This is a genomic window from Nocardia sp. FBN12, from assembly GCF_054031145.1.
Window position 1 is genome coordinate 6,450,402 of record NZ_CM132926.1, and the last position, 455,168, is coordinate 6,905,569.

Consider the following 455,168-nt stretch of genomic DNA (forward strand, 5'->3'; position numbering starts at 1 on the left):
AACTCATCTGCGGGCCCTGTTCGCGAAGTTCGGCGTCGAGAATCTGCCGCAGAACCAGAAGCGAACCCGACTGGCTGCCTTGGCCATGCAGAGCGGCATGATATCCGACCACGATTTGTGAGCGCGACGCTCGCGTAGGTCGGTGAGCGCCTGAACTATGTCGCGGACGGGCGCTGGGCGGTTGACTTACTCGTATCACCGGAGCGCGGGATTCAAGCTCCGGGCCACGAGTCAGGAGACATCGCATGTTCGCAGTCCGGATGGCCACCATGGTGCTCGCCGTGCTCAGTACGGGGCTCATCGCGGGGGTGTTCTACGCCTACGCGATCTCGGTGATGCCCGCGCTGGCCCGCACCGACGACCGCACGCTGATCGACGTGATGCAGAAGATCAACGTCGTGATCATCAACCCCTGGTTCATGTTCGGCTTCATGGGCACGGTCGGCTTCACCGCGCTCGCGGCGGTGCTGCACCTGGGTAGCGACCAGCGCGCGACACTGATCTGGATCGGAATCGCGTTGGTGCTCAACGTGATCGGGTTCGGCGTCACCGTGGGGCTGAACGTGCCGCTCAACGATGCGCTCGCCGCCGCGGGCGACCCGGCGTCGATCGTCGACACCGCCGCTGTCCGTGCGGATTTCGAGGCGACCTGGGTTCGCTGGAACATCGTCCGCGCGGTGCTGCACACGGCCGCGTTCCTGGTGCTGTGTGGTGCGCTGTTCGCGGCGGGCGTGCAGCAGGGCAAGTCGAGTTCGACCACCGACGCGGTCGCGGCGCCGATGTCGATGATTTCCGGCCGGTAGTGCCACGCGATCACTAGAACGTGTTCCATGATAAGTGGAACACGTTCTAGTGAGGAGTCGTTCATGCGACGTAGTTCGCTTCTGGTGCTGGCCGCGGCGGCCATGCTCGCCTGCCTGCCCGCCACCGCGTCGGCCCAGCCCCTCCCGGTCGACTACAACTTCTTCGCCGGAATTCCCCCGGAACTCACGAACCCGGGCGGCTCGCTCCCCGGCGCGAACGACCCGGCCTGCGTCCCCTCGCCCGAGCATCCCGACCCGGTGGTCCTGCTGCACGGCACCGGCGGCGGGGCGCAGACGAACTGGGGCGTATACGCTCCGCTGCTGGCCAACGAGGGCTATTGCGTCTTCAGCCTCACCTACGGGGCCTACGCCCTCCCGTGGCCCGTCTCGGCGATCGGCGGCATGCGGCCCATCGAGCAGAGCGCCGCCGAGGTTTCCGCTTTCGTCGACGGTGTGCTCGCCCGTACCGGTGCCGCGCGCGTCGACCTGATCGCCCATTCGCAGGGCAATATCGTCGGCAACTACTACATCAAGCGGCTCGGTGGCGCGGACAAGGTCGGCAAGCTGGTCGGGATCGCGCCGCCTTGGCTCGGCACCAACGCGTTCGGGGCGGGCGATATCGCCACCTTCAGCCGGGCCCTCGGCGCGGGACCCGCCTTCGACGCGGTCAGCTCGTCGCTGTGTCAGGCCTGCGGGCAGATGTTCACCGGCTCGCCGTTCATGACCGCGCTCAACGCCGACGGTGTGTACGACCCGCGCGTCAGCTACACCAACATCGTCTCCGCCATCGACGAGCTGGTCGTCCCGCACACCTCCGGCCTGGTCCCCGGGCTGACCGCCACCTCGATCGTCGTGCAGGACGGTTGCGCGCAGGACTACTCCGAACACCTGGCCATCGCGGGTAGTCCGCGCGCGGCCGGCTACGTCCTCAACGCCCTCGATCCCGCCAGGCAGGCCGCGGTGCCATGCGAATTCGTCCCACCATTCACCGGATGAGCTCCCTCGGCGCGATTTCGCTGTAGGCAAAACTCGAGCGGAAACGAATGCCGCGACGTGCGCGTTGTCAGTGAGTGACCATGTTGTCGCCGGTTCCCAATAGGGTGGACCGGCGGCGGCGGAATCCCCTGCCAACTAGAGTGGATGGCGGGGGCCGCAACCCCCGGGCTTCATGGCAGGCTGACGACGAAACTTGTCGGTCCGACGCCCTAGGTTGTATCGAGCATACTGCGGCGTCTGTTGCCAGAATGTCGGAGCAGGAGAGTGAGGGAGCGATGTTCGAGAGGTTCACCGACCGCGCGAGGCGTGTCGTTGTCCTGGCCCAAGAAGAGGCCCGGATGCTCAACCACAACTACATCGGCACCGAGCACATCCTGCTTGGGTTGATCCACGAGGGCGAGGGCGTGGCGGCGAAGTCGCTGGAGTCGCTTGGTATCTCGCTGGAGGGTGTGCGTAGCCAGGTCGAGGAGATCATCGGGCAGGGCCAGCAGGCGCCGTCCGGTCACATCCCCTTCACCCCGCGTGCCAAAAAGGTGCTGGAGCTGAGCTTGCGCGAAGCGCTGCAGCTCGGCCACAACTACATCGGTACCGAGCACATTCTGCTCGGCCTCATCCGCGAGGGCGAGGGCGTCGCGGCCCAGGTGCTGGTCAAGCTCGGCGCCGACCTCAACCGTGTCCGTCAGCAGGTCATCCAGCTGCTGTCCGGGTACCAGGGCAAGGAGCCCGTCGAGGGCGCCGGTCCGCGCGGCGAGGCGGGTACCCCGTCCACGTCGCTCGTGCTCGACCAGTTCGGCCGCAACCTCACTCAGGCCGCGCTCGAGGGCAAGCTCGACCCGGTCATCGGCCGCTCGAAGGAAATCGAGCGCGTCATGCAGGTGCTGAGCCGCCGCACCAAGAACAACCCGGTGCTGATCGGCGAGCCCGGTGTCGGTAAGACCGCGGTCGTCGAAGGTCTCGCGCAGGCCATCGTCAACGGCGAGGTCCCCGAAACCCTCAAGGACAAGCAGCTCTACACCCTCGACCTGGGCTCCCTGGTCGCGGGCAGTCGCTACCGCGGTGACTTCGAAGAGCGCCTCAAGAAGGTGCTCAAGGAGATCAACACCCGCGGCGACATCATCCTGTTCATCGACGAGCTGCACACGCTCGTCGGCGCGGGTGCTGCCGAAGGCGCCATCGACGCGGCCTCGATCCTGAAGCCGAAGCTGGCCCGTGGCGAGCTGCAGACCATCGGTGCCACCACCCTCGACGAGTACCGCAAGTACATCGAGAAGGATGCCGCGCTGGAACGCCGTTTCCAGCCGGTGCAGGTGGGCGAGCCGACCGTCGAGCACACGATCGACATCCTCAAGGGTCTGCGCGACCGCTACGAGGCGCACCACCGGGTCTCCATCACCGACAGCGCGCTCGTGGCCGCCGCCACCCTGGCCGACCGCTACATCAACGACCGGTTCCTGCCGGACAAGGCGATCGACCTGATCGACGAAGCGGGCGCGCGCATGCGCATCCGCCGGATGACCGCTCCGCCGGACCTGCGCGACTTCGACGACAAGATCGCCGATGCGCGCCGGGAGAAGGAAAGCGCTATCGACGCGCAGGACTTCGAGAAGGCCGCGCGGCTGCGCGACAAGGAGAAGCAGCTCGTCGCCAAGCGTGCCGAGCGCGAAAAGCAGTGGCGTTCCGGTGATCTGGACGTCGTGGCCGAGGTCGACGACGAGCAGATCGCGGAGGTGCTGGCCAACTGGACCGGCATCCCCGTCTTCAAGCTCACCGAGGAGGAGACCACCCGTCTGCTCCGCATGGAAGACGAACTGCACAAGCGGATCATCGGCCAGGAGGATGCCGTCAAGGCCGTCTCCAAGGCGATCCGCCGCACTCGCGCCGGTCTGAAGGACCCCAAGCGTCCGTCGGGCTCGTTCATCTTCGCCGGCCCCTCTGGTGTCGGTAAGACCGAGCTCGCCAAGTCGCTGGCGAACTTCCTGTTCGGCGACGACGACGCGCTCATCCAGATCGACATGGGCGAGTTCCACGACCGCTTCACCGCTTCTCGTCTGTTCGGTGCCCCTCCCGGGTACGTGGGCTACGAGGAGGGCGGCCAGCTCACCGAGAAGGTGCGGCGCAAGCCGTTCTCGGTGGTGCTGTTCGACGAGATCGAGAAGGCGCACCAGGAGATCTACAACACCCTCCTGCAGGTGCTCGAGGACGGCCGTCTCACCGACGGTCAGGGTCGTACGGTCGACTTCAAGAACACCGTGCTGATCTTCACCTCGAACCTGGGCACCTCCGACATCTCCAAGGCGGTCGGCCTTGGCTTCACCCAGTCCAACGCCGAGGGCTCGAACTACGAGCGGATGAAGCTCAAGGTCAACGACGAGCTGAAGAAGCACTTCCGCCCCGAGTTCCTCAACCGCATCGACGACGTGATCGTCTTCCACCAGCTCACGAGCGAACAGATCGTGATGATGGTCGACCTGATGATCGCCCGCGTCTCGAAGCAGCTGAAGAACAAGGACATGGCCATGGAGCTGACCGATCAGGCCAAGAGCCTGCTCGCCAAGCGCGGTTTCGACCCGGTCCTCGGCGCTCGTCCGCTGCGTCGCACGATCCAGCGCGAGATCGAGGATCAGCTGTCGGAGAAGATCCTCTTCGGCGAAATCGGCGCAGGCCAGACCATCATGGTCGACGTCGAAGGCTGGAACGGCGAGGGTCTCGGCGAGGATGCCAAGTTCACCTTCACCGGCAAGACGAAGCTGACCAAGGCCTCTGCCACCGACGACAAGCCCGAGGTGGTCCTCACCGGAGCAGCAGAGGGCACCGCCCCTGATGCTGCCGCCTCCGGCGAGTAGCCAGCAGAACGACAAAGCCCGCCCCCTGGCAATCAGGGGGCGGGCTTCTTCGTTGCCGAACCGCATCGCTACTTCTTCCGGATCGGTTCGTTCAGGATCGCGAGTCTGGTGCGGTAGTCGGTCTCGGTGATCTCGCCGCGGGCGAAGCCTTCGCGTAGGGCGCCCACCGCGCCGCCGCGGCCCGCGCACCGTCGGCGGGCGAAGAAGACCAGTGCGATCACGGCGATCCAGAAGAGTACGGGGAAGATCCAGAAGAAGGGCCATGGGTGCCAGCCGCCGTCGTAGTGGTCGGCCAGCAGAGTCAGTGTTGTCGTGGTGCCGGAAATGTTCATGTCTCGAGCCTGGTCTTTCGCGCGCGCCGCGACATCGGCCGCGAGACCCGATCCGGGGTACGTCCCCGCGCGTACGAGCCGCCGGCCGGTATGGCACTCACCGACAGTCCGACAACCCCTTTGGGTACACCGAGGTCGGTCGCGAGCGCGGTGAGCACGCCCGGCGGCAGGAACTCCGCGGTCACCAGCGTGAAGCTGCCGAGGAACATGGGGAGCTACCGGTTTCGGCGGAAAGGCCGGCCGTGGCTATTCGAATCTGCTCAGCACGGGCGAGTTCTTCGCACTGGCGAAGGCCAGGAATGTCGACAGCCCTTCGTAGTGCTCGCGCAGGAATTCGCGGCAGAAGTCGGCGTCCCAGATATCCGGGTACACGTCGTTGTCGTCCATGTCGTCAGGGTCGAAGTGTTCGGCGAGGACGGTGAACGGTGTCGAGGCCAGGGTGCGGGCCGCGGCGGACACCTCGTCGGCAGTCCAGACCCGCGGCTCGCCGTCGCCCGCCCACGGGTCGAGGTCGCCAAGCAGGTCGAGGTCGACTTTCGCGGCCGCCAGCAGGTAGCGCAGTCCATCCCAGGACTTGTCGATGTCGCCGATCGGTTCGCCGGTGCGGTCGACGGCTTCGAGCAGTTCGAACGCGGCTTCGGCGTCGGCGGTGATGCGCGCTGCATCGGCGTTGGAGATGCGGTGGAATGCGAGGACTGGTCCCATGGTGGGAAAGGTAGAAATCCGGCCTTGGCGATTCCTTGGCGACTTCTTTGTGCCGGTCCGACCGGCCGTTTTCGCGGCGTACGGTGGAAATTGCTTAGCCAACCGACACGGGGGTGTTCACGCACATGACTGATTCCGACCGCACACTGATTGCCGTTCTGCTCGATCGTTCCGGGTCGATGCAGACGATCAAGGCCGATACCGAAGGTGGGTTGGCCGCCTATTTCGAGCAGCAGCGGGCGGTGCCGAAGCAGATCGAGGTCACGCTCGCTCAGTTCGACACCACCTACGACGTTGTCTACTCCAACGTGCCGCTGGCCCAGGTGCCGGCGCCGAGTTTGCATCCGAGGGGTGGGACCGCGCTCTACGACGCGCTCGGCAAGCTCGTCACCAGCGTGGGCAGCGAACTGGCCGAGCGCCCCGAGCACGAACGTCCCGGCACCGTGATCATCGTCGTCCTCACCGACGGCCACGAGAATTCCAGCCGCGAATGGACCCACGCCGCCGTGAAATCACTGATCACCCAGCAGCAGGACGTCTACAACTGGACCTTCGTCTTCCTCGGCGCGAACATGGACGCCGTCGAAGTCGGCTCCAACCTCGGCTTCGATCCCGGCTCGGCCATCACCTACGCCCCGGTCGCAGGCGGCGTCCGCGGAGCCTTCGACGCCCTCTCCGCCTACTCCGCCCGAGCCCAAGCCGCCCCCGCGGGCGCCGCCCGCCGCGCCCGCTTCTCCGCCTCCGAACGCAAGCAAGCAGACCAGGGCAAGTAGTCGACTATTGCCAACCCGGGCGGACCAGGCCTGATTCGTAGGCGATGACTACGAGTTGGGTGCGGTCGCGGGCCGAGAGTTTGGTCAGGATTCGGCTGACGTGGGTGCGGGCGGTGGCGGGGGACATGTAGAGGCGGGCGCCGATCTCGGCGTTGGTGAGGCCTTCGGCTACCAGGGTCATCACCTCGCGTTCGCGATCGGTGAGTTCGGCGAAGGCCGCGGGGGGCGGTTGTTTGGCGTGGGAGGAGAACTCGGCGAGCAGGCGCCGGGTGACGCCGGGGGAGAGGAGGGCGTCGCCCGCGGCCACGACGCGGACGGCGCGGAGCAGGTCGGCGGGTTCGGTGTGTTTGACCAGGAAGCCCGCGGCGCCGGCGCGGATCGCCTCGAAGACGTATTCGTCGAGTTCGAAGGTGGTGAGGACGACGACGCGGACCGGCGCGAGTTGGGTGTCGTCGGCGATCATGCGGGTGGCGGCGAGGCCGTCGAGGATCGGCATGCGGATGTCCATCAGTACCACGTCGGGGACCAGCGCCCGGGTCATCCGGACGGCCTGCTCGCCGTTCTCGGCCTCGCCGATCACCTCGATGTCGTCCTGGGCGTCGAGCAGGGCGACGAATCCGCCGCGCACGAGCGCCTGATCGTCGGCGACGAGGAGACGGATCTTCGCGGGTCCCGCCCCGATCGGCGGCAGTTCGGTGTGGTCACTCACGCGCTGGCCTCCGTGCCATTGCTCGGCGCGACAGCTGTCGCCGAAGTCGCGGGTCGAGCGGGCAGTCGGGCCGCCACCCGGAACCCGCCGGACGGTCGGGGTCCGGCGGTGAGCGCCCCGCCGAGTGCGTGTGCTCGTTCCCGCATCCCGATGATCCCGTTGCCGCCGATCCCGGTGCGCACCGCGGTTGCGGTGGGGCGGGTGTTGTCGACGGTGATGTCCACCGATTCGGGGGTGTAGCGAAGAGTGATCAGCGCCGTCGCGCCGGGCGCGTGCCGCACCACGTTGGTCAGCGATTCCTGCACGATCCTGGCCGCCGCCACATCGATCACGCTCGGCAGCTTCTTGGGGGTGCCGATGATCTTGGTGTCGACGTCGAGTCCGGTCGCCCTTGTGCGCTCGAGCAGTGTGTCGAGGTCGTCGAGAGTCGGTGCGGGAGCGCGTGGCGCCGGGCGCGCGGGGGCGGGCGCGTCAGCCTTGGCCTCGACCTGTTCCGGGTATTCGGGCACCACGGCCGCACCGCTGCGAATCGCGTGGAGCAGCGTGTGTACCTCGGTCAGTGCCTCTTTCGACGTTGTCTTGATGGTCGCCAACGCCGCGGCCGCCTGCTGTGGCTTGCGATCGAACAACTCGAGCGCCACCGACGACTGCACATTGATCAGCGAGAGGCTGTGCGCGAGAACATCGTGCAGCTCGCGGGCGATCGCCAGCCGCTCCTCGGACGCGGCCCTGGCCTGCTGAGCCTGTTCGTCGCGCTGCGCCGCCTCGGCCCGCTGCCTGCGCGCGAGCACCACCGCACGCCGCTGCCGCACGCCTTCGGCGATCCCGACCAGCACTCCGACCCAGGCCAGCAGCCCGAATATCTGCCACGCATCGGAATGCCGACCGAGCAGGGCGGGCAGTGGCCACACCATCAGCAGATAGCCGAGGGCGACCACCGGGTATGTGCGCCACCGTGATCCGTAGATCGCCGCGGAGAGGAACGCGATGATCAGCGAAAGGAAGATCGGACCGTACCCGTAGTCGCCCAGTACGTAGGCCACCGTGGCGACGAACGCGACCAGCAGCGCCGGTTCGGGCATCACCCGCCGGAAACCGAGCGCGATCGGCCCCGCGAGTAGCAGCAGATACGCGAACGCGTCCAGCGACCGCACTCCGGTTAGATGCGAATTCGCACCGGAACTACCGACCAGCTGGATCACCGCGACCACTGCCGCCGGGCCCCAGTCCTGAACGACTGAGCCACGCTCCCACTTCGCAGACGTTCCCACGTGTCCAACCCTATTGTGTGCGCGCGGCGCCCGCGTCGGCCCGCACGCGTATTTCGTGCGGGTGGCCGCGTAGTCCGCGCGGCGTAGCGCCGAGAACGCCGCGCGACGGATGCCCGAGCACCCCCTGGGCGCCGATTCTGATTCCCATGAACGAATCGATCGTGGTCACCACCGAGTTGACCAAACGCTATGGCGAGCACCTCGCGGTGGACGCGGTGAGCATGCGGGTCGCGGCCGGGGAGATCTACGGATTCCTCGGACCCAACGGCGCGGGCAAAACCACCACGTTGCGCATGCTGGCCGGCCTGATCCGGCCCAGCGCGGGCACCGCGACCGTCCAAGGCCTCGCGCCGGGTGACCCGGAGGTGTTGCGCCGGATCGGCGTCCTCATCGAAGGGCCCGGCTTCTATCCCTACCTCTCCGGCCGTGACAACCTGCGGGTACTCGCCCGTTATCGCGGCCACGGCGATGCCGAGGTCGAGACGGCACTGGAACGCGTTGGCCTGGCCGACCGGGCAGGCGACCGATTCCGCACCTACTCGCTCGGCATGAAACAGCGTCTCGGCGTCGGCGCGGCCATGCTCGGCGACCCGGACCTGCTGATCCTCGACGAACCGACCAACGGCCTCGACCCGGCGGGCTTGGCCGAAATGCGCACGCTCATCACCGATCTCGCGGCCGACGGACATACCGTGCTGCTGTCGAGTCACCAGCTCACCGAGGTGCAGGAAATCTGCCATCGCGTCGGCGTGATCTCCGGCGGTCGCCTGCTCGCCGAGTCGACGGTCGCCGAATTGCGCGGCACCGCGACACTTCTGGTTCGCGCCGAGCCGGTAGACGTGGCTCTCGACGCCGTGCGCGCGGTCACCGATGCGCCCACTCGGGCGGGCACGGACGGAATCAGAGTCGAAACGAGCGCCGCGATGGCGCCGGATGTGGTGCGAGCCGTCGTCGCGGCCGGCGCGGACCTGCTCGAACTGCGGGTAGACGAGAAATCCCTGGAAGAAGTGTTTTTCGAGATGACGACAGTAGAGGTAGCGAAATGACCACCATGACAAGGGATCTCACGGCCAGCGTCCGGGCGGAAGCGCTGCGCCTCGGCCGCTGGCCTGCGTTCTGGATCGTCCTGGGTACCTGGATCCTGCTCAACCTGACCTTCGCCTACCTCTTCAACTACCTCGCCTACACCTCCGGCGAAAACGGCGCGATGTCGGACGGCCTGCCCCGCGAGGTCCTCCTCGGTCAACTCATGCCCGCCGCGGTCCCCGAGGTGTTCACCCAGGGCATGTCGATGTTCGGCGGCGCGCTCGTGCTGATCCTCGGCGCCCTCGCGGTCGGCAGCGGATATGGCTGGGGCACTTGGAAAACCGTGTTCACCCAGGGGCCTAGCCGGGCCGCGGCGGTAGCGGGACTCCTGTTGTCGCTGCTGGCAGTGGTCCTCGCGCTCGTCCTGGTTGCCTTCGCCGTCGACATCGGCATCGCCACGGTGATCGCGGCCAGTGAATCCCAGCCGATCACCCTGCCCGCACTCGACGCCTCACTGATCGGAATCATCACCGGCACAGCCATTCTCGGCATGTGGACCCTCGCGGGCGCCCTCATCGGCGCCATCGCCCGCGGCCCCGCCTTGGCTGTCGGTCTCGGCCTGGTGTGGGTCCTGGTGGTGGAGAATCTGCTTCGTGGCGTGGCGGGCATCTTCGGCCCGATCGAAGCCGTCACCAACCTGCTCCCCGGTACCGCCGCGGGCTCGCTGGCCGGTGCGATGCGCACCGTGGAGGGCCCGGCCAACCCTGGCGTTCTCGATATCCTCACCCGCGGTGAATCTTTCGCCCTCCTGGCCGTCTATGTGCTGGCCTTCGCGGGCGGGACGATCTGGCTCATGACCCGCCGCGATCTCACCTGACGCACCCCGCGAAGCGGCAGACCACGACGGTCTGCCGCTTCTTCCTTGTTTGCGACAGTGCGGGTCAGGTCTCGAGAAGCTGAGGCGAGCCGACTATTCGATGAGCGAGCGTCGACAGGCCGGCGATGATCTGTTCGGGCGACAGTCCGCGATCACGCTGATGGAGGTAAACCTCGGCCGCGAGTGGTGCGAGGACGGTATCCACCAGCGAATCCGGTTGCGGCACACCCGATTCGACGAGCAGGGAACGCACGTGCACCGACCAGAACCCATAGGCGCCGGTGGCGAAGCGGGCGCCGCCGGTTTCCGCACCGAGCACGAGATGTGCGTGGGCGGCGAGCAATTCGATCATCGCCGTGTAGAAGGCGGCAAGGCGGTCGGCCGGGGGAGCGCCGGGGCCGAGTGGCGGCGCGCCGCGCAGGAGCTGCTCCTGGAGGGCGCGTTCGTGTTCGTCGAGGAGGGCGACGGCGATCGCGTTGCGGTCGGGGTAGCGGCGGTAGAGGGTGCCGCGCCCGACACCCGCCGCCTTGGCGATGTCGTCCATGGTGACCGTGCGTGGGTCGCGAGTGGCGAAGAGTTCGGCCGCGGCCGCCAGCACCTTCGCGCGATTGCGGGCCGCGTCGGTGCGCTCGGTGGGTGGCGGCGCATCCAGCGCTGCGCCGGTGAGCAGGTCGGATCGGGGCTCCATGGTTCGACTGTAACCAGCAACGAATATCTGGACAAGGTGTCCACTTGTGGTCTATCGTCGGAAAATCGGCAAGCGGACATCATGTCCAGTTAGGAAACGCCATGACACACCTGCTGCATCTCGACGCCAGCGCCCGCACCAACTCGCTCAGCCGCCGGCTCGGTGCCGAATTCGTCCAGGCCTGGCGCGCCGCGGAACCCGGCGGCACCTACACCTACCGCGACCTCGCCGCCGAGCCGACGCCGTTCATCGACGAGGGCTGGACCGAACTGTGCGACGCGGTCCTCGCCGCAGGCGCCACCGACCTCGACCGGCTCGCGAAACTCGCCGTCACCCCCGCGGCGAAGGCCGCATGGCAGGTGGTCGAACCGCTGCTGGCGCAGGTCATGGCCGCTGACGTGATCCTGATCGGCACTCCGATGTACAACTACTCCATCCCCGCCTCGCTCAAGGCCTGGCTCGACCAGGTCACCTTCCCGCGAATGTCGCTGGGGGAGCGCAGGTTCGTCGTTGTCACCGCTCGCGGCGGTGCCTACTCGCCTGGTGCGCCGAAAGCCGCGTTCGACTACCAGCAACGCTTCCTGCGCGACTTCTTCGCCGGCCATTTCGCCGTCACCGACACGGTTTTCGTCAACGCGGAACTCGCCAACGCCGTGCAGGATCCGAACCTCGCCCACCTGCGCGACGCCCACGAGGCCTCGCTCGCCGCCGCGCAGGAACAAGTGCGCTCGCTCGCACAGGAATACGCGCGATGAGCTGGATAGTGCTCGGCCTGGCCGGGCTCGTCGAAATCGTCTGGTCGCAGACCATCAAACCGACCGAGAACTTCACCAAGATCGGTCCGACGCTGCTCTGCATCGCGCTCGGCTCGCTGGCGGTGTACCTGCTCTCGCGCGCCATGCAGACCCTTCCGGTGGGCACCGCCTACGCGGTGTTCACCGGAATCGGCGCCGTCGGCGCCATCGTGCTCGGTGTGCTGGTGCACAAGGACCCGCTGAGCGCGGGACGCGTGCTGGCGCTGTCCATGATCGTCGGGGGCATCGTGCTGGCGCGGGCCACCGCGACCGAATGACGTCGACCGCGCTGGTGCGCCACCGCGGAGCCGGTCGAGAGACGCTGTCGCACACCCGATGCGGCATTCGGCCGGTCAGCACCGGTAGAGTCGGCTGATGGACCAGCCAGTTCGCCCCCCGGACCTGTCCACGCGGCCACATGAGCTCACGGTCGAGCGCGTGATGAAAGCCTCGCCCAGCCTGCTCTACGCGGCCTGGACCCAAGGCATGGACCTGTGGCTGGCCGTCCCCGGATCGGTGCTGATGCGACCCGCGCTCAACGAGCCCCTGTACTTCGACACCGGCTCGCCCGAGAAACGCAACCCCCACTACGGCCGCATCCTGCTGCTCGAGCCGAACCGGCGCATCGAATTCACCTGGGTCACCGCCGCCACCGACGGAGTCGAAACCGTGGTCGCGGCCGAATTCCTCAAACAACCACGTGGTATCCGCCTGCGTCTACGCCACTCCGGCTTCCCCACCGCGGCCATCCGGGACCTACATCAGCAGGTCTGGCCGGACAAGCTCGAGCGTCTCGACGAAATCACCAGCGCCTCCGTCTGACCGCGTAGGTTCGGTACCGAACGACAACCTCCGAATCGAAGGGATCGCAATGCCGACTCGTAGCGCACGCACACTCTGGTCAGGCGGACTGCAGGACGGATCCGGGCAGGTCGAACTGGCCAGCTCGGGTGTGGGCAAGTTCGATGTGAGCTTTCCGCGCCGCGCGGCCGACACGGCCGAGGGCACCAGTCCGGAGGAACTGATCGCGGCGGCGCATTCGTCGTGCTACTCGATGGCGCTCTCGGCGGAGATCGCCAATGCGGGTGGGACGCCGGAAAGCCTGGATGTGAGCGCCGATGTGACCCTGGGGCCCGACCCGGCCGGTGGTTTCCAGATCAGCAAGATCAAGCTCACCGTGCGCGGGCGCGCGTCGGGCATCGATGCCGACGGGTTCGCCGCCGCCGCCCTCGCGGCCAAGAACGGCTGCCCGGTCAGCAAGGCACTCACGGGTGTCGGCGAGATCGAGCTGGACGCGGCACTGGCCTGATCAGCACCGGCGTGATCGTCCAAACGGCCGTCCACAATCAGGAAACTGATTGTGGACGGCCGTTGTGGGCGATCACGCCAGTCGAGCGCGAGCCACCTCAGCGCTGGGTGAACCAGCGATGCGCGGCGGGGGTGTACATGGCCGGAATCGCGATGACGACAGCCACGATGTGCACGGTGCGGCAGCCGGCCAGCACGATCGAGCTCTCGGACATGCCGTCGAACAGGGTCGTGTAGTCGTCGATGGACAACACCACCGCCAGCGGCTCGATGATCAGCGAGACCAGCCCCACCACGCCGATGCCGACGGTGAGCACCGCGCGGGCCACGCGGCTGCCGTTCAGCATGTACAGCGCGACCCCGGCGACTGCCAGATAGATGGCGAGCCGAGGTAGCAAACCCGTTGCGGTGGCACCGAATTCGCCGCCGCCACGCACCGCGCGCAACAGTCCTTCCGCGACACCCGCGGCCAGGGCGGTGATGAGTCCGCCGAAAGCGACATGCACGGCGCGGGGGCGAGTGCTGGAAACAAGAAAGGCAGTGCCGGTCATGACAACAGACACTGCCGTTCTCAGCTGCTCGCGAGGATCACCCTGCGGTAGGAACCTGGTCCACTACCGGAGTGCTACGCGAAGCGAATTCCGTGAGCGCGGCGAACGCCAGCCCCAAAGCCACCCACAACGTGGTGGTTTCGGCCAGCGAGGCCACCCGGAAGTTCCACAGCAGGGTGGCGGGGAAGTCGTCGGCCACCTCGTTCACGCCGGGCAGCAGCACGTAGCCGACCGTGGTGACCACGACGAACGCCGCGACCCCGGCGACGAGCCGGAGCGTGTCCGGCGCGGCGAGCGCGCGGTAGGCAGCGACAGCTGCCGCGACGGCCAGCAGGCCGAGTACGACGGCCGCGACCCACAGCCAGGTGCGCTCGTTGATGGTTTCCGGATCGCCTACCGCGGGCGGATTGGCCGGATACTTGAAGAACGGCACCGCGACGATCGCCGCCCATGCGAGAACCGCCGCGGTCAACGACAATCGGGGCCCGGACAGTGTCGTGAACCGGCGTGCCACATTCACCGCTGAGGCGAACAACGCGCCGAACGCCATGCCCGCCAAGCCGAGCGCGAGGAACTGGCCCGCCTTCTGGCCCGACCGGCTGACCAGCGGTTCTTCCTCGCCGTGGGAGTGACCCTCGGTAGCTTCGGGTGCGTGTGAATGTCCGGCGGAACCGGCTTCCTCGATGGCGATCGCGGCGTCCACCTGGGGCTCGCCGACGAAGTAGCCCACTGTCGCGGCCAGCAGGCCGGCGATCAGGCCGGCCAGCAGGCCGCGCAACAGCAGGGTCTTGAGTGATCCGATCAGTGGCACGGAACACCCAGCAGGTGACGTCCGTCGTGCATCAGCTCGTGCAGGAACATCCCGCTACGCGAGACGGCCCCCTGGTCGAATCCGACCAGGTACAGGGCGAGCAGTGCAAGCAGGACGACACCGACCGTGACCAGCACGGTTGCGAGGGTGTCGAGGCCGGTAGACCGGCTGGGTGAATGCGCGATAGCCATTCGGGTCCTCCTGTAGGGATACGCGTCCCACGGTTGAAGTGTGGTGCGAAGGTGCCGGTGTCTGGCTCTCCGGCACCGGGGGACCCGGTACATGGATAACAGTGGCGCGACCGCTCCGGACTCACACCGGAATTACCGCGCACCCTCGCGGATGTTGCCTCGAACTGTGACAGCGCGAGCCGTCCACGTCAATACGTGTACGCGCATGTCCAGCGGAAACGCCGCTGTCAGGCCTTCGCGGGCACGTCGAGGACGACCTCGAACTCGAGCAGCGAGGCACCGGTCGACACCGGCTTGGGACGCTCGCCGTCGCCACCGTTGCCTGCGTGCGCCGCACGGGCCGGACCGTCGCGCCACGCGGCGAACGACTCCTCCGAATCCCATTGCGTCACCACGAAATACCGGTTGTCGCCGGCGACGGGGCGCAGCAACTGGAACCCGAGGAACCCGGGCGAATTCTCCACCGCACCCGCCCGCGCGGCGAACCGCTTCTCCAGCTCGGGGCCCGCGCCCTCGGGAACTTCGATCGCATTGATCTTCACAACAGCCATAGGGCTGACAGTATCTTTGCCGGCTGGCGCCGGGGGTTCTCGGCCCCGGGGTGCCTCGATCTTCCCTCCCTCCGGGTACTCCTTCGTCGCACCCTCCACTCAGTCCAGATCGAGGCGGGCCGAGAACTCGCCTGCGGCGACGTGCGGGGCATGTGGCGAACTCGCCCAGGCCGGCGTGCGGCAGTATCGGAACGGTGTTGTACGACGAAGGTGGGTCCGGTGTCCCGATCCTGCTGTTGCACGGGCTGATGGGCAGTGCGCGGACCTGGGCCGATCAGGTGCCGTGGTTGCGGGAGTACGGGCATGTCTACGCGGTGGACGCCGCTGGGCACGGGCGGCCGACGCCCGCCGAGCTCACGACGGAGGCGTTCGTGGCCGATCTGGCCGAGCGCACCGCCGCGATCACCGAGCCGATGGTGATCGTCGGGCATTCGATGGGCGCGATCCACGGGTGGGTGTTCGCGGCGACCTGTCCCGAGCGGGTCCGCGCGATCGTCGTCGAGGACATCGCCCCGGATTTCACCGGCCGCACCGCCGCCCACTGGGCCGAGTTGATCCACTCCTGGCCGCAACCGTTCGCCGGCGAGCAAGCGGTGCTCGACTATTTCGGCCCGGTCGCGGGCACTTATTTCCTGCGCGCGTTCACCGCGGCACCCGACGGCTACCGGCTACACGGCGAGGTGGACACCTTCCGTGCGATCTCCGAGGAGTGGGGCACGCGCGATTTCTGGGCCGAATGGAAGTCGGTGCGGGTGCCCGCGCTGCTGATCGAAGGCGAGCACACCATCACCCCACCGGGGCAGATGCGCACGATGGCCGAGGTCGTTCCCGGCACGGAGTACGTGCGCATCGAAGGGGCGGGCCATCTGGTGCACGATGAACAGCCGGACGCCTACCGCGAACATGTCGGCAGGTTCCTACGTCGAGTGATGAGCTGAACGCCTCGCCCCGATCCGGACATCACCGGTCTGCTCGGTCAACCCGTCAGCGGGATCACCACGGCCGTTGCTCGCGACAACCGCGGGTCGACCCGATGCCTGGCCGCGCCGACGGTTCGGGTCAACGCGCAGCACTTCCTTCGCCCGCGAGAGCGAACAATCCGTCGTCGGTCTGTTCGATCAACCCGTCGACGAGTAGCGAATCCAGCGCCCGCGCGCGCTGACCCGGATCGCGGGTCCAGGCCAAGTCGAGGCGAATTCGTTCGACCGGCCCTGACGCGTCGCGCAGTACATCGAGCAGCCGCCCGCGGGCCTGACGGTCGGTGCCCTCGTACTTCTGTACCTTGCGCGCGACCTCGGCAGCGGGTTTCCCGGCCTCCACCCAGGCGCAACGAGGCAGCGGGCAACGGGCGCAGTCGGGGTTGCGGGCCGTGCAGACCAGGGCGCCCAGTTCCATCAGCGCCGCCGAGAATCTCGCGGCTCGCGGCACCGGAACAGGAAGCAGCGCTTCGGTTTCCGCGAGATCACGCGAGGACGGATTGCCCGCCTCGCGCCCGTGTACCGCGCGAGCCACCACGCGCCGAACGTTCGTGTCCACCACCGGAACGCGCTGCCCGTAGGCGAAGCAGGCCACCGCGCGAGCGGTATACGCGCCGATTCCCGGCAGGCTCAGCAACACGTCGACGTCGGTGGGGACCACGTCACCGTGCTCGGCCGCCAGCGCTCGCGCGCACTCGTGCAGCCGCAACGCCCGCCGCGGATACCCCAACTTCCCCCACGCCCGCAGCACCTCCGCTTGCGACGACGCCGCCATCGCCGACGGCACCGGCCAGCGCGCCACCCACTCGCGCCAGATCGGCTCCACCCGCACCACGGGCGTCTGCTGCAGCATGATCTCGCTCATCAGGATGTGCCATGCGGTTGCCGCAGGCTCGCGCCACGGCAGTTCCCGTGCCGTCTCGTCGAACCAGTCCAGCAGGGCTTGCGCGTCGATGCTCACCGTTCCCGTTCCCTCTGAGCCAGGCTCTCTTTGCCGACGCTTAACGTGGCGGACTCGCTGGTAACCAAGGCTCTGTGCACAATGGTCGGTATGCCTGGTTCCAATCCGATAAGCGCCTGGAAGTCACTGCGCGAAGGCAATGAGCGCTTCGTCAACGACACCCTGCAGCATCCTAGCCAGGGTGCCGCGGACCGAGCCAAACTCGTCAAGGGCCAAAACCCGCACGCGATCCTGTTCGGCTGCGGTGATTCCCGCGTCGCCGCCGAACTGATCTTCGACCAGGGTCTCGGCGACATGTTCGTGGTGCGCACAGCCGGCCACGTCGTGGACAGTTCGGTGCTCGGCTCGATCGAATACGGCGTCGAGGTCCTCAATGTGCCGCTGATCGTCGTCCTCGGGCACGACAGCTGTGGCGCCGTGAAGGCCACCATCGACGCGCTCGACGGTGGCGAGGTGCCCGGTGGGTTCATCCGCAGCGTGGTCGAGCGGGTGACGCCGTCGATCCTGGTGGGCCGACGAGAGGGCCTCAGCACGGTCGACGAACTCGAGGCTCGGCACGTGGTGGAGACGAGCAAGCTGCTGATGCAGCGGTCGATGATCATCTCCCAGCGTGTTGCCACTGGTCAGTGCGCTATCGCCTGCGTCACCTACCAGCTGGAGGACGGTCGAGCACAGCTGCGGCGCACCGTCGGCAATATCGGCGAGGTGGTCTGAGGGGGTCGCCCGGCCGGTTCGACCCCCGACACGCCGAGGTCATCGAGCGCGCCCCCGCGCGCTGCGCTTACCTTTGAGGTGTGCTGGAACCGAATGGACCGCTGTCACCGGAGATCTACTGGCGCCGCCGTGCACTCGCGATCGGCGTCATCATCGTCGCGCTCGCGATCGTGATCTGGCTCGTCACCATGGTCGCGCGCGGTGGTGACTCGGCCGGTGCGGGCTCCGCCGCCGCGACTACCACGTCGGCGGAGTCGAGTGCGTCCGCGACGAGCTCGACGTCCAGTATCGCGTCCAGCGCGCCGAGCAGCGCAGCGCCGACCACAACCAGCGCCGCCGCCCAGCCCGCGGCACAGCCGTGCCAGGACCAGTCGCTGGCGCTGAAGGTGACCGTCGGCCAGCCGACCTACAAGGTCGGCGACCAACCCGCCTTCGGCACCGTCATCACCAACATCTCGTCCGCGGCCTGTTCGCGCGATCTCGGGGCGGGCCCCCAGTTCCTCGTCTACACCCTGGACGGGCAGCGCAGGCTCTGGGCGAGCAACGACTGCAACCAGGACGACCCGGCGGAGGTGAAGACGCTCAAAGCCGGTGAACAACTCTCGTACAAGGGCACCTGGTTCGGCACCACCTCGCAGCCGCAGTGCGCGGGCGACCGACTGCAGGTGCCCGCGGGCGCGTACATGGTCGTGGCCCAACTCGGTGCTGTCCGCAGCGCCGCGGAGCCTTTCAACCTCGCCTCTTGATTCCGCGTACCGCCTGCCGGGGGCATTGTGCGGGTGCGCCGTAGGTCACATGTTCAAGATGGGTCGATTTGCAGTGTTCGCAGGATAGGCGAACCCGTCAATGGGAATTGGCGCGGAAATGAGTGAAGGGCGCTGATCCGGCCGGTTGCCGGAGTTATTCCACGGTCACCACCTCGCGGGGTGCGCGGGATTTGCGGAGTTCGGCCAAACGCAACGCTGAGCGCAGATCCCCGACCTCGTGAATCCGCATCGTCCCGGTCTTGGTTTTCTCCGAACCGGGCGGAACGAGCGCGGTCGTGAACCCCAACCGCTCGGCTTCGGCCAGCCTCCTGCCAAGCCCGGTGACTTTGCGAACCTCGCCGGCCAGGCCGACTTCGCCCAGGATCACCCAGCCCGCCGGAAGCGCGACATCCGCCTCGGCGGACGCGATCGCCAGGGCGATGGCAAGGTCTGCGGTCGGCTCGAGCAAACGCATCCCGCCGACCGTCGCCGCGTACACATCGTGCTTGCCGAGAAAGACCCGCCCGCGGCTCTGCAGCACCGCGAGCACCATCGAAACGCGGTTGTAGTCGAGCCCGCTCACGGCGCGGCGCGGCTGCGGGATCTCGGTCTTCACGGTGAGCCCCTGCACCTCGGCCACCAGCGGTCGTTTGCCGTCCATCGCGACGGTCACCGCGGTGCCGGAGACGGTGTCGGTGCGATGGTGCAGGAACAGCCCGGACGGATCGTCGACGCAGGCGATGCCGTCCTCGTGCAGTTCGAAACAGCCCACCTCATCGGCGCTACCGAACCGGTTCTTGATGCCGCGAACCATCCGCAGCGACGAGTTCTTGTCGCCCTCGAACTGCAACACCACGTCCACCAGGTGCTCGAGCGTGCGCGGGCCCGCCACGTTCCCGTCCTTGGTGACGTGCCCGACCAGCAGCACCGCGATCCCGGTCGCCTTGGCCAGCGAGGTCAGCGCCGCGGTGACCGCGCGCACCTGGGTGACACCGCCGATCACACCGTCCACCTCGGGGGCGAGCATGGTCTGCACCGAGTCCACCACCAGCAGCGTCGGCCGCACCTGCTCCACGTGGCCGAGCACGATCGACAGATCCGATTCGGCCGCCAGATACACCCGGTCGTGCACCGCACCGGTCCGATCGGCCCGCAGCCGCACCTGCCCGGCGGACTCCTCCGCGGTCACATACAGCGCGGTCTCCGCGCGCGCCGCTGCCCAGCGGTACGCGACCTCGAGCAACAGCGTCGACTTGCCGACCCCCGGCTCACCCGACAGCAGCACCACCGAGCCGGGCACCACACCGCCCCCGAGGACCCGATCGAGTTCGCTCACCCCCGTCGACCGTGCCTGCGTGACCTTGGAGTCGATCTGCGACAACGGCGCCGCGGCCGTGCTCGGCAGCATCGCCCGGCGCCCTGGCGCGGCGGCGGCCGCCGAAACGGCCACCTCGTTCACTGTTCCCCACGCCCCACAGTCAGGGCACTTACCCACCCACTTGGACACCTCGTGCGTGCACGCGGAGCACCGGAAGACTGCTTTGGTCTTGGCCACACGCGCACCCTACGGACCTGTACCGACAGAAAAAGAGCCGCCGCGAAGTTCGCGACGGCTCTTCTCGGAAGTGCTGGTGTCAGTGACCGCCCGCACCGGCAGGCGCCGGGCCGGACTTCTCGTTCTCGACACGCTCGACAGCGGCGGCGTCGACCGGGACCGCCACCTGCACGGTGCCCGCGTCCTTGAAGTTGAAGGTGACGTTGTAGGTCAGGCCGGGGACGATGTCGGTGGCCAGTGCCGTGATCTCGATCGTGGCCGGGTTCTTCGCCGGATCGATCGACGGGGTGTCGTTGCCGGTCGGCGCGGCCGAGGTGGTGGTGGGGGCCGCCGTGGTGGCCGGCGCCGCCGACGGAGCGGCGTGGTGATCGCCCGCAGCGGCGGGCGCGGCCGTGGCCGGGCCGACGACCACGGTCTGCTGCGGCTTCAGCACGAACTTGGCGTCGCCACCAGGGCCGGTGATCTTGATCTGGCCCAGGTCGGTGCTCACGCTGGTCAGCTCGTCGGTGACGATCTCGCTGGTGTTGACGATCGACAGCGCGATCATCGCTTTGCCACCCTTGTCGTGCTCGGCGGTGGCCTCCGGGTACACGATGTGCACGTTGCGCAGCGCGATATCGCCGACGTTGGCGTGGTTGCCGTTGATGGCGGCAGCCTGCGACGAAGTCTGGGTGTGCTGGCCGGCACTGCAGCCGGTCAGGGCGATGCCCGCGGCAGCGGCGAGCGCGGCAACCGTCACCATGCGACGTCGCGCCGACAGGGCGGTCACAGCTTTCAGGGCAGTCACGGTTTGTGTCCTCCATGTCGACCGGGCTCACTCCGTCCCCATGGGGATCGGAGGGTAGTAACTAGGCAGCGTAGTAGTTCACTTCGCGCGGGTGACGTTCGGGCTCGCGACGCGCGGGTGCGGAAGTAACAGTTCGGTGTCTCGAGTGGGTTTGCCGGATCGATGCCGGGTTCGCGCTGTGCGATAACCGGTCGCTGTGCTGGCGGTTAACCCGTTACGGCACAACACAATGCACACCAGTTCTGCGTTGTCAACCCCTGCGCTGGCCTCGTTGTGGCCCTGACCTGCACAGTTGATCGCGCCGTTATCGAGTCGCATGTTAAACTGTGAACATCGAAAGGGGCACGGGACACATGATTTTTAAGGTCGGAGACACCGTCGTTTACCCCCACCACGGAGCGGCGCTGATCGAAGCTATCGAGACCCGCACCATCAAGGGTGTGCAGAAAGAGTATCTGGTCCTGAAGGTCGCGCAAGGCGACCTGACCGTTCGGGTTCCCGCAGAGAACGCTGAATACGTCGGCGTCCGTGACGTCGTCGGCCAGGAAGGTCTTGACCGCGTCTTCCAGGTGCTGCGCGCGCCACACACGGAGGAGCCGACCAACTGGTCCCGCCGTTACAAGGCCAACCTCGAGAAACTCGCCTCCGGCGATGTGAACAAGGTGGCCGAAGTGGTACGTGACCTGTGGCGTCGTGAGCAGGACCGCGGCCTGTCCGCGGGTGAGAAGCGGATGCTTGCCAAGGCTCGTCAGATCCTCGTCGGTGAGCTCGCGCTCGCCGAGGGCACCGACGACGGCAAGGCCGAATCGCTGCTCGACGAGGTTCTTGCCGCGGCTTCCTAGAAATAACCAACAAGTGCGACCTGTCGTAGCACTGGTCCCTGCCGCCGGTCGAGGTGTGCGCCTGGGTGAACCCACCCCGAAGGCGTTCGTCTCGGTCGGCGGCACACCTATGGTCCGGTTGGCCGTCGACGGCTTGATCGCGTCCGGTGCGGTGCACCGGGTTGTCGTGGTCGTGCCCGCCGAACTGGTCGAGGCCGCGACTTCTCTGCTGTCCATGACCACCTCGCTGACCGGCGGTTCGATGCCCCCTGTGCCGGTGCAGGTGGTCGTGGGCGGCGCCGAGCGCACCGATTCGGTGCGCGCGGGTATCGCGGCCGCGCCCGACGCCGCGTTCTACCTCGTGCACGATGCCGCTCGCGCGCTCACACCACCGGAGCTGATCGCGCGGGTCGCCGCCGAGCTCCGGGCGGGCAGCCAGGCTGTCGTCCCCGCGTTGCCCGTCGTCGACACCGTGAAATCGGTCGACGCCGCGGGCATCGTCACCGGCACCCCCGATCGCGCCCACCTGCGCGCCATCCAAACTCCCCAGGGCTTCGACGCGGATCTCCTGCGCCGCGCGTACGCCACCGAGGTCGGCGCCACCGATGACGCCGGTCTGGTCGAACGCCTCGGCGTCGCCGTGCAGACCGTCGCGGGCGACCCCCTCGCCTTCAAGATCACCACCCCGCTCGACCTCCGCCTGGCCGAAGCGCTGCGTGCCGACTCCGCTGATCACGCCCCCGAGGCGGTCGCACGATGAGAGTCGGTATCGGCAGCGATGTGCACCCCATCGAGCCGGGACGCCCCTGCTGGATGGCCGGCTTGCTGTTCCCCGATGCCGACGGCTGCGCGGGCCACTCCGACGGTGACGTCGCCGCCCACGCCCTCTGCGACGCCCTGCTCTCCGCCGCAGGCCTCGGCGACGTGGGTGCTGTCTTCGGTGTCGGCCGCCCCGAATGGGCCGGTGTCACCGGCGCCGCCATGCTCACCGAGGTCCGCAGGCTGCTCGCCGACGAGGGCTTCGCAGTCGTGAACGCCGCGGTGCAGGTCATCGGCAATCGCCCGAAGATCGGCCCCCGCCGCGCCGAAGCGCAGAATGTGCTCGGCGAACTGCTCGATGCCCCGATCTCGGTGTCCGGCACGACCACCGACGGGCTCGGTCTGACCGGCCGTGGTGAGGGCGTCGCGGCGATCGCCACCTGTCTTATCGCGTCGTGTTCGTAGCCCGCACGGGCCCCTGAATCCAGCTCGCGCCGCAGCGCCGTTTCGCCGATTCCTGACACTGCCGCAGAAACACCCCGAGTTACGAACCGGCCGGTCAACCCCACCGCAATCCCACCGACTAGGATCGAATGCCGTGACCTTGCGCCTTTTTGACACCGACACGCGGACCATGCGGGAATTCACTCCGCTGGTCCCCGGCCGTGCCTCGGTGTATCTGTGTGGGGCCACCGTGCAGGGGCAACCCCATATCGGTCACGTGCGTAGCGGCGTCGCCTTCGACGTGCTGCGCCGCTGGTTGCTCGCGCACGACTACGACGTGCGGTTCATCCGCAATGTCACCGATATCGACGACAAGATCCTGAACAAGGCCGCCGAAGCGGGCAGGCCGTGGTGGGAATGGGCCGCGACCCATGAGCGCGCGTTCGACGCCGCCTACGAAACCCTCGGCGTCCTGCCGCCCTCGGCCGGACCGCGTGCCACCGGTCACGTCACCCAGATGGTCGACCTCATGCGGCGCCTGATCGAGCGCGGCCACGCCTATGCCGCCGACGGCGATGTGTATTTCGACGTGCTGAGCTGGCCGAATTACGGCGAGCTCTCCGGCCACCGCCTCGACGACGTGCACCAGGGCGAGACCCCGACCCGCGGCAAACGTGATTCTCGCGACTTCACGCTGTGGAAAGCCGCCAAGCCGGGCGAGCCGAGCTGGCCGTCCCCGTGGGGGCCCGGTCGCCCCGGCTGGCATCTGGAATGCTCCGCGATGGCCGAGTTCTATCTCGGCGCGGAATTCGATATCCATTGCGGTGGAATGGATTTGATTTTCCCGCACCACGAGAACGAGATCGCCCAGTCCAAAGCGGCAGGCGACGGTTTCGCGCGTTACTGGCTGCACAACGGCTGGGTGACGATGGGCGGGGAGAAAATGTCGAAGTCGCTCGGCAACGTCCTCTCGGTCCCGAATGTACTCACCCGGGTGCGCCCGGTAGAATTGCGTTTCTACTTGGGCAGCGCGCATTACCGCTCGATGCTCGAATACTCCGACAAGGCACTCGACGACGCGGTCGCCTCGTATCAACGCATAGAAGCCTTCGTGGGGCGTGTGCTCGATCGGGCGGGCGAGGTGCCGATCGGTAAATGGACCGACGGATTCGCCGCCGCGATCGACGACGATCTGGCGATCCCGAAGGCGCTCGCCGAAATCCACCACGTGGTGCACGAGGGCAATCGAGCGCTGGAATCGGGCGCGGTGGAGACCGCGGTCGAGCTGGCCGGTCAGGTGCGGGCGATGCTGGGAATTCTCGGCGTCGACCCGCTCGACGAACAGTGGTACACCCCCGCCGACAATTCGGCGGCGATCGCCGCGCTCGACGTGCTCGTCCGCACGGAGCTCGATCGCCGGGCGAACGCGCGGGCAGACAAGAACTGGGCAGAAGCCGATGCCGCACGAGATCGGCTCATCGCCGCGGGTATCGAGGTAACCGATACCCCGCAGGGGCCGGAGTGGTCGTTGGGCGCATGAGCGAGCGTAGCGAGATCGATGTGTCAGCGCGCGGCGCGCATGCCGCAGCCGAGCGCCAGCGCGGCGTAGGCATGAGCGGAAAGGCGAACTGATGGCAGGCAATTCACAGCGACGCGGAGCAGTACGTAAGGGCGGCACCAAGAAGGGTGCCGTCGCCGGTTCCGGTGGTAAGCATCGCCGTGGTCTCGAGGGCCGGGGCGCGACGCCGCCCGCCGTCGCGCGCACCAAGCATCCCGCCGCCAAGCGGGCCAGAGCGGCCGAGAAGGCCAAAGCCAATGCGGCACAGGGCCGTCCGACCGGCAAGTCCGGTGTGCCGCGCGCAGGCCGCAAGTCCGACGAGGGTCCCGAGTTGGTGCTCGGCCGCAACCCCGTGCTCGAGTGTCTGCGCGCCGACGTGCCCGCGACCGCCCTGTACGTGGCGGTCGGCACCGAGAACGACGACCGCCTCTCGGAGAGCGTGCAGCGCGCGGCCGACATGGGCATCTCCATCCTCGAGGTGCCGCGCACCGATCTGGATCGGCTGAGTGCCAACGGAATGCACCAGGGCGTCGCCCTGCAGGTGCCGCCGTACCGCTACGCCCACCCCGACGACCTGATGGACCGGGTGAAGTCCACCGCCGAGCCCGCCCTGCTGGTCGCGCTGGACAACATCACCGACCCGCGCAACCTCGGCGCCGTCATCCGCTCGGTGTCCGCGTTCGGCGGTCAGGGCGTGGTGATCCCGCAGCGACGTAGCGCGAGCGTCACCGCGGTGGCCTGGCGCACCAGTGCTGGTGCGGCTGCCCGGCTGCCCGTCGCGCGGGCGACCAATCTGACTCGCACACTGAAGGATTGGGCTTCGAACGGTATTCAGATCGTTGGTCTCGATGCCGACGGTGACACGACTCTGGATGAATTCGATGGCAGTGTGCCTACGGTTGTGGTTGTGGGTTCGGAGGGTAAGGGGTTGTCGCGGCTTGTTCGTGAGAATTGCGACTCGATTTTGAGTATCCCGATGGCGGGGCCGGTTGAGTCGTTGAATGCGTCGGTTGCGGCTGGGGTTGTTTTGGCTGATATTGCTCGGCAGCGTCGGTTGGGGTGAGTTGGTGGTCTGGGTTTGGTAGTGCCTGGTTGGGTGGTGAGGTGAGGCTTCGGGGTTTGGGAGTGCCTGGTTGGGTGGTGAGGTAAGGCTTCGGGGTTTGGTAGCGCCTGGTTGGGTGGTGAGGTAAGGCTTCGGGGTTTGGTAGCGCCTGGTTGGGTTGGGTATGGCAGAGCTTCGGGGTTTGAGTAGTCCTAGAGGCGCTGGCTGTGTTTATTGGAGCGCTGGCGCGCTCGAGTCGCGGCCCCGAGGGGCCGCCGGTTAGGCACCGGTGCTTGCTCCTTCGTCGCCTACGCACCGGCGCCTAACCGGCGACCCGGCCGCGACCGGCCACTTCGTGGCCGTCCCTCCCTAAGGGTCGGGAGTGCGGTGGTTGGGTTTTGTGGGTTGTGGAAGACGGGGACGGGCTGGGGTGCACTGTGTGGTTTGGAGTGCGGTGGGTGGGTTTGGTGGGGTGGAAGACGGGGACTGGCTGTGTGCGCGGTGGGGTTGGAGTTTGGTGGGAGGGTTGTGCAGGACGGGGACGGGTTGGGGTGCGCGGTGTGGTCGGGAGTGTGGTGGGTGGGTTGGGGAGGGTTGTGGAAGACGGGGACAGGCGGGGGTGCGCGATGTGGTTGGGAGGGCGGTAGTGGTGCGGGCTTCGGGGGAAGTGGTGGATTGGGGCAGGCGGGTGGATGCGTAGTTCGGGTCAGCGGCGCTCCGGCACAGTAGGATTCGTCGGGTGGCGATTCCGAATCAGCCGATCGGTGAGACGGTCGAGCACCCGCAGGCCAACCTGATCCTTGTGCTCGGGCTGCTCAGCCCGTTCTGCTGTGGGATCTTCGGGCCGGTCGCGTGGGTGCTCGGCAAGCGCGCGCTCAACGACATCGATGCGTCCTACGGTGCGCTCAGCGGCCGCTCACAGGTGATGATCGGGTACATCGCCGGCATCTTCGGCACCATCTGCATGCTGTTGTTCGCGCTGCTGTATCTGGCCGGTTCCTGCAACGGGAACTTCTGAGTTCAGTCCAGGCTCGGGCGGTCCCAGGCCGGCCACTCGCCGCTGACGCTGCCGGTCCAGTTCGGCGGGCGACGTTCTTTGAACGCCACCATGGCCTCGCCACCGTCGACGCTCTTGGCTACCTGTGCGTTGAGCTCGGATTCGAGCTGCCCGACCACGGCGGGCGTCATGCCGAGGCTCTCCCAGATCAGCCGCTTGGTCAGCGCGACCGGCAGGGGAGCGGTCCCGGTGGCGATGTCGTCGGCCACCGCCATCGCGGTCATCAGCACCTCGTCGGCGGGCAGCGCGGCATTGGCAAGCCCGAGTGATTTGGCTTCGTCACCGTCGAAGGTGCGTCCGGTGAGCATGATGTCGGCGGCGTTGGCGAGCCCGGCCAATCGCGGCACCGTCCAGTGCGCGAACCCGTCGGCGAGCACCCCGCGACGCACCTGGTTCAGCCCGTAGACCGCGTCGCGAGCGAAATACCGCAGGTCACACTGCAGCGCCAGCGCCAGCCCGATACCGACGGCGTGCCCGTTCACCGCGGCGATGACGGGCTTACGGACCTGCCAGGGCGGCGGATCGAGGGTCGCGCTCACGTCGCCACCGCGCGCGGCCAGGTCCGCGCCCGCGCAGAAGGCCGGTGGGGTGCCGGTGATGACGACGGCGCGAATCGCGTCCTCGGTATCGCAGCGGCGTAGTGCCGCGCTCAGCTCGGCCGCCATGGTCGGGGTGACGGCGTTCTGCTTGGCAGGTCGGTGCAACGTCAGCACGGCGACGCCACCTTCGACATCGACGAGCAATTCCGAACTCATGGGATCGAATCGTACTAGCGACCGGCCAGCAAGTGTCTGCCGATCGCGTACTTGTGCACTTCTGTCGGCCCGTCGTAAAGACGGAACGCGCGCATATCCCGGAACAACATCTCCACGACCGTCTCGTCGCTGATCCCGATTCCGCCGAGCACCTGCACGCACCGATCGGTGACCTTGAACAGTTCCTCGGACACATACGACTTCGCCATCGACGACTCGTGCCTGGCCTGCTGCCCCTGATCCATCAGCCAGCAGGCGTGCCAGATCGTCAGCCTGCACTGGTGCAGCGCCACCTCGTTGTCGGCGAGCATGAACGACACGCCCTCGTGTTCGCCGATCGGCTTGCCGAAGGCGGTGCGGGTGCGCGCGTAGTCCAGGGCGATGGACTGCGCGCGGGCCGCCGCGCCGAGCCAGCGCATGCAGTGCGTGAGCCGCGCGGGCGCGAGCCGCAATTGCGCGTACCGCAGGGCTTGTCCGGTGCGGCCGAGTACGGCCGTCGGCGGCAGCGTGAGATTCTCGAACCGCACCACCGCGTGCCCGCCGACGTAGTTGCGGTCCATCGTGTTCATGATCCGTTCGATCACGATGCCCGGCGCGTCACCCTCGGTGAGAAACAGGGTCGGTCCCGCCGGTAGATGGGGGTTCTCGGCGAGCAGGGCTATGATGATCCAGGTCTTGGCGCCGTCGGCGCCGGTGATCAGCCATTTGAGACCGTTGATCACGAAGTTCTCGCCGTCGAACACCGCCTCGGTGCTGAGCTGTCCGGGATCCGAACCGGCCCCACCGGGTTCGGTCATCGCGAAGACCGAGCGCTGCTCGCCCCGGATCACCGGCATCAGGTACTGGTCGATCTGCTCCGGATCGGCGACCTTGTTGAGCAGGAACATGTTCCCCTCGTCGGGCGCGGCGCAGTTCATCGCGACGGGCCCGAGCGTCGACCACCCCGCCGCCTCGTACACCAGCGCCTGCTCGACATGGCTGAGGCCGAGCCCGCCGTATTCCACCGGCGCCTGCACGGTCAGTAGCTTCTCGGCGCGGGCCAGCTCCACGAGCTCGCCCCGCAAATCGTCGGTCGGGCCGTGCGCGGTGAGCCGGGGATCACGCTCGAACGGCACGATCTGCTCGACGACGAAGTTCCGGACACGGTCACGAAGGGCAGCGAGATCGTCCGGCACAGAGAAATCGATCATGAACCGATTGTGTTCTATCGGTTCAGCGCGCGTGGGCGAGTTGCCGATTGCGATGGCCGACGACCCGGCAGACCAGGTAGATGCTGAACGAGATCGTGGTGACGAAGGTCGACACCGGCACGCCGGGCGCCAGCGACAGCAGCAGCCCACCCACCGCGGCGACCTCGGCGAAGATCACCGACAGCACGGTCGCCCGCATCGGACTCGAGGTCACCTGCGCGGCCGCCGCGGCAGGCGTGATCAGCAACGCGAGCACCAGCAGCGCGCCGACGATCTGCACGCCGAACGCGGCGGTGATCCCGAGCAGCACCGCGAACACCACCGACAATGCCCGCACCGGCACCCCGCGCGCGATCGCGACCTCGGGATCGGAACTGGCGAACAGCAGCGGCCGATACACCACCGCCAGCACGGCCAGCACGGCAGCGGTACAGGTGACCAGCAGCGCGAGCCCGTCGTAACCGACCCCGGCGACCTGCCCGGTGAGCAGTGAGAACTTCGACCCGGCCCGCTCCGGCGCGAGCCACAGGAACAACACCGACAACCCGAGCCCGAACGACAACACCACCGCGATCACCGAATCGCGTTCGCGCGCACGAGAACCCAGCCAGCCGAACAGCACGGCCGCGACCACCGAACCGGCGATCGCCCCGAATCCGACCCCGACCCCGACGAGTAGCGCCGCCGACGCTCCGGTCAGCGACAGCTCACTTGTCCCGTGCACCGCGAACGACATCTGCCTGGCGACGATCAGCGGCCCGATCAACCCGGCCAGCAAACCAAGCAGCGCACTCGCCAACAGCGCCTGCTGCACGAAGTCATAACTGAGCAGGTTCGCGGTGGTACCGAAGTCGAACATCTGCTGGAACACCTTGGTGAGCTTGTCCATCAGGCGGTACCGCCCAGCGCGTCCATGTCGTCACCGGTGCCGACGACCACCAGCCGCCCGCGAACCCGCAGCACCTCGACCTCGGTGCCGTACAACTCCGACAGCGTTTCCGAGGTCATCACCTCATCGGGCGTCCCGATCCGGAAGCCACCGTCGACGAGATACAGCACCCGATCCACCAGCGGCAGAATCGGATTGATCTCGTGGGTCACGAACAGCACCGCCGTGTCGTGCTCGCGTCGACGCTTGTCGACCAGCTCGGCGACCAGCCGCTGATTCGCCATGTCCAGGCTGAGCAGCGGTTCGTCACACAGCAGTACCGACGGATCGCCGACCAGGGCCTGCGCGACCCGCAACCGCTGCTGCTCACCGCCGGACATCGTCTCCAGCGACGCGTGCGCGAACGACCCGGCACCCACCGCGGCGATGGCCCGCTCGACCTTCTCGGCCCGGCTGCGCCGACCACGCCACCCGAGCCCCCACCGATGTCCGTCCACGCCGAGCCCGACCAGATCGACCCCGCGCAGTTGCACACCGGCGTCGATGGTCTTCTGCTGCGGGATGTAGCCGATGCCCGGATTGCCGACCCCGGCCCGCCGCCCGGCGATCTCCGCGCTACCCGAGTTCAGGTCGAGGGTGCCGAGCAGAGCGCGCAGCAGGGAGGTCTTGCCCGAGCCGTTGGGCCCGAGGACGGCGATGAATTCGCCCGGCCGCACGTCGAGGTCGAGGCCACTCCAGAGGGTGCGGTCACCGAAAGACATGGTGGCCCCGCGCAGGCGGATCGCCGCGTCGACGGCATCAGCCTTCGGCGCGGCGGTGGTTTCCGACAGTGCGGTTGCCTCGGTCATGGACGTCCTCAGCGCAGGGCCGCGGCGAGTGCCTTGGCGTTGGCGGTCTGCCACTGGATGTAATCCACACCGGCGGGCAGCGTTTCGGTGACCTCGACCACGGCGATGCCGGCCGACTGCGCGGCGGCCCGCAGGTCCTGGGTGATCTTGTCCTCGGTCTGGGTGTTGTAGATCAGCGCCTTCACCTGCTTGCCGGTGATCAGGTCGCGGGTGGCGGCGACGGCGGCCGGGGCAGGGTCGGTCTCCTGCTCGATCGCTTCCTGGAATTCGTGCGGGGTCTTGTCCTGCGCGGTCGCGGCGACGAGCAGGTAGTGCGCGAGCGGCTCGGACTGGGCGACCGGCGCGTTCGGCGTCTGGGTGGCGATGGTGCCGGTGATGGTGCTGACGCCGATCAGCTGATTCTTGAAGGCGACCGCGCGCTCGGTGTAGGCGCTCGCGTGCGCGGCGTCGACCTGGCCGAGCTCGGCGGCGATCTGGTCAGCGACGGCCGCGACGGTGGTCACGTCGTACCAGACGTGCTCGTTCTCGTCGCTCTTGTCCGCGCGCTGCTCGAAAGCCTCGACAGTCCGCTTGTCCTTGCCCGCGATGGCCTTCTCGATGAACTCGTCGTAGTGCCCACCGTTGAACACCACCAGATCCGCGTCGCTGATCTTGGCGGTGTCGGTGGCCGAGGTCTCGAACGAGTGCGGGTCGGCGGCGGGATCGCTGATGATCGAGCTGACCTGCGCGTCCGGCCCGGCGACGGCGGTCGCGATGGACCCCCACACGTTGGTGGAGGCGACGATCTGCGGGGTATCGGAATCGGTGTCGCTGGTGCCGCAGGCGCTGAGGACGACCGCGGCCGTCACTCCTGCCGTGATACCGGCAAACAAGCGGGCGAATCGAGGGTTCACGCGGCACTCCTGGCAAGCAAGCTCTAGATCGTAATGGAAATCGTTACCGTTTTAGATTAGCAGCATCGAATACCCAGGACGAACCGCATCGAAAAGCCGGGCTCGAAAATCGAACCCGGCTTTGTCGAGCGTTGTCACACCATCGCGTTGACCGGCTGGCTCAGTAGTTGGGCACAACGCAGCAAACCGAGGTGGCTGTAAGCCTGGGGATGATTACCCAGAGAACGCTCCGCGACCGGGTCGTATTCCTCGCTGAGCAGACCGGTGGGCCCGGCCGCCGCGACGAGCTGAGCGAACAGGGCCTCGGCATCCGAGCGCCTGCCGATCAGCAGGTACGCCTCGACCAGCCAGGCGGCACACAGGTGGAAGCCACCTTCGCCGCCGGGCAGGCCGTCGTCGTGGTGGTAGCGGTACACCGTCGCACCACTGCGCAGTTCGGCCTCGGTGGCCACCACCGTCGCGGCGAAGCGCGGGTCGGCGGGGTCGATCAGGCCGCTGAGGCCGATGTGCAGGGTGGCCGCGTCCAGATCGGTGCCGTCGTAGGCGGCGGTGTAGGACTGGACCTCGTCGTTCCAGCCCTTCGCCTTCACCTCGTCGGCGATCGTGTCGCGCAGGATCACCCAGTCGGGATCGGCGGCGCGATCGAAACGTTGCGCCAGGGTCAGGGCGCGGTCGATGGTGAGCCAGCCCATCACCTTCGAGTACACGTGGTGGCGCGGATTGCCGCGGATCTCCCAGATGCCGTGATCGGGCTCGGTCCAGCGACGCTGCACCGCCGACACCATCGCGTGCACCAATTCCCAGTCGGCATCCGGCAGGGCCTTGGCGGGCGAGATGATGCCCTGACGCTCGCGCTCGTGCGCCATCGAGGTGATCAGGTCGACGATCGGCCCGAACACGTCGAGCTGGACCTGCATATTGGCCGCGTTGCCCACCCGCACCGGCCGCGACCCGGCATAACCGGGCAGCACGTCGATCACGGCTTCGGGCGGCAGCGTCTCGCCGTAGATCGTGTACAGGGGGTGCAGCCGCTCGGGCCCCGGCAGGGTGTCGAGCACCTTGTGCACCCAGCCGAGGAACTCCTCGGCCTCGGTCAGTGAGCCGAGGGTCACCAGCGCCTGCGCGGTGAGCGACGCGTCACGCAGCCAGCAGTAGCGGTAGTCCCAGTTGCGCACGCCGCCGATGTCCTCGGGCAGCGAGGTGGTCGCCGCGGCCAGGATCGACCCCGACGGCCGGTGCACCAGCCCGCGCAGCGTCAGCGCGGAACGCTTCATCAGATCCGGCTTGAGCGGCGGCAACAGCAACCCGGCCGCCCACTGCGCCCAGTACTGCTCGGCGAGCTGGCGGCGCTGCGGTTCCGGTGTCATCGACGGCGCGAGATCAGCCGTACCGCACCGCAATTCGAGGATCACGGGCGCGGTCGACGGATCGACCACCGCGCGCGCCTGCTGATTGGTTCCGTCGGACAGGATCTCCCATTCGACACCGGGGGAGCGCAGCACCATCGGATCGTTGGTGCCGCTGACGACGATTCCGTTGCGCACGGCTTCCATCCGCACCGGCACCTGCCCGAACTCCGGCTGCGGCGCGAAGGTGACAACGGCTTTCGCCGCGCCGGAGATCACCCTGGTCAGGTCGGTCCGGTTGGGCGCCACGTCGTGGGGCAGGTAGTCGGCCACTTGCAAACTGGCCCACCGTGTTTCGACCGTCATCGTGCCGTCGACATAGCGCTGCGACAGCGGCAGGCTCGGTCGCTCCGGTGCCACCGTGAAATGCCCGGCCGCCGCGCCGCCGAGCAGGTGCGCGAACACCGCCGCCGAATCGGGCTCGGGATGGCAGAACCAGGTGACGGTCGCGTCAGGGGTGAGCAGCGCGACCGAGCGCGGGCTGGCCAGCATGCTCAACCGCTCGATCCGTGGCGCGCTCGCCCCGGCCAGCCAGGTGCGCCGCTCCTCGACCAGGAACGCCAGCGCGCGCGCCACGTCCTCGGTGGAGTCCACGTGCAGCTTGGCGATGCTCTCGCCCTCGCCGACCTTGATGCCGACGTCGGGTCCGGAGAGCACCCGGAACGCCTTCTCGTCGGTCACGTCGTCGCCGAAGAATACTGCGGCAGAAGCGCTTTCCTGATGACGGATGGTGTCGAGCGCGGTGCCCTTGTCGGTCGGGATCACCGCGAGCTCGATCACCGCCTTGCCTTCGGTCACCTGCACGCCCACCCAGCACGCCGGGCCTTGACGCGCGGAAGTCAGTGCGCGCCTGCCGATCTCGGGGCTGGCATTGCGCACGTGCAGTGCGGCGCTGGCCGGCTTCATCTCGACGGTCACGCCCGGGTTCTCGGCGGCGATCTTCGAGAACGCGGAATTGATCTCTGTCAGTAGCTGTTTGGCGTCGTTGTCGATCGCGTGCACGAAGCCGACGTCGAACTCGGAGCCGTGGCTGCCGATCAGTTGCACCTCGACCGGCAGGCGCGAGAGCGCGGCCAGATCGCGTAGTGCCCGACCGGAAATCACCGCGGCCGTAGTGTTCGCCAGCCCCGCCAGCGCGCGTAACGCGCTCACCGATTCCCGCTGGGGAAAGGCTTTCGCCGGGTCGGACACGATCGGGGCGATAGTCCCGTCGTAGTCCGAGGCAACCAGTAGCCGCGGCACGCGCGCAACCGACGCCAGTGCACGGCGGACATCCAAGGGCAGTTCCTGTGCGCTCACGCATCCAACCTAGTGATGGGAGGAGTTGATCAGGGGGCGCGAAAAACAATACTGCGTCAATTTTGCCGCGCGAGCGGCGCGGCGGGTTGTGCGCACGACCCCCGGTCGTTTGCTCGCGACTTTACGGCAAATTACGGACCGTTGGTCCACCACCGCACCCCGGATCCGTCGAGCTCACCGGGAGGATGCGCGGGTCGGCGAGGCGCGCGGGGCCGGTAGATGCACTGTTTCGCATATGCGACGTCGGCTATGCATCTTCCTACTGGAAGACGCACAGCCGACGGGTGTCTACCGCGATGGGCGATTTGTGATGTTGCGGTGGTGAGATTTGCCGGGTTGCTACGTTATCCGCGATCGCCCAGCAACAGGTCGACGGTGAGCTCGAGTCGTTCCGTGACATCGGTCGCCGAGGCGCGCCGGGTGAGCCACGCCACCAGGTTCGACAGCCACACATCGGAGATGACGCGGGCGATGGCGAGCTGGCGATCGTCGGGCTCGCCGTCGCTCATCGCGCGGGCGAAGACCCGGTCCATCACCTTGCCGACTCGATCCACCTCCGCGGCGGCCGAGGCGTCGGCGAACATGAACGCGCGCGTCATCGCCTCGGTGAGCAGGGGGTCGCGCTGCATCATCCGGGTGATCTGGGTGAGCAGCACGTGCATGCGCTCGGACGGACCGTCGCCGTCGGGTAGTGGCTTGCGCTTGCCCTCGAACATCTCGAATTCCCTGGCCAGCGCCGAAACGAGCAGGTGCACCTTGGACGGGAAATAGCGATACAGGGTGCCGACTGCCACATCGGCGCGCTCGGCGACCGCCCGCATCTGCACGGCGTCGTAGCCGCCCTTGGAGGCCAGCGCGAGGGTGGCGTCGAGGATGCGCTTGCGCCGGTCGCGTTGCGCGCTGGAGCTGAGCTCGTCCTCGGACAGCGTCGTCACGGTGGGCGTTGGTGCGGGACTGTCCATCGTGGAAACCCTTTCGCGTCAGTGGCAATTCATCGGCCGAGCCGAAGCCCGGAGCCTACTGCGAGTGTAGGTGTCTTGACTTATACCCGGCTCAGATATTAGAACATGTTCTAGGAGTGGGAACCACGCCGGAAGGGCGGATCTTCTTGTGACCATCGCCACCACTGACGAGCACAAAGCCGTCGCGGCATCGCTGCGAGGCTGGGCGAGCACGGTCGCGCCGATTGAAACAATGCGCGCCGGCGGCTCGGCCGCTTGGCGCGAGTACTGGACCGGGCTGAGCGAGTTCGGGCTGTTCGAGGTCGCGCTGCCCGAGGACAATGGCGGGCTCGGCGGTACGGTCACCGACCTCGCCGTGATGCTCGAGCAAACCGGCGACGACCTGGTCGGTGGTCCGGTACTGGCCACCGCGCTGGCCGGGCTGATCGCCGAGGGCGCGCTCGGCGAGGGCGCGCCGTGTGCGCTCGCGATGCCCGGCGACGAGCAGGCGGCCAAGGCTGTCGCCACCGATGCGGGCTGGAGTGTCACCGGCACTTGGGATTTCGTCTACGGCGCCGATGCGCAGACGCAGGTCCTGGTGCCGGCGAACACCATCGAGGGGGTCCGCTGGCTGCTGATTCCCGCTGCGGCAGTGGAGATCACGCCGTTGGCGCACGGTGATCACACCGTGCCGCTGGCGCGGGTGAACGCCACCGACGTGGCTGTCCCCGCTGAGCACGGCTTCGCGCCAGCGGCCGATGTCACCGATCTCTTCGTGGCGCTCGCCGTCGCCGAACTGGCCGGTGTGGCCGGCTGGACGCTGCGCACGGCCGTCGAATACGCCCGTGTCCGTGAGCAATTCGGCAAACCGATCGGCAGCTTCCAGGCGATCAAGCACCTGTGCGCCTGGATGCTGTGCCGCACCGAACTCATCCGGGCGGTCGCCGCCGACGCGGCCGCCGCGATCGACGAGGGCGGCGACGAGCTGCCCATCGCCGCCGCCGTCGCCGCATCGGTGGCGCTCGACGCGGCGGTCGACAATGCCAAGGATGCCATCCAGGTCCTCGGCGGCATCGGCTTCACCTGGGAACACGACGCGCACTTCTACCTGCGCCGGGCGAGCTCGCTGCGCCAGCTCCTCGGCGGTTCGGCGCGCTGGCGGGCCAGGGTCGCCGAGCTCACCAGGGACGGTCAGCGTCGCACCACCGGCGCCGAACGGGTGCTCGGTGACGCTGCCGTCGATACCGCACTGGCCGACGAGATCGCCGGAATCGCCGCCCTCGAACCCGCTGACCAGGCACGTGCGCTGGTGGAGGCGGGCATGGTGATGCCGCACTGGCCGCGCCCCTACGGCCGCGCCGCCGACCCGATGACCTGCCTGCAGATCGCCGAACAACTGCGCCGCGCCGAGCTGGCGACCCCCGACCTCGCCGTCGCGGGCTGGGCCGTGCCGACGCTGCTGCGTTTCGGCACCGAGGAGCAGATCGAACGCTTCGTCTGGCCGACCCTGCACGGTGAGGTCATCTGGTGCCAGTTGTTCAGCGAGCCCGGCGCCGGCTCCGATCTCGCCGCGCTGCGCACCACCGCCGAGAAGGTCGACGGCGGCTGGGTGCTGCGTGGCCAGAAGGTGTGGACCTCGCTCGGGTCAACCGCGAACTGGGGTATCTGCCTGGCCCGCACCGATCCGTCGGCGGCCAAGCATCGCGGGATCAGCTACTTCCTCGTCGATATGCGCGCCGCGGGCGTGCAGGTGCGCCCGCTCGTGCAGATCACCGGCGAGGAGAAGTTCAGCGAGGTCTTCCTCGATGACGTGTTCGTGGCCGACGATTGCCTGGTCGGCGCGCTGAACAACGGCTGGAAGATCGCGCGCACCACGTTGTCGGCCGAGCGGGTCGCGATGGGCGGCGGCGGCATCGGTGGCGCGCTCGAGGCCCTGCTCGACCGTTTCCCGGTCGGTGGATGGGGAACAGAACTGCGTGAGGACCGTTTCGGCGCGCTGATCACTTCTTCGGTTGCTGGATCATTGCTGGAACAGCGAATCGCGGTGGCGACGATGGCAGGCGTCGACGCGGGCGCCCAAGCCGGCGTCCGTAAACTGGTCGGGGTCCGGCATCGGCAGGAGCTGGCGGAATACGCGCTGGAACTTGTCGGCCAAGAAGGCTCTCTGGACAGCGATGCTCTGAAAGAATTCCTGCTTACCCGGTGTCTCTCGATTGCGGGCGGTACCGAGCAGATCCTGTTGACCGTGGCCGCCGAACGGATTCTCGGCCTGCCGCGCGATGCGGACAGTTAGCTCGATGAGGGAGGACGCCGTGGATTTCACCCGCGACGAAAGCGCCGACGCCGTAGCCGAGGTGGTGGTAAGCCTGCTCGAACGTGAGCCGGCCAGGGACATGGCCCTGTGGCCGAGCCTGGTCGACTCCGGTCTGCTGGCGGTACCGGTACCGGAGCGATTCGGTGGCGACGGAATGGGACTGCTCGAGGTGTCGGCCATGCTCATGGAGCTGGCCACCGATGCCGCCGCGGTGCCCGCACTACCGACCTTCGGGTTCGGTGTGTTGCCACTGCTGGGCGTGCTGTCCGACGAGGTGGCCGAGCGCGTACTCGCCGAGGTCGGCAAGGGCACCGTGCTCACCGCCGCGCTCAACGAGCAGGGCGCGCCGTTCACCACCGCGCCGACCACCAAGGCGGTGCGCGACGGCGACACGGTGCGGATCACCGGCCGCAAGACCGGCGTGATCTACGCGTCGGAGGCGCGGTGGATTCTGGTACCCACCGATGCCGGTGTGGCACTGGTGGATTCGGTCGCGCCGGGGCTGGAGATCATTCCGGTGGCCGGTTCGGCGGGCATCCCGGAGGCGACGCTGGTCCTCGACGACGTCGAGATCCCGGCCGACCAGCTGCTGCCCGACGCGCTGCCCGTGCTGCACCGCCACGCCCTGGCGAGCATCGGCGCGGTCGCCGACGGTCTGCTCAAGGGCGCGATCACGCTCACCGCCGAGCACGTGCGTACCAGAGAACAGTTCGGCAGGCCGCTGGCCGAATTCCAGGCCGTGGCTCAGCAGATCGCCGATCTGTACGTCGTCTCGCGCACCCTGCACGTGGCCGCGGAGTCGGCGTGCTGGGCGCTGGCGCAGACCGATTCGTCGCCCGAGCACCAGCACCGGGTCGACGAGGATCTCGAGGTGCTCGCCTACTGGGCCGCCGCCGAAGTCCCGCGCGCCATGCAGAAATGTCATCACTTGCACGGTGGACTCGGTGTGGATATCACCCACCCGATGCACCGCTACTACTCGCAGGCCAAAGACCTCGCCCGGCTACTCGGCGGTGCGGGGCTGCGGCTCGACCTTCTGGGGGCAAGATGTTCATCGATCTGACCGCCGAACAGCGGCGGTTGCGCGAAGAATTGCGTTCCTATTTCGCCGATCTCATCAGCCCGGCCGAAGCCGCGGCGATGGCGGTGGACCGGCACGGCGACACCTACCGCGAGGTGGTGCGCCGGATGGGCCGCGACGGCTGGCTCGGTGTCGGCTGGCCCAAGGAATTCGGCGGCCAGGGTTTCGGCCCGATGGAACAGCAGATCTTCTTCAACGAGGCGGTCCGCGCGGATGTTCCGCTGCCGCTGGTCACCCTGCTCACCGTGGGGCCGACCTTGCAGAAGTACGGCACCGACGCGCAGAAGAAGAAGTTCCTGCCCGGCATCCTCTCCGGCGACATCCATTTCGCCATCGGCTACTCCGAGCCGTCGGCGGGCACCGACCTCGCCGCGCTGCGTACCACCGCGGTACGCGACAGCGACGGTGACTGGGTTGTCAACGGGCAGAAGATCTTCACCACCGGCGCCCACGAGGCCGACTACGTCTGGACGGCCTGCCGCACTGGCACGGTCGAGTCCCGCCACCGTGGCATCACGATCCTGATCGTGGACACCAAGGATCCCGGCTACTCCTGGACCCCGATCATCACCTGCGACGGCGCCCACCACACCAACGCCACGTACTTCGACGATGTGCGGGTGCCCGCGGACATGCTCGTCGGCGAGGAGAACCGCGGCTGGCGGTTGATCACCACCCAGCTCAACCACGAGCGTGTCAGCCTCGGCCCTTCGGGCAAGATCGAACAGCTCTACGACCGGCTGCGCGACTGGTCGGCGGAGCACGGCCTGCTCGGCGAGCCGGAAGTTCGTCGCGCGCTCGGCCGGGTGCGAACCATGGTGCGGCTCAACGAGTTGCTGAACTGGCAGGTTGCCGCCGCCGACACCGCCGCCGCGCAGAACGCGGTGATCGCCGATGCCTCGGCCACCAAGATCTTCTCCACCGAGTCGCTGCAGGAAGCGGGCCGCGTGGTCGAGGAGATCATCGGCCGCTACGGCGACGCGGCCGAGCCCGGCACCGCCGAGTTGCTCGGCTGGCTGGATCGGCGCACCAAGCAGAACCTCGTCGTCACCTTCGGCGGCGGCGTCAACGAGATCATGCGCGAACTGGTCGCCACCGCGGGCCTCGATCTGCCGCGCGTCCCCCGATGAACAAGGAGCGGCGCGTGCCGGACAGCATCACCCCCGAAGATATTCCGGAAGCACTGGCGAAATTGTCGGCGGCGGGCCAGTCCGCGCCGCGTGTCGGTCGTGACCCGGTGAACCAGCCGATGATCCACAACTGGGTCGAGGCGCTGGGTGACACCAACCCGATCTACGTCGACGCCGAAGCCGCGAGGGCGGCAGGCCATCCCGGCATCGTCGCTCCGCCCGCCATGGCGCAGGTGTGGACGATGAACGGTCTGCGCGGAGTGCGCACCGCCGACGACCCACTCGGCCTGGCGACCCAGTTGCTCGACGACGCCGGTTACACCTCCGTTGTCGGGACCAACTGTGAGCAGACCTACCACCGCTACCTGGTGCCAGGGGAGGAGGTGACGGTTTCCAGCAGGCTGTCGGAGTTCAAGGGCCCCAAGCGCACCGGACTCGGCGACGGCTGGTTCCTGACCTTCACCACCACCTGGTCGGTCGGCGACGAGGTCGTCACCGAAATGCTGTTCCGCATCCTGAAATTCGCGCCGGCTACCGCCGCTGCGACGGATGAGCAGGCTTCGGCATCGCCCAGTGTCGCGCCCGCCGGTCGCGTCAGCCCCGTCATCTCCCGCGATACCGAGTTCTTCTGGGCGGGAACCGAAGTCGGTGAACTGCGCATTCAGCGTCTGCCCGACGGCACGCTGCGCCACCCGCCCGTTCCCGCGCTGTGGCAGGACAAATCGGAGACCTCCGACTACGTGGTCGCCGCGGGCACCGGCACGGTGTTCAGCTTCGTCGTGCACCACGCGCCCAAGGTGCCCGGTCGCGATCTGCCCTTCGTGGTCGCCCTGGTCGAACTCGACGAGGGTGTGCGCATGCTCGGTGAACTGCGTGGCATCGACTCCGCCGATGTCGCTGTCGACCAGCCTGTCCGCGTCGCCTTCGAAAAGCTCCCCGACGGCACCGTGCTGCCGTACTGGCAGGCCGTGTGATGACCACAAAGGACGCACCGATGACTCCCACCGTCGAACTCGCCACCCTCGCGGTGGGAACCACCTTGCCGCCGTTGGTGATCCACGCCGACCCCACGTTCGTGATCAGCACGGCCCTGGCCACCAGGGACTTCCAGGACGTGCACCACGACCGCGACAAGGCTGTCGAGCGCGGGTCGAGCGACATCTTCGTCAACATCCTCACCGACACGGGTCTGGTGCAGCGCTTCGTCACCGACTGGGCGGGTCCACGCGCGCTGGTCAAGCGGATCGCCCTTCGCCTCGGCGTCCCGCTGTATTCCGGTGACACCCTGACTCTGTCGGGCACCGTCACCGAGATCGACGGTGACCAGGTCACCATCGACGTGCACGGCATGGACAGTCTCGGCGAACACATCACCGCCACGGCCGTCGTCGTCCTTCCCGATCTGGAGCCGAAATGAGCACCACCTCAGCCGAATCCGCTGACCGCACCGGCCTTTCCGGTCGCGCCGCCATCGTCGGCATCGGTGCCACCGACTTCTCCAAGGACTCCGGGCGCAGCGAATTGCGTTTGGCGGCAGAGGCTGTCAGCGCGGCGCTGGCCGACGCGGGTCTCACGCCCGCCGATGTCGACGGCCTCACCACCTTCACCATGGACACCAACACCCAGGCCGCGGTGGCAAGGGCGGTCGGCATTCCGAGCCTGAAGTTCTTCAGCCACATCGGTTATGGCGGTGGTGCTGCCTGCGCGACGGTGCAGCAGGCCGCGATGGCCGTGGCCACCGGGGTGGCCGATGTCGTGGTCGCCTACCGCGCGTTCAACGAACGTTCCGGTGCCCGATTCGGTCAGTTCTCGCCGGCGCTGGCCGCCGCCCCCACCTCCTCGGGGATCGACGCGGGCTGGGCCTACCCGCAGGGTCTCGGCACGCCCGCCGCGCAGGTCGCGATGGTGGCCCGCCGCTACATGCACGTCACCGGCGCGACCAGTGCCGATTTCGGCGCGGTGGCGGTGGCCGATCGCAAGCACGCCGCGGTGAACCCCAACGCCTTCTTCTACGGCAAGCCGATCACCCTGGAACAGCACCAGGATTCGCGCTGGATCGCCGAACCGCTACATCTGCTCGACTGCTGCCAGGAGTCCGACGGCGGCGTCGCCATCGTGGTCACGAGCGCCGAGCGCGCCCGCGATCTCCCGCAGCGTCCGGCGATCATCGCGGCCGCGGCCCAGGGCAGCGGCGCCGACCAGTATGTGATGACCAGCTACTACCGCGATGCCATGACGGGCCTGCCGGAAATGGGTCTGGTCGGCGACCAGCTCTGGGCGCAGAGCGGCCTGACCGCCGCCGACATGCAGGCCGCCATCCTCTACGACCACTTCACCCCGTTCGTCCTGATGCAGCTCGAGGAGCTCGGCTTCTGCGCTCGCGGCGAGGCGAAGGAGTTCATCGCCGACGGCGCCATCGAGCTCGGCGGCCGTCTCCCGCTCAACACCCACGGCGGCCAGCTGGGCGAGGCCTACATCCACGGCATGAACGGCATCGCCGAAGCGGTCCGCCAGATCCGCGGCACCTCGGTCAACCAGGTCGACGCCCTGGAACGCATCCTGGTCACCGCAGGCACCGGCGTCCCCACCTCCGGACTAGTCCTGACGTCGTAACCTCTCGCTTGTAGGGCAGCACGTTCGCGAGTAGTGCGGCGCTTGCCGGGTTGAGGAGTCGAACCGCTCGGCGCGCCTCTCGTACGCTTTACCGGGTGACTCCCCGCCATCTGGTCGACGTGCACATCTTGCTGATCCGCGGTGACCAGGTCCTGCTGAGCCTGCGTCGCAGCGGTGACGAGTTCGATCACCGTTGGCACCTGCCGTCGGGGAAGCTCGAAGGCGGGGAGTCGGTGGCGGGGGCCGCGGTTCGCGAAGCCGCGGAGGAGGTCGGGGTCGACATCGATCCGGCCGCCTTGCGTCTGTTCCACGTCGCTCATGTAACCGCCCCGGGTCGTGACTCCCGGCTCGGTCTGTTCTTCCGCGTCGAGGACTGGCGCGGTGAACCTTTCAATCGTGAACCCGACAAATGCTATGCACTGCAGTGGTTTCCGCTGACCGCGTTGCCCGCCGACCTGATCGAATACACCGCCCTGGGATTGGCTGCCCTGAATTCATCCGCACCCTATTCCGAATTGGGTTGGCCGGGTTGATAGTTACGCCCGCTCGTCAGGAACTCGGCCAACGGTCTGGCGAGCTGGTCGGCATCGCCCGCCGATCCGGCCCGTAGCCCGGCGAACCGATCGAAGACGAGTCCTTCCAGCAGCGCGAGCAAGTCGTGCGCCGACTCGCGGGGATCGGCGGCGCCGAGGGCGTCGAATAGTTCGGTGGCGCGGTCGAGGGAGAACAGGCTGCCTGCCAGGCGGGCGTGTGGCTCCGGGTCGGACAGGACCTCGATGATCAGCGCGTGCCGGGCGATCAGCTCGTTGCGGCGATGGGTGAGCAGGTGCTCGAGCCAACCGGCGATATCGTGAGCGACCTGCACAGGGTCTGGCGGTCGGCTGTCCGGTTCATCTTGCGCGGCAATGAAATCCGCGCGCGATCGAGCGGTGATCCCGTCCGCCACCGCCTCGATCAAAGCTTGCCGCGTACGGAAGTAATACGAGGTCGAACCCGGTGGCAATGCCAGCTGGGCGTCCAGCGCGCGGTGCGTGAGCGCGCGGATCCCGCGGGTCGCGATGAGGTCGACTGCGCCCGTCACGATCTGCGCTCGCCGGTCTGTGGACATCGTCACCTCTCCTGGCCGTCAGCTCCGCCGGTCCTCTACAACTGTAGAGGACGAAAGAAGGTTCGCATGAAACCCGGCACCGTGGTGCTCGACCCCGCACAACAGGCGGCTCTGAACGCGCTCGCAGCACTTGTCCCGGTCGACCGGCACGTCGGACGCGGGCGGCGCGGCGGCAAGCGGGCGGGTCGCTCCGGTATCTATCTGCACGGACGCCCAGGTCGCGGCAAGACCATGGTGATGGATCGCTTCTTCGCCACGGTCGACACAAACCGCAAGCGCCGCTTCCACTTCCACAGCTTCTTCGCGGCCCTGCACACCAACGCCCACACCCTCGGCTCGATCGAACGCGCCATCGACGAGCTCCTCGGCGACGCCGACCTGATCTGCTTCGACGAATTCCACGTCACCGACATCGGCGACGCCATGCTGATCGCCCGCCTGCTCGACGCCCTCTTCGCCGACCACCGCACCCTCGTCGTCACCTCGAACTACCGCCCCGAGGACCTCCTGCCCAACCCCCTGTTCCACGACCACTTCCTGCCCTCCATCGAGCAGATCCTGGCCAACCAGAACGTCGTCACGCTCGACGGGCCGCTCGACTACCGCACCCGCACCACACGCCGTGACAGCGGCTTCCTCGCAGGCTGTTACGTGCTCACAGCGGCGTTTCCCCGCCCTCGCATCGGCGGCGAGCCTGCCGGATTCGGCGACGTCGGGCGGCCCGCTGTCGACGTGCCTCTCGGCAACGGCCGCACCCTCCGCGCCCACATCGCCGACGACACCATCACCGTCGACTTCCACGACATCTGCGCCGCCCCCACCAGTGCCTCCGACTACCTCCGACTCACCGAGCGCTACCGCCACTTGACCCTGCGCCAGGTCCCGCCACTGCGCGAGGTCCCACCCGACTGGTCCATGCGTCTGGTGAACCTCGTGGACGTCCTCTACGACGCCGATCTCCCGTTCACCATCCACGCCACCGAGCCCGCACACGACCTGACAGCGGGCGTCCCGGCGATCCCCGATCTGGCTCGCACCGCCAGCCGCCTCGGTGAGTTGCCATTAACTGGCGCGGTGAACGTTCGCACTGCTTAGCAAGCCCTTGATCCCGGGGGGACAATAAGAGGGGAGAGGTCCAAAAGCATCGATTTCCTCTCGAGCGGACCACTCGGCATGTAACTATGTGGCTGTTTTGTGCAGTCTCTGGGGTTTGGTGGTACAGCTGTGATCGGGGTGAATCAGCCCATAACGCGGGCGATTGTCGTGATCGCACTGGTCGTCGCTTCGACGATCGCGTTGCAGGGCACGCTGCCCGGCTCCGGCGAGACTTCGACCGGAGCCCCTTCCCCACTGCTCATCGCCGTGATGCCGGTATTGCTGCTGGTCTCGATCGTCATCCTGGTCGCGGGCGTGATCGCCAGCCAGCATCGGCTGCCCCTTGCGATGCCGGAGGCCGAGCGCGACGCGCTGCCGCGCATCCAGTGGCGCCGGCTCGCACTGCTGGTTCCGATCGCCGTCGCCGCGGTCGCGCTGATCTTCGCCGGTGGCGTCACCGCGCTGTTCCTGCTGCCCGGCGCCCGCCCGATGAGTCCCGCCTCCGAGACACTGACCGAGGGTTCGGGCCCGGTCCCCACCACCGATACCCATGCCGCCGACCCGACGACCGGGCCGACGGAACTCACCGGTACCGCCCTGGTGATCGCCGCGGTCCTGGCCATCGTGCTGATCGTGGTCGCGCTGCTCGGCCTGATCGTCGTCGCGGTGGCCGCGCGCCGCGAACCGGCCTCCGCCGTGCCCGTCGAGGACGAGCCGTCTCCCAGCGAAGTCGATTCCCTCACGCGCGCAGCCGAAATGGGCCTCGCCGCGATGAACGCCCCTGGCCAGGACCCGCGCACCGCCATCATCGCCTGCTATGTGGCGATGGAGCGCGGCCTGTCCAGCGACCGCGCCGCCCGCCCGCTCGCCTCGGACACCCCGATGGAAGTACTCGCGCGAGCGTTCGAAAGTGGTGTGCTGCACGATGCTTCGGCCCGCGAGCTGGTCGCGCTGTTCGAGGAGGCGCGGTTCAGCCCGCACTCGATGCTCGAATGGCAGCGCATGCGCGCCGAACAACTGCTCCGCATCGTGCTCACCGATCTGCAGCATCGGTTGGTGACGGCATGAGCGGTCAGCGCCCGGAGGCGGCAGCTCGCGTCACCACGCAGGGCGCCCGAGCATGCCAGGAGGGCGCAGCGTGAGTCGGACTTCGGTGATTGTCACGGCCGTGCTCGCGGTCGCTGTGATCGAAGTGGCGTTGGTGCGGCTGGATCGTGACTCGGTGCTGCTCGCGGTCGCCGTTCCGGTGGCCGTGGCGCTCGCGATGCTGGTCTGGTCGCTGCGCCACCGGGTGATTCGCGAGGAACCGCTCACCGAATACATCGACAACGGACCGGCGGAGATGCTCGGTCGCTGGCACGCGCGCGCCGAGATGCTCACCGCCCGCGCCGACGGCACCCGCGCCGACTGGGACCGCCACCTGCGTCCCTTGCTCGCCAAAGAGTTCGAATTGTCCACCGGGTTGAGGGTTTCCAAGAATCGCCGGGCCACCGAGGCCGCCGGTCAGCTGCAGTTCGGTCCCGAACTGTGGCGCTGGGTGGATCCGGCGAACTCCGCGCTGCGCGATCAGATCGGTCGCGCACCGGGTAGAGAGGCGCTGGATGAGATCCTGCGCCGTTTGCAGACGATGTGAGGGGTTAGAGGCCACCGATGACAATGCCGTTGAACGTGACCGTCCAGCGCTCCGATGCCGTGCTGCGCGAACTGGGCCGGGTCGTGGTCGGCAAGCGAGATGAGATGCAGCTCATCATGATTGCCGTGCTGGCCGGCGGGCACGTCCTCATCGAGGACCTGCCAGGTCTCGGAAAGACCCTGATCGCACGGTCTTTCGCGGCCGCGCTCGGACTCGACTTCACCCGCGTGCAGTTCACGCCCGATCTACTGCCCGCCGACCTGCTCGGGTCGACGATCTATGACATGGCGTCGGGCCGGTTCAACTTCCGGCGCGGTCCGGTGTTCACCAATGTGCTGCTCGCCGACGAGATCAACCGCACTCCGCCCAAGACCCAGGCCGCGCTGCTGGAGGCGATGGCCGAGGGTCAGGTGAGCATCGACGGTGAAACCTTCCTGCTCCCACAGCCGTTCGTGGTGCTGGCCACCGACAACCCGATCGAGTACGAGGGCACCTACCCGCTGCCGGAGGCGCAACTCGACCGCTTCGCCATTCAGCTGCGCCTCGGCTACCTCTCCGAGGCCGACGAGACGCAGATGATCCGGCGCAGGCTCGAACGTGGTTCCACCGCACCGCAGGTCGGCCAGGTGGTCGACGCGCAGGGGCTGTTGGAAATGCGTCAGTCGGTCGAATTCGTCACCGTGCATCCCGATGTGGTGAGTTACGTCGTCGCCCTGGCCTCGGCCACCCGCAGTCATCCGCAGGTGGAAGTCGGTGCCAGCCCGCGTGCCGAACTCGACCTCGTGCAGATGTCGCGGGCGAGGGCGCTGCTGCTCGGCCGCGACTACGTGATCCCCGAAGACGTGAAAGCGCTCGCGGTAGCGGCGATGTCGCATCGCATCACCCTGCGCCCCGAGATGTGGGTGCGCCGGATCCGCGGCGAAGACGTCATCACCGAACTACTCCGCCGGCTACCGGTGCCCCGCGCCACAAGCACATGAAGCATCGCGACGAATCCAGAACGGTCGAGGTCGACCTCCGGTGGCGGCCCGCGCCGCTGGTGTTCATCCTGGCCGGCTGCGCGGCAGCGGCGCTGGTCGTCGCGGTGCTGCTCGGACAGTGGCAGCTGGTCGTCTTCGCCGCCCCGATGCTCGGTGTGCTCGCCACCGCGCCGTGGCAGCAGGCGCCGACCAGAGTGCAGGTCGACGGCAGCGGCACCGTTCGCTGTTTCGAGAACGAGGTGATCGGTTGCAGCGCTGTCGCTTTCGTGGAGAGCGGGCACGCGCTGCTGCGGATGACGGCCATGCCGATGCCGGGCCTGGAGATCGAGGTCGAGGAATCCCATGATTCCGGCGGTGCCCCCGCTGGCATGCGGCTCGGGCTCTCGGCCACCCGCTGGGGACGTTATCCGGTGCAGGTCAAGGTCTCGGCGCTGAGCCCGGCCGGTCTCGCGGTCGCGACCACCGAGCTGCCCGCCGCCAAGCTCTACGTCTATCCCATCGCCGACCCACAGCGAATGCGCTTGCCGCGCACCGAACTTCCCGATCGCATCGGCACCCACCTGACCCGCAGGCACGGCCCCGGCGTCGAATACGCCGATATCCGCGCCTACGCGCCGGGCGACCAGTTGCGCACCGTCAACTGGCCGGTGAGCGCACGGCGCGGCAGGCTCTACGTCACCCAGCGCTTCACCAACCGCTCCGCCGACGTGGTCGTCATGGTCGACACCTCCCAGCAGGCGCCCGGCCCGGCCAGCGCGTCACTGGAACTCTCGGTGCGCGGCGCGGCCCAGGTGGTGCAGTCGACCCTGCAATCCGGCGACCGCACCGCTGTGGTCTGCCTCGGCGAATCGCCCCGCTGGCTGCGCCCCGATATCGGCCGCAGGCAGTTCTATCGCATCGTCGACACCGTCCTCGGCGTCGGTGACGAACACGTCGAGACCACCGGCACCCTCGCACCGCACGCCGCCGTCCCGATCGGCGCGATCGTGGTCGCCTTCTCCACTCTGCTCGACACCCAGTTCGCGCTGTCCCTGATCGACCTGCGCAAACGCGGCCACGTGGTGGTCGCGGTCGACGTCTTGCGCGGCACACCCTTCGAGGACGGCCTCGACCCGACCATGGCCAAGATGTGGCAGCTCGAACGCGCCTCGATGTACCGCGACATGGGCACCGTCGGCGTCGACATCATCGCCTGGCCCGAAGGCACCCGCCTCGACCAGGCCATGCGCCTGCTGCCCGAACACCGCCGAGCCGTCCGGGTGCGCCGATGACCAGATTCCTCGCCCTGCTGGCCGGTCTGCTCCTGGTTGCCGCGGTCGCACTGATCAACCCCATCGCCGGGGTGGCGTCGCTGGCCCTTGTCATCGCGAGCTGGTGGTGGCGCCCCGCCTCGGTCGGCGCCGTCCTGATCGCCATCGCCGCCCTGGCACTCGCCGATGTCGGCGTCATAGCCTCAGCGGCAACAGGTTTGGTGGCCACCACCTACTTGCTGAACGCCGCCGTCCTGCACGCCCCCGAAGGCGTAGTGCCCACCACCATCCCCTCGGTCGGCGGCGCGGTCCTGTTCACCATCGCCGCCGCCACCGCCGCGATGGTCCCCGTCCAGCTGATCTGGGCGCCGCTGGCCGCCCCCATTCTCATCGTCGCGATCTACGCGCTCCTGGTCAGCGGCCTCTCGGCCAAAGGCCCCACCGTCGAAGAGATCCGCATCGAGTAGGACTCGCCTCAGGCGGGATCCTTGACCAGCACCGCGCGGGTGTAGAGCAGGGTGAAGCCCTGGGACTGGGCGTTGCGCTGGGACTTCGAGCCTGGCTCGGTGGTGATGACCGCGAGGTCGCAGTCGGTCGCGGATGCCGCGCTGAGGCGGGCGGCGAGGAGCGCTGTCTGGACACCCTTTCGGCGGTGTTGCGGCCGGGTAGCCGCCCCGCCGAGCACGGCGATGCCGTCGATCACCCGGAGGGTGGCACCGCCCGCGGGCTCGCCTGCGCGGTAGGCCACGTAGCGGTGGGAGCTGCCGGTCGGGGTCAGGTCCCGGATCGCAATGGCGAGGATGTCGCGCGGGAAATCTTCGTGAGCGGGGAGACCGTCACCGTCAGGGTGGGCGAAGCCCTCGACGACGATATCGAGCCAGGTGTCGAACCCGCCCTCGTCGTCGCGGCGTACGTCGACCGACGTCGGAATCGGCCAGGTACGTCCCCGCGGACGCAGGCCGAGCACGTTCTCGAACGACATCAATCGGTACCCGCGCGCGGTCAGGTCTGCCCCGATCCGCGGGTCGGCGAGATGTGCCAACTCCACCTGAACGGGCGCTCCCACCTCGGCATAGGCCGCTTCGACCGCCGCCCACTGCGCGGTCGAAGGCACTGCGCCGAACCCCACTCCCGCCACCTTGTTCATGGGCGAGTTCGGCCCCGCGAAACACGCTGCGCCACCGGCGATCTCTCGCGCGAACCCAGGCCCGCCGGCTCGATCGAGTCCCGCGCGCACGCCGCTGACGATGACGCCGGTCTCCATCCGCTCGATCCGCGCGGCCATCTCGGAATCACAGAACAACGCTGCGGAATCTTCGCTCATGCGTCAGTTATATCGCCACTGTCCAGCGAGTTTCGGAGACCTCAGCGCTCCGGCCGCCAGGGGATCCGGCCGTTGCCGTCGCCGGTGGGTGACCGGTTCTCGGACCAGTCCCACAGGGGCTGGAGGGATTCGGCGAGCAGGGCGCCCTCGGTGGTGAGTTCGTAGGCCCCGCGTTGGCCGTTCTTGCGGATCAGTGCCGCGGACTGGAGTTGCTGGAGCCGGTCCGAGAGCATGCTCGACGAGCAGTTGCCCATGCGTCGGCGCAGGTCGAGGAAGCCGAGCGGGCCGGGCTCGAGTTCCCAGATGACGCGCAGCATCCAGCGTTGGCCGAGTAGGTCGATCGCGGCCAGGATCGCTGGTGGTGGCTCGTCGCCGGTTGCGCTTCTCATTCAGAAGCACGATAGTTGCTTCTGAATGAGAAGCGTTATGACCGGTCGGGGATGTGACGAGGAGATCGACGATGGATTCGACAACGCGGCGGATCGTGCTGGTGACCGGCGCCTCGCGGGGGATCGGGGCGGAGGCGGCCGCGCAGTTCGGGGCGGCGGGAGCGCATGTCGTCGTGAACTTCCGGGAGAAGCGCAAGCGGGCAGAGGATGTCGCCGGCGCGATCGTGGCGGCGGGTGGGAGTGCCTCGGTGCTCGGTGCCGATGTCTGCGATCCGGCGGCTGTCGAGTCGATGGTCGAGGAGATCGGCCGGACATTCGGTCGGCTGGATACCTTGGTGCTCAACGCTTCCGGCGGGCTCGAACGGGATGCCGATCCCGGGTACGCGCTCCGGCTCAACCGGGACGCGCAGGTGAACCTGGCGACGGCGCTGCTGCCGCTGATCGCCCAGGGTGGCCGGATCGTGTTCGTGACCAGCCATCAGGCGCACTTCATCCACGAGAACGGCGACGTGCCAGCGGGTTACACGCCGATAGCGCGGAGCAAGCGGGCCGGCGAGGACGCGCTACGAGCGCTGATGCCCGAATTCCGGGAGCGCGGAATCGGTTTCACGGTGGTGTCCGGCGACATGATCGACGGGACGATCATCGTCCGCCTGCTGGAACGGCGCGACCCCGGCAGCGTCGAGTCCCGCCGCGCGGCGGGCCCTCTGCCGACGGTCGAGGATTTCGCGCGGGTGATCGTTCGGGCAGGCACCGAATCGGGCGCCGACGGCCACACGTACTACGTCGGCGGCGACGACTACCTCGCCGCCGGTGCGCTCACGAGGTGACCACGATGTGGGCCCGGCACGCCGAACGGCGTGACCCGGGTGCCGGGTCACGCCGTCAGGAGGGTCCGCTTCAGGCCGAGGCGGTGACCGAAGCTTCGCGCTGGAGTTCCAGGGCGATGTCGATGAGCTGGTCTTCCTGGCCGCCGACGAGCTTGCGCTTGCCTGCGCGGACGAGCATTTCGGCGGCGGAGACGCCGTAGCGTTCGGCCTGGCGTTCGGCATGGCGCAGGAAGCTGGAGTAGACGCCCGCGTAGCCCATCATCAGGGCTTGGCGGTCGAGCAGGCATTCCGACGGCATGGCCGGGCGGACGACGTCCTCGGCGGCGTCGGTGACGGCGAAGAAGTCGACGCCGGTCTTGATACCGAGCTTGTCGCAGACGCCGATGAAGGCTTCGACCGGCAGATTGCCCGCGCCCGCGCCGAAACGGCGAGCCGAGCCGTCGATCTGGGTGGCGCCCGCGCGCACGGCGTAGACCGAGTTCGCCACGGCGAGGCCGAGGTTCTCGTGGCCATGGAAGCCGACCTGGGCGTCGTCGCCGAGTTCGGAGACCAGGGCGGAGACACGGTCGGAGACCTGCTCGAGAACGAGCGCGCCCGCGGAATCGACGACGTAGACGCACTGGCAGCCCGCGTCGGCCATGATGCGGGCCTGCTTGGCCAGGTTCTCCGGGGTGGTGGAGTGGGCCATCATGAGGAAGCCGACGGTCTCGAGGCCGAGTTCGCGCGCGAGACCGAAGTGCTGGATCGAGACATCCGCCTCGGTGCAGTGGGTGGCGATACGGCAGATGGACGCGCCGTTGTCCTGGGAGACCTTGATGTCTTCCTTCACGCCGACGCCCGGCAGCATGAGGAAGGCGATCTTGGCCTGCTTGGCGGACTCGGCGGCGGCCTTGATCAGCTCCTGCTCAGGGGTTTTCGAGAAACCGTAGTTGAACGAGGAACCACCGAGACCGTCACCGTGTGTCACCTCGATCACCGGGACGCCCGAACCATCAAGGGCGGCAACGATATCGCGCACCTCGGCCACGGTGAACTGGTGACGCTTGTGATGCGAGCCGTCGCGCAGCGAGGTGTCGGTGACCCGCACATCGAGTTCGCCCGAGAAGGGCTTGAGGATATTGCTCATGGTCGAAACTCCTTACACCCGAGCCGAAGTGATCTGGTCGGCCAGCACGTCACCCACGCGGGTGGCGGCGGCGGTCATGATGTCGAGGTTGCCCGCGTACGGCGGCAGGAAATCGCCCGCGCCTTCGACCTCGACGAAGATCGACACCTTCGCCATGCCACCGGAGATCACCGACGGGTCGTCGAACTGCGGATCGTTGAGTAGCCGGTAGCCGGGAACGTACTGCTGGATCGACTTCTCCATGGCGAAGATGCTCTCGGCGATGGCGTCTCGATCAGCGTCCTCGGGAATGGCACAGAAAATGGTGTCGCGCATGATCATCGGCGGCTCCGCCGGGTTCATGATGATGATGGCCTTACCGCGTTGCGCTCCGCCGATGGTCTCGACACCCTTGGAGGTGGTCTTGGTGAACTCGTCGATGTTCGCGCGAGTGCCCGGACCGGCCGATACCGAGGCCACCGACGCCACGATCTCGGCGTAGGCCACCGGCACGACACGCGACACCGCCGCCACCATGGGAATGGTGGCCTGGCCACCGCAGGTGATCATGTTGACGTTGCGCGCGTCCCGCAGCGAATCCAGGTTCACCGCGGGGATCACGGCCGGGCCGACCGCGGCCGGGGTGAGGTCGACGGCGCGGATGCCCGCGGCCTCGTATTTCGGCGCGTACGCGCGGTGCACGTAGGCGGAGGTGGCCTCGAACAGCAGATCCGGCTTCTCGTCGAGGGCGAGCAGCCAGTCCGCGCCTTCGGCGGAGGTTTCCAGACCCAGTCCGCGTGCCCGCTTCAGCCCCTCCGAATCCGGGTCGATGCCGATCATCCAGCGCGGCTCGATCTTGTCCGAGCGAAGCAGCTTGTAGAGCAGGTCGGTGCTGATGTTGCCGGACCCCACGATCGCGGCGGTGACTTTGCTGGTCACGGTGTACTCCTTGGGAAGTTCAGCTGAAACGCAGACGGACAGAACCGAGCCCGGAGAACTCGGCATGGAAGTCGTCACCGGGACGGGCGTCGATGGCGCGGGTGCAGGAACCGGGCAGCACGATGTCGCCCTTCTTCAACCGCACCCCGAAGGTCGCGACCTTGCGCGCCAGCCACGCCACGGCGATCACCGGATCGCCGAGCACCGCGTCGCTGCGGCCCTCGGCGATGACCTCGCCGTTGCGGGTGAGTACGGCGTCGATCGCGGTGATGTCGATGTCGCCGGGTGCGACGCGCTCCTTGCCGAGCACCCACCCGGCCGAGGAGGCGTTGTCGGAGATGGTGTCGGTCAGGCCGATCTTCCAGTCCTTGATGCGTGAGTCGATGAGTTCGATCGAGGGCGCGTACGCGACGGTCGCGGCCAGCACATCGGCTTCGGTGCAGTCCTCGCCGGGCAGATCGGCGCCGAGCACGAATCCGACCTCGACCTCCACGCGCGGCAGCAGGAACTTCGAGGTGTCGACGGGGACATCTTCGAAGACCTCCATATCGGCGAGCAGGTGACCGTAGTCGGGCTCGTCGACGCCCATCATCTCCTGCATCGCCTTCGACGACAGTCCCACCTTGTGTCCGACGACCCGAGCACCGGTGCGCAGCCTGCGCTGGATATTGAGCAGCTGGATCTCGTAGGCATCGACCACATCGATGTCGGGGAACCGGTCGACGAGGGGCGCCACGGCGACCCGGTCGTCTTCGGCGCGGGCGAGTTCGTCGGCGAGTTGAGTTCGTACCGCGTCAGGCAGCACGCGGACCTCCTTGGCAGCACGGCATGGGTCGGACAGGACGTTCCAGACCTCAAAACTGTAACTGGTTTCGCCTGACGACGTCACCGGTTCACCTGACCATACAACGCGACTACAGGTGATTTCTATAACACGTTCCACTTTGTCTAGGGCAAACGATGAAGCCCGCTGGAACAAGTTCTACTTTCGGCTGTCAAACTTCGAAGCGCTTCTATAACGTGTTCTATATGAGTGATCGGGAATACGATGTCGTGGTCGTCGGGAGCGGCGCCGCCGGGATGACCGCGGCTCTCGCCGCGGCCCACAAGGGACTGAGCGTGGTGGTGCTGGAGAAGGCCGCGCACTACGGCGGGTCGACGGCCCGATCCGGCGGTGGCGTCTGGATTCCGGGCAACAAGGCGTTGCTCGCCTCCGGCCGCCCCGACGACCGCGAGGCCGCGCGCACCTATCTGCACAGCATCATCGGCGACGTGGTGCCCGCCGAGAAGATCGACACCTATCTCGATCGTGGCGCCGAGGCGTTCGACTTCGTCCTCGACCACACCCCGCTGAAGATGAAGTGGGTTCCCGGTTACTCCGACTACTACCCCGAGGCGCCGGGCGGGCTCGGCCAGGGGCGTTCGTGCGAACCGACGCCGTTCAACGGCAAGGTGCTCGGTGCGGAACTGGCCAATCTGGAACCGCCCTACGCCAAGGCGCCGCTGAACGTGGTCGTCATGCAGGCCGACTTCGTGCGGCTCAACCTGATCCGCCGTCATCCCAAGGGCGCGATGCGGGCGCTGCGCGTCGGCGCGCGCACCTACCTGGCCAAGTGGACCGGTAAGCATCTGCTCGGCATGGGCCAGGCCATCATCGCCGCCATGCGCAAGGGCCTGCTCGACGCCGGCGTGCCGGTGCTGCTCAACACCCCGCTCACCGACCTGGTGGTCACCGACGGCAAGGTCACCGGGGTCGAAGCCACCGTCGACGGCAAGCCGGTCGTCTTCACCGCGCGCTTCGGAGTGGTCCTCGGCGCGGGCGGGTTCGAGCACAATGCCGACATGCGGGCCAAGTATCAGCGGCAGCCGATAACCACTGAGTGGACAACAGGGGCCGCGGCCAACACCGGCGATGGCATCGTCGCGGGTATGGCAGCGGGTGCGACGGTCGGATTCATGGAGGACGCCTGGTGGGGTCCGACGATCTTCAAGGGCGGCAAGCCCTGGTTCGCGCTGGCCGAGCGCAACCTGCCCGGCACCATCATGGTCAACGATCGCGGCGAGCGGTTCGGCAACGAATCGGCTCCGTACGTCGAGGCGGTGCACACCATGTACGGCGGTGAGTACGGTCAGGGCGCAGGCCCCGGCGAGAACGTGCCGTCCTGGCTGGTGTTCGACCAGCGCTACCGCAACCGCTACATCTTCGCGGGACTGCAACCAGGACAGCGCTTCCCGTCGCGCTGGATGGAGAACGACAACATCGTCAAGGCCGACACGATCCAGGAGCTGGCCGAGCGCATCGGCGTGCCCGCCGACAACCTGACCTCGACGGTCGAGCGCTTCAACGGCTTCGCCGCCGCGGGCAAGGACGAGGACTTCGGCCGCGGCAACAGCCACTACGACCGCTACTACGGCGACCCGACCGTGAAGCCGAATCCGTGCCTGGCCGAACTGTCGCAGGGCCCGTTCTACGCGGCGAAGATGGTGCCCGGCGACCTCGGCACCAAGGGTGGCCTCGTCACCGACACCGCCGGACGCGTGCTGCGCGAAGACGATTCCGTCATCGACGGCCTCTACGCCGCGGGCAACACCAGCGCGCCGGTGATGGGCCACACCTACGCGGGGCCCGGCGCCACCATCGGCCCCGCGATCACCTTCGCCTACCTGGCCATTCTCGACATCGTCGCCAAGAAGTCGACCGACTCGACGAAGACCAGCGCATGAGCGTCAGCCCGACGATCACGATCGGCTACCTGGCGGTCATCGACGTCTCGACTGGGTCGGCGGACGAGGCCGACGCATGATCGGAGGTGGCATTGTCGTGCGATCGAGTGCACGGTCGTGCCACCTCCGCAGTGCACCGCATGAACTCAGACCGCTCACCACACCCGCAGGAGTAACCCATGCCCATTGATCTTGCGACCGCGCTCGGCGCGACACTGCCCGCCCGCGAGTTCAGTTGGACGCCCACCGACGTGCAGCTCTACCACCTGGGCCTGGGCGCGGGCGCCCGACCGACCGACCCCGCCGAGCTGGCCTACCTCGACGATCGCGCACCCCAGGTGCTGCCGACCTTCGCGACGGTGGCTCCGACTCTCGGCGAGACCGAGCCGCCGCGGGTGAGTTTTCCCGGCATCGAGATCGACCTGGCCAAGGTCGTGCACGGGCACCAGGAAGTGTTGGTGCACAAGCCGATTCCCGCCACCGGCAAGGCGGTCTCGGTCGGCCGGATCGCCGAGATCTGGGACAAGGGCGCCAACGCGGTGATCGTGCAGGAGCACACCGTCACCGGGTCCGACGGTGAACCGCTGTGGACCGTGCGGTCCTCCATCTTCGCCAAGGGTGAAGGCGGCTTCGGCGGCGAACGCGGCCCGAGCGCCCGCACCGAACTGCCCGACCGCGCCCCCGACGCCGAGCTGCTCACTCCGACCATGCCGCAGCAGGCCCTGCTGTACCGGCTCTCGGGCGACCGCAACCCACTGCACTCGGACCCCGAATTCGCCCGTGGCGCAGGCTTTCCCGCGCCAATCCTGCACGGCCTTTCCACCTACGGCACGGTCTGCAAGGCCATGACCGACGCCCTGCTCGACAGTGACGCCACCCGGGTCGGCGGCTTCCGAGCCAAGTTCGCCGGCGTCCTCTACCCGGGCGAGACCCTGCGCACCAAGGTCTGGCGCGAAGGTGACGAGCTGATCGCGGTCGTCACGGTCGTCGAACGCGACGACGCCCCCGTGCTCAGCGACGTCGCCCTGCGTATCGCCTGATCCGGACCACTGATCACCAGGCCGCCACGGTACTCTCGCCCGACCGCGAAAGTCCCTGGTGGCCTGGTGATTTTGCTGGCGTCCTACGCGCCGCCTGCCCAGCGGCCGTCGGCGACGGCCGATTCGATGGCCGCGTACCCGGCGGGCCGCATACGCCCCGCGGCGATGAGGGCTTCGGCCTTGGCGACGTTGATTCGCGACCAGGGGCTGCGAGCTCGGCGCGGGGAGTAGCGCTGCAAGTAGTGGTGGGTGTCGAAGCTGCGGCGGTGGCTGTCGATCCAGCCGTAGCAGAGGGCGCCGTCAAGGGTTTCGGTGATCGTCACCGATTTGTTCGGCGCGTTCTTCTTGGCGATCAGGACCCACACTTCTGGCGCGTCGGCGTGATTCGTCGCCAGCCAGGTTTCCCATTCGTCGGCGTCGGCGCAGGTGATGAATTCGAGGTCCATGGCATCGATCCTCCGCCGCAAAGCGCTCACCGAATGAGCACTTTGAATTCACCTCGGCTCGAGCGTTGCCAAGAGGTCCTCGGCCGCTCGGGTGGCCTGGTCGGTGCGCACGGAATCGACGACTCCCTGCAGGTGAAATGCCCAGTGCGCCTCGAACAGGCACGCGAGCCCGTAGGCGGCGGTGGCGACGCGATCCGCCGGGGCGGCCGGGTAGGCGGTGGCGAGTTGGCGTTCCAGATCGGGTAGCCAGCGCTCGGTCCACAACTCCCGCAGGCCTTGGTGGACAACCTCATCGCGTGCCGCGAGATTCACCAGTTCGCTCCACACCACCAGGTCGTCGCGGTTCCCGTAGGCGCCCGGTGCGAACATCCGTGCCACCCGATCCTCGATCGGCCCCTCGGCGCCCAGCCGCACTTGCGCGTCACCGTACGCGGCGACGGACTCGGTGACGAACGCTCGCATCAGCCCGTCTCTACTGCCGAAATAGTGCAGAACCAGCGTGCGCTGCACCCCGGCCGCCGCGGCCACCCGCGACAGCGTCGTATCGGCGAAACCGTCGGTCGCCACCACAGAACGCGCGGCCCGCAGAATCTGACCGATCCGCTCCTTGGCCTTGCTCGGACGGCCGACTTTATTTACTGTCATGATAGTCAATATATTCGACGGGGAGGCAGTCATGCGAGTTCTCGCGCTGGGTGGAGCAGGGGAGATGGGCCGGGTCGCCGCCCGCATCATGCACGGTGACGACAGGGTGACGGCACTGACGATCGCCGACCGGGACGAGGTGGCGGCGCGCGAGCTCGCCGACGAACTGGGCGCCACCGCGTGTCGCCTCGATGTCACCGACGGCCCCGCGCTGGCTGCCGCGATGGGCGAGGCCGATCTGGTGGTGAACACCGTCGGCCCGTACTTCCGCTTCGGCCCGCCGATCCTGGCGGCGGCGATCGCCGCGCGTTGCGACTACATCGACATCTGCGACGATCCGCAGCCGACTGTGGACATGCTGGAACTGGACGCGCAGGCGCGGGCGGCGGGGGTGACAGCGCTGGTCGGCATGGGCGCCAGCCCTGGCATCGCCAATCTGCTCGCCGTGCTGGCGGGCTCGGAGCTGGACCGGGTCGACTCCGTGGTCACCGGCTGGAACATTCACTCCGCGCACACCGAACCAGCCGGTCCGGGGGCGACCGCTGCGGTGGTGCACGGCATGCGTCAGATCGCCGGTGACATCCCGGTCATCCGCGACGGTGTGCGCACGCAGCGTCCGGCGCTGGAACGGATGCGCATCGACTACCCAGGACTCGGCACCGGCGTAGGCCGCAGCTTCGGGCATCCGGAAGCGGTCACCGTGGCGCGAGCGTTTCCCGAACTCCGCGACGCGACAACCGTTGTCGTCGGTGACCGCTCGACTTCGGGCGCGCTGCTGGCACTGCGCTGGGCGATGGGCGCTCGCCTGCTGACGCTCGATCAGGCGGCCGGAGTGGCGGCTCGCGTCGAGCGACTCGTCCCCGCCGATCCGGCGAAACTGATCACGGCCGGTGGCCTACCACCGCTGTTCGCTATCGCGACGGGCCTGCGTGCGGGCGTCGCTGGGACCGCCGCCACGGCACTGTGCCAGGTTCCCGGCCTCACCATGGCCGACAACACCGGCGTGCCGTTGGCGGTCGCGGCACTCTCGTGGTCGAGAAACCCCGGCGTCCACACGCCGGAGACGCTCCTCGATCCGCGCGAATTCTTCGCCGCGTTCGCCCCGCACTGTCTCGGCGCACCGCGCCCGGCCGCGATGACGGTCACCACCCGCAGTTGGTCGACCGAGGAGGACAACGCGGCAGCCCTGTCGTCCGCGCTGCTGACCGCGCTGCTCACCGCGAAATAAGCTGACGCCCAGGCGATCCCGACGGTGTCGGCCCGCGCTGCCGACCCGAACGAGTTCGCGTCGGCAGCGCGGGCCCATGCCGTGATCGCCTGCTCAGGCAGGCCGATTCACAGCCAGGTGTCGAGGCTGGTGGTGGTGAGGAAGTGGTCCAGGTCCGCGCGCCAGGGGGCGGGGGTCGTCTTGTCCGGCTCGATGCCGGTGTATTGGCCACGGTAGAACAGCAGTGGGCGACCGCCGGTGGTGGCCGATTCCGCGAGTGCGTGGACTCGGCCGATGACGATGTAATGGTCGCCGCCGTCGATGACGGAGTCGACCGTGCACTCGATGGTGGCCAGTGAATCGTCGAGCACCGGAACGCCCAGTTCGGAGGTATGCCAGCCGACTCCGGCGAACTTGTCGGTCTCGCGGGAGCCGAAACGCGCGCACGTCGGCTGCTGCTCCTCGGAGAGCACGTTCACGCAGAACCTGCCCGCCGCCTCGATCGCCGCCCACGACCGCGACCCCTTGGTGGGGCAGAACAGCACAAGGGGTGGGTCGAGGGAGAGCGCGGCGAAGGACTGGCAGGCGAACCCGATGGGCTCACCGGCCGGATCGAGCGCGGTGATCACGGTGATGCCGGTGCAGAACTGTCCCAGCACGGTGCGGAACTGGCGACCGTCGATCGCCGGGGTCTGTTCAGTCATGTCCTTCGCCGCCGTTCCTATTGCTGCTTGAATCCGACAGTGAAGTCGTGACCCCACAGGCTGACCGCGGTCGATTCGCGAGCGATCCATTCGTGGTCGTCGACTTCGAGTCCTTCACAGCCGAATTCGATGTCGAATCCGCCGGGAGTCTTCATGTAGAAGGACAGCATCTTGTCGTTGATGTGGCGGCCGAGGGTGGCCGACATCTTCACCTTCTTGCGGTAGGCGCGGTCGAGGCAGAGGCCGACGTCGTCGGAGTTCTCCACCTCGACCATCAGGTGCACGATGCCGGTGGGGTTCGGCAGCGGCAGGAACGCCAGCGCGTGATGGCGCGGGTTGCAGCCGTAGAAGCGCAGCCAGGCCGGGTCGCCGTCGGCGGGACGGCCCACCATCTGCGGTGGCAGCCGCATGGAGTCCCGCAGCCGGAAGCCAAGGATGTCCTGGTAGAACGCCTGCGCCGCGGCATCGTCGGTGCAGGTGAGAACCACGTGGCCCAGACCCTGCTCGGCGGTGACGAACTTGTGGCCGTAGGGGCTCACGAAGCGGCGGCCCAGGTACTGCGCGCCGTAGAACGCCTCGAGGGTGTTCCCGGACGGATCCTGGAACCGGATCATCCCTTCGACGCGGCGCTCGCCCAGCTCTTCCTTTGTGCCTTCGGTGAAGGCGACCCCGGCCTTGCTCAGGGTCTCGCGCAGCTGCTGCAGGCCCGGTCCGTCGGTGACTTCCCAGCCCGAGACCAGCAGCCGGTCCTGCTCGCCGGGAACGATCACCAGTCGTGCGGCGAAATCGTCCATGCGCAGGTAGAGCGCATCGGGGTCGAGCCCGGTGCCCTCCATCATGCCGAGCACCTTGAGGCCGTACTCGCGCCAGGCCGCCATGTCGGTGGCCTCGATGCGCATGTAGCCCAGGGCACGAATACTCATTTATTTCTCCCCGAGGAAATCGACCGTGAGCCGGTTGAACTCGTCGAACTTCTCCAGCTGTGCCCAGTGCCCGCAGCCACCGAACACGTGCAGCTGCACGCGCGGGATCACCTTGGTGGCGATGAGCGCACCGTCGAGCGGGTTCACCCGATCTTCGCGACCCCAGATCAACAGCACCGGCTGACGCAGCTTGTACGCGTCACGCCACAGCATGCCCTTCTCGAAGTCGGCGCTGGCGAAGGACTTGCCCATCGCCTTCATCGCGGCCAGCGACTCAGGGGTACTGGCGAGCGCGAACCGCTCATCGATGAGCTCCTCGGTCACCAGGGACTGGTCGAAGACCATGATCCGCAGGAACTTCTCCAGGTTGTCCCTGGTCGGTTCGTAGGTGAACTTCGAGAGCAGCTTCACGCCCTCGGTGGGGTCGGGCGCGAACAGGTTGGTGCTCAGCCCGCCCGGGCCCATCAGCACGAGTTTGCCCGCGCGGGTGGGGTGATCGAGCGCGAACCGCACCGAGGCGCCGCCGCCGAGGGAGTTGCCGAGCAGGTGCACCCGGTCGGTGATCTCCAGGTGATCGAGCAGCGCGAGCAGTGCGTTCGAGCTGTGCACGAAGTACTGCGGGTGGTCGATCGGCTTGTCGGACTTGCCGTATCCCGGCTGATCGGGCGCGATCACGTGATAGTGCTCGGCCAGCACCGGGATGTTGCGGGCGAAGTTCGACCACGCCGAGGCGCCGGGCCCACCACCGTGCAGCAGCACGATCGTGGTCGGGTTGCCCACCCCGGCTTCGTGGTAGTGCAGCTTCAGATCGGGAGTGACCTGCGCGAAGCGTGAGGTCGATTCGTACGTGAGTTCCGCGGTCTGGGTCATCGGCTACACCATGGCGTCGGTGACGGGCAGCCCGAACTCGTGCGTGCCGTACATCACGTAGGCGCGCTCGGGATCGTTGGCCGCGTGCACCCGCCCGGCGTGCGCGTCACGCCAGAAGCGCTGCAGCGGAGTGCCGTTGGCCAGCGCGGTCGCACCGGAGGACTCGAAGAGCTTGTCGATCGAGGCGATCACCCGACCGGTCGCGCGCACCTGGTCGCGACGGGCGCGCACGCGCAGATCGAACGGCACCTCCTCGCCGGCCAGCAGCAGCGCGTACTCGTCGGCGACATTGCCCGAGAGCTGACGCCACGCGGCGTCGATATCGCTGGCCGCCTCGGCCACGCGCACCTTGGCGAACGGATCGTCCTTGGCGTTCTCGCCGGCGTAAGCCGCGCGCACGCGCTTGCCCTGGTGCTCGACGTGCGCCTCGTAGGCGCCGTAGCCCATGCCGACGATCGGCGTGGAGATGGTGGTGGGGTGGATGGTGCCCCACGGCATCTTGTACACGGGGTCGGGATTCTGCTCGATGCCAGGCGCGCGGCCCTCGCTCATCGCGCGGAAGCTCAGGAACCGGTGCGTCGGGACGAAAACATCCTCGACGACGACGGTGTTCGAGCCGGTGCCACGCAGGCCGACGACGTTCCAGACGTCATCGATGCGGTAGTCCGAGCGCGGGATCAGGAAGCTGCCGAAGTCGACCGGCTTGCCGTTCTTGATCACCGGACCGCCCAATACCGCCCAGGTCGCGTGATCGGAACCCGAGGACCAAGCCCACGAACCGCGCACGATGTACCCACCGTCGACGGCCTGTCCCGCACCCATCGGTGCGTACGAGGACGAGATGCGCACATCGGTGTCCTCGTCCCACACGTCCTGCTGGGCCTGCTGATCGAACAGCGCGAGGTGCCAGTTGTGCACCCCGATGATGCCCGCCACCCAGCCGGTGGAACCACACGCGCTGGCGATCCTGCGCACGCTGTCGTAGAAGACCACCGGATCGGCGGCGTGGCCGCCCCACTGCTTTGGCTGGAGCAGCCGGAAGAAACCGGTCTCCTGCAGCGCCTTCATGGATTCTTCGGGGATGCGGCGCAGGTCCTCGGCCTCCTGCGCACGCTCACGCAGCGTCGGCAGCAGTGCCTCGACCCGTTCGGTCACTTCTTGCGTCATTTCGGAGCCCGCTCCTGCCTGTGTCGGATCGACAACCGGTTCTATTCGTCTGCTTGGTTCGACTCTGAGATTAGAACAGGTTCTCGTTTCTGTCGAGAAGATCGCCCTACCTCGGATATAACAGGAGTCAACAAGGAAGTTCGCTGGACAACTGGCGTGAAGTGGCTCAGTTTTGTAACGTGTTCTAGTGAACGAGGAGGGTTCGGGATGGCGATCAACCCCAAGGTGAGGGAACTCGATGTCGGTGCACCGCCGACGAGGTTCGCGCGCGGCTGGCACTGTGTCGGCCTCGCGTCGACGTACCGCGACGGCAAGCCGCACGCGGTAGAGATCTTCGGTACCAAGCTCGTCGTGTGGACCGATACCGACGACGAGATCCGCGTGCTCGACGCCTACTGCAGGCATATGGGCGGCGATCTGAGCATGGGCACGGTGAAGGGCGACGACATCGCCTGCCCGTTCCACGACTGGCGCTGGGGCGCGAGCGGAAAGTGCACCGCGATTCCGTACGCGCGCCGCGTTCCGCCGCTGGCCCGCACCAGGAAGTGGACCACGCTCGAGCGCAACGGTCAGCTGTTCATCTGGCACGACCACGAGGGCAACGAACCGCCCCCCGAGGTCACGATCCCGCATATCGAGGGCCCGTACACCGACGAACAGGGCAACCCGACCGAGACCCACAACAGCGGCTGGACCGACTGGACCTGGGACACGTTGCTGATCGAGGGCGCCAACTGCCGCGAGATCATCGACAACGTCGTGGACATGGCGCACTTCTTCTACATCCACTACGCCTTCCCGACGTTCTTCAAGAACGTCTTCGAAGGGCATGTGGCGACGCAGTTCCTGGAGACCAAGGGCCGCCCCGACGTCGGCATGGCCGCCAAGCACGGCGGCGACACGCTGCTGAAATCGGAAGCGTCCTACTTCGGGCCGTCCTACATGATCAATCCGCTGGTGAACATCTACAGCGGGTACGAGATCAAGGTCCAGCTGATCAATTGCCACTACCCGGTCAGCCAGGATTCGTTCGTGCTGCAGTGGGGCCTGAGCGTCGAGAAGCCCAAGGGCATCCCCGACGAGGCCGCGAAGAAGCTGGCCGACACGATGGCCAAGTTCTTCGGCGACGGGTTCCTCCAGGACGTGGAGATCTGGAAGCACAAGTCCAAGGTCGAGAATCCGCTGCTCTGCGAGGAGGACGGCCCGGTCTACCAGCTGCGTCGCTGGTACGACCAGTTCTACGTCGACGTCGCCGACGTCACCGAGAAGATGACCCAGCGCTTCGAGTTCGAGGTCGACACGACCAAGGCGAATCAGGCATGGGAGGCCGAGGTGGCCGAGAACCTGCGCCGCAAGGCCGAATCCGAGGAAGCGGGCGTCTGATATGAGTTCGAGCGAGCCGCAAAGGTCCGGCGATCCGTCGCGGCTCGCTTCGGCTGAGCCGGGGTCGGGCGATACCTCACCACGTGCGGGGAATCGCCCGACCTGGGCCAAGGCGCCAGATTTCGCTGATCAGCCCGTGCGGCAGGCGGCGGTGCGGGCGCAAACCGTGGTCGACAAGCAGCACTATCTCGACACGGGTCTGACGCCACTGCGGTGTCAGGCGTGCTCGGCGCAGGTCCTGGTGCGAAAGTCGAGCGCGCACCAGACCTCGGTGCAGTGGACCGAACGACCCGAGGCGCACTGCCCGGTTTTCGCGCAGATGGCCGCACACGGTGCGCGCCCGGGTCGGCCGGAATCCTGTCCGTCACTGGAGAAGTCGATCAAGTGGGCGGTCGACGAGGGTGTGCTCGAGATCCCCGAGTAGTCAGCCGAACGGTGTGTGCGGGCGATCCTGGCGCACCCCGTCGAGGTAGATGTCGACCTTCTCGTTGTAGAAGCACGCCAGGCCCGCGACCTTCTGGCTCTCCGGCAGTGGCGTGCGATAGATCCAGACGATGTCGGGGTGTTCGGTGTCGTCGATCCGCACATTCCAGTAGTCGGCGGTGCCCTTGTACGGGCAGCTGGTGTGCGTGTCCGACGGCGCGAGCAGATCCATCCGAACATCGGTCAGCGGCAGGTAATACCTTGCGGGCAAGCCGGTTTCGAACAGAATGCGGGGCGAACGCGAGTCCGCGACGGTGACTCCGTCGATCTCCACCCGCACGTGCCGGGAACTGCCGAGGATATCCACGCGCGAGTACGGGTCGCGTGGATGGACGAAGATCTGCTCGTCTTCCTCGAACCAGTCGAACGCGGCGATGTCGAGTCGCACAGCGTCTTTCAGCTCCGGCAGTGGAGAGTCGAGATAGCGCAGCGCGGCACCGTCGGCCCGCAGGCCCTCGACCTCCACGTCGTAACCCGTCGCCTCACCACGACTGGGGGAGTGCTCGGTGGTCCCGTTCGGGTCCAGGTCGGCGCGCACGTCGGGGAGCGGCACGTAGTAGGTCGGGTAGTACGGAATTTCCCAGACCAGCAGCGGCCGAAGCGTGTCGGCCACCACCTTCCCGCGCAGATATACCCGCACCCGCTTCTGCCCGGTCTCCACCCTGACACGCCCACGCTCGGTCATGACGCCGACGTTACCCGAACCGCAAACCCCGAACCCCGACCTCTAGGGAGGGGCCGGACGCGCAGCGGCCGCGAATTCGAGCGCGCCAGCGCTCCAGAAATACAGCTCAATCGCCGACGGTGATGGCCTGTGCTTCCTCGATGCTGTGTGGAGCCGGGTCGTGGTCGTCGATGTGGGCCAGCGCGCCGCGGCCGATGTACAGGACCGCGACCGCGGCGGCCGTGCAGAGCGCGCCGAGCCAGAACGGCAGCGACATATTGTGCTCACCGAGCTTGCCCGCCACCCACGGCGCCGCCGCACCGCCACCGAAGCGGACGAAGCTGTACGCCGCCGACGCGGTCGACCGCTCGACCGGCGCCGAGATCATCACGGCCTCGGTGATCAGCGTGTTGTTCACGCCGAGGAACGCACCGGCGATCACGACGCCGACGATCAGCACGATCTTGTGCTCGGTGAACATGCCCATCACGGCCAGGTCGATCGCGAACAGGCCGAGCGACAGGGCCATCATCGGCAGAGATCCGAAGCGCGCCTGCAGTTTCGGCGCAAGGAACACCGAGGACACGGCGAGCAGGATGCCCCAGCCGCAGAAGATGAAGCCGATCGCGTAGGTGCCCATGTCCAGCGGGAACGGGGTGAACGCGAGCAGGGTGAAGAAGCCGAAGTTGTAGAGCAGCGCGGTGATGCTGACGGTCAGCAATCCCTTGTGCCGCAAGGCTTTGAACGGCGCGGTGATCGAGGTCGGGTGCGCGGACTTCGGTGTCTCCGGCAGCAGCACGACGATCGCGATGAAGGCCACGGCCATCAGCACCGAAACGCCGAAGAACGGTCCACGCCAGCTGATTCCACCGAGCACACCGCCGAGCAGCGGACCGGTCGCGATGCCGATGCCGAGCGCGGCCTCGTAGAGAATGATCGCCTTGGCGACCCCACCGGTGGCCGCGCCGACGATGGTGGCCAGCGCCGTCGCGATGAACAGGGCGTTGCCGAGACCCCAGCCCGCGCGGAAGCCGATGATCTCGCCGATGCTGCCGGACATGCCTGCCAGCGCGGCGAACACGATGATGATCGCCAGCCCGGACAGCAGCGTCTTCTTGGCGCCGAAGCGGCTCGAGATCACGCCGGTGACCAGCATGGCGACGCCGGTGACGGCCATGTAGCTGGTGAACAGCAGCGACACCTGCGAGGGCGTCGCGTTCAGTTGTTCGCCGATCGGCTTGAGGATGGGGTCGACGAGGCCGATGCCCATGAACGCGATGACGCTCGCGAAGGCGACGGCCCACACGGCCTTGGGCTGGGAGGTTGCGGCGTTGTCGTCGCGCACGTTCATGGGCGCTCCTGGTTGCGTCACTGATGACCGCGGGCAACCGGGCGAAGGGCTGCCAGCAGGTCGTTCATGTCGGTATCGAGGCGGACCAGCCGATCGCGATCGAAATCGGCGAGTCCGGGTGCCATGGCGGCGGCGAACGCGCGCCTGGCCTCGGTGAGGCGGGACCGGCCGGCCGGGGTGAGCTCGATGAGCGCTGCCCGGGAATCGTGCGGGTCCTTGGTGCGGGTGGCGAAGCCGTCGGTGACGAGTCGACCGATCAGCGCCGTTGCCGCCGGTTGGGAACATCTGTCGATCCGGGCGAAGTCGCTGACCCGCAGACCACCGTGCTCGTCGAGCACGGCAAGAGCCCGCAGGACCGCGCGGGGCAGATCGTCGTTGCTGATCGCCCCGGCCAGTCGGGTGAGCCGACCAGCTGTGACCAGCAGGTCGACCACGATGTCGTCCGGCGATGGCTGCGCTGTCTGCTTCACGGGAAATTATATTACATAAGCTAACTATTTAAATCCAGACCCGTCCGCCCGTAGGCTCGGTGAAATGGCGCACAGCATGCCGAAAGCCCTGGCCGCAGGGCTGCGACCAGGGCTTTCGGTGAATTCGGCTAGGCCGCGACCGGGCGTCGGCCGGTGCCGAACAGCTCGGCGGTGGCGTGGGCCCGCTTGAAGTAGAGGTGGGCGTCGTGTTCCCAGGTGATGGCGATGCCGCCGTGCAGCTGGATGGTCTCGGCGGTCACCGTGGAGAAGGTCTCGGTGCAGTGCTTACGCGCGACCCAGGCGTCCTCCGCGACCGACGGGCTGTCCTCGGCTACCGCCAGTGCTGCGGCCAAGGCCGTCGATTCGGCCGACTCGACCAGCACGTACATGTCGGCCATCCGGTGCTTGAGCGCCTGGAAGCTGCCGATCGGACGACCGAACTGCACGCGCGACGCGGTGTATTCGACCGTCATCTCGAGGCAGTGCCGGGCCGCACCTACCTGCTCGGCAGCCAGTGCCGCCCAGGCGATTTCGCGCAGTCGGCGGCGCAGCACCGCGGGGTCGCCGGTGCCGATCCTGGTGGCGGGGGCATCGGTGAAGGTGATGGTGGCGAGTTTTCGAGTGGGATCGAGTGCGGGCGTCTCGGTGATGATCACGCCGGGTGCGTCGGCGGTTGTCTCGAACAGCCCGTCATCGGTCAGCACCAGAAGCAGGTCCGCCTGCGCTCCGTGCAGCACGTAATGTGCTGCGCCACTGAGCTTGCCAGCCGCCGCGCTGACCCCGGCCGAATCCCAGCCGTCGGCGTCGGCCCAGCACAGGGCCGCCGTGCGTGACCCCTCTGCCAGATCGGGCAACAGCCGGGCGCAGGACTGCTCGTCGCCGGCCAGCAAGATCGCCTGCACCCCGAGCACCGCCGACCCGAGCATCGGCACCCCACTCAGCGTCCGCCCCAATTCGCCGACGACCATGAGCGATTCGACGAGTCCGGCGCCCGCGCCACCCCACTCCTCCGGCACCGCGAGCGCGGCTACCCCGACCTGCTCGCACAGCATCCGCCACAACTTCGGGTCATAGCCGAGGTCGGTGTCCATGGCGGTACGCAGCGCGGCCGACGTGGCGTGCTTGCCGAGCAGGGCCCGCACGGAGGTCCGGAATTCGAGTAGTTCATTCGATGACATGGGTTTCCTCGTAGGGCTCGGTGATGCAGGCGGGAGAGCGTCGGCGGCGGTTCGGCGGGGTCCGGCTACCACCATGACACGGGCCTGTGCGGCAAGCGGTCGCTGTCGTCGGTGGCATCGCGGGTCTCAGCTCGGTGCGGCGGTGGGTTCGGCGGCGCGTAGCGCGTCGGCGATCCTGGCGCGATGGAAATCGGCTGTGCCCCAGGCGGTTCGCAGGACGGCGACCTTGGTCAGCCACAGCGACAGATCGAATTCCGCGGTGTAACCGATCGCGCCGTGGACCTGAAGGCCGGCACGCGCGGCGCGGTGGGCGGCATCGCCGCAGGCCACGAGCGCCGCGGAAACGTCGCGGGCGCGGTCGTTCGAGTCAAGCGTGAGCGCCGCGCGGTACACCAGCGGCTCGGCCAGATCCAACGCGATCAGCACATCGGCGAGCTGCTGCTTCACCGCCTGGAATTCGCCGATCGCGCGACCGAACTGCTTGCGCTGCTTCGCATAAGAGGTGGTCTGCTCGAGTATCGACCGGCCCGCGCCGAGGAGCTGCGCGGCACAGGCGAGAACGCCGGCGTCGAAGGCGTAGTCGATAGCCGCCGCGACCTCGGCACCTTCGGCGACCAGCTCGCCGGACGTCACGCGCAACAGCTTGCGGGCGGGGTCGATCGAGGTCACCGAATCCGTTGCCGGAACGCCGAGTGTCAGCCGACCCTCGGTGGCGACGAGAACCGGCTCGGCGATATCGGCGTCGAGGGCGATGCCACGCTGGGCCGCGAAGGTGACGGTGCCGAGCGACTCGCCGCTCGACAGCGCGGGCAACCAACGTTGCGCGGGCGCGTCATCCGGAAGACGTTGCAGCAGCGCCGGAATCACGGCGGCGGACTCGATCACCGGGCCGGGCGCGGCGGCGCGACCCAGTTCGATCAGGGCGACGACGAGATCGACAGTGGTGGCGTCCGCCCCGTCGTACTTCTCGTCGACGATCAGGCCGAAGACGCCCATGTCGGCGATCTGCCGCAGCAGCGCGCGCGCCTTGGCGGGATCGCCCGCGGCCCAGGCGCGCACGGCGGTGGGCACCTGTCCCGCGTCGAGAATCTTGCGCAGCTCGGCGGCGAAGTCGAGTTGTTCGGTACTGAGCGCGAATCTCATCGCATACCTCCTATGTTCGGAAGGGCGATTCGGCCCAAGTGAGTGCTGGCCATGCCGATCGATCCGGCGGGCAGCGCGATCGTGTGCCGGTCGATGGCGCCGGTCGACGGGATGGTGGTCGCGGCGCGTTCGCTCCTGAGCTGTGCGGTGCGGTGCTCCAGGTGGACCATGAAGTGGACGTTCATCGCTTGCTCTCGCGAGGCAGGCCGAGGATGCGTTCGGCGATGATGTTGCGCTGGATCTCGTTGGTGCCCGCGTAGATCGGGCCGGAGAGCGAGAACAGATAGCCGTCGGTCCAGTTGCTGCGCTGTTCGGCGGACGAGCCGAGCAGGTCGAGTGCGGTCTCGTGCATCGCGATGTCGAGCTCGGACCAGTACACCTTGGTGATCGACGATTCCGCGCCGAGTTGTCCGCCGTCTTGGAGGCGGGTGACGGTGCCGAAGGTGTGCAGCCGATAGGCCTCGGCACCGATCCAGGCATCGACCACCGCGTTCCGGGCGGCGGTATCGGCCGGTTCGGTGGTCTCGGTCCACAGGTCGATGAGCCGCTGCGCGGTGGCGCTGAAACGGCCGGGGCTGCGCAGCGAGAGCCCGCGCTCGTTGGACGAGGTGGCCATCGCGACCCGCCAGCCTTCGTTCACCCCGCCGATCACATCGTGATCCGGTACGAAGACGTCGTCGAGGAAGATCTCCGCGAAGCCGGGTTCGCCGTCGAGCTGGGGGATCGGCCGCACGCTCACGCCCTCGGCGGTGAGTGGGAACATCACGTAGGTCAGCCCGTGGTGACGCTGTGCGTCGGGGTCGCTACGGAACAAGCCGAACGCCCAATCGGCGAAGGACGCACGGGAACTCCAGGTCTTCTGCCCGTTGAGCAGCCAGCCGCCCTCGGTGCGCCGCGCGGTGGACCGCAGGCCCGCGAGGTCGCTGCCCGCCTCGGGTTCCGACCAGGCCTGCGCCCAGATGTCGTCACCGCGCGCCATGCGCGGCAGGATCCGCGCGAGCTGCTCGGGGGTGCCGTGCTCGAACAGGGTCGGCGCGAGCAGGAAGATGCCGTTCTGCGCGACCCGGCCCGGTGCGCCCGCGGCGTAGTACTCCTGCTCGAACAGCACCCATTCGAGAATCGACGCGTCACGGCCGCCGAACTCGCGCGGCCACGACACCGCGGACAACCTGGCTTCGGCCAGCTTCGCTTCCCATTCTCGATGCGCGGCAAAGCCTTCCGCCGTATCCATCGAGGGCAACGGCTCGGCAGGAACATTGGCGGCGAGGAACTCGCGCACCTCCAGCTGGAATTCCCGGGCAGCCGGGTCGATCTCGAGATCCACTTACTTCGTCCCGTTCTGTTCGGTTGTGGCGGCGCTCTTCATCGAGCGAGCGTTCATCCCACCCAGGGAATCGGCGCCGACCTCGGCGTTGTGCGCGTGCGCGAAATGATGCAGCCCGAAGACCGAGTCCATGCCACTGCGCATGCCCATCAGATCCTCGGCCTGGTTGACGGCCTTCTTGGTGAGCGCGAGCCCGAATTGCGGCATGGCGGAGATCTTGTCGGCGAGCCCCATCACCTCGGTCTCGAGTTCCGCGCGCGGCACGACCCGGTTGACCATGCCCCACTCCTTGGCTTGGGCCGCACCGAACCGGTCGCCGGTGAACAGGAACTCCTTGGCCGCGCGCGGACCCATCACCCACGGATGCGCGAAGTACTCCACACCCGGAATGCCCATCCGCACAACAGGATCGGAGAAGAACGCGTCGTCGGAGCAGACGATCAGATCGCACACCCAGGCCAGCATCAGCCCGCCCGCGATACACGCGCCCTGCACCATCGCCACCATCGGCTTCGGGATCTCGCGCCAGCGCCTGCACATGCCGAGATACACCTCGGACTCGCGTGCGAACCGCTGATCGCCGCCGGGGCGATCGAGGTGGTCCCACCACAGCGCGGCTTTGTTCTCGTAGTGCACGTCGTGGTCGCGCCCCGGTGTACCGATGTCGTGTCCGGCGCTGAAGTGTTTCCCGTTGCCCGCCAGCACGATCACCTTGACCTCCGGATCCTCGACGGCCCGCACGAAGGCGGCGTCGAGGGCGTAGGTCATCTTCGAGTTCTGCGCGTTGCGGAAATCGGGCCGATTCATGGTGACGACGGCGACCGAGCCGCGCACCTCATAGGTGACGACCTCGGTCTCGGTTTCGGAACTCACGACTTCTCCTCACGTAGCTCACGCTTGAGCACTTTGCCCGCGGCGCTGTAGGGCAGCTGGTCGCGGAACTCGACAAGCCTCGGCACCTTGAAATTCGCCAGTTTGCTCGCGGCGAAGGCGATTACCTCGTCGGCGGTCAGCGTCGATCCGGCCTTGCGGACGACGACGGCCTTGCCGACCTCGCCCATCCGCTCGTCGGGTACGCCGATCACCGCCGACTCGGCGATGCCGTCGAGCCTGGCCAGGGTCTGTTCGATCTCGGCGGGATACACGTTGAACCCGCCGGTGATGTACATGTCCTTGAGCCGGTCGGTGATCTTGAGGTAGCCGCGCTCGTCGACGATGCCGATATCGCCGGTGTGCAGCCAGCCGTCGGCGTCGATGGCTTCGGCGGTGGCCTCGGGATCGTCGAGGTAGCCGAGCATCACGTTCGGGCCGCGCAGCAGGACCTCACCGGCATCGGACAGGCGCAGTTCGAAGTCGGCGATCGGCCCGCCGCAGGTGTTGGCGATCGTGGCCGCGTCGTCGGAGGCGCGGCACATGGTGCCGAAACCGGCCGTCTCGGACAGGCCGTAGGCGGTAATGACCACCTCGAAGGCGAGATCGTCACGCATCCGCTCGATCAGCACCACCGGCACGGTCGCCGCGCCGGTCACCGCCACTCGCAGCGAGCTCAGGTCACGCTCGGCGCGCTGTGGATGCTCGAGGATGGTCTGGTAGATCGTCGGCGGGCCGGTGAGCACGGTGATCTGCTCGGACTCGATGAGCGCCAGCGTGGCGGGCACGTCGAAGGTGGCCTGCGGCACGATCGTGGCCCCGGTGACCAGGCACGCGAGAATGCCCGCCTTGTAGCCGAAGTTGTGGAAGAACGGGGGGATCATCAGGTAGCGGTCGCCCGCGCGCAGGGTCGAGCACTCGACCCAGCCGCGCACCACGCCCAGCGCCTGCCGGTGCGCGACGAGGGTGCCCTTGCTGCGACCGGTGGTGCCGGAGGTGAACAGGATGTCGGAGATGTCGTCGGGGGAGACCTGCTCGGCCCGCTCCTCGCCGGCCGCCGCCGAGACGGTCGCGGCCTGCGCGAGCAACTCGTCCCACGTCACCGTGGTGTGCGCGGCGGTGTCAGCCGAAGCGGTGGCGGTACTCGCGTCGCCTTCGATCGGGATGACAACGACCGTCCCGATACCCAGTTCCGGCGCCGCCGCCGCGAGTTCGGCGGCCCGATCACGTCCGAGGAACAGACCCGCGACGAACAACGCCTTCGCGTCGACGCGGGCCAGCACATCGACGGCCTCGGCCGCCACGTACCGGGTGTTCAACGGAACCAGCGCGGCCCCGACGGAATGCGCGGCCAGCGCGGCGATCACCCAGTGGTGGGTATTGGGCGCCCACATCGCGACCCGGTCGCCGGGGGCGATGCCACGGGCGATCAGGGCGCGGGCGGCGATGCGGACCTGGTCGAGTAGCTCGGCCCAGGTCAGGCGGGTCGGGCCGTCGAGCAGGGCGGGCTCGTCCGGGTGCGCCGCGGCGATCTGTCGCAGCGCCTGCGGGGTGGTGTGTGCAGGGGTGGTCACGGGGTCCTCACCGTAGTGCGGTCGCTGTTCTTGACGAAGCAGCCAACAAAGCAAGTGCTTGGTAGGTTATCCTACCGAGGTGGGCGTGATCCAGACCTCAGATTCCGATACCGCGACTTCCGACGAGGAGTTTCGCGCGGAAATACGCGATTGGCTTGCCGAAAATCTTTCGGGCGAGTTCGCTGACCTGCGTGGAACCGGCGGACCAGGCCGCGAACATGAATTCTTCGAACAGCGATTGGCGTGGGACCGCCACCTCGCCGCGGCGGGCTGGACCTGCCTCGGCTGGCCGGTCGAACACGGCGGTCGCGGTGCCAGTGTGCGCCAGCAGGTGATCTTCCACGAGGAATACGCGAAGGCCGACGCGCCGGCGCGGGTCTCGCACGTGGGCGAGGAACTGCTGGGCCCGACCGTGCTCGCCTTCGGCACCGAGGAGCAGAAGAAGCGCTTCCTGCCGGGCGTGCGTTCGGTCGGCGAGCTGTGGTGCCAGGGCTATTCCGAACCGGGCGCGGGCTCCGACCTCGCCGCGGTGAGCACAACGGCTCGCCTCGACGGCGACAAGTGGGTGATCAACGGCCAGAAGATCTGGACGTCGCTGGCGCACGTCGCCGACTGGTGCTTCGTCATCGCCCGCACCGAGCGCGGGTCGAGCCGGCACAAGGGCCTGTCCTACCTGCTGGTCCCGATGAACCAGCCGGGCATCGAAGTGCGGCCGATCGAGCAGCTCACCGGCACCTCCGAGTTCAACGAAGTGTTCTTCGACAACGCCGTCACCGACGCGGACCTCGTCGTGGGTGAACCCGGTGACGGCTGGCGAATCGCCATGGGCACCTTGACCTTCGAACGCGGGATCTCGACCCTCGGCCAGCAGATCCGCTTCGCGCGCGAACTCTCCGACATCGAAGACCTGGCCCGGCGCACCGGCGCCGCCGACGACCCGCTGATCGCCGATCGCCTCGATCGTGCCTGGGTCGGACTCCGGGTGTTGCGCGCGCACGCGCTGCGCACCATGAGCGAGGACCACGACGACGCGGGCGGCGCCTCGGTGTCGAAGCTGTTGTGGGCCAACTGGCATCGCGACCTCGGTGAACTCGCCATGGCCGTCCAGGGCGCGACCGGCCTGGTCCTCGGCCCCGACGACATGACCGCATGGCAGCGGCTGTACCTGTTCAGCCGCGCCGACACGATCTATGGAGGTTCGAACGAAGTGCAGCGCAACATCATCGCCGAGCGTGTGCTCGGTCTCCCGCGAGAGGCACGCCCGTGAGTGAGCAGACCTATTCCGGCGCGAACAAATCGCTGTCGATCGCGCCGCCCTCGATCCCCGGACACGGCCTGCTCGCGGGCCGGACGGCCGTGATCACCGCCGCCGCGGGCACCGGCATCGGTTCGGCCACCGCGCGCAGGCTCCTCGAAGAGGGTGCCGATGTGGTCGTCTCCGATTGGCACGAGCGTCGTTTGACCGAGACCGCCGAACTGCTGGCGAAGGAATTCCCGGAGCGCCGGGTCGGTGCCGTGGTCTGCGATGTCCGCGACACCGCGCAGGTGAATCAGCTGCTCACCGACGCCGCCGCCGAACTCGGCCGGATCGACATCATGGTCAACAACGCGGGCCTCGGCGGCGAGACCCCGGTGGTCGACATGACCGACGAGCAGTGGGACCAGGTTCTCGACATCACCCTGACGGGCACCTTCCGCTGCACCCGCGCGGCACTCGGCTACTTCCGCGGCGCTGGCCACGGCGGCGTGATCGTCAACAACGCCTCGGTCCTCGGTTGGCGCGCCCAGCACGGCCAGGCGCACTACGCCGCCGCGAAGGCCGGTGTGATGGCGCTGACCAGGTGCAGTGCGGTCGAAGCCGCCGAATTCGGTGTGCGGATCAACGCCGTCGCGCCGAGCATCGCCCGCCACCCGTTCCTGGACAAGGTGAGCTCGTCGGAACTGCTCGACTCGCTCAGCGAGCGCGAGGCCTTCGGTCGCGCCGCCGAACCGTGGGAAGTAGCGGCAACGATCGCCATGCTGGCCAGTGATTACACCTCGTATCTGACCGGCGAGGTTGTCTCGGTGAGTAGTCAGCGCGCATGATCGCCGCGGCGGGTTCACCTGAACCAAGCAAGTGCTTGGTTGTACGATGACGGGTGTGACCGCACCCGACACCGTCAAACGCACCCGCCGCGCCGAGCTGCTCGACCTCGCCGCCGGCCTGTTCGCCGAACGCGGCATGCGTGCCACCACGGTGCGCGATATCGCCGACTCGGCGGGCATCCTGTCGGGCAGTCTCTACCACCACTTCGACTCCAAGGAGTCGATGGTCGACGAGATCCTGCGCGGCTTCCTCGACGACCTGTTCGGCCGCTACCGCGAGATCGCGGCCGCTGCGCTGAGTTCGCGAGACACCCTGGAGGCCTTGGTAATCGCCTCCTACGAGGCGTTCGACCGGCACCATGCCGCGGTCGCGATCTACCAGGCCGAGGCCAAGAGCCTGCGCGACGTAGAACGTTTCGCCTATATCCGCGACTTCAACACCGAGTTCCGCGATCTGTGGCGGCGGGTGCTCGCCGCCGGTGTCGCCGATGGCAGCTTCCGGCCCGAACTCGACGTGGAACTCGCGTTCCGCTTCCTGCGCGACACCGTGTGGGTCGCGGTCCGCTGGTACACCCCCGGTGGCCCGATCACCGTGAAAAGCCTTGCCCAGCAATATCTCACCATCGTGCTCGACGGGCTGACCCTGCCCGAGGGCACCGCGAAATAGGAGTTCCATCATGACCGCATCCGCCGAGCGCCGCCCCTATGCCCCGCTGCGGGAGGCCTATGTGATCGATGCGGTGCGTACCGCGGTCGGCAAGCGCGGTGGCGCGCTGGCCGAGGTGCACCCCGCCGATATCGGCGCCGCCGCGGTGCGTGGGCTCGTCGAGCGCACCGGCATCGACCCGAGCGTCGTCGACGACGTGATCGTCGGCTGTGTCGACAACCTCGGACCGCAGGCGGGCAATATCGGCCGCACCATGTGGCTGGTGGCGGGGTACCCCGAGGAAGTTCCCGGCGTCACCGTCGACCGGCAGTGTGGTTCCAGCCAGCAGGCGATCAACTTCGGCGCGCAGGCCATCATGAGCGGCACCGCCGAGGTCATCGTGGCCGGTGGCGTGCAGAACATGAGCGCCATCCCGATCGGCGCCGCCATGCTCGCGGCCAAGCCGTACGGCTTCGAATCCTCGTTCATCGGTGCCAAGGGCTGGGACTCGCGTTACGGCACCGGCGAGGTCTCCCAGTTCAAGGGCGCCGAGATGATCGCCGAGAAGTGGGGCATCAGCCGCGAGGACATGGAGCGCTGGGCGCTGCAGAGCCACGAGCGCGCCAAGTCCGCTATCGCCGAGGGTCGCTTCGACAACGAGATCGTGCCGGTCGGCGACTTCACCGTCGATCAGGGCCCGCGCGAGACCAGCCTGGAGAAGATGGCGACGCTGCAGCCGCTGTCGGAGGGCAGCCCGCTCACCGCGGCGGTCGCCAGCCAGATCTCCGACGGCGCCAGCGCCACGCTGCTCGCTTCGGAGTGGGCGGTCAAGGAATACGGTCTGACCCCGCGTGCTCGCATCCATCACGTCAGCGCGCGCGGCGCGGACCCCCTCATGATGCTCAGCGCGCCGATCCCGGCGACCCAGTGGGCGCTGGAGAAGACCGGCCTGACCATCGACGACATCGACGTCATCGAGATCAACGAGGCCTTCGCGCCGGTGGTGCTGGCCTGGATCAAGGAGATCGGCGCCGATCCGGCGAAGGTCAATGTCAACGGTGGTGCGATCGCGCTCGGTCATCCGCTGGGTGCCACCGGGGCCAAGTTGTTCGCGACCCTGCTCAACGAGCTGGAGCGGGTCAACGGCCGCTACGGTCTGCTCACCATCTGCGAGGGTGGCGGCACGGCCAACGTCACCATCATCGAGCGCCTCGGCGCGCCGGAGTAGTTCCAGGCGGACACAACTGACGGCCCGGTGCTCGGGTATCCGGCACCGGGCCGACCCGCCTTTCGTTCACCAGTGGTAGGTCACCACATCCCATCGCTGCAGGGTGCCGGGGGTATCGCAGTGCGCCCAGGATTGCTGGCCGTTCCACGCCATGTTGCCGCGGCGTTCGTAGGTGGCCCAGCTGCTGCCGAACCAGCCCCACCATTGTCTGCACTCGATCCGCACCTGATGCCGGACCGGCCAATAGCACTGCGAGTACGCCGCACTGTTGTTGACCGGATGTGCGGAGCAGCCAGGCTGGAAATACTGTGCCTGAACCGGCGCCGCACCCATGACCACCCCGGCGCCGAGCAGCGCCGCCGCCGATGTACTCACCATCATTTTCTTGAGAAGCGAACTCATCACAACCTCCCATCAGCGTGGGGGACGATGCCCCGACTCCTGACAGGCCTCCGCGCCGTCGAAGTTCGGTGGCTCGCGTTTCCACGAAACCACCCTTACGTGACTTACATCACATAAAAGGCGCCTTGTGTTACTGGCAGCAGTGCCTCTAGCTGCGTGTTCGGGCAGCGGTGCAACCTTCCGGCAGGTTTGTTCTTCCGGCCTACGATGGCTTGGTGAAGGTGCTCGGTGCATGCCCGCTCGACTGCCCCGACGCGTGCTCGTGGGTGGTGACCGTCGAGGACGGTGTTGCCACCGGGCTGCGGGGGAACAAGGAACATCCGGTCACGCGCGGTGCGCTGTGCGTGAAGGTGAACCGGTATCTAGAGCAGGTCGGTGCGCCGGACCGGCTCAGGTATCCGATGCGCCGGGTCGGGCCGAAAGGGTCCGGGCAGTTCGAGCGGATCAGCTGGGACTCCGCGCTCGACGAGATCGCCACGCGGGTCACCGGCATCATCGACGAATTCGGCGGCGAGGCGGTCTGGCCCTTCCACGGCACCGGCAGCCTTGGCTATATCCAAGGGCTGGAGGGCTTTCCGGGCCGCAGGATGTTCAATCTGCTCGGGGCGTCGCACCACGCGCCGACCATCTGCTCGGTCGCCGGTGGCGCCGGCCTGCGCTATACCCTCGGCACCTCCGGCGGCATGGACCCCGAGGACTTCGCGAAGTCGAAGCTGATCCTGCTGTGGGGCACCAATCCGCTCACGTCCGGTCATCATCTGTGGAAGTTCGTGCAGGACAGCGGGGCCTACCTGGTGTCGATCGACCCGGTGCGCACCAAGACCTCCGAACGCTGCGACGAGCACATCGCCCCGCTGCCCGGCACCGACGCGGCGCTGGCGCTCGGGCTGCTGCACGTCATCGTCTCGCTCGGCGCGCAGGACGAAAAGTTCATCGCCGAACACACCGAGGGCTGGCCCGAATTCCGGGACCGCATCACCGAATTCACGCCGGAACGCACCGCGGCGATCACGGGCGTGCCGCAGGAGCGGATCGTCGCGCTCGGTGAGCGAATCGCGCGAACCCGGCCGACCGCCATCCGCGCGTCGCAAGGCATGCAGCGGCACGCGGGCGGTGGGATGGCGCTGCGGGTGCTCGGCTGCCTGCCCGGTGTCACCGGTGACTGGGCGATACCCGGTGGGGGACTGCACTATTCGACGAGTGGGCACTTCCGTGTCGACGATGCGGCCCTGCGCCGCGACGACCTGCTGCCGAACCCGGTTCGCACGCTCTCGATGACCAGGCTCGGCGAGGCTCTGCTCGAGACCGATGGGCCGCCCGTGAAGGCGCTGTTCGTGATCGGGGCCAATCCGGTCGGCTCGAATCCCGACCAGCGTCGCGTGATCGAGGGACTGTCTCGCGAGGACCTGTTCACCGTGGTCCTCGAGCACTTCGGCACCGACACCGTCGATTACGCCGACATCGTCCTGCCCGCCACGATGCAGCCCGAACACCTCGACGTGCTCGCGGGTTACGGGCACCTCTACCTCATCTGGAACGAGCCAGCCGTCGAGCCGCCCGGTGAATGCCTTTCCACCACAGAGACTTTCCGCCGGCTCTCGCGGCGCTTCGGTCTCACCGAGCCCGCGCTCTACGACTCCGACGAAGAGCTGGCCAAGCAGCTGCTCAAAGGTTTCGACCTCGAACGCCTCCGCGCGGACGGGTTCCTGAAGGTCCAGGCGGGACCGGTACCGGCAGGCAAACTCCAGTTCGTTTCCGCCAGAGCGGAATCGGCGGGTCACGATCCACTGCCGGACTACACGCCTCCCGCCGATTCCGGTGACGGCCTGGTGCTGATCTCCGCCGCCTCGCACTACTTCCTGAACACCTCGTTCGGCGCCAACCCCGAATTGCGGCGGCGCTCAGGTGAATCCAGCATCACGCTGCACCCCGAGGATGCTGCCGCCCGCGGGATCGCCGACGGTGCCGCGGTGGTCGTCTCCAACGGTCGCGGCTCCTTCGAGGCAGTCGCCGAGGTGTCGGACCGGGTGCGGCCCGGCGTCGCGGGCACCACCAAGGGCCGCTGGGCCAAGTTCACCGGCGGTGCCACCGTGAATGCCACCATCGCCGAACGTGATTCGGACTACGGCGGTGGCGCGGTCTTCCACGACAACCGCGTCGAGGTCGCGCCGCGCTGATTTGTTGTCGGACAGCTCCGCACGCGATGCGCTGCCGACAGCGAAAAGCGCCGGACCCGGGCGCGCCGTGTCGGCGTCGCGCCTGGTCCGGCGCCCTCGTCACCCCGGCGAACTCGACTGACGCTCCAGGCAGTCGAGTCGGGGGCGAGCTGGAGATCGGTCAGCGAGTTTCGGCAGCGGGCTCGCTGGTCAGCGCGCCGACCGCCGCGATCCGCACCACCGCGTCGGTGACGATCTGGTCGATCAGTTCGGCCACCGTCGGCAGGCTGTCGATGATGCCGGTGACCTGGCCCGCGGGCAGCACGCCCGCGTCGGTGCGGCCCTCGACCAGGCCGGCCTTGGTCAGCATCGCCGAGTTCGCGGCCATCACGACCTGAGACCAGCTGAGGTCCTTGGTCTTTCGCATCGCCAGGCCGTCGCGGGCGAGCGTCGACCACTTCATGCCGGTCATCGACTTGAACTTGGCCGCGTTCGACACCGCCGCCGACAGACCGCGCCAGCCGCCGGAGTGCTCGAGCTTGGTCACCAGTTCGGTGTTGAGCATCCGATGCGGCATACCGTCGACCTTCACCGACACCACGGTGTCCTGCAGTCCGCGGGCCAGGTACTCCTGCTTCACGGCTTCCGGGACGGTGCTCTCCTGGGTGAGCAGGAAACGGGTACCCATCGCGACACCGGCCGCACCATAGGACAGGGCGGCGGCCAGGCCGCGACCGTCGAAGAAGCCACCCGCCGCGATCACCGGGATATCGACCGCGTCGAGCACCGACGGCAGCAGCAGCGTGGTGGCGACCGGGCCGGTGTGGCCACCGCCCTCACCGCCCTGCACGATCACCGCGTCGGCGCCCCAGGACGCCACCTTCACCGCGTGCTTGGCCGCACCGATCGACGGAACAACCACCACACCGGCATCTTTGAGCCGGGCGATGAGTTCCTTCTTCGGCGCCAGCGCGAACGACGCGACCCGTACCTGTTCGCGGATGAGCAGTTCGATGCGCTCGCCCGCGTCGGTGGCGTCGGCGCGGATGTTCACGCCGAAGGGCTTGTCGGTGAGCGACTTGGTCTTGGCGACCGCCGCCTCCAGCTCCTCGAAAGTCATGGTCGCCGAGGCGAGGATGCCGAGTCCGCCAGCGTTCGCGGTGGCGGCGACCAGCCGGGGACCGGCGACCCAGCCCATGCCGGTCTGCACGATCGGGTGCTCGATGCCGACCAGCTCGGTCAAGGGCGTGCGCAAGCGCGGGCTCATGCCGCTACTTCCTTCTCGCGGAAACCCTTGGGATCGAGCACAGTTCGGATGATCTGCAGCTCCTCCTCGGTCGGCAGCCTGGTCTCGCCTGCCATGCCGAGCTCCGCGATCTCGAAGGAGGTGTTCTCCGCGACCTCTTCCGGGTTCACGCCGGGGTGCAGCGACAGTGCGCGCAGGGTGTGGTCGGGGCCGTTGAAGTCGAACACGCCCAGGTTGGTCACCACCCGGTGCAGGTGATGGAAGCGGTAGGCCGGGTTCTCGGGATCGATTCTGTCGTAGCCGATTCCGGAGATGATGTCGACTTTGTCGACGAACACCCGATTGTTGTGCCGGGGCACGAAGTAGCTCGTCGCGTGGTTGATGGTGTTGCCGGGCGCGCCACGCACACCGAACATCTGGCGCGTCGGCTGTTGCAGCGGACCGAAGGCCGACAGGTTCTGGTTGCCGAACCGGTCGATCTGGTTGGCGCCCATCACCACATGACGACGGCCGGAGGCGACCACATCGAACACCCGCGAGAACGGAATCCAGCCCTCGACCGGAGCTTTCGCGCCGATCGCCGGTACCTCGGCGAAGAACAGCGCCTCACCGTCGGAGAGCAGCAGGTCGGGTTCGAAGGTGAGCCGGGCCAGTCGCGCACCGATCGTGGTGATGGTCGACATCGGGCTGGCCATGATCTCGCCCGCCCCGCGGAAGATCTCCGCCGCGGCGACGACACAGACCTCGGCGCGCGTGATGGGTCCGCTCTGTACTGCGGAATTCATAGCTTCTGCTCCTCGGCGAAAGTGGCTACGGCGGACTGGTATTCGTCTTCGGAGACGTCGAGATAGCGAGCCTTGAACTCGGCCCACGACTCCGGCGTCTTCGCGGCCGCCACATAGTGCTTCTGGAACTTCTCGTCGCGCCCGTAGCTGCCGGAGAAGGTGAAGTGCGCGCCGCCGGGCGACTCGACCACACCGTCGACCAGCATGCGGTTGAGGATGATCGCCTGCTGCGGAACGGCTTTCACCAGCTCCTCGGTCTCGACGATGCGATCCACGGAGACATACCGACGCTCAGCGGCGAGGCAGTACAGATCGTCGAAGTACGGATCGACGCCCGTGTAGGCGGCGTTGCCGTGCTTGTCGGCCAGATCCAGATGCACGAACGACGCGTCCAGATTCAGCGCGGGCATCGCGACCAGGGTCTCGGTTCGCCCGTCGGCGGCCGGATACGGCGACGCGACGGTCTTCAGCTCGCCCTCCCAGAAGTCGAGCACCGCCGACCCCAGCCCGGCCCGAATCGGCAGGAACGGCAGTCGTGCCGCGGCTGCCTGCAGCCCGCACTTCACCATGCCCTCGTCCATCTCGCGCACGGTGATCGCGCCCTCGGTGCGCGCCTTCGCGAACCACGGATCGTAGAACGGCGCCGAATCCAGCGACACGAAGCCGTAGTAGGCCTTGCGGACCTTGCCCGCCGAGCACAGCAAGCCGAGGTCGGGGCCGCCGTAGGTGACCACGGTCAGGTCGGTGACGTCCGAGCGCAGCAGCGCGCGCACCAGCGCCATCGGCTTGCGCCGTGAACCCCAGCCGCCGATCCCGATGGTCATGCCGCTGCGCAGCTCGCCGACCACCTCGTCGAGGGTCATTCTCTTGTCGCGCATGGCTGTCAGCTCTCCTTCTTCTGCGCGGCGAGATCGTCGTCGAAGCGCGCCCTGATCTCGTCGGCGACACCGGCGAGGTTGAGCTCCATCGTGAAGCCCTGTTCGTAGCGGTAGGAACGGTGCACGTCCTGCACGTCGATACCGTTGAGCGCGCGCTTCGCGGCCCGGATCACGCGGCCGTCCTTGTTGGCGATGTTCTTCGCGACTTCCATCGCGGCAGCGTCGAGTTCGGCGCGCGGCACCACCTTGTACACCGAACCGAAGTGGTGCAACTGCTGGGCGGTGAGCTTGCCCGCGGTGTAGAACATGGTGCGCATCAGGTGCTGCGGGACCAGCCGCGACAGGTGGGTGGCGGCGCCGAGCGCGCCACGGTCCACTTCGGGCAGCCCGAAGGTGGCGTCGTCGGAGGCCACGATGACGTCGGAGTTACCGACCAGGCCGATGCCGCCGCCGAGGCAGAAGCCGTTCACGGCGGTGACCACCGGCACCTCGCAGTCGTAGACCGCGGCGAAGGCGTCGAAGCAGCCGTGGTTGGCGCGGATCAGCGCGGTATGGCCGGAGTCGGCGTTCATCTCCTTGATGTCGACGCCGGCGTTGAACCCGCGTCCTTCCGCGCGCAGGACGACCACCCGGGTCTCCTGGTTGCGGCCCGCTGCCCTGACGGCATCGGCCAGCGCGAACCAGCCGTCCGAGGGTAGGGCGTTGACCGGCGGATAGTCGACTGTGACGACCTCTACTCCGTCGGCTTCGGTGTGACGGTTTATCCCCATCGCGATGTCTCCTCGTGCACGCCCCGGCGAACCCGAGACAAAGCAAGCAATTGCTTGGTAGGTTAACACGGTGGCTGTAGAAATCGACCTTTCCGAGCAGATCGTTCTGGTGACAGGCGGCGTCCGAGGTGTCGGCGCCGGAATAAGCCGGGCCTTCCTCGCCGCCGGCGCGACGGTGCTGACCTGCGCGCGCAGACCGGCCGACGAGCCGATCACGGTCGGCGACCGCAGCGCCGAACATCTCACCTGCGATGTACGCGACGTCGACGCGGTGTCGGCCATGTTCGCCGAGATCGTCGCCAGGCACGGCCGGATCGACCACGTGGTGAACAACGCCGGTGGCGCCCCGTTCGCGATGGCCGACGCCGCGAGCCCGAAGTTTCACACCAAGATCGTGGAACTGAATCTGCTTGCGCCGCTGCTGATTTCCCAGCAGGCCAACGCCCTGATGCAGAAGCAGGACACGGGCGGCTCGATCGTGATGATCACCAGCGTCAGCGGCCACCGGCCGTCGCCGGGTACCGCCGCCTACGGTGCCGCCAAGGCGGGCCTGGACAACCTGGTCTCCTCACTCGCCGTCGAATGGGCCCCCAAGGTCCGGCTCAACTCGGTAGTGGTCGGCCCGGTCGAGACCGAACTCAGCCACCTGCACTACGGCGACGCGGACGGGATCGCCGCCGTCGGCGCGACCGTGCCGATGGGCAGAATGGCGCGCCCCGCCGACGTCGGCAACGCCGCCCTCTTCCTGGCCTCCCCCCTGGCCACCCACATCAGCGGCGCCGCCCTGCTGGTCCACGGTGGCGGCGAACGCCCGGCTTTCCTCGATGCCGCCAACGCCAACAACTGACTCATGACCTGCCCAACCCCAGACCTCGCGGCGTCAGCTGCCGATAACTACAGGAGCTCGAGATGGATGACCAGTTGATTTGTGCCGGACGCACCGTGATCGTGACCGGCGCCGGCCGTGGCATCGGCCGCGCCCACGCCCTCGCCTTCGCCGCAGCGGGCGCCCGCGTGGTGGTCAACGATGTAGGCACCGCCCTCGACGGCGCGGCGACCACGGAAACCCCCGCCCAGCAGGTCGTGGACGAGATCGAAGCAGCCGGTGGCGAGGCCGTCGCCAACTACGACGATGTCGCCGACTGGGAGGGCGCGCGCCGGCTGATCCGTCAGGCCGTCGACACCTTCGGCGGCCTGGACGTCCTGGTCAACAACGCCGGCTTCGTCCGCGACCGCATGCTGGTGAACCTCGGCGAAGACGAGTGGGACGCCGTAGTCCGCGTGCATCTCAAGGGCCACTTCGCCACCATGCGGCACGCGGCCGAGTACTGGCGAGGCGAGTCGAAGGCGGGCCGCCCGGTCGACGCCCGCGTGATCAACACCAGCTCCGGCGCCGGCCTGCAGGGCAGTGTCGGTCAGGGTAATTACGGTGCGGCCAAGGCGGGTATCGCTGGTCTCACACTGACCGCGTCGGCCGAGTTCGGCCGGTACGGCGTGACCGTGAACGCCATCGCCCCCGCCGCCCGCACCAGGATGACCGAGACGGTCTTCGCCGACACCATGACCGCCCCCGACGCGGGCTTCGACGCGATGGCCCCGGAGAACATCTCGCCGCTGGTCGTCTGGCTCGGCAGCACCGGATCCGCCGGGGTGACCGGCCGGATGTTCGAGGTAGAAGGCGGAAAGGTCGCGCTGGCGCAGGGCTGGATGCACGGCACCCCGGTCGATCGCGGCGCTCGCTGGAACCCTGCCGAGCTGGGTCCGGTCGTCAAGGAACTGATCGAGAAGAGCACTCCGCCGGAGCCGGTTTACGGCGCATAGCAAACTTTGAGGCGTGCGGCCGGGGAAATGTCCCCGGCCTGCGCTTATGGCATGTCACACACGTCCAGGGGGCTGGACGACTCTTGCTCTCCTCTGCGGGGTGGGGGGCGTGGGTTTACTATGGGCTACTGTTCGTCGATCCCGGAATGTGTCGCGACCGGGGGTAATTCTGCGCTGAAAAACTAAGGGGATGATCTAGCGCATGGCCATTGGTCGCATGTTGCGCGTATTTGCCGCTGCGAGTGTGCTGGCCGGCTGTGCGCTGTTAGGGCCCGCGGTCGCCATGGCCGCCCCGGAAAAGCCACCAACACCTGCCGCGCAGGCGCCCGGTAGCGGGAGCAGCGGGCAGGGGAACGGCAGCGGGGGCAATGGTGGTCAGAGCACCCCCACTCCCAAGCCCAGTGAGCTGAGCCTGCCCGGCCAGGGCAATGGTCAAGGCCAGAACCAGGGCAACGGCCAAGCGACCGCTCCCGACCCGGCTGTCGCCGGTAACCCGCAGTCGGGCGCCCCGGTCGCCGGCGACAGCGAATGGACGCCGCTCACCATCCCCGGCCAGTCCAGCGAAGACGTTCCCAAGCAGGAAGTGGCAGGCCCCCTCTCCGGTTCGGCAGCCGCAGGCTCCGCCGCGGCTGGCGCGGGCTCGGCAGCCGCGGGCGTGGTCCTCGGTACCGGCTCGGCGGGCCTCGGCGTGCTACTCGGCACCGGTTCGGCGGGCCTCGGAGTAGTGCTCGGTACCGGTTCGGCAGGCGCGGCCGCCATCCTCGGTACCGGCTCGGCTGGCGCGGCCGCTGTGCTCGGTACCGGCTCCGCAGGTGCCGCCGCCGTGCTCGGTACGGGTTCGGCCGGCGCCGCCGCGGTACTCGGTACCGGCTCGGCCGCGGTCGGCTCGGCCGCTGCGGGCACCGGCTCGGCCGCCCTCGGCGCGGGCTCGGTTGTCCTCGGAACAGGTTCCGCCGCAGTCGGTTCCGCCGCTGCCGGTTCCGCGGCGGTGGGTTCCGCGGGCGCGGGTTCGGCCGCTGTGGGTTCGGCCGCTGTGGGTTCGGCGGCAGTCGGATCGGCCTCGCCCCTGCTGTTGCTGTTGATCCCGATCCCCTCGGTCCCGGCCGCACCGGCCCTTCCCTCGATCGCGATCCCGCCCACGCCCGCTGTCCCCGGCGTTCCGAATATCGCTGTGGCAGTACCTATTCCGGCTGCCGCGCCGCCCGCGGCGGAGGCGCCCGCCCCGGCCGCACCTCCGCCCGCCGCGGCAGCACCCGCACCGGCGGCCAAGCCGAACCACGAGTTCAAGCCGACCAGTGACAACAGTGGCCTCCCGGAACCCGAACTCCTGTCGGTGATCGGCGGCCTGATCGCGCTGACCCTGGCCGGAACCGGTTCGGGCGCAGTGAGTTTCCAAGGTGCCGCGGCAGCCCAAGCGCGGGTGAACGCGGCGCGTGCCGAGTTCTTCGGACCGAGGTCGTGAGGGGATCTTCGATGAGTAAGAGCAAGACCCAGAGCACCTCCCGGTCCTATCGCCGAGTCGCCGCCGCCGTCGACGCGGTGTGCGCGGTGGCCGCCGACTCCGACGCCACCAGCCTCGACGAGGTGGTGCACGCCATCTCGCTGGAACGCAAGCGCGAGATCGAGATCACCAGCGCGAACCTCGGCCCCGGCGTGTGCGGTCAGCGCCGGTTCTATCCCGAACGCGACATCATCGTGCTCGCCGATGCCCTGCCGAGTCGCGATCACACCCTCGCGCACGAATTGGGTCATATCGTCTTCGACCACGAAGGTGCGCCCGCGGTCGAGACGACCCTCGAGGTGAGCGACGACCTGATCGCCTACATGCTCAGCCAGCGCGCCCACGCGCAGATCGTCGACGACGGCGCCGACGACCTCGCCGAATGGGAAGCCGAGACCTTCGCGGCCATGCTCATGACGCGCCTGCGCGTATTCAGCAACCGGGGCGCAGGCGTCTCGGTCCTTCGATTCGATGAGGCACTCGGATGACACTCTGGTTGACAGCCCTGCTGGTCTGGGTTGCCGCGGGTGCGCGAGTGGGTCGCGTGCTGGTGAAGCCCGCGACGACCGCCCGCGTGGCCATCGTCGTCGCGGTCGCCGCCGTGGCACTCGCGGTCACCGTCGCCATCCCCGAGATGGCGGTGGCCATCGACAACCTGATGAAGGGCGGTGTGCACAGCGGCTGGCTGTCCACCGGCATCGTGATCTCCGCCTGGATCCTGTTCACCACGGCCACCTCGGTGGTGGCCTCGGCCGCCTGGCCGGTGGTCTCGCGGCGCAACCTGCGCCAGGTCGCGATGGTCGTGTACGGCATCGGCGCGGTCGCGATCGCGATCACCCTGGCGTGGTCGTTCACCTTCGGCTGGATCACCGTCGCGCTCGGCGCGGTCTTCATCGTGACCACCGGTCTGCGCAACCTGGACTGGACCATCCTCGGCCGCGGCATCGCCATCTACATCACCGGCACCGCTCTGGTCGCGGTGCTCGCCGTCGCCAACGTGGGCCGCGCCTTCCAGCACGCCGAGCCGACACCCCCCAACGAACCGCTGTGGGGCTGGGTCGCCTGGGAGATCGCGGCGCTGCTGATCGCGCTCGGCGCCGTGTCGATCGTGATCGAGCTGTGGTGGCGGGCCAAGGTCCTGCTGCGCAAGATCAGGCCGCTGCACCAGTTGATGGTCGGCCGGTTCCCCGAGGTGGTCGCGCCCGAGCAGAACGCCACCTCGGCACAGCTCAAGGCCTCCGATCACATAGCTCAGGTGATGGACGCGCTGTATCTGCTCTCGGGCAGCGGCATCGTCATCCCGGCGGCCGGAGAGCCGCCGAACTCGGTACCGCGGCGGGCCGCGGTGGTGGCCGAATGGGCGCGAAATCCGTTGGGGGACTTGTTCGTTGACGCGCGCTGGATCGCGCCGCCACCCACTGTGAGCCCCAGGGGCTGGGTGCTGGCGCTGGCGAGCCAGTACGAGAACGCGGTGGCCGCCGCGAAGACGACACCGCAGAACGCCGCTACGTCGAGCTGACACGAAGCGCAGAAAACGGGCCTGAGCTGGTGGTTTCCACCGTCTCAGGCCCGTTGTCTGCGTATCCGATGTTTTACGGCCGTACCCAGGACACCATCAGGTGCGTCAGGCCGGCCGATGCGTGGATCCTATTCCGTTCCGTCCGGAGGAACTTCGGGCAAGCCTTCGCTGGCCCGCAACTTCTCCGCCATCGAGGTGAGTAGATTCTGAGATTCTTCGGACAGGTCGAATGCCCTACTCGACAGTCGACGAAGTCCGTAACCCTGCAGCTGCGCGAGCAGCTCCAGGTCATGATCGATCTTGGCCGCGTAGATATCGTTGAAGAAGTAGTCAGGCTTGACCTTGAAGAACTTCGCCAGGGCGGCCACCGTCTCATCGGACGGATTCGTTCGTTGTCCCGACCGCAACTGCGAGAGATACGGCTTCGAGATCGGATGCCCGGAGGCAGTCAGCGCAGCCGCAACCTCTGCGTTGGTGTGCGGCTTGCGCCCCGGGGGATGCACGGTTTCGAACAGCTTGTTCAGCCGCGCCGCGAAATCAGCCATTGTGAGCCGCCCAATTCCCTTCACTGTACTAACAGTCGTTATCTCGGATACGTATCATTGATATTAGCGGCTCAGTAACTGAAAACCTACGCCTGATTGGGGATTTCTCTACGATTTCCGTCGCTCACCTGCGTGCAGGGGCTGCGGTGGTCGCGTTTGCGGGTCGCGCCAACGACTCTTGTGGAGCGTGGGGGTACCCGGGTTCGTGCCCGTCGCAGGGTTCTTCCGCCATGCAGGCATGATAGCCCAAAGATAGCTGACATCTCATCTTCCCCCTGGCCCCCGTAACTTTGTGGCGTACGACACGTTCCGGGCGCCCTGGGATGAATGTTCAACCTGGGCGCCCGGTTTCGGTCTGTCTCAGTCTACAGGCGTTCGATGATGGTGCCGGTCGCGAGTGCGCCACCTGCGCACATCAGCACCATGGCGGTGCCCTGACCTGTGCGTTCGAGTTCGTGTAGCGCGGTCGTGATCAATCGCGAGCCGGTAGAACCGACAGGATGCCCGATTGCAATCGCACCGCCGTTGACATTTACCCGTTCCATGTCAGGTTGATGTACGGAAGCCCACGAAAGTGCGACGGACGCGAATGCTTCGTTGATCTCGAAAACATCGATATCGCCAATCGACATTCCGGAGCGCTCGAGCAGCCGGGTGCACGCCTGTACCGGGCCATCCAGATGGAACTCCGGCTCGGAGCCCACGAGTACCTGGGTGTGAATCCGCGCGCGCGGGCGCAAACCCTTTCGGCGCGCGACATTTTCGTCCATCAGCAGGACCGCGGCGGCACCGTCGGAGATCTGCGACGAAGTGCCCGCGGTATGGATGCCATCCGCCATGACAGGCTTCAGCGCGGACAGCCCTTCGATGGTGGTCGCGCGCAGGCCCTGGTCGCGGGTGACCTCCAGCTTCTCCCCGGTGGCCACGCCCTCGCTGTCGAGCACCGGCGCCGAGACCGGAAGCACCTCGCGGTCGTAGCGGCCCTCGGCCCAGGCCTTGGCGGCCAATTGCTGTGAGCGCAAGCCGAATTCATCGATATCGGACCGGGTGATCCCGCGCCTGCGGGCGATGCGCTCTGCGGCGCCGAACTGATCGGGCAGGTCGATCGACCACGACGCGGGCCGGCGCGGCCCCGCCTCGGTGCCGACATTGGCGCCCAGCGGTACCCGGCTCATCGCCTCGACGCCACACGCGATGCCGACGTCGATCGCGCCCGTGGCGATGAGGCCGGCGACGAGGTGGTTGGCCTGCTGGGCCGAACCGCACTGGGCGTCGATCGTGGTCGCGCCGGTCTGCCACGGCAGACCCGCGTGCAGCCAGGCCACGCGGGTGACGTTGTTGGACTGCTCGCCCGCCTGGGTGACGCAGCCGCCGATCACCTGCTCGACCTCGGCCGGGTCGAGTCCCGCCCGGTCGAGCAGTCCGCGCTGGGCCAGACCGAGCAGTTCGGCGGCGTGTAAGCCCGCGAGTTGCCCTCGGCGTTTGCCGATCGGGGTCCGCACGGCCTCGACGATCACGGGTGTGCCCATCTGATTCTCCCTCGTAACTGCAACAGGTTCTGATATTGAGCTCAGGGTAAAACCGCGAGGTTCTTCCGTCGCGGCGACCGCTATGCTTGAATGATTATAGAACGTGTTTCAGTTTGTCGAAGGAGACATCTGGTGGTAGATCCGAGCACCGAACAAGCCGACCACGCCCACACCGCGGGTCGGCCGAACCTGCCGGACGGGTTCGACGTTACCGACCCCGCTATCTACGCCGAGCGCGTTCCGACGGAGGAGTTCGCCGAGCTGCGGCGTTCGGCGCCGATCTGGTGGAACCCGAAGTCGCCCGACGTCGGTGGCTTCCACGACGACGGCTTCTGGGTGTTGAGCAAGCACGCCGACGTGAAAGAGGTATCGCGTCGCAGCGACGTCTTCTCGACGTATGAGAACACCGCGATCCCGCGCTTCAACGACGACATCCAGCGCGAGCAGATCGAACTGCAGCGCTTCGTCATCCTCAACAAGGACGCCCCGGAGCACACCAAGCTCCGCAAGCTGATCGCCAAGGGTTTCACCCCGCGCGCGGTCAACGGCCTGCGCGCCGAACTGTCGGCGCGCGCGGAGAAGATCGTGAAGGCCGCCGCCGAGTCGGGTTCGGGTGACTTCGTCACCCAGGTCGCCTGTGAGTTGCCGCTGCAGGCCATCGCCGAACTGATCGGTGTGCCGCAGGAGGACCGGATGAAGGTCTTCGAGTGGTCCAACGACATGACCGGCTACGACGATCCCGACAATGTGGACGTCGACCCGGTCGCCGCGTCGATGGGTCTGCTCGGCTACGCCTACCAGATGGCCGAGGCCAGAAAGGCCTGTCCGGCAGACGATCTGGTGACCACGCTGATCGAGGCCGACGTCGACGGTGAGGCGCTCACGCCGGAGGAGTTCGGCTTCTTCGTGATCGTGCTCGCCGTCGCGGGCAACGAGACCACGCGCAACGCCATCAGCCACGGCATGATCGCCTTCATGGAGAACCCCGACCAGTGGGAGCTGTTCAAGAAGGAACGCCCGGCCAGCGCGGTGGACGAGATCATTCGCTGGGCCACCCCGGTCACCTCCTTCCAGCGCACCGCGCTCGAGGACACCGAGCTCAATGGTGTGCAGATCAAGAAGGGGCAGCGTCTGGTGATGCTGTACCGGTCGGCCAATTTCGATGAGGACGTCTTCGAGGACCCGGACACGTTCAACATCATGCGCGAGGACAACCAGCATCTCGCCTTCGGTGGCACCGGCGCGCACTTCTGCGTCGGCGCGAACCTGGCCCGGCTCGAGATCGACTTGATCTTCAACGCGATCGCCGACCACCTGCCCGACATCACCAAGATCGGCAAGCCGAGGCGGCTGCACTCGGGCTGGCTCAATGGCATCAAGGAACTCCCGGTCGACTACAAGACCGCCGGTTGCCCTGTCGCGCACTGAGTAGCGATTCGACGAGAACAGCCCGAGACCGAAAGGTCCCGGGCTGTTCTGGCGTTTATCGCTAGACGGGGCGCGTGGTCGCGACCGCGCGGTCGACTTCCCAGAAGGCACGCAGGGCGGCGATCTTGCCCTCCGCGTCGACCTTGTAGGTGAACACACCCTCGGCGTCGATGACGTGGCCGGCCATCGTGGTGCGGATCAGCCCGGTGAAGGCGATTTCATTGCCGCAGGCGAAGGAGTCCTCGAAGCGGAATTCGATGGACTCGGTCAGGGCGATGGCCTTGTCCCAGAAGGCGCCGATGGCCTCGTGACCGCGGTGGCCGACGCCCTCCGGATCGAAACCCGAAGGGCCGACCGGATCTTCGACGATGCCGTCCGCGGCGAACAAGGCGACCCAGGCCGCCCGGTCCTTGGCTTTGACCGCGGCCTGGGAGGCAAGGCCCGCGGCGCGGGCAGTGCGTTCGATGGTGGTCATTGGTGCACCTTCGCGATGATGGGGTCGGCGATGTACTTCTCGGCGAACTTGCGCAGCGAGTCCTGCTTGGCCGCCAGCTCGCCGTCGAACCCGATACCGTCGGACAGCCATGGCACCACGATGTTGTCGGTGACGCCCGCATCGGCCAGGTCCTGATAGCCGTCGCGACCGAACTTGTCGATGCAGACCGACTGGATCTCGAACGGCACCTCCGACCGGCCGTATTCGGCGCGGAGATCGCGCAGCGTGCCGATGGTGGTGACGAGGTCGTCGAATTTCATCATCGCCGAGGTCCAGCCGTCACCGATGCGGGCGGCCCGGCGCAGCGCCGGACCGGTGTGCCCGCCGATGTAGAACGGCACCGGCTCGCTCGGTGCCGGACTCATCTGCAGCTGGTCGAAATCGAAGAACTCGCCGTGGAATTCGACCATGCCGCCGTCGAGGACGAGCCGGATGACCTCGATCATCTCGTCGACCCGAGCGCCACGGCGCGCGTAGGGAACTCCGCACCATTCGAATTCCTCAGGTGCCCAGCCGATTCCGATGCCGAAGCCGAACCGGTTGCCCGACATGTTGGCGATCGAGCCGACCTGGCGGGCCAGCAGCAGCGGATTGCGCGAGCCGAGCTTGAGGACATTGGTGTAGAACCGCAGCTTGGTGGTGACCGCCGCCATGGACGCGGCGGCGATCAGCGGATCCACCCACGGAGTTTCCGGGCCCCAGAAGCGGCTGCCGTCCGGGGTGTACGGGTAGTCGGCGGCCTGCGACTTCATGTAGAACAGCGAGTCGGGCAGTCCGATCGAGGTGAATCCGCATTCCTCGGCCGTCTTGGCCAGCTCGGTGAGCTGATCCAGCGGACTCAGTGCGATCCCGAGGGTGAACTTCATTCCGGACGCTCGCTTCCGACAACCCACATCGAGAAGTACTGGGAGCCACCGCCATACGCGTGGCCGAGCGCCTTGCGCGCGTTCTCGACCTGGTACGCGCCCGCCCGGCCCATCACCTGCTTGGCCGCCTCGGCGAACCGGATCAGGCCAGAGGCGCCGATCGGGTTGGACGAGAGCACGCCGCCCGACGGATTCACCGGGATGCGCCCGCCGATCTCCGTCTCGCCCTTGTCGGTGAGCTTCCAGCCGTCGCCCTCGGCCGCGAAGCCGAGATTCTCCAGCCACATCGGCTCGAACCAGGAGAACGGCACGTAGATCTCGGCGACGTCGATCTCCTCGAGCGGGTCGGTGATCCCCGCGGCCGTCCACAGCGCGGCGGCCGCGTCGCGACCCGCCTGCGGGTTCACCTGGTCGCGGCCGGAGAAGGTGGTCGGCTCGGTGCGCATCGCGGTGCCGTGCACCCAGGCGACCTTCTTGCCCTGCGCCTCGACCGCCGCGGCGGCCTCGGCATTGCCGATCACCAGGGCGCAGGCGCCGTCCGACGACGGGCAGGTCTCGTCGAAACGGATCGGGTCCCACAGCATTTGGGAGGCCAGCACCGATTCCAGGGTGATGTCGGGCTGGTGCAGGTGCGCGAGCGGGTTCTTCGCGCCGTTGCGCCGATCCTTCACCGCGACCATGGCGCCGATGTGCATCGGGGCGTTGGAGCGGCGGATGTAGGAGCGCACGTGCGGAGCGAAGTAGCCACCGGCGCCCGCGCCGACCGGCATGGTGAACGGCACCGGAATCGACAACGCCCACATGGCGTTCGACTCCGACTGCTTCTCCCATGCGATGGCCAGGACCTTGCCGTGCACGCCCGCCTGCACCAGGTTGGCGGCGACAACGCCGGTCGACCCACCGACCGAGCCCGCGGTGTGCACGCGCAGCAGCGGCTTGCCGATCGCGCCGAGGGCTTCGGCGAGGTACAGCTCGGGCATCATCACGCCCTCGAAGAAGTCGGGGGCCTTGCCGACCACGACGGCGTCGATCTCGTCGATGGTCAGGCCCGAGTCTTCGAGCGCTCGGTCAATCGCTTCACGGCACATGCCCGCCATGGACACGTCCGTGCGCTTCGTCACGTGATGAGTTTGGCCGGTGCCGAGCACCGCGGCGGGGAAGCTCATCGTGCCTCCGATTCCAGAACGGCGACCAGGTTCTGCTGCAGCGCGGGGCCGCTGGTCGCATGAGCGAGGGTCCGGTTGGCGGTGCCGGAGAAGATGGCCTTGGCGGCGTTGCCGATTCGCTCCAAGCCCGCCGCGAACATCGGGTTGCCCGCGAGCGCACCGCCGGACGGGTTGACCGTGGTATCGGGGGACAGGCCGATCGCCTCGGCCAGAATCAGCTGCTGATGGCTGAACGGCGCGTGCAGCTCGGCCAGGTCGAAGGTGGTGTCACCACCGGTCGCGGCCGCGGCGGCCCTGGTGGTGGATGGCGAGCGGGTCAGGTCGCGGCCACCGAGCGCCTGTGCGTCGATATTGTGCGCGATGCCGGTGATCCACGCCGGGCGCGCACTCAGCTCCCTGGCGCGATCGCCGACCGCGAGCACGATCGCGGCGGCACCGTCGGTGATCGGGGCGATGTCGTGCGCGCGCAGTGGGTCGGCGACATACGGTGCGGCGAGCAGGGATTCGATGTCACCGCCGGTGACGGCGGCCATCTCCTGCTCGGTCCAGCGGCCCGCGTCCAGCCCCGCGCGTGCCTGCAGGCCCGCGACCGAGACAGCGTCGGGCCACAGCGGGCCGACCAGATACGGGTCGAGCTGCCTGGTCAGCACCTGACGCAGCGTGCCCGCCGACGACTTGCCGAAGCCGTACACGAGCGCGGTCTGCGCCTGGCCGGAAACCAGCTTCACCCACGCCTCGTAGAGCGCCCACGCGGCGTCCATCTCCACGTGCGACTCGTTGATCGGCGGCACCGCGCCGATCGCGTCGACCGCGGAAATGAACGAGAAGGCCCGCCCCGCAAGGTAATCCGAGGATCCGGAACACCAGAAGTCGATGTCGGTCTTGGTGATGCCGAGATCGGCGTAGAGCTGCTGGAAGCACGGCACGAGCATCTCGACGCCGTTGGTGGTGCCGAAGGTCTCCGGCACATGCGGTGCGTGGGCGAACCCGACCACCGCGATTTCTGGTGTACTCAACGTCGCCTCTCTACAGGTGGTGCTGATAGGACTCGTACGAGGCATCGGGCTCGCCGGTCGGCCGGAAGTGGTCGATATTGGCCAGCGCGTGGCCCCACTCCTCGCGGGGCTTCCACACGGCCTCGACCCGCATGCCCATCCGCACCTCGGCTGCGTCGCAGCCGAGAACCAGGTGCAGGAACGGGATGTCGGCGCCGTCGAGGAGCACGTAGGCGGCCACATACGGCGGCTTGATCCGCTGGCCGAGGAACGGCACATTGACGATGCAGAAGGTGGTCACCGTGCCCTTGTCCGGCAGTTCGACCAGATCGTTGGTCGGCGTGCCGTCGGTCGGGTTGGCGCCACGCGGCGGGAAGTACACCCGGCCGCCCGCTTCGGAGCGGCCGCCGATCAACTTGCCCTCGGCGAGGCCGCGCAGGTAGACGCTCTCCTGCGGCGAGGCGGTGTGCTTGTAGCTCATGTCGACGGGTGTGGTCAGCACGGTCACCGGCTCGGCGGTGTCCTCGGGTGGTGCGGCGGCCACGGTGGCCTCGCCCGGCTCGAAGCAGGCGATGTCGTGAATCGTGCCGGTGCGCTCTTGCGCCCACCGCACGCGTACCCGCATCCCGGTGCTCACCTGGCTCGGGTCGGTCACGTCCAGCGCGTGCAACATCGCCGTGTCGGCCCCGTCCAGCTGGACTAGGGCCCACGCGAACGGCCGGTCGAACGGCTGCCCTGGCAGCGTGTCGGCCACCCATGTCCACGACTTCACCGTGCCGGTCGTCTCGACCTGGACCAGCTCGGCCAGCGGGGCCGAGGTGATCGGGTCGTATTCCTGCGCCGGCACCAGAATCCGGCCGTCGCTGCCGCGGACGCCGAGTATCCGGCGTTCGCGCAGTCCGGTCAGAAAGGCGCCGATGACAGGTCCGACGGATCTGGTGTAGTCGAACTGCACCCGTAGGGGTGCACTCAATACTTCCACTGCGGTATTCCCCTGGGTCACGATATCGAGTAGAACAGGTTCTTATTCTGCTCGCAAGGATTCGCCGAAAGGGCGCCGATCATGAAATTCGGATTGCAACTCGGATACTGGGGCGCGCAGCCCCCCGCCAACGCGGGTGAGCTGGTGATCGCGGCCGAGGAATCGGGCTTCGACGCCGTGTTCGCGGCGGAGTCCTGGGGCTCGGACGCGTTCACGCCGCTGGCCTGGTGGGGTTCGTCCACCGAGCGCGTGCGGCTCGGCACCTCGGTCGCGCAGATGTCGGCCCGCACACCCGCGGCGGCCGCGATGCACGCGCTCACGCTGGATCACCTCAGTGGCGGCCGGGCCATTCTCGGACTCGGTGTCTCCGGTCCGCAGGTGGTGGAGGGCTGGTACGGACAGCCCTTCGCGCAGCCGCTGCGGCGCACGCGCGAGTACGTCGACATCGTGCGCAAGGTGCTGGCACGGCAGGCGCCGGTGACGTCGGACGGCAAGCACTACGGCCTGCCGTACACCGGCCCCGGAGCGACCGGTCTCGGTAAACCGCTCAAGCCGATCGTGCATCCGCTGCGCGCTGATCTGCCGATCTGGCTGGGTGCGGAGGGTCCGAAGAATGTCGCGCAGACCGCCGAGATCGCCGACGGCTGGCTCGCGATCTACTACGCACCGCGCCTGGCAGGCATGTACAACGAATGGCTCGACGAGGGCTTCGCCCGGGCGGGCGCCCGCCGTTCGCGCGCGGATTTCGAGATCGCGGCGAGCGCGCAGGTGGTGATCACCGATGATCCGGCGGGCGAGATCGAGCGGATGCGCTGGGTGAGCGCGCTCTACATCGGCGGGATGGGAGCGCCCGAGCTGAATTTCCACGCCCAGGTCTACAAGCGGATGGGCTACGGCGCCGAGGTGGACGAGATCTCCGCGCTGTTCCAGGCGGGGCGCAAGGCCGAGGCCGCGGCGGCGGTGCCCGACGAGCTGATCACCGACACCGCGATCTTCGGCGACGAGGCCCACGTCCGCTCCCGGTTGAAGGAATGGGAGGACGCGGGCGTGACGATGATGCTGATCTCGGTGTCGGATCCCGAACAAATGCGTCGGCTCCAACCCCTTGTCACTATGTAGAACACGTTCTAAATTCGAGGGGTGAGCCAGCAGACAACGGAAGTCCTCGGACTGTGGAATATCGCCGCGACGGATCCCGAGCGGATCGCCGTCGTCGACCCGGACGGCAGGGAGATCACCTACCGAGAATTGGCCACCCTGGCCAACCGCTACGCCAACGGGCTACGCGGCATCGGATTACAGACCGGCGACGTCGTTGTCAGCATGCTGCACAATGGCGTCGAGGCGATCGCCGCGTATTTCGCCGCCTATCAGGCGGGGCTGTACATCGTCGCGGTGAACTGGCATCTGACCGCGCCGGAGATCGCCTACATCCTCGGTGACAGTGACGCCGCGGCGTTCCTCGCCAGCGAGCGGTTCGCGGCCACCGCCGCCGAGGCCGCCGACCTCGCCGAACTACCAGAGAACGCCCGGTTCGCGGTCGGTACGGTGCCGGGCTTCCGGCCGGTGTCGTGGCTCGGCGCCGCCGATACCGGCAGGCCCTCGGACCGTTCGGTCGGTGCGCCGATGCTCTACACCTCGGGAACCACGGGGCGACCCAAGGGTGTTCGCCGCCCGCTCACCGGCGCCGATCCCGATGAGGTTCCCGCGCCGAACAAGGCGTTCTTCAGCCTGTTCGAGCTGGCCCCCTACGACGACCACGTGCACATCTGCGGCTCGCCGCTCTATCACACGGCCGTGCTGAACTTCTCGACCATCTCGATCCAGTTGGGGCACAAGCTGGTGCTGATGGATCGGTGGGATGCCGAGGACATGCTCGGGCTGATCGAGCGCCACAAGGTGACTCACAGTCACATGGTGCCCACCCAGTTCCACCGCCTGCTCGCCCTGCCCGATGACGTGCGCGCCCGCTACGACGTGTCCTCGCTGCGCAGCATGGTGCACGGCGCGGCGCCGTGCCCGCAGCAGACCAAGCGCCGGATGCTCGACTGGTGGGGACCGGTCGTCACCGAGTACTACGCGGCCACCGAGGGCGGCGGCACGGTGATCAACGGCACCGAGTGGCTGTCCAAGCCGGGCTCGGTCGGCAAGGCCTGGCCGTGGTCGGTCATCAAGATCCTCGACGAGACCGACGGCACCGAACTGCCCGCGGGCAAAGAGGGCATGGTCTACATGCGGATGGGCGCCTCGAGCTTCGAGTACCACCACGCCAAGGAGAAGACCGAGGAGTCGCGTGTCGGTGACCTGTTCACCGTCGGCGACATCGGCTACCTCGACGAGGACGGCTATCTGTTCCTGTGCGACCGGCGCTCGGATCTGATCCTGTCCGGTGGCGTGAACATCTACCCGGCCGAGATCGAGGGCGTGCTGATGAGCCACCCGAAGGTGGCCGACGTCGCGGTTCTCGGTGTACCGGACCCGGATTGGGGCCAGCAGGTGAAGGCGTTCGTGCAGCCGGTCGAAGGGCTGGCCGAGGAAGACTTCACCGCCGAACTCCTGGAATTCGCCGCCGGTCAGCTCGCGAAGTACAAGCTGCCCCGCACGGTGGAATACCGTGCGGAGCTGCCCCGTGATCCCAACGGAAAGCTGTACAAGCGCCGTCTGCTCTGAATTCTCTTCCCGCTCAGACGGGCTCGCGCCACTCCGGCTCGAGCCCGAAGAGCGGGAACAGGCGCTGGGTGTCGAGGAAGAAGTTGAGGCCGGCGATGGTGTCGCCCTCGAGTTCGAGCACCGTGATCGACCACGGCACCCAGACGCCCGGCTCCTCGCTCGGCTTGTAGTGGCCGAAGGCGGGCGAACCGTTGGCACCGACCAGCGGCACCATCCGCGAATTGCGGCACGCGGCGCCCGTGCTGAGCATGAACGCGGCCACGTTCTCCGGGCCCGAGATCCAGAGATCGAACGGCGGCATCGACAGCGCCACATCGGCTTTGAGCAGGGTGGTCAAGGCATCCATGTCGTAGGCCTCGAATGCGGTGACGAAATCGTCGATCAGCTTGCGCTGATCGGGATCGGTCTCGTCGAAGCTGTCGGCCACCTTCGGCTGCACCTTCGACATGGTGGCCCTTGCTCGCTGCAGCGCGCTGTTCACCGACGCGGGCGACATCATCAGCGCCTCGGCGGTCTCGCCCGCGGAGAACCGAAGCACCTCGCGCATGATCAGGATCGCGCGCTGGGTGGCGGGCAGATGCTGGCAGGCCGCGACGAAGGCGAGGCGCAGCGTGTCTCTGGTGGAGGCGTGTTCGGCCGGGTCGGCGCCGAAGGCGAGCCCGTTCGGGATCGGCTCGATCCATACGTAATCGGGCTGGGGCATGGGCAGCGGTGAATCCGGGCGGCCCGGCCCGTTGAGATCCATCGGTCTGGCGCGGCTCTGTGGACGGTCGAGCATGTCGAGACAGATATTGGTGGCGATCTTGTACAGCCACGAGCGCAGACTCGCGCGACCCTCGAAGGAATCGTAGGAGCGCCAGGCTCGGGTGAAGGTTTCCTGCACCGCGTCCTCGGCCTCGAACGAGGAGCCGAGCATGCGATAGGCATACGCGCACAACTCGCGCCGATGCGTCTCGAATTCGGCGAGTACAGCGGGATCGGGGCCGGTGGTGGCGGTTGTGGCGTCGCTCATAGTTTCACGATGCCACAGGGGTCCGACAGCTGACAGGGGTGAAAACGAACTATCTCGATTCGCGAAGTTTGCGTGGTTGCGATGAATCCGGGTTCGCCGTCGCGTCTACATGTTCGAGACCGCAACGACGCCACGAAAGGCTGATCCCATGAGCAACAAGATGATCTTCATCAACCTCCCCGTCGCCGACCTCGACCGCTCGAAGAGCTTCTACGAGGCGCTGGGCTGGAAGGTGAACGAGGACTTCACCGATCAGAACGCGGCCTGCATCGTCGTCGACGACAACATCTGCTTGATGCTGCTGACCAAGGACTTCTTCACTACGTTCAGCAAGCGCCCGATCGCTGATACCAGTGGTGCCATCGGTGCTGCTTACGCGTTGTCGCTCGGCAGCGCGGCGGAGGTTGATTCGCTTACCGACGCGGCCGTGGCGGCGGGCGGGACCGAGGAGACCAACGATGACAAGAAGGCTCAGGAGGCCCAGGTCGGTATGCACGGGCGTACGTTCATCGATCCTGATGGGCACCAGTGGGAGCCGTTTTACATGGATTACCCGGGGGCGTAGGGGTTGGTGGTCCCGGGGCGGGTTGTCTGGCAGGGCTTCGGGGTTTGGGTAGTCCTGGAGGCACTGGCTGTGTTTTTGGAGCGCTGGCGCGCTCGAGCGCGGCCCCTGGGGGGCCGCGAGTTAGCCACCGTTGCTGGCGGCTGCGCCGCGGACGCAACGGCGGCTAACTCGCGGCCGGGCCGCTACGCCGCTTCGCGGCGGACCCTCCTCGAGGTCGGGTCGTGCGGGGCTGGGAGTGCGGTCATGGCGGACCTGGGGTTTACGAGTGTGGCTGGTAGTGCGGAAGGTCGCGGACCTGGGGTTTACGAGTGTGGCTGGTAGTGCGGTAGGTCGCGGACCTGGGTGTGGTCGTGCGCTGGTAGTGCGGTCGGTCGCGGACCTGGGGTGTGGTGGCGTTTTAGGTGCCGGTGAAGTTCGGTTTGCGCTTCTCGGCGAAGGCTCGGGGGCCTTCCTTGGCGTCGGCCGATCTGAAGACCTCGATGCCGATCTTCGCCTCGATGGGGAACGCCTCGTTCTCCGGCATGGCCTCGGTTTCGCGCAGGGTGCGCAGCATCGCCTGGACGGCGAGCGGGCCGTTGTCGGCGATCTGGCCTGCCAGCGCCAAGGCCTTGTCGAGGGCGGTTCCGTCGGGGACGACGTGTCCGATCAGGCCGATCTCCTTGGCCTCGGCGGCGGTGATATGCCGACCGGTCAGCAGCAGATCAGTGGCCACCGTGTACGGGATCTGCCGGGCCAGCCGCACCGCGGAACCACCGAGCGGGAACAGGCCCCAGCGGGCCTCGGAGACACCGAACTTGGCGCTCTCCCCGGCCACGCGCAGGTCGGTGCCCTGCAGGATCTCGGTGCCACCGGCGATGGCCGGGCCCTCGACCGCCGCGATCAGCGGCTTGGCCAGTCGCCGCCCCTTCAGTAGCGCGGGCAGGTAGGCCGGGTCCCAGCTGCCGGAGGACGCGGTGTCTCCTGGATGCTGCGAGCTCATCGCCTTCAGATCCATCCCCGCGCAGAAGGCCCCGCCCGCGCCGGTGAGGATCGCGACGCGGATGTCGGGATCGCTGTCCACCTGGTCCCAGGCGTCGAGCATGATCGCCATCATCTCGCTGGACAGGGCGTTGCGCGCCTCCGGCCGATTCATGGTGACGATGAGGACATGGTCGCGTTTCTCGACCAAGCAGTGGGCCATCTGAATTCTCCTGACGATCTGGTCTTGTCAGAAACAGTAACACGTTCTATTTTTGTCCTTGTGAGCTACAACATAGCCGATCTCGTCGAACATGCCGTCGACTTGATGCCCGACCGGATCGTGCTGGTCGGCGAGCATCGAGAGTCGACCTACGCCGAACTAGAGGAGCGGGCCAACAAACTGGCCCACTACCTGCTGGAACAGGGTGTGCGTCCCGGCGACAAAGTCGGAATCTATTCCAGGAACACCGTCGAGGCCGTCGAAGCGATGGTGGCCGTCTTCAAGGCGCGGGCGGTGATGATCAATGTCAATTTCCGCTATGTCGAGAACGAGCTACTGCACATCTTCGACAACTCCGACATGGTGGCGCTGATCCACGAGCGCCGCTACACCGACAAGGTGGCGGCGGTGCGGGACAAGGTGCCCGCCCTGAAGACGGTGATCGTCGTCGAGGACGGCACCGATGGCCCCACCGGCGCGGACACCGTGGAGTACGAAGCGGCGCTGGCCGGTTCGTCGGGTGAACGCGACTTCGAGGAACGCTCGCCTGACGACATCTACATGCTCTACACCGGCGGCACCACCGGCCTGCCCAAGGGCGTGATGTGGCGGCACGAGGACGTCTGGCGCGTCCTCGGCGCCGGCATCAACTTCGTCACCGGCGAGTACGTCAAGGACGAGTGGGAGCTGGCCAAGGTCGGCGCGGCCAACCCGCAGATGGTGCGCTTCCCGATCCCGCCGATGATCCACGGCGGCTCGCAGTGGGCCACCTTCCACAGCCTGTTCGGCGGTGGCAAAGCCGTGATGATTCCCGAGTTCAGCGGGCACGGGGTGTGGCAGGCCGTCGACAAGCACGGCATCAACCTGATCTTCATCACCGGTGACGCGATGGCGCGCCCGATGCTCGACGCCCTCGCCGAAGGCAACCCGGAAACCGGTGAGCCCTACGACCTTTCGACCCTGTACGTGCTGGCCAGCAGTGCGGCACTGTTCTCGCCCTCGCTCAAGGACAAGTTCCTCGAGGTGCTGCCCAACCGGATGATTTCCGACTCCATCGGCTCCTCGGAGACCGGATTCGGCGGCCTCTCGCTGGTCGCCAAGGGTGCCACCCACACCGGTGGTCCCCGGGTGAAGATCGACGCGGCCACCCAGGTGCTCGACGAGGACGGCAACCCGGTCGAAGCGGGTTCCGGCGTCGTCGGCCTGCTGGCCCGCAGCGGCCACATCCCGCTCGGCTACTACAACGACGAGGTCAAGTCAGCCGCGACGTTCAAGGAGATCAACGGCGTTCGCTTCGCGATCCCCGGTGACTACGCGCGCGTCGAGGAGGACGGCTCGGTCACCATGCTCGGCCGCGGTTCGGTGAGCATCAACAGCGGTGGCGAGAAGATCTACCCCGAAGAGGTGGAGGGCGCCCTCAAGGCCCACCCCGAGATCTTCGACGCGCTGGTGGTCGGTGTCGAGGACGAGCGCTGGGGTCAGCGGGTCTGCGCGGTCGTCCAGTGTCGCGGCGAGAACCGCCCCACCCTGGCCGACCTGAAACCGATCCTCACCCAGGAGATCGCGTCGTACAAGCAGCCACGCAGCCTGTGGTTCGTCGACGAGATCAAGCGCTCGCCCGCGGGCAAGCCGGACTACCGCTGGGCCAAGTCCCAGACCGACGAGCGTCCTGCGGATGAGCACGCGGAGGCAGGCTCGGCGTAGTACCGGCTCCACACGAACAAGCCCGCCCGGCAGCGTCGCCGGGCGGGCTTTCGTCGTGTTCGAAACGTTGTGGTCAACCGGGTTCCGGTCAGCGATTGCCGAGTTCTGAGAGTTGGTAGGCCAATCGGCCACGCACCACGGGGATGCGGCTGAGAAAACGCAGGGCGGTGTTGCGCGCGAAGCGGATCGGCGCGGACTGGAGAGTGGCCATCGTGGTCATGCGATCGGTGAACGCCACGACGTCGAGGGCGATCGGCCTGCGGACGGTTTCATAGGTATCGAGGATCGAATCAGGTTCGCCTGCGGTGACTTTCGTCAGCAGGGTGGCGAGTAGGGCGGCGTCCTGGACGCCGGTGTTCATGCCCTGGCCGCCTGCTGGGCTGTGCACGTGGGCGGCGTCGCCTGCCAGGAAGATGCGGCCGGCGCGGTAGTGGTCGGCTACGCGGTGGTGGACGCGGAAGCGGGAGCTCCACAGGATCTCGTCGACTCGGATGTCGCCTGCGGGGCCGCGCGCGTTCATGAGGGTCTGGACGTCGTCGAGGGTGGGGTGTTCGGGGGCCTCGTCGACGGTGGCCACGACGCGGTAGCGGTTGGCCTCGTCGTCGGGGAGGGGGGCGACGACGGTGACGCCTTCGGGGGAGAGGTGCAGTGAGACCTCGGTGCGTGGGGTCGGCCAGCTCATGCGGACGTCGGCCAGGATGAACGACGCGGGGTAGGTGTCGCCGGTGAAGCCGATGCCTGCATACTCGCGCACGACGCTGTGCATGCCGTCGGCGCCGATGACGTAGTTGGCCCTGATCGCGCCTTGCCGGTCGTGCTCATCGGTGTATTCGACCGTCACGCTGCCGTTTTCGCCGGTGACGCGGGTGACGGTGAGCGGCCGGCGCACGGTGCCGCCCAGCTTGTGCAGTCGATCGAGCAGCACCTGCTCGGTGACGTCCTGCGGCACCATCAGCGTGTACGGGAACGCGGTGGGCAGATCGCCGAATCCGATGGTGGCCAACGTCTTCGCCCCGTCGTGCAGCCTGAACATCGGCACCTTGATCCCGCGTTCGACGAGTTCACTCGCGATGCCGAGGTCATCGAGCACCTCGAGCGTCCTGGCATGCACTACCGCGGCCCGAGAAGTGTTGGCGCCCTCGCCGAGTCGATCGATGAGCACGTGGTCGATGCCGGCTTCGGCGAGCACGATCGCGGCGGTGAGCCCGGCGGGACCCGCGCCCACGATGACGACGGAGGTGGTTTCGGGCACTGAGGTGGCGGCCATTTCGACTCCTGGTCAACGCTTTTGCCAACGCTTGTAGGCGCAACGGTAACGTGCCCCGGATGAGGGTCGACCGGAATCGTTCGGGATTCAGCCAGGCCAGTGGTCAGTGCTTCAAGGCGGTGGCGAGGCGGGATGCGATCTCGGGAACATCGACAACTGTGCCACTGGCGACGTCGATCATGAGGTCGTAGGCGAGGTCTTCGTCGAGAGAGCTCGTGTCGATGCCGTTGTGGGCCAGGAATACGATCGCGCCTGCGATGGCAAGGCGTTTGTTGCCGTCGACGAGTGGAGGGTTACCTGCGATCGAATGCAGGAGCGCTGCGGACTTCTGCCAGATGCCCGGATAGGCGTCGGTGCCGAACACCGTAGTTGCCGGGCGTGCAGCCGCCGACGCGAGCAGTCCCGCGTCGCGTACGACGTACAGCCCTGCCACATCCTCGGCGATTGCTCGCAGGTCGGCGACCGTGAGGTAGTAGATCTCCGCTTCGCTCACTCGGCGAGCCTGTCGAGCAGGCTCCTGTGACGCTTGGCGAATTGTCGCGATAGTGCGCGGACTTGGCTGTCTGCGGTCTCGGCCATCGAGTCCGGCACCACCGCCGCTACGCGGCGGCCATGGCGGGTCAAGTGCACGACGGTGCCGCCCTCGGCGGCCGCGATCACTTCAGCGAGGCGCTCCCTGGCTTCACTTACCGGGAGCTCCCAGTTCTCAGGCGAGGGGGCTGCAGTCATGCCTAGAATTGTACATCTTCGCCGACAGTTCGTACGAACTGTCGGCGAAGGGGGCTAGCTCGCCAGTTCCGTGCCGAGGGCGAGGAGATGGGGAGTCGCGCCGCCGAGGGCGAATTCGTTGTGCTTGGCGGCGGTGAAGTAGTTGTGGGTGATGTGGTCGCGGTCGATGCCGAGGCCGCCGTGCACGTGGACGACGGTGTGGGCGACCTTGTGGCCTGCCTCGGCGGCCCAGAACTTGGCGATGTGGATGGCCTCGGCGGCGGGGAGGTCCTCCGAGAGACGCCAGGCGCCCTGGGTGACCGTGAGGCGCAGGCCGCCGATGTCGATGTAGGCGTCGGAAAGGCGCTGGGCGACGGACTGGAAGGAGCCGATCGGCTTGCCGAACTGTTCGCGGGTGCGGGTGTGCTCGGCGGTCAGTTCGAGTGCGCGTTCCAGGGTGCCGAGTTGCAAGGCGGACAGGCCCAGCCAGGCGTGTTCACGCAGCCAGGTGAGGATGTCGGCGCCCGCCTCGATGGTGCCGAGCAGGTGGGCCGGCGTGGCGGCCAGCTCGACGACGAATTCGGGGCTCAGGTCGACGACCTGCTGGGCGGTACGGGTCACCGAGGTGTGCTCCGGATCGATCACGAAGACGCCGACACCATGGGAAGTGATGGCGGGCACCAGGATTCGCTCGGCCCGGTCCGCGTAGGGAACGGTGGTCGCGGTACCGGTGAGCGTCCACGCGGCACCGGCGGTCTCGGCGACGATGCCGGGAGCGTCGGTGGTGGCGCGCAGTTCCTCGGCGAGCGCGGCGGTGAGCACGACCTCGCCCGCGCCTGCTCGCGCGGCCAGCGCCTGCTGATCGGCGTCGCCGAACTTCGCCAGCGCGCCCGCACCGAGGACGATCGACGACAGATAAGGCACCGCCGCGACGACGCGGCCGAGTTCACGCAGGATCGCGGTCTGCTCGAGCATGCCGAAATCGCTGCCGCCCAGGGCTTCCGGCAGCGCGGCGGCCAGCACGCCGGTCTCGGCGAGCGACTTCCAGAGCTGCTCGTCGAAGCGGCCCGCGGTGTCCAGTTCGCGCAGACGGTCGGCGGTGACGAGCTTCGCGCAGATCTCGCCGGTCAGCCGGGCGAGATCGGTCTGGGCTTCGGTAGGGGTGAAATCCATGGGAGATACCGGCTTTCGGGATCAGCGGGCGGAAGCGGGCTGGCGCAGGGCGGTCATGGCGATGATGTCGCGCTGCACCTCGTTGGTGCCGCCGCCGAAGGTGAGAATCAGTGCGGCGCGGTGCATCCGCTCGAGCCGGCCGAGCAGAGCGGCGCCGGGGGAGTCCTGGCGCAGGTAGGCGTGCGGGCCGACGACTTCCATCAGCAGGCGATAGGCCTCGGTGGCGAGTTCGGTGCCGTAGACCTTGCAGGCGGAGGCGTCCCACGGCTTCGGCGCTGCCTCGCCGCCCAGGTCGGCGCGGCTGGCGATCTCCCAGTTCAGCAGCTTGAGGTACTCGACCTTGGCGTGCACGCGGGCCAGATTGAGCCGGGCCCATTCCTGGTCGATCACCCGCTTGCCGTCGGAAGCGACGGTCTCGCGTGCCCACGCCACGGTCTGCGCGACCGCCAGCGACAGCGGACCCGCCGAGGTGAGGGCGACGCGCTCGTGGTTGAGCTGGTTGGTGATCAGCGACCAGCCACCGTTCTCCGGACCGACCACCGAGGAAGCCGGTACCCGAACGTCCTGGTAGTAGGTGGCGCTGGTGTCGGGCCCGGCCATCGTGTGTACCGGTGTCCAGGAGAATCCCTCGGCGTCGGTCGGCACGATGAGCATCGTGATGCCCTTGTGCTTCTTGGCCGTCGGGTCGGTGCGCACGGCCAACCAGATGTAGTCGGCGTAGGCGATGAGGCTGGTCCACATCTTCTGGCCGTTGATCACGAAGTCGTCGCCGTCGCGCACCGCGGTGGTCCGCAGCGAGGCCAGGTCGGTGCCCGCGCCCGGCTCGGAGTAGCCGATGGCGAAGTGCAGCTCACCGGAGGCGATCTTGGGCAGGAAGAACTTCTTCTGCTCCTCGGTGCCGTACTGCATGATTGTCGGGGCCACGGAGTTGAGCGTCAGGAACGGGACCGGCGCGCCCGCGATGGCCGCTTCCTCGACGAAGATCAGCTGATCCATCGTGGTGCGGTCCTGGCCGCCGTACTCCTTGGGCCAGCTCAGCGTGAGCCAGCCGTCGCGGCCCATCTGACGCACGACCTCGCGGTAGACATCGCCTTCGCCGTACTCGCCGGTCTGCAGGCTCAGTGCCGCGCGCCGCTCGGGCGTCATCAGCTTCGCGAAATATTCGCGCAGCTCGGCGCGCAATTCTTCCTGCTGCGGCGTATACGCGACGCGCATGCTTCCTACCTCGGTGTCGAGCTGAAAGGGCGGGTGGCGGGGCGCAGGGGGTGAGCCCCGCCGAAACCGATCATTGCATACGAACTGGAACATGTTCCAGTATTGATGGTGATCAGTCGCCTGTTCCGCTCCGCGGTCCGGGCTGTCTGGGTTAGTGTCGCGAAGACCGTGTGGAAGGAAGTTCTCATGAAGATCATCGTCGATTTCGACCGGTGTGAAGCGAACGGCGTCTGTGTCGGAATTGCCCCTGACATGTTCGAACTTGACGACGACGACATGTTGACCGCCGCCGAGGGCGATGTCGCGCCCGATCGCCTCGCCGATGCCGAGGAAGCTGTGGCGCAATGCCCCAAGGCCGCGCTGAGGTTGGCGTGATCGCCTCTTGTCGGATGGTGGAACACGTTCTAGAGTCGGCCGAATGAGTGTGACGCAGATTTCATTGGAGGGCCGGGTCGCGATCGTGACCGGTGCGGGCGCCGGGCTCGGCAGGGCCGAAGCTCTCGCGCTGGCGTCGGCCGGTGCGGCGGTGGTCGTCAATGACCTGACCGAGGACGCGGCGGCCGAGACCATCGCCGCGATCCGCGAACTCGGTGGCAAGGCGGAATTCGTCGGCGGCTCCATCGCCGAGCGCTCGACCGCCGACGCGCTCGTCTCGACCGCGCAGGAATCGCTCGGCGGGCTCGACATCGTCGTCAACAACGCGGGCATCACCCGCGACCGCATGCTGTTCAACATGTCCGACGAGGACTGGGACGCGGTGATCGCGGTCCACCTGCGTGGGCACTTCCTGCTCACCCGCAACGCGGCCGCCTACTGGCGCGCGGCGTCGAAGGCGGCGGGCGCGCCGGTCTACGGCCGGCTGGTCAACACCTCCTCGGAGGCGGGTCTGCTCGGACCGGAGGGCCAGGCGAACTACGGTGCGGCCAAGGCGGGCATCACCGCCCTCACGCTGACCGCGTCGCGCGTGCTGTCCAGGTACGGCGTGCGCGCCAACGCGATCTGCCCCCGGGCCAGGACCGCGATGACCGAGGCGGTCTTCGCGGACGCGCCAGCGGGAGCGGTCGACCCGCTGGCACCCGAGCACGTCGCCAAGCTGGTCGCCTACCTCGCCTCGCCCGCCGCGGACGCGGTGAACGGTCAGGTTTTCGTCGTCTACGGCCCGATGGTGGCGCTGATGGCGGCGCCGACGGTCGAGCAGCGCTTCGATGCCGCGGGTGCCGAATGGTCCGAGGCCGACCTCGCCGCCACGCTCGGCAGCTATTTCGCAGAGCGCCCCGCCGATCACACCTTTTCGGCGCGCGACCTCCGCGATCTGGGCTGAGTAGTCCAGTCCGCGGTTTGCCCGATGTTGGCTCGCCGCGCACCCCGCCGGTTTTGTCTTGCCTGTCGTGTTGATCACCAGTCCAGGTATTGGTAGACATGACCGTCGGGGTGTGTGACGCCTCACAGGAGGGCCGCCGAATTGAATAAGTATCCGTTTCAGTTTTGACAGCGAATAACGAGAAAAAGTCCTGCTCCGGGTCTACCAAAATGGCAGACATTAGCAGGAACATGTTCTAGTCTTTGGGCAGTCTTCAGATCGGGGTGGCGGTGAAGTACGGGTACGCGGACAAATCAGTCCGCCCGTCGAAAGAGGAGGATTCGGTATGAGCAACCTCCTTGCTGTCCCGTTGCGGGCGGTCGGCGGATTCTTCGAACTCGGCGCGGAAGTGGCACGCGCCACCGTCCGCAAACCATTCCAATGGCGCGAATTCGTCGACCAGGCCTGGTTCGTCGCACGGGTCTCGATCGTGCCGACGCTGTTGGTCGCGATCCCGTTCACGGTGCTGGTCGTCTTCACGCTCAACATCCTGCTGCGCGAGATCGGCGCCGCCGACCTCAGTGGCGCGGCCGCCGCGTTCGGCGCCGTCACCCAGGTGGGCCCGATCGTCACGGTGCTGATCGTGGCTGGCGCAGGCGCCACCGCGATCTGCGCCGACCTGGGCGCACGCACGATTCGCGAAGAGATCGACGCGATGAAGGTGCTCGGCATCGACCCGATCAGCCGGCTGGTCGTGCCGCGCGTGTTCGCCTCGATGTTCGTGGCGCTGATGCTCAACAGCCTGGTGTGCACCATCGGCATCGCCGGCGGCTTCGTGTTCTCGGTCTTCCTGCAGGGTGTGAACCCCGGCGCGTTCGTCAACGGGATTCCGCTGCTGACGAATCTGTCCGAGCTGATCATCTCCGAAATCAAGGCGGGCTTGTTCGGCCTGATCGCCGGAATGGTGGCGTGTTATCTCGGGCTCCAGGTCAAAGGCGGACCCAAGAGCGTCGGTGACGCGGTGAACCAAACAGTGGTCTTCGCCTTCATGGCGCTGTTCGTGGTGAATGTCGTCGTCACCGCGATCGGCCTGAAATTCACGGTGCGGTGACCACGATGGCATTCATAGTTCGCAGCAAGTTTCCGCGCACGGTCCGCCGTTTCGAGCGAATGTCGAAATCGGTGGATTCCCTGGGAGATCAGGCGATCTTCTTTATCAAGGCGCTCGGCTCGGTGCCGCGCGCGCTGGTGCACTACCGCACCGAGACCATCCGCCTCATCGCCGAGATCAGCATGGGCAGTGGCGCATTGGCCGTGATCGGCGGCACCGTGGTGATCGTCGGTTTCCTCACGCTCATGGCGGGCGGCACCATCGCGGTGCAGGGCTACAGCTCGCTCGGCAATATCGGTGTCGAGGCGCTGACCGGCTTCTTCGCCGCGCTCATCAATGTGCGCATCGCGGCACCGGTGATCTCCGGCATCGGCCTGGCCGCCACCATCGGCGCGGGCGCGACAGCGCAGCTGGGCGCGATGCGCGTGGCCGAGGAGATCGACGCGCTGGAATCGATGGCGATTCGGCCGATCCCGTTCCTGGTCGGCACCAGAGTGCTGGCCGGCATGATCGCGATCGTGCCGCTCTACGCACTGGCGGTGATCGCCTCGTTCATCGCCAGCCGCTTCGCGACCGTGGTGATCTACGGACAGTCCGGCGGCGTCTACGACCACTACTTCTCGACCTTCCTCATCCCGAGCGACATTCTCTGGTCGTTCGCGCAGGCGATCGTGATGGCACTGGCCGTGATGCTGATCCACACCTACTACGGCTTCCACGCCGCGGGTGGTCCGGTCGGCGTCGGCATCGCGGTGGGTAACGCGGTGCGGTCGTCGCTGATCGCGGTCGTCACAGTGACGCTGCTGATCTCGCTGGCCATCTACGGCACCTCCGGCAACTTCCACCTCTCGGGATAGCGTGATGGATACTTCACGATTCGTTGCCGCATTGCAGGGCGGGCTCGGGCGCAAGCTCGCCGCGCTCACGATGGTCGGCTTGCTCGTCGGGCTCGTGGCCTTCGCGTTCGCCCTGTTCCAAGGCGCGTTCACCACCACCGCGCAGGTGCTGGTCGACGCCCCCCGCGCAGGCCTTGTGCTCGACCCCGACGCCAAGGTGAAGGTGCGCGGCGTCGAGATCGGCCGGGTCGCCGAGATCAACCTGCGCGACGACGGCGCGCAGATCCTGCTCGAGGTCGACCCGGAACAGCTGAAGCTGGTGCCGTCGAACGCGGGTGTCGATATTCGCTCGACCACGGTGTTTGGCGCCAAGTATGTGAATTTCATTGTCCCCGAACAGCCTTCGTCGAACTCGCTGAAGGCGGGCAGCACGGTGGCGGCCAGCGCGGTGACAGTGGAGTTCAACACGCTGTTCCAGCATCTGTCCGATGTGCTCGCCCAGGTGGAACCGGAGAAGCTCAACGCCACGCTGACCGCGCTGGGCACCGCACTGGAAGGTCGTGGCGACAAGTTCGGCGATCTGCTGGTGCGCTCGGATCGGTATCTGCGCGAACTCAACCCATACCTGCCGACGCTGGAAGCGGATCTGGACAAGACCGCCGCGGTGACCGACCTCTACGCCGAGGTCGCCGACCCGCTGTTGCGCACCGTCGACAACGCGACCGGCACCTCGCAGACCATCGCCGAGATGCCGGGCCAGCTCGACAATGTGCTGGTCAATGTGACCGGGCTGTCCGACACGGTGGGATCGGTACTGCGCGAGAACGAGCACGATCTGGTGACCGCGCTCGACCTGTTGCGACCGACGACCGCCCTGCTGTTCGACTACGCGCCCGCACTGAGTTGCGTCATCAACGGCCTCGGCCCGCTGGTGCCGATCGCCGAGGAGATGATGGGCGGGCTGCTGCCGGGTGTCGGTATGAACGCGAGCTTCATGCTCGGTTCCCAGCCCTACTCCTACCCGAACGATCTGCCCAAGGTGAACGCCACGGGTGGCCCCCGCTGCGAGGGTGTGGTGGAGCGGGTACCGGAAAGCCATTCGGACTACTTGGTGACCGATACCAGCCAGGGCGCGCCGTACACCCCGAGTACCCGCCACGAATTCAACGGTGTGCCAAAGGTATTCCAGCTGCTGATGGACGGACTGCCGGGAGTGACACGGTGAGGAACACGGGAACGACGATCAAACTGGCGATCTTCACCGTGGTGATGACGCTGGTGTTCGCCGGCCTGGCGATCGTCTTGAGCCAGGCACGGTTCTCCAGTGAGACCGGCTATCACGCGGTGTTCACCAGCTCATCGGGCATGCTGCCGGGTTCCAAGGTACGCATCGCCGGTGTGCCGGTGGGTTCGGTGACCTCGGTGAAGGTGGGCGAGGACAACCTCGCCCACGTCGCGTTCGATGTCGACAGCAAGTACGCGGTGCTGGCCAGTACCCGTGCGGGGATCAAGTACGAGAACCTGGTCGGCGACCGCTACATGGAACTGCTGGAGGGTCCCGGCTCGGCTCGGCGGCTCTCCGACGGTGACACCATCGGCCGCGAGCAGACCGAACCCGCCCTGGATCTGGATCTGCTGCTCGGCGGATTCAAGCCGCTGCTGCGCGGGCTCGATCCCGCGCAGGTCAACGACCTCACCGCGGCGCTGTTGCAGATCTTCCAGGGACAGGGCGGCACCCTGGTCTCGCTGCTGAACAGCGGCGGGAGCTTCGCCAAGACCCTGGCCGACCGCGACGCGCTGATCGGCAGCGTGATCGACAACCTGAACACCGTGCTCGCCACCATCGACGATCGCGGTGACCAGTTCGCCACCACCATCGACGAACTGCAGCGCCTGGTCAGCGACCTGTCCGCACAGCGCGACCCGATCGGCAACGCGTTGCCGCGAATCGCGGGCGCTACCAAGGAAATCAACGACCTGCTGGTGCAGGCCCGTCCCGACCTGCGCAACACCATCGAACAGACCGGCAGGCTCGCCACGAACCTGGACGAGGGTTCCGACCATATCGAATGGGTGCTCGGAAAACTGCCGGAGACATACAAGAAGCTCATCAGGATCGGTGCCTACGGCTCCTTCCTGCAGCTGTATATCTGCGGTACCAACATCCTGGTCTCCGGCCCCGACGGCAAGCCGATGGAAGTTCACCTGCCGGGTCTGCAGGCGACTGGAAGGTGCGCGCCCAATGAATGAGAACAAGTCGTCGTCGGCGACGATCGGCATCGTCGGCTTGGTGCTGGTGGTGACGATCTCGCTCGCGACGCTGCAATTCACCGAGCTGCCCTTCATTCGCTCCGGCGCGACCTTCACCGCGAACTTCCTCGACGCGGGCGGGCTCGTACAGGGCGACCCGGTGCATGTGGCCGGAGTGCGATCCGGCGAGGTGCGCGAAGTCAGCCTCGACGGTGACAAGGTGCTGGTGAAGTTCGACCTCGACGAGTCGATCGTGCTGGGGGAGAAGACCACCGCCGCGATCAAGACCAACACGGTCCTCGGCCGCAAGTCGCTGGACGTGGTGCCGACCGGCACCGGCGAGATCGGCACCGGTGACACCATCCCCCTCGACCGCACCACCTCGCCCTACTCGCTCAACGAAGCGCTGAGCGATCTCGGTGGGACCGTGCGCGATCTCGATCTGGATCAGGTCGACCAGACCCTCGACACCCTGTCGGCGGCCTTCGCCGACACGCCGGGCCCGCTGCGCAACGCCCTCGACGGTGTCACCGCCCTGTCGCGCAGCATCAATGTGCGCGATCAGGCGCTGACCGACCTGCTGGCCAGGGCGCAGAATGTCACCAAGATCCTGGCCGACCGCAGCACCCAGCTCAATACGTTGCTCCTCGACGGCAACGAGCTGCTCGGCGAGCTCGACCGGCGCCGGGCCGCGATCAACCAGCTCGTCGTCTACATCGACGATGTGGCCAGGCAGCTCTCGGGCCTGGTCGCCGACAACGAGCCCCAGATGCGGCCGACGCTGGACCGGCTGAATTCGGTACTCGCGCTGCTTCAGCGCAACGAACAGAACCTCAACGAAGCCCTCGACGGCCTCGGCCCCTACGCCGCCGCGCTCGGTGAGCAGGTCGGCAACGGTCCCTGGTTCAACGCCTACGTGGTGAACGCGACCAGTACCGAATTGCGCCCGCTCGTCGACGCGCTGGTCTGGCCGGAACAGGTGCCACAGGACCTGATCGATATCTTCACCAATCCGAGGGCGCCGTACATCGCTCCTACTGAGGAGGATCCCCCGCGATGAGCTTGACTCAGCAGGTACGCGGGTTGCCGCGCTGGACTGTCGCCGTGGCGGTGGTAGTTGTCGCGGCGTTGGTCGTCGTGGCTGTCTACTTCGTCACCGGCGGCGGAAAGAACACCGTGACCGCCGCGTTCACCTCCACCACCGGCCTGTACGAAGGCGATGAGGTCCGGGTACTCGGCGTCACCGTCGGCAGCATCGATTCGATCGACGCGGGCCAGGGCCAGGCACGGGTGAAGATGAGCATCGACAGCAGCGTCGACCTGCCCGCGGACGCACGCGCGGTGATTGTCGCGCCGTCGCTGGTCTCGGCCCGCTTCGTGCAGATCGCGCCCGCCTACCGCGGCGGACCGAAGCTGGCCGACGGCGCGCAGATTCCGCTCGACCGCACCGCGGTGCCGGTGGAGTGGGACGAGATCAAGGCCGAACTGACCAAACTGTCGGCGGCACTCGGTCCGGTCGGTGACGACGAGCAGGGTTCCTTCGGCCGCTTCGTCGACACCGCGGCCGAGAACCTCGACGGCAACGGCCAGAAGTTCCGGGACACCCTGCGTGAGCTGTCCGCGACTCTGACGACCCTGTCCGACGGGCGAACCGACCTGTTCGGCACCATCCGCAACCTGCAGAAGTTCGTCGAGGTGCTCTCGGCGAGCAACGAGCAGATCGTGCAGTTCAGCGGTCGGCTGGCTTCGGTGTCCTCGGTGCTGGCCGGCGCGTCGGAAGATCTCGGCGCCGGACTGGACAGCCTCGATGTGGCGCTGGCCGATGTGAAGAGGTTCCTCGACGGCACCGGGGGTGAATTGACCGAGGGCGTAGAGAAACTCGCCGATGTCACCCAGACCCTGGTCGACAAGCGGCCCCAGATCGAACGGGTGCTGCACTCGGCTCCCACCGCGATGGTGAACTTCTACCAGCTCTACAAGCCCGCGCAGGGCTCGTTCACCGGCTCGGTCTCGCTGAACAACACGGCCAATCCACTCAGCTTCCTGTGTGGTTCGATCCGGGCGCTCGAGCACAACAACTCGGACAAGTCCGCGGATCTGTGCGCGGAGTTCCTGGCACCGGTGATCAGCTCGCTGGCGATGAACTACGTGCCGATCATGACCAACCCGGCCACCGGCGTGACCGCGTTCCCCGAGCAGCTGGTGTACAGCGACCCGAGCCTGGCCGGCGCGGGGCAACCGAACGAGGCGCCTGCCGCCGCTCCGATCACCGTGCCCGAAGGTCTTGCCGGGCTTGCCGTTCCAGGAGGACAGCGATGAGGCGGCAACGCACACTCGCCGGGCTGGCCGTCGGCGTCGCCGTCGCGCTCGGCACCACCGGCTGTCAGTTCGACGGGCTCAACTCCCTACCCATGCCCGGCTCCGAGGGGCGCATGGCCGGCTCCTACACGGTGCGGATCCAGATGCCCAATGTCACCACCCTGACCCGGAATTCGCCGGTGCGGGTCGACGACGTCGCGGTCGGCAATGTCACCGGGATCGACGTCGAGGGATGGCACGCGCTGGTGACGGTCTCGCTCAACCCCGATGTGCGCCTGCCCGCCAACGCGGTCGCCAAGATCGGCCAGACCAGTCTGCTCGGCAGCAACCATGTCGAGTTGTCCCCGCCGACGACCGCGCCGAGCGGTCAGCTGCGTGACGGCGACGTCATCCCGCTCGAGCGGGCAGGCGCCTACCCGACCACCGAGCAGGTGCTGTCCTCGCTGTCGGTGGTGCTCAATGGCGGCGGTATCGCGCAGCTCGAGACGATCACCACCGAACTGAACGCGATGCTGAGCGGTCGCGAGGACGAGATCGCCGACCTGCTGCCGCAGCTCAACGAGCTGACCACCGGCTTGGAACGGCAGACCGGCAGCATCATCAGCGCGATGGAGGGGCTGGACCATCTCGCGGTCAAGCTGGCCGGTCAGAAGGACGTGATCGCCGAGGCGATCGAACAGATCCATCCCGCGCTCACCGTGCTGGCCGACCGCTCGGCGGAGATCACCCGGGCCATCACCGCGCTCGGCGAGCTCGGTGACGTCAGCGAGCGGCTGATCAAGACCAGCGGTGACGATCTGGTGGCCAATCTGCGCAGCCTCGGACCCGTGCTCCAGACGCTGGCCGACACCGGCAACAACCTGATCCAGGCGATGGGCATCCTGCCGACGTTCCCGTTCCCGATCAGGAACATCGACAACGCGATCAAGGGCGACTACATGAACTTGTTCATCACGTTCGACCTGACCGGTAGTCGTCTCGACAGCAACTGGCTCACCGGAACGCCACTCGGCGGTCGCTTCGGTGGTGTCGAGGGTGTCGTCGGATCATTCGCGCCGTCGACCGCCACCGATGCCGCCGACCCGGCCACCGCCCCGTTCGCGGCGCCGCCCGCCCCAGGACCCATGCCCACCATTCCGGGGCTGCCGTCCATTCCCGGTCTGCCCGCCATACCCGGCATCACCGCGCCGCTGCCCGGCCAGGAAGGGGCGGGTCGATGAAACTCACCCGGTTCGTGCGAGCCCAGCTCGCGATCTTCGCGGTGCTCACCGTGATCGGTCTCGTCGTGATGGGCGGCGCCTACGTGCAGGTGCCCGCGATGTTCGGGATCGGCCGGTACGCGGTGACCGTGCAGCTGGCTGCCACCGGTGGGCTCTATCCCACCGCCAATGTCTCCTACCGCGGGCAGAACATCGGCAAGGTCGAGGCGGTGCGCCTGACGCAGGCCGGGGTCGAAGCCGATCTGTCGATCGACAGCGACTACAAGGTGCCCGCCGATTCGAGCGCCTGGGTGCGCAGCGTCTCGGCCATCGGCGAGCAGTACGTGGACTTTGTGCCCACCGAGCAACCGGCCGACGGGAATCTGCGCGACGGCTCGGTGATCCCCGTGCAGCGCACCCACCTGCCCCAGGATGTCGGCGCGATGCTCGACCAGGCCGACAAGCTGCTCGCGACCGTCGCCGACACCCGCCTGAAGCAGGTGATCGACGAGGCGTTCTACGCGTTCAACGGCGCCGGGCCCGATCTGCAGCGGTTCATCGATTCGGCGGCGCTGCTGGTGCAGCAGGCCGAGACCGATATCGAGCCGACCAAGAAGCTGCTCGACCAGATCGGTCCGCTGCTGGACACCCAGACCCGCTCCGCCGACGATATCCGTTCCTGGACAGCGGATCTGGCCACGCTCACCGATCAACTCCGTGAGCACGATCCGGCTCTGCGAAACCTGTTGAACAACAGCCCTTCCGCGATGGAGACGGTGAACAAGCAGTTCCAGGATCTGCGTCCAACACTGCCGCTGCTCGCCACCAATCTGGTGAGCCTCGGACAGGTCGGCGTGACCTACAACGCGAGCCTGGAACAGCTCATGGTCGTCTTCCCACCGCTGATCGCGGCGCTGCGAACCGGCATCCGTGGGCCGACGAAGTACGGCCTGATGGTCGACTTCATGACCGCCGTGCACGACCCGCCCGCCTGTACCACCGGGTTCCTGCCGTCGGAGCAGTGGCGGCAGCCGAGCGAGCTGAGCCAGGTGGACACGCCACCCGGGCTGTACTGCAAGGTGCCGCAGGACTCGAATATCGCGGTACGCGGCATCCGCAACACGCCGTGCATGGAGTTCCCCGGCGTCCGGGCACCCACGCCCGAACTGTGCCGGACCGGGTACGTGCCGGAAGGCAACAACCCGACGTACGGACCGGTCGAGCCGGTCGCTCCGGCGTCGGCACCGGCAGGCGCATCGACGGGCGCTGTGACGCCCGCCGCAGCGCGCCCCTATGATCCGTCAACGGGCAGCTATCTGGGCACGGACGGACGCACGTACCGCCAAGGTGACATCGCCGAGGACGGGTCGGGCACCGTACCGGCCAGTTGGCAGGCGATGTTGGAGGAGCAGCAACGATGAACGACAACGACAACCGCCGTCCGCGTAGGCGGGCCGCGCGCACGGCCGGTCCGCCGGTCGAGGGGACGGCGGCCGAGACGGTCACCGTCAGTAAGAGCGAAACCGCATCGTCGGCGGCGACGGTGGATGCCGAGGTCACGGTGAAGCTCGCCGAGACCACGGCGGTGTCCGAGGCCGCCACGGTGAAGCTCGCCGAGACCGCCGCGGTGTCCGAGGACGTCACCGGGAAGGTCGCGCCGAGCGAGCCGGTCGACCTGAGCAAGACCGCCGACGAAAAGGCGCCCGGCTCGGGCGGGCGCATCTTCGCGCTCGCCGCGGCGATAGTGCTCGTGCTCGCCCTGGTCGTCGGCGCCGGTTTCGCCGCCTTCACCGCCTACTCGGTGAACAAGGACGAGGACCTACGGGCCCAGTACACCGAGACCGCCCGCCAGGCCGTGCTGAACCTCACCACGATCCGCGCCGAGTCCGCCAAGGAGGACATCGACCGGATCCTGTCGGTGGCCTCCGGCGACTTCAAGACCGAGTTCGACGGTCGCGTCGATCCATTCATGGATGTCGTCAAGCAGGCGAACGTGGTCTCCACCGGCGAGGTGGTCGAGTCGGGCATCGTCACCGCGGACGGCGAATCCGCACAGGTGCTCGTCGCCGCCAAGCAGATGGTGAGCAACAACGGCTCGCCCGAACCGCAGTCGCGGCAGTACCGGTTCCGGGTCACGGTGTCGAACGGCGACACCGGAATGACCGTGTCGAAGGTGGAGTTCGTGGGATGAGCCAGCGTATGAAGATCGTCTTCGGCAGCCTCGGCGCCCTCGGCCTGATCGCCGCGATCGTGCTCGGTGTGAGCGGTTATCAGCTCTGGCAGCACGACCGGACCGAGCAGGCCCGCACCGACGCGATGAGCACGGCCAGCCGCACGGTCAGCGCCATGTTCACCTACGAGCCGGCCACCGTCGACACCGAACTGCCGAAGGCGGCCGACGGCCTGACCGAGTCCTTCCGCAACGACTACCTCGAGCTCATCAAGGAAGCCATCGCGCCGGGCGCCAAGGAGAAGCAGCTCACCGTCAAGGCCACCACCCAGGCCGAGGGCGTCGTCTCCGCCGAGCCCGAGCACGCCGTGGTGCTGCTCTACCTGAACCAGCTGACCACCAGCAAGGACACCCCGGACGGCGCGACCTCCGGCAGCCGGGTGCGCGTCTCACTGGACAAGTCCGACGACCGCTGGCTGGTCGCCCAGGTCACGCCGGTCTGATCGCCGCACCCTCGGCTCACACGGACCTGACTTCGCCGCCGCGCGGTAGTCGTACGACGAAGGTCGCGCCGCCACCCGGCGTGGTCTCGACTCGAACCATGCCGCCGTGGGCCGCGACGAGTGCCGCCACGATCGAAAGACCGAGTCCGCTGCCGCTGGTGACAGCGCCGGGTTCGGTGGTGCCGCCGCGGCGGGTGCGCGAGATATCCGCGCGGTAGAAGCGTTCGAAGACGTGGTCTGCGTCTTCGCCGGTGAGTCCGGGACCGGTGTCGACGACCTCGAGCTGGACCGCATCGGGTGCGGGGGTCAGGCGGACGGTGATCGAGGTGCCGTCGGGGGTGTGGGTGCGGGCGTTGTCGAGCAGGTTGGTGAGTACCTGGCGCAGGCGGTGCTCATCGCCGAGGATTTCCAGGGTGCCAGGGCCCTCGGCGACGGCCAGGGTGATCGGGCGGTGCTGACCTTCGGCGGCCTCGACGGCCCGCGCGCTGTGCACGGCGTCGCCCGCCACTGCCAGCAGGTCCACCTGGCCCAGTTCGACGGGGCGTTGGGCGTCGAGGCGAGCCAGCATGAGCAGGTCCTCCACCAGCAGGCCCATGCGCTGGGCTTGCTGTTCGATGCGATTCATGAACATCGCCGGGTCGGCGGTCGCGCCCTGGCGGTAGAGCTCGGCGAAGCCGCGGATCGTGGTGAGCGGCGTACGCAGTTCGTGGCTGGCGTCGGCGACGAAACGGCGCATCTTCGCCTCGGAATCGCGCGCGGCGGTCTCGGAGGCCTCGGTGGCGGCGAAGGCCTGCTGGATCTGGGTCAGCATGCTGTTGAGCGACTGTGACAGTCGATCGACCTCGGTGACGTTGCCGTGCACGGGGATTCGATGATGGAGTTCGCCGCCCGCGATCGCCGCCGCGGTCGCTTCGACCCGGTGCAGCGGTCGCAGACTGCCACGCACCACGAAATAGGCCGCGATGGCCAGCGCGAGCAGCACGATCGCGCCGACGATCAATTGCAGCACAACGAGATTGCGTACCGTCTCGATGTTCTCGGCCAGCGGCCACGCGACCGTCGCCGTCGCATGACGACCGTCGACCGTCAGTACCCGCCACTGATCGCCCGAGTCGTCCAGCGAACCGACCGTGACTGGTTGCAGTGCGGGCGAGTCGGGGAGATCGGGCTGGGAGGTAGTGCCGAAGACGTTGTCCAGGCGTACTTTTCGTGTGCCATCCGCGCTCTCCGCTGTCACGAAGTAGCGACCGGGCGGCTGCCCGGACACCGAGGACGGCGGGGGCAGGTTGGGTGCTGGTAGCCCCACTCGCCGCTCCCACTCCATCGCCGCGTCCTGCAGCTGCTGATCGGTGCGGTTTCGCAGCGAGTTCTCCATCGCCTTGGTCACCACGAAACTCGAAGCGACCAAACCGAATCCGGCCAGCGCGACCAGGATCAGTACCAGCGTCACCCGCAGGGGGAGTCTGCTCACCGCTTCGGCTCACGCATCACATAGCCGACCCCACGCAGCGTGTGGATCAACCGCTGCTCGCCGGTATCGACCTTCTTGCGCAGGTAGGACACGTAGGTCTCCACGACGCCGACTTCGCCACCGAAGTCGTAGCGCCACACGTGATCCAGGATGCGAGGCTTGCTGAGCACACTCCCCGCGTTCACCACGAAATAGCGCAGCAGCGTGAACTCGGTGGGGGACAACGCAACCGGCTCGCCTGCCTTCCACACCTCGTGCGTGTCGTCGTCGAGTTCGATATCGGCGAAGCGCAATCGGGTGCTCGCGTGCTCGGGCTCGGCGTGCCCGGCGCGACGCAGGATCACCCGTAGCCGGGCCACCACTTCCTCCAGGCTGAACGGCTTGGTGACGTAGTCGTCGGCGCCGAGGGTGAGCCCGGTGATCTTGTCGTCCACGTCGTCGCGCGCGGTCAGGAACAGCACCGGCGCGTCGATCCCGTCGGCGCGCAACCGGCGCAGCAGCCCGAAGCCGTCCATGCCGGGCATCATCACGTCGACGATCAGCGCCTGCGGCCGAAACACGCGTGCCCGATCCAGCGCCTCGGCACCATCGGCCGCCGTCGCCACCTCGAAGCCCTGGTAGCCCAGGCTCACCGCGAGCAGTTCGACGATCATCGGCTCATCGTCGACGACCAGCACCCGCGCTTCCGGCACACCACTCATGCCCCTATGCTCCACCACCCCGCTGGGAAGTGGCTGGACCCTCGCTGTGAGGTCGCTGTGCGCCTCAGCGCGCGTCGGCGGGGTAGGTCTGCTCCTCGTCGCTCATCAGTGCCGAACCCGCCACATTGCCGTGTGAGAGGGCATCGAGGAACGCCCGGGCCCACCGTTCGACATCGTGGGTGAGTACCTGGCGGCGCAGCGACCGCATCCGGCGGCGCTTGGTGTCGCGATCGTCGTCGAGTGCGCCGATGATCGCGTCCTTCACGCTGTCCAGGTCGTGCGGATTGCACAGGTAGGACTGGCGCAGCTCGGCCGCGGCACCGGTGAACTCGCTCAGCACCAGGGCGCCGTTGAGGTCGCTGTGGCAGGCCACGTACTCCTTCGCGACCAGGTTCATGCCGTCGCGCAGAGGCGTGACCAGCATCGCGTCGGCGGCGATGAAGAAGGCGATCAGTTCGTCGCGGGGGATCGGGCGGTGCAGATAGTGCACGACCGGATAGCCGACGCGCGCGAACTCACCGTTGATCCGGCCCACCTGGCGTTCGATGTCGCCACGCATCTTGATGTAGCTCTGCACGCGTTCGCGGCTGGGCGTTGCCAGCTGCACCATCACCGTCTCGGACGGGTCGATGCGGCCCTCCTCGAGGAGTTCCTGCAGCGCGTTGAGCCGGATGTCGATGCCCTTGGTGTAGTCGAGGCGGTCGACGCCGAGCATGATGTTCTTGGGATTGCCCAGCTCAGCACGGATTTTCGCGGCCCGCTCGCGCACCCAGCGGCGACGGGAGTGCTCGTCGAGTTCGGCGGAATCGATCGAGATCGGGAACGCGCCCACGCGCACCGTCCGGAAACCGACCTGCACCACACCCAGCTTCGAGCGAACCCCGATCGTGCCGCGCGAGGTGGGCTGACCGGCCAGTCTGCGGGCCAGATAGAGGAAGTTCTGCGCGCCGCCGGGCAGGTGGAAACCGATCAGGTCGGCGCCGAGCAGGCCCTCGACGATCTCGGTGCGCCACGGCATCTGCATGAACAGCTCGACCGGCGGGAACGGGATGTGCAGGAAGAAGCCGATGGTCAGATCGGGCCGAAGCATGCGCAACATCTTGGGCACCAGCTGCAGCTGGTAATCCTGCACCCACACCGTCGCGCCCTCGGCGGCCACCTTCGCGGTCTCCTCGGCGAACCGCCGGTTGACCTCGACATAGGCTGCCCACCAGTCCCTGTCGTACACCGGGCGCACGATCACGTCGTGATACAGCGGCCAGAGGGTGCCGTTGGAGAACCCCTCGTAGTAGTCCTCCACCTCCTGCGCCGTCAGCGGCACCGGATACAGCTCCAGCCCGTCCTCGATGATCGGTTCGACCTCGACGTCGGGCACGCCGCACCAGCCGACCCAGGCGCCCTTGTTGGTGCGCAGCACCGGTTCCAGCGCGGTCACCAGCCCACCGGGGCTGCGCTTCCACCTGGTGGTGCCGTCGGGCAGGCGCTCGAGGTCGACCGGGAGCCGGTTGGCGACGACTACGAATCCCGAACCCGATCCGCTGGGCGCGAGAGGTTCTTCGGACGGACGGTCGTTGGACGGTTGATCGATCATTTGGTCCACTCACGCATCCTTATGCGTCGCAGGGGTGCGCTGTGTCAGGCGGGAGCGATGCCGAGCATGGACAGCAGCATGCGGCACTCGTCGGCGTCTTCGGCGTGTGCCGCGACGACCTTCTGTGCCTGGCGGGCGGTCTCGTCGGCAAGCGGCTCGAGTTCGTCGTCGGCGATGTCGTTGGCGGTGCTCTTCGCGGCCATATGGGTTCGTCCTCCCGGTTTTCCCTGCGCTCTACCTGCGAGTGATCAATACTATCGGGCGCCGGCGCACGGCCGATGAACTAGCGACGCGCGACACCCCGCCCCGGTGCCGTGTCGTGGCGGTCCCGTTACCGTGGAGGCAGTACACGATCGACCCCCGCAGAGAGGTTTGTTTCATGCCACTGGCCACGGTGAACGGCATCGCACTGAATTATCAGGTCAAGGGCGACCGTACCAAGGGCACCGACGTCAAGGGCGGTGGTCCGCTGGTGGTGTTGATCATGGGGACCGGGTCGCCGGGGCGGGTGTGGGAGTTGCACCAGGTCCCCGCGCTGGTCGCGGCGGGTTATCGGGTCTGCGTGTTCGACAATCGCGGGATCGCGCCGTCGTTCGAGGCCGCGAGTGGGATGCGGATCGAGGAACTGGTCGCCGATACCGCCGCGCTGATCGAGTTCCTCGACGAAGGACCCGCGCTGATCGCGGGGACGTCGATGGGTGCGCGGGTGGCTCAGGAGCTGGCGCTTGCCCGCCCCGATCTCGTGCGCAAGGCCGTGTTCATGGCCGGCCACGGCAGGCTCGACCAGTTCCAGAAGACGCTCTCGATCGGTGAGCAGGACCTCGACGCCTCCGCGGTGAAGCTGCCCGCGAAGTTCGAGGCGGCGCTGGCCGCGGTGATGAACCTGTCGCCCGCGACGATGGCCGACACCAATGCCGCGCGCGACTGGCTCGACCTGTTCGAGTTCACCGTGGGGACCCCGTCGCCCGGTATCCGTGCTCAGCGGGCGATGGATCACGAGTTCGATCGGGTCGCCGCGTATCGGGGGATTACGGTGCCCTGCTTGGCAATTGGATTCGCCGACGATCGGATGATTCCGCCGTACCTGTCCCGTGAGGTCGCCGAGGCCATTCCCGGCGCCCGCTACCAGGAGGTCCCCGATACGGGCCACTACGGCTACCTGGAGCGCCCAGAGGCGGTCAACAAGATCCTGCTCGACTTCTTCGCCGCCTGATCGACCCGGCATACAGCATCGGGTAACTGCCTACCAGTAACGTATGCCTTGCTAGGGTCGACCTAACGCTCGTGGCTTAGCGGCCGCGCAGTGATCCTGTACACAGCGCCAGTATCCAGTGAGGTGAAATGAGCACCAACCCCTTCGACGACGAGGACGGCCGCTTCTTCGTTCTGGTCAACGATGAAGAGCAGCACTCCCTGTGGCCCGCGTTCGCGGAGGTCCCGGCGGGCTGGCGTGTCGTGTTCGGCGAAGAAAGCCGGGCAGCGTGCGTCGAGTACGTCGAGAAGAACTGGACCGACATGCGGCCCAAGAGCCTGCGTGACGCGATGGCTGCCGACGACGCGGCCCGCGCCCAGTCCTGATCTCCTCCGCCACCGCGTGACACCCATCCGGTGCCACGCGGTTGGCGTGCGCGGCTAAGATAGTCGCGCACCACCCGCCTCCTTAGCTCAGTGGTAGAGCACCGCTCTTGTAAAGCGAAGGTCGTCAGTTCAATCCTGACAGGGGGCTCATCTCGTAAGAAAGGCTCTGGCCCAGGTTAGAGCCTTTTTTGCGCGCTAGCAGCCTTCGGGGAACTGGCTCGGTGCCGTTCCGCGCCTCCTCTCGGGCGCGGACAACAGCGTCACCTCAAAACGTCTGGTGCTCAGTTCCGGACTTGATCGTGGTTGTCGGCGAAGTCCAGGAAGCGGGGGATCACCACTTCCTGGTTCGCCCACAGCAGGTCGTGTCCGATACCCGGGTAGATCTGCACGTCGACCGACGGGATGTGTTGCCGGGCGCGAGCTGCCCCCAACTCGGGATCGTTGACGACGGTCTCGGCGCCGAAGAGCACCAGCGTCGGCGCGGTGATGGCTGCCAGTTCTTCGTCGGTGAGCACTCGGTCCCATGGCATGCCTGGCCGAAATTTCAGGCTCGCCATCACCATCGCGAATTCCTCGTCTGTGAGCTGCGCGCGAGGGGTCAGCCAGGCGTTGAGCTTGCGCATCCGTTCGGGTGTCGGCCGCAGGCCGGCGGCGAGGAATTTGAGCAGCAGGCTCCATTTCGGTTTGGCGAAGGTGGCCCCACCGGGTTCGAACATGGTGAGGCTCGCCAGACGGTCGGAGTAGTAGACCCCGACCATGCCGGCCATCCAGGCGCCCAGCGAATTCCCGGCCAGGTGGACTCGATCCTCACCGAGTCCGTCGAGGGTCTCGACCACCCACTTCGCTACGTCGGCGCCGTCGCGCACGGGCGCGGTCTGCACACAGCGTCCCGGCCATCCGATGACGTCCGGTGTGTACACCACACGCTCGCTCGCGAAATCCTCGATGAATCGCTGCCACACCAAGCCGTTGCCCGAGGTCCCGGGCAGCAGCAGGACCGGGGCACCCGTCCCACTTCCGGACTTACGCACACGTGTAGTTCCGAACGACGTTTCGACGTCTACGACGGTCGAGGGAATCGGCCACCGCTCCGCCCACGCGTCGTAGATGCGCAGATAGTCGGCCTTCGCCTCGTCGCTGGTGAACCGCCCGATCTTCGGCATGAGCTCCTCCTCGATGTTTATAGTATGTCCATACTATCTTAGATAGTACAGACATACTATGAAGTAGAGTCGTCCATGGTCAGAGAGAAGGAGCGCGCGTGCCACGATTGGTCGACCACGAACTGAGGCGACGGCAGATCACCGGCGCCGTACGGCGACTCATCGTCCGCGGCGGCCTGGACGCGGTCACCTTCCAATCGGTCGCCGCCGAAGCGGGCTTTTCGGTGAGCCTGGTGCAGTACTACTGCGGCACGAAGAAGGATCTCCTCCTCGCCACCTACCGATCGGTGATGGAAAACGTCGGTACACGATTCGCGCAGCGCTGGGCCGCCTTGGGCGAGGACGTAATGCCCCGCGAAGCCATTCGCGCAGTGCTGACCGAACTACTTCCACTCGACGAACAGCGCCGGGAGGAGACCATCGTTCTCGGAGCGTTCGGCACGGGCTCGGTCACCGGTCAAGGCATCACACCCGAAGAAACGCTCACAGCATCGCGGCTGCTGGTCTCCATCGTTTCCGACCAGCTCGGGCGAGCCGACCATCTCGAACCCTCGGTGAATCGAATCGACCTCATCGCCGAACTCATCACGGCATCCATCGCCGGAATCGCCCAGGGCATGATCCAAGGCCACGGGACATCCCAGCGGGCAATCGAACTCGTCGACCAACAACTCGACCTTGTCCTCGGAAGTCAAACCCGAAAGCATCCGAGTCGTAGCAACCGTGCACCGTGAGGTACGGACTGCCCGCCTCCGGCCGAGGAGCGTCTTGCGGTACAGCAACTTCCGCCGTTGCGGCCGGGCCGGCTCAACATGTTCATCAATCGATCGTTTTAGAGACAAGCGAGCGCGGTGTGGAAACCTCAGATCCTGGGCGGTTCCGCCGAGAATCGGCAAGATGAGTACCGGCGAGAACGACGACTCACGAGAACGACGACTCAGGAGATACCTCTGCTCCCGATGATCTGAGCGGCCTGGTCACTTCCGACCTGGGGCCTGGGATCGAAGTCTTGATGCGGGCGTCAGCCGACAGGCGTCGAAGGCGTTCGCCGCGCTCGGTGATCTGAATGAGGCAGAACGGCAGTTGGACATGAGCGTGGCGGCCTGGAACCCGGAGACGCACACCCGGATTCGGGCACTGACGGAAATCGAGACCCGACTGCTGCGCTGGAAACTCGGACGGCATGAAGACGCGGCCCAGTTGTGGCGGTCGGCGCTGCAGGTCGTGGCCGGGGTGGATTCCGACCGCACCCGCAAGGCGGTCGCCAAGGTCGCTGCCGTCGCGCCGGAGATGGCTGTGTGAGGCGCTGCGCCGCCCAGGTCAGGCAGTGATTCCGGTGGCCTCACCCTGGCCTCATTTTGGACGCAATCTCTACTGATTACCGGTGATCACCACTGATCACCACTGACATTGTTTCCACTGGTCGGGACACGAAAAGGCCCCCTGCCTGGGCTGACCCGTGAGTTCAATCCTGACAGGGGGCTCGACAAGCGCCCCGGATCCGTCCGGGGCGTTTTTTCGTGCGTTGCGTCTAGTAGGCGAGGCTTTCCGGCGGGATCGTGAAGGGGAACGGGAGGTGGTAGGCGAAATCGCCGTCGCCTGCCCACTGCGCGACCGGCTCGTAGTGGAACGCACGCAGTGGCGTGACGCCGATCGGGCGGTGTTCTGGAGCGGGCAGCAGGGCGTTGATCCGAATCGTTACTGACTGCTCCCCGGCATCGACCTCCCAGTACCAAGGGATGCCCGCCTCGGTGTAGCGGGTGGTCTTTCGGTTCATATCCTGAACGGAGTTCGCCGGTGACAAGACCTCACCGGCGATGACCACAGCTGACGCCGGAACATCCTGATCCTGGTCCGGTAAGCAGCTGTACAAGATGAAGTCAGGTTTGAGGAAGTCGTTCTTGGCACTGAAGAAGACCGGCTGCTCGACGTCGGCTTCGAAGCATTCATCGCGCTCTGCCTGCACTACTGACCAGGCGGACTCCAACGCGTTGCGCAGGCGCACGGCCGCCCGCTGATTACGGCGAGGTCCTGTGCGTGCCCAGATGACATGACCACGGTCGAGTCCTTCCACGCACTGCGCGATGGCATCGGGCAGTGCCAGGTATTCCTCCCAGGTGAGCGTTTCGGGGAGTTCACCGGCACAGCCGAGATCTGCGGTCACCCTGCAAGGCTAGCTGTCCGGTCATGGCGGCGGTGGCGGAAGGGAAGTGCAAGCCGAGGCGCGTTTCGTGGAAGATTCGAGGAATCTCGGTGAGAGTTGTCGTATTCGTGTTCGGTCGTTCGTGGTGTTGGTAGAGGCAGCCGATCGGCGGCCACCGACGAAGGGAAATCGCCATGACGCAGTACCTGCTTTCCGTAGTTGTCGATCCGAGTGCGTACGACATTCCGCAGGAGGAGGCGCAGCCGCAGTACGACGCGACCGGGAGGTTCAACGACGAACTCAAGGCCGAAGGGGCGTGGGTGTTCGCGGGCGGGCTCGGGCGGATCGACGAGGCGACCACGGTCGACAACACCGGCGCTGACGTGGTGGTCAAAGACGGGCCGTATGCCGAGACCAAGGAATGCCTCGGCGGGTTCTGGGTCGTGGAGGCTCCCGACCTCGATGCCGTGCTGAAGATCGCCGCCAGGGCGTCGAAGGTCTGTGAGCAGCGGATCGAGATCAGGACGTTCGACGGCGCATGAGCGAGGACACTCGCGCGCGGATCGATCGGATCTATCGCGAGGAGTACGGCCGGGTGGTCGCCTCGCTCGCGCGACGGTTCGGCGATCTCGATATCGCCGAAGACGCCGCGGGCGAGGCCCTGCTCACCGCCATCGAACGGTGGCCGGTCGACGGCATCCCGCCCAACCCGGGCGGCTGGCTCACCAAGACCGCGGGCAACCGCGCCATCGACCGGATTCGCCGGGAATCACTGCGCGACTCGAAACACCAGGCAGCCATGATCATCGAAGATCACGCACCGCACGACGCGACCGGACCGGTCAACGACGATCGTCTCCGGCTCGTATTCACTTGTTGCCATCCGGCATTGGCGCCGGAGGCGCGAGTCGCGCTGACCCTACGCCTGCTCGGCGGGCTCACGGTCGGCGAGATCGCCAGTGCGTACCTTGTTGCCGAAACGACTATGGCGCAACGCATCACCCGCGCCAAAGCCAAGATCAAAGCCGCGCGCATCCCGTTCCGCGTGCCCGATCGCGATGACGTCACCGATCGGCTGGGCGGAGTGCTCGAGGTCGTCTATCTCATCTTCAATGAGGGGTATCTAGCTGGCGCGCAATCGATTCGGGCCGATCTCATGGCCGAGGCGATCCGGCTCGGCCGCATCATGCGCGACCTGCTGCCCGATGACGGCGAGGTTGCCGGCTTGCTCGCGCTGATGTTGCTCATCGATGCGCGCAGTGCCGCGCGGTTCGCAGGCGGTGAGCTGGTGACCCTCGACGAGCAGGACCGTGGCGGCTGGGACCACGCCCTCATCGCCGAAGGCCACACGCTCGTCCGCGAATGCCTGAGCCGAGTCGCGGCAGGCGGACCTCGCCCCGGCCGCTACCAGCTCATGGCGGCGATCAACGCCGTCCACACCGACGCGACCGACTACCGCGACACCGACTGGAGCCAGATCGTCGCCCTCTACGACCAGCTCTACGCTGTGACCCCCACCCCGATCGTCGCCCTCAACCGAGCCGTCGCCATCGCCGAACTCGACGGCCCCAATGTGGCTCTGGCGCAGATAGATTCACTCCCGCTCGACGGGTATCACGCCTGGCACGCCGCCCGCGCCGAGCTACTGCGCAGGTTGGGACGCGGCGCCGAGGCGAGGTCCGCCTACGACGCCGCGATCGCCGCCACGCAGAACCCGGCGGAACGCGCGTACCTGGCCAGGAGGCGCGAGCATCTCGTGTAGAGCTGCTATGTCCTGCGGGGATGGCGCACTGTGGGCGTCGTCGGCGGGCGGAAGCTCGGTCAGCGCGGTCCGTTCGTGTTGAGGAAGAGGACGGGGCCGTCGCCGAACGTGCCCTGCTCGTTCATCGCCAGCAGCGCCGCCATGGCCTTGGCGGTGTAGACGGGTTCGAGGTGTAGGCCCTCGCGCTCGGCCGACAAAGTCTGGGCGCGTTCGCCTTCCGGCATGGGGTGGCCGTAGCCGCTGCCGAGCCAGTCGATGACGATGTCGATGTCCTCGACTCGCGGTTCGAGATCGGACAGGTCCGCGCCTCGCTGACATAGCAGTCGCACGGTGCGGTGGGCGAGCCGGGTAATCGTCGCTGAGTCAAGCCGCAGCGTGTCGTTGACTACGACACCCACTGCTCGGGTCGTCAAGCCTGCCATCCGCAAACCGAGTTGCAGCCCCGCGATCGTCCCGCCGGATCCGACGGCGGTCACGAGGTGGGTGGGCTCGGGCAGCTCCCCGCGGTGTACCTGTCCGGCCAGTTCGAGCGCGGCCTCGAGGTATCCGAGGACCCCGATCGGCGAGGATCCGCCGGGTGGCAGGTAGTAGGGCAGATGCCTACCGCTGGTGTGCCGGGCGAACAGCATCGGCGCGGCGAGGATGGTCCGCGTCTTCGAATGCGTGAAATGTATCGCGGCGCCGCTGTTCTCGAGTCGGCTCAGCTGTGCGCGGACGTGCTCATCCACAGGCTGGTCGACGAGAGCGAGAGCGGTGCGGAGTCCGTGGTCGCGTGCGTACAGGGCGACGGCCAGGCCCCAGTTCGTCCCCAATCCGCCGACGGTCAGGATGGTCCGGGAGCCGCGCCGATGTGCGTCGGGGAGAATCCATTCCAGCTTGCGGACTTTGTTGCCACCCCACCCGCCGTCACCGAATGCGCAGTCGTCTTTGAGCCAGACCGGCGCGCCACCGGCAGGCAGCGCATCGAGTCGGCGCACCGGTGTCGGGCCGGAGCCGAGTCCGATATGCGGCAGGGTTTCGCGCAGGTGTGGAAAGCGTTGGTGCAGAAGCGGAGTGTTCATCGGCTGACGAGCGCTACGGTACGTAGAGGTCCGCGCCGGAGCAGTTCATGGTCTGGCCCGCGGAAAGACCGGAGGTGCCGACCGCACCGGTCAGGCGGACCGTGCCCCACCCGGTGTGTACGTCGAAGCTGGGCATATTGCCGCCGACGGTGCCGTTCTGGGCGGCGACGCCGGATTCGCCGGTGTCGAGGTTGGTCCAGTTGACGGTGGCGTGGTAGCCGAACGGGCCGAACATCGACTCCGCGCGCGGCTGGATCGAGATGGTGCCCGGTCGGTCGTCCGACGAGGTTGCCACGAGGGACAGGTAGAACGGGTACAGGTGGAAGTTCGCGTTCGAACCGAGGCACTGAACTTTCGCCTCGCGCACCTCCGCCGACGCTGTTCCCGCACCGAGTAGCGAAATGGCGACGATGGTGATGAGTCCGACGGTCGAACGCATGGGCGAAACCTTCCGATAGGAACGAACCGGAGCCCAGTACATCGTTTCCTGGGCGAAAGAACAAGGGAGCTCGTCGATACCGGCGCCGAACCGTGTCCGTGGGGTTGAAAGAACTTCGCCGCGACCTGTCGTATTCGGCCGGTCCTGTTCGTGGAACTGATGAGCGGCGGCAACAGGCCGCCACACCACACAGGAGTCCGACATGACTACTTACGCCGCATCCACCGTCCGTAGCAGTTCCGCGTTCTGGCGTCCCGCCGCCGCGGCAGCCGTCGTAGCCGCGGCGGCGACCACGGCCGTCGCCGCTGTAGCTCACGCAGCCGGCGTTTCCCTCGCCATCGAAGGTCAGCAGATCCCACTCGCCGGATTCGCCCAGCTCACCCTGATCTTCGCCGCGATCGGCATCCTCTTGGCCGCCGCCCTGCGCAAGTGGGCCGGAAATCCCCGCACCGTCTTCGTCCGAACCACGATCGCACTGACCGCTTTGTCGCTGGTCCCCGATGTATTCGTGAACGCCGCGGTCGAAACCAAGCTCACCCTGATGCTCACCCACCTCGTCGCCGCCGCGATCGTCATCCCGGTGGTCGCCGCCCGACTCGCTCGCCGGGGTGAATGACGCTCACCGACTGCGGCCGCGGGCGTCCCCGGGCCGCTCCGGTTCCATCGGCAGGTAATCAGGCGGGGACGTTGGCTCCGTAGCCGAGGTCGCGCAGGGCGGACTTGATCTTGGTCTGGGCCTCGTCGAGGGATTCGGGGGTGGGGTCGGTGTTGGCGCCGGAGATGTCGAAATCGCCCATCGAGTAGGCGGGGAAGACGTGGGTGTGCAAGTGGGGGACCTCGAGGCCGGCGATCAGCAGGCCGGCGCGTGGCGCGTCGAAGGCGACGCGGACGGCCTGGCCGATCTTCTGGGCGACGCCCATCATCGTGGCCGTCGTGGCGGGATCAACGTCTTGCCACTGGTCGATCTCCGCGCGCGGGACGACGAGGGTGTGACCCTGGGTGACGGGGGCGATGGTGAGGAAGGCGACGAACTCGTCGTCTTCCCAGACGAAGCGACCGGGGATCTGACCTGCGATGATCGCGCTGAAGACGGATGCCATACCGCTGAGCGTAGCTAGATCGACACGAAATGCGACAGGATGCCCTGCACCTCGTAGATGTCGACCTGACGGTTGAAACGCTGCTTGACCGGCTCGTCGCCGCTGCCGATCCAGATGTAGAGCTCGGCGTCGAGGTCGAAGGTGCCCGCGGTTTCGACGGCGAAGTGGCTGATCGAACGGTAGGGGATGCTGTGGTAGCTCACTTTGCGGCCCGTGACGCCCTGTTTGTCGACCATGATCAGGCGGCGGTTGGTGAACAGCATGGCGTCGCGCACCAGGATGAACGCGGCGTACACCTGCTCGCCCTGGCCGAACAGCTTCGCGTACTCCTGCTGAGCGGCGGCCGGATCTATGCGACCGGCATTGCCCATCATCCCGTCGAGCAGGCCCATGATGTGCTCCCCGTTTCGGTGGCGGCTGCCGTGCCGCACCTGGTTCCATTGTGGCGCAATCGAACCCGGGGTGCGAGGGCTCCGGCTGATGGTTGCTCCCGAGGTAGCGCAACGGTGTATCGGTTCGCGATGTGCGAAGTGCGCGGTCAGGGGCGTGCGCAAGGTGCGCGCAGTGCGCGACTAATCTGAGGCCGTGCGCGTACTCGTCATCGGTTCCGGAGCCCGTGAACATGCCCTCGTCCTGGCGCTGCGCCGGGATCCGTCCGTGACGGCGGTGATCGCCGCTCCGGGCAACCCCGGCATCGGCCAGCACGCCGAGCTACGCCCGGTCGACCCCTGCTCCGGCGAAGACGTCGCCGCTCTCGCTGCCGAAACGGCCGCTGACCTGGTGGTGATCGGTCCCGAGGTGCCGCTCGTGCTCGGTGTCGCCGATGTCGTGCGCGCGGCGGGGTTCCCGGTGTTCGGCCCGTCGGCCGACGCGGCGCGGATCGAAGGGTCGAAGGCGTTCGCCAAAGATGTGATGTCGGTGGCCGGGGTGCGCACCGCGCACAGCGAGATCGTCGACAGCCCGGCCGAGCTGGACGCGGCGCTGGATCGCTTCGGCCCGACCTGGGTCGTCAAGGACGACGGGCTCGCCGCGGGCAAGGGTGTGGTGGTGACCGCCGACCGGCACGCGGCCCGCGACCACGGCGCCGAACTGCTCGAACAAGGTCACCCGGTGCTGCTCGAGTCATTCCTGGATGGCCCAGAGGTCTCGCTGTTCTGCCTGGTCGACGGCGAAACCGTGATCCCGCTGCTGCCCGCGCAGGACCACAAGCGCGTCGGCGACGGCGACGCGGGCCCGAACACCGGCGGCATGGGCGCCTACACTCCGCTGCCGTGGCTGCCCGCGGAGACGCTGAACGAGATCGTCGAAGACGTGGTGAAGCCGGTCGCCGCCGAACTCGTCGCGCGGGGCAGCTCGTTCTCCGGCCTGCTGTACGCGGGGCTGGCGATCGGCACGAACGGCCCGGCAGTCGTCGAATTCAATTGCCGCTTCGGCGATCCCGAGACCCAGGCGGTGCTGGCACTGCTCGACAGCCCGTTCGCCGAACTCCTGCACGCCACCGCGACCGGGCGGCTCGCCGAGGTAGCCGCACCGCGCTGGAAGGACGGTTCGGCGATCACCGTCGTGCTGGCCGCCGAGAACTACCCGGCCCGCCCCCGCACCGGCGACGTGATCACCGGTGCCGAAGACAGTGCGCTCGAGGGCGAAACCCTTGTGCTGCATGCCGGTACGGGGCAGCGCGAAGACAAGGCGCTGGTGTCGGCGGGTGGTCGCGTGCTGAATGTGGTCGGTGTCGGTGCGGATCTCGCGCAGGCCAGGGAGCGCGCCTACGCCCGGCTGGCCGGAATCAAGTTGGCGGGCAGCCACTTCCGTACCGACATCGGTGCGACCGAAGTTGTTGTGCCGGAACGGAATACCGTCGCGAAGTAGTTCGCGTTCCCGCGCCGGGCTATGTCAGTTGTAGCCCGTGCACGGCCAACCAGGCCTGTGGGTCCACATGCTGACCGTTCTGCACGATCTCGAAGTGCAGGTGCGGGCCGGTCGAATCGCCGCGATTGCCGATGCGGGCGATCTGCATTCCGGCGGGGACGCGCTCGCCCTGGGAGACGAAGAAGTCGTACATGTGGCCGTAGATGCTGATGGTGCCGTCGTCGTGGCGGATACGGACCCACAGGCCGAAGCCCTGGGCCGGGCCCGCCTCGACCACGGTCCCGTCGGCCACGGCGTAGATGGGGCTGCCGATGGGGCCCGCGATGTCGATGCCGCGGTGCATGGTGCCCCAGCGGGAGCCGAAACCGGACGTGAACGCGCCCTTCGCGGGCAGGCTGAACCCGCCGACCGAGGGAGTCGATCCGGGGACCATCGCACCGGGAACCACCGGGGCGCGCTGGCCCATCCAGTCCTGCCATTCACCCGAGGCCGCGGCCGCTGCCTCCGCTTTCGCGCGTTCGAGGGTGGCGCGGGCCGCCGCGGCGACCACGTGTGCCTCGCGACGCTTCTCACCCGCGTCGATGGCATTGAGCATGCGGGTCGCCGATTGCGGGTTGGGGAGCAGTTGCGGGGGATAGGCGATCGCCACGTGGATCGCTTCGCCGGGTGCGAGTGGGGGCCCGTCGACGACGCCGCCGAACTGTCCGTCGGCAGCGACGAACACCGCCACCGCGACCATTCCGGCGATGAGTACCCGCCGCTCGACCAGCACCTGACGCACCCGCTCGCGACTCGGCCGCCGCGCCCACAGCCCCTCTGCCTGCGCCTTGGGCCGCCGCCAGAAAACCTTGCGCACCTCACCACTGCGCAGCTCACCGGCGATCTCCCCGACCACCGGATACCGCGCCGCCCACTCGGCCATCCGATCGCGCGTCGCGACCTTCGACGGCAACTGCTCCCGCCAATTCGCCTGCAGGATCCGGCCGTTCACGCTGACGGCCCGGCGTTTCTCGGTGTCACCGGATCGCGCCGATTCGACGGGGTCTTGTCGCGAGGTGTCGATCGGGTGCTGTCCGGCCGTCACCGATTCGGTGTCAACGCTGCGCTCGGGGGTGCCCACCCGCACATCCCGCGCCGTCCGTGTCCGCTTCATCCCGCCCCCGCGCCCCTGCCCCGACGCACCCACAGTGGTCGCGTCGGTGGCTGCGTATTCGCTGTCGGAGCCATTGTGCCGACCATATCTGTGAACACCCACAATCGGGTGCTCTACCGTCTCTCGGGTGTCCAGAGAATCGCGCCGGTCGGCCATTGCCCCTTTCTACGTCATGGATGTGTGGAAGGCGGCAGCTGAACGCGCCAGGTCGCACGGGGATGTGCTGGTACTCGCGGCGGGGCAGCCCTCGACGCAGGCGCCCGCGCCGGTCCTGCGGGCGACCAGGGCGGCTATCGATCACGAATTGCTCGGCTACACCGAGACATTCGGCATTCTGCCGCTGCGCGAGGCGATCGCGGGCCATCACAGCGAGACCTACGGCTACGACGTGCACCCGGACGAGGTGGTGGTGACGACCGGGTCGTCGGGTGCGTTCACGCTGATCTTCCTCGCCGCCTTCGACGCGGGTGACACCGTGGTGGTGGCGCGCCCCGGCTATCCCGCCTACCGCAACACGCTGTCCGCGCTCGGCTGCGAGGTCGTCGAACTGGACTGCGGCCCGCAGACCAGATTCCAGCCGACCGTCGCGATGCTCGAGGCCATGCCCGAGCCACCGAAGGGCCTGGTGGTGGCCAGTCCGGCCAACCCGACCGGCACGATGATCGACCCCACCGAACTCGCCGCGCTGGCCCGCTGGTGTGAGCGGCACGGCACGCTGCTGATCTCCGACGAGATCTACCACGGCATCACCTACGCGGGCGCGAGCACGCCGACCTCCTCGGCGTGGGAGTTCTCCCGCGAATCGGTGGTGATCGGTTCGGTGTCGAAATACTTCTCGATGACCGGCTGGCGGCTCGGCTGGATGCTGGCACCGGCCGACCTGCGCCCGGCGCTGCAACGGCTGGCGTCGAATATGACGGTGTGCCCGCCCGCGATCTCGCAGTACGCGGCCGTGCACGCGTTCGGGCCGGAAGCCAAGGATGAACTGGACGGGCATGTCCGCCGGTACGCGCGCAACCGGTCGTTGCTATCGGAGGGTTTGCCCGCGATCGGAATCACCGATCTCGCGCCGGCCGACGGCGCCTTCTACGCCTACGCCGATATTGGTCATTTGACCGATAATTCTCGGGCCTGGTGCGCCGAGGTACTCACCGAAACCGGCGTCGCACTGGCTCCCGGACTCGATTTCGACACCACGAATGGAAACCACACGGTCCGTTTTTCCTTCGCAGGTGCCACAGACGACATCGCCGCAGCTCTGGAGCGTCTGGGGCGGTTCTTGAAGGGGTGATCCGATGTCGTGTCAACAGTGATGTGCGACAACAACTTTGCCTAGTACGAACACATCTGTGCCGGGATACGGTAAAACTCAGTTATCCCGAATTCCCAGTGTTTCCCCGATGACGATTGCGCACGGTTGAACTGATGATGACTGGCACTCCTGCACGGTGACCACCGCAACGACTCCGAAAGGCGAACGACGTCGTCAGGCTCTGGTGGCGGCGGCGGCCGAGCTGTTGCTCGAGGGCGGATTCGACGCCGTACGACATCGTTCGGTGGCCTCGCGAGCCGATCTTCCGCTCGCGTCGACCACCTACTACTTCGCATCACTGGAAGATCTGATCGCCCGCGCCGTCGAGTTCAGCGGCGCGATCGAACTCGACGCGATGCGCCGCCGGGTCGGCGAGGTCAGCCATCGCAGGCGCGGCACCGAGGCGACGGTCGAGCTCGTGCTCGACGTGCTCGTCGGCCCCGACGACGGCGACCTCGACGCCCGCGGCCAGCTCATCGCCCGCTACGAGCGTTCCGTGGCGTCGGCCCGTCATCCCGAGTTACGTGAGGTCCAGCTCCGACTACGCACGCAGCTCGAAGAACTGCTCGCCGACGTGCTGCGCCGCTCCGACCGAGTGGTGCGCCCCGAGCAGTTACGCAGGATGGTTGCCGTCGTCGACGGTGCGGTGGTCGCCGCGCTGATCGAAGGCCACCCCGAACCACGTCGACCCGCCAGGGCCGGTCTGCTCGAAATGATCGATATCGTCGCCCCGCCCGTGGTCCCGAACGTGATGCCCTCCCAGGCCGAACGGGTGCGGCAATTAGACTGAGTGCTCGTGAGCCTCGTCCCGAATGTCCTCGCCACCCGATACGCCAGCCCGGAGCTCGTCGCGCTCTGGTCGCCCGAGAACAAGATCGTGCTCGAGCGCAGGCTGTGGCTGGAGGTGCTGCGCGCGCAGGCCGAACTCGGAATCGATGTCCCCGCAGGGGTTGTCGAGGATTATGAACGCGTCATCGACCAGGTGGACCTGGCCTCGATCGCCGAGCGTGAGCGGGTCACCCGCCATGACGTGAAGGCGCGCATCGAGGAGTTCAACGCCCTCGCCGGGCACGAGCACGTGCACAAGGGCATGACCAGCCGCGACCTCACCGAGAACGTCGAGCAGCTGCAGATCCGGCTCTCCCTCGAGCACGTCTACAAGCACGGCATCGCGATCGCGGCGCGGCTGGCCGAGCGGGCCGCCGAGTACCAGACCCTGGTGATGGCCGGGCGCTCGCACAATGTCGCCGCGCAGGCCACCACACTGGGCAAACGCTTCGCCTCCGCCGCCGACGAGATGCTGGTCGGTCTCGCGCGGATGCGCGACCTGATCGACCGCTACCCGCTGCGCGGGATCAAGGGCCCGATGGGCACCGCCCAGGACATGCTCGACCTGCTCGACGGTGACGCGAACAAGCTCGCGGCCCTCGAGCAGCAGGTGGCCACACACCTCGGCTTCGCGAACGTGTTCACGAGCGTGGGCCAGGTGTACCCGCGCTCGCTCGATCACGATGTGCTGTCCGCGCTGGTGCAGCTGGGTGCCGGGCCGTCGTCGTTCGCGCACACGATTCGGCTGATGGCCGGGCACGAGCTGGTCACCGAGGGTTTCCAGCCGGGCCAGGTCGGGTCGTCGGCGATGCCGCACAAGATGAACACGCGCTCGTGCGAGCGGGTGAACGGCCTGCAGGTGATCTTGCGCGGCTACGGCTCGATGGCGGCCGAGCTGGCGGGGGCGCAGTGGAACGAGGGCGACGTGTTCTGCTCGGTGGTGCGCCGCGTCGCGCTGCCGGACGCGTTCTTCGCCATCGACGGGCAGATGGAGACCTTCCTGACGGTGCTCGCCGAGTTCGGCGCCTACCCGGCGGTGGTCTCGCGTGAGCTCGACCGGTACCTGCCGTTCCTGGCGACCACCCGCATCCTGATGGCGGCGGTGCGTGCGGGCGTCGGCCGCGAGACCGCGCACGAGGTCATCAAGGAGCACGCGGTGGCGGTGGCGCTGGCCATGCGCGAGCAGGGCCGCGAACCCGATCTGCTGGATCGTCTCGCTGCCGACGATCGGATGCCGCTCGACCGCGCCGGCCTTGACGCGGCGCTCGCCGACAAGGCCGCGTTCATCGGGGCGGCTTCGGATCAGGTGTCCGAGGTGGTCGCGCAGGTGCAGAAGCTGGTCGAGGCGAATCCGGAAGCCGCGCGCTACTCGCCGTCGCCGATCCTGTAGACCCGTGCGAATCAGCCCGCCCCTGCCGCTTTTCCGGCGCAGGTGGCGGGCTTTTGTGCGTCGAGGCCGATACCGTGTGCGGGTGAATCCGTACACGATCTTCGCCGACATCATCGCCGGGCTCGCCCCCGCCTCGAAGGTTTACGAGGACGACGAAGTGCTGGCCTTCATGGATATTCGTCCTGTGACGCCGGGGCACGTCCTGGTGGTGCCCAAGGTGCCCGCGCCGAGTCTGGCCGATCTCGATCCCGCGTTGGGCGGCAAGCTCTTTCAGGTCGGGCAGCAGATCGCGGCCGCGCTGCGCAGCAGTGAAGTGGCGGCCGATGGGGTGAATTTCTTTCTCGCCGACGGGGTGACGGCCGGGCAGGAGGTGTTCCATGTGCACCTGCACGTGATCCCGCGCACGCCCGGTGACGGCTTCGGCCTGCGCGCGCGGCCCACCTCGCCCGCCCGAGCGGACCTCGATTACCTGGCCGGTTCGATCCGGGGCGCGCTCACCCGCTGAATTTCCGGGCGAAGCGGGCATTGCAAACCGTGGAGTTTGCTGGAGAAACGCCCGAAACGCCGAATGCTTCCAGTTTGTTCACCTGTGGGTTACTTTGGACTGTCATTGGCATGCGGTTATGGAGGGTAGATCGTGCGTCGTACAGGTGTTGCTGCTTCAGTGCTGGCTATTGCTCTCGCGTTGATCGGACCGGCGGTGGTGCACCCGGCGACGGCGTCGGCCGCCGAGATCGTCGGGGTGCGTGAGATGACTCCGCACCGGACCGCGATCACGGTCACCTCGCCCGCGATGGGCCGCAATATCGATCTGCAGGTCCTGCACCCGGCGGGCGGCGGCTCGCGCGGCACGTACTACCTGCTCGACGGGCTCGACCCCGGCATCGGCCAGAGCACCTGGACCAACGCCACCGACGCCGAGGCCTTCTTCCGCGGCAAGAATGTGAACGTGGTGCTGCCGATGGGCGGCCAGGCCAGCTACTACACCGACTGGATCGCCGATGATCCGCGTTTCGGCCGGTACAAGTGGGAAACGTTCCTCACCCAGGAGCTGCCCGGCTTGATCGACGGGCACTTCAACGGCAACGGCGTGAACGGCATCGGCGGGCTGTCGATGGGCGGCAACGCGGCCTACATCCTGGCCGTGCGCCACCCCGGCCTCTACCGCGCCGTCGCCGGTTACAGCGCGTGCCCGGACATCGCGATGGCCGCGGGCGCGATGATGTTCTCGATCGTCAACCGGGGTGGCAATCCCGGCAATATGTGGGGTGCGCCCGGCAGTCCCGAGTGGGCCGCGCACGATCCGGCACTGATGCTCGACGGACTGCGCGGCAAGGCGCTGTACATGTCCACCGGCACCGGGATCCCCGGCCCGCACGAGGCCGAACTCAAGCCGACACTGGCCGAGAACATCTTCCTCGGCGGACCCATCGAATTGGGCGTCAACACCTGCATGGTGGCGTTCGACCAGCGGCTGCGCGCCGCGGGCATCGGCGCCAAGATCGACTACCACCCGGTGGGCACGCACTCCTGGTCCTACTGGCAGGACGCACTGCACGCCTCGTGGCCGACTATCGGTCCGGCTCTGGGGGCCTGAGCCGGCAGCTATTGGCCCATGACGTACTTGACGGTCGGACCGGCGGTCCACCCGCCGTCCACCGCCAGCTCCGCGCCCGTGATGTAGGAGGCGGCGTCGGACAGCAGGAACACGACCGCCCCGGCGATCTCGGCAGGTTCCCCGACCCTGCCCATCGGGGTGTTCGGGTAGTTGCCCCCGCCTTCTCGGATTCCGGTTCCGGAGGTCATCGGGGTGAAGGTCATACCGGGGTGAACGGAGTTCACTCGGATGTTCTCGGTCCCGTTTTCGACCGCGGCGACCTTGGTCAGTCCCCGGACGCCCCACTTCGTCGCGCCGTAGCTCCCGGTGAACGCGAGGCCCATGAGACCCGCAGCGGAAGAGATATTGACAATCGAACCCCCGCCGGCCGATTTCAGCTCGGGCACCACCGCTCGCATGCCGAGAAAAACGCCGACTAGATTGATCTCCACCACTTTTCGGAAATGCTCGAGTGTTTCGGTATCAAAGGGCTGTCCGGTGGAAATGCCCGCGTTGTTGACCAGTCCGGTGACGGTGCCGAATTCGCGCTTCGCCAACGCGATCGCGGCGCCCCACTGTTCTTCGGAGGTGACGTCGAGCTCGGTGAACCGGGCCCGGTCTCCGAGGTCTGCTGCCGTCGCTGCGCCCTCTTCCGCCAGCACATCGGCGATTACGACGTTGGCGCCTGCGGCGACGGCCTGGCGGGCCGTCTCGGCTCCGATGCCGCGTGCCGCGCCGGTGATAACCACTGTCTTTCCGTTCAGATCGGTCACAATGTGCCTTTCCGCTGGTCGACTGGTATCCAGGAAGGCAATTGTAGGCATCGACGGGGTCGGTGCCCGTTGAATTGAGTCGGGGCCTCGATGGCGCGGCGCGGCGCGGGCTGACCAGATGTCGAATGATTCGCCAAGTCGGCTCGCAGCCGAGTTGGCGGGCCCGGCCGGAGAGGTCCGGCTACGGTGGACCCATGCCTGGCGAGAATGAGACGGTGTCGGCGCCGATCGCGAAGAAGGTGCCCTTCGCGCGGGCGCATCACGGCGATACGTTCGTCGACGACTACGAGTGGCTGCGGGATAAGGAAGATCCCGAGGTCATCGCCTATTTGGAGGCCGAGAACGCCTTCACAGCGGCGCAGACCGACCAGTTGCAGCCCCTCCGGGACAAGATCTTCGACGAGATCAAAGCCAGGACGCAGGAAACCGACCTTTCGGTGCCGACGCGGCTGGGCGACTACTGGTATTACTCGCGCAGTTTCGAGGGCAAACAGTACGGCGTGCACTGCCGCTGTCCCGTCGACGCGAACGCCGAGGGCATCGACGCGTGGACGCCGCCGCAGCTGGAGGTGGGCTCGGCGATCGAGGGTGAGCAGGTGCTGCTCGACAGCAACATCCTCGCCGAGGGCCTGGACTTCTTCGCACTCGGCGCGTTCTCGCTGAGCCACGACGGCAACCTGCTGGCCTACTCGGTCGACAGTTCCGGCGACGAGCGCTATACGTTGCGGATCAAGGACCTGCGCACCGGTGAGCTGCTGCCCGACGAGGTCGCGGGCGCGGCGCCGGGGGCGACCTGGTCGCTGGACGGCACGCACATCTTCTATCAGACCGTCGACGAGTCCTGGCGGCCCGACACCGTGTGGCGCCACCGCGTCGGCACCGGCTCCGACGCCGACGTGACCGTGTTCCACGAGGACGACGAGCGCTACTGGGTGAGCGTCGGCGCGACCCGCTCCGAGAAGTACCTGATGATCTGGCTCGGTTCCAAGATCACCACCGAGGGCTGGGTCCTGGAATCGGAGAACCCCGAGGGCGAGTTCCGGGTGCTGCTGCCGCGCCGCGAAGGCGTGGAGTACTCGGCCGAGCACGCGGTGATCGCGGGCGAGGACAAGTTCCTGATCCTGCACAACGATGTGGTCGACGGGGCGAAGGCGGAGAACTTCGTGCTCGCCGTCGCGCCCGCCACCGATCCCTCCGACATGACGACGCTGATCGGGCATCGCGAGGACGTGCGGCTCGAGGACATCGACGCCTTCGCCAACCACCTGGTGCTCAGCTACCGGCGCGACGCGCTGCCCCGCCTGTCGGTGTGGCCGCTCACGCCGGCGGGCTTCGGCGAGCTGACCGAACTCGACTTCGGCCTCGAATTGTTCTCCGCGGGCGCGGGTTCGAGCCCGGAGTGGGAGCAGCCGACGCTGCGCGTCGGGGTCACCTCGTTCATCACGCCGATGCAGGTGTTCGACTACGTGCCTGCCACCGGCGAGCTGCTGCTGCGCAAAGAGCAACCGGTGCTCGGCGGGTACGACGCCAATGACTATGAGCAGCATCGTGATTGGGCGGTCGCCGCCGACGGCACCCGGATTCCGATCTCGATCATCAAGCGCAGCGGGCTGCCCGAGGGGCCGAAACCCGTGCTGCTGTACGGGTACGGCTCCTACGAGGCCAGCATCGATCCGTCGTTCTCGGTCTCGCGGCTGTCGCTGCTCGATCGCGGCATGGTGTTCGCGGTGGCGCATGTGCGCGGTGGCGGCGAGATGGGCAGGCTCTGGTACGAGCACGGCAAGACGCTACTTAAGAAGAACACCTTCACCGACTTCGTCTCCTGCGCAAGACATCTCATCGACAGCGGCGCCACCGCCCCGGACCGCCTGATCGCCGACGGCGGCAGCGCGGGCGGCCTCCTGATGGGCGCCGTCGCCAATCTGGCGCCCGAGCTGTTCACCGGCATCCTCGCCAACGTCCCCTTCGTCGACCCCCTCACCTCCATCCTCGACCCGTCGCTGCCGCTGACGGTGATCGAGTGGGACGAGTGGGGAAACCCCTTGGCGGACAAGGAAGTCTACGAGTACATGAAGTCGTACTCGCCCTACGAGAACGTCGAAGCCAAGGACTACCCGGCCATCCTGGCGATCACCAGCCTCAACGACACCCGCGTGCTCTACGTGGAACCGGCCAAGTGGGTCGCCAAACTGCGCGCCACCAAGACCGGTGCCAACGAGGTGCTGCTCAAAACGGAGATGACCGCAGGCCACGGCGGCGTGAGTGGCCGCTACGAGAAGTGGAAGGAAGTCGGCTTCGAGTACGCCTGGGTCCTGGACCGAGTGGGCCTCGCCGACGCGTAGGAGTAGAACCCGCGGCGCCGGCCGCCGGAAGATGCGAATTCGTTCGGGTGTCATCGGTGTAGCACTCGGGTGTCACCTGCGGCTGTCACTGTTAGGTGCATGAACGCTGAGTTGATCGTTTCGGTGTCGGGGATCCGGGATACGACTCGCGACGCCGCGATCGAGTTCGCCGCGGAGATGGACGCGCGGGCCGTGCGGCTGTCGTTGCTGGTGGCGCCTCGGTTGAAGGGCAAATACCGGCTGGTCGACGATCCGGCGACGCAATCGTGGCTGCGCGGGCGGCGCCACGAAGGTGACGCGATCGTGCTGCACGGCTACGACCAGGCCGCCACCAAGGCGCGGCGCGCCGAGTTCGCGGATCTGCCGCGGCACGAGGCGACACTGCGGCTCAAGGCCGCTGATCGGGTGATGGAACGGGTGGAGTTGCGCACCCGGCTGTTCGCCGCGCCGCGCTGGGATGCCTCCGCCGGTGCGCTGGCCGCGTTGCCCGACGTGGGTTTCCGGATGGCGTTCGGGCTCACCAGCATGCTCGACCTGGAACGTGATGTGGCCCAGCGCGCTCGGGTGTACGGGATCGGCGAGGGATTCCGGGCCGAGCCGTGGTGGTGCCGGGCGCTGGTGATGGGCGCCGCGCGCACCGCCCGGCGCGGCGGGGTGCTGCGGTTGGCGGTGTCGGCGGCGCAGTTGCAGCGGTCGGGTCCGCGCCAGGCCATGCTCGACGCGGTCGACCTGGCGCTCTACCACGGTGCCCGCAGCGACGTGTACCGCTGGGAGCCTCATACCGAGGCCAGAGCTGCCTGACCCGGCCACCGCCGCCGCGCGTACTGGCGATCGGCGCGCGGCGGTGGCCTCGATACCTCCCTGCGCGATTTATCATTCATCAGTTGATCGAGTGGTTTCCGCTAGTTGTGTAAACGCAGCAGGAGGCAGCGCTGATGACGGGCACGGCGACGAAAGTCGCGACAACGACGAAATATATGTCCTGGGTGACATTGGCGTTGATGACAACGAGTTCGGTGGCCAGTCTGCGATCGGCGCCGACGATGGCCGTGTACGGGTTGGCCTGTGTATTCCTCTATGTCATTCCCGCGATACTGTTCCTGATGCCGACCTCGCTGGTCGCCGCGGAACTCGCGTCGGGATGGCAGGGCGGGGTGTATCAATGGGTGAGTGAGGGATTGAGTAAGCCGCTCGGATTCCTTGCCGTCTGGTGCCAGTTCGCCATGACGATCTTCTACTATCCGAGCCTGCTCGCTTATGTGGCAAGCACTTTCGCGTACATCATTCATCCGTCGCTGGCTTCCAATGGCCTGTATGTGGCGATCGTGATCATCACCGTCTATTGGGCGGGAGTGTACGTATCCTCGCAGGGCACTAAAACTGTTGCGGGACTGTCGAGTATGGGTTTGGTCATCGGCACGTTGATTCCCGGCACTCTGCTGGTCGTGCTCGGCCTGGTGTTTCTCGCGCAGGGCAATCCGTCTGCGGCTCCGATGGATTCGTCGCATCTGCTGCCCGCATGGGCCGGCTTGGCGAGCCTGGTGCTGATCGTGAACAATTTCCTCTCCTATGCGGGCATGGAGATGAACGCGGTGCATGTGTCGTCGCTGAAGAACCCTGCCAAGGAATTCCCCAAGGCGATGTTTCTCGCGATGGCGCTGGTGCTGGTGATCTTCGTCCTGCCCGCGCTGGCGATCAGCTGGGTGGTTCCGTCGGCCAGCCTGAGTCTTACCGCGGGGGTGATGCAGGCCTTCGATGCCTTCTTCGGCCACTTCGGAATCGGTTTCCTCACCCCGATCATCGGCATCGCACTGGTGGCCGCCGCGCTCGGCGGCATGCTCACCTGGCTGGCCGGACCGTCCAAGGGCCTGTTGCTGATCGGGCGCAGCGAAGGGTATCTGCCGCCGATCCTGACCCGGCTCAACAAGCACGGCGTGCAGCAGAACATGCTGGTGGCGCAAGGTGTGTTCACCACGCTGATCGCGCTGCTCTACGCGTTCATCCCCAATGTCTCCAGCGCGTACTGGATTCTGTCGGTGATCACCACACAGGTGTACCTGATCATGTACGTGCTGATGTTCGCCGCGGCCGCGAAGCTGCGCAGGGACGATCCGGACCATCCGCGCGGTTACCGGGCGCCCGCCTTGATGGCGCTGTGCGCGCTCGGCGCCCTGTCCTCGATCGCCGCGTTCACGATCGGCTTCGTGCCGCCGTCCCAATTCGGCGCGGGCAGCCCGTGGGTGTATGTGCTCATCGTGGGTGGCGGCATGGGCATCGTCGGTCTGCTGATTCCGTATCTGTTCTACCGAAATCGCAGGGACAGCTGGAAACTCGACGTACCGGAAGGGGCGCAGGCATGACCACCGGAGACGCTCCCGACCACAAGCGGCGGTGGATCTATCTCACCGCAGGTGTGCTGCTCGTGGTGTTCGCGCTGATCGGGCTGTTCACCTTCTCCGCGATCCGCGAGAACACGCAGGCGAACGCGAAAGCCCAAGAGCTGCACAACAATCTGGTGGCCGCCGGACTGCCCGCGCCCGAGCCCAGCGTGATCGCCAACGCGCTCGGCGACGACGGTGGGTCGGTCTGCCAGGACCCGAGTTCGCCGATGATCAAGGCGAAATATCAGGCCTCGATCACCAACGGTGCGGCCGGTCCAGGACAGCGACCGGTGATCGGCCCGCGCGACACCACCCACGCGGTGGCGCTCACGATCGCCACCTATTGCCCAGATCGATTGCAGGACTACCTTTCTCATCTCGACACCCTGAAGCTCGACGACACCACGAAGTGAGGCGCGAAGAGATGACCGAAGATGTGACGGCGCTGCGCGGCAAGGTCTCCGGGCTGATGGGCCAGGCGAAAAAGGATCTGGCCCAGCTCGTTTCGATGAAATCCGTCGCCGACCCGCGCCAGTTCCCGCCGGAAGGGTGTGCGCAGACCGCGCAGTGGGTGGCAGACGCCTTCGAAGCGGCCGGGCTGACCGAGGTCGGACTGCACGAGACTCCCGACGGCAGCAACGCGGTGGTCGGGCACAAGCCGGGGCCGCCCGGAACGCCGACGGTGCTGCTGTACTGCCACTACGACGTGCAGCCCCCGCTCGACGACGCCGCGTGGGAGACCCCGGTGTGGACGCTGACCGACAAGGACGGCCGCTGGTTCGGGCGCGGATCGGCGGACTGCAAGGGCAATATCGTCACCCATCTGACGGCGCTGCGGGCGATCGGACCGGACTTCCCGATCGGCATCAAAGTGGTGTCGGAGGGTTCGGAGGAGCAGGGCACGGGCGGGTTGGAGAAGTTCGTCGTCGCCAATCCCGATCTGCTGAGCGCCGACGTGATCCTGGTCGCCGACTGCGGCAATTTCGCGGTCGGCGTGCCCACGTTCACCCAGACGCTGCGCGGGAACGTGAATGTCGTCGTCACCGTGAAGACGATGGCGGGTCCGATGCACTCGGGCATGTTCGGCGGACCGGCGCCCGACGCGCTCGCCGCGATGATCCAGCTGTTGTCGTCGCTGCGGGACAAAGACGGCAACACCACCATCGACGGGCTCACCGGCGACCAGAAGTGGACCGGTGTGCAGTATCCGGTCGCGGACTTCCGCGCCGACGCGAGTGTGCTCGACGGCGTCGATCTGCTCGGCAGCGGCACCGTCTCCGACATGGTGTGGGCGCGGCCCGCGCTCACGGTGCTCGGGATGGATGTGCCCGCTGTGGTCGGCTCGTCGGCGGCGATCCAGCCGAGCACCAGGGCCAGGCTCAACCTGCGCATCCCGCCGGGCACCGAGCCCAAACAGGCCTATGACCTGCTGGAAAAGCACCTGCGCGCGCACGTGCCGTGGAACGCCGAGATCGATATCGAGGTCGAGGCGCTCGGCGAACCGTTCGTCGCGTCCACGCAGGGGCCTGCTCGAGCGGCGATGGAGCAGGCGATGGCGGCCTCCTACGGCCGCGAGGTGACCACCGAGGGCCAGGGCGGGTCGATCCCGCTGTGCAATGTCTTCGCCGACACCTATCCGAACGCCGAGATCATGCTGATCGGCGTCGAAGAGCCGAAATGCCTGATCCACGCGCCCAACGAGAGCGTCGACCCCAGCGAGATCGAGCACATGGCCCTGGCCGAGGCATTGTTCTTGAACAGCTATCGCTGATCAGAACTGGCCCTGGTCCTCGGGTTCGATGACGCGGAACTCGGTGCCTGCCGGGGCCATTTCGGTCAGCCTGCCGAAGTAGATGCCCTGGGCCGACGGGGTGATGATGCCGTGGTGGATGGGTACCGCGGTGCGCGGATTGACGGCGCGCAGGTAGTCGACGGCCTCCGCGATGCGCATCCACGGGGCGACGGCGGGGATCGCGAGCACGCCCACCGGGACCGGCGGCACCCATAGCGAGTCACCGGGGTGGACCAGCTGGGCGGGGTCGGCCTCGGTGCCGAGCTGGAAGACGGTGTTGTCGACCACCGGGATCTCCGGGTGGATCACCGCGTGCCTGCCACCGCCGCCGGTGATCTGCAAGTCGCCGATATCGAGCACCTGGCCGGCCGACACCGGCTCCCAGCCCTCGCTGCGCTGCTGCGCGGTCTGCGGGTCGGACAGCAGGCGGGCGGTGGGATTGTTCTCGATGAGGTCACCGATCCGGTTCGGGTCGATGTGGTCGGGATGCTGGTGGGTCACCGCGATCGCGTCCAAGCCGGTGATGCCCTCGAACCCGTGCGCGAAGGTGCCGGGGTCGAACAGTACTTTCACGCCGTGCAGTTCCACGAGGATGCAGGAATGACCGAAGTGGGCGATGCGCATACCCGATGCTAAGCCGCCGCGACCCCGGAACGCGGGCACGACGGCCCGGTCAACTAAGATTTCCGAGGTAACCCCCCACACCACTTGAGGAGCAACGCGTGGCACGAGTCGTGGTCGAGGTCATGCCGAAGGCCGAGATTCTGGACCCCCAGGGACAGGCCGTGGTCGGCGCGCTCCCGCGTCTGGGATTCGCCGGAATCTCGGATGTGCGGCAGGGCAAGCGATTCGAGCTCGAGGTGGACGACAGTGTGTCGGACGCTCAGCTCGAGCAGATCGCCGAGGCGCTGCTGGCGAACACGGTGATCGAGGACTGGAAGGTCGTTCGGGTCTCGTGAGCGCGCGTATTGGCGTAATTACCTTCCCGGGCACGCTCGACGATGTCGATGCGGCTCGCGCGGTGCGGCTGGCCGGCGCCGAGGCTGTGAGCCTGTGGCATGCCGACGCCGATATCAAGGGTGTCGACGCGGTGATCGTGCCCGGTGGGTTCTCCTACGGGGACTACCTGCGGTGCGGCGCTATCGCGCGGTTCGCGCCGGTGATGGGCGAGGTCGTTCGCGCGGCCGGGCAGGGTCTGCCGGTGCTCGGCATCTGTAATGGATTCCAGGTGCTGTGTGAGGCCGGGCTGCTGCCGGGTGCGCTGACTCGGAACGAGGGGCTGCACTTCATCTGCCGGGACGAGTGGTTGACGGTCGAGGCGACCGATACCGCGTGGAGTTCGCGGTATGAGTCGGGTGCGCAGATCCTTGTTCCGTTGAAGTCGGGTGAGGGGCGGTTCCAGGCTTCGGAGAAGGTGCTGGATGAGCTCGAGGGCGAAGGTCGGGTGGTTTTTCGGTATTCGGGTGGCAATCCGAATGGGTCGCAGCGTGGGATTGCTGGGATCTCGTCGGCTAACGGCCGGGTTGTTGGGTTGATGCCGCATCCTGAGCACGCTACTGAGGCTTTGACTGGGCCTAGTGATGATGGGTTGGGGATGTTTTTCTCGGTTATCGATAGTTTTGTCGGGGCCTGAGAACTGGGGTTTTAGTAGTCCTGGAGGCGCTGGCTGTGTTTATTGGAGCGCTGGCGCGCTCGAGTCGCGGCCCCGAGGGGCCGCCGGTTAGGCGCCGGTGCTTGCTCCTTCGTCGCCTACGCACCGGCGCCTAACCGGCGACCCGGCCGCGACCGGCCACTTCGTGGCCGTCCCTCCCTAAGTGTGTTGACCTGAGAGGTTAGGGACGCGGCTGGCTGGCGGACGTCCTCCGAGTGCGGTGTGGGCTCGGTGGTGATTGTAGGTATGGAGCCACTCGGTGAACGCGGCTCGGCGTTCGGTCTCTGACCGGTAAGCGCGGGCATAGGCCCATTCATCGACAAGGGTGCGGTTGAACCGTTCGACCTTGCCGTTGGTTTGTGGCCGGTAAGGGCGGGTCCGTTTATGGGTGATCGAGGCCGCGGTCATCGTCTGGGCCCAGAGCCGGGACCGGTAGCAGGGACCGTTGTCGGTCAGGACTCGTTTGACGGTGATCCCGTTGGTGGAGAAGAACTTCTGGGCTCGTTGCCAGAACCCGGCAGCGGTTTCCTTGCGTTCGTTGGGCAGGATCTCGGTGTAGGCGAGGCGGGAATGGTCATCGATGGCGTTGTGGAGATAGCTGTAGCCCAGATGGCTGCGACCACGGCTGTCGAGAGTCTTGCCCGCGGTCCGGGTGCGGTTGGTGCGCCCGAGTTTTTGCCCGACCGCGCGGGCCCCGCCGCCGTCGGGGATGTTGCCCAGCTTTTTGATATCGACATGGACCAGGTCGCCGGGGTGGTCGTGTTCGTAGCGGCGGATCGGGGTGCCGGTGGTGCGGTCGAGCCAGGCCAGGCGGGCCAGTTTGTAGCGTGTCAACACCCGGTGCACGGTGGAGGGATGCAAACCGAGTAGGTAGGCGATCCGTGCTGGTCCCCACCGGCGTAGGACACGGATTTTGATGATGCGGCGTTCGGTGCGGGTCGGGGTCCGGTTCGGGCAGTGGTGCGGGCGTGAGGATCGGTCGGACATGGCCGCGATGCCGTGGTGGCGGTAGCGGTTGGCCCAGCGGGCGGCGGTGGTGGGTGAGACTTGGAATCGTTCGGCTGCCCGTCGTAGTGGCCAGCCGTCGTCGATGACACAGCGGGCTAGTCGTAGACGGCCGAGTTCGGTCAGGGGTGCATTACGGTGTGTCATTGAAGACCTCCGTTGAGAGACGCGTTCCTTAGACAGCTCGCATCTCACTCGGAGGTCTTCGCCATGTCAGCTCGCCACGCCGTTACCAACCTGCGTGGTCAACACACCTAAGGGTCGGGAGTGCGGTGGCTGGGTTGGGTGGGTTGTGGAAGACGGGGACGCGCTGGGTGCGCGGGTGGTTGTGGGGTGGGTTGTGGATGGCGGGGTCGGGCTGGGGTGAAGGTGTGGTTTGGGGTGCGGGGTCAGGGGAGGGTGTCGATGATGTCGAAGTCGATGCCGTTCGCCTGGGCTATGTGGGCGGGGCCGACTGCTTGATTGCCGAGGAAACCTCGGCGGGTGGCTGGTCCGTCGAGCACCAGGCCGGTTTCCACCGCGGCGGTGATCTTGTTCACGTCGAGGGTGCCGGTCGTGTCGGCCAGGGTGTTCAGCAGGTGGATCGCTTCGTAGGTGGAGTTGCTGAAAGTTGTCAGGGCGGGGGCGAATTGGCCATGGTGGCGGTGGTAGCGGGCCTGGCGGGAGCGGCCCTCGGGGGTGTGGTTGTCGATGAAGAAGCTCGAGGCCACGTAGAGGTTGGTGTTGGCCGATGGGCCCGCGCTGAGTAGGACGTTCTCGTCGACCGCGGGGCTGAGGCGGGGCATGACGGTGGGGAGTCCGGTGGCGGTGAACTGGCGGTTGAAGCGGGCGGTGTCGGCGCCGACCATGAGGATCAGGACTGCGTCGGCCAGCAGGAGAGTGGGGTTGCCGAGGAAATCGCCGAAATCGGTGGTGCCGAGTGGGACGTACTGCTCGACGATGATGTCGTAGGGGTTCGGCAGGGACCGACGGAGCGCGCGAGCTGTTCGCCGGGGCCAGATGTAGTCGTTGCCGATGACCGCCCAGCGGCGCACGCCGAGTTCGCGAGCCATCCAGGCGGCGGCGGGGACTGTTTGGTGGTCGGGATGTTCACCCACCAGCAGGACGCCGGGGCGTTCGTCGGGCAGGCCCTCGTGATCGGTGGCGTAGAGATAGGGGACGCGGGCGTCGACGGCGTCGGCGACTGCTCGGCGCACCGCCGAGGTGTGCCAGCCGGTGATCGCGCCGACCATTCCGGTGGCGAGAAAGGCCTCCACCTCGGCGGCTACCTCGTGTGGTTCGCGGCCGCCGTCGATGGTGGTGAGGTGGATTTCGCGGCCGAGAATTCCTGTGCCGCTATTGATCTCGTCTACAGCCAGGGAAATGGCGGCGGTGCACGACGGCGCGATGATGCCACCGGGGCCCTGCGTGGGGACGATCGAGAGAATCTCGATCGTTTCATCCCGACCAGGACCGAAATTAGGCACTCTGTACTCTATCGCCTAGCGCGAACAGGGTTTGTTCGAATGAATTTCTCGGCAGGTGGAGAATGCGATCAGTGTTGGTCACGAGTGGGTATTCCACGCTGCACGGCGCCCTGCGCTCCGCGGAGCGCAACTGGGTGTGTCGGCTCGAAGCGGCGCTGACGGCTGACAACCTCACCGCCGACCATTGGGCGATCCTGTCGCAGCTGTCCACCGACGACGGGATGACGATGTCGGAACTGGCCGCCCAGGCGCGCCTGGCTCCCTCCTCGGCCACCCGGCACGCGGACAACCTGGCCGAACGCGGTCTGATCTTCCGGGTCGCCGCCACCGACGACCGGCGCCGGATCCTGATCGGACTGAGCAGTCTCGGCGCGAGGCTGGTCGCCAGGATCCGCGCGCAGGAAAAGCTCGCCGAGGAAGAACTGCGGTCCCGATTAGGGAATCGCCGGTACGGCGAATTGCTGGCCGCGCTCGCGGTGATCGCCGAACGCGACGACTGATCCGCACGCCGGTATTCCGGTGCGGGGTGCCGGTACGCGGTGTCGTGCCTAGGATCGCAGGATGCCCGTTTCCTTGACAGCGGCCACGGCCAGCGGACTCTGTGCCTTCATCGATGCGTCACCCTCGCCGTTCCATGTGTGTGCGACGGTGGCGGCCGAGCTGGACGGCAACGGGTTCACGCCGTTGACCGAGGCGTCGGCGTGGGACGACGCGGGCGGGAAACACTATGTGGTGCGCGGTGGTTCGCTGATCGCGTGGGCCGATTACGACGCGGTACCCGCGGCCCCGTTCCGGGTGGTCGGCGCGCACACCGACAGTCCCAACCTGCGGGTGAAGCAGCATCCCGATCTGGCGGGCGCAGGCTGGCAGCTCGTCGGACTCGAGCCGTACGGCGGGGCCTGGCTGAACTCCTGGCTCGATCGGGAACTTGGGCTCTCGGGGCGGCTCAGTGTGCGCGAGGGCGCGCGAATGCGCGACGTGCTGGTGCGGATCGACGAGCCGATCCTGCGGGTGCCGCAACTGGCGATCCACCTGTCCGAGGATCGGCGCGGGGTCACCCTCGACCCGCAGCGGCACGTGAACGCGATCTGGGGGATCGGCGACGCACCCGCCTCGTTCCTGGACTTCGTGGCCGAGCGAGCCGAGGTCGACGGTGCCGACGTGCTCGGCTGGGAACTCATGACGCACGACCTCGCGTCGAGCACGATCGTCGGTCGCGATCTCGATCTGGTGAGCGCGCCGCGGCTCGACAATCAGGGGACTTGCTACGCCGGATTGCAGGCGTTTCTCGCGGCCGCCGACGAGCCGGGTGCGGCGACGGCGGTACTGGTGATGTTCGACCACGAGGAGGTCGGGAGCCAGTCCGATCGTGGGGCGCAATCGGATCTGCTGCCCGCGGTGCTGGAGCGGATCGTGCTGGCACGCGGTGGTGGGCGTGCGGATTACCTTGCCGCGCTTGCGGGTTCGGTGGTCGCCTCCGGCGATATGGCGCACGCGACACATCCGAACTACCCGGACCGGCACGAGCCTGCGCATCGCATCGAGGTCGGCGGTGGGCCGGTACTCAAGGTGAACCAGAACCTGCGCTACGCCACTGACGCGGCGGGTGCGGGTGCGTTCGCGCTCGCCTGCGCGCAGGCGGAGGTGCCGCTGCAGCGCTACGTCCACCGCGCCGATCTGCCGTGCGGCTCGACCATCGGCCCGATGACGGCCGCCCGCACGGGCATGTCGACCGTCGACGTCGGCGCACCTCAGCTCGCCATGCACTCGTGCCGCGAACTCATGGGGGCCGCCGATGTCCCCGCTTACGCCTCCGCTCTCGCCGCCTTCCTGACGCCCGAAGCGACGGACTGACCCCGGTACGACGAGCCGCGCTCCAACCCGGAATCAGCTCGGCTGGGCCTGCGCTCGGAGGACTTGGCTGCGGGTCGAGCGCGCGGCACTCAGCGCGCTCGTCGCGGCGGGTCGGGCGCGGTACGCAGCGCGCTCGCCGTCGGTCGCGGCGATCAGGCAGTCGCGAGTTCGGTTGCCGCCGAGGGCTTCCGGACGGGGCGATAGGTGATCGCCGCGTAGGCGATCACGGCGAAGGTGGCCCACACGTAGCTACTGCCGATGATCTGCTGCCACCAGGCCCAGGCGAGTTCCTTGTCGCCCGAATGGGGCAGCACCCACTGCGGGCCGATGATGAACATCACCGTGAACAGGGCGACGAGGGTGGTGAAGGCGCGCGAGCGGCGGCGATCGGCGAGGCTGACGGCCACGACCAGGGCGGGCGCCACCCAGACCCAGTGATGCGACCACGACACCGGCGAGACCAACAGCACCGCGGCCGCGTTCACCAGTAGCGCGCCGACGTCGTTACCCGCGCCGATCAGGCGGTACATCCACACCGCGGCCAGCGCGATCGTCAGCGCCGACAGGCCGATCCACAGGCCCGTCGCCAGTGATTCGTCCAGGCCGAGACGGAACAGCGTGCCCTTGATCGACTGGTTGCCGGCGAAGTAGGGCGTGCCGATGCGGTCGGTGTCGGAGACGGTGTGGAACCAGTATTCGACCGAGTCCTTCGGGAACAGCAGGAACCCGACGCCGATCGCGCCCGCGGCCGAGACGACCATGGTGGCCGCGGCCTTCCAATCCCGGCGGAGCAGGAAATACAGCAGGTACCCGGCCGGAATCAGCTTGATCGACACCGCGATGCCGATCAGCATCCCGCGCGGCCAGAACGGCTTGCGCACGAGAATGTCGAGGGTGACCGCGGCCATCAGGATCAGGTTGATCTGGCCGAAATTGACGGTCTGGCGGATCGGCTCGAGGTACTGCGCGAGGCCGAGCCCGGCGATCAACACGGTGAGTACCGCGATCCGGTCGAGCTCGGGACGCACGCGAACCAGCACCAGCCACAGCGCGATCCCCAGGCTCGCCAGTGAGGTCACCAGCACCACGACCTCGGCCGCCACCAACGGCATCAACGCCAGTGGCACGAAGAACATCGCGGCCAGCGGGGGATAGGTGAACGGCAGACCCAGCCCGTGGACCGGCGGCATCGGACCGTAGAGGTCGCCGCCGTCGAGCCACACGCGCGCGCCGTTGCGGTACACCTGCAGGTCGATGAAGCCGTGCCACCAGTGCGCGAACAGCGCGACGGCGGCGGAGAACACGAACAACGCGATCGCGGCGGTGAGCCAGCGTCGTTGTCGGTCGGAATTCTGTTCGAAAGAGATGGAGCTCGGTTCCGCACTTCGCGCGGGAACAGGCGGCTCGACCTGCTCGGCAACCCCCGGACTTTCGTTCACAGCGCCAGAGTAATGGGTACTCCAATGCCCCAGTCGCAAGTGTGACCAGACCGAATCCGGTTACCTCCCCAGCATGAGGGCAGTACGGGCGGCAGGCGGCTAGCTCGCAACCATTAGACTCTGCAGATCAAGTTCCCCCCGGCCGAAAGGACCCTGGTCTCCCGTGACACTGCAGGTCGACACCGTCGCTACCGCCGCAGCCACCCCGGATGCTCCGCAGCCGTACAAGGAACTCGGTCTCAAAGACGACGAGTACGCCCGCATCAAGGAGATTCTGGGCCGTCGGCCCACCGATGCCGAGCTGGCGATGTACTCGGTGATGTGGAGCGAACACTGCTCCTACAAGTCCTCCAAAGTTCATCTGCGTTACTTCGGTGAGACCACCACCGACGAGATGAAGGCCTCGATGCTGGCCGGGATCGGCGAGAACGCCGGCGTGGTCGACATCGGCGACGGCTGGGCCGTCACCTTCAAGGTGGAGAGCCACAACCACCCGTCCTATGTGGAGCCGTACCAGGGCGCGGCCACCGGTGTCGGCGGCATCGTGCGCGACATCATGGCCATGGGCGCCCGTCCGATCGCGGTGATGGACCAGCTGCGTTTCGGCGCCGCTGATGCCCCCGACACCCGTCGCGTTGTCGACGGTGTGGTGCGCGGCGTCGGCGGTTACGGCAACTCGCTCGGCCTGCCCAATGTCGGCGGCGAGACCGTGTTCGACGCCTCCTACCAGGGCAACCCCCTCGTGAACGCGCTGTGCGCGGGCGCGATGCGCGTGGAAGACCTGCACCTGGCGTTCGCCTCGGGCAACGGCAACCGGATCATCCTGTTCGGCGCGCGCACCGGCCTCGACGGCATCGGCGGCGTGTCCGTGCTCGCCTCGGATTCCTTCTCCGGTGACGAGTCGGGTACCGGCCGCAAGAAGCTGCCCGCCGTGCAGGTGGGCGACCCGTTCACCGAGAAGGTGCTCATCGAGTGCTGTCTCGACCTGTACGCGGCCGGGCTGGTCGTCGGCATCCAGGACCTCGGCGGCGCCGGACTGTCCTGTGCCACGTCCGAACTCGCCGCGGCGGGCGACGGTGGCATGCACATCGACCTGACCAAGGTCCCGCTGCGCGCGGCGCACATGACCCCCGCGGAGATCCTGTCGAGCGAATCGCAGGAGCGCATGTGCGCGGTCGTCACGCCGGCGAACGTGGAAGCCTTCATGGCCGTCTGCAAGAAGTGGGACGTGCTGGCCACCGACATCGGTGAGGTCACCGACGGCGACCACCTCGTCATCACCTGGCACGGCGAGACCGTGGTGGACGTGCCGCCGCGCACGGTCGCCCACGAGGGCCCGGTCTACGAGCGCCCGGTGCAGCGTCCCGACACCCAGGACGCGCTGATCGCCGACACCACCGCCACCCTGACCCGGCCCAAGACCGGCGACGAGCTGCGCGAGACCCTGCTCACGATGATCGCCAGCCCGCAGCTGTGCAGCCGCAAGTGGATCACCGAGCAGTACGACCGCTACGTGCGTGGCAACACCGTGCTGGCCGAGCACGCCGACGCGGGCGTCGTCCGCATCGACGAGTCCTCCGGCCGCGGTATCGCGCTGGCCACCGACGCGTCGGGCCGCTACACCAAGCTCGACCCGTACACCGGCGCGCAGCTGGCACTGGCCGAGGCGTTCCGCAATGTCGCCACCACCGGCGCCACCCCCAAGGCCGTCACCAACTGCCTGAACTTCGGTTCGCCGGAGGATCCTGGCGTGATGTGGCAGTTCCAGCAGGCCGTGCGCGGTCTCGCGGATGGCTGTGCGGCCCTTGGCATTCCGGTCACCGGCGGCAACGTGAGCTTCTACAACCAGACCGGCAAGGACGCCATCCTGCCCACCCCGGTGGTCGGGGTGCTCGGCGTGATCGACGATGTGCACCGCCGCATCCCGACCGGCCTCGGCATCGAAGTGGGCGAATCGCTGATCCTGCTCGGCGAGACCCACGACGAGCTGGACGGCTCGATCTGGTCGCAGGTGACCCACGATCACCTCGGTGGCGTGCCGCCGAAGGTCGACTTCGCTCGCGAGCAGTTGCTCTCGGAGGTGCTCACCTCGGGTTCGCGCGACGGCATGATCTCCGCCGCGCACGACCTGTCCGAGGGTGGGCTGGCGCAGACCGTGATAGAGGCGGCGCTGGCGGGCGAGACCGGTTGCCGCATCGTGCTTCCCGAGGGCTCGGATCCGTTCGTGCAGCTGTTCTCCGAGTCGGCCGGGCGCGTGCTCGTCGCGGTGCCGCGCTCGGAGGAGACCAGGTTCACCAAGATGTGTGATGCGCGGCAGCTGCCGTGGGTGCGCATCGGCGTGGCCGATCAGGGCTCGGATTCGGTCGAGGTGCAGGGGCAGTTCTCCGTGACACTCACCGAATTGCGTGAGGCGTTCGAAGGCACGCTGCCTAAGCTGTTCGGAGCCCATACCGCGTGAATTGACCGATGAGGAGTCGAGCTTGACTACAGCGGATACGAGCTCGACTCCTCGGCCGGTCGCGCGCGAAGACGCTGCGCACGACAACCTCTTCATCAGGGGAATTCACCTGGTGGAGAGGTTTTTTCATCCCAATTACACCGGCCTTGTGGTGGCGACGATGTTCTTCGGACTGTCGCTGACCCCCTCGCTGCTGCCCCGTGACTGGTTCTTCCAGGGTCTGCTCAGCGGGATCAACGCGACGATCGGCTACGGGCTCGGCTGTGCGCTGGCCCTGGCGTGGCGCAAGTGGGTCGCGCCGCGGATCACCTGGCCCGAGCAGGTGCGCACGGCGTGGGCTCGGCGACCGGGCTGGTCGCTGGTGGCGGGCAAGAGCGCGATCGTGGTGGCGTGCCTGATCTTCGCGGTGCTGATGAGCATTCAGTCCTCGAAGTGGCAGCGGCAGATCACCGATCTGATGGGGATGGCGCCGGTCTCCGACGCGGGGTATCCGCGGACGGTGCTGATCGGCGCGGTGGTGGTCGGGCTGCTGATCTGGATCTCGCGACTGGTGGTGCGGCTGGTGCGTACGGTGACGCGGGCGCTGAATCAGTGGGTGCGGATTCCGGCCGCGTTCGCGCGGCCGCTCGGGGTGATCGTGGTCGTGGTGGCGGCGGTGCTGTTGTTCAACGGCGTGTTGGCGAAAGGCTTTTTCGCCGTGGCCAATTCGGCGTTCAGCGCGCGCAACAGTCACACCTCGGCGCACGCGGTCCAGCCGACGCTGCCCGAACGTTCCGGTAGCCCTGACTCGTTGGCCAAATGGGAGACACTGGGATCCGAAGGCCGGTGGTTCGTCTCGAACGCGCCGAACGCCCTCGCGATCGGTCAGGTCACCGGAACGCCCGCGCGCGAACCGATTCGGGTCTACGCCGGGCTGGAATCCGCCGACGGTGTCGAGGCGCAGACCGACGTGGCCGTCGCCGAACTCGAACGCACCAAGGCCTTCGAACGCGAGGCGCTGGTGGTGATCAGCACCACCGGCACCGGCTGGGTCGACACGACCAGTGCCGTGGCGGTCGAATTGATGTACGGCGGGGACACCGCGCTGGTGGCGACGCAGTACTCGTATCTGCCCAGCGCGTTGTCGTTCCTGTCGGACCGGGACAAGTCGATGACCATGGGGCGCACGCTGTTCGACAAGGTGTACGACCGCTGGTCGGCGCTGCCCGAAGACGCCAGGCCCAAGCTGCTGGTCTACGGCGAGAGCCTCGGTTCGCAGGGGTCGGAGGGCGCGTTCTCCGGGCTGGCCGATATCCGCAATCGCGCCGACGGGGTGCTGTGGGTGGGGCCGCCCAACTCCAACCGGCTGTGGTCGGAATTCGTGACAAGACGTGACCCCGGCACCGACGAGATCACCCCGATCTACGCCGACGGGATGTCGGTGCGGTTCGCCGCGAGCGCTGATCAGCTCGCTCAGCCGACGCCGGTCTGGAACGATCCGCGCATCGTCTACCTGCAGCACGCTTCCGACCCGGTGGTGTGGTGGTCGCCGGATCTGTTGTTCAGTCAGCCGGATTGGTTGCGGGAGAAGCGCGGTCCGGATGTGTCGCCGGCGATGTCGTGGTATCCCATCGTGACGTTCTGGCAGGTGGCCGCGGATCTGCCGCGCGCGCAGACGGTTTCGGACGGGCACGGTCACAACTACGGCAATGTCGTCCCCGAGGCTTGGGCGGCGGTAGCCCAACCACCGGATTACACACCGGAATTGGCGGCGCGCATCGAGACGTTCGTGCTCGAGGCCGCGGCCACCGAGCGGCAGTTGAAGTGACGAAACCGGGGCAGCGCCGAACCCCTCGATCGGCGCAGCCCCGGCGCACTCACGACACCGATTTGAACGGATTGTGTTCGGCGATCAGCTGTTCCAGCCGCGCCTCATCGACCCGGCTCAACAGTGATTGGGTCTCCTGCTGGTCGCGCACGACCTTGGCGAGGGTGAAGCAGCTGGTCACCAGGAACAGCCCCGACATCGCGAGGAACGCGCGCTGCCAGCCGTCCAGCGGCAGATACGCGATTCCGGCGCCGGTCCCGAACAGACTGACAGCGAACGCGATCGCGGCCTGGGCCATGTAGGCCGAGGTGTTCTTCGGCTTGTGGTTTGTGCTCATGGTTCTCAGTGTGCTGACCCGCGGCGTCGCGATCGCGCGTACAACTACTCGAGTGCGCTACGTATTTTGTGAGCGGCTCCGCAGGCGTAAATCTTCGAGATTGTCGGTGGCGGACGCCATACTGGGGCGGTGACCGAGCGCGCTTCGACTTCCGCGATGCTGCGTGCGCGCGGCGGTGTTCTCGCGCGGCGCGTGGAGCAGATGATCGACCTGAACTATGTCGGATTGGTGCTGGCCACGCTGTTTTTCGGGCTGTCGGTGACACCTTCGCTGGTGCCGCGCGACTGGCTCTTCCAGGGACTGATCAGTGGGATCAACGCGGCGATCGGGTACGGGCTCGGGTGTGTGCTCGAGTGGGTGTTCCGGCAGTGGGTGCGGTCGCGGCTGCCGATTCCGAGTCCTTCCGATCGGGTGCGGTACGCGATCAAGGCGAGCGTGCTGGTGGGGTGTGCGCTGGTCGCGGCGCTGATGCTGGTGCAGTCGGCGAAGTGGCAGCGCGAGATCACCTCGCTGATGGGGATGGCGGGCACGACCACGCCCGCGTATCTGCGCACCGGGCTGCTCAGTGTGGCGGTCGGAGTGGCGGTGGTGGCCGCGTATCGGACGGTGCGGGTGATGGTGCTGGGGCTGGCACGCCAGCTCAATCGGTGGGTACGGGTGCCGCGTGAGGTGGCGCCGGCCGCCGGGTTGCTGGTGCTGGTCGTGCTCACGGTGACGATCTTCAACGGGGTCGCGTCGCGGGCGTTCTTCGCGGTGGCCAACTCGGCGTTCAGTGTGCGCAACGATCGGACCACGCCGTATGCGGTGCAGCCGGTGGCGCCGGAGCGTTCGGGGAGCGCCGGGTCGCTCGCGCCGTGGGAGACGCTGGGGTTCGAGGGGCGGTGGTTCGTGTCCAATGGGCCGAGTGCCGCCGCGATCGGCGAGGTGACGGGAAAGGCGGCGCGCGAACCTATTCGGGCGTATGTGGGGTTGGAGTCGGTGCGGCGGGAGCAGACCGCGGCGCAGCTGGCTGTGGCCGAACTGGAGCGGACCAAAGCCTTCGAACGCGAGGCGATGGTGGTGGTCACGACTACCGGTACCGGCTGGGTCAACGGGATGGCGGCGGGGGCCGTGGAGTATCTCTACGGCGGGGATACGGCGATCGTGGCGACGCAGTTCTCGTATCTGCCCAGCGTGCTGTCGTTTCTCTCGGACCGGGAGAAGGCGGCGGCGGCCAGCCGGGAGTTGTTCGACGCGGTATACGAAAGGTGGTCGGCCCAGCCGGAGGGGCATCGGCCGAAGTTGTTCGTCTATGGGGAGAGTTTGGGTTCGCAGGGCTCAGAGGAGGCTTTCGACGGGCTGGCCGATCTTCGCGAGGAGGTCGATGGCGCGCTGTGGGTGGGGCCGCCTAATTCGAATCGGTTGTGGCGGCAGTTCGTCGATCGGCGCGATCCTGGGACGCCCGCGGTAGCGCCGGTGTACGCGGATGGGCTTGTCGTCCGATTCGCCGATGACGCAACGGATTTCGCCGGTTCGGAGCCGTGGCGCGCACCCCGCATCGCCTACCTGCAACACCCGTCCGATCCGATCGTGTGGTGGTCGGCCGATCTGATCTTCACGCGGCCGGACTGGTTGAGTGAGCCGCGTGGGCCCGATGTGTCGACGCAGATGCGGTGGGCGCCTTTTGTGACGTTCTGGCAGGTCACGGCTGATCTCACCAATGCGCAGGGGGTTTCGGACGGGCACGGGCACCGGTACGGGAGTTTGGTGCTGGACGGGTGGTTGGCGGTGGGTGCGCCCGGTGGGGTGAGTGTCGAGGTCGTCGAGCGAATTCGGGTGGCACTGGAATCGGCGGAGCGAATCGAGCGGGTGGTGAAGTGAGAAGGCTGGAAAATGTTGCTGCGCTGGCGCTTCCGCTCCTCTGGAGCAACCGGGTCCTGCCCGCCCTCGGCCTTGGGCTTCGTGGCCGCACCGTAGCGAACGCCGCCTTCGCCGCGGGATACACGAAGGTCTTTCGAGGCCGGCCGAACTGGTCGTCGCCCAGTGGGTTTCGATGGGGACTGGGCAGTGCGGTGGTAGTTCTCGCCGGTTACGCGGTAGCCCTTGCTGTTCCGTCGCTGCGGCGTCTTCCGCTCGAAATCGCTGTCCGCGCACCGGAGACCTCGACCCTCGAATGGATCGCCTTGCACATCCCCGTCGGCACGGTCCTGGCCGAGGAGGCGATCTTCCGGGGCACCCTCGATCCACTGCTGGCCGCGAGTGCCGGTGCCACGGCGCCCGCGATCAGCGCGGTGGATTTCGGCCTCTGGCACATCCAACCGGCAAGAGCCGCACAGGATCCCGTGCTCCCGACCGTCTTGGCCACCACTCTCGCCGGCCTTGTTTTCAGCGTGCTTCGCCGTCGATCGGGGAGTGCGACCGCGCCCGCGCTCCTGCATCTGGCGATCAATGCGGGGGGAGCGCTCGCGCCTGTCGCTGCCCGGTGGGTCGATGGGCGCACGCGGTAGCGCTGCCGGCTTTCGGATGCGGCAGGGAGCCTGCGGCGGGCAGGCTGGGTGACCGGGCTCAGGCCGTGGCGACGAAACCGGCGACGGCCTCGGTGAAGGCGTCGTTGTCGTCGCCCGCCGCGGTGTGGGCCGCGGCGCCGATCTCGGCCAGTCGGGCGTGCGGTGCCAGCGCCAGGAATGCCGCGGCGCCTTCGTCGCTGACCACATCGGACTTGCCGCCGCGGACCAGCAGGACCGGGATGGTCAAGGCTTCGGCGGCGGCTTCCATCTCGATGATGCGGGCTTCCGGGTCGTCGTTGACGTCGCTGATCAGGTCGGGGTCCCAGTGCCAGTACCAGCGCCCGTCCCGCTGACGCAGGTTGCGCAGCAAGCCGTCGGCGTTGTCGGGGCGCGGCCGGTGCGGCATGTACGCGGCGACCGCGTCGGCCACCTGATCGAGGGTGTCGAAGCCGTCGCGATGCCTGCCGAGGAAATCCATGACGCGCTCCACGCCCGCCGATTCCGAGCGGGGCACGATGTCGACCAGGACGAGCGCGCGAATCGCGCTCCCACCCGGTGTCGCGGTGGCGAGCAGCCCGGTGATCCCACCCATGCTGGCCCCGACCACCACCGCGCCCGCCTCCTGCGTCGCGCCGAGCTGCTCGAGCACGGCGTGCAGGTCGCTGACCATCGCGGTCCTGGAGTAGTCCGCCGTCGGCGACCAATCACTGTCCCCGTGCCCGCGCGCGTCAACGGCGACGACCCGCATTCCCGCCGCCGCCAGCGCCCGCCCCGTCCGCTTCCACGAATGCCGGGTCTGCCCACCACCGTGCAGCATCACGACCAGCGGGCCGTCCTCCGCGCCGAAGTTGTCGGCCACCAGGGTGAGGCCGTCGGCAGCGCGCAAACGCAGCACGGTCGGCTCCAGTGGATCGATGAAACTCATAGGACGAATGTACGACGAGTCACCTCCGCCCGTGCTGCCGGGCAATAGATCGCTGGTCGGGACGCGCGGCGTTCGACGCCATCGGCTCCGGGTTCAGCTGTCGGACCTGGTCCAGATCAGGTACTCCGCGTCGCGGGACGGTGTGCCGTTCCACGGGTGTTGCTGGAAATCCTCGTCGCGTACTTCGGTGCGGCCGGGGAGATGGGCACAGACACAGGCAATGGCCAATGACGCTGTGCGGGAACCGAGTTCGTCGGCTTTGAGGTCGTTGGCCAGAGCGGTGGCGACCGGGAGGAGGTCGTTCATCGAGGCGGTGTCCGGCAGACAGAGGTCGAGGTACAAGTCGACCAGGCCCGGATGCTCGGGCGACAAGGCAGATCTACCCGCGGCCACGCTGACACCCGGTGGGAGGCGGGTGCGCTGCATGAACTTCGAGAGGTCCAACCCAGCGATCGTTTGTGGGCCGGTCACGAATTTGCCCTGGCACGCGAGGACGGTTTGTGGCGGATCGGGCGGGGTGGTGTCGTCGGGCGTCTGGCAGGCGGCGATCAGCACCGCGGCCGGTATCGAGATCAAGGCTGTCGCACGTCTCATCGACTGTCACGCTAGCGCGTACACGAGTTCGACGGTGGCGGCCGCGACGCCGGCAACGGTGCAGATGTAGTCGGTTGCCTCCGTGGCGATGTCGGCGTGGCGTCGCGCTTGGGTGAGGCCTTCGATGTTGCCGTCGAGGCCGTCGAGTTGGGGGATTCGGATCATCCACCACTGGTCGTCTCGGAAGACTTCGAGGTGGTAGGCGGTCATGGGTGTCCTCTGTGTGTCGGTGGCGGTCGGTAGCGTCTCGGTAATGGCGCGACAGAAGGTTGATGCTGCTGAGGTGCGGGCGGCTGTGTTGGGGGTGGGGGAGTGGCTGCGGGATCCGGGGTTGCCGGTGCCGGGGCGGGGGGAGTTGGGGGCGGCGGTGAAGGGGACTGCGCGGGCGTTGGCGGGGAGTGCGCCGGGGCATTCGGTGGAGGTGCGGGTGCCGCCGTTCGTGGCGGTGCAATGTATCGAGGGGCCTCGGCATACTCGGGGGAATCCGCCGAATGTGGTGGAGACGGATGCTCGGACCTGGTTGTTGCTGGCTACCGGGCTGCTCGGGTTCGAGGAGGCGGTGCGGACGGGGGTGGTGAGTGCGTCGGGGACCAGGGCCGGGGAGATCGCGGGGTGGCTGCCGATCGTGCCGCTGCCCGCGGTCGGCTAGGCGTACGGCCGCGGTCGCCGGCGGCCGCGCCCATCAGGACGGGTCGGTTGCCTCGCGGGCGAGCAGGTTCTCGCGGTGCAGGCCCTTGACGTCGTAGAACCTGGTTACGGCGGCGCCGAGGACCACGGCGATGGCGATGCCGAGGAAGGCCATGAAGGTGCCGCGGCCGAGGCCTGCGTCGTAGTTGGAATCGAAGTAGAGGATCGAGCGGACGCCCAGGTACACCTGGTGCATCGGCTCGAACTCGGCCAGCCAGGTGAGGTATTTGGGAGTGGCCTCGATGGGGACCGTGCCGCCCGAGGACGGCAGGCCCAGGATGACGAACAGGACCATGTTGATCAGCAGGCCGGGGGTGCCGAAGACGGCGAGCATGGTCAGACCGGTCCAGCCGCAGGCGATCAGGCACAGCACCGAGAACAGGTAGAGGCCGAAGGGGTTGCTGACGGGCATGTTCAGTGCCTCGGCGACCAGGATGTACACCAGCGCGACAACGAGCGAAACCACCACCATCACAGCCCATTTGACCAGCAAGGTGCCGAAGCGGGAGATCTTCACCGGCTCGTGGTGCAGATAGAACGGCCCGTACTCGTTGGGCACGAAACCGAGATGCGCGTCGGTCATCGTGTGCACGACCATCGCGCCGATCATGCCGGCCAGCAGCAGCAACAGTGCGTAGAAGAAGGCCGTCAGGCCCTCGCCGGTGCCGTCGGGCAGCGGGCGGAACTCGGACTCGACGATGTCGATCGGGTGCTGCAGCGTCAGCATCGCCGCGCCGGAGACCTGCGGTGCCGGGGCGCCTTCGGGGGTGGCTGCCAGCGCCGCCTTCACCTGATCGGTGAGCTGGACGCCGACCTGCTTGTCGACCTCGGTGAGCGCCTGGTCGCCGATGCGCTTGGTGATCTGCGCGCCGAAGGCACCGAGGCGCGGATTGGTCTGCAAGGTGATCACCGGACGTTCCATCTCGCCCGCCACGATCGACCCGGTGCCGAGGATGCCGAGACGTTTGCTGAAATCGCCGGGGATGACGATCGCACCGTAGATCTCACCATTGCGCAGTTGCCGCTCGGATTCTGTGACCCCGATCACCCGCAGATCGACCTTGTCCTGCGGCACCCCGGCAACCAGGGCGTCGGTGACCTGCTTGCCGAAGTCGACCTTGGTGCCGGTGGCCGTCACATCGCCGACGTCGAGGTTGACCACCGCGATCGGGAAATCGTGCAGATTCCCCTCCGGATCGGCCACGTAATCGAGGTACATCACGCCGAGTAGGGCGGTGAGGATCGCGAGCACCACCGTCGGACGCGCGACCATGCGCAAGAACTCACCGCGCCGGAGCTCACGTGTGGCAGATCTCGCTCTCGGTCCCTTCGCGCGACGGGAATTCGCGGGCTCCGGTTCGGCGTTGGAACTGTCCGAACCGGTCCGACCGGCCTGTTCGCTGGCGCCCTCGTCCGTGGTCACAACCGGGACGGTAACAGCGATCAGCAATGAATCAGCGACAATTTGCAGGTGTTAACCGCCCGGATGCGAGCGGGCGTACTACCCGCTGCCGATGACCCGTAGACTGACTATTGCCCCCAGCCCGCCCGAACAGGGAGCAAACGGTGACCGACGCCGAACCCACGATCGTGCCAACGCCCATGACCCCCGACGAGATCGAACACGACCCTCGCGAGGAGTGTGGCGTCTTCGGCGTCTGGGCTCCCGACGAAGACGTGGCCAAGCTCACCTACTACGGCCTGTACGCCCTGCAGCATCGCGGGCAGGAAGCGGCTGGAATCGCCGTTTCCGACGGTTCGCAGATCCTGGTCTTCAAGGATCTCGGCCTGGTCTCCCAGGTCTTCGACGAGCAGACCCTCGCGGCCATGCCGGGGCATATCGCCATCGGCCACTGTCGCTACTCCACCACCGGTGGCGTCACCTGGGAGAACGCGCAGCCGATCTTCCGCACCACCTCCGTCGGTTCCGGCCTGGCGCTCGGCCACAACGGCAACCTGGTGAACACCGCCGAATTGGCCGGTCGCGCACGCGAACTCGGCCTGATCGGCACCGGTGTGATCGACGGCCGCCCGCAGATGACCGGCGCCACCTCCGACTCCGACATCGTCACCGCCCTGCTGGCGCACGCCTCGGCGGACTCCAGCATCGAGGCCGCCGCGATGGAGCTGCTGCCGCAGCTGCGTGGCGCGTTCTGCCTCACCTTCATGGACGAGCACACCCTCTACGCCGCGCGTGACCCGCACGGCGTGCGCCCGCTGGTGCTCGGCAGGCTCGACCGTGGCTGGGTCGTCGCGTCCGAGACCGCCGCGCTCGACATCGTCGGCGCCGCGTTCGTCCGCGAGATCGAGCCGGGCGAGCTGCTGGCCATCGACTCCGACGGTGTGCGCTCGATGCGCTTCGCCAATCCGGAACCCAAGGGTTGCGTCTTCGAGTACGTGTACCTGGCTCGTCCCGACACCACGATCGCCGGGCGCTCGGTGCACTCCACCCGCGTGGAGATCGGCCGCAAGCTGGCCAAGGAGTCGCCGGTCGAGGCCGATCTGGTGATCCCGGTGCCCGAGTCGGGCACCCCCGCCGCGGTCGGTTACGCCCAGGGCTCCGGCATTCCGTACGGCCAGGGCCTGATGAAGAACGCCTATGTGGGCCGTACCTTCATCCAGCCCAGCCAGACGATCCGCCAGCTCGGCATCCGGCTCAAGCTCAACCCGTTGAAGGAAGTGATCCGCGGCAAGCGGCTGATCGTCGTCGACGACTCCATCGTGCGCGGCAACACCCAGCGCGCGCTGATCCGCATGCTGCGCGAGGCCGGTGCGCTCGAGATCCACGTACGCATCGCGTCGCCGCCGGTGAAGTGGCCCTGCTTCTACGGCATCGACTTCGCCTCGCGCGCGGAGCTGATCGCCAACGGCGCGGGCGCCGACGACAGCTACGCCGACATGGTCGAGAATGTGCGTCGTTCGATCGGCGCCGACACCCTCGGCTATGTCTCCACCGAGGGCATGATCGCCGCCACCGAACAGCCGCGCTCGCGCCTGTGCACCGCCTGCTTCACCGGCGACTACCCGATCGAACTGCCGCCGGAGGCCGCGATCGGCAAGAACGTGCTCGAGGGGATGCTCTCGGGCAAGGCCGAGTCGAAGCTGCTCAGCGAGAACGTGAACGCGGACGCGCTCAGCCGCCCGTAAGGATCGTCAGCGCACGCCCGCAGAGGGGCCGGACAGGATAAACCTGGACGGCCCCTTTTGTGTTGTGTACGAGAGTAATTCCGGTAAGCAGTAATATCGTAAGATTAGTTCATAACATGAAGGCAATATTTCGGCTCATTTGAAACTGGCCGGTAATGGTTCACAGGTACGGTCCCCCGTTATATCGCTAGCTCAAACGCGCGGCCGCCGCTCTCGAGACCCGGGTTCGGGCGGCCGCGCAGCGTTCGAGAATGGGACCTGATGTTGAACAATCGTGCGAAACAAGTTGGCGCAGTAGGTGCTGCCGCTTTGGTCGTGGCCGCGCTGGCGGGCTGTGGCTCCGGCCGCACCGATGAGGCGGGCTCCGGTGCGGGCCTGGTCGTCGGCACCACCGACAAGATCTTCTCGCTCGACCCGGCCGCGGCATACGACAACGGGTCGCTGCTGGTGGAGAACCAGATCTATTCGTATCTGCTGAACTTCGCGCCGGGCGATACCACGCCAAAGCCCGATGCGGCGGAAAAGTGCGAATTCACCAGCCCCACTGTCTATACCTGCAAGATCAAACCCGGGCTCAAATTCGCCAACGGCAACCCGCTGACCGCCAAGAGCGTGAAGTTCTCCTTCGACCGGATGGTGAAGATCAACGATCCGCACGGTCCCGCCTCGCTGCTCGGCAACCTCGACAAGACCGATCTGGTCGACGATCTCACCGTCGCGTTCACGCTCAAGGTCGCCAACGATCAGACCTTCCCGACGATCCTGCCGACCCAGGCCGGTCCGATCGTCGACGAGAAGTCGCTGCCCGCAGACAAGGTCGCCACCGACGACGAGGTCGTCAAGGCCAAGGGCTACTCCGGTCCGTACACGATCTCGAGCTACGACAAGAACAAGCTCGTCGAGTACCAGGCCAACCCGGACTACAACGGCATTCTCGGTACGCCGAAGAACAGCACGGTGTCGACCAAGTACTACGCCACCTCCGACAACCTGAAGCTGGACCTGCAGAACGGCGCCATCGACGTCGGCTACCGCTCGTTCACCCCCACCGATATCGATTCCCTCCGGGCCGATTCCAAGGTGAAGGTCACCGATGGTCCCGGCGGCGAGCTGCGCTACGTGGTGTTCAACATGAACACCATGCCGGGCAACACCCCGGAGCAGAAGCTGGCCGTGCGTAAGGCATTCGCGTCCTCGATCGACCGTGAGGCGCTTGCCGCCGGTGTCTACAAGGGCACCTACCAGCCCGCCTACGGCTATGTGCCGCAGGGCATGGCCGGTTCGGCCGAGCCGCTCAAGGATCTCTACGGCGCCAAGCCCGACAAGGTCGCGGCCGCGAAGTTCCTCGCCGACGCGGGCGTCACCACCCCGGTGACACTGAACCTGCAATACAACCCCGACCACTACGGCTCCAGCTCCTCGGAGGAGTACGCGGCGGTCAAGTCGCAGCTCGAGGCCTCGGGTCTGTTCAAGGTGAACCTGCAGTCCACCGAGTGGGTGACCTACCAGAAGGAGCGCGCCTCCGACGGTTACCCGATGTACCAGTTCGGCTGGTTCCCGGACTTCCCGGACGCCGACAACTACCTGACGCCGTTCTTCGGCCCGAACAACTTCCTGCAGTCGCACTTCGAGAACCCCGGCATCAACGCGCAGCTGACCGCCGAGGCCACCGAATCCGATCCGGCGAAGCGGACCGAGCTGCTGAAGAAGGTCCAGACCGATCTGGCGCAGAACTTCCTGCCGACCCTGCCGCTGCTCTCGGGTAAGCAGGTCGCGGTGTCGACGCCGGGCGTCAACGGCGTTGATCAGACCCTCGACGGCTCCTTCAAGTTCCGGTTCACGGTCCTGAGCAAGTGAGTGACGTTCCCGTTGCGCCCGGATCACCGGTCCGGGCGCAACGTTTCGGGTGGATGCGCGGCGGGGGTTCCCGCCAGGTGGCTTTGCTGCGGTACCTGCTGATTCGGCTGTTGCTGATTCTGCCGACCGCGTGGTTGCTGGTGACAGTGGTGTTCTTCCTGATGCGGGTGATCGGTGACCCGATCAGCGCGGCCATGGGTGGCCGGCTGACCCAGGATCAGATCGAGGAACGCAAGGAAGCCGCGGGGCTCAATCGCCCTATCCTGACGCAGTATTGGGAGTACATCACTGGCTTTCTGCGCGGTGATTTCGGCCGGACGCAGGACAACCAGGCGATCAGCGATGTGGTGATCACCTACGGTGCCGCTACTTTCGAACTCGTCTTCTGGGGTCTGGTGGTCGCGTTCGCCGTTGGCATTCCGCTGGGCAGATACGCTGCGACACACCGGGATACGGCCTCGGATGCGTTCCTGCGGTTCTCCGCCGTGCTGGCGTACGCGGCGCCGGTGTTCTTCGTCGGCATGCTGTTCAAGCTGATCTTCTCGGTGTGGCTGGGCTGGTTCCCGGTCGGCGGGCGGGCCAGTACGGACGTGGAGCTCGCGCTGCAACATGTCTCGCCGAAGACGAACATCCTGATCATCGATTCGTTCCTGTACGGCGAACCGTCCTACATTCTCGACGTGCTCGAGCACGCGGTGCTGCCCGCACTGGCGCTCGGGTTGCTCACCGGCGGCATCTTCCTTCGGCTGGTGCGGGTGAACCTGATCCAAACGCTGAGAAGCGATTTCGTCGAGGCGGCACGCGCGCGCGGGCTGTCCTCACGGGTGGTCACCGGCAGGCACGCGGTGCGCAACGCGCTGATCCCGATCATCACGGTGATGGGCATGTGCATCGCGATGATGCTCGGCGGTGCGGTGCTCACCGAGACCACCTTCGAATGGAAAGGCCTCGGCTATCAGCTCGCCGAGTATCTGCGGGCGCGCGACTTCATCGCAGTGCAGGGCATCGTGGCGTTCATCGCGCTGGTCGTCGCGGTGATGAGCTTCGTCGTGGACGCCATCGTCGCGCTGATCGACCCGAGGGTGAGGTTCTAGATGACTACCGCTTCGGTGAAACGGCGGCGCCTGCCCGGCGCCGAGTTGTTGTCGAAAACCGTTGGTTTGCAGCGGGTTACGTTGATCACCGGACTCGTGTTGGTGGCGGGGTTCGTGCTGGTGGCGGTGTTCGCGCCGCTGCTGGCGCCGTACGGGTTGGCCCAGAACACCGCTGACGGTGTGGCTTTCGTGCCGCAGCAGGGGCCATCGGCCGAGCACTGGTTCGGTACCTCGGTGCGGAGCGAGGACGTGCTCTCGCGAGTGCTGTTCGGCGCGCGCACCGCGCTGCTGGTGATCGCGATCTCGGTGACGCTGTCGCTGCTGGTCGGGGTGCCGCTGGGCCTGCTGTCGGGGTATGTGGGGCGCTGGGTCGACAAGACCCTGGTGCTGATCATGGACGCCATCTACGCGTTCCCGTCGCTGCTGCTGGCCATCGTGGTGTCGATCGTCGTCGCCGGTGGTACGTCGAGCAGTCTCGGCGGCATGCTGTCGGCGGCCATCGCGATCACGGTTGTCTATGTGCCGCAGTACTTCCGGGTAGTGCGCAACGCGACGGTGGCGGTGAAGACCGAGCCGTACGTGGATGCGGCCCGGGTGACCGGCGCGTCGACGACGCGAATCATGTTCCGCCACATCCTGTCCAACGTCACCGGCTCGCTGCCGGTGATCGTCACGATCAATGCCGCCGACGCCATCCTCACCCTCGCCGCGCTGGGCTTCCTCGGGTTCGGCATCGAGCCGACCCAGGCCGCCGAGTGGGGCTACGACCTGAACAAGGCGCTCAACGATGTCTCCAACGGCATCTGGTGGACCTCGATCTTCCCCGGAACCGCGATCGTGCTGGTCGTGCTCGGGATGACGCTGGTCGGCGAGAGCCTCGACGAAACGCTGAATCCGCTGCTGCGCACCCGGCGTGCGGTCACCTCGGCAGACAAGGAAACCGTCGATGAGTGACAAGACTGCCGCACTGGCTGTTTCGGGCCTATCGGTCACCTTTTCGACTGACGCCGGACCCGTGAACGCGGTGCGCAATGTGTCTTACGAGGTGTTCCCGGGTGAGGTGCTCGCCATCGTCGGCGAGTCGGGGTCGGGCAAATCGGTGAGTTCGCGCACCGCGATCGGGCTGCTGCCGCATTCCGCTTCGGTGCGCGGGCTCGTCACCATCGGTGATCGGCCGGTCACCTCGATGACCGAACGTCAGCTCACCGCACTGCGCGGTGGCGAGGTGTCGATGGTATTCCAGGAGCCGGCACGTGCGCTGGACCCGCTGTTCACCGTCGGCTTCCAGATCAGTGAGGCGCTGCGCGCGCACAGCGGGATGGGCCGGAAAGCCGCCAAGGCCAAGGCGATCGAGCTGCTGCGCACGGTCGGTCTGCCCGATCCCGAGCATCGCGTCGACTACTACCCGCATCAGCTCTCCGGCGGGCAGAAGCAGCGCGTGATGATCGCGATCGCCATCTCGTGTGAGCCGAAGGTGATCATCGCCGACGAGCCGACCACCGCGCTCGATGTCACCGTGCAGGCCGAGATCCTGGAACTGCTGCGGGATCTGCGTGATCGGCTCGGCAGTGCGATCGTGCTGATCACCCACAACATGGGTGTGGTGGCGGACCTGGCCGACCGGGTGGTGGTGATGCGCGCGGGCGAGGTGGTCGAACAGGCGCCCGTGCACGAGCTGTTCGCCAGTCCGAAGGCCGACTACACCAGGGCGCTGCTCGATGCCGTGCCACATCTCGGCGCGGCGACCACCGAACGGCCTGCGATCGACCGGACCGTCGAGCCGGTGCTCGATGTGCAGGATCTGGTCGTCACCTTCCCCGGGCCGTTCGGGCGGCCCGCTTTCCGTGCGGTCGACGGCGTCAGCTTGCAGATCCGGCCGGGGGAGACCCTGGGTCTGGTCGGCGAGTCGGGGTCGGGCAAGTCGACCATCGGGCGCTGTGTGGCCGCGCTGCAACGGCCCTCCGAGGGGCACGTGCTGATTCGCGGGCAGGACATCGCGGATCTGTCCCAGCGCAAGCTGCGGCCGATCCGGCGGCGGTTCGGGTTCGTGTTCCAGGACCCGGCGGGATCGTTGAACCCACGCCTGACGGTCGGCGAGTGCGTGGCCGAACCCCTGGTCGTGCACGGCATCGGCGACAAGGCGAGCATCCGCGAGCGGGTCAGGCACATGCTCGACGACGTGCAGCTGCCCGCGGGCACCGAGAATCGGTATCCGCACGAACTGTCCGGCGGGCAGCGTCAGCGGGCCAGTCTGGCGCGAGCACTCGTGCTCGACCCGGATCTGCTCGTGGCCGATGAGCCGACCAGCGCGCTCGATGTCTCGGTGCAGGCGGCGGTACTCGAACTGTTCGCCGAACTGCAGCGCGGGTGCGGGTGGGCCTGTCTGTTCATCAGCCACGACCTCGCCGTCGTCGACCAGCTCGCCGACCGGATCATGGTGCTACGCGAGGGAACCTGTGTCGAGGAAGGCGACAACGAGCAGATCCTGCGCAACCCACAGCACGAGTACACCCGCCGCCTCGTCGCCGCCGTTCCGGTCCCCGACCCGGTCGAACAGCGCCGCCGTCGCGCCGAGATCGCCGCCACATTCGCCACCGAAACGGAACAATGAGTTAGGAGCCGCACGACAGCTGAACTGGCGGATCGCTTAGAGTTACTAGGCATCTATCCGCCGATTCGGTTTGGAGCTTTCCCCCACAATGACTGAACAGACACCCAGCGGTGCAGGCGCTTCCTACGCTGCGGCGGGCGTGAGCATCGAAGCCGGTGACCGCGCCGTCGAATTGTTCGGACCATTGGCCAGGAAGGCCAGCCGACCCGAGGTGCAGGGTGGCATCGGCGGCTTCGCCGGGCTGTTCGCGCTCAAGGGCGGATACAAGGAACCGCTGCTCGCCGCCTCCACCGACGGCGTCGGCACCAAGATCGCCGTCGCCCAGGCACTCGACAAGCACGACACCGTCGGGCTCGACCTGGTCGCCATGGTCGTCGACGACCTGGTGGTGTGTGGCGCCGAGCCGCTGTTCCTGCAGGACTACATCGCCATCGGCAAGGTCATCCCGGAGAAGGTCGCCGAGCTGGTCTCCGGCATCGCCGAGGGCTGCATCAAGGCCGGTTGCGCACTGCTCGGTGGCGAGACCGCCGAGCACCCGGGCCTGATGGATCCCGATGACTACGACCTGTCCGCCACCGGCGTCGGCGTCGTCGAGGCCGACGCGGTGCTCGGCCCCGACCGGGTGCGTCCCGGCGATGTCGTCATCGCCATGGGCTCGTCGGGCCTGCACTCCAACGGCTACAGCCTGGCCCGCAAGGTGTTGCTCGACATCGACCGGATGTCGCTCACCGGCTACGTCGAGGAGTTCGGCCGCACCCTCGGTGAGGAACTGCTCGAGCCGACCCGGATCTACGCCAAGGACTGCCTCGCGCTGATCGCCGAAACCGATGTGCGCACCTTCTCGCACGTCACCGGTGGTGGCCTGGCCGCCAACCTGGCGCGCGTGCTGCCCGCGGGTCTGGTGGCAGAGCTGGATCGTGGCACCTGGAACCCGGCGCCGGTGTTCAAGATGATCGCCCAGCGCGGCCGCGTCGAGCGGATCGAGATGGAGAAGACGTTCAACATGGGCGTCGGCATGGTCGCGATCGTGGCGCCCGAGGATGCTGATCGTGCGCTGGCGGTGCTCACCGCCCGCCACATCGACTGCTGGACGCTGGGTCAGGTCAAGAAGGCGGCCGACGTCGAAGCGCCGCGTGCGGTGCTGCTGGGTGACCACCCCAGGTTCTGATTCTGCGCAGTCACTGAGCCGGGTCGCGGATGTTCGCGATCCGGCTCAGGTGCGTTCGGGGGTTTGCTGGAGCCACGAGTGGTTAATCCAGTACTCGGAGGGTAGGTGCCCGTCGGCTCGCGGTGGTCGGGGCCTCGAGGCGGCGAACACGACGAGCGTCCTGTGTGTGCACAGGACGCTCGTCGTGTATTCAGATATTCGCTACTACTACTGCGAGCCTGTCGTCGCTCACCTGAGAACGGCTGGAAGGGGGACGCCTGGTGGCCTCCCCCTTTGTCGCTGTTCGGTCAGCGGCGCCAGCTGTCGTAGCCGTCGTCCTCGTCGTTCCAACGAGACGGCGACTCATCCGCATCGTGCTCATCGGACAGCACTGCACTACTCCTTGGTTGGGAGTAGGGCGGAGCATCGCTATCCGACAGCTCGCGCTGAAGGCTCGCGAAGTCGGTCGGCGCGGAGCTGTACTTGAGCTCACGTGCGACTTTGGTCTGCTTTGCCTTAGCCCGGCCACGGCCCATGGCTGACCCCCTCGCGTCACTGCGGGGCGGCCTGGGGTTTGTTGGCGGCCCCGTTCGAATTAATACTCTTCCTGACAGACACTTTAGCGTGTGTCAGAGCGTCGCGCTCCCAGGAGTGGGTGAAGACCTGTCGAAGCGCCCCGGTTTGCCCCGTCTTCGCCCAGACCGGCCGGTCTCAGAAGACTCCCGGAATCGCGCGGATGACCCCGACTCTGGCATCGCCGCCGAGCACCGCGGTGGCCGCGAGCCGGGTGTGCTCATCGGTCCACTCGACGCCGAGTTCGCGCAGAATCGCCAGCGTCAGCGGCATCCGGGCCCGATCGTGACCGTCTTCGATCTTGTACGCGAAGGCCCTTCCGTCGGGGAGCGCACCCGCGTGCACGCCGTCGGCGCCGATCTTGCAGAACAGTCCAGGGGTCGCCGACATGGCTAGCAGATCCGGGCCGCTCGTGCCGGAAATCACTCGTGGATTCGCCCGAACGGCGTCGGCGATCCGGCGCGGCGCGGTGCCGGACTCGGCCGTGGTGAAGCCGGCGAAGGCGCGCGCGAGGTTGATCAGCGACACGGGCACGATCGGCAGGCCGCAGCCGTCGATGCCCAGATCGGTCTCCGGTTCGCCGGTGACGTCGGCGATGGTGGCCAGGACCGCTTGCTGCAGGGGGTGCTCGATCTCGAGGTATCCGGTGCGCGGCCAGTCGTTGATCGCGCACGTCGCCAGCATCGCGGCGTGTTTGCCGGAGCAGTTCATGTACAGCGGGCTCCGGCCGTCACCGGTGATCGCGGCGGCGCGGGCGTTTTCCTCGAAGGGGAGGTCGGGGGGACAGGCGAGGTCGTCGGCGGCGAAACCGTATCGATCGAGCAGGCGGCGGACCAGGGCGATGTGGTCGGGTTCGCCGAAGTGGGAGGCGGTGGCGATGGCGAGTTCGTTGTCGTCGACGGGGTCGAAACCGTTGCGCAGCAAGGCCAGCGCCTGCATCGGCTTGTTGGTGGAGCGGGGGAAGATCGGGCCGTGGGTCTCGCCGAGTTCGAGGGTGGGGGTGCCGAAGGCGTCGAGGATGACCACCGAACCGCGGTGCACGCACTCACGGAAGCCGGAACGGACGACTTCGACCAGTTCGACGCTCATACGCTGACCTCCGTGGTGAGGCGAGCCGCCGCGATCGCGCGCGGACCGCTCGGTGCGTGCCCTGCGTAGTGCGTCCGCGCGCGGTGACCACTCATGCCCGGGCCCCGAGGGAGACGCCGGTGCGGGTTCTGGTGTGGCGGTCGATCTGCATGTGGACATCGGCGGAGATCGTCGGTTCCTCCGCGCGCAGACGTTCGAGACGGGCGGGGTCGGCGCCGGTGAACAGATCGCGCACGGTGATGCCGTGTGCGGGAACGTGGACGACCCGCACTTCGTCGCCCGCGCCGATCGTGCCCTCGGTGCGCACGCGGAAGTAGGCGCCGGTGTCGGACTGCAGGGCGAAGCGTTTCACCCAGCGCGGTTCGCCGGACCACTGCTGAAAGGTCGCGCACGGGACGCGAGGTGCGCTCACTTCGAGAAGGGTGTCGCCGATCGCCCAGTGCGCGCCGATCACCGCGTCGCTGACCGGGAGGCCGGTCAGGCGCAGGTTCTCACCGAACCAGCCCGCGGGGAGGTCGCGGCCGAGCTCGGCGGCCCAGCGGTGGGCGTCTTGCTCGGCGTAGGCGTAGACGGCCTGATCGATGCCGCCGTGGTGCTCGGTATCGCAGACGTGGTCACCGGCCAGGCCGAGTGCGGCGACGGCGACGCGACCGTCGACCGGACGCTTGTCGATGGCCGTGCGGCCGACGCGCGTACGCACCTCGATCTCGGCGTGGACGACGCACACCGCCTCGACGCGGCCGGTATCGCCGACGCGCGTGATCGGGTGGTTCATCGCCCGCGCAACCGGTTGACGGCGGCGCGGCCCGCCTGCTCGGTGTTGTCGGCCGGAATCGAATCCGGGTCGATGGCGGCGGCCATGCTGCCGACCACCAGCTCGGTGCCCGCCGGAACAGAGCGCTTGACCAGGGCCAGGGCGATCGGGCCGAGTTCGTAGTGGTCGATGACGGTGCCGAGGCGGCCGACGGTGCGGCCGCCCGCGGTCACGTCGTCGCCGGTGGTGGGGCGCTCGTCGGCCGAGCCGTCCAGGTGCAGCAGCACGAGATTGCGCGGCGGCTTGCCGAGATTGTGGACCCGGGCGACGGTTTCCTGCCCGCGGTAGCAGCCCTTGTCGAGGTGGACGGCTCCCCGCTCGTCGATGCCGCCGATCCAGCGGGCCTCGTGCGGGATGGTGCGTTCGTCGGTGTCGACACCGATGCGGGGCCGCAGCGCGGCCACGCGCAGTGCCTCGTAGGCCCACATGCCCGCGGGCGCGGCCCCGGCCGCTGTGAGCTCGGTCCACCAGGCCGAGAGCTCGGTGCGGGGCACCACGAGGTCGAAGGAGTCCGGCATCCGCCGCAGGAAGCCACCACCGGGCAGCGCGGCGGCGATGTAGGTCTCTGGCAGTTGTGCGATGCCGAGCGTGTCGAGCAGCGTGCCCACTTGCGGGCCCAGCAGGCTCAGCACGGCGTGATCGGGCGCGTCCTCGGGCTTGGCATCGGCCCAGAACACCATCTTCTTCAGGAACGCCAGCAGCTCGGCACCGCGGTCGGCCTCGGTATCGAGCCACAGGGTGCCGTCGAGGTCGGTGAGGACGAAGTGATTCAGGACGCGACCGTTGAGATCGAGGTCGAGCGTCTCGGCGCTGTGCGCGTCGGCCAGCGACGCGATGTGCTGACTGGTGATGGTGTGCAGCCAGCTCAGACGCTCGGCACCGGTGATTGTCGCGACGTGGCGATGGGAGCGATCCACGACCGCGACCCGCTCCGCGGCGGCCTTCTGCTCACCGAACGGATCACCGTAATGCCAGGCGACCGCGGCGTCCGGAGTGTCGGGAGCACCCGCGACGGCACCCGGCGTATGGAGAACAGGACTGGGGACGACGACCTGTGACACGACACCCACTGTAGGCGCGTCTGCCGATACGCGCCGCACGCGGGCTTGCCGGCGACGCGCGTCGCAACCCTTGATTCGATCCAGCCATAGGCGTAACGGACCGATAACGCCTACGCTCGGCGCATGGGAGAACGGGTTCTTGTGACACTCGACGGGACGGTCGCTGACGCGAACGTGCCGTCGCTTTATGCCGACGACATCGGCGCACTTCGCGGCGATGGCGTATTCGAAACGATTTTGGTGCGCGGCGGCACGGCCACCGCGCTGGAATTCCACCTGGCGCGGCTGCGTCGTTCGGCGCAGGCGCTGGAACTTCCGGAGCCGGGGCTGTCGAGGTGGCGCACCGCGGTGGAACTGGCCGTGAAGGAATGGGGATCGGAAGAGGAAGGAATGTTGCGGCTGATCTACACGCGCGGCCGCGACTCGGAATTCGACGCGCCGCGCTCGGAGCTGGCACCGGAGGATCCGCAACCCACCGCGTATGTGCTCGTCTCCCCGGTACCCGCGCGGGTCGCGACGGCGCGTGCCGAGGGCGTGAAGGTGATGTCGCTGGCGCGCGGCATCTCCGTCGACCTCGCGCAGGCGGCGCCGTGGCAGCTGCTCGGCGCGAAGACGCTGTCGTACGCGACCAACATGGCCGCGCTGCGGTTCGCCCGGCGGATGGGCGCCGAGGACGTGATCTTCCACAGCACCGAACACAAGGTTCTGGAGGGTCCGCGCTCGTCGGTGGTGATCGCGCGGGGCAAGGAGCTGATCACCGTGCCCGCCAAGAGCGGTGTGCTGCCCGGTGTCACGCAGCGTGCGCTGTTCAACGTGGCCGAGAAGTCGGGGTGGGCGTGCAAGTACCAGACACTGTTCACCGCGGACCTTTTCGACTGTGACAGCATCTGGCTGCTGTCGAGCATCACCCTCGCCGCGCGAGTGAACCAGCTCGACGGCATCCGTTTGTCGGCGCCCGACAATGCCCAGGAGATCATCGACATGGTCGACCTCGGCATCGAACGGCCGGGGACCATCGGAGACTGGTGATCCGCGTGTGGGGCACGGGTGGGCGTGCCCCTGCGGGAAGGACTTCCGCGCGCCGTGGCGGTTGTCACGCTCTAGCTGGGTGATTCCGGGCGTACGATCTACTACAAGTCGTCGTAGTAGATCGGTGGAGGTCGGATGGACACCCTTGATGTCTCCCGGTGGCAGTTCGGGATCACGACCGTCTACCACTTTCTGTTCGTTCCGCTGACCATCGGACTTGCGCCGCTGATCGCGGTGATGCAGACCGCCTGGGTGGTCACGGGTAACGAGCGCTGGTATCGGCTCACCAAATTCTTCGGCAAGCTGTTCCTGATCAACTTCGCCCTCGGCGTGGCGACGGGCATCGTGCAGGAATTCCAGTTCGGGATGAACTGGAGTGAGTACTCGCGCTTCATCGGCGACGTCTTCGGTGCGCCACTGGCTTTGGAAGCGCTGATCGCCTTCTTCATGGAGTCGACGTTCATCGGATTGTGGATATTCGGGTGGACCCGGTTGCCCCGGCTGGTGCATTTGGCGACGATCTGGATCGTTGCCATCGGGGTGAATGCTTCGGCGTATTTCATCGTGGCTGCCAATTCGTTCATGCAGCATCCGGTGGGTGCTCGGTACAACCCCGAGACCGGACGTGCTGAGCTGGAGAGCATTTCGGCGCTGCTGACCAACAACACGACGCTGGCCGCGTTCCCCCACGTCGTCGCCGGTGCGTTTCTCACGGCGGGTACCTTCGTCGCGGGCATCGCCGGTTGGTGGATGGTGCGTAACGCGCGCAGCGGTGATTCGGCGAAACTCGAAGAGGCGCGAACAATGTGGCGGCCCGCGGGACGCTTCGCGCTCGTGGTGGTCGCGCTCTCGGGTGGCGCCTTGATTTTCACCGGCGATATCCAGGGCAAGCTGATGTTCGAACAGCAGCCGATGAAGATGGCTTCGGCGGAATCGTTGTGCCACACCGAAACTGATCCAGACTTCTCCATTCTCACCGTGGGTACGCACAACAACTGCGATGGCGTGATCCACGTGCTCGAAGTGCCGTATGTGCTGCCCTATCTCGCGGAGGGCGAGTTCAGCGGGGTGACGCTCGACGGTGTCGTCGATCTGCAGAAGACCTACAACGTCGCCTACGGTCCTGGCGATTACCGCCCGAATCTGTTCGTCACCTACTGGTCCTTCCGTGCCATGATCGGGTTGGCTGGCGGGTCGGTGCTGCTGTTGCTGGCCGGGTTCTGGGTGACGCGCGGTGGCCGGGTGCCGAATCAGCGGTGGTTCGCCTGGCTGAGTCTGCTCGCGATTCCCACGCCGTTCCTGGCCAATGCCGCGGGGTGGGTGTTCACCGAGATGGGACGTCAGCCGTGGGCGGTGGTGCCCAATCCGACCGGTGATCCGAATATTCGAATGACGGTGCAGCAGGCGGTGTCCGAACACTCCGCCGGGACCGTGATGTTCTCGCTGGCGGTGTTCACGCTGCTCTACGGCGCGCTCGCGGTGGTGTGGTTCTACCTGATGCGACGGTATGTCGTCGCGGGGCCCGACACCCAGGTGCACGCCGTGAGTTCGGACGGCCCTGACACTCCCCAACTTTCCTTCGCGTACTAGGAGCCGACGATGGGTCTGCAACAGTTCTGGTTCATCTTGATCGGCGTGCTGTTCACCGGCTACTTCGTGCTCGAGGGATTCGACTTCGGCGTGGGCATGTTGATGCCGATTCTCGGAAAGGGTTCGGATACCCGCCGCCGCGTGGTGCTCAACACGATCGGGCCGGTATGGGACGGCAACGAGGTGTGGCTGATCACCGCCGCCGGTGCGCTGTTCGCGGCGTTTCCCGAGTGGTACGCCAGCATGTTCTCGGGATTCTATCTGGCCCTGCTGCTCCTGCTGGTCGCGTTGATTCTGCGGGTCTGCGCGATCGAATACCGCGGCAAGATCAATGACCCGAAATGGCGGGCCTGGTGCGATATCGGCATCGGGATCGGATCGTGGATTCCGGCGCTGGCTTGGGGATGGGTGTTCGCGAATATGGTGCGGGGTGTGCCGTTGAACGCGGAGAAGCAGGTCGTCGGGTCGGTGGGGGATCTGCTCAGCCCGTACGCGCTGCTCGGTGGGCTGGCGACCGCGGTGTTGTTCGCGCTGCACGGTGCGGTGTTCCTGGTGCTCAAGACGGCCGGCGAGGTTCGGGTCGACGCCTTGCGGATCGCCAGGTTGCTGCTGATTCCCGCTGCGCTTGTCGTTGGCGGGTTCGGATTGTGGACACAGCTCGCCTATGGCGCCGGGTGGACCTGGATTGCGCTGGCGACCGCGGTGCTCGGGCTTGTCCTCGCCGCGGTCGCGAATGTCGCGGGGCGTGATGGCTGGGCCTTTGTGGGGACGACGTTCACTGTTGTCTCGGCGACGGTGCTGATCGTCGGATCGATGTTTCCGAATGTGCTGCCGTCGACAATCGACCCGCTCTACGACCTCACCATCTACAACGCGTCATCGACGCCGTATACGTTGAAGGTGATGAGCTGGGCGGCGTTGATCGCTACGCCGGTGGTGCTGATTTATCAGGGGTGGACCTATTGGGTCTTCCGGCAGCGGATTCGGGTCGAACAGATTCCGCCGCCGGTGGGTTTGCCGCTGAGCGGTAAGGGCTGAGGCGATGGCGTCGGCCTTGTCTCGGGACGTGGTAGCTCGCGAAAGGTCGGACGCTGTGGTGTCGGAGAGCTTGTCGCAGGATGGACCGGGGCCGGGCGCGACACGGTCCAGGCGCGGACCCGTGGATCCGCGATTGTGGCGGTATGCGCGGTCGGCGCGGCCGCATCTGGTGATCGCCGTCGCGCTGGCGCTGGTGATCACAGCGACGATCGTGGTGATGGCCATCGTGCTGGGGCGGGTGCTCGCCGGGGTCATCACCGATCCCACCAAGCGTGAATTCGGTGCCTGGACCACGGAATTGATTGTGCTCGCCGGTGCTGTCGCGGTGCGCGGGGTGGCGAGTTGGTGGCAGGCGCGGTTGGCGCATCGGGCCGGGAGCACGGTGGTCGCGGAGCTCGAGACGGCGGTGCTGCGGGCGGGCGCCGAACTGCCGCCACGCGAGCTCGACGTGCGGCGGACGGAGATCGCAGTCGTCGTCGGTAATGGGCTCAGCGGGTTGCGTGGATGGTTCACGGGTTATCTGCCCGCGCTCCTACTGGCCTGCCTGGTGCCGCCGGTTGTGTTGGTGGTCATCGCCTTTCACGATCGGACCTCGGCGCTGATCGCGGTGATCACCGTGCCGTTGATTCCGGTGTTCATGGTGCTGATCGGGCTGCTCACCCAGGGCCGTGCCGAAGCGACGCTGACCGCGACCACTCGCTTATCGGACCAGATCCTGGATCTCTTCGCGGGAATGCCCACCTTGCGCGCGCTCGGTCGTGAAGGTGCGGACGGTCCTTCGATGATGAATCAGGTGCAGGCTCTTGGCGATTCGCTGCGGCAGCGGACCATGCGCGCGCTGCGGATCGCGTTCCTGTCCTCGATGGTGCTGGAAAGCCTCGCGACGCTGAGTGTCGCGTTGATCGCGGTCGCGATCGGGCTGCGGTTGGTGTATGGGGATATGGCGTTGTACAGCGGGCTGGTGGCGTTGATTCTCGCTCCCGAGGTGTATTGGCCGCTGCGGCAGGTGGGGGAGAAGTTCCATGCGGCGCAGGACGGAATGGCCGCCGCTGACCGGGCTTTCGCCGTGCTCGAACCGAGGGATGCGCACCGGCGATCCGCGCCTGCTCACGCCGCCTTGGGATCCGGCCTGCCTGAGGTGGGCAACGTTGGCCATGAGGAATCGGGGTCGCGGGTGGGCGGCAGCCGCACGTCGCGCGCACGTACCGGAGCAGGTGTAGGACCGGCACGGATTACGTTGCGCGGATTGTCCGTCGCCGCCAGGGCGGGCACCGCGCCCGATCAATTGTCGGCCGTGCTCGAACCCGGTGTGGTGACCGTCTTGACCGGGCCGAACGGGTGCGGGAAATCGACTACGGTGCAGGCGATTCTGGGGCTGATCGAACCTGACGAAGGTGCTGTCCTCGTGGACGGGACCGATGTTCGTGAACTCGACCTCGACAGCTGGTGGAGTCGCATCGCCTGGTTGCCGCAGCGGCCGGTGCTGGTTCCCGGGACGTTGCGCGAGAACGTCGAGTTACTCGGGGCGGTGTCGGACCAGACGGCTGATCTTCGAGCCGTCAGTACCGCGACAGGATTCGAGAGTGTGCTGGGCGAACTTCCCGATGGCTGGAACACCATCGTCGGGCAGAACGGCACCGGCCTCTCCCTCGGTCAACGTCAGCGCCTGGCCCTGACCCGAGTCCTCGCCGCGGATCGCCCGATTCTGCTACTCGACGAACCCACCGCCCACCTCGACTCCGAGAGTGAGCGACGCGTACTCGGCACCCTGCGCACCCTCGCCGACCGCGGCGCCACGGTGATCGTCATCGCCCATCGCCCAACGGTTCTCGCTGCCGCTGACGTTGTCGTCCAGGTGGTCGCGGGCGAAGCGGTGTCCACCGAACGAACCGGCCAGGAGGTGCAGGTCTCGTGAGTGCCGTTCAGGATGTTCGCGGTCGGCGGGTGAACCAGGTCGAAGGTGTCGGGCGACCGGGTGGTCGCGCCCCCTACGGGCAGGACCGATCAGCAGGCACCGGCCTCGTGCGGGACGTGCGGGAGATGTGGCGGCTACTCACGTTGTCGCCCGCGCGGGTCGCGGTGGCGATCGCGTGGGGTGTCGCGGCGTTGGGGAGTGGGCTCGGGTTGGCGGCGCTGGCCGCGTGGTTGATCGCGCGGGCCTGGCAGATGCCGCCGGTGCTGGATCTGAGTGTCGCGGTGGTCGCGGTGCGGGCGCTGGGTATCTCGCGGGGATTGTGCCGGTACCTGGAGCGGCTGGCCACCCACGATGTGGCGTTGCGGGCGATGACGACCGCACGGACCTCGGTGTATCGCACCCTGGCGCAGTCCGACGTGTGGTGGTGGCGAGACCGGAGCGGGTCGGCTCCGTTGATCAGCGCCGAGCGGACATCGCCTCGGGCCGGGTCGTCGGTCGTCGGTCGTGACGGGGCGGCGGATTCGGGTCGGGAGATGCGGCGTGGGGATGTGCTGGTGCGCATCGGGGTCGATATCGACGATCTCGGGGCCATGGTCGTCCGGGTACTGGTACCGGTGGCCGTGGCTGTGGTGTTGTCGATCGCAGCGGTCGGGCTGATCGCGATCATCTCACCGTTGGCGGCGGTGATTCTGGCCGTGGCTCTGGGGGTTTCGGGGATGCTCGCGCCTTGGTTGTCGGCATTGGCCGCGCGGCAGGCCGAGCGGGCGGTGCGGGCCGATCGCGCGGAGTTCACCGCCGAAGCGCTCACCGTGCTCGATCACGCGGCCGAACTGCGGGTCGCGGGGCGATTGGACGCGGCGATCACGGTGGCGGACAAGGCTTCCCGCCGAGCGGTGGTCGCCGAGGATTCGGCTGCCTCGCGGAGCGCGTGGGCGGCCGCCGCGACTCCGCTCTCGATCGGGATCAGCGCGTTCGGTGCGCTGCTGGTCGGTATCGCCGTCTACGGGCCGACCGGAGGGCAACCCGGCGGCATGACCCCGATGGCCCTCACCATGCTCGTCCTGGTCCCGCTCTCCGCCTTCGAGGCCGTCGGCGCCCTCCCCGCCGCCGCGACCACCCTCACCACTTCCCGGGCCGCGCTCCATCGCTTACGCAGTATGTTGAACCCGGTCATGGACGGCGTCGAAGCGGGTGAACCCGGCTCTGTCGCGATGCCGGACGACGAACCGGCGCGACAGGCGGCGGCCGAACTCGCCACGGCGGCTGTGCGTGGATCTGCCACGATGGCTGGCGCGCTGGCCGTGCCGATGCCCGAGGGACGTCGGGTAGTTGTCGTCGGGCCCAGCGGCGCGGGGAAAACGACGCTGCTCATGGCCTGGGCCGGGCTCTTCGACACTCCTCGGGCAGGTGTCATCTTCTTCGCCGAGGACGCCCACCTGTTCGGCACCTCGATCCTGGAGAACCTGCGCGTGGCCCGCGGCAGCCTCACCACCGAAGAGGCCGAAAGTGCCTTGCGCACAGTCGGTCTCGGACTCTGGCTGGATTCACTACCCGACGGGATCCATACCTCGCTCATCGCAGGCGCCGCCGCCGTCTCGGGCGGTCAACGCCGCCGAATCCTGCTCGCCCGCGCCCTCGTCGCCCCCGCCCACACCCTGCTCCTCGACGAACCAACCGAGCACCTGTCCGCCACCGAAGGCGACCACCTCCTACGCGACCTACTCGACGCGAACAGCGGCCTCGTCGACCCCGACCGCACAGTCGTAGTCGTCACCCACCAACTCCCCACCGACCACCGCGCCGACACGATTGTCACTGTCGACGCCACCGGCGCTGTGACCATAGATGGTCACGCGTCATGGCAGCCCGAGTGGCACTGACGCCATATCGGATTAAATCCCGTGAGACGGAATTTCGAAATTCTGACGTAACTGCAGGTATTCAGCGTCGCCTACAGTAAATCGAGGTTGGAAGCGAAGTAGGGAATATCGGTGTGAGCCAAGTGAAATCGTTTGCGTTGGGATGGGAGTTGGACGGACGTGGCTGGGCGACCTGTACGTTCGACCTCGGTGGTGGGTGTACGTGAGCATTTCTCTCCGGTGCATCATTTCAAAATGATCGCGTATACCTTCAGTTGGTACGTTTTGGCGCTACCGACGATACGACCTGGGAGGAGGGCGGGGTGAAATGGAGCGGGGTGGTGTCGCTCATCGACTTCGTCAACTCGGTCCAGCTCGTGGGCAGCATCGTGCTCGATACCTGGGGGGAGGCGGGTTACCTCGAGCGGTGGGGTATGCCGTTTCCAATGGCAAGTTTCGATACGTTGAACCAAGTCCTCGAATCAAGGTCGGCGTCGTAGTGCAACCGGTCAATTCAATACCCGCAGCCAGTCTCGTTCTTTCCGTCAACCGCGCCCTATGGGGAGAGGTCTTTGGCGCGATTTCAGACGAGGATGCGGACTCGGTGAGCTGTGTAGGCGCTGAGGTAATTGCGGACTTTCCGGATCCTCGAATCGAGGAGGTTACCGTCGAGGATCGACTCGCCGATTCCGTTGCCTGCTGTGGAGGGTTCTATCACTGTCTTCATGAGACGTGAGTAGTGGAGAACAGTGATGCGCTGTTAGTCGACACCGCTCAGGTCCGACCTGACGAAGCCTGTGCTCAGTCGAATAGCGGTGCTGCGCAACATGATCTAATTGGCGGCGCGCCGGACGGGAGAGGTAGCGTTTCGCTATGACCAAGAAGCCGTCGAACCCGCACGATGCCTACGCTCGTCAGGTCCTCAGTCGTGCGGCCGACGCGGCCAGTGAGATCCGGGTCAACATCGATGCCGAGCTCGCCGCTCGCATCGATTTCGACGGGATGGTGTTGGTGCCGGGCAGTTTCATCACCGAGGACCTCCGTTCGCAGTACAGCGATGTCCTCTACCGGACCACGATCGACGACCGCGGCGCCTACCTCTACATATTGATCGAGCATCAGTCGTGCAGTGACCAACTGATGGCCTTCCGGATGCTCAGCTATGTGGTCAATATCTGGCGTCGGCATCTGGACGAGAACCCGACGCCGCAGGTGCTTCCCGTTGTTGTCCCGCTTGTGGTGCACAGCACCCATACGGGTCTGCGCTGGACGGCTCCCACCCAGCTCGGTGATCTGATCGACCTCGATGGCTCCGCGCGCGGCCTGCTGGATCGGTATCTGCCTCGGTTCGAGTTCCTTCTCGATGACGTCGCCCCACTGGATGTCGCGGCGTTGCGGGCACGCGAGTTGACTCCGGCGGCGCGGCTGATGCTGATCATGCACAAGATCGGACCAGGTAATCCGCACCTCGGCTCGGATATCATGGAGGTGGTTGACGAGCTGCGGGCGCTGTTGGATGGTCCTTCGGGTGCCCGGGAGTTCGACATTTTGGTGACGTATCTGTTCATCGTCGGTGATGTGAGCGTCGCTGATCTGCAGCCCTTGACCGATCGTCTCGGTCCCCGAGCGAAGGAAGTTGTGATGACCACAGCGGAACGGCTGGAAGCGCGCGGGGAGGCGCGTGGGCGCGCGGCGGGTCGTGTCGAGATGCTGGTCGAGCAGTTGACGGTCAAGTTCGGTCCGTTGCCGGGTGCCGTGACCGAGCGGGTTCAGCTGGCTGATGCAGAGCAACTCCACCTGTGGGCCAGGCGGGTTCTGACAGCTGGTTCCTTGTCGGAAGTGTTCGCGTAGTCTGCTCGACCTCGGTCGCGCGATAGCTTTGCACGTGCTGACAGTGACGATGAACGATCGAGCAGCGAGACTGCTCGATGTGCAGGGCGGCTTCGTGGGGCTGGATCCGAACGAGGGCTTGGCATCTGGGTTGCGGGCACGGGTTGATGCCGGGATCGGATGCCGCGGCGAGGTGGTGTGCTGGGCCCCGGTGCCTGCGCAGGCTGATGACGCGGCGAGACGCCATCAAGATCTCACCGGGTGGGAATGCCTTCATACCAGCATGCATCTGGAAGATTTTGTGCCGGTGGCGACTACCTCTGCGGACGGGCCGATCATCGGCTTCGGCGCGCAGCGAACTCTGCTGAGACAAGGGATCGCACTGGCTCGAGGAGTCGGGCGACTGGCCGGTGAACTGAGCACGCCGATTCCGCTGCGATGCATCATCGCGACCAACGAAACCAACGGCACGTTCAGGTTTCATCGGATCCGGCCCGACGAAAGCTGGCTAGTCGACGACCTCGATAGGTACGACGGCGAATGTGTCGTGGTTATCGACTTCCTTCGCTGAGCGGCTTGGTCTACTTCACGCGCGTGGTCGCGGAGCAGACTGGTCGGGTTAGGTCTCAGATTGCCAGGTCAGAACGGCAATTAATTCGATTGCCGAGGTTGGGGGGTGGGGCTAGATTCATCAGTACACAAGAGAGGAGGTGGTCTGAAGAATGTATGTTCAACGGATGCGTGAGGTGGCTGCTCGCTAGCAGCACCACTGTGGGATCCCCCCAGCGGTGCTGAGAGCGAATCCCAAGCAGGTACCCGACCCCCGAGCCCCCGGACGATCCGACCGGGACCATCGTGTTCACCGAACGCAGTGGAACGGCTCGGGGGTCGCTCCATTTCCAGACGCGAACTCCCCCGCCCAGAGCGATCCGGATGGGGGAGTTCGCGAAAATCTCAGCCGATGTAGCGGGCCAGCCGCGCCGACAGGCGGGGGACCAGTGCGCCGTCGGGGTCTACGCGCTCTTCGACGTAGGCGAGGTCGCCGTTGTCGACGATGCCGTAGAGGCGTTTCGCACCGCCGACCACCGCGCCGGAGGTGCTGCGGATGGAGACGTCGGTGGCGAGTTCCCAGGAGGCCTGGTTGCGGGCCTTGCCGTAGTAGAGCTCGATGACGCCGTTGCTGTGGGTGAGCAGGAGTTCGAGCAGCTCGTCGGTGCCCTCACCGCCGACCCGCCAGTAGCCGCTCTCGCGCAGGTCGGGGCCGGTGTACTTGCCGTCGGTGTCGAGTCGCCAGGTCTGTGATTCCCAGGCCAGGTAGTCGCCGCCGTCATGGGAGACGATGATCTGCTGGCCGAAGTGGTAGCCGCCCTCGGTGGGGTGGTGGCCTTCGCCCTCGCCGCGCCACACACCGACCAGCGGCAGCAGGGCCAGCATGGCGTGATTCAGATCCGGGCCGAGGCGCAGATTGGCCGTGTCCTCGGGCAGGGGGAGACCGGGCAGCACCGAAATGTTTCGGGCGCCGGTTTCTTTCGCTCGTTCGGCGGCGACGTTGACTGCTTCGTCGCCGCTACGACGCTCGGCCGGAGCGTCTTGCTCTGTGCTCGCTCGCTCGGCCTTGTCGTTACCTTCGCCGGCGAGCCCGCTCATGACTCGGTGAAGAGCCGGTAGAAGACGTACAGGCCGAACCAGCCGATGAGAATCGACACGGCGACAAGGAGTACCTCGAAGAAGATGACCACATTCGGAGTCTAGCTACTGCGCGCGACAGATACGAAAACGGCCCTGGTAGTTCCCGCACAGGAACTACCAGGGCCGTTGTGAGGTCTTACTTGGCGACCGCGACGTCCACGGAGTGGATGCCCGCGCCCTCGGGGCTGACCTCGGCCGAGCCGTTGCCCGACGAGCTCAGCGCGCGCAGGGTCCACGAACCCGGCGCGGCGAAGAAGCGGAAGTCACCGGTGCCCGAGGCGACGACCTCGGCGGTGAAATCACCGTTGCCGTCGAGCAGGCGCACGAACGCGCCGCCGACGGGCTGGCCGTCGGTGCTCAGGACACGGCCGGAGATGACCGTTTCCTTCTCCACGTCGACGCCGGCCGGAATGGCCTGACCCTGGGTAGGTGCTGCACACATATTGATTACGCTCCCAACTCGATAGGCGCACCGACGAGCGAACCGTATTCGGTCCAGCTGCCGTCGTAGTTCTTGACGTTCTGGTGGCCGAGCAGCTCCTGCAGCACGAACCAGGTGTGCGAGGAACGCTCGCCGATGCGGCAGTAGGCGATGGTCTCCTTCTCGCCGTCCAGGCCCGCATCCTTGTACAGCTCGGCCAGGTCGGCGTCGCTGCGGAAGGTGCCGTCCTCGTTCGCGGCCTTGCTCCACGGCACGTTGATCGCGCCCGGGATGTGGCCGGGACGCTGGCTCTGCTCCTGCGGCAGGTGCGCGGGGGCGAGGATCTTGCCCGAGAACTCGTCGGGGCTGCGCACGTCGACCAGGTTCTTGGTGCCGATGGCCGCGATGACCTCGTCACGGAAGGCGCGGATGCTCAGGTCGGGCGCGGCGGCCTTGTACTGGGTGGCCGGGCGCGAGACCGCGTCACGCGAAAGCGGACGACCGTCGAGTTCCCACTTCTTACGGCCGCCGTCGAGGAGCTTGACGTCGTTGTGGCCGTACAGCTTGAAGTACCAGTAGGCGTAGGCCGCGAACCAGTTGTTGTTGCCGCCGTACAGCACGACGGTGTCGTCGTTGCTGATGCCGCGCGCCGAGAGCAGGTCGGAGAACTGCTCCTGGTTCACGAAGTCGCGACGAACCTGATCCTGCAGGTCGGTCTTCCAGTCAAGGCGGATGGCGCCTTCGATGTGGCCACCCTCGTAGGCGGAGGTGTCCTCGTCGACCTCGACGAAGACGACGCCGGGGGCGTTGAGGTTCTCTTCGGCCCAGTCAACGGAGACCAGGACATCGGAGCGAGCCATGTTGTTCCTTTCAGAGATGACGTGCAAGGGGGTCAGTTCGGTGCCGGGGCTGGTGACCGGCGGAAGCGGGCGACCAGTGGGTAGATCTGGCAACCCAGGCAGACCCCGAACGCCGCGTTCAAGAACGCCGCGAACAGGGCGAAGCCGGCGAACACCGCGCCGACGATCGAGGAGCCGAGCGCGAAGCCCAGCAGGGAGAGACCGGCGAACACGAAGCCGAGCGCTTGCGCGAAACGCAGCGGGGGCACGGGCTCGGTCTCGGTGGGCGGACCGTTTCGCGGCGCGACGAGCGCGGCGTAGATCCGGCCGTAGGGGTGCTTGGCAGGGCCCGCGACCGCGCCGATCGCGAAGACGACGGCCTGCAGGCCGATCAGGATCGCGGCCGCGGCGGGCGAGAAGGCACTGACTGCGAGCACGAGTACGAGCACGCCGGTGGTGATCCAGGCCACGAAACGCGGCCCGCGAACGTCGACGCGAGGTGGGGATTGCGAGGAATTGGTCATTGTGCGAACTCCTGGGCTTGTCAGTAAGTCAAGGATCTGCCTGGTCACCGGGGGATCCGAGGGATCACTCGCACGGCGGGCATAGATCGACGTCAGAAATCTCGGGAGAGAAAAAGCCGATCGGTCAGCAGCACAGGCAGCAACAACCACCGAGGCGACACAGGTCAACTGTGCGGCGTCGGGTGAGCATCAGCTCGTGGTCGGTTTGCACGAGAAGTAGTTTACCCGGTCTCCCCGGGGAATGTCTCGGGCCCCCTGAATAGGGGGCTGGATCACAGTTGTCGACCGTCCTGGGCTCAGTACCGGCGCCAGCCGTCGCCCTGGTTTGCGGCCGTCCCGGTTCTGGACTGAGTGGAGGGTGCGACGAAGGAGTGCCCGGAGGGAGGGAAGAACCGGGACCAGAGGCCGCAAACCCGCGGCGCCAGCCGCCAAACTACACCGTCAGGGGTTCGAGGGCGGTGCGGAGGTCGCCGGCTTTCGGGACGCCGGAGATGCGGAAGCGTTCCTTGCCTTCGGCGTCGAAGACGAAGGTGGTCGGCAGCGACAGGACGTTGAGTTCGCGGGCCAGCGCGGGGTCGGCGTCGATATCGACCTCGATGTCGCGCGGGGCATTCGGGGATTCGGACAGCTCGGCGGTGACGCCGGCGACGACCCGGCGGACAGCGTCACACGGGCCGCACCAGTCGGCCGAGAAGTGCAGTACCGCAGGGGCCTCGCCGGTCACGCCCGCGGCGCCGAGCAAGCGTGCGCGCTGCTCGGTCTCGGGGTCGAGGGTGGCGGGACGAACCTGTCCCTGCCTGCGCGAGAGGTACACGCCGACCGCGACAGCGGCCGCGATGACGACGGCCAGAATGGCTAACTCGATCATGGTTGCTGCAATCGGTCCAGGTCGATGGTGACATTGCGGCCGACACCCTCGACAACGATCTGGCCGCCGAGCGCCGACACCTCATTCGGTGCGACGCCGAACGGCAACTCCTTGATATCGATCGTACGGCTGAACCGGGCGAGGACCGCGGCGTGATCGGTCTCGGGGATCTTCGAATCGGTGGTCACGGCGGCGGTGGTGTCGACGGGGCCGGTGGTGTCGGTGTAGAAACCGGTCGCCTGGATGCGAACCGTGTCGCCCTCGAGCAGCAGGTCGGCCTGGATCTGCACCGGGACGCGCGTCGCGGAACTGGACGGGGTGACGCCCGCGGGGAGAACACGACCGTTCGCCGCGGTCGGCAAGGTGCCCTTGAGAACGAGCACGCCCGCGGTGGTCATCCCGGAGCCGCCGGAGCCGCCCGTGCCGTCGGACTTGTCGGCGGGCGGGGTGTGGACCTGCAGGTCCGGGATGCCGAACAGTTTGCCGAGCTCGGTCGGCTCGAAACGCATCAACGCGTCGATCCGGTCGACCTGCACATTGCGCGCCGCGCCGTCGAGCAACTCACCCGCGGGGGCGTGCAAGCCCTGCAGCTTCGCCTCGATGCCGACCTCGCCGGGGATGTCGGGGCGCACGCCACGGGCGCGGATCGTCACGTCGTCGTAGCGGCCGTTCATCGCCTGGGCGATGAACGGGAACCCGTGGAACGTGACTTCCGGATCGGCGGACAGATCCGCGCCTGTCCGCAGTTGCCGGGAGACGTGGTACTCGGTGTAGGCGGCGGTGCCGAAATCGATGACCACCGCCAAACCGGCCAGGCAGAGAAGCCCGATGATCAGCTTGCGCATGCCGTGACACTAGCGGCTGGCGCCGCGGGTCGCGGGCCCCTGGTCCCACTTCTTCCCTCCCCCCGGGTACTCCTTCGTCGCACCCTCCACTCAGTCCAGAAGCGGGACGGCCCGCGACCGGGACCGGAGCGAACGACACAAAATGGACGCCGTGTTGCGAGGTAGTGGCTGTGTAGGCGCTAATGTTGCACACGACTTAACCTGTGTTTCGGCGACGTAGCTACGCGGCTGCTGTCGTCCGCGGAGCAACGAGATAGGAGGAGAGCCCCATGGAGCTGCTCCTACTGACCTCCGACCCCAACCCGGATGCGGTCCTGCCGTCGTTGACGCTTCTGGCGCACAACGTCCGGCCCGCGCCGACCGAGGTGTCGTCCCTGCTGGAGGCGAGCAGCGCGGATGTCGCGCTGGTCGACGCCCGCACCGACCTGGCCGCCGCGCGCGGTCTGTGCCGGCTGCTCGGGAGCACCGGGTCCTCGGTGCCGGTGGTCGCGGTCCTCACCGAGGGCGGCCTGGTGGCCGTCAACGCGGACTGGGGCCTGGACGACATCCTGCTGCCCGGCACCGGGCCCGCCGAGCTCGACGCGCGCTTGCGGCTGCTGGTCGGGCGCAACGGTGGGGTCGCCAGCCCGGAGAACACCGGCAAGATCACCCTGGGTGAGCTGGTGATCGACGAGGGCACCTACACCGCGCGCCTGCGTGGTCGCCCGCTCGACCTCACCTACAAGGAATTCGAGCTGCTCAAGTACCTCGCACAGCACGCGGGCCGGGTGTTCACCCGCGCGCAGCTGCTGCAGGAGGTCTGGGGCTACGACTTCTTCGGAGGCACCCGCACCGTCGACGTGCACGTGCGACGCCTGCGCGCCAAGCTCGGCACCGAGTACGAGTCGCTGATCGGCACCGTGCGCAATGTCGGCTACAAGGCCGTGCGCCCGGCCCGGACTGCGACAGCCAAGGGCGAGCCCGCGGTGACCTTCGTCGACGAGGACATCGACGGCGACGACTCCTACGTCCCGGTCAACGGCACCGCGCAGTAACACGGTCGGCGCTGCGCGGTAGCAGGTCGACACCGTGTGGTGGCGCCGGTCGGCGCGTCGCAATACGGTGGTCGGGGTGCAGCACCAGCGCTCGGGCCGACCGCGCGGTGGACCCGGCCGCACACCGAGGAGGATGGCGATGCCGGACACAGCAACCTTGACTTGGACCGATCGGGTCGAGCCCGGCACCGCGAAAAAGGTGCGCGAACTGCTCGAACGCGCCGCCGGCATCGACGGTGTCGCCCCGGTCTCCGAGCAAGCTGTGCTGTCGCTGGCCGAGGCTGACCCGTCGACAAGGCATGTGCTCGCGAAACGCGCGGGCGAGGTGGTCGGCTACGCGAATCTTGTTGCGGCACATGACGAACACCCCGCGATGGCCGAGGTCGCCGTCGCCCCGGCCGCGCGGGGGGCAGGCATCGGCGCGGATCTGGTCCGCGCCGCGCTGACCGAGGGTGGACCGGGCGCGCGAGTGTGGGCACACGGTGACCTGCCCGCGGCCAGGGCGCTGGCAACCGGCCTCGGCCTGAAAACGGCCCGTGAGCTGTGGCAGATGCGCCGCTCGCTGGCAACTCCGGAGCTACCGGAACTCGAGATCCCCGAAGACCTCATCGTGCGCACCTACGCGGGCCCCGTGGACGACCTCGAGCTCCTGCGCGTGAACAACGCGGCGTTCGCCTGGCATCCCGAGCAGGGCGGCTGGGCCGAGCGCGATATCGCCGCCCGCCGCGCGGAATCCTGGTTCGAACCGGCCGGTCTGTTTCTGGCTTTCGACGCCGCCGACCCCGACCGCCTGCTCGGTTTCCACTGGACCAAACAGGCTCCCGACGCCGCGCCCGCCGGTGAGGTGTACGTGGTCGGCATCGACCCGTCGGCGCAGGGGCGTGGCCTCGGCCGACTGCTCACGCTGGCCGGTCTGCGGCACCTGCGCGCGGCTGGATCCACCGAAGTCCTGCTCTACACCGAGGCCGACAACACCGCCGCCGTGCACACCTATACCAAGCTCGGATTCGCCACCGCCCACGTCGATGTCGCGTACTCGCTGCCCTGATGCGAGACACCTCACATGCGAGATGAATTCTCGGGCGCCAGGAGAATATTGCGAGGATGACCGGGTAAGCGCGAGTAAAACTGGGGCTAACGTCACATACAGGGCACTGATCGCGCCGGGCTGTTCATTCTCCGTTAACCCACATCGGGCCAACTGTCAACCGGACGACCTTAGGTTACTTCTGGGCGGCACCGTCGTCGCCTGGTGCGCGCATTCCTCCGGGACAGCGAGCGCCAGCCAGCCTCACTCGGGCCGGTGAGGGACCGAGTGAGACACCCAGCATTGTCGGAGGAAAAGTGAACTTCAAGCGCACCAGTGCCCTGGTCGGCGTCTTCGCCGTGGGCGCCATGACCCTGGCCGCCTGTGGCAGTGACGACAACACCGGTGGCGATCCGAGCAACGCGGCCAACACCAGCGTCGCTTGCGGTGGCAAGAAGGCGCTCAAGGCGTCGGGTGCTTCGTCGCAGAAGAACGCCATGGAGCGTTTCGTCGCCGCGTACGAGGCCAACTGCGACGGCTTCACCCTCAACTACACCTCCAGTGGCTCGGGCGCGGGCGTCAACGAGTTCCTCGGCGGCCAGACCGATTTCGGTGGCTCCGACTCGGCGCTGAGCTCCAAGAAGGAAGAGCCGGCCAAGGCCGCGGAGCGTTGCGGCGCCCCCGCGTGGAACCTGCCGACCGTCTTCGGCCCGATCGCCATCACCTACAACGTCGACGGCGTCACCGACCTGGTGCTCGACGGCCCGACCGCCGCCAAGGTGTTCAACGGCTCCGTCGCCACCTGGGATGCCCCCGAGATCAAGGCGCTCAACCCCAACGCCAAGCTCCCCTCGGAGAAGATCGCCGTGATCTTCCGCTCCGACGAGTCGGGCACCACCGACAACTTCCAGCTCTACCTCGACGCGGCCTCGGACGGCGCGTGGGGCAAGGGCGGCGGCAAGACCTTCAACGGTGGCGTCGGTGAAGGCGCCAAGGGCAACGAGGGCACCTCGGCCGCGATCAAGAACACCAAGAACTCGATCACCTACAACGAGTGGTCCTTCGCCAAGGCGCAGAACCTGTCCATCTCGCAGATCATCACCTCCGCGAGCAAGGACCCGGTGAAGCTGTCGGCCGAGACCGCCGCCAAGGCCATCGACGGCGTGAAGGTCAAGGGCGAGGGCAACGACCTGGTCCTCGACACCAGCTCGTTCTACAAGCCGACCGTCGCCGGCTCGTACCCGATCGTCATGGCCACCTACGAGGTCGTGTGCTCCAAGTACGCCGACGCCGAGACCAGCAAGGCCGTCAAGGCGTTCCTGACCTCGGCCGTCACCAACGGCCAGTCCGGTCTGACCGAGGCAGGCTACGTGCCGCTGCCCGACGCGTTCAAGACCAAGCTGACCACCGCGATCAACGCCATTTCCTGATCGCTTTCTGGCCATGACCATGCACCCTGAGGTGACCGCGGTGGGCTCGTCGAATTCGACGGGCCCACGGGCGGCCGGAGATACTGCGAATATGCCGACCGAACCGAAAATCGACAAGGCCCCTGACGGGGGTCGTACCGGCCGCCTGAACGCCGAGACGATCTTCCGGTGGACGGCCACCGCGGCGGGCGCGACGATCGTCGCCGCCATCGCGTTGATCGCGCTGTTCCTGCTGATCCGCGCGGTCCCCTCGCTCATGGCCGACAACGCCAACTTCTTCACCAGCACCGAGTTCTCGACCGGTGACGCCAACAATCTCCGCTTCGGTATCCGCGACCTGTTCATGGTCACGGTCTTGAGCTCGGTGTTCGCGCTCATCGTCGCGGTGCCGATCGGTGTCGGTATCGCGCTGTTCCTGACGCACTACGCGCCGTCGCGACTCGGCAGGCCGTTCACGATGCTGATCGACCTGCTCGCCGCGGTGCCCTCGATCGTGTTCGGTCTGTGGGGCTTCCTCGTGCTGGCGCCGCAGATCGCGCCGGTGCAGGAATTCCTGAACGAGAACCTTGGCTGGTTCTTCCTGTTCTCCGACGGCAATGTCTCGATCGCGGGCGGCGGCACCATCTTCACCGCGGGCGTCGTGCTCGCGGTGATGATCCTGCCGATCATCACCTCGGTGGCCCGCGAGGTGTTCGCGCTCACGCCCCGCGCGCACATCGAAGCCGCGCAGGCGCTCGGCGCCACCAAGTGGGAAGTCGTGCGGATGACCGTGCTGCCCTACGGCCGCAGCGGTGTGATCGCGGGTTCCATGCTCGGCCTCGGCCGCGCCCTCGGTGAGACGATCGCCGTCCTTGTCGTGCTGCGTACCGCGAGCAACGCGGGTACCTGGTCGCTGTTCGACGGCGGCTACACCTTCGCCTCCAAGATCGCCTCGGCGGCCTCGGAGTTCAGTTCACCGCTGCCCACCGGCGCCTATATCGCGGCCGGCTTCGTTCTGTTCGCGCTGACCTTCGTCGTCAACGCGCTGGCCCGCCTGGCCTCCGGTGGAAAGGTGAACGGCTGATGACCACCACGACGACGCTCGACAAGCCGCTCAAGGCGCCGACCTTCCGGCACGTCAGTACCGGCAGGCGGATCAAGAACAACATCGCCACCGGCCTGGTGACCCTCTGCTTCCTCATCGCGCTGATCCCCCTGGTGTGGGTGCTCGGCCTGGTGATCAGCAAGGGTTTCACCGCGGTCATCTCGTCGGACTGGTGGTTCAATTCGCAGAAGGGCATCCTGCCCGACCAGACCGGTGGCGGTGTCTACCACGCCATCTACGGCACCATCGTCCAGGCGACGGTCGCCTCCGTGATCGCGGTGCCGCTGGGCATCATGGGCGCGGTCTACCTGGTCGAATACGGTCGCGGTCGACTCGCGAAGGTCACCACCTTCATGGTTGACATTCTGGCCGGTGTGCCCTCGATCGTCGCCGCACTGTTCATCTTCGCGCTCTGGATCGCCACTTTCGGCATGCCGCAGAGCTCCTTCGCCGTCTCGCTCGCGCTGGTGCTGCTGATGCTGCCGGTCGTGGTGCGCAGCACCGAGGAAATGTTGAAGCTGGTGCCCGACGAGTTGCGTGAGGCGTCCTACGCGCTCGGTGTGCCGAAGTGGAAGACCATCCTGCGGATCGTCATTCCCACGGCCGCGCCCGGCATGATCTCCGGCATCCTGCTCTCCGTGGCCCGCGTCATGGGTGAGACCGCGCCGGTGCTCGTGCTGGTCGGCTACAGCAAGTCGATCAACCAGAACATCTTCGACGGCAACATGGCTTCGCTGCCGCTGCTGATCTACCAAGAGCTGGCCAACCCGGAGGCCGCCGGCCGCGAACGTGTCTGGGGTGCGGCGTTCACGCTGATCCTCATGATCGCCCTGCTGTACCTGGCTGCCGCCGGCGTCAACAAGCTGCTCACCCGGAACCGATAGAAGCGAACGGAATACTTCTCATGGCCAAGCGGATCGACGTCAAAGATCTCAACATCTATTACGGCAGCTTCCACGCCGTGGCGAATGTGGAACTGACCGTGCTGCCGCGCAGCGTCACCGCCTTCATCGGTCCCTCCGGCTGTGGCAAGTCCACCGTGCTGCGCTCGCTCAACCGCATGCACGAGGTGACCCCGAACGCTCGCGTCGAAGGTGCCGTGCTGCTCGACGGCGAGGACATCTACAGCTCCTCGATCGACCCGGTCGGCGTGCGCCGCACCATCGGCATGGTGTTCCAGCGCCCGAACCCGTTCCCCACCATGTCGATTCGCGACAATGTGGTGGCCGGGCTCAAGCTGCAGGGCGTGCGCAACAAGAAGGAACTCGACGAGGTCGCCGAGCGCTCGCTCAAGGGCGCCAACCTCTGGAACGAGGTCAAGGACCGGCTCGACAAGCCCGGTGGCAGCCTCTCCGGTGGTCAGCAGCAGCGTCTGTGCATCGCCCGCGCCATCGCGGTCTCGCCCGACGTCCTGCTGATGGACGAGCCGTGTTCGGCCCTGGACCCGATCTCCACCCTGGCGATCGAGGACCTGATCACCGAGCTCAAGAAAGAGTTCACGATCGTCATCGTCACGCACAACATGCAGCAGGCCGCCCGCGTGAGTGACCAGACCGGTTTCTTCAACCTCGAGGCGCAGGGCAAGCCCGGCCGTCTGATCGAGATCGACGACACCGAGAAGATCTTCTCCAACCCCACCCAGCGCGCCACGGAGGACTACATCTCCGGCCGCTTCGGGTAAGAAGTGAATACGCGAAAGGCCCGTGCAGCGACTGCACGGGCCTTTCGCGTTGCAGGACAAGAGATTTCGTCCGCACATCGGTAACTCGCCGGGTGCAGGCGGACCTGACCCGCGACAACAGTCCGGCCGCCGACGCAAACTCCCCGCGACTCAGGTCTGGCCTGAATACGCGGGGAGCCGGGACAGCTCTCAGCTGGTTTCGAGGTCCTCGTCACCTGGGAGGACACCGGTGACCAGGAAGATCACGCGGCGGCCGATCTCCACGGCGTGGTCGGCGAAGCGCTCGTAGTAGCGGCCGAGCAGGGTGACGTCCACAGCGGCGGCCACACCGTACTTCCAGTCACGGTCCATCAGGAGGGTGAACAGGTGGCGGTGGAGGTCGTCCATCGCCTCGTCGTCCTGGTTGAGCTGGGCGGCGCGCTCGGGGTCGCGGGTCTCGAGCACCTCTTTGGCGCCCGCGCCCATGTTGACCGCGATGCGGCCCATCTCCGCGAAGTAGCCGTTGACCGACTCGGGCAGGGCGTGGGCGGGGTGGCGGCGGCGGGTCACCTTGGCGACGTGCAGCGCGAGCGCGCCCATCCGGTTGACATCGGCGACGATCTGGATCGCGCTGACGACCTGACGCAGGTCGCCCGCGACGGGGGCCTGCAGGGCGAGCAGCGCGAAGGCCTTCTCCTCGGCCTCGGTGATCATCACCGAGATCTGATCCTGCTCACCGATGACCTGCTCGGCCAGACCCAGGTCGGCCTGGAGCAGCGACTGGGTGGCCTGTTCCATGGCCTGGCCAGCGAGACCGGCCATCTCACCAAGGAGGTTGGCGAGGTCGGCCATTTGCTCGTTGTAGATGACACGCATGATTGCAAACCCTAGTGGGTACCCGGACCCCTGTCACCCAACACCGGGTTAATGCCGCGTGGCAGTGTCATGGCAGGTCAGCGGAGGTAACGCCTACTTGCAGGTGTCGTCGGCGGCGTTCATGTGCTCGAGATCGGACGGCAGCGCGACCGGACCCGCGCTGTGCGGCTCACCGATCGGCACGTTCGGCAGTTCCGCGCCGACCGCGGTAGCAGTGCGGACCGTGCCGCCGAAATCGGCACCGACCACCACTTCGATGATGCTGCCCAGCTCGTTGGCCTGTTCCAGGACCGCGCCGGGGATGGTGCTCGCGACGGTGGCCGCCTCGGCCTCCAGCCCAGCGGCGAAACGGATCTTGGAGGTCTGCGACTGGCCGCCGGAGTAGTTGCCGGTGCTGTAGATCCCGAAGCCCTGATAGCCGAGCTTGGAGGCGACGGTCTTGGCCGCGCCCGCCGTGCCCGAACCGTTGGATACCAGCAGCGACATCGTGCCGGGGGCCACCGCGTACTGCTTCGGCGCGACCGGGGCCGGTGACGGCGCCGAGCTCTCGACTTCGGGCGCCTTGGTCTCGCCCGGCAGCGGCTGATCGTCGATGACGGCGCGGAAGATCGCCTTGATGTCGGATTCGCGCGGAATCTCGTTGCCGTATGCGGTGGTGCCCGCGGTCGGGATGGTCAGGAAGGTCACCGCGCCCGCGTCCATCTTCTGCAGCGAACGGCCGAGCAGCAGCAGGTCCTGCGGGGTCACCTTGTCGACGAAGGTGTGGTTGGAGAACTCCTGGATGAACCCGTTGAGCTTGCCAGGATCGAAGAGGACCTTGCTCGACAACGCCCCACGCAACAGCGACGCGAGGAAGCGCTGCTGCCGGTTGATCCGGTCGTAGTCGCTGCGTTCCTCGCCGATCACGTGCCTGGCGCGCACGTAGTTGAGCGCGGTCTCGCCGTTGACCCGCTGCTTGCCGGAGGTCTCGAGCACCGGGCCGAGCACACCATCGATGATCGGCTTGGTCGAGCACACCTCGACACCGTCGACCTGGTCGACCATGGCCTCGAAACCGGCGAAGTCGATGCCGATGAAGTGGCCGATGGTCAGGCCCGACATCTTGCGCACCACGTCGACGAGGCATTTGGGGCCACCGAGGGCGTACACGGCGTTGAGCTTGTCGCCCATGGCCGAGGGGAACTTCTGGTCGGTGTAGGCGGCCTTCTCGTTGTCCCAGCCCGCGCACACCGGGCGGGTGACGTCGAGGTCACGCGGGAACGACACGACCACCACGCGCGAACGGTTCTTCGGGATGTGCACCAGCATCGCCGTGTCGGCGCGGGCGCCTTCGGTGTCGGTGGCCGAGCCCGCGCCCATGTCGGCGTTGACGCCGGCTCTGGTATCGGTGCCGACGATGAGGTAGTTCTCGTCGCCGAGCTGCATATCGCCGTCGAGCACGTCACCGGAGGCGCCGCCACCGAGGGCGTCGATTTGATTGAGGCTGTTGCCGGTGGCCTGGAGATAGCTCCAGCCGCCGCCGGTGATCACCAGCGCGAGTACCGCGACGACCGTCAGCGCGACCCGTCCGGCATACCGTGCCTGCTTGCTCCGGCGGTCGTTCGTACCCGCGCGACTGCCCGGCCGACGTGGCGGTGCGGCGGACGCGGTTTTGACCGGCCTTGCCCGCTCGGGCTCAGGGGCGGGGGCGACCGTGGGCAGGATGTCGGTGGGGGGGTCGACGGGACCCACCCGCCGCGCTGGGGCGGCGGTGCGCGGCTGCTGGTTCGGCTGGGCGGGCAGCGCGGTGGTTGCGGTGCGGTCGGCGGGGGATTCGGCGCGATGCGACGGCGTACCCGCGATGTCGTCGACGACGGGGGAGCCGTCGGTGCGTGGGGCGATATCGGGGCGCGGGGTGGGGCGCGGCGCCTGTTCGCGGGCGCGGCGGCCCGCACGCGAGTCGGGGTCGGCGCTTTCGGTGGGGGGCACGCGTCTGCCGCGTCGGGTGCGTTCGCTGTCGACCCGGTTGACGAGGTCGGCGACGGTCAGCGGGGCGGCGTCCTGCGCCGCGTCCGCGTGCCGGGACCGTCGCGAGCCGGTTTCCGGTTGCTCGGTGGGTTCGGCCGTCGGGTAGCGCTCCCAGGGGGCGCGATTTCCGGGCCGGGGCGTACGCCCGCGCCGATCGTCACCCACCAACGAACCTCACTTCTCTATCTGGCGCAGCCTGCGCGTCATCGCCCGGCCCCGATTCGAACCGAAGTCGAACGATCCCGCAATGATAACGATTCCGCCACGAGTGGCCACTCCAGTGCACACCGGAATCGCTGACGATGTGATCGCGACACTCGAAGACCGGACGGAAAGCCCTGCTCGAGCGCGTGCTGTGGCCCGAAATAGCGATGGCTTACGAATTGATGTCAGCTTGTTATCGGCGCCGGATCGCGCCCCCGCGCGTCCTCAACCGCCGCTGTGCATCACATCGGCCGCCGCGGGGACGGTGTCGTCCTCGGGATCGTCGAGCCAGCCCTCGGGGAGCACGACCTTGGTCTGCGGCGAACCCTGCCGACCGCGCGGACCGAGCGCGTCCGTGGGGAACGGCACCGTCGGGTCGAGCTGTCCGACGAGCTCCTCGATCTGCGACAGCTTCGACACCGTGGCGAAGCTGCGCCGCAGCTGTGAGCCGACCGGGAACCCCATCAGGTACCAGGCCATGTGCTTGCGGATATCGCGCATGGCCTTGTCCTCACCGTCGTGTTCGGTGAGCAGGGTGGCGTGGCGCACCAGGATCTCGCCGACGCGGCCGAGCGTCGGCCCCTCGGGGATCGGTTCGCCGCGCAGGGCCGCGCTGAGTTCGGCGAACAGCCACGGCCTGCCCAGGCAGCCGCGGCCGACAACCACGCCGTCGCAGCCGGTTTCGTGCATCATCCGCAGCGCGTCGTCGGCGGTGAAGATATCGCCGTTGCCGAGCACCGGGATGGAGGTGACGGCTTCCTTGAGCCGGGCGATGGCCGACCAGTCGGCCGCGCCCGAGTACAGCTGGGCCGCGGTGCGCGCGTGCAGCGCCACGGCGGCAGCGCCCTCGGCCTCGGCGATGCGGCCGGTGTCGAGGTAGGTGTGGTGGTCGTCATCGATGCCGACGCGGAACTTGAAGGTCACCGGCACGCCGGCGGGTTCGGCCGCGGCCACCATCTCGCGGACGATATTGGCGAACAGCCTGCGCTTGTACGGCAGCGCCGAGCCACCACCGAGCTTGGTCACCTTGCGGACCGGGCAGCCCAGATTGAGGTCGATGTGATCGGCCCAGCCCTCGCCCACGATGATCCGCACCGCTTCACCCAGCGTCTTGGGATCCACCCCGTAGAGCTGCATCGAGCGCGGATGCTCGTCGGCGTCGAACGACATCATGTGCAGCGTCTTCTCGTTGCGCTCGACCACCGCGCGTGCGGTGATCATCTCGCACACGTAGATCGAGGTCGCGCTGCCGAACTCCCGGCACAGTCTGCGGAAGGCGCGGTTGGTGATGCCCGCCATGGGCGCGAGCACGACCGGCGGATCGACCGGGTAGGGCCCGATCCGCAGCGCCGTCGGCGCCTGGGGCATCGTGGTAGTCACGGCTGCCATTCTCTCATCCGGCTCGATGTGATCGATCTCGCGCATCGAGGACTTTGCCCGGGTCATGACCGCCATCACGACCGCGCACCTCGGTTTACCTGTTACTCGCAGTACGAGCATTGTTCGCGACTCAGTAGCCTGGACAAGCTGGCATCGTCGCCTCCGGCGGTGCGCTGTCCCCACGTAATCGGAGAAGAAGACCCCCATGGCCGAAAGCAACGAAGGCGCCACCGACCTCACGAAAACCCCCGCCGAGCCCGCGAAGGGCACCGTCGCCGTGCGCGTTTCCTCGCTGGTCGGCGGCGGTGTGATCGCCGTCCTCGCGATCATCGCGCTCGTGCTCGGCGTGCTGCTCGGCTCGGCCCGCTCGGAGATCTCCGACACGAAGGACCAGGCCGCCGACAACGCGAAGGCCGAGCAGATCGCCCTCGACTACTCCGTCGGCTCGGCGAGCCTGAACTATCAGGACGTCAACGCCTGGGTCGCCAAGCTCAAGGCAGGCACTTCGCCCGAGCTGTCGAAGAAGTTCGACGCCACCGGCGCCAAGCTCGAGCAGATCATCATCCCGCTGAAGTGGACCTCCACCGCGACGCCGATCACCGCGAAGGTGCTCTCGCAGGAGGGCGAGGTCTACAAGGTCGCCGCCTTCGTGGACGTGAGCACCACCAACGCCCAGAACCCCGACGGCCTGCGCAACACCGTCACCTACAACATCACCGTCGACGCGGGCCAGGCCTGGAAGATCACCGATGTCGGCAGCGCCGACGGCGCCCTTCCGATCAAGTAGCTCGCACAAAAAGCGCCGCCCACCTGCGAAGGTGGGCGGCGCTTTTACTTGGGCAGACCTAGACGCTGATCATCTCGCGCTTCTTGGCTTCGCGGGCGAGCATCCGGTCGCGCTGCTCCTCGAACTTCAGCACGTCCTCGCCCAGCTTCTCCAGGAAGCCGGCCAGCCGCTCACGAGTGGCCTCGCCGCGGGCGGTGAAATCGGTGCGGTCGAAGACATTCCACTTCTTGAGCACCGGCTGCACGACCTCTTCGAGGTGCTGGCGCAGGTCGTAGATGCCGTGCTTGGCCATGAGTACGCCGTTGCGACGGAAGTTCGGCATGCCCGCACCGGGCATCTGGAAGTTCTCGACGATCATCGAGATCGCTTCGATGGTCTGGTCGGGGCTCAGGTCCATCGCCGCGCCGCAGAGGTTGCGGTAGAAGATCATGTGCAGGTTCTCGTCGGCGGCGACGCGCTGCAGCATGCGGTCGGCGATCGGGTCGTCACAGACCTTGCCGGTGTTGCGGTGGCTCACCCGGGTGGCCAGTTCCTGGAAGGTCACGTAGGCGACCGAGTGCAGGAAGCCCGCGTCGACCTCTGCGGGGGAGGCGAAGCCGTTGGTCATGTGGATCATCCGCGCCTCTTCGAGGGCGACCGGATCCACGCCACGGGTGACGACCAGGTAATCGCGCATCACGATGCCGTGCCGGTTCTCCTCGGCGGTCCAGCGACCGACCCAGGTGCCCCAGGCGCCGTCCTGGGAGAAGTTCTCGGCGATCTCACGGTGGTAGGACGGCAGATTGTCCTCGGTGAGCAGGTTGGTGATCATGGCCGCCTTGGCGACCTCGCTGAGCTTGGACTGCTCAGGATCCCAATCGATGCCGCCCATGGCGGCGAAGTTGCGGCCCTCGTCCCACGGGACGTAGTCGTGCGGATGCCATTCTTTGGCGAGCGACATGTGGCGGTTGACGTTTTCCTCGGCAACCGGCTCCAACTCCGTGAGCAGTTCGAGTTGAGTCAGATCCCTTGCCATGTAAAAACCCTTCGCTGTCGTGCTTGCGGTCGAACGTCGCGATGCGGCCATACCTTACGGCACCGTAGGTGTGATGCGAAACGCAACAGAGCCATTTTCCGGCGATATTGAGCAACGCCACAACTCGCGGATCGGCCCGATGGTCGTGCTGACGAGTCTAGGCGTTCGGCCCGCAGCATAGGGACTATCGCTGCGGGCCTCGCGACGTTAGCTACAGGTAGATGAACAGTGTCAGCGCTTCCCGCCGAGCAGGCCGCCGAGGCCACCGCTGCCGTTCTTCGACAGCGCCTCGCCGATCATGCCGCCGAGCCCGCCGGTGTTACTGCTCCCGCCGAGCAGCCCGCCGAGCAGATCGCCGAGACCGCCGCCGGAGGCCTGCGTCTGCTGTGGTGCCGCGGCACCACCGCCGGTGAGCTGTTTGGCCATGTAGGCGAGCACGATCGGGGCCAGGATGGGCAGCAGCTTGCCGATCAGATCGTTGCCACCGGTTCCGCCGCCCGCGCCGAGTGCGCTGATGACAGTGTTCTTTTCGTCGCCGAAGACATTGTCGACGATCTTCTCGCCGTCACCGACATCCACCTGCCGCAGATCCACCGCGCCTTCGCCTTCGACGAGGCCGCCGTGGTTGTCGAGCGCGCCGAGCAGTGATGCCGCGCCCTGTGGCTGGGCGGCGTTGGCCTGGAGTCCGCCGAGCAGCGTGGGCAGCGCGGCCTGCACGGCCGTTGTCGCGGTCGCCTGGTCGACACCGAGCTGGTCGGCGATCTGGGCGATGGGAACTTGGGAGAGCAAATCATCGAAGGAAGTCATCGGCTCCGCCTGAGGTTGTGGGCGCCCGGTAGCCCGGGTCCAGCTCAGCGTACGTCGCCGACACGTGACGATGGTCACGTGTGGTGGTGCGTGGTGCCCCCTGTAGGACTCGAACCTACGACCTAGTGATTAAAAGTCACCAGCTCTACCAACTGAGCTAAAGGGGCGCGCAGCGGAGTCTAGCGGACGCTGTGCCGAAGGGCCGAATAGTGGTCCCGGGTCGGGTCGGGGGCGCCTGGTCGCCGCTGGTGGCAGCCGGTAACAACGCGGACGCCGCCGACGATTCGGTGGTAAACACCTGGTGCCCAGCGGCGTTCACGCTGGGGGTTGCGTATGGTCGTCGAATACTGTTGTATCGCAACATCTTTCGACGAGCAGGGGTGCAGCAGCGATGGAGAGGTCCAAGGTGGGCGCCGGTCTCGCGACCGTTCGGCGAACTTCGGCGGTGCCGGTGAGCCGGTCAACCGGGCTGCGCGCCTATGGAATTCGTACCCGATGTAACCATTCCGGTTGCGCTTCGTTTGCTGATCTGGATAACCGAACCGGATGTTCGGATGGGTACTCGAATCGCCGCGTGTCGACTCGGGAATACGGGTACGGTGATCGTCTGGTGAATTTCGAAACAATCACCGGTGCCGCGTTTTCCGTGGCTCCGGTGCAGGGTGCGGCGTTTCGGAATTCATCGACCGATTGCAGGCCGAGGTGATCGCGATGGGTGCGCGAACTCCCGGCAAAGGGGTAGTCGCTACCGCAGGAGGAGGCGGTTCTCACAGGTGGCGGGGCCGCTGTGCGAGGCACCGCGAGTCTTTCATACCGAAAGTTTGAATTAAAACCACAATTCGCGCCAACGGTCTGTATTGGCCGTCGGCGTCGAGAAGGTTCGGAGGCGTTTCGAGCATGGCACGGCAGCAAGAGCGGGCGCGCCGGACACGCGCGGCGATAATCAAGTCCGCGGCCGTCGAGTTCGGGAAGAGCGGATATGCGGCGGCATCGCTCAACCGCATTCTGGAAGGTTCGCGCGCTACCAAAGGGGCGATGTACTTCCACTTCGACTCCAAGGAAGACCTGGCGCGCGCGGTACTGGAGACCGCGGTCGAGCGCTACCGGATCTGCGCGGAGCGCTGGCTCGCGCGCGCCGACCTCGGCCCACTCGACGTGCTCCACGGCATGGTCGACGAGATCGCGCTTCGACTCGAGCACGACACCATCGTGCAAGCCGAGTACCGCCTGGTGATCGAACCCGACTTCCATCGCGATACCGGTAACGGCGGCAGCCGCATCGTCGGCCGCGCCACCCGCGTGCTCGCGGTCCGCGCCATCGACGACGGTCAGCTGCGCGCCGACGCCGACCCGGACCGCTTCACCCGGACCCTGTCCGCGGCACTGGCGGGCCAGCGCTATCTGGTCGACCCGATCGCCAACGGTTCCGCGGCCGACCTGCGCGCCCGCTTCGCCGAGGTGCTGGAGGTTATCGTGGAGGCGATGGCCACCCCGGTGTGGATCCAGAACTTCCGCACCGAGGGCTGGCGCGAGCAAGCACGCCTGGATGACCTCGGTTTGGGCGCCTGACCAGGCGATTTGGAAGTCCGCACTCACCTGTCATAAGCTATGCGAGCTCCCAACGGAAACGTTGAAGCCGCCCCGGAGAGATTCGGAACGAGCCCCCTTCGTCTAGCGGCCTAGGACGCCGCCCTTTCAAGGCGGTAGCGCGGGTTCGAATCCCGTAGGGGGTACAGTCTTCGGACTGTGTCTAGCAGTACTGCAGAAGCATGGCCCTGTAGCGCAGTTGGTTAGCGCGCCGCCCTGTCACGGCGGAGGTCGCGGGTTCGAGTCCCGTCAGGGTCGCACGTAGTACCAGAGCAATCCGGTACTTCCGGCCAGGTAGCTCAGTTGGTACGAGCGACCGCCTGAAAAGCGGTAGGTCGCCGGTTCGATCCCGGCTCTGGCCACCTTCGATCCCCTCACCATTGACGTGGTGGGGGGATTTTTTCGCGTATCGGCCCGGTCAGCTCGTGACCGGCATCCGCAGTGCGTTCACCCACAGCCGGGTGACCGTGTAGACGATCTCCTCGACCGGGCGCGCCTTGCCGTCGAGGACCCCGTCACCGGTGACGAAATAGTTGAAGGCCAGCCTGCTGACCATCCCTGACAACGCCCGCGACGACAGCATCGGATCCAGCTCGGGATCGGCGAGGCCGCGCCGCTGGAGATCGGCGATGCTGCGGGCGTTGCGGTGGATGAACGCGTCGGCTCGTTCCTGGCGGAGCTTGCTGAACTCGGGGTCGATATTGGCGACCTGCTCGAGCAGCCCCATCAACTTCGCGTTGCGCTTGTAGGCCTCGAAGTAGGCCAGATTGCTGGCTTCGACGATCGACACGGGATCGTTGTCGCCGGCCACATGCTCCATTCCCGGATGCATCATGTCTTCCTGGGCGTGCTCCAGGATGGCCGCGAAGATCTCCTCTTTGCTGGCGAAATAGGTGTAGAAGGTGCCCGAGGAGCAGTTGGCTTCCTGGGTGATGTCCAGGAGCCGGGCATCGAGATACCCCATGCGCTCGAACACCTTCCGGCCCGCGTCGATCAGTGCGGTCCTGGTGCGCAGGCCGCGCGGAGTCGCAGGCAGCTCGCGCAGCAGCGAGGTGCGCGCCATCGATGGCGGCGAGCTGTCGCCTGCGGTCTCCGCGCGTCGTTCCATGTCCTATTTATAGCGTGGTGCCGATGCCGAACTGTTCGGCGAGCCGTCGCCGGGTCGGCGGCATCGGTCCACGATCTCCTTTCGCATGCTCGATGTGGTGTTCACGGGTGGAAGACGAGCCTGCCGACGGTGTCGCCGTCGCCGAGACGGCCGAGGCCGTCGGGGACCTCGCCGAGCGAAAGGCGTTCGCTGATCAGCGGCTTGACCTGCCCGGCCGCGGCGAGCCGGGTCAGCTCGGCGTGGCAGTCGTGGATCGCCCGCTGGTTGTACTGCTTGTACAGACCCCAGTGCAGGCCGATGATCGAATAGTTCTTGATCAGCGCGTGATTGAGCGCGGGCTGGGGGATGGTGCCGCCCGCGAAGCCGATCACCAGGATGCGACCTTCGAAGGCGATGCATTTGGTCGACTTGGCGTAGGCGTCGCCGCCGACCGGGTCGTAGACCACGTCGGCGCCGCGCCCGTCGGTGAACTCCTTGACGATCGGCACGAAATCCGATGTGTGCCGGTCGATCACGAGGTCGGCACCGAGCTCGCGGCAGTAGTCGGCCTTCGCCTGCCCGCCGACGACACCGATCACCCGTGCCCCCACGGCCTTGCCCAACTGCACGGCGCTACTGCCGACACCGCCTGCCGCGGCGTGCACGAGCAGCGTCTCGCCGCGCAGCAGCCGAGTCCGGCGGTGCAGTGCGAACCAGCTCGTCTGATAGCCGATGACCAGCGCGGACGCCTCGGCGTCGTCGAGGGAATCCGGTGCGGGAAAAGCACTCTCGGCATCGAGCACCGCCAGCTCGGCGAACGCGCCGCCGGGTAGATTCGCGGTGCCGACGATCCGGTCACCGATCGCGAACCGGTCGACCCCGGCACCGATCGCCAGCACCTCACCGCACAGTTCGACACCGGGCGTGAACGGCAGCGGTGGCTTGATCTGATACTGCCCACGACACAGCAACACGTCGGGGAAGTTGGCCGGCGCCGCGAGCACGCGCACCAGCAACTGCCCCGGTCCGGCTACCGGGTCGTCGATGTCGTTGAACTGCAATACGTCTCGTGGTTCGCCGAGCTCGGCGACCTGCCATGCCTTCATCGTGATCAGTCCTTCGGTCCGCCGGCGACGTAAATGACCTGCCCGGAGACGAACCCCGCGCCCTCGCTCGCCAGGAACGCCGCGGTGTGCGCGATGTCGTCCGGCGTGCCGGTCCGGTTGACCGGAATCTGCGCGGCGGCCGCCCGCTTGAACTCGTCGAAGTCCATGCCGATCCGCGCGGCCGTCGCGGCGGTCATCTCGGTCTCGATGAAGCCGGGGGCGATCGCGTTGGCGGTGACGCCGAACTTGCCGAGTTCGAAGGCGAGGGTCTTGGTGAAGCCCTGCATGCCCGCCTTGGCAGCGGAGTAGTTGGCCTGGCCGCGGTTGCCGAGTGCCGAAGTGCTCGACAGGTTGACGACGCGGCCGAACTTCGCCGCCACCATGTGCTGCTGCACCGCGCGGGTCATCAGGAAGGCGCCGCGCAGGTGCACGTTCATGACCGCGTCCCAGTCGTCGACGGTCATCTTGAACAGCAGGTTGTCGCGGAGGATGCCCGCGTTGTTCACGAGCACGGTCGGCGCGCCCAGTTCGGCGGACACCCGCTCGACGGCCGCGGCGACGGAGGCCTCGTCGGCGACATCGGCGCCGACCGCGAGTGCGGTGCCGCCCGCCGTCTCGATGGCGTCGACCGTTGTCTTACCGGCTGATTCGTCGAGGTCGAGCACGGCGACGGCCATACCGTCGGCGGCCAACCGGGTCGCGATGGCGGCGCCGATGCCGCGGGCGGCGCCGGTCACGATGGCGGTGCGGGTCATGTCTGCTCCTGTCTAGCTTTCTTCGGTGACGTCGAGTGCCTTGTGCACGATCGCGTCGATGCGTTCGATGGTCGGCGTGCCCGCGGCTGCCCTGTTCTGCGGTGTGTCCAGCGCTCGGCGGAGCACGCCCTCGGCGATGACGGCGAGCTTCCACAGCCCGAAGGCGTGCCAGTACCGGAGGGCGGCCGGGTCGCGCCCGGTCAGCGCGAGGTAGGCGGTGGCCATCTCGGCGCGGTTCGGGAATCCGGGCAGCGTGGACGCGGGGAAGTCGCCACCGGTGTCCTCGCCCGGTTCGGGCCAGTAGGCGAGCAGGCTGCCCATGTCGGCCAGCGGGTCGCCGAGGGTGGACAGTTCCCAGTCCAGCGCGGCAACCACTTCGCCGGTGGTCCGTGCGGTGATGACATTGCGCAGATGGAAATCGCCGTGCACCAGGGTGATCTCACGCTGCTCCGGTGCCGTCGCGACGAGTCTGCGGGTGAGTTCGTCGAGCTCGGGAAGTTCGCGGGTTTTGGACTGTTCCCACTGGCCACCCCACCGCTTGAGCTGACGCTGCGCGTAGGGCTTGTGGCTGGCCAGATCCGTGAGGCCGACGGCGTCCAGGTCGACGGCGTGGATCTCGGCCAGTGTGCGCGGCAGCGATTCGGCGATGGCCCGACGACGGTGCGGCGTCAGCGATTCCACGATGTCCATGGTGTCGACCACCTGCCCGTCGACGTATTCCATCAGCACCATCGGGACCTCGGCCACCGCCGGATCGTCGACGACGCCGAGAATCCGCGGGCACGGCACCGCGGTGGATTCCAGCGCCGCCATGATCCTGGCCTCGCGCACCACGTCGTGCGCGGAGGCGAGCAGGTGACCAAGCGGCGGCCTGCGCAGCACCCACCGGTGGTCCGCGTCATCGCGCACCAGGTAGGTCAGATTCGATTGGCCGAGGCCGATCCGGTCGAAACGCAGTGGCGCCGTGTGCTCGATGCCGAGCGTGGCGAACCAACCGGCGACCGCGACCGGGTCGACACCGACCACCTCGCGCACCTCAGACATTGACCACGGCTGCGCGCCGGAACGGCGCGGCATCACCGAGCCGCTGGCCGCCGTCGATCACCAGGGTCTCGCCGGTGATCCAGCTCGCCGCGTCGGAGACCAGGAAGGCCACCGCGGCTGCGATGTCGGCGGGTTCGCCGATCCGGTCGAGCGCGGTCGAGGCCGTGAGGGCCTGCTCGTGCTCGCGCCACAGAGCCTCGGCCAGTTTGGTCCGCACCACGCCCGGTGCGACGGAGTTGACGCGCACCTTCGGCGACAGCTCCAGCGCCAACTGCTCGGTGAGGTGGATCAGCGCGGCCTTTGACGCGTTGTACAGCCCGATGTTCGGCTCCATGCTCAGTCCGCCGATGGAGGTGGTGTTGACGACGGCGCCGCCGTGCTCGCCCATCCACGCCCGGGTGACCAGCGACGTCCACAGCACGGGAGCCCACAGATTCACATCGAAGATCTTGGCGAAGCGGGCGTGATCCTGGTCGATCGTCGGCCCGAACGCGGGGTTGGTGCCCGCGTTGTTGACCAGGATGTCGACGCTGCCGAACCGTTCCATGGTCAGCTCCACGCAGCGCCGCGCGGCGTCTTCGTCCACCACGTGGGCGCCGACGCCGATCGCGGTGCCGACGACCTGGGCGGCGGCCGCGTCAGCGGATTCCTGCGTCCGCGCGGTCACTACGACATTCGCGCCCGCCGCGGCCAGTTCCTGGGCGATCGCCAGTCCGATACCGCGCGAGGCACCGGTGACGATGGCGGTGCGGCCGGTCAGATCAAGTCCGGTCATCTCAGTTGCTCTCCTTGTACTTGCCGAGTTCCTGGCGGGCGATGGCCCGCTTGTGCACTTCGTCGGGTCCGTCGGCCAGGCGCAGCGTGCGCAGGTGCGCCCAGGCCATGGCGAGCGGGTAGTCGTCGGTGACACCACCCGCGCCGTATACCTGGATGGCCCGGTCGACGACCTGCAGCGCGATCTTCGGCGCGGCCACCTTGATGGCGGCGATCTCGGTGCGCGCGGCCTTGTTACCGACGGTGTCCATCAGATGCGCGGCCTTGAGCGTGAGCAGCCGGACCATCTCGATATCGATGCGCGACTCCGCGATCCAGTCCCCGATATTGGCGTTCTCGGCCACCGGCTTACCGAAGGTGACCCGCTGCTGCGCGCGCTTGCACATCATCTCCAGCGCGCGCTCGGCCATGCCGATGCTGCGCATGCAGTGGTGGATGCGGCCGGGCCCGAGCCGGGCCTGGCTGATCGCGAACCCCTCGCCCTCACCTTTGAGCACATCGGTGGCCGGCACCCGCACGTCGGCGAAGTCGATCTCGGCGTGGCCTTCGCGGTCCTGGTAGCCGAACACCGGCAGCCCGCGCAGGATCGTCACGCCCGGTGCGTCGATCGGGACCACCATCATGGTCTGCTGGCGGTGCGGTGCCGCGGTGGGATCGGTCTTGCCCATCACGATCATCACGCGACAGTTGCGGTGCAAGGCGTTGCTGGCGAACCACTTTCGGCCGTTGAGCACGTAGTCTTCGCCGTCGCGCACCATCGACAGTTCGATGTTGGTGGCATCGGAGCTGGCCACCCGCGGTTCGGTCATCGCGAAGGCCGAGGCCATGGTGCCGTCGAGTAGCGGCTTCAGGTACTTCTCTTTGTGCTCTTCGGTGCCGAACAGTTCGAGCACTTCCATGTTGCCGGTGTCGGGGGCGTTGCAGTTGCAGGCCTCCGACGCGAGGTGGCTGCGGCCCATGATCTCGGCCAGCGGCGCGTATTCGAGGTTGGTCAGGCCGGGGCCGCGGCCGGGGTGCGGGTGGAAGAGGTTCCAGAGTCCGCGCCGCTTGGCCTCGGCTTTGAGTTCTTCCACGATCGGTGGCTGGAAGTGCGGGTCACCGGATTCGCGCATCTGCTCGTCGTAGACGGCTTCGGCCGGGTAGACGTGCGCGTCCATGAAGTCGAGCAGGTCTTCGGAGTACTTCTTCGCGCGATCGCTGAGATCGAACAGTGACATGGATTTCTCTCTCGTTCAGTGGGTTTCGGCCAGCAGTGACGCCTGGTAGCGCCGCATGCCGCGCAGCCAGCGGTCGTAATCGGCGCCTTTGTGGCGGTACATCTCCAGTACTTCGGGGTGCGGCAGGATCAGGAATTCCTCGGCGGCGACGGCCGCGAGCACGATGGCGGCCACCTCGGCGGGTTCGAGGACAGTGCCCGCCGCGACGACGGCGCGGGTCGCGGTGGCGCCGAGTTCCTCGCCCGAATCCCGGCCCGCGTACAGCAGTTTCGTGTTGACGCCCATCGGGCAGAGGCAGCTGACGCGAATACCCTTGTCGCCGTAAGTGACACTGAGCCACTCGGCGAACCCGACGGCCGCGTGCTTGCTCACCGAGTAGGTGGCCGAACCGATCTGGGTGAGCAGGCCTGCGGCGGAGGCGGTGCTGATGAAGTAGCCCTCACCGCGTTCGGCCCACTCCGGTACCAGCAACCGCGCGGCGCGGATGTGGGCGCGCAGGTTCACGTCGAGGGCACGGTCCCAATCGTCGTCGGTGACGTCGAGGCCGGGGGCGCCGACGATGCCCGCGTTGGCGAAGTACAGGTCCACCGGCCCGAAGTGCCGCTGCGCCACCGCGATCAGGCCCTTGATCTCCTCGGTGACGGCGGCATCCGCGCCGACACCGACGGTGGCACCGGGGTGCTCGGCGTTGATCCGCTCCGCCACCGCGAGCGCGGCGGGTTCGTCGAGGTCCGACACCACCACCTTCGCTCCGGCTGCGGCGAGGGCGGCGGCCAGCGCGGCGCCGATGCCCGCACCGCCACCGGTCACGATGGCCACCTTGTCGGCAATGTTCACGAGAAGTCCTTTCGCTCGGGCTGTTTCCAGCCCGAGCAACAGTCGAATCGAAGGGGATCTGTCAGTACAGCTGGGTGCCGGGCACCGCCTCCGGGTCGTCGCGGACCGCGGGGGTGTTGGTCTCGCGCAGCTTCCACGCGCTGAACACGGTGATCAGCCCCATGGCCATCAGGAACAGCGAAACCCCGGTGGTGGAACCGGTTTCGGCGATGATCGCGGTCATGATGAACGGGGTGCCGCCGCTGATGGTGATCGCGGCCAGCTGGTAGGCCAGCGAGGCGCCCGAGTACCGCACCCGAGGGGCGAACAGCTCACCCATGAAGGCCGCGAGCGGGCCGTAGGTGAGCGCCTGCATGGCCGCGCCGACCGCCACCGCCACGAAGACGGCGAGCACGCTGGCGGTATTGACCAGCCCGAAGAACGGGAACGCCCACAGCGCCATCCCGGCGCCGCCGATCAGGATCAGTGGTCGCCTGCCGACCCGGTCCGAAAGGGCGCCCGCCCACAGGATCACCCCGGTGAGCAGGCCGGAGGAGACCAGCGAGATCGCCAGCAGCGCATTGCGATTCATACCGAGTTCGGCGGTGCCGTAGCTGAGCAGACCCGCGATGCTCACGTAGAACAGCGAGTTGGTGCCCGCCAGCAGACCGCAGCCGAGCAGGATGGTGCGCCAGTGCCCCTTGACCGCCTCGGCCAGTGGGGCCTGGGCGACGGCGGGAGTCTTCTGCTTTTTCGCGGTCGCGGCCTGCAACTCGCGGAATTCGGGGGAGTCCTCGACCTTGGTGTGGATGTAGAGCACCACGGGGAACAGCAGCGCGCTGGCCAGGAACGGCACGCGCCAGCCCCAGCTGAGGAAGGCGTCGGTCGACAGCGCCGCGGTGGCGGCCAGGAACACCAGGTTGCCCATGATCAAGCCGAGCGGCACGCCCATCTGCCCGAAGGTGCCGGCGAACCCGCGCTTCTTCGGGCCCGCCGATTCGGTGAGCAGCAGCACGATCCCGCCCCACTGGCCGCCGCAGGCGATGCCCTGCACGAAGCGCAGCGTCACCAGCAGCACGGGCGCGAGCACCCCGATCGTGCCGGTGCTCGGCAGACAGCCGATCGCGAAGGTGGCCAGGCCCATGGCAAGCAGGCAGACGACGACCACGGGCTTGCGGCCGTACCGGTCGCCGAAGTGCCCGGCCAGCAGGCCACCGAGCGGGCGGGCGACGAAGCCCGCCCAGAAGGTGCTGAACGAGAGCAGGGTGCCCATCAGCGCCGAGGCGTCGGGGAAGAACACGTGCGGGAACACCAGCGCGGCGGCGGTGCCGTAGAGGAAGAAGTCGTACCACTCGATCGAACTGCCGACCAGGCCCGCGGCGAGCAACTTGCGATGCGCGCGTTTGGTCGCGGCCGGCGACGGTGCTGTGTCGGGCAAGGTCGGCGGTGTTTCGATGCCTGTCCGCAGGCCGGGTTCGATCATCGTGAACTCCTCGGTGAATCCGCAGGGATGAAACTATTGGAACTTGACGTCAACTTCAAGTGAGTGAGCGCTTGCTCAGTGTGATTCACTGAACATGTAATGTCAATCACAGGCATAGCGAAGGGGTATCAGGTGGCCGAGCTGCTCGACGACGACCCACTGGCCGACCCGGCGACCGGCCTCGGCGACACCACCCAGCGCCTCCTGGACGCCGCGGTAGTGCTGTTCTCCGACAAGGGTTTCGAGGCCACGCGCACCAGGGACATCACCGCACAGGCGGGGTTGAGCCCGGCGGCGATGTATGTGCACTTCGCCTCGAAGGAGGATGTGCTCTTCCGGTTGGTCGAGCACGCGGTCGCCAACACCTTGACCATCATCGAAGCCGCCGTCGCGCCCCACCACGAGCCGGTGGACCGGATCAGGGCCCTGGTCACCGCGTTCAGCATCCTGCACGCGCGCAGCTATCGGCGGGCGCGGATCGCCCAGTACGAGAGCAGGCATCTCGCCCCGGGGCACCACGAGATCGTCGCCGCGATTCGCCGCCGGATTCGGCAGGCCGCGGTCGCGGAGGTGCGGGCGGGGATCGAGCGCGGCGTGTTCACCGTCGCCGACCCCCGCGTCGCCGTGCTGGCGATGATGTCGCTGGGGATCGACATCTGCCGGTGGTACCGGCCCGGCGGTGAGTTCACCCCGGAGGAACTCGGCGACATCAACGCCGATCTGGTGCTCAGGATCCTGCGCGCCCCCGGCTATTGACGAGGGTGGCGATCCAGGTGCGGGTGTCGGCGGGGTCGATCACGTCGTCGAGTTCGAAACCGGTGGCGGCGGTGAGTGCCTTGCCCTGCTGGTAGGCCAGGGTGAGCAACTGCTGGAACAGTGTCTCGCGTTCGCCGGGATCCGCCACGGCGGCAAGCTCTTTGCTGAAGCCGAGGCGAACGGCACCCTCGAGGCCCATCGGGCCGATCTCGCCGGTGGGCCAGGCGACGGTGAAGTTCGGTGCGTGGAAGTGGCCCGCTGTCATGGCCATCGCACCGAGGCCGTAGCCCTTGCGCAGGATGATCGTGCCGAACGGGACGCTCAGTTGCGCGCCGAGTACGAACAGCTTGCTGAACCGGCGCACCGTCGCGGTCTTCTCCGCCTCCGGCCCGACCATGAAACCCGGTGTGTCACACAGGGAGACGACCGGTAGCCCGAAGAATTGGCACAGGGTGAGGAACTCGCCCATCTTGTCGGCCGCCTCGGCGTCGATGGCACCGCCCAGGTGGTGGCTGCTGTTGGCGATCAGGCCGAACGGTTCGCCGTGCACCCGGACCAGCGCGGTGACGATGCCGACGCCGTAGTCCGGTCGCAGCTCGAGCGCCGAGCCGACATCGACGATCGCGTCGATGGCCCGATGGATGTCGTAGGCGCGTAACCGGTTCTCCGGCACCACATGTCGAGCCAGCCGAGGATCGGGTGCTTCGAAATCGGCGGTGCGGCCCTGGAAGTAGCTCAGATACTGCTTGGCCAGTGCCACCGCGTGCGCCTCGTCGCGAGCCACCAGGTCGACCACGCCGTTGCGCCGCTGCACCTCGATCGGGCCGATGTCGGTGGGGCGGTAGGCACCGAGCCCGCCGCCTTCGATCATGGCCGGGCCGCCCATGCCGATATTGGCGTCGGGCGTCGCGATGATCACGTCGCAGGTGCCGGCCAGGGCGGCGTTGCCCGCGAAGCACCGGCCCGACACGATCGTCACCAGCGGGACCTTGCCGCGCAGGGCGCCGAGTGCGCGGAAGGTCGTCACGTCCAGGCCCATGCCGGTCGTGTCGGTGTCGCCCGGCCTGCCGCCCCCGCCCTCGGCGAACAGGACCACCGGGATCCGCTTACGTTCGGCGAGTTCGAAGGCGCGATCGGTTTTGGCGTGGTTGTTCTTGCCCTGGGTGCCCGCGAGCACGGTGTAGTCGTAGGAGATCACCACCGCTTCGGCGTTGTCGAAGCGGTCGGCGCCGATTGTCGCCAAACCGGTGACCAGGCCGTCGGCGGGGGTGTTGGCGATGAGGTCTTCCTCGGTGCGCCGGGTTCGTTGGGCGGCGAAGGCGAGGGCGCCGTATTCGACGAAGCTGCCCTCGTCGACCAGGTCGGCGATGTTCGCCCTGGCGGTGCGGCGCCCGAGCTTGTGTCTCTTGGCCACGGCGGCCGGGCGGGATTCGTCCAGGGTCACCTGGTGTCTCGCGCGAATCTCGTCGACATCGGCGCGGGAACGGTCGGGGTCGAGTTCGGTCTGCGCGCTGCCGGTTTCGTCGGCGCCGGTGCGGGTGATGATGACCAGTGGGTCGCCGGGCGCGACGACTTGGCCGGGGCGGACGAGGACCCGCACGGTCCTGGCCGCGTCCGGCGCGGTGAGTACGTGCTGCATCTTCATCGCCTCTAGCACGGCGAGCTGGCCACCGGCGGCGATGTCGGCTCCCTCGGCCGTCACCTCGACCACTGTGCCCGCGAGTTGGGCGCGCACGGCCTCCTGGCCCGGATACAGCTCGACCGCGGTGATCGCCGGCTCGGGCTGATCGGTCTGTGCCGCCGCGACCAGGTCGGGCAGTCGCTCGGTGAGAAAGCCGGTGGTGGCCAGGCCGGTCTGGAAGGTGCTGTCGGCCAGTATCTCTCGCAGGAACGAGATATTGGTGCCGATGCCGGTCACGGTGAACTCGCCGAGCGCGGTCGCGGATTTGCGGGCGGCGGCGGGGAACGGTCCGCGGGTGCGGGTGATCACCTTGGCCAGCAGTGAGTCGTAGCGCGGGCTCGGGGTGAGCCCGGGGCGGCCGAAGGTGTCGACCCGCACGCCGGGGCCGGTCGGGGGAGCGAAGGTGGTCAGTGTGCCGGTGGTCGGTATCGCCGCACCGTCGGCCGTCATCGTCTCCATGTTGACCCTGGCCTGGATCGCGATCCCGTCCGCGATCGCCGGATCACCGGTGGATGCTGTTCCGTCGGCGCGGATTCCACTAGGCAAGCGCAGGTCGTCGAACGGGGTGCCCTCGGCGATCGCGAGTTGTACGGCAACAAGATCGACGCCGGTCACTTCTTCGGTGACGGTGTGCTCCACCTGGATTCGTGGATTGACCTCGAGGAACACGAATTCGGTGCCGGATACCAGGAATTCGACGGTGGCCAGCCCGCGATAGCCCACATGGGCGCACAGCCGAGCCGCCGCCGAATGGAGCTGGCGCCGCACCGTATCCGAAAGTCCTTGGGCCGGAGCGATTTCGAGTAGTTTCTGATGCCTGCGCTGCACGCTGCAATCGCGATCGCCCAGTGCCAGCGCCGTGCCGTCGGTAGCGACGATCTGCACTTCGATGTGCCGGGCGTTCTCGAACAGCGTCTCGGCGAAGACGGCGGGATTGCCGAAGCCGAGCTGTGCCTCCGCGGCGCACTGGCGGTAGGCGTCGTCGATCTCCTCGGCGGTCCGCACCACCCGCATGCCACGACCGCCGCCACCGGCCAGCGCTTTGATCATGATCGCGCCCGGTCGGCCGGCGAAGAACGCGTGGACCTGCTCGGCGGTGGCCGATCCCTCGGTCGCGGGCAGCACGGGCACCCCCGCGGCCACGGCGGTCGCCCGGGCCGTGGACTTGTCGCCGAACAGGTCGAGTACGGCGGGATCCGGTCCGACGAAGGTGATCCCGTCGGCCGCGCAGGCACGCGCGAATTCGGCGTTCTCGCTGAGGAATCCGTAGCCGGGATGGATAGCGGAGGCGCCGGATTCCTTGGCGGCGGCCAGGATCGCGGCCTGGTCGAGATAGGTCGCGGCGCCGGTGCCCGCCAAGCCGATCGCCTCGCCCGCGGCGTGCACGTCGGTATTGTCGGCGTCGTCCTCGGCGTAGACCGCCACGGCGTCGATGCCGATCTCGGTGGCGGTGCGGATGATGCGCAGGGCGATCTCGCCGCGGTTGGCGATCAGCAGCTTCACTGGATGTCCTCGGATTCGGTGGCGGCGATGCGCTCGGTCATGGTGAACAGCTCGCCCTTGCGGATCTTGCCGGTCGCCGTCATCGGCAATTCGTCGAGAATCTGGATCTCGGGAACCTTGTAACCGGCCATGTTCTGTTTGGCCCAGCTCCGCAATTCGGCCGGCGCGACCGAGGATTCGGGAATCAGCTGAACGAAGGCGAGGGGCACCTGCCCACGCTGTGGATCGGGCTTGGGCACCACACCGACCGTCTGAATCTGCGGGTGCAGCATCAGCAGCGATTCGACCTCGGACGGGAAGACGCTCATCCCGTTGACCTTGATCATCTCCTTGTTCCTGGCCAGATAGTGCAGGGCGCCGAATTCGTTCAGCTTGCCGACGTCGCCGGTCTGCAACCAGCCCGCGCGCACGGTCGCCGCGGTGGCTTCGGGATTGCCGTAGTACCGGGTGAGGATCGAGGGGCTGCGCACGATGATCTGGCCTTCGGTGCCGATCGGAACCGGTACGCCGTCGTCGTCGACGATCAGGATGTCGGTGCCGGGGACCGGCAGGCCGCAGAACACCGGCTCGCTGCGCAGGTCGTAGTCGTCGTCCTGGAGGCCGAGGGTGAAGGTATCGGCGGTGTGCGTCTCGGTCATCCCATAGCTGGTCTCGCGCAGGGTGAGTCCCGTTGCCGCGCGCCACCGGGCCCGGATCTCGGCGTTCAGTTTCACCACGAACGAGATGCCGGTGGTGTTCTCCAGCGCGATGAGGCCGGCGGGGTCGAACGCGGGGTGGTCCAGCATTTCCACGTAGTTGTCGATCATGGCGACCATCGAGGTGACCCGGTAGCGGTCGAGCAGGCTCAGTGCGGTCCCGGCGTCCCAGCGGTTCATCAGCACCGCGGTGCCGCCGTTCACGAGCGGCAACAGGATGCCGAAGTCCTCGCCCGCGATCCAGAACACCGGCAGGAAGTTCAGCGCGACGATCGCGCGTTCGCCTACCGGGAAGCCGTTGGCGACGGTGGCGGTCGCGGCGGTGTAGACCATGTGGCGCTGGGTGTGCTCACAGCCCTTGGGCATGCCGGTGGTGCCGCCGGTGTAGTTCAGGGCTGCCAGCGCGTCGGGATCAGCGGGTTGCGCTGGGGCGCGCGGGCTTTCGATGATCCGGTGCCAGTCGGTGTCGGCGGTGGTTGTCTCGAAGGGCGCGGCGACGGCGGGTGCGGCGGCGAACATGTCCGACAGCGCGGTGTACGCGAGGAGTCGCAGCGGGGTGTCCGCGCGTACCTCGTCGACCAGCGGGGCCAGATTGTCCTGGGCGAGCAGGATTGTCACGCCCGCGTCGGTGAGTTCGTGGCGCAGTTCGTGTGCGCGGAACAGTGGGTTGATCGGCACGTGCACCGCGCCGATCTTCAGGATGCCGAGCATGGCGACGAGGAACTGCGGACAGTTGCTCAGATACACCCCGACCCGGTCGCCCTTCTCGGCGCCGTTCGCGAGCAGCCAGCCGGCGAAACGGTCGGAGAGCTCGTCGTATTCGGCGTAGCTGACGTCACGGCCGTAGTACGCGATCGCGGTGGCGTCGGGCCTAAGTGCCGCCCAGTGGCGCAGGTAGTCGACCACGGCCATCGACTCGATCGGATACGCCACCGCGCGCGGGACCTGGGCGGGCCAGGCCGCGGTCTGGCGCGCCTGGATCTCCGCGAGCGCGGTGCTGAACGTGGACGGGGCGATGGTTGGTTCGACGGTCATGGGCACATCCGTTCCGGTGCGGGTCTAGCGGGTGAAGCCGATCAGTCGTTCGGCGATGGCGATGTGGTCGGTGATGAACTGTTCGTGCCGGTCGTGGCCCGCGCCCGCGAGCCGGGAGGCGCCGATGAGCAGCGCGTCGGCGAGGGTCTCGACGATCCGCGCGGGCGGCGCGCACGGATCGATCCCGCCGCGCACCTCGTCGCGTTCGAGAAACGCGGTGAACCGCTTGCGCAGGCGAGTACGCACCTGCGACCACTTGGCGCCGATGGCGGGATCGATGCCGGCCCTGTGCTCGATCAGCGCCACCAGCGCGCCGTTGGCGAACACCGCCTCCGCGAACGCCCGCGTCGTGGCCCCGATGACCGCCACCGGTTCGGTGACCTCGACGTCCACCACGAGCTGCGCGTCGAGAAACTGGGCGCAGACCCGCTCGGTGATCGCCCCGAATACCTCGTCCTTCGACGAGAAGTACGCGTAGAACGTCGCCCGCGAAACTCGCGCCCGCGTCGTGATCGTCTCCACCGACGTCTGGTCGTACCCCCACTCGGCGAAACACCCCGCCGCCGCATCGAGCAGCTCACCCCGTCGCGGGCCCGCACTGTCCTTCCGGGCAGACCGAGCCCGCTCCTGCGCCTCACTTGTGGTCACCGTCACAAGTGTTGTTGACGTTGACGTCAATGTCAATGCGCATTCTGTCCCCTGACCTGTCCGGTTACCGAATCCGGCACCCACCGGGTAATATCCCCCGACGTAACGAAGCAAGGCCCTGTAGCGCAGTTGGTTAGCGCGCCGCCCTGTCACGGCGGAGGTCGCGGGTTCGAGTCCCGTCAGGGTCGCAACACCGAAAGTCCCCCACACCGATTCCGGTGCGGGGGACTTTCGTGTTCGACGACCTGTTCAGGCGCGGTGGTCTAGGCCCGTCCCGACGCGATCCGCCCGCAGCGCCGTCCCGGGCATCATGAAGCCGCCACCACGGTGGTGAGGCCGCCCAGGACCAGGCACAGCGGCGCGTAGACGCGCCTGTTGAGACGCCGATAGACCGCCGGGGTATCCGCCGAACCGCTGCTCGGGTCGACGAAGCCCCACGCGGCCCGGGCGAGCAGCACGCCCGCGACCGTCCAGGTGGCGGTGGTGACCATCCAGCCGGGGAACGGCGAGGTCCAGATTCCGGCGCGGAGCAGCAGCGCGTAGCCCGCGGCGGTGAGCGCGGCGGTGACGGCGAGACAGGCGGGGATGAACCAGCGGCCCGGCGGCGGTTCGTCTTTCGTCCAGCCCATGGCGGCGTGGGCGAGGTCGAGCTGGGTTTTCCATGGCCACGGTGAGACGGTCCACACGGCGTGGAGCAGGCCGACTCCGGTCAGCAGTGCGGCGGTGGTGCCCGCGATCGCGTTCATGCTTCAACGATCGCGGTTGACTCGGCGATGCTCGTCGGCCGCTGGTCTCGATGTTCTCGTCCTCCAGGATGAGGACGGTTCAGCGCCGGGACGGTCCGACCAGGCCGGTCTCGTAGGCGAGCACCACGGCCTCAACCCGGTCGCGCAGACCCAATTTGGCGAGTACGTGGCCGACATGGGTCTTCACGGTGGCTTCGGACAGGTGCAGGCGCGCGGCGATGTCGCGATTGGTGTCGCCGGTGGCGATCTCGAGCAAGGTGCCGAATTCGCGCGGCGTGAGAGTGGCCCGAATACGTAGCGCCGCTTCGGTATTCGCGGTCGGCGTCGCGGCGACATGCGAGATCAGGCGGCGCGTTGTCGACGGTGCGACGACCCCGTGCCCGGCGTGGACCATGCGAATGGCGTCGACGATCTCCTCGCCGCGCGCGTCCTTGAGCAGGAAGCCGCTCGCGCCGGCGCGGATGGCCGGGAAGACGTAGTCATCGAGGTCGAAGGTAGTCAGGGCGATCACGCGGCAGCGCGGTTGTTCGGCGGTGATGATCGCGGTCGCCTCGATGCCGTCGAGCTCGGGCATGCGCAGATCCATGAGCACGACATCGACCGGACGGGTGCGCACGGCCGCCACCGCTTCGTCGCCGTTCGCCGCCTCGCCGACCAGTTCCAGATCGGCCTGGCTGTGCACCATCATCCGAAGGGCCGATCGCATCAGCTCTTGGTCGTCGGCGATCAGCACCCGGACGCGCGTTGTGTCGCTCAGCACGGCACCCGCACCTGCACCAGCCAGCCACCGTCGGTCGGCCCGGCGGACAGCGTGCCACCGACAGCGTCGACGCGTTCCCGCATACCGACCAGCCCCTTTCCGTGCCCGGCCGGCTCCGTCGATGGCCCGGTGTTGGTCACCCGCACCGCGATCGCGGCATCGACCGTCGTCAGGCTGACCCGAGCGCGCGGACGGTCGCCGGCGTGGCGGGTCACATTGGTGAGCGATTCCTGGACGACCCGGTACAGCGTGAGGCCGACGGCGGGGGTCACACGCAGGTGGTGGTCCATCGCCAGTTCGACGTCGACGCCCGACTCCCGCACACGGTCGACGAGCGCGGGCAGATCCTGCAGGCCTGGCTGCGGCTCGGTCGACGCCGATTCGTCGCGGAGCACATCGAGCAGGCCGCGCATCTCGGTGAGCGCCTCGCGACCCGCATCGGCGATGGTGGTGAGGATTTCGGTGGCGCGTTCGGGTGCGTTCGGCACGATCAGCCGACCGGCCTCGGCATGGCTGACCATCACGGCCAAGGAATGCGCGACGACATCGTGCATCTCGCGCGCGATCCGGCGGCGTTCGTCGGCCGCGGCCCGTTCGGCCAGTTGCGACGTCCACGCGGCCCGGGTCGCGCGGTAGCGGCCGAGCGCCCACGCGGCGGTCGTCCCACCGAATGCCGTGGTGGACAACAACAGCCACCATGCCCATGCCTCGATGGGCGCCGCGGTGAATTCCCACAGTCTGGCCAAGGTCAGCAGGCTGCCCGTCAGCCCGACGCCGAGCGCGGCGGTGGGCCACGGTGGCGTCGTGTGCGCGCTCACCGCGTACAACAGGGCGAAGAAGCACAGAATGCTCGGCAACAGGATCGGGCTGTAGCGGCTCGACTCCGAGAAGTCGGTGACCCCATCGATATCGGGCGCGACCAGCAGCGCCGCACATCCACCGATGCCGATCGCGAACGACGGAATCGGCCAGCGGCGGGCCGTCGCGACGCAGACGTGCAGCGCGAGCAGCGCGATGGTCAAAGCGAGCACCCACGGGGCCGAGACACCGCTCACCCGCACCGATTGCAGACTCGCGGGCAGCAGCATCGCTGCCATGACCACGGCCAGCGCCGGCTGCGCGCCGTGCCCGAACAGCCGAGGGCTGTTCATCTGGATCGACACGAGCTCAATCTACGCGGGCTGCTCCTCAGGCGCGGTGGTCGATGCTGGTGATGCGGTGGCGGCCGGGGGCCACCTCGGTGGTGCGCATGACCTGGTCGATTTTCTCGGTGGTGGCGTCGCCCGGCCATTTCTGGTGGATGGTGACGTTCCAGAGGGTGGGGTCGGCGGCGTCGGCCTTGGTGATGTGGACGCAGTATTTGACGTCGAGGGGCAGCGAGCCGATGCCGGCGGCCAGGGCGGAGGCGTCGCCCACGTGGGCGTTGTCGGTGACGAAGGAGCGGGCCTTGGCGGCGTCGCGGTCGACGTAGTAGCTGTATTCGAAGCCGAGGATGGCGCCCTCGGGGGTGGCGGTGTCGCCGCGTTCGGCGCTGATGGTGATCGAGGGCGTGCGAAAGGATTCGCAGCCCGACAGGGCATGGGCGGGCAGCGGGGGGACCGGGGTGGACGCTGTGGCGCGCGTGCCGGAGACGGCGGCTTGGGTGGTGGTTTTCGGTGTGTCGGCGGGGCCGAGGAAGATGGTGGCGGCCAAGCCGAGGATGACGACGAAGGCGAGGGCGCCGACGACGCCCTTGATCGCGGCCGCGGCTTTCGCCCGGCCGCCGCTCTCGTCGTAGCGTTCGTCGTCGAAGTTCTTACGGGGGCGCCGCGCGATCTGGCCGCCGCCGCCGAAGTCCTTGAGGCGTGGCAATACCGGCATCTCGACGTGGTCGCCGCTCTGTTCGGTGGCGGTGGTGGTGGCCCAGTCGTTCCAGTCCACATCGTCACCGCGTGGGGTCTGGGCGGGCGCGTCGCCGTCGTTCCAGTCGTTCCAGTCACCCGTGAAGCCGTCGTCATCGGCCAGATTTCGGTACACCGGTTCGACGGCCGGGGGATGGAAAGGGTTGTCGTCGAACGGTTCCGGATCGGGCGGCGGCCAGGTCTCCGGGTTGGTACCGATCGTTTGCGGCTCGGCCTCACGCCGCCGCCTGCGCCGCCGTTTGCCCTGCGGGCGACGGCCGCCGGGCGGTGTGGCGTCCGGCGAGGCGAAGTAGGCGCCGAACGGATTGTCCATGCGGGTGTCCTAAGCCGGCGCCGGGACGACTCCCGGTTGACCGTGTTTGGGTGCGGCAGAGGGTTTTTCGGTCTCCTGATCCTGCTGCGGACGACTGCCTGGTGGAACCACCCCGCCTTGCATCGGCTGCTGGGCGGGCGCGGGTGTGCTCGGAGCCTGTTGGGGCTGTTCGGTTTTCGGCGCTTGGTTCGACTGGAACGGGGCGGCCGGGGCCGGTGTATCCGGCTTCGCCGATGCGCCGTTGTCGTTCGCGCCGCCCCCAGTGGTTCCGCCACCGGTGGTCCCGCCGCCGCTGGTGCCGCCACCAAGGCCGCCGAACAAGGTGTTCGTGCCAGTCCCACCACCATTGGTCGACGGCGAGGTGGGCGTGGTGCCCGCGGGTGCCGTCGACGTGCCGCCCTCGGTTCCGGTGGCGTTCGCGGCGAGTGTGTCGATCCCGGTGGTCGCCAGTTCGGAACCCTTGTCGATCCCGTGCATCGCGACCTCGGCGATCTTGTCGATCAGATGCGTACCGAAGGTGACACCGGCATCGATCGCGGCCGTCCCCAGCGACACCCCACCGTCGATCAGCGCCTCTTGTAACGCGATCTGCGCCGCTGTCGCCGGGTCAAGGTCTTCGTCATCGTCGTCATTCCATGAGGAGGTGCCGTTATTCCACGAGGACGTATCGGACCCGCCGGTGCCGAGCACATAGACCCCGGGCGCCACCTCCGTGGCGCCGGTGGGCACGGTCACCCCGTTGGTCCCGCCGAGATCGCTGGTGAGCCCCTTGGTGTCCCGGGTGTACTGATCCATCTCGGTGCTGGCGTTACCCACCACCCCGACCGCTTCGGAAATCGCCTCTTCGGCGAGCGCGACGATCGCGTCCAGGTTGTTCTCGTTCACCGCGGGCGCGGCCTTCTTCGCCTTGGCCCGGAAGTCCGCGATGATCGCGTCGACCTTGGCGGCGGCGGTCGACTGCGTCGAATGCGCCTGGCCGAGTAGTGCGCTCAACCTGGTCCCGCGATCGGCCGCGGCCGACACCTCGGTGGCGGTCTGCCGCAGCGCGGGTGTCGCCGGTGCCGCGGTCTCGGTCGACTCGAGCGCGTACAACCCGAGCCGATGCGGGTCCTCGGTCGCCGTGGTCGCGGCGGAGGCCGAGGTCAGCGCGGCGACCACCGAGGCATCGGGATCGGCGGAAGTATTACTGCCCAGCGAATTACGCAACTCGAGCAACGGCACCTCCAGCAGCGCGATCACCGGCGCGATCTTCGCCTCGGCCTCGGCGGGGGTGATCGTGCTCACGGTGGTCTCGGTGACCAGCGACTTGGAACGCATCACGCCACCTCGCCCTCGGCTGTGCGCAGATCGCCTGCCAGCCCGGTATCGATCCCGGTCACGGTGGCGCCGAAGCGATTCAGGATGTCCTGATAGGCGGTGACCAGATTGCCCGCCGTGCTCAACGTCGACGCGTGATCGCCCGCGGCCTGTGACCAGGCGGCGGCGAATTCACGTCCGAGCACGCCGAGCCCGGACAGGTCGACCCCGGCCGCGGTCGTCGTATCGGTGGCCGCTGTGCCAAGAAGTTCGGAAACCCGAGCTGCCGCACGCTGATAAGCGTCGAGCGCTGACGGGTCGAATGACATTTCTGCCACGATGTCTGCCCCTTCACGATCGCGGATCCCGGCACGGCCGGTGCTGAAAAGCGTAACCACCGCGCGCCGTTTGCGGGGGAGTCCAGTCCAGATGGAGGGATCGATCTCGAGACCGCGCAGGTCAAGCACTTTCGCCGCGAAGCCGGGGTGGTGCTGGTGTGACTGACGGGTCGGCGATCCCAACATGACCGGCGAGTAGGGTCAGCCACGTCATGTCTGTCCTGCTGTTCGCCCTACTCGGATTCGCCCTGCTCGACGCGCTCGACGTGCTGCTGGTGGCGATCACCACGGCCGTGGTCGCCGACGCCCGGCTCACCCGGCGCTCGCCGATGACGGGGGTGCTCAGCTTTCTCGGCGGTGTCTTCGCGGTCTCGGTGGCCTTCGGTGTGTGCACGGTGCTCGGCATCGACTTCCTGGTCCGGCTCCTCGACTTCGAGCTGACGCCGACCCTGCGCTACTGGGGCGAACTGGTGATCGGCCTGGTGCTGATCGCGGTCGCCGCGCTCCCGGTCGACACCACGGCCTCGACCGGCGGTCGCTGGGTCGGGCCGGTGCGCAAGTACCCGTGGCTGATGGGCGTGATCGGATTCACTCTGGGCTTGGCGAAGGTGCCGACCTCGGTGCCGTACCTCGCGGCGCTGGCGATGCTGTCCGCACAGCGCCCGCTGCCGGTCGGCTGGCCGCTGATCGTGGCGGCCTATTGCGCGATCGCGCTGGTTCTGCCCCTGGTCGTGCTGGCATTGGCCATGCGAAGGACGCCGCGCACGCGTCGGATATATCGCCTGCTCGTGCGGGCCATCACCCGCTACGGACCGCCCGCGATCCGCGTGCTCTTCGTCGTGTTCGGCATCGGATTGGTCGTCGACGCGCTGGTCCACGCTGGTCGGCTGTGGTGAGCGCCCGGCCCGGCCACTCAGGAAAGTGTCAGGGCCATCGAGTACCGTCATAACGAATCGATGACATGCTCCGTGCCCGGATGTTGGGCTGCGGGGCTATCCAGGTGAGCAGGGAGGGCGACCCTTGAGGGTTACCGTTGTTGTGCCGACCTACAACGAGCGGGAAAATCTGCCGGTGGCGGTGGAGCGGCTGACGGCTCTGCCGGTGTCCGATCTGCACGTGCTGGTCGTAGACGATAATTCACCCGACGGCACGGGTGACGTCGCTGACAAATTGGCCGCTGAGCTGCCGAACGTGGTGAGCGTGCTGCACCGCACCGAGAAGGACGGCCTCGGCCGCGCCTACATCGCGGGCATCACCGCCGCGCTCGACGAGGGCGCCGACGTGGTGATCCAGATGGACGCCGATCTGTCGCACCCCGCCGAGGTCATCCCGTCGATGTTGGAGAAGCTGGCAACGCCTGAGGTCGGCGTCGTGCTCGGCTCGCGCTACGTTCCCGGTGGCGAGGTCGCCGCGGAGTGGAAGTGGTATCGCAAGGCGCTGTCGGCGTGGGCGAATTTCTACGTGAACCTGATCCTGCGCCTCGGCGTGAAGGACGCGACCGCCGGTTTCAAGGCATGGAAAGCCGGAACCCTGCGCGACATCGACGTGGCGTCGATCCGTAGCAACGGTTACTCGTTCCAGGTGGAGATGAACTACCGCGCGATCAAGAAGGGTCACACGATCGCGGAGGTGCCGATCCGTTTCGAGGAGCGCACCATCGGCGCGTCGAAGATGAGCCTCAAGATCCAGCTCGAGTCGGCGATGATGCCGTGGAAGCTGCTTTTCGGCCGCTCGGTGTAATTTTTGACGCGAAGAAGGCCCCGCCGATGAATTCGGCGGGGCCTTTCGCTGTCTGTCACTTGGCGGTGATGCTGCGTCGCACACCTTCCAGCGCGATCACCATGACCGGCACCAGCACCACGTGCATCACCGACAGGGCGACGGTCGAGGCGGTGTCGAAGTCGGCGTCGACCGTCATTGCGATGGTCGCGAGCGACAGCAGCGAGCCGACCACAGCGGCGGTCCGCAGCACGCCGGTCCACAGGTAGGACAGCAGCACGGCGACAGTCAGTCCGATCAGCAGCGGCACGGTCGACATCATGATCACGCCGCCGGGTGCGACGGATTCGGTCTTGCCTTCCATCGTGACCATGAACGACCCGCCCGCGGCGGCGCCGATGGCCCAGACGATCAGATTCAGCACCAGGGCGGCGGCAGCGGCGCCCAGTACGGCGACGGGCCGGTTCAGTGCGGGGACGGTGTAGGTGGCGGGGGCGGTGGTGGTGGTGGTGGTGGTCATGATGTTCTCCCTCATTCGGTGGTGAGACCATCATCAAACCCAAACGATAGTTGAGGTCAAGCCTTAGTTCAGGATTCGCGCGCGGAGTCGATGAGATGCCGGTCACACCTGCCGATCCCGGCATCTACGACATGCGGTCGTAGCATGGCGGCGTGCGTTCACCGACGGATCACACCGCGCGCTTACGCGGCGCCGCGGTGGGTGCCGCGTCCGGTGCGGTCGCAGTGCTCGCGCACGGGCTCGGTGGCGCCACCGCACTCCCCACCGGATCGTCGATGGCCCTGTTGTTCGCCGCCTGCGCTCTGATCGGTGTCGTGGCCACCGCGCTGCCACGCGGGAACGGCCCGGTGTCGACCATGGCGGTGCTGGCTGTCGGCCAGTGCGTCGGGCACACCGCGCTGTCGCTGGGACATGTTCAGCACCACACCGTTTCGGCCGCGATGGTGCTCGCTCACCTGGTGGCGATCCCCGTCGGTACGATCGCGATTCGCGCCGCCGAGGTCGGGATGCGCCGGGCGATCACCAGCGTGCGACAGCTGGTCGTCGTGCTGGCCGGGGTCGGGTGCCCGCCCGCGCGGGTGGTCCGGCCACCCGCCGCCGACGAGCGCGCGGTGCTGCGGCAACTCCTCCTGCGACCGGATATCGGGCTTCGAGGTCCGCCCCGAGTGGGCGCGACCGTACTCACCCAAGCACCGGCGTAGGTCAACGCCACCGAATTCCGCCGCCCCGGTGGATGATTCGCTGTGCCGACCGGCCGGTCCTCGGTTCACCTCACCCGATGATCGGAGTTCTCCATGTCCGCGTACGCGCGTACCCATTTGCGTTCACCCCGTGCCGCCCGCCGTCTCGGCGCCGCGACCGCACTGTCCGTCCTGGCCTTCTTCGCCACCGCCTGCTCGGGTTCCGAACCCGCGGCCCCCGCGTCGGCGGGTGACCGGATCACCATGAGCGACCAGTGGATCAAGGCCGCCGACTCCGGCATGTCCGCCGCCTTCGGCATCCTGCGCAACACCGGTGACGCACCGGTGACCCTGGTCGCCGCGACCAGCCCGGCATCGGACCGGGTCGAAATCCACGAGGTCGTGCCCGACGGCACCGGGGCAAAGACCATGCGCCCCAAGGAAGGCGGCATCACCATCCCGGCGCACGGCGAAGTGACGCTGAAGCCCGGCGCCGAGCATCTGATGTTCATGGACCTGTTGCGGCCACTGCGCACCGGCGCGGAAACCTCGCTCACCCTCACCTTCTCCGACGGCTCGAGCACCGTCGTCCGCGCCCAGGTGCGCGATTTCGCCGGCGGCAAGGAGAACTACGCGCCGGGTGCCGAGAACCCCACGCACGGTGGCTGATCCGCACGCCGGGCTCTCCCGCCGCCGGTTGCTCGGCGGGGGAGCGGCGGCAGCGGGTGTCGTCGGTGCGGCTGGAATCGGCTGGGGCGCAGCCGGTCTCCGGGAAAGAGATCGGGACGACGCGCTCGACGTCGTTCCGTTCTACGGCACGCACCAGGCAGGCATCGAGACGACACCACCCGGCCACGTGGCCTTCGCCGGTTTCGACCTCGCACCCGGCGTCGGCCGCGAGGACGTCATCGGGCTGCTCCGGATCTGGACCGACGACGCGTCGCGGCTCACCCAGGGTCTGCCCGCGCTGGCCGACACCGAACCCGAACTCGCGGCCAGGCCCGCCCGTCTCACGGTCACGGTCGGGTTCGGCCCCGAGCTGTTCACCGTCGCCGGTCTCACCGCGCGACGGCCGAGCTGGTTGCGGCAGCTGCCGGCGTTTCCGGTCGACCGGCTCGAACCCGCCTACACCGGCGCCGACCTGGTACTCCAGGTCTGCGCGGAGGAGGCGACCACGGTCGCACACGCGGTTCGGGTGCTGTCCAAGCATGTGAAATCGCTGGTGACAGTGCGGTGGGTGCAGCGCGGCTTCCGGGACGCGCCGCATGGCCAGACCATGCGCAACCTGATGGGCCAGGTCGACGGCACCGTCAATATCGCCCCGCGCACGGTCGACTTCGATCGGCTGGTGTGGGACGACGGCGCGTCGACGCCGTGGCTGGCGGGCGGCACCTCGCTGGTGCTGCGCCGGATCGCCATGAACCTCGACAGCTGGGACGAACTCGACGCCGACGGTCGCGAACTGACCGTCGGCAGAAAGGTCACCACCGGTGCCCCGCTCACCGGCACCGCCGAGCACGACGAACCCGATCTGACGGCGGTCGACCGCAACGGCATCCCGATCATCCCGCCGTCCTCGCATGTCGCCCGCGCCAGGCACACCCACGACGGCGAACGGTTCCTGCGGCGTGGCTTCAACTACGACGAGGCGCCAGCCCCGGGGCAGCTGTCGAATTCGGGACTGCTGTTCGTCGCCTACCAGCGCGACGTCGACACCCAGTTCCTGCCGGTGCAGCAGCGGCTGGCGGAGTTCGACGCGCTGAACGAATGGACGACACCGGTCGGCTCGGCCGTGTTCGCGATTCCGCCCGGCGTCCCCGGGCCCGGGAACTATCTCGGGCAGCAGTTGTTCGAGAGCTGAGGGAGTCCGGCCTGGCGCCCCAGCGCGCCCGGCCGGACCTCAGTCGGGGTCCGGCCAGTTCCGCAGGGTGGTGTCGAACAGCTGCCGAACGCTCTCGACCTCGGCGTCCATATCGGCCGGGTCCCAGCCGGAGACGTCGATCGGCGCCAGCGCCGCGACGTCGACGATGCCGGGGCGGGCGATCGGCGAATCACGCCAAGCGATCTCGCCCGCATTGCGGATCACCACCGGGATCACCGGCACGCCCGCCTGGATGGCGATGTGGAAGGCGCCCTTCTTGAACGGGCCGACGCCCGGGGTGAACGAGCGCGTGCCCTCGGGTGCGACCGCGATCGAGAGACCGTCGCGCAGGGTCGAAACCACCGGGGCGAGTGCGGCTTTCGCGCGCTCGGTATCGGTGCGGTCGATGAAGGTGACGCCGACGAAGCGCATCAGTGGACCGAACAGGGGGTGGTTGGCGAGTTCCTTCTTGCCGATGCCGGTCACCGCGCCGTCGAGGACCTTCGGGACGATGATCACGTCGAACTGGCTCTGGTGATTGAACAGGAACACCGCGGGCCTCGGCGCGCGGGCGTTTTCGGCGCCGACCACGCGTAGCCGCACGTCGATGGCGCGCAGGGTGGCGGTGGTGGCGTCGTGCATGAGCGCGTCGGCCATCGCCTGGCGCTTGCCGGTGTAGGACTTGCGGGCGACGCCGACCAGCGCGCCGCCGATGAGGCCGGTGAATCCGGCGATGGTGCGCAGGTAGTCGAGGGGGCGTGGGGCGCGGCGGAGCCGGAAAGTCAGTGTGGGCCAGTCATTGGCGGCGGCGATCTCGGCCAGCGCCGGGTCTGGGTCGATCACGGTGGGCCGCGCGGCCAGTTCGAGCAGGGGCAGGTCGGTCACACTGTCGGCGTACACGTAGCCGATCTCGCGGCCCGCGGCGAATTCGGTGACCGCGGTGGACTTTCCGGTGCGCCACCGGGGCGCGCCAGCCGGGTGGCCGGTCAGGACGTCGTCCTGGACGGCGAGTTCGGTGCACAGCACAGTGTCGATCCCGAGTCGCTCGGCAGCGGGCCGCACCTGGAATCGGGTGAGCTCGCTGACCAATACGATTGTGTGACCGGCCAATTGGTGCGCGCGCACGAGCTGCCATGCCTCAGGAAACAGCCGCCCGTAGATCTCCTTGCTGAAAGCCTTGCGGCCCAGCTGTTCCAGTTCGGATTCCGAGGCGCCCGCCCAGGTGCGCTCGACGGCGTGCAGGAACCGCCCGTAGTCGCCGTCGTCACCGCCGCGTTGAATGCCGCCGAGGAGGGTGGCCAGGCGATCGTCACCACGCCGGAATATCTTGCGTGCCAGCCCACGTCGCGGCAGGCCGTCGACCACCGTGCCGCCGAAGTCGAAGACCGCGACGACCTGCGCACCTTGCGGGCCGGACCGGATCGCGGCAACGGCTTCGGCGAGACTGCTCATCAGTTCGTGTTCCTGTTCGACGGATCGAGCGAGGCCGCCCGCGCGATGCGGTCGCCGAGATCGCGCAGCTGATCAGCGAATTCCTGTCGCTTCTCGCGCAATTCGGCTTCGGCGCCGACCGCGGCGGGCGCGATCAGCGCGTGGTTGTCGGCCAGTTTCCAGGCGCTGGTGAACAATTCCGATGATACCGATTCCGGGCTGTGCAACCGCTGCTGCAGCAGCATCTGCTTGCCGACCGCCACGCATTCGTCGATGAATTCCTTGCGATCGATCGGCGCGTCGGCGGGCCGGGCGACCAGCCGCTCGGCTACCACCAACTGGGCGTCGAAGAACGAACGCAGCACGCGATGGGCCATCACGAACCCGGATTCGGTGACAGCGCCGAGGAATTGGCGATCCAGCCGGTCGTCGGGGGTGTGCTCGTCCCACTCGGGCACGATCAGACGCACTTCCTCGATGATCTGCTCGGCGAACTCCTGCCGCTCGGGGAAGAAGAACTCGAACTTGAGTAGGTCGCGCAGCGCGAACGCCGCCTTCCACGCCGCCCGCAGTGGATCGTCACCGGGCTGTTCCACCGCGGTGAGCGCCGCCAATTCGAGAATGGCCCGGTTGACGAACCAGTGCACCGCGCTGTTGCGGTAGAACGCCGCCTCGAGGTGCACGCCGGGTTCGATCGCGTACACCGGCTCCAGCCCGCCGCGATACACGGTGACCACACCCGCGAGCGCGAGTTGCTCGAGCACCACCCGCAGGCCCTGTTCGTCACGCAGCGTGGACAATTCGCCGCTCGGCAGCCCGCGTACCGTGATGTAGCCGAGCACCGGATCGAGCACCGTGCGCACCTGTCCGAGGGTGAGCGCGCGTTCGTGTACGCCGAGCAGGGCCAGGGTGACCAGCGCGTTGACGGTGATCGGGGTGACCGCGTTGATGCCGACCGCTACGTCGAAGGCCAAGCGCTGCACCGCTTTGTATTCGGCGTCGGCGACGGCCGTCTCATCGGGAACGCTGGCGGAGCCGGTCTCGGTATCGCGCAGCGGGATGGTCACCGGGCGCTGGTCGAGGGGGTCGCCGTGCACGCCGAGGCGCTCGCGCGCCGAAATGGCCTCGCCGAAGCGCACATACACGCGCCCCGCCGAGTGCTGCTGCAGCCGAACGTATTTCGCGAGCCAGCCGATGCCCTCGGCCTTCTTCGTACCGCCTGCCTGCTCGCTGGCGATCGCGCCGAGCTCGTTGAGCCGCTCATAGGTGATCGAGACCGGCACCAGCATCACATCGTCGACCCGACGCGAACGGACCGCGGCGGCAAGGTAATTGAGCAGTCCGTAGCGGGGCGGCCGAAGCTTGCCGGTCCTGGTGCGCCCGCCCTCGAAATACCACTCCATATTGAAGCGCTTGGCCAGCAGGTAGGCGAAGTACTCCTCGACGACCGCCTTGTAGACCTCGTCGTCGCCGAAGCTGCGCCGGATGAACACCGTGCCCGTGCGCCGGGCGATCGGTCCCATCGGCCAGAAGTTCAGGTTCGCGCCGCCGATCACGTGATTGGGCGGAAAGTCGTTGCGCGCCAGCACGTCACCGAGGACGAAGGCGTCGACGTAGGAGCGGTGCGAGGGCAGGAACACCAGCGGGTGTTTGCGATTGAGCGTGCGCAATGCGTCGAGGCCGCGCAGATCGGTGTCGACCTTCCAGGTCGAGGCGTGCACCGGGCGCATCGCCTGGGTGAACAGGTCCGAGACCAACCGGCTCTGCGCGGCGACCAATTCGCGCAGCGCCTTCTCCGCGTTGCGATACACCTGGTCGGGTTCGGAGCCGATCTCGTCGGCGATGTAGTCGAGTTTGCGCTGGAATTCGGGGGAATCCAGGATTTCCTCGGCCACCAGCTGCGGCACCTTGTATCGGTCGCCGATCACGGTGCGTTCGGCGCGTTCGAGCGCGACCACCGCGGCGCGCACGACCGCGCGCGCGAACGGGTCGGCCGAACCCGCGCGCAGCAGCGCCGCGGCCTCGGGATTGTTGGTGCGCAGCGCGCTGAGCCGGGCGGGTGCGCCGACGAGGACGCGGTGCCGGTCGGGTTCGGTGCGCAGTAGCCTGCGCTGGACGAGCCGGTTGGGTTTGCGCGGATTGGTGAGCATCGCCAGGTCGGCGAAGGTCACCCGGCGCACGCCGTCGCGTTCGGGCGGCAGCCACAGCACCCGGACCGGGACGACCAGCGGGTCGTCGTGCCGGGCCACCAGTCGTTTGGTGATGGCTTTCGCGTCGAGGTCGAGCTGGGTCACCGGGGCCGTGGAGTCGATCTCGTCGCTGAGCCCACCCCGGGCGATCCAGTCGCCGATCACCGCACGTTCGACGCCGGAGGCCGCGTCGACGAGGGCGACCACCGAGTCTGCCTGCGGGCCGCGCCGCCCACCTGTGTCGATCATTCCTCCATTGAAGCCGCAGTTATGGTTCGGCGCACCGAACTTCGGCTACAGCGCGTCGCCGCGGCCAGGGAGTGGCGAAGAATACCCAGCAGCGCTCTGGCTAAACGGCGAGGTAATGCTAACCTAACCAAGCTAAGTTAGGTCAGCTTTACCTTGGAGGATCGTTGTCGTCGACGGAACAGCCCGTGCGGGTGGAGTATGTGACCGACCCGGCGGCAGCGATGTCACGTCTGGCCGTCTCCGACCGGTTCGGTGAGTACGTGATGTACGAGCAGCCCGGTGTCTGGGTGTTCGCCGCCGATCCGCTCGGCAGCGTGGAACTCGATGCCGGTGAGCTGCGCACCGTCTGGGGCGGGGAGACCAGCACCAGCGCGTGGACCGGCAGTCCGGCCGCCGTCATCGACGCGGCCCTGGCGAGCCTGCCGCTCGACGGCCGCAATGCCTACGGCTGGATCGGCTTCGAATTCTGCGCCTACTCGCTCGCGGCGACCCGCTATCTCAATCCGCTGACCTCGCTGGCGCACCTGATGATTCCGCGGATCGAGGTGCGTGTCGACGCCACGGGCGTGCGGATCAGCGGCGCCACCCCGAGTGAGGCGTGTGACATCCACGATCTGATCGCCGGTTCGCAGGGCGTCGAGCTGCCGGTCGCGGCGCCGGTCGATGTGCGGCCCGACCCGACCGGTTATGAGGATCGCGTCGCCGCCGCGGTCGCCGAGATTCGTTCCGGCAAGTACCAGAAGGTGATTCTGTCGCGCAAGGTGGAGCTGCCGTTCGCGGTGGACGTGCCGGCGACCTATCGCCTCGGCCGGGCTAACAACACACCCGCGCGCTCGTTCCTGCTCCGGCTGGGCGGGCTCGAAGCGGCCGGGTTCAGTCCGGAGCTGGTGGCCTCGGTCGACGACGATCGCGTCGTCACCACCGAACCGCTGGCGGGTACGCGCGCGTTCGGACTCGGTGCCGAGGCCGACGACGCCGCCCGCGCCGAACTACTCGCCGACCCGAAAGAGATCGTGGAGCACGCGATTTCGGTGCAGACATCCTTCGCCGAGATCGCCGCGGTGGCTGTGCCAGGCACGCCCGCGGTCTCCGATTTCATGGCGGTGCGCGAGCGCGGCAGTGTCCAGCATCTCGCGTCCACGGTGCGTGGCACGCTGGCTCCCGACCGCACCGCGTGGGACGCGCTCGAGGTGCTGTTCCCGTCGGTGACCGCGTCCGGTATCCCCAAGCGCGAGGGGGTCGACTCAGTGTTCCGCAATGACCACGAGCCGCGTGGACTGTATTCCGGTGCGGTGGTGTGCGTTTCGCCGACCGGCGCGCTCGAGGCGACGCTGGTGTTGCGGGCGATCTATCAGACCGGCGAGGGTGCGTGGTTGCGCGCGGGCGCGGGGATCGTCGGGCAGTCGCGGCCGGAACGTGAGTTCGAGGAGACGTGCGAAAAGCTCGGCAGCGTAGCGCCTTACGTAGTCAAGGCTTTTACCGCCGCTCCGTGACCGCTTGTCCCGGAAAGATCCGCCGGTCAACCGTTGAGAGCACGCAAGGCTTTCTTGTCGATCTTGCCGACGGCGGTGATCGGCAGTGAATCCGCCTGTCGGACAAGGTCTGGGAGCTTGTAGGTGGCCAGGCCGCGTTCGGTGAGGAAGGTCTTGAGCTCGCCGAGGGTGGGTAGCTCGCCGGTGACAACCAGGACGACACAGACCTTTTCGCCGAGCGAGGCATCGGGTAGGCCGAGGGCGGCGGCGTGGCGGACGGCGGGGTGCGCGAGCAGGTGCTCCTCGAGTTCGTCGCAGGAGATGTTCTCGCCACCGCGGTTGATCACGTCCTTGATCCGGCCGCTCACGATCAGGTGGCCGCTGGGCAACTGGCGAACGAGGTCGCCGCTGCGGTAGAAGCCGTCGGGGGTGAAGGCGCGCGCATTGTGTTCGGGCGCACGGTAATATCCGCGCAGGGTGTAGGGGCCGCGGGTGAGCAGTTCGCCTTCCTCGCCCGGGGGTACGTCGTTGCCGTCGGCGTCGACGACGCGCAGTTCGTCGGCGGGGGAGAGCGGCCTGCCCTGGGTGGTGCAGACGAGTTCTTTGTCATCGTCGAGCCGGGTGTAGTTGAGCAGCCCCTCGGCCATGCCGAACACCTGCTGCAAGGTGCACTGCAACGCGGGCTCGACATCGCGGGCGTTCACCTCGGCCAGTCGCGCGCCACCGACCTGGAGCAAGCGCAACGAACTCAGGTCGGCGTCCTCCCAATCCACTGCCGCGCTCCACAATTGAGCCAGCGGCGGGACGACGCCGGTGACGGTCACCCGGTGCTTCTCGATCGCGGCGAACGCGGCTTCGGGGCTCGGGTCGAGTGTGAAGGCGATGGCGCCGCCGGTCGCGACGGTGCCCAGGATGCCGGGGCAGGCCAGCGGGAAGTTGTGTGCCGCGGGCAGCGTCGTGAGGTAGACGTCGTCGGGGGTGAGTTCGCAGACCCGCGCGCTGGCGGTCGCGTTGTAGACGTAGTCGTCGTGGGTGCGGGCGATCAGCTTCGGCAGTCCGGTGGTGCCACCGGAGACCAGCATTACCGCGATCTCGGCGGGGTCGATCGCGGGCAGCGAATCACCTTCGCGGGAGATCGAATCAAGGGCGACGAACCCGGTGGTGGCCTCGGCACCATCGCCGCCCAGGTCGGCATCGGCCGTCGTGTGCTGGGAAATCGCCACCGGCTGCGCTGCCGCCATGCGCGGATCGCCGGCGACCAGCACGTGGCGCAGGCTCGGCACCGCACGCCGCACCGTCGCGGCCAGCTCGCGATAGTCGAAGTCGCCGAGGCGGTCGGGAATGAGGTAGGCGACCGCTTCGGACAGCGCGGCCAGGTGCTCGATCTCGGCGCGACGGTGCGCGGGCAGGGTGAGTACGGGGATGATGCCCGCGCGCAGCACGCCGAACAGGGCCGTCGCGAATTCGGGAATGTTCGGCAATTGCATGATCACGCGGTCGCCGGGATTGATGCCGAGCGCGAGCAGGCCGTGCGCCATCCGGTCGGCCGCCGCATCGAGCTCGGCGTAGGACTGCGCACCGGTGGCACTGAGCACGGCCGGGCGCTGCGGCTGGGTGCGCGCGGTGTCGCGCAGCAGGTCGCCGAGTGTGCGTCCGGTCCAGTAGCCCGCGGCCCGGTATCGCTGCGCGGCGGCTTCGGGGAACGGGACGTAGCCCTCGCGGTGGCCGGTTGCCGATGTCGACGTCACGTACTGCCTCACTGTATTTTCGGCGGCTGGTGCCGCGGGTTCTCGGCCTATCGACCTCGATGGCTACTGGACCGCATAGACTCTTGCAAAGGTTAGGCAACCCTATCTCAATGGAGTAGGCTGCCGCCGGGCAGTACCGAATCCGTCCGGGAATTGGGCGGCGAGCAAGGAGTGATCGGCAGATGGAGACAGCACCCGCAGGTGGCGCCGGGATCGACCGCGCCGAGATCCGCGCCGCGATCGCCCGCCACCTCGACATCACCGCCGAAGCCGTCGCCGACGCCGACGACCTGATCCAGCTCGGCCTCGACTCCATCCGCACGATGAAGCTCGCGGGCGCCTGGCGCAAACGCGGCATCGCCGTGAACTTCGCCCTCTTGGCCGCCCACCCCACCGTCGACGCCTGGCACGCCCTCCTCAACGGCGCCGATCCCGAAGATCTCGCGCCGAGCGCCATCGCACCGACTGCGGCCGCTGACCCGGTTGTCGCGGACGTGGCCGGTACCGGCCCGGGTGCCGATGCCGCGGTCGAAGCTCCGGATCGCGAGTTCGGTGATGCCGCAGGCGAATACCCGATCGTCCTCGATGACGGCAGCCCCTTCGCGCTCGCGCCCATGCAGCACGCGTACTGGATCGGACGCTCCGATGCGCAGGAGCTCGGTGGTGTGGCCGCCCACCTCTACGTCGAATTCGACGGGGCCGACGTCTATCCCGAGCGGCTCGAGCGGGCCGTCGAACAGCTGCTGTCGCGCCACCCCATGCTGCGCACCCGGTTCCTGCCCGACGGCACCCAGCAGACCCTCGACCGGCCGGGCCGAGCGGTGTTCGGTGTAACCGACCTGCGCGAGGCCTCCGCCGCGGAGGCCGAGCAGCGGCTCGAGGAATTGCGGTATGCGCGCACCCATCAGCGCATGGCGGTGGAAGACGGCCAGGTGATCGAGATCGCCCTCACCCGCCTCGCCGACGGCCGCACCCGCCTGCACCTCGACGTCGACATGCTCGCCGCCGACGCGATGAGCTACCGCATCCTCATCACCGACCTCGCCCGCCTCTACCACGGCCAACAGCTTCCACCCCAGGACTACACCTTCCGCCAGTACCTGGCCGAGCACCAGCGCAACAGCCACGGCTCGGACAACGCCGGCGCGCCACGGCCCGAGACGGCCGCCGGCCCTCAGCAAGGTGCGATTGCCGCCCTCGGCGACGAGCGGGCTCGTGATCGCGCCTGGTGGCAGGACCGGCTCGGCGATCTGCCCGGCGCGCCGGAACTGCCGCTGGCCCAGCACATCTCGGACCCGAATCGCACGATCCGCCTGCACCGCTGGCTCTCCCCGCAGGCCAAGGCGCAGGTGTTCGACGCCGCCCACGCGCGTGGCATCACCCCGGCGATGGCGCTGGCCTCGGTGTTCGCCGAGACCATCGGCGGCTGGTCGGCCCAGCGCCGCTTCCTGCTGAATCTGCCGCTGTTCCACCGTGAGCCGGTGCACCCGCAGGTCGACGGTGTCGTCGGCGACTTCACCTCCTCGGTCCTGCTCGAAGTCGACGTCACCGAGCCCGCCACCGTCGCCGACCGCGCGCGTGCGCTCCAGCAACGCCTCCACGAAGCAGGCGCCCACTCCGCCTATTCCGGCCTGGAAGTCCTGCGCGACCTCGGCCGCCACCGCGGCGAACCGGTCCTGGCCCCCATCGTCTACACCAGCGCCCTCAACCTCGGCGAACTCTTCCCCAGCACCGTCACCGACACCTTCGGCGACCCCGTCTGGATCATCTCCCAGGGCCCCCAGGTCCTGCTCGACGCGCAGATCACCGAGGTCCGCGGCGGGCTGCTGCTGAACTGGGACATCCGCGAAAGCGCCTTCCCCGCAGGCATGGTCGACGCCATGTTCGCCCGCTACATCGAAGCGATCGAACGCCTGGGTGGGCAGACCAGCACCGAGGCCGAGGTCACCGTCGATGGCGCGCCCGTCGAGGTCCTCGACAGCGCGACCCGAACACGGGCGGGCGACGATCGCGCTCGTGCCGTGGTCGGCGGCGCGGGCTGGCAGGCCGAGGCAGGCGTGCGAATTCCGGTGGAGCAGGCGGCCACTCGGGCTCGGGTCAATGCGACCGCGGGGCCGGTGAGCGGCGGGCTGCTGCATACGGGGTTCTTCGCGAACGCCGCCACGAATCCTGCTGCGCCCGCGGTGCTGTGGGAGCCCGCGGGGCAGCTGACCTACGGCGAGCTCGCCGCCGATGCGCTGGCGGTGGCCGGTGCGTTGCGGGAAGCCGGTGTGGCGCCGGGTGATTCGGTGGCTGTTCAGCTTCCGAAGGGTCCCGACCAGATCGTCGCGGTGCTCGGTGTGCTCGCGGCGGGTGCGGTCTATGTGCCGATCGGGTTCGATCAGCCCAACGCTCGTCGCGCCGAAATCCTCAGCACCGCAGGTGCGGTCGCGGTACTCACGGTCGGCGGCGCGCAGATCCCCGACGTGCGCGCGATCGACCTCGCCGAGGCTCGCACCCACGCGGAACCGTTGGCGCGCCCCCTCTTCGGCGACCCGGAGAACATCGCCTATGTGCTGTTCACCTCCGGCTCCACCGGCAAGCCCAAGGGTGTCGAGGTGCCGCACCGCGCCGCCATGAACACCATCGACGACCTCAACGAACGCTTCGGCCTCGGCCCCGCTGACCGAGCGCTCGCCCTCTCGGCCCTCGAGTTCGACCTCTCCGTCTACGACATCTTCGGCCTGCTCGCCGCGGGTGGCGCGGTGGTCACCGTCGACGACGCTCAGCGCGCTGACCCCGCCGCCTGGGTGGAACTCATTCGCCGCCACCAGATCTCGCTGCTGAACTGCGTCCCGAGCCTGCTCGACATGTTGCTCACCGCCGCGCCGAGCGCCCACACGGCCGTTCGATCGGCGCAGCTCGAAGCCATCGCCGACGACTCCCACCCGGCGTCGCCGCCGGAGCCGCTGACCTCACTTCGCACCGTGATCCTCGGCGGCGACTGGGTCGACATCGCGCTCCCCGCACGCCTCGCCGCGGTAGCCCCGAACAGCCGCTTCGCCGGGCTCGGTGGCGCCACCGAAACCGCGATCCACTCCACCATCTGCGAGGTCGTCGACGCGCAGGTCCCCGCCGAGTGGACCGCCGTGCCCTACGGCACCCCGCTGCGCAATGTGCGGTGCCGCGTCGTCGGCCCGGCGGGCAACGACTGCCCAGACTGGGTCAGCGGCGAGCTGTGGATCGGTGGGGATGGTGTGGCCGCCGGCTACCGCAACGACCCGGAGCGCACCGCCGACCGCTTCGTCACCCACGAGGGTCTGCGCTGGTATCGCACCGGTGACCTGGCCCGCTACCTGCCCGACGGTGGCCTGGAATTCCTCGGCCGCGCCGATCACCAGGTCAAGATCCGGGGCTACCGGGTCGAACTCGGCGAGGTGGAGAGTGCCCTGCGCGCCGTCCCCGGTGTCCGCCACGCGGTAGCCGCGGTGATCGGAAAGGCCGCGCCGAAGCTGGTCGCCCTGGTGGTGCCGACCCCCGACGCCACCCTGCACGTCGACGCCGTGCTCGCCGCGACCGCCGACCTGGTCCCGTCCTACATGGTGCCGACCCGCCTGGAACTGCTACCCGAACTCCCACTCACCCCGAACGCCAAGCCGGACCGCAAAGCCATCCGCGCCGTCCTCGAAAAGGGCGAGAGCACAGCGGAATTCGTCGAGCCGAGCACCGATCTGGAACGCGCACTCGCCGCGGTCATCGCCGAGGTGCTCGCGGCCGAGCGGATCGGCGTCACCGACGACTTCTTCGCCCTCGGCGGCGATTCGGTCCTCGCCACCACCGCCGTCGCCCGCATCCGCGAATGGCTCGACGCCCCCGACACCGTCGTCGCCGACCTGTTCACCGCCCGCAGTGTCGCCGCGCTGGCGGCCCGAATGCTCGATCGGGAAAGGGACTCGGGCGATACCGGCAGGCTGGAGCTGGTCGCCACGATGTACTTGGAGGTGGCCGCGATGACAGACGACGAGGTTCTCGCGCAGTCGTAATGACGACACGCCGCCGCTCGCATCGGGTGTCGCGGGCGAACTACGCACCAGCTCTTGCCAATTCGCGCTTTGCCGCGGCGTCGCTACACTTCCGGCAGTGAGCAAGTGGACTATCGCTGACCTGCCCGACCAGACCGGCCGCACCGTCATCGTGACCGGTGCCAACAGCGGTATCGGCGCCGCCACCGCGCGTGCGCTGGCGGAGGCGGGGGCGCGGGTGATCCTGGCCTGTCGCGATATCGCCAAGGCCGAGCGGGTGGCCGCGGGGATGCGTGGCGAGACCGAGGTTCGCGAACTCGATCTGGCGAACCTGAATTCGGTGCGGACTTTCACCGACTCGATCGAGCGCGTCGACGTGCTGATCAACAACGCCGGTGTGATGGCGCTACCGCTGCACCGCACCGCCGATGGTTTCGAAATGCAGTTCGGCACAAATCATCTCGGCCACTTCGCGCTCACCAACCTGCTGCTGGACCGCATCACCGATCGCGTGGTGACGGTGTCGAGCGTCGCGCACCGCATCGGCAAGATCGATCTGGCCGACCCCAACTGGGAGCAGCGCCGCTACGACCGCTGGCTCGCCTACGGCCAGTCCAAGCTGGCCAACCTGATGTTCGCCGATGAACTCCAGCGTCGCCTGGCGGGTGAGGGCGCCGCGGTGATCTCGGTGGCCGCGCATCCGGGCTACGCCGCGACCGAGCTCATGTCGCACACCGAGTCCATCCAGGACGCGATCATGTGGCTGGGCAATCGCCTGCTCGCCCCCACCGCCGAAGCGGGCGCGTTGCCCACGCTGTTCGCCGCCACCGCCGATGTGGTGCCCGGCGCGTTCTACGGCCCCGACGGTTTCCTCGGCCTGCGCGGCAACCCGGCCCGCGCGGGCAGTGCGCCCGCGGCGAAGGATCGCAAGGTCGCCGCCGAACTGTGGGAGCTCTCCGAGAAGCTCTGCGGGCTGATCTGATTCGGTGATCGGCGTCACACGCGCCGATGTCACACCGTGCCCGGCTGTCTCGTCGTCTGAGTGGAACCCACGACGAAGGAGTCATCATGGAAGCGCGCTTCAACCTCTACGGCAACGCCATCGCCGCGAGCTTCAGCAAGCGAATGATCATGGTGGGCAAGGTCATCGACGATTCGCCACTGCCCAAGGCCACCCATGAACTGGTGAAGATCCGGGCTTCGCAGATCAACGGCTGCAGCTACTGCGTCGACATGCACACCAAGGACGCCGCCCACGCGGGCGAAACCTCGGTGCGGATCAACCTGGTCGCCGCCTGGCGAGAGGCGAACGTCTTCACCGAGGCGGAACGGGCCGCCCTCGCCCTCACCGAGGAAGCGACCCGCACCGCCGACGGCGGCCACGTCTCCGACGACACCTTCGACCAGGTCCGCAAGCACTACGACGACGACCAGATCGCGGCCCTGATCGGCGCCATCGCGATCATCAATGCCTGGAACCGCCTCAACGCCATCGCCCACACGCCCGCCGGCGACTACGTTCCCGGTCAGTGGAGCTGATCAACCGAACCGGTGTCCGTGCTCGGCCGCCCACTGCGCGAAGGTGCGCGCGGGTCGGCCGAGCACCTGTTCCACCGTCGGGTCGACGGTGTACGACTCGGGACTCGACTCCGCGTACCAGCCGATCACGTAGTCGGCGGTCGCGCCCGAAACAAGTGTTGTCACAGTCGATTTCCTTTCCTCGACCACCGACGCTAGGAGCTCGAGCAAGGTTGAGGTCAAGGCCTCGGTTCGAGCCGTCTGGATGTGACGGTCCACACTTCGGGCAACCATGGCTCACCTTTCGGCGTTTTACCGGTGGTACAGTCCACGGCATGCAGCGCGCATATTTCTGGTTTAGCTATCCGGCCCTGGGTGGGCCGGTCTGCGACCCTGCGCGCTGACTTCCTCCACCTCGAGCCGGATAACGCCCGGCTCGACGGTAGCGATTTCCGTGGGTCGGCCTCTTAACGCAAAGGACCCACATCATGACCACCGCAGCCGATGTCGACTCGCGGCATTCTGATCTCGACGACCAGCGCACCCTCAGCGTGAGCCCCCTGCGCTCGCCCGCCGAGGTCCGCATGGTCCACCAGATCACCGACGCCCTCGCCGACACCGTTCGTTCGGGCCGCAAGGCCACCGTCGACGTGCTCAACGGCGACGACGACCGCCTCATGGTGATCGTCGGCCCGTGCTCGGTGCACGACCCAGCCGCCGCGCTGGAATACGCCCGCAAGCTGGCCGAGAAGGCCGCCGAGCTGAGCGACCGGCTGCACATCGTGATGCGCGTGTACTTCGAGAAGCCGCGCACCACGTTGGGCTGGAAGGGTCTGATCAACGATCCGCACCTGGACGGCTCGTTCGACGTGAACACCGGCCTCGGCATCGGCCGCAAGGTGCTCGTCGACATCACCGCCCTCGGCCTGCCGGTCGCGTGCGAGTTCCTCGACCCCATCACCCCGCAGTACATCGCCGACCTGGTCTCCTACGGCGCGATCGGTGCCCGCACCGCCGCCAGCCAGGTGCACCGGCAGCTGTCCTCGGCGCTGTCGATGCCGGTGGGCATCAAGAACGGCACCGACGGTGACGTGCAGGTCGCGGTCGACGGTGTGCGCGCCGCGGCGGCCAGCCACGTCTTCCCCGGCACCGACCTCGACGGTCGCTCCGCGCTGATCCGCACCTCGGGCAACCCCGACTGCCACGTCATCCTGCGCGGCGGCAGCAACGGCACCAATTTCGACGCCGCGTCCTGCGCCGAGGCCAAGCTGCGCCTGGAGAAGTCGTCGCTGGCCCAGCGCCTGGTCGTCGACGCCAGCCACGGCAACAGCAACAAGGACCACAACAAGCAGGTCGACGTCGTCACCGACATCGCCGACCGCATCGCCGCCGGCGAGCAGGGCGTGGTCGGCGTGATGCTGGAGTCGTTCCTCGTCGCGGGCCGCCAGGACCTGACCCTCGGCAAGGCCGACGACCTGACCTACGGCCAGTCCATCACCGACGCGTGCATCGACTGGAACACCACCGCCACCCAGCTCGACCGTTTGGCCGACGCCGTGGCCGCACGCCGCGGGTAGTTCGTTCGATCGACAGTGCGGGCCCCGGATTCCGGGGCCCGCACAACTACCAGCCAGTCGGTTTTCGCCAGTGGCCATCGACGGGATTTGCGAGCTGAGACGCGTAATAGTGCTGGGCGGACAGCCGTGCCCACCAGTGCCTGCCTGCGCCTTCCGTCGCGGTGCCGCGCAATGCGCCAGCGAGTTGCCGTGAGCTGGGATTCACAGTCCCGACCGGCACCCGCTGTCGAGCGGTGTGCAATGGCAATGCGAGATCGGAATCATTGGAGATCACGATCGCAGCGTCTACCTGCCCGCAGAACACATCGGTGAGCAAGTGGGTGGCCACGTTGACGTCGGAGCCCTTCTCTTCCCGCATTCGCACCGTCGCCATCAGCACATCGTCGCCATTCGGGTTGGTGGCGAGGCGGATCGGCAGATCTGACGACCACTGTTGCTTTCCGTCCGCGACGACAAGCTCGGCCTGGCCGGACTTGTTCGCGCGTGCGAGTGGCGCTGACTTCGGCCACGCCACATAGCGCCCCAACTCGAGGACGTCGATGGAGCCGTTGGCCTGTATCGCGTTCAGGTACACACTCTGATCGCGATGCGCGTCCGGGTTGTCTTTCGGATCGACTCGCGCCGTGCAGTAGACCACGCGGTGAACGGTCGACCCCTGCCAACCGCACAGTGATTCTGCAACGGCGCGCACATCGAGCCAGCGCCAGCCAGAAGTTCCACGACCGCAGATTCCCCGCATGCCGTAGTACAAGTTGAAAGCATCGATGTACACGCCGACCCGCATAATTCCCCCACTGAAGTTGCAGTGTGAACGAGCGCTCCGCTGCCCGACCGGCTGCCAATCGGGCAAAAAAAGACCCAGCCCTACGTGAGGACTGGGTTGGTAGCTACATGCTAGAGATACTTCTTGCGCAGGTCAACTACGAAGTTTGGGTGCGACGGTCTTCGGCCGGTAGCTGGGTTCTGGCCACGGCGCGGCAGACTGGTCGACGATGAAGCTTCCCGAACTTCCCGATCTTCCCGTGCGACCGGCGCTGGCGCGGATCACCGCGACGCTGGCCGAGCATGGTGTCGCGGTGCTGGTCGCGCCGCCGGGCACCGGCAAGACCACGTTGGTGCCGTTGGCGCTGGCGGCCGGGTCGGCGGGGCGCATCGTGGTGGCTGAGCCTCGGCGGTTGGCGGCGCGGGCGGCGGCGGCGCGGATGGCGGCGTTGCTGGGGGAGCGGGTCGGGGAGACCGTGGGCTATGCGGTGCGGGGGGATCGGAAGGTGGGGCCGGGGACGCGGATCGAGGTGGTGACCTCGGGGTTGCTGGTGCGGCGGTTGCAGAGCGATCCGGAGTTGGCCGGGGTCGGCACGGTGATACTCGACGAATGCCACGAGCGGCACCTGGACGCTGATCTGCTGCTGGCGCTGTTGCTCGACGCGCGGTCGGGGTTGCGGCCGGACCTGCGGGTGCTGGCGACCTCGGCGACAGTGGCCGCGGATCGACTGGCCCACCTGCTCGGCACCGGAGGGACCGGGCAGGGTGTCATCGATGGGGACGGAGCCGGAACTCCGGCTGGGCCGGGTGTCCTCGGTGCCGAAGCCGACCGGGCTGACGAGAGTTCGGCGCAGCGGGTGCTATTGGTCGACAGGTCGCGTGCACCGGTTCTGGAGGTGCGCGGGCGGACGTATCCGGTCGAGGTCGACTACGTGCCCGCCCAGCCCCGCGAACGGATCGAAGCACAGGTCGCGCGGGCTACTCGCAGTGCGCTGGCCACCATCGACGGTGATGTGCTCGTCTTCCTGCCCGGTGTCGGCGAGATCAACCGCACGGCCGGGTTGCTGCGCGACCTCGATGTCGATGTGGTGCCGTTGCACGGCAGACTCGCCGGTGCGGCCCAGGATCTCGCGCTCCGGCCGGGAACGCGACGGCGAGTCGTATTGTCCACTGCCGTAGCCGAATCCAGCCTCACCGTCCCCGGTGTGCGCGCGGTGGTCGACTCCGGCCTGTCCCGGGTTTCCCGCGTCGATCACCGACGCGGACTGTCCGGCCTTGCGACAGTGCGTGTTTCGGCCGCGGTAGCCGAGCAGCGCGCAGGCCGCGCGGGCCGCGAAGCCCCCGGCCACGCCTGGCGCTGCTGGCCCGAATACGAACACCAAACCCTGCCCGCCTACCCCGAACCCGAAATCCGCACCGCCGAACTCACCCGTCTCGCACTGGAATTGGCCTGTTGGGGCACCCCCGACGGCACCGGCCTCGCCTGGTGGGACGCTCCACCGGCGGGCGGCCTCGCCGCGGCCCGAACCGTCCTGCGAGCCCTCGGCGCCCTCGACGAAGCCGACCGCATCACCCCGCGCGGCAAGGCCATGGCCGCCCTCGGCCTCCACCCTCGCCTCGCCCGCGCGCTGCTCGACGGCACCGCCCGAGTCGGCGCGAAAGCCGCCGCCGAAATGGTGGTCCTGATGGACGACGACTCCCTCGCCGGCACCGTCGACGCGACCGCGGCCCTGCGCGCCCTCCGTTCCGAACGCCCACCCCGCTGGTCCCGCGAAGTCCAACGCCTGACGCGACTCGTCACCAGCACGACAACCGGCGACAACCCCGACCGCCAGTCCGTCGACGGCGCGCAGGCTGATACGCCGTCGCGGGTGGGGCGACGCGACCGGTCGAGCGTCGATGGCCCGAAGGCTGATGTCTCGCCGGACCTGCCGGACTCGGCGATCACCGGCTCGGTGGCAGGCAGGCCGGGTCGCCGGGATCGTGTCGTCGGCGAGGTCGGGAACGCGAGTGGTGACGGTGGAACGGATGTCGCGGCGCTGTTGATCGCGCTGGCGCAGCCGGAGCGGTTGGCTCGACGGCGGTCGAGCGGGTCGTCCACGTATCTCATGGCGGGCGGTACCGCGGTGACCTTGCCTGCCGGGTCGGGCCTGGCCGCGGCGGAATGGCTCGCGGTGGCGGTCGCTGATCGTGATCCGGGCCGGGCCGAGGGGCGAATTCGGTTGGCGGCCATCGCTGATGAGGATCTCGCTCGCGAAGCCGCGCCAGGGTTGGTGGTCGTGGCGGACGAGGTGCGGTGGGACGGGGGTGATGTGGTGGCGCGACGGGTGGCACGATTGGGCGCGATCATCTTGTCGGAGAAGGCATTACGTCATCCCGACCAGGCTCTGGTGGAACAGGCCGTGCGACAAGGCCTTCGAGACGAGGGGCTGGATCTGCTGCGGTGGAACGATGACGCTCGCGGCCTGCGTCAACGTCTCGACTTCCTGCACCGCACCCTGGGCGATCCTTGGCCCGCTGTCGACGACGAGGCACTCCTCGGCGACCTCGGCACCTGGCTCGGCCCCGAACTGTCCACTGCCCGCCGCCGCTCCGACCTCACCCGCATCGACGCAGGGGCGGCCCTGCGCCGGCTGCTCCCGTGGCCCACCGCCACACGCCTGGACGAGCTGGCTCCGGAACGGCTGGAAGTCCCCTCCGGTAGTCGCGTTCGCCTCGACTACTCCGCCGATCAGCCGATCCTCGCGGTCAAGGTCCAGGAGATCTTCGGCTGGACCGAGCCACCCACCCTCGCCGACGGCCGCGCCCGGATCCTGCTGCACCTGCTCTCCCCGGCCCAACGCCCTGTCGCCGTCACCGCCGACCTGGCCTCCTTCTGGAAAACCGGCTGGCCCCAAGTCCGTGCCGACCTCCGCGGCCGCTATCCCAAACACGCCTGGCCCGAGGACCCCACCACTGTCCCCGCCCACCGGGGAACAGCTCGCCGAGCCGCCAACCGCCCGAACTGACTGCCCACCACACGGTCTCGATCGTCAGGTGACCGGCGTCGCTCGGGCGGCCACGAGGTTGTCGGTGGTGACTGTTGAGCAGTGGTAGCCGGCGGCGGCGCAGCGGTCGGCGAGTTGCGCGGTGCGCGGGGTGGGGCTGTTGGGCGTGCCGTAGCCGTAGCAGAGCCAGATGCGGCCGTCGGGGGCGAGGCATTCGCGGATCGTCGACCAGGCGGCTGTGGCGGGGCCGGTCCAGAACAGGTTGACGTTGACCGCGAAGACCAGGTCGAAGCGCTGCCCAGGCTCGAGTTCGTCGAGCAATCGGTCGGCCCGCACCGTGCCGATCTCGCCTTCGACCAGGCGAACCTGTCCGGCGGCGATCTCCGCTGCGCAGCGGCGTTCGGCTTGCGCGAGCGCGGTCGCCGAGCGGTCGACCCCGACGATCCGCCCGTTCCCCAGCCGGGCCGCGAGCCGCGTCAGCGACGCACCGGACCCGGGCCCCAGCTCGAGTACACGCTCACCCGCCCGCACCCCCATGGTGTCGGCGAACCAGTCGAACCGCGCGTCATCGGCCATGCGCGCGCCCGGCCAGTGCCGGCCAACCGTCGCCGACGCCGGCGGGATCGGCGGGCAGCCGCGCCGCGACCCATTCGTCGACACGGGTGCCGCGCTGGACCCCGCCCGAGCGGGCCACGCCCTCGAAGTGAAAGCCGTTGCGGCGCGCGGCGGCGGCCGAGGGGATGTTGCCGACGATCGCGCGCCACATGATCCGGTCCAGCGCGAGGCCGTCCGGTGCGAAACCGAACTCGCAGACCAGGGTGATGGCGCGCGACATCAGGCCGCGACCGCGGTGACCGGCAGTGAGCCAGAAGCCGACCTCACACGCTCCTGGCCCGCGGGTATGCAGGCCGATCATGCCCTCGACCCGGCCGTCCTCGGCGGTGCGGACCGCCCAGACCGGCGCGTTGTCCGCCCAGCCGGGGGCGACTAGACGGTCGAGGAATTCCTCGGCGTCGCCGCGGTGATACGGGACGGGGATCGTGGTCCAGCGCTGCACTTCGGGGTCCTGACAGCACTCGACGATGCGGTCGATATCGGCCGCGGTCGGGCGGGTGAGCCAGACCGTGCCGTCGGTGAGCGTGTGCTCGTACATCCGGTCATCTTGACAGTCGGCGCCGAAAATCTCGCCGCATTTTCACGGCCTTCCCGCACCTGATGCGGGCGCGGGGAAGACCACGACCTGTCCGGTCGGTCCGGCGGCTTCGGCCTCGCCCCAGCTCTGTCCGACGACATACAACCGCGGATCCCCGTCCCGGCTGAGCGTGCATGCGAACGCTCCACGGTCGAGCTCGACCCGCTCCGTCACCTCGCCGCCCGCACGGACCCGGACACAATGCTGATTGCCCACATCCGCGTACCAGACCTGACCGTCGGTATCGAGGCAGATCCCGTCGGGGTGATCGCCGGGAGTCGCCGCCCACACGCGCCGATTGCTCAGCTCGCCGTCGGCCGCGATGTCGTAGGCGGTGAGTTGATTCGCGTACGACTCGGCCACGATCAGCGTCGCACCGTCGGGGGTGATCGCCATGCCGTTGGGAAAGGCGAGCCCGTCCGCGACCCGGCGCACCGCACCTTCCGGGGTGATCCGCACGATGAATCCGGGGACGAACTCCCCACCGGGGAAATCGAAGCCGATGCTGTTGACGTAGGCGTTGCCGCCCTCGTCGATGACGATGTCGTTCCACGGCTTGTCCGACACCGGCGAAAGGTCGGCGTAGGCCACCAGCGACCCGTCGGGTTCGCGACGCAGCAGGCGCCGGGCCGCGGAGTCGACGATCACCAACCGCCCGTCGGGCAGAAAGTCGATGCACATCGGAAACGACGGGACCTGGGCGACGACCTCGGCATCGTGGCCGTCGACGACGATCACCTGGTTCGCGCCCCAGTCCGCGAACCACAGTCGACCGTCGTGCCAGCGCGGTGACTCGCCGAACACGATTCCTTTCAGCACAACCTCGGATGTACTCACGTGACGCCGTCCTTCGTGATGTTGGCAGTAGTAGTACAGACGAGGTGGCGTGCGGAGAATCACCGGTGCCGACCCGTGGGGCGGAGCCGGGCGGGGCCTTCCGTAGGATCTGGATCGATGGTCTCCCCGTTTCTCGCCGACTTGTTCGAATCGCATCGAACGCATTTACTTTCGGTCGCCTACCGGCTCACCGGCAGCGTCGGCGACGCCGAGGACGCGGTGCAGGAGAGCTGGCTGCGGATGGCCGGGGTGCACCAGTCCGAGATCGACGATCTGCGCGCCTGGCTGACGACGGTGGTCACCCGAATCTGCCTCGATCACTTGCGAAGTGCCGCCGTGCGCCGCGAAACCTATGTGGGGCAGTGGCTTCCGGAACCCATCGTGTCGGTGGGGTCGTCCTCGCGCACCCCGGATCCCTTGGACGTGGTGGTGCGCGATCAGGACAGCCGGCTGGCGGCGATGGTGGTGCTCGACGCGTTGACGCCGCAGCAGCGAGTGGCACTGGTGCTGCACGAAGGGCTGGGGGTGCCGTTCGACGAGATCGCCGACATCCTCGGTGTTTCCGCCGATGCGGCAAGGCAATTGGCGGTGCGTGCGCGCCGGGCGGCCGCTCGGGCGCCGGAACCGGTCGCCGACGATGTGCACGATCTGGCCGTGCGGAGATTTCTCGCTGCCCTCGCTACCGGCGATGTCGCCGCGGTGGCCGCGACACTGCACCCGGACACGACATTCACCGCCGATGCGGGCGGTACCACCAAGACGGCGTTGAACGTTGTTGCCGGACAAGACAAGGTCGCCCGCTTGGCGCTCGGTCTGTGGCGCAAGCATCAGGAGGAACCCGGCCTGGAATTGGGCGCCGCAACGGTGAACGGGCAATCGGGACTGGTGATCATCGACCCGAACTCGCCGTTCGGCCGACCGGTGCGGGTCCTCGCCTTCGTGGTGCGAGACGGAAAGATCTGGGCCACTTACGATTTCGCCAACGTAGCGAAACTGTCCGGCGCCCGCCGCCGCTGACCCCCGCGCGGAGGGTCAGCGGTTCGCTGGTTTACGGGTAGGTGGATCCCCAGTTGTGATCGCCGGTCGACGAACCGAGGTTGTGGTCGCCGGTCGAGGAACCCATGTTGTTGTCCGGCGTCGCCGAACCGGTGAACATGTCGACGATCTGGCCGGCGAACAGCTGTTCGCGGATGAATCGCAGGGCCGAACCGGCTACCTCCGACGCAGCCGGTTGCAGGATGAAGTCGAGCAGAGGTGAGGCCATGTGAGCCCCTTTCGATATACCACCACGCTGTGGTGTGTGAGGTAGAACACGGCGAGGCTAGCTGAGGTTGGGGAAACGCACAATAGCCCAGGTCAACAAGGGAAAACGTTTGTGAAACATGCGTGTTCGCTATCGTTCGGCAACGCCGTTGAACAGTGGGCTACGCTGCGAAGATGCCGCCTGTGCCGCCCACCGTCGCCCGTTTGCGCCCGTTCGGATCGACCATCTTCGCCGAGATGACCGAGCTGGCCGTCCGCCACGACGCCGTGAATCTGGGCCAAGGCTTTCCCGATACCGACGGGCCCGCCGGCATGCTCGAGGTGGCGCGCGCGGCCATCGCCGACGGGCTGAACCAGTACCCGCCCGGCCGCGGGATGCCGGTGCTACGCCAGGCGATCGCCGACGACCGGGCCCGCCGCTACGGCACCGCCTACGACCCGGCCACCGAGATCCTGGTGACCGTCGGCGCGACCGAAGCGATCAGCGCCGCCGTGCTCGGCCTGGTGGAGCCGGGCCAGGAGGTAGTGCTGATCGAGCCGTACTACGACTCCTACCCCGCCGCGATCGCCCTCGCCGGCGCGCGGCGGCGGACGGCCCGCCTGGTGCCCGACGGCGACCGATTCGTGCTCGACCTGGACAGCCTTCGAGCCGCGATCACACCGAAAACCCGCATGCTGCTGATCAATTCGCCACACAACCCCACCGGGTCGGTGCTCGACCGTGCCGACCTCACCGCGATCGCCGAGTTGGCTGTCGAGCACGATCTGCTGGTGCTGACCGACGAGGTCTACGAGCACCTCGTCTACGACGGCACCGAACACATCAGCCTCGCCACGCTCCCGGGAATGCGCGAGCGGACCATCGTGGTGTCCAGTGCCGCGAAGACTTTCAATGTCACCGGCTGGAAGATCGGCTGGGCCTGCGCGCCCGCGCCGCTGCTCGACGGTGTGCTCGCGGCCAAGCAGTTCCTCACCTTCGTCGGCGGCGGGCCGTTCCAGCCCGCGGTCGCCCACGCGATCAACGAAGAACTCGACTGGGTGCACGCGCAGCGCGACGAACTCGCGGCCAAGCGGGTACGTCTCTCGCAGGCGTTGCGCGACACCGGGTTCACGGTGTCATCCAGTGACGGCGGCTATTTCGTCTGCGCCGATATCCGGCCGCTCGGCGCCGAGGACGGGCTGACGTTCTGCCGCGAGCTCCCCGCGCGCCTCGGCGTGGTGGCAGTGCCGGTCAGCGTCTTCGCCGACCATCCCGGCGACTGGAAACACCTGGTGCGCTTCACCTTCAGCAAACGCGACGAGACGATCGACGAAGGAGTGCGTCGCCTACGGGTCGGTATCCCGGTGCGGTGACATCCGATGGGGCGGGACATGCCCGCCGATCAGTCACGCGCGTGCCGGGCCAGCGGAGCGTGCCACTGATAATGCCGCGCCAGCAGCCGGAACCCCACCGCCCCCGCGGCGGCGAGCAGTCCCGTCCACGCTTGGTACAGGTCGAACGACAGCAGTGCGGCGGTCGCGGCCGCGCCGAACAGGGCCGGGATCGCGTAGAGGTCCTGGTCCGGGCGCAGGACGCTGGGTACCTCGCCGCTGAGGACATCGCGAATCACCCCGCCACCGATGGCGGTCGTCATGCCGAGCAGGGCGGCGGTGGGTGCTCCGAGCCCCGCCGAGTCGGCGATCACGGTCCCGGTGACGCAGAACAGCCCGAGTCCGATCGCGTCGGCGATTTCGAGGGGACCTTTGGTGAGTCGGCGCGATGGTGCGATGAAGTAGAGGACCAGCGCGGTCAGCATCGATGCGGACAGATACGTGAGGTCGGTGAACGCGGCCGGGGGAGTTCGCCCGATCAGCAGGTCACGCACGATGCCGCCACCGAGCGCGGTCGCGCACGCAAGGACGACCATCCCGAACAGATCGAGGCGTTTGCGCACGGCGACCAGTGCGCCCGAGGCCGCGAAGGAGATCACACCCATCATCTCGCCGCTGCGGTGCACCGCTGTCACCGCTGAATCGAGCTCTGTGGCCAAGGGGCCCGCCGCCACGACCTCTATCAGCATCCCCATGCTCACGGCACGCTCCTTTCGCTCCGACTGTCCGGAGCAGCGTGACATGTGCGGGTGCGGGGGTCGGTGATCTGGGGCGGGAAAGACACGTGCCCCCGGAAGTGAGCGGGCGGCGGCGTCAGGCTGGGGTGGGGCGGGCCTTGTCGGTGGCGAGGAGGACGGCGATGGTGCCCAGTGCGGTGCCCATGAGGTAGCGCTGGATGCGCAGCCACCGGGGGCGGGCGGCGAGGAAGGTGGCCAGGCCCGCGGCGCCGAGCACGATCAGTGCGTTGACGGTGAGGGCGACGGAGATCTGGACCGCGCCGAGCGACAGGCTCTGCAACCAGAGCGCACCGCGATCAGGGTCGACGAACTGGGGGATCAGTGCCATGTACATGATCGCGATCTTCGGATTGAGCAGGTTGGTGGCCAACCCCATCGTGAACAGGCGCCGCGCGGGATCGTGCGGTAGGTCGGCGGGTGCGAACACCGAGACCCCGCCCGGGCGGATCGCCTGCCACGCCAGCCACAGCAGATACGCCGCCCCCGCCAGCTTCACCGCCATGTACAAACCGGGTACGACCGCGAACACCGCTGTGATTCCCGCCGCGGCCGCCATCAGATACACCCCGAACCCCGCCGCGACCCCCAGCAGCGAGATCATCCCCGCCCGGCGCCCCTGTGCGACGGTGCGCGAGACCAGATACATCATGTTCGGCCCCGGCGTCAGCACCATGCCGAGCGCCGCCGCCGCGACCCCGAGAACCGCCGTCGTCTGAAGCATGCACTGAGTTTCCCCGGGCAGGAGAAGATTGTCGCGGTCCAGTCAGCACCCGCTGGACCCGGGAAGACCACCCCGACCCTGTCGGTATCGGTCCGTACAATCGACAAGGGCCCCCACCACGACCCACGTCCCCGCACGGGACAACGAGGCCGAATCCCGGGCCGCCGACCACAAAGAACCAACTGTCGCGAGTGAAACGTCGCACCTGACGAGTCCACCTACGGACTCCCAGCCCAACCCCCACGTTTTCGGCCGCCCCGGATCCGAGGGGCGAGACGTAACGGCGAAGCCGAAGTATCGCCCCTCGGATCCGGGGTGACGAGGCCGAAAACCCGCGGCGCCAGCCGCCGACAAACACAGGAGCAACGTGTGACCGACGGTCCTTTGATCGTGCAGAGCGACAAGACCCTGCTGCTCGAGATCGACCACGAGCTGGCAGGCAACGCGCGCCAGGCCATTGCCCCGTTCGCGGAGCTGGAGCGGGCGCCCGAGCACATGCACACCTATCGGATCACCCCGCTTGCGCTCTGGAATGCCCGCGCGGCGGGCCACGATGCCGAGCAGGTCGTCGACGCGCTGGTGAACTTCTCGCGCTATGCCGTGCCGCAGCCGCTGCTCGTCGACATCGTCGACACGATGGGCCGCTACGGCCGATTGCAGTTGGTGAAACATCCCGCGCACGGCCTCTGCTTGGTGAGCCTGGACCGCGCGGTGCTCGCGGAGGTGCTGCGGCACAAGAAGATCGCGCCGATGCTTGGCGCTCGCATCGACGACGACACCGTGATCGTGCATCCGTCCGAGCGCGGCCACATCAAGCAGATGCTGCTGAAGATCGGCTGGCCCGCGGAGGATCTCGCCGGCTATGTCGACGGCGAGGCGCACGACATCGGCCTCGACTACACCGAGGGCAAATGGCACCTGCGCGACTACCAGGAGATGGCCGCCGACTCGTTCTGGGCGGGCGGTTCCGGGGTGGTCGTGCTGCCGTGTGGCGCGGGCAAGACGATGGTCGGCGCGGCCGCGATGGCCAAGGCGAAGGCGACGACGCTGATCCTGGTCACGAATACCGTGGCGGGCAGGCAGTGGCGGCGCGAGTTGCTGGCGCGGACCACGCTCACCGAGGAGGAGATCGGCGAATACTCCGGCGAGCGCAAGGAGATCCGTCCGGTCACCATCGCCACCTACCAGGTGATCACCCGGAAAACGAAGGGCGAGTACAAGCACCTCGAGCTGTTCGACAGCCGCGATTGGGGCCTGGTGATCTACGACGAGGTGCACCTGCTGCCCGCGCCGGTCTTCCGGATGACCGCCGACCTGCAGTCGCGGCGCAGGCTCGGCCTCACCGCCACCCTCGTCCGTGAGGACGGCCGCGAGGGCGACGTGTTCTCGCTGATCGGCCCGAAGCGCTACGACGCGCCGTGGAAGGACATCGAGGCGCAGGGCTGGATCGCCCCCGCCGACTGCGTCGAGGTGCGGGTGACGCTCACCGACGCCGAGCGGATGGCCTACGCCACCGCCGAGCCGGAGGAGCGCTACAAGCTGTGCTCCACCGCGCGCACCAAGATCCCGGTGGTCGAGTCCATTCTTGCCCGCCACGAGGGCGCCCCCACCCTGGTGATCGGCGCCTACCTGGACCAGCTCGACGAACTCGGCGCCGACCTGAACGCCCCGGTCATCACCGGCGCCACCAAGAACCGGGAGCGCGAGGCACTGTTCGACGCCTTCCGGGCCGGCGAGATTCCGGTGCTGGTGGTGAGCAAGGTCGCCAACTTCTCCATCGACCTGCCGGAAGCGTCTGTGGCGGTGCAGGTTTCGGGCACCTTCGGTTCGCGTCAGGAAGAGGCTCAGCGCCTCGGCCGCCTGCTGCGGCCGAAACAGGATGGGGGACAGGCGCACTTCTACTCGGTGGTCGCGCGCGACACCCTCGACGCCGAATACGCCGCGCACCGCCAGCGCTTCCTCGCCGAGCAGGGCTATGCCTACCGCATCGTCGACGCCGACGACCTGCTCGGTCCGCCCATCGGAGACGGCGTGTAGCACTGTTCGCCAGGTCAAAGGGGGGTAGCGTGCGATGTGTGAACCTCTCGGCAGATAAGTGGAGGCAACTCCTCCGCAACTTGTGCTAGGAAGGAAGGCGTGCGCCGCTTCGAATTCGTGGTCGACCGAGAACACGCTCATGCGGTGAACGAGACGTTCACCGGGTTGCGCAGGCTGCGCCTGGTGGCACTGTTGGTCGCCGGGCTCGCCGTCGCGGCCACGGTGGCGCTGGTGTGGAGTGGGCAGGCGTGGGGGTTTCTGCTCGCGGTGGTGTGCGTGCTGGTCGCGGGCATCGCGCTGTGGGTGGCGTTGTGGACCCCGCACCGCTCCAGTATCGAAAAGCTCTATCACGACGGCGTGCTGATCCCCGCCGTCGTCAGCGATGCCGAGCCGGGCGCCATCGTCTTGCTCGCCCTGGTCGATATCGCCGAACCCGCTGCGCCGGTACGAAGTTGGGCGCTGATCACCCGCAAGGTCCGCACGCTGCCGGGACACGCGCCGCGCCCGGGCGAGCGCGTGCCCGCCGTCGCGGTGCGCACCGACAGCGCCCCTAGGCAGGTCGGCGAACGCTGGCAACTGGTCACCGCCATGCCGATCGCCTGGGGTACCCGCGACGACGCGGTGATCGAGGCGGCGTGTGCTGCCATCAACGAGGTCGAATGGCGGCTGCTCGCGGAGAATCTGGCGCTGGCTTCCCGGGTGAAACGCACGGCGACCAAACGACTTCTGCTCGACCCACAGCACCTGCCCTCCGATCTGGGCTAGGCGTACCTCTGTCGCGCCGACCGGGTGGACAGGCTTGCCGTGCTCGGCCTGTTAGGGTCCGCGGCATACGCCTGCGACGATGGTCAGGTCCGCGCGATCCGGTCGGCGAAAGGTGTCTTCGACATGCGATGGTCGGCCGGGTTGTGTGTGGTGGTGGCGTTGCTGGCGGTGGGAGTGCGTCCGGTAGCGGCGGATTCGGCGTTGATCGGGGCTCCGGGGCTGTGGGATCCGTACTATCCGCTCGATGGCAACGGTGGCTACGACGTCACCCACTACGACGTGTCGATCGACTACGAACCAGGCGATCACCACCTGCGCGGCACCGCCCGCATCGACGGCCGGGTAACCCAGCCGCTGGCCCGGTTCAACCTCGACTACAGCGGTCCCGAGGTGCTGATGGTGACGGTGAACGGCCTGCCTGCGGGGTTCGCGCGCGACGCCGAGCACGAGCTGGTCGTCACGCCGCTGCTACCCCTGCCGCCCGGCCTGCCGATGCGGATCATCGTCGACTACGCGGGCGAGGCCGCCGATACCGAGGGCGAGGGCTGGACCCACGCGCCAAGCGGTGGCGCGTTCGCTGTCGGCGAGCCGCACAGCGCCAGCACCTGGTATCCGCTCAACGACACCCCCTTGGACAAGGCGACCTTCACGCTGCACGCCACGGTCCCCGCCGACTGGGAAGTCATGTCGACCGGTGATCGCACCGAGCACGTGGTGCGCGACGGCCGGCTGCACACCACCTGGGAAACGCGTCAGCCCACGATCGGCTACCTGACCACAGTCGCCGTGGACCACTTCACCTTCCTCGAGCAGCGGCGCGCGAACGGGACCGCGGTGCTGAGCGCGTTCGCGCCGGAATCCGACGAGAATCGCGAAGACGAGCAGCGGCTGCCCGAGATCCTCGACTTCCTCGAGAACCTGTACGGCCCTTATCCCTTCGATGTGGCGGGCGGGATCTACGTGGACACTAAGCTGCCGTTCTCGCTGGAGACCCAGACCCGGCCGATCTACGCGCCGTGGGCCGATCTGAACACCGTGGTGCACGAGCTGGCTCACCAGTGGTGGGGTGACACGATGTCGGTGCGCCAGTGGTCCGACATCTGCCTCAACGAGTGCTTCGCCAGCTACACCGCCGACTACCTGTGGCCCGAGCGGATCGACCACGCCGATGTGGATGCCGAATACCGCGAAACCGTCGCGAAATACCTTGATGAGCCCAAGTTCTGGAAGATCGCGCTGGCCGCCCCCGGTGTGGGCGACGAGTTCACGTCCGTCTACTACCGCGGCCCGCTGTTTCTGCACGCGCTGCGCAAGTTGATCGGTGAGGATGTGTTCTTCACGGCGATCAGGGATTTCGTGAACGCCCACCGCGACGGGCACGCGTCGATGCCGGAGTTCCGGACGTTCTTGCAGAGCCGGACCTCGATGCCGCTCACCGAGTTCCTGGCCGAATGGCTCGATGGGACAAGGCCGCCGCGCGACGCGTTCCTCTACCCGGGCACGCTGCACCCCTAATCGTCGGTGAGCCGAGCGCGCGCCCGCTCGACCCAGCGCTGCATGCGATCGAATTGACTACGCGCTGCGGTGAATTCGCCGCGCGCTCGGTGTTCTGCGGTGTGCGCGAAGTGACGTTGCTGTTCGGCGTGTTCGAGTTCGGTGCGCAGGTCGGCGATCCGGTTCTCGATCGCATCGAGTTCCGACTTGGCCTGTGCGGCAGCGGCTTCGGCTTCATCGCGATCGGTAGTGGCTGCCGCCAGGCCGGATTCGGCGTCGTCGAGTTCCTGTCGAGCCGCGGCGCGGCGCTCGGCTTCGGTGTCTTTCGAGGACGGCCGGGGTTTGCTCGGGCGCTTGGGGATGGCCTTTCCACCGGTGATCGCGACCAGGCCGGCCGGGCCGAAGCCGTCATAGGTGACGGTGGTCGGCAGCACTCCGGCGCGGACAAGGTCGGCGACATCGGGGTCGGCCAGCGCCGCGGTCAGGGTCTGCCCGACCTCGCGGAGCACCTGCTCGCTCGCCGGGCGCTCGTGTTCGGCGGCCAGTTCGGCGGCGCGCTTGGTCATCGCGTTCACGACCTGCTGACGCTGGGTGCCGAGGGCGCGCAACTTGTCGCCGGAGAGCTGGCGCTGGGCCGACCGCAGCGCGTCGCCGAGATCGAGCAGGGCGGCGATCTCCTGCGGTGCGTGGCGGGACAAGAGGTTCACCGTCCAGGCGGCGACCGTGGGTTTGCGCAGGGCCGTGATGGCCTTGGCCAGGTCGCGATCGCCGTCGGCGCGGGCCTGGGCGGCGCGCTCGGCGCGGGTCGACACGAAGTCGCCGGGGTCGAGTGCGTACAGCTCGCCTGCGACGTCGTCGAGGGTCATCTTTGTGATGGTAGACAGGTTGCGTAACGGGGGAGCGCGGACGCGGGGCACTTGGGTATCGTCACCGGCGGTTGTATTCGCCCTGAACCGTTCGGTGAGTGAGGTTTTCAGTGATTTTCCCAGAGAAGCGACTGTTGGCGCGGATCGTGCTCGGGCCGGTGGCCGCGATGGCGCTGGTCGGTGCGGTGGTTTCGTGCTCGTCGGCGGATGCGACGTCGGCCGATGCTGTCGCGGTGGGGTCGTGTGTGGAGGTCAGTGACAACGCTGCCGACGCGATGAAGGCGACGGTGGGCGACTGCTCGTCGGCGAAGTCGAACTACCGGATCGTGAAGCTGGGCGCGGACTGCGCTGCCGACAATGCCGCGTTCACCGGGACTGTGGGGGACGCGAAGAACACGCTGTGCTTGGCTCCGAACTTCGCCGAGGGCAGCTGTTACGCGGATGCGGGGAAGCGGCCCGCGGAGTCTGTTGCCTGCACTGCGCCGGAGGCTTCGTTCAAGGTGGTCAAGCGGATCGACGGGGAGACCGACGAGCTGCTGTGCGGGGCGGACGCGACGCAGTTCCGGACCGTTCCCGATCCGAAGACGACCTTCTGCATGGCAAAGCCCTAATCGAGGAGGGCTACCGAGGCGATTCGGTGGAGGGTGAAGTGGCGGGTCGCGCCGCTGACCGGGTCTACGGCGTCGAGTTGGCCGTTGCCCACCCGCAGCGGTTCCACGACCCGTTGGGTGGCTACGCCCTGGGCGTCTACGTAGCCGATGTTCACCGGGCGGCCTACTCTCGCTGCCAGTTGGAGTAGGGCGAGGGTGGCCGCGGTGCCGGTGCGGGTGCCGTCGGTGCGGACCGAGCGGCCGGTGCGGGCGCCCGCGGCTCGTTCGCCGGCGCGGAGTTCGGTGACCAGTTGGGAGAGTTGGTCGTCGTTCGGGGGTGTGGGGCGGTAGGGCCTGCGGGCGAGGGGGCGGACCGAGATCCGCGCGCCTCGGGGGCGCAGGTCGACGATCGTGCCGCCGGAGTCCTCGCCCGCGGGGGCGAAGCCTGCCTTGCGGAGTTGGTCGAGCATTTCGGCAAGCGGAGCGAGGGCGATCGCCACGGTGGGGGCGATGGCGCGCAGGGCCAGGGTTTCGGCGACGGGGGCGGCCAGGACTTGTGCCAGCAGGGCAGGGTCGTCGCTGCGGAGGAAGGACTGGGCCATGCCTACCCGGAGTTGGCCGTGGCGGCGGGCGACGTCGTCGATCAGGTAGGTCAGCGACTGCGGCACGGGGGTGCGCGAGTGGGTGGCGAACAGGGCGTGGAGTTCGGCGGCGGTGAGACCGGCATCCAACGCACGGCGGACGGTGGCATCGCTGACTCGGTACACCGTCGCGGCGCCCGCTGATTCGACGTCGGCCACCAGGGCGATCTTGCCGCGCAGTTCCGGGATCAGCGGGCCGGGGGCGATCACGGTCAGGTCGGCCTGGACCAGCACGTGGTCGACCGGTTTCGGCAGTGCCGCAGCCATTTCCGATTCGGCGTCGGCGATGGAACCGTGCAGCAGGGCCCTGGCGGCGGAGTCGAGCGCGCCACGGCCGAGCAGGCCGACGACCGCGGCTTCGGCGAGTGTCGAGGTGACAGCTTCGAGGCGGAAGTGCCTGCGGCGGCGCGGCATTCGCCACGCGAGCAATTTGCCGATGTCGCTTGGCGTGAGCGCGGTGCCGGTCGGGTACTCGGCGAGCATGCCGAGGATCGACGCGCGGTCGCGCACCGCGTGCGGCACGCGCAGCTCCGCCGACAGTGCCGCGATCGGCTTGTCTGCGGCGTCGCGCATCCCGATCATCCACGGCATCCGGTCCAGCTCCAGCCATGCCTGCGCGAGCGTGACCCAGCGGGTAGCGGGCGGGGCGTCGAGCCAGGCGTCGGCGGCGGGCGTCGGGGCCCAGAAGTCGTCGGTGGAGTCGAGGTCGGGTGTCGGTTCGGGCAGGCCCTTTTCGACGAGTTTCGCGGCGGCCAGCAATTCGAGCAGCAGGCCGGTGCGCTGCTCGTCGATGCCGGTCTGTTTGGTCAGCCTGCGCAATTCGCGCACGCCGAGTCCGCCCGCGCGCAGGGCTGGGGCGGGCAGGGCGCCGAGTGCGTCGATCAGATCGCCCGCGTCGCGCAGCAGCTCGCCGACTTCGCCCGCGCCGACGGCATTCACCTCGGTGGCGGAGTTCTTCGCCAGCGCGGGTTTGGGCGGGGCGAGGGCGTGCGGGTCGGTGACGGGTTCGCCGCGCAGGATCTGGCCGACGGTGACCGGCAATTCCACCGTCTCGTCGTCGATCCGGTGCAGCAGCCGGGCGGCGAGCAGACGCGGTACCGGCCGATCGGGGTCGGTGCCGGGCGCGGCGTCCCTGGTGCGACCGCGTGGGCCGGTGGTGGCGAGTTTGTCCAGCAGCGCGCGTTCGGGCGGGCTCGCCGTGGCCAGCGCGGCGGTGACTTCGGGCTCGGTGAGGGCGTCGGGGAGCGCTGTCGTCGCGCCGAGCGGCCAGGGCAGGGCCTCGGCGGCGCTGGGTGTCAGGTCGAGGTCGTCGCCGACCTGCCAGACGAGGGCGCGATCGAGCAGACGGGTGAGCGCGGCGGTGAACGCGGTCTTGGTCACGCGATCCTTGAGCTGCGCGTGCAGGGTGCTGCGAGTCAGCGGCGTGAGTTCGGCGCCGATCGTGCGGGCGTCCTCATTGGCCGTAAGCGCCTCGATGATCGCGAACTCGAGCGTGTCCAGATCGTCGGCGGCCCGCAACACCGAGGCGCGCTGCTGAGCGCGCACCGCGAGCACCGACATCGACGCGGGCAGTGGCACCGCCAGGTCGGGCCGCAACTGCAGCAATTTCACCAGCTGGGCATCGGTGCGCGCACCGAGCCAATCGGCGAGAGAGTCTGTCGCGATCACCGATCGAGCCTACAGTTCTCGGCCGCCTCGAACTTGCGGCACCAGCCGCCGATAAACGCGATATGCCAGAATGAGCGCGTGGTGAACAAATCGAAGAAACCCTACGTCGACAACGGCTGGCCCGAGGTGGCCGACGGCGAGCACGCCGTGACCGAACTGTCGTCGACCCGCGCCGGTAATCTCTCGCCTTTCGGTGAGGACACCGAGTTTCCCGTCCCGGCCGCAACGTTGCCGTACGTGCACCCCCAGACCACCATCAACCGGGTGTAATTCGGACGAGAAAGACAAGAGCCCGCATCCTCGAGGATGCGGGCTCTTGTTGTATTCAGAGGGCGAATCAGGAGGGCAGGAGGCCCTTGTTCGCCTGGAAGAAGTCGATCACGGCAGGGTCGAGCGGAGCGCCCTTGGCGGAGTTGACGAAGTCGAGAGCCTGCTGCGGCACGGCGATGCCCTGCTGCTGCACGACGGTGAGTGCGCGGTCGACGGCCGAGAACACTTCGGCGCTCGGGTCCTGCACCTGCGGCACGTTGACCTGCGGGGCCCAGCTCGGGGCCGACGGGGCGACACGCTCGGACGGTCCACTGCTCAGCCCCAGCTGGGACGAGCACGAGGGCCAAGCGCCCCAACCCTGGGAAGCGAGAACCTTTTCGGCGACCACGATCTGCTGTTCGCGGGTGGCCTGGTTGGCGGAGGCGGCGTACTCGCCACCACCGTGTGCGGTCCAGGTGGAGGGCGAGAACTGCAGCCCACCCTGGTAGCCGTTGCCGGTGTTGATGCCCCAGTTGCCGCCGGCTTCACACTGTGCGAGGCGATCCCAGTCGGAGTCAGGGGCCGCGCTGGCGTTTCCTGCGAGGGCTGCGGCTGCGGTGCCGAAGATCGCGCCGGTGACGGCGACCTTGGCAGCAGCGCGCCCGGTGGAAGTCGGCTTGCGGTGGCGTCCACTCATATCGGGTTTCTTCCTCTCGTTCGCACCTGCATGTGGCCCGGACTGAGAGGTCTCCCGGTCCGCCCTCATCCCTTGATTCCAATCGGGGTCCGGTACCCGCGGGGTGAGGTTCGGTGCGGCGGGCCGGTGGTTCCGGGGGTTACCCCGGCTGAGAGAAACGGTACGACGGTCAGCGGCGAATGTCACTATTTGGTAACCGGCGGGTCCCGGTGGGTCTCGGGGTCGTCTCAGGGTGATCCCTGATGTGTCCGCGCAGGTAGTCGCCGTGGCGAATGTGCGCTACGGCTGTGCGCTCACTTCGTGACCGTGCTGTTATGTGATGAGGATCACATGTTTAGCGGGATGATGATTTCGAGGGGTAATCGGTTGACGCATCAACGTGCGCGTCGGCCCGACCACAGCGCGAATATCAGCGCGAGCAGGAAGCCGACGGGCGCGAGCATCGCCAGGCCGTACAGCCACAGCCCGGGATCGCTGTCGGACACGATCGGCGTCACGAAGATTCCGATCACCCCCAGAATCCCGATCCCGAACAGGATCAGGGCCGCGTGCAGGAGGCGATCGCCGGAGCGTCGAGGACCGGGCGAGGCCGGCTCGGATGAGTTCGTCACGGGTGAACCGTAAAACTGATGTGCTCGCGGTATAGCCACCGGGGTAGACTCGCACCACATCGCGTCCCGCCTTGTTGGGGGGCGCGTTCTTTTCGCGACAAGCACGATTGTGTAACCCGGGCCACAAGGGCGCGGGTGCCGAATGATGAACGGGTGAGCGCAGTGCCGACCGGCCGGGTGAAGTGGTACGACGTCGAGAAGGGCTTCGGCTTCCTGTCTCAAGACGAGGGCGAGGACGTCTATGTGCGCTCGTCCGCGCTGCCCGACGGTGTCGAGGGGCTCAAGCCCGGACAACGCGTCGAATTCGGCATGGCGGCCGGGCGTCGAGGGCCGCAGGCGCTCAGCGTGACGGTGCTCGAGGCGCCGCCGACCGTCGTGCGCGATCGTGACCGTGGGCAGGCGCCCGCGCGCAAGGACGCCGGGCCGCGCAAGACGCCTGACGAGCTGCACGGCCTGGTCGAGGACATGATCACGCTGCTGGAGAGCACCGTGCAGCCGGACCTGCGACGGGGCAAGTACCCGGATCGCAAGATGTCCCAGCGTATTTCCGAGGTCGTGCGGGCCGTGGCCCGCGAACTCGATCACTGAGTTATTGGAGCGCTGGCGCGCTCGAGCGGGGCCCTTCGGGCCCCTGATCTTCCCTCCCTACGGGCACTCCTTCGTCGCACCCTTCGGTCAGTCCAGATCAGGGCGGGCCCCTAAAGGGACTTACACAGCGGCGCTCAGGTGTTCGAGGTTTGCGGGGAAGGACGCTGAGCCGGCCCCCGAACGAACATTCGTTCGGGGGCGGTCTCGTTTATGGCTCAGGACTCGCGCGGCTCGGGCTCGGGCGTGACGATCGACCAGGCGGCGTGCGGGATGTAGCTCTCCTGCCCGGTGGCGATGTCACGGGCCAGGATCGGGAGCTGCACTTCGATGCCGATCAGGCGCAGGTCCGGTTCCGGCTTCGACTCGATGGTGAGTGCCCTCGCACGGTCCGGGTAGTCGGCGAAGCTGAGGACCCGGTCCAGCTGTTCGCCGCTGGGGCGCTGGTAGATCAGCTGGATGAGCCAGGGGGACTGCGAGACCGCGTCGGGCAGCGACAGCTGCACGGGTGCACCGGCGGGGACCTCCAGCGGCGCTGTCTCGCCGTACCGGCATTCCTCCATCCGCACCGTGCAGTACATGAACGGGTCGACGGTGATGGCCGTGCCGTTCGCGTACGCGGTGAGCTGCGGACTGTGCGCGGGCGCCTTCGATACCGCCACCCCCACCCACACCGCGGTCACCGCGACGACCGCGAACAGTCCGGCCGCGACCAGCGCGACGATCGTTCGAGCGTTGAGCTTGCTCACCAGGTGGGGTCTCCTGTCCCTCTCGAGTGGGTGTGGGGCACTTCCTGCTCCACATGCTGGGGGCGATTGCCGCCGATACCCGGTAGCAGCGAGTGCCCGGTGTAGCTGACGAACGTCTGGAGCAGACCGACCAGCAGGATCACGCTGATCAACGCGAAACCCTTCCAGTAGTCGGTCGGCATCAGCACACCGGCCGCCCCGCCGACGACCCAGCTCAATTGCAGCACGGTCTCCGAGCGGCCGAAGCCCGACGCGATCGACTCCGGCGGCAGGTCGTCCTGGATGGCGGCGTCCAGCGAGACCTTCGCGAGCGCGCTGGCCGCCGAGGCCACCAGCGCGGCCACGGCGGCGCCGAACAGGTTCCCGGTGAACGCCGCGAACAGCGCGACCACCGCGCACGCGCTGGTGCAGCCGAGCACCACCGGCGACGGCCTGCCCAATTGCAGCCGGGCACCGGTGGCGTTGCCGCCGAAGTTGCCGATGGCCGCCGCGGCGCCGACCAGGCCGAGCATCGCCGCCTGTTCGGTGGGACTGCCACCCGAGCCCTTGGCGACGAAGGCGATGTAGAAGGTGAGAAAGCCGGTGAGCACGCGGATCGCGCTGTTGCCCCACAGGCCGGTGACCACGGCTCGGCCCAATGGCTGCCGTCGTTTCCGCGGCGGCACTGAGGATTCCTGGCCGCGGTGGATGACCTCGGTGTGGGCGTCAGGGCCGTGATAGGTGAGGGTCGCGGGGACCTCGCCTTCGGTGACCTCGACCCAGCGCGGAATCCGCAAGCTGAGGAACACGCCGGCGACGGCGATGCCGGTCGCGAAGATCAACGCGCCGGTGGAACCGGCGATCAGAGCGGCGAGCGCGGCCAGCGCGCCCGCGCCGATGGTGCCGCCGACCAGGCCGAAGACGGTCAGCCGGGAATTGGTGCGAACCAGGTCGATATCCGGTGGCAGCACGCGCGGAGTCACCGCGCTCTTGAGCACCGCGAAGGATTTCGAGCCGACCATCATGCACAGGGCCAGCGGATACAGGCCCCAGGTGTCGATGTTGAAGATCAACAGCAGCGCGAAACCCGCGCGCAGCCCGAAGGTCGTCGCCAGTGCCAGCCTGCGACCGCGTTGCAGGCGGTCGAGCAGCGGGCCGATCAGCGGCGCGATCAGCGCGAACGGGGCGATGGTGATCAGCAGGTACAGCGCCACCTTGGTTTTGGATTCGGCGGTGGCGCTGGCGAAGAACAGGGTGTTGGCCAGGGCGACGGCGATCGCGGCGTCGAGCGCGAAGTTCGCCATCGTGGCGTAGGTGAGCGCGGTCAGGCCGGACTGGTCGGCGCCGTCGGCCTTGGCGGCGCGCTGGAAGGTGGCGATGCCGCGTTCGGTGAGTTCGCGGCTGCGCATGGCGGCCACCCGGGTGACGGTGAGCTTGCGGGGGACGCGCTGGTGGATCTGATCGTCGAACGGATCTTCGCCGCGGGGGAAGGGGCGGGTGCCATCCGGGCCGGTGTCGTCACGAGGTGGGCTCGACCGTGCGGGCTCGTCGCGCCATTGCTCCTCGCGCGACAGCCCGCCGTGCCGGTGATCGTCGCGTGGCGCGTGGCGATCACCGGTGGACGGAATCGGGCGGTTCTGCGGATGCTCGGCACGGGCGTGTTCACTGCGCGGACGGCCCCGATCGTCGAACGGCGGAACCTGCCGGCTCTTCGACCGCTCGTCCGCGTTCGGGACCGGAGTGGTCGGAGCGGCGGGGTCGACGGGGCGTTTGCGATGGAACAGGCTTCTCGACCGGACCGTCGGTGGCTCGGCGGGGAGCGGCCGTTCGGGCCGGGGGAAGACCTTGCGCGGTGCGCGCGGCGGGTACTGCCCGTAGCCGGGGTGCGGGTCGGCGGCAGTACCGTCCCGGCGACCACGGTCGGGACCGGATGGATCGCGGGGCGTAGTCACAGGTCCAATTCTGTCGCACTCGGGCTGTGCGTGTTCACCCGCGCCGGAGCAATGTCGGCCACCGGCGGTTATTTTCCGACGAATCGCACTTCGAACATGCGCGGCCAATATTTTCCGGTCAGCAGGAACCGGTCGGTGCCGGGCAGGTGCGCGATGCCGTTGAGCACGTCGGTGCCTTGTCGTTCGGCGGGGGTGAGCAGGCCGCCCGCCTCGATGACGGCGAGCACCCGGCCGGTCTGTGGATCGATGTGGAGTATCTCGTCCGACGGGTAGTTGTTGGCGTACACGGTGCCGTCCTCGGCGCAGTCGAGTTCGTTCGGCTTCGGATCGCGGTAGCCGGACAGGGTCACCGAACCGGTCTGCGCGAACGTCACCGGGTCGCGGAAGGTGAGGGTGCCGGTGCCGTCGCTCATCACCAGCCGGTGTGGCTGTGCGCACAATCCCCAGCCCTCACCCTGATAGTCGGCGCGACCGGTTTCGGCGAGGGTCACCGGGTCGCGGGCGATGGCGAAGCCGTCCTGCCACGTCAGCTGCCAGACGATCGCGCCCGCCTTGGTCATCCCCTCGCCGAAGATCCGGCCGGGTAGGTCGACGCGGGCCGTTTCGGCGCCCGTGCGCTGGTCGGCGGCCCGCGCGGTCGACACGCCCCACATTCCGGTGCTCTCGTAGCGGACGCCGTCGACCACCTCCAGGCCCTGGGTGAAGGCCTGCGGATCGTGCGGTGACGAGCCGATCACCTCCACTCGTAACCGCGGCGGCCCTGGCTCCTCCGGTCCGCTACAGGCCCCCGCGCCGAGCACACTGACCAGCACTGCGACGGCCAACGAACTGCGATTGCACTTCATACGGCAAAATGTATGTCGTGAGCGCAGTATCTGTTTCGGAGTCCGGCGTGCGTCCTGTTCTGGCCGACGCGGCCGAGGTCGCACGTCGTGCGCTCGTCGCGTTGGAACCCGACGGGGTAGGAGTCCATCTGGGGGTGAGCGCCGAGGACGACACCGCGGCCACCCACCGGTTCGAGGCGACCCTGCCCGGCTACCGCGGCTGGCAGTGGGCCGTCGTGGTCGCCGCGCCCCCCGGCGCCGACCACGCGACGGTGAGCGAGTCGGCGTTGCTGCCTGCCCTCGACGCCCTGATCGCCCCCGATTTCATCCCGTGGGACCAGCGAGTCCGCCCCGGCGACCTCGGCCCCGGCGACCTGCTCGCCGCCCCCGCCGACGACCCCCGCCTTGTCCCCGGCTACGTCGCCACCGGTGACCCGGTGATCGACGAGGTGGCCCGCGAGGTCGGCCTCGGCCGCGTCCAGGTGCTCAGCGTCGAAGGCCGCGCCGACGCCGCCCAGCGCTGGTTCACCGAATTCGGCCCCGACACCGAGATGGCCAAGGCCGCCCCCGGTACCTGCGGCATGTGCGGCTTCTACCTGCCACTCGCCGGCGCCCTGCGCGAATCCTTCGGCGTCTGCGGCAACGCGATGGGCGCCGACGGCCACGTCGTCCACAGCGAATACGGCTGCGGCGCCCACTCCGACGTAGTCGCCCCCAGCGGCAACGGGTCGCCCCTGTACGAGGCCTTCGACGACCACGCGGTTGACTTCGTCGACATCGTCCGACCGGCGGTCGAGAACGCGATCGACGAGGCCGCCGCACCGGCAACGGTCGACGAGGCCGTGGCTGATGCTTCGGCAGTGGTCGATGAGGCCACACCCGACGCTTCGGTACCAGTCGGTGAGGCTGCGGCTGACGCTTCGGCATCGGCCGACGTGCAGGCAGCCGACGCCCCGGCGGCGGTCGACGTCGCGGCCGTGTCCGATGACGTCGACCACGCAACGGTGGTTGTGGAGGTTGTCGCCGAGACGACCTCCGACCCCGCGATCGAGGTCGTGGAGGTCGCGGCTGGAACGATCGCCGCCGAGCCCGCACCTTCGGACGTCGAGGCCGTGGCTGATCCCGCTGACTCGTTGACCGAGGTCGGCGAGGCCGCGGCGGAGCGGGCGGGCGACCAGCAGGAGACCGCGGAGGCCGAAGCAGTCGCCGCTGCCGACGCCGAGCGTGCGGCGCTCGCCGAGGGCACGCTGCCGGAGTCGGCCGACGAGGTCGTCACCGCCGAGATCGCTTCGGACGCCACGGTTGCTGCCCTGGCCGAACCTGCCGTCGCTACTGAATCCACCGACTCTGCCGAACCCGCCGCCGGCGATGTGCGGCCCGTCGAGGCCGAAGGCGACGCGAAGACCGAAGCCGCACCTGCCGTCGACGCCACGTCGGACGCGGAAGCTCCCGCCGAGACCGCAGAGGTAAGTGCCGATGTGCCCGCGGAAGGCGATGCCGCGGCGTCGGGTGGTGCGGGATCCGGCGAAACGGCGGAATCGGCTGACCTGAGTGAGCACGGATCGTCGGTGTCGCGCTGAACGGAGTGCCGGATCCGTTCGGTACCGCGCAGCTGCGGGCCGGAGTGCTCGCGGCGTGGCGGGATTCGCCGACGAGGCTGCGTGAGGACAGTGCCAGTGAGGCGGATCTGGTGGCCGCGGGCTACCGGGATCGGCTGCTCACCGAGCTCGCGCAGAACGCGGCCGACGCCGCGGCGAAAGCCGGTGTCGCGGGTGAGTTGATCGTGCGGGTGCTCGACGGCCGGTTGCACGTCGCGAATACCGGTGCGCCACTGAGCGTTTCCGGCGTACACGCACTGACGGCACTGCGTGCCTCCGGCAAATCCGACACCACCGAGGTCGGCCGCTTCGGCGTCGGCTTCACCGCGGTGCGGTCGGTCGGCGACGAGATCGAGGTCCGCTCGACCACCGGCTCCATCCGCTTCTCGCGCACGGCGACGCTGAACGACCTGCACGACATCGGCATCACCATCCCCGACGACCTCGCGTCGATCGCACCCCCTGTCCTGCGCCTGGCCTGGCCGGTCCCGACCACCCCGCTCGCGGGCACCGATACCGAGATCGTCGTACACCTGCGCGACGACATCGACCACGAAGCCCTCCTCGACGCCATGCGAGCCGAGGCCCCCGACCTCCTCCTGGAACTCCCGGCCCTCCAGCGCATCCGAATAGAATCCGACGAATTCACCAGTACGGTCAGCGTTCTCACCACCAGCGCTGACCCTGTGGATGCCCCTCGAGCGGACGCCACGCAGCCGGGCGCCACCGCCGCTGCCGCCGATGTCGCTGCAGCTGCCGCGACTAACGCTGCCGCTGCCGCCGATGTCGCCCACGCTGCTGGAGCCGACGTCGACGCGCCCGGGACGCTCTCCCAGCTGACAATCACCCTCCCGTCCGGCACCCGCCGAGCGTGGTGGCAATACCGCACGCCCAGAGCCCGCTGGCTTCTCCCGCTCCGTCATGGCCGCCCCGTCGCGACCGCCCCGGATGTCCTGCGCGCCCCCACCCGCTCCGACGAGGAACTCTCGCTCCCCGCGGTCCTGGTCGCGGACATCCCGATGCAACCCGACCGCCGCCGCCTCCTCCCCGGCGCCCGCCTCACCGAATTGGCCACGGGTTACGCCGACTTCGCCCGCGCGCTCCCGCCTCAGGACCGCCTCGTCCTGGTCCCCACGCCCGGTTTCGCGCGCAGTGAGGCAGACGCGATTCTCCGCGAAGCCCTCATCGCCGAACTTCGCGCCAATCCTTGGCTGCCCGTGTGCGCGACGCGCGACACCGCGCAAGCGAGCTCCTGGGATCCACTGGAACCCGGCGAGCTCGAACCGCAGACCTTCACGTCTCCGGAAGTCGACCTCACCGAAACCCCTTCGGGTAGCTATCTTCCCGACTTCGATGCCCTGCTCATGGCCGCTGAGTCCGAGCCAGGAGGTGACAACCTCCCTGACCCGTTCGCCGCTGATGGTTCCGCCCCGAGCGGAGTCGACTACCCGTCCGCCATGCCGACCCGCGCGAGCGTATTCCCTGATCTCACACCGGAATCGGCTGCGCTGCTGGCCGAGATCACCGGCCCGCTGGTGATTCCGGAACTGTCCGGCCGCGCCGGTCAGGACAAGCTGGCGGTCCTCGATGTCCATCGGCTCGGCCCGGCCGCGCTGGCCGAGCTGTCGAGTGGACTGGAACGCGAACCACGGTGGTGGCGGCGGTTTTACGCCGCGCTGGAACCGTTCGTCGTCGATACCAGGACCGCCGAGGAGTTCGGCGCGCTCGCAGTGCCGCTGGCCGACGGCCGTTTGGTCACCGGGCCGAGGACCGTGGTGCTCGATGATCAGCTCACCGTGGCCGTGCCGGTGCACTGGGCTCGACTGGTCCACCCGGACGCCACGCATCCGCTGCTCGGCCGCCTCGGCGCCCGCAGCGCGAACGCGGACGACCTACTCACCGACCCCGGCCTACACGATCTGCTCGAGCAGGATCCGGCCGACCCGGACACCGTCACCGCGGTACTCCAGCTGGCGCCGTTCGCCTCGCCGGACGCGTTGCCCGACTGGCTCGGCCTCCTCGAATTACCCGACGACACAGGCGAACTCCGTCCGGCCGACGAGCTACTGCTCCCCGGAGCCCCGCTGGCCGATGTCCTGGCCGACGACGCGCCCTTCGCCACCATCGCCGACGCGGTCGTCGCCGAGTACGGCGAGCAAGCCTTGCGGGCGATCGGTGTCGGCTGGGGTTTCGCGGTCCTCACCGACCCCGAGCCGATCGGCCCCGATCACGACCTCGACGACGAACAGTCCTGGTGGAACAGTCTTTCCGAAGACCCGCGCACGCTCACGGCGGTCCGCGACCTCGACCTGGTCGACGAGGACCGCTGGCCGGAAGCCCTGCGCCACTTGCTCTCCGAGCCGCGCACCCGCGCACTGCTCGCCGATCGCGACGGCTACACCACCTGGTGGCTGCACCGCCACGCCCACATCGGCGGCATCCCGCTGGGCCGCCTGCACCACCCCGACGACAACGAATTCGGCGGACTCCTACCGACTTTCGCGGTGGCGGGGATCGAGGGAACCGACCTCGACACTTTGCGCCCGGTGCTGGTCCGCCCCGATGTGATGTCAGCCGCGCTGGCCGAGGAACTCCTCGACGCACTGGCCGATCCGTCGAAATCCCCAGCGCCCGAGGTGATCGCCCGCACCAACGCCCGCTTAGCCGCCGCGGTCGCGTCAGGCGCCCTCGACCCGCGCGAACTCGATCTCCCCGAACAGATCCGGGCCCTGTCCGGTGACGTCGTCGACGCGAGCACCGCCATGGTCCTCGACCAGCCCTGCTTCGGCCTCGTCGTTCCCCCGGAACGCTTGGTCGTCGGCGACACCGAACACGCCGAAGCGCTGGCCACCCTCCTCGACCTACCCCTGGTCTCCGAGGAGGTCAGCGCCGAGGTGCTCGGCACGGGTAGCCGAAGTACGTGGGCCGCAGCACCTTTGGGCGTAGTGTTGCGTCAGCTGTGGTCGCCCCAGGACACCACCGGCGAGTTGGTCCTGCACGAAACCCTCGAAGTGCACCTGCGCGGCGCGCTCTCGGGCACCGTCCGCGTCCCGTGGTGGTGCGAGGGCGACGTCACGCACGTCCAGGTGCCGCGCGGCTAGCAGAACCGGCGTGGGCGGTGATCATCTCGGCGAGCAGATCGAGCTGAACCTGCACCGACTCGCTGTCGTCATCGACCAGCCACCGCAGCACGATCCCGTCGATCACGTTGAGAATGAACCGGCTCAGCGTCGTCACCGGGGTGTTCCATTGCGTTTCGGTCGCTTCCCGGCAATGGTCGATCACATCGGCGACGGTGTTGTCGTTGAACCCGTACTGTTCGCGGGCGATCGCCAGTTTGGCCGGCGTCGACTCACCCTCGCGCAGCGCGTAGGTGGTGGTCTCGTAGGTGAGCAACTGCCGTTCGGGAGTGGCTTCGATGTTGCGCCACATCAGTTCCAATCCGCGGCGCACCAATTTCTGAAGTGCTTCTTTTCCTGTTCCGGCGTCTTCCCATACCGATTCATCGGCATCGACGGAATCGCGCAATTCCATCGAGAGCGCTTTGACCAGCTCGGTCATCAGCGCGTCCTTGTTTTCGAAACAGTAATGCACCACACCTAGCGAGACGCCGGCCGCTTGGGCGACATCACGCGTGGTCACGCCCGCCACGCCCTTTTTCTCGGCGAGACCGATCGCTGCCTCGATCAGGTGGGCCCGTCGTTCTTCGACACTCAATCGGGAGGACACTGTGCGAGTTAAGCGCTCGCGCCACGAACAGTCAATTCGCCGGTCCGCCAGAAAATACTGGACATTTGACCAGTTGATGTGGTTGTCTCCGAAATGGAAGTTGCGAAGGAGTCGCCCGATGTCCCTGTCCCGCCGTACCGTTCTCGCCGCCTCGGCACTGGGTGCCACTGCGCTGCCCGTCCTCTCCAGCTTGGGAATGCCGGTCGCACAGGCAAATCCGGGTGGATTCGAATTCGGGCTCGGCATCGCCGATCTCACGGGCCCGGCCGCGGAATGCGGCATGATGGGTTACTCCCAACTCGAACAGACCACGGCGGGAATTCATCTGCGCCCCCGTGCGCGTGCGTTCGTGATCGGCGCGGGTGGAAATCGGATCGCGTTCGTCGCGGTGGAGAACGGCGCGGTGTTCGGGTCGGTCCACGGCGCGGTGCTGCTCGCGCTCGCCCGCCGTTTCGGTGACCGGTATTCCGAGCGAAATGTCGTGCTCACCTCCACCCACACCCACGCCAGTTGTGGCGGTTCCGCACACGACTACGCCTACACGCTGGCGACGCTGGGATTTCAGCGGCAGGTCTTCGACGCCGAGGTCGACGGCATCGTCGAGGCGATCGTCGCGGCCGACGCGGATTTCGCGCCCGGCGCCATCACCCTGGGCCGCGCGCAATTGCACGATGCCAGCGTGAACCGCTCGCGCGTGGCCTTCGACCGCAATCCGGCCGCCGATCGCGCCGCCTTCCCCGAGGCGATCGACCCGGCGGTGACCACGTTGACCTTCGCCAGAAATGGCCGTCCGGTCGGTTCGCTCACCTGGTTCGCTACCCACAACACCTCGATGACCAACGCGAACCGCCTGATCAGCTCCGACAACAAGGGCTACGCGAGCTACGCCGCCGAACACCTCGAACACGGTGTTCGCCACCTCGACGGCGCCGAATTCATCGCCGCCTTCGCGCAGACCAACGCCGGTGACATGTCGCCCAACCTCGGTCTCACGCCCGGCAACGGACCGACCACCGACGAATTCGACAACACCAGGATTCTCGGCGAACGCCAGCACGCGGCGGCGAAAGCGGCCGCGGCCAAGGGCGCTACGCAGCCGGCCGAAGTCGCCTCGATCCTCTGCTACATCGACCTCGCCGCCCTGACGATCGACGGCCGCTTCACCCCCGACGGCGCCCCGCGACGCACCTCGCCGGCCGCGGCGGGCGTGTCCCTGGCGGCAGGCAGCGTGGAGGACGGCCCCGGCCTGCCCGGCGGCCCGATCCCCGAGGGCGTGCGCAATCCGATGGTCGACTTCCTCGGCGGCATCGACCATCCGCACCCGGCCTGGCTCGCCGACGCCCAGGCGCCCAAGGCGATCTTCGCCCCGCTCGGGCTGATGCCCCCGGTGCCGTGGGTGCCGAATGTGGTGCCGATCCAGCTGATTCGCCTCGGTGACCTGTACCTGGCCGCCGCGGGCGCGGAATTCACGATCGTCGCCGGGCTGCGCGTGCGACGCGCGGTGGCGGCGGTGCTCGGCGTCGAGCTGGAACAAGTGCTGCTACAGGGCTATACGAACAGCTACCACGAATATGTCACCACGCCTGAGGAATACGACTCACAGCAGTACGAGGGCGCCTCGACGCTGTTCGGCCGCTACACGCTGTGCGGGTATGTGCAGGAATTCACCAGGCTGGCAGAGGCATTCGCCGCCGGGCAGCCGGTCGGGCGCGGCCCGGCGCCGCGTGATGTCTCCGCGCTGCAACCGAACTTCGCCGCCGCGCCAGGGCCTGACGAGACACCGCGGGGCCGCGGCTTCGGTGATGTGCTGATCCAGCCGTCACCCGGTCGGCGCGGCGAACAGGTCGCCGTCGAATTCGTCTCGGCCCATCCGAAACACAACCCACGCCGCGGCGACACCTTCCTCGACGTGCAGCGAAAGACCGCGGCGGGCTGGACGCGGGTAGCCAACGAGGGCGAATGGGACGTTCGCTTCCACTGGCGCAAAGAGGGCACGGCGGTGTCGATCGCACGCTTCACCTGGGACATCCCCGCGACCGCCGAACCCGGGGTGCACCGATTCGTGCACTACGCCGACGCGCTGGGCACTGACGGCACGCTCCGCCCCGTCACCGGGACCAGCGACGAATTCGCGGTGACCTGAAATACGCCTAGTCGGTGTCGAGCCCCACCTGCGCGCCCTTGTCGCCGCGACGGGCGGAACGTCGCTGCGCCAGGAAGATCGAGGACCCCATCACCCCCACAACGAGCCCCATCAGGCACACCGGGCGGGCATCGGCCCAGCTCGCGTTCATCCACACGACCACCGTCGCGATGGCCCACAGGGCGAAGCCACCCAGCACGACCGGGCGCGGATCGACCAGGAATCGGGGCAGGTGCGGTATCTCGGGACTGACGGGTCCGGCGTCCATACCCAAACAGTAGCCGTGTGAAACCCATCAGCACAGCCGGACTTACCGTAGAGTTCTGCACTGTGACAACGCCATCGGACGTCCGTGCCCTGGCCGGTGACCTATCACTGGCCGTCGTACGGCTCACGAGACACCTGCGCGGACGCCGTTCCGACGCGCAGATCTCGCTCACTCAGCTGTCGGCTTTGGCGACGCTGGCTCGTGATGGCGCCATGACGCCCGGCGCGCTGGCAGGCAAAGAACGTGTGCAACCGCCGTCGATGACCCGGGTCATCGCCTCGCTCGCCGACCTCGACCTGGTCCAGCGCCGTCCGCACCCGACCGACGGCAGACAGATCATCGTCTCGCTCTCGTCCGCCGGTCGCGCGCTGATCGCCGACGAGACCAACGCCCGCGAGGTGTGGATGACCGGTCAGCTCGCCGGCCTGAGCTCCGAGCAGATCGCGGTGCTCGGCGAAGCCGTCGGCATCATGAACCAGATCGTCGCCGAATCGGAGTGATCAGCGCGGTTGCCTGGCGTCGTCGGCCGAGACCACGTCGTGGCCGAGCGGGAACAGCGATAGCGGCACCAGCTTGAGATTGGCCCAGGCGAAGGGCAGGCCGATGATCGTCACCGCCAGCGCGATGCTGGTGAACACATGGCCGAGCGCCAGCCACCAGCCCGCGAAGACGAACCAGATCACATTGCCGATCAGTGAGCCCGCGCCCGCGCTCGGTTTGTCGACGACCGTGCGGCCGAACGGCCACAGCACGTACCCGGCCAGCCGTAGTGACGCGATCCCGAACGGGATGGTGACGATCAGGATGAAACAGATCAGTGCCGCGAGCAGGTACCCCAGCGCCATCCAGAACCCGCAGAGCACCACCCAGAGCACGTTCAAGATCAACTGGACAATCTTCATGCTTCCAGCATGCCAGGATTAGCCGGTGGCCGAAGTGATCGATATCGACGACCCCACCGACCCGCGCGTCGACGACTTCCGTGACCTGTCCAATGCCGACCGCAGGCCGGACCTGCCGGGGCGAAAAGGCCTGGTCATCGCCGAGGGCGTGGTAGTCGTGCAGCGGATGCTCGACTCGCGTTTCGTGCCGAGCGCCCTGCTCGGTGTCGGGAAACGCTTCGAGACCCTCGCCGGCGACCTCGCCGATCACGAGCTGCCGTACTACCGCGCGAGCGCCGAGGTGATGGCCGAGGTGGTCGGCTTCCATCTCAATCGCGGGGTGCTCGCCGTCGCGCCGCGCCCGGCTGAACTCACCGTGGACGAGGTGCTCGACGGTGCGCGCACGGTGGCCGTGCTCGAGGGCGTCAACGATCACGAGAACCTGGGTTCGATGTTCCGCAATGCCGCGGGGCTCGGCGCGGACGCGGTGCTGTTCGGCGACCGATGTGCCGATCCGCTGTACCGGCGGGCCGTGCGGGTGTCGATGGGCCACGTGCTGCGGGTGCCGTTCGCGCAACTGCCGCACTGGCCGCGCAGCCTGGATAGTCTGCGGGACAAGGGTTTCCAGGTCATCGCGTTGACGCCGAATCCCGAAGCGGTGAATCTGGCGACGGCGATGACAGGGGAGCGGGTGGCGCTGCTGCTCGGCGCCGAGGGGCCGGGCCTGACCGAAGAAGCCATGCGCGCCACCGATATTCGCGCGCGGATTCCGATGTCACCCGGAACCGATTCGCTCAATGTCGCGACCGCCGCGGCGATGGCCTTCTACGAACGTGTGCGCATGTCATGAGTCAGGAATGTGAGGGGCCCTATCGGGCGCAAGCGGATCCGGTGCCGTGGGCGGCGGGCGGCACCGTTGTCGTGCTGGTCGCGCTGCTCGGTGGGGTCGCGGTGTTCGCCTTCGGATGTGCGCTGGCCGCGGTCAATCCGCTGCTCGCGATCGGGGTGAACGTGGTGGCCGTGGTCGGGGTGGCCCCGACGGCGTGGCGTTGGCGGTTCACGCCGGTGGTGCGGTGGGTGCTGGCGGGTGCGGCCGCGGCGGTGGTGCTCGGTTGGATCGCCGCGATCGTCTACGTGCTCAGCTGAGGCGGTCACAGCACCCGGTCGGCGCCGCGCAGCCAGCCGAAGAGGCCACGCTTGCGCCGCGTCGCCGCACCTGGTCGCCCCATCAGCGCGTGCTTCTGTTCCGGCGCCTGGCCTTTCGGATACAGCGTGAAACCGCAGACCGCGAGATCACCGGGGGCGAGCAGGCCGGGCCCGGCCGGAGTCAGGTAGCGGAAACCGAGCCATTCGGCATTGGCGGCGTCGGCGAAATCGGGAGGATCGAACGGCAGCGACTGCGGTTCGGGACGGTCCTCGCCGTGCCACGGGACGGGGTGTTCACCGGCCCAGAACGTCCGCTCCCACACCATCGGGAGCCCCTCGTTCTCGAGAATGTCCGCCCGGGTAGAACTGAACGACCGCCGGAATTCGCCGCGCTCCCAATGCGCGAACGCGCCCCAGTGCGGTTTCTGGTCGTAGGACACGAGAAACGTGTGCTCGGACGCGAGCGGGCGCACCAGCAGATCGGGCAGCTTCGTCGGGTGGACCAGCGCGGCCTCGGCCGTGCACACCACGGTCAACCCGGGATAACACCCGATATAGACCTCATCCCGATCCGGCGCCGCGCACCCACCCAGCGTCCCGACCATGTGCGGGCGAACATCGTGGTCCTCGTACAACTGCCCGGCCAGCGCGGCCGCCGCAACGGGATCTGACTCGACCTTCCCCCGCAGCACCGCAACTGGATCGGCCGTATCGACATACCAGAGCGTTGAAGCTGCCGACATGAGTCACCACCTCCCATTCGGACCGAATCAACCGATCTCGCAAGAACATGGGCAACTGATCCGCCACTTACGTGGATCAAGGCCAGGCCCAGTCGGAAGTTTCGTCATGTCGGTGGCCGACGGTCTCCAGCGGCGAGGTGCCAGCTCGTACCCGGTGAGTTACCCGCGTACTCGCGCCATCTCGGTGCGCCTAGTTGCCGGAGCTGCGGACGCCCAACAGGACGTCTTCCCACGAAGGCATGGGAGCCTTGCCGCGCTTCGTGCGCGCTGGTTTCGGTGCGGGCTTCTCGACCGCCGGCTCCTCAGCGGGCTTCTCTTGTTGCGCCGCAGGCTGACTAGGCGCAGTGGGAGCAGCAGGAATCGGCGCAGCGGGCTTCGGAGTGGCGGCGGGGATCGGTGCCGCGGGGATGGGCGCGGCCGGAATCGCCGCCGTCCCACCGCCTGCCGCTACCTGACGCTGCTCGTAGTACTCGTCCACATTGGGCGCCGGACGGCTCTGCGGGCGGGCGGCGGGCGCGGCGATCTGCTCGCGCGGGCGCGGCTCCACCGGGGTCGGCGGTTCGAGCACCGGCGAGGCGGCCGGAACCGGCGTGGGCAGGATCGTCGCCAGCCCACGCAGCGCGCGGCCGAAGTCGGGATCGATCAGGTCGTTGGCCGGATCGTCGAGGGGAGACACCGAACCGCCGTGCGCGTCGGGCTGGTAGCGCCAGTGCGCCGCGATCTCGGAGTGTCCGTGCCGCCACTGCAATTGGGCGACCCAGAAACCCTTTTCGTCTTTCCAGGCGTCCCACTCGGCCTGCTCGATGGTGTGTCCGCGCTCGGCGAAGGCCGCGGTGACGATCTCGTGCAGCGTTTCGACCGAGGGGCCGTCGGGGCGCACCGGATGCGCCTTCTGCGCCAATTCGGCGGCGCGCGCACGCTCGAGCAGGACGGGATAGGCGAATCGTTCGACTTTGGATTCCGGCATACCGGACTCTGCCGTGACCTGCTCGACGGACGCTCCAGCGCGAATACGGGCCTGGATATCGCGAGGACGCATAGTCGCCTCCGTTTCGATCTCGATCTGGCCGAATCGTGCGAGGTCGCCGCGCGCCGCGGCGCGGAGCTTGTCATCGGCGGGCAACCGGAACTTGGTACCGGACTCGGTGTCGCTGCACACGATGTGGGTGGAGTCGGGCGTCACCCCGATCACTCGAAGTTCACGCACCGTTACCTCCCTATCGCGTCGGCTACGACACCGCCCACTTTCCTTGACAGTAGTGCACATTACTTGGCCGCGGCAGCAGACACGCACGACTTAAATCGCACGCCAGGGCTGCCCAGGGGGCTAATCTGAGCGGCTCACCGCACGAATTCCGCTTGTGTACAGGCGTTTTGGTGATAGATCAACATCAAATCTCGGTACCGAGATCTGCCGAAACCCGGCGAATATTGCGAATGTGTGCACTGAAAGCAAGAAGGGCCGGTGCCCGGCGAACCGAATGGGTTCACCGGGCACCGGCCCTATCGCGGTCTTATCTCAGAGCTGGCCGACGACCCAGTCGATCGAACGGGTCAGCTGCGAAACATCTTCCGGGTCGATCGCCGGGAACATGCCGACACGCAGCTGGTTACGGCCCAGCTTGCGGTAGGGCTCGGTGTCGACGATGCCGTTGGCGCGCAGGATCTTGGCGACCTGGGCCGCGTCGACCGCGTCGTCGAAGTCGATGGTGCCGACGACCTGCGAGCGGTGCGCCGGATCGGTGACGTACGGGGTGGCGAAGGAGCTCGACTCGGCCCACGAGTACAGCCGCGAGGACGAATCCAGGGTGCGCTTCACGGTCCAGTCGAGGCCGCCGTTGGCGTTCATCCACTCGATCTGGTCGGCGAACAGCAGCAGGGTGGCCAGCGCCGGGGTGTTGTAGGTCTGGTCCTTGGAGGAGTTGTCGACCGCGATCGGCAGCGAAAGGAACTCCGGGGTCCAGCGACCCGATTCCTTGATCTCGGCGACACGGGCCAGCGCGGCCGGGCTCATGATCGCGATCCACAGGCCACCGTCGGCGGCGAAGCACTTCTGCGGGGCGAAGTAGTACACGTCGGAGTCGGCGATGTTCACCGGCAGACCGCCCGCACCCGAGGTGGCGTCGATGGCGATGAGAGCGTTCTCCGAACCGACCGGACGCGAGACGGGGATGGACACACCGGTGGAGGTCTCGTTCTGGGCCCAGCCGATGAGGTCGACCGAAGGGTCCGACACGGGCTCGGGCGCGCTACCCGGCTCGGCCTTGACGACGATCGGGTCACCGATGAAGGGGTTGCCCTTGGCCACCGAGGCGAACTTCGAGGAGAACTCGCCGTTGGTCAGGTGCAGCGAACGCTCGCGGATCAGGCCGAAGGCGGCGGCATCCCAGAACGCGGTAGTGCCACCGTTGCCGAGCACGACCTCGTAGCCGTCGGGCAGGGAGAACAGCGCACGCAGGCCGTTGCGAACGCGGGCGACCACGTCCTTGACCGGCTTCTGGCGATGCGAGGTGCCGAAGACCGAGGCGCCGACAGACACCAGGGACTGCAGCTGCTCCGGACGGACCTTGGACGGACCGCAGCCGAACCGTCCGTCGGCGGGCAAGAGGTCGGCGGGAATGGTCGGGAACGCACTGGTCATGGGGGCGAGTTTAGTGGTGCGGGGATCGTGGTCGTCGGGGTGGGTGGCGGTGTGAGGCGGGACACTCGGGGTCGGTGGTGGCGTGGGGAAAATGGGGAACCAGCGCTGGGTAGCGGTCGGTGGGTTGTGGGATCTGTACGGTCGGCGGTGATGGGTGGGCTGGGTGTGGCGCGGAGTGCGGGGAATTTGCCCCTGTGGGAACAGGGTTGGCATTAGTCTCTCGCCATGAGCCTTGTTGCGGTCGACACCGGGCGGACGATGCTCGACCGGTGGGTGTGGGCGTTCGGGCGGCGGCCGGGATTGCTGTCTGAAAGTGGGCGGCGGGAATTGCTGCTCAGGGGGTTGTCCGCGACCGCGACCGTGCTGTCGGTGCGAACCCGGCGCGGAGAGGGTGGATATCGGTTCTCGGTGCGGGTGAAGCTGCCCGGTGAGCTGGCCTATGACGCGCGGGTGCGGCAGCGGGTGCGTAGCCAGGATCTGGAATGCATGTGTCCCGGCGACCTCGTCGGCTGTCGTGTCGATCCGGGAGATCGGGAACGGGTGGCATTATTCGTGCCAGAGACACCGGTAGCGGGCCGCCGCTCGGCCGCCAAGATCCTGGCCAACGGGCGCCGGGCCGAGGCGACGGTCCTCGCGGTGGCGCCGGTCGCGGCCGATTACACGGGGCGCGAGGATCCGGTGCTGCGCTTGGACCTGGAACTGCGGGCCTGGGACGAGCCGTCGCCGTGGCGGGTGCGCCTGATCCAGCCGGTGCCGTTGGCGGCGGTCGGGCAGATCGAATTGGGCACTCGTCTCGCGGCAGCCTTCTTCACCGTCGACCGTGGAGATTCCGTCGCGATCGATTTCGCCGCACTGTCCTGAAGCGGCTGCTGCCGGATCGAGGTCCTTGCCCGGTCGGCCGGTGTCAGAGGTGAACGAAGGTGTAGCCCGCGGCGCGTAGCGCGGGCAGCGCGGCCGCCATGCCCGCGGCGGTGCCGGAGCCGGGCCGGTGCATGTGCGCGAGGGCGATCCCACCGGGGGCGGCGGCGCTCATCGCGCGCTGGACCTGGCCCGGGGAAGCTGTGGCGCCGAAGTCGGCATTCACGGTGAAACCCAGTGGCGTCTCGCCCAATTCGTTGACGATGGCGACCGCCACCTCGTCGTAGTGGGCGGTGCCGGTACGAAAGAAGCGCGGTGCGCGGCCGGTGAGTTCGGTGATGCGCTGATGGTTGTCCCACACCTCGTAGGCGGCTTCCTCGGCCGAACCCGTGCCGGCGATCCGGTAGGCGGAACGTCCGGATACGGAGAGCGGCTTGTGCGCGGAACCGTGGTTGGCCAGCTCGAACAGCGGATTCGCGCCGAGTAGCTGCACCCGAGCCGGATCGGCGTCGACCCACCGCTTGTTGAGGAACAAGGTGGCCGGGATCTGCTCGGCGATCAGGAAGTCGATCAGTGGCTGGTCGATGGCGCTGTTCCCGTGCCCGCCGCACGCGTCGAAGGTGAGCGCGAACTGTTTGCCATGGGCGGGGAAGCTGCTGGTGATGCCCGCCAGATCGACACCCCACTGCTGGGGCACTGCGCCCGCGTGCCGGGCAGCGACCTGCGCGGGGAACGGTATCGACACCGCCTCCCCGGTGGCGAGCGGCTGCGCGTTCACCGGGGCGACGGGCTCCGCAAGGGTGTGACCCGTCCCGATCGAATCACCTTGTGCGACAGCGCATCCCGTTGTCAGCCCGGCAGTGAGAGCGGCACCGACAGTGAGCAGACGACGCCGCGACAAACCATTGCTGTCCACAAGCCACCCCTCGCGAAAATGTTCGCTGGGATGCTATCGCGGATTCGGCCCATGAGCGCGCTGGACGCGTACCACCAGGTCAATCATGAGAGGCGGTAATTAGCTGAGAGTGAACCGGATGCCGGGTGATCCGGCACCCGGTTCGACGACTCAGTGCTGCGTGATGGTGGACCAGCCCGGAACCTCGGCCGGTGTACGGGGGCCGGGGCCGGTGTAGATGGCGGCGGGGCGGACGAGCTTGCCCAGCTGCTTCTGCTCGAGGATGTGGGCACACCAACCGGCGGTCCGGCCGCAGGTGAACATCGCGGGCATCATGTGGGCCGGGACCTCGGCGAAGTCGAGGATGACCGCGGCCCAGAACTCGACGTTGGTCTCGATGGCGCGATCCGGACGACGTTCGCGCAGCTCGGCCAGCGCGGCCTGCTCGAGTGCGGCGGCCACCTCGAAGCGGGGGGCGTCGAGGCGCTGGGCGGTGGCCCGGAGCACGCGGGCGCGGGGGTCCTCGGCGCGGTAGACGCGGTGGCCGAAGCCCATCAGCTTCTCTTTGCGGTCAAGGATGCCCTTGACCAATGCCCGTGCGTCACCGGACTTTTCGACGGCCTCGATCATCGGGAGCACGCGGGCGGGCGCGCCACCGTGCAGCGGGCCGGACATGGCGCCGATCGCGCCGGACAGCGAGGCCGCCACGTCGGCGCCGGTGGAGGCGATGACGCGGGCGGTGAAGGTGGAGGCGTTCATGCCGTGCTCGGCCGCCGACACCCAGTAGGCGTCGATCGCCTCGGTGTGGCGCGGGTCGGGGTCACCCTTCCAGCGGGTCATGAACCGCTCGGTGACGGTGTCGCACTCGTCGATCTTGCGCTGTGGAACGGCGGGCTGATAGATGCCGCGCGCGGACTGCGCCACGTACGACAGCGCCATCACCGAGGCGCGGGCGAGGTTCTCGCGGGCGGTCTCGTCGTCGATGTCGAGCAGCGGCTCGTAGCCCCAGATCGGGGCGAGCATGGCCAGGCCCGCCTGCACGTCGACGCGCACGTCACCGGTGTGCACCGGCAGCGGGAACGGCTCGGCCGGTGGCAGCCCGCGACCGAACTCACCGTCGACCAGCAGGGCCCACACGTCGCCGAAAGTCACCTGGTCGGTGACCAGATCCTGGATGTCGACGCCCCGATATCGCAGGGCGCCACCGTCCTTGTCCGGCTCGGCGATGTCGGTGGTGAAGGCCACCACGCCTTCCAATCCGCTGACGAAATCCTGTGGTACCGAGCTGGCAGTCATGGTGACTCTCCTTGCAGGGGCATGGCGATCTTTCGCAACCCTAGACCCGAACTTGCCAGCGGGTAATCTCAGCCCTATGCGTGACCAAGACCGCGTGGCAGACCTCGCCGCGATGCGCGTCGATTACGGCAATCCGCTCTCCGTTCCCGCTGATGAAACCGATCTCGACGAGACCTGGGTGGCGGGTGGCTGGGAACCGTTGCTGCGCAATTGGATCGAGCACGCGCGTAGCCGAGGAGTCGCCGAACCGAACGCGATGGTGCTGGCAACCGTCTCGCTCACGGGCCCGGCGCCGCGACCGGTGGCGCGCACGGTCCTGTGCAAGGGACTCTCGCCCGACGGCGTCACCTTCTATACGAACTACGACTCGGCCAAGGGCGCCCAGCTCGCCGCCGATCCGTACGCGGCGGCGAGTTTCGTCTGGCCCGCGCTCGCCAGACAGGTGCATGTGCGCGGGGTGACCGAGCGGGTGTCCGCCGACGTGACCGCGGCTTACTGGGCGGCGCGGCCGCGGGAATCGCGGCTGGGCGCGTGGGCTTCGCAGCAGTCGCGGCCGGTGGCCTCGCGGGCCGAACTGGATCGCGTGCTGGCCGAGACGACGGCCCGGTTCGCCGATGTCGACGACATTCCGGTGCCCCCGTTCTGGGGCGGCTACTTGCTGCGCCCCGACGAGGTGGAGTTCTGGCAGGGCAGGCACGGCAGGCTGCACAACCGCATCGTGGTTCGGATCGACGGGCCGAACACACTGGTCGAACGCTTGCAGCCGTAACGGGTGGTGGGCTATCTCACCGCGCCCAAACATGGGATGACCACACGGATGTGGCTAATCTGCGGTGAGTGAAGCTGCTCGCCGACACCGAACCACTGCGCAATCGCGACTATCGCAGACTCTGGACGACCAATATCGTCACCGTCATCGGCGCGCAGCTCTCGGTGGTCGCGGTGCCGCAGCAGATCTTCCAGATCACCGGCAGTTCCGGTTACGTCGGCTTGGCCGGTCTCTTCGGTCTGGTTCCGCTGGTGGTGTTCGGGCTGTGGGGCGGCGCGCTCGCCGATGTGATGGATCGGCGGACCCTGCTCGTCATCACGACGGCAGGTACGGGTCTGACCACTGTCGCGTTCTGGGTGCAGGCCGCGCTCGGGGTGAACAATGTGTGGGTCGTTCTCGGGCTTTTCGCGATTCAGCAGGCGTTCTTCGCGGTCAATCAGCCCACCCGTAGCGCCCTGGTCGCCCGGTTGCTGCCGCCGGAGCAGATGGCCTCGGCCAGTTCGCTGAGCATGACCGTGTTCCACGTCGGCGCGATCGCGGGACCGGTGCTGGCCGGGCTGCTCATTCCGGTGATCGGGCTGTCCACGCTGTATCTGATCGACGCGATCGCCCTGCTCGCGACGCTGTGGGCGGTCTGGCAGTTGCCCGCCTTCCCGCCGACCGGTGCGCAGCGCCGGGCCGGGCTGCGCACCGTGCTCGACGGCTTCCGCTACCTCGCTGGGCAGCGCATCCTGCTCGCCTCGTTCGTCGTCGACCTGATCGCCATGGTGTTCGGCCTTGCCCGCGCGCTGTATCCGCAGATCGCGCATGAGACCTTCCACGATCCGGCCGAAGGCGGCGTGGCCCTCGGCCTGCTGTTCGCGGCGATGGCGGTCGGGTCGGTGCTGGGCGGGGTGTTCTCCGGGTGGATTCCGCGCGTGCGCAGGCAGGGGCTGGCGGTGCTCGTGTGCATCGCGATCTGGGGCGTGACGATGGTCGGGTTCGGCCTGGCGGTGGGGTTGGCCGGGCGGTGGTTCGGGCTTGGCGTGTGGCTGGCGATCGCGGTGGTGTTCCTGGCGCTCGGCGGCGCGGCCGACATGGTCTCGGCAGCCTTTCGCACGGCTATGTTGCTCAATGTGTCCACCGACGAGATGCGCGGGCGTTTGCAGGGCGTGTTCATCGTGGTCGTCGCAGGTGGGCCGCGGATCGGTGATGTTGCCCACGGTTTCGCGGCGGCGAGCATGGGTACTGCTGTAGCTGCCGCCGGTGGCGGCGTGCTGGTGGTGCTCGGCGTGGTGCTCGCCGCGCTGGCCTTCCCCGCCTTCGTGCGTTACCGAGTAGCTCGCGCACACTCCGCGCCGGCAGCGAATTGAGTTGTGCGGCAATCGGATTCGAGCACCGATTCCGTTCGCGACAGCGCCGTCGCGGGCAGGCTGGGTACAGGTACGGAAAAGGGGATCGGCGCAGGTCCCCGGCCCCGCATCGACCTCACCGCCGCACGCGGCCGGTGTGAGAACCGGACAGGACAACCCTGATTGCTTGCCCTGTCCGAACAACAGCTAGCGTTAGCGCAAGTGCACCTGTGCCGACCGCATCGGTGCCTACGGTTCTAGCCTGAGAGGGATCCTTCCGTGCCCGCTGAGAACATCACCAACGTCACCGAAGACGCCAAGGCGGTACTCCAGTACCCCGGTGGCGAGTTCCCGATCTCGGTCACCAAGGCCGCGGAGGGTAACGACGGGCTCGACTTGGGCAAGCTGCTGGCCAGCACCGGTTACGTCACCTATGACCCCGGTTTCATGAACACCGCGTCGACCAAGTCGGCGATCACCTACATCGACGGTGAAGCGGGCATCCTGCGCTACCGCGGCTACCCGATCGACCAGCTGGCGGGCCGCTCGACCTTCATCGAGGTCAGCTACCTGCTCATCTACGGCGAGCTGCCGACCCAGGCCCAGCTCGACGATTTCACCGATCGCATCCGTCGCCACACCCTGCTGCACGAGGACCTGAAGCGGTTCTTCGACGGCTTCCCGCGCAACGCGCACCCCATGCCGGTGCTGTCGTCCGCGGTGAACGCGCTGTCGGCGTACTACCAGGACTCGCTGGACCCGCGCGATCCCGAGCAGGTCGAGCTGTCGACCATCCGCCTGCTGGCGAAGCTGCCGACCATCGCGGCCTACTCGTACAAGAAGTCGGTCGGCCAGCCGTTCCTCTACCCCGACAACTCGCTGTCGCTGGTCGAGAACTTCCTGCGGATGACCTTCGGGTTCCCCGCCGAGCCGTATGAGGTCGACCCCGAGGTCGCCGCCGCGCTCGACATGCTGCTGATCCTGCACGCCGACCACGAGCAGAACTGCTCCACCTCGACCGTGCGCCTCGTCGGCTCCTCCGACGCCAACCTGTTCACCTCGGTATCCGGTGGCATCAACGCGCTGTGGGGCCCGCTGCACGGCGGCGCCAACCAGGCCGTGCTCGAGATGCTCGACGAGATCAAGGCCAACGGCGGCGACGTCAAGGAATTCATCCGCAAGGTCAAGAACAAGGAAGACGGCGTGAAGCTCATGGGCTTCGGGCACCGCGTCTACCGCAACTACGACCCGCGCGCGACGCTGGTCAAGCAGGCCGCCGACAAGATCCTGTCGAAGATCGGCGGCGACGACCAGCTGCTCGACATCGCCAAGCAGCTCGAAGAGGCCGCCCTCACCGACGACTACTTCGTGTCGCGTCGCCTGTACCCGAACGTCGACTTCTACACCGGCGTCATCTACCGGGCCATGGGCTTCCCGACCCGCATGTTCACCGTGCTGTTCGCGATGGGCCGGCTGCCGGGCTGGATCGCGCACTGGCGTGAGATGCACTCCGAGCCGCTCAAGATCGGCCGCCCGCGCCAGATCTACACCGGTTACGGCGAACGCGACTATCGTGCGATCGACAACCGCTAGTTTCAATCGGCTGTTGTTGGACACTTTTGTTGGGTAAAGCAATCTATCGAAGGGGATAGCCCGCATGACCAAGCCGGAGATCGATTTCCAGGAGGGCCCCGCGCCCACCGAGCTCGTCATCACCGACCTCATCGAGGGCGAAGGCAAGGAAGCGGTGGCCGGTGGCACCGTCGAGGTGCACTACGTCGGCGTCGAGTTCGACAACGGTGAGCAGTTCGACTCCTCCTGGGATCGCGGCGAATCCATCACCTTCCCGCTGCGCGGCCTGATCCAGGGCTGGCAGGACGGCATTCCCGGCATGAAGGTCGGCGGCCGTCGTCAGCTGACCATCCCGCCGGAGCTCGCCTACGGCTCCGCCGGTTCGGGCCACGCGCTGTCGGGCAAGACCCTGGTCTTCGTGATCGACCTGCTCAACGCGAGCTGATCTCAGCTTTCCCGGCCCGTACCTCCGCACGGAGGTACGGGCCGTCGCTGTTTCAGGGGTAAAGACTCCCGGCCTCTCGGCGCGGGGTAATGTGCCCCGCGTATGACGGAGCTTGCGCTCCCGCGTGATTCGTTGCCAATGCGTTGTCCATGACAGTGACTTGTTCGATTCGCCCGGGGCCGGGTTCTTCGGGAGTTTCGGGAGGGAGATTCTCGATCATGTTCCAACACCATCTTGTTCGCCGTGCGCTGGCGGTGGCGCTACCCGTCGCGATGGGGCTCGCCGGGGCCGGTGTGTGCTCGGCGGAGGCCGATCAGCAGACGCAGTACGCGGCCGGACTGTCGAGCGCGGGGCAGGGGTTCCGCACCACTGTCGCCCCGGATCTGCGGACCGTTTCCGCGTCGGTCGACGAGGGCAGGTTCCTGCTCGCACCCGATGTGGGCCGGGTGATCGTCGAGTCGGCGACCGGCGATCCGATCGGCGAGATCCCCACCTCGTTCACCACGGTCAGCGGCAATGTGATCGCCATGGCGACCGAGATCGCGGCCGACGGGCGAAGCATGACGGTGACCCCGCGGCCCACCGCGGCGGCGAGCGAGGAACTGAAGAGCATCGCGACCTCGCCCACCGCGCAATTCCCCGACCCGGTCCAGAACGCCGCCGCCGTCGGCGCGGGCATCGGCGTGATCGTCGCCGCCGTCGTGTGTATCCCGATGATCACCACGATGATCCTCTACCTGCCGTGCGTCGGCTTGGTGGGTCTGCCGAACGCGTTGGTCGGCGCGTTGATCGGCGCGGTGGTCGGGGTGGCCGCGCCGGACATCATCCCGCAGGTGCTGCCCTGATCTCCGAAAATCGTTGCGGCCCGGTCGGCATCGACCGGGCCGCAGTGCGTTCACTCCCGAACGACTTCCACGGGGTCGGTGAGTGCCAATGCGAGGGCGGACTGTTGCGACTGGCCGCGTGGGGGGAGGGCTTCGAGGGCCTTGGCGGTTTGGGTGTTGAGGTTGCCGACGATGTTCTGCAGAGCGCCTACGCCACCGGTGAGTTGTTCGATGGCCGAAACAAGTTGGGCGCCACCCTCTTCGGCGAGAGTGGGCAGACCCTTGGCCAGTTCGGCGCCCTGCGTGAGCTGGTCGCGGGCGCTGTTGAGGCGGGCGACGACGGTGCGCAGGAGGGTCCCGAGGTCGGTATTGGGATCGACTGCGGCGCCGGTCAATTCGCTGAGCCCGTCGAGTTGAGTGCCTGCCTGAGTCGAAACCCCGCGTAGTGCTTCGAGTTTGGTGATGATGTCGGCCAGCTGCGGGTCGCCCGCGAAGGGGAGGGCTCGCAGTAGCGGCAGGATCTGGTCGAGGCCAGAGCCCAAGGCGGCCGCACTGCTCTGCACGCCCGCGATGGTGACGCCGGTGGCGCCGAGCGCGTCGGCCAGCTGGTTGGCCTGTTTGGCCGCGCCGTCGACCGTCTGATTCAGCAGCTCGATGGCCGAAGTGAGTTGGCCCGCGCCCTCTTTCGCGTAGTCGAGGAAGCCGAGCATCTCCTGTGCGCCGCCACTGAACTGGCCTGCGCCGTCCGCTGCCGCGTTCACGCCCGCGCTGAGTAGCTGGGCGGTGAATTGGACGGAGGTCATCTGGTTGCGCGCCTGCGAGACGGCGGCGAGTGCGGCGTCGACGCCGGACGCGCCGATCCGGTGGGTCACCGCGTCGACCGCGCCGTTCACCGTGTTCGTATCGGCGTCGTCGTGGGTGGTGACGGTGACCTTGGCGCGCTTGGGTTCCGGGGTGGCCAGGGTGGCCATCGACGCGGTGAGATCGGCGGGCAGGGTGATCACGGCGGCATAGTCGCCCGCCTCGATCTCGCCGGGCTTCGCGACCGTCCATTCGTAGCCGCCCGCGTCCTGCACCGCCTTGGCCACCCGTTCACCGGTGGGCCCGGAATCGGCGTTGACGAGCGCGATCCCGGTCGGTGCGGCATCCTTGCCCGTGCAGGCGACGGCACCGCCCGCCAGCGCGAGGGCGGTGGCAAGGCAGAGCAGACGGGCGCGTTTGTCGATCACATCGGCGACGGTAACCGCAGACTCGGTCGCCGACTGTGGGAGATGTCTGAGAGTTCGTTGAGGAAGGCCGGATCGCAGGTAGCTGCAGGGATGCCGACCGGTGGAGGCGAACGATCGCCGGTTGATAGCTAGCAGTTCAAACTATGCCGTGTGTCACAACATGTTTCGCTACCCCGTGGTGGTTCGGTACAACTCTCGAGTCAATCGACATCGAGATTTTTTCGATTCGTCCGGGGGGTTCGGGGATTCTTCGGAAGCATCGGGAGGGAGAACCGAACATGTTCAGCCACAACATCACTCGCGCGGGTCGCCGGGCGGTCTTCGCCGCACTGCCGCTCGTCGTCGCCGCCTCGCTCGTCACCACGGGCACCGCGGCCGCCGAGGTCACCGCCGAACGTCAGGCCGAGATCGCGACCGGGCTCGGTGGCGAGGGCGTCGCCGACGGCATCGGCTACAAGACCGTCGTCTCGCCGGACCTGCGCACCATCTCCGCGACCGTCGACAACGGCCGCTTCGTGCTCTCGCCCGACTCCACCAAGGTCGATGTCGTCTCCGCCACCGGCGCCAAGGTCAGCGAGTTCCCGCTGGCGATGGCCACCGTCGGCGGCAACAACATCGCGCTTGCCTCGGTGATCTCCGAGGACGGTCGCACGGTGCAGATCGCGCCGCAGCTCTCCGCCGCCACGACCGCCGAGCTGAAGAGCATCGCCACCAACCCCGAGGCCGGCAACCACGACCCCGTCCAGAACGGCGCGGCCGCCGGTGCCACCATCGGCTTCCTGACCGCGGCGATCCTGTGCATCCCGGGCCTGGCCGCGTTCATCATCGGCTACTTCCTGTGCGCGTTCACCTCGGGCGTGTCCTTCGCGATCACCGGTGCGGTGCTCGGTGCGGTGATCGGGCTGGTCATCCCGGAGTCGATCCCGCAGGTTCTCCCCTGATTTCCGCTTCAGTCGCTGGGCGTTAACTGTGCGGTAGTCTCGCGAGTGTCTTCACCCCGTGCCGATCAGGCGCGGAACTCACGAGAGTGGAGGTTCGATGTCTGACACCGACGATGTCAAAGCCAAGGCCAAAGCTGAGGCCGAGAAGATCGAGGCGGAAGCGAAGAAGGCAGCGGCCAACGTGAAGGAAGCTGCCGAGCGCGCGGCGGGCAGAGTGAAGGACGCATTCAAGAGCGACAAGTAGTAGCGAGGTCAGCCCCGCACCCACCATCACCGTGGGTGCGGGGCTTTCGTGTTACTGGCGGGGCGGCCGAACCGGTAGGTCGATCACCAGGCGGGCGCCACCGAGCGGGCTCTGTTCGAAGTACGCGAGCCCGCCGTGCAGCTGGGCCTGCTGAGCGACCAGCGCCAGTCCGAGGCCCGAACCGCCCTTGGTGGCGTTGGCGCCACGCGCGAACCGCGCGAACACGGCCTCGCGTTCCTCGGGCGCGACGCCGGTGCCGTTGTCGTCGACGGCGATGACGATCCGGCCGTACGGCGTGCGGTGCGCCGAGACGACCGCGGTAGTGGCGCCACCGTGTCTGACCGAATTGGTGAGCGCGTTGTCGACGGCGAGGCGCAGGCCTGCGGGCAGACCGCGGGTCACCAGTTCGGCGTCGGTGTCGATGCGCACCGACAGGCCGGGGTTGTGTCGCATGGCGTCGTGGGCGGCCTGGTCGCACAGGTCGGCGACATCGGTGGGGACGTGGTCGGCCTCGGCGGTGAGATCGCCGCGGGCGAGGCGCTCCAGCGCGGACAGGGTGGTCTCCACCCTGGTCTCGTTGCGGGCGAGGTCGTCGAGGATCTCGCGGCGCTGATCGTCGGTGAGGTCAAGGGTGCGCAGGACCTCGAGATCGGTGCGAAGCGCGGTGAGGGGCGTGCGTAGTTCGTGGGCGGAGACGGCGGCGAAATCCCGGGCTGTTTCGAGCGCGGCGGCGGTCTCGGCCTGGGCCTGGTCGACACGGGCCAGCATGGTGTTCACCGCGTCGGCCAGCTTCACCGCCTCGTCGACACCGGAACCGTCGACCGGTTGCGCGGGATCGCCCGGCTCGCCGACCGCGGACACCTGCCTGGTGAGCTTCACGATCGGGCCGACCGCGCGCCCGGCGAGCAACCAGCCGAGCGCCGCCGCGGCCGCCACCGCGATCGCCGCGCCCGCGAGTACCCAGCGCTGCTGGTCGTCGGTCGCCTTGGTCGCCTCGGTGGTCGGAATCGCCAGGGAGACAGTGCGACCCGCCGGCTGGTTCTCGGTCGTGGTGAGCACCCGGTAGGGCTGGTCGTGCAGCACGACGGTCTGCGATCCCGGCGGCAGATCCGGCAGCTGGGTCGAGCTCGACGCGGTGACCTGGCCGTCGTCGCGCACCGTGAGTGCCATCGTGTTCTGCAGGCCGGTCAGATTGACGAAACCGGTGGCGAGCACCGGCTCGATCAGCACGATGCGCGAAGCGATTTCCAGTTGCTGATCGGTTTGGGTGACATTATTGCGTTCGATTGCCTGGAAACCCACGAAAGCGGCGATCGTGACGATGATGACGGCACCCGCCGCGGCCGCCCCCGCCACCCTTGTCCGGAGCGAAAACGATTGTCTGCGACGACGTTTGGAAGGTGCGGAGATCATTTCGATTCCCGGAGTACGAAACCCACCCCGCGAATCGTGTGCAAAATCCTTGGCGTGTCATCTATTTCGAGTTTCCGGCGCAGGTATCCGACGAACACATCCACCACATTCGTGTCGGCTATGAAATCGTAACCCCACACCAATTCCAGCAGCCGTTCGCGCGTCAACACCACACCGGCATTGCGGGCCAGAGTGGACAGCAATTCGAATTCCCTTTTGGTGAGCTCGATTTCGCGTCCGTGCAGTAGTGCGCGATAGCCGGCGACATCGACAAGCAGTGGCCCGACGGTCAGGGCGCCGGGGGCGACCGGGTCGGGTGTGTCGGTGCGGCGGCGCAGCAGGGCCTTGATCCTGGCCACCAGTTCGGCCAGCTCGAACGGCTTCACCAGATAGTCGTCGGCGCCCGACTCCAGGCCCGCGATCCGGTCGTCTACCGAGGCACGGGCGCTCAGCACGCAGATGGGCACGTCGTTGCCCATCGCCCGCAAGGCGGTGACCACGCCCGCGCCGTCGAGGACGGGCATGTTCATGTCGAGAACCACCGCGTCGGGCGCCTGCTCGGCGACGGCCCGCAGCGCGGCGCCACCGTCGCGCGCGACGAGCACGCGGAACCCGGACAGTCGCAGGCCACGTTCGACCGAGGCGAGAACGTCCTCGTCGTCATCGACGACGAGCACGGTAGAAGGAGTCACGCTGGTGATCTTAGGTGGTCACGGGGCAGGGGAGACCGGGTCGCCGTTCGGCTCGGGGGTCGGCGCCGGGTTCCCGAGCGGTGGGTTGGCGAGGATGCGGTCGGCGAGGGCGGTGAGGACGTTGGGATCCTCGATGGTGGCGGGGGTTTCGACGTGTTCACCGGCGGTGAGCTGGCGGATCGTCTTGCGCAGGATCTTGCCGGAGCGGGTCTTCGGCAGGCCGGTGACGATGATCGAGTCGTGCAGGGTGGCGATCGCGCCGATCTGACTGCGCACCCGCTCGTCGAGCTCGGCGCGCAACTGCCGCTGGTCGATCTCGACACCCTGTTTGAGCACCACATACGCCAGCGGGAGGCTGCCCTTGAGCTCGTCGGGCATGCCGATCACGGCACATTCGGCGACGGCGGCGTGCCCGGCGATGGCGGCTTCGATGCTGCCCGCCGACAGGCGGTGCCCGGCGATGTTGATCACGTCGTCGCTGCGCCCGAGGACGTAGAGGTAGCCGTCCTCGTCGAAGTAGCCCGCGTCGCCGGTCAGGTAGTGGCCGGGGAAGGCCGACAGGTACGAGCGGATGAAACGGTCCCGGTCCCGCCACAGCCCGGTCAGGCAGCCGGGGGGCAGTGGTAGCCCGATGACGATGTTGCCCTCGGTGCCCGCGGGTACCGCGTTGCCGTTCGCGTCGAGCACCCGCAGCCGGTAACCGGGCACCGGCACACTCGCCGAACCGGACTTGACCGGCAGTTCCTGCAGGCCGAGCGGATCGGCGCAGATGGGCCACCCGGTCTCGGTCTGCCACCAGTGATCGACCACCGGGGTGTCGGGGTGGTCGGCGAGCAGGATGTCGCTGGCCCAGTCGAAGGTGGCCGGGTCGAGGCGCTCGCCCGCGCAGAACAGCGCGCGCAGGCGGGACAGGTCGTAGCGATGGGCCGCGGTGGCCTCGGGGTCGGCGCGGCGGATCGCGCGCAACGCCGTCGGCGCGGTGAACAGCACCCGCACGTTGTGCTCGTCGACGATCCGCCAGAACGCCCCGGCGTCCGGGGTGCCGACGGGCTTGCCCTCGTAGAGCACCGTCGTCGCGCCGACCAGCAAGGGCGCGTAGACGATATAGGAGTGGCCGACCACCCAGCCCACGTCGGAGGCGGCCCAGAACACCTGACCGGGGCCGACGTCGTAGATATTGCGCATCGACCAGGCCAGCGCCACCGCGTGTCCGCCGTTGTCGCGCACCACGCCCTTCGGCTTCCCGGTGGTGCCGGAGGTGTAGAGGATATAGAGCGGATCGGTGGCGGCGACCGAGACCGGATCGGCGGGCGCCGTGCCCTCGACCGTGGCGTCCCAGTCGACCCAGCGGGCCGCGACGGTCTGTTCCGAGGACGGCAGCACGTCGGTGGCGGGCAGCGCGGCCGGGAACTCGATCGTCGTGAACTCGGGTCGCTGCTTGACGATCACCGTGCGCACCGACGCGGTCTCGGCGAGATCGAGCGCGGCCATCACGATCGGCGGGTATTCGATGCGGCGGTTGGGTTCGAGCCCGCCCGAGGCGGTGATGATCAGGACCGGCTCGGCGTCGTCGATGCGGGCGGCCAGTTCGGGCGCGGCGAACCCGCCGAACACCACCGAGTGCACCGCGCCGATGCGGGCACAGGCCAGCATCGCGATCACCGCTTCGGGGATCATCGGCAGATAGATCACCACCCGATCACCGGCCACCACACCGAGATCGCGCATGGCACCGGCGAACTCCGCCACGATGTCGAGCAATTCGGCGTAGGTGTAAATCGTGGTGGTGTCCGTCATAGCGGAGGCATATATGAGGGCGGGTTGATCGGCGTGTCCACCCTGGTCGACAGTGCCCGCCCGAACGTGGCGGTCCAGTGCGTTCACACAAGTATTGAGGCGCGCGTCCGGGAACCACCGGGCCGACCGCTTGTCGGCGGCATCCACGATCTGCTGCGGTTCGACATCCCACTCGATGCTCTGAGCTGCGGCGGACCAGAAGTCGGCTGGGTCGACCAGGCTGGTCTGATAGACCGGCCGGTACTCGTGTTCGGTGTCCAACCCCGTGACTCCCTAGCCTCGCTTCGATGCCCGCTCGATAGATCCAGATGATTGTGGCAGACTTCACGCGACACCCGAGGGGGTGCCGCGACCTTTGGTTTTGCCTACAACAGGCTGGTCATCGAGCGGACCTCGACCGGGAGTCAGCCAAGAAGTTATTGATCCGTTAGAATCCGATGTCACTTATTCGGGCAGTCGTAGACGCAATTTCTCGGCCAGCCGTAGTTCTCGGCCAGCAGCCACTGGCGAGCCACCATCGCGCCTGTGGAGGTTCGCCTCAGGCGTACGGTACGAGGCCAGTTTGGAAAGTGAGTGGGAGATGCGTGACGCCGCTAGGTCCGGCAGCAAACGCTGGGCGCTCGGCAACTGGGACCTGCGTTGGAAGGTTACGGCCGTGCTTGCCGTGCCCCTCGCGGTCGCGGTCGGGCTCGGCGTGTCGAGAATTACCTCCGAGTTCTCGGAGGCCAACCGGCTCTCCAGTATCAACGAGCAGGTAGACACGATTCCGACGGTCACTTCGCTGAGTGCTTCGACGGCGAAGGTGGCGGGCAGCCAATTGGTGCCTGCCGGTCCGGGGGTCACCCTGGTCACCGACAAGGACCTCACCGATCTCGACACCGCGATCAGCGTCGCCGAGGGGTCGCTCGGGCGGCTGACCGAGCTGCCGACCGCGCATGTCGCGCTCGAGCGGATGATCAAACAGGCCAAGAATGTGCGCGCGCAGGGCAAGGCGCTGTCGTCGTCGGCCGAGCCGGTGCTGGCCGGGGTCGAGCAGTTGACGCAGGACAGCGTCAGCATTGTGGAAGCCACCATCGCTCAGGTGAGCGATCCGGTGATGGACACGGCCAAATTGCGCCTGGTCGACTCGCTCAACACGCGTTCGGTGCTCGTCGACGAGCTCGCGGGCCTGTCCGAGTTGCTGCGTGGCCTCGACACGGGGACGCAGAACTTCCTCACCGGTGTCGCGACCGAGCGCCATCTGCTCGACGTACTGTCCAACCGCTTCCCGGACGGCGATCGAGTGATCGCCGACCTCAAGGCACAGACCGACGTCCGCCAGAACCTGATCAACGGTCCCGAGGTGGCTGCGGGCAAGCTGCCCGTCGGCGATCTGCGAACCTCGCTCTACTCGAGTCTGCAGACCTATGAAGGCGTCGTGAACGAGGCCACCAAGGCCATCGAGGTCTCGATGGACGAGCTCACCAGCTCGGCCGCCACCGGCGCCTGGACCTACACCGCGGTCGTGATCGCGACGATCCTGGCCGCGCTGTTGCTCGCGGTGTTCGTCGCCCGCTCGATGATCGTGCCGCTGCACCGCCTTCGCCTGGCCGCGCTGCGCGTCGCCGAGTCCGATCTGCCGCACGAGGTCGCCCAGCTCCGCAACGGCGCCGCGCCCGAGGACGTGCCGCTCGAGCCGATGCCGGTGCGCTCCGACGAGGAGATCGGCCAGCTCGCCCGCGCCGTCGACGATATCCACGGTCAGGCGCTGCGCCTGGCCAGCGACCAGGCGCAGATGCGTTCGCAGGTCAACGACATGTTCGAGACCCTGGCCCGCCGGTCCAAGTCGCTCGTCGACCATCAGCTCACCCTCATCGAGGCGATGGAGTACGACGAGAAGGACCCGCGCCTGCTCGAGAACCTCTTCCGGCTCGACCACCTCGCCGCGCGCATGCGCCGTAACGGTGACAACCTGCTGATTCTCGCGGGTACCAAGCAGCGCCGCACCAAGTCGGCACCGGTCGAGATCGCCGACGTCCTCCGTGCCGCGATCTCCGAGGTCGAGGACTACGAGCGGGTCAAGCTCGGCGCCACGCCGCGTGGCTCGCTGGTCGAACCGGCCGCCTCCGATATGGCGCACCTGTTCGCAGAGCTGCTCGACAACGCGCTGCGCGCCTCCCCGCCGGAGACCGACGTCAAGTTCACCTTCGCCCAGGCGCACGACCAGGGTCTGCTGATCGAGGTCGCCGACCGCGGCATCGGTATGCCGCCCGTGGAGATGTCGGAGATCAACCACCGGCTCGAGCAGACCGCCGAGCCCGGTCCCGACACCGCCCGCCACATGGGTCTGTTCGTGGTCGGCCGACTGGCCGAGCGGCACGGTCTCACCGTGCGCCTGCGCCCGACCTTCGATACCGCTCGCGATCCCGGCGTCACCGTCACCGTGCACGTGCCGGTCGGCCTGATCGTCTCGGGTGCCGGTGGGGCGGTGGTGCCACCGCATCAGCTGCAGAAGCAGCAGCAGGCGCCCGCGCCGGAACAGCAGCAGCGGCCGAACCCGCAGCAGCAGCCGAGCACCATGCAGACCCGCGCGATCACCCGCACCCCGGGTGGCAACATGATGGTCACCGTGGATCCCGGCGTCAGCGGGCCTGCTCCGGCGGGTGCGGGTGGCGGGTTGCCGCAGCGTCAGCCGGGTAACTCGATGGCTTCGGGGATGGCGCAGGACGCGACGGAGCAGTCGTCGCCGTCGTTGCGTCCGCCCGCGCCGGGCCAGGCGAACGTGCCGCAGCGCGGCAAGCTCGCCGCGGCGAATCTGCCCAAGCGCAATCTGGCACCGGGCGGGCCGCAGCGTCCGCCCGCCGGGCCGGGGCCGCAGGGTCCGGGTGAGCAGCAGCCGTCGCAGGCCGGTGGGCTGCCGCAGCGTCAGCCGGGTGCCAACGGCGCGCCGTCGCGGGATTCCGCGCAGCCGCCTGCGCAGCCGCAGCGTGATTCGGCACCGCTCCAGCGTGATTCGGCGCCACCGGCGCAGCGGGCGAGCACCCCCGGTGGTCTGCCCCAGCGTTCGCCCGGCGCCAACGGTGCCCCGCAGCGTGATCCGTCCGTCGGTCTGCCCCAGCGTGACCCGTCACCGCGACTACCGCAGCGTGATCAGTCCGGTGGGCTACCCCGCCTCGATTCGTCCGCCGGGCTCCCGCAGCGCGATCCCTCGACCGGGCTACCGCAGCGTGACCAGACCGGTGGCCTGCCGCAGCGTGACCCGGCAACGGGTCTGCCGCAGCGTGAAGCCGCGTCGCGTGATTCGGCACCGTCGACCGGCTTGCCGCAGCGTGCGCCGGGCGGCGCCGCACCGCAGCGTGATCCCGCGCCGCAGCGCGATTCCGAACCGGTGCAGCGTGATCCGTCGACCGGTCTGCCGCAGCGCGGCAACGCCGCCGGTGGGCTGCCGCAGCGGGAACCCACGCCGCGTCTGCCGCATCGGGACCAGTCGGGCGGCCTGCCCAGGCTCGATCCGACCGGCGGTCTCCCGCAACGTGAGCAGACCGGTGGGCTGCCGCAGCGTGATCCGTCCGGTGGGCTGCCGCAGCGTGATCCGGCGAACGGTCTGCCGCAGCGGGAGCAGACCGGTGGTCTGCCCCAGCGTGATCCGGCCAACGGCCTTCCGCCGCGTGCGCAGCCCGCCCGTCCGGCCAACGGCCTGCCGCAGCGCGCAACCCCTGCGCCGCAGCAGGATTCGGCCGACAACGGTCTGCCGCAGCGCGCCCCGGCCGCGGGTCAACCGCCGCAGGACGCGCCCAACGGACTGCCTCGACGTGCGGCTGCGCCGAATGGGCTGCCGCAGCGCGATCCCGGGGCTAGTGTTGTACCGCAGGCGAACGCCGGGCCAGGAGTGGCTCTGCCGCAACGGGATCGGGACCCTGCGGGGCCGGATAACGCTGCGTCGGCAGGGCGTGATCCGGGTCGGCACAGCTTCCGGTCCAATCCGGTCAAGGCTGCGTCGTTCTTCCAGACCAGGTTGCAGCCGGCACCCGAGGGTGATTCCGTGATGGGCGGAACGCCGATCTTCGCCGAGATGATGTCGGCGTGGCTCACGGACGAGAATTCCGACCGGAACCAGATGGCTGCCGCCTTCGAATCACCCGGTGACGAGGGTTGGCAGGCCGCTCGCGCGGCCAGCGAAGCCCAGTCCGAGGTGCGTACCGCCGCCGGCTTGCCACAACGCAGTCCGGGCGGAAGGCTCGTGCCGGGTGGTGTGAGCGGCACCGCCGATCGCACCCCGCCCCCGCGCGATCCCGCCACGATCCGCAACAGCCTGAGTCGTCACCAGCAGGGCGTCCGGGATGGCCGCGCAATGAAGGCAATGAACCTAACCGGAGATAAAGGAGACCGATGAACCCCGATCTAGGTGGTACGAACCGTCAGCTGGATTGGCTGGTTTCGAACTTCGCCAACGAGGTTCCTGGCGTAGCCCATGCCGTGCTGGTCTCGGCTGACGGACTTCTGATGGCCGCGAGCGCTCAGCTCCCGGTCGACCGCGCCGAGCAGCTGTCCGCCGTGACCGCCGGACTGGCGAGCCTATCCGTCGGCGTGTCGAATCTGTTCGAAGGCGGTACGGTACTCCAGTCCGTCGTCGAGATGGAGCACGGTTACCTGCTGCTCATGGCAGTCGGCGACGGCTCGTATCTCGCGGTCCTGACCAACACCTCGTGTGACATCGGTCAGGTCGGCTACGAAATGGCACTTCTGGTCGAGCGCGTTGGCCAGACAGTCCAGGCCACGCCTCGCGTCACGATGGGTTCCTGATGGTGGGATGGACATAGACGATCACCGCATGGGGAGCGCCGAGCCCAGCCTCGTCCGCCCGTACTCCTTGACTGCCGGCCGTACCAGGCCGGCGGTCGAGTTGGCGCTGGAGGCACTCGTAGCATCGCATCCGGTCGCCATGGAGCGGCAGTACGAACTGAACAACCTCGAAACGTCCATCGTGGAGTTGTGCAGGCAATCGCCGTCCGTTGCCGAGATAGCTGCCCAGCTGTACATCCCGATCGGGGTGGCCCGGGTACTCGTAGCCGATCTGATCGAGGCCGGCCACGTCCGGGTCTCGGCAACTTTGAAAGACGATTCCAGCGACGATGAACGTCGCGAGCTGATCGAAAGGGTTCTCAGTGGACTCCGGCGTATTTGATTCGACGGCGCAGGTCGACACCCGCACGGCCAAGCCGACTTCGGCGAAGATCGTGGTCGCCGGCGGCTTCGGTGTGGGTAAGACCACGATGGTCGGCGCGGTGTCGGAGATCGTTCCGCTGCGCACCGAGGCGTTGGTCACCAACGCCAGTACCGGAATCGACAACCTGACCGGTATTCCGCAGAAGTCGACCACCACGGTGGCGATGGACTTCGGCCGTATCAGCCTCGCCGACGACCTGGTCCTGTACCTGTTCGGTACGCCGGGCCAGTACCGGTTCTGGTTCATGTGGGACGACCTGATCCGCGGTGCCATCGGCGCCGTGGTGCTGGTCGACACCCGCAGGCTCGAAGACAGCTTCGCCGCTGTCGATTACTTCGAGGCCCGCGGGCTGCCGTTCCTGGTGGCGCTCAACGAGTTCGACGACGCGCCCAAGTACCCGCTCGAGGACATCCGCCAGGCCCTTGCGGTTCCCGCCGACGTGCCGATCATGTCGATCGACGCCCGTCGCCGGGAACCGGCCAAGCAGGCCCTGGTCGCCTTGACCGAGTACGCACTGCGCAAGGTCATGCAGGGCTACTGAGTGACGATGGACGGGGCTGTCGCGATGAAGGCCGCAGCCCCGCTCTTCGTTCAGGACTCGGGTTCGGGATCGGGCCGGTTCCAGCCGAGGATCATCGCAGGCGCACAGCCGCCTGCCATGATCGTGGCCAGCATCATCAATCCACCCGCGTAGGCGATGCGATAGGCGTCGGCCTCCGGTGAGAACGCGCTGCCGAAGATCAAGTACGCCAACGGCGCCATGGTCAGCGACTGGGTGAGCGCGAGTCCCGCCGAACGTGCCTTGTTGCGTTCGGTGATCTCCAGTTCGTCGAGCATCTGGTCGGGTGCGTGATCCTGGCCGCCCGACACGATCCGCAGCATCGTCCAGCTCGGCAGGAAAACCAGTGCCGAGACGACCGCGACCCCTGGCGCCCCGAACAGATCGAGCGCGCGCATCACTCCCGCGATCGCGATCCCGGCCAGCGCGATCGTCACGACTACGACGAGAATCCGTCGCCGACGCAGCGGCCGCCAGCTCTTCAGCATCCCCGCTGTCCGTTGCTCCTGGACGAGCCAGCGCCGGACCCGATAGTTCTGGTAGCGGTCGATGAGCGTGCTGGTCATGGCACTTCGCCTTTCGTGCGTGGGTAGAGCTCGGCCGACAACGGCCCGAATTCCTTGCGGGAGAAGACGGCTTCGATCGGTAGCGCGAACACATCGCAGATGCGCATCGCCAGATCGAGGCTCGGGTAGTGATCGCCACGCTCGAGCGCGCCGATCGTTTGGACATTGACGTCGACGGCCTCCGCAAGCGCCGCCCGGCTCATCCGATGCTCTGCGCGCACCACCGCGATGCGGTTGAAGATCGGTAGGGTTTCCCCTCGTCTGACTGGGCTCACCTAATGAAGTGTTGTAAAAACACAACGAATTGTCAAGATGTCCCAATGTGCCGTTGTGATCTCGACACCGTCGCCGAACCTGTCCGGCTAGGCTCGGAGCGTGCGGATGTCGGCGGATGACTTGCTCGGCCAGTTGCTCGACGCCGGCTCTTTCGTGAGCTGGGATCGGGCGCCGATCGAGCCTGCCGTATCGCCGCGCTATCGCCAGGACCTCATCGCGGCGGCCGATCGGGCGGGCACCGATGAGGCCGTGTTGACGGGGGAGGGGTTGCTGCGCGGGCGTCGAGTCGCGGTCCTCGCCTGTGAGTTCGCGTTTCTGGCCGGGTCGATCGGGGTGGCCGCGGCCGAGCGGATTGTGAGCGCGGTCGAGCGCGCGACCGAACTCGGGTTGCCGTTGATCGCCTCGCCGACCTCCGGTGGCACTCGAATGCAGGAGGGGACAGTCGCTTTCGTGCAGATGGTGAAGATCGCGGGAGCGGTGGCCGTGCACAAGGCGGCGGGCCATCCGTATCTGGTGTACCTGCGCGATCCGACGATGGGTGGGGTGTTCGCCTCGTGGGGTTCGCTGGGGCACATCACCTTCGCCGCGCCGGGCGCGCTCATCGGGTTCCTGGGGCCCCGGGTGTACGAAGCCTTGTACGGCAGACCTTTTCCGCCCGGCGTGCAGACCGCGGAGAACCTCTATCGCAACGGCGTGATCGACGGAGTGGTGTCGGTGGAGGTGTTTCGCCGGATCGCGCACCGGGCGATGAGTGTCGCCAGTGGCGTGGTCGAGCCGGTGACATCCGAACCGGGTTGGGCTGTGCCCGTCCGCAGTCCGGCGACGCCCGCGAATCCTGATGCGAGCGCTTGGGATTCGGTGCGCAGCTCGCGTCGGCCGGCCAGACCTGGCATCCAGGACCTGCTTCGCCATGCGACACAACGAGTTCCGCTCAGCGGCACCGGCCGGGGCGACTCGGATCGCACTGTCCTGCTCGCCCTCGCCCGCTTCGCCGGTCAACCGTGCGTCGTCTTCGGCCACGACCGGTCCGGTCAGGAAGGCGAGCACACGATGGGTCCGGCCGCCCTGCGCGAGGCACGGCGCGCGATGGTGCTGGCGCGGGAATTGCGGTTGCCGCTGGTGCTCGTCATCGACACCGTCGGTGCGGCACTGTCCAAGGAGGCGGAGGAACGCGGGCTCGCCCCCGAAATAGCCCGCTGCCTGGCTGATCTCGTCACCCTCGACACCCCGACCGTCTCCGTGCTGCTCGGTCAGGGGACCGGTGGCGGCGCGCTCGCGCTGCTGCCCGCCGACCGCGTGCTCGCCGCCAGGCACGGCTGGCTGGCCCCGCTGCCACCGGAAGGAGCGAGCGCGATCGTCTTCCGCGATACCGCCCACGCGCCGGAAATGGCTGCGGCACAAGGCATCAGATCGGCCGACCTGCTCGAAGACGGTGTGGTGGACCGGATCGTCGAGGAGTACCCCGACGCCGCCGACGAACCGGTCGCCTTCGCCCGCCGCGCGGTCCTGGCGATCGCCGCTGAACTGGCCGACCTGCGTGCCCACGATCCGGCCGCACTGCGCATTCTGCGCCAGGCCAGATACCGGCGAATCGGACTTGCGGGCACCGCGTACTGAATCTGGGCGCGTCACCTGACTCGCGCCCCGCTTCGTACCCATTCGCCTGCCCGGGGAAACACGCGACGCACCGTCGTTGACGGCACCCCGAACCGCTTCTACGGTCGGAAGGGTGACCTTCCGCAGTGAGAGCAGCCCTGTCCCCAGCATCGTGCTCAATGACGGGAACGTGATCCCACAGCTCGGCTTCGGTGTGTTCCAGGTGCCCGCGGAAGACGTCACCGGGGTGGTGGCCGAGGCGTTGAAGGTCGGCTACCGCAGTATCGACACGGCCGCGGTCTACGCAAACGAGGAAGGCGTAGGCCGCGCCATCCGTGAATCGGGGATCCCCCGCGACGAACTGTTCATCACCACCAAGCTGTGGAACTCCGATCAGGGCTACGACAGCACCCTGCGTGCCTTCGATACCAGCATGGGGCGCCTCGGCTTGGACTATCTCGACCTGTATCTGATCCACTGGCCCGTGCCGTCGGCCGGTCGTTATGTCGACACCTTCCGCGCGTTCCAGGCGCTGAAGTCGCAGGGCCGGATCGGTTCGATCGGTGTCTCGAACTTCCGGGTGATCGACCTGGAGACCCTGATCGCCGAGTCGGGCGAGATCCCCACGGTGAACCAGATCGAGCTACATCCCACACTTTCCCAACGTGACCTGCGCCAATACGGCGCCAATCACGCGATCGCCACCGAGGCGTGGAGTCCGCTGGGACAGGGCACGCTGCTCGACAACTCGACCATCGCCGCCATCGCGAAGGATCTCGGCCGCACCCCCGCGCAGGTGATCATCCGGTGGCACCTGCAGCTGGGCAATATCGTCATCCCGAAGTCGGTCACGCCGTCGCGGATCGCCGAGAACTTCGACGTGTTCACCTTCGAACTCGACGCCGAGGCGATGGAGTCGATCAGCCGCCTCGACGCAGGCAAGCGGGTCGGCGCCGATCCGTCGACGTTCAGCGCCGGTCTGGACTGATCCCGAGGTAGTCGGTCAGTTCACGGGCGGCGGCCCGGCCCGCCCGGTTGGCGCCGATGGTGCTGGCCGATGGTCCGTAGCCGATGAGATGGATGCGCGGGTCGACGGCCACCTGGGTCGCCAATCGCCCGGTCATGGTGATCCCGCCGCCGGGTCCGCGCAGCCGCAGTGGTGCCAAATGGTCCAGTGAGCTGCGGAAACCGGTCGCCCACAGGATGACATCGGCGGCCTGGAAACTCCCGTCGGCCCACCGCACACCGGTGGGCTCGATCCGCTCGAACATCGGCAACCGACGCAGCGCGCCCCGCTCGCGGGCGGCCCGCAGACGCTCGTCGAGCGGCAATCCGGTCACCGACACGACCGACCCTGGCGGCAGCCCGGCGCGCACCCGGTCTTCCACCATGGCCACCGCGTCCCGCCCGTCCTGCTCGGCGAACGGCGTCTCCCGCCACCGCGGCTCCGATCTGGTCACCCATGTGGTGGAAGTCACGAGCGAGATTTCATCGAGTAGCTGCACCGCCGAGATACCCCCACCGACGACGACCACATGTTTGCCGGCGAACTCGTCGGCGGTGCGGTAATCGCGAGTGTGCAGTTGGCGGCCGGCGAAGGTGTCCGCACCTGGATACCGGGGGATGAACGGGCGCTCCCAGGTGCCGGTGCCGTTGATCAGACCGCGCGTGCGGATGGTGCCAGCGCCCTCGGTTTCGACCTGCAAAACCTCGCCGCGGCCCGCGCAGCTCTGGCCGTCCGCCGTCCGATCGCACACCACTTTCACCGTCACCTGCCGCTGAACTTGCAGGTCGAAGCGCTTTTCGTAGAGCTCGTAGTAGTGCGGCACCGCAGTGGCGGCGCGCGCTGACTCCGACCCCGTCGGCAATGTCTCGGCGAAGGACATCCCCGGCAGATCGTGCACCCGGTTCACCGTCGTCAGCGTCAGCGAGGGCCACCGGAACTGCCAGGCCCCACCGGGACCGGGCGCGTGATCGACGATCCGGAAATCACGTTCGGGCACCAATCCGAGCTTGCGCAGGTGGTAACCGGCGGAGAGCCCGGCCTGCCCCGCACCGATCACCAGAATGTCGAAGTCGGTCACCAGGCGGCCGGAATCGGGCCGGGACGCGGTGCGTTGTGTGTCGCCACGGTCGTCGATGCTATCGCCTTCCGTGGCGTTGTCGGCGGCCTGTGGCAGAGTGTGAACATCCACGAAATCTGGCGATTCTGGGGAGGACGCATGCTCGGCGTGACCCGCGATGGTGACGTGATCACCATCGAATTGCAGCGCGAGGAACGGCGCAACGCGCTCAACGAGGACCTGGTCGGGCAATTGCGCGCCGCGGTCCTCGACGCGGTGGCCCAAGGTGCGCGCGCCATCGTGCTCACCGGCCGAGGGCCGATCTTCAGCGCGGGCGCCGACCTGTCGGGGGTGTACTCCGAGTCGTTCCTGAACGGCCTGCTCGACATGCTGCACACCATCGAATCCGTTCCGGTGCCGGTGATCTCGGCGATCAACGGCGGCGCGCTCGGCGCGGGTGTGCAACTGGCGCTGGCCTCGGACTTGCGGGTGATCGAGCCCGATGCCTACATCGCGGTGCCCGCGGCCAAGCTCGGGATCTCCGTCGATCGCTGGACGGTGTCGCGGCTGGCGGCCCTGATCGGCGGCGGCCCGGCGCGCACCATCCTGCTCGGCGCCGAATCCGTCTCCGCCGCAGACGCTTACGCCTACGGCTTCGCCAACAAGCTCGGCACCCTCGCCGATGCGAAGGACTGGGCCAAGACCATCGCCGCGCTGGCGCCGCTGTCGCTGCAGGCCATGAAACTGATGCTCAACGACGACGGCACCGGCGCCCCGGCGAGCGCGCAGCAGGAGGCCGCGCTGGCCGCCGCGTGGAGCAGCGACGACGCCAAAGAGGGCCGCCTGGCCCGGCAGGAGAAGCGTCCAGCGAAGTTCGTGGGGCGCTGATGCGGATCACACGCCTGGCCGGTTCGGTGGCGAGCACGCTCGGTCTCGCCTGGATGGCGCGCGCGGTGTGGGGGCTGCCCACCTCGATCGGCGCCGGCCCGTCGGCCATCGCGCCGACCGCGATCGGCAAGTCCTCCTACCGCGACGGCCGGTTCCACAACACCGAGCCGAGCTCGATGCTCGCCGCCGGTGCGGCGCCGTCACTGCTCTGGTCGGGCCTCACCAAAGGACGCGTCGGCCGCCCGGCCAAACCCGTCCCGCTGGTTACCCCGGCAGCTCCCGAGCAGGCCGCCGACCTCGCGGTCACCTGGTACGGACACGCCAGCGCACTGGTGGAACTCGACGGCTACCGAGTGCTGGCCGACCCGGTGTGGAGCGAACGGGTCTCCCCGTCCCCGGTCGTCGGTCCGGCCCGGCTGCACCCGGTCCCCGGCGAGCTGTCGCAGGTGCCCAAAGTCGACGCCGTGATCATTTCCCACGATCACTACGACCACCTCGACAAAGCCACCGTCGACGAGCTCGTCCGCACCCAGCTCGCGCCGTTCGTCGTGCCCACCGGCATCGGCGCGCACCTGCGGCAGTGGGGTGTGCCCGAGTACCGGATCATCGAACTCGATTGGGGCGGCTCGGTCTCGCTCGGCCACGACACCGGCGACCGCGGCCTCACCATCACCTGCGCCGAGGCCAGGCACTTCTCCGGCCGCGGCCTGGTCCGCAACACCACGCTGTGGGCGTCGTGGGCGCTGTCGGGCCCGGCCAAGCGGGTCTACTTCGGTGGCGACACCGGCTACACGAAGGCGTTCGCCCAGGCGGGCGCGGTGCTCGGCCCCTTCGACCTCACGTTGCTGCCCATCGGCGCCTACGACGAGCGCTGGACCGATGTGCACATGAATCCCGAAGAGGCGGTGCGCGCCCACGCCGACCTGTGCCTCGGCGACGCCGGATACGGCCTGCTGGTCCCGATCCACTGGGCCACCTTCAACCTGGCCTTCCACGGCTGGTCCGAACCCGTCCGGCGCCTGGTGTCGGCGGCCGGGGACGCGGGTACTCCAGTGGTAGTGCCCAAGCCGGGCCAGCGGGTGGTTCCGAATGACCTCCCACCACGGGATTCGTGGTGGGAAGATGTGGAGTGACCCTCCTCGCGAAAGGAACATCGGCAGATGAGTCTCGTGGATACCTTGAAGGGCTTGCTCGGTAAGGGCAAGGAAACGGTCGAACAGAACGCCGACAAGATCAATGAGGCGGTCGACAAGGCCGGCACCTTCATCGATGACAAGACCAAGGGCAAGTACAGCGACAAGATCGAGAAGGGCAAGGACGCGGCCAAGAAGGTCGTGCCCCCGCAGGCAGGTCCCGGTACTGCCCCCGGCGGCCCCGCTCCGACAGATCCGGGACCCAAGGCCTGATTCGGTGCGCGGGGACCGGCAGACGGTCCCCGCCGCCGGATCGCGTCGATGGTCCGCCGGGAATTTCGAGCCGCGCCGGGTGAACCGGACATCGAGGTTGAGCTCAGCAACCTCGACAAGGTGCTGTACCCGCAGACCGGCACCACGAAAGGCGAGGTGATCGCCTACTATTCGGCGATCACCGAGGCCGCGCTGCCCCACCTCGTCGGTCGGCCGGTCACCAGGAAACGGTGGCCGAACGGGGTCGACCACTCCGACTTCTTCGAGAAGAACCTCCCTGAGCACGCGCCCGCGTGGATCCACCGCGCCGCGATCGAGCATTCCAGCCGCCGTGTGGTGTACCCGGTGATCGATTCCGAGGCCGGGCTGGCCTGGCTCGGGCAGCAGGCGGCGCTGGAAATCCATGTGCCGCAATGGCGTTTCGACGGTGCCGAGCGCGGCCCGGCCACCAGGATCGTGTTCGATCTCGACCCGGGTCCCGGTGCCGGACTGGCCGAATGCGCCCGGGTCGCACTCGCCGTGCGCGAGCTGGTCGCCGAGATCGGTATGCGGGCGTTCCCGGTTACCAGTGGTAGCAAGGGGATTCACGTCTACGTACCGCTGGATCGGCCGGTGAGTTCACGTGGCGCGTCCACCGTCGCCAAGCAGGTCGCCACCAATCTCGAAGCGCTGCACCCGGATCTGGTGACGGCGACGATGGCGAAGTCGGCCCGCAAAGGCAAGGTGTTCCTGGACTGGAGCCAGAACAACGCCGCCAAGACCACCATCGCCCCCTACTCGCTGCGCGGTCGCGCCGAACCGAACGCGGCCGCCCCACGCGCCTGGTCCGAGATCGAAGACTCGGATACGTTGCGCCAGTTACGTTTCGACGAGGTGCTCGCTCGCTGGAAGGCCGACGGCGACCTGCTCGCCGAACTCGACCCGCCGCTGCCCGCCCGCCCTGACTCCCTCACCAAGTACCGCAGCATGCGCGACCCGCAGCGCACGCCCGAGCCCGTCCCCGAGGCCACGCCGGAACCGGGCCCGGGCAACCGATTCGTCATCCAGGAGCATCACGCCCGCCGCCTGCACTGGGATGTGCGCCTCGAGCACGACGGCGTCCTGGCCTCCTGGGCGGTGCCGAAGGGGCCACCGACCGAGCCGAAACACAACCGCCTCGCGGTGCGCACCGAGGATCACCCCCTCGAGTACCTGCACTTCCACGGCAGCATTCCGAAGGGCGAATACGGCGCGGGGGAGATGACGATCTGGGATTCGGGCACCTATGTCACCGAGAAGTGGCGCTCCGACGAGGTGATCGTGGAACTCGAGGGAGAGCGCGTATCCGGCCGCTATGCCTTCATCCAGACCAAGGGCGACCAGTGGCTGATGCACTTCATGCGCGACCAGTCCCGCCGAGAGCCCATGGCGGACAGCAGCTTCCCGCGCGGGCTCGCGCCCATGCTGGCCACCGCGGGCGAGGTCGAATCGCTGACCGCCGCGGATTGGGCCTTCGAAACCAAGTGGGACGGCTTCCGGGTGATCGTCGAGATCGATGACGGCACAGTCACGGTCCGCAGCCGCGCGGGCAACACGGTGACCGACCGATATCCGCGCCTGGCCGTGCTCGGCGAGGAACTGACCGGGCACCGGGTGATACTGGACGGCGAGGCGGTAGTTCTCGACGACGCCGGACTCTCGGATATCTCAGCGCTGCAAGCGGATTCGGCCCGCGCGGTCTTCGTCGCCTTCGACGTGCTCTACCTCGACGGCACCTCCCTGCTGCGCAAGAAGTACACCGACCGCCGCACGGTGCTCGAAGCGCTGGGCAGGCTGTCGCCGTCGATGAATGTCAGTGCGCTGCTGGATGGTTCGGGCGCCGAGGCGATGAAGGTCAGTCGTGATCAGGGGCAGGAAGGGGTGGTCGCCAAGCGGCTTGGTTCGGTGTATCAGCCGGGCAAGCGCAGTCAGACCTGGCTCAAACAACGCAATTGGCGAATGCGTGAAGTGGTGGTCGGCGGGTGGCGGCGCAGCGACAAACGCCAGTTCAAGTCGTTGCTGCTGGGGATGCCGCACGAGGACGGCCTCATCTACGTCGGCCGGGTGGGTACCGGCTTCGGGGAGGAACAGTCCCGCCGGATCGCCGCCGAATTGCAGAAGCTCCACCGCGACACGTCACCGTTCACCAATGAGCTAACCGCCGACGAACGCCGCGACGCGCAATGGGTCACCCCCGAACTCACCGGCACGGTCCGCTTCCAGGCGTGGACCGATACCGGACGGCTCTGGCACCCCGTATGGGACGGTGTGACGAGTAAGCCACGATGATGCGCACCGTGAAAGCTGCGATGTTGCTACGGTAATCGCGCTAGACCCGGTGTCGAATCAACGAGGAGTGCGCGGTGGATTTCAAGAACCTGGCGGGCAAGGCGATGGACCTGGCTGCCCAGCATGCGGACAAGGTCGACAGCGTCATCGACAAGGCCGGTGACGTGGTCGACGAGAAGACCGGCGGCAAGTTCAGCGGCCAGGTCGACTCCGCACAGGACGCAGCCAAGAACGCCCTGCGCTGAGTCTTTTCTGCGGCTGGCGCCGCGGGATTTTCGGCTCTGATTGCCTCGAATCCGAGGCACGGTACTGCGCATCCGGCGTTCCGTCTCGTGCCTCGGATCCGAGGCGGCCGAAAATCCAGTGCTGAAAGATTGCCGGTTGTCAGCTGTCGGTCATCAGGCCGGAGATCGTGTCGGCATCGGTGACCAGCGCGTTGCCCTGGAACGCGAAGTCGGCGTAGGCCCGCGCCATCGCTTCCTTGTCGCGACCGCCGCAGGCATCACTGATCACCACGGGCACGAAACCCAGATCGGTCGAATGGCTGACGGTCGGCGCGATCCCGATCTCGAGCGCGACACCGGCGATGGCGTAGGAGCCGATCCGCAGATCGCGCAGCAGGGTGGCCAGTGGCGTCCCCTCGAACGCCGACATCGACATCTTGTCGAAGACCAGCTCGTCCGCGCGCGGCACCAGCTCCGGTACCAGCTCGAACGCTGGCGTATCGCGTTGCAGGATGAAGGCCACGTCGTCGACGGATTCGGCGTTCTGCCAGCTCATCAGCAGCCGCATCCCGTACACGCCGGTCAGTCGCCGCGGCGGGAAGAAGTGCCGTAGGAAGATCACCGGATAGCCGCCGCGGCGGGCCGCTTCGACCACCCGCACGACGCGTTCGGTGATCTCCTGCCCGTCGGGCAATTGACCGAGGACACCGACTTGCATGTCGTAGACGATCAGCGCCATCCGGTCGGGCGCGCACAGATCATCGAGGGTATCGGGTATGTCGAGTCCGTTTCCTTGTCGCACCGGCGCCAGTATCGTCGAACTGATCGGGTGTGTCGACCATCGTGGGCGGCTGCGTGCGGCCGCATCGCTGAGGTTCGCGGTCAGACAGTCGAGACGAGCCGCACCGGCATCCCCGTAGGTGCCGGTGCGGCTCGGTCGGTCACGCTGTGTCGCAGGCTATTTCGCGGCCCACTGGGTGGTGCCCGCGGGCGCGTTCCACGTGTTGATCAGATCCATGCCCGCGATGATCAGCGTCGGCCCGCCCGCGACCAGGGTGCCGATGATCCCGCCGACGGTGGCGCCGGTGATGAGACCGGGAACCGCGCCAACTCCACCCGCCGCCGCGCCGACCACGAGCCCGATGACGGCGCCGATGGCCATGCCGACGAAGCTACCGACGGCGGTGGCAAGGCCGAAGGTGGAGGCGAAGTTCGCTTGCGCCGCATAGTTTTCCGCGGGCGAGGCGACCGGCGTCAGGTTGGGCCGTGCCGCCGCGACATCCTTGACCGCGGTCAACTCGAGCACCCGGCTGTCCTCGCGAACGGTGTGCGGCAGTGGGTATTCGAAGCTGCCGTCGCGGACCGAGAGGGGCAGCGAGACCAGGGTCGCGCCCGCCTCGTCGCGGATGTCGACGGCGCCGCCGGTGACCACGAAGGTGCCGTGGGTGAGGGTGGTGATGACGGTGTTGCCGACGAGCTCGGTGCGATACTCGACATTCGGCGTTACCGGATCGGCGCCGGCCACGCCGGTACCCACCAGTGCTGCCGCGAGCACGGGAATGGCGGCCGCGGCGATTTTGCGGATGATCATATGAACATTTCCCATCTGGAGTTCATCAGGTGTGACGTGCCCGAACATGCGCCGTGGTGGTGACTTCCCCCGAGAGTTCGTAACCGGCGCGAGAAGCTGCCTAGCTCGATTTCTGTGACGAACAATAGCCCGCCATAGGGTTTCGGGACAGTGAATTCCGGGTATTGCTATCTGCTTCAGGATGTGGCCGGTGCCCACGCGGACCCGCCGCACAGGTCGAGCGCCCGGATTCAGCCGAGGACGTTGCTCAGCACCACCGCGCCGGCGCAGACCGCGACCACGACCGCCAGTGCGATCGCGTCGCGACGATGCGGTGAGCTCGGGTGTGCCGTCAGCATTCCGGTGCCCCCACGCGCGGTGATCGCCTCGCCCAGTTCGCCCGCGCGTCGCGACGACACCGCCATGCACGCGGTGAGGATGTCGATGAGCGGATTGTCGGCGGCACGGTGCAGTAGGCCGTCCTTCGGGCGCAGTTTGCGCGCGGCGCGCAGCACCCGGATCTCGTCGAACAGCAGCGGCAGCCCGCGCAGGGTCAGTGCGACGACGACCGCCCACTCGTCGACCGGAAGGCGCAACTTGCGCAGCGGCGCACCGAGTTTCGCGAGAGCGGGGGCGATCTCGCCCATCGGGGTGGTGAACGCGATCAGGAACGAGGCCACCACCAACACCAGTCCGAACACGAAGATCTGGAGGTAGCCGAGCACCGCTTTCATCCCGATCGGCGCGTTGATCAGGCCGCCGAGCACGACAAGCCCCCAGAACCACCACGGCAGCCGGGGGACAGCGCCGAACGGCAGCCGCGCGAGCACCCAGATCGCGACCAGGAAGGCCGTGATGATGCCGAGGACCGGCCACGACGGCAGGAACATCAGCAGCAGGCTGAGCAGGAACGCGGCGATCATCTTCGTGCCGGCCCACAGGCGGTGCACGACGCTGTCGACCGGTACTTCACGCAGCAGCACGGTGCTCATCGGGTCGTGCCTTTCGGTGCGCTGGGATGGGTCGCCGGGCCGACGCGTAGGTTCGCCGTCGCGCCCTCGTCACTCCGGCGCCCCAGTGGGAGCCCCGGTGCGAACGACGGCTTCTCGCGAGCGTGCTCGGGGCGGGGGATCGCGTGCCCGTCCGCGGAGACCACCACACCCGCGTCCAGGTGCACTGTGCGGTCGCAGACCATGGACATCTCGGCGACATCGTGGGAGATGATGATCAGCGTCAGCCCCGAATCCCGCAGCCGGGCAAGCAGTTCCACGATCTCGGCGCGACCCTGCGGATCGAGGCCCGCCAGCGGTTCGTCCAGGACGACCACCTGCGGATGACTGGCCACCATGGCGGCGAGGACTACCCGCTTGGCCTGCCCGCCGCTGAGCTCCTCGACCGAGCGGGCGGCGAGGCGGCGATCCAGCCCCACCGCGTCCAGCGCCTGCCCGACCGCGCCGGAACCGGTCGCCCGCCCGCCCCAGTCGGCGATCTCGGCGCCGACGGTCTGCTTCTGTAGTTGCAACCGGGAATGCTGGAAAGCCAGCGCGACTCCGCCGACCTGCTTGTCGACCGCGGTGCCGCGCAGTTCGCAGCGGCCCGAGCTCGGCGCGATCAGTCCCGCGATGATCCAGGCGAGCGTCGATTTGCCGGAGCCGTTGCCGCCGACGATCAGCAGCGCCTCGCCCTTGCGGACCGAGAGGTCGACGCCGTGCAGGGCGGGTGCCTCCCACGGCGTGCCGCGGTTGTAGGTGTGGCGCACGTCGGCGAGTTCGAGGACGGGGGCGCCCATCGGCCTGCGGCGCTGGTCGCGGGCGGGGTGCGGCCAGCTCGCGAGATGGTCGACGGTGCGGCCGTTGGCCAGGTGGATCACCCGGTCGGCGGCGGTCGCGTCGGCTTCGTGGTGGGTGACGAGGACGACGGCGGTGCCGTGCCTGCGGGGGAGTTCGGCCAGCAGGGCGACGAGTTCGCGGCGGCCGTCGGGGTCGATCATGGAGGTGGCTTCGTCGGCGATGAGCAAGGCCGGGCGGCGGGCGAGGGCGGCGGCCACGGCGAGGCGCTGTTGCTGGCCGCCGGAGAGGGTGGCGGTTTCGCGGGCGCCCATGTCGGCCAGGCCGACCTCGGTGAGCAGGGCGTCGACGTCGACCTCGGCGGCCGACTCCGCCGCCAGACCCCACACCACGTCGTCGGCGACCGAGACGCCGAGGGTCTGGCTCTCGGGGCGTTGCAGGACCAGCGCGGTTCCGCCGATGGCACCCAAGCCCGCCGAACCCGGACGATCCACCGCACCCGTGGTCGGTGGTCTGCCTGCCAGGACCCGGGTCAGGGTCGATTTGCCGGAGCCGTTGTGGCCGACGACGGCGACGAATTCGCCCTGGCGGATGGTGAGGTCGATGTCGGCGAGCGCGTCGATCTTCGTGCCCTCGTAGCGGTAGCCGACGCCGTGCAGGGATACCGGTAGTGGTCCGACCGGGCGATCGTCGAGCGGGGCGTCGAGGCGGTCGCTGCCCGGCAACCAGGCCAGCCGATCGAGTACCGCGCCGAGCACGAACCAGGAGATCACTGTGCTGACCAGCACGCCGAGCGCCACCGTGGCGCCGATGTAGATCCACCACCACTGCAGGATCACCTCGACCGCCTCGGCGGCCATCCTGCCCACTGGTTCCAGCCCGGGTACTTTCGCGGTCTGTTCGTCGATGCCCTTCGCGATATTTCGGAACGCCTCGAAGAACAGCTCACGAGTTCGCGCGAAGACCACGAGGCCGCCGACGGTGAACACACCCCAGCCCGCCGAGGCGACGATCCCGATGGCGAGCACCGCGGGAAGCCCGCCGCCTCGGCGTTTCACCGTTCCGATGATTCCCGCCACGGTGGCCGCGCCCATCACGCCGAGCGCGGGCATGACGCCCGCGGCTACGAAGGTGACCAGCGTCGCCGCGATAGTGGCGGTAACCAGCGCGCGCGCTCGATACCGCTGGGCGAGCAGGCCGAGCGGGACTGCCGCGACGAGTTGTAGTGCGGCGGCCATGGGGACCAGGGAGCCGACGGTGATGAGGCCGACCGTGAGCCCAGCCATCACCGCGCCGCTTGCGAGTTCGATCGGGCGCAGGGGACCGCTGGGCAGGTCCACGGGCTTGTCTCTCACGTGTCCAGTCTGCCAGGGGGTTGGGAGTGGGGGTGTGGGGCTGATGTGGAGGTTGTGTACCGGCGACCCGGCCGCGACCGGTCAGTTGGTGGCCGCCGCTCCCTATCGGTCGCGGGTGGGGGTCGGGAGTGCGGTCATGGCGGGCTCGGGATTTACGGGTGTGCGGTGGAACATGGTCGGGTTCAGGCGGGCTATGGCAACGCCGGTCAGGCACAGGATGCCGCCGAGGAGGGCGGTTGGCGTCGGGATTTCCGCGAGGAAGATCCAGGACATGAGGATGGCCAGGGCGGGGACGGCGTAGCTCGAGGAGGCGGTGACGCCTGCGGGGGTGTGCGACAGGGCGTAGGCCCAGAGGAGGAAGGCCAAGCCCGTCGGGACGAGGCCCATGTAGACGATGCCGACGGTGGCTGACAGCGGCGCCTCGGCCAGTTCGTGTGCCATCCGCGGCGCCCACGGCAGCAGGACGACTGCTCCGGCGATCGCGCCCAACGCCGTCGTGGTCACCGGATCGGTCGTGCGCAGCACGAGTTTCTGTGCCACCACGCTCACGCCGTAGAGCAGCGCGGCGGCTACCGCGAGCAGTACGCCGATGCGATCGCGCTGCCCGGGGCCGGTGAACGCGATGATCGCCGCACCGCTGAAGCTGACCGCGATCCCCACGACGAGCAGCGGCGGGAAGCCCTCGTTCAGGAACAACCCGGCCAGCACCGCCACCACGATGGGCGCGATATTCACCAGCAGCGCCGTGGTGCCCGCGTCGAGATGATGCTCGGCGGCGTTCACCAGCACCGTGTACAGCCCGAACCACAGCGCGCCGTACGCCAGCGTCAGCCACAGCGCCAGGCCGCGCGGCATCGGCCCACCACGGACCGCGAGCACCACGCCCAACACGATCGCGCCGACGAGGATCCGCCCCGACGCCATCGCGGCGGGCGAGACGTACGGCGCGATGCCGCGGATGATCACGAACGACGATGCCCAGGTCAGCATCACGGCAACGAGAGCGAGCGCGGGCAGGCGTGACTTCATTCCTCTACGGTGGCCCTGTCGAGGAGTAAGCACAAGCGGTTATCAGCCATCTAATATTCAGTAAGACTGAATTGAGGAACTCGCATGATCGACACCCATCGCCTGATGATCTTCCGCGCCGTGGTCGCGACGGGCTCGGTGGCCGCGGCGGCATCGACGCTCGGCTACTCGCCGTCGGCGATCTCCCAGCACCTCGCCGCGCTCCAGCGCGAAACCGGCTTGCGGCTACTGGAGCGGGTGGGCCGTGGCGTGGAGCCGACCCCGGCGGGACGAGTGATCGCGGGTGAGGCCGCGAAGGTGCTCGACGAGTTGACCGCGCTCGGGTCGACAGTGTCGGACCTGCGCGCGGGCAAGGCCGCCCGGATCACGATCAACTCGTTCAGCTCGGCGGGCACCAACTGGATGCCCGACGTGGTCGCCACCCTCACCGACGAGTTCCCCGACACCAGGGTTCGCCTGCGGATCGTCGACGAGCTGGCCGCGGTGTCGGACAACCGCCCCGACATCGCCCTGACGGTCCGGCTCGGCAAACCGGCCCAGGTCGCCGGCTACACCCACCACGACCTGATGACCGAGCCCTACGTCGCGGTGGTCCCCGCCGACCACGAACTCGCGGCACGCACCACCGTCGATGTCGCCGAACTGGAGCAGTACCGCTGGATCGACAACGACACCAGCCACGGCCCCTGCCGGCAGGCCATGCTGAACGCTTGCGCCGCAGCGGGTTTCACCCCGCGGTTCGTCGTGGAAACCACCGACTACCCGTCCGCGCTCCGATTCGTGGCGCGGGGAGTCGGCATCACCGTCGTCCCGCGTCTCGGCGCCACGGACCTGCCGCCCGGCGCCTGCGCGCTCGAGCTGACCAACCCGACCCCGCGCCGCACGATCTGCGCGCACATCAAGGACGCCGAGTCCTACAGCCCGGTCGTCACCCGGACGATGGAGTTGCTGCGGGCCGCGGCGGCACCGGCGATCAGACGGGCGGCTGGGCCAGCCAGCCACCCATCGCCACCGAGCGGAAATGCGTGGTGAGCCCGAAGCTTTCGTCGATCACGTGCAGTGCGATGGCCGGGTCGGGGGCGTAGTCCATGACGCGGTCCGGCGGCGTCACCTCCCATTCGCCGCCGAGAACGGAAGCGGTACTGGGACAGCTGATCATGGGTTTGCCCGCGAAGGTCGTCGCGATGGGGGAGTGGGCGTGGCCGGTGAGGATGCCGACGATGCGTGGGTCGCCCGCGACCACGGCAGCCAGCCGGCCGGGGTCGGCCAGCGCGATGACATCGACGACGGGACTGAACACCCGCTTGGGTGGGTGGTGCAGGGCAACCAGAATCGGCCCGTCGGGCGCCTCGGCGAGCGTGGCGCGCAGCCAGTCGAAGGTGTCCTCGCCCAGCAGACCCGCCGGTTGGCCGGGGATACTCGAATCGAGCATGACGACCGTGAGCTCGCCGACCCGGTAGACATTGTTGATGGGAGTCGTCGCGGCGGGCTCGCCGAGCAGCGCGGTACGGAAGTTCACGCGGTCGTCATGGTTGCCGGGCAGTAGGTACACGGGGATTTCCGCGGCCCGCAGGGCCGTTCGTGCTTGCGCGTACTGTTCCGGCGTGCCGGAATCGGTGATGTCGCCGGTCACGAGGATGACGTCGGGCCTGCGCGGCAGCTCCGCCAAATAGCCCATCACCGCCTCCACCCGTTCGGTGTTGCGCGCGCTGTGGTCGAAGTGGGTATCGCTGAGCTGAGCCGCCAGGATCATCGGCAGTCGCTTTCTTCTCTGGGATCGCTCCGTTGCGTCAGAGTGCGCCGGTATGACTCATCGGCACCTCTCCAGGCTAGATGACCTGCGTTTATTCGTCTGCATGAGCCGTACCACGGGCCGAAACCCAAGCCGTGGTCTGTGTCACTCGTCACCGCTGCGATCTCGTGGATCCGGTGCGGTCGGCGAGCAGTTGTAGTACGCGGAGGAAGGTGCGGCGATCGGCGGCGGGCAGGTCGGCCAGTAGTCGCTGCTCCTGCTGCTGGATGTCGTGCTGGGCGCGGTCGCGTAGGTCGGCGCCGTCGGCGGTGAGCCGGATCAGGTTGACGCGCCGGTCGGCCGGATCGGGCTCGCGCAGGATCAGGCCGCGCTGCTGGAGATCGTCGAGGACGGGGATGATCCGGGTCTTGTCCGCCCGGATCGCCTTGGCGAGCGCGGCCTGGGTATGGACGGGCTGTTCGTCGAGTCCGAGCAGCACCACGTAGGCCCACATGGTGAGCCCGTGCCGGTCGAGGACGGGCAGCTCCGCCTCGGTGAGCGCACGGCCGAGGGGGACGAGCATGGCCGCGAGATCCGGGCGGGTCGCTTTCGGCATGGTCGAAATCTACCGCCGGGCGGGTCGGTCGATAATCCTTGGCAGATTGTAAGCATGAGCGTACGGTCGGCGTATGCGTACTATTGCGGCGGAAGAGCTGGCCAGGCACGAGCGGGCGGTGCGACTGAGTATCGACGCTGTCGAGGCGGCCTCCGATGCCTCGCTATCGATCGAAACACCCTGTGCTGGTTGGGATTTGCGCGCTCTGCTGGACCATATGGGTACCCAGAATCGCGGTTTCGCCGCCGCCGCTCGCGGTGCGAACGACCCGGCGGTGTGGACGGTGCACCCTGCCGTCGATCCGATCGGTGACTACGTCCGGTCCGCCCATGATGTGGTCGAAGCCTTCGCTACCTGCGAGGCCCGCACCGTGCTGCTCCCCGAAATCCCACCGGGCGAGTTCCCCGCCGCGACCGCGCTCGGCTTCCATCTCATCGACAGCGTCGTTCATGCCTGGGACGTCGCCCGATCGGTAGGCGGTGCGATCGCAGTGGACGCCGACCTGGCCCCCGCTGCCCTGCGGATCGCCGAAGCGGTCCCCACCGGCACGGCTCGCCTTCGCCCCGGCGCCGCGTTCGGTCCCGCGCTCGAGGTCACGGACACGACGGCGACGCTGGCTCGCATCTTGCGAATTCTCGGTCGCGCACCCGAGTGGATGCCGAGAAGGTAAGCGCGGTCAGCCGGAAATCAGCTGTGCCGCGGTGTGCAGAAGTCGCGCGCCTTCGTCCGGGTCACGGGTGAGCGGTTCCCAGAAATCAGGTCCTGGGGTGGCCTCGAGGTCGAGCCGCGGTGGGGTCAGCCAGGCGGCGTTGAGGCCGAGTTTCCAGGAGTGCAGGTGGGTGCGGGGGAGCGCGGCGGTGCGGTCGAACAGTGGGTCGCCCAGGATCGGGTGGCCGATCCAGGCCAGCTGCACGCGAATCTGATGACGCCGCCCGGTCACCGGCCGCAGCGCGAGCAGCGCGTGCTCGCCGTGCCGGGCGACGGTGCTGAACAAGGTCCGCGACGGATAGTTCTTCGCGGGCAGCAGATCGGCCTCGTCGACGAACCATCGATCGCCCTCGCGCTGGATCGCCTCCCGCGGCGCCGCGATGCGCACCCGATTCTTGCGCCCCACACTCAAGGCCAGATCGAGCTCGCCTTGATCGGGCAGGTCGGCGCCCGACACGATCGCCAGATACACCTTGCGCGCGGTCTGATTGTTGAACTGCCTGGTCAACGGTCCGTGCGCGGCCAGATCGGTAGCCAGCAGCACCAGCCCGGAGGTGACCTTGTCGATCCGGTGCACCGGATACAACTGCGTCCCCGCCGCCTGCGCCAACTCCACCAGGTCGGTGTCGTGCCGCTCGCCGGTCACCGAGATTCCCGACGGCTTGTTCAACGCGAGCACCGCGTCATCGGCGAACACGGTGTAATCCTCGCGCACGCTGCGCCAATCCAAGTCCACTACAACACCCTAGATAATGGTGTTGTCACCCGGCGGCTCATGCCTGCCGCAGGCGATGGGGGCGCAGGCGATTGAACCCGCGGACGCGGACGCTGCGCAGATGGCGGATGGCGAAATCGGGATGTTCGCCGAGGGCATCGGCGGCCGCGTCGTCGATGAGAACATTGCCGGGCCTGGCCACACCGGTGAGCCGGGCGGCGATATTGACGACCGAGCCGTAGAGGTCGCCGAAGCGTTGCAACACCTCGCCGTAGGCGAAGGCGACGCGCAGCTCCGGGGTGCCGCCGACGAGCATGGTCGACTCCTGGATGGCCAGCGCGATGAACGCGGCGTCCTCGGCGGTCTCGGCGGCGAACATCACCTCGTCGCCGACATTCTTGATCACCCAGCCGCCGTTGTCGGTGATCGCCGAGGTGGTGGTGGACTCGAAAGCCTCTAGCAGCGTGGACAATTCGTCAGGGTGCAGGTGCCTGGTGAGCCGGGTGAAGCCGACCATATCGGCGAATCCCACCGCCAGCGTTCGCATCGAACCGCCGCCTTGGGCATCGCTGGACCGAGCGACCGCGGCCGCCAGATGCCTGCGCCACACATACGACTGCAACTGATCGATGCTCGCCATGGTGGATTCCGTTGCGGCCCTGACCCGTTCCTCCAGGGCAACAGCGGGGTCGCCCGCCGCGACGCGCGCCGTGATCTCGGCCAGCACCAGATCGGCCTGCCACTCAGCCAGCCGCGCCATGCCCTGGCCGATCGTCCGTGCCGCCGCTGCCTGCTGTCGAATATCGGACGCGGCAACGACTTTCATGCTCCGAAAGTTGGTGACGGCGGTGACATCGATCTGGGTGTAGTCGACCTCGGCGTCCTCGTTGGCCGGAAACCCCAGCGCGGTCCACAACCGCCGCGACTGCGCCTCCGGCACCCCCGACTGCTCGGCCACCTGCGTGCGCGTATACCGCCGCGGCCCGCCGAGCAGCGCCTCCTCGACGCTGTGCTGCACCAACTCGGTCATCTCGGCCTTCGACATACCCAAACTCTACGACTGCGCCGCGCCAGTGTTGGTCATCCTCGTCCGCGCCTTGGCATGGGTCATAAATCGGCCGGCCTCGACGGTGACACCTGGCACAGCGACCCCGGCCCCGATATCGGTGACCTGGTCACTTACCCGCCCGTGCGCAGGGGATGGCAAAAGTGCGTACTTGTCGGCGGCGGAGCGGCGAACCGACACTCGGTCCATAGCGATCGTCGGATCGCCCACGAGGACAGGAGCCGGGATGATCAAGGAATCGGTGACGGTGCTCGGCACCGGGTCGATGGGCAGCGCGCTGGCAGGCGCCTTTCTCGGCGCGGGTTACCGCACCCAGATCTGGAACCGCAGCCACGACCGAACGGCCGCGCTGGTGGCCGCGGGCGCGACCGCGCACCGCGACATCGCCGATGCCATCACCGCGAGCCCGGTGATCATCTCCTGCCTCACCACCTTCGACGCCACCCGCGACAGCCTGCGCGGCGCCGAGGGGCTGACGGGTCGGGACCTCATCACCCTCAACAGCGGAACACCCGCCCAGGCACGGGAATTCGCCCGGTACGCCAACGGCGAGGGCGCGCGGTTCCTGGGTGGTGCGATCAAGAATGTGCCTGCGGCAGTGGGCAATCCGGACACGCTGTTGTATTTCGGTGGTGACCGCGATGTCTTCGACACCCACACCGCCACGCTGGGCGTGCTCGGCGGGGACCTCGAATTCCTCGGTGCCGAGCCAGACCTGGCCGCGCTCTACGAATCCGCCGTCGGCGCGACCCTGCTCCCGGCGCTGCTCGGTTTCCTGGAAGGCGCGGCGGTCCTGGCCTCGCGCGGACTGCCCGCATCGTCGATGGTGCCGCATTCGGTGAAGTGGTTGCAGATGATCGAGTCGCTGCTGCCGGTCCTGGCGGGCGAGATCGACGACAGGGACTACACCCGGCTGGGTTCGTCGGTCGAGCTTTTCCACGCCGCCGTGACAGACGACGAGCGGCTCGGCGCCGAAACCGGTGTCGACCTGTCCTGGCACGCGCCGATGCACGAGCTGCTGAGCCGTGCGGTCGCCGACGGACGCGGCGCGCAGAGCATCACCGCGCTGATCGAGCTGTTGACAACGCGTCAGCGCAGCACGCTGTAGACGGCCGACAGGGTGAAGCCGTGCGCCCCGACCTCGCAGCTGACCGTGCCCTGGTAGCCCACGCCGCAGGTGGTGTTCCCCGAGGTGACCCGGTGCCCCTCGGGCAGCACCTTCGCGGCCGGGTGGGTGAAGCCGGGGCGGTCGGCGTCGACGAAATGCGCTGCTTCCAGGATCGCGACCCGGAGCTGGTCGGTGCCCGCGGGCGCGTCGAGCGAGACGGCGTCGCATCCGGCCGGGCCGTTGTTCCAGTAGATGGCGCAGTGCCGCCCGTCGGGGGTGGTGAAGAAGACGCTGCCGGGGTTCTCGTAGTCGGGAAGGTGGTAGTCGAAGGGGTCGACCGGCGTGTAATCGCCGATTCCCGACTGGGCCGCGGCCGTTCCCCCGGCCAGGAACCCGGCGGTCAGCGCGGCACCGGACGCGACGGTGAGTGTGGATCGAAGCAACATAGGACGCCTCCCTCGACTGTGTTGTACCTGGTATTTCGCCGCCCCGACGCACGTTGTTAACCGGCCGAACAGAACCCTTCGCACGGTGCGATGCAAGGGGGGCGGGCTATACCTTCTACGCTGGCTGCCATGTCGTCACCCGCTCTCGGCGAGTTCCTTCGCACCCGGCGCGCTCGCATCCAACCCGCCGCCGTCGGACTGAGCGAATACGGTCGTCGCAGGATGGTCGGATTGCGCCGCGAGGAAGTGGCCCAGCTGGCCGGGATGAGTGTGGATATCTATACCCGCCTCGAGCGGGGGCGTGGTGAGAACTTCCCCGATTCGGTGCTCGACTCCGTCGCCCGTGCCCTGCGTCTCGACGCCGCCGAACGCGACCACTTCTACACGCTGGTGCGCCCCGCCGACCCCGACTACAACTACGCGCCGATGATTCGCCCCGGCACCCGGCTACTGCTCGACTCGATCACCACGCCCGCGTTCGTGCTCGGCCGCCACATGGAAGTTCTGGCCTGGAATGCCATGGGCGACAAGGTGTTCGGGTTCACTGCCGGCTGCAATCTGGCTCGTTTCACGGTCCTGCACCCAAACGCGGGCGTCTTCTATCCCGACTGGGAACCGGTCGCCGCGGAAACCGCCGCCTACCTGCGTCGCCAGGTCACCCGCTGTCCGCGCGATCGCAGGCTGACGGCCCTGATCGACGAGCTCACCGCGGGTAACCCGGTGTTCCACCGCATTTGGTCGATTCAGCCCCCGGCGGGCGATCCGCACGGCACCAGGCTGATTCAGCATCCCGTGGTCGGCCGGATCGAATTCGGTTACGAGACATTGGCATTGCCCGGCGACGAGGATCAGCTGCTGGTGGTCTACACGGTGGACCCGGCATCCTCGGCAAGCGATGCCATCGCCGCGTTGGATGCCCGCGAACTGGTCGGCGCTCGCTGACCCTGCGCCTGCGCCGGTCGTCTCGGGATGAGACGCTCGAAGGATGACGATCGACGAAATCACCGACTACGTGACCGCCCTCGGCGGCGTGCTGGTGCTGCGGCCGACCGAAGGGAGCGACGCTCCCGAGATCAGCTGGGGTGACAGCTTCTTCTACTACGCCCCCGACGGCGTCGTCCCCGCAGGTCAGCCCTTCGCCACCATCGTGATCAAGGATTACCCCGGCGACGAGACATCCGACCTGAACCGCCCCGGCAGCTTCCGCGTCAACATCGCCGCGAGCAAAACGACTTTCGACGAAGCGGCCGCCCCGACCGACGCGAGCATCGAGGACACCGTCGTCGCCCACCCCCTCTACGCTGCCGCGAACTGGCTCGCGGTGGTGAACCCGGGGGCCGCCACCGAAGCGACGGTCCGCGAGTTGCTGCGCGAGGCCCACGACCGGGCACGCACGCGCGCCGAGCGACGCGCGGCCGAATAGCACCGCCGATCGCACCCGACTGACATTTTCGGTCGCTAATCGTTTGCTGATGTCAGGTTCCGCGACGTTCGGGTCTCATGGTGCCGGTTTATTCCGCTCGGCGCGGTACCTTTCAGATACCAGCGAAAGGGGAGGTCATGTCGGTAAGTGTCAGGCCCGTGCGGTCGTCGGTCGACGCCAGACTCGGTCCCGTCGAATTGATCACCGGCGGATTGCTGTTGATCGCCGTCGCACTGGGAATGATCGGTCCCCTGATCGCCGCCCTGCTGATCCGTCGCAGCGGCGCGGGCCGAACCGACGCCATGGCCTCTGTCCCCCTGATCCTGCTGACCCTCGCCGTAATCCTGGCGACCACCGCCGGCCTCACCATGTTCGCCATCGCCCACCGCAGGAGCTCGGACGCGGGCCGCGCGGCCGGGGCGCCTGTGGAAACCGGTGGGAGATAACCGGATCGGCTATCCTGGTGGTGATCAGGGAGGCTGTTCATGCCCATCAAGTTCCGTCAGCGCAAATCCTTCGGACCGCTGAAGTTCAATTTCACCCAATCGGGCCTGTCGTCCTGGGGCATCAAGATCGGCCCATGGTCCTGGAACTCCCGCACCCGCAAGAACAGCGTCGACCTCCCCGGCCCCCTGAGCTGGCGTCAGCGCTGAGCTGACACCGAACATCTCGGCGACGGCTTTACCTCAACCACGGTTGACGAAATAGCGTCTGTCTCATCAGTGGAGCACGGATGAGAGTGGGCGGTAATGCGAGTCGTTCGGGTAGTGGAGTTCGGCGGTCCCGAGGTGATGGTGTTGGGGGAGGCGCCTGATCCGAGCGCGGAGGCGGGCTCGGTTGTGGTCGATGTGGCGGTCGCGGGGATGTCGTTCGTCGAAACGCAGATCAGGCGGGGCGTCGACAAATGGCATGCCGAGCCCGCGTTGCCCTATGTGCCAGGCAGTTTGGTGGCCGGGACGGTGAGTTCGGTGGGGGCGGGAGTGGACCCGGCTTGGCTCGGGAGGCGGGTTGTCGCCGGAACCGAGGCCGGTGGCTTCGCCGAGCGCGCGGTGGCCGACGCTGAGGACCTGTTCGCGGTGCCGGACGGTGTGGAGCTATCGGATGCCATTGCGCTGCACAGTGATGGCAGCACCGCGCAGGGGCTGGTCGAGCAGGCTCGGATCCGCCCCGGTGACTGGGTTCTCGTCGAGGCGGCGGCCGGTGGTGTCGGCAGCCTGTTGGTGCAGCTCGCCCGGTTGGCGGGTGCTCGGGTCGTCGGGGCCGCCCGTGGCGAACGCAAGCTCGAACTGATTCGGGAGCTGGGGGCCGACGCCGCCATCGACTACTCCCGTCCGGGCTGGGCCGCGCAGGTGCTCGACGTGACCGGTGGAGCGGGAGCGGATGTGGTGTTCGACGGTGTCGGTGGCCGGATCGGGCGGTCGGCGTTCGGGGTGACAGCGCGTGGCGGGCGGTTCTCGATCCACGGTGCTTCCAGCGGCGATGTCACCGTGGTGGATCCCGCTGAAGCGCTGCGCGAAGGCGTGGAAGTGCTCGGCATCGAGCAGCTGTTCGGGTTCGGGCCGCATGCGGTGCGATGGGCTGAGCAGATGTTCGCCCATGCCGTTGCCGGGGTCGTCCGGCCGGTGATCGGACAGACCTTTCCGATGGAACACGCTGCGGACGCGCACCGTGCGATCGAGAACCGCACCGCCCTCGGGAAGACCTTGCTGTTGATGTGACCGCCGCCGATGAATCGCACGTGTCGGTTTCGTCCAAGACAGTGTGGGACCGAGTTCCCTAGGCTGACCGCAGGCAGTTTTCGACGCTCGTATTCAGGAGGATTGTGATGGCACGCGAACTGGTTTACACGGGATTCATGTCGCTCGACGGCGTGGTGGACTCACCGGGCGGAAAGGCCGAGGGGCACCGCAGTGGCGGATGGGTGATGGAGACCGAGTTCGTGCCGGAGGCGTATTCGCTCAAGGGTGAGGAACTCGCCGACACCACCGCGTTGATGTTCGGCCGTCGCAGCTACGAGGCGTTCGCTCCGATCTGGCGTGATTCCGAGGACCATGCCGCCTACAAGGATCTGCCCAAATATGTTGTCTCCGAGACACTTACCGATGATGCGTTGATCGACGGATGGGGCGAGATCACCATCCTGCGCTCGACCGCCGACATCGAGAAGCTCAAGCAGACCGACGGTGGCCCGATCTACATCCACGGCAGTGCTGAACTGGCCCAGCGACTTTCGGACGTCGACCTGATCGATCGCTACAACCTGCTGGTGTTCCCGGTGCTGCTCGGTGCGGGCAAGAGCCTGTTCGGCCGGGCCGATCGCCCCAAACAGCAACTGCGCCTGCGTGACTCGGCGACCTACTCCAACGGCATCGCGAAAATGGTCTACGACGTCGTGCGCTGACCGATATCCAGTGCGATCGCGCCCTCGCTACCCTCGCGCAGCTGCCGCGCCGTCCGGCCGACGAACCGGCGCAGCGCGCGGGCGAGATGGGGTTCGTCGTAGTAGCCGAGCTTGTCGATCACATCGCCCGGCACCTCCCCCGCGCTCAGCAACAGCGCCGCGGTACGCGCACGCTCGATCTGGCGGACCGCGCCCTGGGTGAGGCCGGTTGCCGCCCGAAATCGACGTTCGAGTGTGCGCTCGGTGATCGCGGGCGTCAGACCACGCAGGGTGTCGGCGACCAGGGCATCGCGGACCACGACACCCTGGCCGACAAGCCGCTCGACGAGCGCTTCCGCGTCGTCGGCGCCCGGTGTCTCCCAGCGTTCGCCGTCCAGCCAGAATCCCCGCGTGCTCACATCCGGCAGCACGATCCCGCTGTCGACCAGGCTCGTCGCGGTCACCGCCCGCAATGATGTGCCGACCGCGAACTGGATGCCGACGAAGTCCGCGCCCTCAGGGACCGGCGCGGTGCCGGTCGCGACCTCCGGCCCGGTGACCGCCGCGTGCGGCACACCCTGCTGCTCCCAGAACACCAATCCCCAGGTCTCGGTAGCCACGGAAGTCATCTCCGCGACCTGCTCACTCCGGCAGCTCCAGACCGACTCCACCCACGGCGAATCCGATAACCGGCTCTCGAACACCAATCCCACGGTCGCGAGCCTAATCGCGCGAGGCGTCGGATTTCGGCGAAGCCGGCCTGGTCTGCGGTCTTACGGGAGCGGCAGGCAGGAGCTCCCGGTGTTCACACCGCGCCCGACGACGTCGACTGTCACGTACTGCGCGGAGGTGTACTGCCCTGGCTTGAACTGCTGGGCGACGAGATTTTGCCGACCGGTGTACTCGGGTGTCCAGTCGAAGGTCGCGGTGCTGTTCTCCGGGTGATAGACAGCGACCCCGAGCCGCTTGCCGTTCCCGGGAACCGAGCCACCGCTGATGCCGATGCTCACCTCACCGGCCTCGGAAACCGGAGCGTCGACGTTGACCGTCACCGTGTAGGCGCATCCGGTCCGCAGACCTTCGGTCGGCTGTTCCACACTCAGCCCGGTCACTGCCGCGGCGGCGTTCGGCGCGGCCATCATCATGACGGGCACGGCACCGAGCAGCACGGTGAAGCCGATTCGGCGATTCATAGGGGTTCCCTTCTTCATGTGATCAGGCCGATCGCAGTGGACCGATGAAGGTGCCGGGGTGGGTGGCGCCGTCCTGCCGGGAGACGCTGCCGACCTGCGGCCACGGCACCTGCAACTGGGTGGTGGTGTCGGGCGGTGTCAGGACGATCGTGGTCGGCGTCCACCCGTGCGCTCCGTCCGAGAGGTAGGTGAGTTCGCTGCTCACGGCGGCGCCCGGCGCGACCGTCACGGGGGCGAAACCGGTTTCCTGGCGGGGCAGTGAGTAGATCGGCCCGTAGGTGGGGTTGTCTGGCCCGGCCAGGTCGACGCCCGGATAGCCCTGGACCAGGCAACTCTGCTGGGACGTGTTGGTGAGCACGATCCGCAGCGAGTTCTGCTGGGTCGAGGGCGCCGGGTCATGCTGGGTGGTCGCGGTCAACATCTCGGCCGAGCAGATCGGCAGCTGTGCGGAACTGATAGCCGGGACCATGAACGTCGCCGGAACTGCCGCTGCCGCAACTGCTATCGCTCGTCTCATCATCACCTTCAGTATTCCTCTCCATGCAGGCTGAAAACCAGGCCGTTGGTTGATAGGGGAAGCTCCGCTCGTTCGTTAACCAATCGAACGATATCCATCAGGCTGGTACCGCGAAGTGAGGAGTGGCGGCACCGCAGCGGTCATTATTCTTGAACGATGGTACAACTAGTACGATAGTTCAATTATGCTGGGAGGCGGCGAGATGAGCGCGGGACAGTCGGCTGGATGGAGAGAATGGGGTGGTCTGGCACTGTTGGCGTTGCCAACCATGCTGCTGGGGCTGGATGTGACGGCGCTTTACCTGGTTGTCCCGGGTTTGGCCGTGGACCTGGATCCGACCGCGACCGAGACGCTGTGGATCATGGATGCCTACGGCTTCTTCATCGCCGGGCTACTGATCACGATGGGAACGTTGGGCGACCGGATCGGACGCCGCCGGTTGCTGATGATCGGCGTGACGGCGTTCGCCGCAGCCTCGGTCTTGGTGGCGTTCGCTCCTACGGCCCTGTGGCTGATCGCGGCCCGTTCGCTCCTCGGCGTGGCCGGGGCAACCCTGATGCCCTCGACTCTTTCCCTGATCAGCACCACATTCACCGACGTCCGGCAACGGGCATTGGCCATCGGGATCTGGGCGACAATGTTCGCTTTGGGGATGGCCGCGGGCCCGGTCGTGGGTGGGGTCCTGAGCTCCGCCTTCTGGTGGGGCGCGGTCTTCCTCATCGCAGTCCCGGTCGCATTGCTGGTGCTGGCCGGCGCACCGGTGCTCCTGCCGGAGCACCGGACGCGTGCCGGTCGGCTCGACCTGCTCAGTGTCGGGCTGTTGCTGGCGGCGATGCTGTCGATCATCTACGCGATCAAACATGCCGCCGCCCACGGCATGGACCTCCAGGCTGTGGGAGTCTTCCTTGTCGGTGGCGGCGCCACAGTCGTGTTCGTCCGTCGTCAGCTGCGCCTTGCCGAGCCGCTGCTCGACATGAAGCTGTTCACCAGTCGGGCCTTCTCCGCAGCATTGTCCGTATTGCTGATCGGCCTTGTCGGGTTCGGTGGCGTGATGTTCCTGGTCACCCAGTACCTGCAGCTCGTCGCAGACCTCTCGCCAACGACGGCTGGGCTGTGGATGGGCCCGCCCGCGGTGGCCATGCTCATCGGGGCCATCGGGGCGCCGCTCGTGGCCGGCCGCATCTCACCGGGAGTGGTCATGGCGGCCACTTTGGCGCTGTCGCTGGCCGGATACACCCTGCTAGCGATGGCCGGAACCGACAGCAAGCATGCTGTCGTCGCTGGATTCACCCTTGTCTACCTCGGGCTCGGGGTCGTCGCCGCGCTGGGCACCGATATCGTCGTGGGTGCGGCACCACCGGAAAGGGCAGGATCGGCGGCTGCACTGTCCGAGACCGTGCAAGAGCTCGGCATCGCCATCGGCGTCGCGCTCCTGGGAAGCTTCACCACCGCGATATACCGGAGAAGCATCGAGGTTCCCTCCGGCCTATCGGCACCGGCGGCCGAGGCCTACGGCAACAGCCTCTCCGGAGCCTCATCCCTGGAGAACCAGATATCAGCCGACGCTCTCGACCACGCGCGAACCGTGTTCACCAGCGGACTCAACGCCGCGTCTCTCGCAGCAGGTATTGCCATCTCGGTCGCTTCTGTGGCCTGCTTCGTGATGCTGCGGCATCTCCAGCCCCTCGGCGCCGCAGATCATGAGGCCGAGCCGGTAGCCTCGACATCCGGGAGCAAGCGATGACGGATAAAGCGATGTCAACTGACCAAGACACTGTCGACGGGCGCAAACTGCGCGGCCGACGCCGACGAGCTCAGATCATCGAGGCGACGCTGGAGATCGTCCGCCGCGACGGTGCGACCGGCGTCACCCACCGCACCGTCGCCAAGGAAGCCGGGATCACCACCAGCCTGACCCTCTACTACTTCGCCACCATGGACGATCTGTTGATAGCCGCCCTGACCAGCGTCACGGAGGCATACACGCACCGCATCCGTCAGCTCATCGACACCGATGACGACCCACTCGGCGGCCTCTCCGAGCTCATCGCCGAATCTGCCGGGCCTGGACGTGAGCGAGCTCTCGCCGAGCGGGAGCTGTCGACCCTCGCGGCACGCCGACCAGCCCTACGACCAGTCGCGCGACGCTGGCGCGACAACGTCGCCGAACTCGCCCGAACACAGACTGACGATCCCGATCTGATCGAAGCCGTCGTCGCTTTGTCCGACGGCCTGTGCACCGCCATCCTCCTCAACGACCACGAGGCCGACCCCGACCACATCCGAGCAGTTCTCAGCAAAGCACTACTGAGCAGTCGGTAGGCCGCATCTCATCTGGAAAGCCCGGAACCACGGCAACATGTACAACAGCAACGCATAGACACTGGTGGAGTGGGCGGCCGTCACCAATCCAGTAGTATGCATTTAGTTGGGTAATAGCCAACTAAATGCATACTATTACCAGGAGGTGTGGTGCTGATGGCGGAGCATCGCAGCACCGTGCTGCCCGGCGAACTCTGGCGGGCGCCCCTTCGAACCCTTCGGCCGCAGGATTTGGCCGACATCTACGCACAGCCGCGCCCCGAGATGGCGCGGCTCGTCGATCGGGGCGTGCTGCATCGCGTTGCTCACGGCTACTACGTGATCGTCGCGCCGGACCATGTCGGCCGGACCTGGCTGCCCGCCCTGGAGGCCGTCGCCGCCGGTATCGCGACCTCGATTTACGGGCCGGATCGGGCCATTGTCATGGGAATCAGCGCGGCTCGCGTACTGGGAGCCGTGCCGCGTGCGCTGGCGACCGCGATTGTCGCTGTTCCGCGCCAGCATCGGCCGATCGCACTGACCGATCGCTCGGCGCAAGTCCGGTTTACTCGTCGCGATACAGACGCACTCGACGCCGAGCGTATCGAAACGCCGCTGGGCCCTGCGCTGGTCACGACGCCGGAACAGACCGTGCTCGATCTGGCCCGACGTCCAGAGCTGGGCAATGCCGAGGCGGAGGTTCGTCCGGCGATCGAGACCCTCTACCGTCGGAGCGATCCGGCACGACTCACGGAGCTCGCTTCTGATCAGCGCCTGGGTGCGGCCCTTCGGCGCGCGCAAACCTGGGTGGGGGCATGAGGATCGACGAACGCGACAGTGTCGCAGTTCAATTCGGTGTTTCGCCGGAGCAGGTCGAACGCGACCATCTGATCTCCCATCTACTGGCGGCAATCAGTCGAAGGTTCGGCGAGCGGCTGCACTTCATCGGCGGAACCGCCCTTGCCCGTACGCATCTGGTAAGCGGCAGACTCAGCGAAGACATCGATCTGGTTGCCTTGGACAACCGGACAGTGCTGGCAGCCGAACTCGACGCTGCTCTACCGCGATCGGTCGCGCGAAGCTATGGTCGGCTGGAGTGGGCGCCGTCGTTGAGCACTGTCCCGGATACCGGTGCCGCCCACCTTCGCTCCGCGTCCGGTGTTTCGGTCAAGATCCAGTTGCTGTCGGCGCGTGGTAGACCGGTGTGGCCGACCGAGCTCCGCAACCTCGAGCAGCGCTACACCGACGTGCCACCGTCCGAACTTCTCGTGCCCACACTGCCGGCTTTTGTCGCGGGAAAGACCGTGACATGGCATGACCGGCGCGCATCACGCGACCTGTGGGACCTGTGGGCGCTGAACGGCATCGGTGCGATCGACGACACTGCGGGAGTGTTGTACCGCAGGCACGGCCCGACCAACCGGCTGCCTGCCCCGCAGTTGTTCGATCGAGCACCGGACGAGGCCGACTGGAACGCACAACTGGCCGGCCAGACTCGGCTGACGATCAGCGCCGAGATAGCGCGGTCCGCGGTCCGAGCCGCCTGGACGCGAATTACGAACAGCCGCTGAGCGTCGATCGCGTGGTGCCCTCGCGACTTTGGCGGAGCTCTGCAGCCACCCGTCCGACCAGGTTATTCGTTCCCGCGCGGCCGTTCCGGGTCGCGATCGACCCAGAAGTACTGCCACCGCTGCGTCAGGTATTTACATACTCGCTCCTCGAGACCCGTCATGCCAGGTGTGGCACCGGCTGGTGCAGGCATGAACGGGATGAACGGTTCCATTTCGGTGGGGTGCTCGAAATCGGAGTACAGCAACTCGATGGCCTCGACGTGGAGTGACCTGACCGCAGCTCTTGACCTGAACCATTGTTGAGGGTCGAGAGTTTCTCTCATGAGTACGAACATGATTCAGCCCCCGGTCGTCGACGACGACACCGTGGACCACACCGCCGACATCGCCGCGATTCGTCGGATCATCACCGACACGCAGACCGCGTACAACACCAACGACGCAGAACTCATGACCGCGCAGTTCACCGCGAATGCCGTGGTGGGCAATGCCGTTGGCATGCTGATCAGCGGGCGTGACGCGCTGCTCGATGCGAACAGGCGCGGGTTGGCCGGATTCCTGAAGGATGAATACGTCCGATACGACATCGCCGACGTGACTTTCTTGCGCCCAGACGTGGCTATCGCTCGCAAGACGGCACGCGCCACCACCGCCGACGGCAGCCTGATCGACCCCGAGCCGGCAATGGTCGCGCTCTACGTCCTGGTCAAGCAGGACGGGCGGTGGTGGACCGCGGCCCGGCAGAACACCTTGGTGCCGTCAGCGGAGTGATCCCGACGGCCGCGCAATTCTGCCGATTCCCGGCGCCACCTCGATCGGGCATGTGACGGAGGATCCGGGTGCTGTGTGAATCCTTCGCTGCTTCTGCGACGTTTGGGCTCGTCTGCGGCAAGTTCGTTGCGGTGAACGGTGAGCGCCTTCTGGCTAAGGGGGATCGCAAGGGGATCGACTGGTAAGGAGCAGGGGAAGACGTGCCCCTTGCTGTGCCGTACACCTGCGTCGGCTTCCGGGCTTGTGCTGTAGCGATTTCGCAGTCTGGTTCACCCGCGATACCTGTGCCGGCATCGGGGTGTTGGTCAGATGTCGAATGCGATGTCGAGGTGCTCGCTGCGCGGTAGAGATTGGCACGCCAACCGGCTACCACGCGCGAGGTCGTAGTCGTCGAGTGTCTGGTTGTCGAGCATCTCGACCTCGCCGGAGAGCAGGGTGTAGGCGCAACCTCCGCAGGTACCTTCGCGACACACGTAAGGGGCATCGAGACCTTTGTCGAGCAACACGTCGAGCAGGACGGTGCTCGTGGGCCAGGCGATGGTGTGCTCTTCGCCTTCGAGTTCGACGGTGGCGGTGACCTGATCGCCGTCGGCGCTCGATACCACCGGGCGCGCCTCGAACGCGTCGGACTCGAGCGAGACGAAGACCTCGTTGTGGATCCGAGCTTCGTCGATTCCCTTGCTGGAGGCCGCTGCTCGGGCCACGGTCATGAACGGGCCCGGCCCGCAGATGTAGACGTGGGCGCCCGTCGGATCCGCGATGGCTGAGGCGATCAGTGTGGCGTCGGGTAGACCGTGCTCGGTTTCGAGCAAGTGCACGACGGTGAGCCGGTCGGCATGGCGCTGCGCCAACTCTGCGAGGTCGCGGTCGAAGATGACCGATTCGCGGTCGGTGTTGGCGTACACCAGGGTGATCGGATTCCGGTGCGCGACAAGGGCAGTGCGCAGAATCGACATGACGGGGGTGATCCCGCTGCCTGCTGCGAGCAGGACGAAGGGCGCGTCCCAGTCGCGGGGCACGAAGTTGCCCGCGGGTGGCAGCGTGTCGAGGACCATTCCGGCGGTGACGTTGTCGCAGATCCAGTTCGACGCACGGCCGTCACGTACTCGTTTGACCGTGACAGCGGGCAGATTGTCTGCCGCGGGCGAACTCGACAGCGAGTAGCAGCGAGCGAGCGGGCCGTCCTGTCCCGGTACGCGCAGAGTCAGGAACTGGCCTGCGCGGTAGCGCACCGTGTTTCCCGTCGGCGAATTCAGGACCAGGGTTACCGCATCGGCCGTCTCGCGGACCACTTGGTGAACGGTCAGCTGGACTACCGGGCTGGCGGGTTCAGGGCGAGTCGAGTTCGCGGATCGGGTCATTTCTAGCTCCTGACTTGCAGATCTTCACCATCGGCGACCATCCGGTTAATTGTCACTCGATAATGAGCCATTGACAAAGGGCGCATTGGTCACTGATGCTAAGTCCATGGTGAGAACAGAGTCAACGGCGACTTTGACCCGCCCGGTACCGCGTGACGCGTCTGTCAGAACTCGGGTCGCGGCGGCAGGGTCGGTAATGAGCATTCGTCAGGTAAACAACGTGCTGCCCAGCAACAAGGTAGGAATCGGTGTGGGTCGCGCCCTGATAGCGGCAGTCATGGCTGTCGGCGGCCCCGTCCTACCCGGAACGCGAGTCACTCGGGTTGAGTCGGGCGCTACTCGGGGCGAGATGATTCGGGCGGCCGGTGTGGCCAGTGGATCTCGGGTGATGTACTACATTCACGGCAGCGGCTACGTGGTCTGCTCGGCGCGAACGCATCGCGGCCTGGCGTCTCGGCTGTCGAAGGTGACGGGACTGCCCGTATTCGTCCTGGACTATCGGCTCGCGCCCGAGCATCGTTTCCCGGCCGCGGCCGACGATGTCGCCGCCGGCTACCAGTGGCTGCTCGACCAGGGGCACCAGCCCGGTGACATCGTCGTCGGCGGTGATTCCGCGGGTTGTCATCTCACCCTCGACCTGCTCTTGCAGAACCACCGTTCGAACACAGCGCAACCGGTCGGCGCTTTCATGTTCTCGCCGCTGATGGACCTGTCGCTCACCATGGCCGAACGGCTCGATCGCCACCGGCCCGACCCGATGGCAGCGGCCGTGACCGGGCGCAAGTTGATCGGGCTCTACACCGAGCCCGAACCGGCGCAATCACCGCGATTGAAGCTGTCGATTCCGCCGAATGCGGCACTGCCGCCGCTGTTCATCCAGGCCTCGGCCGAGGAGATGCTCAGCGACGACGCCCGCCACCTTGCCGAGATGGCCGCGGCGGCCGCGACACCGTGTCGGCTGGAACTGTGGCCGGGTCGCATTCACGTCTTTCAAGCCCTCCCTTTGATGGTCCCCGAAGCCGCATCGGCGCTGCGACATGTCGCGGACTTCGTCACCGATGCGTTCTCGGCCGCGGATTTTCTTGCGGCGGAAGCGAGTTGAGTATGAATCTGCTGGAATCGTTCCAGAAGGCTCTCGGCAGGCAGCAGCGCAGCTATGACGCCAAGGCCGTGGTCACGGGAGCGGGCAGCGGCATCGGCCGCGCCTTCGCGATGGAGTTGGCGGCGCGCGGCGGCGAAGTCGTCTGCGCCGATATCGACAAAGATCGTGCTGAGGAGACCGTGCGTCTGATCCAAGCGCGGTACGGGCGACCCGCGCACGCCATGTTCTGCGACGTCTCCGAGCGAGCCGATGTGCAGCGCCTCGCCGACTTCGCCGACGAGGTCTTCGGCGGTGCGCCGACGGTCGTCGTGAACAACGCTGGTGTCGGTATCGGCGGCAAGCGCGTCGGTGAGATCGGCTTCGGCGACTGGGAATGGGCGCTCGGCATCAACCTGTGGGGCGTGGTGCACGGGTGTGAGATCTTCGCGCCCAAGCTTCGCGCGGCAGGCCGTGGCGGCATCATCAACGTCGCCTCGGCGGCCGGCTTCACCGCGGCACCCGCGATGGCGGTGTACAACACCTCCAAAGCAGGTGTGCTGTCGCTGTCGGAGACCATGTCCGCCGAATTCGCCGGTACCGGGGTCGCGGTGACCGTACTGTGCCCGACCTTCGTCAAGACCAATGTCGTCAGCGACGGCCGGATCACCTCGGGCTCATCACGCCTGGCCGACGGCCTCATGCGGCTGACCGGGTTCGCACCCGAGCGGGTTGCCGCCGGCACCCTCGACGCGCTCGACCGCAACCGCCTCTATGTGCTGCCCCAGCTGGATGCCCGGCTTATCTGGCAGCTCAAGCGGACTTTCCCCGCGACCTACACCAACGTTCTCGGATTGCTGAATCGCTTTCTGCCCCAGGAAGACACGACCGAGACCACCGACGATTTCGACAAGAAGGGAGTCTGACGATGTCGTTCGACTTCGATGACATGCTGGCAAAGATCAAGGCCCGCCAATGGGCGCTGGCCGATATCGACTGGGACGCCCCCGGCGCCGAGATGATCGACCCGGAACTGCACGCGAAGCTCAAGCCGTTCCTCACCGATCTGATGTGGATCGAGAACGTCGGTGCACGTGGTTTCGCCGCGATGGCGAAGAAGGCGCCCACCGAGACGCTCGCCGAGATCTATCGGTATTTCCACGCCGAGGAGCAGCGGCACGCGAACGCCGAATTCGCCTTGATGCGCCGATGGGGGATGCTCGACGGTGACGAGATGCCAGAGCCGAACATCAACGTCAAGCTGGTGATCGACTTCCTGGACAAGTATGCCGACGGCATGTCGATGTCCTTCCTCGGTACCGTCATCCCGATGCTCGAGGTCGCCCTCGACGGTGCGTTGATCAAGTTCATCACCGACGAGGTCAAGGACCCGGTCGCCCAGCAAGTCTTCAAGAAGATCAACGCCGACGAATCGCGGCACCTGGCCACCGATTACGCGGTGATGGAGCTGCTCGGACACGCGACAACGCGCAAGCTCGCCATCGACTTCATCGGTGGCTGGGCCAAGCCGTCGCTGATCATCGGCACGCTGAGCTACGTCCCACTGCTGAACAAGATGCGCGACAACGTCGTCGACATGGGTGTGTCCGAGGAGCGGCTGTACGCGGCGATGGAGCGCTTCGCCGCGGTGGCCGAGCGGGCGCCGATCGTGAACCGTGTGCCGATGTATCGGATCGTGCGCATGCACAGCCGCTGGGTCATCGACCGCGGTCACAAATACCACCTGCTCGCCGACTCGCTGGTCAAGGTGACTGCGCGCTTCCCTGAACGCTTCCTGCGGAACCCCAGCTGGTCCAAGGCTCTCACCTACGAGCCCGCGGCATGAGCGCCGTGGTCAAGCCACTGGACGTGGCGATCATCGGCGCGGGCTTCGCCGGCATCGGTATCGCGTTGCGGTTGCGTCAGCGTGGCGTGAACGACTTCGCGATTCTGGAGCGTGACACCCGCGTCGGCGGCACCTGGCGCGACAACACCTACCCCGGCGCCGCATGCGATATTCCGTCGCGGCTGTACTCCTACAGCTTCGCGCCGAACCCGGACTGGTCCAAGACGTATTCGGGCAGTGGTGAGATTCTCGACTACATCGAGAACATGGTCGATTCGTATGGCGTTCGCCCCTTCATCCGGTTCGGTCAGAATGTCACCGGCCTGGAGTTCGACGAGGCCGAAGGCCTGTGGTCGATCACCATCGAGGGCCGCGACAAGCTGTTGCGGGCGCGCTCGGTCATCGTCGCCTCCGGACCGTTGTCCAACGCGAGTTTCCCCGCCATCCCCGGCATCGACGACTTCGCGGGCAAGAAGGTCCACAGCGCCCGCTGGGACCACGACTACGACTACGCGGGCAAGAAGGTTTCCGTGGTCGGCACCGGCGCCAGTGCCGTGCAGATCGTGCCCGAGATGGTCAAGACCGCCGCATCGGTGAAGGTCCATCAGCGCACGCCCGGCTGGGTCCTGCCGCGGGTCAACCGGGAAACCAGCGGCCTGGCGAAGAAGCTGTACCAGCGCTTCCCGGTCACCCAGTCGCTGGCGCGTGGCGCGTGGTTCTGGGGACATGAGACCGTCGCGCTCGGTGTTGTCTGGGAGAGCCCGCTCACCCGCGTAGTCGAGCGGGTCGCCAAACTGCACCTGCGGGCACAGGTGCGTGACCCGTGGCTGCGTCGCCAGCTCACCCCGGACTTCCGGGCCGGCTGCAAACGGCTGTTGATGAGCAGCGACTACTACCCGGCGCTGCAAGCGGACAACTGCCAGCTCAACAACTGGCCGATCGTCAAGATCGTCCCCGAGGGCATCCTCACCGCCGAGGGCGTCGTGCATCGTGCCGACTGCATAGTGTTCGCGACCGGATTCGAGGTGTCCAAATCCGGGGCACCGATCCCGATCACCGGTCGCGGCGGCCGCACACTCGACGACGAATGGAGCCGCGGCTCCTACGCGTTCAAGAGCGTGGCGGTCGCGGGTTACCCGAACCTGTTCTTCACCTTCGGTCCCAACTCCGGACCGGGCCACAACTCGGCACTGGTGTACATGGAAGCCCAGATCGAGTACATCGCCGAGGCGATCGGCCTGCTGCTGCGCCGCGACCTGCGCACGCTCGAGGTCGACAAGCAGCGGCAAGACGAGTACAACATCGAAATGCAGCGGCGCTTGGCGTCGACGACCTGGAATTCCGGCTGTAGCAGCTGGTACCTCACCGAAGACGGGTTCAACGCGACAATGTATCCCGGCTTCGGCACGCAGTTCGTGCGTCAACTCGACGAACTCGACCTCGACGACTACGTCGTTACTTCGCGTGTGGTCACCGAGATCGGCGATATCAACCGGATGCCTGCGTTCGGCTAGGGTATGTCGATATATAGCTTGTGCCTCCGGTTCCGTCACGCGGGCCGGAGGCACAGGCATATCGGGGCGACGTGGGTATAAGGGACAGGGCGACCGAGGTGATGACGTGAGCGAGTACCGCATCGACGAACTTTCCCGCGCGGCGGGCACGACCAGCCGCAATGTACGCCTCTACCATGAGCGAGGTCTGCTGCCCGCCCCGATCAGGCGCGAGGGTAGAGCCAATATCTACGACGACACCCACCTCGGTCGTCTGCGCCTCATCGACCGCATGCTCACGCGTGGTTTCACCATCGCCCATATCGCCGACTTCATCACCAGCTGGGAGACCGGCAAGGACATCACCGAGGTCCTCGGCCTGCAGAGCGCGGTGACGGCAGCCTGGGGTCACCGCGACGAAGAGCTGACGATGTCGCGCGAGACCTTCGAAGCCATGGTCGGCGATCCGGAAAACGGGCCCCTCGCCAACGCCGAGGTCGACCGGCTGATCGAGTTGGGTGTGGTGCAGCCGGGTGCGGAACCCGGCACCATCGAAGTGCTCCAAACCAACCTGATCGACGTGTTCGTCCAGCTGAACAAACACGGAATCGCGACGTCGACACAGATCGACATGCACGCACGGATCTCGGCGCGCCTCGAGGAAATCGCGAGCATGATGATCGGTACCGCTCGAGACATCATTATCGGTGAGCACGGCGTCGGCTGGCTCCCCGAATCCGACAGCGAAATCGCCACACTGACCCACACACTCAATTATTGGCGCGAACTCGGCACCGAGGCTGTCCGCGACAGCTTGGATCGGGCATTCGAGCGTGTCCTAGCCGATGAGCTCGGTAGATACCTGGACGCGGCGGCACAGGCCAGGCAGTCCCAGCGCGTCGAATCCTGAACGATTCATCGAGTCTGCCCGGCACCTCTCTGTCTGCTGACGGTGGGTTGCGCCCGGCAGGATGCGAACCTGTGGCCTACCGAAACGGGCGAGTGTGCTCAATATTCGAGGTCGGTCCAGCTGAGGGTGAGAGGGAACGGGTGGCTCAGCTCGATTTCGGGATGGGCGGTTGGTGACCATTCGCTGACCAGGGCGTATTGGCGCGGCCGCAGAGGAGTGACGCCTGCTGGCAGGTCAGTGGGCGTCGCCAGAACGTAGGTCAAGACGGTGTCGATGCGTCGGCCTTCCCGGTCGAGCAGCACCTCCCAATATTCGCCTATCCCGGCTTCGGCGTAGCGCGCTTGTTTTGTCAGCAATTGACCGATGTGGTTGGACGGGGAAAGTACTTCGCCGACGATGACAACGTGCTCGGCGAAGATCGGTGTCCATGGTTCGTCGGGGCGGTGGTAGACCATGAAATCCGGGGTGAGGAAGTCGTCTTTGGTGCGATTCAGGAAGACATTGGTTTCGGTGTCCACCTGCCAGCATTCACCAGGACGGGCTTTCATGCTGCGTCGCGCGGCGTTCTCCAGTGCGTTGCGCAAGCGAGTAGCGAAGCGTTGGTGCTCTGGCGGACCGGTACGAACCCAGACCGGATGCCCTTTGACCAGTTCGATACGTTCCGACTGGTCAGGGGGCAGGGCGCTCAACTCGGCCCAGGTCATACGAAGGGGCAGTTGGGGGAACTCCGTTGACGGAGTCGACATCGTCATCCCTCCTCGCACCAGGCGAAACTCTGGTGCCCTCGGCAGGATTCGAACCTGCGACCTGCCCTTTAGGACAAACGGGTGGGGCCTCGGTCGTTGTGGTGCCCTCGGCAGGATTCGAACCTGCGACCTACCCTTTAGGAGAGGGTTGCTCTATCCCCTGAGCTACGAAGGCGTGGCCAGGCTCGGCTGGCCGAGCTGAGTATAGCGTGGGGGCGGGCTCGGTGGCGTAGGCCTGTGGGCTTGGGGTCAGAAGGCGTCGAAACCGCCGCCGCCGCTGTCGAAGCCGCTCCCGCTGTCGTAACCGTCGCTGCCGCCGAAATCGGTGCCGCTGTCGCCTTGGTCGAATCCGCCCTGGTCATAGCCGGGATCAATGGCAGCTTCGCCGGTACCGTCCTCGAACGCCTGCGCGTCGTAGCCGACCCCGCCCATTCCGGCGAACAGCGTCGTGAACAGCAGGGCCGAACCCGCACCCCAGGCTCCGGCGATCAGTGCGGGCTTCCACCAGGGCTCGGAGTACCAGCCCGCGGGGACGGGGCGGCCTGCCACGCGGCCGCCGGGGAAGTAGTTCGGGGTGCCGGCGGAGGGGGCGGGGGAGGCGGTGATGGCGCGGCCGTTGTGGGCGACGGTGCGCTGTTCGTCGACCTGACCGGCGATGTCCTGGCCGTCGATGGCGGGGATCGGGGGGCCGGGGTCCATGTCCATCGCGATTCGGGCGGCCCGGATGTAGTAGAGGCCTTCCAGTGCGGATTGCTTGGCGAGCCGGGCTTGGGTGGGGGAGCCCGCGCGGTCGATCTGGCCGCCTGCGGCGTTGTATCGCTCGGAGGCGTCGGCCAGGGCCTGGCGGGCGGCTTCGTTGCGGGGTGAGAGCTGGTAGACCTGCCCGCCGAGTCGCTCGATCGTCACCCTCGCGTCGGCCTGCGCCTCCTCGAGCTCGCGCGCGTTCCGCTTGTTCTGTTCGGCACGCAGGTACAACAGAGCAACGACGCACACAACCACGATCACGATCAACCACCAGAGCATCGCGCGCCTCATTTCGTCGAGGTGTCGAGATGTCATCCAGTTTACTGATCGGTTGCCCAAACGCATTGACCGGCGTTGATCAGCGCGTTGCCTATTAGCTACCGGCGAGGTGGCGGGCGATGACCAGGCGCTGGATCTGGTTCGTTCCTTCGAAGATCTGCATGACTTTCGCTTCGCGCATGTAGCGCTCGACGGGGAAGTCCTGGGTGTAGCCGTAGCCGCCGAAGACCTGGACCGCGTCGGTGGTCACCTTCATGGCCGCGTCGGTGGCGACCAGTTTGGCGACCGAGGCCTGGCGCGAATACGGCAGGCCCGCGTCGCGGCGGCGGGCGGCGTCGAGGTAGGTGGCGCGGGCGGTGTCGACGGCGGCGGCCATGTCGGCGAGGACGAAGCCGAGGCCCTGGTGGTCGATGATCTTGCGGCCGAAGGCTTCTCGCTCCTTGGCGTAGGCGACCGCTTCGTCGAGGGCGCGCTGGGCGACACCGGTCGCGACGGCGGCAATGCCGAGGCGGCCCGCGTCGAGCGCGCTGAACGCGATCGAAAGTCCCTGTCCCTCTTCGCCGATGCGACGCTCGGTGGGCAGGAAGGCATCGTCGTAGGCGGCGGTGGTGGTGGGGATGCCGCGCAGGCCCATCTTCTCCTCGGGCTTGCCGAAGCTCAGGCCCTCGGTGTCCGCGGGGACCAGGAAGCAGGAGATGCCACGCGAACCCTCGCCGGTGCGGGCGAACAGCGTGTAGAAGTCGGCGCGACCGCCGTTGGTGATCCAGGCCTTGGTGCCGTTGAGGTTGTAGCCGCCGTCGACGGGGGTGGCCCGGCAGCGCAGCGCGGCCGCGTCGGAACCGGCGTGCGCTTCGGAAAGGCTGTAGGCGCCGATCGTTTCGCCCGACAGCATGCCCTCGAGCCACTGCTGCTTCTGTTCGTCGGTGCCGTAGGTGAACAGCGGATGGCACGACAGACCGTGCACGCTCACGGCGACAGCGACAGCCGCCCAACGGCTCGCGATCTCCTCGAGCACCTGCAGGTACACCTCATAGGGCTGCGCGCCACCACCGAATTCCTCCGGGTAAGGCAGGCTCAGCAGCCCGGCCGCACCGAGCGCGGGGAAAACGCCGTCGGGAAAGACGCCGGTCTTCTCGCTCTCGGCGACCCTCGGCTCCAGCACCTTGTCGGCGATATCGCGGGTCAGTTCGATCAGGTCGCGCGCCTCGTCGGTGGGCAGCATCCGGTCAACAGCCATGCTCGTCACAGTAACTGCCGTTCACATCGCCGACTGTGGCGAGGCGAACACTCGCGGCTCTATTATCTGCGTATGAACGCAGATGCTCGTTCGCCCCTTGCCGAGGACCAGGTGGGGTTGGTGGTCGAGGTGTTCCGGATGCTGGCCGACCCGACCAGGGTCCAGGTCCTCTGGGCGCTGGCCGAGGAAGAACTCTCGGTGAACGAATTGGCGAGCCGAGTCGGCAAGCCGGGCCCCTCGGTGTCCCAGCACCTGGCGAAATTGCGCATGGCGCGGCTCGTGCGCACCCGTCGCGAGGGGACCACCATCTACTACAGCCTCGACAACGATCACGTCCGCAGCCTGGTCGTGGACGCGGTACACAACGCCGAACACGCCGGTCCTGGCGTGCCGTCGCACCATAGCGGTCCTGATGGTCAGCCGCCGCACGCGGAGCCGCCTGGTTCGCGATGACGATTCGACCTGCAGGAATGTTGTCGGAGGAAACGATTGCGAGCCTCAAACCTTTCGGTAGCATCCGTTGTGACGTGGCTCATGCCACGGCAGGGACTTGAAGGAGCACCGATGCTGAGCACCATGCAGGACGACCAGCTCTCGCTGGCCAAACTGCTCAACTATGCCGCTACTTTCCAGGGCGATTCGACAGTGTCCACGTGGACCGGTGACGGTGTTCGCACCATGACCTACCGCGAGCTGGGCGCCGATTCGGCTCGGCTGGCCAACGCGCTGCGTGGTCTCGGCATCGAAGAAGGTGACCGCGTCGGCACCTTCATGTGGAACAACAACGAGCACATGGTCGCTTACATCGCGGTGCCCGCGATGGGCGCGGTGCTGCACGCGCTCAACATCCGGCTCTTCCCCGAGCAGTTGGTGTTCGTCGCCAATCACGCCGAGGACAAGGTCGTGCTCGTCGACGGCACGCTGCTGCCGCTGTTCGCGCAGTACCTGCCGAACCTGAAGACCGTGAAGCACGTGATCGTCGTCAACGGTGATGCCGCCGCGCTCACCGCGCCCGAGGGTGTCGCCGTGCACTCGTACCGCGAGCTGCTCGACGCCCAGTCCGCCGACTTCGACTTCCCGGTCGTCGACGAACGCTCCGCCGCCGCGATGTGTTACACCTCCGGCACCACCGGCGACCCGAAGGGCGTCGTCTACTCGCACCGCTCCAACTGGCTGCACGCCATGCAGGTGAACTCGCCCAACGGCATGGGTTTCCAGGGCTCGGACTACGTGCTGGCGATCGTGCCGCTGTTCCACGCCAACGCGTGGGGCCTGCCGTACGCGGCGCTGATGTCGGGCGCCAACGTGCTGATGCCGGACCGTTTCCTGCAGCCCGGCCCGCTGCTGGAGATGATGGCCGCCGAGAAGCCGACCTTCGCCGCCGCCGTGCCCACCATCTGGGGTGGCGTGCTTGCCGCGCTTTCGGCGGCACCGCAGGACATTTCGCACCTGCGCACCGCGGTAGTCGGTGGCTCCGCGGTGCCGCCCGCGATGATGCGCGCCTTCGAGGAGAAGCACGGCGTGCGCATCCTGCACGCGTGGGGCATGACCGAGACCTCCCCGCTGGGCAGCGTCGGGCACCCGCCCGCCGGCGTCGAGGGCGAAGAGGCCTGGACCTACCGCTACACCCAGGGTCGTTTCCCGGCCAACGTCGAGGCCCGGCTCGTCGGCGACGACGGCAAGGTCGTCCCGAACGACGGTGAGTCGCTCGGCGAGCTCGAGGTCCGCGGCGCGTGGATCACCGGCTCCTACTACTCGCCCACCGGCGCTGACATCGACCCGGACAAGTTCGACGACGGGTGGCTGCGTACCGGCGATGTCGGCAAGATCAGCCCCAACGGCTACCTCACCCTGGTCGACCGCTCCAAGGACGTCATCAAGTCCGGTGGCGAGTGGATCTCCTCGGTGGACCTGGAGAACGCGGTGATGGGCCACGCGGCCGTCGCCGAGGCCGCGGTCATCGGCGTGCCGGACGAGAAGTGGGACGAGCGCCCGCTGGTCGCCATCGTGCTCGCCGAAGGCGCCGCTGCCGAGGCCGCCGAACTGCGCGACTACCTGGCCGACAAGTTCGCCAAGTGGCAGCTGCCCGAGCGCTGGACCTTCATCGCCGAGGTCCCGAAGACCAGCGTCGGCAAGTTCGACAAGAAGCGTCTGCGCGCCCAGTACGCCGAGGGCGAACTGGACGTAGTCACGGTGTAAGACAGCGAAAGGCGGGCGTGGAATCGCTTCCACGCCCGCCCTTTTGTACTGCGAGCTACGTTATTCGCGGCCCGCCCGATTCTGGACTGACCAGAGGGTGCGACGAAGGAGTGCCCGCCGGGAGGGAAGAATCGGGGCCCGAAGGGCCGCGAACCGCGGCGCCAGCCGCCAAGAACTCAGCAGTTCCGGAGCTCGGGGCTCTGGTTCAAGAGCTGGGCGCGGGGGCTGATGTAGCGGGTGTAGGTCTCCCCGCCGACGGCCGACAGCGGGAACGCCGCGACCCGATGGCAGTTCTGAAAAGCCAGCTTCACACCGAAGTGCCGTTCCAGGCCACCGCGAATGGCGTCGGAGGCCAGGGCACGCAGCAGCTGGCCGCGGGCCACCTCGTCCGGCGGCGGTACCCGGTTGTCGGCGTATTCGTCGGTGCCGGTGCGCAGGTCGTCCGCGACCCGGCTCACCACCTCCCATGCGTAAGGCAATGAGGTACGGACACATTCGACGAATTCGGCGTCGTCGATATCGCCCTGCTCGGCGCGTTCGAGTAGTGCGGCGGGAACATCGAGGGACATGGCGCTCTCCTCCTGCTTGGGGGTGGTCGGCGGGATGCGATGCCAGGTCGAGTCTAAACGAAATCGGTTGTCAATAACCCTGGATTCGTTCCGAAAGTGCTTTTCGGAGTGCGCTTTTCGCGTCCGAGGCCAGGTCGGCGACGAGTTCGCCTGCCGGTTGCCCGGTGCTCAGCGAATGAGCTTGCCCCGCCCACAGATTCACTTCGTCGGTGTTGCCACCCGCGCGCGCGGCGGCCCGCAACGGGGCGGTGGCGTAATGGATTTCGGGGTAGGCGGCCGGCGCGTCGGCGGTGTGTTCGACGAGGAAACGGTTGCGGATCCCGCGAGCGCGGCGTCCGGTGAAGGCGCGCGTGAGCATCGTCGGTTCCGGCGTCCCGATCGCGCCGCGGTGCACGGCATTGGTGCCCGCCTCCGGGCAGCGCAGCAGCGCGGTCCCGATCTGCGCCGCCGATGCCCCGGCCGCCAGCACGCCGGCCACGCCCGCACCCGTCGCGATCCCACCCGTCGCGACGAGCGGGCGGGAGGTGACGGCGGTGAGCAGCTGGATCAGGGTCAGCAGGCCGGGTGGGTCGATCGGATCGCCGGCGGGGTCGTCGAGGAAGCTCGCGCGGTGCCCGCCCGCCTCGGCACCCTGGGCGATCAACACGTCGGCGCCCGCGTCGACGGCGATCAGTGCCTCGTCGGGGGAGGTGACCGTCACCCACACCTCCGAACCGACCGCGTGCAGCCGGTCCACCTCCACCGCGGTGGGGCAGCCGAAGGTCGTCGAGACCACCGCCACCGGATCGGCGACCAGGAGATCGAGCTTGTCGGCCCAGCCGTCGGTGTCGTGTTCGGGGGTGCCGAGTGGGAATTCGGCGCCGAGTTCGGCGAGGTAGGTCGCGTACGCGGACGGATCGGCCACTGCTCCCGGTGCGAACAGGTTCACGCCGAACGGCGCTGTGGTGGCCGCTCGCGTCGCCTCGATCTGCGCTGCGAGCGCCTCGGTGCCGAGGTAGCCGGCGGCGAGCTGGCCGAACCCGCCCGCGGCCGCGACGGCGACCACCAGTTCGGGTGTGGACGGGCCGCCTGCCATGGGCGCGGCGACGATGGGGACGGTCAAGGTCTCGATCACCATGGGTCGAGTGTGGTCGGTCGAGGCCGTGTTCAGGCCACCTGACGGCGCGTGTGATGGGTTCGACACGGTGATCGTTACTGTGTGACACGCCATCTACCTGCGACTTCGCAACGCAAGGTTGCGGAATGGTCACGGCCGGGTAGTGTTCCCGTCACAACGTATGCCGAACCGTTACACATAGTTCGGCAGTGGAGAACACCCAGGTGGTCTCCGGGCCGGTCGCAGACCGGTTTCGTTTCCTTGTTGTCGGACGCTAGGACGAGATCTTGTCGCAGCACCGTGTGGGTCCCGAATCCATCTCCGTGCAGGACCTGCTTGCGCACGCGGATGGCCGGAGCCCGAGCAGGAGCAGGCACCGCGCCGAGGCCTCGCGCACCGATCGGGTGCGAGTCGCCGCGAGTGCCGCGGTCGCCGCGGGCGCCCTGGTCGGCGTCACCGCCCAGATCGCCCCCGCCCTGGCTTTCGCCGCGCCGCTGCTGCCGACCCACGACGACAGCGTCGAGGAATCGGTCGTTCCCGAGTCCGCCCGCCAGGACGTCGACCTCGTCGCCGCGCAGCAGGTCTCCGCGCACGTCGAGACTCCGGCGCCGGTAGACGCGGTCGCCGCGCCGATCGCCGCCCCCGTGGCCGCGCCCTTCGGCATCGGCAACCTGCCCCCCGAGATCTCCGGCCCGCTCGGCCAGGTCGAGGACATCCTGCAGGGCATTCAGCATCAGGTCGCGCCGCCGCAGGCCACCCGCCCGGTCGCGGGTCCGATCAGCTCCGGCTTCGGCGCCCGCTGGGGTGCCATGCACTACGGCCTCGACTTCGCCGACTCGATCGGCGCCCCGATCAAGTCCGTGTCCAGCGGCACCGTCATCGAGGCGGGCCCGGCGTCGGGCTTCGGCCTGTGGGTGCGCGTGCTGCACGACGACGGCACCACCGGCGTCTACGGCCACGTCAACGAGATGCTGGTCAGCGAGGGCCAGCGGGTCAACGCGGGCCAGGTCATCGCGACCGTCGGCAACCGCGGCCAGTCCACCGGCCCGCACCTGCACCTCGAGATCTGGGATCAGGGCGGCGGCAAGATGGACCCGATTCCGTACCTCGCCTCCAAGGGTGTCCCGCTCGAGTGGGGCCCTTCCGCGCACTGATTATCTGGAGCGCTGGCGCGCTCGAGTTCGCGGCCACGGGTGTCCCGTCGATCAGGCACCGTTGCTTGCTCCTTCGTCGCCTACGCAACGGCGCCTGATCGACGGGAAGGCCGCGAACCGCCGCTGCGCGGCGCCCCTCCCTAAGGGTCGGGGTTCGCGGTTTGCTCTGACAGCGTTAGTGAGTGACGGTGGCTCTTATGAGCCCCGTCACTTTGCTGTTGGTGGGGGCAACACGTTCCTGGGCCGGGCCGATAGTCCTCTTGGCCCCGAGCACTGGGGGCACACGACTCGGACATTATGTCGTCGGTCTATATGATGGCTCGATCTGCACGATGCGGCAGCCGCACGGGCAGGCTCGATGTGAGAGGTGAATGAACTCGAATGGAAACTGCCCGTCGTTCTGCCCGCGGTAACCGCCGTCGCCGGTCGAGCAGTCCGACATTCGGGCAGTTGCTGACGGGGGCCGTCGAATCGGCCGCCGATCGGGTCGCGGTTCGGTTCAACCCGTCCGGTGACCCCGCCGATCAGCGTCAGCTCACCTACTCCGAGTTCGACCAGCAGTCCTCGCAGCTGGCCCGTGCGCTGATCGCCCGCGGCATCGGCCCCGGCGACGTGGTCGCCATCGGTATCGCCCGCTCGATCGAATCCGTGCTGGCCGTGTGGGCGATCGCCAAGACCGGCGCCGCCTACGTCCCGGTCGACCCGAACTACCCGGCCGACCGCATCGCGCACATCGTGTCCGATTCCGGCGCGGTCCTCGGGCTCACCACCGCCACCCATCGCGAGATCCTCGGTACGGCCCTGACCTGGCTCGAGCTCGACGACGCCGAGACGGCCACCCGGATCGCGGCCGAGCCCGCGCACCCGATCTCCTACACCGACCGGATCCGCACCCTCGATGAGCGGCACCCGGCCTACGTCATCTACACCTCGGGCTCCACCGGCAAGCCGAAGGGCGTCGTGGTGACCCACACCGGTCTGGCCGGTCTGGTCGCCGCCGAGCGCGCGCACTACCGCGTCGCCGCCGACTCGCGTGTGCTGCACGTGTGCTCGCCGAACTTCGACGTGTCGGTGCTCGAACTGCTGCTCACCTTCTCCGCGGGCGCCACCCTGGTGATCGCGCCGCCCGGGGTGTTCGGTGGCTTCGAACTCGCGGATCTGCTGCGCCGCGAACAGGTTTCGCACATGCTCATCACTCCGGGTGCGCTGGAATCGGTCGACCCGGCCGATCTGGACGATCTCCAGGTAGTGGTCGTCGCGGGTGACAAGTTCGGTCCGGAACTGGTCGGGCGCTGGGCCGTCGGCGAGCGGGAGTTCTACAACGGTTACGGCCCCACCGAGGCCACCATTCTCGCCACCAGCACCGCGCCGATGGATCCGGCCGCGCCGGTGACGATCGGTGCCGCGATCGCCGGTGTCGGCGCGTTCGTGCTGGATTCCCGGCTGCGGCCGGTGCCCTCGGGTGTGATCGGTGAGTTGTATCTGTCGGGTCCCGCGCTGGCGCAGGGCTATCTGAACCGCCCCGCGCTGACCGCGGAGCGTTTCGTCGCCAGCCCCTTCGGTGCCGAATCCGGTGACGCGAACGCCCGCTTGTACCGCACCGGAGACCTGGTGCGGCGCAGCGAATCCGGTGACGGCGTCATCGAGTACATGGGGCGCTCGGACTTCCAGGTGAAGATCCGCGGCTTCCGGATCGAGCTCGGTGAGATCGACAACGCGCTCACCGCGCACCCCGATATCGACTTCGCGGCCACCCTCGGCAAGACCCTGCCTTCCGGTGTGACAGCACTGGTTTCGTATGTGATGCCACGTGCCGGCGCCCCCGTGGATGTGGCCGCGCTCGACGCGTTCCTCGCGGAATCGTTGCCCGGCTACATGATTCCGGCCGCGATCATGGTCCTGGACCGGATCCCGCTGACGCCGGTGGGCAAGCTGGATCGAAAGGCCTTGCCGGAACCTGTTTTCGCGGTCCGCGAGTTCCGTGCGCCCGTCACCCCGGTGCAGCAGGTGGTGGCGGACGTCTTCGCCGAACTGCTGACCGCCGGTGCGCCGGAAGAGATCCGGGTCGGCGCCGACGACGACTTCTTCGAGCTCGGCGGCAACTCGCTGCTGGCCGCCCAGGCCGCCACGCGCATCGGCGCCGCGCTCGACACCAGGATTCCGGTGCAGGTGCTGTTCGAGGTCAGCACCGTTTCCGGGCTGGCCGAACGCGTCGAACGCCATATCGGCACCGGTTCGGGCCAGGAGCTGGTCGCCCAGCAGCGCCCCGATTCGATCCCGCTGTCGTTCGCCCAGCAGCGGATGTGGTTCCTCAACCAGTTCGATCCGGCCAGCGCCGTGAACAACATGCCGATCGCGGTGCGCCTGTCGGGTGTGTTGGATGTCGAGGCGTTGCGCGTCGCGGTCACCGATCTGGTGGCCCGCCACGAGGTGCTGCGCACGATGTATCCGCCGGTCGACGGGGTCGGCACGCAGCTCGTGCTGCCGCTGTCGGACCCGCGCGCTGTGCCCGCGCTCGCGGTGGACGACATCGGCGAGGACGCGATCGCCGCCCTGGTCACCGAGACCGCCGGTGCGGGCTTCGATGTCACCGTGGCCCCGCCGCTGCGGTTGCGGCTGCTGCGGCTGAGCGCGACCGAGCATGTGCTGGTCTGCGTGATGCACCACATCGCCGGTGACGGTGTGTCGATGGGTCCACTCACCCGCGATCTGATGACGGCCTACGTGCAGCGCAGCGCGGGTTCTGCGCCCGGCTGGCCAGCCTTGGCTGTCCAGTACGCCGATTTCACGCTCTGGCAGCGTGCGGTGCTCGGTACCGAGGACGACCCGGAGTCGATCCTGGCCCAGCAGATCGAGTTCTGGCGCACCCAGCTCGCCGGGGTGCCCGATCAGCTCGAGCTGCCCATCGACCGGCCGCGGCCCGCTACTGCCTCCTACCGTGGTGCGAGCCTGGACTTCCGCATTCCGGCCGAGGTGCACGCGGGGCTGGATCAGCTTGCGCGCACCCACAATTCGACCTTGTTCATGGTTGTGCATGCCGCGCTGTCGGCGCTGCTGGCCAGGCTGTCCGGCAGTACCGATATCGCCATCGGCACGCCGGTCGCGGGACGCGGTGACGCCGCGCTCGACGATCTGATCGGCATGTTCGTCAACACGCTCGTGTTGCGCACCGAGGTCGACCCCGCGGCGAGCTTCGAAGAGTTGCTCTCCCGGACCCGGGCGGTCGATGTGGCCGCCTTCGGCCACGCCGACGTGCCGTTCGAGCGGTTGGTCGAGCTGCTCGACCCGGCCCGTTCGACCGCGCGGCACCCGCTGTTCCAGGTGATGCTCGCCTTCCAGAACATGGCGCGCACGGCCCTCGAGCTGCCCGGGATGACCGTCTCCGGCGTCGAGCTGACCATGCCGTTCGCCAAGTTCGACCTGCAGTTCGAGATGGTGGAGGACACCGATCGCCACGGTGCCCCGCACGGCATCGCGGTCGGGCTCACCTACGCGACCGACCTGTTCGACGCCGACACCATCGCCGGATTCGCCGACCGGTTCCAGCGGCTGCTGGCGGCGATCGTTGCCGCCCCGGCTCGGCCGCTCGGTGCGATCGAGCTCTTGGAGCCCGCCGAGCTGGATCGAATTCTGGTGCAGTGGAACGACACTCGCCACGAACTCGCGCCGGAGCTGCTGCTCGATGGCTATCGGCGTGCCGTCGCGGAGTTCCCCGCCGCTGTCGCCGTCGCCTACGAGGGTGCCGAGCTAACCTATCGGGAGTTCGACGAGCGGGTCAACCGGCTCGCGCGGTTGCTGGTGGCGCAGGGTGTCGGACCCGAATCATTGGTCGGGCTCGCGATGCGCCGTTCGCTGGACCTGGTGGTCGGGATGTACGCGATCGTCACCGCTGGTGGAGCGTATGTGCCGATCGATCCGGACCATCCGGCAGATCGCATCGCGCACATTCTCGATACCGCGGCGCCAGCTGCTGTCCTGAGCACCACCTCCGATGCCGTCGAGGTGCCGGTCGGCGTGCCGGTGATCCTGGTGGATTCCGTTGCGCTCGAAGAGTTCTCGGCTGCTCCGCTCGAGTTGTCGCGGCCGGTGCTGCCGGCGAACCCGGCCTATGTCATCTTCACCTCCGGTTCCACCGGGCGGCCCAAGGGTGTGGCGGTATCGCACGCGGCGATCGTCAACCAGATGGTCTACATGGGCGCCGAGTACGGGATCGGCCCGTCGGATGTGTACCTGCAGAAGACGCCCGCCACGTTCGACGTGTCGCTGTGGGGCTACTTCCTGCCGCTGCGGACCGGTGCGAAGCTGGTCGTGTCGACCCACGACGGACACCGAGACCCGGTGTATCTCGCCGAAACGATCGCGGCGCAGGGCATCACGCTCACCGACTTCGTGCCGTCGATGCTCTCGGTGTTCGCCGCGCACACCACCGCAGGCTCGATTCCGAGTCTGCGTGCGGTGTTCGCCGCCGGTGAGGCGCTGCCCACCGAGACAGTGGCCGACGTGGCCCGCGTTTCCGCGGCGCGTGTGCACAACCTGTACGGACCTACCGAGGCCGCCGTCACCGTGACGCGCTGGCCCGCAGTCGATTCCGATCGCGGTTCGGTGCCGATGGGTGTCCCGGAGTGGAATACCCGTGTCTACGTGCTGGATTCGCGGCTGCGTGCGGTGCCCGCCGGAGTGGTCGGCGAGCTGTACCTGGCCGGTGACCAGCTCGCGCGCGGCTATGTCGCCCGCCCCGGTCTCACCGCGGATCGGTTCGTCGCCAACCCCTTCGAGCCCGGCGCGCGGATGTACCGCTCCGGTGACCTCGTCCGCTGGGGTGGATCGTCGGCCGAGCCCGCGCTGGAATACCTGGGCCGCACCGACTTCCAGGTGAAGTTCCGTGGTCAGCGCATCGAGCTCGGCGAGATCGAGACCGCGCTGCTCGCGCGGGATGCGATCAGCCAGGCCGTGGCACTGGTGCTCGACACCGCATCGGGCCAGCATCTGGTCGCGTATGTGGTGGCGCGCCCCGGCGAGCAGCCCGACCCCGCGGCGCTGCGGACAGCTGTCGCGGAATCGTTGCCCGCCTACATGGTTCCGACCGTCGTGACAGTGCTGGACAGCTTCCCGCTGAACCCGAGCGGCAAGCTCGACCGCAAAGCGCTGCCCGCTCCCGCCTTCACCGCGGGCGAGTTCCGCGCGCCCGCCACCCCCGCGGAGGAGATCGTCGCCGGGGTCTTCGCGGAACTGCTCGGCATGGCCCGGGTCGGCGCCGACGACGACTACTTCGCCCTCGGCGGCAACTCGCTGCTCGCCACCCGCGCGATCGCCCGTATCAACGAGGCCCTCGACGCCCAGCTCGCGATCCGCGACCTGTTCGAGACGCCCACAGTGTCGGCGCTGGCCGCGCGCATCGGCGGTGCGAGCGGTACCGCCGCCCGCCCGCCGCTGGTCGCCACCGAACGCCCGCTACGCATTCCGCTGTCGCTGGCCCAGCAGCGCATGTGGGTGGTCAACCAGGTCGACCCCACTTCGGCCTCCTACAACATCCCCTTCGCCATCCGCCTCACCGGCGAACTCGATGTGGCCGCACTCGACGCCGCGGTTGCCGACGTGCTCGGCCGACACGAGTCCCTGCGCACCTTCTTCCCGGTGGCCGGTGGCGGCGTTGCCCGGATCGACGCCGGTCGCGCCGGCGCTCCGGGCGAGGCCGTGGCCGATGGTATGCCCGTCCAGGAAATTCTGTCCGTGGCCGAGGCGCTGCCCGGCGGGCTTCAGGTCGAGTCGACCTCCGACATCCTCACTCGGGCGGCCGAATTGGCTGGCACAGGCTTCGACGTAACCCGTGAGGTGCCGCTGCGTGCGCGGTTGCTCACCGACGGGACTTCGGCCGACTGGCTGCTTGTTGTTGTGGTGCACCATATTTCGGCCGACGGTGCGTCGCTGGCGCCGCTGGCCCGCGATCTGATGACCGCCTATGTCGCGCGTGCGGCGCGGCAGAGCCCGGCGTGGGCGCCGCTGGAGGTGCAGTACGCGGACTTCGCGCTGTGGCAACGGGCGGTTGTCGGGGACGACGAGCAGCCGGAATCGCTGGCCGCCGCGCAGCTCGACTACTGGCGCGATCAGTTGGCTGACGTGCCAGCGCTTTTGGAGCTGCCGCAGGACCGCCCGCGGCCCTCGGTGCCGACCCTGCGCGGCGCCACCGCCGAGCTGCGCTTGCCCGCCGACGTGCACACCGCGCTGAACAACCTCGCGCGTGAACACAAGTCGTCGCTGTTCATGGTTGTGCACGCGGCGCTGGCCGTGCTGCTCGGCCGGTTGTCGGGCACCTCCGACATCGCCATCGGTACCGCGGTCGCCGGTCGTGGCGAGCGGGCGCTCGACGAGCTGGTCGGCATGTTCGTCAACACCCTGACGCTGCGCACCATTCTCGATCCGGCCGCGTCCTTCGACGAGGCCGTCGACGTGGCGCGCGAGACCGACCTCGGCGCGTTCGCCAATGCCGACCTGCCGTTCGAGCGAGTCGCCGAGGTTGTCGCGCCGGGCCGGGGCAGTGCGCAGAGCCCGCTGTTCCAGGTGGCACTCACCTTCAGCAACAACGAGGCGGCCGCGCTCGAACTGCCCGGTCTCACCGTGAACGCTCTCGACACCGCGGTCGCGGCGAAGTTCGACCTGCAGGTCGACGTCGAACCGCGCTTCACCGCCGCCGGCGAGCCCGACGAACTGGTGACCCTGTTCAACTACGCGACTGACCTGTTCGACGAGGCCACTGTGCGCAGTATCGGGGCCCGTTTCGCTCGCATCCTGACCGCCGTCGCCGCCGACCCGCAGATCCGGATCGGCGATATCGACATCCTCGACGAGTCCGAACGGGCCCGGCTGCTCGCCGGCGCGGCCCAGGCTCCCGCACCGAGCGCTCCTTCGGGCGGCACCACCCTCGCGCAGGCTTTCACGGCCGCCGCCGAGGACGACCCCGACGGCCCTGCCCTCGTCTGGGGCGACGACGCGCTGACCTACGAGCAGCTCGACGCCCGCTCCGCGCGCCTGTCGCGGCTGCTGATCGGTCGCGGCTTCGGCCCGGGAGACGGTGTGGCCGTCGACCTTCCGCGCGGCGTCGAGTGGGTCATCGCGGTCTGGGCGATCCTCAAGGCGGGCGCGGCCGTGGTTCCGGTGACCGGCACCGAATCGCGGACCGAACCCGCCGCGAAGCTGGGCATCACCGTCGGTGAACCTGGCGGCGTCGACTGGATCTCCCTCGACGACCCGGCGATCAAGACCGAGTTGTCGACCCAATCCGCCCGCCCGGTCACCTACGCCGACCGCACCCGAGCCCTGCGTGGCACGGACCCGGCCTTCGTCGGCGCCGACCGCACCTGCAACTACGACGAACTCGCCACGGCGGGGGCGCGAGTCCGCACCGACACCGACCTCACCTTCGAAGCACGGACCTTCGGCCATGGCTCCGTCGACAGCTTCACGGCGCTGGTCGAGCCGGTGGCCGCAGGTGTCGCGGGCGCGTCGATGGTGCTGGTGCCCGGCGTCGCGGATGCGTCGGCGGCGCTGGCCGAGGAATGGGTGACCCACTTGTTCGGTGATCGAGCGGGGATCGAGGCGCTCGACACCGCCGAGCTCGGCGACCTGCAGGCCCTGATCGCCGACGATGCCGCGCCGGGCAATCCGGGTGCGGCCGAGGTAGTGCTCGTACTCGGAGAGCTGCGCGCCCCGGTGGCGTGAGCCGCGTGCTCACGGCACGGGGCCCCGCTGCGGGACAACAAGTTTCGGTGATGGGTGAGGTGGAACAGCTATGACACGACCGGCACGAACCCGACCGGTACGGACTCGTCGCCCGCGCGTCACCGCGTTGGCACAGCTGCTGGCCACCGCGGTCGAGACCAACCCGGATGGGCTCGCGGTCGTCCTCGCCGATGCCACCCGGACCCTCGGGGCGCTCACCTACGCCGAACTCGACGAGCGCTCCAACCGCATTGCCCGCTTCCTGATCGGCCGCGGCATCGGCGCGGGCGACCTGGTAGCCGTCGGAATCCCACGTTCCATCGAATCGGTCCTCGCCGTCTGGGCCGTCACCAAAACCGGTGCGGGCTTCGTCCCCGTCGACCCGAACTACCCCCCGGACCGCGTGGTCCACATGGTCACCGATTCGGGCGCCGTCTTCGGCTTGACTGTCGCGGCCGTCGCCGATGGTCTGCCCGCACAGGTGGAATGGCTCGCGCTCGACGCCGAGCGAACCGACGGAGCAGCCGCACCCACAGAGCCGCTGACCGACACGCGCGGCAATGGCGCGCGGCCTGATGGTGGACACCTGCCGAGTGGCGGGCTCGACGGCGGACAACTTTTCGACGACCTCTCCGGTGCGGCGATCACGTCGGCGGACCGGGTGCGTCCGGTTCGGGCAGAGGATCTCGCCTACCTGATCTACACCTCCGGTTCCACCGGACTGCCCAAGGGCGTCGCGGTGACCCAGGCCGGGCTCGCCGGGTTCAGCGAGGAACAGCGTCGGCACTATGGCGTCGAAGCCGCCTCGCGCACTCTGCATTTCGCCTCACCGTCCTTCGATGCCTCGCTGCTCGAGTTGCTGCTGGCGATCGGCGCCGGCGCCACGATGGTGATCGTCGACCCGAGTGTGTACGGCGGCGACGATCTGGCCGCGCTGTTGCGGCGGGAGCGGGTGAGTCACGCCTTCATCACCCCGGCCGCGCTGGCCTCGATCGACCCGGATGGGCTCGACGACTTCCGGGTGGTGGCGGTCGGCGGTGAGGCCGTGCCGCCGGATCTCCTGCGGCGCTGGGCGATTCCACTCGCCGACGGCACACTGCGCGAATTCCACAACGCGTACGGGCCCACCGAGACGACCATCGTCACCAACATCAGCGTGCCGCTGAAACCGGGCGACCCGATGACCATCGGCGGCCCGATCAACGGTGTCGCCGAATACGTCCTCGACGACCGGCTCGGCCCCGTTCCGCCGGGCGTCACCGGTGAGCTCTACATCACCGGCGCTCAGCTGACCCGCGGCTACCATGCCCGCCCCGGCCTCACCGCCTCGCGCTACGTCGCGAATCCGTTCGACCCCGCCGGATCTCGCCTCTATCGCACCGGTGATCTCGTCCGCTGGACCGCCGATGGCGCACTGGACTATGTGGGCCGCAACGACTTCCAGGTGAAGATCCGCGGCTTCCGGATCGAACTCGGCGAGATCGACGCGGTGCTCTCGGCGCATGACAGCATCGACTTCGCTGTCACGATAGGCCACGAACTCGACAGCGGCGCGACCATTTTGGTGTCCTATGTGCACGCGGCACCCGGCGCGACCGTCGATACCGCCGCGCTCACCACCTTCGCCGAACGCAGCCTGCCCGCGCACATGGTGCCGACGGTGCTGATGGAACTCGACACCATCCCGCTCACCCCCGTCGGCAAACTCGACCGAAGGGCGCTCCCGTCACCGATCCTCGAGCACGCTGAATTCCGCTCTCCCGCAACACCGGTCGAGCAGATCGTGGCCGGCACCTTCGCCCAGGTGCTCGACCTCGGCGACACCCAGCTCGGCCTCGACGACGACTTCTTCGCACTCGGCGGCAATTCGCTGATGGCCACCCAGGTCGCCGCCCGCCTCGGTGCCGCACTGGATGCCGACTTCCCGGTCCGGCTGTTGTTCGAGGTGTCGACGGTGGAAACACTGGCCCGGCGCCTCGCCGAAGCCGCCGGTGCGGGTACGCGTCCCGCGCTGGTGGCGGGGGAGCGGCCCGCGCGGATTCCGCTGTCACTGGCCCAGCAGCGGATGTGGTTCCTCAACCAATTCGACCCGGGGTCGGTCGCCTACAACATCCCGATGGCGGTGCGGCTGCACGGCGCCATCGATCGCGAAGCCCTGCGCGCTGCCGTGGCCGACCTGGTCGCCCGCCACGAAACCCTGCGCACGATCTACCCCGAGACCGACGAGGGGCCGATCCAGCAGATCCTGACCGAGGCGACGACACAGCTCGAGGTGCGCGCGATCGCCCCCGGCCAGCTGACCGCCGCCATGCACGAGTTCGGTTCGTCCGGCTTCGATGTGCGCAGCCAGGTGCCGTTGCGGGTCGCGCTGTTCGAGCTCGGCGCCGACGAGTCGGTGCTCGCCGTGGTCGTGCACCACATCGCCGGTGACGGCTCCTCGCTCGCACCGCTGACCAGGGATCTCATGCTCGCCTACGCGGCGCGCTCGGCGGGCAATGCGCCGGAGTGGGCGCCGCTGGCCGTGCAGTACGCCGACTACGCGCTGTGGCAGCGGGCCCTGCTCGGCAGTGAGGACGATCCGCGGTCGCTGGCCTCGGCCCAGCTCGGCTACTGGCGTGCCGCGCTGGCGGGCCTGCCCGACCAGCTCGACCTGCCCGCCGACCGCCCGCGCCCCGCGGTGCAGTCCTTCGCCGGTGGTCGCGTCCCGATCGAGGTCGACGCCGAAACCCACCGCGCGCTAATGGCTTTGGCGCGCAAACACGGCGCGACCCTGTTCATGGTTGTGCACACCGCCCTCGCGGTGACCCTGGCCAGGCTGGCGGGCACCGGCGATCTGGCGGTGGGCACCCCCGTCGCCGGTCGCGGCGAGGCCGCGCTCGACGACTTGATCGGCATGTTCGTCAACACGCTGGTCTTTCGCACCACCTTCGAGCCCGGCGAGTCGTTCACCGAACTCCTCGCCCGCCAACGCGATACCGACCTGCAGGTGTTCGCGAACGCCGACCTCCCGTTCGAGCGGCTCGTGGAGGCGATCAACCCCGCCCGCTCCACCGCCCGGCATCCGCTGTTCCAGGTCGGCCTGTCCTTCCAGAACCTGAGCCGCACGGGCCTCGAACTCGGCGAGACCGCGGTCGAGGGCGTCGACGTGGATCTCGCGGTATCCCAGTTCGACCTACACGCGATCGTCGCCGACGCCTACGACAGCGCGGGCGCCGCGCAAGGGATCAGCGGCGTATTCACCTACGCCACCGACCTGTTCGACGCCTCGACCGCCCAAACCTACGCGGATCGGTTCGCTCGGGTCCTCACCGCGATCGCCGCCTCCCCGCACCGCCCCGTCGACGAGATCGAACTGCTCTCCGATGCCGAACGGGCACGAATCCTGCACGACTGGAACGCGACCGGCCACGCCTGCCCGACCGCGACCCTCGCCGCACTCTTCGCGGACACCGCGGCCGCCCACCCCGTCGGCATCGCGCTGGTCGACGCCGACGGCGCACAGGTCACCTACCGTGATTTCGCCGCCCGCGTGAACCGGCTCGCACGGCACCTGATCACGCGGGACGTGGGAGTCGAGGACCGTGTCGCGCTGGCCATGCGCCGCGGCGTGGATCTCGTCATCGCCATGTACGCGGTGACCCAGGCCGGCGCCGCCTACGTTCCTGTCGACCCCGATCAACCGACCGACCGGGTGGCGCACATCGTCGAAACAGCCGCGCCTGCCTGCATTTTGACCACCGCGCGCGAGGGTGTGTTTCTCGCGCGCACTGAGGCCGCCGGCGCGGCGACGGCCGCGCCCGATGCGATGGCCCACTCCGCTGACGGTTCGGTCGCAGCCTCGGCAGTCGAGCCCACGGGCAGCGATTTGTCGCCGGCAGTCGCCATCGGTGGTGTCACCGCACCGGTGATCGTGATCGACGAGGTCGACCTGTCCGCGATCTCGACCGCGCCGATCACGGCGAGCGAACGCATCGGTGTGCTGCGTCCGGAGAGCACGGCCTACCTCATCTTCACCTCCGGCTCGACCGGCAAGCCGAAGGGTGTGGCGGTCTCGCACGGCGCGATCGTCAACCAGTTGCTCTGGAAAACAGCCACTTTCGGCCTCGGCCGCGACGATTCGGTGCTGTTGAAGACCGCCGCCACCTTCGACCTCTCGGTCTGGGAGTTCTGGTCGGCCGCGGTGTGCGGCGGCCGCCTGGTGATCGCCGCCCCCGACGGCCACCGCGACCCCGCCTACCTGCTCCGCGTCCTCGCCGAACAGGCGGTGACGACGCTGCACGTCGTGCCCTCGATGCTCGATGCGCTGCTGATCGAATCCGATGGCGCCCTGCCGAATTCGCTTCGCCGCGTCCTCGCGATCGGCGAGGCTCTCCCGGCCGCGACCGCCCAGCGTTTCCTGGCGGCGAACTCGGCGGCACTGCACAACCTGTACGGCCCCACCGAAGCCGCGGTGTCGATCACCGATCACCGCGTCACGACCGACGACGTCGTGACAGTGCCGATCGGCCGACCCGAATGGAACAGCCGGGTCTACGTTCTCGACGCCCGGCTGCGTCCCGTCCCGGCAGGTGTCGCGGGCGAGCTGTACCTCGCGGGCGCTCAGCTCGCCCGTGGGTACTACAGCCGCCCCGATCTCACCGCGGACCGCTTCGTCGCCGACCCCTTCGCCGGTGGCGCGCGCATGTACCGCACCGGTGACCTCGTCGCCTGGACCACCGACGGCGAACTCGAATACCGCGGCCGCACCGACTTCCAGGTGAAGATCCGCGGCTTCCGCATCGAACTCGGCGAGATCGAAGCCGCCCTCCTCGCCGCGCCGCAGATCGCCCAGGCTGCCGTCATCGCCGCCAGCGATCCGCAGCTCGGCGACCGTCTCGTCGCCTACGTCGTACCCGTACCCGGCGCAACGCTCACCGCGGTGGTCGCCAAAGCCGCGGTGGCGCAGGTACTCCCGTCGTACATGGTCCCGGCGGCCTTCGTCGTCCTCGACCATCTCCCGCTGAACGCGAACGGCAAACTCGACAGACCCGCCCTTCCGGCACCGGTACTCGAACCGCGCCGCTACCGTGCCCCCGAGACCGATCACGAGCGAGCCGTGGCCGCTGTCTTCACCGAGGTCCTCGGCACGCAAAACCCCGGCCTCGACGACGATTTCTTCGCCCTCGGCGGCAATTCCCTGCTGGCTACCCGCGTAGTGCATCACCTGCGCGAACACACCGGCGTCGAACTCACCGTCGCCGCGTTCTTCGCCGATCCGACCGTCACGGGCCTCGCGACGAGAATCAGCGACGGCCCGGCCACCGCGGCCGACCTCGAAGCCGCGCTCGCGGTGGTCCTCCCGATCGCCCGCCGCGGCACCCGCGCACCGCTGATCTGCGTGCACCCGGTCTCCGGCCTGGCATGGGCCTACGCGAGCCTCGTGCCGTACCTGCCCGACGATCAGCCCGTCGTCGGCATTCAGTCGCCGGCACTGAGCGATCCGGGATTCCGGCCCAACTCGGCGGAAGAACTCGTCGACCGCTACCTGGCCGAAATTCGTGGCGTCCAACCGCACGGCCCCTATCAGTTGCTCGGCTGGTCGCTCGGCGGTGTGCTCGCCCAGGCCGTCGCCACCCGTTTGCAAGCCGAGGGCGAGACAGTGGCGTCGCTGACGATGCTCGACAGCCTGCCTGGCGCCGCGCTCGCCGATTTCGAGACCGAGTTGCGACACGTGCTCACCGAACTCGGCATACCCGAGCATCGACTACCCGACCAGCTCGCCGAACTCGGCGACGACGCGCTCGAATCGCTGCACGCCGCGCTGGCGGGGGACACGCCGATCTCGCGCGCGCAATTCGTCGGCATGTACCGCGGCGCGCTGCATTCGGTGGCGGTGCTGACCGAGCTCGAACCCGCCCGATTCGACGGCGATCTGACCTATTTCACCGCTCTGCGGACCCCCCAAAAGCTGGGGGACGGAGCCTCGCGATGGCGGCGTTTCGTCAGCGGGATCATTGCTGACCACCCGGTCGAGGCCACCCACCAGGAGTTGCTCTCGGCTGTGGCGGTAGCCACGTCCGGACCGGTAATTGCGCAGGTCGTCGCGGGTGCGCACGGATCCGCCGATACCTCTCCGTAACGGACTACATGGGTATTACGATCCTGTTGCGATAGAGTTGGTGTGTCGTGGCGCACACCTCGGCGACGGTCGGCAGTGGCTATGTAGGTGTAGCTATGCTGTGTCCGACTCGGCCGCCGGACGCGAGAGGTGTATTGGTCTGTGGAAACCCCCCGCCGCACGGGCCGTGTCGGTCGCCGACGGGCGACCGGCGCACCGTTGTTCGGACAACTACTTACGGCCGCCGTCGAGTCCGCGGCCGATTCGATCGCGCTGCGTTCCAACCCCACCGGCATGCCCGGTGCGGAACAGCGCCTCACTTATCGTGAACTCGACGAGCGATCCTCGCGCCTGGCACGGGAACTCATCGACCGTGGCATGGGCGCGGGCGACGTCGTCGCGATCGCGATCGCCCGCTCCGTCGAATCCGTGCTCGCGGTCTGGGCCATCGCCAAGACCGGTGCCGCGTACGTGCCGGTCGACCCGGCCTACCCGGCCGAGCGGATCGCCCACATCGTCGCCGACTCCGGCGCGACCATCGGCCTGACCACCGCGGCCCATCGCGCGGGCCTCGGCACCACCGCGTACTGGATCGAACTCGACGACCCGGTGGTCGCCGAACGCATCGCGGTGCGGCCAGGGCACGCGGTGAGCTACGCCGACCGGGTCCGCCCGATCGACGAGGCCCACCCGGCCTACGTCATCTACACCTCCGGCTCCACCGGTAAGCCCAAGGGCGTCGAGGTGACGCACGCCGGGCTCGCCACGCTGGTCGCCGCCGAGCGCGAACACTATGGTGTGCAACCGGATTCGCGTGTGCTGCATGTTTGCTCACCGAACTTCGACGTGTCGGTGCTCGAGCTGCTGCTGGCCTTCGGTACCGGGGCGACGCTGGTGATCTCGCCGCCGCGCGTGTTCGGTGGTTTCGAACTGTCGGACCTGCTGCGCCGCGAACGCATCACCCACCTGCTGATCACCCCGGGCGCGCTCGAGTCCGTCGACCCGGCCGGGCTGCCGGATCTGACGACCGTGATCGTCGCGGGTGACCGATTCGGCCCGGAGCTGGTCGGGCGCTGGGCAACCGGCGGGCGCGCGTTCTACAACGGCTACGGGCCGACCGAGGCGACGATCCTCGCGACCAGCACCGCAAAGCTGCACCCGCACGCGCCGATCACCATCGGCAACGCCGTGCCCGGCATGGGCCTGTACGTGCTCGACGCGCGGCTGCGGCCGGTGCCCGCCGGAGTGGTCGGCGAGCTGTATCTCGCCGGCCCCGCGCTGGCGCAGGGGTATCTGGGCAGGCCGGGGCTCACCTCGGAACGGTTCGTCGCCTCGCCGTTCGGGCCGGGCAGGCTGTACCGCACCGGTGACCTGGTGCGCCGATACGAACACGACGGCACGCTGGAATATCTGGGCCGCACCGACTTCCAGGTGAAGGTGCGCGGATTCCGGATCGAGCTGGGCGAGATCGACAACGCGCTCACCGCGCACCCCGACCTCGATTACGCGGTGACGCTGGGCAAGACGATGCCGTCGGGGACGACCGCGCTGGTCGCCTATGTGCTGCTGCGTGCCGGGCGCACCGTCGACACCGGCGCGCTGGCGGAATTCCTCGCGGAATCGCTGCCCGCGTACATGATTCCGTCGGTCATCATGGTCCTCGACGCGCTGCCGCTGACGTCGGTCGGCAAGCTCGATCGTGCCGCGTTGCCGACGCCGGTGTTCACCGCGCGTGGTTTCCGCGCGCCCGCCACCCCGGCCGAACAGGTGGTGGCCGATGTGTTCGCCGCACTGTTGCTGCGCGACGGCGCGGGCCGGGTCGGCGCCGACGACGACTTCTTCGAACTGGGTGGTGACTCGCTGCTCGCCGCGCAGGCGGTGGCCCGCATCGGTGCCGCGCTGGACGTGCGGGTGCCGGTGCAGGCGGTCTTCGATGCGCCCACGGTCGCCGCGCTCGCCAATCGGGCCGAGCAGCAACGACTGTCGGCGCACGCCCTGCCGCTGACACCACGTCCGCGTCCAGCGCTGGTCCCGTTGTCGTATGCCCAGCAACGGATGTGGTTCCTCAACCGCTTCGACCCCACTTCGGCGGTGGACAACATCCCGGTCGCGGTGCGCCTGTCGGGTCGGCTCGACCTGCCCGCCCTGCGGGCCGCGATCGCCGACCTGATCGCGCGCCACGAAGTCCTGCGCACGGTCTACCCGGTATCCAACGGCGCCCAGCCTGCTGATGTCAGCGGCGGTGCGGTGCTCGATGGTGAAGGCCACCAGCTGGTGCTGGCGGCAGGCGACCCAGCCGCGGTGCCGGAGTTCGAAGTCGTCGAGGTCGCGGAAGACCAGCTGACCGAGGCGATCGGCGCCGCGGCGCTGACCGGCTTCGACGTCACCGCCGGGCCGCCGGTGCGCGTGCGGGTGCTCGCGATCTCGGACAACGAGCACGTAGTCGTGTGCGTGGTCCACCACATCGCCGCCGACGGTTTCTCTTTCGCGCCGCTGACCAGGGATCTGCTCACCGCCTACGCCGAACGACGAGGTGGCGGCGCACCGCACTGGCCGCCGCTGCCGGTGCAGTACGTCGACTACACGCTGTGGCAGCGTGAGCTGCTCGGCGCCGAGCACGACCCGGATTCACTGCTCGCCGCGCAACTCGCCTTCTGGCGAAAGACCCTGTCCGGCTTGCCCGAACAGCTCGAACTGCCTACCGACCGCCCGCGTCCCGCGGTGTCGAGCCGGGCGGGTGGCTCGCTGAGCGTGCAGGTTCCGGCCTCGGTCCACGCTGGTCTGTCCGCGCTGGCCCGCGAGCACAACGCCACCTTGTTCATGGTGGTGCACACCGCGCTGGCCATGCTGCTCGCCCGGCTCTCCGGCACCCGCGACATCGCGATCGGTACCCCCGTCGCGGGCCGCGGTGAGCAGGCGCTCGACGAGCTGATCGGCATGTTCGTCAACACCCTTGTCCTGCGCGCCGAGGTGAACCCGGCGGCGAACTTCGCCGAGCTGCTCACCGAGGTCAGAGCTCGGGATCTCGCGGCCTTCGGGCATGCCGATGTGCCGTTCGAGCGGCTCGTGGATCTGCTGGAGCCGGTGCGTTCGACCGCGCGGCATCCGCTGTTCCAGGTGATGCTGACCTTCCAGAACCTGGCCCGCACCGACCTGGCGCTGCCCGGCCTCGCCGTGTCCGCCGCCGATTTCACGGTGCCGCTGGCGAAGTTCGACCTGCAGGTGGAGCTCGCCGAACACATCGGCGTCGACGGCGCACCGCAGGGCATGGCGGCCACCTTCGTCTACGCCACAGACCTTTTCGACCGCGCCACCGTCGCCGACTTCGCCGATCGCTGGACGCGGGTACTGGCCGCGATCGTCGCCGATCCCCGCAAACCGGTCGGCGATATCGATGTGCTCGCTCCCGGTGAGCGCGAACTCGTGCTGCGCGAAGGCAATTCACCCGGTGTCGCCGTGCCCGAGGTGACGCTCGCCGATCTCATCACGATCCAGGCCCAGCAGCGACCCGAGGCGATCGCGATCAGGGCGGGGGCGGAGTCCGTCACTTTCGCCGACCTCCTCGGCCGCGCGTCGGCACTCGCCCGCGCGCTCATCGCGCAGGGCGCCGGACCGGAAACACTGGTGGCCGTCGCTGTTCCGCGCACGGCGGAGCTCCCGGTCGCTTTACTGGCCGTGCTGCTCTCCGGCGCCGGATATCTCCCGATCGATTCCGGATATCCCGCGCAGCGGCTGGAATACGTGATCTCCGACGCGAAACCCACTGTCCTGCTGACGACTTCGGGCGAGGGTGATCGACTGAAGGCGCCGGTCGATGGTGATCCACTGTCGACGGTGCCGTTGGGTACCTCACTGGCGAACCTGCCGGTGGTGCTGCTCGGCGAAGAGGGCGCCTTCTCCGCCGCGCCGCTGCGGCCCGGTGAGCGCCACGCCCCGCTGCGCCCGGACCACCTCGCGTACGTCATCTACACCTCGGGTTCCACCGGCCTGCCCAAGGGTGTCGGCGTGACTCACCGCAATGTGCTCGAGCTGTTCGCCAACACCCAACTGCTGTTCGCCTTCGACGCCGACGACGTGTGGACGGTCTTCCACTCCTTCGCCTTCGACTTCTCCGTCTGGGAGCTGTGGTGCGCGCTGGCGGGCGGTTCGTCGGTCGTCGTCGTCGACCACCTGACTTCTCGCTCGCCGATCGAATTCCGCGAACTGCTGGCCCGCGAACACGTGACGGTGCTGAGCCAAACCCCCACGGCCTTCGCCCAACTCGACGAAGCCGACCGCGCCGCGCAGGCCGCCGGAGCCGCACCGCTACCGCTGCGCTACGTGGTGTTCGGCGGCGAGGCGCTGGACCCCCGCAAGCTTAACCGCTGGTACGACCGCTACGGAAATGGCGCGGGCGCACCAGAACTCGTCAACATGTACGGCATCACCGAAACGACCGTCCATGTCTCGCACCAGGTTCTGACTTCGCGGACGGCGGAGATCGTGGCCGATCGGGCCGGCTCGGATGCGGACGCGGCGGCGGATCGGCGCGACACTTCCGCCGAACTGGCAGGCAGTCTCATCGGTCGTGCGCTGCCCGGACTGTCGGTGGTCGTCCTCGACGACCGTCTGCGCCCTGTCCCGTTCGGCGTCGCGGGCGAGCTCTATATCGCGGGCAACCAGCTCGCACGCGGCTACCTCGGCAAGCCGGGCCTCACCGCCACCCGCTTCGTCGCCGACCCGTTCGGCGAACCGGGTGCCCGCCGCTACCGCTCCGGCGACCTCGGCCGGTGGATCGGTTTCCGCGGCACCCCCACTCTCGAATACGGCGGGCGCGGCGACCAGCAGGTCCAGCTGCGCGGCTTCCGGATCGAACCGGGCGAGATCGAGGCCGCGCTGCTCCGCGTGCCCGGCGTCGGCCAGTCCGCGGTGATCGTGCGCGCCGACGAGCACGCCGGTGACCGCCTGATCGCCTACGTCGTGCCTGCCTCGGAGACAGCTCTCGACCCGGTGGACGTGCGCGCCGCCGTCGGCGAATTCCTCACCGGCTACATGGTTCCCGACGCTGTGGTGGTGGTCGGGGAACTACCGATGACCACCAACGGCAAACTCGACCGCGCCGCGCTGCCCGCACCGGAGTTCACCGCCGCCACCACCTTCCGCGCCCCGACCACGCCCATCGAACTCAGCGTCGCCGAGGTCTTCGCGACCCTGCTCGGCGTGCCCGAGATCGGGCTGGACGACAACTTCTTCGACCGCGGCGGCAACTCGCTGCTGGCCACCAGGGCCATCGCCCGCATCGACCAGGCGCTCAGCACCGACCTGGTGGTACGTGACCTGTTCGAGGCGCCGACCGTCGGCTCGCTCGCCGCCCGTGTGCGCCCCGGTGCGGTGGCCGCGCCACGACCGCCGCTGATCCCGGCGCAGGATCGTGGCGTCATTCCGCTCTCGCCCGCGCAACAGCGGATGTGGTTGCTCAACCGCATCGACCCGGACTCACCCGCGTACAACATTCCGCTGGTGCTGCGGCTGCGCGGTGCGCTCGACACCTCGGCGCTGCGCTATGCCGTCGCCGATGTGCTCGAACGGCACGAGGCGCTGCGCACCCGATTCCCGGCCGATGACACCGAAGCTGTTCCGTACCAGGAGATCCTGCCCGTCAGCGCGGTGCTGCCGACCGGGCTCGCGATCGAGGAGTGCGACGACCCGCGCGATCGGATAATGCGCTTGCTCGCAGGCGGTTTCGATGTCGCCGACCGAGTTCCGCTGCGCGCCGGGCTGTTCACGGTCCCCGGCGATGATCCGCTCGCGGAGGAGGAGCATGTGCTCGCCGTGGTGGTGCAGCACATCATCGCCGACGGTGGCTCGCTCGCGCCGCTGGCCCGCGACCTCGTGATCGCCTACCGGGCGCGCGTCGAAGGTCGCTCACCGGCGTGGGCGCCGCTGCCGGTGCAGTACGCCGACTACGCGCTGTGGCAGCGCGCGGTGCTCGGCTCCGAAACCGACGAGAATTCCACCGCCGCGCGGCAACTGGCCTTCTGGCGACACACCCTGGCCGGTCATTCCGGCACGGTCGAACTGCCGCACGACCATCCACGCCCCTCGCACGCCTCGTTGCGTGGCGCCGATGTGAGCACCATCCTGCCCGCCGAGATCCACGCCCATCTCGTCGAGATCGCCCGCACGCACAACGCGTCGCTGTTCATGGTCGTGCACGCGGCACTGGCCGTGCTGCTCGCCCGGATCTCCGGCAGCACCGACATCGCGATCGGCACGCCGATCGCCGGACGAGGCGAACCCGAGCTCGACGACCTGGTCGGCATGTTCGTCAACACCCTGACCCTGCGCACCGAAGTCGATCCACAACGCGGCTTCGACGAATTGGTCAGTGCCGCACGCGAAGTCGGTCTCGCCGCGTTCGCCAACGCCGACCTGCCGTTCGAGCGGGTCGTCGAGGAGGTGGCTCCGACCGGCACGGTCTCGCACAACCCGCTGTTCCAGGTGGTGCTCTCGTTCCACAACAACGAGACCCCCGTGCTCCGCCTGCCCGGCCTCACCATCGAGGCGATGGATCTCGCGGCCCGGCCCGCCAAGTTCGACCTGCAGGTCAATGTCGAACCGCGACTGTCGGCCGCTGGCGAACCCGATGAGATCGGCGTCGTCTTCACATATGCCACCGACCTTTTCGACGAGCCCACCGTCGCGGCCTTCGCCCGCGGGCTCACCGAGATCGTCACCGCGGTCGCCGCCGACCCCGCGGTGCGCGTCGGCGATATCGACCTGCGTGACGCGGGCGAACGCGAACGCGCGCTGACCGCGGCCGCCTATGCCCCCGCGCCGTCGGCCAACGGTGCCGCCCTGGCGCAGGAACTGGCCTCCGCCGTCGAGGAAGACCCGGACGCGCCTGCCCTCGACCTGGGCGAAGCCGAGCTCGCCTACGCCGAATTCGATGCCCGCTCTTCGCAATTGGCGCGCTCGCTGATCGCGCGCGGAGCAGGGCCTGGCACCGGAGTCGCCATTCGTCTAGACCGCGGGATGGACGCGGCGATCGCGACCTGGGCGGTGCTCAAGGCCGGTGCCGCGGTGGTGCCGTTGATGACGATGGACGCGGGGCTGCCGGGCAGCCTCGAGGTGAAACTCGGCCTGACCATCGACATCCTCGACGCGCCCGACGGCCTGGACTGGTACGACCTGGCCGATCCCGCGCTGCACGCCGAACTGGCCGCCGAGTCGCCGCGCCCGATCGGCTACGCCCATCGCACGCGGGCGCTGCGCGGCGACGACGTGGCCTTCGTCGGCGGTGGCCGCACGCTGAGCTACGACGAGTTGGCGGCCGCGGCCGAACAGGTCGCCGAGCGCACCGGGCTGACTTTCGAATCGCGCACGCGAGCGGCTGGTCGACCGGATTCGGTGGTGGGGGTGCTCGAGATCGTCTCGGCCGCGATCGCGGGTGCGACGCTGGTGCTGGGGGCAGATCAGGGGGGTGCGGACGAGGTGAGCCACGTGTTCACCGAGTCCGCGGTGGCAGTCGCCGAACCGGGCGACGGGACCGGTGCGAGGATTGTCGCGATCGGTGAGATGATCGGCAACGCCGGGCAGCCGCACGAGCGGCGCACGGTGGTCGGGATGGATGGATAGGTGGAACGAACACTGGCTGGTCCGCGCGGTGCGCGACGTGCCGGTGCGCGTCGAGATCGGTACGAGGTGTGCATGACCGGGCAACGGCAAGTCGACTCCGTCGATCGGATGGAACTGTCGTGACCCGGGCGACCCGGGCGTCCGGCGCCCGTGCCCGGCAGCGCGGGAAGTCGCTGCCGCAACTGCTGTCCGTGGCGGTGGAGTCCAATCCCGGTGGGCTCGCGCTGTCGTGGGACGACGGTGTCTCCGCGCCGGTGCGCTGGACCTACGCCGAGCTCGACGAACGATCCAACCGGCTGGCGCGGCTGCTGATCGCCCGTGGTGTCGGTCCCGAGGACGTGGTGGCCGTCGGCATCCCGCGTTCGCCGGAATCGGTGTTGGCGATGTGGGCGGTGGCCAAGGCGGGCGCGGCGTTCCTGCCGGTCGACCCGAACTATCCGGCTGCCCGGGTGCGCCACATGCTCGACGATTCCGGCGCGGTGCTCGGTGTGGCGGTCGGTGCGGCGATGGACCGGCTGCCCGGTGCGCTCGAGTGGTTGTGCCTCGATGACGCGAGCGTGCGGCGCGCCACCGACGATCAGTCCGGCGACCCGGTGACCTTCGCCGACCGGGTGCGCACGCTGCGGCTGCAGCACCCCGCGTACGTGGTGTATACCTCCGGCTCAACGGGCTTGCCCAAGGGCGTGGTGGTCACGCACGCCGGGCTGGCCGGCTACTGCGCCGAGCAGCGCGCGCACTACGGGATCGAACCGTCGTCGCGGACTCTGCATTTCGCGTCGCCGTCCTTCGACGGCGCCGTGCTCGAACTGCTGATGGCGGTGGGCGCAGGGGCCGCGATGGTGCTGGTGCCCGCGGGCGTGCTCGGCGGCGCCGAGCTGGCCGAGGTGCTGCGCCGGGAAGCCGTCACGCACATGTTCATCACCACGGCCGCGCTGGCCTCACTCGATCCGGCCGGTCTCGACGCGCTGGCCGTGGTCACGACCGGTGGCGAGGCGTGCCCACCGGATCTGATCCGGCGCTGGGCCACCGATTCGCGCCGGTTCCACGACTGCTACGGGCCGACCGAGACCACCATCGTGACGAATATCAGCGCACCGCTGGTGGTCGGCGACACGATGAACATCGGGGCCCCGCTGCGTGGGGTGACCGAGTACGTGCTCGACGAGCGCCTGGTCCGGGTGCCCGACGGGATGATCGGCGAGCTGTACATCGCGGGTAACGGGCTGGCGCGCGGGTATCACCGGCAGCCGGGATTGACCGCGTCGCGCTTCGTGGTCGATCCCTTCGCGGGGGCCGACGGGCGGATGTACCGCACCGGCGACCTGGTACGTCGCCGGGTCGACGGCGCGATCGAGTTCGTGGGGCGCAACGACTTCCAGGTGAAGGTGCGCGGGTTCCGGATCGAGCTGGGTGAGATCGACACCGTGCTCACCGCGCACGACACCGTCGACTTCGCGGTGACCCTCGGCCATGAACTCGACAACGGCACCACGATTCTCGCCGCGTACGTGCATGCGACGCCCGGTGCGCTGATCGACACCGACGCGCTGTTCGCGCACGCCAGAGCGGGCCTGCCCGCGCACATGGTGCCGACCGCGCTGACCGTGCTCGACACCATTCCGCTGACTCCCGTCGGCAAGCTCGACCGGGCCGCGCTGCCCGCGCCGACGTTGCGCGCCGAGGAATTCCGGGCGCCGACGGGTGCGATGGAAGAGCTTGTGGCGCAGATCTTCACCGAGCTCCTCGCCCCGGAGAACCCGGTCGGCGCCGATGACGACTTCTTCGCGCTCGGCGGCAATTCGCTGCTCGCGACTCAGGCGGCGGCTCGGCTCGGTGCGGAGCTCTCGGCGCGGGTGCCCGCTGGTCATCTGTTCGAAAGCCCCACTGTCGCTGGGCTTGCCGCGCTGCTCGAACCGTTGAAGGGGTCAGGCGGGCAGGCGCCGCTGACACCGCGTGGCCGACCCGAGCTGATCCCGCTCTCGCCCGCGCAGCAGCGGATGTGGTTCCTCAACCAATTCGATCCGAGTTCCACGGCCGAGACGATCCCGTTCGCGCTTCGCCTGTCCGGGCCGTTCGACGCTCGCGCGCTGCACGCGGCGTTGTCGGATCTGGTGGGGCGCCACGAATCCCTGCGCACGTGGTACCCGGTCTACAACGCTGACGAGGCGCGCGCTGACGGTGACGGCGCGGTGGTCGACGGTGTCGGCCACCAGGTGGTGTTGCCGATGGCCGACGCGGTGCCCGACGTGCTGGTCGACTCGCTCACCGAGGACGAATTACCGCTGTGGCTGGGGGAATTCGCGAGCACCGGCTTCGATGTCGCCGCGGGCGTGCCGTTCCGGGTGGCGCTGGCCGAGCTCGGACCGCACGATCACGTGCTCGCCGTGGCCCTGCACCACATCACCGCCGACGGCGCCTCGGTGGCACCGCTGCTGCGCGACCTGCTCGGTGCCTACCTGGCTCGCCGCAACCGTTCGCGGCCGAGGTGGCAGCCGCTGCCGGTGCAGTACGCCGACTACACACTGTGGCATCGCGAGCTGCTCGGTGCCGAAACCGACCCGGATTCGGTGGCCGCCGCGCAGATCTCGCACTGGCGTACGGCGCTGGCCGGCCTGCCCGACCGGCTCGACCTGCCCACCGATCGCCCTCGCCCACCCGTATTCACCGGTCGCGGAGCCGAATTCGGCTTCCAGATCCCGGCAGCGGTGCACGGCGCGGTCGCCGCGCTCGCCCAGCGCAGCGGCACCTCCGAATTCATGGTCGTGCACGCGGCTTTCGCGGTGCTGCTGGGTCGGATCGCGCACACCGACGACATCGCCATCGGCACCCCGGTGGCCGGGCGCGGTGCCCGCGAGCTCGACGACCTGATCGGCATGTTCGTCAACACGCTGGTCCTGCGCTCGCAGCTCGACCCGCGCGCGAGCTTCGCCGAATTGCTGCGCGCGACCAAACGTGCCGACCTCGCCGCCTTCGCCCACGCGGATCTGCCGTTCGAGCGGCTGGTCGAGCTGCTCGATCCGGTGCGTTCGCAGGCGCATCACCCGCTGTTCCAGGTGGCCCTGTTCTTCCAGAATCTCGATCTGCCGAGCCTGCGACTACCCGGCCTCGACGCCACGCCGGTCGAATTCGACGGTGCGGTGGCACGTTTCGATCTGCAGCTCACGATCGTGCCCGGCGCCGATCCGACCGAACCGATGGCCGCGTCGTTCAACTACGCCACCGATCTGTTCGATCCCGACACCGTCGAGACCATGGCGGCCCGGTTCACGCGGTTGCTCGAGGCGGTCGCCGCCGACGCCGATGTCGCGATCGGCGAGATCGATCTACTCACCGAGGTCGAGCGCGCGCAGACCCTGGTGCGCTGGAACGACACCCGGCATCCGGTGGCGCCGGAACCGGTGCTCGAGGCGTATCGCCGTGCGGTGCAGATGCATCCGGACGCCACCGCGCTGGTCTTCGAGGACACCGAGCTGACCTATCGGCAGTTCGACGATCGGGTGAACACGCTCGCGCGGGTGCTGATCGAGGCGGGCGTCGGGCCGGAAAGCCTGGTCGGCCTCGCGATCCGGCGCTCGCCCGAATTGGTGATCGGCATGTACGCGGTGCTCGCCGCGGGCGGCGCCGCTGTGCCGCTCGACCCGGATCATCCGGCCGAGCGCATCGCCTACATCCTCGACACCGCCCGGCCCGCCTGTGTGCTGAGCACCCGCGCCGATGCCGTCGCGGTCCCGCACGGCACCTCGTTGTTGTTGCTCGATGAGCTCGATCTCGCTGGGGTACAGGGTGATCCGGTGCTCGCGCCGGAATTGCGGGTACCGCTGCGCCCCGAAAACCCGGCGTACGTCATCTTCACCTCGGGGTCCACCGGCAAGCCCAAGGGTGTCGCGATCTCGCACGCCGCCATCGGCAACCAGCTGGTCTGGATGCTGGCGAAATACCCACTGGCACTGGGTGATGTGTACCTGCAGAAGACGGCAACCACCTTCGACGTGTCGCTGTGGGGCTACTTCATGCCGCTGCGGGTCGGCGCGAAACTGGTGCTCGCCACCCCGGACGGCCACCGCGACCCCGCGTATCTGATCGACCTGATCGCGCGGCACTCGGTGACCGTCACGGACTTCGTCCCGTCGATGCTCACGGTGTTCGCGGCGCAAGCAGCAGCGGGCAGCGGCGCGTCCGTTGCCCCCGACGGGCCGTCCGGGCCGGGTGCTGTCATCGCGTCCGGGGGAGACGGTCACCACGCCGGGCTGGCGTCGCTGCGCGAGATCTTCGTGATCGGGGAGGCGCTGCCCGCGGAGACCGTCGATGCCATGGCCGCGGTGAGCTCGGCCCGGTTGCACAACCTGTACGGGCCGACCGAGGCGGCCGTCTCGGTGACCTACTGGCCCGCTCGTCCGGGTGAGCGCTCGGTGCCGATCGGCCTGCCGCAGTGGAACACTCGCGTATACGTCCTGGACGAGCGGCTGCGACCCGTGCCGCCAGGTATCGCGGGTGAGTTGTATCTCGCGGGCGACCAGCTCGCCCGCGGGTACGTCGCCCGGCCCGGCCTGAGCGCCGATCGCTTCGTCGCTGACCCCTTCGCCGCAGCGGCTTCCGTCAGCGGATCAGCTGATGGTGGCGTGGCCGACGGAGCAAGCGGCGGGCCCGTGGTGGGCGCGCGCATGTATCGCACCGGTGACCTGGTGGTGTGGCGTCAGCCCAGCTCGAACGCACCCCACCGGCTGGACTACCTGGGGCGCATCGACTTCCAGGTGAAGTTCCGTGGTCAGCGGATCGAGCTCGGGGAGATCGAGACCGCGCTGTTGGCACACGAAACCGTCAGCCAGGCAGTGGCATTGGTGGCGTCGACCGAGCTCGGTGACCAGCTGGTCGCCTATGTGGTGCCCGCTCCCGGCTATGCCGCTGTGCCGGACCGGCTCCAGGCGACTGTCTCGAAAACCCTGCCGGCCTACATGGTTCCGGCCTCGATCACCGTGCTCGACGCGTTGCCGCTCAACCCCAGCGGCAAACTCGACCGCAAGGCGCTCCCGTCGCCGAGCTTCACGACCCGGGCCTTCCGTGCGCCGGGCACCGCGCAGGAGCGGCTCGTCGCCGGCCTGTTCGGGGAAGTGCTCGGCCGCACCGACATCGGCGCCGACGACGACTTCTTCGCCCTCGGCGGCAACTCGCTGATCGCCACCCGCCTGGTCGCCCGCCTCGGTGCCGCCACCGGCGGTCGAGTCGCCGTACGCACCCTCTTCGAGACACCCACCGTCGCGGGACTCGCCGCCGCCCTCGACCCCGATGCGGCGGCCGAACCGACCAGCGGTCTCGGCACCCTGCCTCGCCCCGCCGAGCTGCCCCTCTCGCCCGCCCAGCGCCGCATGTGGTTCCTCAACCGCTTCGACCAGGGCGCCGAAGACGGAGCCGCCGCCTACAACCTCCCCTTCGCCCTCCGCCTGACCGGCACCCTCGACGTCCCCGCCCTCACCGCGGCCCTGCGCGACGTGCTGGCCCGGCACGAGGTCCTGCGCACGATCTACCCCGACACCACGAACGGCCCGATCCAGCAGATCCTGCCGGCCGACGAGGTGGATCTCGACCTCGCTGTGTACCGGGTGGGCACGGCCGCCGACGGCGCCTCGGGCACCGCGACCGGGCTGATCGAGCAGGTGCGCGCACTCGCGTCGACCGCGTTCGATGTGACCACCGAGGTTCCGCTGCGGGTTCGGCTGCTCGACGTCACCGGGAACGCGCCGGACGCACCCACCGAATACGTGCTCGCCGTGGTGGTGCACCACATCGCCGCTGACGCCTCCTCGATGGTGCCGCTCGTACGCGACGTGACCACCGCCTACCTGGCCCGCGCCGCCGGGCACGCCCCGGATTGGGCCGCACTGCCGGTGCAGTACGCCGACTACGCGTTGTGGCAGCTGGACCGGCTCGGCACGGAAGACCAGCCGGATTCGGCTGCTGCCCAACAGCTCTCGTACTGGCGGTCCGAACTCGCCGACCTGCCGGATCTGCTCGAGTTGCCCACCGACTACCCGCGCCCAGCCCTCGCCTCACTCGCCGGTGGGCGAGTGCCGGTGCGCATCGACGCGCAGACCCACGCGGCGCTCGCGCGGATCGCGCGCGAGCGTGGCGCGACCGTGTTCATGGTGTTGCACACCGCCTTCGCGGTGCTGCTGGCCAGGCTGTCGGGTGCCGCCGACGTGGCGGTGGGCACCCCGGTCGCCGGGCGCGGTGAGCGTGAACTCGACGATCTGATCGGCATGTTCGTCAACACCGTCGTCCTGCGCACACGCTATGACGGTGGGTCGACATTCGACGAGCTGCTCGCCGCCCAGCGCACCAGCGATCTGGCCGCGTTCGCCGCCGCCGACGTGCCGTTCGAGCGACTCGTCGATGTCCTCGATCCACCGCGCTCCACCGCCCGTCATCCGCTCTTCCAGGTGGGCCTTTCCTTCCAGAATGTCGACCGCGCCGAACTGGAGCTGCCCGGGCTGCGGATCGCGCCGGTTTCCACGGAACTCGCTGTGTCGCAATTCGATCTGCATCTGATCGTCGGAGACGGTTACGACGCGGCCGGGGCACCCGCGGGCATCGAGGGCTTCTTCACCTACGCCACCGATCTTTTCGACGCCTCGACGGTGGCCACCTTCGCGGACCGGCTGGAGCTGCTGCTCGCCGCGTTCGTGCGCGAGCCGTCCGTGGTGGTCGGCGATGTCGACCTGCGTACCCCCGCTGAGCTCGCGGCCGAAATCGTCAGCGGTGCGGCGGATCTGGCAGTGCCCGGTGGCACGCTCGCCGACCTGCCGCTGGTCGCTCGGCCCGACGCCATCGCGCTCGTCGCGGATCTGCCCGAGGGTCGTCTGGAGCTCACCTACGCCGAGTTCGACGCGCGGGTGAACAGGCTCGCGCGCCACTTGATCTCGATCGGTGTCGGACCCGAGTCGCTGGTCGCGATCGCCCTGCCGCGTTCGATCGATCTCGTCGTCGCCATGTTCGCGGTGACCCGCTCCGGCGGCGCCTACGTGCCCATCGACCCCGATCAGCCCGCCGACCGCACCGACTACATCCTGCACACGGCCGCCCCGATCTGTGTGCTCACCAGCGGTTTCCGCACCGATGCCGCGCCGGTGGTGCGGGTCGACCACCCGGTGATCGCCTCCGCCGACCCCGGCCCGATCACCGATGCCGATCGCCGTGCGCCGCTGCACCCGGAGAACACCGCCTACGTCATCTTCACCTCCGGCTCCACCGGTCGCCCCAAGGGCGTCGCGGTGCCGCACGTGGCTGTGATGAACCAGTTGCACTGGCTACGAGCCGAATTCGGTACTGACGCCGCCGATGTCTTCCTGCTGAAGACCCCCGCCACCTTCGACCTGTCGGTCTGGGAATTCTGGTCCGCCGCCGTCTGCGGTGGCCGCCTGGTGATCGCCGCCCCCGACGGCCACCGCGACCCCGCCTATCTGGACGCCCTCATCGCCGACGCCGGCGTCACCACGCTCACCGCCGTGCCGTCTCTGCTCGACGCGCTCTCGGGTTACTGGGAGTCGTACGCGCACAACGACTACAGCGCCGCCGCACCCCGCATCGTCGCGTTGACCCGCATCCTCGCGATCGGTGAAGCGCTGCCCGCCGCGCTGGCCCAACGCCTGCTGAAGGCGTTGCCCGAAACCAGGATCGACAACCTCTACGGTCCCACCGAGGCAGCCGTCTCCATCACCGACCACCGCGTCACCACCGCCGACGTGCTGACCGTGCCGATCGGTGCCCCTGAATGGAACAGCCGCGTCTATGTCCTCGACGAGCGTCTGCGCCCCGTCGCCCCCGGCATCAGGGGTGAGCTGTACCTCGGTGGTATCCAGCTCGCGCGCGGATACCTCCGCAAGGCCGCCCTGACCGCCGAACGCTTCCTCGCCGATCCCTTCGAACCCGGTGCCCGTATGTACCGCACCGGCGACCTGGTGGCCCGCACCGCAATGTCGGCCGCTCCGGTAGCAGGTGCGTCCGGTGAGCTGATCTACCTGGGCCGCAGTGACTTCCAGGTGAAGGTCCGTGGTTTCCGGGTCGAGCCCGGTGAGGTCGAAGCTGTTCTGCTCGGGCTGCCGGGGGTGAGCCAGGCCGCCGTGCTGGCCCGCACCGACGCCCACTTCGGTGATCGGCTGGTCGCCTATGTGGTCGGCGCCGATCTCGATGCCGCGCAGTTGAAGTCCGTGCTCAAGGAAAAGCTGCCGACCTATCTGGTGCCCGACGCCTTCGTTGTCCTCGACGAACTGCCGTATACCGTCAACGGGAAGCTGGATCGAAAGGCGTTGCCCGCGCCGGTCTTCGAGGCCGCCAGCTTCCGTGCCCCAGCGACGCCCACCGAGCAGGCGGTCGCGGAGGTCTACGGCGAGATCCTCGGCGTAGCCTCGGTCGGCGCCGACGACGACTTCTTCGCCCTCGGCGGCAACTCGCTACTCGCCACCAGGGCCGCGGCCCGGATCGGTACCGCGCTCGATCGCGCGGTCGGCGTTCGCCTGCTGTTCGAAGCACCGACGGTGGCCGATCTCGCCCTGCGCGTGCACCGATCGGACGAGGCCACCGCGCCCCGGCTGCTCGCCGGACCGCGCCCGCAGCGGGTGCCGTTGTCGCTGGCACAGCAGCGGATGTGGCTGCTCAACCAACTCGACCCCGACGCCACCGTCTACAACATCCCGGCCGCGATCCGCCTCAGCGGTGCACTCGACGTGCCCGCGCTCGGCCTCGCGGTAGCCGACCTGTTCGCCCGTCACGAAGTACTGCGTACCCGCTACCCGGCGCATGCGGACGTGCCGTTCCAAGATGTCCTCGCGCCCGACGCGATGCACGTCGATCTGACGCCGGTGCCGGTCACTGCCGACACCCTCGCCGACGAGGTGCGCCAGATCGTTGCCACCGGTTTCGATGTCACCGCCGAGCCGCCGGTCCGGTTGCGACTGCTGCGACTCGGCGCCGACGACCACGTCGTGGTGTTCGTCGCCCACCACATCAGCGCGGACGGTTTCTCCATGGGGCCGCTCACCCGCGACCTCGTTCTCGCCTACACCGCGCGCACGGCAGGGTCCACGCCCGGTTGGCCGCCGCTGCCGCTGCAATACGCGGATTACGCGGTGTGGCAGCGAGACTCACTCGGCGACGAGTCGGACCCGGCCTCCACGGCCGCCGCCCAGCTGGCTTACTGGCACGACGAACTCGCCGGTCTGCCCGAGGAGATCGCGCTCCCCGCCGACCGCCCGCGCCCGACGGTGCAGTCGTTCGCCGGCGCCACCAGCACCTTCACGATCGACGCCGCACTGCACGCCGAGCTCGCCGGGCTGGCCCGCGCGCAGGGTGCCACGGTGTTCATGGTCGTGCAGGCCGCGCTCGCGGTGCTGCTGGCCAGGCTCAGCGGTACCGACGATGTCGCCATCGGGACCCCGATCGCGGGACGTGGTGCCCGTGAGCTCGACGACCTGGTCGGCATGTTCGTCAACACCCTGGTGCTGCGCAGCCGGATCACCGAGAGCGCACCGTTCACCGCCCTGCTGGCGCAGACCCGCGACACCGATCTGCGCGCCTTCGCCCACGCCGACGTCCCGTTCGAGCGGGTGGTCGAGGCGGTCCAGCCCGCCAGATCGGCGGGTCGGCATCCGCTGTTCCAGGTGGCGCTGTCGTTCGAGAACCTCGCCCCGGTCGCCTTCGAGCTGCCCGCGATCACGGTGGGCGCGCTGGACGCCCGCACCGCTGAGGCCAAGTTCGACCTGTTGCTCACTGTGCGCGAGCAGCCGGACAACGGCGGCATGCACGCCGAATTCACCTATGCCACAGATCTGTTCGACGCGACGACCGTGCGGAGCTTCGGCGAGCGGTTCACCCGCCTGCTCGCCGCGGTAGCCGCCGACCCCGACCTCGCCGTCGGCGATATCGCCCTGCTCGACCCCGCCGAGTTCCGCGCGCAAACCACCTTCGCGGGCCCGGCGGCCGAGCCCGCACGCACCCTCGCCCAGTTGCTGGACGATGCGGTGCGGGCCAATCCGACCGGCATCGCCCTGCGCGGCGACGGTCGCGGATTCACCTACACTGAGCTCGACGCCGCCGCCAACCAGCTGGCCCGCGGCCTCATCGCCCGCGGTGCGGGCCCGGAAGCCGCTGTCGCCGTGGCGATTCGGCGGTCGGTCGAATCGGTGCTCGCGGTCTGGGCGATCGCCCGCACCGGCGCGGTGATCGTGCCGATCGACCCGGCCTACCCCGCCGAGCGGATCAGTCACATGGTCGCCGACTCGGGTGCCGTCTTCGGCATCACCCTCGCCGCCGAACTCGCCGGGCTGCCCGAACTGCCCGGCGACGGGGGCTGGGTCGCACTCGACGATCGCGCATTCACCGCCGAAATCGCCGGGTGCGCGACCGTGAGCCTGCGCGAAATCGAACTACTCGCACCGCCGAGCACCGGCAACGCGGCGTACATGATCTATACCTCCGGCTCGACCGGCGTACCCAAGGGCGTCGTCGTCACCCACGCCGGACTCGCCAACTTCTGCGCCGAGCAGAAACAGCGCTACCACCTCGACTCCGACACGCGCGCACTGGCTTTCGCCTCCCCGTCGTTCGACGCTTCCATGCTGGAGCTGCTGCTCGCCATCGGTGGCGCCGGCACCCTCGTGGTGGCGCCGACCGGGTATGTCGGTGGGACCGAACTCGCCGAACTGATCCGCACCGAGGGCGTGACCCACACCTTCCTGACCCCGTCGGTCCTCGCCACCTTGGATCCCGACGGCGTCCCTGGCCTGCGCGCCCTGATCGTCGGCGGCGAACACGTCCCCGCCGACCTGGCCGCACGCTGGAACACGTTGCCCCAGCGGCACTTCCACAATGGTTACGGCCCCACCGAGACCACCGTCATGACCACCATCAGCGACGCACTGCACCCCGGCGACCCCGTCCACATGGGCGGCCCGATCCGCGGCATCCGCGCCCTGATCCTCGACGAACGCCTCCGCCCCGTCCCCGAAGGGGTCACCGGCGAGCTCTACCTCGGCGGAATCCAGCTCGCCCGCGGCTACCACCAGCGCCCCGCCCTGACCGCGTCCCGCTTCGTCGCGGACCCCTTCGCCGCCGAGATCGGCGACGGCGGCGCCCGGCTCTACCGCACGGGCGACCTCGTCCGCCGCCGCGCTGATGTCCTGGAGTTCCAGGGCCGCAACGACTTCCAGGTCAAGATCCGTGGTCTGCGGATCGAACTCGGCGAGATCGACGCCGTGCTGGCCGCCGCGCCAGGTGTCTCCTGGGTCGCCACGCTCGGCCGCGACAACGGCTCCGGTTCGACCATGCTCGTGTCCTATGTCATGGCCGAGCAGGGCCGCCACCTCGATACCGCCGAACTCACCGCGCTCGCCGCGCAGGTGCTGCCCGGCTACATGGTGCCCGCCGCGATCGTCGTCCTCGACGAGATTCCGCTGACCCCCGCGGGCAAGCTGGACCGGCGCGCGCTGCCGGACCCGGTCACCGCCCGCCGCGATTACCGCCCGCCTCGCACCAGCGCCGAGAAGACCGTCGCGCGGGTGATCGCCGACGTGCTCGGCCGTGACCGGGTCGGCCTCGACGACGACTTCTTCGCCCTCGGCGGCGACAGCATCACCGCCATCCAGGTGGTGTCGCGGGCCGGGTCGGCCGGCGTGGTCCTGCGGCCGCGTGATCTGTTCGACGCGCGCACCGTCATCGCGCTCGCCGACCGTGCCGAGGTGACCGTGGCACCGAGTGCCCCGTCCGCCTCGCTCCCGCTCACCGCGACCGCCGCCCAGCTCATCGAAGCGGGGGAGACCGCGGTCGAACCGCGTGCCGTGCTGCTCGAGGTACCGGCCGACTGCCCGGACCAGGCCGTCGCCGCCGCCGCGACCGCGGTGATGAACCAGCACCCGATGCTCTGGGCGCTGCTCGACCGCACCGGCGACACCCCGGTGCTGCGCATCCCGCCGCCCGAAGAACGCATCGGCGGCGCGTTCCGCAGGCTCGACACCGAAGACGGTGAGTCCTCACTGCCGGTCGACGACATCGTCGCCGCGGCCGCCGCCGCGCTCGACCCGGACGAGGGTCGCAATATCCACTTCATCCTCACCGGCGACGCCGAGCACTCGGCGACTCTGGTCGTCGTCGCGAATGCTCTCGTCCTGGACGAGAATTCGTGGCGCGCCGTGGTCGACCAGCTGACCTCGGCCTGGAGCCGCGGCCGCCACGCCGCACCCGCCGCGCCGGATGCCGGACTCGGTGACCTGGTGCGCAGACTCGCCGACTACCCGTCCACCGCCCCCGCGCGCACCGAACGCGAATACTGGCATCGCGCGATCCGTTCCAGGGCAGGCGAATCCGCCGATCTGCACCAGCGCAACCGGGTCTCGCTGAGCATCACCGGTGAGGGCACCACCGCGGTCCGCACGGTCGCCGAGGCCTACCGCGCCACCGTCGACGAGGTGCTGCTCACCGCCGCCGCGCTGGCCCTGCACACCGCGGCCGACACCGCCGTCGCGCGGGCGATCGGCACGGTGGTGCGGCTGCGCGCCGATCAGCGTCTGCTCGGCCGATCCGATGCCGAGAACGTCGTCGGTGGGTTCACCACCGACTATCCGCTCGCGCTGCGCCTGGATGGCATCGACGTCGCCGACGCGCTCGTCGGCGGTCCCGCCGCGGGAACGGCCCTGGCCCAGATCAAGGAACTGCGCCGCGCGGTCCCCGCCCACGGCGCCGGTTTCGGCCTGCTCCGCTACCTCGACGCCGAGACCTCCGACAGCGTCCGCACCCTGGATCGCGGCCGGTTCGCGGTCCGTCTGCGTGACCTGCGCCCCGCGCGCGTGCACACCGATGTCGCCACCGACGACCTGGCATTGGTACTCACCGTCGACGCCACCGACGACGGCCTGGTCGCCCGGTTCGACTACGCCACCGCCGTACTCACCGCGGACGCCGTCAAAACCTTCGCCGAACACTGGATCCGCGCGCTCGGCGGTCTCGCCGAACACGGATTGCAGCCCGGTGCGGGCGGATTCACGCCGTCGGACTTCCCGCTGGTGCGTCTCGGCCAGACCGAACTGACCCGCCTGGTCCGCCGCTACCCGCTGCTCAGCGACGTGTGGCCGGTGACCCCACTGCAATCGGGGATGCTGTTCCACGCCCTGCTCGCGGAGAACTCGGTCGACCCCTACATCACCCAGTTCGTCCTCGACCTCGATCTGTCCGTGGACGTCGAGCGCCTGCACGAGGCTGCGCAGGCCGTGCTCGACCGGCACGACAACCTGCGCGTCGCCTTCGCCACCGACGCCGCGGGCACCCCGCTGCAGGTCGTGCTCGACGACATCGACGTGCCGTGGCAGGTCATCGACGCCGACAATGCCGCCTACCAGCGCATTCGCGCTGCCGACCTGGCGGCGCACTTCGACATGACGGCAGCCCCGCTGCTGCGGTTCACCATGGTGCGCACCGCGGAGACCGCGCACCTGCTCGTCACCAGCCATCACATCCTGATCGACGGCTGGTCGACCCCGCTGCTGCTGCAGGAACTGCTCACCGCGTACGTGGTCGGCGGTCGGAGCAGGCGCCTGCCGAAGGTCGCGCCCTATCGCGACTACCTGGCCTGGCTCGTCGACCAGGATCTCGAAGCCGCCAGGACGGCCTGGCGCACCGCGCTCACCGGCCTGGCCGAGCCCACTCCGCTCGCGCCCGTCGACCAGGGCCGTGAGATCGCCACGGGCACCGGCGAAACCGGCTTCGCGCTCTCCCCGGCCGATACCACCGCACTGAGCGAGCTCGCCGCGAGCCTCGGCGTCACGGTGAACACCGTCGTCCAGGCGGCATGGGGTCTGCTCATCGCCCGGCTGGTCGACCGCGACGACGTGGTGTTCGGCGCCACCGTGTCCGGCAGGCCCGCCGAGCTCGACGGTGTGGAGCGGATGGTCGGACTGTTCCTCAACGCGATTCCCATCCGCGTGCGCGTGCATCCCGGCGATACCGTCGCCGAGCTGCTGCGCAGACTGCAGGACGACCAGGCCGCGCTGCTCGATCACCACTACCTGGGTCTCGGCGAGATCCAGGAGATCGCGGGCATCGACGCGCTGTTCGATTCGCTCGTCGTGTTCGAGTCGTTCCCGGTCGACCGCGCGGGACTGGCGCAGGCCGCGTCCGGATCGGCCGCGGTCACCGGGATGGACGCCGCCAACGGCACCCACTACCCGCTGACCGTGCAGGTGGTCGCCGACGGGCAGCTGCGGGTATCGGTGAAGTACCTGCGCGATGTGTTCGGCGAGGACACCGCGAACGCGCTGGCACAACGCTTTTCGATGCTGCTCGCCCGTTTCACCACCAGCCCGCGGGCCAGGCTCGCCGAGATCGATGTCCTGCTGGCGGAAGAGCGCGCGACCGTCGCGGCGATCAACGCCACCGACGCCCCCGAACTGCTCGACGACGCGACCCTGCTGTCATTGTTCGACGCGCAGGTCAAGCGCACACCGCACGCCACCGCGCTGATCGACGGTGAAACCACCTATACCTACGCGGAATTCGACGAACGGGCACGAAAGTTCGCCACCGCGCTTCGAGCACGGGGCGCCCGGCCGGAGACGCTCGTCGCGGTGGCGATGCGGCGCGGAATCGACCTGGTGACGGCGATCTACGCGGTGCTGCGGACCGGGGCGGCCTACGTTCCGGTCGACCCGGACCATCCGGCCGAACGGACCGAGCGGGTACTGGCCGCCGCCGCTCCGATCTGTGTGCTCGCCGCCGCCGGATTCACGACCACTTCGGACATCCCGGTCGTCGAAACAGCCGCTGTCAGTGACGACGTAGTGGATCTCGAGCTGCCGAAGGCAGGCAATCTCGCCTACGTCATCCACACCTCCGGGTCCACCGGAAAGCCCAAGGGCGTCATGCTGACCCACCGGCAACTGGTCAACCAGTTCCGCTGGGCACAGCGCACCTACCCGCTCGGCCCCGGCGACGTGGTGCTGCACAAGACCCCGGTCACCTTCGACATCTCCACCTGGGAGTTGCTGTGGCCGTTGCACACCGGCGCCACCGTGGTGATCGCCGCCCCCGACGGCCACCGCGACCCGGCCTACCTGGCCGAGGTGATCACCGAACGCGCAGTCACCACAGTGCATTTCGTACCGTCGATGCTCGATGCCTTCCTCGCCGAGCGCTGCGACGGCGAATTCCCCTCGCTACGACGGGTCTTCGCCGCGGGTGAGGCGCTGTCGTCCGCGTCCGCTCGCCGGTTCGCTCAGGTGCTGCCCACGGCGACGCTGGTCAACTGGTACGGGCCCGCCGAGGCCACCGTGGCGACCGCGGAGGTTGTCGAAGCTGGTGCCGCCGTTGGTGTTCCGATCGGCACTCCGGTCGCCAACACGCGAGTGCACGTGCTCGATCGTCACCTACGGCCGGTACCGCCCGGCACCGCGGGGGAGTTGTACCTGGAAGGTGTGCAGCTGGCTCGCGGCTACCTCGGCGCTCCGACTCTCACCGCCGAACGTTTCGTCGCCCACCCGGGCGGTGGCAGGCTGTACCGCACCGGTGACGTTGTCCGCTGGACGGCCGCCGAGAGCCTGGAATACCTGGGTCGCAGCGACTTCCAGGTGAAACTGCGCGGGCAGCGCATCGAACTCGGCGAAGTCGAGGCCGTCCTGCGCGACCATCACAGTGTCCGCCACGCTGCCGTCGCGCTCGTTCACGGTCCGACGGGAGATCGCCTGGTCGGCTACGTGGTACCTACCGAGGCGCCGGACGAGGAAGCTCGAGCGGCCGGCTACTCGATCGAAAGCGGCACCGCCACTGCCGGTTTCGATCAAGCCGTGTTGCTCGCCCATGCCAGGGCGGCGCTCCCGTCGTACATGGTGCCCGCGACCCTGGTGACGCTGAAGTCCTTGCCGCTCAACGCCAGCGGCAAGCTCGATCGCAAGGCACTCCCCGTACCCGCCTTCACCACCCGCGCCTACCGCCCGCCGACCACACCGTTGCAGCGCGCCGTCGCCGAGGTCTACGCGGAGGTGCTCGGCGCGGGCAAGGTCGGCCTCGACGACGACTTCTTCGAACTGGGCGGCAACTCCCTGGTCGCCACCAAAGCCATCAGCCGCCTGCGCACCAGGGTCGGCGCCGAGGTGCGAGTGCAGTGGTTCTTCACCGATGCCACGGTGGCCGCGCTGGCCGACCGGATCGACGCCACCCAGTCCGCCGCCGGCGACTACGACCTCACCTCCGATCTCGAATCCGACGACGCCCTCGGCGTCCTGCTCGCCATTCGCAATCGGGTGCCGCACGGCACCGAGGCGGGCGGTGCGCTGTTCTGCATCCACCCGATGTACGGCCTCTCCTGGTGCTATGCCGGTCTGGCGCAATACATTCCGGCGCGACGGCCGATCTTCGGCCTGCAGTCACCCGCGCTGAGCGAGGCGGGCTACCTGCCGGGCACGCTCGCCGAGATGGCGCGCCGCTACGCCACCGAGATCAGGACCCAGCAGCCGCACGGCCCGTACCGGCTGATGGGCTGGTCGCTGGGCGGTGTGCTCGCCCATGCCGTCGCCACCGAATTGCAGGCGGCGGGGGAGCGGGTGTCGCTGCTGGCGATGCTGGATTCGCACCCCGATATCGACGTCCCCGATTTCCACACGGCGGTCCGCGACGCGCTCGCCGAACTCGGTGTCGACATCAGCGCCGCGCTGCCCGCCGCGGGCGTGCGCGAACTCAGCGAGGACGGACTGGCCGCGCTGCACGCGATCATCCCCGCCAACATGGCCGTGCTGACTCCTGAACGGGTGCGCCGGATCTATCGCAGCGCGGTGCGCTCGGCGGAGTTGATCGCCGAGCATCGGCCCGCGGTGTTCCGCGGCAGGCTCGAGTACTTCAGTGCGCTCGGACACGAGGCGGCGGCGGCGAATTGGGCTCCGTATGTCGACGGCGCGGTGCGTGATCGACCGGTCGCGGTGGTGCATGATCAGATGACCTCGCCGCAGGCATTGGCGGAGATCGGGCCGCGGCTGGCCGAACTGCTCGACGCCGGCGACCGCGAGGCCGGGGCGCGGTGACGAATACGCCCGGAGGCGTGGTGACACAACGCCGGGGCGCGATGACATCAACGGTGCCCGTGAGGCATGATGTGACCGCGCTGTTGTAACGATTACCCCTGTTGTAACTACCGGATAACCCGTAGGGTCTGGCGTGTTGCAACTTCGTGCCCTGTTGGGGAGCACGGACCGAGTCGGAATTCGAGACGAAGCGAAGGTGCGAAATTGATGCGTCGGCCCACCCGGCGTCGTGGCTCAAGGGCCGCGGCGATGATCGCGGCAACGGCAGTGGCGGCGGGACTGATGTCCGGCATCGGCACGAGTCCGGCATCCGCTGACCCGATCATCGATTCCAAGAGCCTGCTCGCCAATCCCGTCTCCGACGACGGCTCCAAGATCGTCAAGGCCGAAGTGAAGGATTCGCGCAGTCTGCGACTGCACGTGTACTCCGCGGCCATGGACCAGAACATCATCGTCGACGTGCAGCGTCCCGCCGACGCCTCGGTCCCGCGCCCCACCCTGTACCTGCTCAATGGTGCGGGCGGCGGCGAGGATTCGGCGTCCTGGGTGGCCAAGACCGACGCGCTCGAATTCCTCGGCGACAAGAACGTCAACGTCATCCAGCCGATCGGTGGCTCCTGGAGCTACTACACCGACTGGATCGCCGACGATCCGGTTGTCGGGCGCAACAAGTGGAAGACCTTCTTCACCGAGGAACTGCCCCCGCTGGTCGACGGCGCGCTGGGCACCAACGGTGTGAACGCCATCGCGGGCCTGTCCACCTCGGGCACCACCGTGCTCGCGCTGCCGATCGCCAAGCCCGGCCTGTACAAGGCGGCCGCGGCCTACAGCGGTTGCGCGCAGACCTCCGACCCGGTCGGTTCGGAGTTCGTGAAGCTCACGGTCGAGACCTGGGGCGGCGGCGACACCATGAACATGTGGGGTCCGCAGGGCTCGGAGGAATGGGTCAAGAACGACCCGTACGTGAATGCCGAGGGTTTGCGCGGCGTGGATCTCTACGTCTCCACCGGCAACGGCCTGCCCGGCCCGTACGACACTCTCGACGGCCCGTACGCGCTGCCCGGCGCCTACGGCCTGGCCAACCAGATCGTCATCGGTGGCGTGATCGAGGCAGGCACCAACTACTGCACGCACAACCTGGCCAACCGCCTCAACGAGCTGGGTATCCCGGCGACCTTCAACTTCCGCCCCAACGGCACCCACTCGTGGGGCTACTGGAAGGACGAGCTGAAGCTGTCGTGGCCGACCCTGGCTCGCGGGCTCGGCCTGTAGACCACAGTTTCTCCCGAACCGCCTCGGTAGCGAGCACGTCGCTGCCGAGGCGGTTCCATTTCCCCGACCTGCCCTCGACGTTTGCGAATTGTGGTTAACTTAGGTTGACTGGTCCAACCCGGTTCGCGCAACGGAAAGTGAGTGCATGGTCGCCGATCGCAGTGAGGCCGAACAGGCCGGCGAGCCGACGACCGCACCTGCCCGCGTCGTGCGCCGCAGGCCGAAGGACCGCAAGATGCAGATCATGCGGGCCGCCGCCCGTGCGTTCAGCGCGCGCGGCTACTACCCCGTCGGCGTGGACGAGATCGCCGCCGAAGTGGGCATCTCGGGCCCGGCGTTGTACCGCCATTTCGCCAATAAATACGCGCTGCTCGTCGCCGCCGCCGAGGAGGGTGCTCGGGGTTTGCGCGATGTCGCCGCCGCGGCCGACGACCCGTCGCTGAGCCCGGAGGCCAGGCTCGACGCGGTGCTCACCGCGGTCGCCGAACGCAATATCGACATCCGCCGCGAGGCCGGGCTCTACCGCTGGGAACGCCGCTATCTCGAGCGCGAGGACCGGGTGCGCATCCGCGCCTACTACCGCGAACTCGAGGCCACCGTCGCCGCGCGGATCGCCGAGCTGCGCCCCGAGGCGAGCGCGGACGACGTCGTCCTGCTCGCGGTCGGCGCACTGAGTTCGCTGGCCAGCATCGCCGCGCATCGCACCACCCTCTCGCACGGCCGCATGCTCGCGGTCCAGCTCGAGATGGCCTGGGCGATCGTGCGCGCCGAGCTCCCGCCGACCCCCGGCGAGGCAGAGCCGGACAAGCAGACCCGCGGTCTGCCCGTCACGTCGAAACGTGAACAGCTGCTCACCGAGGCGATCCGGATCTTCGGCCGCAACGGCTATCACGAATCCGGCATCGAGGAGATCGGCGCCGCCGTCGGCATCAATGCCTCGAGCGTCTACCGTCACTTCGACAGCAAGGCCGACCTGCTCGCCGCCGCCTTCCATCGCACCGCCGACCGGCTCGCGGTCGCGATCGGCGATGCGCTGGCCGAGACCGACGACCGGGCCGACGCCGCCCGCCGCATCGCCGACCAGCACGCGCGCTTGACGTTCGCGACGCCCGAGATCGCGCCGGTCTACTACGCGGAGTTCAGCAATCTCCCGCAGGCCGAGCAGCACCGCCTGCGCGCCATCCAGCGACAGAACATCCTCGAATGGGCCAACCTGCTCGACGGCGACCCGATCGAAGCCCGCTTCCGCGTGCACGCCGCCGTCGGCCAGATCATCGATGTCGGCCGGTTGCTGCGCTTCGACTCGCGCCCCGAGCAGCTCGCCCGCCTCGCCGCGCTGACCGACGCGGTGTTGCTCGGAAATGGCTCGGCGGAGACAGAACTAGGTCAGCCGCGACCGTGACGCAGGCGGAACAGGGCTTTCGCCGCCTGTAAGTGCCCTGGTCGGCGATCGAAGGTCGACAGCCGCACCGGCGCCCGGTAGCGCCTGCGGGCGATCGACATCGTCCGGCTGTATTCGAACAGACCCTGCTGACCGTGGCTGTGTCCCTGGCCGTACTCGCCGACACCGCCGAACGGCAGGGCCGGAATGCCGGTGAACGCGGTCGACGAATTCACCGTCACCACACCGACTTTCAATTGCTCGGCGATGAACTCCGCGCTGGGGATGTCGAGGGTGAAGATGGTGACGGCGATGCCGTTGCCCGCCGCGTTCACCCGGGCGACCGCGTCGGCCAGGTCGGCGACCCGGTTCACCACCAGCACCGGGCCGATCCCCTCACCGGTGATCGCGATGCTCTCCTCGGGCACCTCGGCCAGCACGATCGGCTCCACATACGGGTCGCGGAACGAATCGAGTCCGCCGAGCACCGCGTGCCCACCGTGGATGAGCGCGTCGCTGACCTGCCTGCGCACCACGTCGACCTGGGTGGCATTGATCATCGGGCCGTAGGAGGCACGATTGTCGGCGCCGGGACGCAGCTTCGCCGCCCGCTCGGCCACCTTGGCCAGGAAATCGTCGAACACCGAATCGGCGACATAACAGCGCTGGATCCCCGAGGAGTTCTGCCCGGCATTGGCCATCGCGCCGAACACCGCCGCCTCCGCGGCCGCGTCGAGCACCGCGTCGACGTGCACGATCATCGAGCCCTTGCCGAGGTTCTCCACCACCACCGGCGTCAACGTCTGCGCGCAGAGCGCGATCACCTCGCGCCCGCGTGCTTCCGGCCCGGCGTAGGCGATCTTGTCCACCCCCGCCTTGCACAGGGCTGTCGCCGTCCGCGAATTTCCGGTCACCGCTTGCAGCACAGGCTGTTCGGGCGAAACCGCGGCCCAGCTGTCGGCCAGCCAGGTGCCGACGCCGGTGCTGAGTTCGTGTGGATTGAACACCACCGTGTTACCGGCTGCCATGGCGTAGGCGATCGAACCCATCGGTGTGAACACCGGGTTGTTCCACGCGCCGAGTACCCCGATCACCCCCAGTGGCAGATAGCCGACGGAGGCATGCTGATTGCGGGTCATCCAGCCGGTGGACAGGCGTTTTCGGCCCAGTGTGCGCTCGGCATTGCGGGCGGCCCAGTCCAGATTCTCCACCGCGAGCATCACTTCCAGGGTGGCGTCGGCCTCCGGCTTGCCGGTCTCGCTGCGCAGCAGCTCCACCAATTCGCCCGCGTTGCGGGCGATCTGGCGACGCCAGTCGAGTAGTAGGTGCTTGCGCTCACCGAAAGCCAGTTCGCCCCACCAGTTCTGGGTGACACGTGCGGTGCGTACCGCGCGGGTGACCTCGGCGGTGCCCTGCACGGGATACTGCGCTAACTGTTCACCGGTGCGCGGATCGAAAGACGTGAGCACATCGGATCGACCGGTTGTCGCGGATTCGACCACGGTCACCTCCCCACAAAGATCGAGCACGCCCGCACGCGGGCCGGTGAGACGAGTGTTTCCCCGGCTGTCAGCGTATGGGCGTACGGCCCGGCCGACAAGGTCAGCGCACTGCCCTTGCACTGCCCACGTGAGCAATACCACTGCGGGCGGCGAACACGGCCCGGCAAACCGGGCGCATCAACGCAGACCGGGCCGGGAAAACCACCGGACCGGTAACATCGCGCCGAACGGTATGGATCACTTACCGGGAAGAATTTATTCCGCGTGCGCTCGTCTCGTCAGGGCCGTGCGCACCCGGCCGATGGTGGAGAGTTGATGCCGAGTTCGATCTCAGTGGATTCGCCCGCAGGTGGCGTCGCGTCGAGCGACAGTGAACCCGCGGTGCTGGTGTCCGACGTGCGCAAGTCGTTCGGTGACGTGCACGCGTTGCAGGGCATCAGTTTCCAGGCCGGCAAGGCCAGTGTGCTGGGCATCCTCGGACCCAACGGTGCGGGCAAGACCACCATGGTCAAGGTCCTGTCGACCTTGCTGCGCCCCGACTCCGGCACCGCCGTGGTGGCCGGGCACGACGTGCTCACCGACGCCGCCGGTGTGCGCCGTTCGATCATGATGACCGGCCAGTACGCCGCGCTCGACGAGAACCTGACCGGCAAGGAGAACCTCGAGCTGTTCGGTCGCCTGATGGGCCTGCCCAAGTCGGCCGCCCGCAAGCGCGCCGAGGTGCTGCTCGAGGAGTTCGACTTGGTCAGCGCCGGTAAGCGGGCCGTGCGCAACTACTCCGGCGGCATGCGCCGTCGCGTCGACATCGCCTGCGGGCTGGTCGTGCGGCCCGAGGTGGTGTTCCTCGACGAACCGACCACCGGCCTCGACCCACGCAGCCGGCAGGGCGTGTGGGATCTGGTGACCGCGCTCAAGAACCAGGGCATCACGGTGCTGCTGACCACGCAGTACCTCGAAGAGGCCGACGTACTCAGCGACAACATCATCGTCATCGACAAGGGCACCGTCATCGCGGAAGGCACCGCCGACGAGCTCAAGGCCAAAACCGGCGGCAGCTTCTGCGAGATCGTCCCGCTCGATCCGAGCCGCGTCCCGCAGACCGTCAAGGCGCTCGGTGACCTGGTCCCGGCCGCGGTCGCCGCCGAGACCGACGGTGCCGACAAGGTGTCCATTCCCGCCCCCGACGGCGCCGCCACCCTCGCCGAGGCACTGCGCAGGCTCGACGCCGCGGGCATCGACCTGGCCGACATCGCCCTGCGCCGCCCCTCGCTCGACGACGTGTTCCTGTCGATCACCGGCCACACGGGCGGCCACTAGTGAGCGTGTCCACCCCCGCGGCGAACACGTTGTTCGCCGAGCTTCCGGCTGTGCGCCCGAGCAGTTTCGCGCAGTGGCGCGCGCTGACCGGGCGCATCGTGCGCACCATGGCCACCAAGGGCGAGCTGATCGTCGCGGTGCTCACCCCGCTCGTGGTGACCGTGGCCTTCTACCTGCCGTTGCGGTACGTGATGAAGGTCCAGGGCATCGACTACGCGCAGTACGTGATGCCGATCGTCGTGCTGCAGACGATGGCCATGACGATGATGTCGAACGCGCAGCTCGCGGCGTTCGAAGCGCTCACCGGATTGAGTACTCGGCTCCAGACGATGCCGATCGGTTCGCTGGTTCCGCTGCTGTCGCGCATCTGCGCGGGTCTGGTGCGGTCGATCGTCTCGCTGATCGCGACCGTGGGCTACGGGTATGTGATCGGGTTCCGGTTCACCGGCGGCTGGTTGCAGGCGCTCGCGTTCTGCGGCTTCGCGCTGATCGTCGGCGTGGTGCTCACGCTCGGCGCCGACGCGCTCGGCAGCCTCACCAAGAACCCCGAGGCACTCAGCCAGGCCCTCACCCTGCCGATCCTGATCTTCGGCATGATGTCGACCGGGTTCGTGCCGGAGGCCAGCTTCCCGTCGTGGGTGCGGCCGTTCGCGCGCAACCAGCCGATCTCCCAGTTCGCCCAGACGCTCAGCGATATGGCCGCGGGCCAGCTGAGCTGGGCTGGGACCTGGGTATCGCTGGCCTGGCTCGGCGGACTCACCATTTTCTTCCTCCCACTGGCCGTGTGGGCGAGCGTGAGGCGATCATGACAACCATCGAGACCGCTGCCGTCGAGACCGCGGCCGAGCTGCCGGTGGTGCACGCCAAACCGGAGAACTCGGTGTCGGTGTGGTTCACCCACAGCCTGATCCAGACCAAGCGTCTGCTGATGGTGTGGTTGCGCGACCCGTCCACCACCATCCAGACCATCGCCTACCCCGCGGTGACGTTGCTGATGTTCCGGATCGTGCTCGGTGACTCGATCACCGCGGCCACCGGCGCACCGAGCATCTACGGCCAGGCCGCGTTGCTCACCCTGGTCGCGGCCATGACCGGTGCGGTGGTGAGTGCGCTCGGCTTCAAGCGCGAGAAGGCATCAGGGCTGCTCAGCCGGTTCTACACGATGCCGCTGAACAAGGCTTCGCTGCTGACCGGTCGACTGCTGGCCGAGATGCTGCGCATCCTGCTCACCACACTGATCGTGCTGCTCGTCGCGGTGCCGCTCGGGTTCCTGTTCATGGAGGACCCGCTCGCCAATATCGCGCTGGTGCTCGTTCCGGTGCTGTTCGGCATCGGATTCGCGGTGATGGTGACCGCCTTGGCCACGATCACCGAGGGCGTGATGCTGATCAGCCTCATCGGCATCCTCAACACCCTGCTGATGTTCTTCAACACCGGCTTCGTGCCCGTGTTCGCCTATCCCACCTGGTTGCAGGATGTGGTCGCGAATCAGCCGATGAGCTGTGCGATCGACGCGATGAAGGGCCTGTCCTACGGCGGGCCGGTCGCCGAACCGCTGCTCAAGACGGTCGCGTGGACGGTCGGCATGGTCGCGGTCTTCGCCTACCCGGCGATTGTCGGCTACAAGAAGGCCGCCGAGTCGTCCTGAGTCGTGCCCGATTCTGATCGCCGCCACGAACTTCTGTGGCGGCGATCAGTGCGTTATCGGCTGGATGAGGCGGCGTCTGCGGGCGCGAAGGGGTAGTCGAGCCAGCGGTCGCGGTTGGTCCAGCCGACGAGGTCGTAGCGCCAGCGGAACGGCCAGGTGTGGGCGACGGTGTTGAACAGGACGGCGCCGAGGGCGGTGTAGTCGTCGTGGGCCGAGAGCAGGGCCCGCTGGCCGCGTTCGGATTCGGTGAAGAAGGCGTCGAACATGGCGATGGACTGGTCGGTGGTGAGCCGGCCGAGACCCCACAGGCCGCGCATGCGCATCCAGTACACGGCCCTGGCCTGCCACGGCCAGAGGGCTTCGATCGGGTTCTCGCCCCGTTGCACCGCGGCGACGGCGGTGTCGGCCAGTGCGAGGGAGTCGGCCACGCTGTAACCGGTGCAGGGGTGCATCATCCCGCCGCGCGAGCCGAACGGCACCGCGACGGCGGTGCCCTTCTTCGGGGGTCGCTGATCCAGGGGATAGTGGGCGGCTTCGTGCGGTTCGTCGCCGGTGAGGGTGATGCCGTGGGCAGCGAGCCGGTTCAGGGTGCGCTTGCGCAACTCGTGCTGCGGCATCCCGCCACGTAACCCGAGGCTCGTCTCCTCGAAGATCACCGTCCCGTCGCCGAGCGGCACCGCGTAGAGGAACGACGGCGGCTCATCCGGGCCCGCCCCGTTCTCCGGCCGCCAATCCAGCAGCAGCCCTTCACCTTCCGCGACCATCGGCGCGGCGGTCTCGGCATCGACGAAGATTCCGTGCGCCGAGGCGGCCCTGCGCCTGCCCAGCGTCGGCAGCCCCCTGGTATCGAACACCGTATTCGCCGAGATCACCGTTGCGTCCGCGAGCTCGACCTCGTGGGCGTCCACCCGCCGCGCCCGATCCGCGAAGACCGTCGCGTCGTCCAAGGCCAACGTCGCGTGCAGCCCAGCCTTGGAGAGCACGCAATACGGCCGCTCGATCCGATGCTCGCCTTTGGTCCACACCGTCGGCGCCGCGATCCGCTGCGCGATCGCACTCTCCGGCAGCCACTCGGGCAACTCGTCGATCCAGCAGGAGAAGGTCGGCGGGAACAGCCGCTCCGGCCGCGGATCCACCGCCGCCACCCGCAACCCCGCCACGGCCGCGCGATGCGCCAACCCCCGCCCGGTCGGACCGAGCCCGACCACACAGATATCGAATTCCCGCGCAACGCTCACGTCCGCATTCAATCGGCAGCACCCGCTGCCACGCAAGCACCATGTGATCCGGTCGTCACTTCGTCCGCGCGACCAGCCCGTGATGGCCGGCTGCAGATGCTAGTCCTCCAGCGCAAGCGCTTGGCGCATCGTCAGGCGGCCCTGGGTCTGCATCAGGGAGCGGCGGTAGATCTTCTCGGCGATGACGACGATGCCGTAGGTGGCCACCGCCATCAGGGCAAGGGCGAGGAACGGTTCCCACCAGGCCGCGGTGCCTTCGGCAAGGCGACCCGGCATGGCGACGATCGACATGATCGGAACGTAGGAGGCGATCACGCGGGCGGTGCCGGTGAGGAAGATGCCCGCGAACAGCACGATCATGATCAGCATCGAGAGCGGGGTGGCGGTGGACTGGAGGTCTTCGCTGCGGGTGGCAAGCGAACCCGCGACGGCCCACAGACTCGCCAGGGCGAGGAATCCGACGAGGAAGAAGACGATGAACCAGCCCGCGGCCCCGGCGACCTGGCCCAGCTGGTCGGCCTGGCCGGTCGCCGCCAATCCGGTCAGTCCGGCCCCGACGAACAGGACGAGCTGCCCGAACGCCAGCGCCGCGTTGCCCGCGACCTTGCCGATCAGCAACTGCCGCAACGGCATCGCACTGGCGAGAATCTCCACGATCCGGTTCTGCTTCTCCTCGACCACGCTCTGCGCGATGGACATGCCGAACAGAATCGACGCCAGATAGAAGAGGAACGCGAAGACGAACGAGACGATCTTGGCGAGTCCCGGGTCGATCGAACCCTTCTCGAGCAGGTCGTAGGTCACCGTGGCGCCACGGCCGAGCTCTTCGAGTGAGACGCCCGCCGCGGCGGCATTGCGTTGCACCGCGATCTGCTGCGCGGCGGCGGTGATGTAGGTGGTGGCGTCGTCGTCTTCGGCGGTCTTCCCGATCAGCTGCCACCCGGTGGGTTCGGCGGGCACCAAACCCACGTCGACCGCGTCCTCGCGCACCAGCTGCTCGACCGCGGCACGGTCGGCGACGGGTCGCGCGGTGAACGTGATGTCGGTGCCGGCGCCCGCGGCCAGGCTGTTGGCCGTGTCGAGCACGACTGAGGTCTGCGAACCGGCGATCGCCACGTCGACCTTGTCGGGCCTGCTGCTGACAAATCCGCTGATCGCCAGCGAGGCGATGATCGCCACGATCGTGACCACCGTCGAGATGACGAAGTTGCGATCACGCAGCTTCACCACGATCTCCCTGGCCGCGACGATCCGCCACACGCTGCGCGATGACCCGCTCATTTCGTCACCTCACGGTAGATCTCGGCGACCGTCGGCCGCACCTCGGCGAACTCCCGCACCGATCCCCGCGACAGCGCCTCCTTCAACACCCCGTCGGTGCCTGCGCCGTCGACCTCGAACAACACGCCCGGCCCGGCACTCTCGACCACCCGAACCCCCGGGTAATCCCGCAACCACCCCGGGTCACCGTCGAGCACCAGCCGGTACCGCGTGCCGCCGCTGGACCGCAGCTCGTCGACCGAGCCCTGTCCGACCACCCGGCCCGCGGCGAGCACGACCAGCTGATCGCACAACCGCTCCACGAGATCCAGCTGGTGCGACGAGAACAGCACGGGCACACCCTGATCGGTGTGTTCCCGCAGCAGATCCACCATCGAATCCACGGCGAGGGGGTCGAGTCCCGAGAACGGCTCGTCCAGGATCAGCGCCGTCGGTCGCGCGATCACCGCCGCCGCGATCTGGACGCGCTGTTGATTGCCCAGCGACAGCGATTCGAGCTTGTCCTTGCCGCGCGCGCCCAGATCGAACCGCTCCAGCAGGCTCTCGGTACGTGCCTTCGCCTCGCCGACGGGCAGCCCACGCAGCCGGGCCAGGTACACGAGCTGGTCGAACACCGGCTGCTTGGGATAGAGCCCCCGCTCCTCGGGCATGTATCCGAACGAGCGCCGATCCAGCTCGGTCACCGGCCTGCCGTCCCACCGGATCTCGCCGGAATGAACGGCCAAGACGCCCATGATCATTCGCATCGTGGTGGTCTTGCCCGCCCCGTTGCCACCGACGAAACCGGTCAGCGCACCGGGCGGTACCGCGAACGACACGTTGTCGACCGCGACGTTGTCCCCGAACCGCCGCGTCAGCTGGGCGACTTCCAACATCGGACTCCCCATCGTGATAGTTGTCTGCCCACAACCGTACCGAGGCAACGGTTCACCCGGCCGCAATCAGCGCGGCGAAACCCAGGTGGTGATGTCGGCGTGGACGACCTCGATGCCGTCCTTGTCGTAGATCGAGACGGGAACGGTCAGTTCCATGCCCTTGGTGATCGCGTCGAAGTCGGGGATCTCGTCGAGTTTCGCGACCGCGCGCAGGCCGGATTCCGCCTTGGCCAGGTACTGGACGTTCATCGACTTGGGGATCCAGCGATGGGTGGTGGGAACGGTGGCCTCGCTGAGCATGCCCATCGCCACCTCGGCGAGGTTGCAGGCCGCGATGGCGTGGAAGGTGCCGAGATGGTTGTGGATGCCGAACCACTTCGGGGAGGTCACCTCGCAGACGCCGGGTTCGAGGCGGACCACCTGGGGGAGCACGGTGCCGAAGTAGGGGACCCGGGCGACCATGCCGAGCGAGAACAGCGCGTGCCCGATGCGGTTGTCGGGCAGCTTCTTCCAGCCGCGGTAGGTCGCGGTTTCCTGTGTCATGAGTACTATCTTACTCAAAAGTAAGTTCTGTGGTAACCCTCCGGTGACCAGGCGCGGCGATACGGCAGCTACCATTCATCGGTACAGCCCAGCCGGCGGTGCGGTCGAGGTGGAAGCCCCTGTGAGGGCGTGATCGATACCTCATGACCCCCGATTTGAAGGACGTCGTCGGCATGGTGCATACTGTTCGGGTTGCCTTGCGCAGGATCGACCGACTCTCCGGAGCGGATGATCCGGGCAAGGGGAGCAGTAGTTTGTATCCCGCTGGTTCGCCGGCGTGGATACGTTCGGAACCACGCACTTCCGGCCCATGGTGAGCAATCGACCAGGGTCGGAGATTAAGAGTTAGGGCGACACGCCCGACCGCGTGGACCGGAGAACCATGACAGATGAACAGCGGCGAGGACTAGGTAGTGCCTTTTGGTGCGCCCTGGTTGCGGGTCTTTAGTGGGAAACCACGCTGAGGCGTCTTTCTTGTGTTCGGGCTGTGCAAATTGAGGGTGGTGCGGGAGCTAGCTCCTGTGACCACGAAGGAAAGCGGAGAAAAGGACACTTAGCGTGGCGGGACAAAAGATCCGCATCAGGCTCAAGGCCTATGACCACGAGGCGATCGACGCGTCAGCGCGCAAGATCGTGGAAACGGTGACCCGCACCGGCGCCCGTGTGGTCGGGCCTGTGCCGTTGCCGACCGAGAAGAACATCTACTGCGTCATCCGTTCGCCGCACAAGTACAAGGACTCGCGCGAACACTTCGAGATGCGCACGCACAAACGCCTCATCGACATCCTCGACCCGACGCCGAAGACGGTTGACGCGCTGATGCGCATCGACCTGCCGGCCAGCGTCGACGTCAACATTCAGTGACGGGGACTCGAGACATGACTGACAACAAGAATCGGCCCCAGGCCGGAATCCTGGGCACCAAGCTCGGCATGACCCAGGTCTTCGACGAGAAGAACCGCGTAGTCCCGGTCACCGTCATCAAGGCGGGCCCGAACGTGGTCACCCAGATTCGTACCGTGGAGCGCGACGGCTATTCGGCCGTGCAGATCGCTTTCGGCGCCATCGACCCGCGCAAGGTGAACAAGCCGACTTCCGGCCAGTTCGCCAAGGCCGGTGTCACCCCGCGCCGCCACGTCACCGAGATCCGCGTCGCGGATGCCTCCACCTTCGAGATCGGCCAGGAACTCTCGGCTGATGTCTTCGAAGAGGGCACCTACGTCGACGTGACCGGAATCAGCAAGGGCAAGGGCTTCGCCGGCACCATGAAGCGTCACGGCTTCAAGGGCCAGGGCGCCTCGCACGGTGCGCAGGCTGTGCACCGTCGCCCGGGTTCCATCGGTGGCTGTGCCACTCCCGGCCGCGTGTTCAAGGGCATGCGCATGTCGGGCCGTATGGGTAACGACCGCGTCACCACGCAGAACCTCTCGGTTCACAAGGTCGATGCCGAGAACGGTTTGCTCCTGGTCAAGGGTGCTATCCCGGGCCGCAAGGGCAACATCGTGATCGTCAAGAGCGCCGTGAAGGGTGGTGCGCACGCATGACCAGCCTCGACAAGAAGGCCAACCTGACGCTGACCGTCAAGGCTGCAGGCGGCAAGACCGAAGGCACCGTCGAACTCCCCTCGGAGATCTTCGACGTGACCGCCAACGTCGCGCTGATGCACCAGGTCGTTATCGCTCAGCTGGCCGCCGCTCGCCAGGGCACCCACTCCACGAAGACTCGTGGCGAGGTCTCCGGTGGTGGCAAGAAGCCGTACCGCCAGAAGGGCACCGGCCGCGCCCGTCAGGGCTCGACCCGTGCGCCGCAGTTCGCCGGCGGTGGCACCGTCCACGGCCCGCAGCCGCGTGACTACAGCCAGCGGACCCCCAAGAAGATGAAGGCGGCCGCCCTGCGCGGTGCCCTCTCCGACCGGGCCCGCAACGAGCGCATCCACGTGATCACCGAACTGGTCTCGGGTCAGAACCCGTCGACCAAGATTGCCAAGGACTTCCTGGCCGAGCTCTCGGGCCGCAAGAAGTTCCTGGTCGTCGTCGGCCGCGAGGACGTCGCCGCGTGGAAGAGCGTGGCGAACCTGCAGAACGTGCTGCCGATCGCCCCGGATCAGCTCAACACCTACGACGTGCTCAACAGCGACGACGTGGTGTTCAGCGTCGAGGCCCTGAACGCATTCGTTCACGGTCCCGCCGAGGCGGCCCAGGAGGAGAGCAAGTGAGCACCATCGCCGACCCCCGCGACATCCTGCTCGCACCGGTCATCTCGGAGAAGTCCTACGGGCTGATCGAGGAAGGCACCTACACCTTCCTGGTGCACCCGGACTCGAACAAGACGCAGATCAAGATCGCCGTCGAGAAGGTTTTCGGCGTCACGGTCACCAGCGTCAATACCGCCAACCGTCAGGGCAAGCGCAAGCGGACCAAATTCGGTTACGGAAAGCGCAAGGACACCAAGCGCGCACTCGTGACCCTCTCGGCCGATAGCAAGCCCATCGAGATCTTCGGAGGACCGGTCGCGTAAGCGCCTGGGACTCCAGAAAGCGAGAAGAACTCATGGCAATCCGTAAATACAAGCCGACTACGCCGGGCCGTCGAGGCTCGAGCGTCTCGGACTTCGCCGAGATCACCCGGTCGACGCCGGAGAAGTCGCTGCTGCGCCCGCTCACCAAGTCCGGTGGTCGTAACGCGCACGGTCGCATCACCACGCGTCACCGCGGTGGCGGTCACAAGCGTGCCTACCGTCTGATCGACTTCCGTCGGCTGGACAAGGACGGCATCCCGGCCAAGGTCGCTCACATCGAGTACGACCCCAACCGCACCGCCAACATCGCACTGCTGCACTTTGCCGACGGCGAGAAGCGCTACATCATCGCGCCGAAGGGCATCAAGCAGGGCAGCCCGATCGAGTCCGGCCCCACGGCCGACATCAAGCCGGGTAACAACCTGCCGCTGCGCAACATCCCGACCGGTACCACGATTCACAACGTGGAGCTGCGTCCGGGCGGCGGCGCCAAGATGGCTCGTTCCGCCGGAATGAGCATTCAGCTGCTGGGCAAGGAAGGGCCGTACGCGACCCTTCGTATGCCCTCGGGTGAAATCCGCCGTGTCGACGTGCGCTGCCGCGCCACCGTCGGCGAGGTCGGCAACGCCGAGCAGTCGAACATCAACTGGGGCAAGGCCGGCCGTATGCGCTGGAAGGGCCGTCGTCCCACCGTCCGTGGTGTCGTCATGAACCCGGTCGACCACCCGCACGGTGGTGGTGAGGGTAAGACCTCCGGTGGTCGCCACCCGGTCTCCCCGTGGGGTCAGCCTGAAGGCCGTACTCGCAAGCCCAACCGCCCGAGCGACAAGCTCATCGTTCGCCGTCGTAAGACCGGCAAGAAGCGCTAAGGAGGAGGTAAGAAATGCCACGCAGCCTCAAGAAGGGCCCGTTCGTCGACGACCACCTCCTCGCGAAGGTGGACGTCCAGAACGAAAAGGGCACGAAGCAGGTCATCAAGACCTGGTCGCGTCGCTCGACCATCATCCCCGATTTCATCGGCCACACTTTCGCCGTCCACGACGGTCGCAAGCATGTCCCGGTGTTCATCTCGGACAACATGGTCGGCCACAAGCTTGGTGAGTTCGCGCCGACCAGGACGTTCAAGAGCCACGTCAAGGACGACCGGAAGAGCAAGCGGCGATGACTGAAACCATTCAGAACCCGACTGCACGCGCAACCGCCAAGCACGTTCGGGTCACCCCGATGAAGGCCCGTCGAGTCGTGGACCTGGTCCGCGGCAAGAGCGTCGAGGACGCGCTGGCGATCCTGCGGTTCGCACCGCAGGCTGCCAGCGAGCCCGTGGCCAAGGTCGTGGCTTCGGCCGCGGCGAACGCCGAGAACAACCTCGGCCTCAACCCGGCCACCCTGGTCATCTCGACTGCTTTTGTCGACGAGGGCGCCACCATGAAGCGTTTCCAGCCGCGGGCCCAGGGCCGTGCGTTCCGGATTCGTAAGCGCACCAGCCACATCACCATCGAGGTCGAGAGCGTGCCCACCACCGGCGCTGCCACTCGTAGCCGCCGGAAGGGAGGGGCAAAGTAAATGGGACAGAAAATTAACCCCCATGGCTTCCGCCTCGGTATCACCACCGACTGGAAGTCGCGTTGGTACGCGGACAAGCAGTACGCGGAATACGTGAAGGAAGACGTTCAGATCCGCAAGCTCCTCGCCACTGGCATGGAGCGGGCAGGCATCTCGAAGGTCGAGATCGAGCGCACCCGTGATCGCGTCCGTGTGGATATCCACACCGCGCGTCCCGGCATCGTGATCGGTCGACGTGGCGCGGAAGCCGATCGCATCCGCGCCGAGCTGGAGAAGCTCACCAAGAAGCAGGTTCAGCTGAACATCCTCGAGGTCAAGAACCCCGAATCGGATGCGCAGCTGGTTGCTCAGGGTGTTGCCGAGCAGCTGTCCAACCGTGTGGCGTTCCGTCGTGCGATGCGTAAGGCCATTCAGTCGGCCATGCGTTCGCCGAACGTCAAGGGCATCCGTGTGCAGTGCTCGGGCCGCCTCGGTGGCGCCGAAATGTCGCGCTCGGAGTTCTACCGTGAAGGTCGTGTTCCGCTGCACACGCTGCGTGCGGACATCGACTACGGCCTCTACGAGGCCAAGACCACCTTCGGTCGCATCGGTGTGAAGGTCTGGATCTACAAGGGTGACATCGTCGGTGGTCGTCGTGAACTGACCGCCGCCGCCGCTGCTCCGGAACGCCCGCGTCGCGAGCGTCCGAGCCGCCCTCGTCGGTCCGGCGCCACTGGCACCACCGCGACCAGCACCGAGGTCGGTCGCGCCGCCACTGCAGTGGCGGAGGCTCCGGCAGAGAACAAGGAGGGCTGACGCATGCTGATGCCCCGTCGCGTCAAGCACCGCAAGCAGCACCACCCCGGTCGCTCCGGCATGGCCAAGGGCGGCACCGCGGTGGCCTTCGGTGAGTACGGCATCCAGGCTCTCGAGCCCGCCTACGTCACCAACCGTCAGATCGAGTCGGCGCGTATCGCGATGACCCGCCACATCAAGCGTGGCGGCAAGATCTGGATCAACATCTACCCCGACCGTCCACTCACGAAGAAGCCGGCCGAAACCCGCATGGGTTCCGGTAAGGGTTCGCCGGAGTGGTGGGTCGCGAACGTGAAGCCCGGTCGGGTCATGTTCGAGATGTCTTACCCCAACGAGGAGACCGCTCGTGAGGCCCTGCGCCGCGCGATGCACAAGCTCCCGATGAAATGCAGGATCGTGACCAGGGAGGAGCAGTTCTGATGGCTACCGAAACACCGGCCGCAGAGCTCCGTGAGCTCAACGAAGAAGAGCTCGTGGCACGCCTGCGCGAGTCGAAGGAAGAGCTGTTCAACCTGCGCTTCCAGATGGCGACGGGTCAGCTCGACAACAACCGTCGACTGCGCGTCGTCCGCCACGAGATCGCGCGCATTTACACGGTCATGCGTGAGCGCGAGCTCGGCCTGGCCACGGCGCCCGCTGGCAAGGGAGATGCGGCATGAGCGAGAACACCGAAGAGCGCAACAGCCGCAAGGTACGCAGCGGCTATGTTGTCTCCGACAAGATGAACAAGACGATCGTCGTCGAGCTGGAAGACCGTCACCGGCACAAGCTCTACGGCAAGATCATTCGCACCACCTCCAAGGTGAAGGCGCATGACGAGAACGAGATCGCCCACGTCGGCGACCACGTTCAGCTGATGGAGACCCGTCCGCTGTCGGCCACCAAGCGCTGGCGTCTGGTCGAGGTCCTGGAGAAGGCCAAGTAAGCCTCCCTCCTCGATCCATCGAGATCGTTTCTGCGAAGGCCCGTTTCCCTCTGGGAAGCGGGCCTTCGTCGTTTGCATCGACGGTTGATACCTGGCTGATACCATCAGATCATGGCGATGACACTGCGACTCAATGGCGACGATGACCGACGGCTTTCCGAGTTAGCGGAGCGACTCGGCCGGAGTAAGCAGGACTTGGCGCAGGAAGCGATTCATATGTACGTCGCTCGGCAAGCGGAGGCGTTCGGGGCGATGGTGGACTCGATTATGGATGAGCATGCCGAACTGATGCGCCGGCTCGCGTGATCTATCTCGATCTCGCTGAGGTCGTCGCCATTGCCCGCGCAGTGAACAGGACACCGCATGCCGTCGCCGACATCGGTCTGCTGGCAGGCGCCGTGGAGCGACCGAAAGCGACGGTGTTCGGCCAGGAGGCCTACCCGGGGCTGTTCCTCAAGGCTGCGTCTCTACTGCATTCGATTGCCCGAAATCACGCGCTGATCGACGGCAACAAGAGAACCGCATTTGTCGCAAGCGTCGCCATGCTTCGGTTGAACGGATACCGTGTCCGCCCGCTCCCTGACGAGCAGGAGGCGCTGATGAATCGGATTGCGACAGGTGATGTGGAGGTCGCCGAGATCGCGAAGAACCTGGAGCAGTGGTCTGAGCTGACTCGCATCAGCAACGGGTAGCCCACACGCGGTCCCCGCCGGGAAAACCGATGGTGTCGCTCCGAACCGCTGGGCTGTCAGCCGGTGAAGGCGTAGGGCTGGCGGATCTTGTGGGCGAATTCGACGATGTTGGTGACGGTGCTGCTGGGGACGCCGACTTCGCTGCCGATGCTGCGGGCCGACCAGGACTGGTCGGTGAGTTCGAGGATCTCTTCGATCTGGCCGAGGGTCAGGCGCAGGGGGCTGCGGTGGGCGACCTGGCGGGCCAGGGCGCGGACCTCGGTGTCTTCGTCGAAGTCGAAGTCGTCGGGGGCCGGGAAGTCTTCCTCGTCTTCGTCTGGGGCATCGGCGTCGACCGGGTCGGCTGTTGCTGCGGGCTTGTCGAAGGCGGCGGCGAGGTCAGGGCTGGACGTCTTCGGCTGCGCGGTGGCCCGCGACGGCTCAGGAGTCTCGGCCTCGACAAAGTGATCGACCCGGCTGGCGGTGGAGGCTGCGACGGTGTGGTCGGTACGGCCGGCGGGCGGAGTTGTGATGGTGGAGTCGGTCGGCTCGTGGGCTGGGGACGCGACGGTGGTGGCGGTCCGCGCGAGGGGTGATGCCGGGGAGGTGGAGTTGGCGCCCTCGGGGATTGACGCCGGGGAGGTGGTGGCGGTCCGTTCGGTGTGCGGAGCGGGCTCTGGTTGCAGGACCAGTTGCTCAGCGGGTTCCGCGGTGAGGGTCAGCTGCTCCGGCTCCGCGGCGGGGGGCTGTGGATCGTTGTGCACCGCTACCGGATCGGTGATCGGTGGAGTGTCGCCATCAGGGTCACGGGCGACGGTGCCGGCGTGCATCGTCGCCTCGGGAACCGGGTCGGTACCGGTCGCTTCGCCCGCAGGGGAGTGCGCGGCGGTGGTGACCGGTATTCGCCGCAAGGTCGCCGCGGCACCATTGGTGCGGCCTACATGTTCGGTGCCGTTGCGGCGATGGTCGGCCGCGGCCTTGTGGATGAGTTCGAGAGTGCCGGGGGCGCTCGGCTTGTCGGTGGAGGGGCGGCGCAGGCCGTGCGGGTAGGTGCGTTCGGTCGCCGACGCTGCGGTCTTCCCATCGGTCGCTGCGATCAGCGGCGCCACGCTCGGCGCCGAGGCAGCTCGAACAGTCGGCTCCGAGAAGACCTGCTGGTCAAGCGATTCGGCGGCCTCGCCGTTGGTGGGGTTCGGCGCTGTGTATCCAAGCGCCTGCCTGTCGTCACCGAGCGAAGCGGCCTGCTTGCGCGGGAACGCAGACGACGTGATCCGTTCGGCAGCGGAATACCCGGTGTCACCGGGCAATTCGACCGAGGCGCTCTCGATCAACATCGCGTACCGCGCCGACACCCAGGCATGCAGCCAGATCACCACGCCCACCATCACCGGGGCGATGGCGAATTCGGCTGCGCGGCCGAAGGATCCGGCGGCCAGGTGGGGGCCCGCGTTCAACGCGATGGTGGTGCCGAGCAGGGCGAGTTCGAACACGATCACCTTGCCGCGCTCGAGCTCACGTCCCCATCGGGCCGCGGTAGTGGCGGTGACCATGATGACGATGATCGGGATCGAGATCATGGCCTCGATACCGTAGCTGAGCCAGTACAGCGGGTCGCTCATGTCGCCGCTCGGCACGAGATTGCGTTGCACATTGACCCCGGCCCACACCATGCCGAGGACGACGACCCCGATCAGCGCGCGCGATGACCATTCCGACCGCCGGTACAGCTGGGCAAGGCGCGCGTCGGCGCTCGACACCCGTCGTCGTGCGGCCAGCGCCTTGCGATGCCAGCGCGCGTCGGCTTCGTCGGTACGGCGGATGATGGCGCTGGTGCGGCGGTCGCGTTGTTCGGCGGCGAGCTCGTCGCCCACAGCACGCCGACGCTGTTTGCGTCGTTGCGTGCGAATCCATTCGGCCAGTTCCCGTTCGGCGCGGATCTCGGTGTCGGAGAGCGCGTCGTAGAGGGCGGTGTCGTGCTGCAGGGGGAGCTTGTCGCGGGCCGTCGCGACCTGCTGGGCGAGCGCCGTGATCTCGGTGTTCGGTGCGATGGCGGCATTCTCGCTCAACCGATCGTCGGACATACCGCGCCTTCCGCCACTCGAACATATGGACTATCGAACATATGTGTGATTGCCAGAGAGCGTAAACGCCGACCGTGCCCCGGTCAACGACAACGAGCCGATTCCGCCGAATCCCCGGCGGCGACACGCCGGTATTCAGGAATCGGCATCGCCGCGGAGCAGCCGTTTCTCGTAGGAAGCACGTGTCGACGATCCGGCCACCGCCGCAACCTGATTCGGGACCGTCCGACGCAACACGATGTCGCGCAACCACTGTGGCAGCGCACCAGCCAGGCCGACCACCGGTCCGAGATGCGCGGGCAATGTCACCTCGAAGCGCGGCCGGGCGACAGCGTCGAGAACTGCCGCGGCCACATCGCTGGGCTGCAGCAATCGCGCTGCGCCCGTGGCTGTTCCCGCCGCCAACTCGGTATCGACGACGCCTGGCATGATCGCCGTCAAGCGCACCCCGGTGCCACGCAATTCCTCCCGCACCGCGGTCAGATAACCCAGCACGCCGTGTTTGGTCGCGGCGTAGGTCGCCTCACCGGCGGGGGAGAGTTTCGACGCGATCGACGCGATGGTGACGATGTGCCCACGTCCGCGTGTCCGCATCGCCGGCGCCGTCAGTCGCACCCCGCGGATCACCCCGTGCAGATTCACCGCGAGCATCCGTGCCGTCGCACTGTCGGGTTCGTCGTCGAACGGCCCGACCCACATCACCCCGGCATTGTTGACGAGCACATCGACCGGCCCGAGGATCGCCTCGGTGACGGCGAGGAAGTCATGAAACGAGCGCTCATCGGTCACATCGAGTTCGCACCCGTGCACGGTGCCCGGCAGCCCGGCCGCGGCGTCACGCGCCGCCTGTCCCGACAGATCGCCGAGGCACACCCGAGCCCCCGCCACCGCGAACTGCCGCGCGATCTCCAGCCCGATCCCGGCGGCCCCGCCGGTCACCGCGACGACCCGTCCGGTGTGCGTACGCTTCATTGCGAAATGCCCCCTCGATGGAAACCGCCCATGTCTGACTTGTCGTCATGTCAGAAATCGTCGCCAGTATTCCATGCGATCGCGACGCGGCGATAGCCTCGGAGACAGACTTCTGGACACTTGATCACCAGACGCCTGCGGTATTCGACTATTGCCTAAACGCCCGGCTGGAGCGTCGGCTGCCCGGCTCAGCGCAGGGCGGTGTGCCAGACGAGGGCGGCCGCGAGTGCGCCAGCGCCGTTGAGCGACCAGTGCAGTGCGATGGGGGCGAGCAGGCTGCCGCTGCGGCGACGCAGCCAGGTGAACACGACGCCCGCGGCGGCCGTGGCTGCCACGGCGAGAGCGATGCCGACCATTTGGCCGAGTACCCCGCCGCCGACGATGCTGGAAAGCCCCTTGTTGCCCGAGGTCAGGCCGAACGAGGACGCGATGTGCCAGAGGCCGAACATCAGCGAACCGGCCGCGAAGAGCCCGCGGACGCCGAGGACTCGATCGAGAGTGCCGTGCAGTACCCCGCGGAATGCGAGTTCTTCGGGGATCACTGTCTGGAGCGGGATGACGATCATCGACGCGATCAGCGCGCCGGAAATTGTGGCGTACCGGTCGGCGAGAAAGAACGGCCTGGTCAACGGCAGCAAGGCGCCGATCGCGACCGCGGTCAGCACGATCCCGACCGCACCGAGCGCGTACACCGTCCCGCGCTTCCAGTGCCTGGGCGAGAGCCCGAGTTCCGCCCAGCCGAGCCCGCGCTTGCGCATCAGCGCCAAGAGCGCGATCGCCGCGATGGGCACGGTGACGATATTGGCCCAGGCCGTGGTGAAGTGCGCGATCAGATTCGTGCCTGCCAACACGACGACAACGACCGCGATATCGATATAGGCATGCAGCTTCGGCCGGGAATCGGCGACGGCGGGTACGGGCACCCGACCGAGTGTACGGAATTATCACGAAATGAAAACGGTCCGGTGAATGCCGGACAACCCGCCTGCCCCTCGATGAGCGGCCCGGAATGAGCCCATCAAGATCGACAGCCGGTGCGGTGCTGTGAGCTACTCGACAGCCGATCCGGACCATCCGGCCAAATCGGTCCACGCCTGTAGTTCGCGCCGCGTCTCGAACCGGCGCGGCTCCGCGCTGATCGGATCCCGGAATTCCAGCGAAGCCGCAAGTAATTGCAGCGGCCGGGTGTAATCGTCGACCGGCTTATCGGTGATCACCGGATAGAAATCGTCGCCGAGAATCGGCACACCGAGCCCGTTCATATGCAGGCGCAGCTGATGGGTTCGACCGGTATGCGGGCGCAGGCGATAGCGGCCGAGTCCGTCCCGGTGCTCGACCAGCTCCACCTCGGTCTCGGCGTTGGGCTCGCCCGCCACTTCGAAAGCGGCGAGCACCTGCTTCTCCTTGATGATCCGGCTCCGCACGGTCCGTGGCAGCTCGAGCGCGGGGTCGTAGGGCGCGATGGCCTCGTATTCCTTGCGCACGGTTTTGCGATGGAACATCGTCTGATAGGCCCCGCGCCGGGCCGGATTCACGACGAACAGCAGCAGGCCCGCGGTGACCCGGTCCAGTCGATGCGCCGGGATCAGGTCGGGCAGCTCGAGGTCGTTGCGCAGCCGCACCAGCGCGGTCTGGAGGATGTGCTGACCACGCGGGATCGTCGCCAGGAAGTGCGGTTTGTCGATCACGAGGATGTCGTCGTCGCGGTGCACGATGCCGATCTCGAACGGCACATCGGTTTCGATGGGCAGGTCGCGGTGAAACCACACGGCACTGCCCGGTACGAACGGCGCGTCCGGCGCGAGGGGCCCTTCCAGATCCACGATCTCGCCCGCCACCAGCATCGCGTCGATACGGGCCGGGTCCACCCGGGGCAACCGCTCGACGAGGTGGTCGCGCACGGTCGCCCACTGCCCGTCCTCGGGGAGCCGGAGCCGGGCGGGATCGAGGCCGTGCCGTTTCGGCAGCGGCGGCTGCTGCCTACGTCGCATGAAAACAGTCTCGTCGGCCGTCCGGTGTCGAGTGCTCGCGACCCCCTCGTGGCCCCGGGGGATGCCGGTTCACGCCGCGCGCGTGGCCAGCCCCGGGTAATCGATGATCAGGCCGGATTCGTCGTAGCCGAGTTCGGCGCGGTAGTCGAAGCCGGGTGCGCTGTAGTCGTAGCGCTGACCGATTCCGTCGATGATCCGGCGATAGTGCTGCGGTAATCGGGCCGCCGTCAGGTCGGCGGCCCGCACGTACGCCGCGGGTGCGTCGGCGGCGTCGCCGACAGCCAGTCCCAGCCGATGCACCGGGAGGGCGTTGGTGAACGCCGACGCCTCCAGATCGATATCGAGGCACCCGTCCAGCTCGGGTGAGGGCGTGCCGTCGACCTGCCAGCGCCCCGATCCGTCGGACTGCACATGCACCGTGCGTCTGCCCGCGGGATACCGTCCGACGATCTGCGCGGACCGGGTGTGCCAACTCCGATCGAGTCGCAACCGGTACTCGATCGCCCAGACTGTCCCGTCCTCGACAGCGGTCGCGCATCCTTCGACGAGAAGTCCCCGTGCGTCTTCGCGAAAATACGTCACTTCGAATCCGGTACGGGCGTCCCGATGTAACCACGCGGCCGAAGATGGCAGGGGAGTGAACATGAGAAACGCATTCCCTGAATTCGGCTTCTCAATCGTCAGCCGGCGCGCTGATCGAGCACCATCAGTTTCGCTTCGACAAGGACATGGCGCGCTCGGCGTCGCACCCGGCACAGGTCGACGCTGCATTCGAGATGTATCTGCATCGCCCGATGCGCCTGTTCGGGCGACAGCTTTCCAGGATCGGAATGACAATCGGCAATTGCTGAAATGATTGACGTGACAAACATTTTCGTTCTCCCACCGCTGCACGTGATCAAGAGGTAGGGAGGAAATTACGCCCGAAAGAGTGAATTGCCGACGGGTTGACGGGCAGTTCACGCAACCTTCCCCGATCGGCCACAACCGCTCAACTTAGGCTAACCTACCTTTGCGGAGTTGCCGCGGACGGGTCGAGAGGCGAGAACGATATGACGGTGCAGGTAGCGCCGCCGCCGGGGGCGGAGTCGGGGAACCGGCTGCCCAAGGCGGCAGCGAAAGCGCAGAAGCAGCGGGAAGCGCTGGCACGCAAGGAGATTCTGGCACCGGTCTCAGGCATGCTGACGGTGGCGAGCCTGATCGTGGCCATCGCGTCGGTCTGCTCGGTGGTCCCGTTCCTGCTGATCGTGGCGGCCTGCCGCGAACTGCTCAACTCCCCGGTCGACACCGACCGGGTGTGGTGGCTGTTCGGCGCGGCCGTGCTCGTGCTCGTGGTGCGGGCGTTGCTGCAGGTCGTCGCGCTCAGCTGGTCGCACGCGGTCGACGCCGGCTACCAGCTCACCCTGCGCAGGCTGCTCGCGGCCAAGCTCACCCGGGTGCCACTCGGCTGGTTCGGCGAGCGCAGTTCCGGTGAGGTCAAAGGCTATCTGCGCGACGATGTCGACGCCCTGCACTTCCTGGTCGCGCACGCCCGCCTCGATTTCATCGGCGCGCTGGTGGTTCCGCTGGTGACCCTCGGGTACCTGTTCACCGTCGACTGGCGACTCACGCTGGTGCTGATGATCCCGCTGATCGCCTACATGATCCTGTTCGGCAAGATCATGGACCGCGACGGCCGCGACCGCCTCGCGGTGTACACCCGGTGGGAGCGTCGCCTGTCCGCCGCCACCGTCGAGTTCGTCGACGGCATCCAGGTGGTGCGGGCGTTCGGTCAGGCGGGCAAGGCGCACAAGGAGTTCCAGGACGCGGTCGAGGGCCAGGTCCAGGCGGCACATCGGATGAAGACGCCGATCATTCGCGTGCAGGCAGCCTCCGACATCGTGGTGATGCCCGTGTTCGTGATGCTGGTCGTGGTCCTCGGTGGCCTTGCCGGTGTCGGCCTCGGCTGGGTGCACCCGCTCGATCTGCTGCCGTTCCTGCTGGTGGGGCTGGGCATCGGCAGTTCGCTGCTCGGCCTGGGCTACGGCTCGCAGGCGCTGCGCGCCGGTGGCGCCGCGGCTCTGCGCCTGCACGAACTCCTGCAGACCCCGGAATTGGAGATCGCCGAGACACCGGCGGGCGTTCAAACGGGCATCGTGCGCTTCGAAGGCGTCGAGTTCGCCTACCGCACCGGGCATGACGTGCTGCGCGGCATCGACCTCGAACTTACGCCGGGCACGATCACCGCTCTGGTCGGCCCGAGCGGTTCCGGCAAGTCGACCCTGGCCAAGCTGCTGCCCCGCTTCTACGACGTGGGCGCGGGCCGAATCACCATCGACGGCCGTGATATTCGCGAATTCACGACCGAAGAGCTCTACCGCACGGTCGGATTCGTCTTCCAGGACGTGCGCCTGATCCGCGGGACCATTCGCGAGAACCTCCTGCTTGCCCGCCCCGGCGCGGACACCGAGGCCATCGAACGCGCCACCAGGGCCGCCCAGATCCACGACCGGATCCTGGCGCTGCCCCGCGGCTACGACTCCGAGATCGGCGTCGACGCCACGCTGTCCGGTGGTGAGGCGCAACGGCTGTCGATTGCCCGCGCACTGCTGGCCGACACCCCGGTCCTGGTCCTCGACGAGGCGACCGCGTTCGCCGACCCCGAGTCCGAGGCCGCGGTCCAGGACGCACTGGCCGCACTGGTCGCCGGGCGCACGGTGCTGGTCATCGCGCATCGCCTGCACACCATCACCGGTGTCGATCGGATCCTGGTGCTGGACAACGGAACCCTGGTCGAGCAAGGCACCCACGCCGAACTGCGAGCTGCCGGTGGCCTGTATCAGCGGCTGTGGGAGATCAACGAAGCTGCCCTCGGCGCGCTCGCCCTGGTGGAGGAAACACGATGATTCGCAAGGTTTTCCGGCTCGTCCCCGCCGAGTTCGCCCCTCTGATTCCGCGGCTGCTCGCCGTGATCGTGGTGCAGGCGCTGTGCCAGGCCATCGCGTATCTGCTGCTGGTACCCGTGCTGGAATCGCTGTTCGGTGACGACCTGAGCGGCGCGTGGCTGTGGGCGCTCGGTATGGCCGCCGCCGTGGCCGGGGTGGTCGTCTTCGGTTACCTGCAGGCCGTGATCGGTCTACGGATCGGCCTCGGCATGCAGCGTGGTCTGCAGACCAGGCTCGGCGATCAGCTCAACGCGTTGCCGCTCGGCTGGTTCGACGATCGTGACGCGGGCCCGCTTTCGCGGGTGATGGTCGAGCAGGTGCGCGAGATGCAGGGCCTGATCGCCTATCTGCTCACCAAGGTGCTCACCGGTGTCATCGTGCCGCTGGTCGTCGCGATCGGGATGCTGTTCATCGACTGGCGAGTCGGTGTGGCGATGTTGCTCGCCGCGCCGGTGCTCTACCTGGTGAACAATCTCGCCAATCGCGCCTACACCGGCGCCGACGCCCGGCTGCACGCCGCCGCGGCCGAAGCCGACTCGCGGGTGGTGGAATTCGCGCAGGCCCAGCCGGTATTGCGCGCGTTCGGGGCCGTCGGCGCGGGGAACAAGAAGCTGGATTCGGCACTGGTGCGGCAACGTTCGGCCATGCTGAAGATGATGGTCGCGACAGTGCCGGGGCTGACAGTGTTCGCGCTGTTCGTGCAGGCTGTGTTCTTGGTGCTGGCCTACATCGCGGTCGTCCAGGTGACCGACGGCGCGATCTCGGCCGCCGCGGCGATCGCGCTGATCGCGGTGAGCGCGCGCTTCATCGAACCGGTGAACCAGGCCGCCCAGTTGGGCACGGCTCTGCGCTCGGCCGCCGCGGCCGCCGACCGCATCACCGACCTGCTCGCCGAATCGCCGCTGCCCGCCGCGACCGAACCGGTCACCCCCGGTGCGCCCGCGGTGGTCTTCGACGAGGTGAGCTTCGGCTACCGCCCCGACGAGCCCGTGCTGTCGGACCTGACCTTCACCGTCCCGGCAGGCACCACCACCGCCATCGTCGGACCGAGCGGCTCGGGCAAGACCACCCTGCTTCGTCTCGCCGCCCGCTTCTACGATGTGGACTCCGGTGCGGTGACGGTCGGCGAACACGATGTGCGGCAACAGCCTTCGGACACCCTGCTCGACCAGCTCTCCCTGGTCTTCCAGAACGTCTACCTGTTCAACCGCTCGGTCGCCGACAACATCCGCATCGGCAAGCCCGACGCCACCGAGGACGAGGTGCACCGCGCGGCGGTGGCCGCCAGGGTCGACGAGATCGTCGAGCGGCTGCCGGACGGCTTCGACACCACCGTCGGCGAAGGTGGCACCTCACTGTCCGGCGGTGAGCGTCAACGGGTTTCGATCGCCCGCGCCCTGCTCAAGGGCGCGCCGATCGTCCTGCTCGACGAGGCGACCAGCGCGCTCGACCCGCACAGTGAGGCCGTCGTTGTCCGTGGCATCCACGAACTCACCAGGGACAAAACGGTTCTCGTCGTCGCGCATCGGCTCTCGACGATCGCCCACGCCGACCAGATCCTGTTCCTGGACAAGGGCCGTATCGCCGAACGTGGAACGCACACTGAGCTTCTCGCACTGAACGGCCGCTACGCCGCGTTCTGGAACGAGCGCGAGCGGGCAACCGGCTGGCGTCTGGAACCGGTCTCCGCGTAAACGCCAGGGCCTCGGCGATGTCCGCGACACCGCCGAGGCCGAGTTCACTGGTGATAGGTGGACAGGAATTCGCCGATGCGGCCGATGATCTGGTCGAGTTCATCGGCTTGCGGCAGGGTGACGATCCGGAAGTGGTCGGGGGAGGGCCAATTGAAGCCGGTGCCCTGCACGACGTGAATCTTGGTGGCCAGCAACAGGTCGAGGACGAACTTCTCGTCGCTGTCGATCCGATAGGTCGCACGATCGAGCTTGGGGAAGACATACAGCGCGCCCTTGGGCTTCACGCACGACACCCCCGGAATCGCGTTCAAAGCCTGCCACGCGCGGTCGCGCTGTTCGCGTAGTCGCCCACCGGGCAGCGTGAGGTCGTGGATACTCTGATGCCCGCCCAGCGCCGCCTGAACAGCTTGCTGCGCGGGCACATTCGCGCACAGCCGTAACCCCGACAGCATCGTCAGGCCTTCGAGGTAGCTCTCGGCATGACGGGTCGGCCCTGACACGGCGAGCCAGCCGGACCGGAAGCCCGCGAGCCGGTAGGCCTTGGACAGCCCGTTGAACGTCAGACACAGCAGGTCGGGCGCGAGCGAGGCGGTGACGGTGTGGGGCACGTCGTCGTAGAGGATCTTGTCGTAGATCTCGTCGGAACAGACGATCAGATTGTGCTGGCGGGCGAGTTCGAGCATCTGCTCGAGCACCTCGTTCGGATACACCGCGCCCGTCGGATTGTTCGGGTTGATGATCACGATGGCCCGCGTGCGGTCGGTGATCTTGGCGGCGATATCGGCGATATCGGGATACCAGTCGGCGCCCTCGTCGCACAGATAGTGCACCGCCTTGCCGCCGTTGAGGTGCACCGCGGCGGTCCACAGCGGGAAATCCGGTGCGGGGACGAGGACTTCGTCGCCGTTCTCGATGAGCGCGGTCATCGCCATCATGATGAGCTCGGACGCGCCGTTGCCGAGGAAGACGTTCTCGATATCGAGGTCCTGCACCCCTCGTCCCTCGTAGTACTGCACCACCGCGCGCCGGGCGGGCAGCAAACCCTTCGAGGTCGCGTAGCCCGCCGAGGTCGGCAGGTTGGCGATGACGTCGCGCAGCAGCTCCGACGGTGCGTCGAACCCGAACTGCTGTGGGTTACCGGTATTGAGCTTGATCACCCGGTGTCCCTCGGCCTCGAGCCGAGCGGCGTGCTCGGCTATCGGGCCGCGGATTTCGTAGGAAACATTCGCGAGCTTGCTCGACTGTTTGAACTGCAATGTCGGCTCCCACCGTGATACGGACGGAGCTCGCCACAGTACTCGCAGGGAGCCCGCGCCCGCATGCGGGTTTCAGAAGCCGCGCAGGCGCTCCGCGGTGACGCGCACAGGCACCGAGTAGGCCGCGAAGAATTCCGCCTCGGTCATCTTGATATCGACGAACCCCTTGGTGTATTTGCGCACGTAGTGGGCGATTTCGTCCTCGGTAGCCGGCTCGTCCAGGCGCGCCGTGCCGGTGAAAACGGCGACCTCGCCGCCGGTCTCGCTCGAGTTGAAGTTCAGCGCGACCCGCGGATTGCGCGCGATGTGCCGCAATCTCTTGGCCTCGGGCATGGTGAAGATGAGGAACTCGTCGTTTTCCCAGTGAAACCACACCGGGTTCGGCTGCGGGGTGGTGTCGGCGCCGATGGTGGTCAACCAGATCACGGTTTCCTTGGCCAGCCGCTTGCCGACCTCTACGCCGAACGGGGTGGCGGCATCGAGAATGGACACGGTGCTCTCCTCGCAGACAGGGGACAACGTCCGTTCCACCCTTGCCGAAATCCCGCCACCCCGCTACCCGCCTCGCGGCCTACTCCGGAACCGAACGCAGTGGCAAGGGTGCGGTGCGGGTCATCCCGGAGGATGACCTCACTTCCAGTAGGCCTGCGACTTGATCGCGGTCTTGGGCAGGGCGTGCTGGGTTTTGAGGGTCTTCACGATCGAGCGGGTGGTGTTGCCGCAGCAGGCCACCCACGCGAAAGCGTCCGCCGGGCAGGTGATTTCCTGGGCGGCCTCGCGCAGCAGGCGGCCGTCGTCGACGCGCTGCAGCCAGGTGAGGGTGTGGTGGGGCTTGTTGTTGACCGGGATGGTCTGGTCGGACTCGTACTGCCACTCCAGCCAGACTCGCGCGGGGGTGTCGCCGATGGCGTCGAGCAGCGAGTTGATGGCGGGCAGGGAGGCGGTGTCGCCGAAGATGACGTATTCGCTGGGGGCCTGTTCGGGGAGCTGGAAGTCCGAGCCGAGCACGGTGGCGTCGAGCGGGTCGCCCGGCTTCGCGCGGCGGGCCCAGTCGGCGGCGGGGCCGTCGTGCAGGGCGAAGTCGATGCTCATGGTGTCTTCGCCGGGGTTCTGGTCGACCAGGGTGTAGCCGCGGTGGTGCAGCTTGTCGCTGGTCGCGTCCGGAATCCACAGGCGGATCCACTGGGTCGGGTGCACCGGGTGGTCGGCGAGCAGGCCGCCGGCGGTGAAGCTGATGCGGACGAACTTGTCGGTGATCTGCTCGTTGGAGGTCACCGTCAGGCGATAGTCGGCGCCGCCCCAGGCCTTGGTTATCAGACCATTCAATCCCTTACCCATGTTCGTTAGGTTAGCCTAACGACACTTGTTTGTCTGCTCTGGTGGTTAAATAAGGTAAGCCTATGCAAATATTGGCTGGTGTGTGAGAGAGCGGAGAACGAACCGGTGGAAACCCTCCTGGTAGTCGGCGCGGGGCCGAAAGCCCTTGCGGTGGCGGCTAAATCGCACGTTCTGCGTTCGCTCGGAATGGCCGCGCCGCGCGTTGTCGTGGTCGAGGCGCATGCCGTCGGCGGCAACTGGCTGCCCACCGGCGGCTGGACCGACGGACAGCACCGCCTGGGCACCAGCCCGGAAAAGGACATCGGCTTCCCGTATCACTCCACCTGGGCGCGCGGCCGCAATCGCGATATCGACCACGCGATGGCCGCCTTCAGCTGGACCACCTTCCTGATCGAACACGGCACCTACGCCGAGTGGATCGACCGCGGCAGGCCGAGCCCGCAGCACCATGTCTGGGCCAAGTACCTGCAGTGGGTCGCGAAATCCATCGACCTCGAGTTGGTACTCGGTCGCGTGGAGCGGATCAGTCACGGTGACGGCGCGCAATGGCAGGTCGACGTGGTCGACGCCGACGGCGCGCGCAGCGAACTGACCGCCGACGGCCTGATGATCACCGGCCCCGGCCGCAGCAGCCGCGCCCTGCTCGACCATCCGCGCGTGCTCAGCATCGCCGAATTCTGGGACCGCGCGGGCAAACGCACGCTGCCCGCCGCCTCCCGCGCCGCGGTGATCGGTGGCGGCGAGACCGGCGGCTCGGCGCTGGACGAACTCGTCCGGCACGAGATGCTCACCATCTCGGTGATCTCCCCGCTGGCCACCCTCTACACCCGTGGCGAGAGCTTCTTCGAGAACTCGCTGTTCAGCGATCCCGTGAAGTGGGCGGCACTGAGCGTGCAGGAACGCCGCGACGTGATCCGGCGCACCGACCGCGGGGTGTTCTCGGTGCGTGTGCAGGAAAGCCTGCTGGGCGACAACCGCGTTCATCATCTGCAGGGGCGAGTCACCAAGATCGCGCCGCAGGGGGAGTCGCTGGCGTTGACGCTGAGCAACGAGCTGCGCGCGGACCAGGTGCACAACTTCGACCTGGTGGTCGACGCGACCGGCGGCCAGCCGCTGTGGTTCCTCGACCTGTTCGACCAGCGGACCGCCGACCAGCTCGAACTCGCTGTCGGCGGGGCGTTGACGCAGGCGCGGATCGAATCGTCGATCGGCTACGACCTGGCGGTCGGCGGGCTCGCCGGAAAGCTCTACCTGCCCAACATGGCCGCGATGGCGCAGGGACCCGGTTTCCCGAATCTCAGCTGCCTCGGCGAACTTTCGGACCGGGTGCTGCAGACGCAGCCTGCCCGGGCGCGGGCCAGGGTCGCCGCACGCTGAGCGACTCGAAGCTGGCGTAACCGTGCGATTCGCGCCGCGACAATCAGAAAACTGATGGCGCGGCGGCGAATTGCGCGATGACGCCAGTGACTCAGGCGGGAAGATCCGCCGGCGTGCGCGACGCGGCGTGCAGCGCGATGCGGCGGTCCGGGCGGACATCGATCTCGCCGATCACCTGGAAGCCGGCCTTGGCCAGGCTGCGCGCGATCGCCACATTCCGGTGGTCGGGGTCGCCGAGCACACGGCGGCAGTGCGGGTCGGCCGCGAAGACCGCGGTCACCATGGTGGAGATCCAGGCCGACATGATGCCCTTGCCGATCACGGCGGTGTCGGCGGTGGCGATGTGGAAGCCGATGTCGCTGGGATCGCTGTCGTAGAAGTGGCCGATCTCGTCCTTGGCCGCGCGATAGAACTCCAGATAGGCGATCTCGCGCACACCGGCTTCGGGCTCGCCGAGTACCGCGAAGTCGAGGCTGAGAATGCAAGGGCGGGAATAGGTTCCGGCCAGCTGGGCACGAAAGTTCTCGCGGCGACGATCGGCGTCCCAGTCCTGTTCCCACGACTCGAGCAGATGCGGGCGGGCCATCCATTCGGCGAGTAGCTCGGGGTCGGAGCCGTCGGGATCGGCAAGGCGCAGGCTGAACGGTGCCGCGAAGACGGGCAGCACGGGCGCGGGGGCGGCGGCCACTTCGGCGGGCAGGTCGGTCTGCTCGCGGGGCAGCGCGGTGGGGGTCCCGGCGGGGTTCATCTGCTCGGTGCTCCGTTCAATCGTTACCTTGGTCACCTCAAGTGGTAAGGCTAGCCTATACTAATGGCCGGGTGTTACTGTTGCCCGACCGATCGCCCGGTGATAGCCGGGCCGTCCCTTATCCGGGTCGGATTCGGGTGCAACAGGATTCGCCCCGGTCCCGGACGACTGCGCCGGGCGGGCCCGCGCGTGAGCGCGGCGTTGGACAGTGCGAAACGGCCGCGCAGCTTTGCGTGGTTGGTGAGGGAGAGCGACATGGCAAGAGAACTCGGCTGGATCAGGCAGTTTCAGGCCCCCAGGACCGATTCCCTACCGCCGCTGATCGTCTTCCCGCACGCGGGCGCGGGCGCCTCGGCCTATCGGGTGTTCGCCAAGCGTATGGCCACCGATTTCGACACCACGATCGTGCAGTACCCCGGCCGTCAGGACCGTGCGCGCGAAGCCGCCGCCGAAACCCTGCCCGAACTGGCCGCGGGCGCCTTCGAAGCCTTCCGCGCAGGCGTGCACAACACCGGCGCACCGCTGACAGTCTTCGGTCACAGCATGGGCTCCATCGTGGCATTCGAGTTCGTCCGGCTGGCCGAGGCCGCGGGGTTGGCCGTGCGTTTGCTGGTGGTGTCGGCGGCGGCCGCACCGCACCGAATCGCCGAGCTCCCCGGCCATCCCACCGAGGACGACGAATTGCTCGACCACATGGCCACGCTCAACGGCACCGGCACCGATGTGCTGGCCAGCCGTGAGGTGATGCGGATGGCATTGCCTGTCCTCAAGGCCGATTACCGTGCCTTCGACGCGTATTCGAGCGGCCCCGAGGTGCGGGTCACGACGCCCGTGCTGGTTCTCGGTGGCGATGACGACCCGTTCGTCGGCCCGCGTGACCTCTACGGCTGGGAGCAGAGCACCACCGCCGAGATCGAGGTCAACCTGTTCGAGGGTGGACACTTCTACCTCGACGAGAACATCGACAGCATCGCCGAGGCGCTCGTCGGCCAGGCGCTCGCGCGATGAACGCTGATCCCATTGTGATCGTCGGGATGGGCGTCGAAGCCCCCGGCGGTATCGACACCATGGCCGCGTTCTGGTCCGCGCTGGCGGCCGGACGTGAGCTGATCGGTCCCTTCCCGCGCGACCGTGACTGGCCGCTGGACGAACTGTTCGCCCTCGGCAGGCTCGACGGCTGGGCACCGGTCCGCGACGCGGGCGGTTTCCTCGACGGCGCGACCGAGTTCGACGCGCAGTTCTTCGGCATCACCCCGCGCGAGGCGGTGGCCATGGATCCGCAGCAGCGGGTGGCCATGCGGGTGGCCTGGCGCGCGCTCGAGCACGCTGGCCTGAATCCTGGTGCGCTGGACGGTGATTCGGCCGGTGTATGGATGGGCGTCTCGACCGTCGAGTACGGGCCGCGGGTGGGGTCGGTCAACGAGTACAGCGGCTATCGCGCGACCGGAACCGCGCTCGGTGCGGTGGCCGGGCGGATCTCGCACGGCCTCGGCCTGGTCGGTCCCTCGATCAGCGTGGATACCGCGTGCGCGTCGTCGCTGACCGCGGTGCATCAGGCGGCCTCGGCCATCCGCGCGGGCGAGTGCGACTGGGCGCTGGCCGGCGGGGTGTGCGTGATGGGTTCGCCCGGCGCGTTCTACGAGTTCTCCAAGAACAACGCCCTCGCCACCGACGGCCATTGCCGTTCCTATGCCGCCGACCCGACCGGCACCCTCTGGGCCGAAGGCGCGGGAGTCATTGTGCTGGAACGCGAATCGCGCGCGAAGGCGCTGGGCCACCGGATCTACGGGCAGCTGCTCGGATCGCGGGTCAACCACAACGGATCCGGCGCCCCGATCGCCGTGCCGAGCGCCGGTGCTCAGCAGCGGCTGATCGAGGACACGGTCGCCGCGGCCGGGGTCAGTGCCGACGACATCGGGCTGATCGAAGGGCACGGCACCGGCACCGCTGTCGGCGATCCACTCGAATTGACCGCGCTGGCAGCGACTTACGGCAATCCTGACCGGACCGACGGCCCCCTGCTCGGCTCGGTGAAGTCCAATATCGGGCACGCCCAGGCGGCGTCGGGGATGCTCGGGCTGATCAAGGTGCTGTTGTGCGGTGCGCACGGTGTCATCGCACCCAGCCTGTGGGCCGACGCGCCGACCACCGATATCGACTGGGACGCAACCAGTTTGCGGCTGGCGGCCGAACTCACCGACTGGGCGCCACGCGCGGACGGCCTGCGCTACGCCGCGGTGTCCTCGTTCGGTGTCGCGGGAACCAACGCGCACGCCATCGTCGGCCTGCCGGTGCTGGAGGAGACCAACCATGGCTGAGTACCGCTTGCCGGACGGGCGGGTTCCCGTCCTGCTGTCCTCCGACAGTGCCGACGGACTGCGCGCCGAGGCCGCCGCCCTGCGCGATTATCTCGCCGCGCATCCCACCGTGACTCCGGAACGGTTGGCGGACATGCTGTTCCGCACCCGTACTCCCCGCCGTCGCCGAGTACTGATCCTCGCATCGCCGACTCGCACGAACGGCCCGGTGGTCACGGCCGCCCTGGACGGTATCGCTTCGGGCGCCGAGGCTGGACCGACCGCGGGATCTTCTGTGGGCAAAGTCGTGTCAGTGTCAGTCGTGGACGCGGCCGGCGCCTCGGCGACCGATGAGCTGCTGTCCGCGCTCGACGCGATCGCGACCGGCTCCGAGCACGCGCTCGTCGTGCACGGCGACGTACCCGCGAGCGCGCGTCGGATCGGGTTCGTCTTCCCCGGTCAGGGCAGTCAGCGGCCCGGCATGGGCGCCGCGTTCTACGAGTTGTCGGCGGCCTACCGCGCCGTCGTCGACGAATGCGCCGCCATTCACGCCGAACGCTTCGGGCACTCCCAGCCGCTGCACTATCTGCTCGGCCGCGAGGGCCAGTACGAGGACACGGTGTGGGAAGTGCAGCCCGCGTTGATGTTCCACATGACCGGCCTGGCCGCGCTGTGGCGCGCGGCGGGTGTGGATCCGCACGCGACCATCGGCCACAGTCAGGGCGAGCTCGCCGCGGGCGCGGTCTCGGGCGTGATGACGCTGCGTGATTCGGTGCTCGCGGTGACCCACCGCGCCCTGCTCGCGGACCGGCTGTCCCCGCGCGGCTACTCGATGGCGGTCTTCGGGATGGACCGCGAGAGCGTGGAAGCGCTGATGGCGCGGCACTCGGGATGGGCCGAACTCGCGGTCGTCAACTCGCCGCACATCATTGCCATCTCCGGCGAACGCGGCTGCGTCGTCGATCTGGTGGCCGCGGCCACCGCGCGCGGCCAGTTCGCCAGGGAGATCCGGGTCGCCTTCCCTGCGCACACCTCCATCGTCGCCGAGGTGCGGGCCGATTTCGAAGGCTTCCTCGGTGACGAGATGAGCACGCCGAACTTCACCGCCTCCGAGATCGACTGCTACGGCGCGACTCTCGGCGAGAAGATCACCCCCGACCTCGAGCAGGAGCAGTACTGGTTCTGGAACCTGCGCAACCGCGTCCGGTTCGACCGGGCCGTGATCAGCGCGGGCAGCGACGGTGTCGACCTGCTGATCGAGGTCGCCGAACACCCCGTGCTGCAACTGGCAATCCAGGAGAACCTCAGCCTGGTCCCGAATCGTCCGGGTCTGCCCGCGCGCGATTTCCGCGTTCTCGGCACCTCGCTGCGGACCGCGGAGGGGCTGTCCGAGTTCACCCGGAATCTCGCCCAGGTCGCCGTCCTCGACATCGACTACCGCTGGGACGCACTGCGCGTCGACGACACCGTCACCCTCCCGCTGCGCGACTTCCCGCACACCGCCACCTTCCCCAAGCGGCTGTGGGCGCCTCTGGGCGCCAACGAAACTCCCGCCGAACTCGCGGTCACCACGCCGAAACCCCAACGGCTGGTGGAACAGTGGACGCCGCTACAGCGCCGCTCGCTGACTGCCCCGCGCAGCCTGCTCATCGTCGACCACACCGGCGAATGCTCCGAGGTGGCAACGGCTCTGGTCGCCGCTGCCGATCGCCACGGTGCCGACGCGCGGGTGGTCGGGCCGCAGGAACTGGCTGCCGGTGGCCCTCGCCCGGCCGATGGACACAGTCCCGCGCTCGACCTCGGCGAGCAGAGCCGCGGCGCCGGGAACTCCGCGCCGCGCCTGCGCATCGTCGGCGAGTCGGTTCCGGGCGCGGATGCGGCCGCGGGCAGATCCGGCGATGACCTCGTGGCCGACGCTGTCATCGTCCTGCTTCCCCCGAGCCTCGATGACGACAGCGCCAAGGCGATCGAAGCCCTGACCTCGTTCTACGCCGAACGTGCCTGGGCCCCTGCGTTGTCGGTGCTGCGTCCCGGTGGCGAGTGCTGGCTGCTGACCGTCGGCGGCGAGTCCGTGCGCGACGGTGATCCGATTCCCGGGTTGTTCCAGTCGGGCGTCAGCGCCGGGTTCCGCAGCGTCGGTATCGAACACCCGGGCATCCTCTTCCGGCACCTCGATCTCGCCGCGAACGAATCGGCTCCGGCGCAGGCCGCGAAGATCGTCGGCGCGGTGCATTCCAGTGGTGAAGCCGAGCTGGCGCTGCGTGCGGGCAAGCTGTTCGTCAAGCGCCTTGTTGTCGACGTGACCACCGAAACCGGCTCGCTCGGAACAGATCTCGATCATGTGGTGATCGTCGGCGGCACCGGACAGCTGGGCCTGCGGTTCGCCGATCATCTGGCGCACACCGGTGCGGGCCGGGTCACGCTGCTCAGCCGCAGTGGCGAAACCGATGCGCTGGCACCGGAACTGGCTCGGCTACGCGGTATCAGCGCGACCGAGATCGTGGTGCGATCCTGCGATGTGAGCGACGTCGACGCCGCGAAGGCTTTCGGTGCCGAGATCGCCGATCGTCCGGTGGACCTGGTGATTCACGCCGCGGTCAACTATGTGGACGCTGAACTCGACCAGATCACCGACGATGCTGTGCGCACCGCCGCCGCCGCGAAACTGCGTGGTCTGGACAACCTGATCGACGCGGTCGCGCTGACCGTGGACTGCCGCGTGCTGCTGTGCTCGTCGATGGCGGCGACGCTGGGCGGGCGCGGACAGGTCCTGTACGCGGTGACCAACCGCATGCTCGACGTGGCGGCCCGCCGGCTGCGCGCCCGTGGTATCGCCGCCGCGAGCCTGCAGTGGGGGCTGTGGAGTGTCGCCGGTCCGCTCGACGATGCCGGGTTCGCCCGGGTCGAAGAGGCAGGCGTGTTCCCGATGGTGCCCGCCGACGCGATCGAGGCCGGGCTCGCCGTGCCGGTTCGCGACGGCATGATCATCGCCGCCGACTGGGATTTCCTGCGCGAGGTGCTCGGCGCGTTCGGCCAGGCCAGCGTGCTCACCGGGCTCGAATCCGCCGAGCCGAGTTCGGAGAGTTCCAGCGCGAGACCTGGCGCGGGCCGTTCGGAGGCCGCACTGGTAGCCGGTCCAGGTGGCCCTGCGGGCTCGCCGGGCGGTGCCGATATCCGGGCGGTCTCCGGCCTGCCGGGTTCGGTGGGCGCAGGGGCGGGGGGCGGCACCTCGCCCGGCATCGGGTCGTCGGACAGTGTCCCTCTCGACCTGCGCATGCGCACCGAACTGCTCAAGGTGATCGGCGGCGACAGCGCCGAGTCCATCGACGCCACCATGCCTTTGGTGGCGCTTGGCCTGGACTCCTTGCAGGCCTTGGACTTCCGCAAGCGCGTGAAGGCGGAACTCGACCGCGATCTGCCGGTCGCGGCGATTCTCGGCGGCGCATCGCTCGACGATGTCGTGCTGCTCATGGCACAGAACACCAACCAGGGCTGAGGGGCCGAAGAACATGTCTGACACCGAAGCCACCCTGTCCGTCGCGGAACGCCGCAAACTGCTGCTGCAGCAGAAGCTGCGCGAACGCGGCATGGCCGCCGTGACCGCGCAACCCGTTGCCGTACCGCGGATTCCGGCGGGGGAGCAGCGTCCGCTGACTCCCGGCCAACGCCGCATGTGGTTCCTGCAGACCCGCGATGCGGACGACACCGCCCTCAACATCTGCGTCGCCTACCGGCTCACCGGCCCGCTCGACGCCGACCGCCTGCATGCCGCGTTCGACGCGGTGGTGGCCCGCCACGACATCCTGCGTACCACCTACGGCGCGGATGCCGAGGGCACGCCGTACCAGGTGTTCGCCGCCGATGCCCGCGCCGAGTGGTCGACCCACGACGTCACCGAGCGCGAGGAGTCCGACCGCGACCTGCGCGTCGAGGTGCTGGCCCAGCGCGACTTCGCCCGCCCCTTCGCCCTCGGCACCGAGCTCCCGTTGCGCGCCACGCTGATCCGCACCGGGGCCGACGAGCATGTCGTGCTGTTCACCATCCACCACATCTGCTGGGACGACGACTCCTGGGCCATCTTCTTCACCGAACTCAACGCCGCCTACCGGGCAGGCGCCACGGCTTCGACGAGCACCTCTCCGGACGAGGCGAACGCCACCGGGCCCGTGGCAGCGGAATCCCGTTCCGGCACCGTCCAATTCGCCGCGATCGCGCCCATCGCCGAGCCCGCCGAGGCCGACGTCGACTACTGGCGTGCGGCCCTGCGCCCGCTGCCCGAACCCCTCGAACTTCCCGGCGCCGCCGCGGCCCGCCCGGGCAGGCACGCCCGGCGCCGAACCCACCGGCTCCCGGCCGACCTCGTCACCCGCACCGAACAGTTCGCGCGTGAGCAGGCCGCGACCCCGTTCATGGTGCTGCTGGCCGGTTTCGACGCCCTTGTGCACCGCTACACCGCCGCTGACGACTTCCTCGTCTCCATCCCGGTGACCGACCGTCCCGTCGGCACCGAACAGCTCATCGGCTACTTCGGCAACACCCTGCTGCTGCGCGCGGGAATCGGTGGGCGCGACGACTTCGCCACCCTGGTCGCCGGTGTCCGCGATACGTGTACCGGCGCGTTCGCCCGCCGCAGTGTCGGCATCGACCGTGTCGTGCGCGAAGCGAATCCGGACCGGGTCGCCGGGCGCGACGGCATGGATCAGCTGGTCCGGCTCGGTTTCAGCGTGCGCAAGAGCGCCGACGGTTTCGCCATCGACGGCGTCACGTCCACCCAGCTCGAGCTGGGCGCGGCGAGCGCGCAGGTGCCGCTGGCCTTCGCCGTGGTGCTCGAGGCCGACGGTACCGCGGTGGTGGAAGCCGAGTACCAGACCGACGTACTCGCCGATACCCTCGTCGACCAGCTGCTCGAGCACTTCGGCCGGCTCCTCGACAGCGCACTGCGCGACCCGAAGCGCAGGCTCGCCGATCTCGACATGCTCGGCGCCGCCGATCGGGCCGCGCTGCTCGGCCGTTCGCACGGCGTGCTCGTCGACGAGCCCGCGACAACCCTTGTCGCCCTGCTGGAATCGGCCGCCGCTGCCACTCCGGAAGCGCTCGCGCTCGTCTCCGACGACGTCGAGCTCACCTACGCCGCGCTGCACGCTCGCGCGAATCGCCTGGCGCACTGGCTGATCGAGCAGGGCGTCGGCGCCGAAGACATCGTCGGCCTTCGCCTTGGTACCTCGGTCGAGTTCATCGTCGCGGTGCTCGCGGTCCTGAAGGCCGGTGGCGCCTACCTGCCGATCGACCCCGCCTACCCGGACGACCGCATCGAGTACCTGGTCGACGACGCGAAGCCCCGATTGCTGCTCGGCGCAGTCGAATTGGCCGCCGCGGAGGCGGCGGCGACCGCCCTGCCCGCGACGGCACCCACCGATGCCGAACGCCTGCGTCCGCTGCGCCCGTCGAACCTGGCCTACGTCATCTACACCTCGGGCTCCACCGGCAAGCCCAAGGGTGTTCCGGTGCCGCACAACGCGATCGCCGAACATATCGTCTGCTTCACCGCCGACTGGAACATGACCGCCGCCGACCGGCTGATGCAGTCTTCGTCGGTCAGCTTCGACGCCTCCCTGGTCGACATCGCGATCACGCTGACCGTCGGCGCGCAGCTGATCGTGCCCAAGCCCAACGCTTTCCGCGATATCCGCTACGTCGCCGACCTCATCAGCCGCCGCCAGGTGACCGTGCTGCACATGGTCCCGTCGATGCTGAGCACCTTCCTGCTGCTGCCCGAGATCAGCGAATGGCAGTCGCTGCGCCAGATCCCGGTCGGCGGCGAGGCGCTGCCCGGTGAGGTCGCCGACCGCTTCGCCAACACCCTCGACGCCGAACTGCGCAACCACTACGGCCCGACCGAAGCCGTGGTCTGCTCCACGCACATGCCGGTCGCGGGCCCGCAGGGCACCGGCGTGGTGCCGATCGGTATCCCCAACCGCAACGTCTACACCTACGTTCTCGACGAGGCGCTGCAGTTGGTGCCCGACGGTGTGGTGGGTGAGCTCTACCTGGGCGGTGACCAGCTGGCCCGCGGTTACCTGGAGCGCGCCGGGCTCAGCGCCGAGCGCTTTGTCGCAGATCCGTTCGCGGCCTCGGCGAGTGCGGTGCTCGGGTCCGCCGGCTCGACCGTCGAAGACGCGGCGGCCCTCACCGTTACCAGCATGCCAGATTCTATCGACGATACTGAATCTAACGTTGCTAGCATTAGTGGCGCTAGCAATGCTACCGGCGATACAAATGGCACCGCCGCGTCTGCCGGTGGCAGCGCCGCAGCGGGTGCGCGCATGTACCGCTCCGGTGACCTGGTGCGCCGCAACAGCTTCGGTGAACTCGAGTTCGTCGGTCGTGCCGACGAGCAGGTGAAGGTGCGTGGTTTCCGCATCGAACTCGGCGAGGTGGAAGCCGCGATCGCGGCCCATCCCGCCGTCGCCCACTGCGTTGTCGTGGTGACCGAGGACCCGGCCATCGGCGCGTTGCTGGCCGCGTACGTGGTCCCTGCCGAGGGGACCATCGACCTCGAGCAGGTCCAGGCCTTCGCCTCGTCCGCCCTGCCGGAATTCATGGTGCCCAGCGCTTTCGCGGTGATCGCGGAGATCCCGCTGACCGTCAACGGCAAACTCGACAAGCGCGCCCTGCCCGCCGCGACCCCCGCCGTCGCGCGCACCCACCGCGCCCCGGCCACCGCCACCGAGCGCAAGGTGTGCGCCCTGTTCGGTGCCCTGTTCAACCTCGACGAGGTGAGTGCGGAGGACTCCTTCTTCGAACTCGGCGGCCACTCCCTGCTCGCGGCCCGCCTGGTAGCCCAGGTCCGCGCCGAATTCGGCATCGAACTCGACGTCCGCGTCGTCTTCGACAGCCCGACCCCCGCCGCCCTCGCTGTCAACCTGGTCGCCCGGTTCCTGGCGGAGTTCGATATCGACCTCGACGCCATCGACAACGATTTCGACGACACCCCTGCCGCTACCGAGAGCGCTACCGCGACTGCTGCGACCGCGAATGCCACCACTGCGACAGCGGAGTCTGCCTCCACCGATATCTCGGGAGCGGTCACCGGATCGGGGCGGTCGCCTCGCCCCGCGATCGGTGGGCGCCCACGTGGCGAGCGGGTTCCGCTGTCGTACTCGCAGTTGGCGATGTGGTTCCAGTACCGGATGGAGGGTGCCGGTTCGGTCGGCAACCTGCCGCTGGCCATGCGCTTCGACGGTGCGCTCGACATCGCCTCGCTGCGCGCGGCGCTCGATGACGTGGTCGCCCGGCACGAGTCGCTGCGCACCACCTTCCCCGAACACGATGGCGTGCCCTACCAGGTGGTCCACCCCGCCGCTCCGGTCCCGTTGCCGGTGCGCGAGGTCGCGTCCGCGCAGCTCACCGAGGTCCTCGCCGAGATCGCCGACTATCACTTCACCCTCGACGGTGAACCGCTGATCCGCGCCGAACTGCTCGTCCTCGACGCCGACACCCACGTGCTCTCGCTGCTGGTGCACCATATCGTCGCCGACCACGCGTCCTTCGGCGTGCTGCTCGACGACCTCACCACCGCCTACCGGGCGCGCAGCGAGCAGGGCGACACCCCGAGCTGGGCGCCGCTACCGGTCCAGTTCGCCGACTACGCGCTGTGGCAGCGTGAGCTGTTCGACCAGGCCGCGCCGAGCGCGTTCGCCACGGACCAGATCGACTACTGGCGTGCCGCGCTCGCGGACGTCCCCGAGGAGATCGCGGTCGCCCACGATCGGCAGCGTCCGCCGGTGCTCGGCAAACGCGGTGAAGTGGTGAGCTTCTCGCTGCCCGCCGCCGTTCGCTCCGGGCTCGAAGCCCTCGCGATCCGCAGTGGCGCCACCGAATTCATGGTGTGCCAGGCCGCGGTCGCCACCTTGCTGCACACGCTCGGCGGTGGCACCGACATCACCCTCGGCACTCCCGTCGCGGCGCGCACCGATCCGGCGACGACCACCCTGATCGGGCTGTTCGCCAACATGGTCGTGCTGCGCAACGACCTGTCGAACGGACCCACCCTGCGCGACACCGTGATTCGGGCGCGCAATGTGGTGCTCGACGCCAACGCGCACCAGGAGCTCCCGATCGAGCGCCTGGTCGAAGCGCTCAACCCGCGTCGCTCACGTTCGCGGAACCCGTTGTTCCAGAGCATGATCCACTTCCGCGGCGCCGACTGGGCGCCCACCACGCTCCCGTTCGCGACCTCGGGGGAGAGCACCGTCACCGTGCTGCCCGCCGACTTCGACGTCTCCTTCCTCGACCTGAACCTGAGCCTGAATGTGACCGCCGACGGCGGCATGGATGTCCGCGTCGTCGTCAACGCCGATCTGTACGACCCGGCCACCGCCGCGCTGATCGCCGACGCACTCGCCGCCACGCTGCGCGCCTTCGCCGAAACGTCCGACCTGCCGGTCGCCGACCTGCGCGTGCTGCCCGCCGCGGATCTCGAGCGACTGCTGGCCGCACCCGCCCCGGTCGCCGCGAGCGCCGTCGCCACCGGTGCGGCGGCCGACTCCGACACCGAGCGGGCGCTGATCACGCTGATCGAGGAGCTGCTCGACACCGAGGACGTCACCGGCGAGGACAACTTCTTCGCCATCGGCGGCGACAGCGTGATCTCCATCCAGTGGTCGGCCCGCGCCGCGGAACTGGGGTTGGCGCTGACCCCGCAGCTCGTGTTCGAGTGCGCGACGATCACCGAACTTGCCGCCGCCGTCGACGCGGCCGCGGGTGAGTCGCACACCGAAGAGCCCGAACAGGTTTCGCACGCGCCGATGAGTGCATCCGGCCTCGAGGCCGATGCCTTGTCCGCGCTGACGGCCGCTTGGTCTGCCCAGGGATGAACAACTCGGCGAGCTCGCGCCACAGCGACACCCCACAGCTAGGAGAGGACGCAGCATGAGTGCGCCGCAGATCGAAGACGTACTCGCGCTGAGCCCGCTGCAGGAGGGACTGTTCTCCCTCTCCCGGCTTACGGGCACCGAGATCGACCTGTACACGATGCAGTTCGTGGTCGACATCGACGGCCCGCTCGACACCGAGCTGCTGCGTCGCAGCGCGCAGGCCATGCTGGACCGGCATCCGAACCTGCGTGCCGCGTTCTGGGACACCGATGTGCCCAAGCCGGTGCAGATCATTCCCTCGCACGCCGAACTGCCGTGGGCCGAACGTGCCGCGCACTCAACGGAATTCGACTCGATCGCCGAATCCGAGCGGCGCGTGCCGTTCGTGCTGAGCCGCGGGCCCGCCCTGCGCGTGCTGCTGCTCGACGTCACCGACGCGCCCGAGCCGCGCAGGCGGATGATCCTCACCGCGCACCACATCCTGATGGACGGGTGGGCGGTCGCGGTCTTCTTCCAGGAGCTGCTCGCGGTCTATCGGGCGGGCGGCACCCTCGACGGCCTTGCCGCGCCGCGCCCCTACCGTGACTACATCGGCTGGCTCGGCGCCCAGGACCACGACGCCGCGGCCCGCCGCTGGGCCGAGTACCTGCGGCAGGTCAGCGCACCGCTGGTGCTGGCCGACGGCACCGGGGGTGCCGGTGTTCCCCAGACCACGCGGCTCCGGCTCTCCGCCGGGGAGACCGAGCGGCTCCAGCAGTGGGCGCGGGCCAACGGCATGACGCTCAATACGGCCGTGCAGTTCGCCTGGACGCTGCTGCTGAGCCGCATCACCGATCGCCGCGATGTCGTCTACGGCACCACCATCTCCGGTCGCCCCGAGAAGCTGACCGGCGTCGAAGGCATGGTCGGCCTGTTCATCAACACCGTGCCGGTGGTGCACCGCATCGATCCCACCGAGCCGGTTGTCGCGCAATGCGCACGCCTGCAACGTGATTCGTCCACCATGCGCGACATCGGCTACCTCAGCCTGTCGACCCTGCAGCGTGCGGCGGGCCACGGCGCCCTGTTCGACACCCTGTTCGTCTTCGAGAACGCCCCCATCGACGACGCCATTCAGACGGTCACCACTCCCGACGGTGCCCAGTTCCGCCCGATCGAGATGGAAAGCCTCGCCCACTACCCGCTCACGGTCGTCTCCCATCTGAGTGACGGCGAACTCCTCGTCCTCGTCGAAGCGATCCCCGCCCTCCTCGGCCACCTCGATCCCGCCGACCTCGGCGCGCGCATGCTCACCATCCTGCGCACCCTGTCCACCCTCGACGCCACCGCGACCACCGAGGCGATCGACCTGCTCACCGAGGCCGAGCATGCCGAACTCCTGAGCGAGGCAACGGATATCACCCCGGCTCCCACCGCCGCCCCGTGGGAACTGTTCGAGCAGCAGACCACCGCCACCCCGGACGCGATCGCCCTCACCACCACCGCCGGTGAGGTTTTCACCTACCGTGAGTTGCATGACGAGGCCTGCCGGTTGGCGGGGGAGTTCGCCGATCACGGTGTCGGCCCGGAAACCGTTGTCGCGCTGATGCTCCCACGCGGCACCCGCTCGATCATCGCCATCCTGGCGACGTTCGCCGCGGGTGCTGCCTACGTCCCCGTGGACATCTCCCTGCCGGTTGGCCGCATCGAATCCATCCTGCGCCAATCGAACCCGACGCTCGCTGTGCTCCTCGGGGCAGACCGTGCCCTGCTCGACAACGCAACCATCGACACATCGTCTGTGGACCGTGGGCACGGCACTGCGCCTTTCGCCGTGACAATCGCAGACGCCGCCGTGGCAGCTGGGCACAATTCGGCCGGCGACGGCGCGATTGCCGGTGTCACCTCGACATCGGCCGATCGGCGAGTGGTCCAGGTGTTGGCGCTCGACGAGGCTGCCGTCGTAGAGCGGATCGCGGCCCGGTCGGCACAGGCCCCCGCAGTGCGCCGCGAACTCGACCACAGCGCCTACATCATCTTCACCTCCGGTTCGACCGGCGAACCCAAGGGTGTCGTCGGCACGAATGCCGCGCTGGCGGGATATTTCGCCGATCACCTGGAGCGTTTCTACCGCCCGGCCACGGAGAAGCTCGGCCGCCCTCTGCGGATCGCCCACGCCTGGTCGCTCGGCTTCGATGCCTCCTGGCAGCCGATGGTCGGCTTCTTCGCCGGCCAGGCCCTGCACCTGTTCGACGCCGAGGAGATGCGCGACGCGCACCGAATCGTCTCCGGGATAGCCGAATTCGACATCGACATGATCGACACGACCCCGTCGATGCTCGCCCAGCTGGCGGCAGCGGGCCTGCTCGACCGCGAACTGCCGGTGCTCGCCCTCGGCGGCGAGGCCATCGACACCGCCCTGTGGGCGCGACTGCGCGCCCTGCCCGGGACGGCTGTGTACAACTGCTACGGCCCCACCGAGACCACCGTCGAAGCCGTGGTCGCACCGGTCGCCACCTCGGAGATCCCGACGATCGGCACCGCCAACGGCGGCATGGTCGGCTACGTCCTCGACTCCCGGTTGCGCCCGGTCCCGCAGGGCATCGTCGGCGAGCTCTACCTGTCCGGTGTGCAGCTGGCCCGCGGCTATCTCGGCAAACCCGCCATCACCGCGGACCGTTTCATCGCCGACCCCACCCGCCCTGGCGAGCGCATGTACCGCACCGGTGACCTCGTACGCAGGCTTCCCGGTGGCCGGTTCGGCTACCTCGGCCGCGCCGACGCCCAGGTGAAGGTGCGCGGCTATCGCATCGAGGTCGGCGAGATCGAGACCGCGCTGCGGCGCTCCGCCGATATCGACACCGCCGCGGTGACCGTCGTACGCCGCGCCGGTGGCGCGTCGCTGGTCGGCTTCGTCGTCGGCAAGGCCGGTCGCGCCGTGATCGTCGGCCGGGTGCGCGCTGATCTCGCACAACGCCTGCCCGCGTACATGATTCCCGCGCGCATCGTCGTGATGGACCAGCTGCCGGTGAACGTCAACGGCAAACTCGACAGTCACGCGCTGAACGAGCTCGCCGAGCAGTCGCTTTCGGTCGCCGACAACAACGCGGCGGCCGAGACGCCTACCGAGATCGCGCTGAGTGAGCTCTTCGCCGAACTCTTCGACGGCCGCGCCCCAGGAATCGACGCCGACTTCTACGAACTCGGCGTCGACAGCATCGTCGCGATCTCCCTCGTCAACAAGGCCCGCCGCCGCAGCCTCGCCCTCAACCCGCGAATGGTGCTGGCCTGCCCGACTATTCGCGAGCTCGCCGCTGCCGTCGACGACGCACCGGTCGCCGCAGCGCAATCCGGAGAAGACGCCTACGGTTTGGTCCCGCCGCTGCCGGTGGTCTCCTGGATGTACGAATACGGCAACTACCGCCGCTTCACCCAGGCCGCACTGCTGCGCCTGCCCGCCGGAATCGACCGCGCCGCACTGGAATCCACCATCCAGTCGCTGCTCGACGCGCACGACACCCTGCGCGCCGTCCTCACCGACACGACGGACGGCCCGCGTCTGGTCACCCGCGCGCCTGGTGCGGTGAACGCCGCCGACCTGTTGATCGAAGCACCCCGCGATCTCGCCGGTGCCGAAGTCGACTCGGCTATCACCGAATTCGCGCGGATCGCCAACGACGCCATCGATCCCCGCGCGGGTGACATGGTGCGTGCGGTGTGGTTCCAAGGTGCCGACATGCTCCTACTGACGATCCACCACCTCGCGGTCGACGTCGTGTCCTGGCACATAATGCTCGACGCCCTCGCCGCCGCCTGGCAGCAGATCCAAGCGGGCGTGACACCGAAGGCGCTGCCCGAGTTCACCTCCTACCGGCAGTGGTCCGCGGCCATGTGGCAGCGCGCCTCGGAGCCGGAAGTCCTTGCCCAGCGCGACTACTGGTCCACTCAGGTCCGCCAGCCTGATGCCGCACTCGGCTCCCGGCACCCCGCGCCGACCACCGACACCTGGTCGAGCCTGCGCGTCAGTACCGTCTCGACCCCCGTGGCGGTCACCGAACGCCTGCTCAACCGCGTCGGCAAGGACGAGGGTGTTCGCGAATTCCTCCTCACCGCCCTCACCATGACCATGACCTCGCTGCACGCGGACAACGGAAATGACCCGGCCGCAGGCGCATTGATCGCCATGGAAGGCCACGGCCGTGCCGACACCACCCTCGGCACCGACACGGCCAACACCCTCGGCTGGTTCACCAGCGTGTTCCCCGTCCGCCTCGGCGTCGGTGCCAACGCGGTGGATGTCGCACGCGCACAAGCGGACCCAGCGGCGGCCCGCGCACTGCTCGACTCGGTCTCGACCCATCTGCGCGAAATACCCAACCAGGGGCTCGATTACGGACTACTCCGCTATGTCAACCGCGCCGCAGAACTTCACACGGCCGCCGAGCCGCAGGTCGAGTTCAACTACCTCGGCCGAATCGACCTCAGCGGCAACGAATCCGACCCCTGGTCCCTCCTGGTCGGCAAGCATGACCAAGCTCTACCGCTCGACCCTGAACCCGACCTTCCCCTGCGCTACGCGATAGACGTCATCGCAGGCATCGGCACCACCCCCGAAGGCCCAGCTCTGACCACCAACTTCCGCTGGAGCGCATCCCTGTTCACCGAAGACAAGGCCGCGCGCTTCGCCGAACTCTGGGAGCAGGCGGTCAGCACGCTCGCCGACGTAGTAGACGGGTAGGCGACCACGCCGCCGCCGGCTTCATGGACGCCGCCACGCCGCGATCAGGTCGTCGGGGGTGAAGGAGGCGGCAAGGTGGTCGGTGGAGATGCCGGAGCGGCTGACGGCGATCAAAGGGATGGGGTCATCGGTCAGCCGGAAGCGGTGGTTTTGCAGTGCGGTGAGGTCGTGGAGGTCGAAGGGTGAGTTCTCGAGCCACTTGATGGAACCGAGAAAGGCGAGCTCCTTCGCGACCGGTTCCCGATCGGCGCCGACGATGTCGATTTCCACGTCGTTGGTGCGAGTCCAATACCCGCCGATGGCGGGGACGGCGGGGATGCCTTGGGCCGGGAGGATCCTGGCGAGCGAGTCGCGGACCAGCGGTTCCACCGCGCGCCCGCGCCAACTCGTCCATCCGCGGCGAATCCGATCCACAGTCAAGTCGCTGCGCAGGCGATCCAGTTCGGGCAGATAGGGGCCGAGAAAGGTGAGCCAGAACCGTAGGTAGGAGTCGGTGATCCGGTAGCGGCGTTCCTTCGATGAGGTGAGGCTGATCGGTAGTTCCGCGGCCACGATTCCTTTGTCTACCAGCAGGGTCAGGGCACGCGTGAGGCTCGTACCGGCCAGACCGCCGGCGGCACGGGCGATATTGGTGAACGTTCGTTCGCCGCTGCCGATCGCAGAGAGAACTCGGCGCGCCAACGTCTGATCGGGGAACTCGGCCGCCAGGGACAGCTGCGCGGAGACGATCAGCGGACTGACCGGGTCGGCCAGTTCTCTCATCAAGAACTCCCACACGCCCTCGCCAGCACGCCATCGCGCGCAAATGATGGGCAGTCCGCCGGTGATGAGGGTGGCATCGAAGGCTACCGCGGCATCGGAGCCGGTCATGACAGCCACATCGGCAGGATTGAGCGGGCCCAAGCGCATCTCGGTGCCGCGCTGATGAAACGGGCGCCCATACGACGTGAGCGCGGCCATCATGGCGAGATCGGAACCGATCAGGATCAACAGCACCGGTTTGCGGCACAGTTCGCGGTCCCACGCGCGTTGCAAGACACTCTCGAACGCGCCGGAATCGTCCATCAGGTAGGGCAGCTCGTCGAGAACGACGATACTCGGCTCACCGTCGGGCAGAATGCCGGCGAGCTGCCGAAGGGCTGCGGTCCAGTTGGCCGGAAGTGCCTCGCCGAAGATCTCGGCATCGGGCAGCGAGGAATGCGCGACCGTGTCGGAGAACTCGGCCAACGGGTCGGTTCCGAGTCCGATCTCGCTGGTGTAGAAGACATTTGGCACACCGCTGCGCTGGGTGAACTCCTCGATCATTGCAGACTTACCGATACGGCGACGGCCGCGAAGGATCAGGCAACACCCCGGTTTCGAGGTTCCGATCGCGGAGCGGATGCCGGACAGGGCGGCGCCCAAGGTGTGCAACTCGTGCCATCGCCCGACGAAGTCCATCGCACCCCTTAGTATCATTGATGATAGTAACGTCGATGATACCGCCAAATGTGGGCATTACCCCTTATCGGCGCTCGGTGAACATGGCGATGTGGTTGGCCAGGCGGTGTTGGAGTTCGGCGGGTGGGCCGGGGATGACGGTGAAGTTGTCGGCGTCGTGGTGCTGGATGAGGTAGCGGCCGTCGGTCGGGTAGTCCAGCCAGAGGAAGGCTTTGCCGTCGGTGGTGGGGCGCGAGTCCACCTGGAAGCCTGGGTAGACGGTGATTTCGCCGGTGCCGGTGCGGGGGCGACGGAAGAATCGTTGCGTCTGTTCGGCGGGGGAGAGGCGGGTGGGGTGGCGGGCGTAGGTGGCGGTGTCGAGGTCGCTGCGACGGCCTTCGAAGCGTGGCGTCGAACCACCATGTGCACGAGGAAGTTTCGCGACGATGGCGGCTGCCAGCTCTGGCAGTGGCACGATGCTCAAGGTGATATCCCCGCCTTGCTCGCGGGTGGGACCTGATGCTTGGACCGCCAAAGCCGCGTGGTCCTCGATGATTCCCGCATACGCGCGGACGGCCTCGGACTGACCAGGCCCGTGTAATCCCTCGATCTCGACGCGAACCTCAGGCTCGAGCAGAGCACGGAACACCTTGTGCAGACCGTCGTCGTAGACCTGTCGCAGCCTGGCGAAGGCTGCTTCGCGCCGCTCCTGGTGGATCTCGTTGGTCTCGGCGAATTCGGGTCGGAAGGTCAGCGGGTAGGGCAGGCGGTCGCGGCCATGGGCTTCGAACCCGACAGCGAACGCGTGCGGGTCGAGCTGCCAACTCGTGTGTCGATCCGCGATAGCCGGCGCTTGGTTCCAGCTCACGCGCCGATCACCCCACCTGGCGGCAGGGTCGGCGGAAGCAGCCCGATGAGCTCGTCTTCCCGATCCTGGATGAGGTAGTCCGGAATGGCGTGCTCGCTGTCGTCCTCGCCTTTGCCGCCACCACGGCCGCCGCCCATCATGCCGGGCATGCCACCCATGCCCCTACCGCCTGCGGCGCTGCCTGCTCCGGCGCGGTTACCCGCCGCCCCTGCTGCCGCGCCCGCACCGCCGGGAGTTCCAGGCACGGCGGCGCCTGGTGTGCCGCCGTTCGGCACACCTGATCCGGGTGAGCCCGAACCCGGTGATCCTGTACCGGGTGATCCGCCGCCGGGCGTGGTCGGGGTGCCGGTTCCAACTGGTGTGGTCGCGGCGGGCGTGGTTGCGGCTGGGTCGGTCGCGCTCGGCTCGGTGGAGTCGTCGCCGGTCTCGTCTTCGTTCTGATCGTCACCGGGGTCGGTCGACTGCGGCGACGTGGCGGCCGGATCCTGTTGCGTACCAGCGGTGTCCGTAGCCGGGTTGCCACCATTGTTGCCGCCGGTATTGCCGTTGGAACCACCGGTGTCGCCGTTGTTTCCGGTGCCGGGGACGCTGCCCGGGTCGCCGATGTTGTTGTGGGGCAGGGGCAGAATCGGAGTCTGTCTGTCGACGGTGATCGAGCCGGGCTGGTAGGTGCCGATCATGAAGAGCCGTGCGTCTTCCTCGGCTTCATTCGCGCGGTGCTTTGCCGCTTTGACCACGCCGTTGCCGGGGATATGGCTGACGAACTCGTCGAAAGTCGAAACCTCCTCCGGCTTCGGAATGGCGATCTTCGCCTGTCCGAGAACACCTTCCATGTAGTCGATGCCATTGGCGACCATCTGGAATGTGGTGGGCAGCTTCGCGGCTTCGGTGGTGTAGCTCTTCACCCCATCGATCGCCGAGTTTCCGGATGCGCCCGACCACTTCTCGGACAACACGCGCTCGAAGCTCGTTCGGTAGTTGTTGACCGCGGTCTCGGTTCCCGTAGTCAGGCGCCGCCAAGCGTCCGCGCTGGCGTTGATCTGGCCGGCATCGACACCGGGCTGGCCGTCCTTGCCGCGCAACGCATCCCAGATCTGCTGATGCGACCACGTGCTGAAGGCCTCGGGGGAGACCTTCTCTCCCTCCATGGTCACCGCTGTGCCGGCCAGCAACCTCGACATTTCGTCGCCGATGATGCTGCGGTCGCCCTCCCACGCCTGCTTGCCGTCATTGTCGAGCGTGCTGCGTTCGTTGTCGGCGTTGTCGGACCGATTGTGGTTGTCCCAGATCTTGAAACCACCCAGCGTGCCCACGCTGACGAAGAATTCGCCGACGGCCTCACCGGCATCGCCGACATCACCCCAGAACCCCATCAGATACTCGCCCCCGTCGCGCCGAGCGCGCCCGCGGTCTGCTGGTCGACGGCTTGTAGTTTGCCGATCGCCGCGAGGAAGGTGTCGCGCTGGTCGCGGGCGATGGCGATGTGCTGGTCGAGGCGTTTGACGGCGGAGTCGTTAGGGTCACCGGCGCCGCCTGCTACTGCTTTGGCTTCGTACTTGGCGCGGATCGTCTCGGCGGACGGGAGTCCGCCCCAACCAGTCAGTCGGTCGAGACGCAGCGCGTAGCCCCTCTGTCGCTCGAGATCTGTGATGTATTGGCTCACGACGGTTGCAAGAGCCTGGCCGAGGTCTTCCTCGATCCTGAACTCACCATTGACCGCCTGTGTCTTCATGTTTCGCCAATAGGTGGCGTGGTCCTGTGACATCTAGATTCCTCCCCGCTGCTATTTCGGCAGATGCGGCTCGAGTGCTGCCGCGTACTTCGCTGCCATCTCGCAGGTGTCCCCGATGTGCGATCCTTCGGTACTCAGCCATGCGACATTGATCTCGAACATGCCTTGTTCCGCTTCAAACGAAACATAGCAACTCTCATTGTCCGAATTCTCCTTGGAGATCAGCCCCGCCCGAGAGTTCACCGTGGTCTCGCCGATGACCGTCGCAGACTCTTTGTTGCGAGCCTGGTCCAGCGTGAAGCTGGTGGAGAAGACGCTGACGCTGCGGCTACCGGAGCCGTATCGGTCATCGAGTGGCATCCAGTCACACACCCGCCACGCGGAGGGCCCCGTTGGCGGGTCAGTGAGCACGCCCTTTGTGGCTGGGTCGAGGCCGACGCTCGTCAGCACCTCATCCGACAACGCCCCCCGGCACGGATTGAACACCTCGATACTGTCCGGATCTCGCACAGTCGTCGTGGGCCCAGCCGACCCCTCCTCGGTCCCACCGCACCCCGCAAGCACAGCCGCCCCGACCACACCACAGACCACAGCCCGCATCACCACAACGCTTCGCACAGCTCTCCTACTTGGTCGGACACGGCAGTAACCTGCCTACATCAACTTAGACGCACCCCGAAGCCGATCGGTTCCATCCCATCACAAGCAGTCTTCACCAGGTACTCCCACAGTGATTCGCGCCAACGCGGTTGACGACCTGGGAACATTCGGCGGCCGAAGGTCGAGAACGGTGAGATCTCGCCCGAACATCTCGCCTAGGCGCTGGATGTGCCAGTCGAGGAACGAGCCGGCGGAACGCTCGGTGAGCCCTGTCGAAATTCGATGGAACGCGATCACGGACCGCCGAGAGGCGACAGAACTTCAGGCATTCACATGCATGGAACCACGCCCACGAACCCCGGGGGGAGCGAGCTACCACACTCGAAAACGTGGGAATGCGCGGGGCAGAGCACCATTCGGCAAAGTCTCGACCATCGGAATTCTTGGCACAGCCGATCCCTGAGCAACGACCGCCTATTCAGGTTCTGGTTCGTGGCGCCACCCTTTGGGTCGAACGGTAGCGTAGCCGGTCTCAATTCTACGAGGGGGTACCGAGGATGGAAAGCTCACGATATCGGCGGTTTCCCGTTCTATAACAAGACTGGCTGAACCCCTGCCTGGAGAAGTGTGAACGACCCGCCAACCGGCGTCGAACTCGCTGAGCGTGAAGTCTTCTGAAGCCAGAAACTTGGTGGCAATTTCTCTTGCCTCAGGTTCGCTGATCAAGGGAGCTCACTTTCTCTGAGATGGTTTCCATTTGCATCGATGTACATCACGTCTACAAAAACTGCGTCGCTCTCATCAAACCCGAGGCCCTGGCCCGTCGGCGGCCACGGCTCGATTGTGGAGTTCTGCGAGTCCGATGCCATCGGCGTGCCTTCGACGTTGAAGGCGTTGAACCAGTGACCGCCGCCGCCGTGCCAGTCGACGCCAACGATAGCGCTCGCCCCCGGCCCGAGTTGCGAAAGTGTATCCCGGATTTCTTGGAAGGTCGCCGGGATCCTTTCGCCGCGTTCCCAGCTTGTCATGCACGACATTGGTTCACCGACCTGTGGCGGGTTTGTACTGCGGCCAGCTTCGTTCTCCACACCGCGCCATCTCATTTCGGAGGCACGACTGCAGTCGCCGCAGTTATTGTTGGTACCGGGGAGGTGTGAATATCCCGGGTTTACCCTTTGGATCCATCCGGCAGGATCCTGAAGCGGAGTTACGGGGGTCGGATCACTATTCCCAGTTCGGTCGTACAGCCCCGGGTGACCATGATCGACCTCATCCAAGGTAGGAGGGGAAGTCTGACCCGGTATATTCGCGTTGCCGATGTTGTTACTCAGTTGTTGAAGGTCGTTCGCGTCAAGAACGGAGCCGCTGTTCGGCGGCAAGCCGACCTGTTGCCGTAATAGTGTGGTCAATGCCTCTAGGTCTGCCGCAGTGTTGACGCTGTTAGGGTTTCCCGGAGTCAAATCAATCGTCATGTCGGACATGCCGGGTCCGGCAAGCGGAACCAAGTCTGCCAACACCCAGTCGCCAGAGGAAAGCTGGTTTCCGCCGTTGAAATGCAGATCGACGGCGAGTTGAGCGCGTTCGATCAATTCGTTGACCTCAGCGGAATTGAGGTGGCCACCGCCGATAATCCGAACCGTTATCCGCAGAACCGATACCGGAGCACCGAGTGCTGTCGCGTAGCGCCCAACAATGAAGCGCCGATTACCGTTGTGGTCGGAGACCGGTTGAACACCGGCGTCGGGCTGCTGCGGGCGCAGGCTCTCGCGGGCGATACGTGACTGGTTTGCATTCTGAATCTGTTGGGGGGTGGGACTTGATGGAGGCGCCGACGACTGGGAAGGCGCCATCTGCGCGGGGCCGTTAGCGGGATTTGGTGCGGTCCCCCGGACATTCGCGGGCCCGACAGTAGGCGTCCTGGGAGTACCCGGACTCTGGCTGGGTCGGGCATCGGGGCTGTAACCAGGGTCGGGTGATCGGGTTGTCGGAGCCGGTGTCGGAGTTGTTGTGGGAGTGCCGCTTTGCGGTGCAGTCTGGGCGGAGTTGGCAAGCGTGGTGGAGCTCGGCCGACTGTCGGGGCTGGTTGCTGGGCGCGTTTCGGAAGCTGTCGGCGGGGTTCCGGTGGTTACCGGGGGTGTCGTGGTCGATCTGGGCGATGACGCTGACGGTGGAATTTGGCTTACTGGGGGTGCCGGCGTTGATGTCTGTGTAGCAGTGGACGGCGGGATCGACGCGGCTGGTGTTGTTGTGGGGCTTGTGGTTTGGGGAGCAGTCGCGGTGTGAGTTGTCGCTGTCGAGGTGTCCGTGGAGGACGGGCGGGTGGTGTCGGAAGGAGCGTGCGTCGGACTGTTCGTCGGGGTTGCCGGCTGGGAGGTCGTGGCCGGCGAGCTGGTGGTTGCAGCAGGAGTAGAGGTTGGCGATTGCTGGGGGGTCGACTCCGGGGCGGCAGTTGCCGCGGGTGCCGGCGATGTCGACTCAGGGTTGGCGGGCGTCGTAGGGATGGTGCTCGGTTGTCCGGTGCCGTTCGGGGTAGCCGAGGTCGGGTTCTGTTGTTCGGTGGGGGCGTTGTCGGCTGGAGCGCTCGCCTGGGTTGGGCGGTCCTGGGAGGGGAGATCAAGTGTTGATCCGGTGGAGCTTGGCGGATTGGGTGAGGATGTGTCGGCGGGTGCTTCGGTGCTCGGGTTCGTCGACTGCGGGTTGCTGTTCGTCGGTGTTGACGTGTCAGTGACGCTCGATGGTGTCGCATCGCCCTGGCTGAGTGTTCCATTGGGCGCGTTGGTGTTCGGGTTCGACTGGGTCGTGTCGCCGGTCGAGGGAGTGTCGGCAGGGCTGTTGTTCGGACTGGATGGCTCGGTGTCGCCGGGTGGGTTCTCCGAGGCTGCCGGGCTGTTCGGAGTCGAAGGCGGTGCGGAGTCGGTGGTCCCGTCGGTGTTGGATGGTGCGGAGTCGCTAGTGGGCGGAGTTCCGTTCGCGCCGTTGCTGTTCGGAGTAGCGGAAGGGTCGTCCATTGTTGGAGTATCGGGCGCGGTGGTCTGGGGTGCGGGCGCCTCGTTGCCCGCCGTCCCCTGTTCGCCTGTGGCCGCCGGTGCGGTCGGGGCGCCGTCGGTTCCGGCTGGCGTAGTGGGCGCGCCGTTCGTTGGGTTGCCGTTGTCGGTTCCTGCCGGCGTGGTGGGGGCTGCGCCGTCGGTGGGGCTTTCGGTGTCGATTCCGGCCGGGGTCGTAGGGGCACCATCAGCAGGGCTGCCGTTGTCGGTCGGCGACGGGTTCCCGCCCTCTGACGGCGTGTCAGTCCCAGTAGGGGATGTCGCACCAGGCGGTTCGGTGCCCAACTCGGGAACTGTCGGTGCCGTGGCATTTCCGCCGTGACCACCGGATTCGATTGCGCTCTGGACACCACCCGCGCCAGCGCTGGTGAACGTATCGACGCCGAAATCGAGCTGGAATTCACGATCGTACAAAGCCGCGCCGACGCCGGCGGCGGCTACTTGGGCCGACACGTCAGCGCCTAGTTCGGTGACCGTGCCACCGACTACCTTGCCTGCGAGTTTGCCTGCGGTAGAGGATGCGACATCGCCGAGAGCGCCAGTGCCACCACCCAGAACACCACCGACCGCACCACCGACCGCACCACCGACAGTCGCCAGACTCCAGTCCTTCCAACCGAACTTGTCCGCGGTGCGGTCGCCGTTGGAGACCTGGATCATCCGCGCGGCCAGGTCGACGCCACCTTCTTCCAATGCTTCGAACGCGGCGCCCCGCAACGCAAGTCGGGCCGCGGCTTTGGCGGCACCACGGGTGAGCATGCGGGCGATGAGTTGCTTTATCGCCGTACGGATCGCGACTTGCGCCGCGACTCGTGCGGCGACACCGGCGGCCGCTCCGACGCCGGTCCAGGAGGTCGCAAGGGCCGCGACGAGCGAGACCGCGGTCACGATCATCGTGCCGATGATCACGAGTTTGGTGTGCTCGATATCGTTGGCACCGTCTTCGAGCAGCTCGGCCTGCTTCTCACACCACTGCCGGACCGCGGTAAAAGTGGCTTGATCACCGGACAGTAGTTTGTCGCGGAAGGTCTGGATCGAGGTGTGGGTTTCGCCTTCGGATATCGCCGAGAGCACCACGTTCAACACTGTCGCGGCGTCGTCGTCGACAGTGTTGAGGGTGTTGGCCATCGCGGTCCACCCATCAGCGACCCGACGCATCGCGGTTTCGTCACCGTCGGGCCAATCACCTGCTCCGAGAACGTATTGCGCGACCCATTGCAGCTCGCCGGGAATCTCGATACCCATTTACAGCGAACCCCCTGCCTGACCGATGGCGCCGGCCTGGGTGGTGTCCTGGGCTTGGAAGGTATCGGCGACGGTGACCATGTTCTGGCCCAACTGGGTCATCGTAGTCGCCAGCCCCGTCACCGCTTTTTGGCCGGGATCGACACCGGGTGTGTAGTTCTTGGCGAACGCGGCACCGATCTCGTCGCCACCCCAACATTCACCTTCGGCGGCGATGACCGCAGCGAGGGCTTGGGCAGCGGTGGTGATCGTGGACGCGACCGCGACGAACCCGGGTTGGGTGTTACGGAGTGCTTCGGGGTCGACGTTGACCGAACTCATCGCAGGTAGCTCCGGTTACGGAAGTAGTCGCCTTCGTCGTCGTCGGTGTCATCGACGAGGCTGGGTGCAGCCTCCACGACCGGCTCGGGTAGCGGCGGTGGTGGCGGGGTCAACTGGGCGATGAGGTCTTTCATGCTCGGGGCGCCGGGGACCAGGTCGGACAGGTCCGGCATCGACCCGGTCAGCGAACTCAATGCCTGCTGTTGGATCTGCGAGGTCTGCCGCGTCAGTTCGCTAATGGCTTCGGTGACCGAGCTGCCCAACGACTCGGGCGTCGTCTTCTTGAACGCGTCCGCGGCGATATGGACCTCTGACACGCCCGCGATCGTGCCCGAGACGCGGACCAGGCCGTCGGCCGACCACACGCTTACCAGTTCCGTGGCATGGGACTGGGCGTCGAGCAAGGCGGCCTTCTCCGTGTTGAACGTGTCGAGCATCGAATCGATCTGCGCACGCAACGCGTCGTTGGAAGCCCACGTCGGCGCCGACCAGTCGTCGTTCATGAGACCCTCGATCTGTCAGGAAGCACGTCATGAGTTTGGACGCGCGGGAGTCGTTTGCGGTTGCATTATGTGACGCACGTCTCGCGTGAGGACGGGGATCGTCATGGAGCCGAAGTATTCGACCCCGGCCGGGTCGCCGAGCAATTCGGCGAAATCGAGAAGTGGTTGCGGGGCAATCTTGCGACGGTGGCGATCGGCGGGGCGTTGTTGTCCGACGACGCCAGCGAAGCGACCAGCAGCAATCGCTGCCAGGCTCACTGATTCCAGACAACAAGCCGTCGCCCAAATGATTTGGGTCCGACGAAGCGGTGAAGCCGCATAAGGAGTGAAGGTGCGTACTCGGAAACGGATGAGCGGTCGGCTGCTGTCGACGTTCGTGGCCGCGATAGTTTTGACCCCGGTAGTGGCATGTAGTTCTTCTTCGAGCGGTGAACAAATCTCCGTTCAGGACGGGAACCCTGCATTGACGGCAGCTTTCGCTCGCCTCTTGGAGGAACGGGGAACCGCTCGATTGGGCGACATCGTCACATCATCGGGAATTCAGATCGGCGCGTGGGACCGCATGTACAGCTTCAGTTCCCCCAACACCAGTGACAAGCTCAACCGAACACTGGGGACGGACGGAGCGAAATGGACCGGGCTACACACCCACTCCGAATCGACGACACAGGTGTTCGTACACGAGGGCAAGGTTGTCCTCGCCTACGACGACAGACAGCGAGGTCCGATCGTCAAGCGGCTGACCTACGCAACTCCGGATTCCCTCGTGAGCCCGAAGTCAGCGGTAACCAAGGGCATGGGGGGCGACCAAACGATCTGGTACCTGGAGATACAAGGATCCTCGTGATCGGGCGCCCTTGACTCGCAGGTAGGTTCGTTTACGGAAGTAGTCGCCCTCGTCATCGTCGGTGTCATCGACGAGGGCTGAGGCGCGAGGACGGGGATTGTCATGGAGCCGAAGTATTCGACCCCGGCCGGGTCGGTCGCCGAGCAGTTCGGCGAAATCGAGAAGTGGTTGCGGGGCAATCTTGCGACGGTGGCGATCGGCGGGGCGACAGAAGAGCAGATTCGGGCGACCGCTGTCGCGACCGGTCGGTCATGGCCTGCCGAGTTGGTCCAGCTCTATACCTTGATCAACGGGTTTCCCGCCGAACAGTGGGTGCGGTTGTTGCCCGGCGACGAACTGTTCGATCTGGATCGCGTTCTCAGTGAGCGTCAGCTCGAGCTGGAGGTGTGGGGGCCGATGGCTGAGGAGATGGGGTTCGAGGTCGATCCCGACGGCCAGGCGGGCGACCCGGCGGGGACATATCTGCCTGAGTTCATCCCCTTCGCGGGTGCGGACGGCTACCTGCTGTTCGTCGATACCCGGCCGGGCGAGCTATACGGCTGCGTCACCCGGTTCGAGAAGGTCGATGCCGATGACGCGGGCCCGTTATGGGTGTCGATCAGCGCGATGTTGACCGACCTCGCGACGAGCTTGCGCACCGGGTCCGAGTTCGACGGCTATTCGAGGCCGACCGTTGTCGACGGCCAGCTGGATTGGCGGTGAGGTCAGCGGAGCACCCAGGGGTGCCGGTGTCGTAACCATCCCTGCCCGCTTCCCCGCACCGAACCCCGATTTGCGTCCTCGGCCAACACAATTGGCCCCACGCCCGTTTCGGCGTGTGGCGATGTCGGACCTGGGCGAAGGTGTGCACTCCCGAACCGACCAGGTGCGTACGTGCGAGGCGTACGACGAAGGTGCTCGCAGGAGGCTGGGTTAACAGGGTTGTCTGTCCCTCGGTCGGGCTCTCCGATAACGACCGACAGGAGCGGCCAGGCCCAGGACACGACACAGATAGCCCGTCGTCAGGGCAGACTTCACCCCCGAAACGACGAAAGCCCGACGCATGGAGCGCCGAGCCGTTGCATGTAGGATTTCATCCCACGGTGCGAACAGCTAGTGACTGTTTCGTACCCAGGCCGTTCGGTGAGTTGGTAGCTCACCGGGCGGCCGTTCTTGTTCGTGTGACGCTACACACTCCCGCGCGCACTAGCAACTAGCGAGTTCCCCCTCTGGCCAGGGACTTCCGTGCGAACGGGCGCCCAGGCGATCGCTGGGGCACCCGTTCACAAGGAGATCTTCGGACGTAGGTCAGCGGGTCGGTGAGCCCACGATGATGCTCCCGACGTTGCACTCTTCGAGTTCGTCGAGGCCGGTGGCGGCGGCGAAGGCGGCGGTGTCGCTGAAGCCCTGGGCGACGACGCCGAGGTTCATGGCGGTAGCGGTGAGGTAGACGGTCTGCATGAGGACGCCGACGTGTTTGAGGATGTTGGCGTAGGCGACCTGTTCGTAGCTCCACATGACGCGGCCCGCGCGGGCCGAAACCAGCAGCAGGACTTGGGGTTGCGCGCCGCCTGCCAAGGTCGCGGAGGTGGATTTCAGGAGCTTCTGGACGGCGGGGGAGTCGGCGGGCGCTACGAGGCGCAGGGCGTGGTCGGCCGAATCGTAGTGGTACATACCGTTTTCCAGGCCTGCGACATTGCGCACCACGGGGTAGATCTCGAGTTCGTAGGCGCCGCCACCGGAGGGGTAGGGGCGGGAGCCGTCTTCGCGGGTGCGGGCGGTGCGGAAGAGCAACTCGGCCAATTGAACTGAGGTGATGGGGGCGGCGTCGTCGAAGGCGCGGGTGGAGACGCGGTCTTCGATGGTGGCGGCGAGGCTCGGGTCGCAGACGCGCAGCGAGACCAGGTCGGGCTTCGCGAGGGCGATCGGGTCGCTCGCGAATGACGCGTGGCGCGAAGGCAATTCGGCGAACTGGCCGTCGGCCCAGCGGGTGGGGCCGAAGTCGTCCCAGGTGATCGTGCGGGCGCCGAGGGTGCTGCGGCGGTGGAACCACAGGTCGGGGGTGTTCCAGGAGCGGGTGGTGAACTCGCGCTCCTCCTCGTCGCCGTCCACCAGGAAACCGCACCACTGCAGATCCGCCATGAACTGGGTTTTCACGGCGGCGGGAACCGGGGAGTCGGCGGCGAGGGGACCGTCGAGCAGGGCCAGTAGGCGCGGGTCGTGGATGCGCAGGTCGCACCAGGACCGCGGGTGTTCGAGCACGAAGCCCTGGTTGTCGCGGTGCAGGACAGCGAATTTCGACAGCGTCGCCGACCAGGTGGGCAAGGCCGCCTCGGGGCGCGGGGCGGGGTCGGCGAAGGGGCGGATGCTGTAGAGGTCGCGGCCGCCGTCGCGCACCGTCACCGAGAGCCAGCCGCCATCGGTGAGCTTGCGCATCAGGGCGGTGATGTCGTCACCCGCCGCCGCGGTCGCCATCTCCGCCGCTGTCGCCGGGCCCTGGTTCAGGGTTTTCAGCGCCTGCAGCGCACCCGCGCCCAGACCGGTGAGCTTCTCGTTGCGCGGCGGGTTCAGCAGCACCGCGCCTGCGGGAGTCGTGAGGCAGGTGACGCCCGCGCGGAGGGCGAATCGGGTCTGGGCGGGGTATGCGGAGGCGAGCACGGCGAGTCCTTGCTGGGTCGAACGGTTTCGGTTCCTACTTCGAAGCGGCGGCGAACGCGGGCTCCAGCTTGTCCAACATGTACGGCACCGACAGTGCGCTCGGCTGGTTGATCGCGCTGATCTCCTGCGTGGTCAGGAACACGACCGAACCCTTGCGCACCGAAGGCAGATCGGCGTAACCCGGCAGCTGCCGGTACTTCTCGTCGAGACCGGGGGAGTAACCGGCCAGCAGCAGGTCGGCGGACAGCTCGTCGACCCGCTCCGGCGACAGCGCAAGGCGACCCTGGTTGGCAGGCAGCGCGGTGAGGTTGGCCGGGATGCCCATGCCCAGTGCGGTGAACACCTTGGCCGAGCCGTCGTTGGGGTCGGTCAGCACCATCAGCTGCGCGGGGCTCGCCAGCCAGGTGCTGGCGAAGGTCTTGCCCTTCAGGCCGGGGTTGGCGGTGACGATGCCGGCGATCTTGTCGTCGACCTTCTTGATCACCGCGCTCGCGTCGGACTCCTTGTGCAGCACCTTGCCCAGCGCGGTGACCTGGTCCTGCCACGGGGTGACAGCGTCCTTGGTCAGCGCGGGCAGGGTGGGGGCGACCTTGGACAGGTCGTCGTAGGTCTTCTGATCGGCGATGAACGGGTCGGCCAGGATCAGGTCCGGCTCGAGTGCCGCGACCTGCTCGGCGATATTGCCGGTGGTGTTGAGCGCGGTGGCCTGCTTCAGGGATTCCGGGGTCCACGGCGGGGTGCTCTTGGAGACCGCGGAGACATTGTCGATGTAGCCGACGGGGACCACGCCGAGCGCGAGGGAGCTGTCGAGCCACTGGTTGCCGAGGGCGACGATCTTCTTCGGGGTGCCGGGGACGGTGGTTTCGCCGCGGGCGTGGGTGATGGTCACCGCTTCGCTCTCGGTGGTCACCTCGTCAGTGGAGCCGCAGGCGACGACACCGAGGGTGAGGGCACCGGCGAGCGCGGTCAGCGCCGCGCGTCGCCAGCCGCGCGAAGTCCGAACAGTCGTCATGGGTGCACCCTCCGTAGAGCAAGTTCCAGCGTAAGTCAGCCTAGGCTAACCTACGTACGTTTTCGGTGGTCAATCGATGGTCGAAGGCGCGTGCCGCATGTCCGGCGCAGGTGCTCGAGCCGGGTTAGACTGCGCCGAATTTCGGCCGTCGTGGGATGGGATGCATGCGTGGAGACGTCTAGAGACTGGAGCGTCGAGTGGTTCGAGAGCCTGAAATGGCTCGGGATCGCCTTCCTCATCACCGCAGTGGCATTCGTGGTGATCGCCGTACTGCTGCTCAGGCTGACAAAGTGGGGTCGCCAGTTCTGGTACGTCAGCGGTGATTATTTCCGCGGCCCCGGAGCTTGGCGCACTTGGCTTTTCATCGCGGCACTGCTGGCGATGGCTCTGCTGACTGTGCGATTGAGCGTGCTGATCAGCTACTGGGGCAACGACATGTTCGCCTCGTTCCAGCTCGCCGCATCCGCGTTGAGCTCCGGTGACGACGCGTCACTCTCGGAGGCCAAGACCGGGTTCTGGAACTCCGCGAAGCTGTTCACCCTGCTGATCACGATCTGGACGGTCAAAGAACTGGTGTACTTGTACGCCAAACTGGCCTTCGACATCCGCTGGCGGGTGTGGTTGACCGAGCGTGTCACCGGCGACTGGATGGAGGGCCGCGCCTTCTACCGGGCCCGGTTCATCGACAACACGATCGACAACCCCGACCAGCGAATCCAGGCCGACACCGACACGTTCACCGTGCAGTCCCGCGCACTGGCGCTCGGCGCGGTGACGGCCGTTGTCTCGGTCGTGTCCTTCACCAAGGTCCTGTGGGATCTGTCCGGGCCGATGACCATTCTCGGCGTTACCATTCCCCGGGCAGCGCTGGTCATCGTGCTCGCCTATGTCCTGGTGTCCACCGTGATCGCTTTCTGGATCGGTCACCCGCTGATCCGGATCAACTTCCTGAGAGAACGGACCACGGCCGACTTCCGCTACGCGCTCGTTCGGGTGCGTGACGCGGCGGAGAGCATCGCGTTCTACCGGGGTCAGGGTGTCGAGCGGACCAACCTGCTCAGCCGATTCGCCGCGGTGATCCGGGTCCAGTGGGCCTACATCTATCGGTACATCAAGTTCACCGGCTGGAACTTCGTGGTCACCCAATCCGCCTATCTCTTCCCGTATCTCATTCAGGCACCGCGCTTCTTCAGTGGCTCGATCACCCTGGGTGGAATGAATCAGACCGCTACGGCATTCAGGGAAATTCAGGACTCCCTGTCGTTCTTCCGTGAGTCCTACGACGACTTCGCCGAGTACCGGGCCTCCCTCATCCGTCTCGATGGACTGCTGCTTGCCAGCAAGGAATCGCGTGAGCTGCCCAAGCTCGCCGCCGTCGACCTGGACGACGCCGTGCGCCTCGACAAGGTCGACGTCCGCAAGCCCGACGGTGAAGTGCTCATCGACGACCTGAATTTGCGACTCGTCCCCACTGACGCGCTGGTCGTCAAGGGCGCCTCGGGTAGCGGAAAGACCACGTTGCTGCGCGCGCTCGCGCAGATGTGGCCGTACAGCGACGGCGAGATCAGCCGGCCTGCCGGCACCGATACGTTGTTCCTGTCCCAGCTCCCTTATCTCCCGCTCGGCGATCTGCGGACTGCGGTCGAATACCCGGCCAAGGCCGAGGACGTCACCGACGAGACGCTGCGTGAGGTCCTCGCCAAGGTCCACCTCGGCCATCTCGTCGACCGCCTCGATGAAGAGGCCGACTGGGCGAAGATCCTGTCGCCGGGTGAGCAGCAGCGCTTGGCCTTCGCTCGCATTCTGCTGGTCCGCCCCAAGGTGGTCTTCCTCGACGAGGCCACCTCCGCCGTGGACGAGGGCTTGGAATACTCCCTCTACAAGCTGATTCGCACCGAGGTGCCGGACACCATCGTCGTCTCGGTGGCGCACCGCAGCACGGTCGACCAGCATCACACCCAGGTCCTCACCCTCGAAGGCAACGGTCCGTGGGAACTGGCGCCGGTGAAGGGCTGATCCGACATCGATCCGGTAGCGGCCGAGCAAAGCCCTGATCGGGCTTGCTCGGCCGCTGCGGCCCCGCCGAATTCTCTAGCCGCCGTACAGCCGATCCAAGTCGACCAATTCGACATCGCGGCGGTGCGCGGCCGCCTGTTCCAGCTCGCTCGTGAACCCCGACGACGCAAACAACACGATCGTCGAGTCGGCTGTGTCGTAGTCGGACGTGCGGAGAATGCCGGCGATATGGTCCAGCCGCGCCAAGTCGGCGATCCCTCGTCGGCCGAGGGTGGCTTTCGCCGCACCGATCAGCGTGATCGAGCGGCCGCTGACGCCGAGAACGTCGATTTCGTGCTTGGCGCGCCCCGCATTGTCCTGCACGGTCGCGAATCCGATGTCGCCGAAACCGTCGGGGCGGTTCAGTTCGTCGGGGGCGAAACGGCCTGCCCAGTCGCGCGCGAGTTGCTCGAAGTGGGCACCGAGGATGTTCGATCGGAACGTCGGCGCGGCCGCGGCCCAGACTCGCGCGGCCCGGCCGAATTCGAGTTGACCGAGGTGGGGCGCGGTGATCAGGCGGTCGAATCTGATCAGTGGGTCCGCCACGGTGATCGTCGGTTTCCGGGCGCGCAGGAGGTCGGACGCGCGGGAAATATAGCCCGCCGACTCGAGGACCCCCAGTTGGTAGCGGACGGCGTTGGCATCTCTGCCGATGGCGCCGCCGATCGCCGTCGGCGTGTGGGCGCCAGCCGCGATCGCGCTGAGAATGTCGAAATATATTGCGCGACTGGTGATTCGGGGATCCTCGCGGAGTAGATGGTCGACTTCGCTGTGGGTGAATACCCCGAAGTCGACGGCGAGGAGGTTCGTAGTCACCCAGTCGTCGAATTCGGTGACGCTGCGTGGAGTGCCCAGGATCAGCGGACGGTAGCCAGGGATGCCGCCCACCGTGGCATGTACGCGGAAGGCGACCTGAGGGTCGGCGATTCCCCAGAGATGGGCTGCCTCGCGATAGTCCAACGGCGGCATTCTCAGATCGAGCATGACGCGACCACGCAGCGGTTTCGCGCCCGAGAGCAACTCGTGCATCACGCTGAGCGCGGAACCGCACAGGATCAACCGGCCGGTGAGTCCGCTGCCACGTTGGACTCGGTCGTAGAGGTGTTGCAGGATCGACGGAAGTTCCGGTGCGTGCGCTACGGCGTACGGAAACTCGTCGATGACGACAAGCGGTGGTCTGCCTCGGGGAGTTGTTCGCTCGGCGACTTCCAGTGCGGAACGCAGCAGCGTTTCCCAGTCGGGTGGATCAGCCGACATGGGGGTGGTCAACAGGTGTCCGCTGATGTCGGCGGCGAAGCGACGTCGGGCGGCCAAGTCGCCCTCGTCCTGGACGCAGACCGTGTACAGGCCGCCGACCTCGCGACATGCCTCGGCGAGGAGTTGGGTTTTGCCGGTGCGGCGGCGGCCGGAGACGAGACCGAGTCGGAGTGGGCCGTCGAAGCCGCCGTCGAAGAGGAAGCGCTCTACCGCACCCCACTGGCGATCGCGGCCGACGATACGATCGGGCTTGTCCACTTCGCCTCCGAGTAGGTAAATGGGTTTACCTGAATAAGGGTAAACCGGTTTACCTAGTTGAGCGGCGTAATGCGGCGGATCGACCCCGATTCGGTTCTTCCTGGGGATTCACCTACACTAGAACGGTTGCCTGCGGGAGCTATGCCCTCGCAATCCGGCAGTGAACCCCCAGTGGTGGACAAAACCGCTGGCAGGCGCGCGTCCGGAGGGCGACTGACCATGTGCGTCGGGTCGGCAATCCGGCGTACGTATACATCCAGGTCCAGGAGGTGCTGAAGTGATTCAGCAGGAGTCGCGACTGCGCGTCGCCGACAACACCGGAGCGAAGGAAATCCTTTGCATCCGCGTGCTCGGTGGCTCGTCGCGTCGCTATGCCGGTATCGGTGACATCATCGTCGCCACCGTGAAGGACGCCATCCCCGGCGCCAACGTGAAGAAGGGCGACGTCGTCAAGGCTGTCGTCGTTCGCACCACCAAGGAGCGTCGTCGTCCGGACGGTTCCTACATCAAGTTCGACGAGAACGCTGCCGTGCTGATCAAGCCGGACAACGATCCTCGTGGCACCCGCATCTTCGGCCCGGTCGGCCGCGAGCTGCGTGACAAGCGCTTCATGAAGATCGTTTCGCTGGCCCCGGAGGTGCTCTGACTATGAAGGTGCACAAGGGTGACACCGTGCTCGTCATTTCGGGCAAGGACAAGGGCGCCAAGGGCAAGGTCATTCAGGCCTTCCCGGCGACCGGCAAGGTTCTCGTCGAAGGCGTGAACCGCATCAAGAAGCACGTCGCGGACTCCGCGAACCAGCGTGGCGCGTCCTCGGGTGGCATCGTCACCCAGGAAGCCCCCATCCAGGTTTCCAACGTGATGGTCGTCGACTCCGACGGTAACCCGACTCGCGTCGGCTACCGCACCGACGAAGAGTCCGGCAAGCGCGTCCGGATCTCCCGTAAAAACGGGAAGGACATCTGACATGACCACCTCTGAGCAGACTCAGCCCCGGCTGAAGGCGCGCTACCGCGCCGAGATCAAGGACGCGCTGAACGGCGAGTTCGAGTACGCCAACGTGATGCAGATCCCCGGCGTCGTCAAGGTCGTCGTGAACATGGGTGTCGGCGACGCCGCCCGTGACGCGAAGCTGATCAACGGTGCCGTCAAGGACCTCGAGCTGATCACCGGCCAGAAGCCCGAAATCCGTAAGGCCACCAAGTCGATCGCGCAGTTCAAGCTGCGTGAGGGCATGCCGATCGGCGCGAAGGTCACCCTTCGTGGCGACCGTATGTGGGAGTTCCTGGACCGTCTCGTGTCCATCGCGCTGCCCCGTATCCGCGACTTCCGCGGCCTGTCGCCGAAGCAGTTCGACGGCAACGGCAACTACACGTTCGGCCTCAGCGAGCAGTCGATGTTCCACGAGATCGACGTGGATTCCATCGACCGCCCGCGCGGTATGGACATCACGGTTGTCACCACGGCGACCAACAACGAAGAAGGCCGCGCGCTGCTGAAGCACCTCGGCTTCCCGTTCAAGGAGAACTGAGCACATGGCTAAGAAAGCACTGCGCATCAAGGCCGAGGCGAAGCCGAAGTTCGCGGTTCGCGCCTACACCCGCTGCCAGCGTTGCGGTCGCCCGCACGCGGTCTACCGCAAGTTCGGCCTGTGCCGTATCTGCGTCCGCGAAATGGCGCACCGCGGTGAGCTCCCGGGCGTGCACAAGAGCTCCTGGTGAGCTCGCGCTCCTCGTGAGCGCACCCGCCTAGGCGAATATCGAACGAAGACACGGACTTCCGCGTGAAGTCCGTGTCTTCGTGCGTTTCGGAGCGGTTGGTGCACAGCGGTCAGAGCGACAGCTCAGGCCACCCGATGGTGATCGGGAACGGGAAGTTGATGGTGATTTCAGTGGAGTCGGCCGGTGACCATGCACCGGCCAGGAGGTAGTTGGCCTTGTGGAGCGGTGAAACGCCCGCCGGTAAGGCCCCGGTCCCGGATGCCAGGCCATATACCTGCACATACGCGATCTCGCTGCGCCGCGGATGGAGGGTGACTTCCCAGTACCACGGTATGCCCGCGGCGGCGTATCGGGCTCGTTTGGCTTCCATTTCGGCAGCAGTG

The 455,168-nt window shown here is 67.7% G+C and carries 414 protein-coding genes, 7 tRNA genes and 1 pseudogene (2 of these 422 cut by a window edge); 224 read left to right on the plus strand and 198 right to left on the minus strand.

The features are described from left to right. The 4 genes from ACWZHB_RS30360 to ACWZHB_RS30375 form a co-directional block, all read left to right on the plus strand. Positions 1-121, plus strand: partial view of an FHA domain-containing protein gene (locus ACWZHB_RS30360; RefSeq protein WP_427905160.1) — the end only. Its footprint begins 491 nt before the window's first position; only the last 121 of its 612 coding nucleotides appear in the window; its start codon lies off the left edge, out of view; its stop codon occupies positions 119-121. A 124-nt stretch (positions 122-245) separates the two neighbouring features. After that, a complete protein-coding gene (locus tag ACWZHB_RS30365) occupies positions 246-803 on the plus strand; it encodes an anthrone oxygenase family protein (RefSeq protein WP_427905161.1) in 558 nt (185 codons plus the stop codon). Between the two features lie 63 nt (positions 804-866). Further along, positions 867-1,799 carry an esterase/lipase family protein gene (locus ACWZHB_RS30370; RefSeq protein ID WP_427905162.1) on the plus strand — a complete coding sequence of 311 codons (933 nt, stop codon included), beginning with the start codon at positions 867-869 and terminating at the stop codon, positions 1,797-1,799. Between the two features lie 275 nt (positions 1,800-2,074). Continuing rightward, positions 2,075-4,642 carry an ATP-dependent Clp protease ATP-binding subunit gene (locus ACWZHB_RS30375; RefSeq protein ID WP_427909357.1) on the plus strand — a complete coding sequence of 856 codons (2,568 nt, stop codon included), beginning with the start codon at positions 2,075-2,077 and terminating at the stop codon, positions 4,640-4,642. A 68-nt stretch (positions 4,643-4,710) separates the two neighbouring features. Here ACWZHB_RS30375 and ACWZHB_RS30380 read toward each other — a convergent pair whose 3' ends face one another. Genes ACWZHB_RS30380 through ACWZHB_RS30390 form a run of 3 tightly spaced genes read right to left on the minus strand, consistent with a single transcriptional unit; the run spans position 4,711 to position 5,679 of the window. Beyond that, complete coding sequence (locus tag ACWZHB_RS30380; protein ID WP_427905163.1) at positions 4,711-4,974, minus strand: SHOCT domain-containing protein; 264 nt, start codon at positions 4,972-4,974, stop codon at positions 4,711-4,713. Further along, positions 4,971-5,183, minus strand: a complete 213-nt coding sequence (locus tag ACWZHB_RS30385; RefSeq protein WP_427905164.1) for a hypothetical protein — start codon at positions 5,181-5,183, stop codon at positions 4,971-4,973. The genes ACWZHB_RS30380 and ACWZHB_RS30385 overlap by 4 nt, the downstream gene beginning before the upstream one ends. 37 nt (positions 5,184-5,220) lie before the next feature. Continuing rightward, a complete protein-coding gene (locus ACWZHB_RS30390) occupies positions 5,221-5,679 on the minus strand; it encodes a DUF1877 family protein (RefSeq protein WP_427905165.1) in 459 nt (152 codons plus the stop codon). A 125-nt stretch (positions 5,680-5,804) separates the two neighbouring features. On the opposite strand from ACWZHB_RS30390, the gene ACWZHB_RS30395 reads away from it, so the two are divergent. Next, positions 5,805-6,452 (plus strand): vWA domain-containing protein, encoded by a 648-nt coding sequence (locus ACWZHB_RS30395; RefSeq protein WP_427905166.1) that lies wholly within the window; start codon positions 5,805-5,807, stop codon positions 6,450-6,452. A 4-nt stretch (positions 6,453-6,456) separates the two neighbouring features. Here ACWZHB_RS30395 and ACWZHB_RS30400 read toward each other — a convergent pair whose 3' ends face one another. The 3 genes from ACWZHB_RS30400 to ACWZHB_RS30410 are packed head-to-tail and all read right to left on the minus strand — an operon-like array spanning position 6,457 to position 8,580. Then, complete coding sequence (locus ACWZHB_RS30400) at positions 6,457-7,161, minus strand: response regulator (protein ID WP_427905167.1); 705 nt, start codon at positions 7,159-7,161, stop codon at positions 6,457-6,459. After that, positions 7,158-8,432, minus strand: a complete 1,275-nt coding sequence (locus tag ACWZHB_RS30405) for a sensor histidine kinase (RefSeq protein WP_427905168.1) — start codon at positions 8,430-8,432, stop codon at positions 7,158-7,160. The genes ACWZHB_RS30400 and ACWZHB_RS30405 overlap by 4 nt, the downstream gene beginning before the upstream one ends. Before the next feature lie 10 nt (positions 8,433-8,442). Further along, positions 8,443-8,580 carry a hypothetical protein gene (locus ACWZHB_RS30410; RefSeq protein ID WP_427905169.1) on the minus strand — a complete coding sequence of 46 codons (138 nt, stop codon included), beginning with the start codon at positions 8,578-8,580 and terminating at the stop codon, positions 8,443-8,445. On the opposite strand from ACWZHB_RS30410, the gene ACWZHB_RS30415 reads away from it, so the two are divergent. Together ACWZHB_RS30415 and ACWZHB_RS30420 are read left to right on the plus strand one after the other, a co-directional pair. Then, complete coding sequence (locus ACWZHB_RS30415; RefSeq protein ID WP_427905170.1) at positions 8,579-9,478, plus strand: ABC transporter ATP-binding protein; 900 nt, start codon at positions 8,579-8,581, stop codon at positions 9,476-9,478. The two genes, ACWZHB_RS30410 and ACWZHB_RS30415, sit on opposite strands and share 2 nt — an antisense overlap. After that, positions 9,475-10,335 (plus strand): ABC transporter permease, encoded by an 861-nt coding sequence (locus ACWZHB_RS30420; protein WP_427905171.1) that lies wholly within the window; start codon positions 9,475-9,477, stop codon positions 10,333-10,335. Before ACWZHB_RS30415 ends, ACWZHB_RS30420 begins: the two co-directional genes overlap by 4 nt. 64 nt (positions 10,336-10,399) lie before the next feature. Here the strand turns inward: ACWZHB_RS30420 and ACWZHB_RS30425 are convergent, their stop codons facing one another. After that, positions 10,400-11,023 (minus strand): TetR/AcrR family transcriptional regulator, encoded by a 624-nt coding sequence (locus ACWZHB_RS30425; protein ID WP_427905172.1) that lies wholly within the window; start codon positions 11,021-11,023, stop codon positions 10,400-10,402. 101 nt (positions 11,024-11,124) lie between these two features. Between ACWZHB_RS30425 and ACWZHB_RS30430 the strand changes: the two genes are divergently transcribed. From ACWZHB_RS30430 to ACWZHB_RS30445, 4 genes are all read left to right on the plus strand, one after another. After that, positions 11,125-11,778: an FMN-dependent NADH-azoreductase gene (locus ACWZHB_RS30430; RefSeq protein WP_427905173.1), complete on the plus strand. Its 654-nt coding sequence runs from the start codon at positions 11,125-11,127 to the stop codon at positions 11,776-11,778. Further along, complete coding sequence (locus ACWZHB_RS30435) at positions 11,775-12,095, plus strand: DMT family transporter (protein ID WP_427905174.1); 321 nt, start codon at positions 11,775-11,777, stop codon at positions 12,093-12,095. Before ACWZHB_RS30430 ends, ACWZHB_RS30435 begins: the two co-directional genes overlap by 4 nt. Positions 12,096-12,192: 97 nt before the next feature. Next, positions 12,193-12,639, plus strand: coding sequence for an SRPBCC family protein (locus ACWZHB_RS30440; RefSeq protein WP_427905175.1), 447 nt, complete (start codon positions 12,193-12,195; stop codon positions 12,637-12,639). Between the two features lie 49 nt (positions 12,640-12,688). Further along, a complete protein-coding gene (locus ACWZHB_RS30445; RefSeq protein ID WP_427905176.1) occupies positions 12,689-13,126 on the plus strand; it encodes an OsmC family peroxiredoxin in 438 nt (145 codons plus the stop codon). 97 nt (positions 13,127-13,223) lie between these two features. Here ACWZHB_RS30445 and ACWZHB_RS30450 read toward each other — a convergent pair whose 3' ends face one another. From ACWZHB_RS30450 to ACWZHB_RS30465, 4 genes are all read right to left on the minus strand, one after another. Next, positions 13,224-13,676 carry a hypothetical protein gene (locus ACWZHB_RS30450; RefSeq protein ID WP_427905177.1) on the minus strand — a complete coding sequence of 151 codons (453 nt, stop codon included), beginning with the start codon at positions 13,674-13,676 and terminating at the stop codon, positions 13,224-13,226. A gap of 37 nt (positions 13,677-13,713) precedes the next feature. Beyond that, the gene (locus ACWZHB_RS30455) at positions 13,714-14,487 is read right to left on the minus strand and encodes a CbtA family protein (RefSeq protein ID WP_427905178.1); all 774 of its coding nucleotides are present in this window, start codon (positions 14,485-14,487) and stop codon (positions 13,714-13,716) included. Next, the gene (locus ACWZHB_RS30460; RefSeq protein ID WP_019044677.1) at positions 14,478-14,678 is read right to left on the minus strand and encodes a CbtB domain-containing protein; all 201 of its coding nucleotides are present in this window, start codon (positions 14,676-14,678) and stop codon (positions 14,478-14,480) included. Before ACWZHB_RS30460 ends, ACWZHB_RS30455 begins: the two co-directional genes overlap by 10 nt. Before the next feature lie 227 nt (positions 14,679-14,905). Further along, complete coding sequence (locus ACWZHB_RS30465; protein WP_101464713.1) at positions 14,906-15,229, minus strand: antibiotic biosynthesis monooxygenase family protein; 324 nt, start codon at positions 15,227-15,229, stop codon at positions 14,906-14,908. Positions 15,230-15,423: 194 nt separating this feature from the next. Between ACWZHB_RS30465 and ACWZHB_RS30470 the strand changes: the two genes are divergently transcribed. Continuing rightward, positions 15,424-16,167: an alpha/beta fold hydrolase gene (locus ACWZHB_RS30470; RefSeq protein WP_427905179.1), complete on the plus strand. Its 744-nt coding sequence runs from the start codon at positions 15,424-15,426 to the stop codon at positions 16,165-16,167. Between the two features lie 121 nt (positions 16,168-16,288). On the opposite strand, the gene ACWZHB_RS30475 is transcribed toward ACWZHB_RS30470, so the two are convergent. Beyond that, a complete protein-coding gene (locus ACWZHB_RS30475) occupies positions 16,289-17,167 on the minus strand; it encodes an HhH-GPD family protein (RefSeq protein ID WP_427905180.1) in 879 nt (292 codons plus the stop codon). A 90-nt stretch (positions 17,168-17,257) separates the two neighbouring features. On the opposite strand from ACWZHB_RS30475, the gene ACWZHB_RS30480 reads away from it, so the two are divergent. Further along, positions 17,258-17,881: a carbonic anhydrase gene (locus ACWZHB_RS30480; protein WP_427905181.1), complete on the plus strand. Its 624-nt coding sequence runs from the start codon at positions 17,258-17,260 to the stop codon at positions 17,879-17,881. 80 nt (positions 17,882-17,961) lie between these two features. Continuing rightward, positions 17,962-18,627 (plus strand): hypothetical protein, encoded by a 666-nt coding sequence (locus tag ACWZHB_RS30485; RefSeq protein WP_427905182.1) that lies wholly within the window; start codon positions 17,962-17,964, stop codon positions 18,625-18,627. A 154-nt stretch (positions 18,628-18,781) separates the two neighbouring features. Here the strand turns inward: ACWZHB_RS30485 and radA are convergent, their stop codons facing one another. Continuing rightward, on the minus strand, positions 18,782-20,182 hold the full coding sequence (radA, locus tag ACWZHB_RS30490) for a DNA repair protein RadA (RefSeq protein ID WP_427905183.1): 1,401 nt from the start codon (positions 20,180-20,182) through the stop codon (positions 18,782-18,784). A 79-nt stretch (positions 20,183-20,261) separates the two neighbouring features. Then, positions 20,262-20,969 carry a hypothetical protein gene (locus tag ACWZHB_RS30495; RefSeq protein WP_427905184.1) on the minus strand — a complete coding sequence of 236 codons (708 nt, stop codon included), beginning with the start codon at positions 20,967-20,969 and terminating at the stop codon, positions 20,262-20,264. Between the two features lie 353 nt (positions 20,970-21,322). Between ACWZHB_RS30495 and carD the strand changes: the two genes are divergently transcribed. The 6 genes from carD to ACWZHB_RS30525 all read left to right on the plus strand — a co-directional run bounded on the left by carD (position 21,323) and on the right by ACWZHB_RS30525 (position 26,611). Beyond that, positions 21,323-21,811, plus strand: coding sequence for an RNA polymerase-binding transcription factor CarD (carD, locus tag ACWZHB_RS30500; RefSeq protein WP_019044685.1), 489 nt, complete (start codon positions 21,323-21,325; stop codon positions 21,809-21,811). Between the two features lie 13 nt (positions 21,812-21,824). Then, entirely contained in the window at positions 21,825-22,550 is a 726-nt protein-coding gene (gene ispD, locus ACWZHB_RS30505) for a 2-C-methyl-D-erythritol 4-phosphate cytidylyltransferase (protein WP_427905185.1), read from the plus strand. Next, the gene (gene ispF / locus ACWZHB_RS30510) at positions 22,547-23,014 is read left to right on the plus strand and encodes a 2-C-methyl-D-erythritol 2,4-cyclodiphosphate synthase (RefSeq protein WP_427905186.1); all 468 of its coding nucleotides are present in this window, start codon (positions 22,547-22,549) and stop codon (positions 23,012-23,014) included. The genes ispD and ispF overlap by 4 nt, the downstream gene beginning before the upstream one ends. A 133-nt stretch (positions 23,015-23,147) precedes the next feature. Further along, positions 23,148-24,533, plus strand: a complete 1,386-nt coding sequence (gene cysS, locus ACWZHB_RS30515; protein ID WP_427905187.1) for a cysteine--tRNA ligase — start codon at positions 23,148-23,150, stop codon at positions 24,531-24,533. A gap of 91 nt (positions 24,534-24,624) precedes the next feature. Further along, positions 24,625-25,614, plus strand: coding sequence for a 23S rRNA (guanosine(2251)-2'-O)-methyltransferase RlmB (gene rlmB, locus ACWZHB_RS30520; protein WP_427905188.1), 990 nt, complete (start codon positions 24,625-24,627; stop codon positions 25,612-25,614). Between the two features lie 718 nt (positions 25,615-26,332). Continuing rightward, complete coding sequence (locus ACWZHB_RS30525; RefSeq protein WP_427905189.1) at positions 26,333-26,611, plus strand: DUF4190 domain-containing protein; 279 nt, start codon at positions 26,333-26,335, stop codon at positions 26,609-26,611. Positions 26,612-26,613: 2 nt separating this feature from the next. Here ACWZHB_RS30525 and ACWZHB_RS30530 read toward each other — a convergent pair whose 3' ends face one another. The 7 genes from ACWZHB_RS30530 to kstR all read right to left on the minus strand — a co-directional run bounded on the left by ACWZHB_RS30530 (position 26,614) and on the right by kstR (position 34,892). Next, positions 26,614-27,405 carry an enoyl-CoA hydratase/isomerase family protein gene (locus ACWZHB_RS30530; protein WP_427905190.1) on the minus strand — a complete coding sequence of 264 codons (792 nt, stop codon included), beginning with the start codon at positions 27,403-27,405 and terminating at the stop codon, positions 26,614-26,616. Positions 27,406-27,419: 14 nt separating this feature from the next. Next, positions 27,420-28,595 (minus strand): acyl-CoA dehydrogenase family protein, encoded by a 1,176-nt coding sequence (locus tag ACWZHB_RS30535; RefSeq protein WP_427905191.1) that lies wholly within the window; start codon positions 28,593-28,595, stop codon positions 27,420-27,422. A gap of 22 nt (positions 28,596-28,617) precedes the next feature. Next, complete coding sequence (locus ACWZHB_RS30540; protein ID WP_427905192.1) at positions 28,618-29,484, minus strand: metal ABC transporter permease; 867 nt, start codon at positions 29,482-29,484, stop codon at positions 28,618-28,620. Then, positions 29,484-30,332, minus strand: a complete 849-nt coding sequence (locus tag ACWZHB_RS30545; protein ID WP_427905193.1) for a metal ABC transporter ATP-binding protein — start codon at positions 30,330-30,332, stop codon at positions 29,484-29,486. Before ACWZHB_RS30545 ends, ACWZHB_RS30540 begins: the two co-directional genes overlap by 1 nt. Positions 30,333-30,340: 8 nt before the next feature. After that, the gene (locus tag ACWZHB_RS30550; protein ID WP_427905194.1) at positions 30,341-31,225 is read right to left on the minus strand and encodes a metal ABC transporter solute-binding protein, Zn/Mn family; all 885 of its coding nucleotides are present in this window, start codon (positions 31,223-31,225) and stop codon (positions 30,341-30,343) included. A gap of 134 nt (positions 31,226-31,359) precedes the next feature. Further along, positions 31,360-33,930 (minus strand): trehalose-phosphatase, encoded by a 2,571-nt coding sequence (otsB, locus tag ACWZHB_RS30555; RefSeq protein ID WP_427905195.1) that lies wholly within the window; start codon positions 33,928-33,930, stop codon positions 31,360-31,362. 344 nt (positions 33,931-34,274) lie between these two features. Next, on the minus strand, positions 34,275-34,892 hold the full coding sequence (kstR, locus tag ACWZHB_RS30560; protein WP_379220016.1) for a cholesterol catabolism transcriptional regulator KstR: 618 nt from the start codon (positions 34,890-34,892) through the stop codon (positions 34,275-34,277). A 148-nt stretch (positions 34,893-35,040) separates the two neighbouring features. Here kstR and ACWZHB_RS30565 point away from each other — a divergent pair, with 148 nt between their 5' ends. The 7 genes from ACWZHB_RS30565 (at position 35,041) to ACWZHB_RS30595 (ending at position 42,542) form a co-directional block, all read left to right on the plus strand. Beyond that, positions 35,041-37,164, plus strand: a complete 2,124-nt coding sequence (locus ACWZHB_RS30565; protein ID WP_427905196.1) for an acyl-CoA dehydrogenase — start codon at positions 35,041-35,043, stop codon at positions 37,162-37,164. A 4-nt stretch (positions 37,165-37,168) separates the two neighbouring features. Then, positions 37,169-38,248 carry an acyl-CoA dehydrogenase family protein gene (locus tag ACWZHB_RS30570; protein ID WP_427905197.1) on the plus strand — a complete coding sequence of 360 codons (1,080 nt, stop codon included), beginning with the start codon at positions 37,169-37,171 and terminating at the stop codon, positions 38,246-38,248. Then, entirely contained in the window at positions 38,233-39,396 is a 1,164-nt protein-coding gene (locus ACWZHB_RS30575; protein ID WP_427905198.1) for an acyl-CoA dehydrogenase family protein, read from the plus strand. Before ACWZHB_RS30570 ends, ACWZHB_RS30575 begins: the two co-directional genes overlap by 16 nt. Positions 39,397-39,410: 14 nt before the next feature. After that, on the plus strand, positions 39,411-40,370 hold the full coding sequence (locus ACWZHB_RS30580; protein ID WP_427905199.1) for a bifunctional MaoC family dehydratase N-terminal/OB-fold nucleic acid binding domain-containing protein: 960 nt from the start codon (positions 39,411-39,413) through the stop codon (positions 40,368-40,370). Positions 40,371-40,390: 20 nt separating this feature from the next. Continuing rightward, positions 40,391-40,813 (plus strand): MaoC family dehydratase, encoded by a 423-nt coding sequence (locus ACWZHB_RS30585; protein WP_427905200.1) that lies wholly within the window; start codon positions 40,391-40,393, stop codon positions 40,811-40,813. Next, positions 40,810-42,009, plus strand: a complete 1,200-nt coding sequence (locus tag ACWZHB_RS30590; RefSeq protein WP_427905201.1) for a lipid-transfer protein — start codon at positions 40,810-40,812, stop codon at positions 42,007-42,009. The genes ACWZHB_RS30585 and ACWZHB_RS30590 overlap by 4 nt, the downstream gene beginning before the upstream one ends. Positions 42,010-42,104: 95 nt before the next feature. Continuing rightward, positions 42,105-42,542, plus strand: a complete 438-nt coding sequence (locus ACWZHB_RS30595) for an NUDIX hydrolase (RefSeq protein WP_427905202.1) — start codon at positions 42,105-42,107, stop codon at positions 42,540-42,542. On the opposite strand, the gene ACWZHB_RS30600 is transcribed toward ACWZHB_RS30595, so the two are convergent. Then, the gene (locus ACWZHB_RS30600; protein WP_427905203.1) at positions 42,515-43,117 is read right to left on the minus strand and encodes a TetR/AcrR family transcriptional regulator; all 603 of its coding nucleotides are present in this window, start codon (positions 43,115-43,117) and stop codon (positions 42,515-42,517) included. The two genes, ACWZHB_RS30595 and ACWZHB_RS30600, sit on opposite strands and share 28 nt — an antisense overlap. Before the next feature lie 66 nt (positions 43,118-43,183). Here ACWZHB_RS30600 and zapE point away from each other — a divergent pair, with 66 nt between their 5' ends. The 6 genes from zapE to ACWZHB_RS30630 all read left to right on the plus strand — a co-directional run bounded on the left by zapE (position 43,184) and on the right by ACWZHB_RS30630 (position 48,542). Next, positions 43,184-44,212: a cell division protein ZapE gene (gene zapE / locus ACWZHB_RS30605; protein ID WP_427905204.1), complete on the plus strand. Its 1,029-nt coding sequence runs from the start codon at positions 43,184-43,186 to the stop codon at positions 44,210-44,212. Between the two features lie 138 nt (positions 44,213-44,350). Continuing rightward, positions 44,351-45,280: a DUF4129 domain-containing protein gene (locus ACWZHB_RS30610; protein ID WP_427905205.1), complete on the plus strand. Its 930-nt coding sequence runs from the start codon at positions 44,351-44,353 to the stop codon at positions 45,278-45,280. Between the two features lie 70 nt (positions 45,281-45,350). Next, positions 45,351-45,845 carry a hypothetical protein gene (locus ACWZHB_RS30615; protein WP_427905206.1) on the plus strand — a complete coding sequence of 165 codons (495 nt, stop codon included), beginning with the start codon at positions 45,351-45,353 and terminating at the stop codon, positions 45,843-45,845. A gap of 17 nt (positions 45,846-45,862) precedes the next feature. Further along, positions 45,863-46,825: an AAA family ATPase gene (locus ACWZHB_RS30620; protein ID WP_427905207.1), complete on the plus strand. Its 963-nt coding sequence runs from the start codon at positions 45,863-45,865 to the stop codon at positions 46,823-46,825. Next, entirely contained in the window at positions 46,822-48,096 is a 1,275-nt protein-coding gene (locus tag ACWZHB_RS30625; RefSeq protein WP_427905208.1) for a DUF58 domain-containing protein, read from the plus strand. Before ACWZHB_RS30620 ends, ACWZHB_RS30625 begins: the two co-directional genes overlap by 4 nt. Continuing rightward, positions 48,093-48,542: a hypothetical protein gene (locus tag ACWZHB_RS30630; protein ID WP_427905209.1), complete on the plus strand. Its 450-nt coding sequence runs from the start codon at positions 48,093-48,095 to the stop codon at positions 48,540-48,542. The genes ACWZHB_RS30625 and ACWZHB_RS30630 overlap by 4 nt, the downstream gene beginning before the upstream one ends. Before the next feature lie 8 nt (positions 48,543-48,550). On the opposite strand, the gene ACWZHB_RS30635 is transcribed toward ACWZHB_RS30630, so the two are convergent. Both ACWZHB_RS30635 and ACWZHB_RS30640 read right to left on the minus strand, forming a co-directional pair. Beyond that, positions 48,551-49,378, minus strand: coding sequence for a GNAT family N-acetyltransferase (locus ACWZHB_RS30635; RefSeq protein ID WP_427909358.1), 828 nt, complete (start codon positions 49,376-49,378; stop codon positions 48,551-48,553). Between the two features lie 62 nt (positions 49,379-49,440). Then, positions 49,441-49,788 (minus strand): winged helix-turn-helix transcriptional regulator, encoded by a 348-nt coding sequence (locus ACWZHB_RS30640; RefSeq protein ID WP_427905210.1) that lies wholly within the window; start codon positions 49,786-49,788, stop codon positions 49,441-49,443. Between the two features lie 71 nt (positions 49,789-49,859). Here ACWZHB_RS30640 and ACWZHB_RS30645 point away from each other — a divergent pair, with 71 nt between their 5' ends. Then, positions 49,860-50,618 (plus strand): SDR family oxidoreductase, encoded by a 759-nt coding sequence (locus ACWZHB_RS30645; RefSeq protein ID WP_427905211.1) that lies wholly within the window; start codon positions 49,860-49,862, stop codon positions 50,616-50,618. Between the two features lie 70 nt (positions 50,619-50,688). Here the strand turns inward: ACWZHB_RS30645 and dmpG are convergent, their stop codons facing one another. The 3 genes from dmpG to ACWZHB_RS30660 are packed head-to-tail and all read right to left on the minus strand — an operon-like array spanning position 50,689 to position 53,467. Next, positions 50,689-51,744 carry a 4-hydroxy-2-oxovalerate aldolase gene (gene dmpG, locus ACWZHB_RS30650; protein ID WP_427905212.1) on the minus strand — a complete coding sequence of 352 codons (1,056 nt, stop codon included), beginning with the start codon at positions 51,742-51,744 and terminating at the stop codon, positions 50,689-50,691. 12 nt (positions 51,745-51,756) lie between these two features. Next, the gene (locus ACWZHB_RS30655; protein ID WP_427905213.1) at positions 51,757-52,662 is read right to left on the minus strand and encodes an acetaldehyde dehydrogenase (acetylating); all 906 of its coding nucleotides are present in this window, start codon (positions 52,660-52,662) and stop codon (positions 51,757-51,759) included. Between the two features lie 19 nt (positions 52,663-52,681). Then, complete coding sequence (locus ACWZHB_RS30660) at positions 52,682-53,467, minus strand: 2-keto-4-pentenoate hydratase (RefSeq protein WP_427905214.1); 786 nt, start codon at positions 53,465-53,467, stop codon at positions 52,682-52,684. Positions 53,468-53,691: 224 nt separating this feature from the next. Here ACWZHB_RS30660 and kstD point away from each other — a divergent pair, with 224 nt between their 5' ends. Beyond that, positions 53,692-55,386, plus strand: coding sequence for a 3-oxosteroid 1-dehydrogenase (gene kstD, locus ACWZHB_RS30665; protein ID WP_427905215.1), 1,695 nt, complete (start codon positions 53,692-53,694; stop codon positions 55,384-55,386). 179 nt (positions 55,387-55,565) lie between these two features. Continuing rightward, complete coding sequence (locus ACWZHB_RS30670; RefSeq protein ID WP_427905216.1) at positions 55,566-56,426, plus strand: MaoC/PaaZ C-terminal domain-containing protein; 861 nt, start codon at positions 55,566-55,568, stop codon at positions 56,424-56,426. Positions 56,427-56,509: 83 nt separating this feature from the next. Here ACWZHB_RS30670 and ACWZHB_RS30675 read toward each other — a convergent pair whose 3' ends face one another. Together ACWZHB_RS30675 and ACWZHB_RS30680 are read right to left on the minus strand one after the other, a co-directional pair. Then, positions 56,510-56,872, minus strand: coding sequence for a YdeI/OmpD-associated family protein (locus ACWZHB_RS30675; protein ID WP_427905217.1), 363 nt, complete (start codon positions 56,870-56,872; stop codon positions 56,510-56,512). 48 nt (positions 56,873-56,920) lie between these two features. After that, positions 56,921-57,517, minus strand: coding sequence for a TetR/AcrR family transcriptional regulator (locus ACWZHB_RS30680; RefSeq protein ID WP_427905218.1), 597 nt, complete (start codon positions 57,515-57,517; stop codon positions 56,921-56,923). A 31-nt stretch (positions 57,518-57,548) separates the two neighbouring features. Between ACWZHB_RS30680 and ACWZHB_RS30685 the strand changes: the two genes are divergently transcribed. After that, the gene (locus tag ACWZHB_RS30685; protein WP_427905219.1) at positions 57,549-58,745 is read left to right on the plus strand and encodes a saccharopine dehydrogenase family protein; all 1,197 of its coding nucleotides are present in this window, start codon (positions 57,549-57,551) and stop codon (positions 58,743-58,745) included. A 107-nt stretch (positions 58,746-58,852) separates the two neighbouring features. Here the strand turns inward: ACWZHB_RS30685 and hsaB are convergent, their stop codons facing one another. From hsaB to hsaA, 4 genes are read right to left on the minus strand one after another with little or no spacing between them, the layout of a single operon-like run. Further along, a complete protein-coding gene (gene hsaB / locus ACWZHB_RS30690) occupies positions 58,853-59,428 on the minus strand; it encodes a 3-hydroxy-9,10-secoandrosta-1,3,5(10)-triene-9,17-dione monooxygenase reductase subunit (RefSeq protein ID WP_427905220.1) in 576 nt (191 codons plus the stop codon). A gap of 17 nt (positions 59,429-59,445) precedes the next feature. Next, positions 59,446-60,351, minus strand: a complete 906-nt coding sequence (gene hsaC, locus ACWZHB_RS30695; protein ID WP_427905221.1) for an iron-dependent extradiol dioxygenase HsaC — start codon at positions 60,349-60,351, stop codon at positions 59,446-59,448. Beyond that, a complete protein-coding gene (gene hsaD, locus ACWZHB_RS30700; protein WP_427905222.1) occupies positions 60,352-61,221 on the minus strand; it encodes a 4,5:9,10-diseco-3-hydroxy-5,9,17-trioxoandrosta-1(10),2-diene-4-oate hydrolase in 870 nt (289 codons plus the stop codon). Positions 61,222-61,224: 3 nt separating this feature from the next. Further along, positions 61,225-62,388: a 3-hydroxy-9,10-secoandrosta-1,3,5(10)-triene-9,17-dione monooxygenase oxygenase subunit gene (gene hsaA / locus ACWZHB_RS30705; RefSeq protein ID WP_427905223.1), complete on the minus strand. Its 1,164-nt coding sequence runs from the start codon at positions 62,386-62,388 to the stop codon at positions 61,225-61,227. A 207-nt stretch (positions 62,389-62,595) separates the two neighbouring features. Between hsaA and ACWZHB_RS30710 the strand changes: the two genes are divergently transcribed. Both ACWZHB_RS30710 and ACWZHB_RS30715 read left to right on the plus strand, forming a co-directional pair. Then, complete coding sequence (locus ACWZHB_RS30710; RefSeq protein WP_427905224.1) at positions 62,596-63,771, plus strand: Rieske 2Fe-2S domain-containing protein; 1,176 nt, start codon at positions 62,596-62,598, stop codon at positions 63,769-63,771. A 1-nt stretch (position 63,772) separates the two neighbouring features. Continuing rightward, entirely contained in the window at positions 63,773-64,195 is a 423-nt protein-coding gene (locus ACWZHB_RS30715; protein WP_427905225.1) for a hypothetical protein, read from the plus strand. On the opposite strand, the gene ACWZHB_RS30720 is transcribed toward ACWZHB_RS30715, so the two are convergent. The 9 genes from ACWZHB_RS30720 to ACWZHB_RS30760 all read right to left on the minus strand — a co-directional run bounded on the left by ACWZHB_RS30720 (position 64,196) and on the right by ACWZHB_RS30760 (position 72,828). Continuing rightward, on the minus strand, positions 64,196-64,939 hold the full coding sequence (locus ACWZHB_RS30720; protein ID WP_427905226.1) for a DUF427 domain-containing protein: 744 nt from the start codon (positions 64,937-64,939) through the stop codon (positions 64,196-64,198). Between the two features lie 106 nt (positions 64,940-65,045). After that, positions 65,046-66,269 carry an MFS transporter gene (locus tag ACWZHB_RS30725; RefSeq protein WP_427905227.1) on the minus strand — a complete coding sequence of 408 codons (1,224 nt, stop codon included), beginning with the start codon at positions 66,267-66,269 and terminating at the stop codon, positions 65,046-65,048. A 17-nt stretch (positions 66,270-66,286) separates the two neighbouring features. Continuing rightward, positions 66,287-66,739, minus strand: coding sequence for a MarR family winged helix-turn-helix transcriptional regulator (locus ACWZHB_RS30730; RefSeq protein WP_427905228.1), 453 nt, complete (start codon positions 66,737-66,739; stop codon positions 66,287-66,289). A gap of 128 nt (positions 66,740-66,867) precedes the next feature. Beyond that, a complete protein-coding gene (locus ACWZHB_RS30735; protein WP_427905229.1) occupies positions 66,868-67,917 on the minus strand; it encodes an acyl-CoA dehydrogenase family protein in 1,050 nt (349 codons plus the stop codon). Positions 67,918-68,043: 126 nt separating this feature from the next. Then, complete coding sequence (locus ACWZHB_RS30740) at positions 68,044-69,060, minus strand: acyl-CoA dehydrogenase family protein (protein WP_427905230.1); 1,017 nt, start codon at positions 69,058-69,060, stop codon at positions 68,044-68,046. Then, positions 69,057-69,245, minus strand: coding sequence for a hypothetical protein (locus ACWZHB_RS30745; RefSeq protein WP_427905231.1), 189 nt, complete (start codon positions 69,243-69,245; stop codon positions 69,057-69,059). Before ACWZHB_RS30745 ends, ACWZHB_RS30740 begins: the two co-directional genes overlap by 4 nt. Then, the gene (locus ACWZHB_RS30750; RefSeq protein WP_427905232.1) at positions 69,242-70,384 is read right to left on the minus strand and encodes an acyl-CoA dehydrogenase family protein; all 1,143 of its coding nucleotides are present in this window, start codon (positions 70,382-70,384) and stop codon (positions 69,242-69,244) included. Before ACWZHB_RS30750 ends, ACWZHB_RS30745 begins: the two co-directional genes overlap by 4 nt. Further along, entirely contained in the window at positions 70,385-71,257 is an 873-nt protein-coding gene (locus ACWZHB_RS30755) for an enoyl-CoA hydratase (RefSeq protein ID WP_427905233.1), read from the minus strand. It lies immediately after the preceding gene. Beyond that, positions 71,254-72,828: a FadD3 family acyl-CoA ligase gene (locus ACWZHB_RS30760; RefSeq protein WP_427905234.1), complete on the minus strand. Its 1,575-nt coding sequence runs from the start codon at positions 72,826-72,828 to the stop codon at positions 71,254-71,256. The genes ACWZHB_RS30755 and ACWZHB_RS30760 overlap by 4 nt, the downstream gene beginning before the upstream one ends. A 79-nt stretch (positions 72,829-72,907) precedes the next feature. Here ACWZHB_RS30760 and ACWZHB_RS30765 point away from each other — a divergent pair, with 79 nt between their 5' ends. From ACWZHB_RS30765 to ACWZHB_RS30780, 4 genes are read left to right on the plus strand one after another with little or no spacing between them, the layout of a single operon-like run. Further along, positions 72,908-74,095 carry an acyl-CoA dehydrogenase family protein gene (locus ACWZHB_RS30765; RefSeq protein WP_427905235.1) on the plus strand — a complete coding sequence of 396 codons (1,188 nt, stop codon included), beginning with the start codon at positions 72,908-72,910 and terminating at the stop codon, positions 74,093-74,095. Next, positions 74,092-74,913, plus strand: coding sequence for an SDR family oxidoreductase (locus ACWZHB_RS30770; RefSeq protein WP_427905236.1), 822 nt, complete (start codon positions 74,092-74,094; stop codon positions 74,911-74,913). Before ACWZHB_RS30765 ends, ACWZHB_RS30770 begins: the two co-directional genes overlap by 4 nt. A 46-nt stretch (positions 74,914-74,959) precedes the next feature. Further along, positions 74,960-75,580 (plus strand): TetR/AcrR family transcriptional regulator, encoded by a 621-nt coding sequence (locus ACWZHB_RS30775; protein ID WP_427905237.1) that lies wholly within the window; start codon positions 74,960-74,962, stop codon positions 75,578-75,580. A gap of 46 nt (positions 75,581-75,626) precedes the next feature. After that, on the plus strand, positions 75,627-76,787 hold the full coding sequence (locus ACWZHB_RS30780; protein ID WP_427909359.1) for an acetyl-CoA C-acetyltransferase: 1,161 nt from the start codon (positions 75,627-75,629) through the stop codon (positions 76,785-76,787). A gap of 66 nt (positions 76,788-76,853) precedes the next feature. Here the strand turns inward: ACWZHB_RS30780 and ACWZHB_RS30785 are convergent, their stop codons facing one another. After that, entirely contained in the window at positions 76,854-77,189 is a 336-nt protein-coding gene (locus tag ACWZHB_RS30785; RefSeq protein ID WP_427905238.1) for a hypothetical protein, read from the minus strand. A gap of 215 nt (positions 77,190-77,404) precedes the next feature. Between ACWZHB_RS30785 and ACWZHB_RS30790 the strand changes: the two genes are divergently transcribed. Next, positions 77,405-79,366 (plus strand): molybdopterin-containing oxidoreductase family protein, encoded by a 1,962-nt coding sequence (locus tag ACWZHB_RS30790; RefSeq protein WP_427905239.1) that lies wholly within the window; start codon positions 77,405-77,407, stop codon positions 79,364-79,366. A 160-nt stretch (positions 79,367-79,526) separates the two neighbouring features. On the opposite strand, the gene ACWZHB_RS30795 is transcribed toward ACWZHB_RS30790, so the two are convergent. The 4 genes from ACWZHB_RS30795 to ACWZHB_RS30810 are packed head-to-tail and all read right to left on the minus strand — an operon-like array spanning position 79,527 to position 83,024. Then, a complete protein-coding gene (locus ACWZHB_RS30795; RefSeq protein WP_427905240.1) occupies positions 79,527-80,612 on the minus strand; it encodes an NAD(P)H-dependent flavin oxidoreductase in 1,086 nt (361 codons plus the stop codon). After that, on the minus strand, positions 80,609-81,376 hold the full coding sequence (locus tag ACWZHB_RS30800; RefSeq protein WP_427905241.1) for a CoA-transferase subunit beta: 768 nt from the start codon (positions 81,374-81,376) through the stop codon (positions 80,609-80,611). Before ACWZHB_RS30800 ends, ACWZHB_RS30795 begins: the two co-directional genes overlap by 4 nt. Further along, positions 81,373-82,263 carry a CoA transferase subunit A gene (locus ACWZHB_RS30805; protein WP_427909360.1) on the minus strand — a complete coding sequence of 297 codons (891 nt, stop codon included), beginning with the start codon at positions 82,261-82,263 and terminating at the stop codon, positions 81,373-81,375. Before ACWZHB_RS30805 ends, ACWZHB_RS30800 begins: the two co-directional genes overlap by 4 nt. Next, entirely contained in the window at positions 82,260-83,024 is a 765-nt protein-coding gene (locus ACWZHB_RS30810) for an enoyl-CoA hydratase family protein (RefSeq protein ID WP_427905242.1), read from the minus strand. Before ACWZHB_RS30810 ends, ACWZHB_RS30805 begins: the two co-directional genes overlap by 4 nt. Positions 83,025-83,094: 70 nt before the next feature. Here ACWZHB_RS30810 and ACWZHB_RS30815 point away from each other — a divergent pair, with 70 nt between their 5' ends. The 5 genes from ACWZHB_RS30815 to ACWZHB_RS30835 all read left to right on the plus strand — a co-directional run bounded on the left by ACWZHB_RS30815 (position 83,095) and on the right by ACWZHB_RS30835 (position 87,865). Then, on the plus strand, positions 83,095-83,871 hold the full coding sequence (locus ACWZHB_RS30815) for an SDR family oxidoreductase (RefSeq protein ID WP_427905243.1): 777 nt from the start codon (positions 83,095-83,097) through the stop codon (positions 83,869-83,871). Positions 83,872-83,933: 62 nt separating this feature from the next. After that, entirely contained in the window at positions 83,934-84,845 is a 912-nt protein-coding gene (locus ACWZHB_RS30820; RefSeq protein WP_427905244.1) for an SDR family oxidoreductase, read from the plus strand. Positions 84,846-85,047: 202 nt separating this feature from the next. Then, positions 85,048-86,307 (plus strand): hypothetical protein, encoded by a 1,260-nt coding sequence (locus ACWZHB_RS30825; protein ID WP_427905245.1) that lies wholly within the window; start codon positions 85,048-85,050, stop codon positions 86,305-86,307. A gap of 11 nt (positions 86,308-86,318) precedes the next feature. Continuing rightward, on the plus strand, positions 86,319-86,834 hold the full coding sequence (locus ACWZHB_RS30830; RefSeq protein WP_378631659.1) for an ImmA/IrrE family metallo-endopeptidase: 516 nt from the start codon (positions 86,319-86,321) through the stop codon (positions 86,832-86,834). After that, positions 86,831-87,865: a hypothetical protein gene (locus ACWZHB_RS30835; RefSeq protein WP_427905246.1), complete on the plus strand. Its 1,035-nt coding sequence runs from the start codon at positions 86,831-86,833 to the stop codon at positions 87,863-87,865. Before ACWZHB_RS30830 ends, ACWZHB_RS30835 begins: the two co-directional genes overlap by 4 nt. 128 nt (positions 87,866-87,993) lie before the next feature. Here the strand turns inward: ACWZHB_RS30835 and ACWZHB_RS30840 are convergent, their stop codons facing one another. Both ACWZHB_RS30840 and ACWZHB_RS30845 read right to left on the minus strand, forming a co-directional pair. Next, on the minus strand, positions 87,994-88,410 hold the full coding sequence (locus ACWZHB_RS30840) for a helix-turn-helix domain-containing protein (protein WP_033244044.1): 417 nt from the start codon (positions 88,408-88,410) through the stop codon (positions 87,994-87,996). A 365-nt stretch (positions 88,411-88,775) separates the two neighbouring features. Continuing rightward, on the minus strand, positions 88,776-89,939 hold the full coding sequence (locus tag ACWZHB_RS30845) for a steroid 3-ketoacyl-CoA thiolase (RefSeq protein ID WP_427905247.1): 1,164 nt from the start codon (positions 89,937-89,939) through the stop codon (positions 88,776-88,778). Between the two features lie 132 nt (positions 89,940-90,071). Between ACWZHB_RS30845 and ACWZHB_RS30850 the strand changes: the two genes are divergently transcribed. Beyond that, entirely contained in the window at positions 90,072-91,367 is a 1,296-nt protein-coding gene (locus ACWZHB_RS30850) for a cytochrome P450 (RefSeq protein WP_427905248.1), read from the plus strand. Between the two features lie 61 nt (positions 91,368-91,428). On the opposite strand, the gene ACWZHB_RS30855 is transcribed toward ACWZHB_RS30850, so the two are convergent. From ACWZHB_RS30855 to ACWZHB_RS30875, 5 genes are read right to left on the minus strand one after another with little or no spacing between them, the layout of a single operon-like run. Beyond that, complete coding sequence (locus ACWZHB_RS30855; RefSeq protein ID WP_427905249.1) at positions 91,429-91,842, minus strand: nuclear transport factor 2 family protein; 414 nt, start codon at positions 91,840-91,842, stop codon at positions 91,429-91,431. Next, on the minus strand, positions 91,839-92,729 hold the full coding sequence (locus ACWZHB_RS30860; RefSeq protein WP_427905250.1) for a TIGR03619 family F420-dependent LLM class oxidoreductase: 891 nt from the start codon (positions 92,727-92,729) through the stop codon (positions 91,839-91,841). The genes ACWZHB_RS30855 and ACWZHB_RS30860 overlap by 4 nt, the downstream gene beginning before the upstream one ends. Beyond that, the gene (locus tag ACWZHB_RS30865) at positions 92,726-93,895 is read right to left on the minus strand and encodes a thiolase domain-containing protein (protein ID WP_427905251.1); all 1,170 of its coding nucleotides are present in this window, start codon (positions 93,893-93,895) and stop codon (positions 92,726-92,728) included. Before ACWZHB_RS30865 ends, ACWZHB_RS30860 begins: the two co-directional genes overlap by 4 nt. Continuing rightward, positions 93,892-94,911: a thiolase domain-containing protein gene (locus ACWZHB_RS30870; protein WP_427905252.1), complete on the minus strand. Its 1,020-nt coding sequence runs from the start codon at positions 94,909-94,911 to the stop codon at positions 93,892-93,894. Before ACWZHB_RS30870 ends, ACWZHB_RS30865 begins: the two co-directional genes overlap by 4 nt. 10 nt (positions 94,912-94,921) lie before the next feature. Then, the gene (locus tag ACWZHB_RS30875; RefSeq protein ID WP_427905253.1) at positions 94,922-95,893 is read right to left on the minus strand and encodes a Zn-ribbon domain-containing OB-fold protein; all 972 of its coding nucleotides are present in this window, start codon (positions 95,891-95,893) and stop codon (positions 94,922-94,924) included. Positions 95,894-95,953: 60 nt separating this feature from the next. Between ACWZHB_RS30875 and ACWZHB_RS30880 the strand changes: the two genes are divergently transcribed. Continuing rightward, a complete protein-coding gene (locus ACWZHB_RS30880) occupies positions 95,954-96,991 on the plus strand; it encodes an LLM class F420-dependent oxidoreductase (RefSeq protein WP_427905254.1) in 1,038 nt (345 codons plus the stop codon). A gap of 21 nt (positions 96,992-97,012) precedes the next feature. Beyond that, on the plus strand, positions 97,013-98,542 hold the full coding sequence (locus ACWZHB_RS30885; protein WP_427905255.1) for an acyl-CoA synthetase: 1,530 nt from the start codon (positions 97,013-97,015) through the stop codon (positions 98,540-98,542). 13 nt (positions 98,543-98,555) lie between these two features. Here the strand turns inward: ACWZHB_RS30885 and ACWZHB_RS30890 are convergent, their stop codons facing one another. Next, entirely contained in the window at positions 98,556-99,554 is a 999-nt protein-coding gene (locus ACWZHB_RS30890; RefSeq protein WP_427905256.1) for a sigma-70 family RNA polymerase sigma factor, read from the minus strand. 148 nt (positions 99,555-99,702) lie between these two features. Here ACWZHB_RS30890 and ACWZHB_RS30895 point away from each other — a divergent pair, with 148 nt between their 5' ends. Next, positions 99,703-100,119, plus strand: coding sequence for a VOC family protein (locus tag ACWZHB_RS30895; protein ID WP_427905257.1), 417 nt, complete (start codon positions 99,703-99,705; stop codon positions 100,117-100,119). Positions 100,120-100,516: 397 nt separating this feature from the next. Here ACWZHB_RS30895 and ACWZHB_RS30900 read toward each other — a convergent pair whose 3' ends face one another. Beyond that, positions 100,517-101,299 carry a crotonase/enoyl-CoA hydratase family protein gene (locus ACWZHB_RS30900; protein WP_427905258.1) on the minus strand — a complete coding sequence of 261 codons (783 nt, stop codon included), beginning with the start codon at positions 101,297-101,299 and terminating at the stop codon, positions 100,517-100,519. 60 nt (positions 101,300-101,359) lie between these two features. On the opposite strand from ACWZHB_RS30900, the gene ACWZHB_RS30905 reads away from it, so the two are divergent. Then, complete coding sequence (locus ACWZHB_RS30905) at positions 101,360-103,003, plus strand: acyl-CoA synthetase (protein WP_427905259.1); 1,644 nt, start codon at positions 101,360-101,362, stop codon at positions 103,001-103,003. An 88-nt stretch (positions 103,004-103,091) separates the two neighbouring features. Here the strand turns inward: ACWZHB_RS30905 and ACWZHB_RS30910 are convergent, their stop codons facing one another. From ACWZHB_RS30910 to ACWZHB_RS30930, 5 genes are all read right to left on the minus strand, one after another. After that, positions 103,092-104,270 carry an FAD-dependent monooxygenase gene (locus ACWZHB_RS30910; RefSeq protein WP_427905260.1) on the minus strand — a complete coding sequence of 393 codons (1,179 nt, stop codon included), beginning with the start codon at positions 104,268-104,270 and terminating at the stop codon, positions 103,092-103,094. Between the two features lie 103 nt (positions 104,271-104,373). Continuing rightward, the gene (locus tag ACWZHB_RS30915) at positions 104,374-104,763 is read right to left on the minus strand and encodes a type II toxin-antitoxin system death-on-curing family toxin (protein WP_427905261.1); all 390 of its coding nucleotides are present in this window, start codon (positions 104,761-104,763) and stop codon (positions 104,374-104,376) included. Further along, a complete protein-coding gene (locus tag ACWZHB_RS30920) occupies positions 104,760-104,999 on the minus strand; it encodes a type II toxin-antitoxin system Phd/YefM family antitoxin (RefSeq protein WP_427905262.1) in 240 nt (79 codons plus the stop codon). Before ACWZHB_RS30920 ends, ACWZHB_RS30915 begins: the two co-directional genes overlap by 4 nt. A 54-nt stretch (positions 105,000-105,053) precedes the next feature. Beyond that, the gene (locus ACWZHB_RS30925) at positions 105,054-106,151 is read right to left on the minus strand and encodes an acyl-CoA dehydrogenase family protein (protein ID WP_427905263.1); all 1,098 of its coding nucleotides are present in this window, start codon (positions 106,149-106,151) and stop codon (positions 105,054-105,056) included. A 21-nt stretch (positions 106,152-106,172) separates the two neighbouring features. Beyond that, on the minus strand, positions 106,173-107,366 hold the full coding sequence (locus ACWZHB_RS30930) for an acyl-CoA dehydrogenase family protein (RefSeq protein ID WP_427905264.1): 1,194 nt from the start codon (positions 107,364-107,366) through the stop codon (positions 106,173-106,175). Between the two features lie 186 nt (positions 107,367-107,552). Here ACWZHB_RS30930 and ACWZHB_RS30935 point away from each other — a divergent pair, with 186 nt between their 5' ends. The 12 genes from ACWZHB_RS30935 (at position 107,553) to ACWZHB_RS30990 (ending at position 119,054) form a co-directional block, all read left to right on the plus strand. Continuing rightward, positions 107,553-107,741: a ferredoxin gene (locus ACWZHB_RS30935; protein WP_266297314.1), complete on the plus strand. Its 189-nt coding sequence runs from the start codon at positions 107,553-107,555 to the stop codon at positions 107,739-107,741. A 43-nt stretch (positions 107,742-107,784) separates the two neighbouring features. Then, positions 107,785-108,687 carry a 3-oxoacyl-ACP reductase gene (locus ACWZHB_RS30940; protein WP_427905265.1) on the plus strand — a complete coding sequence of 301 codons (903 nt, stop codon included), beginning with the start codon at positions 107,785-107,787 and terminating at the stop codon, positions 108,685-108,687. Positions 108,688-109,012: 325 nt separating this feature from the next. Then, positions 109,013-109,777 carry an MlaE family ABC transporter permease gene (locus tag ACWZHB_RS30945; protein ID WP_427905266.1) on the plus strand — a complete coding sequence of 255 codons (765 nt, stop codon included), beginning with the start codon at positions 109,013-109,015 and terminating at the stop codon, positions 109,775-109,777. Between the two features lie 5 nt (positions 109,778-109,782). After that, positions 109,783-110,634 carry an MlaE family ABC transporter permease gene (locus ACWZHB_RS30950; protein ID WP_427905267.1) on the plus strand — a complete coding sequence of 284 codons (852 nt, stop codon included), beginning with the start codon at positions 109,783-109,785 and terminating at the stop codon, positions 110,632-110,634. Positions 110,635-110,638: 4 nt separating this feature from the next. After that, complete coding sequence (locus ACWZHB_RS30955; protein ID WP_427905268.1) at positions 110,639-111,838, plus strand: MCE family protein; 1,200 nt, start codon at positions 110,639-110,641, stop codon at positions 111,836-111,838. After that, a complete protein-coding gene (locus ACWZHB_RS30960) occupies positions 111,835-112,863 on the plus strand; it encodes an MCE family protein (protein ID WP_427905269.1) in 1,029 nt (342 codons plus the stop codon). Before ACWZHB_RS30955 ends, ACWZHB_RS30960 begins: the two co-directional genes overlap by 4 nt. Beyond that, complete coding sequence (locus ACWZHB_RS30965; RefSeq protein WP_427905270.1) at positions 112,856-113,923, plus strand: MCE family protein; 1,068 nt, start codon at positions 112,856-112,858, stop codon at positions 113,921-113,923. Before ACWZHB_RS30960 ends, ACWZHB_RS30965 begins: the two co-directional genes overlap by 8 nt. Continuing rightward, positions 113,920-115,182 (plus strand): MCE family protein, encoded by a 1,263-nt coding sequence (locus tag ACWZHB_RS30970; protein WP_427905271.1) that lies wholly within the window; start codon positions 113,920-113,922, stop codon positions 115,180-115,182. Before ACWZHB_RS30965 ends, ACWZHB_RS30970 begins: the two co-directional genes overlap by 4 nt. Next, positions 115,179-116,402, plus strand: coding sequence for an MCE family protein (locus ACWZHB_RS30975; protein ID WP_427905272.1), 1,224 nt, complete (start codon positions 115,179-115,181; stop codon positions 116,400-116,402). Before ACWZHB_RS30970 ends, ACWZHB_RS30975 begins: the two co-directional genes overlap by 4 nt. Then, entirely contained in the window at positions 116,399-117,802 is a 1,404-nt protein-coding gene (locus ACWZHB_RS30980; protein ID WP_427905273.1) for an MCE family protein, read from the plus strand. Before ACWZHB_RS30975 ends, ACWZHB_RS30980 begins: the two co-directional genes overlap by 4 nt. Then, on the plus strand, positions 117,799-118,572 hold the full coding sequence (locus tag ACWZHB_RS30985; protein ID WP_427905274.1) for a hypothetical protein: 774 nt from the start codon (positions 117,799-117,801) through the stop codon (positions 118,570-118,572). The genes ACWZHB_RS30980 and ACWZHB_RS30985 overlap by 4 nt, the downstream gene beginning before the upstream one ends. Beyond that, positions 118,569-119,054, plus strand: a complete 486-nt coding sequence (locus ACWZHB_RS30990; protein WP_427905275.1) for a h domain protein — start codon at positions 118,569-118,571, stop codon at positions 119,052-119,054. The genes ACWZHB_RS30985 and ACWZHB_RS30990 overlap by 4 nt, the downstream gene beginning before the upstream one ends. A 16-nt stretch (positions 119,055-119,070) precedes the next feature. Here ACWZHB_RS30990 and ACWZHB_RS30995 read toward each other — a convergent pair whose 3' ends face one another. From ACWZHB_RS30995 to ACWZHB_RS31010, 4 genes are all read right to left on the minus strand, one after another. Further along, on the minus strand, positions 119,071-120,525 hold the full coding sequence (locus ACWZHB_RS30995; RefSeq protein WP_427905276.1) for a sensor histidine kinase: 1,455 nt from the start codon (positions 120,523-120,525) through the stop codon (positions 119,071-119,073). After that, entirely contained in the window at positions 120,522-121,226 is a 705-nt protein-coding gene (locus ACWZHB_RS31000) for a response regulator transcription factor (RefSeq protein WP_427905277.1), read from the minus strand. The genes ACWZHB_RS30995 and ACWZHB_RS31000 overlap by 4 nt, the downstream gene beginning before the upstream one ends. A gap of 64 nt (positions 121,227-121,290) precedes the next feature. Beyond that, complete coding sequence (locus tag ACWZHB_RS31005; RefSeq protein ID WP_427909361.1) at positions 121,291-122,817, minus strand: alpha,alpha-trehalose-phosphate synthase (UDP-forming); 1,527 nt, start codon at positions 122,815-122,817, stop codon at positions 121,291-121,293. Positions 122,818-122,861: 44 nt separating this feature from the next. After that, complete coding sequence (locus ACWZHB_RS31010; protein ID WP_165610244.1) at positions 122,862-123,020, minus strand: hypothetical protein; 159 nt, start codon at positions 123,018-123,020, stop codon at positions 122,862-122,864. A 176-nt stretch (positions 123,021-123,196) separates the two neighbouring features. Here ACWZHB_RS31010 and ACWZHB_RS31015 point away from each other — a divergent pair, with 176 nt between their 5' ends. The 3 genes from ACWZHB_RS31015 to ACWZHB_RS31025 all read left to right on the plus strand — a co-directional run bounded on the left by ACWZHB_RS31015 (position 123,197) and on the right by ACWZHB_RS31025 (position 124,543). Further along, complete coding sequence (locus ACWZHB_RS31015; protein WP_427905278.1) at positions 123,197-124,030, plus strand: alpha/beta fold hydrolase; 834 nt, start codon at positions 123,197-123,199, stop codon at positions 124,028-124,030. 128 nt (positions 124,031-124,158) lie between these two features. Next, entirely contained in the window at positions 124,159-124,395 is a 237-nt protein-coding gene (locus tag ACWZHB_RS31020; protein ID WP_022565839.1) for an MbtH family protein, read from the plus strand. A 76-nt stretch (positions 124,396-124,471) separates the two neighbouring features. Further along, positions 124,472-124,543: transfer RNA gene (locus ACWZHB_RS31025), tRNA-Thr, on the plus strand. Between the two features lie 133 nt (positions 124,544-124,676). Here ACWZHB_RS31025 and ACWZHB_RS31030 read toward each other — a convergent pair. Next, complete coding sequence (locus ACWZHB_RS31030; RefSeq protein ID WP_427905279.1) at positions 124,677-125,558, minus strand: alpha/beta fold hydrolase; 882 nt, start codon at positions 125,556-125,558, stop codon at positions 124,677-124,679. Positions 125,559-125,656: 98 nt separating this feature from the next. On the opposite strand from ACWZHB_RS31030, the gene ACWZHB_RS31035 reads away from it, so the two are divergent. Both ACWZHB_RS31035 and ACWZHB_RS31040 read left to right on the plus strand, forming a co-directional pair. Further along, positions 125,657-126,292, plus strand: coding sequence for a TetR/AcrR family transcriptional regulator (locus ACWZHB_RS31035; RefSeq protein WP_427905280.1), 636 nt, complete (start codon positions 125,657-125,659; stop codon positions 126,290-126,292). Between the two features lie 355 nt (positions 126,293-126,647). Continuing rightward, the gene (locus ACWZHB_RS31040; protein WP_427905281.1) at positions 126,648-126,860 is read left to right on the plus strand and encodes a hypothetical protein; all 213 of its coding nucleotides are present in this window, start codon (positions 126,648-126,650) and stop codon (positions 126,858-126,860) included. Positions 126,861-127,089: 229 nt separating this feature from the next. On the opposite strand, the gene ACWZHB_RS31045 is transcribed toward ACWZHB_RS31040, so the two are convergent. Beyond that, on the minus strand, positions 127,090-127,722 hold the full coding sequence (locus ACWZHB_RS31045; protein ID WP_427905282.1) for a Uma2 family endonuclease: 633 nt from the start codon (positions 127,720-127,722) through the stop codon (positions 127,090-127,092). A gap of 173 nt (positions 127,723-127,895) precedes the next feature. Between ACWZHB_RS31045 and ACWZHB_RS31050 the strand changes: the two genes are divergently transcribed. Further along, positions 127,896-128,243, plus strand: a complete 348-nt coding sequence (locus ACWZHB_RS31050) for a YciI family protein (protein WP_427905283.1) — start codon at positions 127,896-127,898, stop codon at positions 128,241-128,243. Beyond that, entirely contained in the window at positions 128,240-129,463 is a 1,224-nt protein-coding gene (locus tag ACWZHB_RS31055) for an RNA polymerase sigma factor (RefSeq protein ID WP_427905284.1), read from the plus strand. The genes ACWZHB_RS31050 and ACWZHB_RS31055 overlap by 4 nt, the downstream gene beginning before the upstream one ends. Before the next feature lie 59 nt (positions 129,464-129,522). On the opposite strand, the gene ACWZHB_RS31060 is transcribed toward ACWZHB_RS31055, so the two are convergent. Both ACWZHB_RS31060 and ACWZHB_RS31065 read right to left on the minus strand, forming a co-directional pair. Continuing rightward, positions 129,523-130,524 carry a 1-aminocyclopropane-1-carboxylate deaminase/D-cysteine desulfhydrase gene (locus tag ACWZHB_RS31060; RefSeq protein ID WP_427905285.1) on the minus strand — a complete coding sequence of 334 codons (1,002 nt, stop codon included), beginning with the start codon at positions 130,522-130,524 and terminating at the stop codon, positions 129,523-129,525. A gap of 13 nt (positions 130,525-130,537) precedes the next feature. Beyond that, positions 130,538-130,963, minus strand: a complete 426-nt coding sequence (locus ACWZHB_RS31065) for a hypothetical protein (RefSeq protein WP_427905286.1) — start codon at positions 130,961-130,963, stop codon at positions 130,538-130,540. Positions 130,964-131,165: 202 nt separating this feature from the next. Here ACWZHB_RS31065 and ACWZHB_RS31070 point away from each other — a divergent pair, with 202 nt between their 5' ends. Beyond that, positions 131,166-131,579, plus strand: coding sequence for a DUF6069 family protein (locus ACWZHB_RS31070; protein ID WP_427905287.1), 414 nt, complete (start codon positions 131,166-131,168; stop codon positions 131,577-131,579). A 58-nt stretch (positions 131,580-131,637) separates the two neighbouring features. Here ACWZHB_RS31070 and ACWZHB_RS31075 read toward each other — a convergent pair whose 3' ends face one another. Together ACWZHB_RS31075 and ACWZHB_RS31080 are read right to left on the minus strand one after the other, a co-directional pair. Continuing rightward, positions 131,638-132,063 carry an HIT family protein gene (locus ACWZHB_RS31075; protein WP_427905288.1) on the minus strand — a complete coding sequence of 142 codons (426 nt, stop codon included), beginning with the start codon at positions 132,061-132,063 and terminating at the stop codon, positions 131,638-131,640. Between the two features lie 14 nt (positions 132,064-132,077). Further along, entirely contained in the window at positions 132,078-132,455 is a 378-nt protein-coding gene (locus tag ACWZHB_RS31080; RefSeq protein WP_378966914.1) for a PH domain-containing protein, read from the minus strand. Between the two features lie 193 nt (positions 132,456-132,648). On the opposite strand from ACWZHB_RS31080, the gene purD reads away from it, so the two are divergent. Continuing rightward, positions 132,649-133,932: a phosphoribosylamine--glycine ligase gene (gene purD, locus ACWZHB_RS31085; protein WP_427905289.1), complete on the plus strand. Its 1,284-nt coding sequence runs from the start codon at positions 132,649-132,651 to the stop codon at positions 133,930-133,932. 19 nt (positions 133,933-133,951) lie between these two features. On the opposite strand, the gene ACWZHB_RS31090 is transcribed toward purD, so the two are convergent. Next, positions 133,952-135,085, minus strand: a complete 1,134-nt coding sequence (locus tag ACWZHB_RS31090; RefSeq protein ID WP_427905290.1) for a M23 family metallopeptidase — start codon at positions 135,083-135,085, stop codon at positions 133,952-133,954. Positions 135,086-135,212: 127 nt separating this feature from the next. On the opposite strand from ACWZHB_RS31090, the gene ACWZHB_RS31095 reads away from it, so the two are divergent. From ACWZHB_RS31095 to ACWZHB_RS31115, 5 genes are all read left to right on the plus strand, one after another. Beyond that, positions 135,213-136,376, plus strand: a complete 1,164-nt coding sequence (locus ACWZHB_RS31095; RefSeq protein WP_427905291.1) for a pyridoxal phosphate-dependent aminotransferase — start codon at positions 135,213-135,215, stop codon at positions 136,374-136,376. A gap of 157 nt (positions 136,377-136,533) precedes the next feature. Then, positions 136,534-137,187: a TetR/AcrR family transcriptional regulator gene (locus tag ACWZHB_RS31100; RefSeq protein WP_427905292.1), complete on the plus strand. Its 654-nt coding sequence runs from the start codon at positions 136,534-136,536 to the stop codon at positions 137,185-137,187. Between the two features lie 6 nt (positions 137,188-137,193). After that, entirely contained in the window at positions 137,194-138,615 is a 1,422-nt protein-coding gene (gene purB, locus ACWZHB_RS31105) for an adenylosuccinate lyase (protein ID WP_427905293.1), read from the plus strand. An 82-nt stretch (positions 138,616-138,697) separates the two neighbouring features. After that, the gene (locus ACWZHB_RS31110; RefSeq protein WP_427905294.1) at positions 138,698-139,120 is read left to right on the plus strand and encodes an HIT family protein; all 423 of its coding nucleotides are present in this window, start codon (positions 138,698-138,700) and stop codon (positions 139,118-139,120) included. A 159-nt stretch (positions 139,121-139,279) separates the two neighbouring features. Then, complete coding sequence (locus tag ACWZHB_RS31115) at positions 139,280-140,212, plus strand: alpha/beta hydrolase (protein ID WP_427905295.1); 933 nt, start codon at positions 139,280-139,282, stop codon at positions 140,210-140,212. An 8-nt stretch (positions 140,213-140,220) separates the two neighbouring features. Here the strand turns inward: ACWZHB_RS31115 and ACWZHB_RS31120 are convergent, their stop codons facing one another. Further along, positions 140,221-141,036, minus strand: a complete 816-nt coding sequence (locus tag ACWZHB_RS31120; protein WP_427905296.1) for a glucose 1-dehydrogenase — start codon at positions 141,034-141,036, stop codon at positions 140,221-140,223. Between the two features lie 143 nt (positions 141,037-141,179). Here ACWZHB_RS31120 and ACWZHB_RS31125 point away from each other — a divergent pair, with 143 nt between their 5' ends. The 5 genes from ACWZHB_RS31125 to ACWZHB_RS31145 all read left to right on the plus strand — a co-directional run bounded on the left by ACWZHB_RS31125 (position 141,180) and on the right by ACWZHB_RS31145 (position 147,479). Beyond that, positions 141,180-143,327: a S9 family peptidase gene (locus ACWZHB_RS31125; protein WP_427905297.1), complete on the plus strand. Its 2,148-nt coding sequence runs from the start codon at positions 141,180-141,182 to the stop codon at positions 143,325-143,327. A gap of 99 nt (positions 143,328-143,426) precedes the next feature. Continuing rightward, on the plus strand, positions 143,427-144,128 hold the full coding sequence (locus tag ACWZHB_RS31130) for a DUF2334 domain-containing protein (protein ID WP_427905298.1): 702 nt from the start codon (positions 143,427-143,429) through the stop codon (positions 144,126-144,128). A 134-nt stretch (positions 144,129-144,262) separates the two neighbouring features. Beyond that, on the plus strand, positions 144,263-145,687 hold the full coding sequence (locus ACWZHB_RS31135; RefSeq protein WP_427905299.1) for an APC family permease: 1,425 nt from the start codon (positions 144,263-144,265) through the stop codon (positions 145,685-145,687). After that, on the plus strand, positions 145,684-146,121 hold the full coding sequence (locus ACWZHB_RS31140) for a hypothetical protein (RefSeq protein WP_427905300.1): 438 nt from the start codon (positions 145,684-145,686) through the stop codon (positions 146,119-146,121). Before ACWZHB_RS31135 ends, ACWZHB_RS31140 begins: the two co-directional genes overlap by 4 nt. Before the next feature lie 11 nt (positions 146,122-146,132). Further along, positions 146,133-147,479: a dipeptidase gene (locus ACWZHB_RS31145; RefSeq protein WP_427905301.1), complete on the plus strand. Its 1,347-nt coding sequence runs from the start codon at positions 146,133-146,135 to the stop codon at positions 147,477-147,479. Here the strand turns inward: ACWZHB_RS31145 and ACWZHB_RS31150 are convergent, their stop codons facing one another. Continuing rightward, positions 147,480-148,124 carry an MBL fold metallo-hydrolase gene (locus ACWZHB_RS31150; protein WP_427905302.1) on the minus strand — a complete coding sequence of 215 codons (645 nt, stop codon included), beginning with the start codon at positions 148,122-148,124 and terminating at the stop codon, positions 147,480-147,482. Positions 148,125-148,222: 98 nt separating this feature from the next. Here ACWZHB_RS31150 and purS point away from each other — a divergent pair, with 98 nt between their 5' ends. Together purS and purQ are read left to right on the plus strand one after the other, a co-directional pair. Beyond that, the gene (gene purS / locus ACWZHB_RS31155; protein ID WP_056818769.1) at positions 148,223-148,459 is read left to right on the plus strand and encodes a phosphoribosylformylglycinamidine synthase subunit PurS; all 237 of its coding nucleotides are present in this window, start codon (positions 148,223-148,225) and stop codon (positions 148,457-148,459) included. Further along, positions 148,456-149,133, plus strand: a complete 678-nt coding sequence (purQ, locus tag ACWZHB_RS31160) for a phosphoribosylformylglycinamidine synthase subunit PurQ (protein ID WP_427905303.1) — start codon at positions 148,456-148,458, stop codon at positions 149,131-149,133. Before purS ends, purQ begins: the two co-directional genes overlap by 4 nt. 177 nt (positions 149,134-149,310) lie before the next feature. On the opposite strand, the gene ACWZHB_RS31165 is transcribed toward purQ, so the two are convergent. Further along, positions 149,311-150,303, minus strand: a complete 993-nt coding sequence (locus ACWZHB_RS31165) for an IS481 family transposase (RefSeq protein WP_427903337.1) — start codon at positions 150,301-150,303, stop codon at positions 149,311-149,313. A gap of 242 nt (positions 150,304-150,545) precedes the next feature. After that, positions 150,546-151,622 carry a substrate-binding domain-containing protein gene (locus ACWZHB_RS31170; protein ID WP_427905304.1) on the minus strand — a complete coding sequence of 359 codons (1,077 nt, stop codon included), beginning with the start codon at positions 151,620-151,622 and terminating at the stop codon, positions 150,546-150,548. Positions 151,623-151,693: 71 nt separating this feature from the next. Here ACWZHB_RS31170 and ACWZHB_RS31175 point away from each other — a divergent pair, with 71 nt between their 5' ends. Both ACWZHB_RS31175 and ACWZHB_RS31180 read left to right on the plus strand, forming a co-directional pair. Beyond that, complete coding sequence (locus ACWZHB_RS31175; RefSeq protein ID WP_427905305.1) at positions 151,694-152,122, plus strand: MarR family winged helix-turn-helix transcriptional regulator; 429 nt, start codon at positions 151,694-151,696, stop codon at positions 152,120-152,122. 61 nt (positions 152,123-152,183) lie between these two features. Further along, positions 152,184-153,476 (plus strand): M18 family aminopeptidase, encoded by a 1,293-nt coding sequence (locus ACWZHB_RS31180; protein WP_427905306.1) that lies wholly within the window; start codon positions 152,184-152,186, stop codon positions 153,474-153,476. 152 nt (positions 153,477-153,628) lie between these two features. On the opposite strand, the gene ACWZHB_RS31185 is transcribed toward ACWZHB_RS31180, so the two are convergent. Next, positions 153,629-154,915, minus strand: a complete 1,287-nt coding sequence (locus ACWZHB_RS31185) for a glycosyltransferase 87 family protein (protein ID WP_427905307.1) — start codon at positions 154,913-154,915, stop codon at positions 153,629-153,631. Positions 154,916-155,078: 163 nt separating this feature from the next. On the opposite strand from ACWZHB_RS31185, the gene purL reads away from it, so the two are divergent. Next, complete coding sequence (purL, locus tag ACWZHB_RS31190; protein ID WP_427905308.1) at positions 155,079-157,373, plus strand: phosphoribosylformylglycinamidine synthase subunit PurL; 2,295 nt, start codon at positions 155,079-155,081, stop codon at positions 157,371-157,373. 22 nt (positions 157,374-157,395) lie between these two features. After that, positions 157,396-159,180, plus strand: coding sequence for an alpha/beta hydrolase (locus tag ACWZHB_RS31195; RefSeq protein ID WP_427905309.1), 1,785 nt, complete (start codon positions 157,396-157,398; stop codon positions 159,178-159,180). A gap of 49 nt (positions 159,181-159,229) precedes the next feature. Here ACWZHB_RS31195 and ACWZHB_RS31200 read toward each other — a convergent pair whose 3' ends face one another. Next, the gene (locus ACWZHB_RS31200; protein WP_379233830.1) at positions 159,230-159,517 is read right to left on the minus strand and encodes a YiaA/YiaB family inner membrane protein; all 288 of its coding nucleotides are present in this window, start codon (positions 159,515-159,517) and stop codon (positions 159,230-159,232) included. Between the two features lie 129 nt (positions 159,518-159,646). On the opposite strand from ACWZHB_RS31200, the gene ACWZHB_RS31205 reads away from it, so the two are divergent. Both ACWZHB_RS31205 and ACWZHB_RS31210 read left to right on the plus strand, forming a co-directional pair. Beyond that, positions 159,647-161,377 (plus strand): alpha/beta hydrolase, encoded by a 1,731-nt coding sequence (locus ACWZHB_RS31205; protein ID WP_427905310.1) that lies wholly within the window; start codon positions 159,647-159,649, stop codon positions 161,375-161,377. A gap of 191 nt (positions 161,378-161,568) precedes the next feature. Next, positions 161,569-162,003 carry a CPBP family intramembrane glutamic endopeptidase gene (locus ACWZHB_RS31210; protein WP_427905311.1) on the plus strand — a complete coding sequence of 145 codons (435 nt, stop codon included), beginning with the start codon at positions 161,569-161,571 and terminating at the stop codon, positions 162,001-162,003. Positions 162,004-162,061: 58 nt separating this feature from the next. Here the strand turns inward: ACWZHB_RS31210 and ACWZHB_RS31215 are convergent, their stop codons facing one another. The 3 genes from ACWZHB_RS31215 to ACWZHB_RS31225 form a co-directional block, all read right to left on the minus strand. Then, positions 162,062-162,928 carry an alpha/beta fold hydrolase gene (locus ACWZHB_RS31215; protein WP_427905312.1) on the minus strand — a complete coding sequence of 289 codons (867 nt, stop codon included), beginning with the start codon at positions 162,926-162,928 and terminating at the stop codon, positions 162,062-162,064. 93 nt (positions 162,929-163,021) lie between these two features. Further along, the gene (locus tag ACWZHB_RS31220) at positions 163,022-163,522 is read right to left on the minus strand and encodes a hypothetical protein (protein ID WP_427905313.1); all 501 of its coding nucleotides are present in this window, start codon (positions 163,520-163,522) and stop codon (positions 163,022-163,024) included. A gap of 6 nt (positions 163,523-163,528) precedes the next feature. Continuing rightward, positions 163,529-163,732: a hypothetical protein gene (locus tag ACWZHB_RS31225; protein ID WP_427905314.1), complete on the minus strand. Its 204-nt coding sequence runs from the start codon at positions 163,730-163,732 to the stop codon at positions 163,529-163,531. A 43-nt stretch (positions 163,733-163,775) separates the two neighbouring features. Between ACWZHB_RS31225 and ACWZHB_RS31230 the strand changes: the two genes are divergently transcribed. Next, positions 163,776-164,171, plus strand: coding sequence for a sterol carrier family protein (locus tag ACWZHB_RS31230; protein ID WP_427905315.1), 396 nt, complete (start codon positions 163,776-163,778; stop codon positions 164,169-164,171). Positions 164,172-164,204: 33 nt separating this feature from the next. On the opposite strand, the gene ACWZHB_RS31235 is transcribed toward ACWZHB_RS31230, so the two are convergent. Continuing rightward, positions 164,205-165,632: a YhgE/Pip domain-containing protein gene (locus tag ACWZHB_RS31235; protein ID WP_427905316.1), complete on the minus strand. Its 1,428-nt coding sequence runs from the start codon at positions 165,630-165,632 to the stop codon at positions 164,205-164,207. A gap of 179 nt (positions 165,633-165,811) precedes the next feature. Here ACWZHB_RS31235 and purF point away from each other — a divergent pair, with 179 nt between their 5' ends. The 6 genes from purF to purM all read left to right on the plus strand — a co-directional run bounded on the left by purF (position 165,812) and on the right by purM (position 174,086). Beyond that, the gene (purF, locus tag ACWZHB_RS31240) at positions 165,812-167,356 is read left to right on the plus strand and encodes an amidophosphoribosyltransferase (protein ID WP_427909362.1); all 1,545 of its coding nucleotides are present in this window, start codon (positions 165,812-165,814) and stop codon (positions 167,354-167,356) included. Between the two features lie 261 nt (positions 167,357-167,617). After that, entirely contained in the window at positions 167,618-169,213 is a 1,596-nt protein-coding gene (locus ACWZHB_RS31245; RefSeq protein WP_427905317.1) for an ABC transporter substrate-binding protein, read from the plus strand. Positions 169,214-169,266: 53 nt separating this feature from the next. Continuing rightward, a complete protein-coding gene (locus ACWZHB_RS31250; protein ID WP_427909363.1) occupies positions 169,267-170,307 on the plus strand; it encodes an ABC transporter permease in 1,041 nt (346 codons plus the stop codon). Further along, positions 170,308-171,261: an ABC transporter permease gene (locus tag ACWZHB_RS31255; RefSeq protein WP_266297221.1), complete on the plus strand. Its 954-nt coding sequence runs from the start codon at positions 170,308-170,310 to the stop codon at positions 171,259-171,261. Next, positions 171,254-172,918 carry an ABC transporter ATP-binding protein gene (locus tag ACWZHB_RS31260; RefSeq protein ID WP_427905318.1) on the plus strand — a complete coding sequence of 555 codons (1,665 nt, stop codon included), beginning with the start codon at positions 171,254-171,256 and terminating at the stop codon, positions 172,916-172,918. Before ACWZHB_RS31255 ends, ACWZHB_RS31260 begins: the two co-directional genes overlap by 8 nt. 88 nt (positions 172,919-173,006) lie before the next feature. Then, a complete protein-coding gene (gene purM / locus ACWZHB_RS31265; protein ID WP_427905319.1) occupies positions 173,007-174,086 on the plus strand; it encodes a phosphoribosylformylglycinamidine cyclo-ligase in 1,080 nt (359 codons plus the stop codon). Between the two features lie 287 nt (positions 174,087-174,373). Here the strand turns inward: purM and ACWZHB_RS31270 are convergent, their stop codons facing one another. The 4 genes from ACWZHB_RS31270 to ygfZ all read right to left on the minus strand — a co-directional run bounded on the left by ACWZHB_RS31270 (position 174,374) and on the right by ygfZ (position 177,602). Next, complete coding sequence (locus tag ACWZHB_RS31270; protein WP_301904780.1) at positions 174,374-174,601, minus strand: DUF3073 domain-containing protein; 228 nt, start codon at positions 174,599-174,601, stop codon at positions 174,374-174,376. A gap of 175 nt (positions 174,602-174,776) precedes the next feature. After that, positions 174,777-175,727: an asparaginase gene (locus tag ACWZHB_RS31275; protein ID WP_427905320.1), complete on the minus strand. Its 951-nt coding sequence runs from the start codon at positions 175,725-175,727 to the stop codon at positions 174,777-174,779. Between the two features lie 91 nt (positions 175,728-175,818). Then, positions 175,819-176,502, minus strand: coding sequence for an MOSC domain-containing protein (locus ACWZHB_RS31280; protein ID WP_427905321.1), 684 nt, complete (start codon positions 176,500-176,502; stop codon positions 175,819-175,821). Further along, positions 176,499-177,602 carry a CAF17-like 4Fe-4S cluster assembly/insertion protein YgfZ gene (gene ygfZ / locus ACWZHB_RS31285; protein ID WP_427905322.1) on the minus strand — a complete coding sequence of 368 codons (1,104 nt, stop codon included), beginning with the start codon at positions 177,600-177,602 and terminating at the stop codon, positions 176,499-176,501. Before ygfZ ends, ACWZHB_RS31280 begins: the two co-directional genes overlap by 4 nt. Positions 177,603-177,725: 123 nt before the next feature. On the opposite strand from ygfZ, the gene ACWZHB_RS31290 reads away from it, so the two are divergent. The 5 genes from ACWZHB_RS31290 (at position 177,726) to cydC (ending at position 185,054) form a co-directional block, all read left to right on the plus strand. Further along, positions 177,726-178,631 (plus strand): aminodeoxychorismate lyase, encoded by a 906-nt coding sequence (locus tag ACWZHB_RS31290; RefSeq protein ID WP_427905323.1) that lies wholly within the window; start codon positions 177,726-177,728, stop codon positions 178,629-178,631. 135 nt (positions 178,632-178,766) lie between these two features. Continuing rightward, a complete protein-coding gene (locus tag ACWZHB_RS31295; RefSeq protein WP_427905324.1) occupies positions 178,767-180,221 on the plus strand; it encodes a cytochrome ubiquinol oxidase subunit I in 1,455 nt (484 codons plus the stop codon). Between the two features lie 9 nt (positions 180,222-180,230). Further along, positions 180,231-181,259, plus strand: coding sequence for a cytochrome d ubiquinol oxidase subunit II (cydB, locus tag ACWZHB_RS31300; protein ID WP_427905325.1), 1,029 nt, complete (start codon positions 180,231-180,233; stop codon positions 181,257-181,259). A 4-nt stretch (positions 181,260-181,263) separates the two neighbouring features. Beyond that, positions 181,264-183,174, plus strand: coding sequence for a thiol reductant ABC exporter subunit CydD (gene cydD, locus ACWZHB_RS31305; protein ID WP_427905326.1), 1,911 nt, complete (start codon positions 181,264-181,266; stop codon positions 183,172-183,174). A 125-nt stretch (positions 183,175-183,299) separates the two neighbouring features. After that, entirely contained in the window at positions 183,300-185,054 is a 1,755-nt protein-coding gene (gene cydC / locus ACWZHB_RS31310) for a thiol reductant ABC exporter subunit CydC (RefSeq protein ID WP_427909364.1), read from the plus strand. Positions 185,055-185,616: 562 nt separating this feature from the next. Here the strand turns inward: cydC and ACWZHB_RS31315 are convergent. Further along, positions 185,617-185,760: a hypothetical protein gene (locus ACWZHB_RS31315; protein ID WP_427905327.1), complete on the minus strand. Its 144-nt coding sequence runs from the start codon at positions 185,758-185,760 to the stop codon at positions 185,617-185,619. Positions 185,761-185,906: 146 nt separating this feature from the next. Between ACWZHB_RS31315 and ACWZHB_RS31320 the strand changes: the two genes are divergently transcribed. Together ACWZHB_RS31320 and ACWZHB_RS31325 are read left to right on the plus strand one after the other, a co-directional pair. Continuing rightward, on the plus strand, positions 185,907-186,884 hold the full coding sequence (locus ACWZHB_RS31320; RefSeq protein WP_427905328.1) for an Rpn family recombination-promoting nuclease/putative transposase: 978 nt from the start codon (positions 185,907-185,909) through the stop codon (positions 186,882-186,884). A 43-nt stretch (positions 186,885-186,927) separates the two neighbouring features. Beyond that, positions 186,928-187,434, plus strand: coding sequence for a hypothetical protein (locus ACWZHB_RS31325; protein WP_427905329.1), 507 nt, complete (start codon positions 186,928-186,930; stop codon positions 187,432-187,434). Positions 187,435-187,817: 383 nt separating this feature from the next. Here ACWZHB_RS31325 and ACWZHB_RS31330 read toward each other — a convergent pair whose 3' ends face one another. The 6 genes from ACWZHB_RS31330 to ACWZHB_RS31355 all read right to left on the minus strand — a co-directional run bounded on the left by ACWZHB_RS31330 (position 187,818) and on the right by ACWZHB_RS31355 (position 192,049). Beyond that, entirely contained in the window at positions 187,818-188,510 is a 693-nt protein-coding gene (locus tag ACWZHB_RS31330; protein WP_427905330.1) for an FABP family protein, read from the minus strand. 178 nt (positions 188,511-188,688) lie between these two features. Beyond that, positions 188,689-188,994, minus strand: coding sequence for a DUF1416 domain-containing protein (locus ACWZHB_RS31335; RefSeq protein WP_266297200.1), 306 nt, complete (start codon positions 188,992-188,994; stop codon positions 188,689-188,691). Positions 188,995-188,999: 5 nt separating this feature from the next. After that, a complete protein-coding gene (locus ACWZHB_RS31340; RefSeq protein ID WP_427905331.1) occupies positions 189,000-189,833 on the minus strand; it encodes a sulfurtransferase in 834 nt (277 codons plus the stop codon). A gap of 32 nt (positions 189,834-189,865) precedes the next feature. Further along, positions 189,866-190,336 carry a DUF4395 domain-containing protein gene (locus ACWZHB_RS31345; RefSeq protein ID WP_427905332.1) on the minus strand — a complete coding sequence of 157 codons (471 nt, stop codon included), beginning with the start codon at positions 190,334-190,336 and terminating at the stop codon, positions 189,866-189,868. Between the two features lie 433 nt (positions 190,337-190,769). Next, positions 190,770-191,204, minus strand: coding sequence for a thioredoxin family protein (locus ACWZHB_RS31350; RefSeq protein ID WP_427905333.1), 435 nt, complete (start codon positions 191,202-191,204; stop codon positions 190,770-190,772). After that, positions 191,201-192,049, minus strand: a complete 849-nt coding sequence (locus ACWZHB_RS31355) for an LmeA family phospholipid-binding protein (RefSeq protein WP_427905334.1) — start codon at positions 192,047-192,049, stop codon at positions 191,201-191,203. Before ACWZHB_RS31355 ends, ACWZHB_RS31350 begins: the two co-directional genes overlap by 4 nt. 269 nt (positions 192,050-192,318) lie before the next feature. Between ACWZHB_RS31355 and ACWZHB_RS31360 the strand changes: the two genes are divergently transcribed. The 6 genes from ACWZHB_RS31360 to pstB all read left to right on the plus strand — a co-directional run bounded on the left by ACWZHB_RS31360 (position 192,319) and on the right by pstB (position 198,305). Next, entirely contained in the window at positions 192,319-193,083 is a 765-nt protein-coding gene (locus tag ACWZHB_RS31360) for a winged helix-turn-helix transcriptional regulator (protein WP_427905335.1), read from the plus strand. 139 nt (positions 193,084-193,222) lie between these two features. After that, positions 193,223-194,131 carry a mycothiol synthase gene (mshD, locus tag ACWZHB_RS31365; protein WP_427905336.1) on the plus strand — a complete coding sequence of 303 codons (909 nt, stop codon included), beginning with the start codon at positions 193,223-193,225 and terminating at the stop codon, positions 194,129-194,131. Positions 194,132-194,427: 296 nt separating this feature from the next. Continuing rightward, positions 194,428-195,540 carry a phosphate ABC transporter substrate-binding protein PstS gene (pstS, locus tag ACWZHB_RS31370; protein WP_427905337.1) on the plus strand — a complete coding sequence of 371 codons (1,113 nt, stop codon included), beginning with the start codon at positions 194,428-194,430 and terminating at the stop codon, positions 195,538-195,540. Positions 195,541-195,631: 91 nt separating this feature from the next. Then, positions 195,632-196,603 (plus strand): phosphate ABC transporter permease subunit PstC, encoded by a 972-nt coding sequence (gene pstC, locus ACWZHB_RS31375; RefSeq protein ID WP_427905338.1) that lies wholly within the window; start codon positions 195,632-195,634, stop codon positions 196,601-196,603. Beyond that, positions 196,603-197,508 carry a phosphate ABC transporter permease PstA gene (pstA, locus tag ACWZHB_RS31380; RefSeq protein WP_427905339.1) on the plus strand — a complete coding sequence of 302 codons (906 nt, stop codon included), beginning with the start codon at positions 196,603-196,605 and terminating at the stop codon, positions 197,506-197,508. Before pstC ends, pstA begins: the two co-directional genes overlap by 1 nt. Positions 197,509-197,528: 20 nt before the next feature. Beyond that, a complete protein-coding gene (pstB, locus tag ACWZHB_RS31385) occupies positions 197,529-198,305 on the plus strand; it encodes a phosphate ABC transporter ATP-binding protein PstB (RefSeq protein WP_056818713.1) in 777 nt (258 codons plus the stop codon). A gap of 189 nt (positions 198,306-198,494) precedes the next feature. On the opposite strand, the gene phoU is transcribed toward pstB, so the two are convergent. From phoU to dusB, 3 genes are all read right to left on the minus strand, one after another. Further along, the gene (gene phoU / locus ACWZHB_RS31390; RefSeq protein ID WP_427905340.1) at positions 198,495-199,160 is read right to left on the minus strand and encodes a phosphate signaling complex protein PhoU; all 666 of its coding nucleotides are present in this window, start codon (positions 199,158-199,160) and stop codon (positions 198,495-198,497) included. A gap of 93 nt (positions 199,161-199,253) precedes the next feature. Then, the gene (locus ACWZHB_RS31395) at positions 199,254-201,332 is read right to left on the minus strand and encodes an LCP family protein (protein WP_427905341.1); all 2,079 of its coding nucleotides are present in this window, start codon (positions 201,330-201,332) and stop codon (positions 199,254-199,256) included. Positions 201,333-201,596: 264 nt separating this feature from the next. After that, a complete protein-coding gene (gene dusB, locus ACWZHB_RS31400; protein WP_427905342.1) occupies positions 201,597-202,760 on the minus strand; it encodes a tRNA dihydrouridine synthase DusB in 1,164 nt (387 codons plus the stop codon). A 196-nt stretch (positions 202,761-202,956) separates the two neighbouring features. On the opposite strand from dusB, the gene ACWZHB_RS31405 reads away from it, so the two are divergent. Beyond that, a complete protein-coding gene (locus tag ACWZHB_RS31405) occupies positions 202,957-203,538 on the plus strand; it encodes a hypothetical protein (RefSeq protein ID WP_427905343.1) in 582 nt (193 codons plus the stop codon). A gap of 58 nt (positions 203,539-203,596) precedes the next feature. Here the strand turns inward: ACWZHB_RS31405 and ACWZHB_RS31410 are convergent, their stop codons facing one another. The 3 genes from ACWZHB_RS31410 to ACWZHB_RS31420 form a co-directional block, all read right to left on the minus strand. Beyond that, complete coding sequence (locus tag ACWZHB_RS31410; RefSeq protein ID WP_427905344.1) at positions 203,597-204,553, minus strand: acyl-ACP desaturase; 957 nt, start codon at positions 204,551-204,553, stop codon at positions 203,597-203,599. A 231-nt stretch (positions 204,554-204,784) separates the two neighbouring features. Beyond that, entirely contained in the window at positions 204,785-205,360 is a 576-nt protein-coding gene (locus ACWZHB_RS31415) for a DUF937 domain-containing protein (RefSeq protein WP_427905345.1), read from the minus strand. A 91-nt stretch (positions 205,361-205,451) separates the two neighbouring features. Next, a tRNA-Lys gene (locus tag ACWZHB_RS31420) sits at positions 205,452-205,527 on the minus strand. 730 nt (positions 205,528-206,257) lie between these two features. On the opposite strand from ACWZHB_RS31420, the gene ACWZHB_RS31425 reads away from it, so the two are divergent. The 4 genes from ACWZHB_RS31425 (at position 206,258) to ACWZHB_RS31440 (ending at position 207,309) form a co-directional block, all read left to right on the plus strand. Continuing rightward, entirely contained in the window at positions 206,258-206,929 is a 672-nt protein-coding gene (locus ACWZHB_RS31425; RefSeq protein ID WP_427905346.1) for a TetR family transcriptional regulator, read from the plus strand. Positions 206,930-207,020: 91 nt separating this feature from the next. Continuing rightward, positions 207,021-207,093: transfer RNA gene (locus ACWZHB_RS31430), tRNA-Glu, on the plus strand. A gap of 38 nt (positions 207,094-207,131) precedes the next feature. Then, positions 207,132-207,205, plus strand: a tRNA-Asp gene (locus ACWZHB_RS31435). Positions 207,206-207,235: 30 nt separating this feature from the next. Continuing rightward, positions 207,236-207,309, plus strand: a tRNA-Phe gene (locus ACWZHB_RS31440). A 56-nt stretch (positions 207,310-207,365) separates the two neighbouring features. Here ACWZHB_RS31440 and ACWZHB_RS31445 read toward each other — a convergent pair. The 8 genes from ACWZHB_RS31445 to ACWZHB_RS31480 form a co-directional block, all read right to left on the minus strand. After that, positions 207,366-208,055: a TetR/AcrR family transcriptional regulator gene (locus ACWZHB_RS31445; protein WP_427905347.1), complete on the minus strand. Its 690-nt coding sequence runs from the start codon at positions 208,053-208,055 to the stop codon at positions 207,366-207,368. 101 nt (positions 208,056-208,156) lie between these two features. Beyond that, entirely contained in the window at positions 208,157-209,140 is a 984-nt protein-coding gene (locus ACWZHB_RS31450; protein WP_427905348.1) for an NADPH:quinone oxidoreductase family protein, read from the minus strand. A gap of 5 nt (positions 209,141-209,145) precedes the next feature. Further along, positions 209,146-209,895, minus strand: coding sequence for a 3-oxoacyl-ACP reductase FabG (gene fabG, locus ACWZHB_RS31455; protein WP_427905349.1), 750 nt, complete (start codon positions 209,893-209,895; stop codon positions 209,146-209,148). A gap of 12 nt (positions 209,896-209,907) precedes the next feature. Then, positions 209,908-210,939, minus strand: a complete 1,032-nt coding sequence (locus tag ACWZHB_RS31460; RefSeq protein WP_427905350.1) for a phosphotransferase family protein — start codon at positions 210,937-210,939, stop codon at positions 209,908-209,910. Next, positions 210,932-211,714 (minus strand): SDR family oxidoreductase, encoded by a 783-nt coding sequence (locus ACWZHB_RS31465; RefSeq protein WP_427905351.1) that lies wholly within the window; start codon positions 211,712-211,714, stop codon positions 210,932-210,934. Before ACWZHB_RS31465 ends, ACWZHB_RS31460 begins: the two co-directional genes overlap by 8 nt. Before the next feature lies 1 nt (position 211,715). Further along, positions 211,716-212,930 (minus strand): acyl-CoA dehydrogenase family protein, encoded by a 1,215-nt coding sequence (locus ACWZHB_RS31470; RefSeq protein WP_427905352.1) that lies wholly within the window; start codon positions 212,928-212,930, stop codon positions 211,716-211,718. A gap of 15 nt (positions 212,931-212,945) precedes the next feature. Continuing rightward, the gene (locus ACWZHB_RS31475; RefSeq protein ID WP_427905353.1) at positions 212,946-213,767 is read right to left on the minus strand and encodes an SDR family NAD(P)-dependent oxidoreductase; all 822 of its coding nucleotides are present in this window, start codon (positions 213,765-213,767) and stop codon (positions 212,946-212,948) included. A gap of 61 nt (positions 213,768-213,828) precedes the next feature. Continuing rightward, positions 213,829-215,229 (minus strand): MFS transporter, encoded by a 1,401-nt coding sequence (locus tag ACWZHB_RS31480; RefSeq protein WP_427905354.1) that lies wholly within the window; start codon positions 215,227-215,229, stop codon positions 213,829-213,831. Positions 215,230-215,361: 132 nt separating this feature from the next. Here ACWZHB_RS31480 and ACWZHB_RS31485 point away from each other — a divergent pair, with 132 nt between their 5' ends. Next, positions 215,362-215,985: a TetR/AcrR family transcriptional regulator gene (locus ACWZHB_RS31485; RefSeq protein WP_427905355.1), complete on the plus strand. Its 624-nt coding sequence runs from the start codon at positions 215,362-215,364 to the stop codon at positions 215,983-215,985. Here the strand turns inward: ACWZHB_RS31485 and ACWZHB_RS31490 are convergent. From ACWZHB_RS31490 to ACWZHB_RS31500, 3 genes are read right to left on the minus strand one after another with little or no spacing between them, the layout of a single operon-like run. After that, complete coding sequence (locus ACWZHB_RS31490) at positions 215,957-219,169, minus strand: acetyl-CoA carboxylase family protein (protein ID WP_427905356.1); 3,213 nt, start codon at positions 219,167-219,169, stop codon at positions 215,957-215,959. The two genes, ACWZHB_RS31485 and ACWZHB_RS31490, sit on opposite strands and share 29 nt — an antisense overlap. Beyond that, positions 219,166-220,899, minus strand: a complete 1,734-nt coding sequence (locus tag ACWZHB_RS31495; RefSeq protein ID WP_427905357.1) for an AMP-binding protein — start codon at positions 220,897-220,899, stop codon at positions 219,166-219,168. The genes ACWZHB_RS31490 and ACWZHB_RS31495 overlap by 4 nt, the downstream gene beginning before the upstream one ends. Before the next feature lie 24 nt (positions 220,900-220,923). Next, positions 220,924-221,547, minus strand: a complete 624-nt coding sequence (locus tag ACWZHB_RS31500; RefSeq protein ID WP_427905358.1) for a TetR/AcrR family transcriptional regulator — start codon at positions 221,545-221,547, stop codon at positions 220,924-220,926. A 114-nt stretch (positions 221,548-221,661) separates the two neighbouring features. Here ACWZHB_RS31500 and ACWZHB_RS31505 point away from each other — a divergent pair. After that, positions 221,662-221,735, plus strand: a tRNA-Asp gene (locus ACWZHB_RS31505). 120 nt (positions 221,736-221,855) lie between these two features. On the opposite strand, the gene ACWZHB_RS31510 is transcribed toward ACWZHB_RS31505, so the two are convergent. The 6 genes from ACWZHB_RS31510 to ACWZHB_RS31535 all read right to left on the minus strand — a co-directional run bounded on the left by ACWZHB_RS31510 (position 221,856) and on the right by ACWZHB_RS31535 (position 226,901). After that, entirely contained in the window at positions 221,856-222,293 is a 438-nt protein-coding gene (locus tag ACWZHB_RS31510) for a DUF3995 domain-containing protein (protein WP_427905359.1), read from the minus strand. A 79-nt stretch (positions 222,294-222,372) separates the two neighbouring features. Continuing rightward, on the minus strand, positions 222,373-223,053 hold the full coding sequence (locus ACWZHB_RS31515; RefSeq protein WP_427905360.1) for a response regulator transcription factor: 681 nt from the start codon (positions 223,051-223,053) through the stop codon (positions 222,373-222,375). Next, positions 223,047-224,216, minus strand: a complete 1,170-nt coding sequence (locus ACWZHB_RS31520; protein WP_427905361.1) for a sensor histidine kinase — start codon at positions 224,214-224,216, stop codon at positions 223,047-223,049. The genes ACWZHB_RS31515 and ACWZHB_RS31520 overlap by 7 nt, the downstream gene beginning before the upstream one ends. Before the next feature lie 25 nt (positions 224,217-224,241). Then, positions 224,242-225,267, minus strand: coding sequence for a hypothetical protein (locus ACWZHB_RS31525; RefSeq protein WP_427905362.1), 1,026 nt, complete (start codon positions 225,265-225,267; stop codon positions 224,242-224,244). Positions 225,268-225,276: 9 nt separating this feature from the next. After that, positions 225,277-226,584 carry a hypothetical protein gene (locus ACWZHB_RS31530; RefSeq protein ID WP_427905363.1) on the minus strand — a complete coding sequence of 436 codons (1,308 nt, stop codon included), beginning with the start codon at positions 226,582-226,584 and terminating at the stop codon, positions 225,277-225,279. Next, positions 226,584-226,901: a hypothetical protein gene (locus ACWZHB_RS31535; protein ID WP_427905364.1), complete on the minus strand. Its 318-nt coding sequence runs from the start codon at positions 226,899-226,901 to the stop codon at positions 226,584-226,586. The genes ACWZHB_RS31530 and ACWZHB_RS31535 overlap by 1 nt, the downstream gene beginning before the upstream one ends. Positions 226,902-227,113: 212 nt before the next feature. On the opposite strand from ACWZHB_RS31535, the gene ACWZHB_RS31540 reads away from it, so the two are divergent. After that, positions 227,114-227,797 (plus strand): GAP family protein, encoded by a 684-nt coding sequence (locus ACWZHB_RS31540; protein ID WP_427905365.1) that lies wholly within the window; start codon positions 227,114-227,116, stop codon positions 227,795-227,797. A gap of 124 nt (positions 227,798-227,921) precedes the next feature. Continuing rightward, positions 227,922-228,641, plus strand: coding sequence for a polyprenol monophosphomannose synthase (locus ACWZHB_RS31545; protein ID WP_427905366.1), 720 nt, complete (start codon positions 227,922-227,924; stop codon positions 228,639-228,641). A gap of 55 nt (positions 228,642-228,696) precedes the next feature. Here ACWZHB_RS31545 and ACWZHB_RS31550 read toward each other — a convergent pair whose 3' ends face one another. Then, complete coding sequence (locus ACWZHB_RS31550; RefSeq protein ID WP_427905367.1) at positions 228,697-229,140, minus strand: DUF6069 family protein; 444 nt, start codon at positions 229,138-229,140, stop codon at positions 228,697-228,699. A gap of 152 nt (positions 229,141-229,292) precedes the next feature. Between ACWZHB_RS31550 and ACWZHB_RS31555 the strand changes: the two genes are divergently transcribed. The 3 genes from ACWZHB_RS31555 to ACWZHB_RS31565 all read left to right on the plus strand — a co-directional run bounded on the left by ACWZHB_RS31555 (position 229,293) and on the right by ACWZHB_RS31565 (position 231,681). Next, on the plus strand, positions 229,293-229,841 hold the full coding sequence (locus tag ACWZHB_RS31555) for a hypothetical protein (protein ID WP_427905368.1): 549 nt from the start codon (positions 229,293-229,295) through the stop codon (positions 229,839-229,841). A gap of 93 nt (positions 229,842-229,934) precedes the next feature. Beyond that, positions 229,935-230,489: a copper chaperone PCu(A)C gene (locus tag ACWZHB_RS31560; protein WP_427905369.1), complete on the plus strand. Its 555-nt coding sequence runs from the start codon at positions 229,935-229,937 to the stop codon at positions 230,487-230,489. Continuing rightward, entirely contained in the window at positions 230,461-231,681 is a 1,221-nt protein-coding gene (locus ACWZHB_RS31565) for a Dyp-type peroxidase (protein ID WP_427905370.1), read from the plus strand. Before ACWZHB_RS31560 ends, ACWZHB_RS31565 begins: the two co-directional genes overlap by 29 nt. A 39-nt stretch (positions 231,682-231,720) precedes the next feature. Here ACWZHB_RS31565 and ACWZHB_RS31570 read toward each other — a convergent pair whose 3' ends face one another. Further along, positions 231,721-233,133: a 1-acylglycerol-3-phosphate O-acyltransferase gene (locus ACWZHB_RS31570; protein ID WP_427905371.1), complete on the minus strand. Its 1,413-nt coding sequence runs from the start codon at positions 233,131-233,133 to the stop codon at positions 231,721-231,723. Further along, a complete protein-coding gene (locus tag ACWZHB_RS31575; RefSeq protein ID WP_427905372.1) occupies positions 233,133-235,550 on the minus strand; it encodes a glycerol-3-phosphate 1-O-acyltransferase in 2,418 nt (805 codons plus the stop codon). Before ACWZHB_RS31575 ends, ACWZHB_RS31570 begins: the two co-directional genes overlap by 1 nt. A 191-nt stretch (positions 235,551-235,741) precedes the next feature. On the opposite strand from ACWZHB_RS31575, the gene ACWZHB_RS31580 reads away from it, so the two are divergent. Further along, positions 235,742-237,043: a salicylate synthase gene (locus ACWZHB_RS31580; RefSeq protein WP_427909365.1), complete on the plus strand. Its 1,302-nt coding sequence runs from the start codon at positions 235,742-235,744 to the stop codon at positions 237,041-237,043. Between the two features lie 26 nt (positions 237,044-237,069). Here the strand turns inward: ACWZHB_RS31580 and ACWZHB_RS31585 are convergent, their stop codons facing one another. Continuing rightward, positions 237,070-238,770 carry a (2,3-dihydroxybenzoyl)adenylate synthase gene (locus tag ACWZHB_RS31585; protein WP_427905373.1) on the minus strand — a complete coding sequence of 567 codons (1,701 nt, stop codon included), beginning with the start codon at positions 238,768-238,770 and terminating at the stop codon, positions 237,070-237,072. 182 nt (positions 238,771-238,952) lie between these two features. Between ACWZHB_RS31585 and ACWZHB_RS31590 the strand changes: the two genes are divergently transcribed. The 3 genes from ACWZHB_RS31590 (at position 238,953) to ACWZHB_RS31600 (ending at position 244,310) form a co-directional block, all read left to right on the plus strand. Beyond that, positions 238,953-242,792: a non-ribosomal peptide synthetase gene (locus tag ACWZHB_RS31590; RefSeq protein WP_427905374.1), complete on the plus strand. Its 3,840-nt coding sequence runs from the start codon at positions 238,953-238,955 to the stop codon at positions 242,790-242,792. 97 nt (positions 242,793-242,889) lie between these two features. Further along, complete coding sequence (locus tag ACWZHB_RS31595) at positions 242,890-243,753, plus strand: oxidoreductase (RefSeq protein WP_427905375.1); 864 nt, start codon at positions 242,890-242,892, stop codon at positions 243,751-243,753. Positions 243,754-243,839: 86 nt separating this feature from the next. Continuing rightward, positions 243,840-244,310 (plus strand): carboxymuconolactone decarboxylase family protein, encoded by a 471-nt coding sequence (locus ACWZHB_RS31600; RefSeq protein ID WP_427905376.1) that lies wholly within the window; start codon positions 243,840-243,842, stop codon positions 244,308-244,310. On the opposite strand, the gene ACWZHB_RS31605 is transcribed toward ACWZHB_RS31600, so the two are convergent. After that, the gene (locus ACWZHB_RS31605; RefSeq protein WP_427905377.1) at positions 244,311-244,475 is read right to left on the minus strand and encodes a hypothetical protein; all 165 of its coding nucleotides are present in this window, start codon (positions 244,473-244,475) and stop codon (positions 244,311-244,313) included. A 302-nt stretch (positions 244,476-244,777) separates the two neighbouring features. Here ACWZHB_RS31605 and ACWZHB_RS31610 point away from each other — a divergent pair, with 302 nt between their 5' ends. Further along, positions 244,778-245,866 carry a 3-deoxy-7-phosphoheptulonate synthase gene (locus ACWZHB_RS31610; RefSeq protein WP_056818663.1) on the plus strand — a complete coding sequence of 363 codons (1,089 nt, stop codon included), beginning with the start codon at positions 244,778-244,780 and terminating at the stop codon, positions 245,864-245,866. 46 nt (positions 245,867-245,912) lie between these two features. Here the strand turns inward: ACWZHB_RS31610 and ACWZHB_RS31615 are convergent, their stop codons facing one another. After that, the gene (locus tag ACWZHB_RS31615; protein ID WP_427905378.1) at positions 245,913-246,503 is read right to left on the minus strand and encodes a PIN domain-containing protein; all 591 of its coding nucleotides are present in this window, start codon (positions 246,501-246,503) and stop codon (positions 245,913-245,915) included. 355 nt (positions 246,504-246,858) lie between these two features. Between ACWZHB_RS31615 and ACWZHB_RS31620 the strand changes: the two genes are divergently transcribed. Beyond that, positions 246,859-249,636, plus strand: a complete 2,778-nt coding sequence (locus ACWZHB_RS31620; protein ID WP_427905379.1) for an ATP-dependent RNA helicase — start codon at positions 246,859-246,861, stop codon at positions 249,634-249,636. A 24-nt stretch (positions 249,637-249,660) separates the two neighbouring features. On the opposite strand, the gene ACWZHB_RS31625 is transcribed toward ACWZHB_RS31620, so the two are convergent. Genes ACWZHB_RS31625 through ACWZHB_RS31635 form a run of 3 tightly spaced genes read right to left on the minus strand, consistent with a single transcriptional unit; the run spans position 249,661 to position 251,644 of the window. Beyond that, positions 249,661-250,191: an SAM-dependent methyltransferase gene (locus ACWZHB_RS31625; RefSeq protein ID WP_427905380.1), complete on the minus strand. Its 531-nt coding sequence runs from the start codon at positions 250,189-250,191 to the stop codon at positions 249,661-249,663. Then, entirely contained in the window at positions 250,181-250,768 is a 588-nt protein-coding gene (locus ACWZHB_RS31630; RefSeq protein ID WP_427905381.1) for a GNAT family N-acetyltransferase, read from the minus strand. The genes ACWZHB_RS31625 and ACWZHB_RS31630 overlap by 11 nt, the downstream gene beginning before the upstream one ends. A gap of 42 nt (positions 250,769-250,810) precedes the next feature. After that, positions 250,811-251,644 (minus strand): SMP-30/gluconolactonase/LRE family protein, encoded by an 834-nt coding sequence (locus tag ACWZHB_RS31635; protein WP_427905382.1) that lies wholly within the window; start codon positions 251,642-251,644, stop codon positions 250,811-250,813. A gap of 117 nt (positions 251,645-251,761) precedes the next feature. Between ACWZHB_RS31635 and sigJ the strand changes: the two genes are divergently transcribed. Continuing rightward, positions 251,762-252,661: an RNA polymerase sigma factor SigJ gene (gene sigJ / locus ACWZHB_RS31640; RefSeq protein WP_427905383.1), complete on the plus strand. Its 900-nt coding sequence runs from the start codon at positions 251,762-251,764 to the stop codon at positions 252,659-252,661. A 31-nt stretch (positions 252,662-252,692) separates the two neighbouring features. Here sigJ and ACWZHB_RS31645 read toward each other — a convergent pair whose 3' ends face one another. Next, complete coding sequence (locus tag ACWZHB_RS31645) at positions 252,693-252,908, minus strand: hypothetical protein (RefSeq protein ID WP_427905384.1); 216 nt, start codon at positions 252,906-252,908, stop codon at positions 252,693-252,695. Between the two features lie 173 nt (positions 252,909-253,081). On the opposite strand from ACWZHB_RS31645, the gene ACWZHB_RS31650 reads away from it, so the two are divergent. Beyond that, a complete protein-coding gene (locus ACWZHB_RS31650; protein ID WP_427905385.1) occupies positions 253,082-254,260 on the plus strand; it encodes a pyridoxal phosphate-dependent aminotransferase in 1,179 nt (392 codons plus the stop codon). 29 nt (positions 254,261-254,289) lie between these two features. Here ACWZHB_RS31650 and ACWZHB_RS31655 read toward each other — a convergent pair whose 3' ends face one another. After that, complete coding sequence (locus ACWZHB_RS31655; RefSeq protein ID WP_427909366.1) at positions 254,290-254,973, minus strand: trimeric intracellular cation channel family protein; 684 nt, start codon at positions 254,971-254,973, stop codon at positions 254,290-254,292. Positions 254,974-255,091: 118 nt separating this feature from the next. Continuing rightward, the gene (locus tag ACWZHB_RS31660; RefSeq protein ID WP_427905386.1) at positions 255,092-255,736 is read right to left on the minus strand and encodes a LysE family translocator; all 645 of its coding nucleotides are present in this window, start codon (positions 255,734-255,736) and stop codon (positions 255,092-255,094) included. A 369-nt stretch (positions 255,737-256,105) separates the two neighbouring features. On the opposite strand from ACWZHB_RS31660, the gene ACWZHB_RS31665 reads away from it, so the two are divergent. From ACWZHB_RS31665 to ACWZHB_RS31675, 3 genes are all read left to right on the plus strand, one after another. Further along, positions 256,106-257,773, plus strand: coding sequence for a DNA repair helicase XPB (locus ACWZHB_RS31665; protein ID WP_427905387.1), 1,668 nt, complete (start codon positions 256,106-256,108; stop codon positions 257,771-257,773). Between the two features lie 99 nt (positions 257,774-257,872). Beyond that, on the plus strand, positions 257,873-258,538 hold the full coding sequence (locus ACWZHB_RS31670; protein ID WP_427905388.1) for a DUF3239 domain-containing protein: 666 nt from the start codon (positions 257,873-257,875) through the stop codon (positions 258,536-258,538). 123 nt (positions 258,539-258,661) lie between these two features. After that, positions 258,662-260,053 carry a M1 family metallopeptidase gene (locus ACWZHB_RS31675; RefSeq protein WP_427905389.1) on the plus strand — a complete coding sequence of 464 codons (1,392 nt, stop codon included), beginning with the start codon at positions 258,662-258,664 and terminating at the stop codon, positions 260,051-260,053. On the opposite strand, the gene ACWZHB_RS31680 is transcribed toward ACWZHB_RS31675, so the two are convergent. Beyond that, a complete protein-coding gene (locus ACWZHB_RS31680; RefSeq protein WP_427905390.1) occupies positions 260,050-260,898 on the minus strand; it encodes a hypothetical protein in 849 nt (282 codons plus the stop codon). The two genes, ACWZHB_RS31675 and ACWZHB_RS31680, sit on opposite strands and share 4 nt — an antisense overlap. A gap of 110 nt (positions 260,899-261,008) precedes the next feature. Here ACWZHB_RS31680 and ACWZHB_RS31685 point away from each other — a divergent pair, with 110 nt between their 5' ends. Continuing rightward, positions 261,009-261,509, plus strand: coding sequence for an LppU/SCO3897 family protein (locus ACWZHB_RS31685; RefSeq protein WP_427905391.1), 501 nt, complete (start codon positions 261,009-261,011; stop codon positions 261,507-261,509). On the opposite strand, the gene ACWZHB_RS31690 is transcribed toward ACWZHB_RS31685, so the two are convergent. Further along, on the minus strand, positions 261,506-263,797 hold the full coding sequence (locus ACWZHB_RS31690) for a helicase-associated domain-containing protein (protein ID WP_427905392.1): 2,292 nt from the start codon (positions 263,795-263,797) through the stop codon (positions 261,506-261,508). The genes ACWZHB_RS31685 and ACWZHB_RS31690 overlap by 4 nt on opposite strands. 78 nt (positions 263,798-263,875) lie before the next feature. Here ACWZHB_RS31690 and ACWZHB_RS31695 point away from each other — a divergent pair, with 78 nt between their 5' ends. Next, positions 263,876-264,067, plus strand: a complete 192-nt coding sequence (locus ACWZHB_RS31695) for a hypothetical protein (protein WP_056818634.1) — start codon at positions 263,876-263,878, stop codon at positions 264,065-264,067. 67 nt (positions 264,068-264,134) lie between these two features. Here ACWZHB_RS31695 and ACWZHB_RS31700 read toward each other — a convergent pair whose 3' ends face one another. Then, a complete protein-coding gene (locus tag ACWZHB_RS31700) occupies positions 264,135-264,743 on the minus strand; it encodes a transglycosylase family protein (RefSeq protein ID WP_427905393.1) in 609 nt (202 codons plus the stop codon). 374 nt (positions 264,744-265,117) lie between these two features. After that, positions 265,118-265,354, minus strand: a complete 237-nt coding sequence (locus ACWZHB_RS31705) for a hypothetical protein (RefSeq protein WP_427905394.1) — start codon at positions 265,352-265,354, stop codon at positions 265,118-265,120. A gap of 162 nt (positions 265,355-265,516) precedes the next feature. On the opposite strand from ACWZHB_RS31705, the gene ACWZHB_RS31710 reads away from it, so the two are divergent. Beyond that, positions 265,517-265,942, plus strand: coding sequence for a cold-shock protein (locus ACWZHB_RS31710; RefSeq protein ID WP_410874538.1), 426 nt, complete (start codon positions 265,517-265,519; stop codon positions 265,940-265,942). Between the two features lie 215 nt (positions 265,943-266,157). On the opposite strand, the gene ACWZHB_RS31715 is transcribed toward ACWZHB_RS31710, so the two are convergent. The 3 genes from ACWZHB_RS31715 to ACWZHB_RS31725 all read right to left on the minus strand — a co-directional run bounded on the left by ACWZHB_RS31715 (position 266,158) and on the right by ACWZHB_RS31725 (position 269,464). Continuing rightward, on the minus strand, positions 266,158-266,688 hold the full coding sequence (locus tag ACWZHB_RS31715) for a DUF2771 domain-containing protein (RefSeq protein WP_427905395.1): 531 nt from the start codon (positions 266,686-266,688) through the stop codon (positions 266,158-266,160). Continuing rightward, positions 266,685-268,619 (minus strand): MFS transporter, encoded by a 1,935-nt coding sequence (locus tag ACWZHB_RS31720; RefSeq protein WP_427905396.1) that lies wholly within the window; start codon positions 268,617-268,619, stop codon positions 266,685-266,687. The genes ACWZHB_RS31715 and ACWZHB_RS31720 overlap by 4 nt, the downstream gene beginning before the upstream one ends. Before the next feature lie 68 nt (positions 268,620-268,687). Beyond that, the gene (locus ACWZHB_RS31725; protein WP_427905397.1) at positions 268,688-269,464 is read right to left on the minus strand and encodes a glutaminyl-peptide cyclotransferase; all 777 of its coding nucleotides are present in this window, start codon (positions 269,462-269,464) and stop codon (positions 268,688-268,690) included. Between the two features lie 8 nt (positions 269,465-269,472). Between ACWZHB_RS31725 and ACWZHB_RS31730 the strand changes: the two are divergent. Together ACWZHB_RS31730 and ACWZHB_RS31735 are read left to right on the plus strand one after the other, a co-directional pair. Then, positions 269,473-270,300 (plus strand): annotated as a pseudogene (locus tag ACWZHB_RS31730) (DUF3027 domain-containing protein); the annotation flags it as partial. Between the two features lie 728 nt (positions 270,301-271,028). Next, on the plus strand, positions 271,029-274,142 hold the full coding sequence (locus ACWZHB_RS31735; protein WP_427905398.1) for a sacsin N-terminal ATP-binding-like domain-containing protein: 3,114 nt from the start codon (positions 271,029-271,031) through the stop codon (positions 274,140-274,142). Here the strand turns inward: ACWZHB_RS31735 and ACWZHB_RS31740 are convergent. Then, a complete protein-coding gene (locus ACWZHB_RS31740) occupies positions 274,114-274,938 on the minus strand; it encodes a TetR/AcrR family transcriptional regulator (protein ID WP_427905399.1) in 825 nt (274 codons plus the stop codon). The two genes, ACWZHB_RS31735 and ACWZHB_RS31740, sit on opposite strands and share 29 nt — an antisense overlap. Between ACWZHB_RS31740 and ACWZHB_RS31745 the strand changes: the two genes are divergently transcribed. Continuing rightward, complete coding sequence (locus tag ACWZHB_RS31745) at positions 274,889-276,913, plus strand: neutral/alkaline ceramidase (RefSeq protein ID WP_427905400.1); 2,025 nt, start codon at positions 274,889-274,891, stop codon at positions 276,911-276,913. The genes ACWZHB_RS31740 and ACWZHB_RS31745 overlap by 50 nt on opposite strands. A 7-nt stretch (positions 276,914-276,920) precedes the next feature. Here the strand turns inward: ACWZHB_RS31745 and ACWZHB_RS31750 are convergent, their stop codons facing one another. Next, entirely contained in the window at positions 276,921-277,181 is a 261-nt protein-coding gene (locus ACWZHB_RS31750; protein ID WP_427905401.1) for a DUF2530 domain-containing protein, read from the minus strand. 62 nt (positions 277,182-277,243) lie between these two features. Between ACWZHB_RS31750 and ACWZHB_RS31755 the strand changes: the two genes are divergently transcribed. Next, a complete protein-coding gene (locus ACWZHB_RS31755; RefSeq protein ID WP_427905402.1) occupies positions 277,244-277,681 on the plus strand; it encodes a MarR family winged helix-turn-helix transcriptional regulator in 438 nt (145 codons plus the stop codon). Here the strand turns inward: ACWZHB_RS31755 and ACWZHB_RS31760 are convergent, their stop codons facing one another. Further along, positions 277,682-278,083, minus strand: a complete 402-nt coding sequence (locus ACWZHB_RS31760) for a YccF domain-containing protein (RefSeq protein WP_427905403.1) — start codon at positions 278,081-278,083, stop codon at positions 277,682-277,684. It lies immediately after the preceding gene. A gap of 25 nt (positions 278,084-278,108) precedes the next feature. Between ACWZHB_RS31760 and ACWZHB_RS31765 the strand changes: the two genes are divergently transcribed. Together ACWZHB_RS31765 and ACWZHB_RS31770 are read left to right on the plus strand one after the other, a co-directional pair. Next, entirely contained in the window at positions 278,109-278,912 is an 804-nt protein-coding gene (locus tag ACWZHB_RS31765) for a TrmH family RNA methyltransferase (protein ID WP_427905404.1), read from the plus strand. Then, a complete protein-coding gene (locus ACWZHB_RS31770; RefSeq protein WP_427905405.1) occupies positions 278,909-279,208 on the plus strand; it encodes a DUF2537 domain-containing protein in 300 nt (99 codons plus the stop codon). The genes ACWZHB_RS31765 and ACWZHB_RS31770 overlap by 4 nt, the downstream gene beginning before the upstream one ends. Positions 279,209-279,213: 5 nt before the next feature. On the opposite strand, the gene ACWZHB_RS31775 is transcribed toward ACWZHB_RS31770, so the two are convergent. The 3 genes from ACWZHB_RS31775 to serC all read right to left on the minus strand — a co-directional run bounded on the left by ACWZHB_RS31775 (position 279,214) and on the right by serC (position 282,592). Next, positions 279,214-279,951 carry a DUF6928 family protein gene (locus tag ACWZHB_RS31775; protein WP_427905406.1) on the minus strand — a complete coding sequence of 246 codons (738 nt, stop codon included), beginning with the start codon at positions 279,949-279,951 and terminating at the stop codon, positions 279,214-279,216. Between the two features lie 190 nt (positions 279,952-280,141). After that, positions 280,142-281,158 carry a septation protein SepH gene (gene sepH, locus ACWZHB_RS31780; protein ID WP_427905407.1) on the minus strand — a complete coding sequence of 339 codons (1,017 nt, stop codon included), beginning with the start codon at positions 281,156-281,158 and terminating at the stop codon, positions 280,142-280,144. A gap of 312 nt (positions 281,159-281,470) precedes the next feature. Beyond that, positions 281,471-282,592: a phosphoserine transaminase gene (serC, locus tag ACWZHB_RS31785; RefSeq protein WP_427905408.1), complete on the minus strand. Its 1,122-nt coding sequence runs from the start codon at positions 282,590-282,592 to the stop codon at positions 281,471-281,473. A gap of 225 nt (positions 282,593-282,817) precedes the next feature. Here serC and ACWZHB_RS31790 point away from each other — a divergent pair, with 225 nt between their 5' ends. Continuing rightward, complete coding sequence (locus tag ACWZHB_RS31790) at positions 282,818-283,453, plus strand: hypothetical protein (protein WP_427905409.1); 636 nt, start codon at positions 282,818-282,820, stop codon at positions 283,451-283,453. A 43-nt stretch (positions 283,454-283,496) separates the two neighbouring features. Here the strand turns inward: ACWZHB_RS31790 and ACWZHB_RS31795 are convergent, their stop codons facing one another. Next, entirely contained in the window at positions 283,497-284,366 is an 870-nt protein-coding gene (locus ACWZHB_RS31795; RefSeq protein WP_427905410.1) for a polysaccharide deacetylase family protein, read from the minus strand. A gap of 150 nt (positions 284,367-284,516) precedes the next feature. After that, positions 284,517-285,641, minus strand: coding sequence for a citrate synthase 2 (locus ACWZHB_RS31800; RefSeq protein ID WP_427905411.1), 1,125 nt, complete (start codon positions 285,639-285,641; stop codon positions 284,517-284,519). A gap of 76 nt (positions 285,642-285,717) precedes the next feature. Here ACWZHB_RS31800 and pdxH point away from each other — a divergent pair, with 76 nt between their 5' ends. The 5 genes from pdxH (at position 285,718) to ACWZHB_RS31825 (ending at position 290,603) form a co-directional block, all read left to right on the plus strand. Further along, on the plus strand, positions 285,718-286,410 hold the full coding sequence (gene pdxH / locus ACWZHB_RS31805) for a pyridoxamine 5'-phosphate oxidase (RefSeq protein WP_427905412.1): 693 nt from the start codon (positions 285,718-285,720) through the stop codon (positions 286,408-286,410). 68 nt (positions 286,411-286,478) lie between these two features. Further along, entirely contained in the window at positions 286,479-287,762 is a 1,284-nt protein-coding gene (locus ACWZHB_RS31810) for an MFS transporter (RefSeq protein WP_427905413.1), read from the plus strand. Positions 287,763-288,020: 258 nt separating this feature from the next. After that, on the plus strand, positions 288,021-289,334 hold the full coding sequence (locus ACWZHB_RS31815; RefSeq protein WP_101464504.1) for a citrate synthase: 1,314 nt from the start codon (positions 288,021-288,023) through the stop codon (positions 289,332-289,334). A 64-nt stretch (positions 289,335-289,398) separates the two neighbouring features. Beyond that, positions 289,399-289,758, plus strand: coding sequence for an FKBP-type peptidyl-prolyl cis-trans isomerase (locus tag ACWZHB_RS31820; protein WP_427905414.1), 360 nt, complete (start codon positions 289,399-289,401; stop codon positions 289,756-289,758). Positions 289,759-289,976: 218 nt separating this feature from the next. Then, positions 289,977-290,603 carry a hypothetical protein gene (locus tag ACWZHB_RS31825; protein ID WP_427905415.1) on the plus strand — a complete coding sequence of 209 codons (627 nt, stop codon included), beginning with the start codon at positions 289,977-289,979 and terminating at the stop codon, positions 290,601-290,603. 50 nt (positions 290,604-290,653) lie between these two features. On the opposite strand, the gene ACWZHB_RS31830 is transcribed toward ACWZHB_RS31825, so the two are convergent. Continuing rightward, complete coding sequence (locus tag ACWZHB_RS31830; protein ID WP_427905416.1) at positions 290,654-291,811, minus strand: YhgE/Pip domain-containing protein; 1,158 nt, start codon at positions 291,809-291,811, stop codon at positions 290,654-290,656. Positions 291,812-292,089: 278 nt separating this feature from the next. Between ACWZHB_RS31830 and ACWZHB_RS31835 the strand changes: the two genes are divergently transcribed. Both ACWZHB_RS31835 and ACWZHB_RS31840 read left to right on the plus strand, forming a co-directional pair. After that, a complete protein-coding gene (locus ACWZHB_RS31835) occupies positions 292,090-292,752 on the plus strand; it encodes a hypothetical protein (RefSeq protein ID WP_427905417.1) in 663 nt (220 codons plus the stop codon). Between the two features lie 97 nt (positions 292,753-292,849). Beyond that, on the plus strand, positions 292,850-292,996 hold the full coding sequence (locus tag ACWZHB_RS31840) for a hypothetical protein (protein WP_427905418.1): 147 nt from the start codon (positions 292,850-292,852) through the stop codon (positions 292,994-292,996). Between the two features lie 51 nt (positions 292,997-293,047). Here ACWZHB_RS31840 and ACWZHB_RS31845 read toward each other — a convergent pair whose 3' ends face one another. Genes ACWZHB_RS31845 through ACWZHB_RS31855 form a run of 3 tightly spaced genes read right to left on the minus strand, consistent with a single transcriptional unit; the run spans position 293,048 to position 297,159 of the window. Further along, complete coding sequence (locus ACWZHB_RS31845) at positions 293,048-294,409, minus strand: HAMP domain-containing sensor histidine kinase (RefSeq protein ID WP_427905419.1); 1,362 nt, start codon at positions 294,407-294,409, stop codon at positions 293,048-293,050. Further along, positions 294,406-295,110 (minus strand): response regulator transcription factor, encoded by a 705-nt coding sequence (locus ACWZHB_RS31850; RefSeq protein WP_427909367.1) that lies wholly within the window; start codon positions 295,108-295,110, stop codon positions 294,406-294,408. Before ACWZHB_RS31850 ends, ACWZHB_RS31845 begins: the two co-directional genes overlap by 4 nt. A gap of 9 nt (positions 295,111-295,119) precedes the next feature. Further along, the gene (locus ACWZHB_RS31855; protein WP_427905420.1) at positions 295,120-297,159 is read right to left on the minus strand and encodes an AMP-binding protein; all 2,040 of its coding nucleotides are present in this window, start codon (positions 297,157-297,159) and stop codon (positions 295,120-295,122) included. A gap of 319 nt (positions 297,160-297,478) precedes the next feature. Here ACWZHB_RS31855 and ACWZHB_RS31860 point away from each other — a divergent pair, with 319 nt between their 5' ends. Genes ACWZHB_RS31860 through ACWZHB_RS31875 form a run of 4 tightly spaced genes read left to right on the plus strand, consistent with a single transcriptional unit; the run spans position 297,479 to position 302,645 of the window. After that, positions 297,479-301,270, plus strand: coding sequence for a HAMP domain-containing sensor histidine kinase (locus ACWZHB_RS31860; RefSeq protein WP_427905421.1), 3,792 nt, complete (start codon positions 297,479-297,481; stop codon positions 301,268-301,270). Beyond that, the gene (locus ACWZHB_RS31865; protein ID WP_011207200.1) at positions 301,267-301,680 is read left to right on the plus strand and encodes a roadblock/LC7 domain-containing protein; all 414 of its coding nucleotides are present in this window, start codon (positions 301,267-301,269) and stop codon (positions 301,678-301,680) included. The genes ACWZHB_RS31860 and ACWZHB_RS31865 overlap by 4 nt, the downstream gene beginning before the upstream one ends. Before the next feature lie 7 nt (positions 301,681-301,687). Then, positions 301,688-302,062, plus strand: a complete 375-nt coding sequence (locus ACWZHB_RS31870; RefSeq protein ID WP_056818578.1) for a DUF742 domain-containing protein — start codon at positions 301,688-301,690, stop codon at positions 302,060-302,062. After that, complete coding sequence (locus ACWZHB_RS31875; protein WP_174551063.1) at positions 302,043-302,645, plus strand: GTP-binding protein; 603 nt, start codon at positions 302,043-302,045, stop codon at positions 302,643-302,645. The genes ACWZHB_RS31870 and ACWZHB_RS31875 overlap by 20 nt, the downstream gene beginning before the upstream one ends. Positions 302,646-302,695: 50 nt before the next feature. Here the strand turns inward: ACWZHB_RS31875 and ACWZHB_RS31880 are convergent, their stop codons facing one another. After that, positions 302,696-303,229 carry a hypothetical protein gene (locus ACWZHB_RS31880; protein WP_427905422.1) on the minus strand — a complete coding sequence of 178 codons (534 nt, stop codon included), beginning with the start codon at positions 303,227-303,229 and terminating at the stop codon, positions 302,696-302,698. Further along, positions 303,226-303,504 carry a helix-turn-helix transcriptional regulator gene (locus ACWZHB_RS31885; protein WP_427905423.1) on the minus strand — a complete coding sequence of 93 codons (279 nt, stop codon included), beginning with the start codon at positions 303,502-303,504 and terminating at the stop codon, positions 303,226-303,228. Before ACWZHB_RS31885 ends, ACWZHB_RS31880 begins: the two co-directional genes overlap by 4 nt. Before the next feature lie 106 nt (positions 303,505-303,610). Between ACWZHB_RS31885 and ACWZHB_RS31890 the strand changes: the two genes are divergently transcribed. Both ACWZHB_RS31890 and ACWZHB_RS31895 read left to right on the plus strand, forming a co-directional pair. Further along, positions 303,611-305,122: a carboxyl transferase domain-containing protein gene (locus ACWZHB_RS31890; RefSeq protein WP_427905424.1), complete on the plus strand. Its 1,512-nt coding sequence runs from the start codon at positions 303,611-303,613 to the stop codon at positions 305,120-305,122. 112 nt (positions 305,123-305,234) lie between these two features. Beyond that, entirely contained in the window at positions 305,235-306,089 is an 855-nt protein-coding gene (locus tag ACWZHB_RS31895; protein ID WP_427905425.1) for an aldo/keto reductase, read from the plus strand. Here ACWZHB_RS31895 and ACWZHB_RS31900 read toward each other — a convergent pair. Beyond that, complete coding sequence (locus ACWZHB_RS31900; protein WP_427909368.1) at positions 306,070-307,188, minus strand: NAD(P)-binding domain-containing protein; 1,119 nt, start codon at positions 307,186-307,188, stop codon at positions 306,070-306,072. The genes ACWZHB_RS31895 and ACWZHB_RS31900 overlap by 20 nt on opposite strands. Positions 307,189-307,323: 135 nt before the next feature. Here ACWZHB_RS31900 and ACWZHB_RS31905 point away from each other — a divergent pair, with 135 nt between their 5' ends. From ACWZHB_RS31905 to ACWZHB_RS31925, 5 genes are all read left to right on the plus strand, one after another. Next, positions 307,324-308,052, plus strand: coding sequence for an enoyl-CoA hydratase (locus ACWZHB_RS31905; RefSeq protein ID WP_427905426.1), 729 nt, complete (start codon positions 307,324-307,326; stop codon positions 308,050-308,052). Beyond that, positions 308,052-309,185, plus strand: a complete 1,134-nt coding sequence (locus tag ACWZHB_RS31910; RefSeq protein ID WP_427905427.1) for an MBL fold metallo-hydrolase — start codon at positions 308,052-308,054, stop codon at positions 309,183-309,185. Before ACWZHB_RS31905 ends, ACWZHB_RS31910 begins: the two co-directional genes overlap by 1 nt. Before the next feature lie 27 nt (positions 309,186-309,212). Continuing rightward, on the plus strand, positions 309,213-309,458 hold the full coding sequence (locus tag ACWZHB_RS31915; RefSeq protein ID WP_427905428.1) for an antitoxin: 246 nt from the start codon (positions 309,213-309,215) through the stop codon (positions 309,456-309,458). Between the two features lie 48 nt (positions 309,459-309,506). Then, positions 309,507-311,765 carry an ATP-dependent DNA ligase gene (locus ACWZHB_RS31920; RefSeq protein WP_427905429.1) on the plus strand — a complete coding sequence of 753 codons (2,259 nt, stop codon included), beginning with the start codon at positions 309,507-309,509 and terminating at the stop codon, positions 311,763-311,765. A gap of 74 nt (positions 311,766-311,839) precedes the next feature. Then, positions 311,840-312,010 carry an antitoxin gene (locus ACWZHB_RS31925; RefSeq protein WP_427905430.1) on the plus strand — a complete coding sequence of 57 codons (171 nt, stop codon included), beginning with the start codon at positions 311,840-311,842 and terminating at the stop codon, positions 312,008-312,010. Positions 312,011-312,149: 139 nt separating this feature from the next. On the opposite strand, the gene ACWZHB_RS31930 is transcribed toward ACWZHB_RS31925, so the two are convergent. From ACWZHB_RS31930 to ACWZHB_RS31950, 5 genes are all read right to left on the minus strand, one after another. Continuing rightward, on the minus strand, positions 312,150-312,791 hold the full coding sequence (locus ACWZHB_RS31930) for a cysteine hydrolase family protein (RefSeq protein ID WP_427905431.1): 642 nt from the start codon (positions 312,789-312,791) through the stop codon (positions 312,150-312,152). Between the two features lie 156 nt (positions 312,792-312,947). Beyond that, entirely contained in the window at positions 312,948-313,595 is a 648-nt protein-coding gene (locus ACWZHB_RS31935; RefSeq protein ID WP_427905432.1) for an ammonium transporter, read from the minus strand. A 215-nt stretch (positions 313,596-313,810) separates the two neighbouring features. After that, positions 313,811-314,551: an energy-coupling factor transporter transmembrane component T family protein gene (locus ACWZHB_RS31940; protein WP_427905433.1), complete on the minus strand. Its 741-nt coding sequence runs from the start codon at positions 314,549-314,551 to the stop codon at positions 313,811-313,813. Then, positions 314,548-316,701, minus strand: a complete 2,154-nt coding sequence (locus ACWZHB_RS31945) for an ABC transporter ATP-binding protein (protein WP_427905434.1) — start codon at positions 316,699-316,701, stop codon at positions 314,548-314,550. Before ACWZHB_RS31945 ends, ACWZHB_RS31940 begins: the two co-directional genes overlap by 4 nt. 102 nt (positions 316,702-316,803) lie before the next feature. Further along, a complete protein-coding gene (locus ACWZHB_RS31950; RefSeq protein ID WP_427905435.1) occupies positions 316,804-317,730 on the minus strand; it encodes a DMT family transporter in 927 nt (308 codons plus the stop codon). A gap of 84 nt (positions 317,731-317,814) precedes the next feature. On the opposite strand from ACWZHB_RS31950, the gene ACWZHB_RS31955 reads away from it, so the two are divergent. Further along, positions 317,815-318,762, plus strand: coding sequence for a LysR family transcriptional regulator (locus tag ACWZHB_RS31955; RefSeq protein ID WP_427905436.1), 948 nt, complete (start codon positions 317,815-317,817; stop codon positions 318,760-318,762). On the opposite strand, the gene ACWZHB_RS31960 is transcribed toward ACWZHB_RS31955, so the two are convergent. Both ACWZHB_RS31960 and ACWZHB_RS31965 read right to left on the minus strand, forming a co-directional pair. Beyond that, positions 318,704-319,483, minus strand: coding sequence for a phosphodiesterase (locus ACWZHB_RS31960; RefSeq protein ID WP_427905437.1), 780 nt, complete (start codon positions 319,481-319,483; stop codon positions 318,704-318,706). The two genes, ACWZHB_RS31955 and ACWZHB_RS31960, sit on opposite strands and share 59 nt — an antisense overlap. A gap of 151 nt (positions 319,484-319,634) precedes the next feature. Then, entirely contained in the window at positions 319,635-320,078 is a 444-nt protein-coding gene (locus tag ACWZHB_RS31965) for a MarR family winged helix-turn-helix transcriptional regulator (RefSeq protein WP_427905438.1), read from the minus strand. A gap of 73 nt (positions 320,079-320,151) precedes the next feature. Between ACWZHB_RS31965 and ACWZHB_RS31970 the strand changes: the two genes are divergently transcribed. After that, positions 320,152-320,748, plus strand: a complete 597-nt coding sequence (locus ACWZHB_RS31970) for a TIGR03086 family metal-binding protein (protein WP_427905439.1) — start codon at positions 320,152-320,154, stop codon at positions 320,746-320,748. A 6-nt stretch (positions 320,749-320,754) separates the two neighbouring features. Here the strand turns inward: ACWZHB_RS31970 and ACWZHB_RS31975 are convergent, their stop codons facing one another. Together ACWZHB_RS31975 and ACWZHB_RS31980 are read right to left on the minus strand one after the other, a co-directional pair. Beyond that, on the minus strand, positions 320,755-321,522 hold the full coding sequence (locus ACWZHB_RS31975; protein ID WP_427905440.1) for an RluA family pseudouridine synthase: 768 nt from the start codon (positions 321,520-321,522) through the stop codon (positions 320,755-320,757). Positions 321,523-321,559: 37 nt separating this feature from the next. After that, positions 321,560-322,546 (minus strand): adenylate/guanylate cyclase domain-containing protein, encoded by a 987-nt coding sequence (locus ACWZHB_RS31980; RefSeq protein WP_427905441.1) that lies wholly within the window; start codon positions 322,544-322,546, stop codon positions 321,560-321,562. Positions 322,547-322,793: 247 nt separating this feature from the next. Between ACWZHB_RS31980 and ACWZHB_RS31985 the strand changes: the two genes are divergently transcribed. After that, positions 322,794-323,675: an NAD(P)-dependent oxidoreductase gene (locus ACWZHB_RS31985; protein ID WP_427905442.1), complete on the plus strand. Its 882-nt coding sequence runs from the start codon at positions 322,794-322,796 to the stop codon at positions 323,673-323,675. On the opposite strand, the gene ACWZHB_RS31990 is transcribed toward ACWZHB_RS31985, so the two are convergent. Then, on the minus strand, positions 323,657-324,121 hold the full coding sequence (locus tag ACWZHB_RS31990) for a hypothetical protein (RefSeq protein WP_427905443.1): 465 nt from the start codon (positions 324,119-324,121) through the stop codon (positions 323,657-323,659). The genes ACWZHB_RS31985 and ACWZHB_RS31990 overlap by 19 nt on opposite strands. Before the next feature lie 129 nt (positions 324,122-324,250). Between ACWZHB_RS31990 and ACWZHB_RS31995 the strand changes: the two genes are divergently transcribed. From ACWZHB_RS31995 to ACWZHB_RS32020, 6 genes are all read left to right on the plus strand, one after another. Then, complete coding sequence (locus ACWZHB_RS31995) at positions 324,251-325,063, plus strand: helix-turn-helix transcriptional regulator (protein WP_427905444.1); 813 nt, start codon at positions 324,251-324,253, stop codon at positions 325,061-325,063. A 43-nt stretch (positions 325,064-325,106) separates the two neighbouring features. Further along, positions 325,107-325,544 (plus strand): DUF6194 family protein, encoded by a 438-nt coding sequence (locus tag ACWZHB_RS32000; RefSeq protein WP_427905445.1) that lies wholly within the window; start codon positions 325,107-325,109, stop codon positions 325,542-325,544. Positions 325,545-325,681: 137 nt separating this feature from the next. After that, positions 325,682-325,990 carry a hypothetical protein gene (locus ACWZHB_RS32005; RefSeq protein ID WP_427905446.1) on the plus strand — a complete coding sequence of 103 codons (309 nt, stop codon included), beginning with the start codon at positions 325,682-325,684 and terminating at the stop codon, positions 325,988-325,990. A 39-nt stretch (positions 325,991-326,029) separates the two neighbouring features. Further along, positions 326,030-326,197, plus strand: a complete 168-nt coding sequence (locus ACWZHB_RS32010; protein ID WP_084472559.1) for a DUF4236 domain-containing protein — start codon at positions 326,030-326,032, stop codon at positions 326,195-326,197. Between the two features lie 96 nt (positions 326,198-326,293). Beyond that, the gene (locus ACWZHB_RS32015; protein ID WP_427905447.1) at positions 326,294-327,262 is read left to right on the plus strand and encodes a zinc-binding dehydrogenase; all 969 of its coding nucleotides are present in this window, start codon (positions 326,294-326,296) and stop codon (positions 327,260-327,262) included. Between the two features lie 107 nt (positions 327,263-327,369). Continuing rightward, positions 327,370-327,945, plus strand: coding sequence for a dihydrofolate reductase family protein (locus ACWZHB_RS32020; RefSeq protein ID WP_427905448.1), 576 nt, complete (start codon positions 327,370-327,372; stop codon positions 327,943-327,945). On the opposite strand, the gene ACWZHB_RS32025 is transcribed toward ACWZHB_RS32020, so the two are convergent. The 3 genes from ACWZHB_RS32025 to ACWZHB_RS32035 form a co-directional block, all read right to left on the minus strand. Continuing rightward, a complete protein-coding gene (locus tag ACWZHB_RS32025; protein ID WP_427905449.1) occupies positions 327,927-328,553 on the minus strand; it encodes a helix-turn-helix domain-containing protein in 627 nt (208 codons plus the stop codon). The genes ACWZHB_RS32020 and ACWZHB_RS32025 overlap by 19 nt on opposite strands. Before the next feature lie 144 nt (positions 328,554-328,697). After that, a complete protein-coding gene (locus ACWZHB_RS32030) occupies positions 328,698-329,117 on the minus strand; it encodes a hypothetical protein (RefSeq protein WP_427905450.1) in 420 nt (139 codons plus the stop codon). A 22-nt stretch (positions 329,118-329,139) separates the two neighbouring features. Further along, complete coding sequence (locus tag ACWZHB_RS32035) at positions 329,140-329,637, minus strand: DUF4232 domain-containing protein (protein ID WP_427905451.1); 498 nt, start codon at positions 329,635-329,637, stop codon at positions 329,140-329,142. A 199-nt stretch (positions 329,638-329,836) separates the two neighbouring features. Here ACWZHB_RS32035 and ACWZHB_RS32040 point away from each other — a divergent pair, with 199 nt between their 5' ends. The 4 genes from ACWZHB_RS32040 to ACWZHB_RS32055 all read left to right on the plus strand — a co-directional run bounded on the left by ACWZHB_RS32040 (position 329,837) and on the right by ACWZHB_RS32055 (position 333,506). Continuing rightward, positions 329,837-331,378, plus strand: coding sequence for an MFS transporter (locus ACWZHB_RS32040; protein WP_427905452.1), 1,542 nt, complete (start codon positions 329,837-329,839; stop codon positions 331,376-331,378). A gap of 11 nt (positions 331,379-331,389) precedes the next feature. Beyond that, positions 331,390-331,956: a TetR/AcrR family transcriptional regulator gene (locus ACWZHB_RS32045; protein WP_427905453.1), complete on the plus strand. Its 567-nt coding sequence runs from the start codon at positions 331,390-331,392 to the stop codon at positions 331,954-331,956. A 156-nt stretch (positions 331,957-332,112) separates the two neighbouring features. Continuing rightward, positions 332,113-332,754, plus strand: coding sequence for a type IV toxin-antitoxin system AbiEi family antitoxin domain-containing protein (locus ACWZHB_RS32050; RefSeq protein WP_427909369.1), 642 nt, complete (start codon positions 332,113-332,115; stop codon positions 332,752-332,754). Next, on the plus strand, positions 332,751-333,506 hold the full coding sequence (locus ACWZHB_RS32055; RefSeq protein WP_427905454.1) for a nucleotidyl transferase AbiEii/AbiGii toxin family protein: 756 nt from the start codon (positions 332,751-332,753) through the stop codon (positions 333,504-333,506). The genes ACWZHB_RS32050 and ACWZHB_RS32055 overlap by 4 nt, the downstream gene beginning before the upstream one ends. A gap of 62 nt (positions 333,507-333,568) precedes the next feature. Here the strand turns inward: ACWZHB_RS32055 and ACWZHB_RS32060 are convergent, their stop codons facing one another. Continuing rightward, positions 333,569-333,841 (minus strand): DUF2247 family protein, encoded by a 273-nt coding sequence (locus ACWZHB_RS32060; RefSeq protein ID WP_427905455.1) that lies wholly within the window; start codon positions 333,839-333,841, stop codon positions 333,569-333,571. On the opposite strand from ACWZHB_RS32060, the gene ACWZHB_RS32065 reads away from it, so the two are divergent. Continuing rightward, positions 333,828-334,277: an SgcJ/EcaC family oxidoreductase gene (locus tag ACWZHB_RS32065; RefSeq protein WP_427905456.1), complete on the plus strand. Its 450-nt coding sequence runs from the start codon at positions 333,828-333,830 to the stop codon at positions 334,275-334,277. The genes ACWZHB_RS32060 and ACWZHB_RS32065 overlap by 14 nt on opposite strands. A gap of 305 nt (positions 334,278-334,582) precedes the next feature. On the opposite strand, the gene ACWZHB_RS32070 is transcribed toward ACWZHB_RS32065, so the two are convergent. Beyond that, complete coding sequence (locus tag ACWZHB_RS32070; protein ID WP_427905457.1) at positions 334,583-335,638, minus strand: 2Fe-2S iron-sulfur cluster-binding protein; 1,056 nt, start codon at positions 335,636-335,638, stop codon at positions 334,583-334,585. A gap of 388 nt (positions 335,639-336,026) precedes the next feature. Here ACWZHB_RS32070 and ACWZHB_RS32075 point away from each other — a divergent pair, with 388 nt between their 5' ends. From ACWZHB_RS32075 to ACWZHB_RS32095, 5 genes are all read left to right on the plus strand, one after another. Next, complete coding sequence (locus ACWZHB_RS32075; protein ID WP_427909370.1) at positions 336,027-336,740, plus strand: alpha/beta hydrolase; 714 nt, start codon at positions 336,027-336,029, stop codon at positions 336,738-336,740. Positions 336,741-336,742: 2 nt separating this feature from the next. Then, the gene (locus ACWZHB_RS32080) at positions 336,743-337,642 is read left to right on the plus strand and encodes an SDR family NAD(P)-dependent oxidoreductase (protein WP_427905458.1); all 900 of its coding nucleotides are present in this window, start codon (positions 336,743-336,745) and stop codon (positions 337,640-337,642) included. A 2-nt stretch (positions 337,643-337,644) separates the two neighbouring features. After that, positions 337,645-338,562 carry a ferritin-like domain-containing protein gene (locus tag ACWZHB_RS32085; protein WP_427905459.1) on the plus strand — a complete coding sequence of 306 codons (918 nt, stop codon included), beginning with the start codon at positions 337,645-337,647 and terminating at the stop codon, positions 338,560-338,562. Beyond that, on the plus strand, positions 338,559-340,076 hold the full coding sequence (locus ACWZHB_RS32090; protein WP_427905460.1) for a flavin-containing monooxygenase: 1,518 nt from the start codon (positions 338,559-338,561) through the stop codon (positions 340,074-340,076). Before ACWZHB_RS32085 ends, ACWZHB_RS32090 begins: the two co-directional genes overlap by 4 nt. A 106-nt stretch (positions 340,077-340,182) precedes the next feature. Beyond that, entirely contained in the window at positions 340,183-340,965 is a 783-nt protein-coding gene (locus ACWZHB_RS32095) for a MerR family transcriptional regulator (protein ID WP_427905461.1), read from the plus strand. A gap of 98 nt (positions 340,966-341,063) precedes the next feature. Here the strand turns inward: ACWZHB_RS32095 and ACWZHB_RS32100 are convergent, their stop codons facing one another. The 4 genes from ACWZHB_RS32100 to ACWZHB_RS32115 all read right to left on the minus strand — a co-directional run bounded on the left by ACWZHB_RS32100 (position 341,064) and on the right by ACWZHB_RS32115 (position 343,971). After that, complete coding sequence (locus tag ACWZHB_RS32100) at positions 341,064-341,711, minus strand: Uma2 family endonuclease (protein ID WP_427905462.1); 648 nt, start codon at positions 341,709-341,711, stop codon at positions 341,064-341,066. A 99-nt stretch (positions 341,712-341,810) separates the two neighbouring features. Next, positions 341,811-341,886, minus strand: a tRNA-Arg gene (locus ACWZHB_RS32105). A 74-nt stretch (positions 341,887-341,960) separates the two neighbouring features. Next, positions 341,961-342,734: a DUF1542 domain-containing protein gene (locus ACWZHB_RS32110; RefSeq protein ID WP_427905463.1), complete on the minus strand. Its 774-nt coding sequence runs from the start codon at positions 342,732-342,734 to the stop codon at positions 341,961-341,963. Between the two features lie 94 nt (positions 342,735-342,828). After that, on the minus strand, positions 342,829-343,971 hold the full coding sequence (locus ACWZHB_RS32115; RefSeq protein ID WP_427905464.1) for an acyl-CoA dehydrogenase family protein: 1,143 nt from the start codon (positions 343,969-343,971) through the stop codon (positions 342,829-342,831). Between the two features lie 72 nt (positions 343,972-344,043). Between ACWZHB_RS32115 and ACWZHB_RS32120 the strand changes: the two genes are divergently transcribed. Both ACWZHB_RS32120 and ACWZHB_RS32125 read left to right on the plus strand, forming a co-directional pair. Next, positions 344,044-344,424: an ArsR/SmtB family transcription factor gene (locus ACWZHB_RS32120; protein ID WP_427905465.1), complete on the plus strand. Its 381-nt coding sequence runs from the start codon at positions 344,044-344,046 to the stop codon at positions 344,422-344,424. Positions 344,425-344,535: 111 nt separating this feature from the next. Then, a complete protein-coding gene (locus ACWZHB_RS32125; protein WP_427905466.1) occupies positions 344,536-346,170 on the plus strand; it encodes a long-chain fatty acid--CoA ligase in 1,635 nt (544 codons plus the stop codon). Positions 346,171-346,346: 176 nt separating this feature from the next. On the opposite strand, the gene ACWZHB_RS32130 is transcribed toward ACWZHB_RS32125, so the two are convergent. Both ACWZHB_RS32130 and ACWZHB_RS32135 read right to left on the minus strand, forming a co-directional pair. Continuing rightward, the gene (locus ACWZHB_RS32130) at positions 346,347-346,739 is read right to left on the minus strand and encodes an SCO5389 family protein (RefSeq protein WP_062982488.1); all 393 of its coding nucleotides are present in this window, start codon (positions 346,737-346,739) and stop codon (positions 346,347-346,349) included. Between the two features lie 70 nt (positions 346,740-346,809). Continuing rightward, positions 346,810-347,856: an NAD(P)H-dependent flavin oxidoreductase gene (locus tag ACWZHB_RS32135; RefSeq protein ID WP_427905467.1), complete on the minus strand. Its 1,047-nt coding sequence runs from the start codon at positions 347,854-347,856 to the stop codon at positions 346,810-346,812. Positions 347,857-348,122: 266 nt separating this feature from the next. Between ACWZHB_RS32135 and ACWZHB_RS32140 the strand changes: the two genes are divergently transcribed. From ACWZHB_RS32140 to ACWZHB_RS32170, 7 genes are all read left to right on the plus strand, one after another. Continuing rightward, on the plus strand, positions 348,123-348,989 hold the full coding sequence (locus ACWZHB_RS32140; RefSeq protein WP_427905468.1) for a M23 family metallopeptidase: 867 nt from the start codon (positions 348,123-348,125) through the stop codon (positions 348,987-348,989). A 381-nt stretch (positions 348,990-349,370) separates the two neighbouring features. Then, positions 349,371-356,705, plus strand: a complete 7,335-nt coding sequence (locus ACWZHB_RS32145) for an amino acid adenylation domain-containing protein (protein ID WP_427905469.1) — start codon at positions 349,371-349,373, stop codon at positions 356,703-356,705. Positions 356,706-356,775: 70 nt separating this feature from the next. Continuing rightward, entirely contained in the window at positions 356,776-362,823 is a 6,048-nt protein-coding gene (locus ACWZHB_RS32150; RefSeq protein WP_427905470.1) for an amino acid adenylation domain-containing protein, read from the plus strand. Positions 362,824-362,964: 141 nt separating this feature from the next. Next, entirely contained in the window at positions 362,965-370,419 is a 7,455-nt protein-coding gene (locus ACWZHB_RS32155; protein WP_427905471.1) for an amino acid adenylation domain-containing protein, read from the plus strand. A 68-nt stretch (positions 370,420-370,487) separates the two neighbouring features. Next, positions 370,488-387,467 carry an amino acid adenylation domain-containing protein gene (locus ACWZHB_RS32160; protein ID WP_427905472.1) on the plus strand — a complete coding sequence of 5,660 codons (16,980 nt, stop codon included), beginning with the start codon at positions 370,488-370,490 and terminating at the stop codon, positions 387,465-387,467. Positions 387,468-387,716: 249 nt separating this feature from the next. Next, complete coding sequence (locus ACWZHB_RS32165) at positions 387,717-388,739, plus strand: alpha/beta hydrolase (protein ID WP_427909371.1); 1,023 nt, start codon at positions 387,717-387,719, stop codon at positions 388,737-388,739. Between the two features lie 145 nt (positions 388,740-388,884). Then, positions 388,885-390,141, plus strand: coding sequence for a TetR/AcrR family transcriptional regulator (locus ACWZHB_RS32170; RefSeq protein WP_427905473.1), 1,257 nt, complete (start codon positions 388,885-388,887; stop codon positions 390,139-390,141). Here ACWZHB_RS32170 and ACWZHB_RS32175 read toward each other — a convergent pair. Next, positions 390,126-391,622, minus strand: a complete 1,497-nt coding sequence (locus tag ACWZHB_RS32175; protein WP_427905474.1) for an aldehyde dehydrogenase family protein — start codon at positions 391,620-391,622, stop codon at positions 390,126-390,128. The genes ACWZHB_RS32170 and ACWZHB_RS32175 overlap by 16 nt on opposite strands. Positions 391,623-391,937: 315 nt before the next feature. Here ACWZHB_RS32175 and ACWZHB_RS32180 point away from each other — a divergent pair, with 315 nt between their 5' ends. From ACWZHB_RS32180 to ACWZHB_RS32190, 3 genes are read left to right on the plus strand one after another with little or no spacing between them, the layout of a single operon-like run. Next, the gene (locus ACWZHB_RS32180) at positions 391,938-392,939 is read left to right on the plus strand and encodes an ATP-binding cassette domain-containing protein (RefSeq protein WP_427905475.1); all 1,002 of its coding nucleotides are present in this window, start codon (positions 391,938-391,940) and stop codon (positions 392,937-392,939) included. Between the two features lie 5 nt (positions 392,940-392,944). Then, positions 392,945-393,748 carry an ABC transporter permease gene (locus ACWZHB_RS32185; protein ID WP_427905476.1) on the plus strand — a complete coding sequence of 268 codons (804 nt, stop codon included), beginning with the start codon at positions 392,945-392,947 and terminating at the stop codon, positions 393,746-393,748. Next, complete coding sequence (locus ACWZHB_RS32190; RefSeq protein WP_427905477.1) at positions 393,745-394,587, plus strand: ABC transporter permease; 843 nt, start codon at positions 393,745-393,747, stop codon at positions 394,585-394,587. The genes ACWZHB_RS32185 and ACWZHB_RS32190 overlap by 4 nt, the downstream gene beginning before the upstream one ends. 53 nt (positions 394,588-394,640) lie before the next feature. Here ACWZHB_RS32190 and ACWZHB_RS32195 read toward each other — a convergent pair whose 3' ends face one another. From ACWZHB_RS32195 to ACWZHB_RS32210, 4 genes are all read right to left on the minus strand, one after another. Continuing rightward, on the minus strand, positions 394,641-395,825 hold the full coding sequence (locus ACWZHB_RS32195; protein WP_427905478.1) for a lycopene cyclase family protein: 1,185 nt from the start codon (positions 395,823-395,825) through the stop codon (positions 394,641-394,643). 99 nt (positions 395,826-395,924) lie between these two features. Then, positions 395,925-397,106: an ABC transporter permease gene (locus tag ACWZHB_RS32200; RefSeq protein WP_427905479.1), complete on the minus strand. Its 1,182-nt coding sequence runs from the start codon at positions 397,104-397,106 to the stop codon at positions 395,925-395,927. Then, the gene (locus ACWZHB_RS32205) at positions 397,103-397,981 is read right to left on the minus strand and encodes an ABC transporter ATP-binding protein (RefSeq protein ID WP_427905480.1); all 879 of its coding nucleotides are present in this window, start codon (positions 397,979-397,981) and stop codon (positions 397,103-397,105) included. The genes ACWZHB_RS32200 and ACWZHB_RS32205 overlap by 4 nt, the downstream gene beginning before the upstream one ends. A 66-nt stretch (positions 397,982-398,047) precedes the next feature. After that, positions 398,048-398,524 (minus strand): hotdog fold domain-containing protein, encoded by a 477-nt coding sequence (locus tag ACWZHB_RS32210; RefSeq protein ID WP_427905481.1) that lies wholly within the window; start codon positions 398,522-398,524, stop codon positions 398,048-398,050. A gap of 558 nt (positions 398,525-399,082) precedes the next feature. On the opposite strand from ACWZHB_RS32210, the gene rpsJ reads away from it, so the two are divergent. The 13 genes from rpsJ (at position 399,083) to ACWZHB_RS32275 (ending at position 405,016) form a co-directional block, all read left to right on the plus strand. After that, complete coding sequence (gene rpsJ / locus ACWZHB_RS32215) at positions 399,083-399,388, plus strand: 30S ribosomal protein S10 (protein WP_040804197.1); 306 nt, start codon at positions 399,083-399,085, stop codon at positions 399,386-399,388. A 14-nt stretch (positions 399,389-399,402) separates the two neighbouring features. Continuing rightward, the gene (gene rplC / locus ACWZHB_RS32220; protein ID WP_266296847.1) at positions 399,403-400,068 is read left to right on the plus strand and encodes a 50S ribosomal protein L3; all 666 of its coding nucleotides are present in this window, start codon (positions 399,403-399,405) and stop codon (positions 400,066-400,068) included. After that, positions 400,065-400,739: a 50S ribosomal protein L4 gene (gene rplD / locus ACWZHB_RS32225; protein WP_101464455.1), complete on the plus strand. Its 675-nt coding sequence runs from the start codon at positions 400,065-400,067 to the stop codon at positions 400,737-400,739. Before rplC ends, rplD begins: the two co-directional genes overlap by 4 nt. Next, positions 400,736-401,041 carry a 50S ribosomal protein L23 gene (gene rplW, locus ACWZHB_RS32230; RefSeq protein ID WP_056818486.1) on the plus strand — a complete coding sequence of 102 codons (306 nt, stop codon included), beginning with the start codon at positions 400,736-400,738 and terminating at the stop codon, positions 401,039-401,041. The genes rplD and rplW overlap by 4 nt, the downstream gene beginning before the upstream one ends. Before the next feature lie 32 nt (positions 401,042-401,073). After that, positions 401,074-401,910 (plus strand): 50S ribosomal protein L2, encoded by an 837-nt coding sequence (gene rplB, locus ACWZHB_RS32235; RefSeq protein ID WP_056818484.1) that lies wholly within the window; start codon positions 401,074-401,076, stop codon positions 401,908-401,910. Between the two features lie 14 nt (positions 401,911-401,924). Then, positions 401,925-402,206: a 30S ribosomal protein S19 gene (rpsS, locus tag ACWZHB_RS32240; RefSeq protein ID WP_056818481.1), complete on the plus strand. Its 282-nt coding sequence runs from the start codon at positions 401,925-401,927 to the stop codon at positions 402,204-402,206. Then, a complete protein-coding gene (rplV, locus tag ACWZHB_RS32245; RefSeq protein ID WP_067448312.1) occupies positions 402,203-402,604 on the plus strand; it encodes a 50S ribosomal protein L22 in 402 nt (133 codons plus the stop codon). The genes rpsS and rplV overlap by 4 nt, the downstream gene beginning before the upstream one ends. Next, complete coding sequence (rpsC, locus tag ACWZHB_RS32250) at positions 402,605-403,399, plus strand: 30S ribosomal protein S3 (RefSeq protein WP_266296840.1); 795 nt, start codon at positions 402,605-402,607, stop codon at positions 403,397-403,399. A 3-nt stretch (positions 403,400-403,402) separates the two neighbouring features. Then, on the plus strand, positions 403,403-403,819 hold the full coding sequence (gene rplP / locus ACWZHB_RS32255; RefSeq protein ID WP_056818475.1) for a 50S ribosomal protein L16: 417 nt from the start codon (positions 403,403-403,405) through the stop codon (positions 403,817-403,819). Next, positions 403,819-404,058 carry a 50S ribosomal protein L29 gene (gene rpmC, locus ACWZHB_RS32260; protein ID WP_056818473.1) on the plus strand — a complete coding sequence of 80 codons (240 nt, stop codon included), beginning with the start codon at positions 403,819-403,821 and terminating at the stop codon, positions 404,056-404,058. The genes rplP and rpmC overlap by 1 nt, the downstream gene beginning before the upstream one ends. Beyond that, complete coding sequence (gene rpsQ / locus ACWZHB_RS32265) at positions 404,055-404,324, plus strand: 30S ribosomal protein S17 (RefSeq protein ID WP_056818470.1); 270 nt, start codon at positions 404,055-404,057, stop codon at positions 404,322-404,324. Before rpmC ends, rpsQ begins: the two co-directional genes overlap by 4 nt. A 111-nt stretch (positions 404,325-404,435) precedes the next feature. Continuing rightward, entirely contained in the window at positions 404,436-404,630 is a 195-nt protein-coding gene (locus ACWZHB_RS32270; protein WP_427905482.1) for a ribbon-helix-helix protein, CopG family, read from the plus strand. Next, positions 404,627-405,016, plus strand: coding sequence for a type II toxin-antitoxin system death-on-curing family toxin (locus tag ACWZHB_RS32275; protein ID WP_427905483.1), 390 nt, complete (start codon positions 404,627-404,629; stop codon positions 405,014-405,016). The genes ACWZHB_RS32270 and ACWZHB_RS32275 overlap by 4 nt, the downstream gene beginning before the upstream one ends. A gap of 56 nt (positions 405,017-405,072) precedes the next feature. Here the strand turns inward: ACWZHB_RS32275 and ACWZHB_RS32280 are convergent, their stop codons facing one another. From ACWZHB_RS32280 to ACWZHB_RS32305, 6 genes are all read right to left on the minus strand, one after another. After that, positions 405,073-407,076 (minus strand): helix-turn-helix domain-containing protein, encoded by a 2,004-nt coding sequence (locus tag ACWZHB_RS32280; protein WP_427905484.1) that lies wholly within the window; start codon positions 407,074-407,076, stop codon positions 405,073-405,075. A gap of 135 nt (positions 407,077-407,211) precedes the next feature. Beyond that, positions 407,212-408,048, minus strand: coding sequence for an SDR family oxidoreductase (locus tag ACWZHB_RS32285; protein WP_427905485.1), 837 nt, complete (start codon positions 408,046-408,048; stop codon positions 407,212-407,214). Positions 408,049-408,236: 188 nt separating this feature from the next. Next, on the minus strand, positions 408,237-408,971 hold the full coding sequence (locus tag ACWZHB_RS32290; protein WP_427905486.1) for a CPBP family intramembrane glutamic endopeptidase: 735 nt from the start codon (positions 408,969-408,971) through the stop codon (positions 408,237-408,239). A gap of 126 nt (positions 408,972-409,097) precedes the next feature. After that, positions 409,098-410,039: an RluA family pseudouridine synthase gene (locus ACWZHB_RS32295; RefSeq protein ID WP_427905487.1), complete on the minus strand. Its 942-nt coding sequence runs from the start codon at positions 410,037-410,039 to the stop codon at positions 409,098-409,100. A gap of 69 nt (positions 410,040-410,108) precedes the next feature. After that, a complete protein-coding gene (locus ACWZHB_RS32300) occupies positions 410,109-410,684 on the minus strand; it encodes a putative glycolipid-binding domain-containing protein (protein WP_427905488.1) in 576 nt (191 codons plus the stop codon). 35 nt (positions 410,685-410,719) lie between these two features. Continuing rightward, a complete protein-coding gene (locus tag ACWZHB_RS32305; protein WP_266296828.1) occupies positions 410,720-410,911 on the minus strand; it encodes a hypothetical protein in 192 nt (63 codons plus the stop codon). Positions 410,912-411,091: 180 nt separating this feature from the next. On the opposite strand from ACWZHB_RS32305, the gene ACWZHB_RS32310 reads away from it, so the two are divergent. Both ACWZHB_RS32310 and ACWZHB_RS32315 read left to right on the plus strand, forming a co-directional pair. After that, positions 411,092-412,924, plus strand: coding sequence for an ABC transporter ATP-binding protein (locus ACWZHB_RS32310; RefSeq protein WP_427905489.1), 1,833 nt, complete (start codon positions 411,092-411,094; stop codon positions 412,922-412,924). Further along, positions 412,921-414,657 (plus strand): ABC transporter ATP-binding protein, encoded by a 1,737-nt coding sequence (locus ACWZHB_RS32315; protein ID WP_427905490.1) that lies wholly within the window; start codon positions 412,921-412,923, stop codon positions 414,655-414,657. The genes ACWZHB_RS32310 and ACWZHB_RS32315 overlap by 4 nt, the downstream gene beginning before the upstream one ends. 44 nt (positions 414,658-414,701) lie before the next feature. Here the strand turns inward: ACWZHB_RS32315 and ACWZHB_RS32320 are convergent, their stop codons facing one another. The 3 genes from ACWZHB_RS32320 to ACWZHB_RS32330 all read right to left on the minus strand — a co-directional run bounded on the left by ACWZHB_RS32320 (position 414,702) and on the right by ACWZHB_RS32330 (position 417,251). Continuing rightward, the gene (locus ACWZHB_RS32320) at positions 414,702-415,913 is read right to left on the minus strand and encodes a pyridoxal phosphate-dependent aminotransferase (RefSeq protein ID WP_427905491.1); all 1,212 of its coding nucleotides are present in this window, start codon (positions 415,911-415,913) and stop codon (positions 414,702-414,704) included. 72 nt (positions 415,914-415,985) lie between these two features. Then, positions 415,986-416,405 carry a TIGR03667 family PPOX class F420-dependent oxidoreductase gene (locus ACWZHB_RS32325; RefSeq protein WP_427905492.1) on the minus strand — a complete coding sequence of 140 codons (420 nt, stop codon included), beginning with the start codon at positions 416,403-416,405 and terminating at the stop codon, positions 415,986-415,988. A 138-nt stretch (positions 416,406-416,543) separates the two neighbouring features. Continuing rightward, positions 416,544-417,251: a siderophore-interacting protein gene (locus ACWZHB_RS32330; protein WP_427905493.1), complete on the minus strand. Its 708-nt coding sequence runs from the start codon at positions 417,249-417,251 to the stop codon at positions 416,544-416,546. Between the two features lie 105 nt (positions 417,252-417,356). On the opposite strand from ACWZHB_RS32330, the gene ACWZHB_RS32335 reads away from it, so the two are divergent. Further along, positions 417,357-418,628, plus strand: a complete 1,272-nt coding sequence (locus tag ACWZHB_RS32335) for a SidA/IucD/PvdA family monooxygenase (protein ID WP_427909372.1) — start codon at positions 417,357-417,359, stop codon at positions 418,626-418,628. A gap of 91 nt (positions 418,629-418,719) precedes the next feature. Here ACWZHB_RS32335 and ACWZHB_RS32340 read toward each other — a convergent pair whose 3' ends face one another. Continuing rightward, complete coding sequence (locus ACWZHB_RS32340) at positions 418,720-419,376, minus strand: GNAT family N-acetyltransferase (protein ID WP_427905494.1); 657 nt, start codon at positions 419,374-419,376, stop codon at positions 418,720-418,722. Positions 419,377-419,631: 255 nt separating this feature from the next. On the opposite strand from ACWZHB_RS32340, the gene ACWZHB_RS32345 reads away from it, so the two are divergent. Genes ACWZHB_RS32345 through ACWZHB_RS32365 form a run of 5 tightly spaced genes read left to right on the plus strand, consistent with a single transcriptional unit; the run spans position 419,632 to position 435,266 of the window. Then, positions 419,632-420,384 (plus strand): thioesterase II family protein, encoded by a 753-nt coding sequence (locus ACWZHB_RS32345; protein WP_427905495.1) that lies wholly within the window; start codon positions 419,632-419,634, stop codon positions 420,382-420,384. Then, positions 420,381-421,694, plus strand: coding sequence for a beta-ketoacyl [acyl carrier protein] synthase domain-containing protein (locus tag ACWZHB_RS32350; RefSeq protein WP_427905496.1), 1,314 nt, complete (start codon positions 420,381-420,383; stop codon positions 421,692-421,694). The genes ACWZHB_RS32345 and ACWZHB_RS32350 overlap by 4 nt, the downstream gene beginning before the upstream one ends. Then, a complete protein-coding gene (locus ACWZHB_RS32355) occupies positions 421,687-425,169 on the plus strand; it encodes an SDR family NAD(P)-dependent oxidoreductase (RefSeq protein ID WP_427905497.1) in 3,483 nt (1,160 codons plus the stop codon). Before ACWZHB_RS32350 ends, ACWZHB_RS32355 begins: the two co-directional genes overlap by 8 nt. Before the next feature lie 13 nt (positions 425,170-425,182). Beyond that, positions 425,183-430,549, plus strand: coding sequence for an amino acid adenylation domain-containing protein (locus tag ACWZHB_RS32360; RefSeq protein WP_427905498.1), 5,367 nt, complete (start codon positions 425,183-425,185; stop codon positions 430,547-430,549). Between the two features lie 55 nt (positions 430,550-430,604). Beyond that, positions 430,605-435,266 carry an amino acid adenylation domain-containing protein gene (locus tag ACWZHB_RS32365; RefSeq protein WP_427905499.1) on the plus strand — a complete coding sequence of 1,554 codons (4,662 nt, stop codon included), beginning with the start codon at positions 430,605-430,607 and terminating at the stop codon, positions 435,264-435,266. A 21-nt stretch (positions 435,267-435,287) separates the two neighbouring features. Here the strand turns inward: ACWZHB_RS32365 and ACWZHB_RS32370 are convergent, their stop codons facing one another. The 8 genes from ACWZHB_RS32370 to ACWZHB_RS32405 form a co-directional block, all read right to left on the minus strand. Beyond that, on the minus strand, positions 435,288-436,754 hold the full coding sequence (locus ACWZHB_RS32370; RefSeq protein ID WP_427905500.1) for an ATP-binding protein: 1,467 nt from the start codon (positions 436,752-436,754) through the stop codon (positions 435,288-435,290). Between the two features lie 16 nt (positions 436,755-436,770). Further along, entirely contained in the window at positions 436,771-437,553 is a 783-nt protein-coding gene (locus tag ACWZHB_RS32375) for an ESX secretion-associated protein EspG (RefSeq protein ID WP_427905501.1), read from the minus strand. Next, positions 437,550-438,926, minus strand: a complete 1,377-nt coding sequence (locus ACWZHB_RS32380) for a PPE domain-containing protein (RefSeq protein WP_427905502.1) — start codon at positions 438,924-438,926, stop codon at positions 437,550-437,552. The genes ACWZHB_RS32375 and ACWZHB_RS32380 overlap by 4 nt, the downstream gene beginning before the upstream one ends. After that, the gene (locus tag ACWZHB_RS32385; protein ID WP_427905503.1) at positions 438,926-439,318 is read right to left on the minus strand and encodes a hypothetical protein; all 393 of its coding nucleotides are present in this window, start codon (positions 439,316-439,318) and stop codon (positions 438,926-438,928) included. The genes ACWZHB_RS32380 and ACWZHB_RS32385 overlap by 1 nt, the downstream gene beginning before the upstream one ends. An 18-nt stretch (positions 439,319-439,336) precedes the next feature. Continuing rightward, positions 439,337-439,885 (minus strand): DUF3558 domain-containing protein, encoded by a 549-nt coding sequence (locus tag ACWZHB_RS32390; RefSeq protein WP_427905504.1) that lies wholly within the window; start codon positions 439,883-439,885, stop codon positions 439,337-439,339. Between the two features lie 722 nt (positions 439,886-440,607). Beyond that, positions 440,608-444,174: a WXG100-like domain-containing protein gene (locus tag ACWZHB_RS32395; protein ID WP_427905505.1), complete on the minus strand. Its 3,567-nt coding sequence runs from the start codon at positions 444,172-444,174 to the stop codon at positions 440,608-440,610. After that, the gene (locus ACWZHB_RS32400) at positions 444,175-444,495 is read right to left on the minus strand and encodes a type VII secretion target (protein ID WP_427905506.1); all 321 of its coding nucleotides are present in this window, start codon (positions 444,493-444,495) and stop codon (positions 444,175-444,177) included. It abuts the gene before it with no gap. Further along, a complete protein-coding gene (locus tag ACWZHB_RS32405; protein WP_427905507.1) occupies positions 444,492-444,998 on the minus strand; it encodes a YbaB/EbfC family nucleoid-associated protein in 507 nt (168 codons plus the stop codon). The genes ACWZHB_RS32400 and ACWZHB_RS32405 overlap by 4 nt, the downstream gene beginning before the upstream one ends. 69 nt (positions 444,999-445,067) lie before the next feature. Between ACWZHB_RS32405 and ACWZHB_RS32410 the strand changes: the two genes are divergently transcribed. The 3 genes from ACWZHB_RS32410 to ACWZHB_RS32420 all read left to right on the plus strand — a co-directional run bounded on the left by ACWZHB_RS32410 (position 445,068) and on the right by ACWZHB_RS32420 (position 446,547). After that, positions 445,068-445,259, plus strand: a complete 192-nt coding sequence (locus ACWZHB_RS32410) for a hypothetical protein (protein ID WP_427905508.1) — start codon at positions 445,068-445,070, stop codon at positions 445,257-445,259. A 70-nt stretch (positions 445,260-445,329) separates the two neighbouring features. Then, a complete protein-coding gene (locus ACWZHB_RS32415; protein ID WP_427905509.1) occupies positions 445,330-445,845 on the plus strand; it encodes a hypothetical protein in 516 nt (171 codons plus the stop codon). Between the two features lie 102 nt (positions 445,846-445,947). Further along, positions 445,948-446,547, plus strand: a complete 600-nt coding sequence (locus ACWZHB_RS32420) for an SMI1/KNR4 family protein (RefSeq protein ID WP_427905510.1) — start codon at positions 445,948-445,950, stop codon at positions 446,545-446,547. Between the two features lie 585 nt (positions 446,548-447,132). Here ACWZHB_RS32420 and ACWZHB_RS32425 read toward each other — a convergent pair. Together ACWZHB_RS32425 and ACWZHB_RS32430 are read right to left on the minus strand one after the other, a co-directional pair. Next, positions 447,133-448,482, minus strand: a complete 1,350-nt coding sequence (locus tag ACWZHB_RS32425; protein ID WP_427905511.1) for a SagB family peptide dehydrogenase — start codon at positions 448,480-448,482, stop codon at positions 447,133-447,135. Positions 448,483-448,516: 34 nt separating this feature from the next. Continuing rightward, complete coding sequence (locus ACWZHB_RS32430) at positions 448,517-449,494, minus strand: ABC transporter substrate-binding protein (RefSeq protein ID WP_427905512.1); 978 nt, start codon at positions 449,492-449,494, stop codon at positions 448,517-448,519. A gap of 168 nt (positions 449,495-449,662) precedes the next feature. Between ACWZHB_RS32430 and ACWZHB_RS32435 the strand changes: the two genes are divergently transcribed. Continuing rightward, positions 449,663-451,510, plus strand: a complete 1,848-nt coding sequence (locus ACWZHB_RS32435) for an ABC transporter ATP-binding protein/permease (protein WP_427905513.1) — start codon at positions 449,663-449,665, stop codon at positions 451,508-451,510. Between the two features lie 75 nt (positions 451,511-451,585). On the opposite strand, the gene ACWZHB_RS32440 is transcribed toward ACWZHB_RS32435, so the two are convergent. Continuing rightward, on the minus strand, positions 451,586-453,064 hold the full coding sequence (locus ACWZHB_RS32440; protein ID WP_427905514.1) for an AAA family ATPase: 1,479 nt from the start codon (positions 453,062-453,064) through the stop codon (positions 451,586-451,588). A gap of 277 nt (positions 453,065-453,341) precedes the next feature. On the opposite strand from ACWZHB_RS32440, the gene rplN reads away from it, so the two are divergent. Genes rplN through ACWZHB_RS32460 form a run of 4 tightly spaced genes read left to right on the plus strand, consistent with a single transcriptional unit; the run spans position 453,342 to position 454,785 of the window. Then, positions 453,342-453,710, plus strand: a complete 369-nt coding sequence (gene rplN, locus ACWZHB_RS32445; RefSeq protein WP_056818394.1) for a 50S ribosomal protein L14 — start codon at positions 453,342-453,344, stop codon at positions 453,708-453,710. 2 nt (positions 453,711-453,712) lie between these two features. Next, the gene (gene rplX, locus ACWZHB_RS32450; protein WP_056818391.1) at positions 453,713-454,030 is read left to right on the plus strand and encodes a 50S ribosomal protein L24; all 318 of its coding nucleotides are present in this window, start codon (positions 453,713-453,715) and stop codon (positions 454,028-454,030) included. A 1-nt stretch (position 454,031) separates the two neighbouring features. Continuing rightward, positions 454,032-454,595: a 50S ribosomal protein L5 gene (gene rplE, locus ACWZHB_RS32455; RefSeq protein ID WP_056818389.1), complete on the plus strand. Its 564-nt coding sequence runs from the start codon at positions 454,032-454,034 to the stop codon at positions 454,593-454,595. 4 nt (positions 454,596-454,599) lie between these two features. Continuing rightward, positions 454,600-454,785: a type Z 30S ribosomal protein S14 gene (locus ACWZHB_RS32460; RefSeq protein WP_056818387.1), complete on the plus strand. Its 186-nt coding sequence runs from the start codon at positions 454,600-454,602 to the stop codon at positions 454,783-454,785. 109 nt (positions 454,786-454,894) lie between these two features. Here ACWZHB_RS32460 and ACWZHB_RS32465 read toward each other — a convergent pair whose 3' ends face one another. Next, positions 454,895-455,168, minus strand: partial view of a Uma2 family endonuclease gene (locus ACWZHB_RS32465; protein ID WP_427905515.1) — the final stretch only. The gene runs 380 nt beyond the window's last position; 274 of the gene's 654 nt are visible here — the last part of the coding sequence; the start codon falls outside the window, past its right edge; its stop codon occupies positions 454,895-454,897.

Coding starts and splice junctions, on each gene's coding strand:
- ACWZHB_RS30955 (WP_427905268.1), top strand. CDS start 110,639: ATGGATACTTCACGATTCGTTGCCGCATTGCAGGGCGGGCTCGGGCGC.
- ACWZHB_RS30590 (WP_427905201.1), top strand. CDS start 40,810: ATGAGCACCACCTCAGCCGAATCCGCTGACCGCACCGGCCTTTCCGGT.
- zapE (WP_427905204.1), top strand. CDS start 43,184: ATGAAACCCGGCACCGTGGTGCTCGACCCCGCACAACAGGCGGCTCTG.
- purF (WP_427909362.1), top strand. CDS start 165,812: ATGACCCCCGACGAGATCGAACACGACCCTCGCGAGGAGTGTGGCGTC.
- ACWZHB_RS32020 (WP_427905448.1), top strand. CDS start 327,370: ATGGCACGCGAACTGGTTTACACGGGATTCATGTCGCTCGACGGCGTG.
- ACWZHB_RS31405 (WP_427905343.1), top strand. CDS start 202,957: ATGGCCGAAAGCAACGAAGGCGCCACCGACCTCACGAAAACCCCCGCC.
- ACWZHB_RS31995 (WP_427905444.1), top strand. CDS start 324,251: ATGTCGTCACCCGCTCTCGGCGAGTTCCTTCGCACCCGGCGCGCTCGC.
- ACWZHB_RS32110 (WP_427905463.1), bottom strand. CDS start 342,734: ATGCTCTGGTGGTTGATCGTGATCGTGGTTGTGTGCGTCGTTGCTCTG.
- ACWZHB_RS32060 (WP_427905455.1), bottom strand. CDS start 333,841: ATGTTCGTACTCATGAGAGAAACTCTCGACCCTCAACAATGGTTCAGG.
- ACWZHB_RS31910 (WP_427905427.1), top strand. CDS start 308,052: ATGCGGATCACACGCCTGGCCGGTTCGGTGGCGAGCACGCTCGGTCTC.
- ACWZHB_RS30970 (WP_427905271.1), top strand. CDS start 113,920: ATGAGCTTGACTCAGCAGGTACGCGGGTTGCCGCGCTGGACTGTCGCC.
- ACWZHB_RS31050 (WP_427905283.1), top strand. CDS start 127,896: ATGACGCAGTACCTGCTTTCCGTAGTTGTCGATCCGAGTGCGTACGAC.
- ACWZHB_RS30390 (WP_427905165.1), bottom strand. CDS start 5,679: ATGGGACCAGTCCTCGCATTCCACCGCATCTCCAACGCCGATGCAGCG.
- ACWZHB_RS30740 (WP_427905230.1), bottom strand. CDS start 69,060: ATGAGATTCGCGCTCAGTACCGAACAACTCGACTTCGCCGCCGAGCTG.
- ACWZHB_RS30625 (WP_427905208.1), top strand. CDS start 46,822: ATGAAGCATCGCGACGAATCCAGAACGGTCGAGGTCGACCTCCGGTGG.
- ACWZHB_RS31620 (WP_427905379.1), top strand. CDS start 246,859: ATGAAGCTTCCCGAACTTCCCGATCTTCCCGTGCGACCGGCGCTGGCG.
- ACWZHB_RS32040 (WP_427905452.1), top strand. CDS start 329,837: ATGAGCGCGGGACAGTCGGCTGGATGGAGAGAATGGGGTGGTCTGGCA.
- ACWZHB_RS32340 (WP_427905494.1), bottom strand. CDS start 419,376: ATGAACCCCGCCGGGACCCCCACCGCGCTGCCCCGCGAGCAGACCGAC.
- ACWZHB_RS30725 (WP_427905227.1), bottom strand. CDS start 66,269: ATGAACGTGCGCGACGACAACGCCGCAACCTCCCAGCCCAAGGCCGTG.
- ACWZHB_RS32420 (WP_427905510.1), top strand. CDS start 445,948: ATGGAGCCGAAGTATTCGACCCCGGCCGGGTCGGTCGCCGAGCAGTTC.
- ACWZHB_RS32085 (WP_427905459.1), top strand. CDS start 337,645: ATGTCGTTCGACTTCGATGACATGCTGGCAAAGATCAAGGCCCGCCAA.
- ACWZHB_RS32200 (WP_427905479.1), bottom strand. CDS start 397,106: ATGAGCGGGTCATCGCGCAGCGTGTGGCGGATCGTCGCGGCCAGGGAG.
- ACWZHB_RS31935 (WP_427905432.1), bottom strand. CDS start 313,595: ATGGGAAATGTTCATATGATCATCCGCAAAATCGCCGCGGCCGCCATT.
- ACWZHB_RS31470 (WP_427905352.1), bottom strand. CDS start 212,930: ATGTCACTGTTCGATCTCAGCGATCGCGCGAAGAAGTACTCCGAAGAC.
- ACWZHB_RS30950 (WP_427905267.1), top strand. CDS start 109,783: ATGGCATTCATAGTTCGCAGCAAGTTTCCGCGCACGGTCCGCCGTTTC.
- ACWZHB_RS31065 (WP_427905286.1), bottom strand. CDS start 130,963: ATGCGTTCGACCGTCGGACTCATCACCATCGTCGCCATTTCGCTACTC.
- ACWZHB_RS31980 (WP_427905441.1), bottom strand. CDS start 322,546: ATGTCGAAGGCCGAGATGACCGAGTTGGTGCAGCACAGCGTCGAGGAG.
- ACWZHB_RS31525 (WP_427905362.1), bottom strand. CDS start 225,267: ATGGACAATCCGTTCGGCGCCTACTTCGCCTCGCCGGACGCCACACCG.
- ACWZHB_RS30450 (WP_427905177.1), bottom strand. CDS start 13,676: ATGACCGGCACTGCCTTTCTTGTTTCCAGCACTCGCCCCCGCGCCGTG.
- ACWZHB_RS31355 (WP_427905334.1), bottom strand. CDS start 192,049: ATGCGCAAGCTGATCATCGGGCTTCTCTGCCTGGCCGGTTTGGCGGTG.
- ACWZHB_RS31510 (WP_427905359.1), bottom strand. CDS start 222,293: ATGAACGCGATCGCGGGCACCACCGCCGCACTGCTGACCGGAGTCGGC.
- ACWZHB_RS31790 (WP_427905409.1), top strand. CDS start 282,818: ATGAGCCTTGTTGCGGTCGACACCGGGCGGACGATGCTCGACCGGTGG.
- rplC (WP_266296847.1), top strand. CDS start 399,403: ATGACTGACAACAAGAATCGGCCCCAGGCCGGAATCCTGGGCACCAAG.
- ACWZHB_RS30395 (WP_427905166.1), top strand. CDS start 5,805: ATGACTGATTCCGACCGCACACTGATTGCCGTTCTGCTCGATCGTTCC.
- ACWZHB_RS32125 (WP_427905466.1), top strand. CDS start 344,536: ATGCTGAGCACCATGCAGGACGACCAGCTCTCGCTGGCCAAACTGCTC.
- ACWZHB_RS31915 (WP_427905428.1), top strand. CDS start 309,213: ATGAGTCTCGTGGATACCTTGAAGGGCTTGCTCGGTAAGGGCAAGGAA.
- ACWZHB_RS31645 (WP_427905384.1), bottom strand. CDS start 252,908: ATGGCCTCACCTCTGCTCGACTTCATCCTGCAACCGGCTGCGTCGGAG.
- ACWZHB_RS32065 (WP_427905456.1), top strand. CDS start 333,828: ATGAGTACGAACATGATTCAGCCCCCGGTCGTCGACGACGACACCGTG.
- ACWZHB_RS30920 (WP_427905262.1), bottom strand. CDS start 104,999: ATGACTGCAGCCCCCTCGCCTGAGAACTGGGAGCTCCCGGTAAGTGAA.
- ACWZHB_RS32345 (WP_427905495.1), top strand. CDS start 419,632: ATGGCAAGAGAACTCGGCTGGATCAGGCAGTTTCAGGCCCCCAGGACC.
- ACWZHB_RS32145 (WP_427905469.1), top strand. CDS start 349,371: ATGGAAACTGCCCGTCGTTCTGCCCGCGGTAACCGCCGTCGCCGGTCG.
- ACWZHB_RS31985 (WP_427905442.1), top strand. CDS start 322,794: ATGATCAAGGAATCGGTGACGGTGCTCGGCACCGGGTCGATGGGCAGC.
- ACWZHB_RS30585 (WP_427905200.1), top strand. CDS start 40,391: ATGACTCCCACCGTCGAACTCGCCACCCTCGCGGTGGGAACCACCTTG.
- ACWZHB_RS31960 (WP_427905437.1), bottom strand. CDS start 319,483: ATGATCCTGGCGGCTCAGCTCAGCGATACCCACTTCGACCACAGCGCG.
- ACWZHB_RS30545 (WP_427905193.1), bottom strand. CDS start 30,332: ATGACCGAGGCAACCGCACTGTCGGAAACCACCGCCGCGCCGAAGGCT.
- ACWZHB_RS31680 (WP_427905390.1), bottom strand. CDS start 260,898: ATGACCCTCGACGACGTCGCAGGCGAGCTGTACGCACTCGACCCCGGC.
- rplP (WP_056818475.1), top strand. CDS start 403,403: ATGCTGATGCCCCGTCGCGTCAAGCACCGCAAGCAGCACCACCCCGGT.
- ACWZHB_RS31750 (WP_427905401.1), bottom strand. CDS start 277,181: ATGGACGCCGGACCCGTCAGTCCCGAGATACCGCACCTGCCCCGATTC.
- ACWZHB_RS31000 (WP_427905277.1), bottom strand. CDS start 121,226: ATGAGTGGTGTGCCGGAAGCGCGGGTGCTGGTCGTCGACGATGAGCCG.
- ACWZHB_RS30425 (WP_427905172.1), bottom strand. CDS start 11,023: ATGGAGCCCCGATCCGACCTGCTCACCGGCGCAGCGCTGGATGCGCCG.
- ACWZHB_RS31770 (WP_427905405.1), top strand. CDS start 278,909: ATGAGTCAGGAATGTGAGGGGCCCTATCGGGCGCAAGCGGATCCGGTG.
- ACWZHB_RS32115 (WP_427905464.1), bottom strand. CDS start 343,971: ATGGCTGTTGACCGGATGCTGCCCACCGACGAGGCGCGCGACCTGATC.
- ACWZHB_RS31660 (WP_427905386.1), bottom strand. CDS start 255,736: ATGCTTCAGACGACGGCGGTTCTCGGGGTCGCGGCGGCGGCGCTCGGC.
- ACWZHB_RS30670 (WP_427905216.1), top strand. CDS start 55,566: ATGCCCATTGATCTTGCGACCGCGCTCGGCGCGACACTGCCCGCCCGC.
- ACWZHB_RS31090 (WP_427905290.1), bottom strand. CDS start 135,085: ATGAAGCGGACACGGACGGCGCGGGATGTGCGGGTGGGCACCCCCGAG.
- ACWZHB_RS30380 (WP_427905163.1), bottom strand. CDS start 4,974: ATGAACATTTCCGGCACCACGACAACACTGACTCTGCTGGCCGACCAC.
- ACWZHB_RS32400 (WP_427905506.1), bottom strand. CDS start 444,495: ATGAGTTCGGTCAACGTCGACCCCGAAGCACTCCGTAACACCCAACCC.
- ACWZHB_RS31335 (WP_266297200.1), bottom strand. CDS start 188,994: ATGTGTGCAGCACCTACCCAGGGTCAGGCCATTCCGGCCGGCGTCGAC.
- ACWZHB_RS30435 (WP_427905174.1), top strand. CDS start 11,775: ATGAGCTGGATAGTGCTCGGCCTGGCCGGGCTCGTCGAAATCGTCTGG.
- ACWZHB_RS30540 (WP_427905192.1), bottom strand. CDS start 29,484: ATGGACAAGCTCACCAAGGTGTTCCAGCAGATGTTCGACTTCGGTACC.
- ACWZHB_RS30940 (WP_427905265.1), top strand. CDS start 107,785: ATGAGTGTGACGCAGATTTCATTGGAGGGCCGGGTCGCGATCGTGACC.
- ACWZHB_RS32395 (WP_427905505.1), bottom strand. CDS start 444,174: ATGGGTATCGAGATTCCCGGCGAGCTGCAATGGGTCGCGCAATACGTT.
- rplV (WP_067448312.1), top strand. CDS start 402,203: ATGACTGAAACCATTCAGAACCCGACTGCACGCGCAACCGCCAAGCAC.
- ACWZHB_RS31575 (WP_427905372.1), bottom strand. CDS start 235,550: ATGATCGACACAGGTGGGCGGCGCGGCCCGCAGGCAGACTCGGTGGTC.
- ACWZHB_RS30965 (WP_427905270.1), top strand. CDS start 112,856: ATGAATGAGAACAAGTCGTCGTCGGCGACGATCGGCATCGTCGGCTTG.
- ACWZHB_RS32295 (WP_427905487.1), bottom strand. CDS start 410,039: ATGCGACGTAGGCAGCAGCCGCCGCTGCCGAAACGGCACGGCCTCGAT.
- ACWZHB_RS31295 (WP_427905324.1), top strand. CDS start 178,767: ATGGACACCCTTGATGTCTCCCGGTGGCAGTTCGGGATCACGACCGTC.
- ACWZHB_RS32075 (WP_427909370.1), top strand. CDS start 336,027: ATGTACTACATTCACGGCAGCGGCTACGTGGTCTGCTCGGCGCGAACG.
- ACWZHB_RS31865 (WP_011207200.1), top strand. CDS start 301,267: ATGAACCCCGATCTAGGTGGTACGAACCGTCAGCTGGATTGGCTGGTT.
- ACWZHB_RS32285 (WP_427905485.1), bottom strand. CDS start 408,048: ATGAAGCGTACGCACACCGGACGGGTCGTCGCGGTGACCGGCGGGGCC.
- ACWZHB_RS31625 (WP_427905380.1), bottom strand. CDS start 250,191: ATGGCCGATGACGCGCGGTTCGACTGGTTCGCCGACACCATGGGGGTG.
- ACWZHB_RS32390 (WP_427905504.1), bottom strand. CDS start 439,885: ATGCGGGCTGTGGTCTGTGGTGTGGTCGGGGCGGCTGTGCTTGCGGGG.
- ACWZHB_RS32050 (WP_427909369.1), top strand. CDS start 332,113: ATGGCGGAGCATCGCAGCACCGTGCTGCCCGGCGAACTCTGGCGGGCG.
- pdxH (WP_427905412.1), top strand. CDS start 285,718: ATGCGTGACCAAGACCGCGTGGCAGACCTCGCCGCGATGCGCGTCGAT.
- ACWZHB_RS32305 (WP_266296828.1), bottom strand. CDS start 410,911: ATGTTTGTCACGTCAATCATTTCAGCAATTGCCGATTGTCATTCCGAT.
- ACWZHB_RS30840 (WP_033244044.1), bottom strand. CDS start 88,410: ATGGCTGATTTCGCGGCGCGGCTGAACAAGCTGTTCGAAACCGTGCAT.
- ACWZHB_RS31920 (WP_427905429.1), top strand. CDS start 309,507: ATGGTCCGCCGGGAATTTCGAGCCGCGCCGGGTGAACCGGACATCGAG.
- ACWZHB_RS32380 (WP_427905502.1), bottom strand. CDS start 438,926: ATGGGGTTCTGGGGTGATGTCGGCGATGCCGGTGAGGCCGTCGGCGAA.
- ACWZHB_RS31955 (WP_427905436.1), top strand. CDS start 317,815: ATGATCGACACCCATCGCCTGATGATCTTCCGCGCCGTGGTCGCGACG.
- ACWZHB_RS30990 (WP_427905275.1), top strand. CDS start 118,569: ATGAGCCAGCGTATGAAGATCGTCTTCGGCAGCCTCGGCGCCCTCGGC.
- rpmC (WP_056818473.1), top strand. CDS start 403,819: ATGGCTACCGAAACACCGGCCGCAGAGCTCCGTGAGCTCAACGAAGAA.
- ACWZHB_RS31530 (WP_427905363.1), bottom strand. CDS start 226,584: ATGCGTTCCAAGTCGCTGGTCACCGAGACCACCGTGAGCACGATCACC.
- ACWZHB_RS31760 (WP_427905403.1), bottom strand. CDS start 278,083: ATGAAGATTGTCCAGTTGATCTTGAACGTGCTCTGGGTGGTGCTCTGC.
- ACWZHB_RS31345 (WP_427905332.1), bottom strand. CDS start 190,336: ATGACCAATTCCTCGCAATCCCCACCTCGCGTCGACGTTCGCGGGCCG.
- ACWZHB_RS31290 (WP_427905323.1), top strand. CDS start 177,726: ATGGGAGAACGGGTTCTTGTGACACTCGACGGGACGGTCGCTGACGCG.
- ACWZHB_RS30825 (WP_427905245.1), top strand. CDS start 85,048: ATGGCCATTGGTCGCATGTTGCGCGTATTTGCCGCTGCGAGTGTGCTG.
- ACWZHB_RS30930 (WP_427905264.1), bottom strand. CDS start 107,366: ATGCGCGTCGCGTATACGCCGCAGCAGGAAGAATTGCGCGCCGAGCTG.
- ACWZHB_RS31060 (WP_427905285.1), bottom strand. CDS start 130,524: ATGAACACTCCGCTTCTGCACCAACGCTTTCCACACCTGCGCGAAACC.
- ACWZHB_RS30855 (WP_427905249.1), bottom strand. CDS start 91,842: ATGACCACCATCGAACGCACTGCCCGCGCCGCGGGCCTTGCCTCCCAG.
- ACWZHB_RS31030 (WP_427905279.1), bottom strand. CDS start 125,558: ATGCCGAAGATCGGGCGGTTCACCAGCGACGAGGCGAAGGCCGACTAT.
- ACWZHB_RS31775 (WP_427905406.1), bottom strand. CDS start 279,951: ATGTCGGCAGCTTCAACGCTCTGGTATGTCGATACGGCCGATCCAGTT.
- ACWZHB_RS31675 (WP_427905389.1), top strand. CDS start 258,662: ATGCGATGGTCGGCCGGGTTGTGTGTGGTGGTGGCGTTGCTGGCGGTG.
- ACWZHB_RS31135 (WP_427905299.1), top strand. CDS start 144,263: ATGACGGGCACGGCGACGAAAGTCGCGACAACGACGAAATATATGTCC.
- ACWZHB_RS30720 (WP_427905226.1), bottom strand. CDS start 64,939: ATGACCGAGCGTGGGCGTGTCAGGGTGGAGACCGGGCAGAAGCGGGTG.
- ACWZHB_RS31820 (WP_427905414.1), top strand. CDS start 289,399: ATGACCAAGCCGGAGATCGATTTCCAGGAGGGCCCCGCGCCCACCGAG.
- rplX (WP_056818391.1), top strand. CDS start 453,713: ATGAAGGTGCACAAGGGTGACACCGTGCTCGTCATTTCGGGCAAGGAC.
- ACWZHB_RS31200 (WP_379233830.1), bottom strand. CDS start 159,517: ATGAGCACAAACCACAAGCCGAAGAACACCTCGGCCTACATGGCCCAG.
- ACWZHB_RS30645 (WP_427905211.1), top strand. CDS start 49,860: ATGGATTCGACAACGCGGCGGATCGTGCTGGTGACCGGCGCCTCGCGG.
- ACWZHB_RS30415 (WP_427905170.1), top strand. CDS start 8,579: ATGAACGAATCGATCGTGGTCACCACCGAGTTGACCAAACGCTATGGC.
- ACWZHB_RS30810 (WP_427905242.1), bottom strand. CDS start 83,024: ATGGGGATAAACCGTCACACCGAAGCCGACGGAGTAGAGGTCGTCACA.
- ACWZHB_RS32000 (WP_427905445.1), top strand. CDS start 325,107: ATGACGATCGACGAAATCACCGACTACGTGACCGCCCTCGGCGGCGTG.
- ACWZHB_RS32080 (WP_427905458.1), top strand. CDS start 336,743: ATGAATCTGCTGGAATCGTTCCAGAAGGCTCTCGGCAGGCAGCAGCGC.
- ACWZHB_RS31800 (WP_427905411.1), bottom strand. CDS start 285,641: ATGACTGCCAGCTCGGTACCACAGGATTTCGTCAGCGGATTGGAAGGC.
- ACWZHB_RS30365 (WP_427905161.1), top strand. CDS start 246: ATGTTCGCAGTCCGGATGGCCACCATGGTGCTCGCCGTGCTCAGTACG.
- ACWZHB_RS31275 (WP_427905320.1), bottom strand. CDS start 175,727: ATGAGCGTCGAACTGGTCGAAGTCGTCCGTTCCGGCTTCCGTGAGTGC.
- phoU (WP_427905340.1), bottom strand. CDS start 199,160: ATGCGTGTCATCTACAACGAGCAAATGGCCGACCTCGCCAACCTCCTT.
- ACWZHB_RS31965 (WP_427905438.1), bottom strand. CDS start 320,078: ATGCCGAAAGCGACCCGCCCGGATCTCGCGGCCATGCTCGTCCCCCTC.
- ACWZHB_RS30945 (WP_427905266.1), top strand. CDS start 109,013: ATGAGCAACCTCCTTGCTGTCCCGTTGCGGGCGGTCGGCGGATTCTTC.
- ACWZHB_RS32310 (WP_427905489.1), top strand. CDS start 411,092: ATGACGGTGCAGGTAGCGCCGCCGCCGGGGGCGGAGTCGGGGAACCGG.
- ACWZHB_RS31450 (WP_427905348.1), bottom strand. CDS start 209,140: ATGAAGGCATGGCAGGTCGCCGAGCTCGGCGAACCACGAGACGTATTG.
- ACWZHB_RS31610 (WP_056818663.1), top strand. CDS start 244,778: ATGACCACCGCAGCCGATGTCGACTCGCGGCATTCTGATCTCGACGAC.
- ACWZHB_RS31700 (WP_427905393.1), bottom strand. CDS start 264,743: ATGAGTGGACGCCACCGCAAGCCGACTTCCACCGGGCGCGCTGCTGCC.
- ACWZHB_RS30620 (WP_427905207.1), top strand. CDS start 45,863: ATGACAATGCCGTTGAACGTGACCGTCCAGCGCTCCGATGCCGTGCTG.
- sigJ (WP_427905383.1), top strand. CDS start 251,762: ATGGTCTCCCCGTTTCTCGCCGACTTGTTCGAATCGCATCGAACGCAT.
- ACWZHB_RS30835 (WP_427905246.1), top strand. CDS start 86,831: ATGACACTCTGGTTGACAGCCCTGCTGGTCTGGGTTGCCGCGGGTGCG.
- ACWZHB_RS31340 (WP_427905331.1), bottom strand. CDS start 189,833: ATGGCTCGCTCCGATGTCCTGGTCTCCGTTGACTGGGCCGAAGAGAAC.
- ACWZHB_RS31080 (WP_378966914.1), bottom strand. CDS start 132,455: ATGGGCCTGCTCGACGGGATGATGGGCAATGCCGGTCGCATAGATCCG.
- hsaB (WP_427905220.1), bottom strand. CDS start 59,428: ATGACTGAACAGACCCCGGCGATCGACGGTCGCCAGTTCCGCACCGTG.
- ACWZHB_RS31125 (WP_427905297.1), top strand. CDS start 141,180: ATGCCTGGCGAGAATGAGACGGTGTCGGCGCCGATCGCGAAGAAGGTG.
- ACWZHB_RS31870 (WP_056818578.1), top strand. CDS start 301,688: ATGGACATAGACGATCACCGCATGGGGAGCGCCGAGCCCAGCCTCGTC.
- ACWZHB_RS31495 (WP_427905357.1), bottom strand. CDS start 220,899: ATGACCGTCGAACCAACCATCGCCCCGTCCACGTTCAGCACCGCGCTC.
- ACWZHB_RS31005 (WP_427909361.1), bottom strand. CDS start 122,817: ATGATCGATCAACCGTCCAACGACCGTCCGTCCGAAGAACCTCTCGCG.
- ACWZHB_RS31270 (WP_301904780.1), bottom strand. CDS start 174,601: ATGGGCCGTGGCCGGGCTAAGGCAAAGCAGACCAAAGTCGCACGTGAG.
- ACWZHB_RS30710 (WP_427905224.1), top strand. CDS start 62,596: ATGGCGATCAACCCCAAGGTGAGGGAACTCGATGTCGGTGCACCGCCG.
- ACWZHB_RS31655 (WP_427909366.1), bottom strand. CDS start 254,973: ATGGGGATGCTGATAGAGGTCGTGGCGGCGGGCCCCTTGGCCACAGAG.
- ACWZHB_RS31145 (WP_427905301.1), top strand. CDS start 146,133: ATGACCGAAGATGTGACGGCGCTGCGCGGCAAGGTCTCCGGGCTGATG.
- ACWZHB_RS31990 (WP_427905443.1), bottom strand. CDS start 324,121: ATGTTGCTTCGATCCACACTCACCGTCGCGTCCGGTGCCGCGCTGACC.
- ACWZHB_RS31465 (WP_427905351.1), bottom strand. CDS start 211,714: ATGACCGGACTTGATCTGACCGGCCGCACCGCCATCGTCACCGGTGCC.
- ACWZHB_RS30795 (WP_427905240.1), bottom strand. CDS start 80,612: ATGAGCCCGCGCTTGCGCACGCCCTTGACCGAGCTGGTCGGCATCGAG.
- ACWZHB_RS30460 (WP_019044677.1), bottom strand. CDS start 14,678: ATGGCTATCGCGCATTCACCCAGCCGGTCTACCGGCCTCGACACCCTC.
- ACWZHB_RS31150 (WP_427905302.1), bottom strand. CDS start 148,124: ATGCGCATCGCCCACTTCGGTCATTCCTGCATCCTCGTGGAACTGCAC.
- ACWZHB_RS31055 (WP_427905284.1), top strand. CDS start 128,240: ATGAGCGAGGACACTCGCGCGCGGATCGATCGGATCTATCGCGAGGAG.
- ACWZHB_RS31560 (WP_427905369.1), top strand. CDS start 229,935: ATGTCCGCGTACGCGCGTACCCATTTGCGTTCACCCCGTGCCGCCCGC.
- ACWZHB_RS30975 (WP_427905272.1), top strand. CDS start 115,179: ATGAGGCGGCAACGCACACTCGCCGGGCTGGCCGTCGGCGTCGCCGTC.
- ACWZHB_RS32350 (WP_427905496.1), top strand. CDS start 420,381: ATGAACGCTGATCCCATTGTGATCGTCGGGATGGGCGTCGAAGCCCCC.
- ACWZHB_RS31315 (WP_427905327.1), bottom strand. CDS start 185,760: ATGAAGACAGTGATAGAACCCTCCACAGCAGGCAACGGAATCGGCGAG.
- ACWZHB_RS31120 (WP_427905296.1), bottom strand. CDS start 141,036: ATGCCTACAATTGCCTTCCTGGATACCAGTCGACCAGCGGAAAGGCAC.
- ACWZHB_RS31225 (WP_427905314.1), bottom strand. CDS start 163,732: ATGACCGCCTACCACCTCGAAGTCTTCCGAGACGACCAGTGGTGGATG.
- ACWZHB_RS30985 (WP_427905274.1), top strand. CDS start 117,799: ATGAACGACAACGACAACCGCCGTCCGCGTAGGCGGGCCGCGCGCACG.
- ACWZHB_RS31075 (WP_427905288.1), bottom strand. CDS start 132,063: ATGGCATCCGTCTTCAGCGCGATCATCGCAGGTCAGATCCCCGGTCGC.
- dmpG (WP_427905212.1), bottom strand. CDS start 51,744: ATGAGCAATATCCTCAAGCCCTTCTCGGGCGAACTCGATGTGCGGGTC.
- ACWZHB_RS31950 (WP_427905435.1), bottom strand. CDS start 317,730: ATGAAGTCACGCCTGCCCGCGCTCGCTCTCGTTGCCGTGATGCTGACC.
- ACWZHB_RS30430 (WP_427905173.1), top strand. CDS start 11,125: ATGACACACCTGCTGCATCTCGACGCCAGCGCCCGCACCAACTCGCTC.
- ACWZHB_RS32015 (WP_427905447.1), top strand. CDS start 326,294: ATGCGAGTCGTTCGGGTAGTGGAGTTCGGCGGTCCCGAGGTGATGGTG.
- rpsS (WP_056818481.1), top strand. CDS start 401,925: ATGCCACGCAGCCTCAAGAAGGGCCCGTTCGTCGACGACCACCTCCTC.
- dusB (WP_427905342.1), bottom strand. CDS start 202,760: ATGGCAGCCGTGACTACCACGATGCCCCAGGCGCCGACGGCGCTGCGG.
- ACWZHB_RS31835 (WP_427905417.1), top strand. CDS start 292,090: ATGTTCAGCCACAACATCACTCGCGCGGGTCGCCGGGCGGTCTTCGCC.
- cydC (WP_427909364.1), top strand. CDS start 183,300: ATGTGGCGGCTACTCACGTTGTCGCCCGCGCGGGTCGCGGTGGCGATC.
- ACWZHB_RS32135 (WP_427905467.1), bottom strand. CDS start 347,856: ATGGTGATCGAGACCTTGACCGTCCCCATCGTCGCCGCGCCCATGGCA.
- ACWZHB_RS32170 (WP_427905473.1), top strand. CDS start 388,885: ATGGTCGCCGATCGCAGTGAGGCCGAACAGGCCGGCGAGCCGACGACC.
- ACWZHB_RS30890 (WP_427905256.1), bottom strand. CDS start 99,554: ATGAGCGACGCCACAACCGCCACCACCGGCCCCGATCCCGCTGTACTC.
- cydB (WP_427905325.1), top strand. CDS start 180,231: ATGGGTCTGCAACAGTTCTGGTTCATCTTGATCGGCGTGCTGTTCACC.
- fabG (WP_427905349.1), bottom strand. CDS start 209,895: ATGACCCGCACCGCCATCGTGACCGGCGCCGCCCGCGGCATCGGCGCC.
- ACWZHB_RS32010 (WP_084472559.1), top strand. CDS start 326,030: ATGCCCATCAAGTTCCGTCAGCGCAAATCCTTCGGACCGCTGAAGTTC.
- hsaD (WP_427905222.1), bottom strand. CDS start 61,221: ATGACCCAGACCGCGGAACTCACGTACGAATCGACCTCACGCTTCGCG.
- ACWZHB_RS32300 (WP_427905488.1), bottom strand. CDS start 410,684: ATGTTCACTCCCCTGCCATCTTCGGCCGCGTGGTTACATCGGGACGCC.
- rlmB (WP_427905188.1), top strand. CDS start 24,625: ATGGCAGGCAATTCACAGCGACGCGGAGCAGTACGTAAGGGCGGCACC.
- ACWZHB_RS31630 (WP_427905381.1), bottom strand. CDS start 250,768: ATGTACGAGCACACGCTCACCGACGGCACGGTCTGGCTCACCCGCCCG.
- ACWZHB_RS31330 (WP_427905330.1), bottom strand. CDS start 188,510: ATGAGCGGGCTCGCCGGCGAAGGTAACGACAAGGCCGAGCGAGCGAGC.
- ACWZHB_RS30445 (WP_427905176.1), top strand. CDS start 12,689: ATGCCGACTCGTAGCGCACGCACACTCTGGTCAGGCGGACTGCAGGAC.
- ACWZHB_RS31350 (WP_427905333.1), bottom strand. CDS start 191,204: ATGATCGAGTTAGCCATTCTGGCCGTCGTCATCGCGGCCGCTGTCGCG.
- ACWZHB_RS30980 (WP_427905273.1), top strand. CDS start 116,399: ATGAAACTCACCCGGTTCGTGCGAGCCCAGCTCGCGATCTTCGCGGTG.
- ACWZHB_RS32360 (WP_427905498.1), top strand. CDS start 425,183: ATGTCTGACACCGAAGCCACCCTGTCCGTCGCGGAACGCCGCAAACTG.
- ACWZHB_RS32130 (WP_062982488.1), bottom strand. CDS start 346,739: ATGTCCCTCGATGTTCCCGCCGCACTACTCGAACGCGCCGAGCAGGGC.
- ACWZHB_RS31880 (WP_427905422.1), bottom strand. CDS start 303,229: ATGACCAGCACGCTCATCGACCGCTACCAGAACTATCGGGTCCGGCGC.
- ACWZHB_RS32460 (WP_056818387.1), top strand. CDS start 454,600: ATGGCTAAGAAAGCACTGCGCATCAAGGCCGAGGCGAAGCCGAAGTTC.
- ACWZHB_RS32045 (WP_427905453.1), top strand. CDS start 331,390: ATGTCAACTGACCAAGACACTGTCGACGGGCGCAAACTGCGCGGCCGA.
- ACWZHB_RS31260 (WP_427905318.1), top strand. CDS start 171,254: ATGAGTGACAAGACTGCCGCACTGGCTGTTTCGGGCCTATCGGTCACC.
- ACWZHB_RS32070 (WP_427905457.1), bottom strand. CDS start 335,638: ATGACCCGATCCGCGAACTCGACTCGCCCTGAACCCGCCAGCCCGGTA.
- rplD (WP_101464455.1), top strand. CDS start 400,065: ATGACCAGCCTCGACAAGAAGGCCAACCTGACGCTGACCGTCAAGGCT.
- ACWZHB_RS31040 (WP_427905281.1), top strand. CDS start 126,648: ATGAGCGTGGCGGCCTGGAACCCGGAGACGCACACCCGGATTCGGGCA.
- ACWZHB_RS31970 (WP_427905439.1), top strand. CDS start 320,152: ATGCGTACTATTGCGGCGGAAGAGCTGGCCAGGCACGAGCGGGCGGTG.
- pstB (WP_056818713.1), top strand. CDS start 197,529: ATGGCCAAGCGGATCGACGTCAAAGATCTCAACATCTATTACGGCAGC.
- ACWZHB_RS31550 (WP_427905367.1), bottom strand. CDS start 229,140: ATGACCACCACCACCACCACCACCGCCCCCGCCACCTACACCGTCCCC.
- ACWZHB_RS31905 (WP_427905426.1), top strand. CDS start 307,324: ATGCTCGGCGTGACCCGCGATGGTGACGTGATCACCATCGAATTGCAG.
- ACWZHB_RS30910 (WP_427905260.1), bottom strand. CDS start 104,270: ATGGCCGCCACCTCAGTGCCCGAAACCACCTCCGTCGTCATCGTGGGC.
- hsaC (WP_427905221.1), bottom strand. CDS start 60,351: ATGAGTATTCGTGCCCTGGGCTACATGCGCATCGAGGCCACCGACATG.
- ACWZHB_RS31015 (WP_427905278.1), top strand. CDS start 123,197: ATGCCACTGGCCACGGTGAACGGCATCGCACTGAATTATCAGGTCAAG.
- ACWZHB_RS32270 (WP_427905482.1), top strand. CDS start 404,436: ATGGCGATGACACTGCGACTCAATGGCGACGATGACCGACGGCTTTCC.
- ACWZHB_RS32205 (WP_427905480.1), bottom strand. CDS start 397,981: ATGTTGGAAGTCGCCCAGCTGACGCGGCGGTTCGGGGACAACGTCGCG.
- ACWZHB_RS31020 (WP_022565839.1), top strand. CDS start 124,159: ATGAGCACCAACCCCTTCGACGACGAGGACGGCCGCTTCTTCGTTCTG.
- ACWZHB_RS31570 (WP_427905371.1), bottom strand. CDS start 233,133: ATGAGCAGTCTCGCCGAAGCCGTTGCCGCGATCCGGTCCGGCCCGCAA.
- ACWZHB_RS31860 (WP_427905421.1), top strand. CDS start 297,479: ATGCGTGACGCCGCTAGGTCCGGCAGCAAACGCTGGGCGCTCGGCAAC.
- purM (WP_427905319.1), top strand. CDS start 173,007: ATGACTGAACAGACACCCAGCGGTGCAGGCGCTTCCTACGCTGCGGCG.
- ACWZHB_RS30935 (WP_266297314.1), top strand. CDS start 107,553: ATGAAGATCATCGTCGATTTCGACCGGTGTGAAGCGAACGGCGTCTGT.
- cydD (WP_427905326.1), top strand. CDS start 181,264: ATGGCGTCGGCCTTGTCTCGGGACGTGGTAGCTCGCGAAAGGTCGGAC.
- ACWZHB_RS30600 (WP_427905203.1), bottom strand. CDS start 43,117: ATGTCCACAGACCGGCGAGCGCAGATCGTGACGGGCGCAGTCGACCTC.
- ACWZHB_RS30895 (WP_427905257.1), top strand. CDS start 99,703: ATGAGCAACAAGATGATCTTCATCAACCTCCCCGTCGCCGACCTCGAC.
- rplB (WP_056818484.1), top strand. CDS start 401,074: ATGGCAATCCGTAAATACAAGCCGACTACGCCGGGCCGTCGAGGCTCG.
- ACWZHB_RS30440 (WP_427905175.1), top strand. CDS start 12,193: ATGGACCAGCCAGTTCGCCCCCCGGACCTGTCCACGCGGCCACATGAG.
- ACWZHB_RS30900 (WP_427905258.1), bottom strand. CDS start 101,299: ATGGCCCACTGCTTGGTCGAGAAACGCGACCATGTCCTCATCGTCACC.
- ACWZHB_RS31255 (WP_266297221.1), top strand. CDS start 170,308: ATGACTACCGCTTCGGTGAAACGGCGGCGCCTGCCCGGCGCCGAGTTG.
- ACWZHB_RS32100 (WP_427905462.1), bottom strand. CDS start 341,711: ATGTCGACTCCGTCAACGGAGTTCCCCCAACTGCCCCTTCGTATGACC.
- ACWZHB_RS30880 (WP_427905254.1), top strand. CDS start 95,954: ATGAAATTCGGATTGCAACTCGGATACTGGGGCGCGCAGCCCCCCGCC.
- ACWZHB_RS30465 (WP_101464713.1), bottom strand. CDS start 15,229: ATGGCTGTTGTGAAGATCAATGCGATCGAAGTTCCCGAGGGCGCGGGC.
- kstD (WP_427905215.1), top strand. CDS start 53,692: ATGAGTGATCGGGAATACGATGTCGTGGTCGTCGGGAGCGGCGCCGCC.
- ACWZHB_RS30630 (WP_427905209.1), top strand. CDS start 48,093: ATGACCAGATTCCTCGCCCTGCTGGCCGGTCTGCTCCTGGTTGCCGCG.
- rpsC (WP_266296840.1), top strand. CDS start 402,605: ATGGGACAGAAAATTAACCCCCATGGCTTCCGCCTCGGTATCACCACC.
- ACWZHB_RS30735 (WP_427905229.1), bottom strand. CDS start 67,917: ATGTCATCGAATGAACTACTCGAATTCCGGACCTCCGTGCGGGCCCTG.
- ACWZHB_RS32150 (WP_427905470.1), top strand. CDS start 356,776: ATGACACGACCGGCACGAACCCGACCGGTACGGACTCGTCGCCCGCGC.
- ACWZHB_RS31070 (WP_427905287.1), top strand. CDS start 131,166: ATGACTACTTACGCCGCATCCACCGTCCGTAGCAGTTCCGCGTTCTGG.
- kstR (WP_379220016.1), bottom strand. CDS start 34,892: ATGGACAGTCCCGCACCAACGCCCACCGTGACGACGCTGTCCGAGGAC.
- ACWZHB_RS32280 (WP_427905484.1), bottom strand. CDS start 407,076: ATGTCCGACGATCGGTTGAGCGAGAATGCCGCCATCGCACCGAACACC.
- carD (WP_019044685.1), top strand. CDS start 21,323: ATGATTTTTAAGGTCGGAGACACCGTCGTTTACCCCCACCACGGAGCG.
- ACWZHB_RS30745 (WP_427905231.1), bottom strand. CDS start 69,245: ATGAACGTCCACTTCATGGTCCACCTGGAGCACCGCACCGCACAGCTC.
- ACWZHB_RS31280 (WP_427905321.1), bottom strand. CDS start 176,502: ATGAACCACCCGATCACGCGCGTCGGCGATACCGGCCGCGTCGAGGCG.
- ACWZHB_RS32180 (WP_427905475.1), top strand. CDS start 391,938: ATGCCGAGTTCGATCTCAGTGGATTCGCCCGCAGGTGGCGTCGCGTCG.
- ACWZHB_RS32035 (WP_427905451.1), bottom strand. CDS start 329,637: ATGATGAGACGAGCGATAGCAGTTGCGGCAGCGGCAGTTCCGGCGACG.
- ACWZHB_RS32190 (WP_427905477.1), top strand. CDS start 393,745: ATGACAACCATCGAGACCGCTGCCGTCGAGACCGCGGCCGAGCTGCCG.
- ACWZHB_RS32405 (WP_427905507.1), bottom strand. CDS start 444,998: ATGAACGACGACTGGTCGGCGCCGACGTGGGCTTCCAACGACGCGTTG.
- rpsQ (WP_056818470.1), top strand. CDS start 404,055: ATGAGCGAGAACACCGAAGAGCGCAACAGCCGCAAGGTACGCAGCGGC.
- ACWZHB_RS32430 (WP_427905512.1), bottom strand. CDS start 449,494: ATGACGACTGTTCGGACTTCGCGCGGCTGGCGACGCGCGGCGCTGACC.
- ACWZHB_RS31460 (WP_427905350.1), bottom strand. CDS start 210,939: ATGTCTGAGGTGCGCGAGGTGGTCGGTGTCGACCCGGTCGCGGTCGCC.
- ACWZHB_RS30480 (WP_427905181.1), top strand. CDS start 17,258: ATGCCTGGTTCCAATCCGATAAGCGCCTGGAAGTCACTGCGCGAAGGC.
- ACWZHB_RS31320 (WP_427905328.1), top strand. CDS start 185,907: ATGACCAAGAAGCCGTCGAACCCGCACGATGCCTACGCTCGTCAGGTC.
- ACWZHB_RS32025 (WP_427905449.1), bottom strand. CDS start 328,553: ATGACTTCCGTGGCTACCGAGACCTGGGGATTGGTGTTCTGGGAGCAG.
- ACWZHB_RS32165 (WP_427909371.1), top strand. CDS start 387,717: ATGATCGCGGCAACGGCAGTGGCGGCGGGACTGATGTCCGGCATCGGC.
- ACWZHB_RS30570 (WP_427905197.1), top strand. CDS start 37,169: ATGAGGGAGGACGCCGTGGATTTCACCCGCGACGAAAGCGCCGACGCC.
- ACWZHB_RS32330 (WP_427905493.1), bottom strand. CDS start 417,251: ATGGGTAAGGGATTGAATGGTCTGATAACCAAGGCCTGGGGCGGCGCC.
- ACWZHB_RS31220 (WP_427905313.1), bottom strand. CDS start 163,522: ATGAGACGTGCGACAGCCTTGATCTCGATACCGGCCGCGGTGCTGATC.
- ACWZHB_RS32120 (WP_427905465.1), top strand. CDS start 344,044: ATGAACGCAGATGCTCGTTCGCCCCTTGCCGAGGACCAGGTGGGGTTG.
- ACWZHB_RS31840 (WP_427905418.1), top strand. CDS start 292,850: ATGTCTGACACCGACGATGTCAAAGCCAAGGCCAAAGCTGAGGCCGAG.
- ACWZHB_RS31180 (WP_427905306.1), top strand. CDS start 152,184: ATGCCCGTTTCCTTGACAGCGGCCACGGCCAGCGGACTCTGTGCCTTC.
- ACWZHB_RS30785 (WP_427905238.1), bottom strand. CDS start 77,189: ATGAGTTCGCTTCTCAAGAAAATGATGGTGAGTACATCGGCGGCGGCG.
- ACWZHB_RS30530 (WP_427905190.1), bottom strand. CDS start 27,405: ATGAGTTCGGAATTGCTCGTCGATGTCGAAGGTGGCGTCGCCGTGCTG.
- ACWZHB_RS31010 (WP_165610244.1), bottom strand. CDS start 123,020: ATGGCCGCGAAGAGCACCGCCAACGACATCGCCGACGACGAACTCGAG.
- ACWZHB_RS31745 (WP_427905400.1), top strand. CDS start 274,889: ATGTCCCTGTCCCGCCGTACCGTTCTCGCCGCCTCGGCACTGGGTGCC.
- ACWZHB_RS30830 (WP_378631659.1), top strand. CDS start 86,319: ATGAGTAAGAGCAAGACCCAGAGCACCTCCCGGTCCTATCGCCGAGTC.
- ACWZHB_RS30680 (WP_427905218.1), bottom strand. CDS start 57,517: ATGACAGTAAATAAAGTCGGCCGTCCGAGCAAGGCCAAGGAGCGGATC.
- ACWZHB_RS31480 (WP_427905354.1), bottom strand. CDS start 215,229: ATGATCGAACCCGGCCTGCGGACAGGCATCGAAACACCGCCGACCTTG.
- pstA (WP_427905339.1), top strand. CDS start 196,603: ATGACCACCACGACGACGCTCGACAAGCCGCTCAAGGCGCCGACCTTC.
- ACWZHB_RS31425 (WP_427905346.1), top strand. CDS start 206,258: ATGGCACGGCAGCAAGAGCGGGCGCGCCGGACACGCGCGGCGATAATC.
- ACWZHB_RS30800 (WP_427905241.1), bottom strand. CDS start 81,376: ATGAATTCCGCAGTACAGAGCGGACCCATCACGCGCGCCGAGGTCTGT.
- ACWZHB_RS31940 (WP_427905433.1), bottom strand. CDS start 314,551: ATGAGCACCGTGCTGCTGCGTGAAGTACCGGTCGACAGCGTCGTGCAC.
- ACWZHB_RS30410 (WP_427905169.1), bottom strand. CDS start 8,580: ATGGGAATCAGAATCGGCGCCCAGGGGGTGCTCGGGCATCCGTCGCGC.
- ispF (WP_427905186.1), top strand. CDS start 22,547: ATGAGAGTCGGTATCGGCAGCGATGTGCACCCCATCGAGCCGGGACGC.
- ACWZHB_RS31250 (WP_427909363.1), top strand. CDS start 169,267: ATGCGCGGCGGGGGTTCCCGCCAGGTGGCTTTGCTGCGGTACCTGCTG.
- ACWZHB_RS31600 (WP_427905376.1), top strand. CDS start 243,840: ATGGAAGCGCGCTTCAACCTCTACGGCAACGCCATCGCCGCGAGCTTC.
- ACWZHB_RS30775 (WP_427905237.1), top strand. CDS start 74,960: ATGACGGGTGTGACCGCACCCGACACCGTCAAACGCACCCGCCGCGCC.
- ACWZHB_RS30865 (WP_427905251.1), bottom strand. CDS start 93,895: ATGAGCTTCCCCGCCGCGGTGCTCGGCACCGGCCAAACTCATCACGTG.
- ACWZHB_RS30370 (WP_427905162.1), top strand. CDS start 867: ATGCGACGTAGTTCGCTTCTGGTGCTGGCCGCGGCGGCCATGCTCGCC.
- ACWZHB_RS31140 (WP_427905300.1), top strand. CDS start 145,684: ATGACCACCGGAGACGCTCCCGACCACAAGCGGCGGTGGATCTATCTC.
- ACWZHB_RS32090 (WP_427905460.1), top strand. CDS start 338,559: ATGAGCGCCGTGGTCAAGCCACTGGACGTGGCGATCATCGGCGCGGGC.
- ACWZHB_RS31725 (WP_427905397.1), bottom strand. CDS start 269,464: ATGAAGTGCAATCGCAGTTCGTTGGCCGTCGCAGTGCTGGTCAGTGTG.
- ACWZHB_RS31165 (WP_427903337.1), bottom strand. CDS start 150,303: ATGACACACCGTAATGCACCCCTGACCGAACTCGGCCGTCTACGACTA.
- ACWZHB_RS30860 (WP_427905250.1), bottom strand. CDS start 92,729: ATGAAGTTCACCCTCGGGATCGCACTGAGTCCGCTGGATCAGCTCACC.
- ACWZHB_RS31825 (WP_427905415.1), top strand. CDS start 289,977: ATGTTCCAACACCATCTTGTTCGCCGTGCGCTGGCGGTGGCGCTACCC.
- ACWZHB_RS32365 (WP_427905499.1), top strand. CDS start 430,605: ATGAGTGCGCCGCAGATCGAAGACGTACTCGCGCTGAGCCCGCTGCAG.
- hsaA (WP_427905223.1), bottom strand. CDS start 62,388: ATGACGCAAGAAGTGACCGAACGGGTCGAGGCACTGCTGCCGACGCTG.
- ACWZHB_RS32030 (WP_427905450.1), bottom strand. CDS start 329,117: ATGAATCGCCGAATCGGCTTCACCGTGCTGCTCGGTGCCGTGCCCGTC.
- ACWZHB_RS32315 (WP_427905490.1), top strand. CDS start 412,921: ATGATTCGCAAGGTTTTCCGGCTCGTCCCCGCCGAGTTCGCCCCTCTG.
- ACWZHB_RS31540 (WP_427905365.1), top strand. CDS start 227,114: ATGTCTGTCCTGCTGTTCGCCCTACTCGGATTCGCCCTGCTCGACGCG.
- ACWZHB_RS32355 (WP_427905497.1), top strand. CDS start 421,687: ATGGCTGAGTACCGCTTGCCGGACGGGCGGGTTCCCGTCCTGCTGTCC.
- ACWZHB_RS31890 (WP_427905424.1), top strand. CDS start 303,611: ATGTCGGCGGATGACTTGCTCGGCCAGTTGCTCGACGCCGGCTCTTTC.
- ACWZHB_RS30820 (WP_427905244.1), top strand. CDS start 83,934: ATGGATGACCAGTTGATTTGTGCCGGACGCACCGTGATCGTGACCGGC.
- ACWZHB_RS31215 (WP_427905312.1), bottom strand. CDS start 162,928: ATGAGTTTCATCGATCCACTGGAGCCGACCGTGCTGCGTTTGCGCGCT.
- ACWZHB_RS32005 (WP_427905446.1), top strand. CDS start 325,682: ATGTCGGTAAGTGTCAGGCCCGTGCGGTCGTCGGTCGACGCCAGACTC.
- ACWZHB_RS30420 (WP_427905171.1), top strand. CDS start 9,475: ATGACCACCATGACAAGGGATCTCACGGCCAGCGTCCGGGCGGAAGCG.
- pstC (WP_427905338.1), top strand. CDS start 195,632: ATGCCGACCGAACCGAAAATCGACAAGGCCCCTGACGGGGGTCGTACC.
- ACWZHB_RS31445 (WP_427905347.1), bottom strand. CDS start 208,055: ATGGAACGACGCGCGGAGACCGCAGGCGACAGCTCGCCGCCATCGATG.
- ACWZHB_RS32055 (WP_427905454.1), top strand. CDS start 332,751: ATGAGGATCGACGAACGCGACAGTGTCGCAGTTCAATTCGGTGTTTCG.
- rplE (WP_056818389.1), top strand. CDS start 454,032: ATGACCACCTCTGAGCAGACTCAGCCCCGGCTGAAGGCGCGCTACCGC.
- ACWZHB_RS30715 (WP_427905225.1), top strand. CDS start 63,773: ATGAGTTCGAGCGAGCCGCAAAGGTCCGGCGATCCGTCGCGGCTCGCT.
- ACWZHB_RS31130 (WP_427905298.1), top strand. CDS start 143,427: ATGAACGCTGAGTTGATCGTTTCGGTGTCGGGGATCCGGGATACGACT.
- ACWZHB_RS30575 (WP_427905198.1), top strand. CDS start 38,233: ATGTTCATCGATCTGACCGCCGAACAGCGGCGGTTGCGCGAAGAATTG.
- ACWZHB_RS31230 (WP_427905315.1), top strand. CDS start 163,776: ATGGCGCGACAGAAGGTTGATGCTGCTGAGGTGCGGGCGGCTGTGTTG.
- ACWZHB_RS31650 (WP_427905385.1), top strand. CDS start 253,082: ATGCCGCCTGTGCCGCCCACCGTCGCCCGTTTGCGCCCGTTCGGATCG.
- ACWZHB_RS31415 (WP_427905345.1), bottom strand. CDS start 205,360: ATGACTTCCTTCGATGATTTGCTCTCCCAAGTTCCCATCGCCCAGATC.
- ACWZHB_RS30685 (WP_427905219.1), top strand. CDS start 57,549: ATGCGAGTTCTCGCGCTGGGTGGAGCAGGGGAGATGGGCCGGGTCGCC.
- ACWZHB_RS31360 (WP_427905335.1), top strand. CDS start 192,319: ATGGAGCTGCTCCTACTGACCTCCGACCCCAACCCGGATGCGGTCCTG.
- ACWZHB_RS30845 (WP_427905247.1), bottom strand. CDS start 89,939: ATGGGCACACCCGTGATCGTCGAGGCCGTGCGGACCCCGATCGGCAAA.
- ACWZHB_RS31410 (WP_427905344.1), bottom strand. CDS start 204,553: ATGGCAAGGGATCTGACTCAACTCGAACTGCTCACGGAGTTGGAGCCG.
- ACWZHB_RS30375 (WP_427909357.1), top strand. CDS start 2,075: ATGTTCGAGAGGTTCACCGACCGCGCGAGGCGTGTCGTTGTCCTGGCC.
- ACWZHB_RS30675 (WP_427905217.1), bottom strand. CDS start 56,872: ATGGACCTCGAATTCATCACCTGCGCCGACGCCGACGAATGGGAAACC.
- mshD (WP_427905336.1), top strand. CDS start 193,223: ATGCCGGACACAGCAACCTTGACTTGGACCGATCGGGTCGAGCCCGGC.
- ACWZHB_RS30385 (WP_427905164.1), bottom strand. CDS start 5,183: ATGTTCCTCGGCAGCTTCACGCTGGTGACCGCGGAGTTCCTGCCGCCG.
- ACWZHB_RS30535 (WP_427905191.1), bottom strand. CDS start 28,595: ATGATCGATTTCTCTGTGCCGGACGATCTCGCTGCCCTTCGTGACCGT.
- ACWZHB_RS31590 (WP_427905374.1), top strand. CDS start 238,953: ATGGAGACAGCACCCGCAGGTGGCGCCGGGATCGACCGCGCCGAGATC.
- ACWZHB_RS31245 (WP_427905317.1), top strand. CDS start 167,618: ATGTTGAACAATCGTGCGAAACAAGTTGGCGCAGTAGGTGCTGCCGCT.
- ACWZHB_RS32210 (WP_427905481.1), bottom strand. CDS start 398,524: ATGACACAGGAAACCGCGACCTACCGCGGCTGGAAGAAGCTGCCCGAC.
- serC (WP_427905408.1), bottom strand. CDS start 282,592: ATGACCAGTGCGTTCCCGACCATTCCCGCCGACCTCTTGCCCGCCGAC.
- ACWZHB_RS30925 (WP_427905263.1), bottom strand. CDS start 106,151: ATGGATTTCACCCCTACCGAAGCCCAGACCGATCTCGCCCGGCTGACC.
- ACWZHB_RS31845 (WP_427905419.1), bottom strand. CDS start 294,409: ATGATCTCCGCACCTTCCAAACGTCGTCGCAGACAATCGTTTTCGCTC.
- ACWZHB_RS30640 (WP_427905210.1), bottom strand. CDS start 49,788: ATGAGAAGCGCAACCGGCGACGAGCCACCACCAGCGATCCTGGCCGCG.
- ACWZHB_RS32385 (WP_427905503.1), bottom strand. CDS start 439,318: ATGTCACAGGACCACGCCACCTATTGGCGAAACATGAAGACACAGGCG.